The 461,373-nt window shown below is 47.4% G+C and carries 375 protein-coding genes, 2 tRNA genes and 3 pseudogenes (2 of these 380 running past the window's edge); 165 read left to right on the plus strand and 215 right to left on the minus strand.

Going from position 1 to position 461,373, the window contains the following annotated elements; genetic code table 11:
• From QFZ48_RS00210 to QFZ48_RS00245, 8 genes are all read left to right on the plus strand, one after another.
• On the plus strand, positions 1-1,016 hold the 3' portion of the coding sequence (locus QFZ48_RS00210; protein ID WP_429046613.1) for a two-component regulator propeller domain-containing protein. It extends 2,995 nt beyond the left edge of the window; 1,016 of the gene's 4,011 nt are visible here — the last part of the coding sequence; its start codon lies off the left edge, out of view; its stop codon occupies positions 1,014-1,016.
• 486 nt (positions 1,017-1,502) lie between these two features.
• Positions 1,503-4,349, plus strand: coding sequence for a TIM-barrel domain-containing protein (locus QFZ48_RS00215; protein WP_429060565.1), 2,847 nt, complete (start codon positions 1,503-1,505; stop codon positions 4,347-4,349).
• Between the two features lie 70 nt (positions 4,350-4,419).
• The gene (locus QFZ48_RS00220; protein WP_429060567.1) at positions 4,420-7,548 is read left to right on the plus strand and encodes a SusC/RagA family TonB-linked outer membrane protein; all 3,129 of its coding nucleotides are present in this window, start codon (positions 4,420-4,422) and stop codon (positions 7,546-7,548) included.
• Positions 7,549-7,560: 12 nt separating this feature from the next.
• Complete coding sequence (locus QFZ48_RS00225) at positions 7,561-9,120, plus strand: RagB/SusD family nutrient uptake outer membrane protein (RefSeq protein ID WP_370911300.1); 1,560 nt, start codon at positions 7,561-7,563, stop codon at positions 9,118-9,120.
• Positions 9,121-9,146: 26 nt separating this feature from the next.
• Positions 9,147-9,905, plus strand: a complete 759-nt coding sequence (locus QFZ48_RS00230; protein WP_429060569.1) for a hypothetical protein — start codon at positions 9,147-9,149, stop codon at positions 9,903-9,905.
• A gap of 262 nt (positions 9,906-10,167) precedes the next feature.
• Positions 10,168-10,713: an RBBP9/YdeN family alpha/beta hydrolase gene (locus tag QFZ48_RS00235; protein WP_429060571.1), complete on the plus strand. Its 546-nt coding sequence runs from the start codon at positions 10,168-10,170 to the stop codon at positions 10,711-10,713.
• A gap of 242 nt (positions 10,714-10,955) precedes the next feature.
• Positions 10,956-12,785: an alkaline phosphatase gene (locus tag QFZ48_RS00240; RefSeq protein ID WP_429060573.1), complete on the plus strand. Its 1,830-nt coding sequence runs from the start codon at positions 10,956-10,958 to the stop codon at positions 12,783-12,785.
• A gap of 349 nt (positions 12,786-13,134) precedes the next feature.
• Positions 13,135-15,885: a glycoside hydrolase family 2 TIM barrel-domain containing protein gene (locus QFZ48_RS00245; RefSeq protein ID WP_429060575.1), complete on the plus strand. Its 2,751-nt coding sequence runs from the start codon at positions 13,135-13,137 to the stop codon at positions 15,883-15,885.
• On the opposite strand, the gene QFZ48_RS00250 is transcribed toward QFZ48_RS00245, so the two are convergent.
• The 3 genes from QFZ48_RS00250 to QFZ48_RS00260 all read right to left on the minus strand — a co-directional run bounded on the left by QFZ48_RS00250 (position 15,877) and on the right by QFZ48_RS00260 (position 17,633).
• On the minus strand, positions 15,877-16,581 hold the full coding sequence (locus tag QFZ48_RS00250) for an NUDIX hydrolase (RefSeq protein WP_370911295.1): 705 nt from the start codon (positions 16,579-16,581) through the stop codon (positions 15,877-15,879). The two genes, QFZ48_RS00245 and QFZ48_RS00250, sit on opposite strands and share 9 nt — an antisense overlap.
• A 77-nt stretch (positions 16,582-16,658) precedes the next feature.
• Complete coding sequence (locus QFZ48_RS00255; RefSeq protein ID WP_429046600.1) at positions 16,659-17,321, minus strand: HAD family hydrolase; 663 nt, start codon at positions 17,319-17,321, stop codon at positions 16,659-16,661.
• A gap of 153 nt (positions 17,322-17,474) precedes the next feature.
• Positions 17,475-17,633, minus strand: a complete 159-nt coding sequence (locus tag QFZ48_RS00260; RefSeq protein ID WP_429046599.1) for a hypothetical protein — start codon at positions 17,631-17,633, stop codon at positions 17,475-17,477.
• Positions 17,634-17,652: 19 nt separating this feature from the next.
• On the opposite strand from QFZ48_RS00260, the gene QFZ48_RS00265 reads away from it, so the two are divergent.
• Positions 17,653-18,453 carry an alpha/beta fold hydrolase gene (locus QFZ48_RS00265; protein WP_429060577.1) on the plus strand — a complete coding sequence of 267 codons (801 nt, stop codon included), beginning with the start codon at positions 17,653-17,655 and terminating at the stop codon, positions 18,451-18,453.
• A 22-nt stretch (positions 18,454-18,475) separates the two neighbouring features.
• The gene (locus QFZ48_RS00270; protein WP_370911293.1) at positions 18,476-19,321 is read left to right on the plus strand and encodes a hypothetical protein; all 846 of its coding nucleotides are present in this window, start codon (positions 18,476-18,478) and stop codon (positions 19,319-19,321) included.
• On the opposite strand, the gene QFZ48_RS00275 is transcribed toward QFZ48_RS00270, so the two are convergent.
• The 5 genes and pseudogenes from QFZ48_RS00275 to QFZ48_RS00295 form a co-directional block, all read right to left on the minus strand.
• Complete coding sequence (locus QFZ48_RS00275) at positions 19,315-20,421, minus strand: sensor histidine kinase (RefSeq protein WP_429046597.1); 1,107 nt, start codon at positions 20,419-20,421, stop codon at positions 19,315-19,317. The genes QFZ48_RS00270 and QFZ48_RS00275 overlap by 7 nt on opposite strands.
• Entirely contained in the window at positions 20,418-21,005 is a 588-nt protein-coding gene (locus tag QFZ48_RS00280) for a chemotaxis protein CheB (RefSeq protein WP_429065433.1), read from the minus strand. Before QFZ48_RS00280 ends, QFZ48_RS00275 begins: the two co-directional genes overlap by 4 nt.
• 5 nt (positions 21,006-21,010) lie before the next feature.
• Positions 21,011-21,820 carry a CheR family methyltransferase gene (locus tag QFZ48_RS00285; RefSeq protein ID WP_429065435.1) on the minus strand — a complete coding sequence of 270 codons (810 nt, stop codon included), beginning with the start codon at positions 21,818-21,820 and terminating at the stop codon, positions 21,011-21,013.
• 20 nt (positions 21,821-21,840) lie between these two features.
• Positions 21,841-24,624, minus strand: a complete 2,784-nt coding sequence (locus QFZ48_RS00290; protein ID WP_429065437.1) for a hybrid sensor histidine kinase/response regulator — start codon at positions 24,622-24,624, stop codon at positions 21,841-21,843.
• A 96-nt stretch (positions 24,625-24,720) separates the two neighbouring features.
• Positions 24,721-25,086, minus strand: a pseudogene (locus QFZ48_RS00295) (CHASE3 domain-containing protein); the annotation flags it as partial.
• Positions 25,087-25,484: 398 nt separating this feature from the next.
• Between QFZ48_RS00295 and QFZ48_RS00300 the strand changes: the two are divergent.
• Genes QFZ48_RS00300 through QFZ48_RS00325 form a run of 6 tightly spaced genes read left to right on the plus strand, consistent with a single transcriptional unit; the run spans position 25,485 to position 35,071 of the window.
• A complete protein-coding gene (locus QFZ48_RS00300; RefSeq protein WP_370911289.1) occupies positions 25,485-25,856 on the plus strand; it encodes a response regulator transcription factor in 372 nt (123 codons plus the stop codon).
• A gap of 4 nt (positions 25,857-25,860) precedes the next feature.
• Positions 25,861-27,015: a HEAT repeat domain-containing protein gene (locus QFZ48_RS00305; RefSeq protein WP_429060578.1), complete on the plus strand. Its 1,155-nt coding sequence runs from the start codon at positions 25,861-25,863 to the stop codon at positions 27,013-27,015.
• Positions 27,015-28,448, plus strand: a complete 1,434-nt coding sequence (locus QFZ48_RS00310; protein WP_429046593.1) for a glycosyltransferase — start codon at positions 27,015-27,017, stop codon at positions 28,446-28,448. Before QFZ48_RS00305 ends, QFZ48_RS00310 begins: the two co-directional genes overlap by 1 nt.
• A gap of 15 nt (positions 28,449-28,463) precedes the next feature.
• A complete protein-coding gene (locus QFZ48_RS00315; RefSeq protein ID WP_429060580.1) occupies positions 28,464-29,942 on the plus strand; it encodes a glycosyltransferase family 2 protein in 1,479 nt (492 codons plus the stop codon).
• A 19-nt stretch (positions 29,943-29,961) separates the two neighbouring features.
• Positions 29,962-32,823 (plus strand): tetratricopeptide repeat protein, encoded by a 2,862-nt coding sequence (locus QFZ48_RS00320; RefSeq protein ID WP_429060582.1) that lies wholly within the window; start codon positions 29,962-29,964, stop codon positions 32,821-32,823.
• Positions 32,824-32,845: 22 nt separating this feature from the next.
• Entirely contained in the window at positions 32,846-35,071 is a 2,226-nt protein-coding gene (locus QFZ48_RS00325; protein WP_429060584.1) for a DUF4838 domain-containing protein, read from the plus strand.
• A 41-nt stretch (positions 35,072-35,112) separates the two neighbouring features.
• On the opposite strand, the gene QFZ48_RS00330 is transcribed toward QFZ48_RS00325, so the two are convergent.
• Together QFZ48_RS00330 and QFZ48_RS00335 are read right to left on the minus strand one after the other, a co-directional pair.
• A complete protein-coding gene (locus QFZ48_RS00330; protein ID WP_429046589.1) occupies positions 35,113-36,015 on the minus strand; it encodes a helix-turn-helix domain-containing protein in 903 nt (300 codons plus the stop codon).
• A gap of 66 nt (positions 36,016-36,081) precedes the next feature.
• Positions 36,082-37,086 carry an aldo/keto reductase gene (locus tag QFZ48_RS00335; protein ID WP_429046588.1) on the minus strand — a complete coding sequence of 335 codons (1,005 nt, stop codon included), beginning with the start codon at positions 37,084-37,086 and terminating at the stop codon, positions 36,082-36,084.
• 170 nt (positions 37,087-37,256) lie between these two features.
• Here QFZ48_RS00335 and QFZ48_RS00340 point away from each other — a divergent pair, with 170 nt between their 5' ends.
• From QFZ48_RS00340 to QFZ48_RS00360, 5 genes are all read left to right on the plus strand, one after another.
• On the plus strand, positions 37,257-37,895 hold the full coding sequence (locus QFZ48_RS00340; protein WP_429060585.1) for a TetR/AcrR family transcriptional regulator: 639 nt from the start codon (positions 37,257-37,259) through the stop codon (positions 37,893-37,895).
• 157 nt (positions 37,896-38,052) lie between these two features.
• Positions 38,053-39,423: a TolC family protein gene (locus QFZ48_RS00345; protein WP_429046585.1), complete on the plus strand. Its 1,371-nt coding sequence runs from the start codon at positions 38,053-38,055 to the stop codon at positions 39,421-39,423.
• 10 nt (positions 39,424-39,433) lie between these two features.
• Positions 39,434-40,477, plus strand: coding sequence for an efflux RND transporter periplasmic adaptor subunit (locus QFZ48_RS00350; RefSeq protein ID WP_429060586.1), 1,044 nt, complete (start codon positions 39,434-39,436; stop codon positions 40,475-40,477).
• A gap of 11 nt (positions 40,478-40,488) precedes the next feature.
• Complete coding sequence (locus QFZ48_RS00355) at positions 40,489-43,620, plus strand: efflux RND transporter permease subunit (protein WP_429060588.1); 3,132 nt, start codon at positions 40,489-40,491, stop codon at positions 43,618-43,620.
• 65 nt (positions 43,621-43,685) lie between these two features.
• Positions 43,686-44,201 (plus strand): hypothetical protein, encoded by a 516-nt coding sequence (locus tag QFZ48_RS00360; RefSeq protein WP_370911277.1) that lies wholly within the window; start codon positions 43,686-43,688, stop codon positions 44,199-44,201.
• A 74-nt stretch (positions 44,202-44,275) separates the two neighbouring features.
• Here the strand turns inward: QFZ48_RS00360 and QFZ48_RS00365 are convergent, their stop codons facing one another.
• Complete coding sequence (locus QFZ48_RS00365) at positions 44,276-45,118, minus strand: aldose 1-epimerase family protein (RefSeq protein ID WP_429060590.1); 843 nt, start codon at positions 45,116-45,118, stop codon at positions 44,276-44,278.
• 103 nt (positions 45,119-45,221) lie between these two features.
• Between QFZ48_RS00365 and QFZ48_RS00370 the strand changes: the two genes are divergently transcribed.
• Positions 45,222-45,938 (plus strand): 3-ketoacyl-ACP reductase, encoded by a 717-nt coding sequence (locus QFZ48_RS00370; protein ID WP_370911275.1) that lies wholly within the window; start codon positions 45,222-45,224, stop codon positions 45,936-45,938.
• Positions 45,939-45,992: 54 nt separating this feature from the next.
• Here the strand turns inward: QFZ48_RS00370 and QFZ48_RS00375 are convergent, their stop codons facing one another.
• From QFZ48_RS00375 to QFZ48_RS00445, 15 genes and pseudogenes are all read right to left on the minus strand, one after another.
• Entirely contained in the window at positions 45,993-46,775 is a 783-nt protein-coding gene (locus tag QFZ48_RS00375; RefSeq protein WP_429046581.1) for a porin family protein, read from the minus strand.
• Positions 46,776-46,805: 30 nt separating this feature from the next.
• On the minus strand, positions 46,806-47,624 hold the full coding sequence (locus QFZ48_RS00380; protein WP_429060592.1) for a lysophospholipase: 819 nt from the start codon (positions 47,622-47,624) through the stop codon (positions 46,806-46,808).
• A gap of 168 nt (positions 47,625-47,792) precedes the next feature.
• Positions 47,793-49,427, minus strand: coding sequence for an exosortase N (gene xrtN / locus QFZ48_RS00385; protein ID WP_429060594.1), 1,635 nt, complete (start codon positions 49,425-49,427; stop codon positions 47,793-47,795).
• Between the two features lie 23 nt (positions 49,428-49,450).
• A complete protein-coding gene (locus QFZ48_RS00390; RefSeq protein WP_429060596.1) occupies positions 49,451-51,961 on the minus strand; it encodes an XrtN system VIT domain-containing protein in 2,511 nt (836 codons plus the stop codon).
• 100 nt (positions 51,962-52,061) lie between these two features.
• A complete protein-coding gene (locus tag QFZ48_RS00395; protein WP_429065440.1) occupies positions 52,062-54,596 on the minus strand; it encodes an alpha-L-arabinofuranosidase C-terminal domain-containing protein in 2,535 nt (844 codons plus the stop codon).
• Positions 54,588-54,797, minus strand: a pseudogene (locus tag QFZ48_RS00400) (hypothetical protein); the annotation flags it as partial. The pseudogene QFZ48_RS00400 and the gene QFZ48_RS00395, both read right to left, overlap by 9 nt.
• 28 nt (positions 54,798-54,825) lie before the next feature.
• Positions 54,826-56,019 carry a carbohydrate binding domain-containing protein gene (locus QFZ48_RS00405; RefSeq protein WP_429060598.1) on the minus strand — a complete coding sequence of 398 codons (1,194 nt, stop codon included), beginning with the start codon at positions 56,017-56,019 and terminating at the stop codon, positions 54,826-54,828.
• Between the two features lie 12 nt (positions 56,020-56,031).
• Positions 56,032-58,446, minus strand: coding sequence for a glycoside hydrolase family 127 protein (locus tag QFZ48_RS00410; protein ID WP_429060600.1), 2,415 nt, complete (start codon positions 58,444-58,446; stop codon positions 56,032-56,034).
• Positions 58,447-58,798: 352 nt separating this feature from the next.
• Positions 58,799-60,985 (minus strand): putative Ig domain-containing protein, encoded by a 2,187-nt coding sequence (locus tag QFZ48_RS00415; protein ID WP_429060601.1) that lies wholly within the window; start codon positions 60,983-60,985, stop codon positions 58,799-58,801.
• 73 nt (positions 60,986-61,058) lie between these two features.
• A complete protein-coding gene (locus tag QFZ48_RS00420; RefSeq protein WP_429046574.1) occupies positions 61,059-62,018 on the minus strand; it encodes a hypothetical protein in 960 nt (319 codons plus the stop codon).
• Positions 62,019-62,030: 12 nt separating this feature from the next.
• A complete protein-coding gene (locus QFZ48_RS00425) occupies positions 62,031-62,702 on the minus strand; it encodes a fasciclin domain-containing protein (RefSeq protein ID WP_370911265.1) in 672 nt (223 codons plus the stop codon).
• A gap of 21 nt (positions 62,703-62,723) precedes the next feature.
• Positions 62,724-64,295 (minus strand): RagB/SusD family nutrient uptake outer membrane protein, encoded by a 1,572-nt coding sequence (locus QFZ48_RS00430; RefSeq protein ID WP_429046573.1) that lies wholly within the window; start codon positions 64,293-64,295, stop codon positions 62,724-62,726.
• Positions 64,296-64,314: 19 nt separating this feature from the next.
• A complete protein-coding gene (locus tag QFZ48_RS00435; protein WP_429046572.1) occupies positions 64,315-67,500 on the minus strand; it encodes a SusC/RagA family TonB-linked outer membrane protein in 3,186 nt (1,061 codons plus the stop codon).
• Positions 67,501-67,752: 252 nt separating this feature from the next.
• A complete protein-coding gene (locus tag QFZ48_RS00440; protein ID WP_429060603.1) occupies positions 67,753-69,474 on the minus strand; it encodes a DUF885 family protein in 1,722 nt (573 codons plus the stop codon).
• A gap of 12 nt (positions 69,475-69,486) precedes the next feature.
• On the minus strand, positions 69,487-71,625 hold the full coding sequence (locus QFZ48_RS00445) for a prolyl oligopeptidase family serine peptidase (protein ID WP_429060605.1): 2,139 nt from the start codon (positions 71,623-71,625) through the stop codon (positions 69,487-69,489).
• A gap of 190 nt (positions 71,626-71,815) precedes the next feature.
• On the opposite strand from QFZ48_RS00445, the gene QFZ48_RS00450 reads away from it, so the two are divergent.
• The 4 genes from QFZ48_RS00450 to QFZ48_RS00465 all read left to right on the plus strand — a co-directional run bounded on the left by QFZ48_RS00450 (position 71,816) and on the right by QFZ48_RS00465 (position 79,283).
• Positions 71,816-72,724, plus strand: a complete 909-nt coding sequence (locus tag QFZ48_RS00450; RefSeq protein WP_429046569.1) for an AraC family transcriptional regulator — start codon at positions 71,816-71,818, stop codon at positions 72,722-72,724.
• Between the two features lie 93 nt (positions 72,725-72,817).
• Complete coding sequence (locus tag QFZ48_RS00455) at positions 72,818-74,272, plus strand: APC family permease (RefSeq protein WP_429046567.1); 1,455 nt, start codon at positions 72,818-72,820, stop codon at positions 74,270-74,272.
• Positions 74,273-74,753: 481 nt separating this feature from the next.
• Positions 74,754-77,789 carry a SusC/RagA family TonB-linked outer membrane protein gene (locus tag QFZ48_RS00460; RefSeq protein ID WP_429060607.1) on the plus strand — a complete coding sequence of 1,012 codons (3,036 nt, stop codon included), beginning with the start codon at positions 74,754-74,756 and terminating at the stop codon, positions 77,787-77,789.
• 111 nt (positions 77,790-77,900) lie between these two features.
• Positions 77,901-79,283 carry a RagB/SusD family nutrient uptake outer membrane protein gene (locus QFZ48_RS00465; RefSeq protein WP_429060609.1) on the plus strand — a complete coding sequence of 461 codons (1,383 nt, stop codon included), beginning with the start codon at positions 77,901-77,903 and terminating at the stop codon, positions 79,281-79,283.
• Between the two features lie 270 nt (positions 79,284-79,553).
• Here the strand turns inward: QFZ48_RS00465 and QFZ48_RS00470 are convergent, their stop codons facing one another.
• Complete coding sequence (locus QFZ48_RS00470; RefSeq protein ID WP_429060611.1) at positions 79,554-80,705, minus strand: aldose epimerase family protein; 1,152 nt, start codon at positions 80,703-80,705, stop codon at positions 79,554-79,556.
• A gap of 197 nt (positions 80,706-80,902) precedes the next feature.
• Here QFZ48_RS00470 and QFZ48_RS00475 point away from each other — a divergent pair, with 197 nt between their 5' ends.
• On the plus strand, positions 80,903-83,272 hold the full coding sequence (locus QFZ48_RS00475; protein WP_429060613.1) for a beta-L-arabinofuranosidase domain-containing protein: 2,370 nt from the start codon (positions 80,903-80,905) through the stop codon (positions 83,270-83,272).
• Between the two features lie 28 nt (positions 83,273-83,300).
• Here QFZ48_RS00475 and QFZ48_RS00480 read toward each other — a convergent pair whose 3' ends face one another.
• From QFZ48_RS00480 to QFZ48_RS00515, 8 genes are all read right to left on the minus strand, one after another.
• Positions 83,301-84,263, minus strand: a complete 963-nt coding sequence (locus QFZ48_RS00480) for a family 43 glycosylhydrolase (RefSeq protein WP_429060615.1) — start codon at positions 84,261-84,263, stop codon at positions 83,301-83,303.
• Between the two features lie 72 nt (positions 84,264-84,335).
• A complete protein-coding gene (locus tag QFZ48_RS00485) occupies positions 84,336-86,384 on the minus strand; it encodes an alpha-L-arabinofuranosidase C-terminal domain-containing protein (RefSeq protein ID WP_429060617.1) in 2,049 nt (682 codons plus the stop codon).
• A 13-nt stretch (positions 86,385-86,397) separates the two neighbouring features.
• Positions 86,398-87,117 (minus strand): NUDIX hydrolase, encoded by a 720-nt coding sequence (locus QFZ48_RS00490; RefSeq protein WP_370911878.1) that lies wholly within the window; start codon positions 87,115-87,117, stop codon positions 86,398-86,400.
• 194 nt (positions 87,118-87,311) lie between these two features.
• Entirely contained in the window at positions 87,312-88,994 is a 1,683-nt protein-coding gene (locus QFZ48_RS00495; RefSeq protein ID WP_429046558.1) for a sodium:solute symporter family transporter, read from the minus strand.
• Between the two features lie 92 nt (positions 88,995-89,086).
• A complete protein-coding gene (gene araA / locus QFZ48_RS00500; RefSeq protein WP_429046557.1) occupies positions 89,087-90,565 on the minus strand; it encodes an L-arabinose isomerase in 1,479 nt (492 codons plus the stop codon).
• A 10-nt stretch (positions 90,566-90,575) separates the two neighbouring features.
• The gene (locus tag QFZ48_RS00505) at positions 90,576-91,274 is read right to left on the minus strand and encodes an L-ribulose-5-phosphate 4-epimerase (RefSeq protein WP_429046556.1); all 699 of its coding nucleotides are present in this window, start codon (positions 91,272-91,274) and stop codon (positions 90,576-90,578) included.
• A gap of 6 nt (positions 91,275-91,280) precedes the next feature.
• Positions 91,281-92,954 carry a ribulokinase gene (locus tag QFZ48_RS00510; protein WP_429046555.1) on the minus strand — a complete coding sequence of 558 codons (1,674 nt, stop codon included), beginning with the start codon at positions 92,952-92,954 and terminating at the stop codon, positions 91,281-91,283.
• Positions 92,955-93,068: 114 nt separating this feature from the next.
• The gene (locus tag QFZ48_RS00515) at positions 93,069-94,619 is read right to left on the minus strand and encodes an alpha-N-arabinofuranosidase (protein ID WP_429046554.1); all 1,551 of its coding nucleotides are present in this window, start codon (positions 94,617-94,619) and stop codon (positions 93,069-93,071) included.
• Between the two features lie 321 nt (positions 94,620-94,940).
• On the opposite strand from QFZ48_RS00515, the gene QFZ48_RS00520 reads away from it, so the two are divergent.
• Genes QFZ48_RS00520 through QFZ48_RS00530 form a run of 3 tightly spaced genes read left to right on the plus strand, consistent with a single transcriptional unit; the run spans position 94,941 to position 96,561 of the window.
• A complete protein-coding gene (locus QFZ48_RS00520) occupies positions 94,941-95,180 on the plus strand; it encodes a hypothetical protein (RefSeq protein WP_429046553.1) in 240 nt (79 codons plus the stop codon).
• Between the two features lie 33 nt (positions 95,181-95,213).
• A complete protein-coding gene (gene pepE / locus QFZ48_RS00525; RefSeq protein ID WP_429060619.1) occupies positions 95,214-95,921 on the plus strand; it encodes a dipeptidase PepE in 708 nt (235 codons plus the stop codon).
• Between the two features lie 49 nt (positions 95,922-95,970).
• Entirely contained in the window at positions 95,971-96,561 is a 591-nt protein-coding gene (locus QFZ48_RS00530; protein WP_370911870.1) for a TetR/AcrR family transcriptional regulator, read from the plus strand.
• A gap of 5 nt (positions 96,562-96,566) precedes the next feature.
• Here QFZ48_RS00530 and QFZ48_RS00535 read toward each other — a convergent pair whose 3' ends face one another.
• Together QFZ48_RS00535 and QFZ48_RS00540 are read right to left on the minus strand one after the other, a co-directional pair.
• On the minus strand, positions 96,567-97,286 hold the full coding sequence (locus QFZ48_RS00535; RefSeq protein WP_429060621.1) for an SDR family oxidoreductase: 720 nt from the start codon (positions 97,284-97,286) through the stop codon (positions 96,567-96,569).
• Positions 97,287-97,367: 81 nt separating this feature from the next.
• On the minus strand, positions 97,368-98,306 hold the full coding sequence (locus QFZ48_RS00540; RefSeq protein ID WP_429046550.1) for a helix-turn-helix domain-containing protein: 939 nt from the start codon (positions 98,304-98,306) through the stop codon (positions 97,368-97,370).
• 40 nt (positions 98,307-98,346) lie between these two features.
• Here QFZ48_RS00540 and QFZ48_RS00545 point away from each other — a divergent pair, with 40 nt between their 5' ends.
• Positions 98,347-98,700 carry an ADP-ribosylation/crystallin J1 gene (locus QFZ48_RS00545; RefSeq protein WP_429046549.1) on the plus strand — a complete coding sequence of 118 codons (354 nt, stop codon included), beginning with the start codon at positions 98,347-98,349 and terminating at the stop codon, positions 98,698-98,700.
• Positions 98,701-98,768: 68 nt separating this feature from the next.
• Here QFZ48_RS00545 and QFZ48_RS00550 read toward each other — a convergent pair whose 3' ends face one another.
• Positions 98,769-99,176, minus strand: coding sequence for a winged helix-turn-helix transcriptional regulator (locus QFZ48_RS00550; protein WP_429046548.1), 408 nt, complete (start codon positions 99,174-99,176; stop codon positions 98,769-98,771).
• Between the two features lie 165 nt (positions 99,177-99,341).
• On the opposite strand from QFZ48_RS00550, the gene QFZ48_RS00555 reads away from it, so the two are divergent.
• From QFZ48_RS00555 to QFZ48_RS00565, 3 genes are all read left to right on the plus strand, one after another.
• Entirely contained in the window at positions 99,342-100,109 is a 768-nt protein-coding gene (locus QFZ48_RS00555) for an SDR family oxidoreductase (RefSeq protein WP_429060623.1), read from the plus strand.
• Positions 100,110-100,123: 14 nt separating this feature from the next.
• Positions 100,124-101,125 carry an NADP-dependent oxidoreductase gene (locus QFZ48_RS00560; RefSeq protein ID WP_429046547.1) on the plus strand — a complete coding sequence of 334 codons (1,002 nt, stop codon included), beginning with the start codon at positions 100,124-100,126 and terminating at the stop codon, positions 101,123-101,125.
• A 185-nt stretch (positions 101,126-101,310) separates the two neighbouring features.
• A complete protein-coding gene (locus QFZ48_RS00565; protein ID WP_429046546.1) occupies positions 101,311-101,964 on the plus strand; it encodes a hypothetical protein in 654 nt (217 codons plus the stop codon).
• Positions 101,965-102,036: 72 nt separating this feature from the next.
• Here the strand turns inward: QFZ48_RS00565 and QFZ48_RS00570 are convergent, their stop codons facing one another.
• A complete protein-coding gene (locus QFZ48_RS00570; RefSeq protein ID WP_429046545.1) occupies positions 102,037-103,368 on the minus strand; it encodes a DEAD/DEAH box helicase in 1,332 nt (443 codons plus the stop codon).
• Between the two features lie 29 nt (positions 103,369-103,397).
• Entirely contained in the window at positions 103,398-104,375 is a 978-nt protein-coding gene (locus QFZ48_RS00575) for a DUF6528 family protein (protein ID WP_429060625.1), read from the minus strand.
• A gap of 115 nt (positions 104,376-104,490) precedes the next feature.
• On the opposite strand from QFZ48_RS00575, the gene QFZ48_RS00580 reads away from it, so the two are divergent.
• Positions 104,491-104,961 carry a hypothetical protein gene (locus QFZ48_RS00580; RefSeq protein WP_429046543.1) on the plus strand — a complete coding sequence of 157 codons (471 nt, stop codon included), beginning with the start codon at positions 104,491-104,493 and terminating at the stop codon, positions 104,959-104,961.
• Between the two features lie 120 nt (positions 104,962-105,081).
• Here QFZ48_RS00580 and QFZ48_RS00585 read toward each other — a convergent pair whose 3' ends face one another.
• From QFZ48_RS00585 to QFZ48_RS00605, 5 genes are all read right to left on the minus strand, one after another.
• On the minus strand, positions 105,082-106,134 hold the full coding sequence (locus QFZ48_RS00585; protein WP_429060626.1) for an SO2930 family diheme c-type cytochrome: 1,053 nt from the start codon (positions 106,132-106,134) through the stop codon (positions 105,082-105,084).
• Positions 106,135-106,160: 26 nt separating this feature from the next.
• The gene (locus tag QFZ48_RS00590) at positions 106,161-107,333 is read right to left on the minus strand and encodes a parallel beta-helix domain-containing protein (RefSeq protein ID WP_429060628.1); all 1,173 of its coding nucleotides are present in this window, start codon (positions 107,331-107,333) and stop codon (positions 106,161-106,163) included.
• A 126-nt stretch (positions 107,334-107,459) separates the two neighbouring features.
• The gene (locus QFZ48_RS00595) at positions 107,460-110,210 is read right to left on the minus strand and encodes a TonB-dependent receptor (RefSeq protein ID WP_429046539.1); all 2,751 of its coding nucleotides are present in this window, start codon (positions 110,208-110,210) and stop codon (positions 107,460-107,462) included.
• A 133-nt stretch (positions 110,211-110,343) separates the two neighbouring features.
• Positions 110,344-111,222 (minus strand): LytTR family DNA-binding domain-containing protein, encoded by an 879-nt coding sequence (locus tag QFZ48_RS00600; RefSeq protein ID WP_429046538.1) that lies wholly within the window; start codon positions 111,220-111,222, stop codon positions 110,344-110,346.
• Between the two features lie 62 nt (positions 111,223-111,284).
• The gene (locus QFZ48_RS00605; RefSeq protein ID WP_429060630.1) at positions 111,285-111,800 is read right to left on the minus strand and encodes a hypothetical protein; all 516 of its coding nucleotides are present in this window, start codon (positions 111,798-111,800) and stop codon (positions 111,285-111,287) included.
• Positions 111,801-112,006: 206 nt separating this feature from the next.
• Here QFZ48_RS00605 and QFZ48_RS00610 point away from each other — a divergent pair, with 206 nt between their 5' ends.
• Positions 112,007-112,432, plus strand: a complete 426-nt coding sequence (locus tag QFZ48_RS00610) for an SWIB/MDM2 domain-containing protein (protein WP_370911853.1) — start codon at positions 112,007-112,009, stop codon at positions 112,430-112,432.
• 88 nt (positions 112,433-112,520) lie between these two features.
• On the opposite strand, the gene QFZ48_RS00615 is transcribed toward QFZ48_RS00610, so the two are convergent.
• Together QFZ48_RS00615 and QFZ48_RS00620 are read right to left on the minus strand one after the other, a co-directional pair.
• Positions 112,521-114,116 (minus strand): Na+/H+ antiporter, encoded by a 1,596-nt coding sequence (locus QFZ48_RS00615; RefSeq protein ID WP_429060632.1) that lies wholly within the window; start codon positions 114,114-114,116, stop codon positions 112,521-112,523.
• 1 nt (position 114,117) lies between these two features.
• Complete coding sequence (locus QFZ48_RS00620; RefSeq protein WP_429060633.1) at positions 114,118-114,678, minus strand: flavin reductase family protein; 561 nt, start codon at positions 114,676-114,678, stop codon at positions 114,118-114,120.
• 159 nt (positions 114,679-114,837) lie between these two features.
• Between QFZ48_RS00620 and QFZ48_RS00625 the strand changes: the two genes are divergently transcribed.
• Positions 114,838-117,108, plus strand: a complete 2,271-nt coding sequence (locus QFZ48_RS00625; protein WP_429060635.1) for a M60 family metallopeptidase — start codon at positions 114,838-114,840, stop codon at positions 117,106-117,108.
• Position 117,109: 1 nt separating this feature from the next.
• Here QFZ48_RS00625 and QFZ48_RS00630 read toward each other — a convergent pair whose 3' ends face one another.
• Genes QFZ48_RS00630 through QFZ48_RS00645 form a run of 4 tightly spaced genes read right to left on the minus strand, consistent with a single transcriptional unit; the run spans position 117,110 to position 119,296 of the window.
• Positions 117,110-117,979 (minus strand): AraC family transcriptional regulator, encoded by an 870-nt coding sequence (locus tag QFZ48_RS00630; RefSeq protein ID WP_429046527.1) that lies wholly within the window; start codon positions 117,977-117,979, stop codon positions 117,110-117,112.
• A 35-nt stretch (positions 117,980-118,014) separates the two neighbouring features.
• The gene (locus tag QFZ48_RS00635) at positions 118,015-118,386 is read right to left on the minus strand and encodes a hypothetical protein (protein ID WP_429060637.1); all 372 of its coding nucleotides are present in this window, start codon (positions 118,384-118,386) and stop codon (positions 118,015-118,017) included.
• Complete coding sequence (locus QFZ48_RS00640) at positions 118,383-119,006, minus strand: SCO family protein (protein WP_429046523.1); 624 nt, start codon at positions 119,004-119,006, stop codon at positions 118,383-118,385. The genes QFZ48_RS00635 and QFZ48_RS00640 overlap by 4 nt, the downstream gene beginning before the upstream one ends.
• Positions 119,006-119,296, minus strand: coding sequence for a YHS domain-containing protein (locus tag QFZ48_RS00645; RefSeq protein WP_429046521.1), 291 nt, complete (start codon positions 119,294-119,296; stop codon positions 119,006-119,008). The genes QFZ48_RS00640 and QFZ48_RS00645 overlap by 1 nt, the downstream gene beginning before the upstream one ends.
• A gap of 163 nt (positions 119,297-119,459) precedes the next feature.
• Here QFZ48_RS00645 and QFZ48_RS00650 point away from each other — a divergent pair, with 163 nt between their 5' ends.
• The 3 genes from QFZ48_RS00650 (at position 119,460) to QFZ48_RS00660 (ending at position 122,059) form a co-directional block, all read left to right on the plus strand.
• Entirely contained in the window at positions 119,460-119,993 is a 534-nt protein-coding gene (locus QFZ48_RS00650) for a class I SAM-dependent methyltransferase (protein ID WP_429060639.1), read from the plus strand.
• A 44-nt stretch (positions 119,994-120,037) separates the two neighbouring features.
• Positions 120,038-120,111 (plus strand) — tRNA-Pro (locus tag QFZ48_RS00655).
• A 607-nt stretch (positions 120,112-120,718) separates the two neighbouring features.
• A complete protein-coding gene (locus tag QFZ48_RS00660) occupies positions 120,719-122,059 on the plus strand; it encodes a tyrosine-type recombinase/integrase (RefSeq protein ID WP_429060641.1) in 1,341 nt (446 codons plus the stop codon).
• A 1,082-nt stretch (positions 122,060-123,141) separates the two neighbouring features.
• On the opposite strand, the gene QFZ48_RS00665 is transcribed toward QFZ48_RS00660, so the two are convergent.
• Together QFZ48_RS00665 and QFZ48_RS00670 are read right to left on the minus strand one after the other, a co-directional pair.
• The gene (locus tag QFZ48_RS00665) at positions 123,142-123,339 is read right to left on the minus strand and encodes a hypothetical protein (protein ID WP_429060643.1); all 198 of its coding nucleotides are present in this window, start codon (positions 123,337-123,339) and stop codon (positions 123,142-123,144) included.
• Between the two features lie 123 nt (positions 123,340-123,462).
• Complete coding sequence (locus QFZ48_RS00670) at positions 123,463-123,930, minus strand: hypothetical protein (protein WP_429060645.1); 468 nt, start codon at positions 123,928-123,930, stop codon at positions 123,463-123,465.
• 562 nt (positions 123,931-124,492) lie between these two features.
• Between QFZ48_RS00670 and QFZ48_RS00675 the strand changes: the two genes are divergently transcribed.
• From QFZ48_RS00675 to QFZ48_RS00715, 9 genes are all read left to right on the plus strand, one after another.
• Positions 124,493-125,494 carry a hypothetical protein gene (locus tag QFZ48_RS00675; RefSeq protein ID WP_429060647.1) on the plus strand — a complete coding sequence of 334 codons (1,002 nt, stop codon included), beginning with the start codon at positions 124,493-124,495 and terminating at the stop codon, positions 125,492-125,494.
• Positions 125,430-125,807 carry a hypothetical protein gene (locus tag QFZ48_RS00680; RefSeq protein ID WP_429060648.1) on the plus strand — a complete coding sequence of 126 codons (378 nt, stop codon included), beginning with the start codon at positions 125,430-125,432 and terminating at the stop codon, positions 125,805-125,807. Before QFZ48_RS00675 ends, QFZ48_RS00680 begins: the two co-directional genes overlap by 65 nt.
• 136 nt (positions 125,808-125,943) lie before the next feature.
• A complete protein-coding gene (locus QFZ48_RS00685) occupies positions 125,944-129,999 on the plus strand; it encodes a DUF5977 domain-containing protein (protein WP_429060650.1) in 4,056 nt (1,351 codons plus the stop codon).
• 51 nt (positions 130,000-130,050) lie between these two features.
• A complete protein-coding gene (locus tag QFZ48_RS00690) occupies positions 130,051-134,406 on the plus strand; it encodes a DUF6443 domain-containing protein (protein WP_429060652.1) in 4,356 nt (1,451 codons plus the stop codon).
• Positions 134,407-134,410: 4 nt separating this feature from the next.
• Positions 134,411-134,860 carry a hypothetical protein gene (locus tag QFZ48_RS00695; protein WP_429060654.1) on the plus strand — a complete coding sequence of 150 codons (450 nt, stop codon included), beginning with the start codon at positions 134,411-134,413 and terminating at the stop codon, positions 134,858-134,860.
• Positions 134,861-135,450: 590 nt separating this feature from the next.
• Positions 135,451-135,696, plus strand: coding sequence for a TIR domain-containing protein (locus tag QFZ48_RS00700; protein ID WP_429060656.1), 246 nt, complete (start codon positions 135,451-135,453; stop codon positions 135,694-135,696).
• A gap of 511 nt (positions 135,697-136,207) precedes the next feature.
• Positions 136,208-137,293: an AlbA family DNA-binding domain-containing protein gene (locus QFZ48_RS00705; RefSeq protein WP_429060658.1), complete on the plus strand. Its 1,086-nt coding sequence runs from the start codon at positions 136,208-136,210 to the stop codon at positions 137,291-137,293.
• 225 nt (positions 137,294-137,518) lie between these two features.
• Positions 137,519-138,262, plus strand: coding sequence for a hypothetical protein (locus tag QFZ48_RS00710; RefSeq protein ID WP_429060660.1), 744 nt, complete (start codon positions 137,519-137,521; stop codon positions 138,260-138,262).
• A gap of 537 nt (positions 138,263-138,799) precedes the next feature.
• Complete coding sequence (locus QFZ48_RS00715; RefSeq protein ID WP_429060662.1) at positions 138,800-138,988, plus strand: hypothetical protein; 189 nt, start codon at positions 138,800-138,802, stop codon at positions 138,986-138,988.
• A 234-nt stretch (positions 138,989-139,222) separates the two neighbouring features.
• On the opposite strand, the gene QFZ48_RS00720 is transcribed toward QFZ48_RS00715, so the two are convergent.
• The 4 genes from QFZ48_RS00720 to QFZ48_RS00735 form a co-directional block, all read right to left on the minus strand.
• Entirely contained in the window at positions 139,223-140,476 is a 1,254-nt protein-coding gene (locus tag QFZ48_RS00720) for a TPR end-of-group domain-containing protein (RefSeq protein ID WP_429060664.1), read from the minus strand.
• Between the two features lie 366 nt (positions 140,477-140,842).
• The gene (locus QFZ48_RS00725; RefSeq protein WP_429046499.1) at positions 140,843-143,116 is read right to left on the minus strand and encodes an ATP-binding cassette domain-containing protein; all 2,274 of its coding nucleotides are present in this window, start codon (positions 143,114-143,116) and stop codon (positions 140,843-140,845) included.
• A gap of 561 nt (positions 143,117-143,677) precedes the next feature.
• On the minus strand, positions 143,678-144,301 hold the full coding sequence (locus QFZ48_RS00730) for an NADPH-dependent F420 reductase (protein ID WP_429046498.1): 624 nt from the start codon (positions 144,299-144,301) through the stop codon (positions 143,678-143,680).
• A 46-nt stretch (positions 144,302-144,347) separates the two neighbouring features.
• Positions 144,348-145,112 carry an SDR family NAD(P)-dependent oxidoreductase gene (locus tag QFZ48_RS00735; protein WP_429046497.1) on the minus strand — a complete coding sequence of 255 codons (765 nt, stop codon included), beginning with the start codon at positions 145,110-145,112 and terminating at the stop codon, positions 144,348-144,350.
• Between the two features lie 223 nt (positions 145,113-145,335).
• On the opposite strand from QFZ48_RS00735, the pseudogene QFZ48_RS00740 reads away from it, so the two are divergent.
• The 3 genes and pseudogenes from QFZ48_RS00740 to QFZ48_RS00750 all read left to right on the plus strand — a co-directional run.
• Positions 145,336-145,574: pseudogene (locus QFZ48_RS00740) on the plus strand (helix-turn-helix domain-containing protein); the annotation flags it as partial.
• 129 nt (positions 145,575-145,703) lie between these two features.
• The gene (locus tag QFZ48_RS00745; RefSeq protein ID WP_429060666.1) at positions 145,704-146,618 is read left to right on the plus strand and encodes an SDR family NAD(P)-dependent oxidoreductase; all 915 of its coding nucleotides are present in this window, start codon (positions 145,704-145,706) and stop codon (positions 146,616-146,618) included.
• 43 nt (positions 146,619-146,661) lie between these two features.
• Positions 146,662-147,456 (plus strand): helix-turn-helix domain-containing protein, encoded by a 795-nt coding sequence (locus tag QFZ48_RS00750; RefSeq protein ID WP_429060668.1) that lies wholly within the window; start codon positions 146,662-146,664, stop codon positions 147,454-147,456.
• A gap of 84 nt (positions 147,457-147,540) precedes the next feature.
• On the opposite strand, the gene QFZ48_RS00755 is transcribed toward QFZ48_RS00750, so the two are convergent.
• Positions 147,541-148,737 carry an alpha/beta hydrolase gene (locus tag QFZ48_RS00755; RefSeq protein WP_429060670.1) on the minus strand — a complete coding sequence of 399 codons (1,197 nt, stop codon included), beginning with the start codon at positions 148,735-148,737 and terminating at the stop codon, positions 147,541-147,543.
• A 106-nt stretch (positions 148,738-148,843) separates the two neighbouring features.
• Here QFZ48_RS00755 and QFZ48_RS00760 point away from each other — a divergent pair, with 106 nt between their 5' ends.
• The 7 genes from QFZ48_RS00760 to QFZ48_RS00790 all read left to right on the plus strand — a co-directional run bounded on the left by QFZ48_RS00760 (position 148,844) and on the right by QFZ48_RS00790 (position 153,449).
• Positions 148,844-149,548, plus strand: coding sequence for a DUF4386 domain-containing protein (locus QFZ48_RS00760; protein WP_429060672.1), 705 nt, complete (start codon positions 148,844-148,846; stop codon positions 149,546-149,548).
• A 124-nt stretch (positions 149,549-149,672) separates the two neighbouring features.
• Positions 149,673-150,080 (plus strand): VOC family protein, encoded by a 408-nt coding sequence (locus QFZ48_RS00765; RefSeq protein WP_429060674.1) that lies wholly within the window; start codon positions 149,673-149,675, stop codon positions 150,078-150,080.
• A gap of 182 nt (positions 150,081-150,262) precedes the next feature.
• The gene (locus tag QFZ48_RS00770) at positions 150,263-150,589 is read left to right on the plus strand and encodes an ArsR/SmtB family transcription factor (protein WP_429060676.1); all 327 of its coding nucleotides are present in this window, start codon (positions 150,263-150,265) and stop codon (positions 150,587-150,589) included.
• Positions 150,586-151,071, plus strand: a complete 486-nt coding sequence (locus QFZ48_RS00775; protein ID WP_429060678.1) for an SRPBCC domain-containing protein — start codon at positions 150,586-150,588, stop codon at positions 151,069-151,071. The genes QFZ48_RS00770 and QFZ48_RS00775 overlap by 4 nt, the downstream gene beginning before the upstream one ends.
• Before the next feature lie 91 nt (positions 151,072-151,162).
• The gene (locus QFZ48_RS00780; RefSeq protein WP_429060680.1) at positions 151,163-151,522 is read left to right on the plus strand and encodes a nuclear transport factor 2 family protein; all 360 of its coding nucleotides are present in this window, start codon (positions 151,163-151,165) and stop codon (positions 151,520-151,522) included.
• 81 nt (positions 151,523-151,603) lie between these two features.
• Positions 151,604-152,635, plus strand: a complete 1,032-nt coding sequence (locus tag QFZ48_RS00785) for a PQQ-binding-like beta-propeller repeat protein (RefSeq protein ID WP_429060682.1) — start codon at positions 151,604-151,606, stop codon at positions 152,633-152,635.
• 112 nt (positions 152,636-152,747) lie between these two features.
• The gene (locus QFZ48_RS00790) at positions 152,748-153,449 is read left to right on the plus strand and encodes a serine hydrolase domain-containing protein (RefSeq protein ID WP_429065443.1); all 702 of its coding nucleotides are present in this window, start codon (positions 152,748-152,750) and stop codon (positions 153,447-153,449) included.
• 224 nt (positions 153,450-153,673) lie between these two features.
• Here QFZ48_RS00790 and QFZ48_RS00795 read toward each other — a convergent pair whose 3' ends face one another.
• The 9 genes from QFZ48_RS00795 to QFZ48_RS00835 all read right to left on the minus strand — a co-directional run bounded on the left by QFZ48_RS00795 (position 153,674) and on the right by QFZ48_RS00835 (position 159,748).
• Positions 153,674-154,531 carry an RNA polymerase sigma factor gene (locus QFZ48_RS00795; RefSeq protein ID WP_429046485.1) on the minus strand — a complete coding sequence of 286 codons (858 nt, stop codon included), beginning with the start codon at positions 154,529-154,531 and terminating at the stop codon, positions 153,674-153,676.
• A 77-nt stretch (positions 154,532-154,608) separates the two neighbouring features.
• Positions 154,609-155,412, minus strand: a complete 804-nt coding sequence (locus tag QFZ48_RS00800) for an SDR family NAD(P)-dependent oxidoreductase (RefSeq protein ID WP_429046483.1) — start codon at positions 155,410-155,412, stop codon at positions 154,609-154,611.
• 375 nt (positions 155,413-155,787) lie between these two features.
• Positions 155,788-155,922 carry a hypothetical protein gene (locus QFZ48_RS00805; RefSeq protein ID WP_429046481.1) on the minus strand — a complete coding sequence of 45 codons (135 nt, stop codon included), beginning with the start codon at positions 155,920-155,922 and terminating at the stop codon, positions 155,788-155,790.
• A complete protein-coding gene (locus QFZ48_RS00810; RefSeq protein WP_429060684.1) occupies positions 155,919-156,782 on the minus strand; it encodes a hypothetical protein in 864 nt (287 codons plus the stop codon). Before QFZ48_RS00810 ends, QFZ48_RS00805 begins: the two co-directional genes overlap by 4 nt.
• A gap of 10 nt (positions 156,783-156,792) precedes the next feature.
• Entirely contained in the window at positions 156,793-157,644 is an 852-nt protein-coding gene (locus QFZ48_RS00815; protein ID WP_429060685.1) for a hypothetical protein, read from the minus strand.
• Positions 157,607-158,320 carry a hypothetical protein gene (locus QFZ48_RS00820; protein ID WP_429060686.1) on the minus strand — a complete coding sequence of 238 codons (714 nt, stop codon included), beginning with the start codon at positions 158,318-158,320 and terminating at the stop codon, positions 157,607-157,609. The genes QFZ48_RS00815 and QFZ48_RS00820 overlap by 38 nt, the downstream gene beginning before the upstream one ends.
• A 68-nt stretch (positions 158,321-158,388) precedes the next feature.
• Positions 158,389-158,568 carry an RNA polymerase sigma factor gene (locus QFZ48_RS00825; RefSeq protein WP_429046478.1) on the minus strand — a complete coding sequence of 60 codons (180 nt, stop codon included), beginning with the start codon at positions 158,566-158,568 and terminating at the stop codon, positions 158,389-158,391.
• A 140-nt stretch (positions 158,569-158,708) separates the two neighbouring features.
• Positions 158,709-159,164 (minus strand): MaoC family dehydratase, encoded by a 456-nt coding sequence (locus QFZ48_RS00830; RefSeq protein ID WP_370911817.1) that lies wholly within the window; start codon positions 159,162-159,164, stop codon positions 158,709-158,711.
• 299 nt (positions 159,165-159,463) lie between these two features.
• Positions 159,464-159,748, minus strand: coding sequence for a nuclear transport factor 2 family protein (locus QFZ48_RS00835; protein WP_429060688.1), 285 nt, complete (start codon positions 159,746-159,748; stop codon positions 159,464-159,466).
• Between the two features lie 525 nt (positions 159,749-160,273).
• Between QFZ48_RS00835 and QFZ48_RS00840 the strand changes: the two genes are divergently transcribed.
• Positions 160,274-161,059, plus strand: a complete 786-nt coding sequence (locus QFZ48_RS00840) for a phosphatase PAP2 family protein (protein WP_429060689.1) — start codon at positions 160,274-160,276, stop codon at positions 161,057-161,059.
• A 45-nt stretch (positions 161,060-161,104) separates the two neighbouring features.
• Here the strand turns inward: QFZ48_RS00840 and sigZ are convergent, their stop codons facing one another.
• The 6 genes from sigZ to QFZ48_RS00870 form a co-directional block, all read right to left on the minus strand.
• Positions 161,105-161,683: an RNA polymerase sigma factor SigZ gene (gene sigZ / locus QFZ48_RS00845; protein WP_429060690.1), complete on the minus strand. Its 579-nt coding sequence runs from the start codon at positions 161,681-161,683 to the stop codon at positions 161,105-161,107.
• Positions 161,684-161,693: 10 nt separating this feature from the next.
• Positions 161,694-162,467: a metallophosphoesterase family protein gene (locus QFZ48_RS00850; protein WP_429060691.1), complete on the minus strand. Its 774-nt coding sequence runs from the start codon at positions 162,465-162,467 to the stop codon at positions 161,694-161,696.
• A gap of 49 nt (positions 162,468-162,516) precedes the next feature.
• Positions 162,517-163,044, minus strand: a complete 528-nt coding sequence (locus QFZ48_RS00855) for a DUF6428 family protein (RefSeq protein ID WP_429046472.1) — start codon at positions 163,042-163,044, stop codon at positions 162,517-162,519.
• Between the two features lie 26 nt (positions 163,045-163,070).
• Complete coding sequence (gene arsB / locus QFZ48_RS00860) at positions 163,071-164,159, minus strand: ACR3 family arsenite efflux transporter (protein ID WP_429060692.1); 1,089 nt, start codon at positions 164,157-164,159, stop codon at positions 163,071-163,073.
• Positions 164,160-164,180: 21 nt separating this feature from the next.
• A complete protein-coding gene (locus QFZ48_RS00865; RefSeq protein ID WP_429060693.1) occupies positions 164,181-164,669 on the minus strand; it encodes an N-acetyltransferase family protein in 489 nt (162 codons plus the stop codon).
• A gap of 124 nt (positions 164,670-164,793) precedes the next feature.
• Positions 164,794-165,327, minus strand: a complete 534-nt coding sequence (locus QFZ48_RS00870) for an ArsR/SmtB family transcription factor (RefSeq protein WP_429060695.1) — start codon at positions 165,325-165,327, stop codon at positions 164,794-164,796.
• Positions 165,328-165,719: 392 nt separating this feature from the next.
• Between QFZ48_RS00870 and QFZ48_RS00875 the strand changes: the two genes are divergently transcribed.
• Both QFZ48_RS00875 and QFZ48_RS00880 read left to right on the plus strand, forming a co-directional pair.
• On the plus strand, positions 165,720-166,091 hold the full coding sequence (locus tag QFZ48_RS00875) for a hypothetical protein (protein WP_429060696.1): 372 nt from the start codon (positions 165,720-165,722) through the stop codon (positions 166,089-166,091).
• Positions 166,088-167,137 (plus strand): hypothetical protein, encoded by a 1,050-nt coding sequence (locus QFZ48_RS00880; RefSeq protein WP_429060698.1) that lies wholly within the window; start codon positions 166,088-166,090, stop codon positions 167,135-167,137. Before QFZ48_RS00875 ends, QFZ48_RS00880 begins: the two co-directional genes overlap by 4 nt.
• A gap of 54 nt (positions 167,138-167,191) precedes the next feature.
• Here the strand turns inward: QFZ48_RS00880 and bla are convergent, their stop codons facing one another.
• From bla to QFZ48_RS00900, 4 genes are all read right to left on the minus strand, one after another.
• A complete protein-coding gene (gene bla, locus QFZ48_RS00885; protein ID WP_429060699.1) occupies positions 167,192-168,064 on the minus strand; it encodes a subclass B3 metallo-beta-lactamase in 873 nt (290 codons plus the stop codon).
• A gap of 70 nt (positions 168,065-168,134) precedes the next feature.
• Positions 168,135-169,202 (minus strand): alpha/beta hydrolase, encoded by a 1,068-nt coding sequence (locus QFZ48_RS00890; RefSeq protein WP_429060700.1) that lies wholly within the window; start codon positions 169,200-169,202, stop codon positions 168,135-168,137.
• Between the two features lie 30 nt (positions 169,203-169,232).
• Positions 169,233-170,636 (minus strand): S41 family peptidase, encoded by a 1,404-nt coding sequence (locus QFZ48_RS00895; protein ID WP_429046458.1) that lies wholly within the window; start codon positions 170,634-170,636, stop codon positions 169,233-169,235.
• Between the two features lie 65 nt (positions 170,637-170,701).
• Complete coding sequence (locus tag QFZ48_RS00900) at positions 170,702-171,712, minus strand: OmpA family protein (protein WP_429060701.1); 1,011 nt, start codon at positions 171,710-171,712, stop codon at positions 170,702-170,704.
• Between the two features lie 464 nt (positions 171,713-172,176).
• On the opposite strand from QFZ48_RS00900, the gene QFZ48_RS00905 reads away from it, so the two are divergent.
• On the plus strand, positions 172,177-172,767 hold the full coding sequence (locus tag QFZ48_RS00905; protein ID WP_429060703.1) for an alpha/beta hydrolase: 591 nt from the start codon (positions 172,177-172,179) through the stop codon (positions 172,765-172,767).
• A 12-nt stretch (positions 172,768-172,779) separates the two neighbouring features.
• Here the strand turns inward: QFZ48_RS00905 and QFZ48_RS00910 are convergent, their stop codons facing one another.
• The 7 genes from QFZ48_RS00910 to QFZ48_RS00940 form a co-directional block, all read right to left on the minus strand.
• The gene (locus QFZ48_RS00910; RefSeq protein ID WP_429060705.1) at positions 172,780-173,553 is read right to left on the minus strand and encodes a DUF3658 domain-containing protein; all 774 of its coding nucleotides are present in this window, start codon (positions 173,551-173,553) and stop codon (positions 172,780-172,782) included.
• Positions 173,554-173,637: 84 nt separating this feature from the next.
• Entirely contained in the window at positions 173,638-175,179 is a 1,542-nt protein-coding gene (locus QFZ48_RS00915) for an FAD-dependent monooxygenase (RefSeq protein ID WP_429060706.1), read from the minus strand.
• Positions 175,180-175,219: 40 nt separating this feature from the next.
• Positions 175,220-176,053, minus strand: coding sequence for an AraC family transcriptional regulator (locus QFZ48_RS00920; protein ID WP_429060708.1), 834 nt, complete (start codon positions 176,051-176,053; stop codon positions 175,220-175,222).
• A 112-nt stretch (positions 176,054-176,165) separates the two neighbouring features.
• On the minus strand, positions 176,166-176,378 hold the full coding sequence (locus tag QFZ48_RS00925; RefSeq protein ID WP_429046450.1) for a hypothetical protein: 213 nt from the start codon (positions 176,376-176,378) through the stop codon (positions 176,166-176,168).
• 239 nt (positions 176,379-176,617) lie between these two features.
• Complete coding sequence (locus QFZ48_RS00930) at positions 176,618-176,827, minus strand: hypothetical protein (RefSeq protein ID WP_429046449.1); 210 nt, start codon at positions 176,825-176,827, stop codon at positions 176,618-176,620.
• An 18-nt stretch (positions 176,828-176,845) separates the two neighbouring features.
• Positions 176,846-178,285 carry a hypothetical protein gene (locus QFZ48_RS00935; protein WP_429060709.1) on the minus strand — a complete coding sequence of 480 codons (1,440 nt, stop codon included), beginning with the start codon at positions 178,283-178,285 and terminating at the stop codon, positions 176,846-176,848.
• A 302-nt stretch (positions 178,286-178,587) separates the two neighbouring features.
• Positions 178,588-182,742 carry a two-component regulator propeller domain-containing protein gene (locus QFZ48_RS00940; protein ID WP_429060711.1) on the minus strand — a complete coding sequence of 1,385 codons (4,155 nt, stop codon included), beginning with the start codon at positions 182,740-182,742 and terminating at the stop codon, positions 178,588-178,590.
• A 225-nt stretch (positions 182,743-182,967) separates the two neighbouring features.
• Between QFZ48_RS00940 and QFZ48_RS00945 the strand changes: the two genes are divergently transcribed.
• Genes QFZ48_RS00945 through QFZ48_RS00960 form a run of 4 tightly spaced genes read left to right on the plus strand, consistent with a single transcriptional unit; the run spans position 182,968 to position 191,139 of the window.
• A complete protein-coding gene (locus tag QFZ48_RS00945; RefSeq protein ID WP_429060712.1) occupies positions 182,968-186,162 on the plus strand; it encodes a SusC/RagA family TonB-linked outer membrane protein in 3,195 nt (1,064 codons plus the stop codon).
• Between the two features lie 10 nt (positions 186,163-186,172).
• Entirely contained in the window at positions 186,173-187,672 is a 1,500-nt protein-coding gene (locus QFZ48_RS00950) for a RagB/SusD family nutrient uptake outer membrane protein (protein ID WP_429060714.1), read from the plus strand.
• Positions 187,673-187,683: 11 nt separating this feature from the next.
• Positions 187,684-190,071: a glycoside hydrolase family 2 protein gene (locus QFZ48_RS00955; RefSeq protein ID WP_429060716.1), complete on the plus strand. Its 2,388-nt coding sequence runs from the start codon at positions 187,684-187,686 to the stop codon at positions 190,069-190,071.
• Positions 190,072-190,089: 18 nt separating this feature from the next.
• Positions 190,090-191,139 (plus strand): glycoside hydrolase family 53 protein, encoded by a 1,050-nt coding sequence (locus QFZ48_RS00960; protein WP_429046443.1) that lies wholly within the window; start codon positions 190,090-190,092, stop codon positions 191,137-191,139.
• Positions 191,140-191,166: 27 nt separating this feature from the next.
• On the opposite strand, the gene QFZ48_RS00965 is transcribed toward QFZ48_RS00960, so the two are convergent.
• Together QFZ48_RS00965 and QFZ48_RS00970 are read right to left on the minus strand one after the other, a co-directional pair.
• Positions 191,167-192,063, minus strand: coding sequence for an alpha/beta hydrolase (locus QFZ48_RS00965; RefSeq protein ID WP_429060718.1), 897 nt, complete (start codon positions 192,061-192,063; stop codon positions 191,167-191,169).
• Between the two features lie 75 nt (positions 192,064-192,138).
• Positions 192,139-193,047: a helix-turn-helix domain-containing protein gene (locus QFZ48_RS00970; RefSeq protein WP_429060720.1), complete on the minus strand. Its 909-nt coding sequence runs from the start codon at positions 193,045-193,047 to the stop codon at positions 192,139-192,141.
• Positions 193,048-193,290: 243 nt separating this feature from the next.
• Between QFZ48_RS00970 and QFZ48_RS00975 the strand changes: the two genes are divergently transcribed.
• The 3 genes from QFZ48_RS00975 to QFZ48_RS00985 all read left to right on the plus strand — a co-directional run bounded on the left by QFZ48_RS00975 (position 193,291) and on the right by QFZ48_RS00985 (position 195,606).
• A complete protein-coding gene (locus QFZ48_RS00975) occupies positions 193,291-193,533 on the plus strand; it encodes a LytTR family transcriptional regulator DNA-binding domain-containing protein (RefSeq protein ID WP_429046440.1) in 243 nt (80 codons plus the stop codon).
• A 373-nt stretch (positions 193,534-193,906) separates the two neighbouring features.
• Positions 193,907-195,037: a M12 family metallopeptidase gene (locus tag QFZ48_RS00980; protein ID WP_429046439.1), complete on the plus strand. Its 1,131-nt coding sequence runs from the start codon at positions 193,907-193,909 to the stop codon at positions 195,035-195,037.
• Positions 195,038-195,141: 104 nt separating this feature from the next.
• Positions 195,142-195,606 carry a hypothetical protein gene (locus tag QFZ48_RS00985; RefSeq protein ID WP_429046438.1) on the plus strand — a complete coding sequence of 155 codons (465 nt, stop codon included), beginning with the start codon at positions 195,142-195,144 and terminating at the stop codon, positions 195,604-195,606.
• A 92-nt stretch (positions 195,607-195,698) separates the two neighbouring features.
• Here QFZ48_RS00985 and QFZ48_RS00990 read toward each other — a convergent pair whose 3' ends face one another.
• The 6 genes from QFZ48_RS00990 to QFZ48_RS01015 form a co-directional block, all read right to left on the minus strand.
• Positions 195,699-196,595: a hypothetical protein gene (locus QFZ48_RS00990; protein WP_429046437.1), complete on the minus strand. Its 897-nt coding sequence runs from the start codon at positions 196,593-196,595 to the stop codon at positions 195,699-195,701.
• A 97-nt stretch (positions 196,596-196,692) separates the two neighbouring features.
• Positions 196,693-197,271 (minus strand): YdeI/OmpD-associated family protein, encoded by a 579-nt coding sequence (locus QFZ48_RS00995; RefSeq protein ID WP_370911760.1) that lies wholly within the window; start codon positions 197,269-197,271, stop codon positions 196,693-196,695.
• A gap of 11 nt (positions 197,272-197,282) precedes the next feature.
• Positions 197,283-197,663 carry a DoxX family protein gene (locus tag QFZ48_RS01000; protein ID WP_429046435.1) on the minus strand — a complete coding sequence of 127 codons (381 nt, stop codon included), beginning with the start codon at positions 197,661-197,663 and terminating at the stop codon, positions 197,283-197,285.
• A gap of 6 nt (positions 197,664-197,669) precedes the next feature.
• Entirely contained in the window at positions 197,670-198,137 is a 468-nt protein-coding gene (locus QFZ48_RS01005) for an SRPBCC family protein (protein WP_370911758.1), read from the minus strand.
• Between the two features lie 7 nt (positions 198,138-198,144).
• Positions 198,145-198,468 carry an ArsR/SmtB family transcription factor gene (locus tag QFZ48_RS01010; protein WP_370911757.1) on the minus strand — a complete coding sequence of 108 codons (324 nt, stop codon included), beginning with the start codon at positions 198,466-198,468 and terminating at the stop codon, positions 198,145-198,147.
• Between the two features lie 103 nt (positions 198,469-198,571).
• A complete protein-coding gene (locus QFZ48_RS01015; RefSeq protein ID WP_429060722.1) occupies positions 198,572-200,200 on the minus strand; it encodes an ArnT family glycosyltransferase in 1,629 nt (542 codons plus the stop codon).
• A 206-nt stretch (positions 200,201-200,406) separates the two neighbouring features.
• On the opposite strand from QFZ48_RS01015, the gene QFZ48_RS01020 reads away from it, so the two are divergent.
• A complete protein-coding gene (locus QFZ48_RS01020; protein WP_429046429.1) occupies positions 200,407-201,201 on the plus strand; it encodes an AraC family transcriptional regulator in 795 nt (264 codons plus the stop codon).
• A gap of 79 nt (positions 201,202-201,280) precedes the next feature.
• Positions 201,281-202,138 carry a class I SAM-dependent methyltransferase gene (locus tag QFZ48_RS01025; protein WP_429060724.1) on the plus strand — a complete coding sequence of 286 codons (858 nt, stop codon included), beginning with the start codon at positions 201,281-201,283 and terminating at the stop codon, positions 202,136-202,138.
• Between the two features lie 80 nt (positions 202,139-202,218).
• Here the strand turns inward: QFZ48_RS01025 and QFZ48_RS01030 are convergent, their stop codons facing one another.
• From QFZ48_RS01030 to QFZ48_RS01050, 5 genes are all read right to left on the minus strand, one after another.
• Positions 202,219-202,890, minus strand: a complete 672-nt coding sequence (locus QFZ48_RS01030) for a YceI family protein (RefSeq protein ID WP_429060726.1) — start codon at positions 202,888-202,890, stop codon at positions 202,219-202,221.
• Between the two features lie 124 nt (positions 202,891-203,014).
• On the minus strand, positions 203,015-203,320 hold the full coding sequence (locus QFZ48_RS01035) for an HP0495 family protein (protein ID WP_429046424.1): 306 nt from the start codon (positions 203,318-203,320) through the stop codon (positions 203,015-203,017).
• A 79-nt stretch (positions 203,321-203,399) separates the two neighbouring features.
• The gene (locus QFZ48_RS01040) at positions 203,400-203,840 is read right to left on the minus strand and encodes a YqgE/AlgH family protein (RefSeq protein WP_429046423.1); all 441 of its coding nucleotides are present in this window, start codon (positions 203,838-203,840) and stop codon (positions 203,400-203,402) included.
• A gap of 23 nt (positions 203,841-203,863) precedes the next feature.
• Positions 203,864-204,127, minus strand: a complete 264-nt coding sequence (locus tag QFZ48_RS01045) for a hypothetical protein (RefSeq protein ID WP_429046422.1) — start codon at positions 204,125-204,127, stop codon at positions 203,864-203,866.
• Between the two features lie 52 nt (positions 204,128-204,179).
• Positions 204,180-206,150 (minus strand): DUF1963 domain-containing protein, encoded by a 1,971-nt coding sequence (locus tag QFZ48_RS01050; RefSeq protein WP_429060728.1) that lies wholly within the window; start codon positions 206,148-206,150, stop codon positions 204,180-204,182.
• 122 nt (positions 206,151-206,272) lie between these two features.
• Here QFZ48_RS01050 and QFZ48_RS01055 point away from each other — a divergent pair, with 122 nt between their 5' ends.
• Positions 206,273-207,193 (plus strand): DUF2268 domain-containing putative Zn-dependent protease, encoded by a 921-nt coding sequence (locus tag QFZ48_RS01055; RefSeq protein WP_429046419.1) that lies wholly within the window; start codon positions 206,273-206,275, stop codon positions 207,191-207,193.
• A 53-nt stretch (positions 207,194-207,246) separates the two neighbouring features.
• On the opposite strand, the gene QFZ48_RS01060 is transcribed toward QFZ48_RS01055, so the two are convergent.
• The 11 genes from QFZ48_RS01060 to QFZ48_RS01110 all read right to left on the minus strand — a co-directional run bounded on the left by QFZ48_RS01060 (position 207,247) and on the right by QFZ48_RS01110 (position 222,375).
• Complete coding sequence (locus tag QFZ48_RS01060; protein WP_429046417.1) at positions 207,247-208,371, minus strand: acyltransferase family protein; 1,125 nt, start codon at positions 208,369-208,371, stop codon at positions 207,247-207,249.
• A 6-nt stretch (positions 208,372-208,377) separates the two neighbouring features.
• On the minus strand, positions 208,378-209,184 hold the full coding sequence (locus tag QFZ48_RS01065) for a glycoside hydrolase family 16 protein (RefSeq protein WP_429046416.1): 807 nt from the start codon (positions 209,182-209,184) through the stop codon (positions 208,378-208,380).
• Between the two features lie 29 nt (positions 209,185-209,213).
• Entirely contained in the window at positions 209,214-209,855 is a 642-nt protein-coding gene (locus tag QFZ48_RS01070) for a carbohydrate-binding family 9-like protein (protein WP_429046415.1), read from the minus strand.
• A 2-nt stretch (positions 209,856-209,857) separates the two neighbouring features.
• Positions 209,858-210,628, minus strand: coding sequence for a glucosamine-6-phosphate deaminase (locus QFZ48_RS01075; RefSeq protein ID WP_429046414.1), 771 nt, complete (start codon positions 210,626-210,628; stop codon positions 209,858-209,860).
• 6 nt (positions 210,629-210,634) lie between these two features.
• Positions 210,635-211,849 (minus strand): N-acetylglucosamine-6-phosphate deacetylase, encoded by a 1,215-nt coding sequence (nagA, locus tag QFZ48_RS01080; RefSeq protein ID WP_429060730.1) that lies wholly within the window; start codon positions 211,847-211,849, stop codon positions 210,635-210,637.
• Positions 211,846-213,168 (minus strand): sugar MFS transporter, encoded by a 1,323-nt coding sequence (locus QFZ48_RS01085; RefSeq protein WP_429046410.1) that lies wholly within the window; start codon positions 213,166-213,168, stop codon positions 211,846-211,848. The genes nagA and QFZ48_RS01085 overlap by 4 nt, the downstream gene beginning before the upstream one ends.
• Positions 213,169-213,173: 5 nt before the next feature.
• The gene (locus QFZ48_RS01090) at positions 213,174-214,703 is read right to left on the minus strand and encodes a beta-N-acetylhexosaminidase (RefSeq protein ID WP_429060732.1); all 1,530 of its coding nucleotides are present in this window, start codon (positions 214,701-214,703) and stop codon (positions 213,174-213,176) included.
• Positions 214,704-214,734: 31 nt separating this feature from the next.
• Positions 214,735-216,075, minus strand: coding sequence for a glycosyl hydrolase family 18 protein (locus tag QFZ48_RS01095; protein WP_429060734.1), 1,341 nt, complete (start codon positions 216,073-216,075; stop codon positions 214,735-214,737).
• Between the two features lie 32 nt (positions 216,076-216,107).
• Positions 216,108-217,682 (minus strand): SusD/RagB family nutrient-binding outer membrane lipoprotein, encoded by a 1,575-nt coding sequence (locus tag QFZ48_RS01100; RefSeq protein WP_429046405.1) that lies wholly within the window; start codon positions 217,680-217,682, stop codon positions 216,108-216,110.
• A gap of 44 nt (positions 217,683-217,726) precedes the next feature.
• Positions 217,727-220,945 carry a SusC/RagA family TonB-linked outer membrane protein gene (locus QFZ48_RS01105; RefSeq protein ID WP_429060736.1) on the minus strand — a complete coding sequence of 1,073 codons (3,219 nt, stop codon included), beginning with the start codon at positions 220,943-220,945 and terminating at the stop codon, positions 217,727-217,729.
• A 365-nt stretch (positions 220,946-221,310) separates the two neighbouring features.
• On the minus strand, positions 221,311-222,375 hold the full coding sequence (locus QFZ48_RS01110; RefSeq protein WP_429046401.1) for a LacI family DNA-binding transcriptional regulator: 1,065 nt from the start codon (positions 222,373-222,375) through the stop codon (positions 221,311-221,313).
• 457 nt (positions 222,376-222,832) lie between these two features.
• Here QFZ48_RS01110 and QFZ48_RS01115 point away from each other — a divergent pair, with 457 nt between their 5' ends.
• The 7 genes from QFZ48_RS01115 (at position 222,833) to QFZ48_RS01145 (ending at position 231,754) form a co-directional block, all read left to right on the plus strand.
• Entirely contained in the window at positions 222,833-224,665 is a 1,833-nt protein-coding gene (locus QFZ48_RS01115; RefSeq protein ID WP_429060738.1) for a glycosyl hydrolase family 18 protein, read from the plus strand.
• A gap of 389 nt (positions 224,666-225,054) precedes the next feature.
• Positions 225,055-225,444: a hypothetical protein gene (locus QFZ48_RS01120; protein ID WP_429060740.1), complete on the plus strand. Its 390-nt coding sequence runs from the start codon at positions 225,055-225,057 to the stop codon at positions 225,442-225,444.
• An 89-nt stretch (positions 225,445-225,533) separates the two neighbouring features.
• Entirely contained in the window at positions 225,534-226,229 is a 696-nt protein-coding gene (locus tag QFZ48_RS01125; RefSeq protein WP_429060742.1) for an ABC transporter ATP-binding protein, read from the plus strand.
• Between the two features lie 35 nt (positions 226,230-226,264).
• Positions 226,265-228,553, plus strand: a complete 2,289-nt coding sequence (locus QFZ48_RS01130; protein ID WP_429060744.1) for a TonB-dependent siderophore receptor — start codon at positions 226,265-226,267, stop codon at positions 228,551-228,553.
• Between the two features lie 4 nt (positions 228,554-228,557).
• Positions 228,558-230,000 carry an ABC transporter permease gene (locus QFZ48_RS01135; protein ID WP_429060746.1) on the plus strand — a complete coding sequence of 481 codons (1,443 nt, stop codon included), beginning with the start codon at positions 228,558-228,560 and terminating at the stop codon, positions 229,998-230,000.
• Positions 230,001-230,008: 8 nt separating this feature from the next.
• On the plus strand, positions 230,009-231,370 hold the full coding sequence (locus tag QFZ48_RS01140; RefSeq protein ID WP_429060747.1) for a DUF3526 domain-containing protein: 1,362 nt from the start codon (positions 230,009-230,011) through the stop codon (positions 231,368-231,370).
• A gap of 72 nt (positions 231,371-231,442) precedes the next feature.
• Positions 231,443-231,754: a hypothetical protein gene (locus QFZ48_RS01145; RefSeq protein WP_429046388.1), complete on the plus strand. Its 312-nt coding sequence runs from the start codon at positions 231,443-231,445 to the stop codon at positions 231,752-231,754.
• 6 nt (positions 231,755-231,760) lie between these two features.
• Here the strand turns inward: QFZ48_RS01145 and QFZ48_RS01150 are convergent, their stop codons facing one another.
• Positions 231,761-232,321 (minus strand): hypothetical protein, encoded by a 561-nt coding sequence (locus QFZ48_RS01150; protein WP_429046386.1) that lies wholly within the window; start codon positions 232,319-232,321, stop codon positions 231,761-231,763.
• 173 nt (positions 232,322-232,494) lie between these two features.
• On the minus strand, positions 232,495-234,354 hold the full coding sequence (locus QFZ48_RS01155) for a hypothetical protein (protein WP_429060749.1): 1,860 nt from the start codon (positions 234,352-234,354) through the stop codon (positions 232,495-232,497).
• A 178-nt stretch (positions 234,355-234,532) separates the two neighbouring features.
• Here QFZ48_RS01155 and QFZ48_RS01160 point away from each other — a divergent pair, with 178 nt between their 5' ends.
• The 3 genes from QFZ48_RS01160 to QFZ48_RS01170 all read left to right on the plus strand — a co-directional run bounded on the left by QFZ48_RS01160 (position 234,533) and on the right by QFZ48_RS01170 (position 236,209).
• On the plus strand, positions 234,533-235,321 hold the full coding sequence (locus tag QFZ48_RS01160) for a helix-turn-helix domain-containing protein (protein ID WP_429060750.1): 789 nt from the start codon (positions 234,533-234,535) through the stop codon (positions 235,319-235,321).
• 89 nt (positions 235,322-235,410) lie between these two features.
• Complete coding sequence (locus QFZ48_RS01165) at positions 235,411-235,830, plus strand: DoxX family membrane protein (RefSeq protein ID WP_429060752.1); 420 nt, start codon at positions 235,411-235,413, stop codon at positions 235,828-235,830.
• A gap of 10 nt (positions 235,831-235,840) precedes the next feature.
• Positions 235,841-236,209, plus strand: a complete 369-nt coding sequence (locus QFZ48_RS01170) for a cupin domain-containing protein (protein WP_370911725.1) — start codon at positions 235,841-235,843, stop codon at positions 236,207-236,209.
• 24 nt (positions 236,210-236,233) lie between these two features.
• On the opposite strand, the gene QFZ48_RS01175 is transcribed toward QFZ48_RS01170, so the two are convergent.
• Complete coding sequence (locus QFZ48_RS01175) at positions 236,234-236,761, minus strand: DinB family protein (protein WP_429060753.1); 528 nt, start codon at positions 236,759-236,761, stop codon at positions 236,234-236,236.
• A 30-nt stretch (positions 236,762-236,791) separates the two neighbouring features.
• Positions 236,792-237,556: a DeoR/GlpR family DNA-binding transcription regulator gene (locus tag QFZ48_RS01180; RefSeq protein WP_370911723.1), complete on the minus strand. Its 765-nt coding sequence runs from the start codon at positions 237,554-237,556 to the stop codon at positions 236,792-236,794.
• Positions 237,557-237,925: 369 nt separating this feature from the next.
• Here QFZ48_RS01180 and QFZ48_RS01185 point away from each other — a divergent pair, with 369 nt between their 5' ends.
• From QFZ48_RS01185 to QFZ48_RS01220, 8 genes are read left to right on the plus strand one after another with little or no spacing between them, the layout of a single operon-like run.
• Positions 237,926-241,156 (plus strand): SusC/RagA family TonB-linked outer membrane protein, encoded by a 3,231-nt coding sequence (locus tag QFZ48_RS01185; RefSeq protein ID WP_429046375.1) that lies wholly within the window; start codon positions 237,926-237,928, stop codon positions 241,154-241,156.
• Positions 241,157-241,163: 7 nt separating this feature from the next.
• Positions 241,164-242,906 carry a RagB/SusD family nutrient uptake outer membrane protein gene (locus QFZ48_RS01190; protein WP_429060755.1) on the plus strand — a complete coding sequence of 581 codons (1,743 nt, stop codon included), beginning with the start codon at positions 241,164-241,166 and terminating at the stop codon, positions 242,904-242,906.
• A 27-nt stretch (positions 242,907-242,933) separates the two neighbouring features.
• Complete coding sequence (locus QFZ48_RS01195; RefSeq protein ID WP_429060757.1) at positions 242,934-244,220, plus strand: MFS transporter; 1,287 nt, start codon at positions 242,934-242,936, stop codon at positions 244,218-244,220.
• Between the two features lie 5 nt (positions 244,221-244,225).
• Entirely contained in the window at positions 244,226-245,230 is a 1,005-nt protein-coding gene (locus tag QFZ48_RS01200; RefSeq protein ID WP_429046372.1) for a 2-hydroxyacid dehydrogenase, read from the plus strand.
• Positions 245,227-246,672 (plus strand): FGGY-family carbohydrate kinase, encoded by a 1,446-nt coding sequence (locus QFZ48_RS01205; protein WP_429060759.1) that lies wholly within the window; start codon positions 245,227-245,229, stop codon positions 246,670-246,672. The genes QFZ48_RS01200 and QFZ48_RS01205 overlap by 4 nt, the downstream gene beginning before the upstream one ends.
• 17 nt (positions 246,673-246,689) lie before the next feature.
• On the plus strand, positions 246,690-248,147 hold the full coding sequence (locus QFZ48_RS01210) for an FGGY-family carbohydrate kinase (RefSeq protein WP_429046369.1): 1,458 nt from the start codon (positions 246,690-246,692) through the stop codon (positions 248,145-248,147).
• Complete coding sequence (locus QFZ48_RS01215) at positions 248,134-248,736, plus strand: histidine phosphatase family protein (RefSeq protein WP_429046368.1); 603 nt, start codon at positions 248,134-248,136, stop codon at positions 248,734-248,736. The genes QFZ48_RS01210 and QFZ48_RS01215 overlap by 14 nt, the downstream gene beginning before the upstream one ends.
• 2 nt (positions 248,737-248,738) lie before the next feature.
• Positions 248,739-249,683 (plus strand): glycerophosphodiester phosphodiesterase family protein, encoded by a 945-nt coding sequence (locus tag QFZ48_RS01220; protein ID WP_429046367.1) that lies wholly within the window; start codon positions 248,739-248,741, stop codon positions 249,681-249,683.
• A gap of 54 nt (positions 249,684-249,737) precedes the next feature.
• Here the strand turns inward: QFZ48_RS01220 and QFZ48_RS01225 are convergent, their stop codons facing one another.
• Both QFZ48_RS01225 and QFZ48_RS01230 read right to left on the minus strand, forming a co-directional pair.
• Complete coding sequence (locus QFZ48_RS01225; protein ID WP_429046365.1) at positions 249,738-250,139, minus strand: hypothetical protein; 402 nt, start codon at positions 250,137-250,139, stop codon at positions 249,738-249,740.
• An 11-nt stretch (positions 250,140-250,150) separates the two neighbouring features.
• The gene (locus QFZ48_RS01230; RefSeq protein WP_370911713.1) at positions 250,151-250,333 is read right to left on the minus strand and encodes a DUF3606 domain-containing protein; all 183 of its coding nucleotides are present in this window, start codon (positions 250,331-250,333) and stop codon (positions 250,151-250,153) included.
• Positions 250,334-250,562: 229 nt separating this feature from the next.
• Between QFZ48_RS01230 and QFZ48_RS01235 the strand changes: the two genes are divergently transcribed.
• Complete coding sequence (locus QFZ48_RS01235) at positions 250,563-250,997, plus strand: hypothetical protein (protein ID WP_429046364.1); 435 nt, start codon at positions 250,563-250,565, stop codon at positions 250,995-250,997.
• 51 nt (positions 250,998-251,048) lie between these two features.
• Here the strand turns inward: QFZ48_RS01235 and QFZ48_RS01240 are convergent, their stop codons facing one another.
• On the minus strand, positions 251,049-251,888 hold the full coding sequence (locus QFZ48_RS01240; protein ID WP_429060760.1) for an NAD(P)H-binding protein: 840 nt from the start codon (positions 251,886-251,888) through the stop codon (positions 251,049-251,051).
• A gap of 75 nt (positions 251,889-251,963) precedes the next feature.
• Positions 251,964-252,884, minus strand: coding sequence for a glycoside hydrolase family 43 protein (locus tag QFZ48_RS01245; RefSeq protein WP_429060761.1), 921 nt, complete (start codon positions 252,882-252,884; stop codon positions 251,964-251,966).
• A gap of 156 nt (positions 252,885-253,040) precedes the next feature.
• Here QFZ48_RS01245 and QFZ48_RS01250 point away from each other — a divergent pair, with 156 nt between their 5' ends.
• Positions 253,041-254,126 (plus strand): ATP-binding protein, encoded by a 1,086-nt coding sequence (locus QFZ48_RS01250; protein WP_429060762.1) that lies wholly within the window; start codon positions 253,041-253,043, stop codon positions 254,124-254,126.
• On the opposite strand, the gene QFZ48_RS01255 is transcribed toward QFZ48_RS01250, so the two are convergent.
• The 3 genes from QFZ48_RS01255 to QFZ48_RS01265 form a co-directional block, all read right to left on the minus strand.
• A complete protein-coding gene (locus tag QFZ48_RS01255) occupies positions 254,092-254,865 on the minus strand; it encodes a LuxR C-terminal-related transcriptional regulator (RefSeq protein ID WP_370911708.1) in 774 nt (257 codons plus the stop codon). The two genes, QFZ48_RS01250 and QFZ48_RS01255, sit on opposite strands and share 35 nt — an antisense overlap.
• Before the next feature lie 418 nt (positions 254,866-255,283).
• Positions 255,284-255,757 (minus strand): hypothetical protein, encoded by a 474-nt coding sequence (locus tag QFZ48_RS01260; protein ID WP_429060764.1) that lies wholly within the window; start codon positions 255,755-255,757, stop codon positions 255,284-255,286.
• Positions 255,758-255,844: 87 nt separating this feature from the next.
• The gene (locus QFZ48_RS01265; protein ID WP_429060766.1) at positions 255,845-257,647 is read right to left on the minus strand and encodes a serine hydrolase; all 1,803 of its coding nucleotides are present in this window, start codon (positions 257,645-257,647) and stop codon (positions 255,845-255,847) included.
• A gap of 94 nt (positions 257,648-257,741) precedes the next feature.
• Between QFZ48_RS01265 and QFZ48_RS01270 the strand changes: the two genes are divergently transcribed.
• From QFZ48_RS01270 to QFZ48_RS01285, 4 genes are all read left to right on the plus strand, one after another.
• Positions 257,742-258,476, plus strand: coding sequence for an SDR family NAD(P)-dependent oxidoreductase (locus QFZ48_RS01270; protein WP_429046356.1), 735 nt, complete (start codon positions 257,742-257,744; stop codon positions 258,474-258,476).
• Positions 258,477-258,686: 210 nt separating this feature from the next.
• On the plus strand, positions 258,687-260,117 hold the full coding sequence (locus QFZ48_RS01275) for a hypothetical protein (RefSeq protein ID WP_429046354.1): 1,431 nt from the start codon (positions 258,687-258,689) through the stop codon (positions 260,115-260,117).
• Between the two features lie 3 nt (positions 260,118-260,120).
• Positions 260,121-261,104 carry a caspase family protein gene (locus tag QFZ48_RS01280; RefSeq protein WP_370911703.1) on the plus strand — a complete coding sequence of 328 codons (984 nt, stop codon included), beginning with the start codon at positions 260,121-260,123 and terminating at the stop codon, positions 261,102-261,104.
• Positions 261,091-262,458 carry a hypothetical protein gene (locus QFZ48_RS01285; protein WP_429060768.1) on the plus strand — a complete coding sequence of 456 codons (1,368 nt, stop codon included), beginning with the start codon at positions 261,091-261,093 and terminating at the stop codon, positions 262,456-262,458. The genes QFZ48_RS01280 and QFZ48_RS01285 overlap by 14 nt, the downstream gene beginning before the upstream one ends.
• A 15-nt stretch (positions 262,459-262,473) precedes the next feature.
• On the opposite strand, the gene QFZ48_RS01290 is transcribed toward QFZ48_RS01285, so the two are convergent.
• From QFZ48_RS01290 to QFZ48_RS01330, 9 genes are all read right to left on the minus strand, one after another.
• On the minus strand, positions 262,474-263,793 hold the full coding sequence (locus QFZ48_RS01290) for a MutS-related protein (protein WP_429060770.1): 1,320 nt from the start codon (positions 263,791-263,793) through the stop codon (positions 262,474-262,476).
• A 16-nt stretch (positions 263,794-263,809) separates the two neighbouring features.
• Entirely contained in the window at positions 263,810-265,144 is a 1,335-nt protein-coding gene (locus QFZ48_RS01295) for a MutS-related protein (protein WP_429060771.1), read from the minus strand.
• A gap of 6 nt (positions 265,145-265,150) precedes the next feature.
• Positions 265,151-267,463 (minus strand): Gldg family protein, encoded by a 2,313-nt coding sequence (locus QFZ48_RS01300; RefSeq protein ID WP_429046349.1) that lies wholly within the window; start codon positions 267,461-267,463, stop codon positions 265,151-265,153.
• 9 nt (positions 267,464-267,472) lie between these two features.
• Positions 267,473-268,399 carry an ABC transporter ATP-binding protein gene (locus QFZ48_RS01305; RefSeq protein WP_429046347.1) on the minus strand — a complete coding sequence of 309 codons (927 nt, stop codon included), beginning with the start codon at positions 268,397-268,399 and terminating at the stop codon, positions 267,473-267,475.
• 26 nt (positions 268,400-268,425) lie between these two features.
• Complete coding sequence (locus QFZ48_RS01310) at positions 268,426-269,898, minus strand: RagB/SusD family nutrient uptake outer membrane protein (protein ID WP_429046346.1); 1,473 nt, start codon at positions 269,896-269,898, stop codon at positions 268,426-268,428.
• A 21-nt stretch (positions 269,899-269,919) separates the two neighbouring features.
• Positions 269,920-273,564 carry a SusC/RagA family TonB-linked outer membrane protein gene (locus QFZ48_RS01315; RefSeq protein WP_429060773.1) on the minus strand — a complete coding sequence of 1,215 codons (3,645 nt, stop codon included), beginning with the start codon at positions 273,562-273,564 and terminating at the stop codon, positions 269,920-269,922.
• Between the two features lie 164 nt (positions 273,565-273,728).
• On the minus strand, positions 273,729-274,895 hold the full coding sequence (locus QFZ48_RS01320) for a FecR domain-containing protein (RefSeq protein ID WP_429060775.1): 1,167 nt from the start codon (positions 274,893-274,895) through the stop codon (positions 273,729-273,731).
• A 22-nt stretch (positions 274,896-274,917) separates the two neighbouring features.
• Positions 274,918-275,493, minus strand: a complete 576-nt coding sequence (locus tag QFZ48_RS01325; protein WP_370911694.1) for an RNA polymerase sigma factor — start codon at positions 275,491-275,493, stop codon at positions 274,918-274,920.
• A gap of 49 nt (positions 275,494-275,542) precedes the next feature.
• On the minus strand, positions 275,543-276,151 hold the full coding sequence (locus tag QFZ48_RS01330; RefSeq protein ID WP_429060776.1) for an RNA polymerase sigma factor: 609 nt from the start codon (positions 276,149-276,151) through the stop codon (positions 275,543-275,545).
• A gap of 171 nt (positions 276,152-276,322) precedes the next feature.
• Between QFZ48_RS01330 and QFZ48_RS01335 the strand changes: the two genes are divergently transcribed.
• Both QFZ48_RS01335 and QFZ48_RS01340 read left to right on the plus strand, forming a co-directional pair.
• Positions 276,323-276,907, plus strand: coding sequence for a hypothetical protein (locus tag QFZ48_RS01335; RefSeq protein ID WP_429060778.1), 585 nt, complete (start codon positions 276,323-276,325; stop codon positions 276,905-276,907).
• Between the two features lie 52 nt (positions 276,908-276,959).
• Complete coding sequence (locus tag QFZ48_RS01340; protein ID WP_429060780.1) at positions 276,960-277,460, plus strand: DinB family protein; 501 nt, start codon at positions 276,960-276,962, stop codon at positions 277,458-277,460.
• On the opposite strand, the gene QFZ48_RS01345 is transcribed toward QFZ48_RS01340, so the two are convergent.
• A complete protein-coding gene (locus tag QFZ48_RS01345; protein WP_429046340.1) occupies positions 277,449-277,931 on the minus strand; it encodes a hypothetical protein in 483 nt (160 codons plus the stop codon). The two genes, QFZ48_RS01340 and QFZ48_RS01345, sit on opposite strands and share 12 nt — an antisense overlap.
• A 98-nt stretch (positions 277,932-278,029) precedes the next feature.
• Here QFZ48_RS01345 and QFZ48_RS01350 point away from each other — a divergent pair, with 98 nt between their 5' ends.
• A complete protein-coding gene (locus QFZ48_RS01350; protein ID WP_429046338.1) occupies positions 278,030-278,422 on the plus strand; it encodes a winged helix-turn-helix transcriptional regulator in 393 nt (130 codons plus the stop codon).
• On the opposite strand, the gene QFZ48_RS01355 is transcribed toward QFZ48_RS01350, so the two are convergent.
• Positions 278,356-278,898 (minus strand): hypothetical protein, encoded by a 543-nt coding sequence (locus QFZ48_RS01355; RefSeq protein ID WP_429046337.1) that lies wholly within the window; start codon positions 278,896-278,898, stop codon positions 278,356-278,358. The two genes, QFZ48_RS01350 and QFZ48_RS01355, sit on opposite strands and share 67 nt — an antisense overlap.
• A 59-nt stretch (positions 278,899-278,957) precedes the next feature.
• Positions 278,958-279,683 (minus strand): class I SAM-dependent methyltransferase, encoded by a 726-nt coding sequence (locus tag QFZ48_RS01360; protein ID WP_429060782.1) that lies wholly within the window; start codon positions 279,681-279,683, stop codon positions 278,958-278,960.
• Positions 279,684-279,806: 123 nt separating this feature from the next.
• Here QFZ48_RS01360 and QFZ48_RS01365 point away from each other — a divergent pair, with 123 nt between their 5' ends.
• The 3 genes from QFZ48_RS01365 to QFZ48_RS01375 all read left to right on the plus strand — a co-directional run bounded on the left by QFZ48_RS01365 (position 279,807) and on the right by QFZ48_RS01375 (position 283,577).
• Positions 279,807-280,844 (plus strand): bifunctional transcriptional activator/DNA repair enzyme AdaA, encoded by a 1,038-nt coding sequence (locus QFZ48_RS01365; protein ID WP_429060784.1) that lies wholly within the window; start codon positions 279,807-279,809, stop codon positions 280,842-280,844.
• A gap of 20 nt (positions 280,845-280,864) precedes the next feature.
• Positions 280,865-282,301, plus strand: coding sequence for an MFS transporter (locus tag QFZ48_RS01370; RefSeq protein ID WP_429046334.1), 1,437 nt, complete (start codon positions 280,865-280,867; stop codon positions 282,299-282,301).
• A 91-nt stretch (positions 282,302-282,392) separates the two neighbouring features.
• On the plus strand, positions 282,393-283,577 hold the full coding sequence (locus tag QFZ48_RS01375) for a threonine aldolase family protein (RefSeq protein WP_429060786.1): 1,185 nt from the start codon (positions 282,393-282,395) through the stop codon (positions 283,575-283,577).
• Positions 283,578-283,638: 61 nt separating this feature from the next.
• Here QFZ48_RS01375 and QFZ48_RS01380 read toward each other — a convergent pair whose 3' ends face one another.
• From QFZ48_RS01380 to QFZ48_RS01395, 4 genes are all read right to left on the minus strand, one after another.
• Positions 283,639-284,874: an RNA polymerase sigma factor gene (locus QFZ48_RS01380; RefSeq protein WP_429046332.1), complete on the minus strand. Its 1,236-nt coding sequence runs from the start codon at positions 284,872-284,874 to the stop codon at positions 283,639-283,641.
• Positions 284,875-284,913: 39 nt separating this feature from the next.
• Complete coding sequence (locus QFZ48_RS01385) at positions 284,914-285,255, minus strand: YciI family protein (RefSeq protein ID WP_429046331.1); 342 nt, start codon at positions 285,253-285,255, stop codon at positions 284,914-284,916.
• A 159-nt stretch (positions 285,256-285,414) separates the two neighbouring features.
• Positions 285,415-286,956, minus strand: a complete 1,542-nt coding sequence (locus QFZ48_RS01390) for a site-specific DNA-methyltransferase (protein ID WP_429060787.1) — start codon at positions 286,954-286,956, stop codon at positions 285,415-285,417.
• Between the two features lie 63 nt (positions 286,957-287,019).
• Positions 287,020-287,523: a GNAT family N-acetyltransferase gene (locus QFZ48_RS01395; RefSeq protein WP_429060789.1), complete on the minus strand. Its 504-nt coding sequence runs from the start codon at positions 287,521-287,523 to the stop codon at positions 287,020-287,022.
• A 122-nt stretch (positions 287,524-287,645) separates the two neighbouring features.
• Here QFZ48_RS01395 and QFZ48_RS01400 point away from each other — a divergent pair, with 122 nt between their 5' ends.
• The 8 genes from QFZ48_RS01400 (at position 287,646) to fucP (ending at position 297,390) form a co-directional block, all read left to right on the plus strand.
• On the plus strand, positions 287,646-288,665 hold the full coding sequence (locus QFZ48_RS01400; RefSeq protein ID WP_429060791.1) for a LacI family DNA-binding transcriptional regulator: 1,020 nt from the start codon (positions 287,646-287,648) through the stop codon (positions 288,663-288,665).
• 194 nt (positions 288,666-288,859) lie between these two features.
• Positions 288,860-289,915 carry a glycoside hydrolase family 172 protein gene (locus QFZ48_RS01405; RefSeq protein WP_429060793.1) on the plus strand — a complete coding sequence of 352 codons (1,056 nt, stop codon included), beginning with the start codon at positions 288,860-288,862 and terminating at the stop codon, positions 289,913-289,915.
• Between the two features lie 18 nt (positions 289,916-289,933).
• The gene (locus QFZ48_RS01410; RefSeq protein ID WP_429060795.1) at positions 289,934-291,496 is read left to right on the plus strand and encodes an aldehyde dehydrogenase (NADP(+)); all 1,563 of its coding nucleotides are present in this window, start codon (positions 289,934-289,936) and stop codon (positions 291,494-291,496) included.
• Between the two features lie 9 nt (positions 291,497-291,505).
• The gene (locus QFZ48_RS01415) at positions 291,506-292,288 is read left to right on the plus strand and encodes an SDR family oxidoreductase (protein WP_429060797.1); all 783 of its coding nucleotides are present in this window, start codon (positions 291,506-291,508) and stop codon (positions 292,286-292,288) included.
• Between the two features lie 20 nt (positions 292,289-292,308).
• On the plus strand, positions 292,309-293,949 hold the full coding sequence (locus tag QFZ48_RS01420; RefSeq protein ID WP_429060799.1) for a UxaA family hydrolase: 1,641 nt from the start codon (positions 292,309-292,311) through the stop codon (positions 293,947-293,949).
• Between the two features lie 33 nt (positions 293,950-293,982).
• Entirely contained in the window at positions 293,983-295,215 is a 1,233-nt protein-coding gene (locus tag QFZ48_RS01425) for a DUF6786 family protein (protein ID WP_429046323.1), read from the plus strand.
• A gap of 6 nt (positions 295,216-295,221) precedes the next feature.
• Positions 295,222-296,082 carry a fumarylacetoacetate hydrolase family protein gene (locus QFZ48_RS01430; RefSeq protein ID WP_429060801.1) on the plus strand — a complete coding sequence of 287 codons (861 nt, stop codon included), beginning with the start codon at positions 295,222-295,224 and terminating at the stop codon, positions 296,080-296,082.
• Between the two features lie 15 nt (positions 296,083-296,097).
• On the plus strand, positions 296,098-297,390 hold the full coding sequence (gene fucP, locus QFZ48_RS01435; protein WP_429046321.1) for an L-fucose:H+ symporter permease: 1,293 nt from the start codon (positions 296,098-296,100) through the stop codon (positions 297,388-297,390).
• Here the strand turns inward: fucP and QFZ48_RS01440 are convergent.
• The 9 genes from QFZ48_RS01440 to QFZ48_RS01480 form a co-directional block, all read right to left on the minus strand.
• Positions 297,368-298,351 carry a hypothetical protein gene (locus QFZ48_RS01440; protein WP_429060803.1) on the minus strand — a complete coding sequence of 328 codons (984 nt, stop codon included), beginning with the start codon at positions 298,349-298,351 and terminating at the stop codon, positions 297,368-297,370. The two genes, fucP and QFZ48_RS01440, sit on opposite strands and share 23 nt — an antisense overlap.
• 110 nt (positions 298,352-298,461) lie before the next feature.
• Positions 298,462-299,409 (minus strand): GH116 family glycosyl hydrolase, encoded by a 948-nt coding sequence (locus tag QFZ48_RS01445; RefSeq protein WP_429060805.1) that lies wholly within the window; start codon positions 299,407-299,409, stop codon positions 298,462-298,464.
• On the minus strand, positions 299,306-301,033 hold the full coding sequence (locus QFZ48_RS01450) for a GH116 family glycosyl-hydrolase (protein WP_429060807.1): 1,728 nt from the start codon (positions 301,031-301,033) through the stop codon (positions 299,306-299,308). Before QFZ48_RS01450 ends, QFZ48_RS01445 begins: the two co-directional genes overlap by 104 nt.
• 287 nt (positions 301,034-301,320) lie before the next feature.
• On the minus strand, positions 301,321-302,946 hold the full coding sequence (locus QFZ48_RS01455; protein ID WP_429060809.1) for a RagB/SusD family nutrient uptake outer membrane protein: 1,626 nt from the start codon (positions 302,944-302,946) through the stop codon (positions 301,321-301,323).
• Between the two features lie 18 nt (positions 302,947-302,964).
• On the minus strand, positions 302,965-305,838 hold the full coding sequence (locus tag QFZ48_RS01460) for a SusC/RagA family TonB-linked outer membrane protein (RefSeq protein ID WP_429060811.1): 2,874 nt from the start codon (positions 305,836-305,838) through the stop codon (positions 302,965-302,967).
• Positions 305,825-306,271: an STN domain-containing protein gene (locus QFZ48_RS01465; protein ID WP_429060813.1), complete on the minus strand. Its 447-nt coding sequence runs from the start codon at positions 306,269-306,271 to the stop codon at positions 305,825-305,827. Before QFZ48_RS01465 ends, QFZ48_RS01460 begins: the two co-directional genes overlap by 14 nt.
• A 30-nt stretch (positions 306,272-306,301) precedes the next feature.
• Positions 306,302-307,243 carry a FecR family protein gene (locus QFZ48_RS01470; protein WP_429060814.1) on the minus strand — a complete coding sequence of 314 codons (942 nt, stop codon included), beginning with the start codon at positions 307,241-307,243 and terminating at the stop codon, positions 306,302-306,304.
• 95 nt (positions 307,244-307,338) lie between these two features.
• Complete coding sequence (locus tag QFZ48_RS01475) at positions 307,339-307,893, minus strand: RNA polymerase sigma-70 factor (protein ID WP_429046315.1); 555 nt, start codon at positions 307,891-307,893, stop codon at positions 307,339-307,341.
• Between the two features lie 316 nt (positions 307,894-308,209).
• A complete protein-coding gene (locus QFZ48_RS01480; protein WP_429060815.1) occupies positions 308,210-309,094 on the minus strand; it encodes an SDR family oxidoreductase in 885 nt (294 codons plus the stop codon).
• Between the two features lie 93 nt (positions 309,095-309,187).
• Between QFZ48_RS01480 and QFZ48_RS01485 the strand changes: the two genes are divergently transcribed.
• The gene (locus QFZ48_RS01485) at positions 309,188-310,114 is read left to right on the plus strand and encodes a helix-turn-helix transcriptional regulator (protein ID WP_429046313.1); all 927 of its coding nucleotides are present in this window, start codon (positions 309,188-309,190) and stop codon (positions 310,112-310,114) included.
• A gap of 60 nt (positions 310,115-310,174) precedes the next feature.
• Here the strand turns inward: QFZ48_RS01485 and QFZ48_RS01490 are convergent, their stop codons facing one another.
• The 5 genes from QFZ48_RS01490 to QFZ48_RS01510 form a co-directional block, all read right to left on the minus strand.
• Positions 310,175-311,875, minus strand: coding sequence for a RagB/SusD family nutrient uptake outer membrane protein (locus QFZ48_RS01490; RefSeq protein WP_429060816.1), 1,701 nt, complete (start codon positions 311,873-311,875; stop codon positions 310,175-310,177).
• An 11-nt stretch (positions 311,876-311,886) separates the two neighbouring features.
• Positions 311,887-315,213 (minus strand): TonB-dependent receptor, encoded by a 3,327-nt coding sequence (locus QFZ48_RS01495; protein ID WP_429046311.1) that lies wholly within the window; start codon positions 315,211-315,213, stop codon positions 311,887-311,889.
• A 51-nt stretch (positions 315,214-315,264) separates the two neighbouring features.
• A complete protein-coding gene (locus QFZ48_RS01500) occupies positions 315,265-316,527 on the minus strand; it encodes a FecR family protein (RefSeq protein ID WP_429060818.1) in 1,263 nt (420 codons plus the stop codon).
• A 134-nt stretch (positions 316,528-316,661) separates the two neighbouring features.
• Positions 316,662-317,228 carry an RNA polymerase sigma factor gene (locus tag QFZ48_RS01505; RefSeq protein WP_429046308.1) on the minus strand — a complete coding sequence of 189 codons (567 nt, stop codon included), beginning with the start codon at positions 317,226-317,228 and terminating at the stop codon, positions 316,662-316,664.
• Positions 317,229-317,339: 111 nt separating this feature from the next.
• Complete coding sequence (locus tag QFZ48_RS01510; protein ID WP_429060819.1) at positions 317,340-319,328, minus strand: FAD-dependent oxidoreductase; 1,989 nt, start codon at positions 319,326-319,328, stop codon at positions 317,340-317,342.
• 163 nt (positions 319,329-319,491) lie between these two features.
• On the opposite strand from QFZ48_RS01510, the gene folD reads away from it, so the two are divergent.
• Together folD and QFZ48_RS01520 are read left to right on the plus strand one after the other, a co-directional pair.
• Entirely contained in the window at positions 319,492-320,352 is an 861-nt protein-coding gene (folD, locus tag QFZ48_RS01515) for a bifunctional methylenetetrahydrofolate dehydrogenase/methenyltetrahydrofolate cyclohydrolase FolD (protein ID WP_429046305.1), read from the plus strand.
• A gap of 148 nt (positions 320,353-320,500) precedes the next feature.
• Positions 320,501-321,004 (plus strand): DinB family protein, encoded by a 504-nt coding sequence (locus QFZ48_RS01520; protein WP_429060821.1) that lies wholly within the window; start codon positions 320,501-320,503, stop codon positions 321,002-321,004.
• Positions 321,005-321,010: 6 nt separating this feature from the next.
• Here QFZ48_RS01520 and QFZ48_RS01525 read toward each other — a convergent pair whose 3' ends face one another.
• From QFZ48_RS01525 to QFZ48_RS01535, 3 genes are all read right to left on the minus strand, one after another.
• Positions 321,011-321,604 carry a porin family protein gene (locus tag QFZ48_RS01525; protein WP_429060823.1) on the minus strand — a complete coding sequence of 198 codons (594 nt, stop codon included), beginning with the start codon at positions 321,602-321,604 and terminating at the stop codon, positions 321,011-321,013.
• A gap of 125 nt (positions 321,605-321,729) precedes the next feature.
• Complete coding sequence (locus QFZ48_RS01530) at positions 321,730-322,839, minus strand: Gfo/Idh/MocA family protein (RefSeq protein WP_429046301.1); 1,110 nt, start codon at positions 322,837-322,839, stop codon at positions 321,730-321,732.
• A gap of 112 nt (positions 322,840-322,951) precedes the next feature.
• The gene (locus QFZ48_RS01535) at positions 322,952-323,482 is read right to left on the minus strand and encodes an OmpA family protein (protein WP_429060825.1); all 531 of its coding nucleotides are present in this window, start codon (positions 323,480-323,482) and stop codon (positions 322,952-322,954) included.
• A 169-nt stretch (positions 323,483-323,651) separates the two neighbouring features.
• On the opposite strand from QFZ48_RS01535, the gene QFZ48_RS01540 reads away from it, so the two are divergent.
• On the plus strand, positions 323,652-324,977 hold the full coding sequence (locus QFZ48_RS01540; protein ID WP_429060827.1) for a GntP family permease: 1,326 nt from the start codon (positions 323,652-323,654) through the stop codon (positions 324,975-324,977).
• A 14-nt stretch (positions 324,978-324,991) separates the two neighbouring features.
• Here the strand turns inward: QFZ48_RS01540 and QFZ48_RS01545 are convergent, their stop codons facing one another.
• Both QFZ48_RS01545 and QFZ48_RS01550 read right to left on the minus strand, forming a co-directional pair.
• On the minus strand, positions 324,992-325,174 hold the full coding sequence (locus QFZ48_RS01545) for a hypothetical protein (protein WP_370911653.1): 183 nt from the start codon (positions 325,172-325,174) through the stop codon (positions 324,992-324,994).
• Between the two features lie 599 nt (positions 325,175-325,773).
• Positions 325,774-327,000, minus strand: coding sequence for a trans-sulfuration enzyme family protein (locus QFZ48_RS01550; RefSeq protein ID WP_429046296.1), 1,227 nt, complete (start codon positions 326,998-327,000; stop codon positions 325,774-325,776).
• Positions 327,001-327,125: 125 nt separating this feature from the next.
• On the opposite strand from QFZ48_RS01550, the gene QFZ48_RS01555 reads away from it, so the two are divergent.
• The 6 genes from QFZ48_RS01555 (at position 327,126) to QFZ48_RS01580 (ending at position 337,558) form a co-directional block, all read left to right on the plus strand.
• Positions 327,126-327,716, plus strand: coding sequence for an RNA polymerase sigma factor (locus QFZ48_RS01555; RefSeq protein WP_429046295.1), 591 nt, complete (start codon positions 327,126-327,128; stop codon positions 327,714-327,716).
• A 67-nt stretch (positions 327,717-327,783) separates the two neighbouring features.
• Complete coding sequence (locus QFZ48_RS01560; RefSeq protein WP_429060829.1) at positions 327,784-328,941, plus strand: FecR family protein; 1,158 nt, start codon at positions 327,784-327,786, stop codon at positions 328,939-328,941.
• A 288-nt stretch (positions 328,942-329,229) separates the two neighbouring features.
• Positions 329,230-332,472: a TonB-dependent receptor gene (locus QFZ48_RS01565; RefSeq protein ID WP_429060830.1), complete on the plus strand. Its 3,243-nt coding sequence runs from the start codon at positions 329,230-329,232 to the stop codon at positions 332,470-332,472.
• Positions 332,473-332,489: 17 nt separating this feature from the next.
• Positions 332,490-334,073, plus strand: a complete 1,584-nt coding sequence (locus QFZ48_RS01570) for a RagB/SusD family nutrient uptake outer membrane protein (protein WP_429060832.1) — start codon at positions 332,490-332,492, stop codon at positions 334,071-334,073.
• Between the two features lie 8 nt (positions 334,074-334,081).
• The gene (locus QFZ48_RS01575; protein ID WP_429060834.1) at positions 334,082-336,121 is read left to right on the plus strand and encodes a glycoside hydrolase family 2 protein; all 2,040 of its coding nucleotides are present in this window, start codon (positions 334,082-334,084) and stop codon (positions 336,119-336,121) included.
• 9 nt (positions 336,122-336,130) lie between these two features.
• Positions 336,131-337,558: an alpha-L-fucosidase gene (locus tag QFZ48_RS01580; protein WP_429060836.1), complete on the plus strand. Its 1,428-nt coding sequence runs from the start codon at positions 336,131-336,133 to the stop codon at positions 337,556-337,558.
• Between the two features lie 173 nt (positions 337,559-337,731).
• Here QFZ48_RS01580 and QFZ48_RS01585 read toward each other — a convergent pair whose 3' ends face one another.
• Complete coding sequence (locus QFZ48_RS01585; protein ID WP_429046287.1) at positions 337,732-338,526, minus strand: SDR family oxidoreductase; 795 nt, start codon at positions 338,524-338,526, stop codon at positions 337,732-337,734.
• Positions 338,527-338,651: 125 nt separating this feature from the next.
• On the opposite strand from QFZ48_RS01585, the gene QFZ48_RS01590 reads away from it, so the two are divergent.
• Positions 338,652-339,014 (plus strand): winged helix-turn-helix transcriptional regulator, encoded by a 363-nt coding sequence (locus QFZ48_RS01590; protein ID WP_429046286.1) that lies wholly within the window; start codon positions 338,652-338,654, stop codon positions 339,012-339,014.
• Here QFZ48_RS01590 and QFZ48_RS01595 read toward each other — a convergent pair.
• Positions 339,011-339,925 carry an AraC family transcriptional regulator gene (locus QFZ48_RS01595; RefSeq protein WP_429060838.1) on the minus strand — a complete coding sequence of 305 codons (915 nt, stop codon included), beginning with the start codon at positions 339,923-339,925 and terminating at the stop codon, positions 339,011-339,013. The genes QFZ48_RS01590 and QFZ48_RS01595 overlap by 4 nt on opposite strands.
• A gap of 88 nt (positions 339,926-340,013) precedes the next feature.
• Between QFZ48_RS01595 and QFZ48_RS01600 the strand changes: the two genes are divergently transcribed.
• Together QFZ48_RS01600 and QFZ48_RS01605 are read left to right on the plus strand one after the other, a co-directional pair.
• Positions 340,014-341,456 carry an amidase gene (locus tag QFZ48_RS01600; protein WP_429046284.1) on the plus strand — a complete coding sequence of 481 codons (1,443 nt, stop codon included), beginning with the start codon at positions 340,014-340,016 and terminating at the stop codon, positions 341,454-341,456.
• Between the two features lie 29 nt (positions 341,457-341,485).
• Positions 341,486-342,334 carry an NAD(P)-dependent oxidoreductase gene (locus tag QFZ48_RS01605; protein ID WP_429046283.1) on the plus strand — a complete coding sequence of 283 codons (849 nt, stop codon included), beginning with the start codon at positions 341,486-341,488 and terminating at the stop codon, positions 342,332-342,334.
• Between the two features lie 71 nt (positions 342,335-342,405).
• Here QFZ48_RS01605 and QFZ48_RS01610 read toward each other — a convergent pair whose 3' ends face one another.
• Complete coding sequence (locus QFZ48_RS01610; protein WP_429060840.1) at positions 342,406-343,251, minus strand: protease complex subunit PrcB family protein; 846 nt, start codon at positions 343,249-343,251, stop codon at positions 342,406-342,408.
• A gap of 94 nt (positions 343,252-343,345) precedes the next feature.
• The gene (locus QFZ48_RS01615; RefSeq protein ID WP_429060841.1) at positions 343,346-343,951 is read right to left on the minus strand and encodes an alpha-ketoglutarate-dependent dioxygenase AlkB family protein; all 606 of its coding nucleotides are present in this window, start codon (positions 343,949-343,951) and stop codon (positions 343,346-343,348) included.
• Positions 343,952-344,003: 52 nt separating this feature from the next.
• Here QFZ48_RS01615 and QFZ48_RS01620 point away from each other — a divergent pair, with 52 nt between their 5' ends.
• A complete protein-coding gene (locus QFZ48_RS01620) occupies positions 344,004-344,738 on the plus strand; it encodes a DNA-formamidopyrimidine glycosylase family protein (RefSeq protein ID WP_429060843.1) in 735 nt (244 codons plus the stop codon).
• Between the two features lies 1 nt (position 344,739).
• Here QFZ48_RS01620 and QFZ48_RS01625 read toward each other — a convergent pair whose 3' ends face one another.
• The gene (locus QFZ48_RS01625; protein ID WP_429046279.1) at positions 344,740-345,546 is read right to left on the minus strand and encodes an alpha/beta hydrolase; all 807 of its coding nucleotides are present in this window, start codon (positions 345,544-345,546) and stop codon (positions 344,740-344,742) included.
• A 125-nt stretch (positions 345,547-345,671) separates the two neighbouring features.
• Between QFZ48_RS01625 and QFZ48_RS01630 the strand changes: the two genes are divergently transcribed.
• On the plus strand, positions 345,672-347,696 hold the full coding sequence (locus tag QFZ48_RS01630) for a beta-L-arabinofuranosidase domain-containing protein (RefSeq protein ID WP_429046278.1): 2,025 nt from the start codon (positions 345,672-345,674) through the stop codon (positions 347,694-347,696).
• A 48-nt stretch (positions 347,697-347,744) separates the two neighbouring features.
• Here the strand turns inward: QFZ48_RS01630 and QFZ48_RS01635 are convergent, their stop codons facing one another.
• A complete protein-coding gene (locus QFZ48_RS01635; protein ID WP_370911640.1) occupies positions 347,745-348,248 on the minus strand; it encodes an Lrp/AsnC family transcriptional regulator in 504 nt (167 codons plus the stop codon).
• Between the two features lie 211 nt (positions 348,249-348,459).
• Here QFZ48_RS01635 and ppsA point away from each other — a divergent pair, with 211 nt between their 5' ends.
• Positions 348,460-350,901: a phosphoenolpyruvate synthase gene (gene ppsA, locus QFZ48_RS01640; protein WP_429046277.1), complete on the plus strand. Its 2,442-nt coding sequence runs from the start codon at positions 348,460-348,462 to the stop codon at positions 350,899-350,901.
• A gap of 73 nt (positions 350,902-350,974) precedes the next feature.
• Here the strand turns inward: ppsA and QFZ48_RS01645 are convergent, their stop codons facing one another.
• From QFZ48_RS01645 to QFZ48_RS01655, 3 genes are read right to left on the minus strand one after another with little or no spacing between them, the layout of a single operon-like run.
• A complete protein-coding gene (locus QFZ48_RS01645) occupies positions 350,975-351,670 on the minus strand; it encodes a LytR/AlgR family response regulator transcription factor (protein WP_429060845.1) in 696 nt (231 codons plus the stop codon).
• A gap of 4 nt (positions 351,671-351,674) precedes the next feature.
• Positions 351,675-352,736 carry a sensor histidine kinase gene (locus tag QFZ48_RS01650; RefSeq protein ID WP_429060847.1) on the minus strand — a complete coding sequence of 354 codons (1,062 nt, stop codon included), beginning with the start codon at positions 352,734-352,736 and terminating at the stop codon, positions 351,675-351,677.
• Positions 352,729-353,691 (minus strand): hypothetical protein, encoded by a 963-nt coding sequence (locus tag QFZ48_RS01655; RefSeq protein WP_429060849.1) that lies wholly within the window; start codon positions 353,689-353,691, stop codon positions 352,729-352,731. Before QFZ48_RS01655 ends, QFZ48_RS01650 begins: the two co-directional genes overlap by 8 nt.
• 306 nt (positions 353,692-353,997) lie before the next feature.
• On the opposite strand from QFZ48_RS01655, the gene QFZ48_RS01660 reads away from it, so the two are divergent.
• The 5 genes from QFZ48_RS01660 to QFZ48_RS01680 are packed head-to-tail and all read left to right on the plus strand — an operon-like array spanning position 353,998 to position 360,854.
• Positions 353,998-356,868 (plus strand): SusC/RagA family TonB-linked outer membrane protein, encoded by a 2,871-nt coding sequence (locus tag QFZ48_RS01660; RefSeq protein WP_429060850.1) that lies wholly within the window; start codon positions 353,998-354,000, stop codon positions 356,866-356,868.
• Positions 356,825-357,055 carry a hypothetical protein gene (locus tag QFZ48_RS01665; protein ID WP_429060852.1) on the plus strand — a complete coding sequence of 77 codons (231 nt, stop codon included), beginning with the start codon at positions 356,825-356,827 and terminating at the stop codon, positions 357,053-357,055. Before QFZ48_RS01660 ends, QFZ48_RS01665 begins: the two co-directional genes overlap by 44 nt.
• An 11-nt stretch (positions 357,056-357,066) precedes the next feature.
• Positions 357,067-358,401: a RagB/SusD family nutrient uptake outer membrane protein gene (locus tag QFZ48_RS01670; protein WP_429060854.1), complete on the plus strand. Its 1,335-nt coding sequence runs from the start codon at positions 357,067-357,069 to the stop codon at positions 358,399-358,401.
• Positions 358,402-358,429: 28 nt separating this feature from the next.
• Positions 358,430-359,662 carry a TlpA family protein disulfide reductase gene (locus QFZ48_RS01675; protein WP_429046266.1) on the plus strand — a complete coding sequence of 411 codons (1,233 nt, stop codon included), beginning with the start codon at positions 358,430-358,432 and terminating at the stop codon, positions 359,660-359,662.
• 16 nt (positions 359,663-359,678) lie between these two features.
• Positions 359,679-360,854 carry a redoxin family protein gene (locus QFZ48_RS01680; RefSeq protein ID WP_429060857.1) on the plus strand — a complete coding sequence of 392 codons (1,176 nt, stop codon included), beginning with the start codon at positions 359,679-359,681 and terminating at the stop codon, positions 360,852-360,854.
• 54 nt (positions 360,855-360,908) lie between these two features.
• On the opposite strand, the gene QFZ48_RS01685 is transcribed toward QFZ48_RS01680, so the two are convergent.
• The 3 genes from QFZ48_RS01685 to QFZ48_RS01695 are packed head-to-tail and all read right to left on the minus strand — an operon-like array spanning position 360,909 to position 363,536.
• Positions 360,909-362,000 carry a hypothetical protein gene (locus QFZ48_RS01685; RefSeq protein WP_429060858.1) on the minus strand — a complete coding sequence of 364 codons (1,092 nt, stop codon included), beginning with the start codon at positions 361,998-362,000 and terminating at the stop codon, positions 360,909-360,911.
• Complete coding sequence (locus QFZ48_RS01690) at positions 361,963-362,928, minus strand: FecR family protein (protein WP_429060859.1); 966 nt, start codon at positions 362,926-362,928, stop codon at positions 361,963-361,965. Before QFZ48_RS01690 ends, QFZ48_RS01685 begins: the two co-directional genes overlap by 38 nt.
• The gene (locus QFZ48_RS01695) at positions 362,928-363,536 is read right to left on the minus strand and encodes an RNA polymerase sigma-70 factor (RefSeq protein WP_429046259.1); all 609 of its coding nucleotides are present in this window, start codon (positions 363,534-363,536) and stop codon (positions 362,928-362,930) included. The genes QFZ48_RS01690 and QFZ48_RS01695 overlap by 1 nt, the downstream gene beginning before the upstream one ends.
• Positions 363,537-363,626: 90 nt before the next feature.
• Here QFZ48_RS01695 and QFZ48_RS01700 point away from each other — a divergent pair, with 90 nt between their 5' ends.
• Entirely contained in the window at positions 363,627-364,856 is a 1,230-nt protein-coding gene (locus tag QFZ48_RS01700) for a cytochrome-c peroxidase (RefSeq protein WP_429060861.1), read from the plus strand.
• Between the two features lie 588 nt (positions 364,857-365,444).
• Positions 365,445-365,645 carry a hypothetical protein gene (locus QFZ48_RS01705; protein WP_429046256.1) on the plus strand — a complete coding sequence of 67 codons (201 nt, stop codon included), beginning with the start codon at positions 365,445-365,447 and terminating at the stop codon, positions 365,643-365,645.
• A gap of 7 nt (positions 365,646-365,652) precedes the next feature.
• On the opposite strand, the gene QFZ48_RS01710 is transcribed toward QFZ48_RS01705, so the two are convergent.
• The 6 genes from QFZ48_RS01710 to QFZ48_RS01735 form a co-directional block, all read right to left on the minus strand.
• On the minus strand, positions 365,653-367,662 hold the full coding sequence (locus QFZ48_RS01710; RefSeq protein ID WP_429060862.1) for a hypothetical protein: 2,010 nt from the start codon (positions 367,660-367,662) through the stop codon (positions 365,653-365,655).
• 84 nt (positions 367,663-367,746) lie between these two features.
• Positions 367,747-368,874: a family 20 glycosylhydrolase gene (locus tag QFZ48_RS01715; protein ID WP_429046253.1), complete on the minus strand. Its 1,128-nt coding sequence runs from the start codon at positions 368,872-368,874 to the stop codon at positions 367,747-367,749.
• A gap of 59 nt (positions 368,875-368,933) precedes the next feature.
• Positions 368,934-370,217: an IPT/TIG domain-containing protein gene (locus QFZ48_RS01720; protein WP_429046251.1), complete on the minus strand. Its 1,284-nt coding sequence runs from the start codon at positions 370,215-370,217 to the stop codon at positions 368,934-368,936.
• A gap of 30 nt (positions 370,218-370,247) precedes the next feature.
• The gene (locus tag QFZ48_RS01725) at positions 370,248-371,900 is read right to left on the minus strand and encodes a RagB/SusD family nutrient uptake outer membrane protein (protein WP_429046249.1); all 1,653 of its coding nucleotides are present in this window, start codon (positions 371,898-371,900) and stop codon (positions 370,248-370,250) included.
• Between the two features lie 22 nt (positions 371,901-371,922).
• Entirely contained in the window at positions 371,923-375,183 is a 3,261-nt protein-coding gene (locus QFZ48_RS01730; protein ID WP_429046247.1) for a SusC/RagA family TonB-linked outer membrane protein, read from the minus strand.
• 265 nt (positions 375,184-375,448) lie between these two features.
• Positions 375,449-376,465 (minus strand): FecR family protein, encoded by a 1,017-nt coding sequence (locus QFZ48_RS01735; protein WP_429060864.1) that lies wholly within the window; start codon positions 376,463-376,465, stop codon positions 375,449-375,451.
• Between the two features lie 161 nt (positions 376,466-376,626).
• Between QFZ48_RS01735 and QFZ48_RS01740 the strand changes: the two genes are divergently transcribed.
• A complete protein-coding gene (locus QFZ48_RS01740; protein WP_429046243.1) occupies positions 376,627-377,205 on the plus strand; it encodes an RNA polymerase sigma factor in 579 nt (192 codons plus the stop codon).
• Positions 377,206-377,239: 34 nt separating this feature from the next.
• Here QFZ48_RS01740 and QFZ48_RS01745 read toward each other — a convergent pair whose 3' ends face one another.
• The 4 genes from QFZ48_RS01745 to QFZ48_RS01760 all read right to left on the minus strand — a co-directional run bounded on the left by QFZ48_RS01745 (position 377,240) and on the right by QFZ48_RS01760 (position 382,446).
• A complete protein-coding gene (locus QFZ48_RS01745; RefSeq protein ID WP_429046242.1) occupies positions 377,240-378,112 on the minus strand; it encodes an EamA family transporter in 873 nt (290 codons plus the stop codon).
• A 323-nt stretch (positions 378,113-378,435) separates the two neighbouring features.
• Positions 378,436-379,371, minus strand: coding sequence for an NADP-dependent oxidoreductase (locus tag QFZ48_RS01750; protein ID WP_429046241.1), 936 nt, complete (start codon positions 379,369-379,371; stop codon positions 378,436-378,438).
• Between the two features lie 177 nt (positions 379,372-379,548).
• A complete protein-coding gene (locus QFZ48_RS01755; protein ID WP_429046239.1) occupies positions 379,549-380,778 on the minus strand; it encodes a PepSY-associated TM helix domain-containing protein in 1,230 nt (409 codons plus the stop codon).
• 315 nt (positions 380,779-381,093) lie between these two features.
• Positions 381,094-382,446, minus strand: coding sequence for a TlpA family protein disulfide reductase (locus tag QFZ48_RS01760; protein ID WP_429060866.1), 1,353 nt, complete (start codon positions 382,444-382,446; stop codon positions 381,094-381,096).
• Between the two features lie 210 nt (positions 382,447-382,656).
• Between QFZ48_RS01760 and QFZ48_RS01765 the strand changes: the two genes are divergently transcribed.
• Positions 382,657-384,405 (plus strand): ATP-binding response regulator, encoded by a 1,749-nt coding sequence (locus QFZ48_RS01765; RefSeq protein ID WP_429060867.1) that lies wholly within the window; start codon positions 382,657-382,659, stop codon positions 384,403-384,405.
• Here the strand turns inward: QFZ48_RS01765 and QFZ48_RS01770 are convergent.
• The gene (locus QFZ48_RS01770) at positions 384,377-385,240 is read right to left on the minus strand and encodes a class I SAM-dependent methyltransferase (RefSeq protein ID WP_429046234.1); all 864 of its coding nucleotides are present in this window, start codon (positions 385,238-385,240) and stop codon (positions 384,377-384,379) included. The two genes, QFZ48_RS01765 and QFZ48_RS01770, sit on opposite strands and share 29 nt — an antisense overlap.
• 29 nt (positions 385,241-385,269) lie before the next feature.
• Complete coding sequence (locus QFZ48_RS01775) at positions 385,270-386,001, minus strand: metallophosphoesterase family protein (RefSeq protein ID WP_429060869.1); 732 nt, start codon at positions 385,999-386,001, stop codon at positions 385,270-385,272.
• 185 nt (positions 386,002-386,186) lie between these two features.
• Between QFZ48_RS01775 and QFZ48_RS01780 the strand changes: the two genes are divergently transcribed.
• The gene (locus tag QFZ48_RS01780) at positions 386,187-386,900 is read left to right on the plus strand and encodes a 2OG-Fe(II) oxygenase (RefSeq protein WP_429046230.1); all 714 of its coding nucleotides are present in this window, start codon (positions 386,187-386,189) and stop codon (positions 386,898-386,900) included.
• Between the two features lie 3 nt (positions 386,901-386,903).
• Here QFZ48_RS01780 and QFZ48_RS01785 read toward each other — a convergent pair whose 3' ends face one another.
• Both QFZ48_RS01785 and QFZ48_RS01790 read right to left on the minus strand, forming a co-directional pair.
• Positions 386,904-387,326: a secondary thiamine-phosphate synthase enzyme YjbQ gene (locus QFZ48_RS01785; protein ID WP_370911612.1), complete on the minus strand. Its 423-nt coding sequence runs from the start codon at positions 387,324-387,326 to the stop codon at positions 386,904-386,906.
• A 22-nt stretch (positions 387,327-387,348) separates the two neighbouring features.
• Positions 387,349-388,617, minus strand: coding sequence for a PQQ-dependent sugar dehydrogenase (locus tag QFZ48_RS01790; protein WP_429060872.1), 1,269 nt, complete (start codon positions 388,615-388,617; stop codon positions 387,349-387,351).
• A gap of 186 nt (positions 388,618-388,803) precedes the next feature.
• Here QFZ48_RS01790 and QFZ48_RS01795 point away from each other — a divergent pair, with 186 nt between their 5' ends.
• Positions 388,804-389,223 carry a response regulator gene (locus QFZ48_RS01795; protein WP_429060874.1) on the plus strand — a complete coding sequence of 140 codons (420 nt, stop codon included), beginning with the start codon at positions 388,804-388,806 and terminating at the stop codon, positions 389,221-389,223.
• Between the two features lie 4 nt (positions 389,224-389,227).
• Here QFZ48_RS01795 and QFZ48_RS01800 read toward each other — a convergent pair whose 3' ends face one another.
• The 5 genes from QFZ48_RS01800 to QFZ48_RS01820 form a co-directional block, all read right to left on the minus strand.
• The gene (locus tag QFZ48_RS01800) at positions 389,228-390,211 is read right to left on the minus strand and encodes a GlxA family transcriptional regulator (protein ID WP_429046225.1); all 984 of its coding nucleotides are present in this window, start codon (positions 390,209-390,211) and stop codon (positions 389,228-389,230) included.
• A 114-nt stretch (positions 390,212-390,325) separates the two neighbouring features.
• Entirely contained in the window at positions 390,326-391,594 is a 1,269-nt protein-coding gene (locus tag QFZ48_RS01805; RefSeq protein WP_429046223.1) for an MFS transporter, read from the minus strand.
• 27 nt (positions 391,595-391,621) lie between these two features.
• Positions 391,622-391,840 (minus strand): hypothetical protein, encoded by a 219-nt coding sequence (locus tag QFZ48_RS01810; protein ID WP_429046221.1) that lies wholly within the window; start codon positions 391,838-391,840, stop codon positions 391,622-391,624.
• Between the two features lie 54 nt (positions 391,841-391,894).
• A complete protein-coding gene (locus QFZ48_RS01815) occupies positions 391,895-392,485 on the minus strand; it encodes a TetR/AcrR family transcriptional regulator (protein WP_429046219.1) in 591 nt (196 codons plus the stop codon).
• A gap of 102 nt (positions 392,486-392,587) precedes the next feature.
• Positions 392,588-393,370, minus strand: a complete 783-nt coding sequence (locus QFZ48_RS01820; RefSeq protein ID WP_429046218.1) for an SDR family oxidoreductase — start codon at positions 393,368-393,370, stop codon at positions 392,588-392,590.
• A gap of 194 nt (positions 393,371-393,564) precedes the next feature.
• Between QFZ48_RS01820 and QFZ48_RS01825 the strand changes: the two genes are divergently transcribed.
• Positions 393,565-393,894: a winged helix-turn-helix transcriptional regulator gene (locus tag QFZ48_RS01825; RefSeq protein ID WP_429046216.1), complete on the plus strand. Its 330-nt coding sequence runs from the start codon at positions 393,565-393,567 to the stop codon at positions 393,892-393,894.
• Positions 393,895-393,896: 2 nt separating this feature from the next.
• Here the strand turns inward: QFZ48_RS01825 and QFZ48_RS01830 are convergent, their stop codons facing one another.
• Both QFZ48_RS01830 and QFZ48_RS01835 read right to left on the minus strand, forming a co-directional pair.
• Positions 393,897-394,670: a helix-turn-helix domain-containing protein gene (locus QFZ48_RS01830; protein WP_429046214.1), complete on the minus strand. Its 774-nt coding sequence runs from the start codon at positions 394,668-394,670 to the stop codon at positions 393,897-393,899.
• Between the two features lie 76 nt (positions 394,671-394,746).
• Positions 394,747-395,619 carry an NAD(P)-dependent oxidoreductase gene (locus QFZ48_RS01835; protein WP_429060877.1) on the minus strand — a complete coding sequence of 291 codons (873 nt, stop codon included), beginning with the start codon at positions 395,617-395,619 and terminating at the stop codon, positions 394,747-394,749.
• Positions 395,620-395,786: 167 nt separating this feature from the next.
• Between QFZ48_RS01835 and QFZ48_RS01840 the strand changes: the two genes are divergently transcribed.
• Positions 395,787-396,155, plus strand: a complete 369-nt coding sequence (locus QFZ48_RS01840) for a winged helix-turn-helix transcriptional regulator (protein WP_370911602.1) — start codon at positions 395,787-395,789, stop codon at positions 396,153-396,155.
• A gap of 20 nt (positions 396,156-396,175) precedes the next feature.
• Here the strand turns inward: QFZ48_RS01840 and nudK are convergent, their stop codons facing one another.
• Positions 396,176-396,754 carry a GDP-mannose pyrophosphatase NudK gene (gene nudK, locus QFZ48_RS01845; protein ID WP_429046209.1) on the minus strand — a complete coding sequence of 193 codons (579 nt, stop codon included), beginning with the start codon at positions 396,752-396,754 and terminating at the stop codon, positions 396,176-396,178.
• 57 nt (positions 396,755-396,811) lie between these two features.
• Between nudK and QFZ48_RS01850 the strand changes: the two genes are divergently transcribed.
• Positions 396,812-397,558 (plus strand): DeoR/GlpR family DNA-binding transcription regulator, encoded by a 747-nt coding sequence (locus QFZ48_RS01850; RefSeq protein ID WP_429046207.1) that lies wholly within the window; start codon positions 396,812-396,814, stop codon positions 397,556-397,558.
• 1 nt (position 397,559) lies between these two features.
• On the opposite strand, the gene QFZ48_RS01855 is transcribed toward QFZ48_RS01850, so the two are convergent.
• From QFZ48_RS01855 to QFZ48_RS01885, 7 genes are all read right to left on the minus strand, one after another.
• The gene (locus tag QFZ48_RS01855; RefSeq protein WP_429060880.1) at positions 397,560-398,369 is read right to left on the minus strand and encodes an alpha/beta hydrolase; all 810 of its coding nucleotides are present in this window, start codon (positions 398,367-398,369) and stop codon (positions 397,560-397,562) included.
• 48 nt (positions 398,370-398,417) lie between these two features.
• Entirely contained in the window at positions 398,418-399,296 is an 879-nt protein-coding gene (locus QFZ48_RS01860; protein ID WP_429060883.1) for a hypothetical protein, read from the minus strand.
• A 60-nt stretch (positions 399,297-399,356) separates the two neighbouring features.
• Positions 399,357-400,472 (minus strand): glycoside hydrolase family 76 protein, encoded by a 1,116-nt coding sequence (locus tag QFZ48_RS01865; protein ID WP_429046201.1) that lies wholly within the window; start codon positions 400,470-400,472, stop codon positions 399,357-399,359.
• 63 nt (positions 400,473-400,535) lie between these two features.
• Positions 400,536-402,332 carry a RagB/SusD family nutrient uptake outer membrane protein gene (locus tag QFZ48_RS01870; RefSeq protein ID WP_429046200.1) on the minus strand — a complete coding sequence of 599 codons (1,797 nt, stop codon included), beginning with the start codon at positions 402,330-402,332 and terminating at the stop codon, positions 400,536-400,538.
• An 18-nt stretch (positions 402,333-402,350) separates the two neighbouring features.
• Entirely contained in the window at positions 402,351-405,683 is a 3,333-nt protein-coding gene (locus QFZ48_RS01875) for a SusC/RagA family TonB-linked outer membrane protein (protein WP_429046199.1), read from the minus strand.
• Positions 405,684-405,817: 134 nt separating this feature from the next.
• Complete coding sequence (locus tag QFZ48_RS01880; RefSeq protein ID WP_429046197.1) at positions 405,818-406,753, minus strand: FecR family protein; 936 nt, start codon at positions 406,751-406,753, stop codon at positions 405,818-405,820.
• Positions 406,754-407,066: 313 nt separating this feature from the next.
• Complete coding sequence (locus QFZ48_RS01885; protein ID WP_370911593.1) at positions 407,067-407,657, minus strand: RNA polymerase sigma factor; 591 nt, start codon at positions 407,655-407,657, stop codon at positions 407,067-407,069.
• Positions 407,658-408,017: 360 nt separating this feature from the next.
• Between QFZ48_RS01885 and QFZ48_RS01890 the strand changes: the two genes are divergently transcribed.
• On the plus strand, positions 408,018-409,328 hold the full coding sequence (locus QFZ48_RS01890) for a sensor histidine kinase (RefSeq protein ID WP_429060886.1): 1,311 nt from the start codon (positions 408,018-408,020) through the stop codon (positions 409,326-409,328).
• On the opposite strand, the gene QFZ48_RS01895 is transcribed toward QFZ48_RS01890, so the two are convergent.
• The 8 genes from QFZ48_RS01895 to QFZ48_RS01930 all read right to left on the minus strand — a co-directional run bounded on the left by QFZ48_RS01895 (position 409,329) and on the right by QFZ48_RS01930 (position 422,181).
• Positions 409,329-411,743 carry an ABC transporter permease gene (locus tag QFZ48_RS01895; RefSeq protein ID WP_429046192.1) on the minus strand — a complete coding sequence of 805 codons (2,415 nt, stop codon included), beginning with the start codon at positions 411,741-411,743 and terminating at the stop codon, positions 409,329-409,331.
• 224 nt (positions 411,744-411,967) lie between these two features.
• On the minus strand, positions 411,968-412,732 hold the full coding sequence (locus tag QFZ48_RS01900) for an SDR family NAD(P)-dependent oxidoreductase (protein WP_429046190.1): 765 nt from the start codon (positions 412,730-412,732) through the stop codon (positions 411,968-411,970).
• A gap of 94 nt (positions 412,733-412,826) precedes the next feature.
• Positions 412,827-414,623: a TlpA family protein disulfide reductase gene (locus QFZ48_RS01905; RefSeq protein WP_429060889.1), complete on the minus strand. Its 1,797-nt coding sequence runs from the start codon at positions 414,621-414,623 to the stop codon at positions 412,827-412,829.
• A gap of 11 nt (positions 414,624-414,634) precedes the next feature.
• Entirely contained in the window at positions 414,635-416,038 is a 1,404-nt protein-coding gene (locus tag QFZ48_RS01910; protein ID WP_429046187.1) for a RagB/SusD family nutrient uptake outer membrane protein, read from the minus strand.
• 39 nt (positions 416,039-416,077) lie between these two features.
• On the minus strand, positions 416,078-419,296 hold the full coding sequence (locus QFZ48_RS01915; protein ID WP_429060892.1) for a TonB-dependent receptor: 3,219 nt from the start codon (positions 419,294-419,296) through the stop codon (positions 416,078-416,080).
• 256 nt (positions 419,297-419,552) lie between these two features.
• Positions 419,553-420,740, minus strand: coding sequence for a FecR family protein (locus tag QFZ48_RS01920; RefSeq protein ID WP_429060893.1), 1,188 nt, complete (start codon positions 420,738-420,740; stop codon positions 419,553-419,555).
• An 80-nt stretch (positions 420,741-420,820) separates the two neighbouring features.
• A complete protein-coding gene (locus QFZ48_RS01925; RefSeq protein ID WP_429046181.1) occupies positions 420,821-421,456 on the minus strand; it encodes an RNA polymerase sigma factor in 636 nt (211 codons plus the stop codon).
• Between the two features lie 95 nt (positions 421,457-421,551).
• Positions 421,552-422,181, minus strand: a complete 630-nt coding sequence (locus tag QFZ48_RS01930; RefSeq protein WP_429046179.1) for a helix-turn-helix transcriptional regulator — start codon at positions 422,179-422,181, stop codon at positions 421,552-421,554.
• 276 nt (positions 422,182-422,457) lie between these two features.
• Here QFZ48_RS01930 and QFZ48_RS01935 point away from each other — a divergent pair, with 276 nt between their 5' ends.
• The 8 genes from QFZ48_RS01935 (at position 422,458) to QFZ48_RS01970 (ending at position 430,912) form a co-directional block, all read left to right on the plus strand.
• The gene (locus tag QFZ48_RS01935) at positions 422,458-423,024 is read left to right on the plus strand and encodes an NADPH-dependent FMN reductase (RefSeq protein ID WP_429046177.1); all 567 of its coding nucleotides are present in this window, start codon (positions 422,458-422,460) and stop codon (positions 423,022-423,024) included.
• 216 nt (positions 423,025-423,240) lie between these two features.
• Positions 423,241-424,983 carry an ABC transporter ATP-binding protein gene (locus QFZ48_RS01940; protein ID WP_429060896.1) on the plus strand — a complete coding sequence of 581 codons (1,743 nt, stop codon included), beginning with the start codon at positions 423,241-423,243 and terminating at the stop codon, positions 424,981-424,983.
• Complete coding sequence (locus tag QFZ48_RS01945; protein ID WP_429060899.1) at positions 424,967-426,730, plus strand: ABC transporter ATP-binding protein; 1,764 nt, start codon at positions 424,967-424,969, stop codon at positions 426,728-426,730. Before QFZ48_RS01940 ends, QFZ48_RS01945 begins: the two co-directional genes overlap by 17 nt.
• Positions 426,731-426,775: 45 nt before the next feature.
• Positions 426,776-426,988: a hypothetical protein gene (locus QFZ48_RS01950; protein ID WP_079468513.1), complete on the plus strand. Its 213-nt coding sequence runs from the start codon at positions 426,776-426,778 to the stop codon at positions 426,986-426,988.
• A 115-nt stretch (positions 426,989-427,103) separates the two neighbouring features.
• Positions 427,104-427,688: a TetR/AcrR family transcriptional regulator gene (locus QFZ48_RS01955; RefSeq protein WP_370911578.1), complete on the plus strand. Its 585-nt coding sequence runs from the start codon at positions 427,104-427,106 to the stop codon at positions 427,686-427,688.
• A 71-nt stretch (positions 427,689-427,759) separates the two neighbouring features.
• Positions 427,760-428,968 carry an MFS transporter gene (locus QFZ48_RS01960; RefSeq protein ID WP_429060901.1) on the plus strand — a complete coding sequence of 403 codons (1,209 nt, stop codon included), beginning with the start codon at positions 427,760-427,762 and terminating at the stop codon, positions 428,966-428,968.
• A 5-nt stretch (positions 428,969-428,973) separates the two neighbouring features.
• Positions 428,974-429,771 carry a PhzF family phenazine biosynthesis protein gene (locus QFZ48_RS01965; RefSeq protein WP_429046170.1) on the plus strand — a complete coding sequence of 266 codons (798 nt, stop codon included), beginning with the start codon at positions 428,974-428,976 and terminating at the stop codon, positions 429,769-429,771.
• Positions 429,772-429,775: 4 nt separating this feature from the next.
• On the plus strand, positions 429,776-430,912 hold the full coding sequence (locus QFZ48_RS01970) for a serine hydrolase domain-containing protein (RefSeq protein ID WP_429060904.1): 1,137 nt from the start codon (positions 429,776-429,778) through the stop codon (positions 430,910-430,912).
• Here the strand turns inward: QFZ48_RS01970 and QFZ48_RS01975 are convergent.
• Together QFZ48_RS01975 and QFZ48_RS01980 are read right to left on the minus strand one after the other, a co-directional pair.
• Positions 430,871-431,989, minus strand: a complete 1,119-nt coding sequence (locus tag QFZ48_RS01975) for a redoxin family protein (protein ID WP_429046166.1) — start codon at positions 431,987-431,989, stop codon at positions 430,871-430,873. The genes QFZ48_RS01970 and QFZ48_RS01975 overlap by 42 nt on opposite strands.
• An 87-nt stretch (positions 431,990-432,076) precedes the next feature.
• Positions 432,077-432,916, minus strand: a complete 840-nt coding sequence (locus QFZ48_RS01980; protein ID WP_429046165.1) for a ThuA domain-containing protein — start codon at positions 432,914-432,916, stop codon at positions 432,077-432,079.
• A gap of 325 nt (positions 432,917-433,241) precedes the next feature.
• Here QFZ48_RS01980 and QFZ48_RS01985 point away from each other — a divergent pair, with 325 nt between their 5' ends.
• Complete coding sequence (locus tag QFZ48_RS01985; protein ID WP_429046164.1) at positions 433,242-434,507, plus strand: glycoside hydrolase family 71/99-like protein; 1,266 nt, start codon at positions 433,242-433,244, stop codon at positions 434,505-434,507.
• Positions 434,508-434,600: 93 nt separating this feature from the next.
• Here QFZ48_RS01985 and QFZ48_RS01990 read toward each other — a convergent pair whose 3' ends face one another.
• Positions 434,601-434,990 carry a hypothetical protein gene (locus QFZ48_RS01990; protein WP_429046162.1) on the minus strand — a complete coding sequence of 130 codons (390 nt, stop codon included), beginning with the start codon at positions 434,988-434,990 and terminating at the stop codon, positions 434,601-434,603.
• Between the two features lie 155 nt (positions 434,991-435,145).
• Here QFZ48_RS01990 and QFZ48_RS01995 point away from each other — a divergent pair, with 155 nt between their 5' ends.
• From QFZ48_RS01995 to bioA, 7 genes are all read left to right on the plus strand, one after another.
• The gene (locus tag QFZ48_RS01995) at positions 435,146-435,817 is read left to right on the plus strand and encodes a response regulator transcription factor (RefSeq protein ID WP_429046160.1); all 672 of its coding nucleotides are present in this window, start codon (positions 435,146-435,148) and stop codon (positions 435,815-435,817) included.
• 22 nt (positions 435,818-435,839) lie between these two features.
• Positions 435,840-437,102, plus strand: a complete 1,263-nt coding sequence (locus QFZ48_RS02000) for a sensor histidine kinase (RefSeq protein WP_429060907.1) — start codon at positions 435,840-435,842, stop codon at positions 437,100-437,102.
• Between the two features lie 57 nt (positions 437,103-437,159).
• Positions 437,160-437,330 carry a hypothetical protein gene (locus tag QFZ48_RS02005; protein ID WP_429060910.1) on the plus strand — a complete coding sequence of 57 codons (171 nt, stop codon included), beginning with the start codon at positions 437,160-437,162 and terminating at the stop codon, positions 437,328-437,330.
• Between the two features lie 16 nt (positions 437,331-437,346).
• Positions 437,347-439,155, plus strand: coding sequence for a TonB-dependent receptor plug domain-containing protein (locus QFZ48_RS02010; RefSeq protein ID WP_429065446.1), 1,809 nt, complete (start codon positions 437,347-437,349; stop codon positions 439,153-439,155).
• 52 nt (positions 439,156-439,207) lie between these two features.
• Entirely contained in the window at positions 439,208-441,157 is a 1,950-nt protein-coding gene (locus tag QFZ48_RS02015) for an LTA synthase family protein (RefSeq protein ID WP_429046154.1), read from the plus strand.
• A gap of 189 nt (positions 441,158-441,346) precedes the next feature.
• Positions 441,347-443,746 (plus strand): ATP-binding protein, encoded by a 2,400-nt coding sequence (locus tag QFZ48_RS02020; RefSeq protein WP_429060913.1) that lies wholly within the window; start codon positions 441,347-441,349, stop codon positions 443,744-443,746.
• A gap of 45 nt (positions 443,747-443,791) precedes the next feature.
• Positions 443,792-445,072, plus strand: a complete 1,281-nt coding sequence (bioA, locus tag QFZ48_RS02025; protein WP_429060916.1) for an adenosylmethionine--8-amino-7-oxononanoate transaminase — start codon at positions 443,792-443,794, stop codon at positions 445,070-445,072.
• A 51-nt stretch (positions 445,073-445,123) separates the two neighbouring features.
• Here bioA and QFZ48_RS02030 read toward each other — a convergent pair whose 3' ends face one another.
• The 5 genes from QFZ48_RS02030 to sppA all read right to left on the minus strand — a co-directional run bounded on the left by QFZ48_RS02030 (position 445,124) and on the right by sppA (position 449,979).
• Entirely contained in the window at positions 445,124-445,618 is a 495-nt protein-coding gene (locus QFZ48_RS02030) for a DUF2911 domain-containing protein (RefSeq protein ID WP_429046149.1), read from the minus strand.
• 105 nt (positions 445,619-445,723) lie between these two features.
• Complete coding sequence (locus QFZ48_RS02035; RefSeq protein WP_429060919.1) at positions 445,724-446,254, minus strand: SRPBCC family protein; 531 nt, start codon at positions 446,252-446,254, stop codon at positions 445,724-445,726.
• Between the two features lie 12 nt (positions 446,255-446,266).
• The gene (locus QFZ48_RS02040) at positions 446,267-446,797 is read right to left on the minus strand and encodes an SRPBCC family protein (RefSeq protein ID WP_370911562.1); all 531 of its coding nucleotides are present in this window, start codon (positions 446,795-446,797) and stop codon (positions 446,267-446,269) included.
• Between the two features lie 39 nt (positions 446,798-446,836).
• A complete protein-coding gene (locus QFZ48_RS02045) occupies positions 446,837-447,943 on the minus strand; it encodes an ABC transporter permease (RefSeq protein WP_429046144.1) in 1,107 nt (368 codons plus the stop codon).
• A gap of 284 nt (positions 447,944-448,227) precedes the next feature.
• Positions 448,228-449,979: a signal peptide peptidase SppA gene (gene sppA, locus QFZ48_RS02050; protein WP_429046143.1), complete on the minus strand. Its 1,752-nt coding sequence runs from the start codon at positions 449,977-449,979 to the stop codon at positions 448,228-448,230.
• An 86-nt stretch (positions 449,980-450,065) separates the two neighbouring features.
• Here sppA and folK point away from each other — a divergent pair, with 86 nt between their 5' ends.
• Positions 450,066-450,551 carry a 2-amino-4-hydroxy-6-hydroxymethyldihydropteridine diphosphokinase gene (gene folK, locus QFZ48_RS02055; protein WP_429060923.1) on the plus strand — a complete coding sequence of 162 codons (486 nt, stop codon included), beginning with the start codon at positions 450,066-450,068 and terminating at the stop codon, positions 450,549-450,551.
• A gap of 16 nt (positions 450,552-450,567) precedes the next feature.
• A complete protein-coding gene (locus tag QFZ48_RS02060) occupies positions 450,568-451,197 on the plus strand; it encodes a deoxynucleoside kinase (RefSeq protein ID WP_370911558.1) in 630 nt (209 codons plus the stop codon).
• Between the two features lie 194 nt (positions 451,198-451,391).
• Here the strand turns inward: QFZ48_RS02060 and QFZ48_RS02065 are convergent, their stop codons facing one another.
• On the minus strand, positions 451,392-452,642 hold the full coding sequence (locus QFZ48_RS02065; RefSeq protein ID WP_429060926.1) for an NAD(P)/FAD-dependent oxidoreductase: 1,251 nt from the start codon (positions 452,640-452,642) through the stop codon (positions 451,392-451,394).
• 121 nt (positions 452,643-452,763) lie between these two features.
• On the opposite strand from QFZ48_RS02065, the gene QFZ48_RS02070 reads away from it, so the two are divergent.
• Entirely contained in the window at positions 452,764-455,223 is a 2,460-nt protein-coding gene (locus QFZ48_RS02070; RefSeq protein ID WP_429060929.1) for an MG2 domain-containing protein, read from the plus strand.
• Positions 455,224-455,348: 125 nt separating this feature from the next.
• Here QFZ48_RS02070 and aspA read toward each other — a convergent pair whose 3' ends face one another.
• Positions 455,349-456,755: an aspartate ammonia-lyase gene (aspA, locus tag QFZ48_RS02075; protein ID WP_370912649.1), complete on the minus strand. Its 1,407-nt coding sequence runs from the start codon at positions 456,753-456,755 to the stop codon at positions 455,349-455,351.
• Between the two features lie 136 nt (positions 456,756-456,891).
• Between aspA and QFZ48_RS02080 the strand changes: the two genes are divergently transcribed.
• Entirely contained in the window at positions 456,892-457,992 is a 1,101-nt protein-coding gene (locus QFZ48_RS02080; RefSeq protein ID WP_429046135.1) for a lipase family protein, read from the plus strand.
• Here QFZ48_RS02080 and QFZ48_RS02085 read toward each other — a convergent pair.
• Together QFZ48_RS02085 and QFZ48_RS02090 are read right to left on the minus strand one after the other, a co-directional pair.
• Complete coding sequence (locus tag QFZ48_RS02085) at positions 457,989-458,531, minus strand: hypothetical protein (protein ID WP_370912651.1); 543 nt, start codon at positions 458,529-458,531, stop codon at positions 457,989-457,991. The two genes, QFZ48_RS02080 and QFZ48_RS02085, sit on opposite strands and share 4 nt — an antisense overlap.
• Positions 458,532-458,780: 249 nt before the next feature.
• Complete coding sequence (locus tag QFZ48_RS02090; RefSeq protein ID WP_370912652.1) at positions 458,781-459,986, minus strand: hypothetical protein; 1,206 nt, start codon at positions 459,984-459,986, stop codon at positions 458,781-458,783.
• Between the two features lie 428 nt (positions 459,987-460,414).
• Here QFZ48_RS02090 and QFZ48_RS02095 point away from each other — a divergent pair.
• The 3 genes from QFZ48_RS02095 to QFZ48_RS02105 form a co-directional block, all read left to right on the plus strand.
• Positions 460,415-460,488: transfer RNA gene (locus tag QFZ48_RS02095), tRNA-His, on the plus strand.
• A gap of 111 nt (positions 460,489-460,599) precedes the next feature.
• Positions 460,600-460,860: a hypothetical protein gene (locus tag QFZ48_RS02100; RefSeq protein ID WP_429046133.1), complete on the plus strand. Its 261-nt coding sequence runs from the start codon at positions 460,600-460,602 to the stop codon at positions 460,858-460,860.
• A 339-nt stretch (positions 460,861-461,199) separates the two neighbouring features.
• On the plus strand, positions 461,200-461,373 hold the 5' portion of the coding sequence (locus QFZ48_RS02105; protein WP_429060932.1) for a hypothetical protein. The gene runs 123 nt beyond the window's last position; only the first 174 of its 297 coding nucleotides appear in the window; the start codon lies at positions 461,200-461,202; its stop codon lies off the right edge, out of view.

Consider the following 461,373-nt stretch of genomic DNA (forward strand, 5'->3'; position numbering starts at 1 on the left):
ATATCTTTGAAAGGTTCTTTCAACATGAAGTACCGGCATCTATGGTAAACCAGGGCAGCGGGATCGGGCTATCCATCACTAAAGAGTTTGTGAAATTGCATGGTGGCAGCATTACGGTAGACAGCGCCCCTGAAATGGGCAGCTGCTTCACTGTATACCTGCCGGTTAAAACGGCTGCTGTTGCTGTTCCCGGCGCTGTACAGGAAACAATTCGTACTACCACCGCCGTTACACCGGCCGCTACCGTGAACAGTAACTCTAAAAAACCGGTGGTTTTACTGGTAGAGGATAACGAGGATTTCCGTTTTTACCTGAAAGATAACCTTACCCAGTACTTCCAGATCATAGAAGCCGAAAACGGGCTTGCAGCCTGGAAACTGCTGCAGCAAACACTCCCGCACCTGATTGTAAGCGATATTTCGATGCCGGAAATGGATGGATTGGAATTGTGTAAAAAGGTGCGCGCACAACAACGCACGGCACACTTACCCATTGTATTGCTTACGGCCAGGGCCGAAGAAGCCCAGCAACTGGAAGCGCTGGAAACCGGGGCATCCGATTACATCACTAAGCCTTTTAACTTCGAGGTGCTGCTTTCGCGGATCAAAAACATTATCTCCCAGCAATCATCTCTCAGAAAAACATTCCAGCAATATATAGAAGCCAACCCGGGGGAAATAGCTATTTCATCTGCCGATGAACAATTTATCCAGCAGGCTTTACAAATTGTAGAGAAGAATATCTCCAATCCCGACTTCTCGGTGGAAGAACTGAGCAGGGCGCTTTTCATGAGCCGGGTATCTGTGTATAAAAAGATCCTGGCCCTTACCGGCCGGTCGCCCATTGAATTTATCCGGGGCATCCGCTTAAAGCGGGCCGCCCAGCTGCTCGAAAAAAGCCAGCTTACTGTAGCCGAAGTAGCTTATGAAGTAGGATTCAACAACCCAAAATACTTTACAAAGTATTTCAAGATGGAATACAATGTACTCCCCTCCGTTTATGGGAAGAAGAAATAATACCACTACTACAATCCTACATCATTCGCCTAAACAACAAATTTGCCCTATTAAATAACGAAATGCGCCCCCTGCCTACGGGATGCAATGGATAATTTTGTGGACTGACTATTAAACCTGACTATGTTCAAGCAAAACTTTAAACGAAGCAACCGCCTGTATCTGCTGATTGAAATCCTGCTGTACTGCGTGATCACCGGTTTGCTCATTGGCCTCTTCTTCTTATAACAGCCTTAAAACCAGCCTGTTCCTTCTCCATACGTTAACATTTAATGCCCTAACCGGAATCAATTAATTACCTCGCTGCTACAAACGGTTAACATAATCGCCCTACATCTAAAACATACCCATCCCCTCTGATTCCGGAGCTCCCTTTACATTTGTTTTTACACGTTTTGAAGTAACACGTTTTGAAAAATAGCTCGCGGATACCACATCCGTAATTGTAACAACCACGTTCAACCGACGAAAAAAATCCATTCAAATATGCACATAAAGAGGGCGATACCGATCGTACTTATGACGTTCCTCACTTCCTGGTGTTATGCCGGGCAGGTGGAAAAACTGTCTGATGGCCTGTTGATTCATTTAAAAAATCCTGCCCCGAATGGCGCCCGGCAGGTGAAGCTGCAAGTGGTTTCCGATAAGGTGATCCACGTAACCGCTACCCCCGACGACCATTTCACCGGCTCTCCCAGTCTCATGGCGGTAGATGCACAGGGTAATAGTATTAAATGGGATTCGGAAGAACGAAATGAAACCGTGACTTTAAAAACAGCCAGCATCACCGCCACAGTGGCGCTGAATACAGGAGAAGTAGTATTCCGCGATAAAGCCGGCAACATTATATTACAGGAACAACCCGGTGGCGGTAAAAGCTTTACCCCGGTTACCATTGGCAACAAATCATTATACCGGATCCAGCAGGTGTTTGAATCGCCCGCCAATGAAGCGTTCTATGGACTGGGGCAACACCAGACCGGTTTAATGAACTACAAAAACCAGGACGTAGATCTCACACAGTATAACTCCGTAGCAGCCGTACCTTTTGTAGTATCTAACCGTAACTATGGCATTTTATGGGATAATTATTCCGTTACCCGTTTTGGCGACAACCGTCCTTATAAACAAATGTCCGAATTACACTTAACGTCGGCCGACGGTAAACCCGGATTCAGTGCAACCTATGGCGACCGGTATAATAATACGGTGTATGTAAAAGCGGTGGAAGATAAAATTGACTATGAGTTCCTGGATCGCCTGTCGTCGCTGCCTGCAGCTTTTCCAATGGTAAAAGGAAAAGTAACCTGGGAAGGCACCGTGAATGCAGATGAAACCGGCGAGTATAAATTCTTCATGACCACCTCCGGTTACACCAAAGTATGGATCAATGGTCAGCTGAAACTGGACCGGTGGCGGGAAAGCTGGAACCCCGGCGCTTCCGTTTTCCGGCATCTGCTTCAGAAGGGACAACCCACTACCGTAAAAGTAGAATGGATCCCGGAAACAACCCAGTCCTTTATCTCTCTTAAATTCCTCCCTCCCACTCCCGTTGAAGGTGCGGATAAAATGCAACTGACTTCAGAAGCAGGTGAAAAAATTGACTACTACTTCATGTATGGTCAGCATATGGATGAAGTGATCAGCGGCTACCGGCAGGTAACCGGCAAAGCCACCATGATCCCGCGCTGGGCGCTGGGCTTCTGGCAAAGCCGGGAACGGTATAAAACACAGGACGAGATTGAAAATACCGTAGCAGAGTTCCGCAAAAGGAAAATCCCGCTGGACAATATCGTGCTGGACTGGAGCTACTGGAAACAGGATGAATGGGGCAGCCAGCAGTTTGATCCTGCCCGTTTTCCCGATCCTGTGGGCATGATCAGCCGCCTGCACAAACAATACCATACCAATTTCATGATCTCCGTATGGCCGAAGTTTTATGAAGGGATCGACAACTATAAACTTTTCGACAGCAAAGGCTGGTTATACAAACAGAATATTAAAAATAAGCAACGCGACTGGATAGGTAACGGTTATGTATCTACGTTTTATGATGCCTTTAACCCCGAAGCGCGTAAACTGTTCTGGAGCCTGTTGCAGAAGAATCTGCTCACCAAGGGGGTGGATGCATGGTGGCTTGATGCCACAGAGCCGGATATCCTGTCCAATGCCTCTATTGAAGAACGCAAAAAGCTGATGGATCCTACCGCATTGGGATCAGCCACCCAATACTTCAACACCTATGCACTGGTAAATGCGCAAGGTATTTATGAAGGGCAACGTGCGGCCAAGCCGGGTCAACGTGTATTTATCCTTACCCGCTCCGCCTATGCAGGGTTGCAACGCTATGCTGCTGCCACCTGGAGTGGGGATATCGCCGCCACCTTTGAAGAGTTCAAAAGACAAATCCCCGGCGGACTAAACTTCAGCCTTTCCGGTTTACCTTACTGGACTACAGATATCGGCGGTTTCTTTGTGGAAGATAAATACGATCAGCCCAACCCACAGGGTCCTGCACTGGAAGAATGGAGAGAACTCAATACCAGGTGGTTCCAATATGGCGCTTTCTGTCCGCTGTTCCGTTCACACGGCCAATATCCTTACCGCGAAATGTTCAACATCGCGCCCGACAGCAGTATAGCGTACCAGTCGATGTTATACTACGACCAGCTGCGTTACCGCCTGCTGCCTTACATCTACTCCGTAGCTGGCAATACTTACCACCACAACTATACGATGATGCGTGGCCTGGTGATGGACTACGGCCAGGATACAGCAGTGCTGAATATCCGCGACCAGTATATGTTTGGTCCTTCACTGCTGGTAAACCCTGTAACCGAGTACCATGCCCGCAGCCGGGAACTGTACCTGCCTGCAGGCAACGGCTGGTATGATTTCTACACAGGAAAATATGAAACAGGTGGTCAGCATATTACCGCAGCAGCGCCTTTGCAGCGGATGCCTTTGTATGTAAAAGAAGGCGCTATCCTGCCGGTAGGCCCTGCACTGCAATACACCAATGAGCGCAAGGCAGATACCATACACCTGTATGTGTATACCGGGAAAGACGGGGAATTTACTTTGTATGAAGATGAAAATAATAACTATCAATATGAGAAAGGCGTTTTCAGCAACATTTCCTTTAAATGGAATGAAGCAGCGCAAACACTGACGATAGGACAACGGGAAGGCCGTTTTCCGGGTATGCTGCAGCAAAGGCACTTCCTGGTAACGTTTGTAGGTAAACAAACCGCCGCAGGACCGGATATCAGCAATAAGACAGGTAAAATGATAACATATAATGGAATAGCAAAAACGGTCCGGGCCATCTGACCTGGACCACTTCTTCTAAAAACATTTAAACATTATTCAACCTCCTTTGCCTAAATAAAACACGTTAAACATGAAAATCTGGTACACAATCAGCTATTATTTTCCGCGGCAAACCGTTCTAAAGACGTTTGCTGTATGCAGTTTGGCTACAGCAGCGCCTCCGGCACTGCATGCAGCCGCCAATAACGGGAAGGCATATACGCAACCTGTAAAACAAGCAATCACGGGCAAGGTAACCGACACCAAAGATGGTGCCCCCCTGCCCGGCGTTAATATCATTGTAAAAGGAACCAACAGGGGCACCGTAACAAATGTAAACGGCACTTTCACCCTGCAGGCAGATGCGGGAGAAATACTCGTAGTGTCGCTGGTAGGCTATAACAAACTGGAAGTACCCGTTCAAACGGGCAGCCCGATGACGATACGCCTGGAATCGGCGGCTACAGGACTGGATGAACTGGTGGTAGTAGGTTATGGCGTGCAAAAGAAAAAAGTGGTGACCGGCGCTACTGTGCATTTAAATAATGATGACCTGATAAAAAACCACGCCATCAGCGTGGAGCAATCTTTACAGGGACAGGCCCCCGGTGTGCAGGTAACTTCCAACTCCGGTCAACCCGGTGACGCGCTGAAATTCACCATCCGTGGTATCGGCACCAATGGCGATTCCCGCCCGCTTTTCATCATTGACGGTTTTCCGGCGGATGATATCAGCTTCCTCAATCCAAATGACATTGCCAGCGTAGATGTGCTGAAAGATGCCGCCTCCACTGCCATTTATGGAACCCGCGCGGCGAATGGTATCGTAATGATCACCACCAAAAAAGGCCGCGCCGGTAAAATGAATGTCAGCTTCGACGCCTCCTACGGATTGCAGAATCCTGCCCGCAAGCTGGACCTCCTCAATGCGCAGCAGTACGCCAACATTATGAATGAGGCATCCATCAACTCCGGCTCTGTGCCTATCTATACACCAGACTCCATTGCGAAACTGGGTACAGGCCCCGACTGGCAGAAAGCAGCTACCAATAAAAATGCACCCATACAAAATTATAGCCTGAGTCTTTCCGGCGGTAATGAAAAGTCCGTTTTCTCTTCGTCCTTTTCCTTCCAGGGACAGCAAGGCGTGATGGGGCTTCCCGGCAGGTCTAATTTTGAAAGAACTTCTTTCAGGATCAATTCAGAACACAAACTGTACAAAGACCTGATCAAAACAGGAGAAAACCTCACGTTTGCGCATACACGCCAGCGGGGTATCGGTACAGGTAATATCTACAATAACTCTATCCGTGGTTTATTAAACGCCACTCCCATTTACCCGGTGTATAATGCGGATGGCAGCTATGGCAAATCGCCTTATGCGGATGAACCCAATCCGATCGGTTCCATTGATTATACACAAAATAATCAAACCATTACCGACAGGATCATCGGTAACATCTATGCGGAAGCTATCCTGGCTAAAGGATTGACCTTCCGTACAGATTTTGGCGCGGATATCTCTTATAACTACAACAATGCTTTTATTCCCGTATATAACCTGGGAACCAATAACAGCAACGAACATTCTTTTGCCAGTCAGGGTATGTACCGCAACCTTACCTGGAACTGGGATAACACCCTCACCTACCAACTCACTGCCGGCAAACATAACCTGAACGTAATGGTGGGTACTACCGCCAAAAAATACGAAGGCTATAATGTAAGCGGCAGTAAAACAGACCTGATCATCGCCGACTTTGATCACGCTATTATTGATAACGGCAGGAATGATTCCACCCGTAAAGTATTCGGCACAAGAAGCATGAATGCACTGCAATCTTACTTTGGCAGGGTGTTTTACAGCTACGACGATAAGTACCTGCTTACCGCCACGCTTCGCCGGGATGGTTCCACGAAGTTTGGCTCCAACAACCGCTATGGCTACTTCCCCGCTTTCTCTGCAGGATGGATCGTTACCAACGAATCGTTCCTCAAAAACAGCAGCTGGATTAACTTCCTGAAGATCCGCGGCGGATGGGGACAAAATGGTAGTGACAGGATTGATGACTTCAGGTACCTGGCCACCATCAACTCCACCTACCGCGATTATTATTTCAACGGACAAAAAGCGATCGGCGCGTCTCCTGATAAAATACCCAATCCTGATTTGCATTGGGAAGCATCCGAACAAATTGATCTCGGATTTGACGCAACATTGTTCAAAGACGTAACCGTTACATTCGACTGGTATCAGAAAAATACCCGCGACTGGCTGGTAACCGCTCCTATCCCCGATTTGGTGGGTACCGGCGCACCTACCATCAACGGCGGTAATATTCAGAACAAGGGTATTGAACTTGGTATTAATTATAACCACACATTTGGAGAAGTAAACATTGGTATCGGCGGCAACATTGCTTTCAATAAAAATACCGTGATAGATATTCCAAACCAGGAAGGTGTATTGCATCCTTCTTGCAACGGCGTACTGTCGTCCAACATGGATGAATACTTCCGTGCACAGAACGGAATGCCTATCGGCTATTTCTATGGCCTGAAAACAGCCGGTATCTTCCAGAACCAGGCAGAAATTGATGGTTACACCAGCAAAAGCGGCCAGAAAATACAGCCAGGCGCACAACCCGGCGATGCCCGTTTCGTAGATCTGAACGGCGACGGCGTCATCAATGGTGATGATAAAACAAAGGTGGGTGATCCCAATCCTACACAAACGTATGGTATCTCTCTGTCGGCAGGCTGGAGAGGATTTGACCTGAGTGTATTGCTCAGCGGTGTGGGTGGCAATGACATTGTGGATGGTACCAGGGCTTACGACCGTTTTTATAACAACTATACCACGGCTGTTTTCGACCGCTGGCATGGTGAAGGAACGTCCAACAGCACGCCCCGTGTAACACTGGGTAATGAGGCCAACCAGAACTACACCCGTTTCTCTGACCTGTATGTACACAATGGCGCTTTCATGCGTGTAAAGAGCATCAACTTTGGATACGATCTTAAGAAAACTTTACTGAAACGTTTACCGGTTCAGCAGCTCCGGTTGTATGTATCCGGATTGAATGTATTTACGTTTACCCATTACCGTGGGTTAGATCCTGAAGTAGGTTATGGAATCGACAGCTGGTCGTCTGGTACTGACCTCGGTTATTTTCCACAGCCAAGAACTGTTTTATTCGGTCTTAATGTTAAATTTTAAACTCCGGCAATCATGAAGAAAATAATAGCAGCTATCATCATAACGGGGTTAATGAGTTCCTGTTCCAAAAGTTTCCTGGAAACATTGCCCATCAATACCATTACAGAGGAAGATTTTTATAAAACACCGGGAGATGCTTACCAGGGACTGGTTTCCGCGTACAGTGTGTTAAACTGGGATGGTTACGGCAATATTGCGCTGACGTCAGAAATTGCATCCGACGATTGCTTTGGCGGCGGTGGCGCTTCCGACAACGGATGGAACCAGTGGGACAAGAGCATTAAAATGAATGATCTCAACAGCGCTGCCTGGAAGAAATACTACACTGGTATTTACCGCGCCAATAAACTGATCCAGAAAATTGAAACGGTAGACTTTAAAGGAGATGATGCTACAAAAAACCGTTACATAGGTGAAGCTCATTTTCTGCGGGCTTACTTTTACTTCGACCTGGTGCGGATGTTTGGTCATGTGCCATTGATCACAGCGCCACTGGAACCTGGTAATTACAGCATCCCGCAGGCCAATCCGGACAGTGTATACATGCTGATTGCCAATGATCTGAAAGTAGCCGCAGCGAATATTCCGGCTACGCCTTTTGCCAGCATCCCTTCGGGCGAATATGGCAGGGTTACCAAATGGGCTGCTGAAGCCTTGCTGGGCAGGGTATTCCTGTATTATACCGGCTACTACAGCAAACCTGATATTGCCGGCGTATTTTCACAGGCAGATGCTATTGCCGCCATTGAAGATGTGATCAACAACAGCGGGTACAGTCTTGTTCCAAAATACCGGAACCTGTTCCGTGCTTCCGCTGAAAGCACCACTGACTATGCCGGGCAGAATAACGCAGAAGGCGTGTTTACCATTCAATATACTTACCTCGGTATGGGCGACCAGAACCAGCAGAACGGAAACCGTATGCAGGTGATGATCGGCATCCGCTCGCAGGTGCTGGGACCTTACTACAAAGGATGGGGCGGTGCTACTGTGAATGAAGCGCTCTTTCATTCCTATGCTCCGGGCGACAGCAGGCAAACAGCTTCCATTATTTCTATTGCCGGAGAAGGATTTGCAGATAGTTATAAGCTGGATGACCAGGCGCAATACACCGGCTTCTTCATAAAAAAATATACGCCGCTGAAAGATAAAAATGCAGATGACCTGGGTGGTAGTTTCCAGTGGGACAATTTCGATAACTATATGGTGATCCGTTTTGCAGATGTGTTGCTGATGGGGGCAGAGTTAAATCTCACGGCGAATGCAGGCAAGGCACAGGGTTATATCGACCGGGTGCGCGACCGTGCATTTGGTGATCAAACGCATCGCATTACACTGAGCAGTAAAGCACAGATCATGCAGGAACGCAAGCTGGAACTGGCTTTGGAAGGGCACCGCTACTGGGACCTGCTGAGGCAGGGAATGCCTGCAGCTAAACAGGCAATAGACAATGCTTCTTCCCAGGCGGCTTTCAACGTAAGCTTCCGTCCGGAAACAAATGGTTTGTTTTCTATTCCTGAAACACAGATCAATTTATCAAACGGTACGCTCAAACAAAACACCGGCTGGTGATATTGTCCACTTTAAAAACTACAAAAATGAAACGTCTGCATATATATTTTCTCGGATTAATTACTGCATTGTTTTATGCGTGCAGTCCTTACGAAGACAGGATCACCCCGGCAGATCCTGCCGGTATTAAACTGGATTTTTCTGTCACACAAAACCCGGATTACGATAACCAGGTAACGCTGGAAAGCAAAACGAAAGATGTGATTCCATTCTGGGACTATGGTTTTGGTACTACCAAAGAAGCGAAGGCGGTAGTGATCCTGCCTTTTGCGGGCGACTTTTTTGTTAAATACTCGGCTTATGGCACAGGTGGTCCTAAAACAAATTCTGTAAAAGTTACCGTGAGTGCAAACGATCCGAAGTTCTTCGCCAGCAAGCTGTATAATTTACTCACCAATAGCGCCGACGGTAAAACCTGGGTATGGGCCATCGATGTTCCGGGTGGTTATTGTTTTGGTAATGGTCCTGGTGATACCGAAAGGCCGGCATGGTGGACTGTAGGAAAAGCAGGGCTGCAAACCCAGGGTGTGCTGGATGATGAGATGACATTTGATCTCAATAAGAACGCAAATTTTTCCATCACGCATAAAGGTGTTACCACTAAAGGGTCGTTTACGCTGGATACTTTAGCGCAGAAGATCAAGATCAATGGCGCTGATATCAGTTGGGGAAACAACGTGGCCTACAATATTATTAAGCTGAACGCTAATGAAATGACGCTGGTACAGCAAGGCGATGGCTGGCGTAATATCTGGATGTTCAAGCGCAAAGGTTTTGTATTTTAAAAATCCACATTATGGCCCCCGGCGGGAATTTCCCTGCCGGGCTTTTTTTAACAATTATTTTATGGAGATGATAAAAGCGTATCACATATATCACAAATAATTAAAATACTCAGTATTAATCAATGCTGTTTTGGTTGTTACCTGTTGCCGGTGCTTTTCAGCTCCGGCTATTTTTTTGGGTATATACTACTTTTCTGCGGATCACTTAATTCGTATTTGGTGATTCTTTTTACTATCTTTCAAGACACAACGCCTCTATGTCATGGAAATAAAAGTTCTGACCGCGCCGGGGCTGGGTAGCTCCGGAAAATTACACTGGCAAACATTATGGGAACAATCTATACCCGGAACAAAGCGGATTGAGCAAACAGATTGGAATGCGCCGGTTTGTGCCAATTGGGTAGCGCAGATAGAGAAGGCCGTAGCAGAGGCCGGGCCGCAGGTAGTCATCGCTGCGCACAGCCTGGCTTGTATTGCACTGGCACACTGGGCGGGGCAAACAAACAGGAAGATCCGGGGCGCATTGCTGGTGGCGCCGGCAGATGCAGAACGACCGGGATTCCCTGCTGAGGCAACCGGCTTCTCTCCTGTTCCATTGGTGAAGTTGCCGTTTGAAACTATTATTGTGGCCAGCACCAATGATCCATTCTGTTCCCTGGAAAGAGCTGCATTTTTTGCCCGTCACTGGGGAAGCCGCTTTGTAAATGCAGGCGCCAAAGGACATATTAACAGCGAATCCGGGCTGGGAGAATGGCCCGAAGGACAGAACCAGCTGAAGGAACTGGTACAGAACTGGCCAACCCTTTAATGTTGTTACCGCCGGTATTACGCTATTCGCTGCCGCAACGCTTAACCTGTAATTTCACTTTTCATTCCACTTTTCCACCTTTTTTTTGAGATCTGAATAGGATATGTTGTTGCCGGAAGTCTTAACTAAATCGATTTTTTTAAATAGATAATTAACATAAAGATAAACACGGCAGCGCCGCCGGCTAACAGGATTATACCACCTTTGCCCGCTGAATCTTTAAAACTACCTTTTATTATACAATGAAAAAAGCACTGTTCATTTTATCCGGTGTAATGATGGTTACCGGGGCATCCGCACAAATAAAGCAGTATACAATGGCGCAGGCGCACTCTCATAATGATTATGAGCGGGCCACTCCTTTTTACGCAGCGGCTTCCCTGCAGTTTGGTTCTATTGAAGCAGATATACACCTGAAGGACGGTATTTTATACGTGGCACATAATGCCAGCGCCATAGAACCGTTCCGCACCTTTAAGGAAATGTACCTGCAGCCTGTGCTCCGGCAGTTTTCTCTTTACAACGGTAAACCCTATGCCGGCAATGCCCCCATGCAGCTGCTGATAGACCTGAAAACAGCAGGCACGCCTACCTTACAGGCATTACAGGAACTGCTCCTTCCCTACCGCAAGTATTTTGATCGCAACACAAACCCTGCTGCCGTAAAACTGGTGATATCCGGCAACCTGCCGCCGATGACAGAATGGGACAAATATGATCCTATCTTCTTTTTTGACGGCCGGCCAGATAGCGTATATCCGGCAGCGTTACAGCCACGCATTGCCATGCTGAGCGTGGATTTTCACGCTTACAGCACCTGGAACGGCAAAGGGACACTGGTACCGGCGGAAATGCAGAAAGTAACCGCCGTCATCAATAAAGCGCATCAGCAGGGATATGCCTTCCGCTTCTGGGGCGCGCCCTCCACCCGGTCCACCTATTACAAACTAATGGACCTCGGCGCCGACTGGATCGGAACAGACCACCCGGAGGAATTGTATGATGTAATGCACAACACAACCCGTACCACCGCTTCCAATATGCCGGTACATGAAGTGTATATCCCTTCCTTTGCATCTGATGCCACACAGGTGCGGTCTAAAAACGTGATCCTGCTGATTGGCGATGGCACCGGCCTGGCGGAAATGTTTTCCGGCTATACTGCCAATAAAGGCGCACTGAACATATTCCAGATGAGGCAACTCGGCTTATCCAAAACCCAATCGACCGACAACTACCACACCGACTCCGCTGCTGGTGGCTCCGCCATGGGCGCCGGCACTAAAACACATAACCGCGCTATCGGGCTCGACAATACCTACGTATCTATACCCCTGATCCCTGAAATACTGGCGCCTAAAGGCATTCAGAGTGGTGTTATCGTCACCGAAGAAATTACCGGCGCCACGCCTGCTTCTTTCTATGGTCATACCGCGGACCGGGATAGCACCTATACGCTGGAAAAACAACTGCTTAGCAGCAAACTGCAACTGGCCGTTGGCGGCGGAAGGGAAGAACTGGAAAAAAACTTCGGCCGGCAGCTGGCATCCTCCGGCATCCGCATCTACGACAACCTGGATAACTGGGACGCCACTACGAAAAACCGTACGCTCGTGATTCTGAGCAGTAAAGTAGTTACCTCTATGCGCAACGGGCGGGGCAACTACCTGAAAACTGCACTGAAAAAGGCCTTACAGCAACTGAATGCTTCCGGCAAAGGATTTTTCCTGATGGTAGAAGGTTCCCGGATAGATCAAGGCGGGCACCTCAACGACCTGGACTACCTGGTCCGTGAAATGCTCGACTTCGATGAAGCAGTAGGAGAAGCCCTCCGCTTTGCTGACCAGGACAAGCAAACCACCGTAATTGTTACCGCTGACCATGAAACCGGCGGCCTCGCCCTGATGGATGGCGATATCGCCAAAGGCTCCTTACGCGGTCATTTTGCCACCAACGACCACACCGGTATCCCGGTAATGGTATTCGCCTACGGACCCAACTCCAACCTGTTCCGCGGCGTTTACGAAAACAACGAGATCTTTCACAAGATGCTCAGATGCTTCGGTAAATAATGCAGCGGAGGAGCGCCTTCGGCGCTTTTAAATTGTCTTGGAGCAGGATTACGCTGATTAACCGTGATTACGCTGATTTTGATTCTGTTTTGATTTTATTTTTTTGATTTTATAAAGGATTAGAGAAGATATAAGCGAATATATCCGCTTATATCTTCTCTAATCCTTTATAAAATCAAATATAAAATCAGATATAAAATCAAAACAGAATCAAAATCAGCGTAATCACGGTTAATCAGCGTAATCCTGCTCCAAGACAATTTAAAAGCGCCAAAGGCGCACCGCGAAAAAACCGCTCCAACTCCGCGTTTCTTTTTTGTACATTTAAAGGCATTTTAAAATTCCCGACATGTTAGCAAGAATCCTATTGCTGCTTACAGGTGTGTTGTGCCTGCATGCAGCGTTTGCCCAGGAAACCCGGTACATCTATCTTTCAGGCACCGATAAAGATCATACTGTTAACTGGGACTTTCATTGTTCCGGCGGACAACGCAGTGGCAAATGGACAACGATTCCCGTTCCATCCAACTGGGAACAGCAGGGGTTTGGCAGCTATAACTATGGCCATGATAAAGAAAAAGCCAGTGAAGAAGGGCTTTACCGCTACCGTTTCTCCGCACCGGACAACTGGCGCGAACGGCAGGTGAATATTGTATTTGATGGCGTGATGACCGATGCCGAAGTAAAAATCAACGGGCGCCTGGCCGGTGAAATTCACCAGGGCGGCTTTTACCGGTTCCGGTATGATATCAGTAAACTGCTGCGTAACGGCAGCAATCTTCTGGAAGTAAAGGTGAGCAAAATGTCGGCGAATGCAGGCGTAAACCGGGCAGAACGGAATGGCGATTTCTGGGTGCTGGGCGGTATTTACCGGCCTGTTTTCCTGGAAGTGAAGCCATTGATCCATATTGATCACGTGGCCATTGATGCCACCGCCAAAGGCCATTTCTCCGTGCAGGCTTTCACTACCCCATTGCCGGAAGGATACTCTCTCAGCGCGCAGGTGACCACCCTGGCTGGCCAGGCCGTTCAGCAGGCAGTGACCATACCTGCCGCAGCCACCCACCCTGCCGCCTATACGTTGCAGCAACAACTCGACCATCCCGCTACCTGGAGTGCAGAGTTTCCCCAACGCTACCTGGCAGTAGTAGCAATTAAAAAAGATAACCGGACCATACACCGTATCACCCAACCCTTTGGTTTCAGAACCATTGAAATAAGACCACGGGATGGCATATACGTAAATGATACCAAAGTAATACTGAAAGGCGTAAACCGCCACAGCGCCTGGCCGGAAACAGGACGCACGCTCAGTAAAGAGATCAGCATACTGGACGTGAACCTCATGAAAGACATGAACATGAACGCCGTGCGGATGTCGCACTACCCGCCGGATGAACACTTCCTGGATGTATGCGATTCGCTGGGTTTATTTGTACTGGATGAACTTACCGGCTGGCAGGCCGCCTACGACACCGTAGTAGGACACAAACTTGTAAGAGAACTGGTGGAGCGGGATGTTAACCATCCTTCTATTATTGCATGGGACAATGGCAATGAAGGCGGGTTTAACCGCGCGCTGGATGGCGACTATCACCTGTACGATCCACAGCTCCGTCCCGTACTGCATCCGTGGGAAAGATACAATGGCGTGGACACCAAACATTATCCCAACTTCAACTACCTCGTTAACTCCAGCCTGTACGACCAGGACATTTACCTGCCTACCGAATTTATGCATGGCCTTTACGATGGCGGCATGGGTGCGGGCCTGAACGATTTCTGGGATCGTATACTACAACATCCCCGTGGCGCCGGCGGTTTCCTGTGGGCATTCAGCGACGAAGGACTGGTACGCACCGATAAAAACGGCATCATCGATACAGACGGTAACCACGCCCCCGACGGCATAGTAGGCCCCCACCGCGAAAAGGAAGGCAGCTTCTATGCCATCCGGCAGTTGTGGTCGCCTGTACATATATCCCTGCCCGTTATTACATCCGCCTTCGATGGCCGTATACCGGTGGAGAACCGTTATGACTATGCGCCTTTGTCCAGGTGCCGGTTCAGGTGGCAGCTGCTGCGGTTTCCATCTCCCGGAAAAAATAACCAAACAGACACCATTGCCGCGGGCACAATTGCAGCACCGGATCTGGCGCCCCATACCAAAGGCTTCCTGCAGCTGCCACTTCCAAACGGCTGGCAGGATGCAGACGCATTATATGTCAGCGTAGAAGATGGTTACGGCCGCAATATCCTCACCCGCAGCTGGCCACTACAACCGCCTTCCCGCATTATACGGCAGTTTCCCGGGGTAAACGGCCGCCTGAATATTGTAACCGATCATGATACACTGGCCGTAGATAACGGTACCGGCACTTATTATTTCAGCCGGACAACTGGTCAACTGCTGCAGATTGTTACTGCCAAAGGCAGGATTTCATTAAGCGGAGGGCCTGTGCTGGCAGGCGTTTCACAGGAACTGAAGGAGTTCAGGCCGGGTACCGATTCCAGTGGTTATTTTATCATCGCCCGTTATGAAGGCAATGGCTACCTCCAGGTAAAGTGGACTTTCAAACCCGGCATCCCGGTACAACTGGATTACAGCTACAGTATCAAAGGCGCTACGCCTTTCAGCGGTATTACGTTCCGGTACCCGGAGGAAAAAGTAACGGGACTGTCGTGGACAGGTGAAGGGCCATACCGGGTATGGAAAAACAGGCTGCAGGGACAGCTGTTCGGTAGCTGGTATAAAGCCTATAATAACACGGTGACGGGGGAAAGCTGGGAGTATCCCGAATTCAAAGGCTACCATGCCAATGTGTACCAGGCTACCTTTCATACGAAGGAGCAGCCATTTACCTTTTATACCGGTAACGAGGGTACGTTTTTACAGGTATTTCATCCGCAGGCGCCAAAGGGAGCCGCTAACAACAATACTACGCCGGCGTTCCCCGACGGGGATATCGGTTTCCTGAGCGCCATTGCGCCCATAGGCACCAAATTCCAGGATGCCGCACAGATGGGACCTGAAAGCCAGGATAATATGATGCTGAACTATACGCCGGTGAAAGGCACTCTCTGGATCGGCTTACCGTAAGTTGCCGGGATCTGTTACAAAATTGAGGAAAGCATTGAACTTGGCGTTGTACTTACGTTTATCCAGCTTGAAATAGAAGGCGCCCCGCTTGGAGCTGAGCCGGTCTTTATCTTTTTGTTTGATCAGCAGGCCGGTAGACAAGACCTTACGGCTGAAGTTACGTTTATCGAAAGTAACGTCATACACCGCTTCATACAGCAGCTGTAACTGGGGAATGGTAAACTTCAGTGGCAGCAGTTCAAAAAGGATGGGGTGTATGGCGGCCTTATAGCGGAGTTTCTCCTGGGCCATCTTCACCATTCCGGTATGGTCGAAGATGAGATCGGGCAGCTTATCAAGCGAAATCCATTCTGCATGGTACTCGTCATTGATCTGCAGTTTGTATTGATTGATATCAATGAGGGCAAAGTAGGTGATAGAAACCGTGCGTTCTACCGGGTCACGGGCCGGGTCACCGAAGGCAAACAGCTGTTCCATGTATACCCCTTCCAGGCCGGTGAGCTTCTTCAAAATCCTTGCAGCGGCGGCTTCAAAGCTTTCGTCGGCCTGCACAAATCCGCCCATCAGGCTCCATTTATTCTTTTGCGGTTCAAATCCGCGCTTGATCAGCAGCAGCTTCAGCGCCTCCCCGTCAAAACCGAAAATGATGCAATCGACTGCCACCAGCATCCTTGATTGCCCTGAATAACGTGTCATACCAGCAATTATTTATATAACCCGGCAATTTATGGTTCCCTGCTGACATTAGGAAATTATATTACAATTTTCCTTGTTTATCTAAACAGCTGTTGCAACACAGGATCGGTATAATCCGCCACAAAAGCCCTGATATTATTGTAAGCGGCAAACTCTTCACGTGTATGCATGGTCGTTAACACAATGGCCTCCATACCGGCGTTCAAAGCAGCCTCCACACCTTTGGGCGCATCCTCAAACACAATACAACCGGCCGGTGTCACGTCCAGTAACTGCGCACATTTCAGGAATACTTCCGGGTTGGGCTTGCTGGTAGCCACGTCATCTGCACTGACAATTGCCTTCAGGTAATGCCGGAGATGCAGGTTATCGAGCACATAGTTAATGTTAAAAGTATTGGCAGCAGAACCTATTGCCATCGGGATACCGGCAGCGGCAGCCTTTTCCAGGAAAGCCGGGAGGCCAGCAATCAGCTCAAGGTGAGGCCTGAATGCTTCCTGGTACAATACTTCTTTTTCATGGGCAATTTCCTCCATCTGTTGTGCTGTAAAATGGTCTTTCCCAAAAACACGCACCAACAGTTCCTCATTCTTCCCGTACATGTGGCTTCTTACAATCTCCCGGGGAAGATTGGCGCCCAGCTTATTCAACATGTTGTACCAGCCTTCCAGGTGATACTCCATGTCATTGATCATGGTACCGTTAAGGTCAAACAGAAATGCTTTTTGCTGCTGTGTCATAATGCCTTTTTTTGTAAGGCGCAAAGATACGGGCGAATTTTGTCTTTCTCGCTGATTACACTGATTATACTGATTTTTGGATTTTTACTTTTTTGATTTTTTTATGATTTAATAATTAAGGGAGATAAAAGCGAATATATCCGCTTAAATCCCTTAATCCTTTATAAAATCAAAAAGTAAAATCCAAAAATCAGTATAATCAGCGTAATCAGCGAGAAAGACAAAATCCGCGGAATTACCTATATTTGATACACCAACAGACAAATCCGGCATCTCAAAATAACCTGTCTTTTCAGCAGCTATAGTTATCATTTTCAAATATTATTGTAGTATGGACATTATTCTAAGAAACAACATCCATGTTACCGGTAACCTGGAAAGCCCTCAGACGCTGGTTTTCGCTCACGGATTTGGCATTGATCAAACTTCTTTTTCAAAAGTAATTCCCTCATTTGAACATGATTACAAAATTGTGCTGTTTGATAATGTGGGTGGCGGAAAGGCCGATATAAAAGCGTACAGTCCCAAACGTTATGAGGCTATCAATGGCTACGCTACTGATGTTGCCGATATTATCCAGGCACTGGATTTGCGGCAGGTGACTTTTGTGGGACATTCGGTAAGTGGTATGACAGGTATGCTCACCAGCATCCACTATCCCGGCATGATTGATAAGCTGGTACTGCTGGGTTCCAGTCCACGCTATCTTAATGATCCGAAAGACGGCTATACCGGCGGGTTTGATCATGCAACGCTGACGAGTTTATTTGAAGCAATGGAAGCAAACTATCACGCCTGGGCTGCCGGCTTTTCAAAAGTAGCTATGCGAAATGAAGACAGACCGGAATTAGCGGCCGCCTTTGCCAAAACCCTGAATGACATCCGTCCGGATATTGCGATCCAGGTAGCCAAAGCCATTTTTTACCTGGACTACCGCGGGGAGCTACCCAAAGTAACACTGCCTGTGCTGGTAGTGCAAACCGCCAACGATATTGCCGTACCGGCCGTAGTGAGTGAGTACCTGGAAGCCAATATTCCCAACAGCCGCCTGACCAAAGTGGAAACAGAAGGGCATTTCCCCCAAATATCGGCGCCAATGGAAGTAGTAGCCGCCATACAATCGTTTCTTTAGTTCATCTTTTCAATTTCATATTGTGAGCACCTGGGAGCACAAAGCTTTAAACTTTATTAATCAAACCGGCAGATGGGATAAGGATAAACATATCTCCTCCTTTCTCGCATTCAGCATCTCCCTGGTAAAAAACCTGACGGAAGCAGACATTGCGCTGCAACTGGAATTTGAAGATGAAGAAACAGCCAAGGTGAAATGTGCCTCTCCCCTTCACCTGAACGATATGGTACTGAACCCTGAACCCATCAAAAAACTACTGTATACACAGGGCTTTAAAACCATTTACTGGCGCGAGATACCGCCTCCAAAAGAGAATGTATTTAAAGAAATACTACTGGCCCTGTCATCTGCCATTATCATCCCGGTAAATACCAGTCCCAATAACAGCCTGCTTATTCTTGGATGGAGTGAGCCACCTTCCTTTGAACCCGGTTTCCTGGAGTGTATAGAAACAATCCGGTTACGGTTGAAAGAAATACTGGTGCAATCCCAGCAACAGATCTATTTCCAACGTATAGCCGTGCGGTTTGCCGCTATCCTTCATACTATTCCGCATGCGCTGGTGTTCATCAACAACGACGGATTTTCCGGGTGGGTAAACCAGGAAGGCGCTGCCCTGCTGGGCCTGTCAGGCCCGGGAGAGCAACTGCCCGCGGTACTTTCAGATGCCATGATGCAACTGCGGAACAAAACATTGAACCTGGAAGCTATTGACAGGGAAGCGATGCACCTGTTTTCTTCCCCCGAAAATTCCATCAGCAACTGGCGGTGGCAAATGGAAAATAAGGTACTGCTGGTATCCTGTTTACCGGTTACCACGCAACAGATCAGCGGAAGATTATGGATTTTTGAAAACGGTGATCAATAACGCTGGCGCCAGAGAAAATAAAAAGTGCTGCCTTCACCCGGCTGGGAATCTACCCATACTTTACCTCCCTGTTCTTCTACCAGCAATTTGAAAATATTAAGACCGATACCGGTGCCTTCTTCTTTTCCTTCGTTGTCCAGCCGCTCAAATAGTTTGAAGATACGGTCGGTGTCACGTTTAGCTACCCCCGGACCATTGTCTTTTACATAAAACTCATAGAACTCTCCTTTGTCAGCTCCTCCAATGGTAATGACGCCGTCCTTCTTGTCGTTATACTTGATAGCGTTGGAAACCAGGTTCTGAAATACCTGCTGCAACTTGAGTTTATTGGTTTCCAGTACCGGCAGGGTGCCCACCGTTTCAATATGGATATTGGCAGGTGGAAATAACAGCTTTGATAACTGTGTTACCAGTTCGTGGACGTTCACCTCTTCAATGGTTTGCTCCATATCGCTTTGCCGGGTATAATCCAGCATAGACGTAATCATTTCTGTGAGGTGATTGGTAGCGCCCAGCACTATTTTCATATACTCACTCAGGTCGGGCGCATTCTGAATGCGTTCATCTTCGTTGATCAGCGCCAGCAAGCCAATAGCGCCCGACAGCGGGGATTTCAGATCATGCGCCACCACATACATAAACCGCTCCAGCTGTTTATTGATCTTTTCCTTTGCGGCCATGGCTTCTTTCAGCTCATATTGGTAGCGGTATAATTTTTCAAATACACTCACTTTTGCGCGGGTAACATTTACGTCGAGGGGCTTCGACAGGTAATCTACCGCTCCTTCTTCAAAGCCCCGCATTACGTATTGCTCCTCTTTATTGATGGCAGTTACAAAAATGATAGAGATGTCTTTTGTTTTAGGATTTGTTTGTAAGAGACGGGCTACTTCATAACCATCCATATCCGGCATTTGTACGTCCAGCATAATAAGACCTATGTCATCATGCCGGAGTACTGTTTTCAATGCTTCATTACCCGAATCAGCCTTTAAGATCTCTCTGTTATCGCCTTCCAGCATATGTTCCAGGGATACGAGGTTTTCTGCTTTATCATCTACCAGCAGTATGGTGAATGTTTTTGGTTTACGCTGCTTCATTTATCGACGTTTATTTTCGTGCTAATATTTCTTAAGTAACGAATGATATCATTAACGGACATGGTCTGAATACCGGAGCAAAGATCCAGGGCAGCCTGGGGCATCGTGTTAAACTCGGCGGTCTGCGGATCCTGTACAATCGCCGTGCCACCGGACGCGGCGATATGGCAAAGTCCTGCTGCACCGTCTTTATTGGCGCCACTAAGCAGTATTCCCACGGCGGCGTTGCCAAAGGCAAGGGCCGCACTCTCGAAGCTCAGATCTATAGCAGGCCGGCTGAAATTTACCAGTTCGGAATAGTCCAGCGAAATAGTTCCATCGGCTTCTATCAGAAAATGATAATTTTGCGGGGCCAGGTAAATATGCCCCGGCAATAATAGTTCTTTATCATCCGGTTCTGTAATTTTTTGTTTCCCGGATAGTAAGGTACCCAATTCACTTTGTACATTTTTCAAACGGTGGATAACGATCATCACTGGCATAGGAAATGTTGCTGGCAGCTCTTTGATCAATTTGGTGAGCACTGTCATACTGCCGGCAGAACCGCCAATAACAAGGATCCTGTATGAATGGGGCGTTGTCAGCTTTCTTACATTTTACGCCTGAAAATTTTATTAGCCTGGTTTATTGTTTCAAATTTTGTCCTTTCTTCATTATATAATAGTGATTCTTTAATCCCTAATGCCAGGTAACCTAACGAAGTTAAGCTTTCATAAAATAATTTTACTACCCGGTTCTGCAGTGTTCTGTTAAAATAAATAAAAACGTTCCGGCAACAGATAAGTTGAAATTCATTGAACACCTGGTCTGTCACGAGGTTGTGCTGAAAAAAAATAATGTTGCGCCGCAAGGCCGGGTGGATGATCGCATTATCATAACGTGCCGTATAGTAGTTGGAAAAATCGTTGATACCGCCGGACCGCATATAATTAGCGGTATACTCTTTCATGTCTTTCAGGGCAATAATCCCGCTTTCTGCTTTGTCCAGGTTGGCTTCATTGATATCTGTGGCGTATATCCTGCAGCGGTCGAGCAAGCCGGCTTCTTCCAGCAATATCGCCATGGAATACACTTCTTCGCCTGTAGCGCAGCCGGCATGCCATACATTAATGATCGGGTAAGATGCCAGTCGTGGTAGTACCTGCTCCCTCAATACCTTATAAAACGAGGGGTCCCGGAACATTTCGGTTACATTCACCGTGATATACTGCAGCATTTCCCTGAAGAAGTTTTCTTCATTCACCAGGCGGTGTTTCAGTTCAAAGACGCTGTCTATTCCCGCCATGCCGGTAAAGCGGCTGAAGCGGCGCTTCAATGAAGCGCTGGCATAGTCTGAAAAGTCATACCCGTAGCGCTGTTGAATGATCTTCACCAGTTCTGTAAAATCTCCATGACTGATTTCCTCTTACCATATAATTTTTATGACAACCATACCCGTAACAGGGAAAGCAGCTTTATATTATCTACGGGTTTGGCGATATAGTCGGATGCACCTGCCTCCAGGCATTTCTGCCGGTCGCCAGCCATTGCCTTGGCAGTGAGGGCAATTACCGGCAATTGCTGAAACCGGGCGTCAGCGCGGATATGTCTCATAGCCTCATAACCATCCATTTCCGGCATCATGATATCCATCAGTACCAGGTCGAGTGTTGGATGCTGTTGCAATACTTCCAGTGCTTCCCGGCCATCGGCGGCGGTGAGCACCGAAATACCCTGTTCTTCCATCAGTGCGCTGATGGAAAAAACATTACGCATATCATCATCTGCCAGCAGCACGGTTTTGCCGGAAAGATTGCCTTCCGTCCAGATAGTGGCCGTATCTTCTATGTTTGTTTTCTTCTGCAGTTTGTAAAGGAAAAGCTCGAGTTCATCCATCAGCCGGTCGGTGGCATGCGTGGAGTTGCGCACAATAGCAGAAGCATACTTTTTCAGCTGTTGCTCTTCGCTGCCGGTAATATCCTGGTCGAGGTACACAAGGAGCGGCGTATCACCTGATTCGGGGATCTGCGTCAGCGCTTCCAGTTGTTGTAAACCGGCCTGGAGGTCCTTACCAATTTCCACTATTACTGCATCATACTTTGTTCCGGCGAGCAACGCCTGCGCCTCCGGAATGCCTGCGGCAATATCATACCTGCTGCCAAGATTCCTTTCGGCACTCATGGTTTCAAGTGTGGCGCCTGCGCTCAGCGGTCCTACCGACACCAGCAGTACTTTTTTCAGCCGTGCCTGCAGTTGTGCGCTGATGCTGGTGAATACTGCTTCAAGGTCGCTCAGTTCAAGCGGCTTCCTCGTATAGCCATGTATGTTATCTTCCTTAATAGCCTGTATATCTGCGCCGGTTACAACATGTACAAGGATTTTACTCAATTCCTCACTGCTTTTGAGGATTTTGAGAATGCTGCTGCCGTCAATTACCGGCAGGTTCATATCCAGGATAATGGCTACCGGCAAAAATTTGCGGGCATAGGCCAATCCGTCCTGCCCGTTATGCGCCACGATGGTTTTAAATCCCTTGTTACGGGCAAAGTCGCGCAGGATATCCGCAAAATGAACGTCGTCTTCAATAATCAGGATCAGTTTATCCTGTTTGGTGAGGTTATCGCGGTCGTCGTTCACAGCAACGGGAGATTGTATCTGCGGGGCAATGTCCTTTACCGGTGTTACCGGCACTGCGCCCGGTATGGTAGCGTTTACCGGTAATACAATGGTGAAAGTGCTGCCGGTAGGGCCGCTGTGATCGAGGCGGAGCGCTCCATGCAGCAGCTGCGTCAGTTCCCGGCTGATGCTCAGGCCAAGGCCGGTGCCACCGTACTTACGGCTGGTACTGCCATCTCCCTGGTGAAAGGCGTTGAATATCAGCTCCTGCTTGTCTGCCGGTATACCCGGACCGGTATCTGTAACGCTGATACAGAGTGTGCCGGGAGTGCTTACATACAGGGAAAGACTGACCACGCCTCCTGCTGGTGTAAATTTAAATGCGTTTGACAGCAGGTTGCGGACTACCTGTAACAGCCGGAGTTTATCGGTATGGATAGCTGCAGGAACATCCGGCGCTAAATTTTTGGCGAAGGAAATCTGCTTCTCGTGCGACACCACATCGAACAGGTCGGAAAGGTCTTCCACAATGCTCTGCACCGGCACATTTTCAAATTCCATCTCTACTTTACCGGCTTCTATTTTAGACAGGTCCAGTACATCGTTGATCAGGTGCAGCAGGTCGGAACCGGATTTATAGATGATACCGGCATACTCCACTTGTTTTCCTGTGAGGTTTTTATCTTTGTTTTCCTGCAACATTTTCGCCAGGATGAGCACACTGTTCAGTGGGGTTCTCAGTTCGTGGGACATGTTGGCGAGGAACTCTGATTTATAACGGTTGCTGGCTTCCAGTTCAGTAGCCTTGAGGGAAAGCGCTCCCCTGGCCATTTCCAGGTCTTTATTTCTTTCTGTTATTTCTGCGTTTACCTGCCGCAGTTCTTCTTCCTGCACCTTTAGTTCTTCTTCAGATGCCTGTAATACTTCCGACTGCCTGCTCAGTTCCTCATTCGACTGCCGCAGTTCTTCCTGCTGGCTGATCAGGATTTCCCTTTGTTCCTGTACCTGTTGAAGCAGATGCAGGATCTTTTCGCGGGCATTGGCTGCATTAACGGCAACCGCTATATCTTTTGACAATACTTCCAGCAACCGCAATTGTAAAGGCGTTACTTTCCGGAAAGAGGCGAGTTCAATAACGCCCAGCAATTCATTTTCTATCCACAGTGGCATCATTACCAGGGAGCCTGGCTGAAGGTGTCCGCTGGAAGAGTTCAGTTGCCAGTAGTTAGCCGGCACGTCGCTGATAACGAGGATCTCCTTTCCGGAGACGGCTGTTCCCAGGAAACCGTCGTTCAGTGGCACCGCCTGTGGAATAGCAGCAGGCATGCTAACAGCAGCGTACAAACGAAGATCCTGGTATTTATCGTCGTAGCAATAGAAGGCGCCTGCCGTAAAATCCGCGAATGCAGTAAGGGTATGCAGGCATTTCCGTACCAGCTCATCGCGGTTATTCACGCCCTGGAGGCTGTCGTTCATATTATTGACGCCAGTCAGCATCCAGTTCTTTTCATTGGCAGCGGCGTTGATTTCCACCACTTCATCCAGTTTGCGGTTCAGCGCCTGTTGCACGCGCAGACGGCGTTTAAACTCTGCGTAGGTGACTCTCATGAGGATAGAACCTACCAGCAGGATGAATGCATTGTTGATCAACAGGGTTCTGACAGCTTTGGTAAAAGAACTGCTTTTTACGTTCTCGCGAACAGCCAGCAAACGGCGTTCCTCTCCATTTACCTTGCCTACCTGTGCCCGCACCCTGTCCATCAACAGCGTTTCTTTTTCTGTAATGTCCCCATTCTGTTCGAAGCGTTGCTGTACTAAGGTATGATCCAGTACATTCCAGTAGCTGAGCAGGGCATTGATATTATCTTCCAGGGAGTCTATATTTTTTAGCTGGTTCGGGTTGTCCGCTACCATGGTACGCAGATCGTTTACGGCGGGCGGCACTTTGGGAAGCGCCAGCTCATAGGGTTGCAGGAATTTTTTATTAAAAGTGCCCCGGAAACCCCTGCGGGAAGCTTCCATATCAAATAATAAACGCTGTACCCTTTCGGAACCATTGAGTACGCGATAAGTGTGCTGTACCTATCCCGCCTCTTCTGTTTGCTCGGTAAACGTTTGCCACGTTAAAAATCCGCCGAGTAAAACAAGCAATACAATAACGGCAAATCCGAGGTACAGTCTGTTAACTAATGAAATCTTCATATAATATTAATTCCTTAATATAGCATAAAAATACCTAAATGCACTCACATTCAATACCTTTGGGGGGAGCAATAAATCTGTTTAAACAGTAATGTAACCATTTGTTTTTATCAATGGAAAACTATTCATTTATTTTTAAAGTATATATCCATATAACATCAGCCATTTCAAATACCACGAAGCGCATCTTTAGAAAACACAATAAAAGTATCACCCTGCCGAACAATTAAATATCAGTTTTGTTTAGCGGATTAAATTCAGCCACGATGAGTAAAATTTTGTTAGTAGAAGATGATGAGATAATGCCCAAAATAGTGGCAAGGATTCTCCCTTCTGCAGAGTATGAGCTGGACCACGTATCAAACGGAAAAGAAGCATTTGAAAAACTGGAAGCCACCAATTACGGTTATGACCTGATCATTACGGATATTATGATGCCGTATGCCAACGGGTTTGAAATTCTGAGCCGGGTAAAGAGCCAGCCCAGGCCGATCCCGGTGATTATTGTTTCCAATGCCGGTAACGAAGACATGATCATGGAGGGCTTTAAACTGGGAGCAGATGATTTCCTGAAGAAGCCGATCATACCTGCAGAATTACTGATCAGGGTCAAAAGATTGTTAATGAAGAATAAATAGCTGCATGTTCGATATACCCATTCCTGCTTTCCTGGATCCCGCGCTCAGCACATTCAGGGAAGCGCCATTGGCCATCAGGCTGGCAATGATATTTATTATAGTGGCTGTCCTGGTTACCCTGCTGGCTTATCTTTCTATATTAAGAAGCCGGTTCCTGGGGCATCAGCGGAGAAAAAGACTGGATTACCTGCTCCCAAAGATCGATAACCTGATCATTGATGAGATCATGGCTAATCCCGAAGTAGCCGCAGGCACACCGGCCAGCCAGATACAGCTGAACCTGGATGGATTCCAGGAACTGCCTTTACATAAGAAATGGGCCAGGCAGGCTACCACGGACCGCATTATACATTTCCGCCGCAATGTAAGAGGCAATGCCGGCCACCTGCTGCGCAACCTGTACATCCAGCTGGAACTGAGCAAGGATACCATGAAGCAGATGAAGTCGCCCAAATGGGCCCGGAAAGTACGGGCACTGACAGAGTTCATCGACATGGATATCCCCGTGGCAGATGTAACCATTCTACCATTAACGAATAGCCGTAACCGTGAGTTACGTGCCGCCGCGCGGCATGCGTATATCAAGCTCAGTAAAAATGAGCCCTTTAAATTCTTTGATGTGGTAACCGATCCCCTGCTGATGTGGGACCAGGTGGAATTATTCCGGATCATTACCACTACGGAAGATATCTCCATTCCCAACTTCGCCAGGTGGGTCACCTACTCTTCCAATAAAAGCGTGGTTTCTTTTTGCCTGAAACTGATCGTTCATTATAACCAGCTGCCCGCTGTACCTGCAGTAACCCAGCTGCTGGACACGAAAGATCATTACCTGCGCGCAGACGCCATTAATTGTCTTGGTAAACTAAAGGTCCCCGACGTGGAAGACAGGCTGGTATCCATGTACAGCAGCCAGCCACTGCAATGCCAGATCGAAATACTGAAGGCCATAGGCCGCATCAGCAGCGGACGTCAGATCGACTTCCTGAAGCAGGAATTCCTGCATTCTACCAACTTCGATCTGCGCAAAGCTGCCGCCAAATCCCTGGTACGAAACAACCAGCTAGCCGGCAACGTAATACAGGAACTGCTGGAAACCGCTAATCGCGAAAACCTGCTGATACTGAAGCATTGTATGAACCCTTTAATTAAATACTGATGGAGGGCATTTTATCATGGCTGGGCAGGGCCTACGAAAATACACTTTTCGTATATGGGTTGGTTTTACTACTGGTATACGCCTTACTGGCCCTGCTGTCGATGCTGGCTATCCGCCATTACACCCGGAAAAGCACCCAACATCAGCTCGACATACTGGCCAGCTCGCCGATGGCGCCTGGTCTTACTATCCTTGCACCTGCCTTTAATGAAGGCCTCACCATTATTTCCAATGTGCGGTCGCTCCTTACGCTCAACTATCCACGCTATGAAATCATTATCATCAACGATGGCAGCACCGATAATACCATGGAACAGCTGGTCTCGGAATTCAGGATGGTGGCGGTGGACTTTGCCTATAACCCCAGGATACTGACGCAACCTGTGCGGAAGATCTATAAATCCACTGACCCCGCTTATTCTGCCCTGATGGTGATTGATAAAGTGAATGGTAAAAGTAAAGCTGATGCCGTGAATGCGGGGATCAACATCGCCACGTTTAAGTATTTTGTTTGCACCGATGTTGACTGTATCCTTCATAAAGATACCTTGCTGGAACTGGCGCTGCCGGTAATGCAGGAAGAAAAAAGAAAGGTGATTGCCGTTGGCGCCACTTTGCGCATCGCCAACTCATCCGACTTTGACGAAGGAGTGCTGATCCGTATGCGGCCTCCCCGGCAGCTGCTCCCCCGCTTCCAGGAGGTGGAATATATCCGTTCCTTCGTATTGGGGAAAATGGGCTGGAGCTATATTAATTGTGTACCCAACGTTTCCGGCGGACTGGGTTTATTTGATAAAGAAGTAGCCACCCGCTGCGGAGGCTATGACCACAGCTCTTTCGGGGAAGATATGGAATTGCTTACCAGGATGTGCCGCTATGCACACGACAATCAGATTGACTATGCAGTGAAGTATATTCCCAAAACCCTCTGCTGGACGGAAGGACCGGCTTCTGTAAAAATATTCAGCCGGCAGCGCACCCGCTGGGCACGCGGACTGGCTCAACTAATGTATGCCCATTTCAGTATGTTCCTGAATCCCCGCTATGGAAAAATGGGACTGATCGTATTTCCTTTTAACTTCTTCTTTGAATTACTGGCGCCTTTGGTAGAGTTCAGTGGTGTCATTATTTATATATACCTCGCCGTAACCGGCCAGGTAAACTGGCCTTATGCATCGTTGCTGCTGCTTTTCGTATATACATACGCCGTTATGATCACCACTATCGCTATCCTATGGGATCAGCTTTCTTTTGGTTATTATAAGAAGTGGTGGGAGGTAGCCTATTTGTGCCTGACACCTTTTATGGAGTTTTTACTATATCATCCGCTCATTGTATTTTTTTCCCTGCGGGGATATTATTATTTCCTGACGGGCAAAAAAAGTACGTGGGGAAATATGCAGCGGCAAGGCTTTGGAAAAAAGAAGAAATAAAGAAAACAGTGTGCTATGCTCAGAACAATTTTTGAAGGAGGCGTATTTATATATGGTTGCGTACTGTTGTGCATGTACGCCTTGCTGGCGTATTTGTCTTACCGTGGTATTATCCGTTTCCGTAAAAAAAGCAGTTTCACCGACTATAATCACCTGCTCGATTCCCCGCTCACGCCGGGCATATCCGTGATTGCGCCTGCCTACAATGAAAGCGTTACCATTATCATGAATGTACGTTCGCTCCTGACGCTGAACTATACACGTTATGAAGTGATCATTGTAAACGATGGCAGTACAGACGATACGCTGGAAAAGCTGATTATGGAATTTGAACTGGTGCCCGTGGATTTCGCCTACAACGAAAGGATAGTAACACAACCCGTGCGGCAACTGTTTAAATCTACCAACACCGCCTACGATAAATTGCTGGTGGTCGATAAAGTAAATGGTAAAAGTAAAGCCGATGCTGCCAATGCAGGGATCAATGCGGCCGCCTTCGACTATTTCCTGAACACAGATGTGGACTGTATCATTGAAAAAGATACGCTGCTCCGTATGATCAAACCATTCATGGATGAAGAGCATAAGAAAACCAAAGAGATCGGGGAACCTTGTCCGCAGTGCGGATATGTGCATGTGATGGAAGACAGCCGACAGGCGATAGCCACCGGCGCTACGTTACGCATAGCTAACTCCACGGAAATTGATGAAGGCGTGATCATACGGGTACGCCCCCCCGAAAAAGTGCTGCCCCGTTTCCAGGAAATGGAATATATACGGTCTTACGTGCTGGGGAAAATGGGATGGAGCGTGATGAACAGTGTACCCAATGTTTCCGGCGGGCTGGGCTTATTTGATAAAGAAGTGGCTATCAAAGCCGGTGGCTATGATCACAGCTCTTTTGCGGAGGATATGGATATTGTAACCCGCATGTGCGCATTTATGATCGATAACAAACTGAAATACGCCATACGCTATATTCCCACCACGCAATGCTGGACCGAAGGCCCTCCGAACATGAAAGTTTTCAGCCGCCAGCGCACCCGCTGGGGTCGCGGATTGGCGGAGATCATCACCCTGCACCGGAAACTCATTTTCAATCCGCGTTACAAGAAACTCGGACTGATTGTGTTGCCTTATAACCTGTTCTTCGAGTTTCTGGCGCCCATCATAGAGTTTACCGGTATCCTTTATTATATCTACCTGATTATTACGCACCAGGTAAACTGGCCTTATGCACTTATATTATTACTCTTTGTATACCTGTTCTCCGTGATGATCAGTACGCTGGCCATCTGTTGGGACCAGCTTACCTACGGCTATTACAAAACCTGGCGGGAAGTGATTTCACTGTCGCTGATGGCCCTTTTTGAACCGCTGATCTACCATCCGCTGATTGTATTTTTTGCACTGCGAGGATACTGGTTCTTCTTGACGGGGAAAAAATCATCGTGGGGAAATATGCAAAGACAGGGATTTGGAAAGAAAAAATAAACTTATAAATGACAAGCAAATGGCTGTATTAAAACATCTGTTAACCGGAATACTGGTGTGTTGGGCGATGCAAACGCAGGCGCAGATTTTAAAACAGAAGAATAATGCAGAAGCACTGTATAACCAGGCCGTCCAGGAAACAAAACTGCAGCACTATGATAAAGCCATCAGCTTATCGCACGAAGCGCTGAAGGCACAACCTGATTTTATTGATCAGCAGCTGTTACTGGCGCGCCTGTATATGCTCACCAAACAATATGACCTGTCCAGGAAATATACCAAAGCAGTACTTGCCAAAAATCCGCGTTACCGCGATGCCTATTATTATGCGATCAATGTAGAACTTACCACGGGAAAATATGCAGAAGCGGAATGTTATGCAGATGAAGCCCTGGCGTATTTTCCCGGCAGCCGGGAATTTATGCTGAAGAAGCTGGGCATACTGGATTTGCAGCACAAAGTATATCGTGGCAATGAACTGGCCGAAACCATCATGAGCAAATATCCTGAAGACACCACCGTGCGCAATGCCTATATTGAACACTACCTGCAAAGCGGTAAGTACTACCAGCAATTAGGCAACAGCGGCATGGCACGTCAGAGTTACGACCGGGTACTATTGGCTGATCCTCATAATCGTGATGCGCGGGAAGCCAACCTGGGCGTGGCATTAAAGGGCGGAAATTACCAGTCGGCGCTGGAGCAGGTGAATGATGAACTTGCCGCTCATCCCGGCAGTTACGACCTCCTCATGCGGAAGCTCAGCATACTGGAAGACATGCACGCGTATGTAGAAGCGCTGAGTACCTTACAGGAAATACAACGGCGGTACCCGGGAGATCCCAAAGCACGCACTATGGAAACTTCCCTGCGCATGGAAGCCGCTACTTACTATGCTAACATGGACCCCTATACGCTTTATGGCAGTGTGCTGGAAAAAAATCCCGGCAACCGCGAAGCGCTCGATAAACTCATTGGTTACAGTATGGCCCGTGGCGCTTACCAGGAAGCCCTGGCATGGATTAACAGGGGCCTGAAAGCCAATCCCAACGACAGCCACCTGCTGGCATTGAAGATGGATGTATTGGAAGGTGACCGTAAGTATGGCAGCGCCGCGGCACTGGCAATGATACTGTATCAGCGCTCACCCAATCCGGTGCTCAAAGAAAGACTGGTACAGCTGCAAACCGTCACCGGGCGCGAATACCTTGCACAGCAGCAGTACGACCTGGCACTTGCCTCCTTTGAGTCGGCCCTGAAGGTAAGTCCTGGCGACTCTGCGGTGCTGCACCTCCTCGCCAATACCTATATCTCTCAAAAAAACACCTCCGCTGCATTAAAAGTACTGGACCAGGCACTCACTTATTACCCGGCCAATGAATCTTTTCTCCTGAAAAAATCCGGTGTGCTGGCAGATGCCGGCAGGTATGAAGAAGCTGCCGCCATTGCCGGTGAACTGGCAACCCGCTATCCTTCCGATGAGCGCTTCAGCAACAACTTTGTTGATATGCGTTTAACAGCAGGCCGTAATTTAATGAAGGCAGAAGAATATGACCTGGCCAAGCAACAGTTTGAACAGGTACTGGCCATAGTGCCTTCCAACCAGGAGGCGCTCGATTATATGATCAACATGCAAAGCGCCACCGGTAAGCCCGACAGCGCCCTGTACTTTGCAGATAAAGCGCTGACCTTGTATCCCGGCAACCGTGATTTCCTGCTGAAAAAAGCATCCGTGCTTCAGGACATGCATGCGTATAACGAATCTGCTGCCATTACCGCCGACCTGGTGAACCGCTATCCCTACACACTCAAATACAAAAATGCATACCTTACCAGCCTGATGTCGGCCGGTACTGATTACCAGCGTAATCAGCAACCCGACAGCGCGCTGGCCGCGTTTAACCAGGTACTGGCCTTGCGCCCGAAAGATTCAATGGCGCTGTTGTACAGTATCAATATCCTCAACGGGCAGCAACGCTACGACAGCGCCCTCGCCTACACCGCGCAGGGAATAAAATATTACCCGGACAATGAAACCTTTTTAATGAAACGGGCCATCACCCTGGAGAATAAAAAAGATTTCACGGCCGCCGCACTGGTAGCTGATTCGATCGTAAAGCTGCAACCCACTGCCGTGAATACCGACTACCGTGATTACCTGGCGAGTAAAACACTGAAGAACCAGTTCGGATTGTATTACCTCAACTCCAGCTATGATTACATGTCCGACAAATATAACATTGCCACTATTGAATACCGGCGCTACATCAAACGGGGCTCTTACGCGGTGCAGTTGAACTATGCCGGCAGAAAAACCGGCAATGGCTTACAGGGACTGGCAGAAATGTATTACACCCACACGCCTAAACTGTATTCTTATGGTATGCTGGCTTACTCCAACAAAACGGTGTTCCCACAATTACGGGCAGCCTACTCGATATTCAAGACCTTTAAAAAAGATATAGAAGTGGAACTGGGAGGCCGTTACCTGAACCTGGACAGTACCAATAGCATTTCCGGTGTGGTTTCTGTGGCAAAGCCTTTCGGCGATTTCTGGGTAAACCTGCGGGGATATGCCATCAGCGAATCTTCTGATTTTTACACGTCCTTTAATCTCACCACCCGTTATTTTATGAACCGGCGGCAGGACTATCTGCAGGTAGTAGCAGGATTAGGTACCTCTCCGGACGACAGGAGCCGGCTGATTAACTTTCCCAATCTTACCGGTTTACTGACACATAGCATTGGTGCAGGCTACCAGAAAATGATCCGGTACCGGACCACACTCGGACTTTTCGGCACCTGGATTAACCAGAAGATCAGTGATACCGGGTACCAGAACCAGTACGATATTTATGTAACGCTTCAGCGTAAATTTTAACGGAATTACAATGTGCAGAATTATGAACAGCCTTTTGTTAATGATCACTACGTTGTTATACAGTGCCTGTCGGCCTCCGGCAGAAGAGATTACACTGGTACGGCAGGGACGCAGCGAATACGTGATTGTGCTGCCGGAACAGGCTACCAAAGCAGAAAGCAAAGCGGCAGGTATTCTCCGGGATTATATCCAACGTATTTCCGGAGCTGCGCTACCCGTGATATCAGAACCTCAATACAAGGACCAGCCGGCGGTGTTTATTGGCAATACCACCCATAGTGCAGGCCCGGCTGAAATTCATGGAGAAGGTTTTTTCACCGGCAGCAAAAGCAGGCAGCTCTTTATCCGTGGTGGCAGTGGCCAGGGAGTGGTGTATGGGGTATATTATGTGTTACAAACGTATATGGGTTGCCGTAAGGATGCTGCGGGTCCGGCAGTAATACCTACGATGAAGGATATACGACTAAACGGCGCTATCTCCGATTTGCAGGAGCCTGCATTTATTTACCGGGAAAGCTACTACCCTCCTTCCATGGATGCCGAATACCTTGCCTGGCATGGGTTACACCGGTTTGAAGACCTTTGGGGCGTATGGGGACATTCCTTTTTCAAGATTCTTCCACCGGATACTTACTTCAGGGATCACCCGGAATACTATTCAATGGTAAATGGTAAAAGGCAGCCGTTGCAGCTTTGTTTAAGTAATGAAAACGTATATACTTTAACGGTAGACTGGTTTAAAAAAGCGATGGCAAACAACCCGGATGCCATGTACTGGTCTGTTGCCCCGCAGGATGGCGGCGGCGGCTGTACCTGCGATCTATGCCGCAAGGCAGATGCAGAAGAGGGCGGTCCACAGGGTTCATTGATCCGTTTTGTAAACCGGGTAGCCAAACAATTCCCGGACCAACGCTTTACCACGCTGGCTTATGGCTATACGGCCAAAGCCCCGTTAAAAACAAAACCGGCGGCCAATGTGTACATTATGCTGAGCACTATTGACGCATTCCGGCAGCAACCACTCGCCCAGGCATCTTCTGCAGCCGGGTTCCGCAAAAACCTGGAAGACTGGGAAGCCACTACCGGCAACCTTTTCATCTGGGATTATACCACGCAGTTTACCAATTACCTGAATCCGTTCCCCGATTACAGCAACCTGTCATCCAACCTCCAATTTTTTGCGGCTCATCATGTAAAAGGCGTGTTTTCCCAGGGCAGCGGCGAAACCTATGGTGATATGGCAGAATACAACAGCTACGTACAGGCGGCCTTGTTATGGCAACCGGCTGCTGATATGAAAAAGGTCAACAGTGACTTTTTAAAGGGCTATTACGGTGCTGCCGCGCCTGCGATGGGGCAATACCTCGACGCGCTCACGAATGCTGTTAAAAGCACCCGTGCGGTGCTGGATATCTACGGTAACCCCATCTACTCATCGCGCGATTATTTATCGCCGGTGCAAACAGACCAGTATTCCGGTTTTCTCGATAAGGCCGAAGCGGCAGTAGGTAACAACCCGCTTTATCTCCAGCGTGTATATAATACCCGGTTATTCCTGGAATATGCGGTGTTGCAGCAATCGCGTTTTTATGGCACCGACAAATATGGCTATCTCCAGCCTGATGGCACGGTAAACCCGCGGTGGCCGCAACGTGTACAGAAATTTGTGGCGCAATGCAAAACAGCCGGTGTGCAGGAACTGGCAGAAGGCGGGTTATCCCCTGATGCCTATGCGCAGGAGTGGCAGGAGTTGTTTTCCCGTAAATGGGTGAAGAGTCTTGCGTTAGGTGCGGCGGTTACCCTTGTAAATCCGTACACGCCGGAGTATACGCCTAAAAAGGAGCGTACGCTTACCGATGGATTAACCGGTGGCAACGACTTCAGTTACAACTGGCTCTTTACTTATGGTAAGGATATGGTAGCTACTATTGACATGGGCAGCAGTAAAACTATCCGCCAGGTCCAAATGAATTTTTTACAGGATGCACGGCATTATATTTTCAATCCTGCACAAGTGTTGGTGGAAACATCTGCAGATGGTACTCACTTTACATCTGCCGGCGTAAAGGATATTCCTGTTCCGGAGGAAGAATACGCAGTACGTATTCATCACTATAGTTTCTCCATCCCGGGCGTTTCGGCCAGGTATATCCGGATCACTGCCAAATGTCCGGCTACACTTCCCGATTGGCGCCTGGTGGAGGGAAAGAAGCCCTCGCTTTGCTGCGACGAGATTACCGTGGAATAACCCTTACGCAAAGGTGGACTTAATACGGTGTATCTTAATTATCAGTTAAATGCCTGCCGGAATTCAAGAGGTGACAAACTAGTTTTCTTCTTAAACAGCGTACTGAACGATTGTGCATGTTCAAAGCCCAAAGCATAAGCAATTTCGCTTACCGATAAATTTGTAGTCGAGAGTTTTTCCTTCGCCTTTTCAATCAATCGCTGATGTATATGTTGTTGTGTATTTTGCCCTGTATGCATGCGCAATAGATCGCTCAGGTAGTTTGGAGACAGGTTCATGAGTTCGGCCATGCGTTGTACCGTTAATAGTTCCGGTTGCGTTGTCGTACTGGTGCTGTCAAAATACTCATCAACAAGGCGTTCAAATTTGGCAAGCAGTTGATGATGGTGGTTTTTCCGGGTGATAAACTGCCGCTCGTAAAATCGATTGGAATAATTGAGCAACAACTCAATTTGCGATAGGATAATTCCCTGGGTATATTTATCAATATGCAGGCATTCCTTGTCGATCTTGTTCAATATTGTAATAAGATCATCTTCTTCTTCAGCAGAAAGGTGCAGCGCCTCATTTACAGCGTAGGAGAAGAAGTTATAACCGTTGATGTTGCTTGCCAGAGGATGGGTCAGCAAAAAGTCAGGATGGAAAACAAGCAGGTAACCGGATCCGCATTCTACGTTTTTCAGATCCAGGTATTGAACCTGATTAGGTGCGGTAAAGCTCAGAACACCCTTATTGTAATCATAATGTTGCTGACCATATCGTATTTTACCCTTGACTTCCCTTTTGAGGGCAACACAATAAAATCTATTCACAAAACCTTTCCATACATCATCTTCCAGGAAAGTACTTTCGGCGAGGTTAATCACACTTACCAATGGATGACGTGGCTCGGGCAAAGAGAGCAACCGGTGAAATTCTGAGACTGATCTGATGGCATTCATCATACTAATTTAAACATTTTAAGGTGTAGAATAGCGGTTGCATTCTTAAAAATGCAACCGTACAATACGCTAGTCAATAAGCCCCATACTAAACTCATCGTATGGATTACCGGTATCAGTACCCAACGGCACAATGCTTTCGAGTTTCGACAGATCAGCTTCGTTTAATTCAATTCCGGTGGCCGCTATGTTTTGCTCTAAATATTTTCTTCGTTTGGTACCCGGAATAGGTAAGATGCCCTTATTTATAATCCAGGCCAGCGCCAACTGTGATGTGGTTATTTTTTTCTCTCCGGCCATTGCCTCAATGGCTTTAACCAACTCAATATTCTTGTAAAAATGAGCTTCCTGAAAACGGGGAATTGCCCGGCGAAAATCACTTTCCGGTAAGTCATCCATGGTCCGGATCTGCCCGGATAAAAAACCACGTCCTAATGGGGAATAGGCAACAAAACCTATCCCAAGTTCATTCAAAGTATTCAGTATGCCACGTTCTTCTGTTGTACGCTCAAATAAAGAATATTCACTTTGTACCGCCGTAATCGGATGAACCGCGTGAGCTCTTCTTATAGTTTCTGAAGATACTTCTGATAGTCCGAGATAACCCACTTTTCCTTCCTTCACCAGCTCACTCATCGCCTCAATGGTTTCTTCGATAGGCGTGTTTTTATCGAGTCGGTGCATGTAGTACAAATCAATGTACTCCGTGTTAAGATTTTTAAGAGAACGTTCCACCGCTTTTTTCACATATTCTTTTTTGCCATTAATAGCCCAGGTCACTTTGTTGTTATCATCTATTTCCCAACCGAATTTTGTCGCGATAATATACTTATTCCTATTACCAGCTATTGCTTTAGCAATCAACTGCTCATTTTTGAAAGGACCGTACAAATCGGCAGTATCTAAAAAATTGCCACCTAATTCGAGCGATCGGTGAATGGTAGCAATAGCTTCCTGCTCATCTGCCTCTCCATATATATTTCCTTCTTCAAAACCCGTCATACCCATACAGCCCAAACCTATAATTGGTACAGTCAAACCTTCGCTTCCCAAATTTATTTTCTTCATTACCATACTGTTAATTTTAATAGGTCAAAGTTCGCTAAGAACACTTTAATAGCTGTATGCAAAGCCCTGAAAGTTGTATGCAAATCAAGGACCTGACACCTGGTCTCCCCCTTCCCGGAGGCCCAGAATCGCTCTTCCTAAAAATAAATTTGGAAAATAAACACTGTTCAGTATATTTGCACCGTAAACAATTCAACGTGGGCATAATAGAAAGAAAAGAACGTGAAAAGGCGGAAATGCGCAGGCGTATTGTAGACGTAGCTATTCAAATGTTCGTGGAGGACGGATATGAAAAAGTATCTATCCGCAATATTGCTGATAAAATAGAATACAGTCCCGCAACGATTTATCTTTATTACAAGGATAAAGATCAGCTGTTGTATGATGTGCAAACAGAAGCATTCGCGACCCTGGCAACCGAGTTCCAGCAAAAAGTGAATAGTAACGAACCGTTCAGAAGATTGGAGCAGCTTACGCATGCATATATAGAGTTTTCAAGAAATCATCCGGAGCTGTATGACCTGATGTTTATCATAAAAGCGCCGATGAATGCGGTGATGAAAGAAGAAAAGTGGATGAACGGAGATCCTGCCTATGATGCTTTATATCACCTCATGCAGGAATGTATCGACAAAAAATTAGTGAAGTTTAAAGATGCTACTATAGGCACTCTTTCTGTGTGGGGCTTTGCGCATGGCCTTGTGAGCCTGCACCTGCGGGGAAGATGTTCCAAAGTGTCCAGGGTTTCAGATGAAGATATGCCGGGAGTGGTAGACGAAGCCATTAAAGAATACCTGCGAATGATTAAAGCATAAGTACTGCTTTGTGAAGATGAAGTGAAACCAAAATTTACTTAAAAGCCTTGACGGCTTTTTTTTAAGAACATCATTAAACACTGTTCATTATATCAACAACGATTAACAGAAAGCCAGCCGGCTTTATTTTTTTCGGCATCAATAAACACCGTTCATTATGTACACATCAATCACAAAAGGAGCATTGTTAATAGGCCTGATCACAGCGGGCTTCAGCTCCTTTGCACAAAGTTCTGTGCTGGATCAATACATACAATCCGCTTTCAGCAACAATAAAGGATTAAAAGATCAAAACTTCCAGCTAACCAAATCAATGCTCGCCTTACAGGAAGCAAAAAGCCTTTTTGGACCGAATGTATCGGTACTGGGCAGCTACACCAAATCAGCAGGCGGCCGTACCATCGATTTTCCCATCGGGGATATTATGAACCCGGTGTACAATAGCCTGAATCAGCTGACCAACAGCCATGATTTCAAAAACATCGACAACGTATCGGTGCAGCTAAACCCCGATAACTTTTACGATGCCAAAGTAAGGGCGAGTTTGCCGCTGATCAATGCAGAGATTTATTACAACCAGAAAATCCGGAGAGAACAGATTACACAACAACAGGCCGCCCTGAACGTATACAAACGGGAACTGGTACGCGATATTAAAACGGCCTACTACCAATACTACCAGGCCGCACAGGCGGTGGCTATTTACAACAACGCCTTGTCGCTTATCAATGAAAACATCCGGATCAACGAGAGCATGGTGCGTAACGGCATACGTAACAACACCGCCCTGTACCGCGCACAAACGGAAAAACAAAAAACAGATGCCGATATCAACAAAGCCATTAACGCCCGGCAGAATTCCAAAGCCTATTTTAATTTCCTGCTGAACCGTGGACTGGATGAAAATATTACGCTCGACAGCACCCTTCTTCAGATGCCGGCACAGCTGCCTGGCAAAGATATCAACGGCCGTGAAGAACTGGCCCAATATAAAAGCGCTACTAACGTATACCGCTTAAACGAACAACTTCAACGCTCCTACCTGGTACCCAAGCTCAGCACATTCATCGATCTCGGCTCACAAGGTACCGGCGCGCGTTTCGATAAAGATACCCGCTACTATATGTTTGGCGTAAACCTGGAATGGAACCTGTTTGCCTCTCACAAATACAAATACAAAATCAAACAGGCCGCCAACGAGGTAGCCACCATCACCAATGCCGCCGATCAAACAAGTGACCAGCTACGGTTACAACTATACGAAGCAGTAAACAATTACCAGACAGCAATTCTAAATTTTAAAACAGCACAAAGCCAGCTGTCCTTTGCCGAAAGGTACTATCGCGACCAGATGAAAGTGTATAAAGAAGGACAACTACTGTATATAGAACTGCTCGACGCACAAAACCAGCTTACCCAGGCCCAGCTGCAAACGGCCGTAGCACAGGCTTCCGTGCAAACGGCCTATGCGTCGGTAGAACGCGCACAGGCATCTTATGATATTAACAACAATCACAACAACCAATAAAAACACACCCATGAAAAATACATTGCTCCTGCTGCCCTTTTCCCTGTTGCTGTTTTCCTGCGGCAGCAAACCGGCAGCAACCACCACTGTTTCCGATACCATCCCGGTAAAGATCATGCCGCTGGAAAAACAGGGAACCGCCGTTACGATCAATGCTTCCGGTCAGTTTACCACCGACGATGAAGTATATCTTTCTTTCAAAACCAACGGTATCATCAGCAGCATCCTGGTAAAGGAAGGTGATAAAGTACATAAGGGACAACTACTGGCGACGCTTAATCTCACGGAAATAAATGCACAGGTGCAAAAAGATCAGCTGGCATTTGAGAAAGCCCAGCGCGATTATCAGCGCATTGTGCGGTTACATAACGACAGCGTGGCTACACAGGAACAGCTGGAAAACAGCAAAACCACTATGGACCAGGCAAGACAGCAACTGAGCACCACCCAGTTTAATCGCAGCTTCTCCGCTATCCACGCCACCCAGGATGGTTATGTACTGCATAAGCTGGTTAGCAGCGGCCAAATGGTAAATGCAGGTACGCCGGTATTAGAAACCAACGGCGCCAGCAGCTCCCACTGGTTACTTCGTGTAGGCGTGAGCGACAGGGAATGGGCGCAGGTGAAAAACGGTGATAAAGCCAGTATCGAAATATCCGGTATCCCCGGCGACAGCCTCACTGGCATGGTTACACGTAAATCTGAAGGCATTGATGCACAAAGCGGCACCTTCCTCATTGATGTACAACTCACCGGCAGCAAGCCCGCCGCTATCGCGGCCGGCATGTTTGGCCGCTGTCATATTCAGGCCGGCGCAGCTTCCGGCAGCACTGCATGGAGCATTCCATACGCCTCCCTCCTGGATGGAAACGGCAGCAGTGGTTTTGTATTTGTAACCAACGACAATAAAACCGCACAGAAGATACCCGTTACCATTGCAGGGATGGAAAAAGAAAATGTACTCATCAGCACCGGCATGGAACAGGCAAAGGCACTCATCATTTCCGGCAGTGCCTACCTGAAGGATCAATCACCTATCCGTATCATCCAATAACTATTACGATCATGAAAATAGCCAGATATGCCGTCAAAAATTACCAATTCACGCTGGTAATATTCATAATGATCATTGTGCTGGGCATCACCACCATCCTCAATATGCCCCGCTCGGAAGATCCGGAACTGAGATCCCCGCAATTTAATATCGTTGTAGTGTATCCAGGTACAAGTCCTAAAGATATGGAAGACCTGGTGGTAGATCCAATGGAAAAAGAAATCTACGGACTGGACGATATGAAACGTGTTCGTACCTCCATCAGCGACGGTGTGGCCGTTATGCACGTGGAATATAAATACAGCTCCAACGTAGACCAGAAATACCAGGAGCTGGTGAGAGAGGTAAACAACAAACGGCAGGAACTGCCGGCAGATATTTACAGTATTGAAGTGCAGAAACAGGAACCCTCTGATGTAAATATCCTGCAGATAGCGTTAATCTCTGAAAATACCTCCAGGGACAAACTCCGCTACTACGCTGATAAGCTGCAGGACGAACTGGAAAAAGTGCCTTCCCTGAAAAACGTAAAGCTGCATGGCTTACCGGAACAACAGGTAAGGGTAGAACTGCAATTAGATAAAATGGCGCAGCTCCACCTGCCGGTGAATACCGTAATGGCAGCTATGCAAAGTGAAATGGCCAATATACCCGGCGGCAGTATCGATGCAGGTGATAAAAGCTTCAATATCAAAACCAGCGGTAATTATCAGCACCTCGATGAAATCAGCAACACGATTGTATCTGCCGGTAATGGGAAAAATGTTTTCCTGAAAGATATCGCACGTGTATACTATGGTTTTGAAGATGAGAAGTACTTTGTACGGCTGAATGGGCACCGGTGCGTGGTAGTATCTGCTGCTCAGAAATCCGGTGAAAATATTACCAAAACACAGATCGCCTACAAACCGGTGATCGAAAAGTTCAAGAAAACCTTACCTGCCAATATCGATATGGTGCAGTACTTCGACCAGGCCGACGCCGTAAACAGCCGTTTAAGTGGCCTGGGAAAAGATTTTATCATTGCTATCCTGCTGGTAGCCTTTACCCTGCTCCCGCTGGGTCAGCGGCCTGCACTCATTGTGATGATCTCTATTCCACTGTCACTGTCGATCGGTATTGTATTGCTGCAGCTGTTTGGCTATAGCCTGAACCAGCTGAGTATCGTAGGACTGGTAGTAGCATTGGGATTGCTGGTAGATGATAGCATTGTGGTAGTGGAGAATATAGAAAGATGGATGCTGGAAGGGCATAGCCGTATGGACGCCACACTGAAGGCCACCTCACAGATAGGGCTGGCGGTAATAGGTTGTACGGCGGCATTGGTGATTTCGTTTATGCCGCTGGTATTTATGCCGGAAGGCAGCGGTGATTTCATCCGCAGTCTGCCGCTGGCGGTGATCTTCAGTGTACTGGCATCTATGGCTGTGTCACTGACTATTATCCCATTCCTTTCCAGCCGTTTGCTGAAGGAGCATACCGGTAATCCTGAAGGCAACCTGTTTATGCGTTTGCTCAAAAAGCTGATCCATGGCAGTTATGCAAAGCTGCTCGACAAAGCACTGCATCGCCCGGTGATCACGATTGTGGTATCACTGGTAATTTTTGGCGCCTCTATCGGGTTGTTTAAGGTGATTGGTTTCAGCCTGTTCCCTGCGTCAGAAAAGCCACAGTTTCTGATCAATATTTTTGCACCGCCACAGTCGAACCTGCACTATACCAACAGTATTGTACAGCAGATAGAAAAAGAGCTGAAGCAGGAAAAGATGGTAAGCTCTTATGCCAGTAATATCGGCAAGGGCAATCCCCGCATCTATTACAACGAATTACAGGAAAATGAAAAAAGTGACTATGCACAGCTCTTTGTGCAACTGGCCCCCCATACCAGTCCGGCTGACAAAAACAAGCTGATTGAATCGCTCCGTAAAAAGTGGACGCCCTATCCCGGCGCCAAAGTAGAAGTAAAAAACTTTGAACAGGGTCCGCCGATGGTGGCGCCGGTAGAGGTGCGGTTATTCGGAGATAATCTGGACACCTTACGATCTTTAGCCGGTAATGTGGAAAAGATGCTGGAGAAAACCCAGGGCACTATCTATATCAACAACCCGGTAAGTAATCTGAAATCGGATATCCGGGTGCGGATAGACCGTGAAAAGGCGCAGCAGTTGGGTATTCCCACCGCCAATATTGACAGGGTAGTACGTTTAGCCGTGGCCGGTATTAACCTGGGCCAATATAATGACCAGAATGATAATGACTACGACATCCTGCTTACCAAACAGAAAACGGCCCAACCCACACTGGATGTATTCAGGGATCTGTACGTGAACAACAGCCAGGGAACTGCGATTCCGCTTTCACAGGTGGCACAGCTGCAGCTGGAAACATCTCCCTTAACTATTAAACACCAGGAGAAGAACCGGGTAGTAGCAGTAAGCGCCTTTATAAAGAAGGGCTTCCTGACCGACCGGGTGATAGAAGATGTGGTAAAACAAATGGATGCGCTGAAACTGCCTGCGGGATATACTTACGAGATGGGAGGAGAAGTAGAAAGCCGGAAAAATTCCTTTGGTGGATTTATGAGTGTGATCATTGTGACGATCTTCCTTTTTGTGGCGGTACTGATCCTGCAGTTCAAAACGTTTAAGAGTATGCTCATTGTTTTATCAGTGATACCTTTGGGTATTGTGGGTGCTGCCATGGGGTTATGGCTCACCGGCAACTCGCTGTCGTTTGTAGCGATCATCGGGCTGATAGCACTGGCGGGTATTGAGGTGAAGAACACCATTTTGCTGGTAGACTTCACCAACCAGTTGCGGATGCAGGGCAAGCCCCTGGAAGCCGCTATCAGGGAAGCCGGCGAGGTACGGTTCCTTCCTATTGTGCTCACTTCCCTCACGGCTATTGGTGGATTAATTCCCGTGGCGATATCCACCAATCCACTGATTGCGCCGCTGGCCATTGTATTGATCGGTGGTTTGATCAGCTCTACTTTGTTGTCGCGTATCGTTACACCGGTGGTGTATAAACTGATTCCGCCGAGGATTGAAGCTATCAACAACGGACATAGTTCACAAAAACGGCAGGACCTGGAAGAGGAGGAAGTGATATTAGCGCCGCATGCTATAATTCACAATTCGTAATTAGCAATTAGTTCCTTACTTTTATGGCTAATTTGCAGTCACCAATCCTCTGAAAATTAGTTCTTATGAAAAAAATCTTCCTGGCATTTGCAACCATGCTCCTGATGATCTGTATCAGTTCACAGTCGTCACAGGCACAATTGAAACGATTCAGTATCGGTCCTTTTGTTGAAGCAGGCTTCCCGGTAGGCGACTTCGGTGATACCCACAATACCGGTTATGGTGTTGGTTTGGGCGCTGATGTAAAGCTGATAGCAGGTTTAACTGCTGTGGGTTCCGTAAGCTACTTTCATTTTGGCGGTAAGAGCTTTAACACAGGCACTGTAACCGGCGACTATCCGGACTACAACGTAGTACCTATCCGTTTGGGATTGCGGTACAACCTGATCTCTATTCTTTATGTGAAGTTAGAAGGCGGTACTGTTCAGTATACCGGTAAAAACTACAGCGGCGTAGGCGGACTGGTAGCTCCCGGTGTTGGTATCCGCGTACTGGGTTTGGATGTGGAAGCCAAGTATGAAGCATGGTTTAAAGATGGCACCAGAAGTTTCTTTGGCCTGAAAGCCGGATATAATTTTTAAAGATAAAAAAAGCTGGTAGTTACAACTGCCAGCTTTTTTTATCTCTTTAGAATATCGTTGCTGTCCATGTTCTTTCAAACAGTCCATCCGGCGCCAGCCGGTTGATCCCCTCTTTCTCTTCCAGTTCCCCCGGTCGCATTTACGCTATCGGCAATGCCGCACCAGGGTTCAATACAAACAAAGTCCGCATCTTTAGCCGCCCATATGCCCATGTACGGAAAACCTTCAAAGGCCAGTGTTAAGCCGTGTGGTGTACGGTTGCTTTTAATGCTGATGGCCGTGGAGGCCAGGTTTTTAAATACCAGGGCATCATTATAAAACAGGGATTTCTTAAGCGGCAGTTCATGCGTATGCTGAAGATATGGAACAGGTGCGGTTTCTACCTGTCCGCCGGCCGACAATGGCCAGATCCCCGCTTCTTCTTCTTTATTAAAATACAGGTAATAATCTTCATACGTTGTATCCGGCACCAGTGGCAATTTAAAGGCCGGGTGGGCGCCTACCGAGAAGAACAGGGTTTTATCATCGCGGTTGAGCACCTGGTAGGTTACCTGTAACTGATCGTCCTGCAGGAGGTACTGGATGGTAAAGTCGAAACGGAAAGGATATACTTTACGGGTAGTTTCATTATCCGAAAGACGGAGACTGATGTATTCCGCTCCCTGTTCTGACACCGTAAACAATTGTTCCCTGGCAAAACCATGGCGGCCGAGCGTGTAGAGCTCTCCGCGGTATTGATAGGTATTCTCTTTCAGGCCGCCGACGATGGGGAATAACACGGGGCTTTTTTTACCCCAGAAGGCGGGGTCGCCACTCCATAAATATTCGAGGCCGGTATCTTTCCTCACAATGCTCTGCAGTTCTGCTCCCTGGGGGTTCACCAGTACGGTGAGTTTTTCGTTGGAAATCTGTATCATAGTCTGAAGCTGTTATAATGGATCCATGCGAAGATAGGCTGTAAATGGAACAAAGCTTTGTACCTTTGCCAGGTATTTTTTAACCTTACAAAGCGAAGGCATTATGGAATCATTAAAAGGAAAAAAAGCCCTGATCACCGGTGGGGGCAAAGGTATAGGCCGGGCGCTGGCAGTGGCGCTGGCACAGGAAGGCGTGGATATAGCCCTGTTGGGGCGTAGTGCCGGTTCACTGGAGGCCGTGGCAAAAGAAATCAGTAGTATAGGCGTAAAAGCAGCTTACGCAACTGCAGATGTGAGCGATCTGCTGGCGGTAAATGAGGCAGTGGCCCAGCTGACAAAAGAGCTGGGGGAACCTGATATCCTGATCAACAATGCCGGCATTGCTGCTTTTGGCAATTTCATGGAACTGGAACCTGCTCAATGGGAGCAGATCATCCGGGTAAACCTGCTGGGCGTGTATTATGTAACCCGGGCGGTATTACCGGGTATGATAGAAAGAAAAACCGGCGACATTATCAATATATCTTCTACTGCGGGACAACGGGGCGCACCACTTACCAGCGCTTACAGTGCCTCCAAGTTCGGCCTGCTGGGCTTAACAGAATCGCTGATGCTGGAAGTAAGGAAACATAATATCCGGGTAAGCGCCTTAACGCCGAGCACTATTGCGACGGATATGGCAAAAGACCTGAACTTAACGGATGGGAACCCGGACAAAGTATTGCAGCCGGAAGACCTGGCGGAGTTTGTAGTGGCGCAGCTGAAGCTGAACAGAAGGGTGCTGGTGAAATCAGCGGGGTTATGGTCTACCAATCCATAAACGCGGGGATCCTTGTTTCAGCAGGCGCTGTTCTGCTGAAACAAGATAATCCGCTTATTTATTACAAATACGATAGGCGTATCCGATAGAGGCAGTAGCGGCGCCGGTATTATTTTTACCATTAGCACTGCCTTCCTGGATATTGAGGAAGCCATAGTTTCCACCCCCTTCCACAAATACCTGGTGACGGCCAAAAATATAGGCCAGTCCTACGTTTCCACTTACCCCAAGATTGAAAGTATGTAACTGGTCTTTGATGTCTGTTGTTCTGTCGAAAGACTGAGGCTGCTGCGTAATCGGCTGTTTCCCTTCTTCATCGAGGTAAAGGATGCTGCTGCCGCTGGTAACCTGTTTAGCGCTCAGGAGGAAGCCGAAAAACGGGCCGGCATCCACGTAGAGGCGTAACGGTGAGGTAGGTCCCAGGTTCCAGCCAAATTTAGCCAGGATGGGGACCATCAGGTAGTTCAGTTTTGCCTGGCTTTCGAAATTGGCATACAGGTAGGTTGGCGCAGGCATACCGGGAGGCAATGCGGCTGCCATTTCAGGCGGGAACGGGAATGCCTGAAGCCCTTCTTTTTTACCACCCTGCGAAGAGTAAGAAATCATAGCTTCAATAGAAAACAGTTTGCTGACGTGGTATTCACCGAGGATACCGAAATCCGGCCCCTGGCGGGAGCTGTAACCGGTGTTGAGTGGGTTGCTCTCACTACCGCCGGCAGTAAGATTCGGAATACTGATGCCTCCGCGGACACCGAGATCGACCTGCGCCTTTGCCTGTAAACCGAAAAATAGCAAGAGGGCAGGCAGGAGCCATTTGTAAGAGCGATAGTGTTTCATAGTAAATAGATTGTATATCGAATTTAACACTTATCTCACATTACTCAGCCAACCTGCTACAAACAATAATACCTCACGGCTGGTGGGTTCGTTATGCATTTCATGGTACATGCCCTCCCACTCGCGGTAGGTAAGCAAGGCCGATGGCGCCCTTTCAGCAAATAAGCGGGAGCCTTCCACAGCGGTAAATTCGTCGGCATTACCGTGGATAAGCAGGGAAGGCACGCATAGTTCAGCCGCATGCAACAGGCACCAGGCGCCGTTTTGGATCATATCATTGGCCAGTCGCAGGCTCAGTTTATCATGCCGCAGGGGATCTGCCCTGAATTTTTCTACTTCCGCCTTATCATGTGAAATTTTGTTGATGTCCAGCCCCTGTTTGATCCGGATATTGGGGGCGATGGCACTGGCCACTTTCAGTACTCCTTTCAGGAAACCGCCGGGGCGCATGCCAATGATCAAAGCCGGCGCGGAGATCACCGCCGCCAGTATATCGGGCTGCCGCCGGAGTAAAAAGCCCGTGAGCACGCCGCCGCCCATACTATGGCCGTACATCACCACCGGTTTGTGGTAGGTATCCGCTACGTAACGCACGAAACTTTGCAAATAATCGAACATAAAATCAAAGCCTTTGGAAGCGCCTTTGGCGCCATCACTTTTACCGTGGCCATAATGGTCGATGCCGATCACTGTATATCCTTCCTTCATGAAAAAAGAGGCTACCTGGTCGTAGCGGCCAATATGCTCTCCGATGCCATGTACAATGATCATAACCCGCCCGGAGTTTTCGGGGCTCCAGATGATACCGTGAAACCTGGTACGCTGATAAAACCAGTGAAATTCATTCATAGCCGGAGATGCTGGTGCAGAAACGAAGATAAAGAATATCTTTACGCCCTATTTCAACCAGATAAAATTAACTGAATAACACACATGAGCAAACAAGCCACCACTTCGCCGGTATACAGCATTCCTTTAAGTTACCGTAAGATGGAAAACCTGCATATTGTTTTCTGGCTATTGAAAGATATCAGCTGGTGCATGATATGGAAGCCCCTGGGCGTAGCGATGATCTTTCCCACCCTGATCATTTCTATCGTGATCGCCTGGCGTACCCGCCAGTTCATGTCGGAGCTGTGTCATAATGTGGCGATCTCTGTGTGGATTGCGGCCAACTCTTACTGGATGATCAGTGAATTTTTTCATTTCGACACACAGGTAATTACAGGCGATATTACCTTTAAACACCTGGCGCTGATTCCTTTTGTAACCGGGATTCTTATACTGGCCTATTTCTACCTGTATTATCAACCCAGGCATAAAGAAGAAGCAGAAGTGATCACTGAATAAGGCGTGTATGCAACAAGGTTTGTATTTCCGGTTCCAATAGTGATTTCTTTTCCACCGTAATATTACCAGGTAATAATTATTCCCGCTGCAGAGTGCATCCCATCTCCATTCGAGCTGGCTGTTGCTGTGGCGGGTACGGCTTTCGTACCACCAGGCAGTGTATAACGTAGTGTTCTCTTTTTGTAATTCGGCAGTATATACTTTCGTGTCCGCTATCGTTACTTCCGCTATTTTATAAAACCCAAAGCCACTTCCTTTCCAGCAAATCATCGGTTGGTGATCTGTAAAATAAAAGCCCGGAATTCCTTTTACATACAATAATGCGTTGGCCCTGGTTTGTTTGATAACATGATCGTCCAATACAGCGTAGCTGTAGCCGGGCAAATGTTTTACCTGCTGGTCCATTTCGCCGGAAGCAGCGCGTTTTCCCGGTATAAAAAAGTGCCCACCGATAATGCCTGCGGCCAGCACTCCGTGTAACAACCAACCATATAACGGTGGCGGGTGTACGCCGGTATGTACTGGCTTTGCCTTTCCATAGCGTTGCAGCATCCATTTAACACCCGGTAGCAAGGGAAGGATTACATAGATCAGCAGTGTGGCAATCCCCATAGCATCATGCGCCATTGCTTCCGGTGGCAAAGCAAACTGCACCAGCAGTATAATACGGAACAGGTTAGCAGTTATATTTAACCCGGCAATAGCCAGTAATACCACCAGGACTCCGGTAAACGGCAGCACTTTCTGATAACGGCGTTGATAAAAGGCTATCAGCATCACGCCGCAGAGCAGCGAGGTGAGCATCATCTGTAAACCCATACAGGCAGGGTCTACACTGAACTCATTACTTCCCAGCAGGATCATATTACCTGCGGTGGTAACAGCGGGGTTTATGCCCGCCAATATGTTACCAGCTACACCCGTGAGCCATAGCCTGATCGGGAAGGTGAATACATTGACCATAAAATCAATTGCCGGCGCAATGAGCGCAGCCGTGATGAAAGTGAGCGTTTGTAATCTCCCGAAGAAATATTCTGTTACAAAAAATAAGGCGGTGATAATCGTGGCATACCGGATAGTTAATACGGGGATCTGCCACAACAGTAACAAAAAGAATAATGCTATCCAGCCGCAACGGGTACTCCCGGGGCGTGACCGGTCGGGCTGAAACACCACTCCCATCGCTATTACACACAACATAAAGAAAGTACTCTTCCAGGAAAAATAATGTTGCAACTGCAATACACCGGTTATCGCATAAACCACCGGCAGTATCAATACCGGCAGTTTTGTTCTTCCCATTAATAACCGTATATGCGGTAACGTTAGCATACGCTTCTTTTCCGATTAAATAATTTTTCGAACCGCACATAGGCGAGTATACCTATCGCTATTATGAAGAGTGCCCAGTCATGCGGTTCGGGTACGGCCCCATGTCCCTTAAGAGAGGCGTTCTTCAGGCTGTTTACATCATCGCTTATCTCAAATTTATCATAGTCGGCCTGCGCTTCGAGTACAATCAAACTCGACAATGGTGTTACCACGTAAGCAGCTTTTGCAGTATTGATCAGCGCTGTTTCTGAAGACAGATCCTCTCCTGTAACTTTTGGTCCCAGATCCTTCAGAATGGAATTATAGGCAAAGAGGCGCGCCAGGTGGTCGGGTCCCTGTGTTTGCATACTGCCCGTGCTCCGGGCAATGCGGATACGCGCATCTTCCATGATCAGCTGCTTGCTATCCTCCTCTTGCTGCAGGAAGCTGTTGTTGCGTAATTGTGACAGCAACTGATTCGTGGATCCATTTTCGTATACCAGTGACCGTGATTCTTTCAACGTAGCCAGGTAAGGGCTCAGGATGTTACCTATATGATATAATCTTACTTTCCCGTGAGATAAAAAACTGCGCAGATTACTCCTGAAAACGGAACTTTCCAGGTCGCTGAGCTGAGGCGAAATATTGTCTGAACTGCTGATCACCAGTGCTGTTGGAGGATTTATTATTTTATAAAACGGAAAGAGGGAGAAACGCTGGTCGTGCAATTCGTTAAAAAGATCCTTCCTGTTTTCTTCGTTCACTGCTATCATTCCGTTCCGGGGATGAAACATCCATACTTTCTTACCTTTCAGTTGGGTAAGGATCTCCCGGTAATTACCATAATTCCAGCTATGATTTACATCCAGGTAATAGTTCTCCGGTGCAAAAAATTCATAAGATGGCTTGTAAGGTAACAACGTATATCGCTCACCGTTAAAGCTGAAGGCAGCATTGTTTATTGCCTCATCAGGCATTGTTAACTCCCAGTCCGCATTATACTTCCCGATTTTGCCAACCGTCTTCCCTTTATCCCTATAAAACCCGGCCGGATAATTCAGTCCTCCGGGCCATTTATCCATATTCAGTTTTACTTCATAACGCGCCCCCTCATATGCCGGCCCTTCAAACCATACCGGTTGATACACCAGTTTACCCTGTTGTACTTTCAGCGGAGAGGTAACCCCGATCTTAAATTTCCGTTCTTCATTTTGTGGCACCGGAAATACACGCACTACTACGCGGTTGCCTTCCTGCCAGTGTACCACCGACGGATCACGGCGTTGCCTGCCAACGATTTCCGAATAGGCTTCTGCAGCTTTTGCCTGGGTAGTGAGGATGGCTTTTTCTTCATGGTTATTGATCCATAACGAGAGGGAAGTAACCATTGCGCCTTCCGGCAAATGCAAGGTATAGATCGCCTCCTGGCTGTTACTCCATCGCTGTTTCGGAATATTTTTAACCGTGTAGGTATTTTCCGTGTATGCCAGGTGATACTGTGGCCAGATGTCGGCGGTTGTGCCCACACTGGTAGTTACCAGGTCTTTCCCGCTCCAGTAGCGGTCTACTGCATAATGTCTTTTATCAAACATTACATTCAGCATCTTCAGCCGGTCTTCTTCAGGGATAGCAATAGTGCCAAACAGGGCGCCCGCGGTCATAAACAGGGGATCATGCGTCAGCTTTTCACCGAACTCCCTGGTAGGCGTACTCCAAAGATTGAAACCCGACCGGATACCCGGGCTGGTATAAACAATACCTGTTTTCAGCAGCTGTGCTGTTATAAAATCAATCCGTGCTTTCTGCGCGGCCCTGATCCAGGGCGGCAACTCTTCCCTTACTGCAACATGGCTGTTGTTGTAGGCCTGCTCCATTCTACTTTTGTCTGCTATATATATTACGGAATACAGCACTAGCATCATGAATGCCAGTGCGCCCGACCATAAATAAATGAGCCGGTAACGGTACACCGGCCATATGAGCTTTCTCACCATCCGGAAGTTAAACCATAGTACGAAAACCGGAGAAAATGTAACGATGGAAAGCCCGATAGCAATCAGGGCAATCATGCTGACAAGATACACCGGTACCAGGTAAACGGCGAGGTAGAAAGGCAAAAGCATTGTAAATCCAAGCACCGCGCATTGCAGGTATTTCATCCATTCCGGCCATCTTTCAAAAAATGCAAATGCCAGTATATTGACACAAATAAAAATCAGCATGACCACTAACCAGGTGGCTGACGACTCAAACAGACGGATACTGTCATTTACTGTATAGGCATCAGTGAGCAACAGCACCACGAATACAGACATCACTTTCCTTCTCCCCTCCCATGGTTTAAGAAAGCCGCCGATCCAGCAGCTGAAGAAATAAAGTAACGTTAGCAGGTGTGTAATGATGAATGAAGCTTCTGTGCCTTCCGGTAAAAAGCAGGAATAGCACTTCGCGAAAAGGGCAAAACATAACAGTGTCAGGCCGAACACATAAGGCGCCGGCAAGGTTCTGGAGGTAGTGGCTTCCATTATAGATGATTTGAATATGCCTCAAATGTATGAAACAAAAAGTACTTTGCGATACAAAGCATAAATAAAAGATTCACTAGATCAGAAGACGCAGGGAGAATTAATCCGTTATACCGTATGCTTTACGGATATCCAGTTGGAGGGTGTTGGCAGCAGGAAGTGCATGTATACCGGCCTTATTCATCGTTAATCCAGCGTAAGACAGGTATTGCTGATAGTTAACAGGAGCGGGCGTTTCCACATATATGAAGAAGTCGGCCAGGGATTGGCCGGCAATGGTTTCACATGTCTCCCGGAACTCTTCCGGTGTAAATCCACGTTGCAGTTGCAGGTAATATTGCCGGTATAAAGCCCGCATCACATCATCCAGCGATTGCTGATTGTGCGTAGCATGACGGATCCGCAGATCCAGCAGGAAGGCAAGCACCGGTCCTTTTTCATAGCAGGAAATAGTTTTGGCCGGATCACCGCCAAAAGGACCATCATCCCAGGTTTCATAGCTGGCAGCGGTAACAGATTGTACCCTGTTGCCCGGACGTTGCTCACACGACTGTATATGCCCGTGCAACGCCTGCAGCAGGTTGGCGCCTGACATTAATCCAGCCCTTTGCAGCACCAGGTACTCATAGTAGACAGTGAACCCTTCCGACACCCACAACAGTTTTGTACGATTAGCGGCATCATAATTAAAAGGTCCCAGTTCCACCGGGCGGATCCGCTTTACATTATAGTGATGAAAATATTCATGTGCCAGGAAACTATAGGTCCGCTGACGCGCTGCCTGATCATTTAATTCGTCGCCGGTAAAAGATACTGTCGTTGAATTCAAATGCTCTATCCCACCCTGGCCTGGCCCGATTCCCAGGAATGTGTAGTGGTTGTAGGGAATATCCCCGATGATTCCGGCTGCTGTGCTGACTATCTTTTCCAGGTCGTCCATGAACTGGGCGCGGTTGAAGTTACCTGGCTGAAAGGCCGTAAAATAATGAGGGATCCCTTTTACTTTAAAAGCGGGAAAAGATTCCAGCTCCCCTATCAGCAAAGGACTATCGTACAGCACATCATAGCTGGCAGCTGTATAAGTATGCTTACTAAGTGTATCCATTCCCGTTGCCACCTGCCAGTTGCCATATGGCTGTACGGTGAGCACAATGGGGCTCCCTGTTTTCCCCTCCGGATGCATAAAAACACCCGCCGGTGTAATATAGCCGTGATCTTTATCCAGGTAGCTGGTCGCTACAAAATTGCGGTGGGCGCCTATCTTATAAGTGATCTTTATTTCAGCGCCGGGTGTATGAACGATCTCCCAGCTGTTGGCGTTTGTTTTGTGCCACCGCAATGTATCATTAGCAGTGTTATATACATGAAAATCTTTTACCTGCCCGGCATAGTCCATCAGTTGATAGTAACCGGGTGTCCACACCGGGAGCTTCACCGTGGTGCGGGTGGTGCTGTCGGTTTTATAGTTCATTTCCACTTCGTATATACCGGCAGCCGGCTCGGGCATGCGCACATTGAACGCAATGCGCGGTGATTTCAGGCGGATAATATTCACCGACAATGCGGGTACGCTCCAGTTGAACTGTGCCGCCGCGTTTTGAATAGTAGAAGTATGCGGCGTATACGCTTCCGGCGATGCAAATGAATTCTCTGCATCCGGTTTATCTGCCGTCAATGTAATCACTTGTGCAACGGGACTCACAGAAGCTCCCTCCAGCCGGATATCTGCATCTACGACACTTTCACCGGCATTCACGATCTTGAGGATGATATCGCCGTTCTTTTCATCCCGGCCTGCAATGGAAAATAATTTTTGCGGCTCGCGGTAGGTCATGAGCAGTGAATTATCTACAAAACATTTCACTTCATCATTGCTTACCTCGAGGCGGATATCATACCAGCGGCCGGATTCTAACGGGGCTTTCAGGCGCACCGGATTACTGATACCGGCCACGTCGTATCCGTTGGTAAGACTTTCGAACATGGCATTGGAATTCAGCCAGGAGCCTATATGTGCGCGTAAGCAGGTATTGGTATCCTTTACTGCGAAAGGAATAATAAAGGCATTGACCCCGCCGGTTTTACGGGCTTTGAGCGACAACGTATAGGCGTTAAAGTGGCGACCTTTCAAGATAGCCAGTTGTTGTGCACCGGCAGCTGTTTGCGCCAGCAGGCCGGATTGTTTTTCCCACTTGCCCCTTACCGGGAGCCAGCCGGTTAGCTGCGGATCAAGGCGACTGTTATACACCGTATCTCCCTGTTGTACGACGGTGATATCTTTATATTCTGCTTCTGTATCCCAGGTAGCGAGACCAATACTTCCTGAAAATTTCGGTGTTACATTCTTTTCCGGCAGCAGGGTGGTTGTTACCGGGTAGTTGAAAGTGGCTTTATGATCATTGAGCATGTTGAGCGTGTAATAGGAGATCCTTGCGAAGCTGGCGCCTGCGTTGAAGTGAATGAGGTTCACCGGCCAGTCCACATCATGTTCATTGACCAGTAAAGGTGCATAGCTACTCATCTTTACCAGGTCGGCATTTTTCTCCATGCTCATTACATACACGGCATCGCTGAGGGCCGCCTGCATGTTACCGTTGCCCACACCGGCGTTGGTGGCATACTCCCCTACATACATCTGCCAGCTGCCACGTTTGTATTTATCGAAGTGATCAAAGTTGCGCAGGCTCCAGCCGGCATCTTTATAGGCATGTTCGTCCACGATATCTGTATGCTGCATACTATCGAGGGTATGGCGGTTTACATCACCGATGCCCATGCTGGCAATAATTTCTATTTGCGGGTATTTCTTGTGGATGGCGTCATAAAAAAGGTTATACCGCTTTGCATAATCAGGGCCATGTTGCTCATTTCCCCACCTCTACGTACCTGAGCGGAAACGGCGCCGGGTGGCCATTGGCGGCACGTTGTTTTCCCCAGCGGGAAGTAACCGGACCAACCGCATATTCAATTGCATCCAATGCACTTTGAATATAGGGCGCTACGCTATCATCTGGCACAAAGGTGCCGCTGCGGTATTCACAGGAAATGCCCACATTAAAAACATACAATGCGGCGGCGTTGATATCTTCACAGAATTGCAGGTATTCATGATATCCGAAGCCATTACTGCTCCAATAACCCCATGGGCTATACGAAGCCGTGCGCTGCTCCACCGGGCCAATCGTAGTTTTCCAATTGGGGGCACTTTCCACGGTGATACCTTCCACGTAACAACCGCCCGGCCACCGTACAAAGGCAGGCTTCATTTTTTGGATGAGCGTGACGATATCCGCCCGCATGCCGTTGGGGCGGTCACGGAAGGTATGCACCGGGAACAGGGATACCATATCCAGCAGCAGGGTGCCGTTTTGATGAAAAGTGAGTACCAGCCGGCCGGCAGGATCACTTCCCTTCGCCGTAAAAGTAGCGTTATATTTTTTCCAGGAAGAGGAACTGCTGATCTGCAACACGGTATCTGCCAGGACTTGTCCTGATGCGGATTGCAGCGAAGCAGTTACTTTTCCCGTATAGCCTTTAACGGTATTTGCGAAGAAGGACAACCGGTAGGCGGCTCCCTTTTCCACGTTCATGCCCCAGAAGCCTTCATTCACCAGGGCTGCACCTCTCCCGGTTATCTTCACCTGCATCGCATGCGGCGTTGCGGCATTCAGCGGATGATCCGTTACCAGCGACAGCTGTGCATTGCTTTCCGCATGCCAGGCCGGCCACCGGCTTTGCAGCGGCCATTCCATTTTCCAGTCCGATACCTGGCCATGCAGCATAAAATGCGGCTTTTGCGGGAAAGGCACCAACCAGCCATTTTCCAGCTTTGTGCCGGCGGGAATGCGGTGATCTTCAAAGCCGCGGTTTTGCACCATTTCAGCATATAGTCCTCCTTCGCCGGCATGACTGATCTCTTCAAAGAAAACGCCGTGCAGGGTAGCCGGGATAGCGGCGCCCTTTTCCGTAGCATTTACAGTGATTGCAGCCCTGTTCTGGGCAATGGCGGGGCTACTTCCTGCAAGCAGGCAGATAACGGCCAGAAAGCCTTGTTTCATGCGATTCATATATTACTCAACGATCCATTCGTGTATTCCGGTGGCATTATCTGCCGGTAATTGTATTTCCAGTTTTAAGGCGGTAGTAGTTACCGGCTCAAAAGTGATCACATTATACTTATCCTTTTCCACCGTGTAGGGCGTTTTGGCATTTACCGGTTTCCATTCGGCTCCCTGCTTGTAATACAGCTTCCAGGCAGCAGGTACCCTGCATCCACCAAAAGGACCGTCGTCGTACCAATACACTTTGGAACTGCTTACGGTATGAGTGCTGTCGAACGTATACTGCACCCATTCTGTAGTGCCTTTGGCGGGCCACCAATGCAGGTAAAGAGCGCTGTTATCCTTGGAATCTTTTGGCTCGTACTGATCGTTCAGGGCCATATACATGCGCTGATTTTTTACAGACGCTGTTACCTTACTTTTGGAAGCAATGGTGGGTGCAGGTTTTGGACGGGCAGCCGAAGCTTCAAACGGAATCCATACGGTCATTTCAGCAGGACCGCGGTTAGCCCAGGAAAAATAGGGTATAGCCGTTACCGTTTGACTGCTGTTAATCAGCGAATCGGAATGCAGTTGCCGGCTGGCGGAATTGCCAGGCATTTGGAGGGTCATTACCCCACTGAGCAGATCCGGGCGATACACGGGAGAAACCAATGCCTGTTTATCCACTACAATATTCTGTACGGTAGCATCTTTATTATCCGGTCCTTCCAGGCAATACATAATAGGGCCGCGTTCCAGTGCAAAGCGGGAGTGGTCGTCCTTTACTGCATCGGCAGCCAGGATCTTTCTTACTTCCATCGGGAACTCTAGTGTCACCTTATCTCCTTTCTTCCAGGAGCGGCTGATCACCGCATAACCTTTTTCTGTCTTGTAGTCGATAGGGCTGCCATTGAGCAGGATGGGGATTTTTACGGCTGAACTGTCGTCTTCAAAATACAGGTTGCCTGGTACCGGCCTGTTTTCCGCCCAGCCCGGAATACGCACCCGGAGCGAGAATGTGGTAGGTTTGGCAGTATTGATAGTGATGTCATCTTTTCCATTCCAGGGATAATCCGTTTGCTGTACGATATTTACTTTACCGGCTTTCAATTGAATAGTAGCGGAGTCGCCCACAAAAAGATTTACGTACAGGTCATTGTCTTTCTGCGCATACACATACCCCGGCATAGAAGGCAGGAAGCGGGTCATATTGGAAATGCAGCAGGCGCATCCAAACCAGGCGCTTCGCTGATGCTGTCCCATAGAGGCCAGCGGGTTGGGATAAAAGAAACGGTCGCCGCTGATGGATACCCCGGAGAGCAAACCGTTGTACAGTGTACGTTCCAGCACATCAATATATTTCGAATCGCCGTGCAGGAGGAACATGCGGCTGTTCCAGTATACGTTGGCAATGGCGGCACAGGTTTCCGCGTAAGCCGACATGTTCGGCAATTCATATGCAGCACCAAAGGCCTCTCCTGCGCCGGTGGCGCCAATACCGCCGGTGATATACAGTTTCCGGTCCACCACATCATCCCAGATATCATCAATGGCTTCCAGGTATTTGCGATCACCTGTTAAGGCGGCTACATCGGCCATACCGGTGTACATATAGGTAGCACGTACGGCATGTCCTACTGCTTCGTGCTGATCTGTTACTTTCTTGTTCGATTGACTGTATTCCTGGCTGTATTTGCTACCTGGTCCGCGAACGTCCAGGAAAAATTTTGCCAGGTCGAGATACGACTTATTGCCGGTTACCCTGTACAGGCGGGTGAGCCCTGTTTCCACGATCTGGTGGCCTGGGAATTTTTCCTCCTTTCCCCAGCCGAAGTCACGTACCAGCAGGTCGGCATTGCGGATCGCAATATTAAGCAGCGTTTTTTTACCGGTAGCCTGGTAATGTGCTACCGCCGCCTCAAACAGGTGACCTGAATTATATAATTCATGGCTCAGGTCCTCTTCCTTCTCCCATCTCTTGCTGCCAATCCATTCATGTGGTTTTGCCGCTTTCACCGTGCGGAAGGTATAGAGATATCCATCTTTCTCCTGGGCGGCGCCGATAATACTGATCAGTGTATCCAGGTACTTTTCCAGACCGGGATTAGGCTGCATCTGCAACCCGTAGGAAGCGCCTTCTATTACTTTATACAGATCGGTATCATCAAAGGTGTATTCGGTGAGCTTATCCCCAGGGATTTTACCTGCCGCGCGTAAAAAGTTATCGATGCGACCTGTCTTTTTACATTGCTCCAGCGTATACGGAATCGTTACACTGGCGTTGGTTCTTATTTTCGGCGCCCAGAAATTGTCATTCACCCTTACCTGCGTAAAGGCCACCGGTTTAATCGGATAATCTTTCTGCAACTGCGCCTGCACTATAGTGTTGGCCATCAGCATACCGAAGCCGGCCAGCGCCGCCTTTCCCCAAAATGATCTCATACCTTTTGTCTTTATAGTCTTCGAATATAATGTTTTATAACTGTCTAAATAACAATTATTTGTCATACCGCAGATGCTGATCCAGCACGGGATTTTACTGATTTTGCTCCTGGCAATAGGAAAATAGATAGTTATTCATAACATGAATGGATTCACGGTCGGCAAAATATATCCATCAAATATAATTGTCACAATGACATTTAAAAGTATTGATAAAAAAAGAGGAATACTGCGTAGATATTAACGAGTATTCCCAACATTTTGTCAATCCCTGAAATCCTGTCTGTCACCAAGTTTCCTGCAATCGATTACTACCTCCGCCAGGATAACTATGCTATCAATTTACCGATTATTAGTCGCTGCAGCGAAGCAGCACTACCCCATGCGGGGGGATATCTGCGGTGTAGGCAACGGGAATAGCTCCCAGGTTCCGCTGGGTCCATACATTCCTTGCCTGTGGCCGTGCAGGCATACCGATATCTTTCCACGGCACGGTGACGCGGCGGTATTGCCGGTCTTTATTAAAAATACCTATCGCCTTACTCCCATCAGCCAGCGGTTTCACCCATACTTCATAGTGCGCAGTAGCTATACGTCGCCCCGCAGCCATACCCAGCGTGTCCTGGTCGATAGCCAGCACTTCATCATTGGTAAGCAGGTTAAGCGTAAAAGTATCTATCCTGCTGATATCACACCCGATAAGCAACGGTGCGGCCAGCAAGCTCCATAAACTAACATGCGTATATTGCTCGTCCGGTGTAAGCCGGGAGGGATGCAGGTTTTCACCCCAGCCCACCTGCCCTACGATCATCATGTCCGGATCGTTCCAGTTACCGGGGCGGGCATACTTTTCAAGTGGATATTGTCCGAAGCCGATGCCAGCCATGCTTTCCCAGGTATCATCAATATCTTCTGTCGTGCGCCAGGTTTGTGCATCCACCTGGGAACCCCATTTCCACACTTCCCTCAGTCCGTACTGGCACAGGTTATACACAATATCACGCGGATACTTCCGGATGGCCCGCTGCATCACACGGAACGGGTGAATGAACGTTTCCCGGCTGGTATCGGCGGGCATCACCTGGTCGTAACTGCACCAGTCGTATTTAAGGTAGTCAATTCCCCAGCCGGCATAGGTGGCGGCGTCCTTCTCCTCATTCCGGTAAGAGCCCAGGAATCCGCCACAGGTAAGCGGACCAGGAGAAGAATACACTCCAAATTTCAATCCTCTGTTATGCAGCCAATCGCCCAGCCCTTTCATATCGGGAAACTTTCCGTTAGGAAGGATGCTGCTGTCGGCAGCACGCCGGGGTTGCTGCCAGCCGTCATCAACATTGATATAATTCCAGCCGTGATCGGCCAGGCCCTTGTCCAGCAGCGCCTGGGCAGAGCTTTTTACTTTTTCCTCACTCACGCTGAGTCCCCAGCAATTCCAGCTGTTCCATCCCATTGGCGGCGTTAATGCAATAACAGCGCCTGCCTTGAGCAGCAGCGACTGTGTAGCAACTCCCAATGCATTACTCACAGTAACAACTATACGATAATTGCCAGCCTCTTTTACCACGCCGGTAATCACGCCATGGACGCTGTCGATCGTTAACCCTTCCGGCAGCCCCGATACACTGAAATGAAGCGGTGTTGTTCCGGTGGCCGCCACTTTGAAAATGACGGGCGCACCCGGACTAACACCGTACACCGGGGCACTGTTAATCCGCGGTTCAGGCGCAGGCGCCGGGGTCTGGAGGTAAGGCACGTCCAGTTCTCCTTTTAGCTGATGCCCGGTAGCCGTTTCTGTGAAGCAATAACGTAAACGGATACCCGCTCTGTGAGGCGCCTCCATGATAAACGCGCTTTTTGAGCCGGGTGTAAGTGTCATGGCCTCCACATGGCTCGCAATCTTTTTTCCGGCCGCTATATCAAATATATCGCTGCGGAGTGTACCCTTTACCGTAGTATTGAACACATTCGTCAATTTCACTGGCAGCGATGTTTTCTTATCACGGAACACAATCTGGTCTTCCGGCAGCGTTAGCCGGATACCATCAATTTTCCGGAGCAGATCCACGTAAGGTATGCCCATAAAGATCCCTCCTGTACCACCGCCATCAAACACTCTTACAGCTATCACGTTTTCCGCGTCCCAGCGGATAGCGCTGTCTGAAGCCGGAATATGATACTCCCGGATGTATGGCCACTTGCTGACATAACCACCCACGTCGTGCGGGAAGCTACCGGTTTGCCCTACCCGCACGCCATTCAGCCAGGTTTCATCTACATCATTTACATGCGCAAGATAAATCCTCAATGAATCTTTCCAGGCAGCCTGCTGCTTCAGGCTGCGGGAAATCATCACCTTCATACGGTACCAGCCATATCCGTGATAGTCCGGGAATCCCTGCGACTGCCACACTTCACCGGTTTTTATCCGCTTCCAGTGACGGTCGTTGTAGCCTGGTGCAGCCCACTGCAGGGAGTCGCCTGTTGCAAACGCCGCTCCTTTCAACATCAGGGCATCAGGATGCTGGGCTATGGCAGGCAAAGCAAAACAGATCATTAATACTATAAACCATCTATGTTTCTTACACCCGGTCATTGTGTCTTTCTTTAGTTACTTATAACTTCGTCACGTTAGGCATTCTTATCGTCACTTCATAGCTGCCTTCAAATAGTATCTGGAAACCAAACCGTGGATTGGCTGCCCAGGCTTTGGCAGCGGCGCCATCCATCTTAATAAACCACGCCGGAATGCGGTAATAGATCAGGTAATTTACATAACCCGGGATCAGCTTGGACGGATAAGGAGCGATGGCATAGTCTGTGATCAGTGCTGTATCTGTTACAATCACCGGGTTAAACCTCGCATAGGAAGCAAAAGAGGGACGATCACCACGGGTAATCACTTCTCCGTTCTTCGGATTAAACAGTTTGCCGTTCTTATCCATGATCTTCAACATCACTTTGGTACCGGTAGCGGATACACGTTTTAATTCCATCGTTCCTTTCATCTCACCCGGGAAAGTATTGGTAACAGAGTCGAAACCGGGGATCACCGGTACTTCCGTCATACGGATATACTCCGGATCTTCAATGTGCAGCCGGGCCAGATTCTGGTATACCCTGCTCCCGTTTACATTCGTTGCCTTCACATCAAACTCATACACCCCATTGGGAATAAAGGCGGAAGGCGATTTAAACAGGAATCCGCCGTTTACCGGGTTAAACTCAAAAGGCAACTCCTGCAAACTGTCCTGTTTTGCGCGTAAAAGAGCAATGGTAGTATCGGTATCCGGGTCAAAAGACATTTTATCTTTAAATACCCATACCGGGTACCTGGTGTTAAATGCCGCCGGCAATTTGCCACCGCCCACCGGCCGTATATCCAGCATTTCAAATTTTACCGGTGGTGTGGATCCATCAAATAAAATACCGGGATAGCGGGCGGTAATCCCCTTCGGAATGAATATCTCCGGGCTTTTGTAACGGATACCATCGCTCAGAAAACCTTCTTCCACTTTGCTACATGCCGTATTCATCAATACAAATGCGATGATGGCGAATAAGATATATTTCATAGTCATCTTATTTTAGTTTTCCCTGTAAATGTAAAATCCCATGTTGGCGTTGGCCTCTAATACATGCACCATACCCGTAGCAGTACGCACTTCAGAAGTTTGCACATACGCGTAAAAATCAGGTTCTGTGTTCTCGGTACCATCCGGTACGTCTTCATCTGCCAGTCCGAATACCCGCCGTATCTGTATCCTGTTAGTAGTTGAACGGATACCGCTTACATCGATATAATACTTCTCCAGCAGCAGGAAATAATTACCCTCACTGTTGATGTTGGTGAAGCTCTTCTTCGTATAGCTCATAGCTTTTTTATCAAGTACGCCTTTGAATATATGCCGTCGCAGGAAGAACTTAATACTGTCTGTCGTCAAACTATCCAATGTGAATTTGATGTTCTCATTATTATACTTCCTTTGGATAGCGCGTGTTTGCTGCGCCAGGAAACTGGTCACACCCAAATTAGTGGGCGAAAAGAAGGTGATGTCGCCGTTGATCTCGTCTTTCATACCGGCGCGGTCAATCAGCATTACCACGGTATCCAGCACTTTACTTTCCTTCAGGAAATCGTAGGTCGACATCTTCCTGATCCTCTCCACGTCAGTATTACCTTCATTAACGAGGTAGTTATCTTTTTTACATGCTGCCAGGATCAGCAGTGATCCGAGTAACAGATGAATGATCTTCATGATGAATAATTTGGATAAAAATTAAATTTTACCTGCCCAGTATTTATTCTGTACCAGCAACCTGTTGTTATTGAACAACGCGGGATCCAGCGGCAGCAGGAAGCCTTCCTGGTTGTACCTGGAGGGCGTAAGCCAGGGAACCATCGACCGCTTCATTCTCACATCATCAAAATACAGCTGGCCTTCCATAAACAACTCGCGTGAGCGCTCCGTTATGATTTCATCCAGCAGGCTGTTGTAACTCAGCGGCGACTCGCTCACATACATTGCAGAGTCCATCTGTGGCAGGTTGCGCGAGCGGCGGAAACTCCGCAGCTGCGAATAGGCTTCTCCCAGTTGTCCTTTATACACGGCAATTTCCATGCGGTTCAGTAGCACATCTGCATAACGGATCAGGGAAACATTGTTATCCAGGTAAGGTTCCGCCTGTTGATTGGGATTGTTATAGATAATGTTACTGTATTTTGTAAAGATGGGTTGGGCGCCGTCTGCATCATATAGAAACAAGCTTCTGCGTATATCCGTATTAGGTAGTGTATCCTCCGGATTAGGTCCCGTTTGAATAATGCGGGGATACAGGTTACCAACGAAGCTGTTGCCCAGCAGCAGGTCGCTCCAGTCTGCTTTTGCCAGGACGGGAATCCTTAAAAATTTCATGGGCATCAGGTTGTTGGAACCTTCGTTATAAGCATACCGTGTATATAATTCAAAGATACTTTCGCGGGTGTTACCGGTAAATGCCTTTGCATACTGGATGCTGTCTATCTTCCCGTTGGGAGCCGGTAAGCCGTATAACCCACTGCCAATAATAGTTTCCACCAGTGCGGAAGCTTTGGCTACATCGGCCATATCGGGAGTGGCCTCAAACACCGGCTTTTTGATCACGCAGGCGCGCCACAGGTATACCTGGGATTGCAGCGCCATCACCGCAGCTTTATTAGGCACTGTGCCCCTGTTGGACTCCACTTCATATGCCATATCCAGGCAGTTGGCGGCCGAATCCAGGTCATTCAGGATTTGCTGCACCACCAGGTTCTTGTCTGTACGTGCCAGTGGTTTGTTGGCAATAGGATCAGGATCCGGTGTTAACACCAGTGGTACATCGCCAAAGGTGCGGAGCAGTTGGAAATAAACATAGGAGCGGATAAAAAGAGTTTGTCCGGCGATGTTTTTCCGGCCTTTTTCCGGATCATCGAGGAAGGTATCGTCCGGTACCAGTGGCAGTTTTTCCAGTATCAGGTTTGTTTGAAGAATAGTGCTGTAAAACCTCGACCAGTTCCGGAAAACATCCAGGTAGTTCATTTCAAATTTACCCACCTGTATGTTCCAGTCGGAGTTGGAAAAATAGGGTCCGCTCCTGATGATGATAAACTGATCACCCAGCGTCATGTCGCCCAGGTTATGAAAGTAATCCTGCTCAAGCATATTGGCGCGCAGCGAAGCGTATGCGCCTGCCAATGCCTTCTTCATATCATTTTCCGACTTCCAGAATTTCTCCTCGTAAGTAGTATCCTTTGGCTCCTGGTTCAGCATTTTCTTACACCCCGATAAAAATGCTGCCACTATAATGATGATAATAAAAGTCCGTTTCATAAAAAGTGTTTAGCTGTTTTTAAAATCCTACATCAATGCCCAGTGTATATTTATGCGGGCTCGGATAGCCGACACCGTTATACTCGCCGTAAGGGTTCACATTTTCTGCATCCGGTAATCTTTTGGAAGCCTGGAACATATACACATTGTCCATCAGGCCATAAAACCGCAGGCGGTTCAAATGCAGCGGCTTCAGGGCCTTTTCTTTGAGGGTATAGCCAAATGATACATTTTTGATCCTGAAATAATCACCTTTCTCCAGGAAGAAAGTTTGATCGGCACGATAGTAATAGCGGTAAGTACCGATATCCATTCTTGCATACTGGGCCTTATCACCGGGCTTACGCCAGATATTCATGGAAGAAAGATCTGACACCGCATATTTGGAGAACTCGTTACCGGAACCATCCCAGCCGTAGCGGCCATAGGTATCCGACTCATACAGGTTCAGCACATCTCTCTTAAACGTGAAAGTGCAAAGGAACCCGAAGGTGAAATTCTTCCAGTAAAAATTTTGCGTAATACCACCCGTGAGGAAAGGATTAGGATTGCCATACGGAATTTTATCTCCTGTGATACCTCCGTTAAAGGCATCGATAATACCATCGCCATCCAGGTCCGCAAAAATAAATTCTCCGGCTCTGAAAGGATTATTGGCAGCAGGATCATTCACTGCCCCCACCTGGAATTTCTTACCGGTGTATTTGTCAGTCGGCACATCATCATCGGTAGCGTATACGCCCAGTGTTTTCAGCAGGTAGAAAGTATTCACTGCTTTTCCGCGGGTGAGGATATGCGTGGTATTAAACAAATTGCCAAAGGTAAGATCACGATTGTTGTTAGGCATACTTACCACCAGGTTTTGATTCATACTTACATTCCACATGATTTCCCAACGCAATGCACTCTTCTCCGGCATCACATTCCTGAACTGGAAATTGATATCAATACCGGAATTGCGTAATTGTGCACCGTTGGTTTTGGCGGTGGCAATACCGGTAGTACTTTGCAGGTTCATATCAATGAGTCCCGCTTTGCTATTCTTCACATATACATCGGCACTGAAATAATATTTGCCATTCATCAGTTCTGCCTCTATCCCACCGTTCCAGCTGGCGGTTTTTTCCCAGCTGATATCTTTCTGCGCTACGCCACCAGAACCGAATTGCGGGGTAATAGTTACCGCACCGTTGTATGTATTGGGGCTCAATCCGCTGCCGTTATACCCGGCGGCGCCTACGTTATAAAGACTATACTGCAAATAATAATCGCCAGGCAGGTTACCCAGCACGCCATAACTACCGCGCAGTTTCAGCATGGACAACCAGCTGGAATAACGCCGCATAAAAGGTTCATTACTAATCATCCAGCCTGCTGAGATAGCGGGAAAATACCCCCATTTATTATCCGGTCCGAAGCTGGAAGCAGCATCACCACGCAGGGATGCGGAAAAGAGATAGGTACTTTTATAATCATAGTTCACCCTTGAAAACAGGGAGAGAATACCAAAGGCCGCGTAGGACGAACTGCCGTACAGATAAGGTCCCTGCGGGAAACCATTCACTACCTGGATTTGGTCACTGGCGCCGCGATCGCCGCGCGCATACGTGTTCTGGTAAGTGCTGTACTGTACTTCCTGCCCTACAATGGCGTTGATGGTGTGTTCCTTTCCTTTTCCAAATACAGCGTTCCAGTTCAGGTCATTAGAGGTGGTATAACTTTGCTGCAACCCGCTGCTAGAGGAAGCAGAGTTACCAAGGTCTGAATTCAGTTCACCCGGCACCGACACATCGCGGCGGCTCATTACCATCGACACTGAGTTACGCGAGCGGAACGACAACTGGCTGGATAACCGTAACTGCACAGAGATATCGCCATTTACCTGGTTATCCGTGTTGATATCCATATTACTGGAATAGCGTCCTAATACGCGCTGCAAGCTGTTTTCATCCGGTGCAAACAGGGAGGAGGGCATGCTTTGTCCTACTGCTCCAAAAAGATCTGCACTGCCGGAACCGCGTCCTCTTTCCATGCGGGCCAGCCGGATATTGGGTACGACTTCCAGCGCACCGTTTTTGGTACGTATAGAAGAGGAGTAGTTGAGCGTATAGCGTTTAAATCCCGAGGCTTTCACAATGCCATCTTCCATGTACATACCGGCCGACAGGCGATAAGTATTGTACTCCGTTCCCCCGTATACGTTAAAGTCCACGTTCCGCACAAATCCGTTGCGGTAAAACAAGCGTTGCCAGTCGGTCGACTTATTCAGATCCGGGTTCAGGCTGTCTGTCATGATGAGATTTTTATGCGTCAGCCTGTCGTAGTTATTTTCAAACGCATCATCATACAGGCGGATCTTTTCGCGGCGTTCTGCCGCGCCCACCAATATCTGGCGGAGTTTAGGGATCTGCGTTAAACCGCCATAGGCCGACACGCTGAAGCGCGGCGCACCGGTACGGGCACGTTTTGTTTTGATAATGATTACGCCGTTGGCGCCACGGGAGCCATACACAGCCGCGGCAGCCGCATCTTTCAGCACATCAACCGATTCTATTTCGTTGGGGTTCAAACCGGCGATATTGTTGGTACCGGTACCAATGTCCGGTCCCACCATATCATCGTTGAACTGCGGTACGTCATCAATTACATACAGTGGCTTGTTTAATATTTTATACTGATTGCTTTGGTAAGAAGTACCGATAGCGGTATTACCCCTCACGGAGATGGTGGGTGCCGCGCCGGGTTCCCCGGTGAAGTTCTGCACATTTACGCCGGCCATGCGTCCCTGCAGCAGTTGTTCAAAACTACCGGCAGGAATGTTTTCAATGTCTTTTCCTTTGATGCTGGAAACGGCAGCAGTAGCTTTACGCCGGTTCACCGTCTGATAGCCGATCACCACTACATCTCCCAGTGCGCCGCTCTGAGCGGTGAGCACTACGCTGAGATGTGTGCGGCCTTTTAATTTCTGTTCCTGTTTAAGATAGCCGATAAAACTGAACTCTAAAGTAGCATCAGGTGGCGCTGCCAGGGAAAATTCCCCCTTGTCGTCCGTAACTACCCCCTGGGAGTTCCCCTTAATTTTGACCGAGGCGCCGGGCAGTGGCCCACTTCTTTCATCTGTAATTTTGCCGCTGACTTTTACGTTCTGGGCAACAGATGGTAAGACCGCCAATAAGGCGATAAAGGCCATGACAATTTTTTGCATGGGATTAGGTTTAAGCAGTGTTGAAAAAATTCTGGTTGATATACGATGTTACAGGTCCGCACACAGTGCGTAGACTAGATATAAGATTTTATTCCGGTTGATTTATTTTAATTGTATTGTTGACAATTGTTATTACAAATCTATCTAAAAGGACCGGATATTACTTCCCGGAAATTAACTGATAGGTTGCTGATTTTAACTGGTAAGGAGGGAAAAGGGGAACATCTCTCAACGGAGACGTTCCCCGCAGGATTATAATTTGTAAAAACGCCAGCTGGAGGTAAAATCCTTTGGCACAGGCTTATTCAACAGGATGGCCCGGAGCATTTCAACAGGCATCATATTCTCCCGGAGCACCGCGTCATGATATTGTTTGAACGACATCTTACCACTGTCTACCAGTTCTTTCTTCAGCGCTTCAAACTGCAATCCGCCAATCATATAGGCGATCTGGTACAGCGGGCTGTAACCGCCAACAAAAGAACGGCGTACTTCTCCTTCTGCGTTTGCCCGCTCGTGGCCTACGCGGTCTACCAGGAAATCAATACATTGCTGCGGCGTCCACTTACCGGTGTGATAGTTAATAGAGAAGATAATGCGCGCGCAACGGTGCTTACGCCAGAACAACATACCAACGCGGTCCTCCGGCGACTTTGCAAATCCCTGGTCCCATAGCAACCGTTCCCAGTACAGGGCCCATCCTTCGATCCAGAAAGGCGTTTCAAAATGGCGGTATGTTTTATAGCGGTTCTGCATAAACTCCTGGAGGGCGTGCCCTGCCAACAGTTCATGGTGAACGGTGGCGCGGGAAAAGTGCGGGTTGTTACCACGCATACTCATCATTTTGTCTTCCTGGCTCATGCTGCTAACGGGATAGGATACACTAAACTCTTCTCCACCGGTGAAGAACGGGTTCACCAGCTGCCGCTCCGGTGTCATCATAATCATGCGCCAGGTTTCTTCCGCGAGCGGTGGCAGGGTGATCAGGTCGTGTTGCTTTATAAAATCCACGGATTCATTGTAAAGCTTCACCATCTCAGCAGGTTGATCTGCCGGGGGCACGTAACTGTTCTTTACTTTCTCCATGGCTGCTTTCCAGTCTGTTCCCAATCCCATTTCTCGGGTGGCTTTTTCCATTTCCGCATCGCACCAGGCAAACTCTTTATTGGCAATGGCCAGCAGTTCCTCTGGTGTATAAGGAATCATTTCTTCCTGCAGTCCTTTGATCAGCGCGGTTCTTCCGATAGGGTGACCGGCAATACCACTGCCATCGTCGGGCATACGGGCGGTACTTTTTTCTTTATTGGAGAAAGTAGTGCTATATGTTTTCAGGAGGCTGTCCACCTGTTTATAGGGAGCAGGCACCCACCAGGAAAACAGCGGATCATAACCGTTATAAAAAGCAAAAACATTTCCCAAAGCTTCCCGTAAGCCTCTCAGAGTAGAGATACCGCGACGGATCTGCGGCAGCGTGAGCGAGCTGTCGCCTTCCAGCTGCTGTCTTTTTTTGATGATCTCCCTGGCTGTTTCGCTCAGCTGGGCGGCCAGTGCCGCTGCATCGGGTTTCTCCCCCCGGCGGCGATGCTGCTCTACCTTGTAAATTTTATCGGCAAAGGGAAACCATTTTTTTACCTGTGCGCTTTCCTGTTGTGCAAGTAACAGTTCCTCCATTGTTTGTGAAAGCCGGCGTTTAAACAGGGTGTAATCTACCTGGGCGCCTACATTAAGCCCCGCATAGTTCAGTTGCTCCAGCCGTTGCTGGTAGCTTTTTACCAGGGTGGTCATGCGGGTGAACCCTTCCGGCGAGCTGTCTACAAAGTAAAACCGGCGCAGGTTACCGGCATCCGCATCATATTGCACCATGATGTTATTCACTTCGCTGGTCTGGAGATACAGGTCATTATCCGCAGATTGAGCGGAGGCTGTTGCCTGCTGCAGCAGCACGCAGGCGAGGAGCATGTATAATTTCTTCAAAAGAGGCATATTTTACTCGTTTATATTTCTGTCAGGCGGATTAATATTCAACAGGCTTTTTACAAAGAAATCGCGGCGTTTAATTCGTCCGTAGGGGCCTCCGTCGCTGTGCCCCATACCGGGTACCGGCAGGAATTCGAAGGTCTTTCCTTTTTTAATCAATGCGTTGATCACGCGGTAAGTAGATTCCGGCGGCACGTTTGTGTCGGCCTCTCCCACTATCAACAGCAGGCGCCCCTGCAATTTCCCGGCATTGGTTACGTTGGATTGTTCTTCATATTCTTTGCCTACCGGGTATCCCATCCATTGTTCATTCCACCATTGCTTATCCACCCGGTTATCATGACAGCCACAGGAAGCCACTGCTGCCTTATAAAATTCGGGATGAAAGAGCAGCCCGCCCAGTGCGTTTTGTCCGCCGGCGGAAGTTCCGTATAGCCCTACCCGTGAGGTATCCACAAAAGGATACTTTTGGGCCAGTGCCTTGATCCAGAGAATGCGGTCCGGGAAACCTGCATCAACCAGGTTCTTCCAGCATACATCGTGGAATGCCTTTGATCGGTTGGCGGTGCCCATGCCATCGATCTGCACTACAATAAATCCAAGATCAGCCAGGCTTTGCATATCGATATAATAACTCATAAAACTCTTGGGTACAAACGCATCCTGCGGACCTGCATAGATATTTTCCACTACCGGGTACATTTTCGTGGAGTCGTAATCCGTTGGCCGGCACATTACCCCCCAGATATCTGTTTTGCCATCGCGGCCCTTCGCCGTAAAAGGTACGGGGAAAGGCACGCCGATAGCCTCCCAGCCGCTCACGTCTGTTTTTTCCAACACGGTGATCAGTTTCCCGTCGGACGTGCGGCGCAGTTCATTTACCGGTGGCACGTTTACCTGTGAGTATTTATCTATAAAATATTTTTTATCGGGAGAAAAGATTGCCTGGTGGTTACCGGTGGCCGGGGTAAGGTCCAGCAGGTGCTGACCGCTGAAGTCTGTACGGTAGTAATGGAGAAAGTAAGGATCTTCCCCCGCGTTCCTGCCACCTGCCCTGAACCAGATCTCTCTTTTCTTTGCATCTACGCTGTCTATATCCCGGACTACCCAATCACCTTTTGTTACCTGGTTTTTAATTTCGCCGGTGAGGGTATTCACCAGATAAATATGCCGCCAGCCGTCTTTTTCGGACGTCCAGAGGAGTTCATTGGTTTCCGGAAGGTAATGGGTATAAAGGCGCGATTCGTAGATGAAGGAGGGTGTTTTTTCATTCAGTATGGTGCGGGTATTGCCGTTGGTGGCGTCTACTTCTATCACGCGGAAGCGCTGATGGCCGCGGTCTACTTTTTCATAAAGGAAGTAGCGCGGGTCTTTATGCCGCCAGTGCAGTTCCGGTGCTTCAAAAAAATCGATCTGTTCTGTTTTTACTTTAGCGGTGGTTTTTCCGGCCAGGGTAAACAGGTACATATCGAAGGTGGTAAACGGATCGCCCGGTTGCTTATAGGGTTGCGAGCGCAGTTGTCCGCGGGTGGTACCGGGTACGTCGGTGAGTATGTAGTACACGGAGGAATCTTCCACGGGGTGAATGCGGTAACCGACCAGGTATTTGCTGTCGGGCGACCAGGCCAGGGCGCCATAGTAGTCGCCGGAGGCTTTTCCGTCTGTTGTAAACGGTGTAAGGGCGCCGGTGGCTACCGAGCGTACATACACGTTACCATCTATCGTGGTGGCGACCCATTGTTTATCCGGGGATACGCTATCTGTTGCAAAACTCTCCCAGCGGCTGGGTTCATGTCGCCTCACCGGACGGGTAGCGGGGTAGTCTTTAGCCAGTTGCGCAATTTTTGCGGTGTCGGTGATCACCTCTTTTTTACCGGTGGCAGCCGTCACAAGATAACCTGTTTTACTGCTGTCTTTTCCTGTAACCACATACCAGAACGACTTCCCGTCGGGCAGCCAGTTGGCCTCCACGTTGTGCCGGAAGATGGTTTTCCGGGTAATACTGTCCAGCAGCTGTACTTTTTTATATCGCTGCAATATCTCTGCATGTGAAGGCAGGTAAGGTGTTGGCTTATTTTGCTGTGCGAGCAACAGCCCGGTTGGCAGGCTCCATAAAATCACCAGGTAAAGAAATCGTTGGTATTTCATAAGTTGTGTTGATCCGCTATAATTAAATGTATACTGGACAGTTAATATTTACTCCCTGTCCGATTATTTTTTAAAAGTACATCAGGCATTGATTAGATTTTAAACGTTTTTTAATAACTTGTTCTCATATCTTCACCTAAATTTGGTTGCAATCTCTTCAAAGGTGTTAAAAAAAGAATAATGTAAGTGCATGAAAGTATTACAGTTTACGATACCTGTGGCGCATGATAAAACCATTATCACACAAAAGGACTGGCTGCCGGCTTTTTACCCGCATCTCCATCGTCATGAGGAAATCCAGCTTACGTGGATCCAGCATGGGCATGGTACTTTGATAGTAGAAAATAATATGCATGCCTTCTGGTCGAATGAAATATACTGGATAGGCAGTAACCAGCCGCATGTATTAAAGAGCGAGGAATTGCCTTTTGGCAGCAAGAATAAAAAGAACGTGCAGGCCCTTACCCTTTTCTTCAACCCGGAAGGCAAGCTGGGACCCTTGTTTGGCTTGCCGGAGTTTAAAAAGATAAAGTCTTTTATAGATCAGTCGCAAAACGGGTTTAAGATACCGGAGGCCCATGTAGTGGAAATATCCAGCCGGTTGCTGAAAATCCACCAGTCGCAGGGCATTGCACAGTTCCTGGCATTTGTGGAGCTGATCAATTTCTTCCTTACTATTAAGGACCTGGAGCCACTGATCACCGGGTCAAGGTTATCTGCTGTAAATGAACAGGAAGGAATCCGCATCGGGTACATCTACAATTATATCATGCAGCATTATGATGCGGAAATAAAGCTGGAAGATATCGCCAGGGAAGCGCATATGACGCCGCAGGCTTTTTGCCGGTATTTCAAAAAACATACGCGATTAACGTTTGTATCATTCCTGAATGAAGTACGCATCAATGAGGCCTGCAAAAAGCTGGCAGGCGGGTCGTATGATAGTATTGCCACTGTTGCCTACAATTGTGGTTTCAACAGCATAGCGAATTTTAACCGGGTATTTAAGAGTATTACCCGCAAATCGCCCCGCAGTTACCTGCGGGAATATGAGCAGCTGGAAAACCCGCCACCGGGCACTGCAACAAAATCTGCATAGTATTGATCAAAAAGCGAATAGAATTGCCAGCAAAGTAACTGTAGTTTTAGGGGAGATAAACCTGTAATATCAACCAAACTACGATTCGCTACTATGTCAGACGCTCCTACCTTTAAGCCGTCCATTAAGTTGCTGGATGCTACTATGATTGTAGCCGGCAGCATGATCGGCTCCGGAATTTTTATTGTCAGTGCAGATATTACCCGTCATACCGGGAGCGCCGGATGGCTGTTGCTGGTATGGCTGATCACCGGTTTTATGACCCTTACGGCTGCATTGAGCTACGGAGAACTGAGTGGTATGTTTCCACGGGCAGGCGGCCAGTACATCTACCTGAAAGAAGCCTATAATCCTATGACAGCCTTCCTGTATGGCTGGAGTTTTTTTACCGTGATACAAACGGCTACCATTGCCGCGGTGGGCGTAGCCTTCGCCAAATTTACCGCCTACCTCCTGCCGGCTTTCAGTGAAGAAAACGTGTTATTGTCGGCAGGAACGCTGCATATCACTGCTGCGCAGCTGCTTTCCATCGGGGTAATTGTGTTACTGACCTATATGAATACACGGGGTATTGAAGGAGGTAAAATTATTCAGACAACTTTTACACTTACCAAACTGGTAAGCCTGGCTGCGCTGATCATATTCGGACTGCTGGCGATTAAACCCGAAATATGGCAGGCCAACTGGCAGCATGCGTGGAACCTGCATCCCCTGACAACAGGTGGCAGTATATCGTCATACAGTACCATTGCCGCTTTTGGCGCTATTGCTTCCGCCATGGTAGGATCGGTGTTCAGCAGTGACTCCTGGCATAATGTAGCTTTTGTTGGCGGGGAAATAAAAAACCCCCGGAGGAATATCGGGTTAAGTCTTTTTTTAGGAACCGCGATCGTCACCATCATTTATGTGCTAACCAATATTACCTATCTCGCCGTATTGCCTTTGTCAGAAATTGCAAATGCACCAAAAGATCGTGTAGCCGTTTCCGTATCACAGGCGGTGCTGGGAAATACAGGCACAGTACTTATTGCAGTAATGATCATGATATCCACTTTTGGTTGTAACAACGGGCTTATACTTGCAGGTGCGCGGGTGTACCATACCATGGCCAAAGATGGTTTGTTTTTCAAAAAAGCGGGGGATTTAAACCGTTCTGCGGTGCCTTCCTTCGCACTGTGGATACAATGCCTCGTGGCATGCTTATGGTGTCTCAGCGGCCGTTATGGCGACTTACTGGATATGATCTCTTTTGTGGTGGTGGCCTTTTATATGCTTACCATTGCAGGCATCTTTATCCTGCGGAAGAAGCGCCCGGACGCCGACCGGCCTTACAAAGCGTTTGGATACCCGGTGTTGCCGGTGCTGTATATTTTAATGGGTATTGCTTTCTGCGGACTACTGTTTGTTTATAAACCACGATTTACCTGGCCGGGACTATTTATAACGCTGTCCGGTATACCCGTGTATTATTTTGCCAACAGGAACAACACCCGCGATAACGCATCTATCAAAAAAGAAAATATAACCACCGCTGATTCTTCTTACTAAATTATCTGTCAACCAGGGGGACTATCAAAAAATAGTCCCCCTCTTTTTTTGTGCCTTCCCCTATAAGCGTATCCTCTACGCCTTTTCGAAGTATTAATATATAATTAATCCAGTATTATAACCAGGCAAAAAACTATACATGTACATTTACAAAATTCGTTACCTTTCTGACAGAAACTGATGCGATGTTATGTAGACATGTAATTCCTTTTCTGACGAAGCATTACGACGTGCCATATTGATCATGTGAAAGACCAACTTTTTTCATCTCTTTTGGGGATCCAGTGAATTATATAAAAAAACTGCCTCCAGCGGGCAAATGTGCAATAACGATTTAGCAACTTTTATTTTATAACAACCAAAAAACTAAACGACAACACGAGAGACAGGCCGTATATCTGTTCCATTCACGTTTCTATTCAAGTTCACGTCTTATTCATTAATTATGAGGTACTCATTCACTGGAAAATTATGCTTTCTGATGGTCTTTCTATGCGCTGCCACCAGCGCAGTATTTGCTCAAAAGACCCTTACCGGAAAAGTTACCGGCGCGGCAGACGGTGCAGGTCTGCCTGGTGTAAACGTAATCATAACCGGCACCGCCAGCGGCGCCAGTACTGATGCAAAAGGGAACTACACCCTTTCTCTACCGCCGGGTGCTAAATCGGTTTTGTTCTCGTTTATCGGCTACGAACCACAAACGGTTACCATCGGTGAACAAACCGTTATCAACGTATCACTGGCCGCAGCCACCAAGGGATTAGGCGAAGTAGTGGTAGTAGGTTACGGTGTGCAAAGTCGCCGCGACGTTACCGGTACCATCGCTTCCGTTAAAGGAGCCGACATCAAAAACCTTCCTGTATCAGACGCCGCGCAAGCCATCCAGGGCCGCGTAACAGGCGTGGATATTGTACGGTCGGATGCTGCCCCCGGCAGCACGCCTGCCATCCGTATCCGCGGTACAGGCACCATCAATAATGCCGACCCATTGATCATTATAGATGGCGTACCGGCAGGCGGACTCGCAGATGTAAACCCTAACGACATCGCCTCCATGGAAATACTTAAAGATGCGTCTTCCTCCGCAATATATGGTACCCGCGCCGCCAACGGCGTGGTGATCATTACCACCAAAAGAGGAAACTATGGAGAAAAACTGAAAGCATCGGTCAACTTCTATCGCGGCGTTACCAATACCATCCGCTATATCCCGCTGCTCACCGCACCCGACCTGGTAAAACTGAAACAGGAACGCTATACCAACGATGGCGTGGCAATAGAGCCCATCTGGCAGGATCCTTACTACGCCACTCAACGCACCGACTGGCAAAAAGCATTGTTCGGCTCCGGTGATATTACCAATGCAGATGTGAGCCTGCGCGGCGGCAACAACACCTCCAATTATATGCTCAGTGCCGGTTATTATAACGAAAATGGTATCATCACCAATTCCTATTTCAAAAGATACTCGGTGCGCATTAACTCAGAACACAAGCTGGGTAAGCGTTTGAAAGTAGGTGAAAATCTGCAGCTCACCTATAAACAAAACAGCGGCCCGGATACCTACTCTTCCCAGACAGGTCTTATTTTCAGCGCCCTGCGCTTTAACCCCGCCATCCCCGTTCACAACCCCGATGGCAGCTGGGGCACTTCCAAAGCCAGCAATGAACTCGGTGATATCAACAACCCCGTATACACCGCGGAAACCACCGACACCTGGACCAAAAACTATCGCATGCTGGCCAGCGTATACGCTGAACTGGAAATCATGGATGGCCTCACCCTGCGCGCCAACTATGGCTTTGACGGCAGCCTGATGAACCAGTTCAACTTCGCGCCTAAAGTACTGGATCAAACCAGGGCACGCGATCATGCAGAACTTTTCAATCGCAGCGAAAGCTATAACAACCAGCTGAGCGAAATTTTCCTTACCTACAATAAAGTGCTGGCAAACGTACATCACCTCACCGTTACCGGCGGTTACTCCCAGCAAACCTATAACGGCTCCTGGAACCAGGCGGAAAGATGGGGCTTTAATGATGAATCGAAAGACCAACTGGTACTGAGTAACGGCAACGATATTCACGATGCAAAAGGCAATTACTTTAATGCCAACGCTATCGCATCCGGGTTTATCAGGGGCTTCTATGGCTTTAAGGATAAATACCTGCTCACCGTTACCTTCCGTGCAGATGGCTCGTCCAGGTTCTCACCGGATCAACGCTGGGGCTACTTCCCCGCTTTCTCCGCAGGCTGGCGTATTTCAGATGAAACCTTCTTCAAAGACAACGTAAAAGTCGTGAGCAACCTGAAAATCACAGGCGGCTGGGGACAGCTGGGTAATCAAAACGTTACTGAATTCCAGTACCTCGCGCAGATTGATAAAGACCGCCGCTATAACTTCGGCGAAACAGCCTACACCGGCGTATGGAACTCAAGGCTCGCCAACCCTGATATCACCTGGGAAAAGGCCGAAATGACCAACATCAGCCTGGAAGCCGGCTTCTTCCACGATAAACTCAATACCACCATCACCTGGTTCAACAAAAACACCAAAGACATGCTGGTACCCGCTCCTGAAATGGACCTCCACGGCACTTCTGCCATCCCCGACCGTAACCTCGGCCAGCTGAGCAACAAAGGCTGGGAAGTGGAAGTAGGCTACCAGGGCGGCAACGACAAGTTCCATTACAATGTAAGCGCCAACGCTTCTTTTATTAAAAATGAAGTAACCAAACTATACGACCCTTCTTCTTATATCGGTTCCACTCCCTATGGCCGGCAGGGACAGGAAATTTCCCGCACCTATGTAGGTCAGCCACTGGCCTCTTATTATGGCTGGAAAACAGGTGGAATCTACCAGACCGCTGATGAGATCAACAACGATCCCAACATCAGCAAAGATCCCAACAAAGCCAATATCAAACCGGGTGATGTGCGTTTCCTCGATACCAACGGTGACAATATCGTAAATGATAAAGACCGTGTAAACCTGGGCAGCCCCAATCCTAAAATGGTATACGGCATCCAGGCCAGCGCGGGTTACAAAGGGTTTGACCTGAGCCTTTCCTTTGCGGGTGTGAGTGGCGTAAAACTTTACAACGCCGATAAAATGCAGGGCATGGATCCCAACTATCCATATAACCTGTATGCAGATGCCCTGAACCGCTGGCATGGCGCCGGCACCAGCAATTCCGTACCAAGGATGACCCTGGGCAATGCCAATCAGAATAACCGCACCTCCGACCGCTTTGTGGAAAACGGCGATTACTTCTCCCTGAAAAACGCATCGCTGGGATATACCATTCCTTCCAAAGTATGGGGCCGCAGCGGCATTTCAGATATCCATGTATACGTGGCCGCGCAAAACCTGTTTATCCTCACCAACTACTCCGGTTTAACCCCCCAGCTGGGTTATAACTACGGTACCGGCGATGGCAACAGGCAGAGAGGAGTAGACGTAGCCGCCTATCCGCAGGCCAGGACCTTTACTTTTGGCGCTACCCTCAACTTTTAATTCACGGCAACCTTAAATTAACTACCATGCAACGGATCAAAATATATATTAGTACTCACGGCATTACTCTTTGCCGGCTGTAAAAGCGTACTCGATGTATCTCCCAAAGGAGTGTACAGCACCGGCAACTACTGGCGCAACCAAAGCGATGCCCTTGACGGGGTAACCGGTATCTATAATGTTTTACTGGAAGAAGATTATACCGGCTTTAATGAGTTTGTATTCGATAACTGCTCAGACGACCAGGTACGCGGCGGCGACCATGATTATGACGCCGTGATAGAAGACTTCACCTACGATGCTTCCACCTACAGCGTACGGGTAGGATGGAGATGGAAATATGAAACGATTAACCGCTCCAACAACGTGCTGATCTATGTTCCTAAAATTACAGACATTGATCCGGACATCAAGAACCGTTGTCTCGGTGAAGCACACTTCTTCCGCGCATTCGCCTACTGGCGCCTGCTGCTGATCTATGGCGAAGCCCCTATCATCACAGAAGATGATGTGCTCAAATCTTTCTATAACAAACCAAAAGTAACGGCCGATGAACTGCGGGCCCAGATAGAAAGCGATCTCCTGGCCGCCGCCGACCAGCTTCCTGAAACCTACGACGACGCCAATAAAGGCCGCGTAAGCAAAGGTACCGCCTGGGGACTGTTATGTAAACTGTATATGAACTGGTCGAAACTGGACAAAGCCATCGAATATGGTAGCAAAGTAGTTAGCAATACTAACTATAAACTGGCAACAAACTATGCCGATAACTTCAGTGTAGCCACCGGCAACAATTCAGAAATGCTGCTCGCCGTTCAAACAGTAGACGGAAACGGCTACTCCGATTTCATCACCTATCATGCTCCACGCAACTGGAACGGATGGAGCTTCTTCTACCCTACCAAAGGACTGGTAGATGAATTTGAAGCAGGCGATCCCCGCAAGAATATCTGCATCATGCAACCCGGTGATAAAGTAAACATCGGTACCGGTATTGCCACTTATGAAGCATCGGCTTCCTGGAGCGGTTATCACTATAAAAAGTTCTGTAGCTGGAAACCTTCCGGCGGACTCGACTACTCCCTCAAAACACCGCTGATGCGCGCCGCGGATATTTACCTGCTGGTGGCAGAAGCAAAGATCCGTTTAAACGGCCCGGGCGCCGGCGACTCGGAACTCAATGCCGTTCGTAAACGCGCTTCCGCCAGTTTACCGGCAGTTACCAATGCCGGCATGGCAGCACTGATGCATGAACGCAGGGTGGAACTATGCGGGGAAAATGAACGCCACCAGGACCTTCTGCGCTGGGATAAAGCCAACCTCGTAGACATTGTGGCGTTGTACAAGAAACCAAAGCTGGCGTATGATGGTACCGTGATTACACGAGGGGGAGCCCCACGTATTTTCACGAAGCCTAAAAACTATTTCTTCCCGATGCCGCAACAGGAAATCGACAGAAGTAAAGGCACACTGGTGCAGAATCCGAATTATTAGCGCAGGAACCGCCTTCGGCGGTGGAAATTGTCTTGGAGCAGGATTACGCTGATTTTGCTGATTATAAGGATTTGATCTTTTGGATTTTTATAAGATTAAGGAAGATAGAAGCGAATATTTAAAAGACTTCGGGGAGATATAAGCGGATATACTCGCTTACATCTCCCCGAAATCATTTATAAAATCCAAAAGATCAAATCCTTATAATCAGCAAAATCAGTGTAATCCTGCTCCAAGACAATTTAAAAACCGCCGAAGGCGGTCCTCCCCTTACTTCACCGAAAACTTATACACCGTTGTTTGTGAAAACGTTTCACCCGGTTTCAGGATTACGTTCGGGAAAGAAGGTTGATTAGGAGAATCGGGGAAGTGTTGTGTTTCCAGGCAAAGCGCCGCGTTCTGCACATACTTCTGCCCGTTACGTGTATTCGTGAGCGTGCCATCCAGGAAGTTGCCGGTATAGAACTGAATACCGGGTTGGGTGGTAGCTACTTCCATATAACGGCCGCTGGTTGGGTCGTACAGGGTGGCAATGGTTTCCAGCACCCCTTCCTGTTTGTCCAGTACCCAGTTATGATCATATCCGCCTTTTACTTTGCCGATATCAGCACCGATCTTTTTGGCAGTGGTAAAATCCATTGGGGTACCTTTTACCGGGTCCAGTTTGCCGGTAGGAATCAGCTTATCATTTACCGGGGTATAACGGCTTGCCTTCAGCGACAACTCATGTCCGAGGATGGTGCTGTCTTTTCCCGCAGAAAGATTAAAGTAAGCGTGGTTGGTAAGGTTTACCGGGGTCGCTTTATCGGTGGTTGCCTTGTAGGTGATCTGCAGGGCGTTGTCCGGTGTAAGCGTGTATACCACCGTAGCCTGGAGGTTACCGGGATATCCTTCTTCTCCGTCTTTGCTGTTATATACCAGTTGCAGGCTGCTGTCACCGGCAGGAGTGGCTGCCCATACTACCTTATCAAATCCTTTCAGTCCGCCGTGAAGCGTGTTGCCGTTATTATTAGTGGCGAGTTTGTATTCCTTGCCATCCAGTGTAAACTTAGCATTGGCAATACGGTTGGCATAACGGCCTACCAGTGCGCCGAAATAAGGCTGGCCTTTTTGCTGGTAGCCTGAAAGTGAGTCGTAAGACAATACCACATTGCCTTTCTGTCCTTGTTTGTCGGCAGTAATGATATCTGTGATAGTACCGCCGTAATTCAGGATCTTTACTTCCATTCCGTTTGCATTCTTCAGGGTATACTGCAAAACTTCCTGGCCATCTGCCTGGCCAAAGCTTTGTGGGCCAGCTGTTACAGCCGTTGCTGTGGAATCCTTACTTTCTTCCGTCTTCGCAGCATTGTTGTTGCAGGAAGCCAGCATGGTGCCACCGGAGATCACGAGGGCGGTTAGCGCCTTAAAGTTCATGTCCATAACGTATTTTGATGTTAAGTGAAAAAGAGTCACTAAATATCGGGATAATCCGGCTAAAGTCAAATATTTTTATTTAAAATTTATTGTCACAAGAACAATTAAAACGCGATTGATTAAAATACGTGTACTTTCTGTCAATAATTGGAAAGTAAGTATACACCGGGCTAACTAGCTTTAGCCTGTTAAATTCTGATGAAATGAAAAGACTGCTCCTTACGGGATTGTTGCTGGCCGGCAGCGTTCCGCTGTACTATAGCGCCTGTGCCCAATCTTATGTACCAGGGTGGAAAGAAAGCAAGATGAAAGTGTTGCCTACAGCCACTATAAAAGCATACCCGTTCCCGATAACGGACGTCACCCTCCTGGACGGCCCCTTTAAAACGGCTATGCAGGCGGATGCGCGATACCTTTTAAAAATAGATCCCGATCGCCTGCTGTCGGCTTTCCGCACCAATGCGGGATTGCCCGCAAAAGGGAAGCAATATGGCGGCTGGGAAACCGGCGGACTGGCAGGCCACACCATGGGTCATTATTTGTCGGCCTGCGCCATGCAATACGCCGCCACCAAAGATACCGGCTATCTTAACCGGGTGGCCTACCTGGTAAGCGAGCTGGCACTGTGCCAGCAAAACCGCCACAATGGCTATATCGGGGCCTTCCCCAACGATAATAAGCTATGGTCTGAAGTCGCTGCCGGCGATATCCGCTCCAGGGGCTTCGATCTTAACGGTGGCTGGTCGCCCTGGTACACCGTACACAAAATTATGGCAGGGTTACTGGATGCATGGCTCTACTGTAGTAACGCGGAAGCATTGAAGGTAAACAAAGGGATCGCGGACTGGACCGGTGACGTCATCAAAAACCTGTCGGAAGAACAGATGCAGAAAATGCTGATCTGCGAATACGGCGGGATGGCGGAAACACTGGTGAATACCTACGCCCTGAGCGGCGATAAAAAATACCTGGACCTCTCCTATCGCTTTTATGATAAACGTATCCTTGATTCACTAGCTATCGGGAAAGATATATTACCAGGCAAGCACTCCAATACCCAGATCCCTAAAGCCATTGCCAGCATCCGCAGGTATGAGCTGAACAAAGATCCCAAAGATGCCGCCATTGCCAGGTATTTCTGGGAAGTGGTAACCAGGGATCACTCCTATGCCAATGGCGGTAACAGCAACTATGAGTACTTCGGACCAGCAAGACAGCTCAATGAATCGCTCACAGACAATACCACCGAAACATGTAACACCTATAACATGCTCAAGCTCACCAGGCACTTGTTTGCATTGGAGCCACAGGCGCGTTTCATGGACTACTACGAAAAAGCATTATACAATCATATCCTGGCATCGCAGCATCACGAAACCGGTATGATGTGCTACTTCATTCCCCTCCGCATGGGCGGCCACAAAGAATACAGCGATGAGTTTGAAACCTTTACCTGCTGCGTAGGCTCCGGAATGGAGAATCATGTGAAATACGGTGAAAGCATTTATTACCGCGGCGCCGATGGCAGCCTGTTTGTGAACTTGTTTATTCCTTCCGTACTTGAATGGAAAGACAAAGGTATTACAGTAAAGCAGGAAAATAACCTCCCGGCAGATAATCGTATAACCCTCACCGTTAGCACTAAGAAAACAACGTCATTTACCCTTCGCATCCGTAAACCGGCATGGGCGCGACCAGGTATTACACTGAAAGTAAATGGTGCGGAGCAATCCCTGCAAACAGATGAAAGCGGATACTTCGTGGTTACCCGGAGCTGGAAAAACAGCGACCAGGTAACGCTTACCCTGCCAGCCGATGTGTATACAGAGGCGCTTCCCGACAATCCTAACAGGCAGGCATTGTTTTATGGCCCGGTGTTATTATCCGGTATACTCGGCGAGAAAGAACCCGATCCGGTAAGCGGCGTTCCGGTACTGGTAGCGCCTAACGGGCAACCCAGCACCTGGATCAATCGCAGCAACGACCCCGGCACACTGGTGTTCCGCACTGCCGGCACCGCAAAACCAATGGACGTTACACTTACGCCCTTTTACCAAACCCGTAATGAGTATTACACCGTATACTGGGATGTGTTTACGCCGCAAAGCTGGCAGGAACAGCAGGGCAAATATGCAGCGGCTAAAAAAGCGCAGCAGGAGCTGGATGCGCGTACTACCGACATTCTTCGCCCGGGTGAAATGCAACCGGAACGTGATCATGAATTCACCGGCGAAAAAACCAGCACCGAAGAAGAACATGGACGCAAATGGCGCATTGCCTGGCCCGGAGGATATTTCTCCTTTAATATGAAAGTAGATCCCAACTCCCGTCATTCGCTGCAATGTACTTATTGGGGCATGGATAACCGGGGCCGTACATTTGATATCATCGTAGACGGCACTACTATTGCCACTGAAGATATCAACAAATTCAAGGAGAGCAGGTTCTATCCTATCTCTTATCCCATCCCTGAACATCTTACGAAAGGAAAGCAAAGCGTGAATATCCGTTTCGTACCAAAAGCCAATAACAGCGCAGGCCCACTGTATGGCTGCAGAATGGTGAAAGAATAAAAAAACGGGCGTTAGCGGAGTGGATCCGCTAACGCTGTTTTACTACCGGCCACCCGTTTTCCCATTGCAATAACTCCACTCTCAATGTTGGTTTTCCCCCGTCGCCGGCATCATAACCATGAAAAACGAGATAATCATTTCCATTAAATGCCACTACGGCATTATGCCCAACGCCATGCCAACGGGCATCTCCCGCTAATAGCAGCGAGCCGCCGCCATCGGTCATTCGCCGGTTTTCTTTATCAGTATAAGGTCCCAGTAATTGTGCAGATCTGCCCACCATCATTTTGTAGGTACTCTTTTCACCGCGGCAACAATAATCGAACGAAACAAAAAGATAATAGTAATGCGCTTTCTTATAAATAAAAGGCGCTTCTATTGCAGCATTTCCGGGTAAAGCATCCGCAATCCCTTCATCGCGGTGACGCGCGGCCAACGTGTACCACACCTGTGGCACAGCCGGGCGTGTAGCCGTACTATCCAGTTTAAACATTTTGATGCCACCCCAGAAAGAGCCGAAACTCAGCCATGCCGTACCCAGGCTGTCCGTAATAAAATTGGGATCAATGGCATTCCAGTTATCCCTGCCGGGAACAGATTGTATCACCATGCCTTTATCAATCCATTGAAAACCGGGCGATTGCGGATCCAGTGTTTTGTTAACCGCCACACCAATGGCAGAAGTATTTTTCCCAAACGCGGAAACTGCATAATACAAATAATACCATCCGTTGTAGTAACTGATATCCGGCGCCCATGTATGCCCTTTAAAGCCTGGCACAGCAGCCTTTGTCCAGGCAGGTGGCGCAGTAAATACTGGTGGTTGCCGGTTCCAGTTTTTCATATCGGGAGATGAATACACCGTAATCCCGTTTCCCGTACAAAACAAATACCAGGTACTATCCTGGCGGATCATTACCGGATCATGAACAAACTGCGCCTGGCTATGCCATGCGTAAAAAAGTAGAATCCAAATTAATCCCCGTTTCATGATCATTCTTTTTATAACAAAAAAAAGGCGGCAGAAAAAACTTTCTTGCCGCCGTATATACTTGCCAGATGGCTATTTATTTATCTTCGCACGGATCACGTAAAAGGACCAGGGTGCAATATCCGTACGGATTGTTTTTCCTTTGATGTTTATATTTTTTTCTTCCGGGGAGATGCCGGTGGGACGGTCCAGCGAATTAAGACCCTGAAGATCATTGCTACGAAGCGTAGTTAACTTCCCGTTGGCAGCAATGCTTTTTACACCCTGCACTGCTACTGCTACCGGCTTAACGGTAGCGGACGTGTTCACCAGTTTGATGACCAATTCACCCGTGGCGTCATCTACTACCGTGGATGCATATACGCTATCCTGTCCGCTGATTACCTGGTTACCTTTCAGCATGGGTACCACTGCAGTGCCTTTGTTATTGGCATACAGTTTTTGCACATAGTAGTTAGGGGTACCATAGGAACGCAGGTTATCAAACCAGATAAGGTCGGGCGTCCACTGCCATCCATCCACATGTGCCAGCAGCGGCGCATAGGAAGCCATTACCACTACGTCGGTATTGCGTTCCAGTCCAGTCATGAAGGCGGCTTCTGCCAATGCCGACTGCCAGTTGTTTTTATTATCCCCGTTGCCTACTCCTTTGCTGTGTGCAGCATATTCGCCGGCAAAGATCTTAGGCCCTTTACGGTCGTAGGAATCATAGCGTGCTGCGTTGCTGAGGAACCATTCGGGAGAGCTGTAATAGTGCTCGTCGAGGATATCTGCATTCAGTTTACGCAGCGTGTCGTTGAGGAAAGTAAATCTATCACCGTCAGGGCCAGGGCCAAGACTGTTTATCAGCTTGATATCCGGATACTTGCTTTTAATGGCTTTTGCAAAAATAGTGTAACGTTCTACGTATTGCGGTCCCCACTGCTCATTGCCTACGCCCATCATTTTCAGGTTAAACGGCGCCGGGTGGCCCATTTTTGCGCGCAGCGCGCCCCATTTGGAAGTTACGTCGCCATTGGCAAATTCAATCAGGTCCAGTGCGTCCTGGATGTAAGGGTCCAGTTCATTCACGGCTACCACTTCTCCGCTGTTAAACTGACAGGCCATGCCGCAGTTGAGGATCGGTAAAGGCGAGGCGCCTATGTCTTCCGACAACTGAAAATATTCAAAGAAGCCAAGTCCGAACGACTGGAAGTAATCCGGTGTGGCGCGATGTGGAAATTCGTTGTTCCAGCGGTTGATGATCAGTTCACGGTCATTCACATCGCCTACTGTTTTCTTCCACTGGTAGCGGTTTACCAGCTCGCGTCCTTCCACGATGCAGCCGCCGGGGAACCGGAGAAAGCCGGGATGCAGGTCGGCCAGCAATTGTACGAGATCGGTACGAAGCCCGTTGCTCCGCTCCTTCCAGGTATGTTGCGGGAACAGGGAGATCATGTCAACATCTATCACCCCATTGCCGCTGAAAGTTACTTTCAGTTTGCCTTTGGACGCGGTGGCAGCAGCGGTGAAACTGGCTTTATACTGCTGCCAGCTGCTGCCGGCAGGTGATACAGTGGTGCTGCCTATTTCTTTACCCGCATCATCGAGTAAGGTAACGGTGAGCTTTACCGCAGCGCCTTCCTGTTGCCGGGCATACAAAGAGAAATTGTACTGTTCCCCACTCTTAATACCCATGCCGCGGAAACCTTCATTCACTATTTCAAAACTACGTGTAGCCGGCATTGTTATCCTGGCAAAGCGTGGATTGGATGGGTGGTCTTCCTGCCGGTTGACGACCACTATCTGCCCACTAGCTACCGCGTTCCTTGGAACGCTCCAGCCCATAAGCGGCGTGCTGAACTCAAAGGACCGGTTCTTTACCAGCTCCGCATAAATACCGCCATCAGCACTGAGGTTAATGTCCTCAAAGAAGATACCCCACATATTGGGCGATACCGGCGTTTTTATTTCGCCGGCCTTTACGGTAAAATTCAACGGTTGCTGGGCTGCCAACGGCGTGGTATAAACGCCCATGAGCAGTGATAATGCCGTAATAATACGTTGTGGTTTCATATAATTATTCCAGTTTTTTCTTGCCCCGGATTGTTCAAACCCGGTGAGCACTAATAATTTATCCACTTTACCTTTTCGTTTATACCCCGTCGTTATGTTGCAGCATGTGCGGATCGGGAACAAAGTTCAGGAAGGCGTGGAAATTGGCGTTATACTTTTTCCGGTCGATCCTGTAATAAAAGGCGCCCTTCTTGGAGCTTAGCTTGTCTTTGTCCGCGAGCTTTACCAGCAGTTTGGTAGAAAGGATCTTGCGGCTGAAATTACCTTTATCGAAAGAGATGTTATAAACAGATTCGTACAGGTGTTGTAGTTGTGGGATGGTGAATTTAGCCGGAAGCAGTTCAAGCAGCAGCGGGTGCAATGCAGCCTTATAACGCAGCTTCTCCTTTGCCAGGTCTACCATCGCTTTATGATCGAAGATGAGGTCCGGATGGTGGTTAATAGGAAACCATACCGCGTGAAAATCCTCATTCAGCTGCTGTTTGTATTTCTGAATATCGATCAGTGCGGTGTAAGCCACCGATACAGTACGTTCTACCGTATCACGGGAAGGGGAACTGAAGGTATGGAGCTGCTCCATATAAATGCCATCCAGTCCGCTGAGATTTTTTAACACCCTGCTGGCGGCATCTTCAGCGCTTTCGTGCTCCTGTATAAAACCGCCTACCAGGCTCCATTGCCCTTTACAGGGCTCAAAACCCCTTTGTATCAGCAGCAGTTTCATTTCCTGGCCATCGAAGCCAAAAATGATACAATCAACGGCGAATAATAACCGGGTCTGCTGCGAATATCTTTTCATAACAATAAATTAGGCGGTAAAAGTACAACGCGGATTTTGTCTTTCTCGCTGATTACGCTGATTATAATGATTTTCTTGATTTTTATTTTTTCTATAGTTCCGGTAAAACCTATCTAAAAATCGTGTAAAATCAAAAAGAATAAAATCAAAAAATCATTATAATCAGCGTAATCAGCGAGAAAGACAACCTTCGCTTACCAGAAGCGGATGTACAGCGCGGATAATAACAACAATGTTATTACGATCAGCACAGTGGTTGCCGGGGTAATTTTGAACATAGCCTTATCAAGTACAAAGGCTTTCGGATTTACTTTTGGTCCTGCGAAGCTGATAACGATCATCACGATCATGGTAAACATAAAGGCCAGTCCCATACAGATGAGGAAAGGAATTTCGTAACCGCCTTTACCATTTGGATAGGCTGTATAGAAAATTGTTTCATGTCCAAGTACGGCAGGTGCAAACTGGTTAAAGAACACACACAGCGTAAACCCGGTGATAATCCCTGCTACAGCAGCGGCGCCGGTAGTGCGTTTCCAGAACATACCCAACAGGAACATGGCAAATACGCCCGGACTGATAAAGCCGGTATATTTCTGGATAAAGGTAAATCCGCCCTCACCGCCAATACCCAGCAAATCGTTCCAGGTAAAGAGGATGCCCAGCAACATGGCAGCTACTACGGTGATGCGACCAGTCCATACCAGTTTTGCTTCAGAGGCATCCTTCTTAATATATTTACGGTATATATCCAGGGTAAAAATAGTAGAGATACTATTGGCCTTACCCGCCAGGGAAGCTACAATAGCAGCAGTTAATGCCGCTATGGATAAGCCTTTCAACCCGGAAGGTAAAAAGCCGAGGATCGCTGCGTAAGCGCCATCTTTACTGGCCAGGCCAGGGAGGTGTCCGTTTTTCTGCAGCACATATGCCGCAATACCCGGCAACATGACGATGATGGGCATCATGATCTTCAGTAAGCCCGCGAAGAGGATACCGTTACGGGCAGTTTGCAGATTGGCTCCCAGTGCGCGTTGCGTGATATACTGGTTGCAACCCCAGTAGTTGAGGTTCACGATCCACTGACCGGCGGCATACATCAGGATCCCCGGAAGCACCAGGTATTTGTTGATATAGTCCTGCGAAGAGTTGGCATCCGGTTTTGCCAGGATCATATGAAAGTGATCCGGCGCATCCTTCATGAGGGCATTGAAGCCAGCCAGGGCATTGTGTCCCAGGCCAAACTTTTCACTCACCAACGTGAGGGCCATATAAGTGGTGGCCAGTCCGCCGATAATCAATACCGCCACCTGGATCACATCTGTATAACCGATTACCTTCATACCGCCGAGTGTAATAATGATGGCAAATATGGAGAGCGCAATCATCACCACATGCAGGTATTCGCCTCCCAGCAGGCCATTGATGGCCAGTGCGCCGAGGTATAAAATGGAGGTGAGGTTAACGAACACATAGAGAAATAACCAGAAGATAGCCATGATCAACGCTACCGTTTCATTATACCGCGTTTTCAGGAACTGCGGCATGGTATAAATTTTATTCTTCAGGTAGATGGGAATAAACCAGACGGCAATGATGATAAGGGCTATTGCAGCCACCCATTCATAGGCTGCTACTGCAATACCTACAAAATAACCATCACCGCTCATGCCGATAAACTGCTCTGCAGAAATATTTGATGCAATCAGGGATGCCCCGATTGCCCACCAGGTAAGGGTTCCTTCAGCGAGGAAGAAGTCTTTTGTATTCGTTTCGGTTTTCTTTTTTCGTTTGTATATCCAGTAACCGTATACGGAAACAATAATGAAATAAGTAATGAAGACGAGTATATCGCCGGTGGAAAGGATGTTTTGCATAACGGGCAGTTTATTAGCTTTTGCTTTAAGAAGTTGGCAAGTTATAAAGCAGCCGGCGGTGGTGCTTAAGCGCCTCCCGCCGGCAGGTGGAATTATTTATAGGATACATCGTTCCAGCGCAGTTCATTCTTGAACTCACGCAGGTCGGTGTTCTTCCCTATCAGTGCCAGTTCAATACCCGCCATTTCTGCAAAGTCCTGCATATGTACGGAGGTGAGGTTTTGGCTGTAACAGGTATGATGCGCGCCACCAGCCAGTATCCAGGCGGTGCAGCCTTTTTTCATATCGGGATAAGGTTTCCATAACACGCGGGCTACCGGCAGCTTTGGCAGATCCTTCGGCGGTTCCACTGCTTCTACCTCATTTACGAGCAGGCGGAAACGGTTGCCCATGTCCACCAGTGAAGCGTTGATCGCTGGTCCTGCCGCGGAATTGAATACCAGTCTTACCGGGTCTGCCTTCCCTCCTATGCCCAGCGGATGCTTCTCACAGGATGGTTTTCCGCTTGCAATGGATTCGCAGATCTCCAGCATATGGGAACCGAGCACCATTGGATTAGACGGGTCAAAATGATAGGTATAATCTTCCATGAAAGAGTTACCACCTTTTAAACCGCTGCCCATTACTTTCATGGCCCGCACCAATGCGGCTGTTTTCCAGTCGCCTTCACCGGCAAAACCGTAACCGGCTTTCATCAGGCGTTGCACTGCAATGCCCGGCAGTTGTATCATACCATGCAGGTCTTCAAAGGTATCGGAGAACCCTTTGAAGTTCCCGTCTTCCAGGAATGCTTTTAATCCGAGTTCTATGCGGGCCGCATCTTTCAGCGCAGGGTCCTGCAGCAGTGCGGAAGATATCGTATATGCATCTCCGTATTCCTTTACCAGGGAGGCCACTGCTCCATCGGAAATGCCATTGATCACACTTACGAGATCACCAATGCCATGCGTGTTGCAGGAGAAGCCCAGTTTGGATTCTGCTTCTACTTTATCGCCATCGGTTACCGCCACGAAGCGCATGTTGTCGCCGAAACGAACAAACCGTGCTCCCTGCCAGTCGTGCCAACCGGCGGCTACCCTTGCCCAGGCGCCCAGTTCCTCCAGTACTTCCGGATCCTGCCAGTGGCCGGTGATCACCTTGCGGCTCATCCGCATGCGGCTCATCATAAATCCGAACTCCCGGTCGCCATGAGCGCTCTGGTTCAGGTTCATGAAGTCCATATCTATTTCACTCCAGGGGATATCGCGGTTGAATTGAGTATGCAGGTGGCAGATAGGTTTGGATAATGCTTTCAGGCCACGGATCCACATTTTAGCCGGGGAGAAAGTATGCATCCAGGTGATTACCCCGATACAGTTAGGAGCAGCATTGGCTTCCATACATACGGCGTAAATTTCGTCCGGTGTTTTTACAGTGGGTTTGTAAACCACCGTAACGGGTATGCGTGTATCCTTGTGCAGGGAGGCGGCAATTTCCTGGCTGTGTGCGGCTACCTGTTTCAATGTTTCTTCTCCGTACAGGTGCTGACTGCCGGTTACAAACCAGATTTCGAAATTCTTCAGATTAATCATGTTGCTTGGTTTATTGCCCGTAATAGGAATTGGGGCCGTGTTTACGTTCAAAATGTTTCCGGATCAGCGCATCTTTCAGTCGTGGTGCATTCCCGTTAATCGACTCCGTGAGATACGCCATTTGTGCCACTGATTCCAGTACGGCGCTGTTGTAAACTGCTTTGGCGGGAGTTTTGCCCCAGGTGAAGGGCGCATGGTTTCCTACCAGGATCATTTCAATATCTTCGTAGCTAAGTCCTCGTTCCGTCAATGCATTCATGATCTGGAAGCCGGTCTGGTATTCATAGTCACCGGCAATCATTTCATCAGACATCGGCGGGGCGCAGGGAATATCCACGGTGTTATGGTCGGCGTGCGTAGTGCCATAAATGGGAATATCGCGCAGACTCTGCGCCCATGCGGTAGCATAAGTGGAGTGCGTATGCACGATACCTCCAATGTGTTCCCAGTGCTTATATAATACCGCGTGGGTGAGGGTATCAGAAGAAGGCCGCAATTGCCCGTCTACTGTTTTACCATCGAAGTCCACTATCACCATTTTTTCGGGAGATAGTTCCGGGTAGGGAACACCACTGGGTTTGATGGCAAACACGCCCAGCTGCCGGTCTGCTGCACTTACATTCCCGAAGGTGAAGAGGACCAGTCCCAATGCGGGCAGTTGCATATTGGCTTCGTATGCTGCCTGCCGGATATGTTGATACTGTTGCATACAAAATTAGTCAATGGTGATGGCGGCAGTAAATGCGCCTAATGCTTTATACTTCTGGTACCTGTTTTCGTATATGCCAGCGCGTTGGCTATCCGGGTGATAGGTAACTTCAAATCCCTGTCCCATTGCTTCCATCGCATCTTCCACCCTGTTGAACAATCCTGCTGCGGTGGCGGCAAACATGGCGGCGCCGAGGGCGCAGGTTTGTTCGGAGCGGTGAATACGGATCGGCATATTCATCACATCGGCCATCATCTGCATGATGAACGCCGACTTTTTGGCTACGCCGCCAATGCCTATCAATCCTTTTACAGGAACGCCTTCCCTTTCAAATCTTTCTACAATGGCTTTGGCGCCAAAGCAGGTAGATTCCGCTACAGTGCGGAAAATACGCGGTGCGTCTGTAGCGAGGTTCAGGCCGGTGAGTGTACCTTTGAGCGACTGATCCGCGTCTGGTGTACGGCGGCCGTTAAGCCAGTCGATACCCAATTCACTGTGTTCTTCCGGCGGGATCTGTGCTGCCTGTTTTGCCAGTTCAACGATCATCCTGGCGGAAGTTTCCTGCGCCAGTTTAGCGGCAGTTTCTGCATCAATCAGGGAAGACGACGGCAGGAGGTGCTGTAACGGCCATGCCAGTACGTTACTGAACCAGGCGTACGCATCACCAAAGGCCGATTGCCCTGCTTCCATGCCCATCATACCGGGGATTACAGAACCCGGTACCTGTCCGCAGATACCTTTTACCAGTGTATGTTTCATTTCGTCCATAGGCGCCACCAGCATATCGCAGGTGGAGGTGCCCATTACCTTGCTGAGGTGGTAGGGCTCTATTTGTCCGCCTACCGCACCCATGTGCGCATCAAACGCACCGATGCCTATTACTACGCTGGTAGGAAGCCCCAGCCGCTCTGCCCATTCGGGGCAAAGATGACCTGCGGCTTCGCCGGAGGTGTATGTTTTTGTAAAGAGCCGTTGTGTGAATCCCTGTAATAACGGGTCAATGGCGGAGAAGAATGCATCCGGCGGAAGGCCGCCGAATTCTGCTGCAAACAGCGCTTTGTGCCCTGCGCTGCAAACGCCGCGTTTCAGCTGGCTGACATGTTTTCCTCCGGAAAGCAGGAATGGTATCCAGTCGCAATGTTCCACCCAGGAGTAAGTGGCGTTTCTAACGGCTTCGTCTGCACGAAGAATATGCAGCAGTTTTGCCCAAAACCATTCCGATGAATAAATGCCGCCCACAAAGCGGAGGTAATTTTCTTCAAATGTAGCGGCAGTGGCGTTGATCGCCGCTGCTTCCTTCAGGGCGGTATGATCCTTCCATAACACAAACATGGCGTTTGGGTTATCCTGAAAGGCCGGTGTAAGCGCCAGTGGCGTACCGGTTTCGTCAACCGCTACCGGTGTGGAACCGGTGGTATCTACCGAAATAGCTTTAATATTGGCGGCAGCTCCGGGGCCGGCCTGTTGCAGGCATTGCCGGATGGTGGTTTCCAGTCCTTCCACATAATCCAACGGGTGCTGGCGGAACCGGCTCTGGGCCGCATTGCAGTACAGGCCGTCTTTCCAGCGCGGGTAATAAAATACTGCCGAGGCGATTTCATTCCCGTTATGCACATCTACGATGATAGAACGTACCGAATCGGTACCGTAGTCTACCCCTATTACCCAGGATGAATTCATATTGAACGTTATATTGACACTTATAAAAAAAGGTAAAAAATTACGAATGACGGCGGGTAGAAATGATACCGGCTGGATTCCAGTTCAGCCAATATCCCACCGCGCCGTTATCCGTTACTTTAACTCCAACACTACTACTGAGAAAGGAGGCAGCTTTACGCTGACAGTATTATTTTTCAGTGAGGCGCCTTTAAAGTCTACCGGTTTAATATTATCCGGCTTTGTAAAACTGTTATAGTCCTGCAATTTGGCGGAGGCCAGCAGTCTGCCACTGATAGATTTATAAGCCTGGCTGCGGGTATCCAGCGTTACTTCCTGCGTTTTATGGGCATCAATGTTTACGAGGGAAATGTGCGTGACGCCGTTTTTATCTTTGGAAGCAGAAGCAGACACTGCAGGCAGTTTCTCGTTATTGAACGTATAGTCGTTGGAGTGAATATCCACCGGGATTAAAGTAGCATCCTGGTGTATGTTATACATCTCCATTACATAGTAAGTGGGTGTAAGTACCATCTTGTCGCCTTTGGTAAGGATAACGGATTGCAGTACATTGATAGCCTGCGCGAGGTTGGCCATGCGCACGCGGTCGGAGTGGTTATTAAAGATGTTCAGGGTGGCGCCGGCAATCATGGCATCGCGCATGGTGTTCTGCTGGAAGAGGAAGCCAGGATTCGTTCCCCCTTCTACGTTATACCATCCGCCCCATTCGTCTACCAGCAGCGCTATCTTTTTCTTCGGATCATATTTATCCATGATCGCGGTATGTTTGCTGATCAGCGTATCCATCAGCAGGGCTGATTTCATGGTAGCGAAATACTGTTTCTCTGTGAAATCAACCGCATCTCCTTTATTGTTCCAATCCACGGAAGAGTAATGATGGAGGGCAACACCATCGAGTAAACCCGCGGGGATGTTTTTCATGAGCACTTCTGTCCAGTTGTAATCGCCATCACTGGCGCCGGATGCAATACGGAAGAGAGGCGCGTTTTTCCAGTCGCTTTGCATGAAGGTGGCAAACTTGCGGTAAAGGTCGGCGTAGTATTCCGGCCGCATATTACCACCGCAACCCCAGGCTTCATTGCCTACTCCCCAGTAACGTACCTTCCAGGGCTCTTTACGGCCGTTTTGCTGACGAAGGTCAGACATGGGACTTTTACCTGCGAAGTTGGTATACTGCACCCAGTCGGAGAGCTCCTGCGCAGTGCCGCTGCCCACGTTGCCGGACAGGTAAGGTTCTGCACCCAGCTCCTCACACATGTTGAGGAAGTCGTGCGTACCAAAACTGTTATCTTCCGTTACGTTTCCCCACCAGGTATTTACGATAGTGGGCCGTTTATCTTTCGGACCTATCCCGTCTTTCCAATGGTAGGTATCTGCGAAGCAGCCACCCGGCCAGCGTAGATTGGGAATTTTCATTTTACGCAATGCGGCAATCACATCTTTACGTACCCCGTTGGTATTGGGGATGTGGGAACTGTCTCCCACATAAAACCCGCCGTAGATACAATTTCCCAGATGCTCTGCGAAATGACCATAGATATTGCGGTTGATAGTTTGAGTTGGCGCATCCGGACGAAAGGTAACTGTATTTTGTGCCTGCGTTGCTTGCGTGGAAAGCAAAAGGCCCAGGATACCAGTACGGATATAACGATATTGTTTTTTCATAACGAGGTTTTAAAAATCAGGACCGGCAGCACTGTTTTGCTGCGACAATTCAAAAGAACAAAATAATTGTCACATTTACAATTAAAACAGTAAAAAAAACATTTTAAAGGCAGCAGGAGGCCATTCTATGGCTTATTTCCAGTAAATATTTTTTTCAGGAAAGATAGAAATCATCAGGATAGTGCGGATTTACCACGGGCATGGCAGCGAAATGGGTGGTTTTTGCCGGCTGTCATATTCGGGCTATTAATTTACCGCAGCAGCTTTTCAATTCACAGCGGAATTTCGATATTTGCGTAAAATACTGTACAAACCATTCTTATGCCATTCACCAACCTGGAACAGTTGTCCCTTTGTTTGTTATTATTTGCGGGCTGTGTGCCAGCTCCATCTCCCGAAAAAAAGGTAACGGCAGATACTGTTGCCCTGCCAACAGAACAACATATGATAATGCCGGCAGATTCCCTGCCGGTGGACATTGAGGAAGACAGTACGGTTGTACCCGCCGGCGCGGTGACACGTACACCTGCAGCCACCAATACGGTAACCAGGAGAATTTAGCCGGAAGAATTACCTTTGTTTAATTTTTTTATTATGAGGCATTTTATACTGGCGAGTACCTCCACGTTGTTTGGGGAAAACTACCTGGCTTATCTGCAACCTGCCATCAAAGTGTTGTATGCAGGCGTAGCGGAAATTGTTTTTGTTCCGTTTGCCCGTCCGGGTGGCATTTCCCACGACGATTACACCAGCAGGGCGGCGGCGGCCTTTGAAGAACCCGGTATACGCGTGCGCGGGCTCCACACCTTTGAGGATCCCGCTGCAGCCATCAAAAATGCGAAGGGTTTCTTTACGGGGGGCGGCAACACCTTCCTGCTGGTGAAGCAATTAAATGAGCTGGGACTGATGCAGGTACTCCGCGATGCAGTGAACAACGGCGCTCCTTACCTGGGATGCAGCGCCGGCAGCAACATCGGGGGCGTAACCATGCAAAACACCAACGACATGCCCATTGTGTACCCACCCAGTTTTGAAACAATGGGACTGATCCCTTTCAACCTTAACCCGCACTACCTGGACCCACTGCCCGGCTCCCAGCATATGGGCGAAACCCGGGAAACACGCATCAAAGAATACCATACCCAAAATACCACGCCGGTACTGGGGCTGAGGGAAGGCAGCTGGATCTACGCCCATGGCGATACTTTAACCCTTAAAGGCACGCTGAGCGCCAGGATCTTTGAAGCTGGCAAAGATCCTTATGAACTGCCCGCAGGCAGCTCTCTCGTCCACCTGAAATAAAAATCAGGATGACCCCTTAAAAGAACAACCATTCTTTTATCTTTGCCTCATGCGTGCAAAAGACGAAAATAAAGAGTGGATCATCCGGGAAAGAGCCATAGAAATGATTGTTCATGAAGGCTTTGATGGCCTGAGCATGCATAAACTTGCCAGGGCAGCCAGGATTTCGGTATCTACCATCTATATCTATTTCCGCAACCGCGAGGACCTGCTGAACCAGTTATATACAGCAGTAGTGGCCACTTTTGTACAGCATAGCATGAGGGGATTTGACCCCGACATGAACTTTGAATCGGGTTTATGGCTGCAATGGAAAAACAGGTATGAATTTGTACTACGCAACCCGCTGCATTACCATTTCTCAGAACAGTTCCGGAACTCCCCGCTGATCAAAAGACAGGATGACGCACCGGAAATTGTTTTCAAAAACGCCATGCGGCGGTTTGTAGCTAATGCGACAGAGAAAGGCGAAATAGTGGACCTCCCGCCGGAAGTGTTCTGGGCCATTGCCTACGGCCCATTCTATACCCTTGTTAAATTCCATCTCGATAACTCCACGATGTCCGGCGTTCCCTTTTTCCTGAGTGATGAACTGCTGCAGCTAACCTTTCAGCGGACCATGAGGGCACTGCGGGTGTAAGGAAATTATAAGCTCAAGCCACCATCGCAACGTATCACCGTTCCCGTTATATTACCATTACGCATCAGGAAAAGAATCGTATCCGCTACCTCTCCGGGTTCTCCTACCCTGCCAACGGGCAGCTGTGACGCATACTGCTGAAAGGTATCCGCTTTGGTATCTGCCGGCAGGAAGTCCCACCAGGCGGTATTTACCACGCCTGGTGAAACAGCGTTTATGCGTAAGGGTTGTATTTCTTTCGCTATAGAAGGAATCATCAGCTCCAGGGCGCCATTGATAGCCGCCAGTCCGGATACGCCCGGCGCCTTGCTGACTGCCGAAATAGCGGTGATCAATGTAATGCTCCCGCCTTTATTCACATAAGGCAACGCCGCCTGCAGGGTATTCAGCTGCGGCCAGAATTTGCCTTCGAAGCCATCCCGCAGGTCTTGCAGCGACAGCTCTGCAAACGCACCTGCACCTTTGGCCCCACTCAGCGCAATTACCAGGTGATCAAGATTTCCTTGTGTCCGGAAAAACTCATCCAGCTCATCCCGGTTGTTGCTGTCCAGCGCCACGGCCTGGATACCGGGGTTCTCTTCTGCCGCCGCTGCAAGCTTGGCTGCTGAACGGCCCGTAACTGTTACATTCGCTTTTTCTTTGACCAGCATTGCAGCAGTAGCTAAACCTATTCCAGAAGAGCCACCGGCAATAATTACTTTTTTACTTTCAAATGTACCTGACATATTGTTGCTGTTTTATACCCACAAAGTTGAGATATAAAACACTGGTCCTTGTTACCGGAATCATGCATCGTATTAACCGGATCATGCATTTTTACGGAATGCCAGCGGCGTTTGCCCGGTCTGCTCCCGGAAGAAGCGGTTAAATCCCGCGGGATCACTGAAATTAAGCTGGTAAGAGATTTCCGCCACCGAGGTATCGGTATACCGCAATACCGCCTTTGCTTCCTGTACCAGCATATCTGCAATAGCATCTGAGGCCGTACGGCCCGTTACATCTTTTACGGTACGGTTAAGATGATTAGGCGTTACGCCCAGCAAAGCGGCATAATCTGCTACCCTTTTTTTTGAAAGAAAATGCTGGCTGACCAGTTTCTTAAACCGGGGCACCAGGTAAGTAGTTCGTGTATCCGTAGCCGTTAAATGGAGCTGCTGTGCTACATAACTTCTTTTTACTTCCAGCAGTAATAAATAAAGATACATACGGATTGCTTTCCCGCATCCCGGCCGGTGATGCTGCAGCTCTTCATTGATCTTAGCACAAAAATCCGCTACGGCTGTGATCTCCGTTTCCGCTAATTGTATAAAGGGCACGCCTGCATAATCGAAGAACGGAAACTCCTCCGAAACCTTATCTGCCGGGATAATTTCCTGCAGAAAATCTGCATTAAACAAAATATAATAGCCGAAAGTATCTGCGCTGATATTGCTTTTACTAAACACCTGTCCCGGAAAAGTAAAGCTCAAAGTACCGGGGCGGTGTTTAAATTGTTCCAGTCCCAGCTGTACATCCACGCTGCCCCTGAGCGTAATACTGATCCGGTAGAAATCTGATTTTAAAGGTCCAACCGCCGGCCGCAATCCTTCACTGGAATAGATTTCCAGGCCGGTAATCTTTTTCTCCGGCGCCAGGTTACTATAGCCAAAGCTGGAAGTATCTGCCTCCTGCCGGTGAAGGTGACGGAAATCGTTTAATACGTATTGCGGTATTTCCGGTTTGTTGAGCTTGGTTTTCATTGCCATTTGCCTATATTCGTTCTTTAAAAGTAGATAAATATTACCAATGGAGTTAACCACCCTTTATCGCCCTGTAGGACCAGATGAACTTGTTTTGATTGAGCAATCCGGCTGGAAACGGTTCCCACCCAGGCGACCGGATCAACCTATTTTTTACCCGGTCATGAATGAAGCGTATGCCATCCAGATATCAGTGGAATGGAATGTTCCGGCATATGGATCCGGCTTCGTTACCAAATTTTCTTTGAGCAGCGATTTCCTGAAAAGATATAACGTTGAAAATGTAGGCGGGGAAATACATAACGAGTTATGGGTACCGGCGGAAGAGTTGGAGGAGTTTAATGATAATATTGTGGGAACGATTGAGGTGACGCAGCGGTATTATAAGGACACACAATGAAAGTCAACGTTTACCTCGCCCCATTTGTGAAACCGCAAATATTTTTTGAAAAAGAAAACTTCATCCCCTCAACTCTCCAACTTTTTTGTCATCGCTTTAATAAATCCGGCCTTATCCTTTTTCACTGCTTTCAACTGCGCTTTCCTGTCTTCCGGTATAGCATAATACTTTTCCGCCCATAGATTTATTTCAATCATTACGGGCAGCAAATCAATTCCTTTACGGGTTAACCTGTACAACCCTTTGACTTTACTATCCGGGTGCGCCAATTTTTCAATGATCTTATTTTCCTCCAGCGCCACCAGCCTGGCGGCTAAAATATTAGTCGCAATCCCTTCTGCCGATTTTAAAAAGTCGCCGTAAGAGCACTCTTTTGCAATCAATAAATCCCTGACAATCAACAGCGACCACTTATCCCCCCATACATCCAGGGAACAACTCACCGGGCAATCCGACCTTTTTTTTGCTTTAGCCATAAAAATATTTTAAAAAACACTTGCATTTTGCAAGTAAAGACTACCTTTACACTTGCAAAATGCAAGTAAAGGTACAAAACAACCTAAAATGAAACAAACAATTTTAGCGACAGGGCTTAATCCCGCAAGCTTCACGAAAATGGTATACACTAAAAAATTAAGCTCATGATCATAGCAGGAAAGACGGTATTGATAACCGGCGGCGCGTCTGGCATCGGCCTGGAAGCAGCCAGGCAATTCCTGGCCAATGGCGCAAAGGTCATTATTACCGGCAGAAACCAGGAGAAACTGGACATTGCCCAAAAAACACATCCGGCGCTGATTACCATCAACAGCGACGTGGCCAATGCTGGTGACGCAGCTGCGCTATTCAGCCGGATAAAAGATCTTGGCGGTATAGATATACTGTACAATAATGCAGGTGTTGGCGTGCCGCCATTAAACCTGGGGCTTACCAATGATCAGCACTGGGAAGGAGCAGCCTACGAAATGAATGTGAACTACGTGGGAGTAATCCGGTTGAACAATCTGTTCATGGATATGTTGAAGTCAAGAAAGGAAGCAGCCATTATCAACACCACCTCCATACTTAGTTATGTACCATCATTGATCGAAGCTACTTACTCCGCTTCTAAAACGGCTTTGGCTTTTTACACCCGGTCGCTCAGGGAACATCTGCGCATTTTAAACAGCCGGGTGAAGATATTTGAACTGCTGCCACCACTGGTAGCAACAGAAATGACTGCGGCCCGGAACGATAAGAAAATGACCACAGAAGAACTGGTAAAAGGACTGATAGCCGGACTCAAAAAGAACCAATATACTATCCGCGTGGGTGACACAAAATTGATCTATATACTCAACCGGCTTTTCCCGAAAATAGCTTTTGGCTTAATTAATTCTAAAAAGACGTATCAGTCTCTAACAGCATAGCACAAACTTCGCACATGAAAGCATTTATTATAAATCGCTACGGCAGGAAAGAAAATTTGCAGCTGCGTGAAATCGCGGAGCCCATCATAAAGGAACATGAAGTATTGGTGCAGGTACATGCTGCCAGTGTAAACTTATTGGATTCAAAAATCAAGAATGGTGAGTTCAAACTCATTCTCCCCTACAAAATGCCCCTTACTTTGGGACACGATGTAGCAGGTGTGATCACAAAAACCGGCGCTAAAGTGAGCCGCTTCAAGGTAGGCGATGAAGTGTACGCCCGACCGGCAGATCATCATATTGGTACTTTCGCGGAGCTGATTGCCATCAATGAAGCCGATGTAGCGCTCAAACCCCAAAAACTAACCATGGAAGAAGCGGCATCTGTCCCCCTGGTGGCGCTAACAGCCTGGCAGGCACTTGTTGAGAAAGCCGGCTTGAAAAAAGGACAAAAAGTTTTCATCCAGGCGGGCTCCGGTGGCGTAGGCACCATTGCCATTCAATTGGCCAAACACCTCGGCGCTACTGTAGCCACTACAACCGGCACCTCAAATGTTGAATGGGTAAAAGCGCTTGGCGCAGACGTGGTGATTGATTATAAAAAGGAAGATTTTGAAAGCATCCTGCATGATTATGATGTAGTGTTGAACAGCCAGGATGCTAAAACACTCGAAAAATCTCTCCAGGTGCTAAAGCCAGGCGGAAAGCTCATCTCCATATCCGGCCCCCCGGACCCTGCTTTTGCAAAAGAATTCCGATTGGGCTGGCCGCTGAAAATAGTGATGGGACTGCTCAGCTTTGGCGTACGCGGCAAAGCCAAACGCCGGCATGTCAATTATTCATTTCTTTTTATGCGGGCGGAAGGTAACCAGTTAGGCAAGATCGCTGCACTTATTGACGCAGGTGTTATTAGCCCTGTTATCGACAAGGTATTTCCATTTGAGAAAACAGCAGAAGCCCTGGCCTATGTTGAAAGCGGGCGCGCAAAAGGCAAGGTTGTCATCAAGGTTAAATAAAATTACACTTATAATGTTAGCGGCAATCGGGTTGCTATCCTCATGAATTTATCCAGTTCGTCCCGACCATTGTTTTTGTAACCGGCTACTGTTATATTTGAGCGAATGTTAGCCAATGCAAAAGGTAACAACATCTCTGATGTACATTGGAATACCAGCTTCTAACCCATGTAAATGATTCAATTATGATAACCGCCCAAATGTTACGCGATCTTGAACAGGATCCGGCAGTGAAAAAAAATTACGCAGCAGCAGGCAGCTGGGGACAGCATAAAATAGTATTCCTTCCCGTGGTGGTGCTGATTTTTAGTGCATTTGCGCTTTATTTTTTCTACGACCTGTCTAAAACCGATAACAGTTATTCCACCTATACAATGGTTTGTGGCGCGCTGGTATTACTTTCCATCGTAGCCATTGCCCTCATACAAAAAAGCGCAAAGCAACAGGTGATAAATAATATTGCTTCCGTACCGGTGTGCGTAGCAAAGAAAGTATATGGCAACGATTCCAACGGCATTTACTATTGCATTTATACTACGGGCAACAAACGCCATGACCTTGCATTTATTGATGCAATTGCCCATAAAATATTTAATATCGATCAGGAACCGGAGGCGGCATCATATAAGCGGGAAATAGACCGCCTGTTCAGCGTGCAATTTGCAAATACCAATTCCGCAGCGGTACCGCTGCCAACCGGCTTTACGGAAGGGGAACAGGTATATCAGAAACAGTTTGCCACGGCTTCTATTGCGGCGGTAACAACGGCGAATGACGGCAAATTTGCCGTGCTGGCTTTTAACGGAACAAGTGTGCCGGTATTGAAAGAAGCGCTTTAATTGAAAAAAATTGCCTGAAAACAAAGAGGGCGTCTCAATAATTGAGACGCCCTCTTTAAATTACTTATATCCCTATCTCGCTATATCAATCTTCACTTTCTTATTCTTGATCTTCTCATTTTTAATCATCTCCAGCGTATTCTGCACTTTCGATTTCACCACTGCTACAAAGGAGAAGAAGTCTTTCACTTCAATTAAACCGATATCTTCTTTCTTCAAATGCGCCTGTTTAGACAGGAATCCCACGATATCCACTTTATTCACTTTATGTTTTTTGCCTGCGGCAATAAAAATAGTCGTCCATTTCGGTTTGTCCGGGATGGTGGAGGTAGCGGGCAGTTCAATGTCTTCTACCACTTCATCCGCGAGGTAAGGCATCCGTTTTTCATCGGGTGACAGGATGAGGATAGCGGTACCACTGGCTTCCATTCTGGCAGTACGGCCGTTGCGGTGCGTCCAGCTGTCTTCCGTATGTGGCAGATGGAAATGCACGATATAACGGATATTCGGAATATCAAGACCGCGGGCTGCGAGATCGGTGGTTACCAACACATTTACAGACCCATTGCGGAACTTGCAGAGGGCGGCATCCCGCTCCTGCTGCTCCATAGCGCCATGATAGAAGGTATTGATAATACTTTTTTCAGACAGCATTTTACTGGTGCGCTCCACCGCTTCGCGGTGATTGCAGAACACAATGGTAGAGCGGTTGCCCAGGTAGCAGATAAGACGGAAAAGGGTTTCTACCTTGTCATTTTCCGGCGACAGCACTTCCTTGATCGTTAAACGGGCAGCAGGCGTGCCTTCTTCCGGGAGGAAATCCAGCTTTTCCGGTTTGTCCAACGCCAGGAAATCAGGGATGTCCACTGATTCTGTAGCGGAGGTCAGTATCCGTTTTTTGATATTGGGAAGCGATTCAATAATGAAAGACACTTCCTCCTGGAATCCCAGTTCCAGGGTTTTATCAAATTCGTCGAGTACCAGCGTTTCAATAGCTGCCGTAGTGATATTTTCCCTGCGGATGTGGTCTCCCAGGCGGCCGGGGGTACCGACTATCACTGCTGGTGGCTGTATCAGGTTGTTCTCTTCTGTTTCCCTCAGGTGTCCGCCATAGCAGGCGGTGATCTTATAACCGGTGCCCATCAGCTTGAACACTTTCTCTATCTGTAAGGCCAGCTCACGGGACGGCACCACGATCAGGGCCTGGGTGTTTTTATTGGCAGGATCGAGATTTTCCAGGATGGGCAGCAGGAATGCCAGCGTTTTACCGGAACCGGTAGCCGATAACAGGATAACATCATTGTGATGCTTGTTTGCGTCCACTGATGCCTGCTGCATTTCATTGAGTGAATCGATCTTTAAATTGGTAAGAATATTACCTAATGAGTATTTTTCTTTTTGCATTGCCGCAAAAGTACGAAGATTAACGGGTTTTACCTGCACAAATGCATCGGATCGCCCGCCGGATAGCTGAATGCATTGCGTACTACCCACCTGGCTTTGTAGATCTTCCAGCCTTTATGGATAAACAGCCGCTTCCCTTTGGCGTCGAGCAACTCATCCGTCCACCACGATTCCTTTGGCCGGATCACAATGGTGGGAAGGCCCTTCCCGGCGGAAGAAACGCTTTTAATATTGTCCTGCAACACATCGGCCTTCGTCAGCTTTTGTGTAATAACATCAAATTTATATACGTTGGTGGTATTCGTCAGCCATAGATTATTTTCACCATATACCGGAAAGAGATCATGTGCCTCTGTTCCCGGCAGGGAAAAAACGGTATCCTGCACCAAATCCGGCGCATTGCAGTTGAAGTTATACCTGAATGAATGCATATGAGCCCTGGCGGCCGACCACAATCTTTGCTGGCCGGCATCCCACACCACATTATGCCCGAAATCAATGGGTATCCTTTTCGTATATACGTTATCGGGGAAATGAACGGTATCTGTTTTAAACACCATCAGGTAGTTGCCGGTGCTGGAAGCGCTCACAATATTGCCATCGGGCAATAACTCGGCAGAATGGGTATTACCGCCTGCATAAGCATAAAAAACCGTTTTCTTATCCGCCACCCTGATCAGCGCCACACCGCCACCAGAGGCATTCATTAACACATATTCATTGTTATACACCATTTTGGCGTCGCTGGGATTGCTGAACCATTTTACATGCGCCGGCTGCACATTGGAGTTTTCCGGCTTCCATTCCCAGATCACCTCACCGGAAGGCATTGCTGCGATTATAATCCGGTGCTGCGACTGCTCCGCTATCACCATACATTGATTACAGGCCGCTACTGTAACAGCGGTATCAGGATGATTCCCTGCCAGGGCAACACCGCTTTTACAGGAAGTGACAACGGCCAGTAAACAAATTATAGCGGCCAGAAAGGATTCTCTTTTTTTCATTGTTAGTAAGATATATCGCCACATTTGGCTGTGGCGCCACATAATTACAATTTTTTCCGTGGAATTAAAAGACCCCTCTTTCCTTCATTTGCCTCATTTTTCTTACTTTCAATATATGAAAACACCTTACATATTACTGGCGCTTGGCGCAGGCATCTTTGCATCCTGCCAACAACAAGGCCAGCAGCAGCAAACCAACGCTACCAAAGATTCATTGCCACCCGTGGTGGAAAAAGAAAAATCCAACCATTGCTTCGAAAAAGTACTCGGCAGGGATACCATCCAGCTCCGGTTAACCATGCACGACAGCGTAGCTACCGGCACCCTGGTATATAATTACTTTGAAAAAGATAAAAATACCGGCGACTTCAACGGCCTTATCAGCAATGGCATCGTCCGCGGAAAATACGTTTTCTTTAGCGAAGGCGTGGAAAGCTCCCGCCAGGTGATCTTCAAAATCTCCGACCACGAAGCATATGAAGCACTACCCGACAGCATCGACCACCAGGGCCTCCCCGTGTTCAACAGCCAGAACGAAGCGCTGAAATTCGACAACATCCCACTGGTGGAAGGAGCGTGCAAATAAAAGGCCTTCGGCCTTCGCGAATTTTGTCTATCTCCCCTAATCCTTTATAAAATCCAAAAGTAAAAATCAAACTAATCAGTAAAATCAGCGTAATCCTGAGTAAGACAACATCCGCGCGCGTTATTTCATTGCCGCAATCCACTGCCGGATCAACGCCACGCCCTCTGTATGCACCACCGTGCGCGCCAGCTCCGGCATAGCCGTACCCGGTTCCACACTGTTCATACGGTAAGCCAGGATGGAGTGCAGCGGGTCGCCGGGGATCACGTCGTAATCCAGTCCGCCGGCGCCACCACCAGCCGAAACGGGCGACTTCATTATACCGAGATGGTCAGGGGTGGTTTGTTCGTATTCCAGGAATAGGCCGGTATTAAATGCATCGCCGCCTTTGGTGTGGCAGTGCGCGCAGTTGACATCAAGATAAGCACGTGCGCGTTCATTCACGGTGTAGTGAATACTGTCTTTCCAATCGGGCAGCCGCGGCACTTTTTCCAGGGAAGGCATTCCCGTCAACAAGCCATTGCTGGCCCATTGCTGTAACTGGTTCTGCACTTGCCCGTGACGCACAAAATTAAGATTGCGCGCTTTGGGACCAATAGGCGTAAGCACGCTGTTATTAATATGACAGCGTTTACAGTCATTGGTGTTGGGCATCTGGTATAGGGTGGACTGCTCACGCCCGTTGTCGTCCAGGAAGGTGATGGGGATCTTTTTTCCCAGTATCCATTTCTCTGCATCCTGCTGATCCTTATTCCACAGGTAGTTCATCACTTTCCATTGCCGGTCTGCCGGGTCTTTGAACAGCAGGCGCGTTTCTATCATGACTTTTTCATGCGCCGGATTGGTGTATGCAAAGTTTTTAATGATAAAAGTGGAATCCGGAAAATCGAGGGAACCGTGACCGGTGTAGCCCATCGTTTTTCCTTCCGGTAGTACAATAAAGCGGTCTTTTACGGCGTAGTCGGTGAACAGCGGCGTAGCCAGTTCATAGTTCACGATGCCTTTACGCGGCTGTAATGTTTTGAGCGCGCCGGTAAAAAATCCATAGTCAGATAATTTTTGTTTAAACTGGAACGGACCGGCTGTTGCAGCAGGCGACGGCCGTTGCTGACAACTCTGCGTGGCGGCGATCCATAAAATTAAACACATCACAAATAAACAAGACTTCCTCATCTCCCTTAAAAAATTTAATAAAAACACTATTTACATACATAAGGCGTAACATCGGTACTGGGCTTCCAGTTTTTCGACATCATGTTCATGGCATCCACATTTACAAATAAGTTGGGACCCTTTTGCTGTATACAAAGCGAATCGGGATTCACCGCTGTACCTTTTGTGAGGATGTTGGTGGTAATACCATCGTAGGTAATGAAAGGCAGGCGGGCATTTTTACGCGCCGGGTCATCTGCATTTAATTTCTGTTCTATACCCACTAAAATTTTTCCGGTATGATGCTCATATACTGCCGGCGGAAAAGCGGCGCCCACTTCCATAATATTATCATGTATATGCACATTGCGGGGGATCGGGAAATAATGATCGTTGATTTTTGAACCGGCCTTTTCATCAATGAAAAATCCTGATACCACTGAAATAGCGCTGGAATTATTATTGATGATGCGGTTGTTGTACAACTCTATATCCGATGCGGCGAGGATCACCACGCCACTGCCGGGAGCAGCATTGCCTACGCCCCAGGTGGAACCGAAGCTGCCGGATTTGGCAAAATTCTTTTCGTTGTTGTCGTGCATGTAATTGTTGTATGCCCTTACGAAGCCACCGCGTTTCGACAGGTCGGGCAGGTCAAAAATGAGGAAGCCGGCGGTGTTACCCCAAAACTCATTATCATACACCTGCGCATTGGAAGTATTTTCTATTTCGCACCCAGCCACATTTTTAAAGGCTTTGCATTTACGCACGATGGCGCTGTCGGTTTGTCCTACGTAGATGCCGGCGTCGGAAGCGCCCTGGGCATAGCAGTTTTCCACCAGCACATTTTTACACATCACTGGGTAAATGGCATACCCGCCGCTGGTGGAATCGGATACCGACCAGATCGCATGCACATTGGTGACTACCACTTTCTCGCTTTTATTGATCTTGATCAGGTCTCCTTTGGAGTCGCGCAGGGTAAGGCCGTCGATGGTAAATCCTTTTACATCGGTTACCCGGATGCCTTCCCCGCCCTGGCTTTGGGCCGAAAAGTCGAAGATCGTTTTATCCGGACCGGCGCCCTGGATCAGGATATGATTTACCTGGGCGATACTGAGGTTATCAAACTTATAAGTCCCTTCTTTTAAGGTGATACTGCTGCTGTCCGTCAGCGACAGAAAGGCTTCCGCAATTTTTGTTTCCTCACCGGGACCCAAACTGAAGCCGGGTTTTATAACCGCTCTTCTCCTGAACTTCCGGACCCTGGCAGGCTGCCAGCAGGGCAATCAATAACAAACAGATAGGATATCGTTTCATACTTGGAAATATTTATTTTAAATAAATCAGAAAACATTGTAAGCGAAGGTGACGTAGTACATACCACCGATGGCCGGGCTGCCGAAGCCATTTCTGTAATAGGTATTGGTGAGATTTACCCCACCCAGTTTAATCGTGGAATGCGCCTGCAGGAGCCGGTAACTCACCTGTGCATCAATGACTGCCGAGGCGGGTACCGTACCGCTGCCAAAACCAATCTGGTAGAAATAGGCCGGTCTGTAACGGAAGGTAGTATTAAATGAGAATTTTTCCTTCTTACCAAAGCCGGTATTTCCAAAATCGATGTTGAATTTATAGTTGGGCGTGTTGAAATTATTCACCTGGCTGTTGTTCCTGTTTTTCAGGAAATCGGACGAGAAATTGACCTTTGCCAGGAAGTGATGCGACAAATCCACGCTCACACTGGCGGCGTAGCCATAGGTATTCACTTTTTCCGCGCCGTTATAGGCAATATTATACTGGATATAAGTGCTGTGATCCAGGAAGGCGTTGGGATCTGCCGTACCGGGGGTATTGGCCACATTTACATAGCCAATGAAATTTTTCCAGGTAGAATAATAACCCAGCACGTCTATCAGCACCCTGCCGGCGATGAGGGACGAGTAACCTAACTCGAACGCATCTACGGACTGCGGTTTGATATCATTCAAAGCAAACTGTTTCAGGTCGGCGGGATTCTTGGTGCGCTGGAATGAATCCACGCTTTCCAGTGTATAGGCCGGGTATTTATTAAACTGGTATACGCCGTTGAGCAGCCTGTCGGACCCGCCGGAGGCGAAGCTGTTGTAATCGATCGGGGTGCTTTGGAGCGACTGGATATTGGAAGGGAAGCTATACGCATTCTGGTAAGAAAAGCGGATGAAACTTTCCTTGTTCACTTCCAGTACCGCAGATACCCGGGTGGTGATACGCGGTTTGGCGAACAACGTATTTTTATCATACCGGAAAGCAGCAGCCAGGCTCAGTTTTTCGCGGATCACTTTTTTGGTAAGATGGGCGTAAGCACTGTATTCCGCTACATCAATAGGCCCCTCGTTATCCGGGAACAGCGTGCCTTTGGAGTCGAGCCGGTACAGGCGGTAGTTTAACCCGGCAATCAGCTCCGCAAATTTTACCAGGTGTGTAAAATTATACTGGGTTTCTGCATTAAAGAGGCGGCTTTTATCGGTAAACAGCGTACCACCTTTGGAGGTGGGAATGTTGGAGATACTATCTTTCAGGTGCAGGAACTGTGTGCTGCCGGCGTCGGGCCGGCCCTGGTCGGCGAATGCCCTGGCCAGGTTGCTGGCATCAATATAACTTTTACCCTGCGACATAGCTTCCAGCAATGCGCTGGTATATTGCGGGTACCAGCCATCGCCGGTATTACCGTCGTAGCTGGGCTTCCAGGCTTCGTTGATCAGCTGCGCCGTGGGCATGGCAATAATGGTACGACCAGAATTTTCGCGGGAAGTGTAGGCTCTCACAAACCAGTGCTCCGCTTTTAATTCGGCGCGGTATTGTCCCAGGTGGAAGTTGGTGAGTGCGTAGCGGGTATCATTGCTGTATACCGCGTTGCCTTGTCCGAAGGTACCCGAAAGAATGGCCTCCAGCTTCGGTTTGATCTTATAGCGCAGTTCCACATTGGCTTTGAACATTTTGGCATCGCTGCTCAGGTAGCCGTATTCCGGGTAGCCGGTGCGGGCTACCATATGCCTGCCTTCCGCCAGCATGGGCGAAATGATAGGTTCCAGTTCCGGCACCTGCGCCAGGGCTCCTTCCAGGAAGGGGTTAATGTCTACGGATGTTTTGCTCCCGTAAATATTTACGCCGTTATAGTTAGGATCCTGCTGCGGGCCACCGGGACCGTTGGTATTAGTGGTATCGTTGGCCATCCAGTCTTTCGCCTGGGTGTATTGCACATTTATTTTAAACGCGAACTTGTCGTTTACTTTTTTGCCCCAGCGCACGGTCCAGTCGTAGTAAGGCGATGGCCCCAGCGGATCATTGGCCTTTCCTTTTTTCACATGGTTCACGCCCTGTGTGATTTGTGCGCTGAGTCCCTGGTATTTGAACGGGTCTTTGCCGGTCATTACCATGGTGCCATTGAGGCCGCGGGAGCCGTACAATGCAGACGAGGCGCCGGACAGCACTTCGAGGTTGTCCACGTCCAGCTCCGTAAGACCAATAATAGCGCCGATGGGGAAGTTGAGGCCGGGGGCCTGGTTATCCATACCGTCTACTATCTGGGTGAAGTTGGTATTGCCGCTGGTATTGAAGCCGCGGGTGGTAACGGTGGTGAACAGGAGGCTGGAGGTGGTAACGTCTACTCCTTTGAGGCCCTGCAGCATGTTATAGTAGCTGGGCTGCGGGGAGTTGATGATATCTTTGCTGCTGATCCTTTCAATGGTAACCGGGGATTCTATTTTCTTTTGTACAAACCGGCTGGCAGAAACCACCACTTCTTTGCCCAGTACCGATGCGGGCGACAGCTCAATGCGCTGAAATCCGGGACCGGAAATGATGATTTCTTTTGTTTCAAAGCCTACCGATGACAGTATAAGGGTAACAGGATAATTTTTCCGGGTAGAGAATTTAAAGTTTCCCTGGTCGTTGGTATAGTCCCCGTTCTGTGCTTCCTTCATGGTCACGGAAACAACAGGCACTACTTCCTGGGTAACGCTGTTGCGAACGTTGCCCGAAATCACAATCTGTGCATTAACCGTAAGGCGCACCCCGAACAGGCAAACCATACTTATAATAATGGATCTTAACATCGGCAGGTGGGATTTAGATGGCTTGGTTGTTTAATTTATCGCCTTGTGGCATAGCGATATTACCAAAATACGCGGACGGAACGCATTGGTACCATTGACTTTGGGGCGAAACCGGGGCTATTGGGGGTAAAAATCAGGGCACGGGGGCGAATCTTTCCTGGAAAGCCGTTAAACAGGTAGCCGATACCGGTACACTGATATCACTGAGACCCTCCAGTTCCAGGTAATGTCCTTTTGTGTTTTTCTTAAAAAGAACCACTTTGGAGATATTCACCAGGTAAGAGCGATGTGCACGCACAAAATTATCGGGCGACAGGTACGACTCCAGTTTTTTCAGGGATGTTCTGACGAGTTCCTTGCTGATGGTATTTCCGGAGAGGTAAAATACCTGCACATAATTATCTTCTGCTTTCATGAGCAGTAACTTGCCAGGGTGCAGGGTGAGCACGGGTTTGTCATGTTCGTCACGGATCAGGATACAGGGATCACCGGCTTTGACCACCTGTTCTTTTTCCAGGCTTTTGAGTTGGGCTATTTTCTCCCTGGTAAAAAACCAAAGCAGCGAAATGCAGTAAGGCAGCGGTAAAATAAGGGCGATATAACGAAGGGTATTGATAAATTCGGCCCAGGTAAGGAAAAATGTATCCGTAAGGGTTACATCCACGATGGTAACCATAACGGCTACGCCCACAATTTCGCCCAGGAACCAGCAGAGGTAGGTGGCATTGGTGAGCTTACGCCGCCATTTTAGCCTGGCCAGGCCAAACTGCGTGATGGTCAGCACTACTACCCCGCATAAGGTGAAAATAAGGAACAATGCCATGAGGGATAGCGGTTGTCCTTCGTACCACATATTGATATTAAAAGGCAGGAAGATATACATGAACAGGAAGCTGAAAACGCTGCAGAACACGATCAGGGAAATCCTGTTGGCAACGGAATCCAGTAAGGTAAAGCGGGGTTGCTCTGCGGTATACCGGGAAATAAGTGGCAAAGTGGTCAAGCTTTTCATGTAGTGGATGATTTACTTTAATTAAGTTAAGTAAAAAAGCCGGAATCTGTATGCAGTGGCGGTTAAAACCGGGGCTCCTCTCCTGGCTTCAGTTCTTTTCCCCGCTGCTTTTCGGCTGCTGCAAATGCGTCATCGGGCAACGCCCTGAAACCCTTTGGCGCTTTGGAGGCCGGCCCTTTGTAAATGCCGATAAACGGCTTGGGGAAAGTCCGGCGGGTAACGGGGTCGGTCATACGAAAAAACTGCGGATACCAGCCCTGAACGGGGCTATTGTCCGACTGCGGTTTTTCAGCCGCCTTATTCCGGTTGGCGAGTATAGCATCCAGGGAGATGTGGCTGATATCGGTGGCCGAAAAGAAATAAACTTTGCGCCCGATCAACCTGCCATTCCGTGCGCCCTTGAAAACACCGGCGTGGTGCCATTCTGTGGAAAATATGCTCAGTTCCTTTGCGGATATTTTGGTGTTGAATTTCTTCGACAGCAAGGCGGCCACTTCGCCCGCCTTTAATAACCCTTTCTCTTCGGCATCCTGGTAATTTTCAGATTTTCCCTGCCGCAGGTAATCACTCCTTTTCATGGTGGAAAGATACAATTAAGTGCTATAAAAGCAGGCCTGTATTGCTAAAGACCTGCAATTGCCTCATAACCCGCTGCTCCGGATCCAATGCTGGCGGGAAATTGATATGGTGAATAATGCGTTTTCCAGGCAAACTGGCATATGTGTTGATGTTAGGGGGCGTATGTCCTCCAGGGACTGCATCATATCATCTTAAAACCAGAAAAATGGCAAACAAAAGTACTACCGGCAAGAAAGCGGCTGCTGCAAAAGCACCGGCAAAGAAAGCAGCAACAAAGGCACCTGCGGCAAAAGCACCTGCAGCAAAAGCGCCTGCTAAAAAGGCTGCTGCAGCCAAGCCAGCCGCCACCAAACCAGCTGCCGCCAAAAAAGCAGCAGGCGCATCTGCCGGTTCCGGGCTTAAAAAACCACTCGCACCCTCTGCAGAACTGGCCGCTGTTATTGGTACCACCCCATTGCCAAGAACGGAGATCGTAAAAAAAGTATGGGATTATATCAAGAAGCACAATCTGCAGGATACTGCCAACAAACGCATGATCAACGCAGATGATAAACTGAATAAATTATTTGGCGGGAAGAAGCAGATCTCCATGTTTGACCTGGCCAAAGTGATCAGCGTTCATGTGAAGTAAATACCGGGCAATAACGTTAACCGGCAATGAGAGGGCGCCTCCGGAGCAATACCGGAAGCACCCTGTTGTTATTTTATGCCCGTCAGGTTCAGGAAGCAGGTTCATATTTCATTCTCAGGATCTCCTCTTCAATATCCACCAGCTCATGATATTTCCGGATCAGCTCATGCGCTGTAGCCGGGTCCTTGTTTAGTTCGTGCAATACCTGGCGCTGGTGATCCAGCATCTTCACATAAACTTTCTTATATAACAGGTGGTCCACTCCTTCAATCTTATTGTGCATGGACACGGTTTTGCGAAGCTCCAGGTCTTCCCGCAGCTGCTTCAGCGCCGGATTTGCCTTTACCTCTTCCGGGTATTGGGTATCCAGGAAGCGGATGCTTCCTTCCAGTAGCCGGTCGCGGATAATCCGCTCCTGCTCTTCTGCAGGGATTTGTTTATCGGGATCTTCCATATTTACCCATCTGATCACCAGCGGCAGGGTGAGCCCCTGCGCCACCAGCGTAAGCAGGATCACCGTAAAAGTGATAAACAGGATCAGGTTGCGCTGAGGGAAAAGCGCGCCATTATCCATATACACCGGGATCGACAACGCCGCGGCGAGTGATACCACTCCCCTCATGCCCGCCCAGCCGATAATAACCGGACCTTTCCAACCCGGCCGGCTGTCGGCCGTGGTGATATACCTACTGATAAATACCGTGAACACGGAGGCGCCCATCGTACAAAGCAGGCGGGTTACCACCAGCACGCCGGTGATAATTACACCGTATTTTATGGCATCCCAAAGACTTACCGTACCCAGTTCCTTAATGATTACTGGCAGTTCCAGCCCGATCAGCATAAACACCAACCCGTTCAGCATAAATCCAATCGTAGCCCATACATTGGCGCCATGCAACCGGCTCCGGTAACTTAGTATATGCTGGCTCCGGGAAGAGAGGAACAATCCGCCGCTCACCACCGCCAGTACACCTGACCCGTGGAAATATTCCGCTGTGATGTACATTACATAGGGCGCCGTCAGGGTCAGGATCACATCCATTTCCGTACCGGTAGGCAGCCAGCGGTGAATGGCATAATATATCAACGCCACCAGCAAACCAATGGCAATACCCATCACAATGGCCACCACAAAGCTCGCTGCCGCTTCATGCAACACAAACACCCCGCTGATCACAGCGGTTTTGGCAAAGCTGAATACAATCAAACTGGACGCATCGTTCATCAGGCTTTCCCCTTCCAGGATCGCAGAGATCCTTTTGGGCACCTTCACATATTTCAGGATGGTAGTGGCAGATACCGCGTCTGGCGGGGATACAATGCCGCCCAGCACAAATCCCAGTGCCAGTGAAAATCCCGGGATCAACGCATGGGATACTACGGCGACCACACCGGAAGTAACAATCACGATTAAAAATGCAAAAATAGAGATCACCCGCCGCCATCGCCAAAGCTCCTTCCACGAAGTATACCACGCCGCTTCATATAACAGTGGCGGCAGGAAAATGAGCAGGATCAGCTCCGGGTTAATTTCAATGGAAGGGAAAAGCCGCAGCATGCTGAGGCACAGTCCACCCACCACAAGAATGATCGGGTACGCAATTTTCAACTTCTGCGCAATCATCACCAGCAACAAAATAAAAAAGATCAGTAAAATGTGTTGGATAACGGTAGTGAGCATACTATAGATTCTGGTTCTTAAATTTCGCTCTCAAGTTAATGTGTTTTCCTGACACCATAAAGATGCCCTTTCCCCTGTAATGTACCGTTTTCGGGTATTTGGGATAAACAGCCGCGCGGGCGCTCACCACTTCCAGGATAAAGAAATTGTATCCTTTCAGCAGTTGGGTATCGGCTACCTTACATTCGTAGTTGGCATAACATTCCTTTATCAGCGGCGCTTTCACGATGTTTCCCACTTCCTCCGTGAGACCGAATTTCCGGAACTTGTCCAAATGGGCGCCGGTACTATTTCCGATCCCAACGATCTCCTCTACCAGGTTCACCGTAGGAATATTGATCACGCACTCCCCGCTTTTCCGGATCATCTCATAACTGTGGTTCTCCGCCGTGATCATGCATCCCACCAGCGAAGGGGAAAACTCCATCACCGTATGCCACCCCATGGTCATGATGTTCGTGTTGTTTTTCCAGCGGGAACTGACCAGCACAATCGGACCGGGTTCCAGGAATCTGCGGATCTCCGCTACCGGGAGATCTGCTTTTTTGTAAGCTCTTCTCATAATAGGGTTGTTTGAGTACAGGACTGCAATAATCATACACATTGCGCCGGAATAAGGTTAATCCTATCAAGCAAAGGAAGATCTCTGCGGCTGTTTTTATTCTTATTAAATTAGCAGACCAGCGTATCCGTTTATTATTAAACACATCCCTGTTAGTTCATGACATCAATCAACACTATTGCCGGAAAGATTGCTATCTGCCTGATTTTTACCGGCATTCTTTTCTCCCATCATTCGTTATCCGCACAATCGGGCGACCAGCAACGCCTGCTGGATCATGTTCAACAGATAGCGATGCCGCCGGCACCGGATAATGCCACTTTCACCCTCCCCTTAAACGAAAAACCCACCATTATTGCTACCGCAACCGAAAAAGATACAAAGCAGCACCTGCCTGTTATCATGGCCTCCCGGCTGGATAAAGGCAGGATACTGATTTTAGGGTCCGACAAATATTTTAAAAAGCCCCTGTTAGATGACAGGAACGTACAGCAACTGCTGCGCAATGCTATCGCATGGGCAGGCAACAAAAGCGGCAGCATACAGGTATGGGGCCACAACAGCGATCTTCCACCGTTCTTACATCTTCTGAAAAATTACAACACCATCACCGATACCGTTAACATTGCACCTGCCGCCGGCATTATTATCCTTACCCAGGACGTTACCGATACTGTTAAAAGAAATCACCTGGAAGCATTTGTAAGAAAAGGAGGCGCCTTGATATTTGGTTCTCCCGCTACTGGCATTTTAAGCCAGCAAAAAACCAGTTATTTTGAAATGGACTTAAACCAGCTTTTCAGGAAAGCCGGGATGTATCACGTAACCGCCACACTAAAACCGGAAGATAGAAAAGAGGGATTAACGATCCGCTCCATTCCTCCCTATGTGCACATTTCTTCGTTAATGGCGGCATTTAAGGATACGCTGTTTATACCCGCCGCTGCTGACGCCGACAGCTACGCCAGCACCATAGCCAACTATTTATTTAATAATCCCGATACCACTGCTATATCAAATAAAATCAGGTCAACGTTTGCAAACCGGCAGGCGCCCGTCATCCCATCTCCCACACACCCGCTCTGGAAAACTGATGTAAAAAACCGGTTCATCTACAATGTTCAAAATTACCTGGCCACACAACACCAGCAAGGGCATACTGATACCGGGTACATCCACCCTGCCAGCAGCCTGTTTCCCGGGGAAGTGAGTAAAACAGCCCCGAGGGTGAATGAGCCGGTAGTTATATCTATAAAGGCAGGCGCCCAGGGCCTGTTGGAACCCGATGGTGTTTTTTACAGGTGGCACAGCACCGGTTTATATGTGGCAGCAGGCGATACGGTGACGATCACCATTTCCCCGGACTGCATTCCACAACAGCTGAAAGCACAGATAGGCGTGCATGAGGACAACCTAAGCCATATGGATTATTATGTGCGTCATACTGATGACCTCACAAAAACTTTTGAACTCGACAAACCGGCGACCACCATCTTTTCTCCGTTTGGCGGGCTGTTGATGATCAAAGTGCCCGACACGACTTCGCTAAAAACACTTCAGATACAGGTAAACGGGGCGGTTAAAAGTCCGTACTTCAAATTGGGCGTTACCAGTTTAGCCGACTGGCAACATACCATCCGCAACTGCCCGGGACCGTGGGCGGAACTGGCTACTGATAAAATTGTACTCACCGTTCCTTCGTATCGCATCCGTAAGCTGGACGACCCTGAAAAGCTGATGAAGTTCTGGGATGAAGTGATGGATGCCGATGCGCAGCTGGCAGCTATTTCGGCCGACAGGGTTCACCCGGAAAGGATTATCATCGATCAACAGGTAGCCTTTGGTTATATGTATACGGCGCCACATAAAATTATGGCGCCTGATGATGAAAGTTGCGCCCTGATGCTGGATGAAGCGCAGCTGCGGGCAAAAGGCTCCTGGGGGCATTTTCATGAACTGGGCCACCGTCACCAGTTCTGGGGCATTGATTTCGATGGCCTTGGTGAGGTAACCGTAAACCTGTACACCATGTATGTATATGACCAGGTGCTGCATAAAGGGCTTTATAATCACGAAAACATAGCCAGCAGGCAGGCGGTTATCGATGCCGTAAAGAGCTATATGAAAGGGCAGCCCGGTTTTGATAAATTCCGCGAAGATCCGTTTCTCGCTTTAAAAATGTACATCGAAATAATTGAACATTTCGGGTGGCAGCCTATTGCTGACGTCTTCAAAAAATACCGCGCTTTACCTGCCGCGCAATACCCGGTATCAGAGGCCGATAAAAGGGATTACTGGTTTACGTGTATCAGCACCGCCACGCAAAAAGATCTTTCCCTCTTTTTTGACAAGTGGCAGGTGCCGGTTACGGAAGCAGCCAAGAAGGCTGTCAGCAGTTATCCTTCATGGTTGCCGGAGGAGCTCCAATAAATTACCGGTGACTTTTCCTGAAGCTTTCGGGCGTCATGCCGGCATTTTTACCAAAGAAGGTCACGAAATAAGAAGCGCTTTCAAATGCAAGTTCCTTGGCTACTTCGGCCACCGACAACCCGGTGTAATGCAACAGGCGCTGGGCTTCCAGCGTGATCCTTTTGCGGATCAGCTCTCCGCTGGACAGCCCGTTATATTCCCGGCACAGTTTATTCAGGTAGTTGGTCGTGATATTTAATTGCCCCGCATAAAAAGAAGGCGTTTTATGTTGCACGAAATGCTCTTCGAGCAGCAGCTTGAACTGACGCATTTTTTCTTCTTTGTTGTGCTTCCGCTCTATCCCCGTGGGGGGATTGAAGTGGCGGTCGAGGTTACAAAGCAGGATATTCAGATACGACCGCAGCACATTATCGGCGCCTTTATGCCGGCCGTAAAATTCCTGGTGCATAAACCGGGTGATCTGGTTCCACTCTGCTGTTTTGTTTTCTTCCAGGCATATTTCGTGAATGCTTTCCTTATTCAGGAAAGAAAAGTTGAGCAGTACATTATTGTTATATCTCAGGGAGAAAAAACTTTCTGTAAAGCAAATAACGTTACCGCGGGCGGCACGGTTGATATGTATGCTGCATATGCTGCCAGGTTTTACACAAATGATTTTCGGATGATCCAGCCGGATAACAGCGCCGTCAATTACCGCCGTGCCCTGTGCGCTTTCAATGCACAGCAGCATGTAGAACATTTGCCTGTGGGGCTGTTCCAGCAAAGGGTACTTATCGGGTATACATCCAAGGCTGCCTATCCAGAAAAAATCATTACCGGTGTCAAACATGTCAGCAGATAACACAGCTATTTCGCTGGATTTCATACTCATGTAGTAGCTTAATGATGTGAACGTAACAGGAGAAATTACGCTGTAGCAGCGGGAGGCCGGAATACCTGCCTGATGAGGCTTTGCGGGGAATACGGCGACTTATAGCCGCGAAAGGTAATAAGGCTTTCAGTAGAAACAGGTTTTGCCGGGGCAGAATCATACTGCTGGCAAAACAGGGTAATTTCTTTCAGTCGTGTATTGACCGTATTTTCGGGTTTATCGTTTTCTTTTATTTTCCTGTCCAGGAAGCAGGCGCCTTTACAAACCGGGATGAGGTCGAACCGGTTAATACAAAGTTCGGAGGCGATATAGTTCCTGTTAAGATAAAATGCGGCTACTATCCAGCAGTTACCGGTGCTTTGTAAAAGCACGATACACAGAAGCCATATGGATAGTATTTTCTTCAATTTTCTTTTAGTAAGATGTTAATATCGTTTATCAACCGGGTTGTTTCCCGTGGGTCTGTACCGTTATATACCCCGCGTATGTGCCGGACTTTATCCACCAGCAGCAGTCCGCCGCTGTGCACATAGCCCCCGGGGGCAGAGCTGTCTTTATACGCCGTAGAAAAATATCCTTTTTCAGCGAGGCGGTAAATGGTATCCTGGCTACCGGTAACAAACCGCCATTTGGGGCTGGTTACTTCCAGGCTGGCGGCATATGCTTTCAGCCGGGGAATGGAATCGTCTTCCGGGTCAATGGTGTGTGACAGGAAAAAAATGCCGTCGTTTGCTTTAAAGGTGTTATACACCTTCTTCATCTCCACGGTCATCTTCGGGCATATGTTCGGGCAGGATAAAAAGATAAAATCCGCCACATAGATCTTCCCTTCAAATGACTGTTCATTTACCGGGAGGCTGTCCTGGTCCCTAAACGAAAAAGGCGGGACAACGGGGTACGTGGTGTCGTATACTGTTTTCCCGTTATCCTGACGCGCTGTTACCCCCGGCTCACCCAGTATGGGCAGCTTTTTCGCCGGCGATGCACATCCGGCTACCAGTAAAGTGATCAGGAGTATCTTCTTCATTATTTCATGACAAGGGTGTAAGCTGCGGGCTTTAACAGGAAGCTGTCTTTGCAGGCGGAGGAGCAAAATCCGAGAACAGCACCTTGGTAATGGACGGTGTCGTAAATCCCTGCCTTGATGGGCATTCTGCACACGGGGTCTCTCCGGTTAGCCACCAGCGCGGTGTCGTACTGCACTTCCTCCGGGGCCACTGCCATTGAAGAGTCGCCCTGATGCTGGCTTTCATGGCCGGCATTGCCACCGCAGGCGGCAAGTGCAGCTATTAAAAATAATCCTATATAAGCCTTCATGCCTGTTTTATTTTTCATTATCAGCCGCAAAAATAGGGATTAAAGTAAAGGGAGGGATAAAATGAACGGGACAATAGTTTAGAAAAAAGGTAACTGGTATGAGAGGTTGTGAGTTTAGTACAGAATTTACTAACCTGGTCCCTTCCTTGTACCTTTATAAATTATGGATATAAGAGATGCTATCGCGCTGATAAAACATCCCCCGGTTATTGCCGGGGCTCAAACGGTTTGGGCGGATCTCGGATGCGGGTCAGGCTTATTTACCTATGCCCTGGCCAACCTGCTGGAAACAGGCAGTACTATTTATGCCTGGGATAAAACCTTCCCATCCTTATCCGGCCAGCCCAATCCACAACATGTTACCATCCAACCGGGGCAACTGGATTTTTTGAAAGATGATTTACCCGTATCAGGGCTGGACGGCATCCTAATGGCCAATTCCCTGCACTATGTATCCGGGAAACCGGCCTTTATTGATAAGGTAAGTGCGCACTTGCAGGGAGACGGTTTTTTTCTGATAGTGGAATATGAAACGACAAAAGCCAATCCGTGGGTACCTTATCCCGTACCATTTCATGCTTTAAAAGCATTGTTTCATAAGGCGGGATTTAGATCTGCAGTGAAGTTAAACGAAAGACCTTCCCTGTATGGATCCGGGCATATGTATGCCGCGATGTTCCGGAGAATTTTTGTGTGAAAATTTGTTGGATAGGGAAATATTTTTAATTTAGACATTCCCATCGGGATGTAGCGCAGCCCGGTAGCGCGCTTCGTTCGGGACGAAGAGGCCGCTGGTTCGAATCCTGTCATCCCGACAAAGGTTGTCAAAGCATGAAATTCAAAGCATTGAATTTCATGCTTTTCTGTTTAAAAACGGGCCTATTTCCGCAGGAACTAAGTGGTGAACTGACTGCCCTTTTCGGCGCAAACCCTCTACAGTCAACCACTTTCAGCGGGATTTGAATTACGAGTAATTATTTCAAAGTATTTCAAGTCATAGCAGACCTCAAAATAGTATCTCTCCAAGTCATGTTAGTCAATTCACTTATGGCCAGTTTAAACTAGTGCAGATCACCGCAAACCCTTAACCATAAAGCATCTTGCGACCATGAATGTATTAGCTGTCAGTAATTTTTTTCCTGGTAGACCAACCAAATCTATCAAGACGGAAAAAAATACTAAAGGCATTTTATATCAATTCATGTCAACTTGCTCAGGAACTAAGTGGTGAACTAGGTCAGGAACTGGAGATACCTTATTTTCGGTTCCCAGAATGGATTCAACTATTTGATTATCAATTAACTAAGGTTTTTCAAATTGATATCAAATGATACCATTTCAGACCAGTGGATTCATTTTTAAAGTGTCCATGTGTGCCAGAAAAGTGCTGTATGATTTTAAAACACTAAAAAATGAAATGACATGGAGAAGCCAAACACACTCGCCGTTTCTTTCAAGGCCAGAGCTGAGAAAGGCAAAGATGGGGTGGCACCTGTTTATTTGAAATTAACCGTTAACAAGGTAGCCAGAGAAGTATCCTTAAAGTATTCGGTAGAATTAAAATTATGGAACAGTAGAAAAGGCCGCCCAAAACTAATCACCGAAGAAATGAGACAGCTCAACACCGAGCTGGAAACAGAAGCCGGACTAGTTTTGAAAGCTTATAAAGAAATTGAACGAGAAGGCGATGTGCTAAATGCTGATGCAGTAAAAAAAAGATACATTGGCATCAACCAGCCCGAGGCTGCGTACACCCTAAAAATCCTAATGACGGAGTATGAAAAGGACCAAAAGCCAGACATGGAATGGGGAAGCTGGAAAAACTACATCGCCACCTATTGCTATCTTAATCGTTACATTGCGGAACGCTACCCTGCAAACGATGTACGTGTGTCAAAAATCGACCATGCCTTCATGGCCGGCTTTAAAACCTATATCCGCGAAAACCCAATTACACCACACCGACCGGCTGGGCAGAACGGCCTGGCAAAGCACATCGAGCGCGTAAAACGGATGGTCAATTGGGCGCAAGAAAGTGGGAAGCTCGCTGTTAACCGTGTCGAGAAATATCGGGCGCCAAAGAAAAAATTTCTACGAAAATACATTACTGAATTTGAATTAGGAGATCTGGAAACCTGTAAGCTCAATGACCGTGTGCAGCAGATGGTACGCGATTTTTTCATTTTCGCAGTGTATACCGGCGTTTCATATGGTGACCTTATGGCCCTGAAACCGATTGACCTGGTTGTAGGCATGGATGGCCAGCGCTGGATCAGTAACCAACGCCTGAAATCCGAAAACTACTTTTTAGTGCCCCTGCTACACCAACCACTTGCTATTATTAAAAAGTATTGGGAAGATGAACGGTCTATTGACCGGGACGCGCTGTTTCCTTATATCTCTAACTCAAAGATCAATACTGAATTAAAGATAATTAGTACTGCACGCTGCTATAGCAGACCGCTACAGTTCCATGATGTCCGGCACATGTTTGCTACCTATATAACACTTGCTAAGAATGTACCCATTGAAAGCGTAAGCAAAATGATGGGCCACGCAAAAATTTCCACCACCCAGGTATATGCCAAAATTGTCGCTGCAAAAGTAAAAGAAGACATGGCTATTTTGCAAGCAAGACTTGACCGGAATCAACCGGCTGCCGTAAAGTTGCTGGAAGTAAGCATGGAAGAAATTATTGCCGCCACAAGACTCAATCTAACCCAAGGATCGAACTCGATGATTGGCAGTCTGCAGAAGCGGTAGACTTCCCGACGGAAGAGACGGAGATACCTTCTAAAGTCGAGACATCATCATTACCGTATAGAATAAATTACATTGTAGCTAAATAGGCTAAAGTATTCTCCGATTCAAACCGGCTTTCCATCGCTACACGCACCTGTGAATAGCTAAAAAAAGCAACAAGAGACCGGTCCGTGTTAATTAAGATAATGACTACGGTCTCTCGTTCATTTAATTAATAAAATTAATGAGTGTAATTAAAAATCTAGCAAAGTTTAAATCAAAATAGAGCCACAGTAAATACCCAATTCGGCAATTCAGCTGGCCGAATCACATGGGGCTGTTGGATTCTAACTGTTTTAAGAGTGCATTGAATTGTAATAGTAATTATTAAACAAACAGGTACTGCTATTTGATCAGAAGTTGATCTTACACTTACCATTGATAATTCATGAGTAGACAGTATAATTTGTTTCAAAAACTCGTTTCACGAGTCAAAATTTCAGTGACATCATTCAGACCATTTTTCGACACAGTTTGTTTGGCTTGTTCTTGATCCATATCTTCCCTAAAATTTATATAATTAGAATATTCTTCGTAAATTATAGATTGTAACTACCTGTCATAAAACGTACCTGGTAGCTGATCACTTGGGCACCTGAATGCCATAACATGGGATTAGCTTTCTTCAATAAACTTTTTTTGCTAAACAGCCTGGCAGATTGGGTTTGTTAATTACGAATAAAAAAGACATGGTCTTGTCTTATGCTTTTCGTAAGGAAGAGGAACTTCCATATACAGTTTTTACTATAATTGGAGGACGAATAGAAGTTAGCTATGAGGATAACCCTGACCCGAAAGGGAAAGCAGAGAAACACTCTGAAGAGAGACTGACAGATATGATGGCTTCTCAAATACTCAAAGAATTCTGACCAGGAATATGAGGAAGCACATAAACGTGCTACAGCAGGGAATTTTATAGTAAAATAAAACGTTCTGTCTGGTAACTGATCACTTGGGCACTTGAATGTCATAATGTGAAATTCACGCTTCTTCAATAAACTTCGTTTTCCGATAATCTATCTTTGTGTAAGATAGAGTCTTATCTATATTATTACATTTTGCCAGTTCAAATAATAGCTTTTACAATTGAATTCTACCTCTAACTTTCCAAAATTATCTTCATTATAATCTCCGCCTTGAGTTTCCATAGCTTCCGAAAGGACATCACCATTAATGCCAAATCGTAACGATTTTAATTCAAATGACGCAGAGGCTCTGCCCGCCTCCACGTTGGCAGCCATACTTAATCATGATTGAATTACCAACATGGTAGGGCTTAAACCTTCAAGTTTCTACTGTCAAAATCTGCCTCTTTCAACAACTATCCATGACGGTGCTGTTTGCCCTGACTAATTCACTGAGATTTATCGATTTTTTATTCTATTGGATAATATCGGATTAATATTGATTAATAAACTGTACGAGCTCTTGATTGTGAGAGCCAATACACTTAACGGAATACTTTCGGAATAAAGGTTCTTTAAATTGTCTATTTTGGGGATGGATAGATTATTACTCATTGACCAGATAAAATTACAAACGCCTTCTCTGTTATAAACAACTGCACTAACATTGGAAAATTGCTCTCCACAAAAGAATGTAAAACGTTCATACCTATCCAGCTGGTCATAGTCACTATCAGTCCATTCACCCACTTCAGCATCAAGAACCAATACCATTGAAAATATTTCCTGTTGACTTGCAGTAGCAAAGCTAGTATCATACAAATCGTCTCCTGCTGTTAAGATTGACTCCATTGCATCCAAAAAAGGTTGAATTTCTTGAGATTTTTTATAATCCCCAAAATTCTTTCCGCCTACTATCATTCTCAATTTCGCGGTTTTCTTCGTTTTATTATAATCACTAATTTCAATGGCAAAGATTTCCTTTATTTCCTACTATCACAGTTTATATTTCCTTTTTACTCCCCGTTGCTTCATTGCATCTGAGCTACTCCAAGTTGCTGCTTGAATAGGTTGCTGTTTTAAACATAAAGAACCGTTATAAAATCTGAAGCTGCGCAATTTTATTCACGGAATATTATTATAGAGGGCAAAACGTCAATACGCATATACAATGCGTTTGGTGGACTTTAATTTGTTAATGAAGTCTGACCCCAAATTTCCAGCCTTCGGTTTATTCTCCTTAAGGTCTGCAAATTACGAATGTACGATTGGATACTAAACAGTGTTTGTCGTGGAATTGAAAGCAGGGGGATACAATGTTTATCACATATATTTTTTATCGCATGTTAAATTTTTCTATCTGCCGTATCTATACGTAATGGTAAGCGACAGTACTTATACGGATTCTTTAAACCTCACTCTGGTGGGTATACGAATTGTGAATTTTTATTTAATTATTTTAACAGTGTCATCCAATATCCTAACCTCTATGAAAATATTAATTTCCCTAACTTTATTTCTGTTGTTTTTATCTGTGAAATCCTGTACTGCACAGGATAGTTCGGGTTTCAATATATCCAATAAGGCTATTTCACAGATAAATACAAAAGTCTCCAGAATACAAACCCAATTAAATCGTAAATCCGAAAAGGCCTTGCGCAAATGGTTGGTCCAGGAGAAACGGATTAGGGATAAGTTATATAATTCAGACTCTGTAGCCGCCAATTTGATGTTTGCAAACCCAATTGATTCGATGAAGCAACTTTCTAAACTAATGAACGAGAAATTATATGGTTCTATTTCCAGAATCGACTATAACAGCTATCTCGATACCCTGAATACAACTTTTTCCTTCCTTAAAAACAACTACTCCAAAGCCAAAGGAGTAAGCAATCAAATTGAAACGGTAAACTACGGATCAGATAATATTCACCAACTAATAGGCAAGATTGAGTACAGCGAGAAAATCAAAAATTACATACAGGCAAGGAAAAAATTTCTTCTGGACAGGTTGGGTGCCAAAGTCGCCTTTGCTGAAAATCTCAAACAACTGAAGCAACAAGCCTACTATTACAGCGAACAGGTGAAAGGAATTCTTGAGGCATTAAAGGATAAACGGAAAGCAGAGGCCAAAGCAATTGAAATGATCGGGAACGTTCCCGCTTACCAGGATTTCTTGGAAAAAAACTCTCAACTAGCCTCTTTGTTCAATTTTGGTAATGACGCAGCTTCTGCTGAATCTATTGCAGGATTGCAAACACGAAGCCAGGTTGAAACACTTCTACAAAATCGGGTTTCAGGAGGTGGGCCAAATGCTGCCGGCGTCTTGGGCCAGCAAATGGATGCAGCACGTTCAAAGATGGATGAGCTTAAGAATAAATTCTCCACATTAAACAATGCTGATGAAATGCCTGACTTCAACCCAAATGAAAGCAAAGCGATTTGTTCAAAGGCTCGAATTCGGCAGCAATGTCCAGTTTCAGCGCAGTAACAGGTTCTTCCCAACAACCGGTGATCTTGCCGGTCAGGCCGCCTATAAGTTTCATAAGAATGGCAGTGCTGGATTTGGTCTCTCCTACAAACTGGTACTCGGGACCGGTTTTGACAATATCCGTTTTTCAGGTCAGGGCACGGGCATCCGTTCCTTTATTGACTGGAAACTAAAAGGCACCTTCTTCTTAAACGGTGGATACGAACAGAACTACCAACCTGATTACTCGGGCTTACCTGAAGGAATCGACCAAAAGTGGACACAAAGTGGGCTTGTGGTATCAGTAAGAAATACACGATCAACAGTAAGCTAAAGGGAAATATGATGGTCTTATTTGACTTTTTGTATCACCAGCATGTTCCAAGGACAGACCCCATAAAAGTAAGACTGGGGTATAACTTCTAAAGAAAAGTCAATTATTTAAATAACTATACCAAATTATAACTGCCATGAACAACAGATGTTATCCCATTCTCCTATTATTGATTTTATTATTTTCAACACGCATTGCTGCCCAGGTGGACCTGCCAACAGGAAGGGCCAGCTATTCCTTACCGCTTTTTAACTATAGCGACGGCAACCGCCTGAACTTTAACATTGCCCTGAATTATACTGGTGGAGGTGGCATCAAGGTTAATCAGATACCAACAAAGGTGGGATTAGGTTGGGATTTGATCGCCGGTGGTATGATTGTACGCCGGACGATTGGCATTCCCGATGATCAGATTGGAGGTACATATGGGGGGCTAAGACAAGGAGATGGGTATTTAGTACCAAATTCCTACCGAGGAGCACCAATTCCCAAGAAGGCGGGGTTTATTCCTTTGGTTGAAACTAGCTTCAATTACCAGCCGGATCTTGATGTATTGAAAGATTTACAGCAAGATGTATTTGAATTTCAATTTGGAGGTAGATCAGGAAGTTTTATGATATCGGGAAATGGCACGATTCGTCCTCTCGATAACTCAAAACTTAAAATCGAAAAAGTCGAATACATGGAAGCCGGCGAATCAAATGTACTTACGACCATCGGAAGCTTCATTATTACTGATGAAAGTGGTATACAATATACATTTTCTGAATCCGAGACTACCAATTTGATTGATAATAAGAATGGTACGTATGTATCTGCACTAGGCTTAAAAATAACTCTACCGAATTATGATGTGAGTGACTACGCTGTAAAAAACACCTGGTACCTAAGTGAAATTAAAGATCCAATCTCCGGCAAGAAAATTAATCTGAAATATGATAGCTACAATCTTCAATACCTCATTGGATACGAAGGGGCGCTAACTTATACTGTCGGTGATGGACAAGGCAGTCTGGCCGGTCAAAGTATCGCCAATGTATTCTCCGGTACCAAGAAGCGGTTGTCTGAAATCACCTTTCCTGACTATAGAACCAAGGTAAACTTAGTCTATAGTGATAGCGACATGGTAGATTTACCTGGTGAAAAGCCTTTAAAACAAATCATAGTTAGGCACAACAATGAAATAATATCAGGCCATCAGTTTGGATATGAATATTTCTTCAAGGATACCACTAAACCATTTAACTATACTTTTACCCCAGCAGATTTGAAGTTTGCCAGACTTAGCCTAAAGTCAGTTCAGAAAACCGGAAAGTTTAACATTCCGGACGCACCCTATACTTTCTCCTATTATAATAAAGTCGGTACAGTAACAATGGCTGGAAGGAACATGAAATGTGGTGACCATTGGGGCTATGAAAATGCCTTGTCTTTGTATCTGGATTACACTAATGGAACCAATGCGGTTGCAAGCGTTAAAATGCTCACGAATTACCAACTTGACTATAGGCAGGTTGACCCGAATGGCTCCAGCATGATTGGTTCCCTAAAGACTATTCAATTGCCTACCGGTGGCAAACTTCAATATGAATATGAAAACAACACTGCCCTATCAAATGGATCTACCGTATTGTCCGGGGGAATCAGAGTTAAGCGAACTACATTATATGATATGGTGGACACCACCAAGAAAATTGTAAAGGAATATAGATATGTAAATGCTGACGGCGGCTCTTCAGGTTGGGGATACGAGGTTCCTGTTTATCAGGATGCATCGGATGCGTTAATAGTTATTCCTCCCTCTCCGGGTGGTTATAGGGCAGCAAACCTTCTGTTCAGTGTAGCCATGTCTCCTGTTGTACCTAATCTATATGCTGCTAATTCCATTGGCAATACCAATGGTGTCGGAGGCATGATAATGAATCAATTGTTTATTACTATGGTCGTTGCTATAATAATGGATATTATTACTCCACCCCCAACGACAAAGGTGTATACTGCAACCAATACCCAGGAGTTAAGCACACATAGTACTAAAAATAACCTATTACCACACCTTTATAAGCGAGTTGAAGTTCTTGAAGGAACCTCTGTAAATAATATCGGGAAAATGGTTTATGAATTTACCTCACCGGATGATTTTCCGATTGCGGTACCGACTCAGGCCCAGCCCTATTCTCAAAAATCGAGGTGCCTCCAATGGGTATATGGCCTGATGAAGCGAGAGCAGGAAATCTCAAAAGGAAATAAAACTATGTCCGATAAGATTTACACCTATGCTCCGTTAACCTCTGCTGTGGGAGATAGTAATGTGGTATGGAAACCCAGAACGATGGTAATGTGTCCCTTTAGTTTTGTGGCGGCTTATGGCCCAAGTGCTACATTTTATACAGAAATCTACAAACCTCTGTTTGGACGAACCGATCTGATCTCGATCTCTGAGAAAAATTATGACAGCATTGGCAACTTCTCGCAATCATTAACAATGTACTTAAATAATTCAACGAACTTTTTGCCGGCAAGGGTTAACGTAGTTAACAGTCTGGGGGACACTATTCAAACCAGAACCTATTATCCCCAGGACTATAATGGTGCGAGCCTTCCGGTGCTAAAAGCGTTAACGGATGCCAATTGTATTTCACTACCAGTGGCACAGGAAACATGGCAGTTAAATCCCACAGGCCAGAAATTGTTAAGTTCCAGCCTTTCTGTATACAAATTCACAGATGCTCCGGATATTAAAGTTGAACAGATACAATCCCTTGAAACTGATGTTCCAGTTACTGCAACAGCAGCTGGTAACTTTAATTCAGGTATGCTAAACCGGACCCCTGCACTCATAAAGAACCAGCAGATGATGAGCTATGACGGCGCCGGCAATATTGTTCATTTGTCAAGTCCTGCAACTGTGGAGACTGGCTATCAGTGGGGAAATGGCGATGAATTCGGCAATGTAAGGCAGAAAATAACAGCAAAAGTTACGAATGCTCATGCAGCTCACGTGGAAAGGTCAGGAATACAAGGAGCAGTGACAAATACAAAAATGGTACTGACCGACGGCACCGTTAAAACCGCCACATTCACCCTAGCACAGGCAGGAACAGTATTTCTTCAGCTAGACCCGTCCCCAACTGGTTCTTCTTCGATGCTTAGCTATACACTGTCTGGTGGAAGTCCTGTGATTTCGTATAGCGGAACTTTATGCAACGTGGTAAACTCAGGAAGGCTATCAGATAATTTTAACACCCTTAAAATCAGTTATCCCAAAAGTGTTTTCTATGCCACACTTCCTGCCGGAACTTACACACTAACTGGACAAAAATATACCAATTCGGGAAATTGTGACTTTACCTATTCTTATTTTACCGATCCCACTGTGTCATTTGCATCAGAATTCCTCTATGAGGATTTTGAATCAGGCAATTATATTGGTACAATAGTGCCATATGCAGGCAAAGGATGTAAAGAAGGTGATTATTCGGTTTCCTTTACAATGCCCAATTCCAGAAGCTATAGAGTGGATTACCGATATTATTTGAATGGCAAATGGAATTTCAATGCTAAGCCATATTCTAATGGAATGGTACTTTCCGACGGTGACGCCATCGATGAAGTAAGGGTATATCCAGTCGATGCGGTAATCTCCACTTATACCTATGACTGGATGATAGGATTAACCTCTCAGACCGATGTTAATGGAAATACTGTTTTTAACGAGTATGATTATCTTGGAAGGTTGAGTATTGTACGGGATCAAAATAGAAATATCATAAGACGGATTTGTTATAATTATTATGGACAGCCCGAAACATGCGGAGGTAAGGCTTACTCTAATGCTGCACTTTCCCAGACTTTTACCAAACAAGGATGTGGTTCAGGCTTTACTCCTGGAACAGGAGTATATAACATTCCTGTGGGGAAATATACTGGCGATGACTCTTTAACGGTAAATGCAATGGCCCAGGAAGATATGAGGGTGAACGGGCAAAATTATATTAATCAAACTACCCAATGCATTTGTAGTGGTGTAGATAAAAAAGTTATCAATGGCAACTGTGTAACGGGAGTAATTGAATATTTCACTGAACCAATATCAGGAGATCCTTTCATGTGCAAAATTGGCTATCGTTACAAATTTCCTGACGGTACATATGGCCCAAAGACCTATACCGGCCAAGAGCCTTGTAATTAGCAAGTCAAGTTTACTGGTGCCCTAATTTAAACCTAGTTAATCTCCAATTATATGAAACTTTCAAGACTGAAATTTATTATCCCACTACTATACATTTGCAATAGTACCTGTGACCTTGCCGGGCAATCACCTGTATTACCAAATTCCGGAGGTCGTCCGGCAGCAACTCCGTTGCCGCTCCCAGCAGCATACCAGAATCCAGTTATCAATTATGTCAGGATCTGGGAGCCTAATATGCCTACGACCGATGTTATTAATGTGACCGGTACTGCCCGCACAGTACGGGAAGTAAGACAAACTACATCTTACACGGATGGTATAAACCGAAACCTCCAAACAGTGGTAAAAGGAGGTAGTACGTCTGGAAAGGATCTGGTAAGCCCGCAGACATTCGATGCGTATGGGAGACAGCCAGTAATTTACCTACCATATGTCCAGACTACCGGAAATACGAATGACGGAAAATTCAAAAATAGTCCGTTTTCAAGTCAACAAACCTTTTCACAAGATCCGGCACTAAACCCATCAGGCGCAGGAGAGAGTATTTTTTACGGTCAGCAAAAATATGAGGAGACTCCCTCTTCTCCGCTGATCAAAAGTTTTCGCCCAGGCAACACCTGGGCGAATGAAGGAGGGCAGAAATCCAACCAGCAGTATCCTTTTGTGAACACTGCCACTGATTCTGTTCGGATTTGGGACTTGGTAACGGGGGTTCCAAGAACTCTAAAAACATATGATCCAGGGTTATTAGGTAAATCAGTTTCCATTGATGAAAATGGTATTCAATACCAGGAATTTTACGACAAGGAAGGCAAGCTGATACTTAAAAAATCACAAGTTGCATCTGGGCCTATCGCTGCACATACAGGTTGGTTATGTACCTATTTCGTATATGATGAATTAAGCAACCTACGGTATATTATCCCCCCGCTTGCAGTAGAGAAAATTATGCCAAGCTGGACCATTACAAGTGTTCTTTCAGGATTATGTACGATTTACCGGTATGATGTAAAAGGCAGGGTAATTGTTACAAAATTACCTGGTGTCGATTCATCTGAAACAGTGTATGATACCCGCGACAGGCCAGTACTTGTGCGTGATGCTGGATTAAAAAGCAAAGGACAATGGCTGATCAATTTTTATGACAATCTGAATAGATCTATCAGAATAGCCGCTTACGCCGCCACCACAAACAGGGATGCGCTACAGACAGCGGTAAACGCCACCACCCCCGGTACTTTCCCATTTATTCCTGCAGGCAACCTGACAGATCTCTCTTTTCAATATTATGACGATAACTATTCCTTTCCTGGTGTGCAGCCAGCATTGACCACTGATCTTGGGATGCCGCAAAAAGGGACCAATTATTATGACGACCCTCTCACCGGAGTCAGTCATCGGGTTATGGGTTTGCCTACGGGCCAACGGACGAGGATTTTGGGAACGACCCAATGGATAACAAAGACCATTTATTACAATGACAGGGGAAGGCCAATTCAGTTAATCAGTGACAATATTTATGGTGGAAAGCAGACGGTTACCAGTTTATATGATTATAATGGAAAGCTCCTAAGTACTTACATCCGGCAAACAAATCCCCATAGCACCGTAACTCCTGAAACACGAGTTTTATCAAATATTTCATATGATGACGGAGGACAGGTTATTGAGATCAGCATGCAGCTAAACGATCTACCAGCTTCCAAAAGAATTGTCGGAAGCTACAGCTATGATGAAATTGGTAATCTTAGGACCAGAAAAATCGGCGTCATAAATAGTGTGCCAAAGGAAACGCTGACTTACGACTATAATATCAATGGAAATTTGAATGGAATCAATAAATCATTTGTCAATACACCCAACAGTAGCTCGAATTGGTTTGGCGAGGAACTGGCATTTGATTTCGGCTTTAGTGTCAATCAGTATAATGGTACTATTGCAGGTGCAAAGTGGAAAAGCAGGGGCGATGGCATAGCCAGAGCCAGTGGTTACTCCTATGATAAATCCGGCCGTCTTCTGGCTGCTGACTTCTCCCAACAAAATGCTGGTAGTACCTCCTGGACCTCAGACAAAGTGGATTTTAGTTTGAGGAACCTCAGCTACGATGCCAATGGGAACATTGGTGGATTGTTGCAAAAAGGAATGAAAGGCTTGAGCATTGCAGTAGTTGATAGTCTTAAGTATGCGTACCTGCCCAATAGCAACCAGCTATATTTTGTAACAGATCGACAAAATGATCCACAATCAGGACTAGGAGATTTTAAGGAGATCAATAATAATGAGACCCAGGATTATGTATATGATGCTGCTGGGAACCTAACCACAGATATGAACCGGTTACTGGCAATCAAACCTAATCTTTATTTGAATGTACCAGACAGCTTAACTGTATTGGGTAAAGGATATATTGCCTACACATACGATGCCGCTGGAAATAAGCTCCGGAAGAAAGTTACCGACTTATCAGGAATTGGTTCGGTCACTACGACAGATTACGTTGATGGATTTATTTATCAGAATGATAGCCTGGTATCTTTTGACCATGATGAGGGGCGGATACGTGTTTTGTATGCTAGTGGGCAGGCTCCAACTTATGTATATGACTATTTTATTGCTGATCACATTGGTAATATCCGGATGGTCCTTACTGAACAATATGGGAAGGCCACCTATGCAGCAACAATGGAAACGGCCTTCTCCGCTAAGGAGAATGCATTATTTGCGAATATTAATAGTTGCAGAACCGCCAAGCCCGCTGGCTATCCTGTTGATGCAACTACTAACCCAAACGATTATGTAGCTAAATTAAATGCCTCTGCCGGCTCCCAGAAAATTGGGCCCTCCCTCGTACTCCGGGTTATGGCCGGAGATTCCATTCAATTAGGCAGTAAGGCTTTTTATAAATCAGCTGCAGCAAGTACCTCTAGTACGACTGTCGCAAATATGCTGGCCGCTTTGTTGCAGGCTTTTGCTACTGGAACTGGACCTTCAGATGGCGCCCATGGTAATGGGACAGGAACTGGATCGCCAATCGCATCCAATTTCACTTCGGCCAACTACCAGGCCATTAGAGATAAGGACCCTTCTCAAAATGTTGCCACTCTTCCTAAGGCCTACCTAGCTTATGTGCTGTTTGATGACCAAATGAACTTGGTGGATGAAAACAGTGGTGTCAGACAGGTACAGGGTAGTCCTGATCAGCTACAGACGCTGGCTACGAGCCTAATGATAATGAAAAAAACTGGCTTTCTGTATGTATACACTACAAACGAAAGCATTCAGGATGTTTACTTTGACAACATCGTAGTTAATCATAATGCAGGGCCGTTATTGGAAGAAACTCATTATTATCCCTTTGGTCTGACAATGGCTGGCATCAGTTCCAAGGCACTGAAAAATCCATACATAACAAATAATTTTAACTATAACGGCATCGAACAAACCGACGAAATTGGCTTAAACCAATATGATGCCTTCTTCCGCACACTAGATCCACAACTTGGCCGATGGAACCAGATGGACCCTGTAGCTGAAAAGTATCCTGGCATCAGTCCCTATAATAGCAATTTTAATAACCCAATTTCCATATCCGACCCCTTGGGCGACGATCCTCCGATTTGGGGACTATTTAATGGCCAATATGGTTGGGGATATGGAGCTGTAAATATTGTTACTCATAAGATTCCATATATCACTACTCAGAAGGTTCTGGAAGTCGGAATCCAGTTTCAAACCAACGGTTTCAATCAAATTGGAGACTATGTGGCAAGGCAACAACAGCGTCAAAGGTATGAACTGCAGAGACTTCAATCTTTGCAAAGATCATATGATATTCAAACTCAGATAGATTTGCAGCAAAGTCAGCAGATTGAAGTAAAAGACGGCTTCGCAGTTCGGCAATACGAAGATCCGAGTACAACTGGGGCCGCCTGGCGCAGAGGAATAGGAAAAGTGCATAAATCTTTTATATTTGTAACTGATTATGTAGAACCGGTTGTGACAGGTGTTACAACAATGGGGTTAGAAGGCCTTGCAACCGCTGCAGTTGTCAGTGGAGTTACTAGAAGTTCAATCCTTCGTGCTGCAGGCAGAACAGGCGGAGCTGCTAGCCACCTTAAGAAAATATTGCCAAGCTGGAAGAAAGTCATTATTGATATAGATCATATTGCATCTGGTCATATAAGAGGAGGAAATAGAATTAGTAATTTAAAAACATTGTTTCCTGAATGGATGAATGCTAAAGATGTTAGCAGGGTTGTTAGGAACGCATATAGAAATGTACATACAAAATTACAGACCCAAGGAGATAGAATACTGTTAAGAGGAACAGGATTTGACGGCTTAGAAATCGAAATGTGGCTAAACAAAGTAACAAACACGATCGAAACTGCTTATCCAATATATTAAAGCTATGGAAATAAATTTTGATAGAAAATCGCTTGAAATATCGAAGCGAAAAGTAATTACCGGAATAATTTCAATAGAAGTGGGCAATGATTTTTTCCCGGAGCAAAATTGGAATGACGCCATTGTAACTGTTCTCAATTCCTGGATTGAAAATATGATTCAAATTTTAGGATCGGGAAATAATGAAGCTAAGTTAACATTTTTTGATGGTCCGTTTTTTTTTGTAATAAGAAAAAAATTAGATCAATCTGTTGTTGAATTATTTCGGAATTCAAGAAGCAATGGAACAGACTACATCGATATAAGGAAATTTGGGTACAGCCTGCTCAAAACAAGTCAGGAAGTAGTTAAAGAAATAGATAGACGAGGTTGGGAGTCAGAAGATGTGACACAATTGACAATTTTGATACAGAGATTACTTCTTAATCTTGACTTATTGAATAAAGAGAACTAAAAAGCACATTACAATGGCCTCCACTGCCAGGCCGCTAATTTGTAGATCCAAACTTTATCAAGTGCTAACAAAATGGAGGCGCAGGCACATTCATTTTGTTGGCACTTGCATCGTCAAGGATTAAGCAGCAATAGTTTTGCAAAGATCGGCTGCTGTTCTTCTATCCCAGCGATTGACGGACTCCGTTCTATGCCTCTAAAAATCGCTGGACTGAATAAAATATTATTTCCAATTTACATTTCTAAGATGAAGCTTCGATTAGACAAATCCAAACTTACCGAACAAGGCCCCAAGTATTTGCCAGCTCCCATTTTAAATTAAAAGTTAATCAACACCCTTATTTAGATTTCTTAAATGCTGGGCTCTAAAGGCCTTCCAATTTTTACGCTTGAAAACACGAAGAGGATCTACCGGCTTGCAATCCAGCTGTGATATAGGCAGATCAGGCACCGGTGGGATAAACATTATTTGGTCCTCGGGCTTAATTACTACATTTCTAATATGATAAAGCTCCGTCATGTCATTATAAGTTATAGTAAATTGCCCCACCAATCGGTGGCAGATATATTGCCTACTCACTAGCAACTGAGATGTTTTTAGAAGACGGTGGCTTTTCTAAGGGCATTAAGGCGGTCCTACTGCCTGCGCCAACTTCTGTATTCATCTCTTACAATTGGGTCACAAAATTAACAGCTAACCGGATAGCAGAATTATTATCCCAGCAAGGCTTCATTATAAGTAAGGATGATCTTGACTTAACTTATAAAGACAGTATCTCAAACTTCATGGAATCTATTCGAGGAAATGATTTTGCAATTTTACTCATTTCAAAATAATACCTAGAATCTTTAAACTGCATGACTGAGGTACTTCATGTAATGCGTGATAGAGATTGTCTTAAAAAAATAATACCAGTACTAGATGATAACGCCAAAATTTTCACACCCACAGACAGGCTAGCCTATGTAATATATTGGAATCAGTATTTGAAAAAGTTGGAAGACGAAATAAGTGGTTTGAACCCATTAGATACGCTAAAAGAACTAAAAAAAGTCCGGATAGCCAGAAGTATCTCGCAGGAGGTGAACAGCTTCTTAAATATTATTAGTAATATGCTCTTATTTAAGATAAGTTTGCTTGACATCGAGAACTATGCGAAATTGACCACCTATATGAAAGAACACTCACCCGGCAAGTAAAGTGGCTGGAACTACTAGAAGCTTCGCGGCGCTGTAGATTTTGTAGATGTTGCAGTAAATCCTAAATATGCAGATGGTAGACTGTTATCAACCTCTTGATTAATCCAACCCAAACGCATTCTCCATTAAATTTATAAAAGCAATACGTATGATAGATATGTTTTCTTCCCTTTTCGGGATGCCTATTGATGCAATCACCGAAGAGGACTTGATAGAATATTTTAAAACAGACCGTCAAGAATCCAATACCATTGAATACAAAAGCTATGACAAGCGTGACAACGCCAAGGAGCCTGAGAAGATCGGTAAAATTATTCGGTCAGTAGCAGCTATGCTAAACAGTGGTGGTGGCATCGTGATATGGGGGGCTCCTCAACCTACCAAAGACCCAACTACCGGTGAGCATATAGTTAAAGGCAATCTGGCACCCGTAGAGTTTTCAATTGGAAAGGATCGCTTTATGGGTCTCATTTTCAGTAATGTCAGCCCGGCTCCGCACGGCATTCGGTTTGAGGCAGTACAGTTAAAGGGAAATAAATTTGTTTACCTTATAGAAGTACAGCGCAGCGAATATCCTCCCCACCAATATGACGGCCGTTATTATGCCCGGTTTGATAGTCTTTCCAAACCGGCGCCGCATCATTTTGTAGAAGCCCTCATAAAACAAGTAAAGCAACCTGCAATACAGGGATACGTCGAATTTGGTGGCTCCCGTCAAGGAGGCAGCCACGTTGTCATACCAGGTATGATGTATCTTTTTAATCTTGATCGCCACATCCCAGCTGCCAATCTATTTTATGAAATTAGAGTGGCAGGAGCTGGCTTATTTTTAGAAGACAACATGGAAATTGCAGATCTTACTAACCCAAGAGCTTCATTGAAGATTGATGATCCCCGAAGACTGCTTAATAATATGCCAGTATATCGGAAGTTCCTAATTTACGCTCCCCTAATCTATCGCCGCCATATCCAGAATTTTACAGTTGATTTAACCTTTTGGGCGGACAATGTACCATTAACTATCACTCGCTATAAAATTTCCCACACGGTGCAAAATGAGGTACACAACCAGTTGAATGCTGAGAACGCATTTGAAAACCGGCCAGCCTATGAAATTACATTGGAGGACGGTAAATCCGAGCAGGAAATCATCCGATCGCTAAGCAGCCAGGGTATTAAAGCATTTGAATGGGATTTTACGCGTACACCACTAGGCAAAAGACTATTGGATTAATTGTAAACAGAAAGTAGTCGCAAAACCTAAAGGCATTACAATAATTACCTGTGTCTGGCTTTATATAGCTTCCATAATTTTTCATTTTTGTCGCGATGTCCTTTGGGATAATGATAATACTAAGAAGTGGGGCATCCAGAGCAACCCCGGAATAAACCAGTTTTCAGGATCTATTACTTGGCCGTGGGTACAACGTTCTGAAGCCGATAGTTTAGTAAAATAACTTTGAGAGCTGATTTTTTAATTTCAGAAATGTTATGTAATTTCTCCGTTGGTAAAAAAGGATTTAAAATGTATCCAACCCAGACGTTTGACTCATCAAAAGCAGATGAGATAATGCTTGATCTGCTGAGGTATATTCACCAGTATTATCCCATCGGACTACCTGAATACTATAACCAGCCTAGAAGAATGATGGAGCGGGATCATATTCTAGCCAACAAAATAAGCGACCTGACCGAGGGCAAAGAAACGGCGTGGTCGATATTCGTAAGAGAATTGAAACAGCATAATTGGGAGCTATTGGACATGGCTTATATCCAGTTTCCCAGCTATGTTGTACGTATCAAACTTAAAACACCAGATTTTTCTACACCAGAAATTTTCCATAGCCGGGAGCTTGTGGTGGTTGTATCCCTGCTATGTCCCTATTATACCATCTACTATTTAGATACCTATCGATTTAACACAATTCGGGCGGCACATCATAGATATCGGCCAATATTCAGGATTGCTTTTAAGGAGGTATTGCCAGAGTTTTCATTTAATCAAGATGCGCATTTAAAAGAAGTGGAAGATTTAACTAGGTTGCATTTTCCCAGCCATAACTATGCTAGTCATGGAATGTTGATGCAACGTTATCTTTCACCTGGGATTGTTTTGGAGGGGCAAAGTGGTGAAGGACCTTATCCGATCTATTCATATTTGTTCGATTATACTTTTAATATTAAGAATTTGGAGATTAGGTGAACCTGATTTCCCACCGCATATCAAATTATAATATCAAATATCAAGTTAATACACAGGCGCTTACCGATAATATTCAAGTATTGCGCCGGGCAATATGACACCTCCAATCGCATATAATGCGTATCTTTGGTCCATCTACATAACCTTCTAAATAACACTTATGAAAGCAAGTACCCAATTCGATATGGCAACTTTAGCAGAATTAGCGCCGCAGATATACTAAATGTGGCTATCCCCATGCCCTGACCACTCGGGGGAATGCACTATAGTCCATAGACTAACCTGCCAGCTACAAGGGAACTTAACGGTATTAATGAACTTCAATACATTTTTACGACATGGAACCGGATAATTCCACTGAAAATAACATACCTATTTGGTTGGTAATAGATACTAATCTATTACGTAACCTGGTTTCACAAACAGAATTTGGTTTTTAACCTTCGACAACTTCAAAAGTGGGTTGCCGATGGTTACATTAAGCTACTAGTAACACCCCAAACTATTCAGGAGTGGGAAAAACACCGTCTAAAGGAAATGGAGCGTATCAATGCTGCCATTGCAAAAAATGAGAAAACCGTAAAAGCGTATAGAAATTTACTCTTGCCAGATCCTACACCTATTGACCCAAGTCCTGCACAAAGGCTACTGGAATCACAAATCCAGGTGATTGATGGATTGTTAGAAGAACTCACGACCAACGACTTTGTAATAGCTACTACTTAATCTGACAGTACAGGGTTTTTTATATGGTTAAGTAGTAGCTATCACACATATAGCGATGCGGATAAAAAAGATCATCGCCCGGGAGCAAAGAGGTGGCAATCGAGCTTCGTACGGCGGACACTTCTTAAAATCATTAAGTGCCTGCTTAACATCAGAATACGGGAAAGATTGAGCGTTGCCGCTTTTTGAGCGCCCGGCCCTTGGCCACGGCAAAGACGGCGTGCAACAAAACGATTACCTAAACATCTGCTCCGCGCCACTTTTGATATAAAACTCTTTATAATTTTTTATGTTAAGGATGTCGTTTACGGCTTTGTTTTTATCGGTGCTTTTGTCGTAGTAAGCTTTACAGATCTGATATCCCACCCAATATCCCAGGTCGGCAGGTTTGTCTGGAGTTTCCTGATCGGAATTAGCTATCCAGTTGCGGGACCTGTTCAAATACATTTCCTTCTGGAAATCTGCCCAGATCTGCTTTTCTTTGCCTTTAGCCCAAACAAACAGGCGTTCATTAGCCGTGTGACCTGATATCAGCTCCCCAATAAAATCGGCCATACCTTCGATGAGCGCCCCGGCAAGAAGGGTGGTGTCGCCCCCACGTCCGGCCTGGTTAAAATGAATGAGCTCATGTGCTATCAGATGTGGTAAAGCCTCCAGGTCTGCGAAGTTATTCTGCTGCCATAAGTTCAGTTCTTTAACAGGAACTTCTGCAGTCCGGGCGGATTGGTCCACGCCAATTAATAAGCCAGCGTCAGTACTGGTTCCGCCTGAGTTAAATGCGCCTATCACGAAGTAAATATCAGGAAACTGAGCTTTGCTGTAAATTTGTTTGAACTTGACAAAGCTTTGGATCATTCGGGGTTTTTGCTGATCAACGGCAAAAGTATTTTTACGTACAGCAGCGTAAAACTGAGGCTTGGTGTTTACGGATTTTACAAAATTCTTCAGGTTTTTGACTTTATAACCCAGATAATCCTCAAGTCCATTTGAAGCGGGTTCCACATAGTATTTCTTATAAAGATCAAGGGCGTGAGCCGTATCTTTCTTAGCCAGCTCGTATGCCTTCCAAAAGTTCTTTACATCGCTGGTGATCAGTTTAGCCTTATAAGGATCTGTTGTGCTGTTCTTAACTGTCTTTATGCTATTGATAAGTTCCGACCAGCCCGGCAAGGAATGCAAAGATTCAAGATCAGTGTCCTTTTTTATTTGATCGGCATTTTTATAACCGCCATTAACCGCACTCGTGAGTAAAACCAGGGCACTATCTTTTTGACCGTTTAAGGCATAACAACATGCTGCGTTATAGTAATTACTTGATTTCAGGACCATAAAATCGACGTTCTCCGTCGCTTTTAAGTAATACTTACCGGCTTCTTTGAAATTTTTGGCTTTATAAAGACTATCGGCTATTTCCTCAGGTTTCACCTGGGCAATTGTTGCAGTGCCGGTTAGCAGAAAAAGAATTAAAAGTTGTTTGAATTTAAACATATAAAAAGGAAGATTTTTATATAAAGGATAACGATAGTTCAGATAATGAAAGCCGTGTAATTCACAAATTATCAATGGCGATGTTTACATCAAACTTAATTAAAAATTCACATAATAACAGGACACTTTTTTCCGTGAGATTTGTATACAGTCGCAGGTCCAACGCAAACACGGGAGCCATAAATGCTCCTGATAAATAAAATAAAGATGGCTGGTTATGTGGTGTCAAAAAAGGCAACCTCACAAGCAGCAGGTGTGCTCACGGGTTATCGCTCCTCAGGCGGAGTTGCCTGAAACAGTTCTTTCCTGGTGTAGTTTAATATTCAGGAAGAAATAACCGCGCGATAATGTTTTTTTTTGCGGGGACTAACGGGGATGAATATATTTTTTCAGGAAGATGCCTGTTTGTGAAGACTTGTCTTTAATGAGATCAGCGGGTGTGCCTTCAAAGATCACTTTACCTCCCTGGCGGCCGGCGCCGGGACCCATGTCAACAATCCAGTCCGCCTGGCTGATCACGTCCAGGTTATGCTCAATAGCTATTACGGTGCTGCCGTTGTCGACCAACCGGTTCAAGAGTCCTGTTAAATTAGCCGCATCCGACAAATGGAGCCCGGTGGTGGGTTCATCCAAAATATAAATATTGCCGGTATTTTCCAGCTCGGCAGCCAGTTTGATCCGCTGCCTTTCGCCGCCGGAGAGAGAGTCCAGTGGCTGCCCCAGGGTGAGGTAGTCCAGCCCTACTTCGTGTAAACGATGCAACACGCGCACAACCTCTTCTTCTGTAAAAAACTGTATCGCTTCCTCTACATTCAGCTTCAATACTTCATCAATATTTTTGCCACGCAGCGTATAGCCCAGCACGTTATCTGTAAAACGTTTGCCCTGGCATACTTCGCAGGTGGTTACCACGGCATCCATAAAGGCCAGGTCGAGGGAGGTTACGCCGAGTCCTTTACACGCCGGGCATGCGCCCTCTCCGTTAAAAGTGAACAGGCCGGCGCTTACTTTATTGGCCCGGGCAAACAGCTGCCGGATAATATCTGATATCCCGGTGTAGGTGGCCGGGTTCGATCGCACAGATCCCGCCAATGCGTGCTGGTTGATACAAACAATGCCTGGGTACAAGCGGGGCAGCACACCGTTGATCAGGCTGCTTTTTCCCGATCCGGCTACGCCGGTAACCACCGTTAACACGCCTTTGGGAATATCTACGCTTACCTTTTGCAGGTTATGTAATGTGGCATTGCGTACACGCAAGCTGCCGGTAGCAGTTCTCACCTTTTCCCGGAGCTGTGGTTGTTTGCGGAGGGCCGTACCCGTTAATGTACCCGATTTCAGCAAACCTTTTACTGTGCCTTCAAATACTATTTGCCCGCCATGCTTTCCGGCTCCCGGCCCCATATCTATGATATGGTCGCCGATGCTGATTACATCGGGATCATGTTCCACTATCAATACGGTATTTCCTTTATCGCGCAAACCCTTCATCAGCAAATTGAGCTGATGCACGTCACGCGCATGAAGACCAGTGCTGGGTTCATCAAAGATGTACATCATATCACACAAACTGCTGCCAAGGTGCCGCACCATTTTTACCCGTTGGGATTCGCCGCCGGAAAGTGTGGAGGTTTCACGGTTCAGGCTCAAATATCCCAACCCGATACCATCCAGGTGTGAAAGTCTTTCGATGATGGCGGCCACCATAGTAGCCGCCTGCGGTTCTTTGATGCGCGCTATTTCTTTTATAAGATCGCTTACCTGCAGTGCCGCATTTTCCGCAATGTTCTTTCCATGAATCTTACAACTGAGTATTTTGGCGTTGAGGCGGGCTCCCTTGCATTCCGGGCAGGGGCCTTTGGTTACCACCCGCCGCAGCGGCTGTTGCCACGACTTCTGGCTATCTTCCGGTTCTTTAGCCAGGAACCTTTTGGTGAACCGTGGCATTACGCCTTCATACTTCGCAGAAGGCCACCATCCCGGCGCAGGGTGTTTGGGTTTAATTTCTTCCTGGTATAAAAGTAATTGCCATTCTTCTTCAGAATAGTCTTTCAGCTTTTTATCGTTGTCAAAAAATCCCGACATCACAAAGCGTTTCCACAAAGCTGTTCCCGGTGCAAAAGAAGGAAACAGGATAGCGCCTTCGTTCAGGGATTTGCTGCGGTCGAACAATTTTTCCACGTCAATGGTTGTTGTGGTACCGATACCGTCACACACCGGGCACATGCCTTCCGGGTGATTGAAAGAAAAAACGTTGGAATAGCCCACAAAAGGTTTTCCTATCCTGGAATACAATAAACGGAGCAGCGAATAAATATCCGTAATGGTGCCTACGGTAGAGCGGGCATTTCCCCTGATCTGTTTCTGGTCAACAATAATGGCAGGGCTCAGGTTCTGCATCAGGTCGGCATCCGGCTGACCATAGTGCGGCAGTCGATGCCGGATAAAGCTGCTGAAGGTTTCATTCAGCTGCCGTTGTGCTTCTGCAGCAATGGTATCGAATACCAGTGACGATTTTCCTGAACCGGAAACACCAGTGAGCACAGTGATCTTTTTCTTGGGTATATCTACATTGATATTCCGGAGATTGTTTTCGCGGGCGCCTTTAATGATGATCATGTCTTTATTACGTGGTTGCATAAGCACAAATTATGACGAGGTACACAACAAGAATGCCGCCACTTTCTATCTCTGATGCAATTGGGAAGGAACATATTTCATTAAACCATAACCTTGAGCCGGCAACTTTTTTGTGAACAAGAAAATGTGATGTGACCCAAATGACTATCCGCTGATTTCCGGCACCATCCTCAATTGTTGCTTTATTTGGAACTGTGCCGCCATTCTTTGACACATTCTCTAAGGCAGTGTCTACTCAAGTTTAAATTCCTGCATTGAGATTTTGTAACAGGGGCTATTTTTCCCTTTTTAAAATAGGTTTGGCGTACTATTGGGCTAAATAAATTTATTAAAAGCCCCTATAAAAACAAACGATTTTCTAGAAAAAAAAGCAGGTCAAGACCATTTGCCGCCTGCTTAGCTATTGTATCCCGGGCAAGCGAAACGCCCCCCGGGCTGGAAGGCGTCAAGCAGACCTATAAATGAGCGTACGCCAGATCGGGGCGTCGACCTCCTTCAATCAAACTGTGATTCTATTTGTCCATGGGGAATGATCGCATCAAAATTTGCCATCAAGATTCATTAGCCGAACTTGACCAGGTCCTTAAATATCAGTTGACCCCAGCTATTTCCGCGCGCCTGCACAAGCAGTCCTCCTTCCGAAAGCCCTCCAAGTTTGATGGGTGAAAAACCGAGATTCTCAGCGAGCGCACCAATCTCCGCTACTGCGCCCTCATCGTCGCCCGCCAGGAACACAACTCTCCTGCCACCATGTACGGTGGGATCCTGATCAAGAATGGCAGCAATCAAATGGTTGAAGCCCTTAACGAGTTTTCCACCAGTGAATGCCTGGGCCACGAACCTGGAAGAAGGCTGTCCTCCAAGTTTCTCAGGGGGCACACCGTAGGCATTGGTCACATCAACGATGATCTTCCCCTGCCAGTTGGGCAGCGCCTTCGCGACATCCGGGTGCGACTCAAAACGGACAGCTAAAAAGATGACGTCCGCCTTCACAGCTTCCGCCAATGTTGTGGGAAGGATCTCCGGCCCGATCGCTGCCGCGGCGGCTGCAAAGCTTTCCGGGTTGCGCGTGGTTGCAACGGATACTTCGATGCCGTTGCGGGCAAACGCCTTGGCCAGGGCCTGGCCAATATTGCCGAAGCCGATAATTGCGTAGCTCGCCACTTCTTTTTTTAATTTACTCATTTTGAAAATTATTTATTGATACGGGTTGCAAACCCGCGTGGGTCAATTATTTAGATAAATAGCTAAGGCCACCATCAACAAGAAGTTCAGCACCAAGCATGAACGAAGAATCATCAGAAGCCAGGAAAACCGCTGTTTTACCAATGTCAGATGGCTGCCCGATTCGCCCTATCGGCATTACATCTGCCCAGTACTTTTTCACCGCTTCAAGTTGTTCTACCGGAACAAACCTGTCAAATACCGGTGTATCTGTTGTACCTGGTGATATTACATTTGCCCTGATCTTTCTAGCTAAAAGGTCATTTGAAAATCCTTTTGCAAAATGGATTACAGCGGCTTTCGCAGCACCATAAAGCGTAAAAGACGGATATGCCCGATGCGCCGCATTTGAGGCGATAAGAATAATCGAACCCCCATCATTCATATAGGGCAGTGCTTTATGAACAGTGAGGTAAACACTTTTCAGGTTTAAATCCATTGTCTTGTCATAGTCGGCTTCGCCGATATCTGCCACAGAACCAAATGTTGCCCCAGTAACGGCACCACCTGCATTGGCTACAATCACGTCTATTTTACCAAATTTTTCAGATGTTTCCTTAAAGACTCTTTCCAGGTCGGTAATGCTGGTTACATCAGCATTTATGGCTATAAAATTATCTCCAAGTTGAGCTACGGAACTATCTAAAGTTTCCTTATTTCTCCCAACAATAGCTCCTTTAGCACCTTCAATTTTAAATTCCCGGGCAATGCCAAATCCAATGCCACTATTACCACCTGTAATAACTGCTACTTTGTTCGTTAATCTGCTCATTATTTCCTTTTTTAAAGATTGAGCAGCAAAGGTAGACCACCTAAGTTATCTAAAGTAACTTAGTACTGAAAAATAACAGTAACATCGGTGTAACTCAGTAACATTGTGTTGTAAAATAGATTCTACTCAAAGTCGTCACTTCAGTTAAAACAAAGCGCATTCCGGTTGAATTTAACACCATCCGGCGGCTGACGTTTGCATAAAACTGAGTAATAATGCCCTGCTCAATATCTCTCCCAAATACTTAAGCAGCTTGTTACGTATGCATACAGGGCAAAACACACAGCATTACATCCATGAAAGCTGATAGAAAGGGCCAAAGAAAGAATCTCCACCACCGACCTGTCCATAAGCGAAATCGCTTATGAACTGGGATTTGAACATTTGCAATCTTTTAGCAGGTTGTTTAAAGCCCAAACACAACTATCTCCCCTTGCATTCAGACAGTCTTTCAAAAACTAACCGGCTACCAAAATGATTACGGTCTCCCCAAATTGGACTTTTCAATACAACAACTTTGGGCTTTTGAAGAAAACTGCCGCGCATATTAATGGCGAGTTTTGTAGTATCATTTAAAAGAAAGATAAAATCATGTCAAAGACTGTTTTGAAGAATAAGAAGGCGTTCATTATTACGGGTCCGACCTCCGGTATTGGTCGCCTTACGGCACTTGAGCTTGCAAAGTATGGTACCGTGGTATTGATGGGCCGGGACCTTAAAAAGCTGGAACAAATGCAGCGGCTTATTAAAGAAAAGGGGCAGGATGCGGTCCCTGTCGTTTGCGATCTGTCTGATATTATTAGTGTCCGGCGTGCTGCTGCAGCAATCATCTCGCTCGATATCCCGATTACCGGGCTACTTAATAACGCAGGTATCATGCAAATGCGTGCCACAAGGAGTGCGCAGGATTGGGACACGACCTTCGCTACGAACCACCTGGGGCCATTTGCGTTGACCGAGGAACTTATACCATATCTGCCTGATGGCGCAAATATCGCTTTTGTTGCCTCCGGAGTAGAGGATCCCGGGCGGAAACCTGCGAACGCCGCCGGCTTCCGCGGTGGCCGCTTTATTTCTGTAGAGGCGGGCGCCCGCGGTGAATGGGAGCCCGGCGGCTCTAAAATGCCGGGGGCAGACGCATACGCAACATCTAAGCAATGTATCCTTGCCGCGGCCCTGGCTCTATCCCGTGAAACGCCACGGTTGCACATCAATGCCATCGAACCAGGCTTCATTCCGAACACGGGACTAGGCAGGGACGCCAATGGCTTCCTTCGTTTTATAGGAAATTATTTGCTCCCGCTGGTCGCTCCATATATTAAATACTGGAGCACCCCAAAGCGGGCGGCACGCCTGGAGACAGCAGTTCTAACCAGCGAGTCTGGTAAAACAGGCATTTATTACGACGAAAAAGGACTGCCCATGCTCGGCTCCATGTTGGTGCAGGATCCAAAATTTCAGGAGCTCGTTGTTGCGGAGACGCGCACCCTATTGTCAAGGGTTTAATTATTATTGTTAAGATAAGTATGATTAACTTAGGGAGATCAAGATGAAAGCTTCTGTCAACAAAACGACTCTCGTTGGTCCTGCAATAGCAAGGGAACAATTCATTGGCGAGCATCTCTTTTTCTATGTTGTGAAAGGGTGTGTGAACGGTTATTACGGCGATAAAAATTACACCTTGAAGTCGGGCGAATATGGCATTGCCCGTAAAAACCGCTTGGGCCGGCAGACCGCTACCAAAAAGCAGTATGTGATTGAGAAAATCATTTTTGTTTTCGATGAACCGTTCTTAAAACAATTCCAGGACAAACACCGGATAAATGCCGTAAAGTTCCGATCTGCTGAAAACTTTATACGCCCGGCAAGCAATGAGCTGATTCCTGCGTTTATTCGATCTTTAACTCCTTACTACAATAGTCGTGGAGAAATGGACAAAGCATTTTTTGATGTAAAGCGGGAAGAACTGCTCCTAATACTGTTGCAACTGCAGCCAGAATTATCGGGACTATTCTTTGATTACGGTATTCCCGGGAAAATAGATCTCGAAGAATTTATGAACCGAAATTACAAATTCAATGTAAGTGTTGCCCGGTTCGCCTACTTAACCGGGCGTAGCTTATCTGCCTTCAAGCGGGATTTCAAAGCGATCTTTAACGACACGCCTAATCGCTGGTTAGTGCAAAAACGTTTGGGCGAAGCCCGTTTTCTCCTGGAAAAAGAGGCTGCAAAACCCTCCGACATTTATCTTGAGTTAGGCTTTGAAGCATTGTCGCACTTTTCTTTTGCATTTAAGAAACATTTTGGAATTGCACCATCGGAGTTTGCAAAAGGAACCATGTAAGTCCAACAGGCTTACATGTGAAGGTTACTTAGCTGTCTATATTAGCGGATTTGAAAAACCTGATTGGTAGAAGGCATATCTATGTTATTTCTGCAACTCCAACAAGCGCGATTTAATTTCATTTGATGCAGGATTCAATTCGCTGGCCTTTTTGTACGAAGCGATAGCGTTCTGCTTTTCTCCTTTCAAAGCATATGCTGCGCCCAAAGCCGCAAAGGCTTTTGAAGAAGACGGATAGTTAATTGTATTCATCTCCAGTAGCTTAATGCCATTATTCAGGGTTGCCGGATTTTTTACTATCCATTGTGCCCAGCCATTGACATATGCTTCGTCAGGCAAAATCGGATAACCAAACTTTTGTGATAATTCTTTATAGTGTCTCATAATGATCTCGGGATTGATCTCCTCATCACTTACCGCAGGTAGTGGCCACTGGTGATAGATAAACCGAAGTCCATCATAATATGATTTGATAGTAACGGTCATATGACTCTCAACCGGATAGCTCATATATTCAAAATCCAATCCTTTGATGTTCCGCTTTTTGAGCAGGGAATCAAACTTTAAAACATCGGTATGAAATGTTGATCCAGGTGAAGAACCTTCATTGCCATCACTAAAAAAAAGTGTTTTCGATAAAGTTGATCCTGTTTTCATTTTTTTATCCGCGAGCTTCAGCAGGAATTTCTGATCCCACCAGAAGGATGGGCTCACGGCAATGTATGCGTCAAACATATCCGGATAATTAAGGAGGCAATTGATGGCTGTCAGCGCCCCGAATGAGTGTCCCGCAAAAATGCGGTAAGGTTGAGTTTTGTAATTTGAATCGATATAAGGTATAAGTTCTTTCTGAATGAATTGAAAAAGATGCTCATTCCCTCCGCTGTTCTTATACGGGGAATTAGCAGTGGTATCCGGTTTTCCATAATAATCAATATTGCTGTGAGATGGAGTGAGGTCACGGTTACGGTCTGTATTTGTTATTCCTACAATAATCAGTGGCGGAATAACATACACATCCTGCCGGCTGAGGTATTTAGAATATTCTACCATTTGGGTAAAATGATTGTCGGCATCCAGTATATAGACTACCGGATATTTTTTCTCCCGATTGTCAGCATCCTTTGGTGTGTATATCATTATCTTTCGATCTTCTTTAAGGATGCCGGAATGTATCGTCACCACTTCTCCCTGATCGGACTTAATTGGTTCTACCGTTTGGGCAATTGCCTTAAATGAAAAAAATAACGGTATAATAAAAAATAGGAAACCGGATTTCATATAATTTGGACTGTAAGTTAATTGTAAATATGACGCTTTTCCTGAAATAATCATTGTAAATGAATAGCTTTATGTCTCATTCAACAGGCCATATTAATTTATCCCAATGCAGGACAGCTCCTTCCCTTCCTTAAAAAGCAATGCGCGAATTGCTGGTTTTCTTTATTTGGTAGTTATTGCCGCCGGGCTGTTCGCACAGGTGTTTGTCCGCCAGGCATTAGCTGTTCCCAATGATGCAATGGCAACGGCCAGGAACATACAATCCCATGAGTTATTTTATCGTTTGGGCTTTTTCGCCGACCTGCTAAACTTTATTTGCGGGTTGCCGGTGATATTATTCTTTTACCTTTTATTTAGCCCGATCTACAAAGGGAACACCATCCTTGCGATCTTTTTTGTGATCATCTCAAATGCAATATTTGCGATGAATATTTTATACCAGTTATATCCATTGATAATTCTGGGCGGTAAAGAGTACCCGGGTATTTTTCAACCTGATCAATTAGCAGCGTTATCTGCCATGGCCCTGGACTTTCAATCACAAGGATATGCCATCGGGCTGGTGTTTTTTGGATTTTACTGCATCATAATCGGTTGGCTTATCTTTAAATCATGGCATATCCCAAAGGTATTGGGCATATTGTATGCCGTTGCGGGGTTATGTTATATCCTTAACAGCTTTATAATGTTCCTTTCACGCGGCTTTGCTAATCCCTTGTTCCCTTATATTCTGTTCCCATCCTTCATTGGAGAGGCTGCGGTTTGTTTATGGCTTATTTTTGCAGGGATAAAAGAAAATAAGGTCAGTTAGCCTACTCCATTAAGCCTGATTTTTAGTCATAGCAAATAAATTTTTACTTTCTCAACATTTGTGAAGGCTTTTTCATTTTTGTCTTTTCATCTTTGCATCAATAACAACAATAAAATTTTAAAAAATGAAACAGGTATTTATCAATCTTGCAGTAAAAGACATTCAAAAATCACTGGAGTTTTACACTCAAATTGGGTTTGCAATCAATCCGCAGTTTTCTGACGACCAGGCAAAATGCATGGTTTGGAGCGATGCAATTTTCGTTATGATTATGAGCCATGAAAGGTTCCAGACATTTACGAAAAAACCAATAGCTGACACAAAAAGCAATATTGCAGGCCTATTTGCCTTATCAGTTGAAAGTGTTGATAAAATGAATGAAGTTGTTGTGCATGGATTAAAAGCGGGAGGAACAGAGCCAACGCCTATGATAGATTACGGGTTTATGCAACTACGGCGAATAGAGGACCTTGATGGACACACCTGGGAAATATTTTTTATGGACCCCACCAAAATGCCCAACCAGGATTAACCACTTAAACATGAGGTTGGACAAAAATCATGAACGCTTAGGAGAATACACGATACTTACCAAAAAACAAGGCGCTTGCTAAAAAGGAGCGCCTTGTTTTTGCAAGATAAAATCGATATTCTAAAAAAACATTTTGGCAAGTAAATACTTGCATTTATATTTGCAAGCATATACTTGCATTTATGAAAATCAGAAGAGATGTTTATCAGGCCATCGCCGATCCCACCAGGAGGGAAATCATTAACCTCATTGCAGCACAGTCGTACAACGTAAACACCGTCGCAGAAAAGTTTGATATGACCAGGCAGGCCATATCCCTGCACGTGAAAATACTGGAAGAATGCGGTCTGCTGATTATCAAACAAAGCGGAAGGGAAAGATTCTGCGAGGTACAGCTGGATCAACTTGATGAGGTAGTAACCTGGATAGATCAATCCAGGAAATTATGGACCAGGAGGTTTGAAAAATTAGATAAATACTTACAACAACAAAAATCCAAAGGTAAATGAAGACTAATAAAGAAGATCTTTTTATTACGTATCAGTTTAATGCGCCGCGTGAACTTGTTTTTGAGGCATGGACAGATCCCAGGCATCTGCAACACTGGTATGCACCGGATGGATGCACTATAGTATTTAAGTCGATAGATATTAAAGTTGGTGGTACATTTCATTCTGTTATTCACGATCCTGTGCATGGAGAGTGCTGGATTACAGGAGTATACCAGGAAATAACTTTTCCGGAAAAACTCGTTTTCACAATGGAGCTGAGTAATGAGCAAGGCACGCTACTCAGCGCAGCCGACGCCGGAAAGTCAAAAGACTGGCCAGCGGCAATTATTACCACGGTGACCTTCGAGTCGTCCGGCGGGCAAACAAAACTTACCCTGCATCAAACTGTTGCAGAAGCAGAAGCCAGAAAAACCGGCGCCTACCAAAGCTGGTTCAGCATGTTTGACCGTTTGAACGCGCTATTATCAACCGGTAAATAATATCAAAATGATGCACTGCTTAAAGCCTGCCTGGCTGTTTCTTATAATATGTCTGCTCAGCAGCTTCATTTATGTTTCAAAATCAAACCACGTGAGTAAAAATAAAGAAACGGTTACCAAATACATGGAAGCTTTCAACCAGCAAGACCATGCTAAAATACTTGCCTGCTTAACCGACGATATAACCTGGGTGCTTCCCGGCGTTTATCTGCACAAAGGGAAAGCTGCTTTTGATAAGGAAATTGAAAACGAAGGGTTTACAGGCAAGCCCGTTATCAACGTATCCAGGATGACAGAAGAGGAAAATGTAGTCATCGCAGAAGGCACCGTTCAAGCCAAAACAAAAAATGGAATTATTGTCAACCTTGTATTCTGTGATGTTTTTGAAATGGAAAACGGGTTGATAAAAAAGCTGACGAGCTACCTGATGACCATAACCGATAAAAAATAATTTCAGGGACCCGGGCCCGGTTTCCCTGGCACCCGATTTCCAAATACAAAGGATAGCAGAAAATTTTAGTTCCATAATAATATGATGCAATTAGTCCGCCAGATAAACCAGGTAACGGAACCGCTCATTACAGCAGCAGGCGTTGTTTATAAAAACAGCGATAATGCTATTATCCGGATAGACAACCATCTTTCAGTTACCAAAAGTGAACCAGATACAGCGCCTTTTGTGCTTGCAGCAATGGTGAACCGGGAAGTGATCATCCGGACAAAGGACAAGATCATTGCCTGGGATACAGATAGCAACGTCAAAAAGGAATATCCATTCAATTATACAGGCAGCCTGCAGATCAAGCTGCTGTATGATGATAACATGATCATCCGCAATAAAACGGCTGACGGCTGGAAGCTGAGCAAATATAATTTCCGGGATTCCAACCTTATCTGGGAAGCTGATGGCGCCTATACCCACCTTTTTACCGGCAACGGAGATCAGTTGGTGGCTACGCATACTGAGAAAAAGCAGTTGCTCTCCTGTTTGAGCGCAACAAACGGTCACCTTCTGTGGGAAGTAAACATAAATGAACTGGGACTGCCTGCAGGTAGTTATGAGATCATCGGGCGTCCGCAGTTGGAAGGAGGACAAATATACGCGGGCGTCACCAACGGCCAAACAGACTATTTACTTTGCCTCGATACCAGTAACGGCCAGTTATGCTGGCAGGCGCAAGGTGCAGGTATGAGATTCCAGGCTACGGATCAGACTATACTGTGTTTTGTGAATACGGAAATATGGCAGGTCAATGCCTCGGACGGCACACGCCTTCATAGCGCGGACCTGTCATCGCGCATTAAGTCTGCAGGTATCGATCCTTATTCCAACGTAATATTCAGGAATAATAAAATATACCTGGCAGGTATCCTGGACACCATTATCAGTGAATGGAATATACAAACCGGCGACCTGTTATGGCATTACCGGATACACGATAGCAATAAAACAGGCCTCAGAGGTATGATGATCCCTGCAGCCGAAGATGTATTTTATGTATTTGATAACCGCATGTATGTGCTGGATTCAGAACAGACCTTACATGTATTTGAAAAAGCGTAAAAGTACCTACATCACACTTGATAATTAAGCACCCAAAATATTCTGGATTCTATTAAATTCTCACGAAATTAGTGCATTCACTATTTTAATTGACAAGCATAGATAAATCCCAATCAACGATCTGGCCAACCATACCTCAAGAATAACGCGCATTTTCCCTAATATGTGGCAAAGGCCGGATTATCATTCCCTTAATCCGCTTCGTGGCTATAATCGCCAACTGCTCTATGAAGGACTCCATCAGATGAAGATGGATACACTGCCCGGCAAAATATACTCCTACTCCAACATGGCAGTGGCGTTGCTCGGTACCATTTTAGAGGACACTTACAAACAGGATTATTTTACAATCTTATCCAATACCATTCTTATGCCTTTGCAGATGAAAGATACCCGCATCGACATAGCATCACTATCGGCCGGCCGCATCGCCTGGCCCCATAATGAGCTGCGACAAGTGGTGCCCTTATGGGATATTTCTAAACTCCCTGCTATGGGCGCGCTACGGTCCTCTACGGCCGACATGGTTAAATTTATCAACGCCAACAACCATGAGATAAGCCCGGCGATAGCGCTGTCGCACAGCGTAACATTTGGCACCGAAAAGGAAGGTATGGGCCTCAATTGGTTTATCCATAGTTCGCCTCAAGGATATAAAATTCTTGAACACAGCGGAGGAACCGGTGGCTCACGCAGCTCGCTGGAATGTTTTCCCCGGCTTAACGCCGGTTTCGTAATACTTACCAACAGCCTTGCAAATCGTAACAACCTCGAAAAAGAACTGGCAGCTATTGTGGCTTCGCAGCCAATCTGAACTTCATGAAGTACCGGTGAAAGCCAATCGGGCGCATTTCGTGATGCATGAAAAATTTTCAATCCCGCCTGAAAACATGTAGCGTTCCCTGATCATCAGTAATGAATAAATTACCGTTGCAACGCATCGTCAGAAAGCTCCATATTTCAGAATTATCTGCTAAGGAAAAAGTGCTCAAATGCGAAACAGGGAGATGATTACCGGCATTTTTACGTGGAAACGGATTACTCTGTTTTATTCCGTCGTCTCTCAAAAAAATCGCTCTTTTCGCCAATGGCTGTTTTGAGACAGTTCATAATTTCCTCGTGAAAGTCCGTGCCTGCCGCGTTAAGAGGATCAATAGCCTTTACCAGCAAAGTGCGCAGTTCAAAAAGCTGCTCCCGGTTATACTTCTTTGAAGCCTTTACCAATTCCAGCTTCATCAGCTCTTCCTGCTGATTTTGTTTGGGGTTAAATATTTCGTTGATATGGCTGCATTGGTGGCAAATACCATTCTTGTTGATTAACGCACACCGGTGCTCAAAAATATTTGTCATCGTATTCCTCGCATCGTTCAACAGGTGTTTGATGACCCCTTCGGTTTTGCCAAGAATAAGGCAGATTTCCTTTACCTGAAAATCGTAAATGTCCTTTAAGATCAGCGCCACCTGGTTTTCTATGGGCAAGGTTTTTGAAATACAGGTGAAACAATAGTCTATATGTTCTTTCATTTCATAAGCCCCTGCAGGTGACGTATCATGCGTCATCCAAAAAACCTCCCGGATCTCCTCCGAACTGATGGCCAGATCTGCCGCCCGGTCCTGGGCATCAGCCTGCCATCTTTTTAATTTCCGTAAGTGATCGTAGGCGAGGTTGGTGGCTATTCTGAATACCCAGGTTTTTAGCGATGATCTGCGGTTAAACGTTCCGATTTTAGTAAACGCCCTGACAAAGGTATCATGGGTCAGGTCATCTACGTCGTTCCGGTCGGTAACTAAACGGTACAGGTAGGATTTCAATTGATTTTGAAATCCGGCAAACAGTGCCTGGAAGGCATTGATATCGCCGGCTATTGCCGACAGAAGAAGCTCCTCTTTTTCCATTAATATAATTAATCAATAACGAGATAGTTGCGGCCCCGCCAAAGGGCCACAACTACTAATGTACCACAAAAAGGATACTATAAAATGTTCAGCTTGCCGCAATCCACATCTACAATATGACTGTTAAAGGCTACCCCCGTTTCAGAGGCCAGGAAGGCGGCCGTTTCACCCACTTGTTTCAAGGTCGGACTTGTTTTTAATATGTCCAGGGACTTGTATTGCGCTACCAGCTGTTCCACGGGCATTCCATATTGTTGTGCCGCAGCATTTATCCACCCGGAGATCCGCCTGGTTTCCATCAGGGCGCCGGGACAAATACACATTACTTTTATACCATCTCCTCCCCATTCGGCAGCCATCACCCGCGTCAATCCTTCAATGGCGGCACTGGCGGCCGTAATACCCGCCACATTAGAAAGCTTGGACCGGGACAATGCAGCCGTAAGTAGTAAGATAGTCCCTTCGGACCGGCTTTGCATCATATACCTGGCTGCTACCCTTGAAGTGAGGAATTGTGAACCGCAAATCTTCTCCATAGGAGCCATAAATTGAGCAAAGGTGGCCTCCGTTGTTGGTGGACGCCCACCCATCTCGTCATAGTTTGCCCCGATACCATTGAAGACAACATCCAATTTACCGTTGTCTGCGACGACTTTTTTTAAGAAGTTGTCTATTCCAGCCTCATCCAAGGCATCCACTCTGGCGGCTTCCGCACTTCCACCATTCGCTTTGATTTCCTGTGCCAGTGTTTTTACAGCATCGAGATTCCGGGCAGTGACATACACTTTTGCGCCGTGCCGGGAAAATGATCGCGCCACTGCTCCCGCAATCTCACCGGATGCCGCAAATACTACGGCAACTTTGTCTTTTAGATTTTGCATTTTGTTTCAATTTATCTTTTGACGGTTAACCCGGCTAAATGATCGGGATTTTTCAAAAAAATAAATTACACTTCCTATTTTATTGGATATAAGTAATTTTTATATTTTTTTAAATAAAATATTTAGCAACGGAGATTTGCACAACCATCTTAACCAATCATTAGATACAAACAAAATAGACGGGAGTCATCGTCAACCGTCCTGACACCATCCTGCCAGTGGAGAACCGGCGGGCTGGTGTCAGGCAAACGAATCATTTTTGCCTGCTGATCTTCGATTACATACCGCTTATCAAAATGAATACCGCGCGCCTACCTGCATTTGCCACCTCGACGCAAATGGATCCACAGAATAAGGCTTACCGGGATTTACAAACTAGTAAAGCGGGTAACTCTGAGAGGATTTGGCTGGTATATAAGGCAATAATCCTACGCTTGAAGTGGAGTTATAGGTATTGGGAGAAAAATAAGCTTTGCCCCAGTTTGCATTCAGCAGGTTGGTAACGTTCATATGTCCAGGCTAAGGGTAATGGTCTTTACTTTAGATGGATCATCTGCGGTTGTATTCAAATGAAGGTCCTGCGCAAAGTGAAAGTCGGCACTGGCATTCCAAGGTGTTCTGCCTGCATTTCGCTCGGTGAACGATCCTCTCCGGGAGCGCAGATATTTATTGCCATCAATAAACGCATCAAAGGCAGCCGCCTGCTCCGCCGCGGTTTGCGTTTCAGTGGGCGCAAAGAAATTAATAGTCTCCTCTTTGGCGGGTATATAGGCCAGTGAGACCTGCTGAGGTGTATTCTGCGGGGTATAATTCACGAAGCCATAAGTAAATGGCGATCCTGATTGTGCAGATACAAACAGGAAAAAAGAGCTTACCCATGTTTTATTCCAGGCCTTGCGGTAGTTGATATTACCTACTATCCGGTGGCGGATATCAAAGTTGGAATAAGCCAGCTGCGGATCATTGGGATTCAGTGCCTGGTTCAGCTGCCAGTTAGATTCAAAAGAGTTACGAATGCCATTGGCCACGTCCTTGGATTGCCCATAGGTATAAGCCAGTGAAAAGCCGAAGCCGGACTGAAAAACACGGGCCACCTGCCCGGTAATACTGTAACGGTATCCCTTAGAAGTGTTGGACATTTCATACGCATTGGCAAACTGTGGGTTCAGGTTGTTCTGCCCGGGGAATACCGGTTGATACTGATGGTTCACGGCCGAATCAAAAACGGCATAAGTGGGGCGGTCTGTGAGGTTAATTTGCTGGAACATTACATCTTTGATCGTTTTGGTATAAATCGCTTCAAGGGTATATTTAAAACCATTTTTATCCTTAAAATCAACTGCCAGGCTTCCACGCAATACCTTTGGCATAACAAAGCTGTTATCTATTACATCTACCTGTGTTTTGCCGGCATTTTTTATCCGTTATCACCTGCCCGTTATTACCCGCAAAATCACCAATGCCGTGGCCTGGTTGGTGTTGCATGGGATCTCCCTGGAAAATATAAGGCGGGTTGCCATCCGTTTTCTGATCGTAGGCGCCATAGGTGTCGCCATTGTTATAAAAGGCATAGCCTAACCAGGCAAACGGGATCCGCGAAGTAAACATACCCACACCGCCTCTCAGCACCAGCGACTGGTCGCCATAGGCATCAAAACGGAAACCAATCCTGGGAGAGATCTGTATCTTGCCCAGGTAGCCACCGGTTATCTGGTTCAGCGGCGTATAAGTATAAGTGGTGCCAAACGAGGGATCCGTAAAAGTATTGCGGGTCTTATCGCTTAATATTTGTTTAGTGGGCACGCTTGCCAGGTCAAAGCGCAGGCCCTTGGTCAAAGTAAAACGGTCTGTAAGCTGTACTTCATCCTGGATATATGCGCTGTAGAAATTAACGTTAAACACTGCGACCGGGTTTCCCATTATATAATCGCGGCTGTTATTTACATAGTTGTAGCTGCCTTGTACCCGTTCAGGGTTGTTGTTCAAAAAGTCGTCTATGCTTTGGTAGGTAACCCTGCCATTCCATGAGTTTACAAAACCATAATTGATCCGGTACAATTCATTGTGCGTACCGATGGTAAGGGTATGTTTACCCAGGTTCCATACCAGGTTGTCCGTGATCTCTATGGTACGCTGGCGCTGGTTGAATATAGAAGCTTCCCTGTCTGTACCAAAGAAGATGGTGGTACCCGGCTTACGGCCCCACGATCTGTACCTGCGGAAACGAAGCATCGCTCAGCGGTGTACGATAGTCATGAATGCTGGTAAATCCTACGATGGCATTGTTGGAGAAATTGTTATTAAACCGCGTTTTCAGCTCCGCTACCGTAGAGGTCTGGTTATTGAACTGCTCATACGCAATACTGCCAAAACGAAAATCAAACTGGTCACGTTCCAGATTAATGGCTTTGGAGCGTATGGTATTGTTGCGGATCGCCAGCTGGTTCCGGTCATTAATGTTCCAGTCCAGGCGGTTAAAGTACTTCTCCGAGTTGGCGTAGGCATTATAAACGCCTGCCGTACCGGGATCAAAGTTATAGTGATGAACACTATAGTCGATAATGCTTTGTGCATCCGCCACACTGAGAATGCCGTTAGCAGACGGGCTGCCGGCTACCTGTTGTATGGGGTCCTGCCGGCGGGTAATTTCTTCATTGGTAAAAAAGAACAGTTTGTTTTTAATGATGGGGAAACCTACCCTGAACCCTGCCTGGTAATCATGAAAATCTGATGGCATTTTTGTATTCAGTTCAGAGCCGGTATGGTCTGGTCCTACCAGCGTGGCATTCCTGCCATAAGCGTATACGGAACCATGCACTTCATTGCTGCCGGAGCGGCTAACGGCGTTGATGCTGCCGCCGGTGAAGTTACCGATCTTCACGTCATAGGGCGCCAGGTATACCTGCATATATAACGGGCTACACTATACAGGTAGGAGAAAATCTTTTTCTGCAATACAATTTGTTTCCGTTGTTCTCATACGCTTAAAAAAACGTCCTGGGTCACATCTTCTGCATCATTGCGGTTATCTATATGCTTAAATACCAGGGCAAAGATTACTTCAACAAAACAACGGTACACGGATTCAAACGCCGTCTTGTCATCCTGCTGGATGCGTTGCCATAAGTCCTGATCATTCCAGTCATCCATTTGCATAAATGCAAATATAACAGCTGAATATTACGCTATTATTATCTTTTGGTGTCGCTCCCGGCACTGTCCCATTGCGTTATTTTATTTTGATTACTATCAAGCCCTTTATGGCGATTCGAATAAATGGAGTATTGAAACTACCATTAAAAATGGTATAAAAATACCACATCACCTGTGTAAGCCGGCTTCGCCTTGCCTTTAATACTAAGCGTAGCACCAATTACTACTTTGGTAACTCCTCTTAAATCAACTATGGAATTGAGTTTCGCTTTCAATTGTACTTCGTCGTTTACAAACACTGCCTGACCAAACTTAAACCGTTCTATACCGTAGTTAATTTCCATTTTAACGTTCCGGATGTCTGCAATTTGCTTCCATAAGTAAGGAATTAACGCCAACGTCAGATAACCATGGGCAATAGTCGTTTTGAAAGGCCCCTCATTTTTTGCTCTTTCCTCATTGCAATGGATCCATTGATGATCCAGTGTTGCATCCGCAAATTTGTTGATCTGTTCCTGGTCTATTTTATGCCACTCAGAGCTACCTATCTCTTTACCCTCATACGCTTGATATTCTGCGAAACTGTTTACAATTACCATAATTCTTTCTTTTATTATTATTTATAGATACAAGCGCGCCCAGGCAATAAACTCGCCAGGATAAACGGATTTCCAACTTACTTCTATTTCTTCAAGTATCCAAAACATCAGTCCAATTAATTTGTTAAAAGGACATCAGAAAAACAAAAAGTCCGCTATGATAGCGGGTTTCCAGTCAAACCAGGCTCTATTCACTCAGTCCTGCCAGAACAAATCTTCCTGCTGCTGATCGTCTGAAAATAGCCAGACCTGCGAAATTTTCCCGTCTTTTACTTCAAATAAATCGACCCCATTCATGTCTATGCTTTGGTTCCTTTTGTGGCGGTGAATCGAACCGGGCAAGCTATCAAATTGTCGCTTTCCATTAATGCGCCACTCGGTTTAACAATCAAACTTCCTGCTACCTGCGCCATCATTGCTCCAAGCATATTACCTATTTCTTCCAGCCCATTTTTAACCCCCGAAAATTTATTGTTCCCTGGTTGATGCCACCTGGCATCCGGTGCAAAAACCGAAAACGCTTTAGGAACGCCTCCATTTTCAAGCGCTTTAAAGTAGCATTCAATTATTTCTTTTGATGTCATTTATTACCGGTTTTAAAGTGTATAATATTTACCTGTCCCAGAAGTATTTACCGGATGCTTAAAATCCAGCGTTTTTATCGCAGGCATTGCGCGAAGGTATGTATTGCTTACCTTTAGGAAAATGCTTTTCTCCGTATTATCTGAAAGCAGCTTCCGGTATACCTCCGCTTTGTTAATCGCTTTCTCCAACCTGGATTTTTCTATAGGTTTAAGCAGGTAGTCGATGGCGTCCAGCTTCCAATCCAGGAAAATTTCCGAAAAACAGCCAATATCATTAGCTGGTAAATAATGGACGGCTTGTTTTCCCTGTTGCTGCGTCCTTTTTCAATTTCCTGCGTCTTACTGTTGTACATTATTCTTCAACACAAAAATTACCTGTTAATGGAAAAGAAAAAAGGTCTGATGCTATGTTTTAGGAGTTTGCCGCTTGTTGTAGTCGCAAGTACAATGATCAATGCATCGCTATCCGCGCAATCCGTACATCCTTTAGAACCAATATCCAATCATTACAAATCGTTGGCGGCAATGAATCCGGCTGCGGACCCTGCAAATGCAAGGCTGGATACCATTACGTTCCCATGGAGTGAATATAGTAAAGGAGCGCTCGCGAATTCACTCATGCGGACCTACTATCTTAGTAAAGAAGATGAAGAAAAGCTGCCTGGTTACATTAAATATCCAGCCAATAGTTCCTTACAGACCAGGGCTGAATTGGATTATATGCTACAGTTGCAGGCAAAAAGAACGTCTGAAGAAATCCACAGGGCAGAATATATAGCCAACATCGGGTCGTGGCCAAACATAATAAACCCTTTGGACGCTGACTATGCCGAAAACCGCAAACAACTGTTTTATATTGCCGGCCCGGTTGGTGATTGGTTCAATGATCAGAATTTTCCCGCCATCACCCAGCTGATGTTACATTGTATCCAGGATATCAGAGTAACGGAATTCAGGTTAAAAAGATATTTTAAACGCCCACGCCCCTATCACCTGGAGCCCCGGCTATACCCACTGGCACGGATTAGTTCCCCGTCCTTTCCCAGCGGACATACCCTATGGTCTTTTACAGAGGCGTTAATATTCAGTGAAATAATACCGGAGAAAAGAGCGCAATTTATAAAGATGGCAGAAGAAGTCCGTTGGTCAAGGGAACTAATGGGAATCCACTACCCCAGCGACAATGAGGCATCGCGGAATTTAGCATGGCACCTGCTTACCAGTTGGTATAAATCCCCCGCATTTGTAGCAGATATGGAAATGGCCAAAATAGAATGGGCCAGGAAAAAGGGGATGTACGATACTAAGTAATTACTAAAAAGCTACAGTGCCCTTCACGGACCTGTAGCTTAACACTTAAATGACGGTATCGCTGGCACAATAATTTTTACCCGGAGGTGAGTTCTTACAACAGGCAAGGATATTCCCATATTTATCAAACTCATATTCACAGCAACGTATAATTTCTTCTTTCAGTTTTTCCCTGGCTCTTTGTACTCTGGACTTCGCTCCTGATAAAGAAATGCCCATCTTCCCGGCAAACTGTTGCTGCGTCAATCCTTCCAGTTCTGTAAATACAAGCGCCTCCCGGTAGATTTGTGGCAACGATTCAATCATTGGCCGGAGGCAATCCGCAAGGCGATACTCATGCTCTTCAGCAAAAACTTCATGATCCTCCGCCATTACAGGTGCGGCATCAATGGCTATATTTTCACGAGTGCGGCGATAGTAGTCTGTTACGGCATTATTGGCTATCCGGTACAAATATGCCCGGATGTGCTGCGCCTTTTCTATCTTTCCAATATTTATAAATATTTTAAGATAAACATCCTGTAGAATATCGTTACAATGATCGCCTTGATTCACCTTCTGGCAGATGAATCTTTTCAATTCCGTACTAAATTCTTCCCAGATCGAAATATGTGTAGGTTGCATAAACAACAGCTTAAATACCGGTTCTCAAACTTTCGGCATAGGCATCAGGTAGGGGGCTGTCTTCTACCGCTTTAGCGGCCTTCTCCACATCATATTCAAAGCGAATAAATTCCACCTGGATGCTTTTTTTATCATGAATACAGCTATGGTCATTGATATGCAGCATCACATAGCCTCCGCGGGGGTCGCCGTCTTTAGGCTTCCCTACGGATCCAATGTTAATGGCGTGCCTGTAGTGTGGATTCCCCTCCGCTTCAGCCGACAAGATCCTGTGATAGGGCTTGTGTGTATGGCCAAAACACATAATGTCGGCATCTGCATCAGCCATAATTCTCAGCATACTTTTTTCTTCCCGGTCTTCAAATAAATATTCATTGATTTTACGGGGACTGCCATGTACAAGGAGCAGGTTCAGCTTATCATTATTTAATTGAAATTCCACTTTGATGTGGGCAGGCAGTGTACGAAGGTATGTACGTTCGTCTTCGTTTACAATCTGGTTGGTGTAAGAAATCGAAATACTGCCGTTAGCTTTCTCCATCTCTGTTTTGTAAGCACAGCCACAGTCGTTGCTTGTTCTGCCAATTCCAAAATCGTAGTTGCCGGCAATCGCAGGAATACGACGTTTTCTGATTTCATTGATTACCTCGTTGGGCCAGATATTATATCCTACAAAGTCGCCCAGGCAGTAAATGGCATCGGGTTTTCTTTCATCAACATCTTTAAAGAATGCTTCCAGAGCCGGTAAATTTGCATGAATATCGCTGAACAAAGCTATTTTCATAAATAGAATAATTGAAGATTGGATTAGATGTTCTTAGAAATATTAACGATCAGCAGCAACCGCCTCCAGGTGTGCAACATTGGGCAGCTTCCAATCCTGCCGGAACTGCCAATGTTTCCGTTTTTGGTGTACCACAGGTCATACCACGATCTGTTGCTTTACATTGGGTAGCATCCGGCTGCAGGTTTACTACCAGGTTATCTCCATCCAAAAGGAATTCCTTTGGATACATCTGCCGGGTATCAAATTCAGCATTGCCAAATTCAATTTTCACGGTGGCTTTGGGATTTAAGTCGATGCTGCGTTCCACCAGGTCTACTATCTTCAATGCTTTGTTGACTGCCATAGCGCGATCTGTTTGTACTTCAACCGGTTCCCATAATTGCACAATAATTTCTGTCCAGGCGTTTACTTTGCCGCCGCAGTCTACGGAAGTTATAGGAGCCTGTTTGATTTCTGTGATATGATAAGAAGGTGCTACCAGTTTGTCCTCAGCATATTGAAATTGGAGGATTTGTTCCGGATGTTTTTGCAACTGGTCTTTAAAACTCTGCCAGTTCATTTTTGAATTACTCATCTTATTAAAAATTTAAAAGTTTTTAATTATGTTTTAACAGCGGTTACCGGCGCTTCCACGATTTTGCTGTACCAGCGTTTACGAAGCCAGAAGGCGACGTTTACCAGTGCAATCAATGCAGGTACTTCTACCAGCGGTCCGATTACGCCTACAAATGCCTGACCGGAATTGATTCCAAATACACCAATCGCCACCGCTATGGCTAATTCGAAGTTATTGCCGGCTGCGGTAAAAGCGATGGAAGCATTTTTGGAATAATCTGCCCCTGCAGCTTTACCTAAAGCGAAACTAACGAGGAACATGATAGCGAAATAAATTACCAGTGGTATAGCGATTCTTACTACATCCATAGGAATTTGTACGATCAGTTCCCCTTTCAGGCTGAACATAACAATAATGGTAAACAGCAATGCTATTAATGTAATGGGAGATATAAATGGTACAAACTTTTCCTGGAACCACTCTTCCCCTTTCCATGCGATCAGGGAGTATCTGCTGATGATGCCCGCTGCGAATGGAATGCCCAGGTAGATACCCACGCTTTTCGCGATTTCACTGATAGAAACCTCCACTGTGATCCCCTTCATTCCAAAAATGGTTGGAAGCCAGGTGATAAATACATAAGCATACACGCTGTAAAGCAATACCTGGAAGATACTGTTGAGTGCTACCAGTCCGGCAGCATACTCGCGGCTTCCGTCTGCCAGCTCGTTCCAGACGATTACCATTGCGATGCACCTGGCAAGGCCAATAAGAATTAAGCCGGTCATGTATTCAGGATATCCATGCAAAAAAAGTACTGCCAGGCCGAACATCAGGATAGGGCCAATGATCCAGTTAAGCAGCAAGGATAAGGACAATACTTTGGTATTGCGGAACACTTCGCCCATCTTGTCATACTTTACTTTCGCCAGCGGTGGGTACATCATTAATATTAACCCGATTGCCAGGGGAATATTAGTCGTTCCCGAGGAAAAGGAATTGATGACCCCTGAAGAGGAGGGAAAAAAATATCCGATACCTATTCCAATAGCCATCGCCAGGAAGATCCACAATGTCAGATAACGATCTAAAAAGCCCAGTTTCTTACGTTGAGCAGGATTACAATTTTGCATAGTATTTTTATCAGGATATTATTAGACGCCAACTTTTTTGCTTCTTCGTTCCAGTAAAAGCGTATCCCGCCAGGTATCACCCATTTTGCCGATGCGTTCCCGTCGCCCTACTATACGGAAGCCGCAGGCTTCATGTATTTTAATGCTGCCGGTGTTTTCAGGAAAGATGCCTGCCTGTAAGGTCCAGAGTTTATTTTCTTCGCTTTGCTCAATTAATGTTTGCAGCAATGCTTTTCCGATTCCTTTGCCTTGTGCGTTCGGCGCTACGTACACACTTACTTCTGCAACGCCTGCGTAAACGCATCTGCTGGAGACCGGTGTTAACGCCGCCCAGCCAAGAACCCTGTTGTCCTCCGTCGCTACCAGGCGGCAATTTTTTAAATGTGACTGGTCCCATTCTTCCCAGGAGGGCGCTGCTGTTTGAAAGGTAGCGTTGCCGGTGGAAATACCTGCTTCATAAATGGCCAATACTTGTGGACCATGTGTTGCTGTCATTGGAAGGATAGTCATAGAAAGATGCTTTTTCAGTATTAAGTATGACTTCGTGATTATATGAAACGTGCCGCAACGAGGTGCTTAATAATAAACCCCCATCGTATAATTGTAATATTGCGATATATATAAGCAAATTTTTTTAACAGCAGGATTTAATCTCCGCCGCCTCTTTGAAGAATGCTCCAAGAATGCTATGGTATTGGTTCCAGACCTTTGGATTTATACAGTAGCAAACACTGGCTCCTTCAATAGTTCCCTGAATAAGACCTGCTGTTTTCAACTCCTTGAGATGTTGCGAAGTGGTTGCCTGTGCCAGGCCAATCTCGTCTACGAGATCGCCGCACACGCAAGCGTTCTTTTTAACGAGATACTGCAAAATAGCTATCCGGGCCGGATGTGCCAGCGCTTTAGCCATATTGGCTATATCATTTTGTTCTTTGGTGAATAAATCCGATTTGGTAGCTCCCATAAATGTTACCTCTTTAGCATATCGCAATATTACGATTAGTTTTGAAACCTGCAAAAAAAGATTGCTTTTTAATAGAAAAAAATCACACGATATATATCCAGGCAGTTTTGAAGAAGGAAATCTTCCAGATACATTGATTTGAAGAATCAATAATTTGCAACCATGCAGCCAATCATCACAGAATAATTGGCGGAATATATTCATAGAAAAACAATTAAGCAACGAACGAAATGAGATACTTTTTCTTCGCAGTTTATTCGTCCGCCAGTAATTCCAATATCTTCTGCAATACATCTCATTTAAAATTTATTCAATTTGTATAGTTTGGTTATATTTAGAAAGGTAAACCACATACATTCAGTCAAATCTCTTTTAAGTCAGACGATTTATCACTATTATTCTCCCGGATAACACCTATCTTTCCAATCGATATTTAGTTACTCACGACTGATATAAGACTGCTGATATAGGGCCACCCCATAAATTATCCCATTACCAGATGTAATCCCATAGCAGAAATTGGAGGTAGGAAGTTACCTTAATGAACTCACATTATATTCTAAAAAGCATTGTTTGGCTTCTAAAACAAAAGAAAAATGAATACTCAACCTCAATTAATTTTTATTCTAATTGCAATTTTTGGTTCCATTTGCCAGGAGCTGCTCTATTGGTATGAATTAAGAAACAAACTTGATGCGAAAGAGAACAAAAAATTGCTTCATTCGAAGCCTTATTGGGTTATCACTTTCGTTATGATTGTTGTTTCCGGTATTGGAACATGGCTTATCTTTTACGATAAGGAAGTAGATTTCCCAAACAAAATACCTTTTGTTCTAGGCGCCGCTTTCCCATTGGTTTTTAAGAAAATTGTAGCGGCTTTGCAGCCAAGACATTTGGGAGATCTTAAAACCGCTAAGGCAAAAGTTGAATACAGCTTTGAAGATGTCTCTAAAATCTATTTCAAATGAATACCTCAAATAAATTCATTTTTATTCTTTTGTTCTTTATTTCTTTTAAAAGCAATGCATTTGGTCAAATCCGGTACTTCTTAAAACTTTTCGAATCAAATGATAAAAAGTATATCATTTTAATTGAAAAAGAATACGGAGACGGAAAAGAAATAGCGCATATTGAAGATGAAAAAGCTTTTAATGACTACAAAAAAAAGTTGAAGGAAGAACGGAAAACAGAGATCGCCATCCCGGGAATCTTTAAAACAAGAAAAGAATTTTTAGATCTAAACTATAACGCAATAGGGCGGGACTCAAGAAAAAAAGCGATAGAGATTTTGGCCAGTGGCCCAAAGGGCGGCGTTGACGACATTCACGCCGGCAATGCTTTTCCTAAAGCCGGATTACTTTCACCTGGACTACCCCAAAAAAAAACCTCAAATAAAGCGTTATCCCTTTCCAGAGAAAGAAATAGTCTTATAAACGTTAAAAAAGCACAGGTTTATATAAGCATCCCTGAATCACCAGATGAATTTAAAAATATTTTCGATACACCGGATAACCAACAATTGAACGACTGTATAGGCATTAAAAAAAGAATCTGTAACGAAAAGAATACAAATGTCCATTTTGTAACCAGTTCAGATTTATTGACAAATGGAATTATCAATTCACCGGATGACATGCCAATAATCTTAATTGGCCACAACGAAGATGGGGAATTTCGTTTACCGGATGGAAGCAGGAAAAAGTTTGAACATATGGACAGTCTTGCTAATGTAGCAAAACGTAGTATTATTTATTTATCATGTAACGCAGATATTTTTACAAACAGCCCCTCCGCCAACTTTTATTTGACGTACCATGATGGAATTGCTATAACTAATAGAATAAATAATGCTCTTTTAAAAGATGGAAATTTCTTGTCTAATGAAACTATCACAAACATTTTAGAGGTATATGGTAAAGAAAAAAAGCTGAAACTGAAATACAAAATAACTATTTATACAATTTCAGTTTCAGGACTTGGGTATACACTATATGAAATTAAAGATAGACGGTAGAAAAATATACAAATAAAGCCTCTAATAAAAACGTCCGGAAAGCCTGGCGCTCCACTACTTAATCTTCTCCTGGTACTCCTTTCTACTCTCTTCCAATGCCCTGTCATACGCCTCCCTGTTTGCAAACAACGCCGGGTTATAAGGAGCATTTTCCTCACGTATCTCATGCAAATCAAACTGACTTGCATGGGCAGCTACCCATATGTCAAATTGAATTTTGGGCATGGTATCCAGGGTGTATTTATAGTCAGCGGCGATCTGCGGGTAGGCAGTCACCTGTGAGAATTTCTTTTCCGTTACAATAGTAGGCATATTTGCCAGCAGTACTTTGTAAGTCTTACTGCTATCTTTCACCTCCATTAAAAAGCTGCAGGAGCCTTTCGTGTGGCCGGGGTGGTGGAGTACCAGCAATTTAGCATCTCCCAAACTAACTACATCCTTATCATGCAGCAGCCTGGAGATTTTAACCGGCCTGAAAGCACTGAACTCGCCGCCCAGGGCATAATCCGTTTTGCCGCCGGACTTCACCACCGATTCATCCGCAGCATCTACCATAAATCTGGCGCCAGTCGCTTCCTGAACGGCGGCCATGGCGCCCAGGTGATCAAAGTGAGCCTGGTTGGTGAGCAGGATTTTGATATCACTAAACCTGAAGCCGAGCGCCTCTATGTTCTTTTTAATAACAGCTGCGGAAGAAGCCAGGCCGGTATTAACCAGTATATGCCCTGAAGGCGTAGTGATCAGGTAGCTGGCAAGATCATAGGTACCTACATAATAAAGGTTACCCACAATACGGAAAGGCTGGTACGCCCTGGTCCACTCTTCACTGTGATTAGTAGGTTCTATCACTTTCTGAGCCAGTACATAGTTGCTCATGCAGGAGCACAGGATAACAGGTATTAATTTTTGAAGGATACGTTGACGCATATATGAAGTCGGGGTGAGCGATAAGTGATTATCCCGCAATATTAATGAATTAAACAATTGGTCCTCAACCCTACTTCGGATTTTGTTTAAACGACAAACTTTTCTCAAAGAATTGCAGCATTTTTCCTTCAATCCTGTCAGCAACATGATTGATATGGTCGCCATCATAAATTTCGAAGGAATGTGCAATGTTGTATTTGCTGAGTACTTCATCCAGTGTTCTGATACTTTCTGCGATGGATCTGTCTTTATCGCCTGCATCAAAACCAATGGACTTCAGTTTCCTGATGTTATAGATGTATTGATCCAAATTATTTAACGGGCGGTTCGCGTCCCATTTATTCAATATTTCCGGTTGTATATTTCCATTTTTTATTGGAAGATCAAGATAGAATGGAGGATTTGCCGGGTTGGGTGACCAGGCCGCCGCGGATGCAAAAAGTGCTTTCGTGAAAAAATCTGCTTTTTGCAGTTGTTCAATCGTCTTGATGCTGTCTGCCCGGAGGAACTGCGTTTCCGCGGCCGTTGCCGGAGAGTTCAGGCAACAGGGACTCAGCAGGTATACCGTTGAAAATACATCAGGGTTCTTTTCCCCGATCCGTAATGCTCCGTAGCCGCCCATGGAGTGGCCGCATAAACCCCTGCTCTCCTTCTGTGCAAGGGTACGGTAGTGGCTATCGATATAATTCACCAGTTCCCGGGCAACAAAGTCTTCCCAATTTCCGGTTGTAACTGAATTGGAATACATACTTCCCTGGAAAAGGGTATAAGCATCAGGAGTAACCACGATCATTTCCTGATCCGGCTTTTGGGAAAACGCAGTATCTAATATAGGAGGCAGTGTCATCCAGTGCTTCTGGAAGCCGTAAAATTTTGCATCATTATCCGTGTAGCCACGCAGGAAGTACACTACAGGATAGTGTTTTTTAGTACCGGACTTGTAGCCGGCGGGTAAATAAACAGAAACGTAGCGGTCTGCACTGTCGCCACTGAGATTTCCTTCCAGCAATGTGCTGTGCACTTTTATCCGCTCCACAGTACCTTTGGCGATTTTTGGTTGCTGTGCCAGGCTTTTTATAGAGTGAGACAACAACAGGAAGACAAAAGCAATAGTGAAGCAGGTTACGTATTTTATCATATCGTTACAATTTTCGTTGGATTACCTATCTCACTCCTCAACATACCGCACCGCAAATTCCACCCAGTCTTCCACAGAACTGTCCATATAAATATCCGGCTGGATACCGATATTGTCTATCGGGTAGTCTGGCAAACGCATGGCCCGGTAGGTGGGAATAAATGCCTCGTAACCCGGGCATCCGAAATCTACCTGATATGCGTTGCCGTAATCCAATGCGCCAGAACTGGGCGTGCCCAATAACTTGACCTTTTTGCTCTGCTTTGCGATAAACAAAAAATATTCTGCCGAACTCCCTGTTCCTTTATCTGCAAGGATAACAATCTGCCGCGGGCTTTTCGCTGCCAGCTCAACCTTTTCTATATAGGCAGGTTTATCTGTACCGCTAAAGTTCACGAATTTACCCAGGTTTTCTTTTAATTTATCTATTTGTTTGTCTATTTGATCTGTTGGGGTATTCTTATCCAGGCTTTTTTTATAGGTTTGAAGGTTCCCGATATAAGTTTGGGTAGAAAGAAATTCTGTCCCGGTGTTCCGTATTGATTTTCCGGAGATGTACGGGAGAAGTTGCTGATAAGCATCTGTTGTGCCTCCCGGATTGCCGCGAAGGTCGATGATCAGGTTTTCGCTGCCCTCAATCTGCATGCGGTGCTGCGAAATCAGCTCCTCAATTTTTTGTAGATGCCGGTATTCAAAACTTGGTAATTTAAGAATCGATGTTCTCGCAGATAATTTTTTGAAATAAAAGCCGGTCAGCTCCGTCAGTTTTTCTTCCAGCTGGGCCGCACTTACCGATGGTGAGGGTACTTCTCTGACCAACGCCATACTTATTGCATCCAGAAACAGGATGCTTTTCTTATGCATGTGGTAGTGCCCTGTTTTTTTGGACCGGTCAAGCATCAGGTATTCAAAAGAACCATCCGGAAACAACCTGAACTTTATATCTCCGGCTTTCCACTGCGTGGATGCTGCGGCGATAATAAACCCGGTGTATTCATTTCTACTCCCCTTTTTAATCCCAATCTTATACCCCTCTGTGGACCACACCCCCTCCAGCGTATCCCGCGTGAGCTTAATTTTTTCCCGGAAATCCGGAATATCGATCACGAGGGATGCTGCTAAACCACTGCTGCCGGAGGAAAAGGGAGAACCATTTGAACCTACCCATAAATGGGGATCTTTAAAGAAATCGGTATACTTTTTTAGTATTTTTTCGCAGGCGCTGCTATCTGCGTTTTTTGCCTCCCTGGTCAGATGCTGTTTTAATTCTTCGTAGGATGATCCGTCCTTAGTCTTTACCCCAAAACCCGGGTATTCGGCTTCCACTTTCTTCATCAGTTTTTCCAACGTCACTGCGCAGTTGCAGCCAGTTTGCTGCGCGTACATGGAAAGGGAAAACATATTGAACGCAAGGCAAAGCAATAATCTTTTCATGTTAATGTTTATTTATCGGGCTGCAAATATAGCCTTGCCGCCTTATTCAACGCCACCTGCGGGAACTATTTCTTTATAAGCTCCACTCTCCTGTTTTTCGCTTTACCCTCCTCTGAACCATTGTCAGCAATTGGCTGCGCTGAACCAAATCCTTCAGAACTTAAGCGTGACTTGTCTATACCGGATGAACTTAACGCCTCCAGCACCGCCTTGGCCCTGTCTTTCGACAACTGCAGGTTATGTGCATCATTACCGGTGTTGTCTGTATAACCATTGATGGCCACTTTCAATCCGGGGGTTGCTTTTAATGCCTTTGTAATTTCCGCCACCGCATCATTCCCTTCGGGCTTCAGGGTGGATTTATCTGTATCGAAGTTGATATATAGAATTGCTTTCCCTTTTTCGTTCAGGTCTTTAGTTATTTCATCCGCTTTCAGCATGGTGATAGTTTGCTTAAACCCTTCCTGCTGCAATATATTCAGCTTGCCCTGGGCGGAGGTGCCGGACAGCTGGATAAAAATATTGCTTCCATTGGTTCTGCGAATGATATAAGTTTTGATTTGGTCCTCCGTATAACCGATAGAACCGTCCTCCCCTAAGTAAGAAGCGCCCGGGCTGTAGCGGTCATATTCTTCTTTCGAAATTGATCCGTCAAATATCTTCACGCCGCCGGCAGCTTTGATGGCTTCATCATAACTCTTTTCAAAAAAAGAAAGGGACCACTCACCCTGTTTTATTTCGCTAACATTACTTTTCCATATGCGACCTTCCAGCGGTACCATTTTACCGTCTATGGCGAAGAAGAGACGGTCAAACTTACGCTCAACAGGTTTGTTCATGGTCTCTAAACCTTCCGGCAAAGTAAAAAAGGGGAAAGCACCTAATTCTTTTTCTGATACCGGTATGGCATCAACGTTAAAGGTGGCGGGTGCGGTGGCCGATTTATTCTCCGTCGTTGCAATAACATCGGTCTTTGGGATAGAATCAGCGGTGCCTGCCTGTTGCTTGCCCTTATTATTGCAAGCGCACACAAAAGCCAAATAAGAAATGCCGAAGAACAATACACGAATTCTCATAATAGTATTTTTATTAAAAAAAGATTTGTTACCAGCCGGTATATCATCAGCCAGCGTGGGTTTAAACCAAATTTAAATATCAGGAGAAAAATCCGGATTGCCTATTACTTCTTTGCCGGTAATCAAAAAATACCTGGAAATCAGGAGAAAAACGGCTTCGCAGTAACAGCAAAGGTATTACCGGCAGAGATTGCATAGGCATTGATATGCGTACGATGTAATGAAAGTGCAATCCTCTGTTTAAAATTTTTTTGGTAATATCGCACACTGCAACGTTAACAATGAACGTTTATCGCTGGCAAGAAGCAAGGAAATTTATGGTGCAAAGTGTGAAAGTGAGTCTTTTTATTTTATGGTTGTTCTGTAGCTTCCCGGGGGCCGCGCAAACCCTGAAGGATACAGCTAAAAAAGAACAAAAGACCGTTTATCTTTTTAGTGGTATAGGTGCCGATTCAAGTATATTCATGAATCTGAAACTTCCGGGATACCATAAAGTTTACATCAACTGGATCCCCGCGTTACCCAAAGAATCGATAACGCAGTACGCAGGCAGGATAAAGAGCCAGATCACGGTTGAAAATCCGTATATCATCGGGCTTTCTTTTGGAGGCATTGTAGCGGTGGAAGTATCCAAACAAATATCAGTAAAAAAAATGGTACTCATCTCTTCTGTCGAGACAAAAGATGAGTTGAATAAAATACAGTTCTTTTTCATGAAGCTGGGTTTATACCGGCTTATTCCAGGTGTATTAATCAGGCGGACCAATTTTCTTACCTATCGTTATTTTGGCGCCCGGTCCCCAAATGATAAAAAGGAACTGACAAAATTATTGCAGGATACAAATGTGTTGTTTTTTCGCTGGGCACTGAGAGGCATTGCTTATTGGAATAATAAAGAAACACCTGAAAGAACCATTCAAATACATGGCACAGCCGACAGGGTAATCGCCAGCAGGTTTGTGCATCCCGACTATCGTATCAAAGGCGGCGGACATCTCATGGTTTTTAATCAGGCGGATACAATCAGCAAAATTATCCTGAATTATTTTCGTTAGTGGCGCCTGTGATCACTTTTTGGCAAGCCTTACCCGGAACGTTCTCATAGAGGTGCGTACTCCGTCCGCTTCGATTTGACCATTTACAATTAAGTGTTCCAGCCTTGAGCTGACAAACCCGTCTCCAAGGCTATTGCGGGGATCACTAAACCCTATCGTTTGCCCTATTACCCGGACGGCGGGCTTCCAGCGTTTATCACAATGTGACAATAGCAGGTTATCATGTGCGGAAAGTTCCCGGAACTGCAACACGCCATTTTCATCGCATTCCCTCAACAATTCAGGACGGGATGCGATATCCTCAAATTCACGGGCCAGTTTGCTGCGTGCCGCAGCAGGCAACAGTACCGCCTGATTGATCAGCGGCGCCAGCTCCTCAAAGGAATATACTGCCATACTGTGGTAGCCCACTATGGGAGGCGCCTGCACCAGCATAACGTTTACAGGTATACGCTCCAGCCAATGGCAAGCCATTCTTATAAACACATAATCGTTACCGTCACTGCCTGCCCATATGACCAGCCTGTCTGCCGGCTGCGCCAGCAAACGGGCCTGTAATTCCCGCCAGCGGGCAAACGAATCGCTGTCACCGCCCCAAAAGTTGCCGTTTTCTTTATTAAAGTTCAGGCTGCGCAGGAATGCCATTCGCTTTGCTCCATCATCCAGCGGGCCGGTGCCGGGAATCTCATTGAAAGCAAATACTTCTCCTGTCAGCGTACGCTTTTTGACCGCCCAGCTAAGTATGCCGCCCCCGCTCAGGGACGAGACGATGTGTACATCCGCCATATAGATTTTTTTAACAGGAAGTGATCTGGTAAAATAAGCGTATATCCGGCAAACTTTCCGTCATTCGTCAACTTTTTTCCTGCATTACAAAAACCAGTGGGCGGCAGCCTTTTGTAGTTCGTTATAATCCGGTTCGTTGTCCGAAGCCCAGGCAACAATACCATCGGGGCGTATCAGTATGGCGCTTATACCTAACTGGTCTTTTGCTTTGCCTGCAACATACCTGATCCGGTTGCTGTACTTTTCTGTCCAGGCTTTGAGTGCATCACTCCTATCAAAATCAAGCAATATCCCCTGGCCATCATGCATCAGGTCCCCTATTCCTGTGCCGTCTCCGAATGCAAAGTTGGGAACACTGTAGCCTGTCAGCGGATGCGCTTCACCGAGATTATAGCGGGTAAAAATGCCCCATACTCTTCCCGCAATATAAGTGGCGCCATCGCGTGTATTTATCAAGTCACGGAAAATTGCATGCAGCGCGCGGGCATGAGGATCTGGCCGCATAATGGCCACCTGGGCGCGTGACCAGTCCAGCACCTGTGCGCCAATGGGATGCCGTTCCGTATAATAGCTGTCCAGCAAGCCTTCCGGCGCTTTATCCTGGATGGTAGCGGCGAGCTTCCATCCAAGGTTCATGGCATCTCCCAGCCCGAGATTTAGTCCCTGGCCTCCCAATGGCGAGTGAATATGCGCGGCATCACCGGCCAAAAGTACCCGTCCGTTGCGGTAGGCAGTGGCTTGCCGCGCCCTGTCAGTCCAGGTGGTGGCGAAATGCAGCGCGCTGATGGTAACATCGGTATCAGAGATGCGGCGCAACACCTCCTGAATGTGCTCCAGCGTAATTGGTTTCCCCGCATCATGAAATGCTCCGCCATCAAAATCCTGGATCATCAGGTAGCCAGGCTGCGATTGGAGGTACATGCCTTTTGCGGTCATGTTACGGCCAGGATTGAGTTGCTGGGGATCGGCAATATCCACTTTGGCAGAGTAGCCGGTAAATTCCGGCTCCGTACCTGCGAATTCAAAACCGCCCGCCTTGCGGACAACACTGCGGCTTCCATCGCAGCCCACCAGCCATTTGCATTGAAACGACCGGTCACCTGCCAGCACTGTTACGTCATCGTTAGTTTGATGAAAGCCAGTAACGCCTAGCCCCCGCCTGATGATTACCCCCAGGGATACCGCGCGGCGGGTCAGCACTGTTTCAAGTTCGTACATTTCAGAAATTAAACTGGTCTCCGTCGAACCTGGCAGGCGATATTTCCATTGGGACCTGTCAATATCACCATCGTGGAATGGAATGCCGGCGAAGTGCCCGGCCTGACGGCGTGGCCCCTGTACCGCGTTTGAATGAGGACTTTTAAGCCGTTTATGTATTTCAAATTCTTTCAGTAACCCACGACGGTAAAGCGCTTCAATAGTAGGCGCCGATAGCCCGCGTATCCCGAAAGGAAGTTGCTTCAATAAAGAATCCGGAGTCTCCGCCTTTTCCAGTACCAGGACAGAACATTTGGCCAGGGCCAGTTCACAGGCGAGGAACAGGCCCACAGGCCCTGCGCCGGAAATGATTACATCGTAAATAGTATGATTTTGTGCGGGTTCCTGGCTTACAAGTGTAGCGTTCATATAGCATAATTGAAGCACAAAATTCCGGAATGCCTGCTCGTCAGGCTTGTATAAACGCGACAAAATCGCCGGCAACAGCCAGCTTTCTTTTCTTTGTTCTCCGTGCAAATGCCGCCGGTGTAGTGCCGCTGTAGCGCTTGAACTCCCTGCTTAGATGAGCCTGGTCTGTATAGCCAACCTCATGAGCCAGACCGGCAAGGTTGGTATCCGGGTAAAGCCATAACTGGTTTCGTACTTGCTCGAAGCGCATCACACCAGACACGTCTTTCACAGTATGACCAGAAGATTGCTTGAACTTTCGTTCCAATGTACGAACCGTAGCATGAGCCGCCGCCGCTATCCCGCTTACCGGTATAGCACCATTTGCCTCTCTCATAGCTACTCCCGCTTTGAATAGCATACTGTCTGCAGCAACCTGCGACCCTGCATCCAGGAAATACTGTTTTACATGAGCCAGCGCTTCATCCATCTTCTCCCCCTCCATACATTTACTCAATGTGGATTGAAGGCGCGCGATCGGATGCTCAAAGATGTTCGCGCCTTTCTTATCGGACGGCAGTCCGAGCAAATCGAATACGGTCCAGGGAAAGCACCTGATACCGATAACTTCCAGGCAGTTTTTCGCGTTTAAAATAACAGGCTGGTTAAGCAACCCCATTATAAATGGCGATGGCAATGGTTGCAAACCACCATGGTGGGAAATGTGACAGTCGCCTCCGAAATGAAAAACAATTTCAGCGTAACCATCCGGTAGTATCTCGAAATCCGATGGCAATTCCCCGAAGTCTACCCTGGTATACCAAAAGCACTTTATAGCGTGTTGCAGCTCTTCAGGAGGATCAAATTCCTGGTGCTGCATTTTGAAAGATAGCATATCCGGGGTGTTTGTTTAACAGTCAATTTGCCTGGGTTTTTACGCGGTAAAAATACAACAAAATAAAGAGGATAGGATTTCCCTTGCTTAATCAATTATTACAACCAGGTACTTACGGTTTTCGCTGCCTGTTTAATTTCTTTTTCAGCAGATGCCCTTTCCACATCCAAAGGCCACTTAATGCAACTACTGGCAGAAACACCCATCGCACCGCGTTTGCGGCGGGTGGGTTGGCGGCTACCGGTCCATAAATATATCCCAGGATGGGAATGCTGAGTATAATATGTAACCAGCGGATTATTTTACGTTCTGTGGCTGCTTTCATAAAAAATGCTTGTTACACAAAAGTAGCCCGCCATCCTGTAGCCACTTATGGGGAGTCGACATGCCGGGGAAATGTGGCGATAAAACGGGTGATACTCATTATTATATCCTGCTCTGCGAAGCAAAAGCAGGCGAACTTACTAAAAAGCCTCATAGAGCTATAGCTCTATGAGGCTTTTTACCACCTGATTTAAGTCCTGCCTGCTGAACGGTAGCCTCATACTGGCAGATCCTTTTTTGTTAAACCTTCTTTTGCTTGCTATTGCTGTCTTTTTCAGATGGCGGCTGGTCTTCCAGCAACGTCGCCTTTTTCTCGATGGCTTTCTTTATCTCCGGGTCATCCGATGTAACACCGGAATTGAAGTTACCTCCCAGTGAGGTTTTATCCCCGGTATCTTTTCCCGGAACTCCCTTTGAAGTGTTTTTGTTTTCTGTGTTCTTGCTTTCCATAAAAAAGATTTTTATTTACTAATACCTCATCAATGCTGCAACAGGGCTTTCAGCCGGCATCTCGTCTTTTTCGAGCAAGAATACCTGGCCGCCATTGGCGATGGTTTTAATTACCGCCATATTGAGCAGGTCTTCATTGTTGCCAGTCATGCTGTCATCAACATGCAGTTCATTTTTCATTTCATCAAATGCTCCCCATGCCTGCGTGTTATTCGCCACAAACAGTGTATCTATCTGCCCATAATAAGCAGCAGGAACTATATCTGCAATGATAGAAGAAGTGCGGCCTGTAGCGGATTGATTGGCGTACCGGTCCTTTACTTTCTGCAGTTCCTGGTTAAAGTATGGTTGCAATACAGTGCGTGCCTGTTTGTACAAAGCAGGGGTATCATCGTATTCATGATTACCAGTGAGCGCTTCAGGATACACATATGTATATCGCGAAACAGAACGGTATACTCTAATCAGCTCCTCTGCGCCTGCCAGCAAAAGCGGTATATGCTGATCATGTAATACTTCCCTGAAAAGAATGTCGTCTATTGCTTTCAGATACGCTGTGATATTTGTATCGCTGGCGCCGCCAATACCCTGATAATTGGTATCACCATTGGTAGTATCCGGGTCCACGGGAAGGTTGGTGGCCGTGCTGTCTGGGAGCCCGGTTACAGGTATCGTATTCATGCCCGTTGCATCTGCTTTGAAAAGCCGGGCGGTATGTTTACTGATCACAAGTACATAAAAATCTTCTGTTGCCGGCATCACCTGTACCAGGGGAGATAGCTGGAAAGAAGTATTTACCACTAATTGTTCTGCCGGTGATACAGACATTTTAACATACCCTGAGAAGCCGGGTGCAAAGAACATGGCCAGTCCGGCTGACTGGCTTCGCCAGAAGTCATCATCATACATCAGTGTATACCCGGGGCCGAGCAGCTTGTCAGTTTCGGGCTGTTTCAGACCTTTCTCCTGTAATATTTTCTGTGTCTCCTGCAACTTATTTTTAAAAAGAACCGCATCTGATAAATCATTCACTGCAGCGCCATATTCATGTGTGGGAATATAAACTGATACACAATATTCTCCGGAGATAGCAGCCAGATGATTGAAGGCTTCCTTCGTGAATACACCAGGCAGCTCTTCCGGAGGACTGGCTTCCACCTGTGCCGCAGGGAAACGGTTACGTACGTTATCTTCCTGTTCCTTTTCATGGTCAGGCTTACCGCTTGTCCGGGTACCATATCCCCTGGATGTATTTGCTTTTGAAGTATTCCTGTTCGGATGTAATACATGTACATTATCCGACAGCTCATCCGGGCCGTCGGTGTATTTATCTGTTATTTCCTCGTATTCATCCATTCTTTCGGGAGGCGTAGCCTGTGCTCCAAGTCCCTCTTCTTTGTTTGCGCCGGAGGGTTTTCCCTTGCCGGGATGGAAAGTTCCGTTTCTATCTTTTCCCATAAAATTATTTTTTACAAAGTTCAACAATGATTGCTCACATGCTATTTTTCATCCACAGCAACTGTACCAATAATCTCTGTCGCCGGCCGCTGCAATAACGCCGGTTATACCGGTACGCCGCGTAAAGGAACGGCATACCAGTCATACTCCTACATTTCCATGAAGCCGGCAAAAGGGAAGATGAAAAGAAGATGAAAAAGAGATGTAGAGAATTTACCGCGTATTGATTTCTTTTGAGGAAGGAATTTTACGTCAGATGCTTTCCTGGATCCACCACTGATGCGACCGGTCTGGTGCAAACACTACTTCTTAATCTCCTGCAAAAACTGGGTAGGCGTTTTCCCGAATTCCTTCTTAAATGCCTTCGTAAAATACGACTGTGTTTGAATACCCACGCGGTACATTACGTCCGAGAGCGGTACATCCTCGTGTGTCATAATATAAACGGCCCTTCTCAAGCGGGTAGTCCGTATAAATTCCACAATATTCTGACTCGTAATGTGCTTTATTTTCTCATAAAGTTTTGTCCTGCTCATGCCTATTTCAGCGCATAGAACGTCTACATCAAACTCGGGATTGATCATCTGGGATTCAATAATACCAAGCAGCTTATCCATAAACTCCTTGTCCTGGGTAGAATGTACCAGTTCTTTTGCTTCTATATGATAATCCTGTATATAGCGTTCTTTCAGCTTCTGCTTCTGAACAAAAATATTACGGACAGTAAGTAGTAACAGGTCGATACTAACCGGCTTTGAAAAATAAAAATCCGCCCCGGAGCCAACGCCTTCTATTCTAGATTCGATCGCATCTTTGGCAGTAAGCATGATAAACGGAATATGGCTGGTTTCAACATCTTCCTTTATCAATTTACAAAATTCAATCCCGTTCAGACGGGGCATCATTACATCACTTATAATCAATGAAGGAAATATCTCCTTTGCCAGCTCAAGGCCTGAAGCGCCGTCAATAGCTTCAGATACCTTATAAAATGGGTGCAGTGAATCTTTCAGGAACTTCCTTAATTCATTATTATCTTCTACCAATAAAATATGTTCGCCTTGCAAGGCTGGTACAGGTAAGTGCTCGGGGCGGTCGTCCAGCAATAACTGTGGTTCGAATTTTTGCTGAACGCTTTCCAGGGCAATTACGCCTTCCGGCACATTCCCCTCTGTCTTCTCCCCGCTGGAATAATTTTCTGCTGCTGATGGCAACGCTATGATAATTTCTGTTCCCTGGTTCCGTTCACTATATACATACACATCTCCTTTATGGAGAGTGGTTAAACTTTTTACAAAAGCCAATCCAACACCCGATCCGAGATGTGATTGCGTGATGCGGTAATATCTTTCAAAAAGATGTTTGATAGATTCTTTTGAGATACCAATGCCGTTATCCTTTACCCTTATATAGAAGTAATCTTTTGCCCGGAACTCATTTTTGAGGATCAGCTCATTGCTGAAGGAAGGTTGAAATCCGCTGAGGGAGGTAAATATATCGATCGTTATCTTCCCCCGTTCTTCTGTATACTTAAAGGAGTTGTTCAGCAGGTTTAAAATAATCTTTTCCAATATTTGTTTATCAAACCAGGGAGTTAAATGCGTATCTGTAGTTGGAAAAGTAAATTCAATCTGCTTCTGCAGCGCCAGGTCTTCAAATTCTTCTGCCACGGTTTGTACAAATCCACTCAGGTTATGCGGAGAAACTTTTAATTTCAGCACGCCCGCTTCCACTTTTCTAAAGTCCATCAGTTCATTTATCAGGCCTATCATACGAAGCGCATTTCTATGTATGGAACGATAGTAATGGGAAAATTCGGGATGGGAATGGCTTTGTCTTAATTTCTCTACAGGCCCCAGGATCAATGATAAAGGTGTACGCAGCTCATGGGAGATGTTGGTGAAAAGCTGCAGCTGCACCTGGTGCATTTCTTCCTTCTTTTTCTCTTCTAATTTATTGAGTTCAAACTTTCGCCGCTGTTTCAGGGCAAAATAAACGAGGTACATCACCAGGCATCCCAGCAGGAGTAAAAACCACCATGTTTTCCAGAATGGAGGAGTGATAATAATCGTTATCGCGGTACCTGCTTCGTTCCACTTGCCATCATTGTTGGAGGCTTTCACCCTGAAAGTATACTCACCCGGATCCAAATTGGTATAAGATGCTTTCCTTTCAGTGCCTACCAGGTTCCAGTCGTTATCCAGTCCTTCGAGCTTGTAGGCGTACTGGTTATTCTGTGCGGCGGTATAATTTAACGCAGCAAAACTGAAGGAAAAATCCGACTGCTTATAAGAAAGGGTAATCTCCCGGGTGGCGGTGATGTCATTTAGCAGCGGAGTGCCTTTCTGCCCGGCGGCCACCTTTCTGTTGGATATCTGGAAACCGGTAATGTATACTTTGGGAACGAATGTATTTACTTTGATACTATCAGGATAGAATGAATTAAATCCATTAATACCACCGAAATACATTTTGTTGTCACTGGCTTTCAGGTAAGCATTCGCCTCAAATTCGCCGCCCTGCAGGTTATCTCCTATATTATATCTTTTATGTTGACCCGTTTCCGGGTTAAACTTCAACAGTCCGTTAGATGTGGAAATCCAGAAATTACCTTTATTATCTTCCGTTATTCCTTTGATAAACTCCCGCGAAAGACCAGCCTTACCGGTAAAAATTTTAAAGGTGTCATTCTTCTCATCAAAAAGATATAACCCCGCCTGCCCTATCCATAACCGTCCTTTGCTGTCATTGAATATCACCCGAAGGTCGGGCACCTTTTCCTCACTTTTAAAATAACAGGTAAATTTCCGGTTTTTAATATGATAGCAGTTCAATCCGCCATCGTCCGTACCAATCCAGATATTATGGTGAATGTCTTCATCGATGGATACAATATTATTGCCGGATAAGCTATTTTTTCCTCCGGGAGCTGTTGTTATCCTGCGGAATTTCCCGGTGGCCCGGTCAAATAAATTCAATCCGCCGTAATAAGTGGCGACCCATAAATTGCCATTGCTGTCCTCAAATGTTTTTTGCACATAGTTAGAACTGATGGATTGCCTGTTGTCCGGATCATTTACATACCTCCTGAAGGTGCCGCTTTTCCGGTCCAGCAGGTTTAAGCCGCCGCCCCAGGTGCCCACCCATAAATTCCCTTTGCTATCTTCCGTAATATGTAAGACGGCATCAGAACCTATGCTTGCCGGCATATACGGATTATACCGGTAACGGGTAAACGTATTTGTCCGGGGGTTAAACCGGTTTAAGCCACCGCCATCGGTACCTATCCATATATAACCTTCTTTGTCTTCATAAAATGCTTTTACATCATTATAACTTAAAGAAGAAGCGTTGTTTTCCTGCCGGTATAATTTGAACTTATCCGTACCGGGGGTGTACAGGTTAACACCGCCCCGATGGGTACCCACCCATAAATTGCCCTGGTTGTCTTCAAAAAGCGCGGAAACGGTTCGTTGCGACAAGCTGTTCGGATTATCGGGTTCATTCTGGTAATGATAAAAAGAGCCATTGGCCGGGTTGAACAGATCCAGTCCCCCATTAATGCTGCCTACCCATAGATTCCCGGTGGGAGTGCTCAGTATTATTTTTATCTGGTCGTTCGACAAACTCAGGCTGTTTGTTTCACTGTGCCGGTATCCCTTAAAGGTTTTCCGGGAGGGATCAAAAAGATAAAGTCCCTTGTCCTGTGTACCCAGCCAAAGATTTCCGGCAGTATCTTCCTGGATAACCTTCACAGTATTTTCGCCTGCGTTGCCGTCCCTGCTTCCGGATGGATAGAAAATTTCAAATGTTTTGTTCTCCGGATTGAACCGGTTCAACCCATTATCAGTACCAATCCATATATTATCTTTTTTATCCCGGTAAAGATAATTGACCCGGTTATCGCTGATGCTACCCGGCTGGCCGGAATGTAAAATATGACTGAAGGTATTTGAAGCCCGGTTATACAGGTTAAGCCCTTCGGTAGTGGCTACCAGGATCACGCCGTCGCGTTGTTCCAATACACAGTTCACCATATTGTTACTGAGGCCGCCGGCCTCCTGGGCACGATGGGTAAATCTCCTGAAGGTATTTTTAACCGGATCAAAAAGATTTAACCCATTATTCGTAGCCACCCACAGTTTGTGGTCACTGTCTTCACATATATAACGGATATAGCTGTCGCTGATGCTGCTGGCATCACTGCGGTCGTTCCGGTATACCACCATTTCATAGCCGTCGTACCGGTTTAATCCGTCGCGCGTACCAAACCATATAAATCCCCGGCTATCCTGGAATATTGTTTCAATGGTGCTGTTTGAAAGCCCTTCCTCCTGGGTAATATGTTTGAAGGAGAGTCTTGGTTGTTGCGCAAAAGAAAACAGCGGAACCAATGAAAGTGTCATGGCAGCCACGTGGAATAATAAAAAATGGGAGATATATTTTTTTAGAGACACCAGGCGCTTTTTAAAAAATCCTTAAACGAATCATCAACCAATTTAGATAAAATCGGGAAATATAGCTGCCTCCCCCTCCTGAATACCTGCTGATATTAACAAAAGACAGATTGAAACAAATGTTAGATGATTTGAACAAGCCTCCGGAAGCGAATTGCAATAAATTGCTTCCCAGCTAATTATGTACGACTTGAAGCTTAGAGTCACTTTATAAATTCCCAGCATATGAATAAACTACGACAAACGCATCGTTCCGCGTGGAGGGTTAGTTATGTAAGACTATTTTGCCAGACCGCGGCGCCCTTAGCCTTCGCCATCGTTTCATCCATGCCTGCGATGGCTGCTTACAGCGGTAACAACATCCGGATCACCTACCGGATAAAAGCCGACATCCCGGTAAAGGGAAAGATCACAGACAAAGCCAACGGAGATGCCCTGCCCGGCGTTTCAGTAAAAGTGAAGGGAAGCAGCGTTGGGGCGGTAACAGATGCCAACGGGAACTTTTCTTTAAATGCACCGGAAAACGGAACGCTGGTTATCAGCTATATTGGTTATACCACTATGGAAGTGCCGGTAAATAACAGGAATACCCTTCGTATTGCCCTGGAAAACCCCGCCACCGCATTAGGCGAAGTAGTAGTGGTAGGTTACGGAACCACCAGCAAAAAGGATATTACAGGATCAGTGGTATCTATAAAAACTAAAGACCTGCCACAGGTGGCCAACACTTCTATTAATAACCTGTTGCAGGGGCAAGCAGCCGGCCTTAATTTAAGTGTGCGGAGCGCCCAGCCGGGCGGCGGCCTTTCTGTGAACATCCGGGGCGCCATTTCTCCGAGAGGTAGCAACGCCCCGTTGTATGTAATCGACGGAGTGCCTATATTAAATAACGCCTCGCCCGTTCCTTCCATCGCCGATGGCGATCTTGGTTTTTACGGCGGAGTGGACCAGGACCCGTTAAGCAGCATCAACCCTTCAGATATTGAATCCGTAGACGTATTGAAAGATGCCAGCGCTACGGCCATTTATGGTTCTGCTGCTGCCAATGGCGTTATACTTATTACCACCAAAAAGGCAAAAGCCGGACAGGCGATAACGGAATACCGGGGCAGCTACACGATACAGTCGCCCAAACCCTACCTCGATTTTTTAGACGCGGGTAACTTTATGCAACAACAGGTCCGTTTGGCCCGGGATAAGTATTTATATGATAACAACCTGGCCCCTTATGGCAACACAGACCCCTCCTCCGTTCCGGCATTCAATCCCATGTTTTCGGATGCAGACATCAGCAAAGCCGGCGCAGGCACAGACTGGCTGGACCTGTTAATGAGACAGGGCAGTATTAATGAACATAATATTTCCGTGTCCGGCGGTACCGAAAAAACGAAGGTATACGCCTCTTTTAACCTGTATGATAATAAAGCGCTGCTGGAAAACTCCCGCTACAAGCGGTACACCGGGAGGGTAAACCTCGAACAGCAAATCAGCAGCCGGGTAAAATTCAACCTGAATTTAACGCTAAGCCAGGTTAACAGCGACAATGCAGCAACAGGATCTAATGCAGGAGGCCCCGAAAAATACAACCAACTGCAAGCCGCCTACACTTTTGCGCCTAATATTGGTATTTATGATGAATCGGGAAATTATACCAAAAGCTACGACCGCCTCATTACCAATCCCGCTGCATTTTCCATTATCCGGAACCAGACCAGCCTCAAACGGCTGTTGGCTGCCCCAACCCTGGAAATAAAGATCCTGGATAATTTAAAACTGACTGCAGTAGCAGGTATCGATAAACAAAGCTCCGATCTGAAATTTTACCTGCCACGAAAAGCTCAGAACGCGCAATTGCCAGAAGGAATGGCGCAACTGGCCACTAATAATATTGGTAACTATACCGCAGAATCTTATTTAACTTTCAACAAGTCATTTAAGAAAAGCGATCTCGCGGTAGTGGCAGGAGCCGGATACTACAAAAGTATGTCAGATAACTTTGGTCTCCAGGCAGTAGGTTTTTTCACAGATGCTTTTAGTTTTAATAATGTAGGCGTTGCCAGCAATAAAGAAAAGAGTTTCCAGAACTCTTTCAGGGCGCCTGACCGCATCAAAGTTTCCCAGTTCTTCCGGGTAAATTACAGTTACGATAATAAGTATATTCTTACTTTAACAGGGCGTAACGACGGATCCAGCTACTTTGCCGACAATCATAAATTCGGTTTCTTCCCCGGACTTTCAGCCGCATGGCGCATCAGTGAAGAGCCTTTCCTCAAAAACCCGGGCTTTATTTCCAACCTCAAGCTTCGCGCGGGATATGGTACCTCCGGTAATGAAAGCATCCTTGGCACCAATGCCTTATCACTGTATGGAACGGGCTCCCCATTTTTAATAGGCTCCACTTATTACACAGGCATTGCCATTACACAGATTGCCAATCCCGATCTCACCTGGGAAACAGACAAAACAATCAATCTCGGTCTTGATTTTGGATTTTTCAACGACCGGCTTACAGGAGCGCTCGACGTGTTCCGGAAGGAAGCAAAGGATCTGCTGGATTACAACCCGCTGCCATCCAACAATGCCGTAAGCCAGGTGGCGGCAAATGTAGGATCCACCCGCAGCGACGGCATCGAGCTATCGTTGAACTCCCGTAATACTACCGGTGCATTTAAATGGAATACTTCTTTTAATATCTCCCAATATAAAAATTACTGGATAGAAAGAAATCCTGTTATTGCGCTTTCTCCTTTCATCGGCGCCAAAGATCCGATCCGCGAAATATACGGCTGGAAAACGGATGGTATTATCAAAAGCGCCGCTGATGCTCCTGTCTATATGCCCAATGCACGGCCAGGAAATATCAGGTATACAGATGTAAACAACGATGGTAACCTGGATATCAATGACGTGGTGAAACTCGGCAACAGGGATCCGAAATTTTCTATCGGACTGGGTAACACTTTTTCCTATAAAAATTTTGACCTGAATGTATTTGTTTACGGCAACTTCGGAGGATATCTTTTCAACAGCTATTCGGGGTTTTATGATCCCGCACAAATAAACGGCAGCAACGCACACAATACACTTACCGGTATCAAAGGAGTTTGGTCTGCTGACAATACCAACGGGATATATCCCGGTTATGCCAGTAATCCCTACAGTGGCAATAATCCCACCACCACAAATGATTTCTACCTGCAAAAGGTGAATTTCCTTCGGTTAAGGAATATCACATTAGGTTACAAGCTGCCTGATAACCTTACCCGGTCCACCCGGTTTATACGGAATGCCCGGTTGTTCTTCGACATGCAGAATATTGCGGTACTCACCAAGTACAAGGGATATGATCCCGAGGTTACAGAAGTGAATCCTTATCCGCAAGCATTATCTGCCACTTTTGGCGTAAACCTGACCTTTTAATATCCACATCATGAAAATATTCATTTCAAACTGCTGCAAACTTTCGCTGCATCAACTGGCACTGATAGGCCTGATCATACTTTTACCGCTCTCCGGGTGTAAAAAAATGCTGGAATCAGACATCTATTCCCAGCTGGCGCCGGAAAATTTCTTTCAAACAGAAGGAGATGCGAATGTTGCGCTCATTACGCTTTACAATCCCTTCACCTCCAACTGGGGCAACGCTGATCCCGGCGCCGGCAGCTGGTATGGTGCGCTGTATAACGCTGATATCAAATCTTACTTCATCCGCAGCCTGATGACAACAGATGAATTACAAACCGATTGGGATGCCAATTTAACCAACTTTACCTTCGGACCCTCCACCTGGGTGGATGCCAACGATCCCACCTATCCCAAGATCAGGTACGTAGCCAAAGCTACCGACGTAATTAATAATATAGAAAAATCAACGCTTGACGCAGGCATTAAAAGAAAATATATCGCAGAAGCAAAAGTGCTGAGAGCCTGGCTGATGTATGTGCTATATGATTTTTACGGCCCTGTAAATGCCAAAACTGATCCGGCAACACTGGCAGATAATACCATCACACCCAGGCCGGACGCCACAACTTATTCCGCTCAGATTGAAGCGGATCTGACTGCCGCCCTGCCCGACCTGTCCGACAAATACAACAGTGATGCCACCAACTGGGGAAGGGTTTCCAAAGGCGTTGCACGCATGCTGCTGCTGAAATTATATATGCACAATAAAGAATGGAACAAGGCGGAAGCAACCGCCAAAGAAATAATGACCATGAATTATTCGCTGGAAGATAATTATGCAGATATATTCAAAAAGAAAGCAGGCAAGGAACTCATTTATGCTGTGCCTACCAATGATGCCTCTCCTAACTACTGGATCCAGGAAGTACTTCCCGGCGACTTCAAACAGGCAGGAAGCATCCAGAGAGCCCCGGGCTGGGGAGGATATTATATGCCCTGGAGCTTTTACAATAAATATGAAACCAACGACACCAGGAAAACAACGATCATAGACCACTATACTAAAAGCGATGGTACGGAAGCCAACAAAAGTAATGGATTAAGAGGAGCCATTCCGCTGAAATATACCAGCATCCAGGGCGACGGACCTGGTTATGCCATTGATGTGGTAGTGTTCAGATATGCAGAAGTACTGCTGGCCATAGCCGAAGCCATCAATGAACAAAGAGGACCAGGCGAAGCATACCAATATGTAAACCAGGTGCGGGCCAGGGCAGGCGTTCCCAATTTTACAGGCTTAACACAGGCAGGTATGCGTACCGCCTTGCTGGATGAACGTGGCAGGGAACTCTATGGCGAAGGCGTGAGACGCCAGGACCTGGTACGAAACGGCTCCCTGATAACTAACGCCCTGGCAAGAGGAAAAACAAACGCCAGGCCATACCAGGTGTTATTTCCCATCCCATCTGCGGTGATCATCGAAGGAAAGGGAATCATTAAACAAAACGACGGGTATCCGCAATAACCATCTAACCCATGACTACATTTATGCAAAACCGGTTCATCTTTCTTTTCATCTTACTAATTATTATTAACAGTTTACAAGCACAAAACACACACCCTGCGAATAAAATTAATTTCAACGGAAAATGGGAGTTTGTGAAGAATGTGGATAGTATGGAAATAGCTGCATCCCTTTCCGGTAATACTGGTCATAAAATTTTATGGGAGAAAGTTTCACTGCCCCATACACCACGGATTGAACCTGTGGAGAAGAAAGAGGAGCAATGGCAGGGCACCTGTTATTACCGGAAAAACTTCCGGGTGGCTGCTGCCGTCAGGGGAAAACACATCGCATTGCAATTTGATGCAGCCATGCACGAAGCAGATATTTATCTGAATGGAACGCATGTATATCGCCATGCAGGAGGATATCTTCCTATCTATATTGATATTTCTGATAACGTCAGGTTTGATGGAGAGAATATCGTAGTCGTTAAATTAAATAATCAAAACAATCCCGCTATTCCGCCGGGAAAATCAATTAAAGACCTTGATTTTAATTACTATGGCGGCATTTACCGCAATGCCTGGCTGATCATCAAAGATAAACTGCACATTGCCGATGCGGTGGAAGCGAACAGGGAATCCGGCGGCGGCGTGATGTTGCATTACGAAAACGTTAGCAACAGCCGGGCAACATTAATGATAAAAACAGAATTGCGGAACGATTACCGCCGGCCACAAAATGCACAGGTGAATTTAATTTTAACAGATGAAAAAGGAGTGGAAGTTGGTCGCGTTTTATCTGGTGTAAAAAATGTAATCAGTAAAGGATATGTTTCTTTTAACGGGCAGGTGGCTATCAAAAATCCCGCGCTATGGTCACCAGAACATCCTTCGCTATACCAGCTTACTGTGCAGGTATTGCAGCAGGGCAAAGTTGTGGACGAAGAGCAAATCAGTACCGGTGTTAAAACCTTCCGGTTTGAAGCAGGTAGTTTTACCTTGAACGGGCAGCCATTTTTCCTTCGTGGCACTAACCGCCACCAGGAGTATCCTTATATTGGCTATGCACTTCCGGATAATGCGCAATTCCGCGATGCCTATAAAATCAGGGCAGCCGGATTTAATTTTGTGCGTTGCTCCCACTACCCTCCTTCCCCCGCTTTTTTAGATGCCTGTGACAGATTAGGAATACTGGTGATGAACTCAATTCCCGGCTGGCAATTTTTTGGTAATGAGGAATTTCAGCAAAACAGCTATCAGAATATCAGGGATCTCATTCACCGCGACAGAAACCATGCCTCCATCATTCTATGGGAAGCGTCCCTGAATGAAACCAATATGAGTATGGAGTACATGCAGCAGTCCCACGATATTGTACATAAGGAACTGCCTTTCACAGACGTGTATACCTGCGGATGGATGGACGATGTGTACGATGTGTTTATTCCTGCAAGGCAACATGCCAGGGCGCCGGACTACTGGAAAAAATACACCCGGAAGCCAATACTGATTGCTGAGTATGGCGATTGGGAATACTATGCACAAAATGCGGGGTTTAATCAAAAAGAATATAAAGATCTGAAAGAAGGAGAAAGAACTTCCCGGCAACTGCGGGAAGCTGGTGAAAAGGCATTGCTGCAACAGGCACTCAATTTCCAGGAAGCCCATAACGACAATCTTGCCGGAACAGCCGTAGGCGATGCTAACTGGCTTTTGTTCGACTACAAACGCGGATACGCGCCGGACATAGAATCGTCCGGGATCTCCGATATCTTCCGTTTACCGAAATTCTCTTATTATTTTTATCAAAGCCAGTACCGGACACCGGAAAACACGAACAGCGATTTTGGCAAGCCGATGATCTTTATTGCCAGCTATTGGAATAATCCCTCCGTAACAACAGTCAGGGTTTTCAGTAACTGCGATGAAGCGGCTCTTTTGCTGAACGGGAAGCTGATAGCGCGTCAAAAGCCCGATCAGAACTCCTTCTCGGGAAAATTGCCCCATCCGCCGTTCACCTTCCTGGTAAACAAATTTGAACCCGGAACATTAACAGCGATCGGATACAACAACGGAAAAGAAGCGATCAGCACTACACAAAGAACGCCGGCAAAAGCCAGCAGCATCAGTATGGATGTTGATACGACCGGGAAGCCGCTTCAATCCGGCCAATCGGATATCGTTTTCCTTTACGCGCGTATTACGGATGAAAATGGCGTACTGGTGCCCGATGCAAAAAATGTCATTCAATTCACGGTTACTGGTAATGCAGTATTAATTGGCAGCAACCCGGTAAAGGCGGAAGCAGGCATTGCCACTATCTTGCTGAAAGCAGGAGATCTTACCGGAAAAGTTGTTGTTACTGCCTCTTCGGAAAATCTGAAAGAAGGAACGATAAAAGTGACCATCAAATAACACTTAAATTTCAGCCAGATGAAAATATCAATAATCACTATCTTCTTTATACTGCTCGCGGTTATACTATCGACAGGATGTACCACCTCAAAAACATCCGTTGGCCCATCCCGCAACGAATTTGCAAAAGGAGCTGATATCAGCTGGCTACCGCAGATGGAAGCCTCGGGGTTCAAATTTTATAATGATAATGGCGTGGAGCAGGATTGTTTCCAGATCCTGAAAGATCACGGTATCAATACGATCAGGTTAAGAACATGGGTAAATCCATCTAACGATAAAGCCAGCGGTCATTGCAGCAAAGAAGAAACGGTGGCAATGGCCCTACGGGCAAAGAAATGGCAGATGCGGATAATGATAGATTTTCATTACAGCGATAGCTGGGCAGATCCGGGTAAGCAAAAAAAACCGGCGGCCTGGGAAGGCCACGACTTCCCGCAGCTGCTGAAAGATGTATATGATTATACTTTCGATGTAATGTCTGCTTTGAAGAACAGCGGCATCACCCCTGAATGGGTGCAGGTGGGCAATGAAACAGCCGGAGGTATGATCTATCCTGAAGGAAGCACTTCAAACTGGCATCAACTGGCGCAATTGATCAACAAAGGCTATGATGCCATTAAAGCGGTGAGCCCTGCGTCTAAAGTGATTCTTCATGTGGATCAGGGTAATAACCGAACACGCTTTGTTACGTGGTTCGACAGCGCCAGGACCCATGGTGCAAAATATGATGTAATCGGGCTGTCATACTATCCCTACTGGCTTACCGGCAAACCCGATTATACCCTTTCTATTGATGACCTGGGCAATAACCTGAAAGAGATGGCCGCCAGGTACGGAAAGGAGGTGATGGTAGTAGAAGTGGGCGGAGAAGACACGAAAGCGCAGAACACCTATGATATGCTGGTTGCCGTACAGAAAAAGGTAAAGGCCGTGCCGGATGGAAAGGGTTTAGGTGTAATTTATTGGGAGCCGCAGGGAGCAAAAAGCTGGAGCCATTATGGATTAAGTGCCTGGGGAGATGACGGGAAACCCACGAAGGCGATGGATGCCTTCCTGGAGCACTGATACAGTAGGCATACTGCGGCTGACCCACTAAAATCCATTTTCTGCCAGCCAGCTTTTAAATAAATTAAACCAGTTATCCTTGCTGTGAAGATCTGTTAAACCAAAACCATGACCACCAGATTGCAGGATATGCATTTCCGCCTTTACATTCGCTTTCAGTAAAGCGTTAAAAAACAGGAGGGTATTTTTAACCGGTATCACATCGTCATCAGCCGCATGCACCAAAAAAGTCGGTGGCGTATTTTCCGTGACCTGCTTATCGGTACTATAAAGATCCAGCAATGCAGCAGATGGATTTTTACCAATCAGGTTTTCGCGGGTTCTGGGAATAGCAGGATCATAGATCGTTACAGGATACAATAGCGCCATAAAATCTGCCCGGAGATTGATCCGCTCTCTATTTTCAATCACCACCCTGTTCAACTGCGTACCCGCTGTTGATACCAGGTGACCACCTGCCGAAAGGCCCATTGCGCCTACCTTGTGGGGATTGATGCCCCACTCTGCAGCTCTTTTGCGTACCAGCTGAATGGCTGCCTGGGCATCCTGTAACGGACCAATTGTTTTATCAATCATGATGGTATCATGCGGCAAACGGTATTTTACTACAAAAGCGGTGATACCTGCTTCATTGAGCGCCCTGGCCATTTCATAACAGGTGGCTGGCGCCAAAACAAAATAACCGCCTCCGGGAAAAATAAGTATAGCCGTGCCGGTTGCAGTTCCCTTCTTCGGAAAAAAAGGTATCAGGGCAGGTTGTGTTACTTTTCTTATCAAACCTGAAGTATCCTTTTCTTCTATATAATCCGGGGGTATGCTCCTGGAATTCGGAATATTTTTTTCATACAGCGGTATCATTGTTTCCTGCGCATGCGCCAACTGTAAAAATGACAAAAAAGCCAATACTGATATAATTCTCTTCATTTTGTAAACATAAAATGCATGGATACTCAATATTACGCCTACGCTGCAAGATATGATGTGCAAAAATGCTCAATTTTATTTTTTCCTGAAGAGCACCGGTTGGATGCCATAAACAGATTTGAAAGCCCGGCAAAAAGCACTCGTATTTTCAAAACCGCATATCCAGGTAATTTCCTGCACAGGCTTATCCGTGTCTTGCAACAATTGAGCAGCATGCCTGAGCCTGATGCGTATGAGGTATTGATACGGCGTACAATGAAAAGCCGCTTTGAACTGCCTGATTAGTTGAGGCATGGATAAGCAGGCCAGGCTACTTATCTTTGACAGATCAAGATGTTCGGTATAAGAAGAATGCAGGATATCCCTGGCTATGCATAGCCGTTTGTAAATTTCAATCCTGGTAGTTGCCTTAACCGCCCGGATACCAGCTCCGCGAACCACGTCAGATTTGTAAACCCCAATCAGGTGCCGCAACAGAAAAACCAGGTGTTCATCTACCATAGTTGCATCATATCCCCTGCTTTCAATAGTAGTTGCAAGCCGGGATAACTGCGCCTGTAAATCAGGGGAGATATTATTAAGGGTCTGGAAAAATTCAGGTATTGTACTGTTATTATAAGAAGAATTATCCAACAGCGCTCCTTCGCTGTTAAGCATATCACTAAACACAGCCGACGCAAATTCCTTTTTAAAAAACACCGACAACCCTCTCACTTTTTCGCCCCGGCTGGTACGACACGAATAACGCTGATCATCATTTAAAACCAGGAACTGCCCTGGCCTTATCACCAAGCTGTGACGATCAATCCCATACCATTCCTCGCCACTGAGTATTGTTTTGATAGAAAGACACCCGGCATGATCGTCACAATGACTCCCATTGCTCTCCGCATTAATAATAATGTTATGCTTTTGGAATTTGCTGAAATACAATGCCTCATCAAATCCTGGCTCCATATGATCGGGCACACTGGTAAGATACATACACTAATATTAAATTATTTCTATAAACCGGTCAAATTTGTTTTGTTATCCCGCTTTTAACCAGGCAGGAACCCATCTGGCAGGAGTTAGTCCAGCCCCTTTAACTCCCCGCCGGCTCACCCACTTCCTCCATCTGCTAAACGGGGCTTCTGCCATTCCCGCTTATCTCGGAATTTTAATGGTACACAGGTCGGTGAAGAGGCTCCCCCGATCCCGGCGGACTTTCCGGTAAAGCCCTGTACGATGCCATCAATAATGCCTCCCCCCTTCAAGCTCAAAAGCGAAGGAGTGACGGCAGAAGAAAAGCTCCAGGTACTGCCAGATTTATTCTTCCGTACCCATCACTCGCATATTATCAATCTGCAGTACATCAAACGCTATATCCGGGGAGAAGGCGGGCAGATAGAACTGGAAAATGGTGTGTATGTAACAGTATCGCGGCGAAAAAAAGAAGAGCTGCTCAAAAAGTTCAGGTATAAGAAATAGATCGGGCTAACAGATAAATGGTAAACATCTCCCAGGGAATTTGCCGCACCGGTATAAATTTACCCGCTTGATAAATTAGTACTGTCAATATTACAATTATTCAAACCGGGCACTTGAAAAATTACAACAAAAAAAATAACTGATTATCAGAAATATATAAAAATGCCCCGGGCATACCCCCCACATTATCAGGACTACGAATTAAAAATTTGAAAAATAAATTCCCGGGGAATTAAAATTATTCTTTATTTTAGATAGTATTATAATCGTGATGCTTACCCTCAGGTATCACATTTGTTTAACCTATTCTCATTTTTGCTATAGTCTGATAATATGTAACCCAAAGTATTCCTTCAACCAATAAACATTACCCATGAAACGTAACCACTATTTGAAAGCATTCCCGTTGTTAGCCGTATTGTTTTTCCTGTCCTGTAGCAAGGATAACCAATCCAATCAATCAGATAACCAGAAAGATGGCCCGATCACTTTAAAATCCGGTGCGATGGTCGAAAAAAAAGGAGCTGATTATTTTTGGGAAGGAGATATCCGTCTCACTAAGGAACAATACAAAAACCTGGATCTCTATGGCCAGCTACTGCCCAAGAAACCAGACTATGTAGGCGCCGAAAAAAATGCGCACCCGGTGTATAATGTGCCCTTTCAAAACACCGCCCAGGGCCGCACCATCCCCAGAGCATTCAGTATATACCCTACTGCCTATAATTTATGGGCCATGGTGAGGATTATATACGGGTCAAATTTAACCCTGGCGGAGAAACAGAAAGTCCGTTCAGCACTGCTTGAAATGGAATCCAATACCAATGTAAGGTTCTACAACGCTACCTGTGAGCCGCTGGTTGACCCCACTTATGGATTTACTTACCCCAACATCGAGTTCTGGTCCACAGATGGTGCTGATGTCAGCGAATCAAATCTCGGAAGAACAGGCGGGGTACAACGCATCAACCTCGCTGATTTCGCCTTTGATTCATGGGACAACAGTGTGATCATCCATGAAATCTGCCATGCGCTGGGTTTAAGACATGAGCATACGCGCCTCGACAGGAATTCGTTTGTTACCGTTAATACGTCTAACCTTACCTCTTCCGGGCTCGCACAATTTAATATCCCCTCCACCAATTACTATCAGACAGGTACATACGATTACACTTCTGTAATGGGATACAGCTCGCTGACAAGCAGTACATCCATAGTACATAACACCAGTTTACCAATGTACACTAAAACAGATGGCAGTTATATTTACCAGGGCAGCTTTCTTTCCAACAGCGACAGATCCTGGATAAATTATTTCTACATTCCGTATATAGCAAGATCAGATGTGTATGCTGAATTGGCGCCAACAGTGTATAAGTCAGATAACACCATCATGACGCCGAGTGAAAGACTTGACCTGCAGGCGGCTTTGAACAACGGTAATCCATACCCTCCTAATTGTTGTACACTGAACAATGATTTAGGAAAATTTACCTGTCCTTAATGTAAGGACACCAGGAAGAAGCCTGTTAAAAAATGACAGGCTTCTTCCTGGTTTTAAAAGATAAAAATGTAATTTACTTTTCAAAATAGATAAAATATCCACAGATGAAATCCTTTTTCATTTTTTTGTACCCAATTGTAGCGCTGCTGTTATTACAGTCCTGCGGGAAGGATGATAACGATGGTGATTTACAGATAGATCCTTTTACCTATGGCGCTAAATTCGATTGGCGGGAAGACTCTATCAAGACGCAGCAGGAAGGAAGCTGGACAAAGATCGGGAACGGCAACATATTTTCCTGGCTGGCAAGAGAAAACACGCTGCAAAGCACCAGTTTCGCGGCCTATGGTCTCCGGACAAATATCAAAGCGAATTTTGTATATACTATCCAGAAAGATTCGGTATTTGCACTCAAGCTAACTGCAGACAGCATCTATTTTCTGGATGGAGATGGCCGGCAAAGAACAGATCTGAAAGGAAAAGTTACCTATTCACCGGATACTTCATTAGTCGTAATCAACACGGCTGTGTCACCAGCGATTACAATAAAATACCGGTTGGAAAAATAGGACGTTCCCTGTATTGTTCAGGATATTTATAAATGCCGGTTATTAAAACTGGTCTTATTTGTTTGTGCCTGGTTCATCAAACAGGCAACCCATCAGAACTGAATGATAGCGCCCAACCTGGCGCCGTAATAATTATTCGCGGAGCCATTAAACTGTGTGGAAATCTGCGTGCCGTTACTCAAATAAGAGATATCAGTTCCTTCCGAAATCCTCGCATTCCCCAGCATGCCGTTAAGTGAAAAGGCGAGAAAGCTGTTAACAGCATATCTGACATTCAAACCATAGTCCATACCATGTCCCTTCGACGTTTGCGCAAAGCTTAACGGATGCATGAACAGATCGATCAGGTTCCAGTTCGCCTCTCCCCGGTAACTGATCCAGGTATAAGCGATATCAGCGCCCACTGATAAAGAGCGGTTGATCTTGTAATTACCCTCCAGAGAACACTCAGGTCCACGCCACTTTGCTGTATAACTACTCTGCAGGTCCGTTAATTCAGGACTAAGTATAACAAAGTTTTGCCGGGTATTTTTATAGGATACCCCAGCTCCCAAACTGAAATTGGCACGTTGCAGAAAGGTAGCCATGGCGCCTGCCCTGAATATCTCCAGGTAGCCCCTGTCGCTGGAAAAAGATTGCTGAAAGGTAGGATCTGTGCGGTTATCACCCTTATAGTCGGTATCCACACCACTGCCGCTAACTACACCATTTCTTTGATAGTATGCGTTGAACCGGAGGCATTTCAACGGGCGGTAGGCGCCATCCAGGTAAAAGCCCAGGGACGTGATACCATTAAAGTGCAATTCTGATAAAACGTTGGGGGATTGTCCCTGCGGATTACCTGCAATCGACCAGTCGAAATCATTCGTGTTAAATGCACCGCCACCGGATACCGAAAACTGACGGAATTGCGCATTTGCCGGAAATTGACTCAGCAGCGCCATAATACAGATAGTAACACCCGACCATAAGGGTTTTAAGCTGGTCATGTTATTGGGATTATATAACAGATGCAAATAGTGTTTTCATACCAGCTAAAGATACATGCTTCTTCAGAATAATGCAATAACATCAGATGAAAATCCCTTAATCATCCAATCCCTTCCCGTCGAGAATCTGCGACATATATTTCTCCACCCTCGACTCTCGGGTTTTAGATTGTTTGGGAGCAGAAAAATAAAGCAGGTAGCCTCTTTGCCGCCCCGGTGTTAATTCATAAAAAGCTTTTTTCAAGGCCGGCTTTTTATCTAACTGCTGCTGAAATTCTTCGGGGATGGCGTATTCTTTCGTCTTTTTAAGCGCCACTTTCGCACCAGCTTCTTCCAGTTCAACCGCCTCATAAATATATGCTTTCAGGGTAGGCGCCAGCTTCACTATTTCCTGGAGACTGGTAAAGCGGACCTGGCGCGCCGCCTGCACATTTTCTGTTTGCTGGATCAGGATTCCTTTAGGGTCCTTTAACAGGGCTCCTTTAAAAAACAAAAGCGCACAGTACTCTTTAAAAACATGTATTAAAACGATGTTACTCTTTTCAAACATGTAACAGGGACACCCCCATTTCAATTCTTCATTCAGGTGACAGTCGAGAACAATCGTTCTCAATTTCTCTATTTCTTTCTTCCACTTGTCAGCTTTACTAAAATAGAAATCAACCTTGGGATTCATATTATCTTGTTTTATTGATTAACTGAAATAGTTTTCCTGTCTGCAGGCCTGAAGTACCAGGATGTAATTGTCAACGCCAGCAATAACAACGAAGGAAAAATATTGTTCATGGTACCAGTTGCCATATGTGAAAGTGCGGCTCCCGACATGACAAAGAAAAAGCCTGCATACGCCCATTCCTTTACCAAAGGAAATTTAGGAATCAGTACTGCTATGGCTCCCAACAATTTCCAAATGCCCAGTATGGTCAGAAAATAAGTGGGATAGCCCAGATGCGCCGTAAAATCTGTTTCATCCTGTTCTTTAAATAACTGTACTAATCCGGTTGATACCATTCCTAATGCAAGCCAGAGCGTAGCAATCCAATAAATAATTTTATTTCTCTTTGACATGATGTGTTATTTTAATTTGCCTACGATGCTTTGTAACCGGTTATGTGCCATATTCAGGCCGGGAGCAAAACCCATTTGCATCATCTGGTCCCTGAGTTCAACTGATTTATATACAATATGCATATTGAGTTTGCTGGTATCGGCTGTAAGTGGTTCAAATTCCAGGAACTCGAGCTGGGCGGCAAAAGGTGCATTCTCCATTTCAAAAGTCCGGGTAATTTTCTGGTTCGGAATAAACTCATGAACGGTTCCATTGGCTTTAAATACCACGTTGCCTTTAGCATCGCTGGTTTCAAACTGCCAGCCGCCGTGCTTCCTGTTTTCAAGTTTCAGCACTTTGGTTCCCATCCATTGCTCCACAATTTCGGGTTCTGTGTATGCCGTAAAAAGTAATTCCACCGGCAAATCAAATTCCCTCGTTATCACTAATTCCTGTTTGCCGTCTTCGGCATTGATTTTTGTTTTTCGTTCCATAAGGCTGCTATTTTTTTGGTTTGTACTTTTTCATAATGGATTCTAATTTATTAAATCTGTCATCCCACATTTGGCGGAATGGTTCAATAAAGTCTGCTACTGCTTTCATTTTTTTTGCGTTGATGTGGTAATAAATTTCCCTGCCGTTTTGTTTCTGTTCCAGTAGTTCGCATTCCGTGAGTATTTGCAGGTGTTTGGAAACTGTTGGTCTGGCGGTGTCAAAGTTAGCGGCTATTGCCCCTGCTGTCATGCCCTGTGAAGCTACCAACAGCAATATAGCCCGTCTTGTCGGGTCCGCTATGGCCTGAAATACATCTCGTCGTAAATTCATTGTGTAGCTATTTGACTACAAATGTACATGTAGTTATTTAACTACACAAATTTATTTTTCACCGGCGGTTGGCTGTCTTAACGAATCATTGATTTGAAGATGATTACCTGATCCCCGTGATCCTGTAAAGCGCCACGTCCTTTGTCAGTAACAGGCGTTCGAAATTAGCAGGAATCTTATCTGTATGTTCATCCAGCAAAAAGGAAAACTGGGGAAGATATGTGCTGCTAAGCCGGTTAAAAATAAGGTAATTCACAGGGGATTTTGTGATATCCAGGTCTCCCGGAAAGCGGGGAACATAGTTAATGACCTTGGGGGCAAGATGACCGTATGCGATCCAATCATTGATATTATTGCTATCGTAATAGAGTGGTATCATCACAAACCGGCATCCGAGATAATATGCGCTGGCCGGATGTATGGCCATGATCGTTTTTTGGGATAAATCAGGATCCTGCGCTTTTAAAAGCTGTGTTATTTTTTCCATGTCCGCCAGCTGTCCACTATCGTTTTTGTCATCCAGGTAAATATCCATTTTCCTGATAGTCACTATTACGTTTATCAATAAAAAGAAGAGCAGTGCGCCGGCAACAAGCGGTTTTAATTTTATCCACCCCGGATCAGACATGCCTATTGTATACAACAACACAGCTATAGCCATACCGGTTATGGCAAACCAGCTTAAAAGCAAACGGTCTATGATAAACGCCTGTGAAATCAAGCCTGTATACATTATTAAGCAGGTTGCAATCACCAGGAAAAATTTATTATCCGCCAAAAAGGACCTGCATTTCCGGGTAGATAAAAACTGTATAAAAAATAAAATAATACACCCAATAAACGATAACAGTGTTTTTATAGTGAGCGTGGAGAAAACCTCCATTACATTATATAAAAAATGTTTCCCATAATCTAATGGTGATTGCCGCATAATTTGCCAGACAGAATTGTAGGATGCCTGGTCATGCCACCACCATTTCGGATTAACCGGAGCTGACTGGTACGACAAGCCATAACCAACGTTCAGATAATGCCAGCTATTAAAAGGACCGCCGCTGTTAAGCGTATTAATGATCCACCAGGGCAGGGAAACTATTGCAAACCCCACGAACAAGGTGAACACATTTGAAGAGGCGGCCCGTGGCCGGTAATAGAAAAATAGCAGTATTATAAAGGAGGGCAGCAACGCGTAACTGGTATACCGTGTCAACCCCGCTAATCCGGCCATAATTCCTGTTATAAAAAGATATTTATAAGAAGCTGACTGCAGTGCTTGGAAAAAAAAGCAAATAGCGCTTACATAAAACATGGTATCCAGCATGACGTTTTGCGCCTGGATACTGTAAAGAAAATAGGTGGGATTAGCGGCAACAAGTAATTGCGCTAAAAAGGCAGGCACCTGGCTGCCGGTAAACTTCATCACAAAACGGTAAATAACCAAGAGCAGCACAGACGAGGAAAGCACAGATATAAATTTCGCCGCCGCAAAACCATCCTGAAAAATCCAGGTGAACAAGCCTGTTAATAGCGTAAAAAGAGGAGGCCAGAAATGTGAACTCACACCCCGATATCCTTTTCCCTCAAATAAGTCCACACCAGCCAGGTATTGCATGGCGCCATCCCACTCCTCGAACAAAGTATGATGTTGCGCAATAAAGAAAGTCAATATAAAATATGCCAACGGAATTAAAGCTCCTTTCCAAAGAGCTGGTTTACTTGATCTGATAATCATCTGACAGCTTTAGATACCTGAACCTCATATAAATTAGGCTTATTTTCCATAACAGATAAATATGTTGTTTAAGTATATGTATCAGAGGTCTGTTGTTGCATATATATCATGCTCAGCCATTTAAATATAAATTTAACAATAGCCCACCGACTTCCCGAAACCGGGAAATGGGTTATCTTCGGTATCTGCGTGTTAGAAAATAAAAAATGAATTACCAGGTAATTGCTCCCCCTCCGTCGCTGAAAAATTATGTTCAATGTTTCTGGACCCTGGAGCACCAAACTGACGATGTATCACAAAAAACTTTCACGGCCATGTGCAATGGTGCTCCGGGGCTTATTTTCCAGGAGAACCCCGCAGTGTTTACCGGTTTTGAAGGTGAACAGCTGCCACAATTGTTTGTTTTCGGGCAGGCAAGGAAATATGGCCAATTGCATGGCGGTGGTAGTTTTCGCACGGTTGGTATAAACTTTCACCCCGCAGCACTTAAATCGGTGTTTGGTTTGAATGCTAATGAACTAACCGACCAAAATACCTGCATCAGTCACCTTACAAAAACAGCTTTAAGCGAACAACTGCTTAATTGCAGTTCTGCACAACAACAGGCTGCTTGTCTTTTTAACTTCCTGGAAAAACAGGCACACCTTTACGAAAACAGCAATAAAAAAGTAGATTATGCCGTAACAGCACTGCAACAGGGGAAAAGGCTGTCGCATGTATTACATGACCTCAATTTATCAGAACGTTCGCTGGAACGTCTCTTTCTTACCCACATCGGCATTACACCAATTTTTTATGCCCGTATCTGCCGCTTCCAGGCTTCGGTAGCGCTTTTGCGGAAAGGCAATCTTTGTTCACTCACAGGCATTGCACATTCGCTTGGCTACTTCGACCAATCCCATTTTATCCGCGATTTCAAACTTTTTGCCGGCGTGAGCCCGGGCATTTACCTGCGCAAATCCATTGAACGGATGCCTGGATTTCCCGAATGGGAATCATAAAAGGGCCTGTCGGTTTTTTACAATTTTACCCGGGGCATAGCAGCTAATTTTGTCACATTGATCACCCAAACCATCACACATGGAACAGGATAAAAGAAAGGCTGCACCAGACAATACAGCGGTACGCACAGCTTTATGGAGAGCCCTGCACGTTCAGATCGATCCGATGCCTCATATTATTGAAGATGAAACCGGGCTTCAACTAATAGCGCCCGATAATGGATGGCAGCAACGGCCGGACATGAGCCCGGATTTCACTAAACGCCTCCGGGCATCCATGGTGGCCCGTGCCCGCTTCATTGAAGACCTGGTGATAGCGCAGCAGGAACAGGGTATTCAGCAGTACGTGATACTGGGTGCGGGACTCGATACTTTTGCACAACGCAGACCGGAGATTGCTTCCCAATTACAGGTATTTGAAATTGACCAGCCTGATACCCAATCCTGGAAACAACAACGGTTAACTGAACTTGGCTTTGGTATGCCGGAGTGGCTGCATTTTGTTGGCGTTGATTTTGAAACCTCCTCCTGGTGGGAGCAATTGATAAGTGCTGGCTTTGATACCAGCCAACCTGCGGTGGTGGCTTGCACGGGCGTTAGCCTTTATCTTACCAGGGACACGATCGTTGCTACCCTGCGCCAGCTTGCCACCCTTGCACCCGGCTCCCGGATTGCCATGACGTTTTACCTGCCATTTGACCTTCTTAAGGAAGAAGATAAACCCCTGCAACAAATAGCAGAGAAAGGCGCCCAGGCGGCCGGTACTCCTTTCATCAGTTTTTTTACACCGGAGGAAATGCGAACGCTGGCACGTGAAGCTGGTTTTAAAACGTTGGAGATAATATCGGCAGACGATCTTGACAAACGTTACTTTACCGGCAGAACAGATAATTTCCACCCGTCAAGCGGAGAAGAATTTTTGGTAGCGACTACCTGAAATAAAACAGCCTGGCACGATCATGTGCCAGGCTGTTTTCATTTGATATTAAGTTATCAGGACCTTAGCCGGTAAAGAAATTATTTCTTTACTGCCTTCAGGCTGAAACCAATTTCAACATCTTTGCTGATCATCCAGTTTTCTGGGCTACCTTCTGTTTTGTAGTTAATACCCCATGAAGACCTGTCGATCACGAACTTTGCATTAGCAGTAACACCGCTTTCAGCAACAACGATTTGCGCAGGGAAAGTGATGTTCAGGGTGCTGTCTTTCAGGGTCAGGTTACCGCTGATAAGATTGGTAGCGCCAGGAAGCAGGCTTTTCTGCTTGCTGCTGTCGAAAGGAGCTACAGACGTGATAACGAATTTGGCGGAAGGATACTTTGCCACATCGAAGAAATCGGGGCTTTTCAGGTGCCCTTCCAGGTCGGATGCTTTTTTGTCCGGTTCAGTAACAGAAGCCGGGTCTGCAACCAATGTAGTCAGGTTTACATCAAAACTACCGCCGGTAACAGCGCCGTTTTCAACGTTAAGACTGCCATCCGCTACTTTGATGGTACCAAAACGGGGCGCAAAGCCACCTTTGTGAGTAGCACGCCACTGTACAGTGGTAGTGGCAGTGTCAATGGTATAAGCTGCGCCACCGGTCACAGCTGCTTCTTTCTTTTCTTCGGTCTTCGCCTGATCAGTCGAAGCACCACCACATGCTGCAAGTGTAAGCAGCAGGGCAAAGGCAGGTACTGTTTGCTTCATAAATTTAAATTAGAATTATATATAAGTTCCCGAATATAGGCAATCGGCCTTAATCATGATGCAACATATCGAAAAATGTCAATATTATAACAATCCCTGTATAACTTTTTGCATGATAAAGCTCCTACAGCATAATCACCGAATCAATCTTTGACACCTCCTTATAATACGAAATCACTTCTTCCTCATTCTGAACAGGCACCTGCACGGTAAAGGATTTATACTTCCCGCCGGAAGAATTGGTCTCTGTAATTTTTGCACTTACATCCGCAAACATCGACTTCAGCTCCGCTATCTTGTCCTCGTCCGCCTTAATGATAAACTTAAAAGTATACTCACTGGGGAATACTATTGATTGCTGCAACAATGAACGAAAATTTTCATACGGATCTCCGCCTAAGCTGGCATTTACATTTTCACCTGTAGACATATTAATACTATTTATCAATTTACTTTGCAAAATCAACGTGCAAAATAACTTCTTTTTTAAAAATCCCCCCTGTCCATCACTAAAACATCTTCCCTTCTTTCAGTATCTCCCAACTGCCTTCTGCTATTTCTCCTTCGAGTTCCTGCGCATTCCAGCCGCAATACCCGATGAATATCCGGATGTCCTGCTCAGATATCGTTCCCTTATTCATATGCATCACCGCTGCCTTAAAATCCCCGCCCATATAGATGTTATCCACTACCTGTATACCTTCTTCTATCAGCTCAGGACAACGGTGTATAAAGTAAAGATGCTCCCGGTCTACCGGACCGCCATCATACAACGGAAACGGGGGACTATACCTGAACTCCTCCAACTCGTTAAACTTACGGGGATACTCCTGGTTCACCACAAATCCCATCGCCCCGTTCTCATTATATTCCGTAATGAACAGGACGGCCTTTTCAAAAAAGGTATCCTCCAAAAGCGATGTGCTGGCGATAAACATTCCTGCATTCATAATTTATAAATCTCCCCCAATAATTAATTAAATGTGCCGATCAACTGCAATACCTGGCTGGTGGCCAAAATTAAGCCAAGTATAAGAAACAGCCAGAACCGGGTTGTCCGGTACGTTGGTTCCCCTATTACATAAAGCACCAGGCACACAATCCAGAAAGCGATCGCGAAGCTTTTAAAGGTAACGGAGTTTTTCATATACGTACTCCCGATAATTAAAAGTATAAGCCCCGCAACTTCTATAGGAGGGCCGTAACGCTGCCAGAACAAAACCAGTTTTCTTTTCATAACAATATACTTTTGTTAGATATGCCGAATGTCAAACATGCCAATTCTTTCTTTAGCTGCTCTCCATAGTTACATACACCCTGCGGAAATCTTTCCGCGCCAGGTCGCTTTTATGTATAACAAAAAACAGGTCGCCGGCATCTCCCCAACTAAAATCCCCGCGCGATTTTACGGTAAGCAGAATGGTCCAGTCCTCGGGGTTTCCTTTGCAGGCCAGCGCCGCCTGCAACTCAGGGGAATGATGCTGCGTAAAACCATAGTTATTCATTTCATGATCGCTTTCCAGCAGGCGATTAACCGGCTCTTCAAAGATATCATACAAATTGCTGAGCAGCGCCTCATCCTGCAACAACGACTTCGATATACCCCGGAAAAGATACTGATTAACATGCCAGGAATAAAAACCCGGTACCGAATTTTTAACCGTAGCATCGGCTTTATACGGGGCGTATTGCCCATCTGTCAATTCATAAAAATCCTGCTCCCCGAAGGAAAACCGCTTACCGGATTGCAGGGTGGAATTATCGGCCACATACAATACTTTACAAGGCAGGTGCCCGTCCCGGGCGCCGAGGTTGTGCATGGTTTCCAGGAAAAAGAAAAGCATTCCCTTTTCCGGTAAATATTCCTGTAACGGCGCCAGCGCTTCACAATTAACCTGGGCGATGAATTCATACTTATAATACTCCTTGCGGTAATCATCGTGGTACACAGGATAATCAACATCCGCGGGCAAATCAGGCATGCCGCCAAACCGGTGGTTGCCAGTGGCAGCGTAATCTTCTTCGCCGGAATATTTAAAACTGATGGTCTTTTTTACCAGCGCACGTAACGCTTCGCGCTGTTGTAATAACCCCTCTTTCTGCAGGATCTCATCCACTGGTTTAATTAATGCTTCATCATACTGCGCAAAGAAACTTTCATCGTTCCAGTTCACCGGTCCGTTGCCATCTGCATCTTTGTAAGTATTATCCAGCAACTGCTGCTTACTTTTTATATCCAGTTCCAGTCCGGCAAAATCTGAAAAAGCTGCCGGCAGGAATGAAAACGGGTTATTGGCAGCGTTGATCTTTATAATTTTTGGCAACGCCAATAGATTTTCGGGCAGGGTTTTTAACTGGTTCTTCGCCAGGTGCAGGTATTTCAGCTCCGGCAATTCGAATGCGGCTATTTCGCTGAGCTGGTTGCCGTTGAGGTTAAGATATTCCAGCCGCGGCATATCCATCAGGTGAGCGGGTACACGCGATAAATTTCCACCTGCAAACGAACAATGCTTCAACTTCGTAAGCTGGTTCATATACTCAGGGATACGGCACAGGTTTGAATCAACAATCACCAGGTGCTCCAGTTCACGGAGATGAAGCAACTTATCATCCAGCCGTTCCAGGGGGATTTTTTTCACCGGCCATTTGGCCATGATTTCCACATGCCGCAATGCTTTCAGGCGATAAAATTCATTCGACAGCCGGTCGAATGCAGGGTTGGTGAGCACTAGTTTTTTCACCAGTTCCACGGGAGCGCCTGCTGCTTCTGCCACGGAAGTGAAACAGTACTCTTCCCAGTTTAACTGTGCGGTATCTATCTTCCGGTAAACAGTCACCGCAAACACGGGTTGATCACTCCACGAAGGTTTCAACTGCCCCAGCAGCGCTACCCAACCATCTTTAAAAATAACATCCCCTGAAAATTTTAACTTATAATGAAACCTTTCCCGGTTAATAGAAAGATAAGGCGCCTCGTGTTTGTCTTCCGTAAAATGCAGCACGCCTTCCGGTGCATCGCTTTTATAAACACCCAATGCGGGAATCGTAATTTTCACCTCGCCCGTGGGCTCGTAGTCGTCCAGTAATTCCACCGCCACAGCCCTTTCTACATCGCCGGTCCTGGCAACCACTGTGATGAGTAAAGCCCCTGAGTAATCGAAACCCTGTCCCGATTGTGCTTCATCTATCTCAAAATTAAAATCTCCTATCTGAAAGTGGTTTTTACCATCCGCTGGTGGTACAAAAGCATGAATTTCCATAAGCCCGTTCTTTTGATATGGTTTCCGAATTTGGGTTAACCGGGTTACCGGCACATGGCATAATTATACGAAAAGCGGCTTAAAAAAAGAATTTTGCGTCAAAAAAATTACTTTGCAATATTATGAAGCCATTTTCAACCAATGTTGCTATGTTTAAATATTGCCTGACATTATTAATAGTTGTATTTACATGCACGGTTACTTATTCCCAAACAGCTTTTTCAAATAACCCCGACAGCGCTGTTTTTCTCACAAAAGACATTGATGTTTTCTGGAAAGCGTTTGACCTCTTTAAAAAAGACACGACCGTTAACCCGTTTGGCAGCGCCTATCTCGACATTGGCAGCGCCGGTGTAAAGGGGTTTATACCAGGCAGGATTAAAAGCGCCGAAAATTTATTCCTGGTAGTCAGGAAACGTCGCAGCGACTATGAAAAAGTAAGGGCCACCACCTTGCAAATGAAGGAAAAAGAAAAACAATGCCGCAGCGCGTTCTACGCTTTAAAATACTGGTACCCTCCCGCGCAGTATCCACCTGTTTATTTTGTGATCGGCGCATATAATTCAGGAGGAACCTTCAATGAGCAGGGTTTGTTCATCGGCGCTGAAAAGCAAACTGATGTCAGCAACATTCCATTTATTGTAGCGCATGAGCTGATTCATTTTCAGCAAAAGAACTGGATGGAAAATCCCACTTTATTGCAGCAAAGTATTATCGAAGGCAGCGCGGATTTTTTAGGAGAACTGATATCCGGGGCAACTACCAATAAAATTGCGATAGATTACGGGAATAAAAACGAGGAAAAATTATGCAGGGAATTTGTTACAAGAATGGATAGTACCAACTATATCGACTGGCTATATGGTGTTTCCGGGAAAGACAACCGCCCAAATGATCTCGGTTATTGGATGGGTTATAAGATTACACAACAATATTTTGTGAAGGCAACCGATAAAAAAGAGGCTGTCAGGGAAATTCTTGACATCAAAGACTATAAAGCGTTTTTAACCAGGAGCGGATATCTGAAAGAATATCTCAAATAAGATAGGCATCGGTGTTAATTATCTTACTGACAAAATCCGTGTTGGTAAGATAATTACACTTTAACATATATCTTCCGCCGGTCCATCACATATCCAACAAGCCACATCAGCAGCATATAAAAAACAGCAAACAACAGGGAAGCATTTTTGTCAGATAGCCAACTGGTAAAAGCATCCCTGTAAATAATACCTCTCACGGATCCCCCGTCTATGCGTATCATTCCCAGCAATACAATCACCACCCAGGCAACGATGTAAATGAACAAGGGATTTTTACCAAACACTTCAAAGAAATAAGTCCATTTCCGGAACGACCATACATCAATGATGATGATCAATGCGGCGAGGATCAGCAAATCAAAGCCAGTGGCATACACAACATAGGAGCTGGTCCACAGCGGCTTGTTAATCGGCAACCACCTGTCCCATAACGTGCCGGCCACCACCAGCAATATCCCGGCTACCAGCAACTTCACGATACCGCCTATGCGCTTCCCGTTCTCCTGGATAAAACTACCCGTAAGAAAACCTGCCACCACATTAATAACAGCCGGGAACGTACTCAATAACCCCAGCGGATCAAATGGAAATCCATAATGCCGGTACATGTTCCGGGGAGATAAATAAAGCGCGTCCAATCTGCCCACGGCATTTCCTTCAAGGCTGTAAGGTCCTGGTTGCGTCCCAAAATAATACAACACATACCAATACAACAATAATATCAGTACGCTCATAACAACAAGCATGCGGTGGCTGCTGTAACGGATCATAAAAGCTGCGATACAGTAACAAACCGCGATACGTTGTAAAACGCCCCAGATCCGGGTATCAGCCAGGTCCTTCCACAGGTAATGTCCCTCTTCCACCTGCACAAAAGGAAAAACGCCGAGTAATATCCCAATCATAAAAATGATCGCTGTACGTTTGAATACCTTACCCATAAATGCAGTATGAGAAAGACTTTTCATCTTCCTCATACTGAAGCTAAGAGCGTTTCCCACCACAAACAGGAAGGACGGAAACACCAGGTCGGTAACCGTAAATCCGTGCCAGTCGGAGTGTTTAAAAGGTGCATAGATCGCATTCCAGCTGCCGGGTGTATTCACCACTATCATGAAAGCAACGGTCATGCCTCTCAGCACATCCAACGCAGGGTATCTTTCCGGTACAGATTTCATACGCCACTAAGATAAAGGGGTAAATTTGAATTCGTGTATAATGATTTCCACTGCTTTGCCATTAGAAGGCGGCACCGCTTTAAAAAGCCAGAGGTTCATGTGTACCGGCATTTGCAGCGTGCTGATAGAAGTGGGTGCAGTCCACGTTTTTGTTTCAAACTGGTTCACGTTTCCATTCTGAAAGCCGTGCAAACTCTGAAAATGAATGGAGGTGGCATCCCGCCGGAAACGGTGCGTGGTATAGGTGCCGTTCATCACAAAATCCTTTGCATAGGTTACATTGCTGATACCCGTATCGCCGGTAGCCGGCCAAACGGTATAGTTTAATATCGGCGCATTGGGATATCCCCATCGTGAAAACTCGATATCCATTTCATCAAAACGGCTGTTGCCGGAGTAGTTAAAAAGACCCAATACAATATTTTTATCCAGGGCATTTACGGCTCCTTCAATCTTCCATTGGTAAGTGCCATAACCAAACAGCTGTGTGCTTCTTACCTCTGCACACTCCCACCGGCCGGTATCATTGTGTTTCTTGAGCACCAGGTGTAACCGTCCGTTGCTGTCTACCCACACATTGTCACCACTCCAGTAGTTATTATGTGGTCCCTGCTGACCAGCCGGTTCCTTTACGATCCAGGTATAACCCGAAAACTGGATAGTGGTTTGGTTCAGCGCGTTCACGGCCACCGTATTGGCTTTGCTGTTCTGAATACTTGTTTTTGTTTGAACCGGCCCATCCAGCTTGGAGGAGGTACAATTTGCAAAACAAACAGGGATGGCTGCCAGCAGCCATGCAAAAGTGCTTTTCATATTTTGTACTTTTTATAGGTTAATGAATATCAGAGAAAACAGATATCCGCAAAATCTTCCCGCCGGTGGAAATCCGGCATAGCGGCTTTTACGTCATTCCAGGTTAAAAAATGCGGCGCCGGCATTTCATCCCCGCATTTGTAAAAATTGCCTTTCACCTTCATGGCGGTTAGGGTAGTGATATTGTGATAGCTGAATACTACTGCAGGTATAATCACCGTCAGTTCCCAAACAAATGATCTCCTCCCATGCTCCACTGCCGATGTGATATGGGTAGCCGTGGTGATCAGGTCTGTAGCCGTAACAGGCAGCGGTGCCCTGTTTTCACGGCTGGATCCAAATCCTGCTTTACACCAGCCTATACAGTTAAACTCCAGGTTATAATAATTGCCGCCATCGTCGCAGGCAACAAAAAATTCCACGCAGCTGTCTTTATGAATATCCCCGTTAGTAGAAGCCGCTGCCAGCAAATGGCTCTCTTTTACATAATACTTGAGCAAAATAGCCTCTTCGCTATGCGCAATGGAAAACGCTGCGGTTACCGCATGCGCATACTGCGGCCAGGGGTTACAGCTGATCGGGATCACCTGCAGCCTGTCCAGCAACCGGCTCACTTCCGCCGGTGCCGGCCTGCCATACAACGGAATAAAGGGTACCTCCAGTTTCCGCATCCTTATACCTTTTGATGGCTTAGCTGCGCACCGCTGTCAGCATCCAGGAAAAGCACCGCACCCGGATGGGTACGCAGGATGGTAGCGGGATATTGCTGCTGTATATCCCGGTGAACAGTATCGTATACCGCTGCTGCTTTCCGGGAACCGGGCACCACGCAAAAGATATAGGGCGCTGCCAGCAACGTGGGAATGGTTAAGGTAACGGCATGCGTGGGTACTTCTTCCAATGTGGCGAAACATCCATCATTCACCTGTTGCTGCCTGCATACTTCATCCAGCGCTACTGTTTTCACTTGCAGCGGATCTTTAAAATCGGCCACCGGCGGATCATTGAAGGCAAGGTGGCCATTCTCGCCTATGCCCATGCATACGATATCTGCCGCATGTGTTTGCAGCAGGCCGGCATATTGCTCACAGGCAGCTGCTGTTCCGCTGCCATCGATATAATGAACGGAATGAAAGGGCAACGCATCAAAGATCCGGTGCTTCAGGAAGTTGCCAAATCCCTGTGGCGCATCTGCCGGCAGGCCAATATATTCATCCATATGAAAGGCATTTATGCGGTTCCATTCAATGCCTTTCTCCTGCTGCAGCGCTTCCAGGAACTCGTTCTGGGAAGGGGCTGCCGCAAAAATGATATTCACTTCTTTTTTATTTTCCAATAAATGCCGGAGGGTAACCGCCGCCATCTCCGCAGCTGCCCTGCCCATTTCCTGCCGGTTGGGATAAATCCTCACGGTTAATTTTCCTGCTTTAAATTCCTTTATCATGTTTTTTTATTTAGATAAGATACCCGGAGAAATTTCTTTCGACGTGTACACTATTTTCCCGTTCACGATAGTGGTGTGAATATTTATCTTGTCGTCGAAGATGACAACATCCGCGTCCTTCCCTTTTTCCAGGGTTCCTTTCCGGTCCTGTATGCGGAGAATAGATGCAGGTGTTTCACTCATCATCCTTACGGCATCCCGCAGGGGAATGGCGGCCAGTTCCACCATGTTCAGTACTAACCGGTCGGCGGTAGCCACGCTTCCGGCAAAAGCGCTGCGGTCGGGCAGCTTGGCCACGCCATCTTCCACCAGCACGTTCAACCCATCTTTAAGGCTGCCCAACACCGAGGGGCCTTCCGGCATAGCCGCTGCGCGCATGGCATCGGTGATCAACGCCGTGCGTTCGGGCCCTTTAATTTTATACACCAGTTTCAGCAACGGCGCGGGCAAATGAACACCATCGGCAATAATCTCTACGGTCATGCCATCAATCAAATAAGCGCTTTCTATCACCCCCGCATAGCGGTATGCGTTGCGCCGGGACACGCCGGACATACAGGAGTAAAAATGCGTGGCATGTGTAAAGCCCGCTTCATAGCCTTTTACCACTTCTTCATAAATAGCATCGGTATGCGCCAGTGCCGCCAGGATATTCCTGCTGGTTAAGTATCTTCCAAACTCCGGCGCTCCAGGTAGCTCAGGAGCGGCGCTCCATCTTTTGATGGCCGGGGAACGGGAAAGTATTTCCATGTATTCAGCCGGGTCGGGGTTACGGATATAGCGCGGGTCCTGCGCCCCTCTCTGCTGCATGGAAAAATAAGGCCCTTCGATATGCAGGCCAACAAATGCCGCGCCTTTATCATTCCCCTTATCCGCCTGTTCGTAAATAGCCAGCGTATCCAGCAAATCCTGCTTACCACAGCTCAGCGTAGTGGGCATCATGGCGGTGGTGCCAAAGCGCGCATGCGTAATGGCAATCTGATGGAAGGCTTCGATGGTATTATCCATAAAGTCGTGGCCGCCGCCGCCATGCACATGCATGTCTATAAAACCAGGCGCAATGTATTGCCCGCGGGCATCTATCTCTATGGCGCCGGGCACGTCTATCTGCTGATCGCTTACCTCAGCGATAACGCCATCAGCGATAATCACGCAACCACCGGGAATAGTGCGTTGCGGTGTAAGCACCGTTCCGTTATATATCTTCAGATAGTTTATCATTTATTAATAGTTTTCCGGTTCCAGCTTCTCAAGCCAAATGCATAAAATGCGTAAAAGATCAGGTAGCCATAGCAGGGCAACAACACCAGGTAAGCTAACCGCAAACCATATTTATCGGCCCAGTATCCATACAGCAGCGGCAAAATGGCATTGCCGCATAACCCCATTACCAGTAGGGAGGCGCCCGTTTTTATAAAGCTCCCCAGGCTATCGAGTGCCAGCGGCCATATTCCCGCCCATATCATGGAATTGGCAAATCCCAGCAGCACAATGCACCATACGGAAATGTCCGTTTGGTGTCCCAGCAGCGTTACGTTTCCCTGTATAAAAGGAATCATACAGCTGAACAACAGTCCCAATACGGTGCAGATACGCAACGCCACCAGCTGCGAAAGAAACCGCGGTATCAATAATATACCCAGTATATAACCGGTGATGGTAGCCGCTAAAGTATACGACGGAAATACCTTTGCTTCAAGGAATGGCATCCCCATACCGGAGGCGTAATTAATGATACTGTCTACCGCAATCACCTGCGAACCTACATGGAAAAAAATGGCCACTGCTCCCAAAACCAGGTGCGGAAATTCCAGTACACTTTTCCGGTTTTCATGTAAAGCAGCCGTGTCGCCATGCCCGGTATCAGTATCAATTTCCGGTAAAGGAGAAAATCTTATCAATAATCCCAACAAAAATAAAACAACAGATACCACTGCATAAGGAACAATCACCCGTTGGATCAGCTGGTCCAGTATCAATTCTTTTTCCGGTCCCTGCATCGCGGGGAGCGCCTTGAAAAGCGTTTGATCACCAGGCCGGATGATGGCCACCGCAAATAAAAGCGGCGCCAGTATCCCCGCAGCTTTGTTGCATATACCCATGATGCTGAACCGCTGCGCGGCGCGCTCTTTATCGCCAAGTATAGTGATGTACGGGTTGGCGGCAGTTTGCAAAACGGCCAGCCCCAGACCAATTGTAAAAAGTCCCGCCAGGAAAACAGGATAAGCCCTCGTAAAACCTGCAGGTACAAAAAGCAGTGTACCGGAAGCCATGATCCAGAAACCAATCATCATCCCCTTGCGGAAGCCGGTTTTCTTCAGCAGGTAACCGGCTGGCAACGACATCACCAGGTAGGCAATATAAAAAGCAAAAGCTACCAGGTAGGATTGAAAATTATTCAGCTCACAGCCTATCTTAAAATAAGGGATCAGGATAGCATTGATCCAGGTGACCATCCCAAAAATAAAAAACATCAACCCGATGATCACAATAGATATCGTGTCCTCCCTCCGTTTGTACAATACCCCCTGTATATTCATATGTGTCATTTGTTGGCCTCCAGCTTATTTCTTAACTGATTCCATCTTTCATTACGCAACGTGTTCTCTGTTTCAATCTCTGCCGGAAACATTATCTCCTCATTCATCAGCGAGAAACGTTTGTTCAGCTGCTCCGGCTTCAGCGCATCCAGCTGTTGCAGCAAACCGGCCGCCTGATCCCGGGTATAATTCACACTATTCATTTTTGCTTCTATCATTAAACAAGACAGGTAATAGATCCTGATATCACTCATTAACAGGAAATGACCAAAGCTGGCTTTATTAGCAGACGGTTGAAGGGAATATAAAACCCTGGCTGTTTCCCGCGCACTGTCCAGCAAAGCGGCGAGCGAAACACCCGGCTTTACCACCGCGCCCTGCGACACCTCATAAGGCGCTTTCTTCAGCGCGTTCCAGCAGGCAAGGGCCTGCGTTTCATTAAAGCCATAGGTATCTTTGCAATACCGGGTAATGAATTTCGTTACTTCCAGCGGGCGGGTGGTACGCAAACTTTCAAAATACGCGGCTATCAGCATATCAAACCCCGCAATGGGATACACCCGGCGGATCGCATAGAGATCTGTAATATCACTGCCCGATTCAAACACCGGGGAATACAACCCGGAGGTGGACCAGGAAGTCATGACCATACCACGGTAACCTAACTTCCGCGCCTGCGGAATAAAGTCACGGATATTATTAAAATGCTTCTCCCAGTCGGTCAGGAAATAATTATCCGGCCCACTCCGGATAGCCGGGGAACCCCATATTTCAAACCCGCTGTGCATAAGCTTTTCATGATCGCCAAAACGATTGAGGGCCCAGCCATAGTTCCAGTCAATAAAAACAGTTTGCTTCGGCAACCCCTGTAATGCATCCGGGTATTTCAACGCAATATCTGCCCATACCACCGGTATTTTGCCCAGGCTCACCACTACCTCGCACAGCATTTTTATGTAATCGCCATACAAACGCCCTTTGCCCACTTTCGCCATTTTCTGTTTCGACGCTTCTGAGTGACCAAGCAGGTAAGTTTCATCCCCACCAATATGAATATACCGGGAGGTATGTGTGGAGATAAGATCCTTATACAGCTCGCTAAAAAGGGCTTTGCAGGCCGCTTCTTTGGTAGGATTTACCTGGGAGTAATCTTTCTGGTCTTCCCGGAGCTCCCGGTAGCGCCAGTGCCGCAGAATATATTCAACATGCCCAAAGCTTTGCTGGAGGGGAATCACATCTATCCCCAACCCGTTACAATACTTTACAAAATCAACAATCTCCGTTCGCGTATAGGCGTAGCGGTTGGAAATAACAGCGTGTTGCTGATAAGGATAAGTGGCCTCCCACTCCATCACCAGCGTGTTGATGCCATGCTCGCTCAGCTGCCGTGCAAATGCTTTCAACGCCGGCATTTTCATCACCTGTATGCGCAGGTCGAGATGAAAACCTTTCACACGGAAAGTATCCGCCTGGCCATTCACCGAAAGATACATGACCAATATAAACACTGCTGTTAATACCCGCTTTGCCATCATAATACTACTGGTTTTTATTATTTACGTGTGTTCATTTCAGTAAGTTGAATACAGCACCTGTTAAAGAATTCGCGCCTTGTACGTCATAATCGCCTGTCCAGATATAAGCTCCCAGGAAGCCGTTCTGTTTCAGGTAAGTGGCTTTCTGCGTTACCAATGGCAGGCCATTAAAATACACCCCTTTGGAGATCTCCGCGTATTCCTTGTCTGATGCTGAGGGCACTGCTGCCAGGATATCTTTGTAAGGAATATAGTTGTACGACGACCAGCCCAGGTTATTCCCGTTTGCATCGAGCTGGTTATACCTCAGCCCGAACGCCGGTATGCCGATTACCAGTTTTGAAGCAGGGTATTTCGCTTTCCATAGCAACGCCCCCGTCACAAAATAATCATATCCTGAAGGCTGGCCCGGAATTTTACCCGGCCCTACATGCACGCCATCTTCAAAGGCATGCACATTCAGCCAGGTGGCGGCGGAGAGATCCGGGTAACGGTCGTGGTATTGATTGGTTGGCACCGTTACTGAAATAATAGCGCCTGCACCCAGTGCTGCCCGCAGCTCATTCAATAACAAACCCGTTGCCGCAATGTTGGCATTAATAATAGCGGAAGAAGCGTTGATGTCGGTCATCATGATATCTACGCCATCCATTTTCTTTGCGGCAATATAACTTGCAATGGCCTTCACCAGTGCCGCTCTTTTTGCCGCATCGGTGATCACGGCGCCAAAATTATTACTCTGACTTACGCTCCATCCGTCGCCCGACAATGCGCCGCTTACGCTCAGCAGCACCGGCACGCCGTTGAGATGCGCCCTGCCTGTCAGCTCTTCGGCTTTCCGGTAAGGCTCCCCTTTTGAGATATCCATCACGCCGGCAGCCGATATAGTGGCTACTTTATAAGCCAGGTGCGTGATCGTGTTCCAGTCGATATACTTATAACCGGCCGTATCATTCAGGTAGGCCAGCACAACGCCGGCAGCCGCCTTTTTCTGATAGGTGTCCGGCACTACAAAAACGTCGCGGTACCGGCTGGTGGTCATGCCTTCATAAGACACATCGAGCTTTATACGGAAAGCACCGCCGGTGGTGGCCTTGAAGGCAAAGGTATCGGCAGTGGACACTTCTTTATCATTCACCTTCCAGGAAATAGCCACTTTGCCGCCGGGAGAAAATTGCATGCCGGTGAAGGGCAGTTGCTCTCCCATCATCAACACCCTTACACTATCGCGGCTTTCCGGGAACAGGGCCGCTTCATTGAATACGCGCGGTGTAAACGGCCGTCCATCGGACTGTTCATCCGCTTCTTCTTTTTTACATCCTGCTATGTAATAGCAGCAAACCGCCAGCAATAAATAAATGGATCGTTTCATCAGTTAATATTTTTATTCCTGTGTTTGGATGTTTATTCTTTGTCCCACCATACCCTCTTCAGCCAGTCATCTTCGTTTATCCGCTCAATGGCAGCCTGCACATTCACAGTGTTCTGCTCTTTTTCTGATAACGGATACTGAAACCGCCGCGGTATCGTCAGCGAGGTGGATTCATTGTTGGGAGTGGCTACCAGTTCGGGATAGCCGGTCCTACGCCAGTTGGCAAACAGCTCTGGCCCGTTCAGCATCAAAGCGATCCACAACTGGTTATTGATCTGCTTTAATTCCGTGCCCGGCTGCAGCGGGTTATTCGTTAAGAAATCCGCTATTTCCGCATCGGGGATCACCGGCCCGCCGGGGTAAAGGCTCAGCTGTTTCATGGCTGCCTCTACCCCCTTCTGATAATGCGTAGCCGCATCCGCTCCCAGTGTGAGCCCCAGGCGCACGGACGCATCTGCCAATAACAACTCCACTTCTGCATAGGTCAAATGCAGGAAGGGAGCGTTATTGCGCATAAAACAAGTATTCATCTCACATTTCAAATCACCGTTCACTGCGTTATAATTGGCGCCATTGGCGAGTTTTACGGTAACCGGACCTACCCAGTCGTCATACACATATTTCCCGGGCTTCGACCCCACCAGCCCCAGCACACTGGCTTTTACCTGCGCGGTAATATCTTCCCTTTCAAAGGGCTTCAGCGGCACGTTCTGCTTGTAACAACGCGGAATGTAATTCACCCGCGGGTCGTTGGTATTTTTCAGCTGATCCAGGAAGGTCGTCACCAGCTTCGGCATGGCACTCTGCTGATTGATGGCGGCTGACACAGAATTACCCCGCAGGTCTGAATAATTATTCTGGATATCCATGTGCTTCGTCATGCAGTTATCAGCGTTGCTGATCATCACGCCGCCATCGGCATTAAAGGCTTCCTGGACTTCTTTCTTTGCCTTTTCAGCATCGCGCTTCACCAGGCGCAGGGCCAGCCTGATCCGCAGTGAATTGGCAAATTTCTTCCAGGCAACAATATCCCCCTTGTAAAAAATTTCATTGGATACTTTGTCCTTAGCCGGATCCAGTTGTGCAGATGCCGCTTTCAGTTCTTCAAGAAAATTATTATAAATGTCCTGCTGCAGATCATACACCGGGCGTTTCACCTGGGTGTAAAATGCGCTGCCTGCCTGGGAATAGGGGATATCTCCATAGAGATCTGTTAACCTGGCGAAAGTATATACTTTCATGATCCGGCAGATCGCATTCAGATTGGTTTTTGATGCTACCCCGTTGGTGCGTTCCACGGCATCTACTATATTCACCACATCATTCTGATAACTGTTTTCCCACATTACCCACATCCGCGTAATGTCTTTTATGTACATGCCTCCCACCCTTGCATAATAAGCGGCTCCCAGCTGTTGCATCATCGGCATCAGCACAATGCTGTTGGTACGTTCCTGCGTGGAAAGGTCTCCGGAGAACCACAGTTGCGCAAAGATCAGCTGGTTCTCGGGGTTTATTTTGCTGGACTTGGTGGGATCGGTATTCAGATCACCGAACTTGCTGCAGGCGGATATCAGCAGCAACAGCGCCAGTAGTATATATCTCATTGAATGATTGCTTTTAGTGTGCATGTCTGTCATGTTTTGATTGATTAGAACTTGACATTCAGGTTAATTCCCCAGCCCCGTCTTGATGGAAGTGATCCATATTCCAGCCCCTGGCCGTTACCGTTGTTATAATTGGAATCCGGATCTACGTTGGGAATATCTTTATAGATGATAAAAGGATTTCTCGCTACTAAACCAACCGAAGCATCTTTGATGCCCAACCTCCTGTTGAAGGTTCCCGGCACGCGGTAAGACAACGTGATTTCCCGCACCTTCACATAGGTGGCCTTGTAAATAAACGGTACCGCAATACCATTACCATCGGAGTAAAAGCCGCCCCAGTAAACAGAAGGATCCACTGCCCGCGTGTTTTTAGTGTACACCGGTTTGCCCCCGGCGTCCGTGCCGGTTTGCACTACACCTTCAGGCACATATCCTTTTACGTTTCCTGCGGCCTGCCATTCGGCCGGGGTCTTCTTCGCAGCAAGCCTTTCCTGTTCGGAAAGAATCCATTCTTCGCGGCCGGGCAAGGTTTTCACGCTGCTGCCCCTTACCACGGAGAACAGGTCGGTCATCGAGAAAATATCAGCGCCGTATTTGATATCGAATGCCGCATTAAGACTGAAATTTTTATAGGTAACCCTGCTCATCACACCACCGGTCCAGTCGAACACGCCCTTGCCCAATACTCTTCTGTTGGCCGTAGGCATGGGATTCAGGGAAGATGGGTTAAGGATAATGTTTCCGTCCGGATCGCGCTGGTAGTCGTATCCAAGGATAGCGCCGTATTGCTGACCGGGCATAGCGGCTACCAGCAGGCCAAGCCATCTTGCTTCTGATAAAGCAATAAACGGTACATCGTCTGCCAGCGATTCAACTTTATTAACATTGCGGGCAAAATTTAATGTAAGATCCCAGGAGAAGTTCTTTTTAGATACCGGTGTGCCGGACAGTAACAATTCTATTCCCTTATTGGTGATCATACCGGCATTGATGATCTGCTTTGGGAACCCGGAAGAGATAGGCGCCGGCACAATATTGATCTGGTCCCTGGAATGGGAAGTATAATAGGTGGCGTCGAAATTCAGCCGGCCGTTAAAGAACTTCAGGTTAGTGCCTGCCTCAAATGAGCGCGTCCTGGTGGGTTTCAGGTTAATGTTTGGTAATATTTTCGTGGCCAGGTTAGCCGGCTGCACCCCATTGAATGCGAGTGGGTAAAGACTGTAATACACATCCAGCATATAAGGGTCGGTGTCGTTTCCTACTTCCGCCCAGGAGGCCCTGAGTTTACCGAACGATAATACATCGCTCTTCATTTTAAACGCATCGGTAAAAATGAAACTGGCAGATAAAGAGGGATAAGTATATACGTTGTTATTTTCAGGCAGGGTCGACGAAGCATCTGTTCTCACCGTAGCGTCGAGGTACAGGTAATTCTTATAGCCAAAGGTGAACAGTCCATACGCCGATCTGATCTCCCTGCGCACGTTATTTTCTTCAATGCTTTTATCCTGGTAGCTGTTGATGCTGATCACATCTGTTACCGTCATATTGGAATAGGTAGCGGTAGTGCCTTTCCTGATACGCTGGTTAAAGCTGGCGCCCAGGCGTGCAGAAAAATTGAGATCGGTTGTGATCTTTTTAGTGATGGTAGCCATGAAATCGGCCTGGGTAGTGGAATACTTCTGGTCCAGTACATTCATCATACCCGAAAGCGCCAGCGGCGTGGTACGCGGACTGTATTTCCGGTAGTTCAGGAAAGTGATATCGGTGGAAGCTCTTGCGAGGAAACTAAGCCAGTTGTTAACCGTATAGGTGGCGTTGAAAGCACCAGTGAGCCTGTCTTTCAGCGTAACGTTCGACATTTCATAGAGTATCCAGTAAGGATTCAGGCGGTAAGCGCCACCGCCCCATTCCACGTACTCGCCCTGTGCGGTTTTATAGGTATCGGAAAAAACAGATTGATCGATGTTATTAGCCAGGCCGTTAAAGTTTTGCCCGATGTTGGTGGGTGCATCTCCCAGGCCGGCCCTGTTGTTAACCCTTTCATTCAGATAAGTGGCTCTTACATCCACATCGAGTTTACTTCCGAATTTCGACCGGCCGCTGAACGTGAAATTATTGCGGCGGATATCACTGTTCGGCAGGATGTCTTTATACCGCAGGTCTGAAACAGAAAAGCGGAAATTGGACCTGTCGGTGGTATTAGTGAGCGACAAGGTATTATTCAAGGAAGATCCTGTTCTGAAGAAGCTGCCGAAATTATCTTTTGCAAGGGCATAGGGCCTGGTTACGCCGTCGAATCCAATGGAATGGAGACTGGGATCCAACCGGGGACCAAAGTTGGTGAACATAGTGCTTTGCGCCTGCGATTGATCCAGTGGCAGTTGCCCGGAGCGGCCTTGCCCGTACAGGTATTGGTTGCCATCAACTTTTGTAAGCTGGTTTTCAATAGTAGCGGTACTGCTCAGTTCCACGCCCAGTTCTTTCGACTTCGCGCCTCTTTTGGTAGTGATGAGTATCACCCCGTTGGCGGCGCTGCTGCCGTACAATGCAGCGGCGGAGGGGCCTTTCAAAACACTGATCTTATCGATATCATCCGGATTAATCGCCGAGATGGCATCGCCCATGTCCACGCCTTCTGCGAACTTGGTATCGCCCACCTGGCCGTAATTGGAATTATCCATCGGGATACCGTCGATAACATATAACGGCTGGTTGTTGCCGGTGATACTGGTATTTCCGCGGATGATAACCCTGGAAGAACCGGACGGACCTCCCGCGGTGCTGTTGATGATCAGGCCCGGCACTTTTCCTGCCAGGGAGTTGATCACATTGGTTTCTTTTGCTTTATTGATATCCTCTCCCTTTACTTCGGAAAATGCGTAGCCCAGTTCCCGTTCTTCCCGGCGGATGCCGAGTGCGGTAACCACCACATCTTTCAATGTTTCTGAACGCGACAGCAGCTTCACATTCATGAGGCGTTGTGTTCGGGTGAGGAAACCAGCACGCTCGTAACCAATCATCTGGATGATGATGCTGTCGCCGCCGGCGGCTTTAATGGAATAGGCCCCATCGCCCGCTGAGATGGCGGTTTCCTTACTGTTTTTGTTGAAGATACTGGCGCCGGGAATCACAGCGCCCTTTTCATCCGTGATGATGCCTTTTATAACAGCAGGCGCCTGCGCAGCGGCATAGTGCCGGGAAGCCGCCAACATCGTTATACATAAGTACAGATGTTTAAACTTGACAATTGCATTCATGGTGGTAGTGATTTTGGTTCTGGCCTAATTCGATAGGTACACAGCAGTGATCAATAAATACCCGCCCGGCTTCACTTTATCCGGAATAAAGCGTAGCGCATTTTGGTTGACTGAATACTCCCTGGCAACAACGATGAAATGATACAGGCTGTTAAAAAACGATGGCTGAAAATAAGACCGTTAACGTACACGAAAAAAAGGTAAAAAAGAGGAATCGCCCCAAAAGCACAATTCCATGTACGTTAACGAAGCGATAAAGGAATTACAAAATCCGTCATTTCGTTAACGTACACGAATATAGAAATAAAATTCAGAAAATGCTATCTATCGTAAAATATTTTTTTTCTGGAGAAGTAAAAACAGGGTTAGTTCCTGTAATTGAGATAGTTTTCCCTGGTAATGATATCAATGGGCATATACTGCTGCCGTTCAATTACAGCGGCATGTGTAAGATGATCATATAAGGCCATGATGCCCTTATTCCCCTGCTCCTGTGGTTTCTGGCAGATCAGGAAATCGATCACCGACTTTTTGAGATAGTCGATATTTTCTGCGAGGAAATCATAGCCTATCAGTTTGATGTGCGCCAGGCCGGCTTCCTCCAGGTAACGGCCTACAGTAGCCACCCTCGAATTGGTAACAAAAATTATATCCACCGGCGTTTTGCCCAGCGCCTTGTGCAACTTGCTTTTTACGGACTTGTAATCGGTTTGCCGGATATCGGTTTTCCTGATCTGTATATCCGCAGGATGTGCCTTATAGTATGCACGGAAACCTTCTTCCTTTCTCAACAAATGGTGATGCAGGTCCATTTCCCTGGAGATATTCACAATCAGCACCTGCTGCCCTTCCCTCACCAGGTAGCTGATGAGATGCGCCGCCAGGTAACCGCTCTGGTAAAGGTCCGGACCAATGTAACTAAGACTTCCGGCTGTTTCAATATCTGAGTTAATAAATACAAAAGGGATCTTCTTGGCCCGGCATTTTTTTGTGAAGCTCAGCGATTCCTCTTCAAACATAGGCGCCAGCAGAATGCCCTGGTATTCTTTCTTTAAAATTTCATTGGCCCTGGCAGTAAACGTAGTTTTATCGTTCTGATCAAAGAAGTATATTTCCACAGTCACCCCGAAGTCCCTGATCGCGGCAGCCGCCTGCCTGATTCCATTCAGCGGCGCATTCCAGTATCCTGTTTCACCGGAAGCCGCCGGGATCAGCACCGCCAGGTGAAGAAGCCTCTTGGATGCCAGTCGCCTTGCCATAATGTTTGGCTGGTAATCCAGGTCCTTAATAATCTCCAGTACCTTTTCCCTCGTTTTCTCCGCCACACCGGTACGGTTATTCAATACCCTGTCAACCGTGCCTATGGAAACATTCGCCCGCCTGGCAATTTCCTTCACGCCCACCAATGCTGCTTCTTTTGTATCTTTCATTAACTGGTTTATTGAACATTCAATTATTCGGCTTACAGCTGCGAAGTTATGCCTGTTGCAGCAAAACCTGCTATACCAGCCGGTAATACATCAAAAATACTAATTTAATCCTGTTTTCATCTATTCATATATAAGCGTTGCCCGCCACAACGATATCCTGATATTTTTTATCGCAAAACTTGGATATGAAGAAATAAACACTATTTTTGTGTACGTACACGAAATATAGGTAAAAAACCGTTCGCCCAAAAAATACATCTCCCATCATTACTGAAGCATGTTTTAAAAACAGCTTCCCTGCTGCATCATTATATCACTTCTTTAGTGGCATAACAATGATGGCATGCTAATGTAAAACATCAACCAGATCACTCTTTCCCGGTATTGCTGCACCGGGACAGGAACAGCTATTCAAATATTTCCGCTTATTATTTACCGTTCATTTAAACCAAAAAAAATGAAACAAAAACTAGTCGTATCCGCCCTTCTTGTATTGCTTATTTCCGGCTGCACAAAAATCCGGTATATGCTTAACGCCGGCAAAACGGCGCATATGTCCACATTGCAACTGGAAGAAACCGGGTTTAAGATAGTCGCCTATCTGCCTAAATATACTTCCACACTCGCAGATCATATCAATGCCTTTGACTTCTCCAAAGTTACCCACCTCAATATCGCTTTCTTTAACCCGGATGTAAATGGTAACTTCCCTGCATCACAAGGCACCGGGCTGGATACCATTGTATCAAAAGCGCATCTCAATAACGTTAAAGTGTTGTTGTCGCTCGGTGGCGGCTCCAATCAGAGTCAGTATGCCAACCTGCTCACCTCCGCCAACAGGGCAGCTTTCATCACCAAAGTGGTAAACCTCGTATCACAATACAATGTAGATGGCATCGATGTAGACCTTGAAGGAGATAACATCGATGAAAACTACGAAGCATTTATTACCGGCCTGTCCGCTCAACTCAAACCCAACGGAAAATTACTGACCGCAGCTGTTGCCTGGTGGACGCGCGACCGTGTAACAGATTCCTGTCTCGCTGTCTTTGACTTTATCAACGTGATGGCATACGACAAAGCGGGCGACGAACATTCGCCTTACAGCTACGCCAAACAGCACGTGGAATACTGGAAAGGACAAAGAGGATTAGCGGCCGCTAAAATAGTAGTGGGCGTGCCTTTTTACGGGCTATACACCCTGTCTGGTAATTTACAATCCATGAAGTACAGCGAGATCACCGCGCAATACCCCGGTGCTGAAAACAAAGACACCGTGCGGCGGCCAGACGGCGCCATAGTTAACTACAACGGCATACCCACCATTCAGAATAAAACGGCGTATGCCCAACAGGAAGCCGGCGGCATCATGTTTTGGCAGGTGCTCCAGGACGCCACCGGATCCCTCTCCCTGCTGAATGCGATTCACGATAAAATAAACAGCAGCACAGGATGGGAGCATCCCTACATCACCTGGAAATTTGATCTGAGCGCCCCGGCTTCCGCTACCTTCGCTGATTCTACCGCCGCTAAAGCGTCTGTTTCCGTAAAAGGAACACCCGGCTTCCTCCCCGCTCCACCGTATGGCTACGGACGGGTATTTCTGCCGGCCACCTGCGGAGGGTACTTTCAATTGCAGCCCGGCGCCAGTCCTCCCAGTTTAAAAGTCGCCGCAAGTTCTACCAATACCCCGGCAAAACTTTCCTGGTATAATATCGATGAGGCGAAACCGCTGGCTGCCCTTACTTTTAATCTCAACCTCAATGCTGCATTAACAAACGGCCAGCTGATCATTCCATTTGGCTACAGCACCACCAGCAGCAGTACGTTTAATAATACCAACCAGCTGACTTCTGTTAGCACACCCGGCGTTTTCGCTGCTATCCGCCTCGACTTTTACGGCGGCAACTTTGCCACCCTCTCCTACCGCAATGCTACTTACGGCTATACTACCATCAACAATACGGTATTCAATAAAACAGGAAATTATAAAATTGAATTATACTGCAATAACAGCAGTGCAGGAGAGAATTATACAAAAGGCGCTTCCACCTATGCATTACCAGCACAAACCTATAACCTGTGGGTAAATGATGTGCTGATACAAGGCGCCTCTTCATTAACAAACTTTCCGGCTACCGGCGAACTGGCCACCCTCAGCACTATCAATAGCTTCTCTTTTAACGCGTCAGGAAACACCGGCACACCAGGTACTACACCGCCAACAAGCGCTAATTCGTTGCTCGCAACGCTGAGTAATATTTTTATCAGCTTTGATCTTAAGAACTGATAAAAGAGAAGAAAAGAATTTTATTTGCAGGAGGTTGTACCAAAAGTACAACCTCTTTTTTTTGATATTTCCGCTGATCAGGTTTATCTTTGAAACATGTATAAAACATTGACATCCAATATTTTTCTCTTTTCTGTTTGTCTAAACACAACGGCAAAACCCTCTGCAACATCTTGATCCTCAATATCTTACCGATCAAGTCCACGTCACCTCCACATCAACCCCACGTCAACTCCATAGCAAAGGCATCTCCCCAGTATCCCCAAAGCATGTCAAAGGCAATTGCAAAGTATGCGCTATCTCTTGCTCAGGCCATCTTCAAATACACCATCACTTAATTATACGCCCGCTCTGTTACGCTCTTAAAAAAATAAACCTTTCGCCTTTTAATGAAAATTGTAACTTCGTTGCATATTTTGAATACGCAACAAAAATACCGCCTTCAGCTACTCTCCAGGATTGGGGCCGTATTTCTATTGCTTATATTCCTGAGTGCCCCGCTGATAGAGGCTTTCCATCATCATCATTGCACGGCCGGAACAGAACTGATCGTAAAAAAACATACCCCTACCGGCGATCAGCAATTCCATACTGTCCATGTAAAGTGTAAGCTGTGCGATCTGATAAAACACCAGTCGCATCATTTCCTGCCAACACAACTACCTCACCTGGTATTCATTTCCCCGGTTACTAAAACGACCGTTTCACTTTTCCGCGTACAGGCCTATTCAGGCTATCTGCTCTCCTGTACAAATAAAGGACCTCCCGCTTTCTGTTAAATCATTTACTGCTACCGGATGTAACATCCGGTTCCTGATTTCTCCGCCCCCGCTATCCGGGGGGTGTATCGCTGCTTATATTCTTTTTTATGCTTCAGGCAATATCTTTATCAAAACATTACCAGTCGCACGTTGCGCTGGACAATCTCAACCTGGAAGTTAAGCCAGGTGAAATTTTTTGTCTGCTTGGCCAGAACGGCGCCGGCAAAACCACCACCATCAACCTGTTCCTGGGCTTTACGGCGCCCACATCAGGGAAGGTAATGATCCACCAGCAGGAAGTGCGCCCCGGTGACGCCGAAACACGCAAACACCTGGCGTATATCCCCGAAGTGGTAATGCTGTACGGCAGCTTAACAGCCACCGAAAACCTGGACTACTTCAGCCGGTTGGCCGGTTTTAAGTATGATAAAAACAGGCTCACCACCTTCCTCTCCGATTGCGGCTTACAACAGGAAGCGCATCATAAACATCTCTCCGGATTCAGTAAAGGCATGCGGCAAAAGGTAGGCATTGCCATCGCGCTGGCAAAAAATGCAGACGTGATCCTGATGGATGAACCGACCAGCGGGCTGGATCCCAAAGCCACCGATGAATTCACGGGGCTGGTGAGGGAACTCGGCAGGCAGGGCAAATCCGTGCTAATGGCCACTCATGATATATTCAACGCCGTTAATGTAGGCGCCCGTATTGGGATCATGCGCAAAGGTCAGCTGGTGCATACCTTAAATGCCGGCGATATCAATGCCCGCGATCTACAGGAACTATACTTACAAACCATCTAGTTATACACTTCATGAAATTTCTTTATTCTCAGCCAATGCCCAAAAACCTGTTTTTGGCAGCAGGCTTTATATATTTATCAACGGCGGCAACAGCCCAGACAAAGGCCGGCGACACCACCCGGCTGCATGCGGTCACCGATTCCTCCAGGAAAAAGGTAGAACTGCAAACAGTGGAAATCACCGGTACCAACGCACAAAAATATTATGGCGACTACTCCTTCTCTGCCACAAAGATCGCGTCTGCCAACAAAGATATCCCGCAGGCTATTTCTTCGGTATCTAAAGAACTGATCTCCGACCGGCAGGCATTCACGCTGGCCGACGCTGTGAAAAATGTAACAGGCGTTTCCCAAAGCAGCTACTACAACCAGTTTGCCATACGCGGCATCAGCCAGAACGAAGAAGGCGCTATTATCAATGGCATGCGTACACGCCAGTACTTTTTTAATCAACCGCTGACCAATAACCTGGAACGCATTGAAGTGATAAAAGGACCGGCCAGCGCTACTTTCTCCAGTGTAGACCCCGGAGGCAGCATCAATATGGTGACCAAAAAACCACTCATGGAAAACAGGAAGCAGGTCAGCATCTCCACCGGCAGCTTCAGCACCATAAGGGCTGCCCTCGATTTCACCGGCCCGCTGAATAAGGAAAAAACATTGCTGTACCGCCTGAATATAGGATACGAAAACAGCAAGAGCTTCCGCGACCTGCAATACAAAAAGGCCTACCTGGTTTCACCGTCCTTTTCCTATGTGCCTAATCAAAGTACCAGTCTGAATGCGGAGCTGGTGATGAACAACAGCAACTCCAGGCTGGATCGCGGACAGGCAATATTCGGGGCTATCGCCGGGCAAACAAACCTCAACAGCACCCCCATCAGTTTTAATATGGGCGCCAGCAACGATTACTTCAATACACAGGACCTGATGCTGATGATCAGCGGCTCCCATGCCTTTACATCAAAAGTGGTTTTCAACGTTGCCTATATGAAGCAAACCTGGAATGAAGACCTGCTCGAACACCGCACCACCAATGCATTTGGCGTGGATGAAAACAATCTCCCTATCCCTACCCTCGCTGCTATGCGCGCTGTACAACGGCAACAGAAATGGAATACAGATAACCTGAGCGCTTACTTCAGTATCAACGCCAGCACCGGCGCTGTACATCATAAGATCGTGACGGGATACGATCGTATTAACACACAGAAGTACCGTGGCGGCGGCGAAAATTCCGCCCAGGGCTACCGGTTGAAAGACGGTACCATTGCTGCACGGTACGATCCGGCAAAGAAAGATGCCTATCTCTTTAAAACAATTAACGGCGTAAATGCACCGGTTCCTAATGTCGACTTCTTTAACCTCGCCAGCCCCGTTTATACCATCCGGAACCTGGGCGATTATATTTTCAACAAAACAGAGATCCCGCCTGCCTATTATCTCGTTAACGGCGTATACATCCAGGACCAGGTGAATTATCAACAGCTCACCCTCACGCTGGGCCTGCGGCAGGAATGGTATGAAGATTTCAGCAACTATAAACTTCCGGGTGAAAAAAAGATCTCCCAACAGCAACTGCTGCCAAGGATAGGCCTTATCTATGCCATCTCTCCGAATATTAATTTGTACAGTACTTATCTCCGCGGTTACCAGCCACAGGGCAACACCTCCACGCTGGTAATTGTACCTCCGCCGGCAGGCGTCAACTACAAACCGCTGGAAAGCGATCTTAAAGAAATCGGGGCAAAATCTGAATGGCTGAATGATCTGCTGATGGTGAACATTTCCTTTTTTGAAATCAACCAGAAGAATTTGCTGATGAATGCCAACGATCCGGAAGATGTGAACCGGCTGGTGGAACGCGGCGCACAACGCAGCCGCGGAATAGAACTCGAAGCCTCCGGGCTCATCATGCCCAACTGGCAATTTAATGCAGGCTATAGCTTCGTGGATGCCATCATCCTGCAAGACTTAAACCCCAAACTCATAGGAGAACGCGTACAAAACACGCCCAAACACAGCGGCAGCCTGTGGACCCGGTACGACCTGGACGATCACCCGCTGCTGCAAGGAATTGGCTTTGGCGCCGGCATTCAATACAGTGGTAACAAACTACCCTGGTATATCCGCGATTTCACACTGCCGGCGTATACATTACTGGATGCCGCTTTGTATTACAGTCCGGCTAAAACAAGGATACAACTGGCATTGAATGTGGGCAATATCCTGAACAAAACCTATTGGATAGGCGCGCAGAATTATCTCCGCCTGTTCCCCGGCTCTCCCAGAAACCTGATGTTCAACGCTACCTATAAATTCTGATCGCATGAGAACAATTTTTTTGATTGCAGGCAGCACCTGGAAAGCATCATTCAGGAATAAAGCCACGCTGGTACTCACATTGATCCTCGGACTGGCATTGTGCCTGGCCATGTACATCGGGTGGCAGAACTTCAACATCCAGAATGGCCAGCGGCTGAAATATAAACAAATCGTCCGCCAGCAATGGCTGGCAAAACCGGATAAGCACCCGCACCGGATGGCCCACTACGGCTATCTCGCGTTCCGTGATAAACATGAACTGAGCTTTTTTGATTTTGGCATTGAAAGCTTTGCGGGCGTATCCATTTTCCTGGAGGCGCACAAACAAAATACCGTCAACTTCAGCGAAGCCGGCTTCTCCAATGGCATGCTCCGTTTCGGAGAAATGAGTGTGGCCATGGTGTTACAGCTGCTCGTTCCATTGCTGATCTTTTTCCTGGGATATAACAGTATTTCCGCGGAGCGCGAAAACGGTACTTTAAAAATACTGCTTTGCCAGGGGGTTAGCTGGCCGGCATTACTAACGGGAAAAATTGCAGGGATTATTGCCGTCAGCTTTACACTTTTCATCCCGGTTATTTTGCTCACCATTTTCCTGTGGGCAATGCTAAGTCACTGGCAGGTAACGGCCGATGCAACCATCCGTCTTTTATTACTGGTACTGGCTTACGCGGTATACTTTATCATCTGCGCCGGCATTGCCGTAGTGGTATCCGCGGTGCACAAAACATCGAGGGCCGCGCTTACTACGCTGCTGGCCTGTTGGGTGTTTTTCACTATTGTGATGCCGCGGATTACCCAGGCGATCGGCGTTAAAGTGTACCCCTCTCCATCGAAAATTGAATTTGCGGCTGCCGTTGAATCAGACCTGCACCAGCAAGGCGACAGCCATAACCCGGACGATCCGCACTATGCGAAATTCAGGGCAGATGTTTTAAAACAGTATGGCGTAAGTGATGTGAAACAATTGCCCTTTAACTACGGCGGCTATGTGATGGCCGAAGGAGAAAGAATTTCCGCCGGCATTTATACCCGCCATCAGAAAGCGCTGACGAAAACATTTGAGCAGCAGAACAGCTTCCAGGTGGCAGTCGGCTACCTGAACCCGTTCCTCGCTATAAAGAACCTTTCCATGGCGCTGACCGCCTCCGACTTCAACACCTTTGCTGATTTCCAGGATCAGGCAGAAGTTTACCGCTACGGGCTTGCCCAGCGTATGAACAAATTACAGAAAGATAAAATCAGCAACACCACACCGGGAGAAAAAGATAAACCTTTAACCATCAGCCGGGCGCACTGGGCAGAACAGGCCGATTTTAAGTACGTGTTTAAACCGGTTGACCAGGTAATGTCACATCACATCAGCACCATCATTTCCTTACTCTGCTGGCTGGCGGCCTTGTTGGGATGCCTGCTGCTGTCATCAAAATGGGTTAAAACTTTATAACAGCAAATATGAATCAGCATATATATCAATTGGAATACAAGATCTTTTTCAGGAATAAAACGGTATTGACAGGGATACTGATCCTTTTTATCAGCGGGTTGGCCGGGTTATATTTTGGAAAGAATTTTATAGACAGGCAGCAGGAAGTGATTGTCAAAGCCGAAAAACTACAGGCAGAAAATACGGCCAGGAATGTTAAATACTTCGGCAAAGAACTGGGATTAATGTTATATCACACCAAATTTTCGATGGCCAACATGCCACGCAACTGGGCGGCATTTTCCAATGGCCAGCGCGACATCAATCCTTATCTCATCGGGGTTACCACCCTGGGCCTGGAAGGACAGCTCTATGATACCGATCTTAACAATCCTTCCACGCTGTTACTCGGCAATATGGATCTTGCTTTTGTATTTATCTTCATATTTCCTCTCATCATCATTGCATTCAGCTATAATTTACTTTCAGGAGAACAGGAGTCCGGTATTTGGGGACTGCTGCGTTCCCAATCGGCTGTTCCTTTAAAAATACTATGGCGGAAGTTCCTGGTGAGGATGAGTACCGTTTACCTGACAGCGTTGGTATTAATAGCTGCGGCGATTGTTTACCTCCGGCTTGCAGCAGATCTCCGTTTGCTGGCGGTAATCGTGGTATTAAGCCTGTACCTGCTGTTCTGGTTTGCCCTCTCCTTTTGGGTCATCTCACGGGGAAAGTCCTCCAGCGTTAATGCGGTGACGCTCATTTCATGCTGGGTGGTGCTGAACATACTCGCACCTGCTTTGGTAAATGTTTGGCTTACCCGGAAATATCCCGTTCCTGAGGCGTTGGAAACCGTGGTGATGCAACGGGAAGGATACCACGAAAAATGGGATATGGATAAGCGCGTTGCTCTCACCTCATTTTACCGGCATTATCCGCAGTTTAAAAAATACCCGTTCCCGGAAGAACTGGCGTTCAGCTGGTATTGGTATTTCGCCATGCAGCAAAACGGCGATGACCAGGCCGCACCGGGCGCCAGGTCTATGAAACAAAAGCTGGCACAAAGGAACGATTTTACAACTGCAGTGGCGCTTATTCTTCCTGGTATTCAAACCCAGCTTACGCTTAATGGAATCGCCGGATCCGATCTTCAGCAGCACCTGGATTTCCAGCAGGCTATCAGGAATTATCATGAACAGCTACGCCTGTATTTTTATCCGGCCATTTTCCAGGAACAGCCGGTTAAAAGTATTGATTGGAGCCAGTTTAAGTTAAAGCGCTATAATGAAAACGGCACCGGCGCCATCTGGCCAGGTGTGCTTTCACTGGCAGTGCTCATTTCACTGTTGTCCGGTGCGGCCATCTATAATTTCGGCAAGAAGATCTATTGAGGAAGTGATTAGGTGCTGCCGCCAGGCGGATATATTTTCCTGGTGTGCGGGTAAGGTAGTACCTTTAGCACTATGGCAAAAGAAAAAAACAAACCGGTACCGGTGAGATTCGATTTAAAGCTGCTGGAATTGCTGAAGGAGGAAGAGAAGATAGATACACCTCAGCAGGCGTTAAACTTCCTGTCGAAGTTCTGGGAAAATAACCGGCCCGCAACCACTGATTTTACAAATGATTTCAAAACGCTGACACCGGTAGCGCCGGTTGTAAAGAAAGAAAAAACAGATAAGGAAGACGCTTCCTCCCACCCTTCCGGGTTGTCGGGAATCGACCTCCTTATCTGGAAAGCCGAGCAACGGGAAAAAAATAACGACCCCGAAATCTAATTCCGGCTAGTACCGTTTCTTCGGTTTAGGTATTACCGTATTGTTCAAAGGCGAGGCCAGGAAAATACCATTGACTTTTTTGTCGGTGGTTTCCGTAAGCTCGGCGTCATAAGTAATTTTACCACGTTTTATTTCATAGAACTTCGAGGGAACGTAATACATTGAATCGGCAGCGGGGTAAACCTTTGTAACATCACTGCCGCCGAATTCGAGGTCACCATCGCGGTCCCAGTCTTTCACATCCGAGCTCACTGCACTCAACAGGGAATCTGCCAGAGAGTGGTCGATATTAAACACATACAGCCTGTTCTTGTTCGGGCTGCCGTTTACCTCCAGGAAGAGAAAAACGGATTTACCATTTTCTACCAGGCGGTTGCGTTTACTTTTGTAGTTGATAATATCTTCATGAAGCACAAAAGCTTTATTGCCGTTCACAAAAATAGTTCCTTTGTACACCGTGATCAGCTGCTGCTGACTGCTGGTAAAATGTAGTTCATTGGCGGGTTTCTGAGCCATGGCTGGCAAATAAACGGCGAGTAACAGGCATAGTTTGAATAGATGGCGCATCGTAATGTTTTATACTGAAAATTAATAATAATTATTTAGTAGCCCTAAAATAGTGTGATAAAAAACAATGTCTCACTTTTTTACGCTGCAAACAACTGCCTTTCCCGCCTGCGCGGAATAGAGCCGGTATTTCAACTCCCGCTGCATACGGGCGTTGAAATACCGCTACCTGCTTATAGCTCCGTCCAGGTAGTACCTCCGTCTGCATTTCTCCAGCAAAGATGACCGGTTGTTATACTCCAGTCGTTATATATGATGGTTCCTTTGGGTTTCACTTCTGTTGGCACCACTGCTGCATAAGATAAATGATGATCTATGCCCGCTGCCTCCAGGCCGGTATAAGCTGTTACCTGTTTAAAGTCAAGTGTAGCCACGGAAAATGATCTTATTCTCAGGTTCGCTGTCCCGGATGTTAATATTACTCTTACAAACGCTACATTATCCGCTACATTAAAGCTGGTTGGGTATTCAACATCTGAGTTGTTCAGGTAACACCCTCCAAATTGCCCTGTATTAACTATTGTCAAATGTGGTGAAAAGAGGTTGGCGCCGATTACAGGCGTCAATATATTGCCTGCACTGTCGTAGCAAACCACCGATACCCTTCCTCCGAAGCCGGTATCCACATTCTTTCTTACAATAAACTTTTTCGCAGACGTTGTATTGATAAAAACGCCTATGCCGGTGTTCCCGGATATCTCCACGTAACTGCTGGTTACCCCTGCAATGAGCCTTGATGGTAACACAGCGCTGCTGGCTTTATCGGCGCAGTGCAATCCCCTGAAAAAGTAACTGGTAGCGTTATACCTGTTGATATGCAGGGGCAGGAAAAGTGATTGCCAGCAATTGCTGTTATTGACAGCATCATTATAATAGTTCGGATAGTTAGCCACCCGGTTGTTACGGGCCTTACTTCCATCCTCTATCTGGATAGCGGCATTGTTTACCTCATTGGCAGATAAGTCGGTGTACCCGATATAAACACTGTTCTGCACACTATCCTCGCCAGTGATCTTCAGGGAGCACTTCCCACTGTTCTCGTTTCTTGCATCCCATATCCGGTTATTAATTCCCCGGTTGATTAGTACGGCACGGCATTCCGTAACGGTTGGATCAGTTATGTATGATGCGCTCAACTCAAAACTGGGTTTGTAAAATACATTGTTGTTGGGAATATGCGCTGTTGTTCCCGACATGCCAATCCTGACACCATATCTTGCTTTGTTCGCCAGGCCGCTTAGTGAGTTTACGGCAAACCGGCCGCCGGTAAAAACATTTTCATTACAAAACCCGTCTGTTCCCGACGCCTGGAGATCCAGCTGTATTTTGCCATCTTTCAATGTCCCTATCCCCACCCGGTTGTAGGCGCATTGCACACTACCCATGAGCTGCGCGTTAATGGTAAAGGAACTTACAAATTCCAGGTTTAATCTTGATGATAAAAGGTTAATAAGCTTTACGCCGATACAGCTTTCATTCGTCCAGCCCGATATGGTTTCTTTCACGATCCGGATGCTGAGTTTCACGGATGCATTACTTGCACCGTCACTTCCTATTACCATGCCTGGCAGTGAATCAGTGGGGTCGACAAAACTCACCGGCGCCTCCATTTCCACATTCACACCTGCGCCGATATTCAGGGTAGCGCTACACGTATACCGGTCGCCCCTGGGAAAATACAATGTAGGCTTATTCCCATAATAGCTGGTACCCGGATCTGGCGAAGTAACGGAGTAGGCATTTACTACCTTGACGGCATCCTTCAGTGCATTGGTTGAATCAACAGCAGGATTTCCTAAAGCGCCAAACCACAGGACATTTATGATATTGCCATCAATATTCCTGATCCATCTGCCTGGACTGCCCGTCACCTCAAATATAGTACCCAGGTTGGCAGTTAATGAAGAAGTGCTATCCCAATAAAATACCCCTCCTCCTCCATCGGCCGGTTCAAGATATCCTAACAGATGGCTAAGTTCTCCATTCGTTGTGCCGGCAGTTGCCTTCAATTCATTTACATTTTGAAACGTCATTTCTAATTTATTTGTGGGTTTTCAATAAAGAAATTGTCTTTATAAAAATCCACTTCCCATACGCATTGTAAATGCGTATAAAAATATTTACCACCAGAAGCTTTTCAAAAAAGAAATACACAGATTCCTATTACCGTTTAAAACCCTATCTTCGGTATCACAACCACCCAAACGCAGGATGATTGAAATAAAAAACCTGGACCATAGCCCGCTCCCCGACAAGCCAAGGCGCATCATGAAGTATGTATTGGTGTACTGTACATCAGGAAAGCTCCATGTACAGGTAGATCATACCGCATTTGACCTGAATCCGGGCGATGTGATCACTATCACCTCCGGACAAATACACTGCATTCAGCCGCTTCAGAATGCCCAAGGATTTGTACTGGAATTTACACTGGACTTTTTCTGCAAAGATGATAAAGATATTGAGCTGATTTTTCATAACGGGCTTTTCTGCCACTTCGCCATGAATGAAGTAATCCCCGTGGATAAAGAGATCGTCGAAACACAACTCACCCTCATCCGGGATGAATTACAGGAGCAGCCTTACCAATACCTTATTTCTGTGCATAGCCGCGTGGCGCTGATACTGGTATCTATCAACCGGGCAAAGGTGAAACGTGGCGATGAAATCTGGAAACCGGAAGCCCTCTTCCTGAGATTCCTGGAAGCAGTAAGGGATAACTTTGAGCATAACTATCCCCTCGCGCAATTTGCCAAACTGCTTGGCACTACCGAAGCAAAGCTCAATGAACTGGCAAAACTCCATGCCGGCAAAACAGCCCAGAACGTGATTTATGGCCTCGTTACCTCTGAAGCAAAACGGCTGCTTACCTATGGCGACCTGTCCGTAAAAGAAGTCGCTTATAAGCTCGGCTTCAACGATCCCTTCTACTTTTCTAACTTCTTCAAAAAACAAACAGAAATCTCCCCAAAACTGTATAAAGAACAATTCTCCCTTTAAATATTACATGCTTTTTGCAGGATTCTCTATTCCCTGGGGTCCCTATAAACCGCACCTTTGTATCAGGTTAACAATTAAACAACTGGTACATGAAATCTTATCAGCACATCGCTTCCCTGCTACTCCGCCTTGCACTGGCAACAGGCTTCTTATCCGCGGTAGCAAGCAGGCTGGGGTTATGGGGGCAACAGTCATCCGGGTGGGGAAAATTCCTGCAGTATACAGCACAGGTAAATTCATTTGCACCGCAAAAACTGGTCCCTTCCCTCGCAGTAGCCAGTACCATCCTGGAAACATTATTGGGTATTTTACTGTTGCTGGGGTTCAAAACATCGCTGGCGGCCATCAGCGCCATGATACTCACCCTGCTGTTTGCGCTCACCATGACCTATTCCTTTGGGCTGAAAGAACCCCTGGACTATTCCGTTTTCACCTTCAGCGCAGCCGCTTTCCTTTTAGCAACGATGCCTCCAAGCAAATGGAGCATGGATCAATACTTCACCAAATAAAAACAAGATCATGAATACAGACATCCATCACTACATCACTAAAAGTAACCAGGCTGAATGGCAGCCTCTCGTGGAAAAAAATGTTCACTACAAAGGAATATTCGTGAAGTCGCTCCGGTACGACGAAGCCGCCGGGCGCTCAAAAACCATCCTGCTCAAATTTGAACCCGGTGCGCATTATCCTTATCATAACCATCCCGGTGGTGAAGAGATCTTTGTGCTGAGTGGAGATGCGGTGCTCGAACATGCAACACTGCTGGCAGGCGACTACCTTTATACACCACCAGGCTTCCGGCACTCCGTTACCAGCAAAACCGGCTGTGTCCTGTTCTTCGTGATCCCTGAAGAAGTAGAGCTTCTTCCCGGTTCAGGCGAATGATCGCTGTTTTGTTCCCCGTTTGTTTTATCCGGGGAACAGTTGTTCGTCAATCCGCTTTTTTTGCCGGAGATGATGCCTCATATGCATCTCTGCAAACTGAAGCCATTCCAATGAACTAAAAAAAAGCAAACCCGGATGTTCGGTTTTTCCGCCTGCCGGTGAGGGATTTGCAGCGTATAAGGTATTCACGGCTTGTTTTACGCGCAACAGGCCCTGCAACAGCTCCTCTTTATTTTGTGGTTGTCTTGAATAAGGGTCGTTGGACGGGTTTTCGACCAACATATCCGGGAAGTCGTTCTTTGCAAACATGGCTTTGGCATGTTTATGCATGGCTTTATCATGGTTCACATTGTCCACCAGTGCAGCTTTCATCTGCTCATAAAAAAAGGTGGTATCGGCAATAATGTGCAGGTACACCTGTCCCAGCGACCAGGCGTCTTCCCGGGGTTTGCGGCAAAGCATCTCTAACGTATAGTCGTTGAGGTAAGTAATCCATACTTCAATGGTTTCATTGAAATGCCGGAGTAAAGTAGTGGTGTGATTTGTTTCCATACGGATTGATCTGTGGTGGTGTTAACGGAATTATTCTGCTATAATTACTTTCACGCCGTGCTCCTTCAGCGTTTTCACGGTGTCTGCAGATACCAGGTTATCGGTAATAATATAATCCACCTGTTCAAGGCTGCAGATGCGGCCTATGCCACGGCGGTTAAATTTGGAGCTGTCGGCCATGATGACCACAGTTTGCGCCAGATTAATCATTTTCATATTGAGGCTCGCCTCTGCCAGGTTTGTAATAGAAAGACCAAATTCCATATCAATCCCATCTACCCCGATAAATAATACCCCGCAGGAAATATCATCCAGCAGCCGCTCTGCAAAGGAACCCGCAGCCGAAGAAGAGGTTTGATGAATGAGGCCGCCAATCTGCAACACATCTACAAAGGGCCGGTTACATAGTTCCAGCGCCACTTTCAGCGCAGGGGTAATTACCGTGATATGTTTCGACGGATGCAGGTAACGGGTCAGCTCAAAGGCGGTGGTGCCGGAGCCAATAATGATGGAATCATTCATCCCGATAAGCGCTTCCGCTGCTTTGGCTATCTTTTTCTTCTCTTCCGTTTTGATAAACTCTTTCTCGTTGATCGGCCGCTCCACCGTATAAGGATTCTGCGTTGATCCGCCTCCTTTGGTACGGTATAATAACTTTTTCTCTTCCAGTAGTTTGAGATCTTTCCGGATGGTTACTCCTGATACCTGCAAGGCATCACTCAGTTCCTGGATATCCACTTTCCCGTTTTCCTGCAATTTCTGCAGGATGAGCTGATGTCTGTCTGTAATATTCATGGAAAGTTGAATTTCTTCTTTATGTTTAAATTTCTTTCATCAAATATAAAATTATTAATCAAGACTCTACTGTCCTTTTCTATACAACAGCCACCATTATAGTTATAACTCCCTGTTAGCCTGGAAACCATCCCGTTCCCCTACACTTAAAAAATATTTAAAAAGATTAAATAGTTTACTTACATTTACTTTAATTTAATTAAATTTTGTTTAATTTAAAGGTAACATCGATTGCGCAACCGTATGTTCCAACGTTCATGAATTCCACCATCAGTCCGGAAAAGGTCAGACGAATCAACGGGTAACGGATATCAACAAACAATTTCATGTTATAGAAAAAAGGGTCAACCAAAACAAAACAATCCAGTTATGAATCACTTAAGCTGCACAGCTATGTACAAAATGTACATGCTCTGTTTCCTGCTGCTTGCATGGCCGTGTGCATTATCCGGCCAAACGTCCCGGAAAGTACAGGGGCAGGTTACCAACGACAAAGGAGAAATACTGATTGGTGTGAATGTAAGAGTGAAAGGCAGTACTACCGGCGTTACCACCAACACAGAAGGGCGCTACCAGCTGGCCGTACCCGGTAACGAATCTATTCTCCAGTTCTCTTTTGTGGGTTACACCCCGCAGGAACTCCCCGTTGGCAACCGCAACACCATCGACCTCCAGCTCACCTCCTCCGCCAAACAATTGCAGGACCTGGTAGTAGTAGGTTATGGAACACAAAAGAAAGTAAACCTCACCGGTGCGGTGGACCAGGTAGGCAGCGAGGTATTTCAAAACCGGCCGCTCACCAGCGTTACCCGTGGTTTACAGGGCGTAATTCCCAATCTCAATATCCGTATGACCGATGGCAAGCCTACCCGCAGCGCTACCTATAATGTACGCGGCACCACCTCCATCGGCGCCGGCGGCAGCGCCCTCATACTCATTGATGGCGTACCAGGAGAACCCTCGCTCCTCAACCCCAACGATATAGAAAGCGTCACCGTGCTGAAAGATGCAGCTGCTGCAGCTATATACGGGTCACGGGGATCGTTCGGCGTTATCCTTATCACCACCAAAAGCCCGGCGAAAGATAAAACCACCCTCAACTACGCCGGCAGCTACTCCATCAACGAACGAACCATCAAACCCAAAATGGTAACTAACGGTTACGAATGGGCCAAAAACTTCGACGACGCATTTACCTCGTGGAACGACTATGCCTCGCACCCGCAAAAAGCAAACTCCGTGTTCCCGTTCTCGTTAGATTACCTCGATGAACTGAAACGCAGAAACGACGATCCGTCCCTGCCTAAAACAGATATCAATCCCACTACCGGCGAATATGTTTACTACGGCAACACCGACTGGCTGAAAGAACTCTATGCAGATAACAATCCATCTATGGAACATAATCTCAGTCTTTCCGGCAGCAGCAAAAACGTGAGCTACTATCTCTCCGGCCGGTACATGGCACAGGATGGGATCTTCCGTTACAACCCGGACAACTTCAAAACCTATAACCTCCGGGCACGCGGCTCCGTACAGGCGTTACCGTGGCTCAAAGTGGAAAATGATCTCAACTTCACACAAACAAATTATTTCTACCCAATATTAAACCATCCCAGTAACACACCCGTGTGGAGAAGAATTTCCGATGAAGCCTTCCCCATCGCCATGCTCCGCAACCCGGATGGCACACTCACCGAAAATGCTTCCATCGTCTTTGGCAGCTTTATCTCCGGTAATAACCAGTCAGAACTGAGTCGCGCGCAGATCCGTAACACCTCCCGCTTTACCGCTACCTTCTTTAAAAATAAAGTACATGTAAACGGCGATCTCACCTTCTGGCGGCTCAACGATGTGGAAACGCGTATATACACGCCCGTGCCCTACAGCAAAAAACCAGGCGTGGCACTGGAACGCGGCGAAAGTAAGATCAACGAAAACGACGATAAAACAAACTATCTCGCCGCCAACGTCTATGCCGATTATGAACATACCTACCGTAAACATTACTTCAAGGTAATGGCCGGCTATAACTATGAAAATTCCCTGCTGAAAAGCAGGTACATCCAGCGGGATGGCATCATCAACAATGAACTGCCCGACTTCTCCCTTACCAACGGGCTCAACTTCACCATGAGAGGCGGCGGTAATGAATGGCGCACACTCGGCGGCTTCTTCCGCATCAACTATAACTTCGATGAACGCTACCTCCTGGAAGTAAACGGCCGGTACGACGGCACCTCCAAATTCCCGCAAACGCAGCAATGGGGCTTCTTCCCATCCGCTTCCGCAGGATGGAGGATCTCCAAAGAAAAGTTCTGGAACATCCCTTATAAAGTGGTATCCGACATGAAGTTGCGGGCATCATATGGCACCCTCGGCAACGGCAATATCGCTCCTTACAAGTTCCTCGAAACCATGAGCGTAACGCAAATGGCCCGTATTCTGAACGGTATCCGGCCCGACTATACGCAGCAACCCAATGTAATCCCCAACGGACTTACCTGGGAAAAGGCCACTACGCTGAATGTCGGCACTGATCTCGCATTGCTCAACAACCGCCTCACGCTCACGGCCGACTGGTACACCCGCAAAACGAAAGATATGTTCACCGACGGATTGCCGCTCCCCGGCGTATTCGGCGCTACCGAACCCAAAGGCAACTATGCCGACCTGGAAACAAAAGGCTGGGAAATATCTATCGGGTGGAGGAATAAAACCAATGGCAGCAAACCATTCAGCTACGATGCCCGACTGGTACTGTCTGATAATAAAAGTGTGATCACCCGCTTCAATAATCCACTCGGCCTCATCAACACCTACTATGAAGGCATGCAGATCGGCGATATCTGGGGATTTGTAAACGACGGTTACTTTAAAGATCAAAATGAAATAGATACCCGTGGCATCGACCAGAGCTTTATCCGCGTATCCGCCGCCAACAAAATATTACCTGGCGATATCAAATTTAAAGATCTTAACAACGATAAAAAGATCAATGAAGGCGCCGGCTCACTCGCTGATCCGGGCGATAAAACAGTTATCGGCAACAGCTCCCCGCGTTACATGTATGGCTTTACCGGCAACATGGAATGGAATAATATCTTCTTCTCCTTTTTCCTGCAAGGTATTGGTAAAAGAGACTTCTGGCCGGGAGCCGATAACTCCCTGTTCTGGGGCGCTTATAACCGCCCTTACAGCTGGCAGCCGGTGGATGTGGTGAACAATGTATGGTCGGAAGAAAAGCCCGACGCCTACTTCCCGCGCATGCGTGGCTACACCGCGCTAAACTCCCGCGCCGAACTACAGGTAACACAATCCAAATACTTACAGAACGCAGCTTACCTGCGTCTCAAAAATATTACACTGGGATATAACCTCCCCGCATCACTGGTGAACAAAGCCGGTATGGCCAATGCGCGCATTTACGTAACCGGCCAGAACCTGTGGACCTGGAGCCCGATGTACAAGTACGTGAAAACAATGGACCCGGAAGTTATTGAAGGCTCAGATCCTGAGCTGAACGATGGCTCCGGAAACGGGATGAGTTATCCTATGCTGAAAACCTACACTATAGGGATCAATGTAACATTCAAATAAAATGATCATGAAAAATATTCTCTTCCTGGTTGCCGGAATGATGATCATGAGTGCATGTAACCGTGATCTGAACCTGAAACCATTTGATAAGCTGTCGCCTGAAAATGCTTTTAATACCGAAAAGGACCTGCAGTTATACGCCAACTCCTTTTACCTGGATTTGCCCGATGGCAGTGATATTGTGAGGGGAGATGCCCTGAGCGATTACCTGGTGGGCAGAACCCTGTCCAACTACATTTACGGCGCCTTTGGCCCCACCGAAGCCACTGGCTGGAGCTGGAGCGCACTGCGCAAAATCAACTACTTCCTGGAACACGCCGGCAACGCAAAAATTACAGACGAAGCCAAAGAACATTACATAGGTCTCGCCCGCTTTTTCCGCGCCTGGTTTTATTTCAATAAAGTAAAACAATTCGGCGATGTGCCCTGGTACGATAAAAGCCTCGCTGCGGACGATCCGGATCTTTACAAAGGCCGCGATCCACGCACGCTTGTAATGGACAACGTGCTCGCCGATCTCGACTATGCGTGTAGCCATATCCGTAATACCAAAGATAACGGCGCATCACAGGTAACAAGATGGGTAGCCCTTGCCTTTAAATCAAGGGTATGTCTTTTTGAAGGCACCATCCGCAAATATCATCCGAAACTGAAGCTTGCCGGCACGGCGAACGACTGGCTCGACAAAGCCATTGACGCCGCCAACCAGGTGATCAAAGGAAACCAGTATAAACTGCTGACTACCGGCTCCACCGATCAAAATTACCGCAACCTGTTTATCAATGAAACACCCAACAGCACAGAAGTACTGCTGGCGGCTGTTAACAATAAAAGTCTCCGGGTATTCAACGATGCCAACTGGTACTGGACCAGCGCCACTTACGGCGGCCGGTACAGCTTCATCAAAACTTTTATCAACACCTATTTAAATACAGATGGCACGCCTTTCACCACGCAAGCGGATTATGATAAAATCCCTTTTGCACAGGAAGTAAAGAACCGCGACCTCCGCCTGAAACAAAGCATCCGCATGGGTAACTATTCCCGCGATGGTGTGGTAACGCCGCCCGACTTTACGTATACCTATACGGGTTATATGCCTATCAAACTGGCGGTGGATGCGAAAGCGACCGATGGTGTGGCAGAAAACTTTAACTCCCTGCCACTGATCCGGTATGCAGAAGTATTGCTGAACTATGCGGAAGCAAAAGCAGAGCGTGGCAACTTTACTACGGAAGACTGGAACCTCACCATTGCTCCGCTGCGGCAGCGTGCGGGCATCACCGTTACCACGCCGCCGGTTACAGCAGATACATATCTTCAGCAACATTATTTTCCTGGTATAAATGATCCCGTACTGCTGGAAATACGCCGGGAGAGAGGCATTGAGCTGGCCCTGGAAGGATTCCGCTACGATGATCTGAAGCGCTGGCATCTCGGCAACCTGCTCACCATGCCCTATGATGGCATGTATGTACCCTCCCTCAACACATTGATGGATCTGAATGAAGATGGGAAAATGGATGTTTGTTTTGTAGAGAAAATCCCGGCGACAAAAGTACCGGGCGTATATTATTTCCTGATAGACAAAGTACAGTTCAAGCTCAGCAACGGTACCAGCGGCAATCTGCAACTGTTTGATAACCTGGTGCGCAAATACGAAGACCGCAAATACTTCTATCCCATTCCATACAACGAAATCATCTTAAACGGCAACTTAATCCAGGACCCGGAGTGGGCAATTAAATAAAACGAAAAACCTTAAACAAGCAACCGTATGTTATCAGGTAACAATTCCACAGTAAACAAAACATTTTTCGAAAAGGCCGGACTGCCCCGGCAGCTGCTCTTTGGCTACATCGGCATCATGATATTCATGATGGGTGATGGTATTGAACAGGGATGGCTAAGCCCATACCTGGTATCACATGGCATGTCGGTGCAGCAGTCGGCCACCCTGTTTACGGTCTATGGCATCACCATCGCCATCTCCGCCTGGTTTTCCGGCGTACTGGCAGAAGGCTACGGCGTAAAGCGCACCATGTTCACGGGTTTGATCCTCTACATTCTCGGCACCATCGGGTTCGTCGGATACGGCATGCCGGGGCTCAACTACCCGCTGATGCTGCTCTTTTACGCATTACGTGGATTTGGTTATCCTTTGTTCGCCTACTCCTTCCTGGTATGGATCGCCTACAGCAGTCCGCGGCAGCAACTGGGTCGCGCTGTAGGCTGGTTCTGGTTTGTATTCACCGGCGGACTCAATGTACTCGGCGCGTACTATTCCAGCTGGGCCATTACCCGCTTCGGGCACCTCAATACTTTATGGACCTCAGTTTTCTGGGCGCTGCTGGGCGCACTGTTTGCACTGGTACTGAATAAAGGAAGTATTAAGAAAGAAACTGCCGGCGGCTCGCAGGTAAAAGAACTGATCAAGGGGCTCACCATTGTGAAAGAAGAACCCAAAGTATTATTGGGTGGTATTGTGCGCATCATTAATACCACGGCGCAATTTGCCTTCCCGGTATTCCTGCCGATGTATATGGCGAAACATGGTTACGAAACCACGCAATGGCTGCAGATCTGGGGAACCATCTTTACCGCCAATATCATCTTCAACCTCATCTTTGGCTTTGTGGGCGATCGCATGGGATGGCGTAATACTATCATGTGGTTCGGCGGCGTAGGATGTGCAGCCACTACCCTGCTGTTTTATTACGCACCACAGATATGGGAAGGCAATTTCTGGATGGTCATGACGGCCGGCATACTTTGGGGCGCCTGCCTGGCGGGCTACGTACCCCTGTCGGCGTTAGTACCTTCCCTGGTGAAAAAAGACAAAGGTGCGGCAATGGCTATTCTGAACCTCGGCGCCGGCTTACCTGTTTTCGTGGGCCCTGCAATTGTAGGATTATTTATCGGCAGCGCAGGCGATGCAGGCGTTATCTGGATCCTGGCGGCCCTTTACCTGGTAAGCGCCGTCATCACCCGGTTTATCACCCTGCCGGACAATGCAAAAACATCTCATCATTACAGCAATACAACGGAAACCATACAATTATAATACACATGAAAATCTTAATCACTGCCCCTTATCATGAGCAGGGGCTGGAAACATTGCAGCGGCAGTTCGGAGAAATTATTTACCGGTCGTGGAAGCCTCATGGAAGGGCATACAATGAAGACGAGCTGCTGGCCATGCTTTCAGACACGCAGGCCGAAGCGCTGATAACAGAGCACGATCACGTTACTGCAAAAGTAATAGCCGCCAATCCCCAGCTGCAGTTTATCGGCGTATGCCGCGGCACACCGTCCAACGTGGCAGTGAGCAAAGCCACTGAAATGGGAATTCCGGTATTCTTCACACCTGCCCGTAATGCGCAGGCCGTAGCAGAACTGTTTATTTCCAATGTGATCATGCTGTTGCGTAATACCATCCCCGGCATCAACTGGCTGAAAGGCCGCAACTGGCAGGCAGGCGCGCACGACTCCTACCTGCACTTCAAAGGCAATGAGCTGGCAGGCAAAACTATTGGCATGGTTGGCTTTGGCGCTATCGGCCAGCTGATTGCAAAGCTGGTAAAAGAATATCCCTGCCCCATCCAGTTCTTCGATCCGTATGTGGCCGAATACAACAGTGATTACCGGAAAACAAGCCTGGAAGATTTGTTTGCTACCAGCGATATCGTATCCATCCACCTGCCGGTTACTGCAGAAACAAAAGGGATGATCAACGGCCGGCTCCTGAAAATGATGAAAAAGGAGGCCATATTTATCAATACCGCCAGGGCTTCGGTCGTGCAACGGGAAGACCTGCTGGAAGTACTGGAAAAAAAATCGATCCGGGGGGCTATCTTAGATGTTTTCGATCATGAACCACCGGACGAACTGGATTACAGGATCATTGACCTTCCGCAGGTAATTGCCACCCCGCACATTGCGGGCGCCACCTTTGAAGTGGAAGATCACCACGTTGAAATTATGAACAGGGCCTTGCTGCAGTGGTATGCACATGCCAACAGGCACATAGCCGAATTAGCCAACAAAGACATACTTAAAGTTCATTTCCAATGACAACACAGGACACCTACATCATTGTGGACATAGGCACCGGAAACGTAAGGGTGGCAGCAGCTTCCCCGCAGGGACAGGTATTAAGCGTTGCCCGGGAAGACATACATTACATCAAAGATCCGTTGTACCCGGATGCTCTGTATTTTGAGCCTACTCAGCTATGGCTTCAGGTAAAGCGTTTAGCCGTGCAGGTACTCTCCGGTATCCCCGGCACGGTGGTAAAAGCCATTACGGCTACCAGTCAGCGCGAAGGTATTGTGCTGTTATCCGCCACCGGCGAATCGCTGACCGGGTTGCCCAATATCGACCACCGTGGCCGGGAATGGGAAAACACCATTGCCGATAAAAGCAGGGTGTACCAGCTGACAGGGCGTTATCCTACCTCCCTGTTTTCTGCCCTGAAACTGGTGGGCATCCGTGAGCGCAGGCCGGAACTGTGGCAGCAATGCAGCACGTTCCTCAGCATCAGCAACTGGATAGAATTTATGCTCAGCGGTGTAGCGCGGTATGAGCATTCACAGGCATCGGAAACATTGTTGTATGATGTAGCGCAAAAACAATGGTCGGCTGAGTTGTGCAAAGTTTTTGCACTGGATGCAGCATTGCTGCCACCGCTCGCAGACTCCGCGACTATACTGGGAAATATCCTTCCTGGAGTAGCACAGGAACTGGGGCTGCCTGCCACCGTGAAAATAGTAGCCGGTGGCGGCGATACGCAACTTGCCATCAAAAGCACGCGGCCGGCGGTAGACGATGTAGTGATTGTTTCAGGCACTACCACTCCTATTGTGAAGATAACGGGCACGTATACACTGGATGCGGAAGAAAGGACCTGGACAAGCCGTGATATAGAGCCGGGACGCTTTGTATTTGAAGCCAATGCCGGTGTAACCGGGCTAAACTATCAGCGGCTGAAAGAAATTTTTTATCCTAATGAAGATTATGAAGTGATTGAAAAAGAGCTGGAAGAAAACACCCATACGTTTTGCATGGCCTCCCTGGGATCGTTGCTGGCTGATGAAGAAGTGTCCCTTACCCGCGGTGGCTTTATTTTTCCCGCGCCGGTATCGCACCTGCTCACCCGCGGCTCCTTTGTATGGGCTACCATCCTGGACATTGCCTGCTCCATCGTTAAAAACTACCGGATACTGGCTGCTACTGCCGGTCATGATCCAGATTATATCTGGGCCTGTGGCGGCGGACTGCAAAGCCGGGTGCTGCGGCAACTCATCGCCAATCTCACGGGGAAAAAGGTACAGATCAGGAAAGAATACCAGCAATCATCTGCCGTTGGCGGCGCGTTGATCTGCAATGAAGCGCTGCAGGTAAATGCAGTAATGGAGGATGCTACCGAAGTAATCCATCCTGTTGATACTGCCTATTACAGCACATTGTATGCTGAATGGGAAAAAACCCGGCATTATTTCCGGGGCATGAACTAACTACTTAAAATTCGATTATGGCAACAGCTTGTTTCATAGGCATCGACGTAGGTACACAAGGCGCCAGGGTGGTATTAATGGATGCCACCGGCAACCTGCTGGGCAGCCGGGAGGAACATTTCCCGTTGCATGAAAAGATGCGGGAGGAGCAGTCGCCCACCGGCTGGTGGGATGCCTGCCTTGCGTGTTTGCATCAACTCCTGCAGGACGCCTCCGTGCAGCCGCACCGGCCACTTATCAGGGCCATAGCCGTTACTTCTACGTCCGGTACCATCGTACCCGTTGACCGCCGGCACCGGCCACTGCATAACGCCCTGATGTACAGCGACGGCAGGCAGGTGGAGACCGGGAAGCTTTGCCGGGAGACCGCTCTCCGGTATCACCCGCATGGCTATACGTCGTTTAATACTTCCAGTGGACTATCGAAAATGTGCTGGTTTGTACAACAATATCCGGAAGCAGCCCAACAACTTTATAAGTTCATTCATGCGGCCGACTATATCACCGGGCAGCTCAGCGGCCGCTTTGATATAACCGACGCCACCAACGCACTGAAATCGGGATATGATGTGCAGGCGCAGGAGTGGCCTTCCTATCTCTGGGAGCACCTGCCCCTGCAACAATCGTGGCTGCCAGAAGTAGTGCCTGCGGGTACTCCGTTGGGAAAGATACAACCCGGTGTGGCAGCCCTCCTCCACCTGCCGGAAGACGTGACCATTGTAGCTGGTATGACAGATGGCTGTGCCTCGCAGATTGCGGCGGGCGCCGTTTGCCCGGGCGACTGGAACACCACCATTGGTACCACCCTGGTGGTGAAAGGAGTAACTACCCGGTATATCGATGATCCTTCCGGTGCATTGTATTGTCACCGGCACCCGGAGGGATACTGGATGCCGGGGGGCGCCAGCAATACCGGGGCGGACTGGGTATCTCAAAAATTCCCTGGTGATCTTACGATGCTGAATGAGCAGGCGTTGCGGATCATACCCACCGGCCACCTCTCCTGGCCGCTGCTGCAACACGGAGAAAGGTTTCCGTTCGTGGCGCCGCAGGCACGCGGGTTTGAAGCCGCGGAGCTTTCTGCCGTTGAAAGCTATGCCGCCGGCATGGAAGGTGTGGCTTATATAGAACGCTACGCCTACCAGATGATCCGGCAGTTAAGCGGTGAAGCGGTGGAAAAGATTTATACCGCAGGCGGCGCCAGCAACAGCCGCGCATGGCTCACCATCCGCAGCAATGTGCTCAACCTGCCCATCATTAAAATGAAACACGTAAGCGGCGCTGCCGGTGCGGCTATCCTGGCGGCGTCCAAAACATGGTACCACACCGTTATGGAGGCAACAGCTGCAATGACCCAGGTAGCGGAAGAGATACTGCCTTCGCCATCTCCCGTAAAAACCTACGATGCCAGCTACCTGAAATTTATACAACTGCTGAAAGAAAAAGGATATATTTCAACTTATGAACATGCTTAATATTTACCTGTTAAGACACGGACAAACCGCCTGGAACGCCGATAATAACCGCTACTGCGGCAGGTCCGACATTGCCCTTACGGCAAAAGGCATCGGCCAGGCAGAAGCCGTGCGGGAACAACTGAAAGGAATTAACTTTGCCGGCGTATATTCTTCCCCGTTAGAGCGGGCATATCAGACCGCGCGCATCGCCGGCGGAATGGATGTTATTAAAGATAACCGTCTTATTGAAGCTGATTTTGGTAACTGGGAAAAGAAAACAAAGGAAGAATTTATTGCCGAAGATCCGCAGCTGTGGCATAACTGGATGGACGACCCAGGTCAGCACCGCGCCGGTGGCACCGGCGAAACCGGCAGCGAAATCGTTGCCCGTGTGGATGAATTTTTCCATGACCTGCTACAGCAACATGACCATGGAAACATTCTTGTAGCAGCGCATAATGGTGTAAACCGCCTGTACCTGGCGTATAAGCTGGGCATGCCGCTGAAAAATTACCGGATGCTGGTGCAGGACAATGCCTCTGTTACAGTATTTAACCTGTCGGCTCACGAACCTTTTACATTACAACACCTCAATGCAAAATTCTGATCATGATAAAAGTTATTGCCAGAACCTTACTGCTGACAGGCGCGTATCTTACCTGCCAGCTTAACACACAGGCTCAATCACCTGAACTGAATGTGCTGAACATCCGCAACAGCCAGGATCTGCAGGCATTCTTTAAGTATACCGGGAAAGATATTCCCTTTATCAGCGGGCATCGTGGCGGTGTAAACAAAGGCTTCCCGGAAAACAGTATCGAAGCGTTTGAAAATACCCTGCGGCATACGCCCGCCACTTTTGAAATTGATCCCCGGCTTACAAAAGACAGCGCCATTGTACTCATGCACGATGCAACACTGGACCGCACCACCACCGGCAAAGGAAAAATTTCCGATTATACACTGGCGGAACTTAAACAGTTCCAGCTAAAAGATGTGGAAGGAAATATCACCAATTTCCGCATTCCCACCCTGCAGGAGGCAATTGTGTGGAGCAAGGGGAAAACAGTGCTCATCCTGGATAAAAAAGATGTGCCTTTTGAGATGACCGCAAAAATCATTAAAGACAATCATGCCGAAGGAAACGTAATGGTAACGGTACATACCGCGGAAGAAGCCCGCTGGTACCACAGCCGCAATAAGGATATTGTATTCGAAGCATTTGTAAAAACACAGCAGGCGTTGGAAGAATACGAGGCCGCTAAAATTCCGTGGTCGCATATCATGGCGTATGTAGGTCCGGATAACAAACCGGCGCTGAAGGAACTTTACCAGCAATTAAACAAGCGTGGTGTGATGTGTATGATATCCACGGCGCCCACCTACGATAAGCTTCCTTCTTCCGCCGATCGCAGTGCCGCTTACCAGGCGATTATCCGCGATGGCGCCAGTCTTATTGAAGCCGACCGCTCCATAGAAGCCGCAGCGGCCATCCTGCCATTGGTTCCGGTGCATAGCGCCAAAAAGAAATTCTTCGGTAAAAAAAGTATTTAAAATACAAAAGCGTCTTACAATATAACTGTAAGACGCTTGTTTTATACGGCAAACTTATGGGGTCTTCATCCGTTTTAAAACGATTGCCTTTCTTCGCTTCCAGCCGGTAATCACCGGGTCTTCATTTGTTAATTTCCCTTTGGCATCTATTTGTCCCAGGCTTTTTGCCAGTGCCTGGCTTAGCTTCGCCGCCTTCCGGTGCGCTTTCATCCAGGTAGTCCTGGTTTGATGCACATTATCTTCCAAAGATTTTATCCCTTTGTTAATTGTTTCTAATTCTTTTTTATACGCTTTCTGCTTCCGGTAAATGATCATTAACCGGTTATAGGCAGCAATGGTCAGCGGATCATTGGAAAGCGCTTCGTTATACAAGGCAATAGCGCCTGGCAGGTCGTCTTCCGCCTCCAGTTGCCTCGCCTGTTCCAATAAGCTCTTATGGGAAATTTTATCCGCCATGCAACGGGTTATTAATGACCATTCAGGTATTTGATCACATCGCTTCTCATCGGCCCTGCTTTTTTGATGGCGTCTTTAATTTCCTGGTGGGTTTTAGATGGAAACTGCTGATGCAGGTATTCCACTTCTGAAGGGTCCTGGCTATCTACCCGGATATCATCCTGCTTGCCAACGTTTTTTTTATCGTCTGCCATAACAATGAAATTTAGGTGAAGAACTAATTACTTTTCCTTTTCAGTTGCCGCAAATTATATGCCCTGACCGATAACAGGTGTGGGACAGAAAAGCGGTGCGGAATTGCAGAAACTGCTCCCCAAAATGTAGCGGCCGTACATCGTAAAACCGGTTTCAAAGAAGGCTGCAACGTGTTCGCATTAATAGGATTATTATTTGATAAAAGGCTGCTATACAAACCAGGTTTTTATGAAAGCGATCGCTGCGGGCCTATTTGGTACTTTATTAATGACAGGCGCATTATATCTTCTCACCGCCATTACCGGTAAAAATTATAAAGTGGTGGGAGTGCTTGCTACTATGGTTACTAATCATACAACACCGGATAAGGGTTTAACCCGGAAGCCGGCAGACCTCTTAACCGGCATCATGCTGCATTACCTCATAGGTGTGTTTTTCGCCATTATTTACTTTTACCTGTGGCAGGCCGGCATAGGACGTCCTACCTTGTCCTGGAGTATCGTATTTGGGTTACTGAACGGTATTTTCGCGATGGGGTTCTGGTTTACTTTTATCCGTCTCCACCCGCGGCCGCCTGCCATCCCGGTGATGTCGTATGTGATGGCGGTTGGCCTGTCGCATGTATTATTCAGTATAGGCGTGCTCATTGTTTATACGCTATAACCCAGGCAGGGAAAAGCATTGGCGTGCTTTTCCCTGCTGTTGCTCATCTTCCTATGCATTCCATACGCCTTCAGCAGCGGTTTTCCGGGCATAGTCTGAGAAGTCCCGCGGCGCACGGCCCAGGGCGCGTTGCACTCCATCAGTGAGATGGGCATTCCGGCCATCCAGTACTTCGGCAAACAAATAGGTGACCAGCCAGATGAAATCATCGGGGATGTTATATTCAATGAGCATGGCTTTGTATGCTTCCATGGGTATTGCCTGGTATTGAATTGGCCTGCCTGCGGCTTCGGCTATTTCTCTCACCGCTTCTTCAAAGGTCATCAGGCGGGGACCGGTAAGTTCATATAGCTGGCCGTTATGGTTTTCCGTGGTAAGCGCCGCAATGGCTACGTCTGCAATATCATCCACATCCACAAACGGCTCTGCAACGTTTCCGGCCGGAAGCGCTACATGGCCGGCCAGCAGCGGATCTAACAGATAACCCTCACTAAAATTCTGGCTAAACCAGGCGCATCTGAGAATGGTCCAGCTGATCCCGCTGTTCATAATGATCTGCTCGCATGCCTGCGCTTCTTTTTCTCCGCGGCCCGACAACAATACTATTTTCTTAATGCCGTTTTTCACCGCTGTTTGGGTAAATGAACGTACCGTATCCACTGCTCCGGGTATCGCCAGATCCGGGTGATAGCTGAGATATACGGCGTCAATACCCTGTAAAGCAGGTTCCCAGGTGGATGTATCTTCCCAGTCGAAAGCCGGATTGGCAGAACGTGATCCGATACGTACGGGCCATCCCTTTTCTGTGAGTTGTGCTGCCACCCTGCTGCCGGTTTTACCGGTGCCGCCTAATACGAGTACTGTTTGTTTGGTAGTATTTGCTGTTTTCATGATCTATTTTTTCTCAAATCTACTATGGCGGTTACCCGGAAAATAGAACAAAACCGACACCGCGATACTTTCTTCTTACTTCAGCAATTCAAACTCCTTACTGGTAATGGTCAGCACCGTACCATGCCGGATGCCTTGCGGCATAGATAATTTGCCGGATACGTCCGTCCACGTTTTCAGATCAGTAGATTCCACTGCGCCATAACGGTGCTGGGTATACTTATCGAAATACACGATCCACTTACCGGCGGTATGCAATGCCGTAGGACCTTCCGCCCAGTAAGGCCCGGTAATAGGCGCAGAAGGCTTCCCATAGCCCCCTGTTAAAGTGTTGCTGACTGCTGTGCGGATATTTTTCTGTGGCGGTGTTTTGGTTTCATCTTTCAGGAACATAATAAACCGGCCCTGGTCAGGTACAATGCTCGCATCTATCACGTTAAAGCCCTGGTCGTATAATAATTTCGCCGGGCTGAAATGCTGGAAATCTTTTGTGGTAACATAATACAGCCGGTGGTTATATTTTTCGTCGCCGGTAGAATCGCCGGCGGTGAACCGGCCGGGGATCGTGGTGGCCCAATAGATCATATATTCTTTACGCCGGGCATCGTAAGTAATTTCAGGCGCCCAGCAGTTTAAGGCTCCCGGTTCATGCGCCATCACGGGAATATCTTTTTGCGCGGACCAATGCACCAGGTCGGCCGATGAAGCATAGCCGATGCTTTTTTCCTTCCAGCTCACGGTCCATACCATATGAAACCGGCCATCGGCGCCACGGATAATACAGGGGTCCCGCATCAGCTTATCCACTCCGGCGGCGGGTGTGAGCACGGATTGGTCGTTGTGCAGTGCCAGCCACTTATAACCATCCCGGCTATACGCCAGGTGCAGTCCATCCTGCCCGTTGTCTTTAAAATAGGCAAACAGGTATACCGCATCCTGTGCGGTGGCGTTATGCAGGAGTCCTGCTAAAAAAATAAGAATAAATAGTTTCTTCATAAATGACGGATCAACCTTAAATATACATGCAACGATTCGTTTTTCGCAGTCATGGTACCCTGGTAACAAGGCTTTTTTCAGGCCGCGGGTCTATTATTTCTGCCAACTTATTATATTTACCCTCAATTATCCAACCGCTGCTATCCCGAACTGCTCATGAAAAAAACGATTACTCACAGCAACATGTTCCGTCAGCTGAAGGCTGACCTCGGAGGTAAGGACTCTTACCGGGGGGTTACGCTTACCTATACGTGGCTGGCCAACCAGTTTGGTCACTTTTCACTGGGGTTTATTCCTGCATTCATTTTATACCTGGTGCTGAGGCATCGTATAGAAGAAACGCGCGCTGCACTTACGGCCGCCTGGAGTATCAGCGCCGTTTGGCTGGTATTTGAGGCCATCAACTTCCTGTGGCCTTTAACCTTTGGCAAAAAAGGCGGCGTAAAGTCATACGTATTTCAGCCTGCCTGGGGCAATGTGGCTTTTGATACCATCACGGATCTGCTGTTTTTCTGGCTGGGTGCGTTTTTCTGCTCCCTTTTATGTAAAGATACCATGGTGGCCAGGGCTATCGTAATAGTAACTGCGGCGTTGCTGCTCTACCCTACCTATTACTGGTATCTTACCAAAATGTACCTGCAAACGCCGGGCTATCCGTTTCAGTTCCGGCTGAGCCAATGGAGCACAGAACAGATTGCCCCCGAAGATATCGACCTGATCAGGCGTTTCCTGGACAGTAAAACACAGGGGATGCATCTGTTCCTGTTTGGGCCGAAGAACAGCGGCAAAACGAGTTTGAGCGTGGCCATCGCCACGGAACTATCCATCCGCCACTATTCGGCGGTGTATACTTCCGCCATGAAGCTTTACTGCATGTTTTATGAACACGACGATGACTCCACCGCCGATGTGCTGTGGACCTGGCGCAAAGCCTCCATCCTGGTGATAGACGATATCAATCCGGGCAACCCGGTGAAAGAAGACCTGATCACGTCCGACCGCTTCCTCAGCTTTGTGGATGGCTCCTCTACCAATGACATTAACAGAACCGCGTTAAAGGATACCAATGTTATCTGGGTGCTGGGCAACGACGACCAGGACCGTAAGCTGTCTGCCACCTGGCAAAACATGCTGCACAGCATAGGTGTGGAACGGGAAAAAATGCTTTCCCTCAACCTGGAGCGGTATGTACGGAAAAATAAAGCGGCTAAGGCAGAATATGATTTGCAAATGCAAAGCTGATGAGATGGGTCAGGCTTTTTACCCCGAAACGTTTATACATCGGTAAGATCCTTTTCTCAATAGCTGACTGCGATACCCCGAACCGGGCGGCAATTTCCTTGAAGGAATAACCTTCCGCCACCAGGGAAAGGGCGTCTTTCTCTTTTTCTGAGATGGCATAATACCGGAACAACTGCTTGTTCAACTCTTCCTCAAACTCGGATTTTTCAGGCCCGTATGCCGCATAGCGCATCACGTTTCCGAATTTAATGCTCTCATTTTTCTGGGAGTGGCCAATGATGCTGGTCACCTTTCCCTGTTCGGTGGTAAATACGCCCACTTTGCTGATGAGGGGTATGGGCGTGCCGTTTTTGTGGATCTTTTTCAATTCGATCGTAAAGCTGTATTGTTCGTCGCCAATAGATTTATTGTGCAGGAACATCAGGGCTTTATCGTTCAGCTCATTGGAAAAAGGGGCATATTCGGGTGCGGTAATATTTACAATGGTGAGCATGCTGATCTCGTTATCTGCATAGCCGAGCAATTCCTCCCAGCCATCAGCATACAACATCTTATTTTCTTTAAACGAATAAATATAGATGGCTTCATCCGCAAACCGGCGGATCGTATTTTTAAAATGCAAAGCTTCCGGGCTGGTCAGATCAGCCGGAACATCAGTTATAAATCCTTTCGAGTAACTTCCAAACCCCAACTTATCAGGATGCATCTTTTTGATCGTAAAAATAATAAAGAATAGCATAACCTGCGAATTTTCGCAGTTGATTCACTGGCTGCTGCGCTATACTTTTGCCCCTGTAATACAATCCTTTAAGGATTAACAAGAAGAATAGCTGATGGCCTTTTATCCGGAGATCCCATCAAAAGCAGACCTGGCAACGGTTTGCATAATGATGGTATCTCGGTAACACCCCAATATTAGTTTTTAACAAGTGTGTCTTAACGTCATTGTTGGTAACCCGGCCCCATTCAATAAATACAATGTTCCCCAGACCGGTGCAGTAATACAGAACTGCACCGGTTTTTTCTGTTTTGAGATATCAGTTATTATTTTACTTTTTTACTCACCATCCGTCCCAGTTCTTTTCCCGCTTTGGCATATGCATCGCCGATCCGCATACCGGTAGCGAACTGCCCCTTTCCACCTTTCATATCATTCATCATAGTTTACAGATAGATTTTTTCAGGTTGGCCCGGTCGTATATTTCAACCTCCAGGTTCACCGCCGCCTTCTGCGAAGAAACAGCCACGTTATAGCCCACCTCAATAAATTTTGTCCGCACCACCATTAAATATTTACTGGTGGAATCCTCGGTAAGTTTAATATCGGAATACTTGGTAAAAAGCTCTGAGAACTCGGGTTCATAATGTTTTTTCCTGTCGGCAAACCAGCTCTCCTCCCACTTGTCGCCGGTTCCAGGCTCTTTAGCATCCTTTTCCGCTTTTTTTCTTTTGAGATAGTTCGCTTCTTTTCCTTCTGTTCCTACGGTTACTTTATTGTAGTCGAAGGATACGCCCAATTCTGTAACATCCTTCAGGAAATCAAGCTTTCCTTTTACCAGGTCCTGTGCTTTTAATTGGGTTGTTGTGGTCATAGCTGCCACTAACAGCAGCAGGGTGAAAATTCTTTTCATACGGTAAGAGATCTGTTTTTTATCAAAAATATAGGTAATCCGGCGTGTTATAAACACTCCGTGAGCAAACATAAGTTTTAAAGCGCATTATTCCTTCTCCGCCCGGAAGGAGCCATTAGGCTGGATGGATGTTAACGCCACCACCTTGTCTTTATCATCCCTGATAAACTTCACCTTGTACTCTTTCAGCCCCTGAATACGGAAGGTACTGCTGTCGATTGCTTCCAGCATATACACCGGTTGCCCAGGCACTACCATGGTAAGTACCTGCTTATCCGACAGTTTGATCTGGATCGGCATGGAGGCCATTTTATAAGCGCCCACAAACGGCGCCAGCGAGGCTGCGGATAATACCACCTGTTGCGGTACGCGCTCAAATATAACCGGGTCGCCGGACGGGTCATAGGCAAAACTCAGCCGATCGATATCCCCGCTGTTATTCATCAGGAATTGTACTCTCATGTTCGACTTGTACTTTACGTCAATCGCCGTATCTGCAGCATCGTAAGGAGAGAAAATATTATAGTCTTCCTGGTTGAGGTACCAGGTCACATCGGGGAATGTGGCAAACAGGGAATCTCTCTTTACAGCAATATCAAAGTTACCATAAGCATCATTCTTAAACACTCCCGCGAATGCCGCTACCGGGTGTGTAGGAGGATGCGGCCTGGAGGCAGAATCCCGGTGAGGCGCGGGGTCTTCCTCCTTTTTGCCGGGTTTAGCTTTAGGACTGGTCGCGGCTGCAATGCCCAGCAACCGGTCGGTGATCAGGTTGGTCACCTTAGTGGGAATAGCGGAATTATTCTGATTGCTCAGCACCACGATGCCAATACTATCTGTTGGGTAAAAGGTAGTCAATGCCGTGAAGCCATCTATATTCCCGCCGTGTTCCACGCGGTAATGACCACGATAAGAAAGCAGCATCCACCCAAGTCCGTAATTGGCAAACTGGATATACGGTGTTTTTGTATCCGGTTCTCCGCCAGGAATGACCATCTGGGAAGAAATGGCTTCTTTCACATAGTCTGCCGGGATGATTTCCTTCCCGTTATACTTCCCGCCATGGATCCAGGTGATCAGCCACTTCGACATATCCGTTACCGTGCTGTTGATAGCTCCGGCGGGGCCCATTGCTACTATCGGGTGATACTTCATTTCATTAATGCCTTTCTCCCTGCTGAACTCATATCCGTGTGAGCGCTCTTCTGCAGCGGCGAGGGCAATAGTGCCGATAGAAGATTCACTCATGCCCAGCGGTTGAAAAACCCGGCTGGCAATGTTTTGTTCCCACGATTGCCCCGTTAACCGCTCTACCACCATTCCCTGTACCATAAACATAAAGTTGTTGTATTGCCAGCGGGCGCGCAAAGGCGCATTGGGCTTCATATAATGGATGCGTTTCAGCAGCGAGTCACGCGAATCCGTTTCAAAAAGATACCATGCAAGGTCGTAGCGCGAAAAGCCGGTACGGTGGCACATCATATCACGTAAAGTAACCTGGGTATTGAGATAGCTATCCGAAAAATCCAGTGCAGGCAGGTAAGTGGTAGCCGGTTTATCAAAATCAACCTTTCCCTCTTTCCGCAAATCGCCCAGCAAAGTGCTGGTAAATGCTTTGGTACAGGAGCCGATGGCAAAACGGGTATGTTCTGTCACCGGTAATTTTCGGGTCATATCCCGGTAACCAAAGCCTTTTGAAAATATCACCTTATCTTTTTCCACCACGGCCACGGCAAAGCCGGCGCCCTGCGCATCCTGCAGGATATCCGTCAGCGCGGCGTCTATCTTTTCAAGTTTATTATTTTTGGCGGGAGTTTGAGCAGTGGCCACTGCTGCAAAAATTAAACAACACAGGCAGGAGATCCACCTGTTAATTCTAGGTACTGTCATCGGGTTACTTTATTACCGTATAAGATTACAGTAAATAACCGGATTTAACAAACGCCTGCAACGAATCTCCCGACAATGACTATTTTTATGATCTATGACTCTTCCTGCTATCAAAACGGTCCTTGTTCTTGGCGCGAATTCCGATGTGGCCAAAGAAGCGATATTATTATACCTGGAAAAAGGCTATCATGTTATAGCCGCTTCACGCAGCACCGCCGACATCGCATCGTTTATGAAAGCCAGGAAGGCAGCCGCTGAGCAACTGACCATCTGTTACTTTGACGCCACCGCTTTTAACGATCACGCCGGGTTCTATGCCAGTCTGCCGGCTAAACCCAACATCGTGGTATATGCCGCAGGCTTCCAGGTTACCAATGAACAGGCGCTGGTGGATTGGGAAGGCAGTTACCGGATGATCAACGTGCATTATGCCGGCGCCCTGTCTATTCTTAATCTCATTATTTCGGATCCCGAAAACGATCACCTGGAAAGGATTATCGGGCTATCGTCGCTATCCGGCGTACGCGGGCGCAAGAGCAACTTTGTATACGGCAGCACCAAGGCTGCCTTCACACAATATCTTGCAGGACTGCGGCAATACCTGTTCTCCAGGAAAATTATTGTTAATGTAATTATAGCAGGATACATCCGCAGTAAAATGACAGCAGGACTTAACCTTCCCGAATATTTACTGATGGAGCCTTCTTTTATTGCAAAAACTATCGTGCATGCCGGTAACCGTTTTGCCATTGTGCCGGGCGCCAAATGGAAAATTATTTACCAGGTGCTGAAGTATATGCCGGAAAGACTGGTAGCCCGGCTGCCTTAATGCACCGGTGCCTGAAGCCGCCCACCCAGGGACTGCTATTAACCGCCACAGGCATTTCCCGGTACAATAAATTTGAATTTCTGTAAAAATGACCGATATTAGATATCAGGAAAAGAGGCCCCAAAAGACGAGTAACTCCAAATCAATACCCCAATAACCTCAATTAAAGACGGGGCTCTCCGTGTATTCAAATCAACCCCAAAAAAGATCATGGAAGCACTTGAAAAAATCTTCTTTGTAAACGTAGGCGCTGATGGCACCTTTGCCGATTCAGGTCACCTCTCCACTACCCCGGCTGATGTAGAACAGATCTTTAGCTTCCTCGAAGAAAAAGATATCGAAAAACTGCTGATCTATTTTCACGGGGGATTAGTCAGCGAAAAAAGCGGGCTGAAAGCCGCTGCTGTCATGAAAGAACACTTCGCCGACGCGGCTGCAAAAAGGCACACCGTGGCCTTTGTATGGGAAACCGGTCCCGCTGAGGTAGTGATGCAAAACCTCAAAAACCTGAAGGAACTTACCGGGAAAGGCGTGTTCGATGAAATCGTGAAATTCGTCACCAAACTGGTTGCCAAGAAACTCGGTCTGGATGATGCCAAAGGCGGGGGCACCTACCTTAGCGATGAAACTATTGCCGTAGAAAAACAAAAGATCGCCCCTTTTGAAGACCTCGACAGATCCCTGGACGCCCGCGGCGGCACCCCGCTTGAAATAGATGAGGAGGACGAAAACTACAGCACCTACTACGCCAAACTGGAAACAGAAGCCAAGGGGCTGGTCAGTGCCGAAGGATCGGAAGAACTCAAATATGAAAAGGCCGAAGGCGATGAAGTGGCCAGGGGCGGAATGCTGTTTGTGGCCAAAGTGGTAGCGCAGATAGCCTTTGCCGTGTTAAAACGCTACTTCAAAAAAACGCACCACGACTTCTACCCCACCATCATGGAAGAAGCCTTCAGGAAATTGTACCTCGATAAAATCGGCGGATGGGGCTGGAAACAAATCAAAGATAAATCCGGCAATATGTTCAACAGCAACAGCGGGGTAACCGGCAACAACCTGCACGCCGGTACGCACTTCCTCTCCTTGCTGGATACGCACCTGCAAAAAAGAAAGGCCGCCGGGAAAAAGCTGGATATAGAACTCATAGGCCACAGTGCCGGCGCTATTGCCGTATGCAATTTACTGGAAGCCACTGCCAATCATTTCAATGCCGTAACCTATAATAACGTCTTCTTCCTGGCCCCTGCCTGCAGAACAGACTTCTTCCTGCAGAAAGGAAGCCCCGCGCAGGAAAAAGGCGTGTTTAAACATTTTAAGATGTTTACCATGGATGAAAGCAACGAAAAAAAGGATCATTGCATTCCTTTCGCTTACACCCACTCCCTGCTATACATGGTGTCTGGCCTGTTTGAAGAAGAAGTGGATGCAAAAATCATGGGGCTGCATGAACAACTGAAAGCAACCGGCCGTTATGAAGACTTCGATGAACTGAAAAAACTGAATCAATATATCGGCAATAATAAACTGATCCTCTCCACCGATCTCGAAAATGCAGACGAAAGCCTGCGATGCAGCTCTCTTAAACACGGCGATTTTGATAACGACACACTCACTTTAACCGCTATTCTAAAAAGCATATAAACCATGGAATATGCAATTATAATAGGTATTGACCATTATGATAAAAGGGCACTCTCCGGGGCGGTAGCCGATGCAGAGGCATTTGCAAAATTCCTGACCGACATGCAACTTGTTTCTAACCCCGATAATATCAAACTACTGAAATCCGATGCCAGCAACCAGATTGTCATTGGCTATGAAATTGATAGTGCCATAGAAGCGATCACAGAAAATGCGAAAGCACACAGGAACGAAACCAATCGCATCTATTTCTATTTTTCTGGTCACGGCATCGGCAATACCTTTAACAACACCGCACTGTGCATGCGGTTCTGGCCCAAAATGATTAATCACTGTATCTCCAGCCTGGATTACCTCACCGGACTAATCAACAAGGGAATCTTTGATGAAGTGCTGTTGTTCCTCGACTGCTGCCGGGAAAACGACACCATGATAAAAGGTTTGCCTCCTATCGGCGACTGGCAGAATAAAGTGGGCGAACGGGTACCCAGGGTACTGGTTTGCAATTCTACCATCTATGGGAAACTAAGCTATGAAGTGTCTATCGACTCCAACCAGAAAAGGGGCGCCTTTACCTCTTTTCTCATCGAAAGCCTGAAAGGAGATGCCGATATCAACAACAGTGGCAAAATTACCGCGCTGGACCTGAAACAGCATATAGAAACCAATTTCCCAACGTATGCCCTGAAATATAACAAAATCCAGAACGGCAGCGCCTCCACCGACAATGGCGGCGATAACATCGTGATCTGCGAAGTAAAAAAACTGGAAGAAGCCTACAACTTCGAGATAACCTTCAACCGCAATTCCAATGTAACCCTCTATAATAAAAACGCCGACAAACTGCGTACAGCCGATGTAGTTACCGGCGAGAAATGGCACTACAAACTGGAAAAAGGAAATTATGTTTTACTGGACAATGTAAGTGGTGAACAAAAAACGATCATCAACTTTTCTGAAAACACTGTGGGTTATGAACAATTCTGATGTAAAATTCCATATTACCGTAGCTTTCAATCAACCTGTGGAGGGATTGCACCTCATACTCGTAAACGGGGATCTGCAGATCATTTACGCCGGGTATACTGCTGAACTGGATATGTTTGTGGACAAAGGCATTTACCGCCTGAAAGTGAACCTCATCGACTACTACCAGGAATATCTCCTCATTGTAGATGCCGATAAAACATTTCACTTCGACTTTGACTATCCCTCCGTTGCGCCCATCTTATCTTTTAAAGCCACGCATGATTACTTATGCAAAAACCTCGAAGCATCCAGCCTGCAATCCACCAACCCGGATACGCCGCACCGGCCAAGCTTCCTGTTCTTTGGCGCCAAATACGATAAAAACACTTTCCCCGAACTGGTTCCTGTTAACCTGCTTACCAGCTACTCCATCCTCAGCAGCACCAATGATACACTGATTGAATTCAACGCCGATAACACCCGCTTCAATAATGAAGAAGGCTGGTTCATCTTTTCCGGCAAACTGGAGAATGGACTGTACTTCCTGAAAGCCAATGGTACGGAAGATCCCAGGATCTTTCCATTTTACATATATGATCATTATCAAACGCAGTTCTTTATCCGCTATCACAATAAAGCCGATATGGAGAATTGCTTCTTCTTCTATTCCAATAAACAATCATTCAGCAGGGATGCAGAAGAATACCTGGTGCTGGACAAAATCATGTATGCTTTCAAAGACTATAAAAATTTCCAGCAACTCACCGACAGCGATCACCTTCTCATCCGGGAGCATCCTTTCCTGGTATCACTGGTCCGCGCCCTGCAAATACTGGCTACCGGGGAAAGTACGGACTTTACAGATTGCGCATTTCTGCCACTCCCGGATCTTGAACTGCTGACGGGCAACAAACAGCTCTTTGAACTAAATAATCTTTTGCCGGTACTTTCCGCCGTGATGACCCGGTTTGCCGTTAATGAAAATAATGGCGGGATTAATTTTGAGCAGGAACTACTGGTGGATATGGTGATCGATTACGTTAAATATGATCTTTACTGGAATAATTTTTCGCAGATAGATGCACCTTACAGCAACCTCACCGGCTTCATGAACCGTTTGGACGAGCTTACGAGAAGCTTTATTACCCATCCTTACATCATTAATGTTAAAGGGAATACCTACCAGGAACGGCTGATCCAGGCCGTTACCCGCCTCATTGCCACCAACCAGACAAAGGAAGCCATCAAGCTGCTGACAAGAGCGGATAGCATTTCCACGATCGCGCAGCAATTAAATTTACCTACCAGCCAGGTATTCCGGAACTTTGATACTTACAACGATATTTATAATAAGATGAAGCCTACGCAATGAGTGATATTTATTTTATTAAGACATAATAATTTCCAGGATCCCTTCATTTTCTATGATCATCATACCATGACGATCAGTAGTAATACCGGCTTCCAGCTGGTAGGTATACCTGGGAACAGTTCCTTCCATCACGGTTGGCAGGTAAGCAAACTGTAGGTTATCACATCGCTGTTTTAAGGTTTCCCCTACCTCAATAATATGAGTGGAGATAATAAAGAAAGAATTCCTGTATTGCGAAAAGGCTTCTGTTACCGCCAGGGTGGCATCGTACGCATCTTTTACATTGGTGCCTTTAAACAATTCGTCGAAGATGACTACCAGGTTCTTTTTCTGGCTCACTTCTGCTGCCACATTTTTAACACGCATTACCTCCGCATAAAAATGACTGTACCCCAAACTCAAACTATCCGGTACGTTGATAGAGGTATACAATCCATCCCTTACCGCAAACCTCATAGCAGTGGCGGCAACCGGGAATCCCATATGCGCCAGGTACACCGCAATACCAAAGGATTTCATCAGGGTGGACTTGCCGGCCATATTGGCGCCGGTGAGGAACATCACGTTCCGGTCGCGGTGAAGGGACAAAGGATTAGGCACGCCATGGTCCAGCCCCGGATGCCGGAGCCCTTCTACCTGCATTAAATGATCCGCTGCCGGCAACGCCGTTGCATAGGAGAAATTCTTTTCCCTTGCCACCTGGCTTACCGCGATGTAAACGTCCAGCAGGTAAATATTTTCCAGGATGATGTCCATTTCCTTTCGCAGGGTGTTACGCAGCAGGAAATCGTACCGGGCCACTTTCATCAGCGGCAGCTGTGTTACGCCTTTTTCCGCTGCAAGCCACTTTAACCGGGGGCCGGAAAAAATACCCAGCAACATTTTTACCTGTTCTTGAAAAGGATGCTGGTTATCATTCATACGGCCCAACAATTCTTTCAATGCGTTTAATGCGGCAATGCAGGCGAGCAGCCCGTTGTGCAGGATGTCAAACTGGTCGTCCCGCAACAACGACTGCCAGATCTTCTTTCTCACAGTAATAATAATCGCTGACACACTGTTGCCGGCGGTTTCCATGCCCAGGTAGTTTTCCGCTGCCCGGAAGGAGCCGTTCTGAAAAGGAAATTCCAGCTGCTTTTCCTGGTAGTACCGGAACGTACCGCTGCGGTGGTTGATTTCTTCCGGCGCGGTGAGCGGATGCTGGAACATGGATTCCAGTAACCGTTCCCCGCCCGCGGTGCGCACTTTATTAAAAATACTGTAAACGGAATGTGATTTATATTTACCCAGCAGGTTCAGGTCATCTAATGTTTGTTTATCAGCAATGAAGCTCATGTTATTGTCTTTTAATTCATGTTGAGATACCTGCCCGCAGCATATCGAGGATGCCCTCATTATTTATGATGATCATACCATGGCGGTCGTCTGTAATACCATTTTCCAGCTTATACGTATACACGGGTTTGTTCCCATCCATTCGTGTAGGCAGGTAAATAAAATGAACATTGTCGCAGGCTTGCTTTAATATCTCTCCCGCCTCAATGATATGAGTGGAAATCACGAACAGGCTGTTGCGTTTGGTAGCAAAGGCTTTGGTAATGGCAATAGTGGCTTCGTAAGCGTCTTTTACGTTGGTGCCACGGAACATTTCATCAAAAACGATCAGCAGATTTTTACCCTGACTAAGTTCATGCGCTATCTTTTTCACACGCAATACCTCCGCATAGAAATGACTGGCGCCCATTCCCAGATTATCCGGAAGGTTTATAGTAGTATAGATGCCATCCAACACTGAAAATTCCATCCGGGTGGCCGGCACCGGGAAACCCATATGCGCCAGGAACAGCGCAATACTCAATGATTTCATAAAAGTAGACTTGCCGGCCATGTTAGCGCCTGTCAGGAAAATAACATTGCCTTCCGGTGTTATCCCTATGGTATTGGCAACGGCATTGGGCACCTGCGGATGATATACGCCTTCCAGCGTCACCGTTAACCGGCTTGGAGGCAGGGCTGCCGGGAACACAAATCCCCTTTCCTTTGCCACCTTTGCTATCGCTATATACACATCGAGATAATAGATATGCCGCAGCAGTTTCAAAATAATGTCCCGGTGGCGGAAACGGAAAATACCGTCAAAAGCAGCCATTGTAGCAGCAGGCAGCTTGTCTTTCCCTTCGTGCAGGATCACCGGGTTCAGTGCATGATCAGTCAGCAGCGCATCTATAGCGGCTTTCTCCGTGTTATAATAAGGCATTCCGGTTACTGCCGGTGAATGAATAAAATCGTTCAGTCCTTTTATCAGCCGGGTAAGCGCGATCACTCCTTTCCGGATCTGAACAGCGTCGGCATCCGGTGCAATAAAACTGCTGAGTTTTTTGGTAACCGCATGATCTTCCGTAGTGAGCCTGGTCCGTTCATCCGTATTACCGAGATAAGGTTCCGCCGCATCAAAGAGGGTGTTCTCAAACGGGAACATGGTTTCTTTTGCCGCGAAATGCTGGATGATACCACTGCGACGGTTAATCAATTTCTCATCTGACAGCGGGTACTGGAACATCTCATCCAGTACCGCCGCACCACCCCTGGTGATGCAGCGGTTAAAGATATTGAAGATGGAATCTCCGCCATGTTTGCCAAAGATGTTAAGATCTTCCAGTGTTTGTTTATCTGTAGTAAATAACATAAAGTTTTATTTCCGCTTACGTCTGATCAGTAATATAGCGCCAAAGGCAATCAAGATTCCAGGCATTACCCAGAGGTATACTATCTTCAGCAGGTCCACATCATCAAGCGATACTTTTACCCGGTTATCTTCCGATTCCGGGCGGTGCGTATCAATCGGGAATTCTTTGTAATCCAGCCAGCTGAATAATGCGGTGATGAAAGGGAAGTTAGCGGTTTCCACATCAAACCTGTTCAGGTTGGTGTTGCTCATAAAATCGGCATCGCCGGCTACAATGATACGTTGTTCTTTACCGTTCACTTTGCGGGTCATGCTGATCATCACCGGCAATGCTTTTCTCTCATCTCCGGCAGCCGCATCGTATACAACCTGTGCAGAATCCAGCACCAGCGAGGCTTTCCTGAGCCAGCTCTTTTTGGTATCGGTAACCAGCAACGGCTCAATGGTGAAGGAACTACCGCTGTAGGTAAGACCGGTAACACCCGGCATTGCCACTTTCAGGCTGTCTTTCACTGTTTTGGCTACATCAGCTGATAAAGATGCCGCCAGCGGCGTTAACTGCGGCAATACAATATCTGGTGTAAGCTCCTTGCTGGGTTGGGCTACCACGCCATCCGTCATTTGCACCCCCAGTTTTTGCAGGATAGGGTTGAGCACCGTTTGCTTACCTGGTTCCCCGGCAATGAGCAGGTTTCCTCCTTTATCGATATACTGTTCCAGTTTGGCCAGCGTAGCCGCGCTGAGAGCCGTTTTCGGATCTGCCAGTACCAGGGCGGTGATGCCTTCCGGGATATCGCGCGCATCGAGGGAGATGGTGTCTGAATCGAAGCCCTGGTTAATGAGGGAATACCGGAATGGTTTAGTATTGGTGATGGTCATATATTCCCTGGCGCCCACTTTATGAATATCCCTTTCCAGGTTACCGGTTACAAACAGGATCTTTGGCAATTTAGCCTGCAGTAAACGTTTGAAGGCAGCGGAAACTTCTGTTTCACCAGGCCATACCATCTGATCATCAAATACCCGCAGAAAAGTAGAGCGGCCTTTGTACTTTAACTGCATTACAAACCGGTTCAATTCAGGCTCCAGGTCAATTATTTTTTTGATCTCTTCGGGTGTTTTAAACGCGGATACCTTCATCCCCATCCCACGTATGGTTTGTTCCGCCGCCTCTTTAACGGTTTTGTTGGGATACATTTTAGAAAACGGGAATTGCGGATTATCCAGCGGTTCCGCATAGTACTGTACAAACCGGAAACTGATATCCGGCTTGAAACGGGTATACAGATCCCAGTTGTCCAGCAGCCTGTTACGTTGCTCGGGTACGCCCAGCCAAGAATATCTGCTCAAAGCATTGTTATAAGTGATCACTTCCAGTGGTTCATCTCCCAGCTCTTTAATAATCCGTTGGGCATTGGGTGTGAGGGTTCGTTCCTGGTGAACCGTGGTATCCGCATAGGTTGTAAAGGCAGGCCGGGAACTGATATACCCCACAGCCAGGCCAATAACCACCACGATCACATATCTCATTGCTTTCACCATAAATGGCCTGGATTCCATACCAGATTTCAGCTTGAAGTAGGTGAAGCCGATAAACATAAAGATGATGACGAGGAAATATAATACGTCTTTACTGCTGATTAAACCAAACAACATTTTCTGCGTACGTCCCTGAATGGACAGGAAATAAGTAAGATCCCGCACAAAATCGATGCTTTGCCACATGGTGCCTACAAAGCTGAGGATGCCGATCATCACAAAAGTACACACCGCTGCCACTACCTGGTAGGTAGTTAAACTGGACATAAATAACCCGATGGCAGCATAGGTACACAGCAACAGGAAAAGTCCCAGTACAGCGGACATCATAATACCGCTGTCCATCGATTTGATCTGCCACATACCCGCAACAATAAAAACACTCATGGCCGCTACCATCAGTACGCTGTAAATGAGCATGGCCAGGTACTTACCCAGCACAATGTCCCGTACTTTTATCGGGGAAGAATACAGCAGTTTAATGGTACCACTGCTGGTTTCCCGGCTGATCAATCCCATTGTAAGCAAGGGAATGTAGAGATACAGTTTCTGCATCACGTTGCTGAAAACGCTGCTATCTGAAGAAAAGATCTTTAGGGTCAGATGATCCATATACCGTAACTGTTCGCCGCCCATTTCCTGCATGCCGGCGTATCCTTTCAGCTGAAGGAAATAGGCGATACCGCATTGAATAAAAAAGGCAACCAGTAAAAACCAGGCAATGGGAGAATAGAACAGTACCCGCAGTTCTGTTTTTGCAATTCTGAATATTGTCTTCATTAAATATTTTTATTGAGATGATTGACTGGATAATTGTTTGAAGATCTCATCGAGTGCTGTTTTATCAAGATTGATTTCGCGTAACCGCCATCCGTTCTGCACACTGGCAATGATCAGCTTTTCGGTGATATCCTGGCTGCCGTTGAAATACAGGCGCACTTGCCGTTCTGTAAGAAAATCCGCTTTGGTAACCCCATCTATTTTTAACAGCTCGGCAGCAGCCGGCGGATTTTCCAGGTGCATCATTACACTGTGTGGTTCCACATAGTTGTTGAATGCGTCCATGCTATCAGAGAATACGATCCTTCCGTTTTCAATCATCTTGATTTCTTTGCAGAGCAATTGTATTTCAGAGAGAATGTGAGAAGAAAAGATAACTGCCCGGTCCTGTGCAATTTCTTTGATCAGTGAGCGTACTTCGGTGATCTGGTTGGGATCGAGGCCATTGGTAGGCTCGTCCAGCACTACCAGGCGGGGACGGTGAACGATGGCTTGTGCAATGCCTACACGCTGCCGGTAGCCGCCGGAAAGATTGCGGATCAACCGGCTGCTGAAATGGTCGATGCCGCAACGTTCCTTGGCTTCTTTTATGGCTGGCTTCATTTTGTCTTTTGGCAACTGTCTTAATCCGGCGCAATAACCCAGGTATTCATCTACCGTCAGATCCATGTACAGCGGCGGGTTCTGTGGCAAAAATCCGATTTCTCTTTTTGCGAGCTGCGGATCTTCGCGCATGTTGATTCCGTTGATATATACATTCCCCTCTGTTTGGTTCAGGGCGCCGCAGAGGATGTTCATGGTGGTGGACTTGCCCGCACCATTAGATCCCAGCAGTCCGACGATACCGGTTTTGCTGATCTCTATATTGATATCACGGATCGCCCATGAGCTGCTATACTTATGAGACAGGTGCTCAAGCTTTACAATGCTGGTCATATCGTGTTGGTCTGTTTTTTATTGAATTATGGATTATCGGGCATGCCCGGGTTATTCTGTATAAAGTAGGGCGGTATTTTCATCACCAGGCGGTTGGGCTGCTTCAGTGTAATGACCGTAGTTGTTCCATTGGTGTTGTACAAGGTATGCGTGATCGGCTTACCGCTGAAAATGGGATCTACCGATAATCTGCGCATATCAAACCAGCGATATCCCTCCTGTGCAAACTCACGGATACGCTCATCGATGATGTATTTTATCAGCGCTACCTGGTTGCCTGCAATGGCAGCTGGTACCGGCGCATCAGCCGACGGCATGCGGTTCCTTCTCAATGTTTCCAGGTCTGAAACTGCACCGCCCAGGTCGTTTGTTCTGGCCCTGCATTCTGCCCGTAGCAGGTACAGTTCGGGCAATTGCAGGCCATAGCGCGACCAGGTAATACCATACTTGCGCAACCTTCCTCCGGGGTTTAAGTTACCATCCAGGTCCCTGTTGGTATACAACAGCAGGCGCTGATCGTGAGGCCCATACAGGGCTGCGGTAGCCGGCATCAGTACCAGTCCGTCGGTGCCAAACATATTCCCCCGGAACGGACCATTGTAATAAACTTTAGAAAGAATTGCTTCCCTGGTATCATTGCGGTTAACGCCCGGCCCTTGCGGGCCGAAAGTTGGATCGATGGGCAGGAATGCGCCCCCCGGTGCAAACTCCACGTTGTAATTATACAGCACCGGTGCGCCGTTGGCTGCAATATCGGTGAACACATTATTCAGCAATGGCAATGCATCCGCATAGCGCCCCATAAATACACACACTTTGCCTAACAGCCCGGCCACCGCGGGTTTGGACATTCGCGTAACAATGCTGGGGCGCACAGGTACATCCGCCAGTGCTTCCGTAAGGTCTTTAATAATAAAATCATAGCTACCCTGTACGTTGCCGCGGCTAAACTCCGACACGGTGATATCCGCTTTGTCAATAACCGGAAAGCCAGGATCTGTAGCGGCAGTAGTTGCGTCGTAAGGTTTTGCGTAAAAATTGATAAACTGGAAATTTATCCAGGCGCGGGTAGCTTTTGCTTCGGCGAGGAGTTGCTTCTTTTGCGCATCTGATCCACCGGAAGATTCCATCACTTCCCCGATGATCTTGTTGAGCAGGTACATCTTTTCCAGTCCTTCCCGTAGCATGAAAGGGTACGACAATTCATCGCCGGGCTTATAGATGCTGTCGGCCCATTGAAAAAGCCGCGGCATCCATACCGAGCCCCTGTTCAGAAAAGCTGCTTCTGCACCTGTTTCATCGCCCATTGATACGGCTTCCTGCCACCCTGAAATGTCATTCATATAAAACCAGGGGTTGTTCATCAGCTTATCATAATCATCGGTGGTGGTAGCTACCTGGCTACCCTGTGGCACTACTTCCAGGAAATCCTTTTTGCAGGCAACAAAAGAAAAGAGCAGCGTTATATATAAGAAAGGACAAATTATTTTCTTTACCATGATCTGTTCATTTTAGTTCACTTATAAAGTAAGGTTTACGCCCAGGCTGTAGCTATGCAGAAAAGGAGGCGTGGACCTGTACCCCTGCCGCATATCGTGGTATTCCGGATCAATACCATAATCATTGGCTTTCCACACCATGAAATTGGTGGCTTGCCCGTATACGCTCAGTTGCTGTACTTTCAAAGGTTTCAGCCAGGAAGCAGGCAGTTCATAATTAAGCGTAAGATCCCTGATCTTGATATAGGAGGCGCTCACTACATTGATATCGGCCCTGTTATAATAGTTCATGTTGCGGCGGGTATAGCCTTCAGATGGATTGGCTACGTAGGAAGGCACATTGGTAATGGCTTCATCTCCCGGCTTTTTCCAGCGGTGCAGGAAATAGCTGGGTAGATTTCCGGACGTAAATCCTGACGCATATACTCCTATCCGGTCGGAGGTGATGACGTTTGTCTCGGTGCGCATCACATTGCCCAGGTTATAAATCATGTTCACCGACAGTGAAATGCCTTTGTAACGGAAGGTATTGGAGAACCCACCATTGAAAATGGGAATGGTGGTGCCCATATATTTGATATCCTCATTCTTTGTTTGGTAGTAGGGGTCTTTGATAATGGATTTATCACTAAGTTTTATCTGCGGGTCGCCCATATTATCCAGTCCGCCCCAGGTGTAAGCGAAAACAGGTCCGGCAGGATAACCGATATAATAGAACGATTGTATTTTATAATCCCCGGTATTGGCATAGGCGGATAGCGTTTCAAAATCCAACAGCTTATTTTTGTTATAGCTGAATATAAATGTGGTGGACCAGTTCAAACCATTTCCCTGGATATTCTGCGAAGTAATATTCAATTCAATGCCTTTATTGGAATATTTGCCGATATTGCCCAGGCTACTTCTATACCCGGTAAATGGATTCAGGAAAACGCTGCCCAACATGTCGGAGGTAGTTTTGCGGTACATATCAATACTTCCGCTGACCCTTCCTTTCAGCAGGGAATAATCTATACCGATATTAATGGTTTCAGTATGTTCCCAGGCAAGTTTGTTATTAGCAGTAGTTTGAATGCCTAATGCATCACCGGCTATTCCACCGCTATTAGCCTGCGGGATCGCATTCAGGATATCATTCCTTGATGCAGACCCCACGTAGGGCGAATTACCGGTGATGCCATAGGTGGTTCTGATGCTGAGGTTATCGACCCATGTAATGGGTTTAAAAAAATGCTCCTTTGCCAGTTGCCACTTAGCGCCAAAGCTCCATATCGGTTTATTCTGCGAAGAAACATCGCTGCCAAAAAGATTACTGTGGTCCTGCCGCCAGCTTCCATCTACACTATATTTCCCGTTAAAAGTATAACTGGCCAGTGCAAATTTTGAAGTAAAACGGGAGAGCGTTTGGTTAATGAAGTATGGGCGCTGCAGGTAGCCGTAACCGCTAACCGCACCTGTTACACCCTGGCTTAGCGTGGCATAGTCTACCATCCCGTAGGTACCCAGTTTCTCATCATACCCTAAAAAAGTACTGGTAGTGGAAAAATTGAATTGTTCCTGTGCCTCCTGTCCTACCTGTACCATCAAGTGATCCCGGCCTTGTGCAGGTTCTGCGGTATATACCAGCTGATTCCTCACCGTCCAGTTGCGCTGATCGTTGTGACCTTCTATGAAAGTGCCGCCGGTAGTGGGTACCAGGTATTTAGGCGTGGAATTGACAGTAGGCGCTATGGTAAAACCCAGGAGCTGCTGCCGCTGAGAAAACGCCCTGTTATCATTAAAATAGTTGTTAGTTCCCGGAGATTTTACATAACCATAGGTACCATCAAAACTCAATCCTTTCCAGATCTTAATATTTGCGTTAGCGGTGAGATTAATGAAAATAGTATTCCTTTCACTATGCGCGTAATCTGTTTCATCGAGCGGTACATAATCCATATTGATCCTGCTGCGCGCCTGGTAATCGAGCCGTAGGGAATCTGACCAGCCGGACATAAAAGGCATTGCCACGTTTTTCCCGGAGGCATCCCTGGGCAGCAGGTAGGGCAACACATTAGGACTAGCTGCCACCTGGTTCTTTCCGCTTTGTACGCTGTTGATGAGAGAGGCGTTGACAGAGATCCTGATATTTTTATTCGGCTGAAGATTTTGCGTCAGGTTTATTTTGTAACTATTGTCTTTATTCCCCGGCATATTATCCTGCGACATGGTATAACCCAATGATCCATAAAATGAATACACGTTATTTCCACCGCTCACGGAAACGGTATGATTGGTGGTAAACGCCGGGCGAACCATCAGATCAAGGATCTGCTGCCGGTTGTTGATAGACGCCAGGCTGTCCATTCCTTTGTTGTACTGCGCATCAGAAATCAGTCCGCGGTAATGATCATACATCAGCTGGTCGTGCGGCGGAATGGTCTGATCGTACAAGGTGTTCCACGGAAACTGTATGGGGTCGAATAATTCTTTTACGGTGGCAATGAACTGCTGGCTGTTCATCACCGGGATATAACTGTAGTTGGGTTTACCCTGGAAGTTAATAAAGCCGTTATAGCTAACCGTGAGCCGTTGATTATTCTTTCCTGACTTAGTGGTGAGTACTATTACGCCATTGGCTGCCCTGGCGCCATAAATGGCGGCGGCAGCGGCGTCTTTCAATACCGTGATATTCTCGATATCATCGGGGTTCAGCGTACTGAAATCGTTTACGATCATGCCATTGATCACATACAGCGGATCTGTGTTCAGCTGAACGGTACCTTTTCCCCTGATCACACTTCTCCGGGTGGTAACGCCATTTCCATTGGAGTTGCGTGAATCCACATCATAATCGGCACCCACTGCCAGGGTTAATCCGGGGATCAGTCCATCGAGCCTTTGCATGATATCCATGCTGCCGGTGCGTTTGGCAACAATCTCCATATCCGGTTTACCAAAAGAGCCGGTGGCCCTTTCTTTATCTAGTTTCTGATAGCCGGTATTAACGATCACCTTTACATCGGAGAGCTGGTACACTTTACTTTTTACGACAATGGTATGTTGCTGTTTATCCATGTTCAGCTCGCCGCTCCATGGTTCTATATTTACACTGGTAATCTGGGCCTTCACCACCGGAAGTTCTACTTCAGATAAAATGAAGACGCCTTTTTCATCTGTAAAGGACATCTGCAGCCGGTCGGCAGATACATCGGCGCGGATGGTGGCGCCGACAACAGGTCTTTTGCGTTCATCTACCACACGTCCGCTGAAAACCCTGCCCGCGTTGGAAGGCTCCGGCTGGGCCATTACCGGTTGCGCCATTGCAGCAGGTTGTTCGGGTGTAATCACAATCACCTTATTTTTTATTTCCCAGGTGAGATGTTGTTCTGAAAGACATTGATCCAATACATCCTTCAGGGAGGCATCTTTTACGTTCAGGTTTACAGGTTTGGATTTCTTCAGTGTTTCTTTGCTGACGAGAAAAGAATATCCTGTTTGTTTTTCTACTTCCCTGAAAATTTTCTCCAGGGATAAATTCCGTCCTGTGATCGTGATCTTTTGTGCGTAGGTATTTGCGCTAAGAAGCAATGCTGCTGTAAAAACAAAGAAACACACCTTTATAAATCTGGTCAGTTTAGGTGGCATACAATCAGGCACGGGACTGCCATGTACAATTGAGTTCATATCTATGTACCGGTTTGGATGTTAAAGTAATGCTGAAAAGCGATGTTGGTTTTACGTCTAATTCTTGCTGCTATCCGGAAAATGTTCTCCCATATCCGGATTTCTTTTTGGTTGATGTATTTCTATTTATTTATTTTCATTCACAATGACTGGTTGATTTAAATTTATCTCGGACCGGGAATAACAATGATCTGCTTCCCTTTTATTTCAAAATGTACTTTGCGTGTCAGTTCCAGCACATCCAGGATCTGCCGGGCATTTTCACTTTTTGGAATGGCGCCGTAAAATTCTTCTTCCGGTAATTGCCCCTGGTATATTACCTCCACATCATACCACCTGGCTACCTGCCGCATAATGGTGGCGATGTCTGTATTATAGAACCGGAACTTCCCTTCCTTCCAGGCCAGCACTTCTTCCAGGTCCGGTGTGGTAATGGTAATACCGGGAGTGCTGCTTGTTACGGCCGCCTGTTGACCAGGTTTTAGTATCTTTTGTGTTCCCTGCTGGATCACTTTGATGGCGCCGTTTATCAGCGTAGTTTTTATGGCTGCTTCATCAGGATAGGCCATCAGATTAAATGCTGTTCCCAATACTTCAATGCGTTGCCCTTTGGAAACAACGATAAAAGGTTTCGTGGCGTCCTTTGTCACGCTGATGTATGCTTCTCCCGAAATTTCCACGCTCCTTTCTTTATCACCAAAACGGTTGGGATACCTGATATAAGAAGCACTGTTGAGCCACACCTCTGTACCATCAGACAGCTCCAGCTGATATTGCCCGCCGCGCGGTATGGTAAGCACGTGCATGGTAACAGCTCCGGCAGGATCAGCTGCATAAGCGAGTTTGCCGTTGCTTTGTTTAACCACCCCGTTTTCACCGGCAATTTGCCCGTTTCCAATACTATCCAGTGTGATCACCTTACCATTGCCCAGCGTAAGTATGGCTTTATTGCCACCCGGCGCTAGTGGTGTTTGTACGGCCAACGGCCTGCTTTCATGCGAACGGTAATAAGTATAGCCACCTATGGCCACCAATACTGCTATAGAGGCCGCAGCTGCCATACGGAACCAGGCCATCCGGTATACCGGCGTTACAGCCGGCGTTGCCCCGGTGGAGGCCATGATAGTCTGCCATACCACTTCTTCCCGCTCTGGCGGAAGATCTGTCAGCGGTTTGGGTTCCCGCAAACCACGGCGCAGTACTTCCCGCAGGATATCTTCATGACCTGGTTCCTGCAGATACTGCAGGAATGCAGCCTGCTCCTCTGCAGTAGCGGCGCCCTGTATACAACGGTGATATAAAGCAGCTATATTATCTGGTAGTTCCATCATTCATTTTCTTAGGTGTATGTTTTTAATGGGAAAGCTTTGCCAGGCAAAACCGCCGTATCGATCGCATCGCCTGGTCCAGGTTCCATTTCACCGTTTCCGGTGACACCAGGAGCTGATCGGCCACTTCATTTCTTTTTAGGCCTTCCTCTTTTATCAGCTTATACGTTTGTTGCTGTTTATCCGGCAGTCGTGCTACAGCCTCGTCCAGCAAGGTATCCAGCTCTTTTTCGATGTAGAGGTCCAGCGGATCTTTTTTATCCGTTTCCGGTGGTGACTGCGGGTTGCTGACGGTTCTGCGCAACTCACGGATCACTTTAAAACCCGCATGTTCCGTTACCCGGTAAATCCAGCCGCCGAAATGTGTGATTACCGGCAACCGTTCCCGGTGCAACCACACCTTCATAAACACTTCCTGCAACACATCTTCCGCCAACTCCCGGCTTCCCGTAAGGTGATAAATGGTTGTATACAGTTGCTTCCTGTAATGCGCAAATACCGTGGCAAAGGCAGCGGTATCTCCGTTGGCAATTCTCCCGAGTAACCCTGCTTCATCAGGCAGATAAACAGTATGATTTTTACGGCCTTTCCTGTGAATCATATATATAAGAGCCACGGGAATAACAATTGGGGGGTAAGGACGAAAAAAATTATTGCAAACCGTTCAGCAGCATGAAAGCCAGGGTAAGTCCCAGGTGCGCCATGCAGTACTTACGAACGGACTGGTTGGCCTGATCGAGGTTCCATTTAACCGTTTCAGGCGACACCGACAATCGTTCTGCCACCTCTTTCCTTTTCAGTCCCTGCTGCTTAATGAGCCGGTAGGTAAGCTGTTGTTTTTCCGGTAACTGCGCAATGGCAGCCTCCAACAGCTGGTCATACTCTTTTTCAATAAAAATATCAACGGGATCTTTCTCCGGCGGCGTTAACGGATCATTGGATAAAGCCTGCAGCCCACCGGCAATACGGCGGTTACTGCGGATCACTTTAAAGCCGGCATATTCGGCTACTTTGTACAGCCATCCGGCGAAATTAATAATACCCGGCAATCGCTCCCGGTGCATCCATACCTTGATAAATACTTCCTGTAATACATCTTCCGCCATCTCCCGACTGCCGGTTACCCGTAAAACAGTGGTATACAAATTTTCCTTGTGCGTTTTAAACAATATGGCAAACGCCATGCTGTCACCGTCAGCTACGCGATGGAGCAACTCCTGCTCTCCTGGCAGATCCTCATGAATTCCGAAACCCCTCATATAATGAATCAATGAAAGCAGGATGAATTCCTTGATTAGTAAATTGGAAACTACTTTGGTTGCGGAAGTAAATTTATTAATAAAATCTGCCGAAAGGTTATTTTTTTATACCGGATCACTATATTGATAATATATAATATATTTGTTTGCTTTAAAAAATACCCTGACCTTATGAAACCGCATATACACTTTGCTTTTGCAGCTGCTTTATTGTTACTTTTTATTACCGGGAATAGTTTCGCACAGCAAACAGACACTGTTAAGCAGGCGCAATTCCTAGCATTGGTAAAGAAAGCTGCCATCACACTGAAAAATGAAAAGGCCGACGAAAAAAAGCTAAAGAAAGCAGCAGCCACCATGAAGGCAACGCAGGAAATTTACTATAAAAGAGTGGACAGCCTGCGGGAAGCGGACGATACTCCTCAGCCGGTATATGATGCGAACAGCGTTGACCTGGGCGCAGTGGTGATGAAAGACCTCATTGCGAAAGAAGATACCTCAAAGGAACATAAGAATTATCTCGATGCATTGCTAACGCACAACACCCTTACCATTATCCATATTTTCGGGAAAGAAGCCGGCCAGGAGACGTGGCTCCTGCTGGCAAAGAAAATGACCTACGAAGGAAAGGATTATGAACAATACCTGCAGTCTTTTACCTATAGCGACAAAACCAGGGATGCATATACAAAGGTGATCAAAAATTCCCTGCTGGACCTGGCAACGAAGGAAGCTAAAAAGCGGTCGGATTATTAACGTCTTCTTATCAGGTGAATGTCCTACTTTTGACGGGACCATCATAAAACATATGACCCAAACTTTCAGACAGGGCGCCATCGGCGCATTGCTTGATGAATATGAAAGAGCCATTTCGGAATTGAAAGAAGTGATCAGGACCATTCCCGATCACGCACTTACTGTTATCACAGATCCGCATACGGCGGATGAAAACTGCCGGTCGGTTCAAACCATTTTATCTCATGTAGTCAGCTCCGGATTTGGCTATGCCACCAGTATTCACAACCTGCGGGGCCCGCAGCTAACACGTCCTGCCAAAACATTTCATCTTACTGTAAACGCTTACCTGGAAGACCTGACCCAGGTATTTATCTTCACAGAAAAAATATTCGCAGCATTTAAAGATGATGAACTGGAACAAATGGACGATGCGTTAAAAATAAAAGCCGGCTGGGGACAGGTATACGATATAGAACAAATGGCCGAACACGCTATTGTGCATGTACTCCGGCACAGGCGCCAGATTGAGAGGATTAAACAACAACAGCTTCATGATATTTTAAGCCGGTAATTTCATCATCCCCTGCCGGATCATCCGGACGAAATAAATACCAAGGGGAATTACCACAATGCCCTGCAGCACTCCCGTCACTTCAAAAAATATATCATCCGGCATTTCATACATAGCGGGCGGGAAAAGCATGGACATGTGTGCTGCTGATAATCCGCCAAAGTAAAGGATATTTTTAAGGAGATGATTATAAAGCCCTTCATAGCTCCCAATCATTACAATAGCGGCAAGGAATATGATGGAACAGTATATCCAGGACCACACACTCTTAACGGTCATTCCTTTTTGTTTGATTACCCGGTCCAGGATAATGGTAATGATCAGTACGGGCACACTCAGCAGCAGCACATGCATCCGCCAGGGCGTGTGGTACCGGATGGCGCCGTATACGTGATGAACAGAAGTGAGGAGCATGAGTGCGTTGCTATACAGACTTACATTCGTTTGCTCATTTTTCGGTAGCTTGTACATGATTCGTATTTTTATACAAGCAAAACTAGATTTGTAAAGCGGCGCAGACAAGTAGTTACAGGATGGTAACCATCAACTTTTTTTAAAAAGATATACGCATGTCAATTACACATACCGAATATGACGCAGGCATTTGCCCGGTCAGTAAAACAATAGAACTGATCAGCGGTAAGTGGAAGCCTGTCATCCTCTATTTAATAGAGCATGATATCAATCGTTTTGGCTTGCTGCATGAAAAAATGCCGAAGATCAGCAGGAAGATACTCACCGAACATTTGAGGGACCTGGAAAATAATGGGCTGATAAGCCGCGAGGTAAAGGTCAGCAAACATCCGCAGGTAGTTATTTACAGGCTAACAGAAAGCGGTGCATCATTGCGGCAGCTGATCGACCAGATCTTTAACTGGGGCAGCCGGCACCTGCTTCAAAATACAATTCCTACAACAAACACATTAGCATTGACGGATTTTTCGCCGAACACAACACTGTGATCCTCTTCCGATATTCTGTCGGGATACCGGTATTTATAGCCGCGGTAAATATAAGAAGCGAACACGCCTATCTTATTGAAATGCCAGGCAACACCAGCACCTGCTCCATAAAAATACTTGCCGGATTCATTGAAAGTAACAGACTCCTGCCCTGTTCCTGAGGGCACTTCCGCAGTACGGGTTACATTATAGCCATTCCTGCCGAACTGCCCGGTGATATACGGATCTATATGCCCGAAGCGGTGTTTGATTTTCACATCTGCAAATACCGGGATCAAGGAATGATCATTGTAAGAAGTGAGCTCCACACCCGGCCCCACACTAATAATATGATTCAGCAACTCCACGCTGGCAGTCACGCCACCGCCGCCATTACCGTCGTGGATCATTCCATAAGCGTAACCATACAGCAATTTCTCCCGCTGGGCAAAAGTAAAAAGCGGTAAACCCAACAGAAAAAGCAAGATATTTTTCATGATCATATGATGTTTCTCTTTTCTTCTAACAACCAGCCGGGGAATATTGTTGCCTGCGCTTACTTTTGCGCCACAATGATGAACCTGTCTTTCTGCACATCCAGGAAAGTATGCAAGGCAAAATAATCCGACAGCCGGGCCGACAGCTGCTCAAAATCAAAGCTGTCGTATTCCTCAAATAAGTAAGGCATAGAGCGGATATAAAACAGCAATGCTTCCGCATCATAAAAACGCATAAAGCCATAATCATCCTGCTGGTGAAGGATGCTGAAAGCGGTTGGTGCAAACTGCTGCAGCGCATAATCGATGTTCCAGTGCAAAAATTCTTCATTAGGTTTCACTCCCAGCACCTCTGCGATGGAAATATCACTTCTTCCATCCACTTGTTGGGTAATGAAGTGCCCGCCGGGCTTCAGGATACGATATACTTCTTTCAGATCATAACTCTCATGCCGGTCTATTACCATGTCAAAATAATTATCTTCAAAAGGCAGGTTATCATCTGTATACTCATGAACAAGCGTTCCGCCAAACGAATGCAGCCTTTTTTGGGCGAGTACCACATTGGGGATGTATCCTTCGGTGGCGTATATACGAAATTGTTCTTTACCGGGCAGCAGGCTTAAAAACTCTCCCCCACCGGTCCCCAGGTCGAGAAGGGTACAGCCCGGCTTCAGGTGGCGGCACACCATTACAAAATAGTTCCAGGGCAAAGGGCTTTCCATCATTCTGCCTGTGTTGGTTAAATAGCTGAAGTCCCAGCCGGTTGCTTTTTCTTCCTGCATATAGCATGGTTTTTATCTCCGTATTTAAAGTTACACAACTACGAGGTACGCTAAAAAAAATACTTGTTCAATTTCCGGTTGTTACCCAAGTTCAGCTGGCGTACTTTTGAAAAAAAGATATACATGCTGACGGACGAAATCATGTACCAGGCGATACTTGATAAAAATGTGGCTTATGAAGGCAGCTTCATAACAGGGGTTAAAACCACCGGGATATTCTGCCGTCCTACCTGTACGGCCAGGAAACCCAAAAGGGAAAATGTAGAATTCTTTAAAACCACGAAAGACGCTATTACAAAGGGATACCGGCCCTGTAAGGTGTGCAGTCCGCTGGAAAAACTGGATGAAACACCTCCGGCTATCAGGGCGATCCTGCAGGAGCTGAATGAAAACCCCTCCAGGAAATTCAAAGACGCAGACCTGGCTGTAAAAGGTATAGCACCCAGCGCCATCAGGCGGTGGTTCCTGAAACATCATGGCATTACCTTCCAGGCTTACCAGCGCATGTTCCGCATTAATGCTGCTTTCAAAAAAATTCAGCATGGCGAACCCGTAACGGCAGCAGCATTTGACGCCGGATACGAGTCCCTGAGCGGCTTTGCCGATTCATTCAGATCAGTATTCGGGGTATCGCCATCCAATAGCAAACAAAAGCAGGTAATGAATATCACACGCCTGGAAACGCCGCTGGGAACTATGTTTGCAGGCGCGGTAGAAGCAGGTGTTTGCTTATTGGAATTCACCGACCGGAAGATGCTGGAAACGGAATTAAAACAACTTTCACAAAAACTCAACGCCAATATCATCCAGGGCGCCAACCCGCATTTTGATGCATTAGAACAGCAGCTGGAAGCGTATTTTTCCGGAAGAAGAAAAACATTCACGGTGCCTTTGTTTATGCCAGGCACAGACTTTCAGCAATCGGTGTGGCGCCTGCTTCAAACCATTCCGTATGGCAGCACCAGGTCTTACAAGCAACAGGCCATCGCTCTGCAAAAGCCGGAAGCCATCCGTGCCATCGCAAATGCCAATGGCATGAACCGCATCTCCATCCTCATTCCCTGCCACCGCGTAATTGGAGAAGACGGCAGTTTAACCGGCTATGGTGGCGGCATCTGGCGGAAACAATGGTTACTCGACCTGGAACAGGGTAACCGGTAAACATTCACACAAACAAGGTTATGAACCCAAAACAACCCAGGCATTCCAAATGGATTGCCCTGGCCGTTATTTTAACGGCCCCGCTGCTCTATGTCATTGATATCTTCATTATCAACATGGCGATTCCCGGTATTCAGAAAGGCGTACAAGCCACCGATGGGGAAGTACAGCTAGTGATAGCCGGGTACCTGCTGGGCAGCGCTTCTTTCCTGATTACCGGTGGCAGGGCCGGCGATTATCTTGGCAGAAAAAAGATCTTCTTCCTGGGCATGCTGCTCTTTACCCTCACCTCATGCGGATGCGGGTTAGCGCAAACCCCGCTGGAGTTAAATATCATGCGCTTTCTGCAAGGGGTGAGCTCTTCCCTGATGGTGCCGCAATCCATCGCGTTCATACAGGTGTTGTTTACCGACCCGCAGGAAAGGGCAAAAGCCATTGGGTGGTATGGTATCACGCTAAGCATTGCTGCTATCATTGGCCAGATCCTGGGCGGTTATCTGGTAGATACCCATTTTCTCATCGCCGGCTGGCGGCTTATTTTTTTCATCAACCTCCCCGTTGGGATCGTATCCCTGTGGGCTATCCGGAAATATCTCGATGAAACACCGAGGGACACGGGGCAGCAGTTTGATTACTCCGGCGCCGCTATCCTCACAGCAGGACTGGTTTGCCTCATCTATCCACTCACAAAAGGAAGGGAAATGGGATGGCCGCCGTGGGCAATCGGGTTGATGCTGCTGGCGGTTTTCATATTTGCCTTTTTTATCCGCGACCAGCAAACAAAAACACTTTTACAGAAAGGCAGTTTAATTGATACAGCACTCTTTAAGATCAGGGAGTTTAATATCGGCTTGCTGGCGGTACTGTTTCACTTTATGATGCACACCGCTTTCCTGCTGATGAGCGCCGTATATCTACAGAACGGGCTCGGCTATACGGCGTTGGACTGCGGCATGTTCTTTCTTCCGCATGCAGTGTTGTTTATGATCTCATCTGTGCTCGCTTCTAAGCTGATAGTACGGTCCGGGAAAAAAGTATTGCAGGCAGGACTACTTATCATTCTTATTTCCTTCATACTGCAACTCCTGCTTTTCAGGCCACACGTCAGCACCATGAATGTAATACTGCTGATAGGATTATACGGCCTGGGCAACGGTCTGGTATTGCCTTTCCTGTTAAACATTGTTTTAAAAAGCGTCCCGGTAAAATTTGCAGGGGCAGCGGCAGGCGTTTTCTCTACTTTCCAGCAAACTGCTTCTGCACTGGGCATCAGCATCGTGGGCGGTGTATTTTATTACGTGATCAACAGCAGTCCGCATTTTCCGGATTATAGCAAAGCGCTCGACTGGGGTATACTCACGGGGATCTGCTGCCTGGCAATAGTAGGATGGATGCTTTGGCTACTGCCTGAAAATATGGACATGCATACAGCAGACATTCCTGCCGAAGGCATATAAAAAAGTATTACTCACAATGAAAAGTAACGTGCTGCGTTTGTTATATTTACCGGATGAACAGGTTTATGTCTTCCTGTAAAAACAACTGTTTATGACCTATATTCCGCGCAGACATTTCCTTAAAGCAGCCTCCCTCAGCGCATTGGCGGGCGCTTTGCCATTGGTATCCAAAGCAGCACCCCATTTTGATAACATGGATCCTGACAAAGACAGCGAAAGGATATATTTTATCAACGACGGTATCTTTTACAGGCCGGCAGATTATATACAACAGCTTCAACTTATCCAGCAACAGCATCCTATCACCAGGGATTTTTATGGTACAGATGGCACACTGAAAGAGTTGCTGGACAAATGCTGTGAAATCACCGGCAAAGAGGCGGCGATATACATGCCATCCGGTACACTGGCCAACCAGCTGGCCTTACAGGTGCTTTCCGGCGATCATCCCAAAGTAATGGTGCAGGAAAGCAGCCACGTTTACCGTGATGAAGCCGATGCCGCGCAAACGGTGTTTAATAAAAGGCTGATCCCGCTGGGAAAAGACCAGGCTGCTTTTACGCTGGAGGAACTGAAGCAGGCCATCAGCTGGCATAAAACAGAAGAAGCGTTTGAAGCCCCGGTGGGCGCTCTCTCCATAGAAACGCCGGTGAGAAGGTTCAGCAATACTTTTTTTCCTTTGGAAGATATCACCGCCATCACTGCCTATTGCCGGGAACAGGGTATAAAAACACACCTGGATGGCGCGCGGCTGCATATATCGGCCGCGTTTACCGGGAATAAAGTAATCGACTATACGAAAAACTTCGACACGGTATATCTCTGCCTTTATAAATACCTCGGCGCACAGGGCGGCGCTATCCTGTGCGGTGAAAAGAAAGTGATCGACAAAATGCCGCACCTGCTGAAAGTACATGGCGGCGGCATTTTCACCAACTGGGGAAATGCAGCCATGGCCTTGCATCACCTGCAGGACATCGACGGCGTATTACAGGCATCTATCAAAAAAGCACAGGCCTTGTTTAAAGAGCTGAACAACATCAGCGGTATAAAAATAACGGCAAGGGAAAGGGGAACCAATATCTTTGACCTGCATTTTGATAAACAGGTTGATACCGTAAAAGCAGCCAAATGGCTCCGGGAAGAGAAAGGAATTATTGTGGGTCAGCCGCAGGCTTATGGCGCTTCGCGTATGATGGTGAACCCGACCATCCTGAGAAGGGACAATGCTGCTATTACAACTGCATTTTCATCTGCGCTGCGTATCAGCAGCTGATTGTTGTATGTTCTATTTCAGGCTGGCAAACCAGGTAGTCATACTTTTTTCCTGAACCGGCTTACATCGCTGCCAACCGGGCCAGCTTCTTTTGAATGGTTTGTTTATCGGCTTCCGTTTTAGCCAGTGATAAAGCTTTTTGAAGATGGGTAACGGCACGGTTGTTATCAATATCTGTATACAATTCTCCCAGCAGCACAAAATAATAGTGATTATCCGTAAGCTGCAGTTTTTCAGCTTCTGCGATGGCCGCTTCCTTTCCATTGGCTTTCGACAATGCATATGTTCTGTTCAGTGCCGCCACCGGCGAATAGCAGATCTGCAGCAAGCGGTTATACAGTTGCAGGATACTCTCCCATTTTTCCGGTGTATCCTGCTTTTTTGTATTCCAGTAAGCAATAGTCGCTTCAAGATGATAACGGGAAAGCTTTTTACCACCGGAGGCTTCATGCAGGAACCACGCGCCTTTGGCGATCAGCGCTTCATTCCAGCGTGACTCGTCCTGGTCCTGGTACAGGATAATCTCACCGTTTTCATTTTTCCGCGCTTCAAACCGCGATGCGTGAAAACACATCAGGGCAAACAATGCATTTACCTCCGGCGTATTGGTAGCGGTATTTTCCAGCAAGAGGTAAGTGAGCCGCATGGCCTCCAGGCAGAAATCTTCCCGCAACACTGCATCCTGGCTTTCAGAATAATAGCCTTCATTGAAAAGCAGGTACAGCGTGGTGAGTACGGTATCCAGGCGTTTTTTGATCTCCGTTTCCCCCGGGAACTCCATCTGCACTTTTTCTTCGCGCAGTTTTTCTTTCGCCCGGAACAAACGTTTATTGATAATTTCCTTATTGGTTAAAAAGGCGTTGGCAATTTCTGTAATCCCAAACCCACAGAGCACGCGGAGTGCAAGGCCAATCTGCGCTTCCTTTGAAATACCGGGATGACAAATAGCGAATATCATCTGCAACTGGCTATCGGTAATATTTTTATCAGACAGGTCGATGTCGGGTTCTTCACTGCCAGGGGAAGTATACTTGATCTGGCTGGCGATTTTTGCCGCAAACAGGTGATTCCGCTGAAAATAATTCTTCGCCTTATTTTTTGCCACGAGGTATAGCCATGCCGTTGGATTCTCCGGAATTCCTTTATAGGTCCAGGTTTCCATTGCCGACAAAAACGTTTCACTGGCAATGTCTTCAGCCGCCTGCAGGTGTTCGATGCCAAAAACCTTACAGAGCACAGCCGTTATTTTCCGGAACTCTGTACGGAACAAATGTGGTATTAATTCGGATTGTGCCATACATTAAAACAGCCCCTGTTGCACAGGGGCTTATACTTTTTAGTGACGATCCACCTTCCTTACTTCCACCGTATTACCGTCTCCCTGTAATACCGGGCTGCCTTTTGCGAACTCCACCGCTTCTTCTACGGATGCCGCTTTTACAATAATGTAGCCGCCGATGGTTTCTTTAATTTCGCCGAAAGGCCCGTTAGTCACCACGTTATTATGATGCACTACCCTGCTGTCGGCAAAAGGTAAACCATTTCCTTCTACAAATTTGTTTTGTGCGGCAATGCCGCCGATCCAGTCCATCGTTTGTTTCATCCAAACCTGGATTTGCTCCGGGGAGGCTACTTTGTTGCCATCTTCGTGTCTGAAAATCAACATAAATTCTTCCATCTTTTTAAAGTTTTAAGTGTGATAATATACCTTATAACAAATGGAATGGCAGCAATTGGACATACCGGATCAAATATAATGGAATAAAAAATCAAACGGCAGGGATGGCCGCTGGTGGTTAAGTGGCAGCGGATTGTTCCGCAGCAATACAATTATAGCTCAGAGGGGGCCTAACCGGTATACGCGGAAGCCATCGTCGAACACGGCGCCGGTCTCCTCTTTTATTGACTTGCCGGCTCTGCGTATCCGCTCTTTCCCTATCTCACAAATATTTTTATACCCGGCATGATAAGCGTCGCTCTCTTCAGCTGTAAGCTGCGGCTCCTGCACCAGGATAAATTCCCGCTGCTGCCCGGTGTGCGCTGCCAGTGAATATACCGCATGGGCAGTGGTCGCTGACCCGGAAAAGAAATCCAGCACAATATCGCCTGCGGAGGTTGACAGTGCAATGAGCTCACTGATGAGAGATACCGGTTTTGAATACTCAAATATCTTCCCCTCAAACAATTTGCCCATATCTTTCCTGGCATTATCGTTTGAAAACCGGTTATCAATAAAATCGAGGCTGGTAAAGGCTTTGGTTCTTTCTTTCATTTCTACCGCATACCCGCTGCCTGCTTTGGAAATAGTAGCCTTCTCGTATGTTTTTGTATAAATGCGGTAGCCGTGTCTCGATTGCTTCAGCACCACAAACCCATGCTTTAAACCAAATTCATACAGCCCTTTGCTCCATCTCCAGCAAAAATCGCTTTGGGGATTACGCTGTTGTCTTTTCAGCATTTCTTCCCGGGTTACATTTCCAGGTCTTAGTACCTGCCCGTCTATTTCAATTTCATAATCAAGGGACGCAGAGTACTGGATAGAGCTGTAGTCCAGCGTTTGATTTAATTTATACCTGCCTCTTTCCGGTTCATATTCATCAGCGTGGGTGTATCCCTGCGCTTCAAATGCGGTAGTATTAAACCGCGCGTAAGGTGACCTGCGGTAGCACAACACATAATCGTTATTCCTGGCGATCATGCTGGTGGATTTACCGGCTTTTTTTGTGAGGCGTGGCAGGCAGCTCACAAAATTTATCTCTCCAAAAATCTCATCACAGATCCTGCGGAGATTAGGCAATTCCCTGTCGTCAATGGAAATAAAAATGATCCCGTCTTCGTGCAACAAAGCAGCGGCCAGTTTCAGCCGGGGATATATCATGGAAAGCCAGTTAGCGTGGTATCTGCTGCCCGCCTCCGGGTATTCATCCGGTGAACTGTTCAATGGGTAATGGTTTCCGTCGCCTTGTGTAAAATTGTCACTGTATACAAAATTTCTACCGGTATTGTAGGGCGGATCAATGTAGATCATTTTTACTTTAGCGAGATAGTGCGGCTGCAACAATTTCAGTACTTCGAGATTATCCCCTTCGATATAGATATTTGCCGTTTCATCAAAGTGCAGGGAGTCTGTTCTTACCGGGTGCAGTGCCTGTGTAGCCGGCTTACCGGCGGAAACGATGGCAGCGCGCTTCCCGGGCCAGTCCAGGCGGTATCTTTCCCTGGGACCTTCTACAACCGCATGGCTGATTTCCTGCTTCAGCAAATCAAAATCGACCACTTTACCATTGGCACCTTCCACCACACAATCCGGAAAAAGGGCGGCAAGCTTTTCAAGATTTTCATTCACCAAAGGGGGTGAAGTATGGTCTGGTTTCTCCATGCTGATCGGCTTCAGTTTATTACTGCCGGCAAATGCCGGCCCAACTGCTAAAGTAGGGAAATATTACAGCATCTGCCAGTCGGCTTTTTGTAATACCATATTATGTGTGTGCCATATTTTCCCGCCTACCTCCGTGGTACCGGCCATCTCCGGGTTAATCCGGAAGCCCAGCTGCGTGTAACACGCAATAGCGTTGTGGTTCCAGTCGAACACATTCAGGTCAACCGCTGTTTGTTCGGTAGTACTGAATAACCTGTTCACCATTTCCTTCACCACCTGTTTTCCCAATCCTTTATTACGCATGTTCTTGTCGCCTATCAGGATGCGGGACAAGCGGGGCATTTCCTTTTCAAAATTCAGTTCACAATGGCCAATCACCTCACCGGTTTCCAGTAACCGGATCTTAAAAGGTTTCTTTTGGGTTTGTTCCAGGTAGGCGGTTAGTTGCCCGTGGGTTAACGGGTAAGTAAACAACGGGCCTGCAAACTGTACCAATGCTTCTTCATTGTCGATCCAAGATATAAAACGGTCAAAGTCCGCAGCAGTAAATGTTTCCAGTTGTATCATGCCCTTAAAAATAGACCATTGCGGGTAAAAATACAAATACCTGGAGTTGGTCAAAAGTTCTTCTCTCAAAAAAAATTACCCAAAAGCTTGCAAACTTAAACGTTTAAGCATATTTTTAAAAGATGAAGAAAGTCTCGCTGAAAGATATCGCTACCGAAGCAGGTGTGTCCACTGCGCTGGTATCTTATGTGCTGACCAACAAAGACAAGAAGGCCCGGATCGGGGAAGAGATGGCGAAGAAGATCCGTGAAATTGCGCGGAAGCTGAATTACCAGCCCAATCATATTGCACGCAGCCTTAAAAGCGGCCGGTCTTTTACCATTGGCCTGATCGTGGCGGACATCTCCAATCCTTTCTTTGCCAATATTGCGCGGACTATTGAAGACGAGGCCAAAAAGCACAATTACAACGTGATTTTTGGCAGCTCGGACGAAAACGTGGACAAGTCGCAGGACCTGATCAATGTGCTCGTAAACCGGCAGGTAGATGGCCTTATTATCACCCCTACCGAAGGATCGGAGCAACAGATCCTGCAACTGAAAGAGCAGAAGATCCCTTTTGTGCTGATCGACCGGTTCTTTCCGGAGATTCCGGCCAGTTATATTGCCGTTAATAACCGCGAGTCCGCCGCAACAGCAGTATCGCATCTTATTAAAATGGGCAGCAAACGGATTGGCATGGTGGCTTATAAAACCACGCTGCACCATATCAGCGAAAGGATAGGCGGCTACCAGGATGCGTTGCAGCAACATGATATAAAAGCAAGTAATAGTTTACTGAAGAAGGCAAGGTACTCGCATTTGAAAGAAGATATCAGGCTGGCAATTGATCAGCTGCTGAAAGGAAAACAGCCGGCAGATGCGATCTTCTTTGCCACCAACAGCCTGGCTATAGAGGGCCTGAAATACATTAATACACTGGGTATACGCATACCCGATGAACTGGCGGTGATTACATTTGATGAAGGAGAAGCGCTGGATTTGTTTTACGCACCCGTAACATTTGTGAGACAACCGATCCTTGAAATAGGAAAGGCCGCAGTGCGCGTGCTGCTGGAACAGATCCTGGACCATACTACTGCCACCACCGCGATTTGTATTGATACGACGCTGGTGGTAAGAAAATCCTGTGGCAGCCGGTAACACGCGACCACGTACGAAAGTGATCTTTAAAAATTTACCCGATTGCTTAAACGATAAAGCTATATTCAGCAGAAACCCGTAAAACCTAATCTTTTAATATTCACGTATGATGAAAAAGTTATTGCTTCTTTCTTTTATTGCGCTCCTCACATGGACGGCCAACCAGCGCCCAGCAACCCTTTAATGGCCTGGAGATGAACATGGGAAATCTGTACCGTTTGTCTGATGCCAAAACCCGTTCTATCAGCCCGGAAAACTTTACCGGCGAACCCGGTAAAGGCGGCATGGCCACACTTGATCAGGGTAATGCCCGCGGCGCAGCAAAAGAGCTGGGCCAGGGATGGAAAGTAAATCCTTATATTCATATTGAGCCGGGGAAAACCGTTACCCTCGCGGAAATTAGCGGCCCCGGCGCCATCCAGCACATATGGATGACACCCACCGGCAACTGGCGCTACTCTATCCTCCGTTTTTACTGGGACGATGAAACCACGCCTTCTGTAGAAGTGCCGGTAGGCGATTTCTTTGGGATGGGCTGGGGCGAATATGCACCCCTCAATTCACTGGCCGTATGCGTAAATCCAGGCAGCGCCTTCAACTGTTACTGGGCTATGCCCTTCCGCAAGAAGTGCCGCATCACCATGGAAAATATCAACACTGAAAGGATGACCTTGTACTACCAGGTAGACTACACGCTTACTAACGTGCCTGAAGACGCCGGCTATTTCCATGCACAGTTCCGCCGCAATAATCCCGTGAAAGACGCGAGCTTTACCATGATCGATGGCGTGAAGGGAAAAGGCCAGTACGTAGGCACCTACATCGCCTGGGGCGTTAATAACAACGGCTGGTGGGGCGAAGGAGAAATAAAATTCTTTATGGATGGCGATAAACAATATCCTACTATTTGCGGCACCGGCACGGAAGATTATTTCTGCGGCTCCTACAACTTCGACACGAAAGGCCGCTACCAGGAATTCTGCACACCTTATTCCGGATTATCGCAGGTAATACGCCCCGATGGATTGTATAAATCACAGCAACGGTTTGGATTGTACCGCTGGCACATTATGGACCCGGTACGTTTTGAAAAAGAACTGAAGATCACCATCCAGGATCTGGGCTGGCGCAGCGGCGGACGTTATCTTCCGCAACAATCGGATATCAGCAGCGTAGTGTACTGGTACCAGCGTGAACCACACGCACCGTTTCCGAAACTGCCGGCAATGAACGACCTGGAAGTAAACTAATCATAAAAATACAGGAAGATGAACAGAACCTCGTTGACAGGATTGCAGATGATAGGCAATAACTTTTCCGGTGAAGGCGACCAAACCTTCCGGGCATTCGCGCCTGCGCAGCAGCAATGGCTGCCGCAGGAATTCAGGGAAGCTACTACCGGTGAAATTGATTCGGCTTTAAACTTAGCCGCACAGGCTTTCACCGTTTATAAAAAAACAACATCGCTGCAAAGGGCCGCTTTCCTTGAGGCGATTGCAGAGGAAATAATTTCCCTGGGAGATGAATTAATCAACGTTGCGTCGGCAGAGAGCGGGCTGCCACTGCCGAGGCTGCAGGGCGAAAGAGACCGCACCACCGGTCAGCTGCGGCTGTTTGCCGCTACCATCATGGAAGGCTCGTGGGTAAATGCGCGGATCACCACGCCTGCTCCGGACCTGCGGCAAATGCAGATTCCCATAGGCGTTACCGGTATCTTTGGCGCCAGCAATTTTCCGCTGGCATTTTCCGTGGCGGGAGGGGATACCACCGCCGCACTGGCGGCCGGCTGTACCGTGGTGTTCAAAGCACATCCTGCACATCCGCATACTTCGCATTTAACTGCTACGGCTATACGTAAAGCAGTACTCCGTACCAATATGCCCGATGGCGTATTCTCGCTGGTGCATGGCACCTCCCATGAAACAGGGCAATACCTGGCCGCTCATCCGCTTGTATCTGCCATCGCCTTTACCGGCTCCTTCAAAGGAGGAAAAGCACTATATGATACGGCTACACGAAGAGCAGTACCCATCCCGGTATTTGCGGAAATGGGCAGCGTAAACCCGGTATTTTTTCTTCCGGGGATACTCCGGGAGAAAGGCGCTGCCCTGGCCACACAATTCCTGCAATCTGTTACCCTTGGCACCGGGCAGTTTTGTACCAATCCCGGGGTGTTCATCACCGCAGCCGGCGGGTCCACCGATACCTTTATCAGCGCCCTGCAGCAAGGCATAGGCACACTGCCCAATGGTTATATGCTCACACCGGGGATCCTGGCGGCGTATAACAACGGTATTGCCACCCTGCGTGAGCAGGGCGTACAAATACTGGGCGAAGCCACTCCTGCCGATCAACAGGCAGCCCCCAGCCTGCTGCAGGTTACCGCAGCGCAGGCATTGGAAAACCCGGCTCTTTGTCATGAGGTATTTGGCCCCTCTTCCCTGCATATTCATGCCGGCAGCATCGAAGAAATATACACGGTAGCCAGGAAGCTGGAAGGTCAGCTCACCGCTACCGTTCACGGTACCGAAGAAGAACTGCAGCAACACGCTGCTTTGATCGATATCTTACGGGAGAAAGCCGGCAGGATCATCATCAATGGATTTCCTACAGGCGTAGCCGTTAGTCATGCGATGGTACATGGCGGCCCCTGGCCGGCTACTACGCCGGCCGCAGGCACATCCGTAGGCACCGCAGCGATCTATCGCTTCTGCCGCCCCGTATGTTACCAGGACTTCCCCGCTTACCTGCTGCCACCGGAACTTCAGGATGAAAATCCAACGAATATATGGCGACAGGTGAATGGCGATATTTCAAAAAAATCCCTCTAAATAGTACGTATGGACCTGGGTTTAAAAGATAAGATCATCATCGTAACCGGCGGCGCCAAAGGCATTGGCGCCGCTATCAGCGCAGTGCTGGCACAGGAAGGCGCCATCCCTGTCATTATCGGCAGAAGTGAAGCCGATAATCTCCTGCAACTGGAACGTATCCGTGAAGCAGGTGGCCAGGGCGCACAGGCAGTAGCGGAACTCACCGATCCGCAGGCCTGCGAAAAAGCCGTGGTCGCAGTTGCCGCGGAATTCGGGCGCATCGACGGGCTGGTGAACAATGCAGGTATCAACGATGGCGTTGGGCTGGAGAAAGGAAACTACGAAGCGTTTATGCAATCACTGCACCGCAACCTCGTACACTATTACCTGATGGCGCATCATGCACTTCCCTACCTCAAAATATCAAAAGGCGCCATTGTAAATATCACTTCAAAAACCGCAGAAACCGGTCAGGGTAATACTTCCGCTTACGCTGCCGCCAACGGTGGCCGCAATGCGCTTACCCGTGAATGGGCCGTGGAACTGTTGCCTTTTAGCATCCGTGTAAACGCCATCGTGGTAGCTGAGTCGTGGACGCCTTTATACGAAAACTGGATCAATACCTTCCCCGACAAAGAAGCAAAACTGGCCAGCATCGTGGAACGTATTCCCCTCGAAAAACGCATGACCACCCCAGAAGAAATTGCACAAATGACCGCCTTCCTCCTGTCGGGAAAATCGAGCCATACCACCGGGCAACTTATTCATGTGGATGGCGGCTATGTACACCTCGACAGGGCACTGGTATAAATTATTTTATTCAAGCAATAATGAAACAAAGCATATTACAAATCCATCCTGGTGACAATGTTTGGGTAGCCTTGCAAAACATTCCTGCCGGCACCGCGGTGAGCAATGGCGGGCAAACTGTAACGGCTATACGTGATGTTGCCGCCAAACATAAAATAACGGCGGGCAATATCCCGAAAGATGCGCCCATCATTATGTACGGCGTACTGGTAGGACTGGCCAATGAAGATCTTCCTGCCGGGGAACTCATCACCACCGGGAACATACGCCATGCCTCCGGTCAGTTCAGCGTGAGCGGTGAGCGGCATGCCGAATGGACACCGCCGGATACATCTCCCTGGGAAAACCGCACCTTTATGGGCTACCACCGCAATGACGGCCGCGTGGGCACCGGTAACTACTGGGTAATTATTCCGCTGGTGTTCTGCGAAAACCGCAACGTACAACTGCTGCATGAAATGCTGGTGAAAGAGCTGGGCTACCGGGAACCCTCTCCCTATGAATCCATGCTGCAACAATTGCTGCAGGATTTCCGGCAGGGCGTACAACCAGGTCGTTCCACCGCTGCGGCCACGCTTACGCTGCCCACCCGGACCTTTCCCAATATAGATGGTATTAAATTACTTACGCACACCATGGGCTGCGGCGGCACTAAAGATGATGCACGCACGCTCTGCGGATTACTGGCGGGCTATATCACCCATCCCAATGTGGCCGGTGCTACGGTGTTAAGCCTCGGATGCCAGAATGCTCAGATCAGTATCCTCAAAGAAGAAATTGAAAAACGTTCGCCCGGCTTCGACAGACCGGTGATCTATCTCGAACAACAACAGGTAGGTTCGGAAAAAGAACTGATGACACAGGCATTGCAACAAACTTTTGAAGGGTTAACGCAGGCCAACAGCTGGCAGCGGCAACCGGCCCCACTCAGCAAATTATGCATTGGCATGGAATGCGGCGGCTCCGATGGATTTTCCGGTATCTCTGCCAACCCCGCTGTTGGCAAAGTGGCTGATATAGTGGTAGCGCTGGGTGGTTCGGTAATACTTTCAGAATTCCCGGAACTGTGCGGTGTGGAGCAGGAACTGAGCGATCGGTGTGTTACCACGGATATGGCCGCACGCTATGTGCAACTGATGCGCGACTATGCCAGCAGAGCGGAAGCCGTAGGCTCCGGCTTCGACTCCAATCCTTCAGCCGGTAATATCCGCGACGGCCTGATTACAGACGCCATCAAATCTGCAGGGGCGGCGAAGAAAGGAGGCTCCTCTCCTGTAACCGATGTAATAGATTATCCCGGTTGGGTACAACATCCCGGTCTTGCCCTGCTCTGTACTCCCGGTAGCGATGTAGAATCCACTACAGCGGAAGTAGGCGCAGGCGCCAACATCGTACTGTTCACCACCGGCCTCGGTACGCCTACCGGCAACCCTGTTACACCAGTCGTTAAATTATCTACCAACAGTATACTTGCCCGCAAAATGCATGATATCATTGATCTTGATACCGGCACCATCATCAGCGGAGAAGAAACCATCGATGAAGTGGCCGTCCGCATTATGGACATGGTGATCAATACCGCCAGCGGCAACTACCAGACAAAAGCACAGGTACTCGGCCAGGATGATTTTATTCCCTGGAAAAGAGGGGTATCACTATAGTTCATATTTTATCAAGCTAAAAATGCCATCGTTATGAAATCTATCCTTCTCTCCGGTTGTATCGCTGCAGCGCTTTTTAGCTGTAACGGCGCCGGACCAACGAAAGCACCCGATCATATGAAGCCCGTAAATTTTGGTGAAGACGTATCCTTTTTACAACAACATCTGAAGAATGTTGTGGTATTGAAAAATGGCAGCGACAGCGGCCGGCTGGTGGTTACAGGCGACTACCAGGCCCGCGTAATGACCAGCACTACCGGCGGCGACAAAGGAAAGAGCTTTGGCTGGATCAACTACAACCTGGTGTCATCGCAGCAATACGCGCCGCACATCAATGCCTTTGGCGGCGAAGAACGCTTCTGGCTGGGCCCTGAAGGCGGACAATATGCACTCTTCTTTCCCCCGGGAAAACCTTTCGACTTTCCCAACTGGCAAACGCCCGGCCTGATAGATACGGCACATTATACGGTAACTGCGCAATCGGAGAATAGTATTACCTATCAACAGGAAGGAACGATTCAAAATTATAAAGGCAGTACCTTTCAATTGCAGATCAACAGAACCATCCGGTTGCTGAACAACGCCGACATCGTTTCCAGTATTGGATTTGCATTACCTGCAGGTATTAGCAGCGTAGCCTATGAAACCGACAATACCATCACCAATAAAGGCGACAGCAGCTGGCAGGAAGAAAACGGATTGCTGAGCATCTGGCTGCTGGGCATGTTTAAACCATCCGATCAAACCGCCATTGTGGCGCCTTTCAGACCAGGTCGGGATGCCAGGCAACATATTACGGATGATTATTTCGGTAAGATACCACCACAGAATTTACAGGTAAAAGACAGCCTGCTGCTATTCCGCGCAGATGGAAAGTCGCGTGGCAAACTGGGCCTCTCTCCCCTCGTGGCTAAAAGAGGCGCAGGCAGTATTGACCTTGAAAACAACACGCTCACGGTATTGCTTTATGATGTAGTACCACAGGGCCGTTATGTAAATTCAAAATGGGAATTGCAGAAAGAACCATTCAAAGGTGATGCAGTGAATTGCTACAATGATGGTCCCCTTGCCGACGGCACACAAATGGGCCCCTTCTATGAAGTAGAGTCCTCCTCCGATGCGCGGGCCCTGAAGGCAGGCGAATCGCTCCGTTACCGGCAAACGACCCTGCACTTTGAAGGCGACCGTAAAGCATTACAGGCGCTGGCTATGCAGTTATGGCAACTCCCACTGGAAGACGTTCAACATTTTCTTACCAACAAATAATTCCAAATGAATAGCATCCGCATTTATAAAACCACTACTACTTTACTCATCGCCTACCAGGAGCAGTACTATACTGTTATTGCCGGCTGGAATGAATTCGTAAACAGGGAAGGATTATACCAGCGCGTGGTAGAAGATCTGAAAGGATTGTCGCCTGTTGAAAAATCCGTGGCTGAAAAAATACTGGCAACAGCGCTGCAGCCACCTATTGGTTCACAGGAAGTATGGGCCGCTGGCGTTACCTATTACCGGAGCCGCACCGCGCGTATGGAAGAATCAGAGATATCAGGCGGCGCCACTTTTTATGATAAAGTATATGTAGCCGAACGTCCTGAATTATTTTTCAAGGCTACGCCACACCGTGTAGCCGGTCATGGGCAAACCGTGTATATCCGTGAAGACTCTTCCTGGGATGTACCGGAGCCGGAACTGACCTTATTTATCAGCAGCAAAGGTACTATTGAAGGCTATACCATCGGCAACGACATGAGTTCGCGCAGCATAGAAGGGGAAAATCCTTTGTATCTGCCGCAGGCAAAAGTATACGAGAAATGCGCCGGGCTTGGCCCTTGCCTGATGGTGCCTGATAAACCGGTTCCCCCGGACACTATCATCCGCATGTCTATTTACCGGAACAACGAAGTGCAATATTCCGACAGCGTGCCGATCAGCCAGATGAAACGCAGTCACCAGGAGCTGGTGGATTTCTTATACCGTGGCTGCGCTTTCCCTGATGGTTGTTTCCTGATGACCGGCACCTGCCTGGTACCGGACAATAGTTTTACGTTACAGGACGACGACCGGGTAGAGATCAGCATCGATCATATAGGACAGCTGGTGAACGAAGTACAGACTTACCGCTTATAATTAAAAAACATCTTTATGAATTCCACTGCAGCCATCCAACAAGAGGCGTCCACCGCTTCTCCTGCTTCGCGTCAGCTGAAACTTGCTACTGTACTTATTATCAGCCTCTTCTTTTTATGGGCGCTCACGGGCAATCTCATTCCTGTATTAATACCACATCTCCGGAAAGCCTGCCAGCTGAATGATTTCCAGTCGGCTTTTATTGACGCTGCCTATTGGATCAGCTATTTCTTTTTTGCTTTGCCGGCGGCCTGGGTGATGCGCAAATGGAGTTACAAAACCGGTATCATCACGGGTTTGCTCATTGCCGCTGCGGGGGCTGTGCTGTTTTTCCCCGCCGCAGAACTGCGTTCATTTGGTTTATTCCTCTTTGCCCTGTTCCTGGTAGCCGCTGGCATGACCTTCCTGGAAACCGCTGCCAATCCGTATATCACCATTATGGGCACACCCGAAACAGCGGTGCAGCGACTCAATTTTGCGCAGGCTTTTAATGGCCTGGGCGCTTTTGTAGCGGCTTTTTTCCTGAGTAAAGTGATCCTTTCGGGAAAGGAGCTCACGGCTGCGCAAAGCAGCAGCATGTCGCCCGAAGCATTGAATCAATACCTGCTTACCGAAGCACGTTCCGTTCAGGTTCCCTACCTGGCAATTGCAGGCGTGTTGCTGTTTACAGCGCTATTGTTCCGGTTAGTACGATTCCCAAAAATACATGAAGAGCATAGTGGCGGCTTGAGTATTAACCTGCGTGTATTCAGGCATGTTCATTTCCGGTGGGGGGTGATCGCACAGTTCGCATATGTAGGTGCGCAGGTTTGTATCTCCAGTTTCTTTATCCGCTATGCAGGTTATAGTGGTCATATGCAGGAGAAAGAGGCGACTACCTATTTGGGATTATTATTGCTTTGCTTTATGACGGGCAGGTATGCGGGTACATTATTCATGCGGAAAATAGCACCGCAACGATTATTGCTGCTATACAGCATTGCGTGCGTATTATTGTTGTGTTACAGTGTAGCCGTTGGCGGTAGAACGGGCGTTTACTTTTTGCTGGCGGTGGAATTCTTTATGTCTATTATGTTTCCTACTATTTTTTCACTGGCGATTAAAGATCTTGGTAACGAAACGAAATCAGCGTCTGCTTTCCTGGTAATGTCTATCGTAGGTGGAGCGTTGATACCACTGGCCTTGGGCGCAGTGAGTTTTTACAGCAACGTGCAGCTGGCATATACTATACCGTTGATTTGTTTTGCGGTGGTGGGTTATTATGCGTTAAGACGAGCGGCGCCGGTTACTGTTCCAGCAATTCACTAATGGGTTTACGGGTCAGTCCAAAATATACTTTCTGACCGGCATTATATTTTTCCCGTAATTCAAAGTTTTCGAAAGATGGACCACCGGGGATATTGATGTATGCGTTCGGATCGGTGCTTCCACCGCTCCAATATTTCGCCCGCCCGTTTACCCTTACCTGTAGTGAACTATCGGCCTCACTGGCTTCTTTGCGCCAGTATTGGGTAAGTGTATAAAAAGGGCGGTACCGCCAGCCCCAGCGGGCGGCGTGTTGTTCATCCTCCGGCCAGATGGCCAGCTCCTTTAATGATTCGTCGGGTTGCGCCATTACCAGGTAGTCCCCGCTTTTATTACGCAACAGCTGCTGTACGGGGTACGGTGCTTTTTCCACGAACCCGGTGCCATCATACCCGTCATATAACGTTTTCGCATACACGACTTTATCCTTCAGGTGTAATTTCCTCAATCGTGCATAATTGCCCATGGTAGCGGTGATGCCACATCGCTCCATGGGCGCGTCACCTGGCTGGTGGAATACTTCTATACATAGTTCTTCCGGCCGGTTGCTGCTGATGCTCAAACGGAGGTAAGGCCGGGCGCCGTTTTCAAAAGCTTCCATGAAAACGTATAAGCTGAGGGTGGTATATTCCGGATGCTGCGGATCAGGATGTGAAAGCACGCCACGGGTACCGGCAGCAGCCGTAAACCGGCCTGGATCGTTGGTTTCGCCGGTCCACATCAACTTGCCCCACTTCCCGTCTACCCGTGAAGGGGAGATTTCACTGAACTCAATTTTACCATTCACCACCGGCTCTATAGCGATGTAGTTAAGATGGTACACGATGCCTTTCCATTCATACCCGATGCGCAGCAGTCCCCGGGGGCCGCCATCATTGCCGGGCCGCGCGCCTTCTATCGCAGCTGGCCACAGCCCGATTACAATACCATTGCGTATCCCCCCACACCGGTGGACTGGCGGCATTATCAGGTCTGATCCATTGCGGTTCCGACGCTGGTTGCTGCGCAGATGCAGTGCTAACGGCAACGATTATACTAAAAACCAGGCAGCGGTAAATGTTCATCTGTTATTATTTAAACGGCGGATTGTTGCAGCGGGATCGTTTTTCCCCCAACTATCGCGTGTATGGCCGGAATAGTACCATAGGCCACAGTTAAGGAAGGTACACCTTTCTTCCAGCTCACAGTGCCAAAACCTTTGTCGGTGGCCAGAAAGCTGCTGAAGTCGCCGATCTTTGAATCGATATGGATGGCTTTATCCACCGCGTCGTACCGTACGCCGGTAAGTCCCTGCAGTAAGCCGTAGCTCGACATTGCCCGGGCGTACCAGTGCCCGCATTCATATTCATTGAAAGGATTCCTGACGGTACCATCATACCGTTGACGGCAGGCACGTACAATATCAAGTCCCTTTTCCACTTCACCCTGGAACATCAGGTGGGAAGCCACCTGGTATTCGATGCCGGTCCATACTTCATTGCTGTACACAAACGGCAGCGACAACATGCCGCCCTTTGGCCAGGAGCATAGCAGCAGTCCGCCTTCATGCCCCAGTGCATAAGTAGAGCGTTGCGGGTTTTCATGTTGTTGCAGGTCTTTTTTAAGATTGTATTTATGTACGGCCAGTAAGTGGTTTTTTGTTTTGGCAGGATCAACGGGTTCCGGCAGGCCGCATACGCGTGCAATCCAGGAACCCAGCACGCCATCTGAGAGGCATCCTGTACCATATTGATATTTGGGTCCTTCCTTTTTCAGCAGGGCCAATGCTTCCGGCGAGTACTGGGTGCTAAACGACTGCGCTTTTACCGGATCGGGCGCCTGCAGGTCGGTCCATTTTATTTGCTGTATAAAATATTCGCCGTTGTATAACTCCGTTTCCAGGTATTGCTTCCCTTTTGCATAAAGCGTTTTGTAGGCGCTAACATCTTCGCCAAGAAAGGGCGCCCATTGCAGTGAACGCCGTGAGTGCCCCCAGATAGAAACTCGTACACATGCCGGTAGGGCCCCAGAATTCAATGTCATAAGTGTTATGATGCGGTTCTTCCACAATACCTTTTCTTTTCGGATCCCAGGTGCGGATACAATAATCCATGCTCACTTTCACCAGCGGGAACATTTTCCTCAGCCAGTCGTTATCCCCGCTGACACGCCAGTCGCGGTACATTTTCATAATTCCTCCCAGCTGGCCATCGGCAGCTGAATGGAAGTTATGCACCAATGGCGAAATGGGGATATTTGCGCGGAAGCCCTGGTGTCCTTCCGTATTTTGATTTTCATGAAACTCGGTATGGCGTAAACTTCTTTCCAATGCTGGAAACAGGTGTGGTACTGCCTGTGCATAATTCCATACATGCGTGCACGTGCCGTGGCAACTTCCCCAGCTGTCGCCGGAGCCTTCCCAGCACCAGAAGCGGCCATCATACTGCCGCATCACGGTAGCGGATTTCAGGATGGTGAGGTTGGCGGCTACTGCTTCCAGCACTTCGGGCGGTAAAGTGCTTTTATAAAAGGTATTTGTAAAAAGAGATGTTTGCCTGTACAGTTCATCATAGTGGCCGGACCAGTAATCGGCTGCTTCCGCCACATCTTTAAACCTGCTGCTGTACCAGGGCCGGTAATATTTGCCGGTAGCGGGAGTGCCGCCACCCGGACTATCACCTATATGCAGTTTTGAATCCGGCACATACCAGGTCATCATCAAACGGATCACTTTTTTCTCACCGGGTTGCAAACGGAAAGGCACATACAAAGATCCTCCGGGTGCGTCTTTCTCTACAGGTGCGGTGTTACGTGTTTCGCCTGCTTTTACGGTATTCCATGACATTGTTAAGGGATCGAACCAACCGCCCCGGAACCAGCAATGATCCACAATAGTGGAGGGCTCCGTAGTAAAGATGGCAAATTGGCCTTTCTTTTCGGGCGCATCCGGAATTGCCTCCTGCGATAAAACAAACCCTTGCGGCATAGCCTTTACACTATTCCCTGTGTCCCCCTGCCGCATAAAGTTGCGGGCATGATAGGAAAAGATATATTCTTCCGGTTTGGCGCCGGTGTTGGTAAACTGGTATTCCAGAGCGCCAAAAGGCATGCTGGCATGATCTTCATCGCCCGGGGTAAAAGGGCTCCAGCCTTTTATGGATACCTGAAGCGGCAATGCGTTATCACGGAGACGGATATCCGCAAACGGGAAGCGTGCGTTAAAAGTGGATTCGTTGAAACGTGGCAGCCCCCAGGTGGCGCCGCCGGTGCCGCCCAACCCGGCATCACGCTGCCCGAATTTTTTCCAGTCGGGCACATTCCCTTCAAGTACCCTCGCTCCATCTGGAATGCCCTTTATACTAATGGCGGCAAACATGGCCGGTTCATAAAACATTTCGGGATTATGGTGTACCGACATATGTGAAATAGCGCCGGTACCTTCCAGGCAAAACATGCCGGCGCCTATTCCTCCAACAGGAAAGGCTATACGGTTATTGTATTTTCCGCTGTACGTTTCATTAAAACGACGGCCACCGGGCGCCTTTTCTTCTCCCGGTGGAGGTGTTTCTTCCTTTGCCGCCAGCGCTATGGCAGGAATGGTGGTGGCGCCCAGGTAGGCAACAGCAATGTTTTTCAGAAAGAAACGCCGGTTGTTACTTTTTTTCATGTGGGTTCAAAATTTTAAACAGCCGGTAAGCGGTACCGCTGCTGCACTTTACAATAAAATCAACTATGGCTCTGCTGGTTAAATGTGTCGTTTTTCATCGTTTCTCCGTGGACCATTAAATTCTGCTTACACGTTTAAGCAAAATAACAAGACTGAAACTAAAATAATTTATGATAGTATCCTAACGTTTGTGGAAATTTTATTTTGAAGGAGGGATTATTAGTTGCTGTCAAAAAAAACGGGGATGACTAATCATCCCCGCGATCTTTATACAACCAAAATAGACCTCAATACCCCGGATTCTGTTTCAGATTATTATTCTTCTGTATCTCCGTTCTGGGTATCGGGAATAGCGTACGGTTAATATTATTGGTGGCGGCATGCGACAACCACGACTTTTTCGTAAACGCGCCAAACCGGATCATATCCGTGCGGCGATGGCCTTCCTGGTCAAACTCCCAGCCCAGCTCATCCAAAAAGCGGCCGAATGAAAGATCTGCACCGCCTTCATTGCTGAACTGATTATTCACGGCGTCTTTCATACCATATTGATAGGAACTGCCGCCTTTCAGCTGCGCACCAGTCACCACTGCCTTCGCGGGATTACCCACAAAATCACGTTGCCTTACCTGGGTAACAATGGCTGCAGCCTCGTCGGCCTTACCCGTACGGAGCAGGCTTTCCGCTTTCATCATCAACACTTCTGCGTAGCGGAACAGCGGATAATCGTTACTCAACCGGTTGGTGGCGCCCATCTTTATTTCAAACTTTCCTAAACGGAAACCATGCACCGACTCTCCCTTTTCCAACCCCGGTAATTCATTCACGAAACTCAGCGGCTTCCCGGCGAAATCGCCCTGCGCCACAAACAGCATCTGGCCGCCGGCGGTGTACTGCTGGCCTTTGATCCAGTTATTCTGATAGCGGGCATCAGCAGCATCAAAGGTGCTGATGAATTGCGGAATAGCGCAGATGCCACCCCAGGGAGTATTCTTCAGGTTATAGGTCGACTGGTTTTCCTGCTGCAATGTTTGCATGTGCAGGTCAAAGGCATTCCAGTTATTGGTATAATCCTCATCCATCGGAATTGCCAATATGATTTCTTTTGAACTCTGGTTCTCTGTTACAAACACATTTTTCTGTGCCGGTTCCAGGATATACCCGGCGCCTGAATTCATAACGCTGTCGCAGGCACTGATACATTTTTCCCACTGCGGTGTACCGGTATACACACCTGCGTTCAGGTACATTTTAGCCAGCAGCGTAAAGGCCGCCCATTTGTTGAACTTGCCGTAGGTAGCCACCGTGTTATCCTTGCTCAGCAAGGGAATATTATCGGTGAGGTCTTTTACAATGAAGTCATACACTTCCTTACGCGTGCTTTGTTGAGGCAGAAATCCTGCAGGCAGATCAAACTGTGTTACCACGGGAACATTCCCGTAAAAATCGCAAAGAATGGCATAGTACGACGCGCGGAGCACCTTCAGTTCCGCGAGGGTGGCTTCTTTTTCATCTGTGATGGGTATCAGGCCGGATTCAATCTGGTAGATGATCCTGTTACAATTGGTGATACCTGCGTAGGTCCGGGACCAGGTTTGGTTTACCACATCGTCATCGGTAGTCCAGGTGTGCTTGTGCAAACGCTGGTATACCCCGTCATCAAACCATCCCCACGGGCGTTTTGGAATCACCAGCTGATCGCCAGTTACTTCCTGTGCCCGCCAAAGGCCATTCCAGTCCAGCAATATAAACCGCCATTGCGAGTATCCTGCGCCCACCAGCGCGGCAATATCATCTTTAGTAGGATTGAACTCCGTGGAGATGATGGTGGTATATGGCTTATCTTTTAATTTGGTGCACGCCGACAGTAAAACAACAACCATCAGCAGATTTATTTTACGAAGCATTTTCATATGCGTGTTTTTGGAAGATTAGAAATTCAGGTTCACACCAACGGTAAAGGAACGGGTAGACGGGTACTTATCGCGGTCGTCCATACCGGGGTTCAGTCCCAACCTGTTTACTTCAGGGTCCAGGCCTTTGTACTTTGTGATAACGAAAGTATTCAGCGAGGAAACATAGAAACGCGCACCTTTGAGATACTTGCTTTTCACCTGTGATAAAGTGAAGCCCAATGTAATGTTATCTATCTTCCAGAAATCGCCGTTTTCCACATAATAGCTGTTGAATTCCAGTGCATTTACATTCAGTACTTTCTTTCCAAAAACAGGATCATAAGCCGATTTCAGGATATTATAATTTTGTATAGATGGATTCTCCATATACATCCGCTGCGAATTAATGATCTGATACCCGAAAGCGCCGCGCATAGTGATACTGAGATCAAATTGTTTGTAGGAGAAATTATTATTCCAGCCGGCATAGTATTTCGGCAAACCATTACCGATTACTTTTTTGTCCTCAAAAGCATGGGCAAAATTATCATAGGCGACCGGTTTACCGTCTCTTCCTTCGTATATCCATTTACCGTTATCATCCACATCAATCACTTTATATCCGTAAAAATCGCCGATACCTTTGCCGATGGTTACAATGTTGGTAAATGTCTGGATGGGAATCCCCGCCGCACCAGTGGTGAAGTAAGGCGTAGTGGTCTGGTATAATTCGTTGGAGAGGCTGATTAATTTATTGCTATTGGTAGAAAAGTTGACGCTTGTATTCCACGTAAAGTCCTTTGCTTTCACCGGGATGAAGTTTAGCATTACCTCAATGCCTTTGTTTTCCATTTTACCTACGTTCGCAGTAGTGGTGCGGTAAAGATTAGGCGGACTGGGTACTTCATAATTATACAGCAATCCTTTGATCCGCCGGTTATATACATCCACATTACCGCTGATGCGGCCTTTCAGCATACTAAAGTCTAATCCTATATTAGCTTCTGCTTTCTCTTCCCAGCGGATAAACGGATTCGCATTGGTAGAAGGCACCAGGATGCGCGACCATTTGCCGTTGGTATATACATAGTCGCCATAGCCAATTAATGGCTGGCTTAAAAACCCATCCAATGGCGGGTTACCGGTAATACCATATCCAACACGCAGTTTCAGGTCATCAAACAGCCGTTGCTGTTTCATAAAGTTTTCATTTGAAATTCTCCAGCCACCGGATGCTGCCCAGAAATTACCCCAGGGGTTCTTAGCACCAAACAACTGGCTGGCTCCTTCCCTTCTCAGGCTGGCCATCAGCAGGTAACGGTCTTCGTAGCTATAGTTCAGTCGTCCAAAAAAACTGATCAGGTTTGTTTCTCTTTTATAACTGCTGATATTCGCCAGCTGGTTCTTGATGCCTTCTCCCAAACCAATATTATTATACCCAAAAAGATCAGTCGGAAAATCCTGGTTATCGGCATAGTTACCGGAAGACTCATTCTCCTGGTAGCCATATCCGCCTAATAATGTAAAGTGATGCGCATTGAATGACCGGGAATACTCGGCCGTCCATTCTGTGAGGCGATCGATAGATAAATCCGAAGCCACCGATGCAAAGCCATTCACGCCGCTTTTGATATTGGAGATATGCTTCTTCGTTTCTGCATAACCTTTGTTGGAGTTAAAACGCGCGTAGGAGAATAAGGCCGACAGCTTCAAATTATTAATGGGGCGGTAGGTAAGCGTAGCATTCATGCGCGAATTCACATTCTTGGCTTCCCCGTCGCTTTCATATAATAAGGCCATTGGATTTTCATAATCAAAGTTGCCGGTTTGTTCATAGAAGTCGCCGTTTTCTTTACGCACCGGTTCGGTAGGATTCCTGATGACTGTTTGGCGGTAAATCCATCCGTTGAAGCTGTTATCACCGTTATTATTACGATTGTAATTATTGGTTTGGTTCAGGATGCCGATATTCAGTTTCAGTTTATCATCCAGCATGCTGTGGTTTACATCGATCCTGCCGGAGAAAGTATTGTTATCACTCTTTTTAAAGATACCCTGTAACGCGCGGTAGTTGGCGGATGCAAGGTAGTTGGTGGTAGCGTTTCCGCCGCGGATGGTGAGGTTATGTACCTGTGAAAACGGCGTACGGGTGGCTTCCTTCAGCCAGTCGGTAGAGCTGCCTGCATCCCATGAAGCCAGCCTGGTGCCGGCTTTGATCTGGTCGCGGTAGTCGTGTGCCGTGAGCATGTCCAGTTTCCTGGAAATCATTTGCGTGGTAGCATAGCCGCTGTAGTCCACGGAGTTAGCGATGGTACCTTTGGCTCTTTTTGTGGTAATGATGATAACGCCATTAGAGCCTCTTACACCGTAAATAGCCGCAGAGGAGCCATCCTTCAGCACATCAACCGATTCAATATCTTCGGGTGCTACTGTTTTCAGATCGCCGGGGATACCATCAACGATAACGAGGGGATTGGCGTTGGCGCCGAATAAGGTGGTGTTACCGCGCAGTAATATTTGTGATCCATCGGTGGGATTACCGCTGGGCGTAGCGATGGTTAAACCTGCTACTTTTCCCTGCAACAGCTGTCCCGCATCCAGTACCGGGCCTTTCACGAAGTTGGCCGCCTTCACGGTGGCTATGGCGCTGGTTACATCGCCCCTGCGCTGTGTGCCATAACCAATAACCACGGCTTCGCGGAGACTTGCTATCGATCCCTGCATAACTACATTTATCAAAGTCCTGTTGCCCACCTGCGCTTCTTCATCCTGGTAGCCCACATAGGAAAACACCAGTACGGCGCCGGGGTCCACAGCGATGCGGTATTTTCCGTCCACATCTGTAGAAGTGCCTGTTTGCCCGTTCTTCACTTTCACGCTTACACCGGGCAGTGCCTCATTTCTTATCATCGGTTACCTTTCCCTGTATCGTTATTTGCTGAATGGGTATATCATTGATGATTTCCTGGTGCGGAGTTTCTTTTTCCACGATAATGATCAGGTTATCTTTCTGCAGGTAACTAAGCTTCGTATTCTTCAGTACTTTGTCCAGTACAACAGAGAGCGGTTGCCTGTTTGCAGATACGGACAACTGCCTGTATTCCGCTACCAGTTTATCATTATACACAAATGAAAGCCCGCTTTTCTTTTCTATCTCTGTCAGGATATCATGCAGGGAGCGGTTCTCCAGCTGCACATCTATTTTTATCTCCCTGGCTGTTTGCCCTGTTAAGGCGCCTGCAAACAAAAGTTGTGTGCCGAGTGAAATGAGCAGGAATATGCTACAGCCGGTGCGCATCGTTTTCCGGATGGCATAGAGATGACACCAAATGAATTGCTTCATAACGAGTGAGAATTTTGGTTAAGAAAAGATTTAGAATTGTACTACTTTATTCCGGGCTGACCAGTTAAGTTTGTTGGCTTTAGCAATAGCGAAAAGAATTTTTTCCAATGAATCGGTGGAACTGAAATTTGCTGTAAAACGTATTCCCTTCGTAGCTTCATCTTTAAAAACTATTTTGACATCATAAATATTCTCCAGCAGGATGGCCACGTGCTGCAAAGTTTCATTACGAAAGATTAATTTTCCTGTGAGCCACCCGGTGGTGGCCGCCGCGTCCACTTTCCTTTTCTGTGGTGACCCGTTGGCAGTATGGATGATAGCCTGTTCATCCGGCAGCACCATCAAAGGCGCTTCCTGCGAAGATGTTTCCACTGCTACCTTACCACGTATAACCGTAACTGTTACCTCTCCCAATGCTTTGTATGCCTGTACATTGAATGCGGTGCCCAGTACTTCTGTTTGTACGCCTGCACTTGAAACAGTAAAGGGATGCATAGGATCAGTTGTTACGTCAAAACAAGCTTCGCCTTCCAGCAGCGTTACCGTTCTGTTCTCCCGGAAGTTTTCCGGGTAACGGATACCGGAGCCTGCATTCAGTGTTACTATTGACCCATCCGGAAGCGGTATTTTCAGCTGTTGCCCCCTGGCGGTGGATCTTGTAACATACTGTACTGCAACGGTGCCTGTGTTGTGATAATGCAGGTATGCCCATGTGCCCAATGATAAAATAACAATAACAGAAGCGGCTACACGCAGCAATACCGGGAGCTTAAAAAAATTTTGTCTTTTGATTTGTCTGTCGATGCGTTCTTTCAGCCGCTGCATTACCAATTCTTTATCTGCAGGCAACTCCTCCCCGCTTCCTTCTTCTGAAAGGCGGTCGAACCACTGCTCCATCCACTCTTTTTGTTCCGGCGTGCATTTCCCTTCCAGGTAAAGTTCCAGCAGCGTGTTAAAGTCAGTTTCATTCATAACGGCTGTTTTTCTTTGTATGGAACACGTGGTTAATATAGAAGTGTATAAAAAGAAGGGATGGTAGTAGATGACTTAAAAAAAAGTTGAAAAAATTATACATTCAGTTTGAGGTGCAGGTATTTCAATGCATTGCTGATCTGTTTCTTTACTGTTTTATCGGAGATATTCAGCTTATGTGCAATTTCTTTATGAGAGAGATCTTCTGTTCTGCTGAGGAGAAATACTTCCCGCATTTTCAGGGGCAGCTTATCTATTTCACGGTTTACCAGCAGGGAAAGCTCATTGGCGGCCAGTTGCCGTTCAAAAAGGTCGTCGGCCTCCGCGAAGAGTATGCCCCAGGATTTACGGAAATGGTTTCTTTTGATTTCCTGGCGGATGTACCGGAAGCCGCCATATCGTACGCAGGAATGAAGATAGGTATACAGTGATTCTACATTGTGCAGGTTACTGCGGCGTTTCCACAGGGACACAAATACTTCCTGCAGGATATCTTCCGCTTCCGTGGTATCCTTGATTGCCTTTACCAGATAAAAGTACAGCCGTTCCCAATAACGCATATAGATCACATCAAAGGCTTCCTTGCTATCCTCTTTCAGCAAATTTAAAAGAATATCGTCTGCATATTGTTGAAGATGCACACTATTCATAAGTGGAAAATTAACATAAACGTGAAACCTCTCTTTACCTACGGCCTTCTGTTCCTTCGGAACGTGAGAATTATTAATTGTCTAATATACAATTAATAACTATTGACCCGTTATTTTTTTTCCGGATTTTTTTTAATTATTACAGAAGATTTGATGGATAAGGGTTTACGGGAAACAAACCACTGTTCAATTGTTATTTTATATTAATTGTCATTTTTACACGAAATACATTCCCCGGAAGAACACTTCCGGGGAACGGGGGTAAAAAATGTAAAGATGTCCTTTAACGGGTATTATTTAAAGGGCGCCGCTGGTTTTATCTGAACCATTCTATATGGTCTGCTATAAAAGCTGCGGCGGTACGCGCCGGCTTGCCCAACACCTGCTGCACATCATTGCTCACATAAGTGGCGTCGCCATTCCGCTGTACTTCAGCATACGTTATCAGGGTTTGAATGGTCCATTGCGGCATGCCCGTCTTTTCCATCCGTTCCCGGGCTTCCTCCAGGGTGAGCGGCACATAGGTCACTTTCTGATGGATCACCGTTCCTATGATATCGGCGAGCTGCCAGTAATTAAGGACTTCGTCGCCGGTGAGGATATACGTTTGCCCGGCATGTTTTGCCGGGTCTTTGAGCACGGTAAATGCCACTTCCGCAATATCCCGCAGGTCGATGTATGCCCGCCCGCCATCGCCGGTAGCTTCATAAATACTGCGCTCTTCTTTTACCCGTTTTGAAAACTCGCCCAGCCAGTTCTGCATAAAACCGGTCGGCTGCAGGATGGTCCAGTCCAGGCCGGAGGCTTTCAGCAAGTCTTCCACTTTCCTGTGCGACTGCCCGATGGCCGATGGCGCAATGTGTGCAGGCCAGCTTTTACCGGCTGCCGCAGAGGATAATTTTACAAAGCTTTTCACCCCCGCAGCCTTCGCCGCGGTGATTACATTGTGTTGTTCCGCTATGAAGTTGGCCCCCATGCCGGATACCAGGAAAGCCGCCACACTGTTTTCCATGGTGGCAGGAAGCGTTTCCGGCCGGCTCATATCCGCGGCCACCCATTCTACAAAAGGCAGGCTTTCAGCCCTGCCCAGGTCGCGGGTTACTGCAATAGTGGGCAGCTGTGCCTCTGATAAGAAACCGAGCAATGCCCTGCCTATTTTTCCTGTTGCACCAAACACGGTGCGGTACGGTGTGTTTTCCATTTTAATGATTTAATTTAGCAGACCCAAAGTTACCGCCCGTAAATTCCGGCTGATAACGCAGAAGGAACTCTCATCAACGCAAAAAGAAGTATTATGATCCGCAGATGCCAGGTAACCCATAGCGCAGATAAACCTCCCGTGCAGGAAAAACAGCTGAGTATTGGAGATGCCTCCGGGTTTCGCATTCAACTGGAAGAGATCACTTTTAACGGCGTAGATCTACGCTGGGGAAGCTACATCAACCACGACGCCAAAGTGTTGTCTTTTCATCCGGAAAAAAAGGCCATTGTATCACACTTCAGGATACAGGATGCCGGCGCCGCCAGTACACACGCCATCCGCGAAAAACAGTTCGTGGTATACCGCGAATCACCGGAGTCGCACGATCTGTTCATTCCTCCCACCAATAATAAAATACGCTCCTTCTTTGAACTGATCGTTACGGATGATTTCTTTGATCATATTTTCACGGAAGAAAGCCGTTTTATGGAACGTTTCCGCCGGTACAACACTTTTAATATACCTGCGCCGGAATTTACCGCACAAATGCTGCCGGCCATGCACAGCGTCATCAACGATATGCAGCATAGCCCATACAGCGGCGCGCTAAAGGCTACCTACCTGGAAACCAAAGCCACGGAATTATTCCTGATGCAGGTGCTGCAACTGGACCAGCCATCGCCCGCTCCCGCAGGATTAACACCCGGCGATACAGAGCGGCTTCACAGCATTAAATACTACATCGATCAGCACTATGAACAACCACTTTCCATACTGGAACTGGCCCGCACTGCCGGTATTAACCAGATGAAGCTGAAAAACGGCTTTAAAGCCCTGTTTAACACCACCGTATTTGGCTACATCTCAGGATTGAAAATGCAGGAAGCCAGGCGATTGCTGCTGGAGGAAAAAATGTATGTAAACGAGGTGGCCGACAGGATGGGTTATAAATATCCCCAGCACTTCACAGCTGCCTTCCGGAAGAAATTCGGCCTGCTTCCGAAAGATCTCAAAAACTAAGCTGCCCGCTGTAAACACAACGGGCAGCAGCATGGGTGACCAGATATTTATCTCCCGGAATTAATAACCGGGATTTTGTACGATCAACGGATCTGTTTGTGTTTCTATATAAGGGATCGGCCACAGGTAATCCCGTGCAGCATTAAAGGTGCGCACTTCTATCACCCGCATTTCCCCTTTATTGGGCACCGCACTGTAATCGGCGATCCCATTGGCATCTATCTTCGGGGCGGCAGCAAGCCAGCCTCTCGGAACACGGCCATAAAATGGCCCTTTCATCACTTTATCGGCAATCTTCCAGCGGCGGATATCAAACAAACGGAATCCTTCCATCGACAATTCGTGCATCCGCTCTTTCCTTACTGCAGAACGAAGCGCTTCCTGTGTGCTGCCGGCGGGAATGTCCGGCATGTTTACTCCCGGCCGTTTCCTTACCGCGTTAATCGCCTGGTATACGGTGGCATCCAGCTCATTGGCTTCTATTTTTGCCTCCGCATACATGAGCAATATTTCCGCATACCGTGCGAGGATCACGCTCATGGTCGACTGGCGCGTATTGTCTTTATCTTTCAGATCCACATACTTACGCCAGCAATAACCACTGAAAGAAGCGTAAGCGTTAACGGCATCCTGGTTTACGATCCGGGTAGCCGGGTTGGTATTATAGTTCCAGCACGTGAGACTGTCCTTATGCGTTTCAAACTGGTAATTAAAAAAGATGGATCCCGGGAGTGCAATCGTGAAGCCAAGCCGCGGATCGCGGTGTTCAAAAGGCTTCTGCGGGTTGAACAACGGTGATTGATCAATGGTTAGTCCGTCGGTACACTCATAGCTGTCGACCAGCGACTGTGAAGGGATTTTATTGGAAGCACCGCCGGCATTCCTGCACAGGAGCGGGTACGGTCCTACCCAGTTGATAACCGGCAACTGATACTGCAGGGACAGGATCACTTCCGGCGAACTTTTTCCATCATAGCTAAATAACCGCGGGTAGCTGTCATCCAGCTTGTACACGTTAAGATCCATCACTGCTTTGGCGGCATCAGCAGCAGTTTTCCATTGTTCGTTATACAGCGCCGCCCTTGCTTTTATAGTGAGCGCTGCGCCTTTGGTAGCACGGCCATTATCGGTAGCCGGATAGGTAACCGGCAGTAATGCTGCCGCACTGTCCAGCTCATCGAATACGAATTTAAGTACGGCTGCTTTCTCGCTGCGTGGCACCTGCGAGTTTTCCAATGAAAGGGTATGCGTTACCAACGGCACCCCGCCAAACATCGACAGCAGCTGTTGGTACATAAATGCCCTTACAAAACGGGTTTCACCCATACTGCGCTGGTACAGCAAGGGATCAGTCACGGCCCGTACTCTTTCCGCATTATCCAGAATATAATTACACCGTCCTATCACCTTGTAGTAATCCGTCCAGATGCCTTGTGTAAAGGTATTGTTGGCATCGTGGTTACCCAGCCCTATTTTCTGCAGGTCGCTGTTGTTCCGCTCATAGCCAATATCACTGATGGCATCAAACAGGAGCACTGAGGGAAACCCGTCCAGCTGGGCCGGGTCGGAGGCTTTGTCCATAGGCTTATTCAGCCCTTTATACAGTCCGTTCACTGCCAGCAGCAGTTCGTCCTGGTTATTGAAATAAGCGGCGTCGGAAGGGCCGGTTAAAGGATCTTTATCCAGGTAATCTTTATTACAGGCCTGTATCCCCAGCAGGGTAACAGCCACAATCATCCAACAGGTAAAACGCTTCCTCATGATTTCGGTTTTTAGAAATTTACATTAACACCAAAACTGTAGACCTTTACAATGGCATAGTTGTCGGCCACGCCCACAGCTGTTTCCACATCATAGCCCGGCCAGAACTTACTGGACGTAAACAGGTTGGAACCATTTACAAACACCCGCAGGCTGTTGATCCGCATGGATTTCACCAGGTTGGCCGGCAGCGTATATCCCAGTTGTAAGTTTTTCAGGCGCAGATAAGCGGCGCTCTTCATCCAGAAACTGGAGATCTGCTGGTTGTTGGTGCCACCAAATACCAGCCGCGGAAATGCGGCATCTTTATGCTCCGGCGTCCAGTAATCTTTGAAGCGCTCCTGGGCGGTACCGCCTACAGAGCTTACATAAAAAGGCATGATACCGGCGCCGTAAATCAGGCCGTCTACTTTACCTACACCTTGCAGAAATGCGCTGAGGTCGAAGCCTTTCCACGATGCGTTTAAACTAACGCCATAAGTATAGCGGGGAATGGTGTTGCCAATAATTACCTTGTCATTTTCGTTGATGATGCCATCGCCGTTCTGATCTTTGTATTTGATATCGCCCGGTGCAACAGTGCCGAATTGTGTGGCATGTTTGGCTACTTCATCGGCATTCTGGAAAAATCCCTCTGCCTCTAACCCGAAAATAGAATTCACCGGGTATCCTTCCCTGCTCACGGTTACAGCCGATTGATTAATACCGTGCATATCCACTACTTTATTTTTTACGTCGGATACATTCACACCGATATTGTATTTAAAGTCGCGGATCCTGCCATCGTAGTTGATGCCAAGCTCCCAGCCTTTGTTACTTACTTTTCCTGCGTTCTGGTAAGGGGCTGTCAGCCCGGTGATGAGCGGGATATTGAGCAGCAGCAGGATATCTTTTGTTTTGCTGACATAATAATCTCCTGTTATGGAGAGATGGGAAAACAGGGTTACATCAAATCCAATATCGCTCATCTCGGTACTTTCCCAGGTAATATTTTTGTTCGCGAGAGAATCCAGGGCGGCGGCGCCTATGATTTGTCCGCCCATTGTATAAGAGCTGAGATTCACCACAGTGGCAGACGGGTAGGTTCCAATGTTCTGGTTACCCAGCCGGCCCCACGATGCGCGGAGCTTTAATTCATTCACCACCGGTTTCAGCGATGCCATAAATGCTTCTTCTGAAATGCGCCATCCGGCTGATGCAGAAGGGAATACCCCCCATTTGCGGCCTTCTGCAAAACGGGAAGATCCATCGTAGCGGGTATTAACTTCGAGCAGGTACTTTTCTTTGTAGTTATAGTTAATCCTGCCGAAAAAGGAACGCAGCGCCCACTCTTCACCGGCGCCGCCGTTATTCATATTGGTAGCCGCTCCGGCATTCAGTATGGGATAGTCGGGTAAAACGTAGTTGTCGCGGTACGCGGTGAATCTGTCCTGGCGGTAGCTGTTTTGTTCCACGCCGCCCAATACTTTCAGGTCGTGTACGCCGTATTTTTTCTGGAATGTGAGCGTACCGCGCATATTGTTGTAAAACTGCCGCTGACTGGAAACGTCCAGGGTGCTTACCGGTGGGAACTTATAGCTGGGAGTGCCATCAGGATGATAGGTTTGCACCACTTTATTAAACTTGTTCGTATAGGTTTGCACGTATTTGGGGGCGATGTTAAAGGAAGCAGTAAGCCATTCTACCGGCTGGTAGTTGATGGACGTGTTGAGACTGCCCCAGGGCGCACTTACGCGGTTCAGACCACCTTCGCTGGCTGCTGCCGCCGGGTTGATGCCTACCCATCCTTCCCCGCGGGTACCGTTGGCATTTACCGCCAGCTGATTGGGGGAAATATTATTCATGTAGGCAAAGATCACATCAGCGCCTGTTGCCGGCTCTGTGGTTACCGGGCTGATATACTGCAGGTCAAACTGCATGTTTAACTTCTTCGAAAAAATGATATCGGTATTACTGCGGATGGTAAGGCGTTTAAATTCGTTGTTATCCATCAGCCCTTTCTGGTCAAAATACCCCAGTGATACCAGCATCTTTACTTTATCTGTACCACCGTTCACTGTCAGGAAATGGCTTTGCTGAAAACCGGAACCGGTTAACACGGCCTTTTGCCAATCGGTATTGGGCAGCGAATCCGAGCTGCCGTTTCCCTGCTGCCGGTATTTTTCCAGCAATGCATCAGAGTACAACGGAGAGCGGCCGGAATTTTTATACGCCTCATTCGCCAGCAACATATAATCCAGTGCGTTGGTGAGTGCAGGCAGATTGGTAGGTTTCTGCCAGCCAACGTAGTTGTTATAGTTAATGGACAGCTTGTTGCTTTTGCCTCTCTTGGTGGTTACGAGTATTACGCCGTTAGCCGCACGCGAACCATATATAGCCGCCGATGCCGCGTCTTTCAGCACACTAACGGAGGCGATCACATTAGGATCGATGTTGTTGATAGAGCCTTCCACGCCATCGATAAGCACCAGCGGATCGGGGTTTTTAAGGGTACCCCAGCCGCGCACGCGTACGGTACCACCATCGCCGCCGGGTTTACCGTTGCCTTGCGTAATAGTAACGCCGGGCATGGTACCTTGCAACCCCGCAGCGGTTTGTCCTACCGGCCGCGCGGCCAGCACCTCGCCGGATACGGTGGCTACGGCTCCCGTGAGGTTTACTTTTTTCTGGGTACTATATCCTACTACCACTACTTCCGTTAATGCCGCGGGAGTAACGGATAAAGGTATACGAAAAAACTTTTCCCCTTTAACAGGTTGTTGTTTTGTAAGATACCCGATGCTGGAAATACTAAGTACGTCCTGGTCTGTTACATTGGGCAGTGAAAACTTGCCATTTTCATCTGTGAGCACGCCTTTTGTAGTGCCTTTGATGCCTACCGTTACGCCGGGTAAGCCTACACCGGCGCTATCCGTAACGATGCCGGTAATGGTTTTTGCCGGTGAGCTGCCGTCCTGCGGGGAAAGCGTTCCGCCGGGCGGTGTGTTTTTTTTGATAACTACGGTGCCATATTTAATCGTGTAGGTAAGCGGAAGATCTTTCAGGCAGATCTTCAGGGCTTCTTCCAGCGATTTGTTGGCAATATTCACACTGAGCGGCGGCGCATCTTCCAGCAGTTTTTCATCGCAGATAAACTGGTAGCCGGTTTGCTTGCTGATAAGATCAAATACTTTATCCAGCGGCATTTTACTCACGGAGAGCTTTACGGTTTGAGCGCTGGCGGTAAGTGAGGCTGCCAGCAGCAGCCAGGCGGTAAATTTAAATACCCGCCATGTTCGTTGTTTAGCCGGCATACGGCTCCTGCTCCCGTGGGAGTGGACAATGGTAAACAGTTCCATACTATCTTCTGGTTGAGTTTAAATAATTCATACGTGGAGTACTCTCCTGATTTACTTCATAGTGGCGGGCATTACGGTGATACGGCTTCCATTGATGGTGAAATGCACCCTTCCGGTTTGTTCCAGCAGCTCCAGGAGCTGTGTTACACTTTCCTTGCGGGTCATGCTGCCATACAGCTGAATACCGGAAAGATCGCCCTTGTATTCGATGTCCACATCATACCACCTGGCTATCTGTCGCATGATAACGGTGATATCTGTTTTGCGGAATTTGAACTGTCCTTCTTTCCAGGCCATTACCTCTTCTATTTCCGGGCGGGTAATTAAAAACTGGTTTTCTTTTTCAGCGATGCTTGCCTGCTGACCAGGTTTCATCATTGCGGTAGCAGCGCCTTGTGTTACGCTGACAGCGCCTTCCAGCAGGGTTGTTTTTACACGGGCTTCGTCGGTGTAAGCCATTACGTTAAAGTGAGTGCCCAGTACTTTCACCTGTATACCGGATGTTTGAACCACAAAAGGCTTCGCCACATTTTGTGCGATTTCAAAATACGCTTCCCCGGTGAGGAGTACTGTTCTGTTGCTGCCTGTAAACACTACAGGGAATTTCAGTGAAGAGGCGGCGTTCAGCCATACCTGGCTGCCATCGGGCAATACTACCTGGTACTGTCCTCCTTTAGGCGTGCGGATGGTATTATATTCGGGGGCGGCGCCACTGCTACTGCTCATGCCACGATAGGCGAGCCGGCCACTGTCCAGTTTAATGATACGGGTGTTTCCCTGTTTGCCTACTGTTCCTGTTCCTGCATCGTCCAGCACAATGGTGCTGCCATCTGCCAGGATCAGCTCAGCTTTGTTACCTGCCGGTATGGGCGAAGCTGTTTTACTTGATACCAACGGTGCCGGGCTTGCGTAATAATAGCGCCAGGTGTAACCCGCTGCCAGTATAAATGCTACTGCTGCTGCCGCGGCCATTGTTTTATAAAAAGTGCGGATACTTTTCCGGGAGATATGATAGCGGTTATCTTCCTCCTTTATTGGTGGCTGCGCATCGTTGCCTGTTTCCGCGTCATCATCTCTCCGCGTCAGCGCCTGCCGCAAGGCAGCAGTTTCCATTACCTTGTTAAAAGCCTGTTGCAGATCAGGATGAGCGTTAGCCGCATACCTGTCTTCCGCCAGTATGGCTTCAATCATTTCTTCCATTGCCGGCCCGTTACGTTCTGCCTGCATCAATACCTGCAGGCGCCTGGTTTCTTCCGGTGTGATCCGGTTGTCCAGGTATTTCTCCAATAAATCTTTTAACTCATCGTGTAACATAAAACCGGATGCAAGCACAACACTCTCATGAAGGGTTGTATAATAAAGACGACAAAAGAACGAACGGGAATCCTTCTGTTACCGGAAAATATTTCACTTCGTTTAACCGGCAACGTTATCACCTGTTTCCATGCTCATGTAACATGCTCCGCTCTCCCACCCATATACTTCCGGATGGCGGCAATGGACCGTGCAATATAATTTTTGGAAGTGACCCTGGAAATATTCATCTGCCGGGCTATTTCATCGTGCGACAATCCCTGGAAGCGGCTCAGGCGGAAGGCCAGTTGCATTTGCGCCGGCAGCTGGTTAATGGCAGCATGCAACTGGCCTTCAAAATCCTTCAGTTCCAGTTTATCCTGGGCAGACGGCTGGTCCGATGCCATGTACACATGGTGTCCTTCTTCCTGCACCGTGGGCAATACCCTTTTCCTGAACTCATCCAGGATCAGGTTTTTTGCCATCGTATACAGGAAGGCATCGAAACGCTGTACTGCCAGCAGGCGTTCCCGGTTCATCCATATTTTTATAAAAATTTCCTGTGTCAGGTCTTCTGCCACGGCAGGCGACTTAACAAATTGCAGGGTGTTGGCATACATCTTCCCCCAGTACCGGTCAAATAACCGCTGGAAGGCGGGCTGATCCCCCGCTGCCACACGCAGCAACAGCTCTTTTTCATTATGTGGACTATCTTTCGGCAAGGAAGGTCATGGAATTTATTACAAAATAATCATTTCGCGGAACTACCTGTAATTATAAAGACGATAAAAAATGTAAACCGAATCCTTCCTGTTCTATTTTTTCCAAAATAATTATCTCGGGATAAATAATACTGCATCCGCAGCTATTATCCCGTCCGTTTTGTGGTTGTCTATTTCCACATAGGCGCCGGTTCCGGCTTTCAGCTGGTAACTACCCAGGCTCACCCATTCGCCACTGGTTTGTCCCTCTACTTTTATACTTGCCGCTGCAATTTCCACTTCCTTTACCGTACGGCCATCGTATACCTTTACCCGTGCATTTCCATCCAATCCGGGTAGGCGCGGCACATAGGTAAATACCTCATATTTACCCGTTTTCCCGATAGCCGGTGAAAAACGTACCGATTTGCGCACAGCTCCCTTGCTGTCGTCTGTGAGCATGGAAGGGCCATAGCAGCCATGGATCACCTTTTTCCATTCGCCGGTAATGGTTACGTGTTGCTCGTCATTGTCGTCCACCAGTATTTCCGCCGGGCTGTTATCCACCAGCGGGTTGGTACGCAGCATGGTTTGGATCTTTTTTACGTCTGCGTCCTGTATGGAGCTGCGCTGATCGATGGCTACCGCCGCTGCGGTGGCAGCAGATTGCCCCAGTACCATAAATACCGGTTCCATGCGGATGGAGCCATAGGCAATGTGCGACGCTGATAAACAAACCGGCACCAGTACATTTTTCGCGTCCTCCGGTTTAGGTGTGATGGACCTGTAAGAAACCGGGTAAGGGCCAAGACCGCCAATCTGTACATCTCCCTCATTTTTTACCATACCATTTACTACGATACGCTGGCAGTTATGGGAATCCATATTGTAGGCCGCCATACCAACGGCATCCGTTACTTTTTCCCGGCCTTCACAATTGGCCTGTGTCATTACATATCCGCCGATCATGCGCCTGGCCTCGCGTATATACAGCTGGGGCGACCAATGGCCGTTATCCGTATACTCATCTTTCGGGTACCCCCATTGTAACATTTGTTCCCGGAGATGGGAAGCGATCCGTTCATCGTGTCCTATAAAATATAACAGTCCTTTGGTATAAAGCTCATGATCGCGGATGATCTTTTTCCGGGTAGCCGGATCGGCCTCCGGGTAGTTATAGTTCATCCCGATCATATCCGTGGAAAAAGCGCCGTAATTATTGATATCCGTTTTCCCGTTGGGCATGAGATCTATCTTGAGGTTGGGCTTCAGCGCTTCAGGTTTGGTAGCATTCAGGAGGCGTATCAGCAGCTCATAACGCGACGGATCATAATCTTCCGGTTTGGTGATTGGAATACGGTTTTCCGGGCGGTTGCTCAGGCAGATCCTGAAATTATAGGCCTGTACCTTTTTGTCGCCCTCGCCATGGGCGGCCAGCGAATCGGGACTAATGCCCCACAGCAGGCCGCTTTCGGGTTTGCCGGGGATCTTGTACGGATCAATGCCGTCGGGGAACTGGTGTTTGTCGAGGAGCTGAACGCCGTTGTAGGTTTCGTGGTATTGTGCATTGGATTCCCGGCCAACGGTATAAGAGATGCCAGCTTTGGCCATCAGATCGCCTTCATAGGAGCAATCGATGAACATTTTGGCTTTAACCACCTGTTCCGCGGGTCCGTTCACGGTTATTTCCGTAACATACCCGTTTTTCTTTACTGCGTTGCTGATGGTGTATCCGTACAGCACTTCCACTTTGGCGGCATCGATATACTGCTGGAAAGTAGCTTCCGCCACATGGGGTTCAAAGATCCACTGTTCCAGTTTTCCGTAGTGGTTGCCGATCCGGCGGTAGAAGTCGCGCGATAACCCGGTGATAGCATACTTATTACCGATGTCGGTATATCCCAAACCGCCGGAGGTAAGGCCGCCCAGGTGTTTGTCAGGTGATACGAGCAGTACTGTTTTATGCAACTGCTTTGCCGTATAAGCAGCTATTACACCTGCAGAGGTGCCGCCATATACGCAAATGTCCACCTCCCTGGGAGGCGCTGTAAACCCGGAACTGTTAAGCGGAAGGAGATACCCTGTAGCTACAAGGAGGATAGAAAAGAGTTTTATTTTCATACGTGAATCAATAACAGCCCTTTAAAAGACCGTTATGTTTATAAAGACGGAAAAAAAGGTAACAGGAATGTGTCTTACGAAAAAAAATTATGTCGCAGGTGGTTAGTATCTTTGCTGTCTTCTACATACATCTGGCTCAACACACGGAAATAAACACCAAAATATGACAGCAACAACAATACTACTCGACGGAAAAGCTTTATCCAAACAAATGGAAGCAGAATTAAAGATCAGGGTGCAGCGCATCATTGAAAAAACGGGCGTGGTGCCTGTTCTGGCTACCATCCTGGTGGGCGATGATCCTTCTTCGGAAGTATATGTGAAAATGAAAGGGAATGCGTGTGAGCGGGTGGGCATGACCTCTGTAAAAGTACACCTGCCTAAAGAAACCACTACCAAGGAATTGCTGGATACCATTAAAAAGCTGAATAACGACGACCAGATCTGCGGTATCCTGTTGCAACACCCGGTTCCGTCACAGATCGATGAGCGGGCGTGTTTCGATAAAATACATATTGATAAAGATGTAGATGGGGTTACCTGCCTGGGCTTTGGCCGTATGTCGATGAACGAACCCGCTTATGGCAGTGCCACCCCTGCGGGAATTATGGAGTTGCTGAAGCATTACCAGGTACCTGTTGCCGGTAAGCATGCAGTAGTAGTGGGCCGGAGTCCTATCCTCGGCAAACCGGTAGCTATGATGCTGCTGAATGAAAATGCCACGGTAACTATTTGTCATTCGCGGACCAATAATTTACGGGAGCTTATCCAACAGGCAGACATTATAGTAGGCGCAGTGGGCAAACCTGAATTTATAAAAGCGGAATGGATAAAAGATGATGCCGTTGTAATAGATGCCGGTTATCACAAAGGCGGCATCGGCGATATAGAACTCGGGCCATTAGCAAACCGGGTGGCCGCCTACACGCCGGTACCGGGTGGCGTTGGACCTATGACTATCGCAAAACTGATTGCCCAAACAGTGGAATCTGCTGAAAGAAAACTGGGATCTTCCAGGAAATAATATTTAAGTTCCAAAAAATATAATGCAGGGAACAGCTGCAGGTAGTGAAATAACTGCAGCTGTTATTGTCCTTTTTTGCCCGCCTGATTGTCGTTTTCACACCCGTTATATACCGATATATCCACCTAAGTTTGTGAAAAAGAAAATCATGAGACAAGAACTGCTCCGCGAAGTAACCAACACCGGCGATATCCTGCAACAACTGCTTACGTCCTTTGATGACGAACAACTGAACAAGGTACCTTTTGAAGACAGCTGGACAGCCGCGCAGGTGGCATCGCATATTTGCAAAGCCGGCGACTGTGGCATCTTGTATGGCGAGGCGGTACCTACCGACCGTCAACCGGATGAAAAAATACCCGCCGTAAAATCACTGTTCCTGAACTTCGATATTAAAATGAAGTCGCCAGACATGATTGTACCGGAAGAAGGTTATATGCCGAAAGAAGCTGTACTGGAAGATATCGCTGCCGCCTGGCATAAATTAACCACTGCCGCCAATACCGTTAACCTTACAGAAGAATGCACCGACTTTGAAGTGCCTGGCTTCGGACCTTTTACCCGGCTGGAGTGGATACAGTTCATCAATATTCATACGCAAAGACATATACACCAGTTACAACGTATATACGATACCGTAGTAAAGGCGTAAGGCTGTTTACTTAATATTCACGCCAATGCCGATTTGTACCTGGCGTGTTTTCCACTGGTAGCGGTCATCAATGTCGTTTACATTCGTAAGGCCAAGTACATAGCGTGCGTATACGTGCAGTATGTCGAAGTTCAATGTGGCGCCGGCAGCCACTCCCAGATCACTGCGTTTAAAAGCATTACGGTTGTAGTTAAGGAGGTTTTCATTGGCATAAAACAGGTAGCTGTATTGCGGTCCGGCGTTGATAGTAATTAACTTATTCACGTTGTAACGCAATAACAGGGGCAGGGTAATATAGCTGAGTTTAATGCTTTTATTGGCGTTGTCGTTGCCGGCAGAAATATATTTTGCACCGAAATCATCGTCACGTTTGGGTCCCACCTGCGAGAACAGGAGTTCCGGTTGCAGCCCCCATTTTTTTGTAAAATCATATTCGGCGTATACGCCTAATCTTCCGCCCAGTGTATAATTTGATTTAATGCCTGCCCCATCCAGTTTAAACATGTTCAGGTCTGCCTTGATGCCGTAATGCAGTCCTTGTGCGCTGGCCGTGGCAGCAAGGCAAACCAGCAACAATACTGACAGTAATCGTTTTTTCATAGCTGATGATTTTAGCATAAAGAAACGAATTGATCAGATGCGAATTGCTGCGCCCGGACCACTAATAGATGATCCTGCTGTTTTTCACTATCACGCGGGATATTTCCTCGGCAGATCGTTTGGGGTTATGACAGTTTAAGGTCTACTTTCTGTCCGGTTTTAACGGCGTGATAGATGGCGTCAATAATTTTCAGGTCTTTCAGGGCCTCTTCTCCATCCACAGCTACGACCGGTTGTTTTCCTTCCAGGATGATCCCTGCCATTTCTTCCATTTGCACGGTTTGATGGGTAACGTGTGGCTGGGTAAGTTCTCCTTTATTGGTGCGCCCGCGGATGGGGCCGTAGCCGGTGGAAGGCTGCATCTCTGCAAATCCTTTTTCGCCGGTGAGGTAAAAGCGGTCGAGGTAGTTCATGTTGTAAGTAGACAGGCACGATGCCACGGCGCCACTGGGGAAGCCCAGCTGGAACTGGATGGTTTCGTCCACGCCTTCTTTAAATTTCACCGGGTCGGTTTTGGTTTCCTGGGCTGTTACCCATATAGGGTCTTCGCCAGTCATATAGCGGGAGCCGTTGATAGCATAGATGCCTATATCCATTAAGGAACCGCCGCCGGCCAGATCTTTATTAAGGCGCCACTGCGTGGGGTCGCCAATACGGAAACCGCATTGCCCCTGGAAGAACATGATTTTTCCGAAGTCGCCGTTTTTACGCATGCGGATAACTTCCAGTGTTTTGGCTTCAAAATGCATGCGGTATCCCACCAGCAGCTTTACGTTTGCTTTTTTACAGGCGGCGATCATTTCCTGGCCCTGTTTGGCATTCAGCGCCATTGGCTTTTCGCAGATCACATGTTTACCTGCTGCGGCCAGGCGGATGGCCTGGTCGTGATGCAGTGCATTGGGTGTGGTGATATATACCGCGTCGATGTCTTTGTTATCTTTTATGCGGTCGAAGTTTTCGTAATTATAACAGTTCTTGTCAGGTATGGAAAACCGGCTCTGCCAGTCTTTTATTTTAGCGGGGGTGCCGCTGACCACGCCTACCAGTTTTGCCTTTACGCATGCCTGCATGGCTTCTGCCACCCGGTTGCCATAGCTGCCCAATCCCATAATGGCTACACGTAATACCGGGCCATCATAGTGTTGGAGATCTTTTGCCCAGCCTGCAAGCGGCATCAGGGGCAATACCATAGCGGAGGCGGCAATTTTCTGTATAAAATCACGACGAGTATTCATGACGGGAGATTTGGGTTTCATTGATTCCTTAATAATACAAAATTTATCCAGGAAATTATATCAAAAAAAAAGCCGCTCCGTTGCCCGGAGCGGCTGACTATCTTAAAAAAAATCAATTCTTTACATCATACAAAATTACGAACTCTACTCTCCTGTTCCTTGCCTTGCCTGCTTCTGTATCGTTGGTGGCAACAGGATCGCGGTCAGACAATCCCCAGGTGAACATACGGTCGTTGCTCACCTCAAAACTGCTGAGCAATTGTTTGGCGGCTGTTGCACGGCGTTCAGACAGATCACGGTTGTATTCCGCCGCGCCTGTGTTATCCGTATGACCGGTGATCAGGATCTTTGTTTTATTGTATTTGTTGAGTACTTCTGCAAAATGTTTGAAGGTAGGCTTTACGCTTTCGTTCACCTGGTCGGAAGACGATGAAAACAGTACGTTGTTGGGGAAGATAACTTTCAGGCTGTCTTTGATGATACTTACTTCCGCATCATTCAACGTGTTTTTCAGCTCTTCATACTGCTTGTTCATATAAGCATGCTGGCTGCCGCTTTTCCGGGAAGATGCGCACGAAGCCATTAAAACAATGGTCACTATTGCCAGCAGGCAATAACGTGAGGTCAATAACATTCTTTTCATATCCGCTGTATTAAGGTGCAAAGGTAGGTAAAATAGCCATTATCAAGCTGTTGCATAAATAATCTGTAATATTTGCAAAAACATATATGCGTTAATGTTATAACCTGCTGGTGCTGCCACGGTAACACCTATACGGGGTATTGCGTAATTCTTTTTATCTTGGAGAGATATGAATACCATTCCTTTGATACAAAGCATGCTGGGATTGCTGGCGGGCATTGCGCTCATTGTATTGCTCACCGCGCGCTTCCGGGTGCATGCTTTTTTTGCATTGCTGCTGGCCAGTGTTCTCACCGGCGTGATTTTACAGTTGCCCGTAACGGATATCCTTGGCAGTATTAAAAGCGGCATGGGTAATATTATTGGCTCACTGGGATTGCTCATTGTGCTCGGCACTACGTTGGGTTTGATCCTGGAATATACCGGCAGCACTACTGTGCTGGCCAACTATGTGTTACACCGCACCGGCACCGGCCGCTCTGCGCTGGCGATGAATATCATCGGCTACCTGGTGGGCATGCCTATTTTCTGCGACTCGGGATTTATAGTATTAAGCGGATTAAATAAAGCGCTGGCCAAACGTTCGGGGATTCCGATGATTGTGATGGCATCTTCACTGGCCACCGGCCTGTATGCCGTTCATTGCCTGATGCCGCCGCACCCCGGTATCACTGCCGCCACCGGCACTATACAGGCGGAAACGGGCAGGGTAATGCTGTTTGGATTACTCATTGCCATCCCGGTATCGGCGGCAGGTTATTTATGGTCGGTATTCGCCGGCCGGCGGATAGCCGTTGGCGTTAGTAATGAAGAAGACATTGCTACCGAAACGCCCCGTGGTCCTTCTGTGCTCATGTCTGTGCTGCCTATCGCTGTTCCGGTACTGCTCATTGCCGTCCGTTCCCTGAGCGGCCTGGAATTAACACATCCTTCCCCGGCACTAAAGGCGATCTCTATTCTTGGTATTCCTGAAGTGGCGATCAGCGCAGGTATCCTGCTGGCGTTATCCCAACTGAAAAATAATATGGGCGCTATCCTGCAGGAAGGCGCTGAAAAAGCAGCAGGCATACTGGTGATTATTGGCGGTGGCGGCGCCTTTGGCGCCATCCTCGCAAAAGCAGATATTGGCAGCCATATTGCGCAGAACCAATCCATCGCTGCGCTGGGATTATTTCTTCCGTTCCTCATCACTGCGCTCCTGAAAACCGCGCAGGGGTCGTCTACCGTAGCCGTGATTGCCGCGGCCGCCATTGTGCAGCCACTGCTGCCGGTAATGGGGTTGGATTCCGCTAATGGCCGCATCCTTTGTGTGCTGGCAATGGGTGCAGGGTCCATGATGATTTCACACACCAATGACGCTTACTTCTGGGTGATCTCTAAATTTTCAGGACTGGAAATAAAAGATATGCTGCGGGTGTATAGCACGGGTACGGTGGTAATGGGGCTGGTGTCTGTGGGGTTGGTGTATTTGTTGTCGCTGGTGCTGGCGGTGTAGATGACAAAAAACTCCTAATGGGATAGCTTTTTACTATCCTTTTGTTTGCTCGCAGGCTTGCCTGATACTACCCGTTTCTTCTTTCCTGTTGCCTTATAATGAGAAATTACTTCACTGATCAATTTCTTATCATTTTCTGTAACAGGCTTAGGATCCACAACAAAATTAATACCCTTCGGTTCCTTAATGTATCCCATGTTATTTATTGTTAAAATATTTAATAACCAGCTTTAAAGCTCCGTCTGGAAGGATAATCATTTTATGATTACCAATATGCACTGCACCCAACGTTTTTTCGTAATGCGAAATGAGTTTTGTTTTGGATGTGAAGGATATAAATCCTTCATATCCACGGTCTATAGATAATTGACAGGAAAAAGCAAATAGGTTACCCGGAACTCCTTCGTATAACTTTGCACTTCCTAAATTAAAAGGCGCACTTTCAATAAGACGGAGATAAAAAATGATCGGTATAATCGCTCAAAACTTGCTAATCTCTGCAATATGTGACTATTTCCTTCGATAGTAAGTTTATAAACTTTCTATCGGTCAGTTTAAACTCTTTTTCCAATCAAATTTCCATCCATTTTTCAATGATATCCCTTTTAAGTCCTCCTTTGCAAGCGGATTCACAACAGTCTCAAAATTGGCTCCGGAAATAGTATTTAAGATACTGTTGGTCAGTTTATCGACTTCGATCCCTATGTAATATTTTGATTGTCGGGGCATTCACAAATTTACAAAAAAAGGCTCCAACCTCTGTCTCCCCTCGCTATAAATTTTAATAAAAACGTTATTACCCTTCCAATGCCTGCTTCAGATCCGCCACAATATCCCCTACACTTTCCAGCCCCACACTGATACGGATCAAACCATCAGAAATCCCCGCTTTCCCGCGATCTTCTTTTTTCATTCCTGAATGCGTCATAGACGCCGGGTGAGATACCAATGTATCCACGGCGCCCAGTGATACGGCGCGCAAACACATCTGCAGCCGGTCAATGAAACGTACGGCGGCGTCAAATCCATCTTTCAGTTCAAAGCTCATCACCGCACCGGGATGACGCATTTGTTTGGCCGACAACACATAATCCGGATGCGAAGGAAGCCCGTTGTAATTGACCTGCGCTACGGCAGGATGCGCGTGGAGAAATTCCGCTACCGTTTGCGCATTGCTGCAATGTTGCTTCATGCGCAATTCCAGTGTTTTGATGCCCTGGATCAGTAAAAAAGTATCGAACGGATTGGCGCAGCCACCGAGCAATTTCGCTGTTTTATTGACTTTCGTTTGCATCAGGGGAATATCTTTTCCGATGAGCACACCGCCAATAGCGGTACCATGACCGTTCAGGAATTTGGTGGTGGAATGAAAAACAAAGTCGGCCCCATACCGGAATGGCTGCTGAAGATAAGGCGTAGCAAAGGTATTATCCACACTTACTTTTACGCCGTGCGTGCCGGCTATTTTGCAGATGGCTGCAATATCCACACAGCGCATGGATGGATTGGCGGGCGATTCAATATGGATCATTTTTATAGACGGGTCCTGTTGCAGCAGGGCAGCTATGGCGGCTGTGTCATGCAGATCGGCAATGAGCGCTTTTACACCGAATTGCGGGAGGAAGTCGAATAAGAACTCGTGTGTGCCGCCATAGAGCGAGTAATGCGTGAGTATGGTATTTCCTGCTACTACATTTGACAGGAACATGCTGGCCATAGCGGATTGTCCGCTGGCGTGCAGCAATGCTTTCAATTGCAGGGGCTCACCATCTGCCGTAGTAACGCCAAAAGCTTCCAGGGCGGCGATCAGCTTTTCTGCTACTGTTACAGTGGGATTGCCAAACCGGGAATAAATATAGCCGGGGGCGGTACCTTTAAAACGGTCCATGCCCTGCTGTGCATTATCGAATGTAAAGGTAGCGGTAGCGAAAACCGGTACCAGGTGGGCATGTTCGGCCATATCGGATTGGGCTGCATGGATAGCCGCGGAGGCCATTTCTGTAAAACGCGGGTGTTGACTCATGCTGTAAATTTATGATTTCCGGGGAAGAAAATAGGTAGGCAGCAAAGAAAGCGCTTGCAGGAAACCCCTAAATAGTATAATATTGACCATAGCTTATCATTTTGCCACAAAATCCGGATCACGCTGTGAGTTTATCTGAGGACAGGATACTTTTTTCGAGAATTGCAGGTGGAGATGAAGCCGCTTTCCGTTTATTATACCACCGCTATAATGCAGTACTGGCGGGGTCTGTAAAGAAGTTGCTCAGGTCCGGCATGGCATCGGAGGAAGTATTACAGGAAGTATTCCTTAAAGTTTGGATGGTGCGTCATACCCTGGAAAGCATCGAAAATCCGGGTGGGTGGATGTATACCCTGGCGGCCAACTACTCCCTTTCCGCGCTTAGAAAACATGCCCGTGAAAAGCACCGGCAGGATGATATCGCCGATGATATGCCGGATAATGCAGATGTACCTGCAGATATTTATGCAAAAGAATTACAGGTACTGATCCGGCATGCTATAGAAAAATTACCTGCCTCCCGCAGGGAAGTCTTTATGATGAATACCCAGGAAGGCAAATCGCGCAAAGAAATAGCCGATGCCCTGGACATCTCTGAAAATACGGTCAAAAACCAGCTGGTAACAGCCCGCAGATTCATCCGGGAATACCTGGAAAAACATACCGGCACACGACTTCCTATCCTGTTGATTATACTCCTGTCGAAGTTTTTTTAATTTTTTTTAAGACGCATAGTACAGTAACAATATTTCAGCGTCTATCAGCAAAAGAAGGGTTTGTACCGTGGAAGCAAAAGAGTACTACAGGTTTTTATTGGAGCGTTACTACAACGGTTCTGCCACTGCGGCGGAAGAGGAAGAATTGTTTGCCGCACTTCGTGCCGGCACGGATGAAGAGGAGTGGACTGTCATGATCAGTGAACTGCATGCGGCGGCCCCCGCCGATCCGGCATATAATCCCGTTTTGTATGAACAACAGGTGAACAGTATCCTGCAACAAGACTCACCTGTAAGAAGCAGGCGCCCGGTAATCATGCGTTATGCTGCGGCAGCCGCTGTTGCTTTACTGGTAGTCGCCGCCGGCTACTTTACCTGGCAGCGGACATCCCGTAAAAGCACCGTTCCCATAGTTGCCACCGCCGATGTAAAACCCGGCAAAAACGGCGCAGTGCTCACGCTGGCCGACGGCAGCGAAGTAGTACTGGACAGCCTGGGCAACGGCACCGTAACCACACAGCAGGGCACACGCGTAATACTCAGCAACGGCCAGCTCTCCTATGATGCCGCCGGCACCGGCGAAGTAAGTCAGAATACCATGACCACGCCCCGTGGCCGCAAATTCAGGCTGCGCCTTCCCGATGGCACCAACGTATGGCTCAACGCCGCCAGCGCTATCAGCTACCCCACCGCCTTTACCGGCAACACCCGCAGCGTAACCCTTACGGGGGAAGCCTACTTTGAAGTAACCGCGAATAAAGATCAACCCTTCATTGTACAACTCAATAACGAAACCAGCGTCCGGGTGCTGGGCACTCATTTCAATATCCATGCATACCCCGACGAAAATAATATCAGCACTACCCTCCTGGAAGGCGCTGTGAGGGTACATGTGCAGCAGCAAACGAGTTTACTGAAGCCCGGTCAGCAACTGGAGATCAATAAAAAATCCGGCGCTACCGCCCTCAATAACCAGGCAGATACCCTCGCCATCATTGCCTGGAAAAATGATATCCTGAATTTCCAGGATAAAAAGCTCACCACCGTTATCAGTATGATTGCGCGCTGGTACGACATTGAAGTAGTATATGAAACGACTCCTCCCGATATCACTTTTGTAGGGGAAATTGGTAGTGATGTAAATCTTTCAAGTGTACTGAACTTCCTGAAGGAATCAGGCGTACACTTCCGCCTCGAAAACAGGACTTTAATTATAGGAAAATAAATAAGCTAATCATCAAAACAGAAACAGTTATAGGAAAACAGTGAACAAAATTTCAGCGATCAGCCAATGAAGTTAGCGTAATAAAAAACCGGAGGTGATTCGACCCACCCCCGGCAACAAGATTACAGCTATGCAAAACAATTGAGTAATTCCGTACATCTATCTATTTACAAGCCTAATCATTACAAAGCTATGCAAAAAAATGCTCTTTGTAACCGGTTCCCCTATGCGCCAAAATCAGGAAAAGCGCATACCCGGAGCTGGTTTCCAACCAAAATGCTGTTAGTTATGAAACTGACGTTTTTATTACTTACCGTCGTTTTTATGAATGTAAGCGCTACCGGATATGCGCAGCTGATCACCTGGTCAGGGAAAAATGTGCGCGTGGAAAAAATATTTTCCGTGATCCGCGTCCAGTCGGGCTACACCGTAGTGGCCAGCAAAGACGTGCTGGACAAAGCCAACCCGGTAACCATGAAGGTGGAAAATGTATCCATCCGGGAATTCCTTGACCTCATGCTGAAAGATCAGCCACTGAAATACGTGATTGAAAATAAATCCATTTTCATTTCACCCAAATCTGCCGGTGGCTATGAAAACAATACCAGCGCGGCTCCGGCCACAGATGTGAAAGGTAAAGTAACCGACGAAGCGGGCAATCCCTTACCCGGTGTATCGGTAAGGGTAAAAGGCGCCACGCAGGGCGTAAGCACCGGCGCCGATGGCAGTTATTCCCTTCATATCACTACTGAGGGACCGCTGGTGCTGCAATTCTCCTACCTCGGTATGATCCCGCAGGAAATAAGCGTAACCGGTAGCGGCACTTTTAATATTGTGCTGAAAGCTTCTGTAGAACAACAAAACGAAGTAGTGGTGGTGGGATATGGTACCCAAAAGAGAAGTGATGTCACCGGTTCGGTATCCTCCGTGCCCAAGGAACGGTTGAAAAACCTGCCCGTCACCAATGTATTGCAATCCATCCAGGGGACCACTCCCGGCGTGAACATTATCAGTAACAGCAGCAAGCCAGGAAGCTCGCCTGCTTTTTACCTGCGCGGGCTTAAGTCCATCAACGCCAGCAATGCACCGCTCATTGTATTGGATGGCATTCCTTTCAGCGGCAGTTACAACGACATCAATCCCAATGATGTGGAGTCTGTTGACATTCTGAAAGACGTATCTGCCTCTGCCATCTACGGCGCCAGGGGCGCTAACGGCGTCATCATGATCACTACCAAGAAAGGTAAAACGGGCAAGCCGGTGATTTCCTACAACGGCTACGCCGGACCGGAATACCAGAGCAATACCGTAAAACAAATGAACGGGGAAGAATACCGCACCAAAAATCACTGGTACAATATCCAGGCAGGCCGCCCCGATGCGCCGGATCTGCCTTACCTCACAGAACAAACGAATTATGCCAACGGCGCACCGGAAACAGACTGGCTCAAAGAAATCGCCCAACAGGGTTATATCCACAGCCATGAACTAAGCATTTCCGGTGGTACCGATCATGTGAAATACTATATCTCCGGTACTTACCTGAAAGAACAGGGGAACCTGAAAGGCTTCCAGTACAACCGTTCCAGCATCCGGGCCAACCTCGATGCCAATGTAACCTCCTGGCTGAAAACAGGCGTAAACCTGTTCCTTGTAAATAATAACCAGGACGGTGGCAAAGTAACCATGTTTGAAGCCAACGCCCTCAGTCCATATGGCTCATTATACAATGCAGCCGGCGACTATGAAGTATATCCCATTGCGCCGCAAACACTGTATCTGAATCCGCTGATCAACCTGTACAACCCGGGAATAAACCGCGGCAAAAACATGACTGCCAGCGGTTATGCAGAAGTAGCCCCCACCTTTCTGAAAGGACTAAAATACCGGGTTAATGCATCTTATGCATTCCGGCCTTCCCGCACGGGCGACTACACCGGCCGGAAAATGGGTGATCTGAAAGGAACTGCCAGCGTAGACAATACGGAAAGTAAACAATGGATCGTGGAAAACCTGCTCTCCTATGCCATCACACGGAATAAGCATGCACTGGACTTTGCCGCACTTTATAGCGCGCAGCAGGATGAACAGTTCTTTTCACAACTGGATGCCAATACCTTTATCAATGATAACCTGGACTTCAATAACATGAAGGCTGCACAGGTACAGCAAACTACCACCGGCTACAGCGCCAGTACGCTGTTGTCGCAGATGTTCCGCGCCAACTACAACTACGATAGCCGCTACCTGCTCACCGCCACCATCCGCCGCGATGGCTACTCGGGGTTTGGCGCCAGTAATAAATACGCGGTATTCCCTTCCGTGGCTGCAGGATGGAATATCCACAACGAAAAGTTCATGGCGGCAGCACCGGTGATCTCCCAGCTGAAGTTACGGGCGTCCTATGGCAAATCGGGCAACCAGGCGATAGGCGCCTACCGTACGCTGTCGAGGCTCAGCACCGTCAACTATATTTATGACGGCGTTACTTCCATTGGCGTGATCCCGGATACACTGGGCAACAGCCGCCTGAAATGGGAAACCACCGCGGGATTAAACGTAGGTATCGATTTTGCCCTCTGGAACAATCGCCTCAGCGGCAGTATCGAGGGATACAGCACCCGCACCTCCGACCTGTTGCTCAGCAGGAAAATTCCGTCCATCAATGGTTATACTTCCGTATACGACAACATCGGGGAAACCGCCAACAAAGGGCTGGAAGTGATGCTGAACAGCCGCAATATCCAGTCGGGCGACTTTAGCTGGAATACCGGTTTTAATATCTCTTTTAATAAAAATAAAGTGGTAGCCCTTTATGGCGATAATAAAGATGATATTGGGAACAACCTGTTCATCGGTAAACCCATGCTGGGCATTTACGATTACACCATGACCGGTATCTGGCAGGAAGGAGAAGATGCCAAAATAGACCCGGGCGCCAAACCAGGGTATATCAAATTTGCTGACCTAGATAACAGTGGAAAGATTGATGCGGCAGACCGCTCCTATCTTGGTACACAATTACCAAAATATATTGCAGGACTTACCAACACCTTTACCTACAAAAATTTCATCCTGAATATTTTCATCCAGGATGTGCATGGCTCCCTTCGTGCCAACAATATCCTCGATAACAGGGACCAGGCAGGGATTATTAACCTGCCCGCAGAAATTCCCTACTGGACCTCTGAAAACAAGATCAATACCAACCCGGCGTTGTTTTACACCAATCCGAAAGGGTATAAATATGCGCAGGATGCGTCCTTTATCCGTATAAAAGACGTAACGCTCAGCTACAATTTCGATAAGAGCACTTTGCAGCGGTATAAGATTTCCAACCTCACGGTATATGTCAGCGGAAGAAATCTTGGCACGTTTACCAAATGGCAGGGCTATGATCCGGAAACCTCGCCATCTTCCGTTACGTCCAACCCTACCCGTTTGAACAACGGACAGGGCGCAGGGCAGCAGAGCTCGGACTTCTATCCGTTGAATACCACGGTGATCATGGGTGTAAATATCAGTTTATAATTTTAAAGAGATAAACAATGAAACACGCTAAATATATATACAGATTTGTGCTGGCGGGGATGTCGCTGCTAACCGTATCTTCCTGCAGCAAAAGCTTTCTTGACGAGGAGCTGAAATCCAGTTATGCACCGGATAACACGCTGGTGGACCAGCTGGGCTTTGAAGCCGCCAGCACCGGTATGCTGAGCATTATGCGTAACGATTACGGCAACACGCAGGGCTTACTTGCCACCTTTTACGTGGGCACTGATATGGCTATTACCGGTCAGCCCAACACCGTGCAGGCGCCGTATGAAAATTACCAGAACCTCAATTCACAAACCGGCTCCCTGAGCTCGATCTGGAACTGGGGATATAAGCTGATCAACAGCGCCAACGTGATCATTGCAGCATCGGATAACCCTTCCGCACAGCTCACCGATGAACAAAGGAAATTTTACAAGGCAGAAGCCAGTTTTTTCCGTGCTTATGCTTACAACCATCTTTCTATACTTTTTGGAGATGTGCCACTGATCGTTGCCCCTGTAACCGTGCCACGCACGGATTACACGCGGGCAAAAGAAGCTGATGTGATCAACCAGATCATCGCGGATCTTACTTTTGCAGAAGCCAACCTGCCAGACCCTGCGCATGTGATCAAACAGGGCAGGATCAATAAATTTGCGGCAGCTCAATTACTTACAGAAGCGTTGCTGCGCGCCAACAAACCCGCGGATGCAGAAGCTGCTGCCAAAAGCATCATCGACAGTAAATTCTTTACGCTCATCACCGCACGCTACGGCGCCAAAGCATTGCAACCCGGCGATCCGTTTGCCGACATGTTCACCTATGGCAACATGCGCCGCAGCCAGGGCAATACAGAAGCCATCTGGGTAATAGAGCAGAACTACAATGTAACCGGCGGCGGATCCGACTTTGATCAGCGCCGGCGCGAGTGGGGGCCTTTCTATGTAAACGTAGCCGGCATGAAGATCTGTGATTCGCTGGGAGGCCGCGGTATCGGCAGGATCAGGCCTACCAACTGGTGGACTTATGAACTGTATGATAAAGACGATATGCGTAATTCCCCGTACAACATCCGTCGCAACTACTATTACAACGATCCGGCTTCCCCGAAATATGGTCAGCCGGTAATTGTGAGCGGGTTTGATACCATACAGAATATCTATGCCCATACCACCAAGTGGTATGAGTTCCAGCCGCAGGATCTGCAGGGAGCACAGTCGTACAAAGACCGCATCCAGATGCGCCTCGGGGAAACCTACCTCCTGCTCGCAGAAGCGCAGCTGCAACAGGGCCGCCCCGGCGATGCCGCCGCCAGCATCAACGTAATCCGCAACCGCGCCCACGCCAAAGAAGTACTTGCCGGCGAAGTAAACCTCGACTACCTCCTCGATGAAAGAGCCCGCGAACTCACCGCAGAAGAACTTCGCAGGCTTACCCTGGTAAGAACAAAGAAACTGGTGGAACGCGTGAAGAAATACAACCCTAAAGTAGCGCCTACCATCAGCGACTATAACATTCACCTGCCCATCCCGCAATCTGAAATTGATGTGAACAAAGACGCCGTGCTGACACAGAACACAGGCTATACGAAATAATCCGGCACATGACTAAATATTGTATTATCACTTTCCTCCACGTACTCCTGTTTTTACAGGGGTACGCGCAGGAAGGAAGAAAAGTAATTCCCTTCAATGATGGCTGGACTTTCAGGAAAGGACCATTAAATGCCAGCACTGATACCACGTGGGAAGCGATTACCATTCCGCATACCTGGAACAACAAAGACATGCAGGAAGGAAAGAATTTTTATGCAGGTGAAGCATGTTATCAGAAAACTTTCCCGGTAGCCGCCGGCCTGAAAGGAAAAAGATTATTCCTGCGATTCGAAGGCGTGGGCTCTGTAGCGCAACTGTATGTGAACAACCGCTTCATTGGCGAGCACAAAGGCTCTTACGCGGCCTTCTGCTTTGAAATCACCCATTCGGTAACGTATGGAGCGGAGAATACCATTGTAGTAAAAGCCAACAACACGGCACGCGAAGATGTACTGCCCATCAACAATTTCCTGTTTGGTATTTTCGGGGGAATTTACCGGCCGGTAAATTTGCTCATCACCAATGACATCAACATCACCACTACCGACTACGCTTCTCCCGGCATCTATATTACCCAGGATGAAGTGAGTGATAAAAAAGCGATAGTGGGTGTTACTGCAAAAATTGAGAACAAACAACCACATCATACTAACGTACAGCTACAAACAGAGATCCGCGACCAGCACGGAAAACGTGTAGCCGTTACGGTTAAAGAGACAAACCTGAGCCCGCAGGGCATTAATATCATCCGCCAGGAGCTACCGGTGATAAGGCCGCATTTGTGGAACGGGTTAAAAGATCCGTATCTCTATTCCCTCACCACTTCCATTCTTATCAACGGGCGCATTACCGATGCGGTTACACAGCCGCTGGGCTTACGCCGCTTTGAAGTAACCGCCGGCAAGGGCTGCTTCCTGAACGGACAGCCTTATGCAATGCACGGCGTTACCCGTCACCAGGAATGGCAGGACTGCGGCAATGCGCTCACCAATGCGCAGCATAAAGCAGACCTGGACCTGATCCGGGAAATAGGCGCTACCACGATCCGCTTTGCACACTACCAGCAGTCTGAATACCTGTATTCGCAATGCGACAGCATGGGTTTTGTGATCTGGGCAGAAATCCCTTTTGTAAATAACTTCTCCGGCAAGGAAAGTGAAAATGCCAGGCAGCAACTGACGGAGCTGATCCGGCAAAACTTCAATCATCCTTCGATTTACGTGTGGGGCATGCACAATGAAGTGTATTCCAAAACACCTGACGAACATGTGGCCGTGCTCACCCGGCAGTTGAACGACCTTGCCAAAACAGAAGATCCCCGCAGGTATACCGTTGCGGTAAGCGGTTATGGTGAAATGACACGCCCGGCCAACCTGGCTGCCGATATACAAGGCATGAACCGCTACTTCGGCTGGTATGAAGGCAGCATCGGCGACATTGAAAAATGGGTGTCCGGCCTGGAGAAAAACTACCCCGACTATAAACTGATGCTCACAGAATACGGCGCAGATGGAAATATTGATCAGCATACCGATAGTCTCAGTACCAACTTTGATCCGGTAAGCGGGCAGTTTTTTCCGGAAACCTATCAAACTGCCACACACGTGCAACAATGGGCAGTGATAGAAAAGCATCCTTATATTGCGGCCTCCTATTTATGGAATATGTTTGAATTTGCAGTGCCCATGTGGAACCGCGGAGGCGTAAATGCACGCAACCTGAAAGGACTCATCACCTACGACCGCAAACAGAAAAAGGACGCCTTCTACTGGTACAAAGCCAACTGGAACCCCGCTCCCATGATCTACATTGCAGAGCGACGGAACCATGTGCGACAACCCGAACGGGTACACGCAGAAGTGTTCAGCAACCTGGAAAAGGTAACCCTCACACTGAACAACGGAGCGCCTGTTACCGGTCGCACAGGCGCCAATAGTAAAGACTTTATTTTTGATAACCTTACGCTGAAGACAGGTGTGAACACCCTCACCGCTTCCGGCGTATCTAACGGTAAAGTATACACGGACACCATTACCTGGACCCATTAAAAAAACAACATGAAAAAATACTGTATCGCTGCCGCACTGCTCCTCGCACAACTGCACAGCAGCGCACAAAGCAATCCTGTTAAAGACACCATCACCCTGCAACACGGCGCCCACCGCACCGGCAACAGAACTGATGCCGATATGGCCCGCTGGCGGTCCCTTCGCCTGGGACAATTCATCCACTGGGGCCTGTATGCCATTCCCGGCGGTGAATGGAACGGGAAAACATACAACGGCGCCGCAGAGTGGATCCGCTCCTGGAAAGAAATGCCGCGCGGCGACTATGACAACTTATACAAACAGTTTAATCCCGTAAACTACCACCCGGAACAATGGGCGCAATATGCAAAGGATATGGGCGCAGCCTATATGATCATCACCACCAAACACCACGATGGTTTTTGCCTGTGGCCCAGTAAGTATACCCGCTATACGGTAGCCGCCTCGCCTTATAAAAAAGATATCATCGGCCCCATGGTAGATGCATATAATAAAAAAGGAATCGACGTATATCTCTACTTTTCTATTATCGACTGGAACCACCCCGACTGGCGCGCCTCGCTCAAAACGCCGGCCGACAGCCTTGCCTACAGCCGCTTCAAAGTATTTGTGAAAAACCAGCTGAAGGAACTACTGGTGAAATATCCCACCGTAAAAGGTTTCTGGTTTGATGGCACCTGGGACGACTCCTGGAAAAATGACGGCGCCTTCTCCGATGAGCTGGAACAATACCTCCAGCAACTGCATCCCGGGCTGATCATTGGCAGCCGCCTCCGCGCCGACGAAAAAGGCGCAAGGCATTTTGATTCCAACAACCGCCTCATGGGCGATTACGAACAGGGATGGGAACGCAAGCTGCCCGAAAAATATGCAGACATCCATGGCAACGACTGGGAAGGTGTGATGACCATCCCCGAGAACCAGTGGGGATACTGCGCCAAATGGACAGGGCATATTAAATCTTCGGACGAGCTGATTGAAATGCTGGTAAAATCCACATCTCTTGGCGGCAACTTCGTCATCAATTTCGGCCCCAAAGCAGATGGCACCTTCCGCCCTGAAGAAACACAGCGTATGCAGGAAATCGGCAACTGGATGAAAGTAAACGGCGCCGCTGTTTATGGCGGCGGCTATGCCGGTTTTGACAAACAGGACTGGGGCTATTATATCCGCAAAAACGGATCCGACAGCGTTTATATGGTAGTGTGCAACGTACCGGTATCCGGCAACCTGCGGGTGAAACTGCCTCCGCGGGTTACCCTGCTGAACGTCTCCCCTGTAGGGCAGCCCGAAGCGCGGATAACGCCGGAGCTGATCGGGCGGAGTGAGTACTTCATCCAGGTGGGGAATGCACCGCGGGCGGCGCCTTTTGTACTCCTGCTGCAAACGGGTAATGCGGGTGCGGAGAGCGGGGGGGCCGACAAGGCGCGGACTTAATGCAGCGGAGGTTGTCTTTCCCGCTGATTACGCTGATTTTGCTGATTAGTTTTTTTGATTTGGTGTGGTGGTTTGATTTTGATTTGATTTGATTTGATTGGGGTGAGGTGGATTTTTTATTTTTTATTTGGGAAGATGGAAATGGTGGCATTTTCATCTTCCCATTTTTTTATTTATATAGTGGGGATGGTGCCGCCATCTATGATGTATTGTGTGCCGGTTAAATATCCTGCACGCGGGGAAACGAGGAAGCCAACAAGGTCCGCAACTTCTTCCGGCTTGGCGGGGCGTCCCATGGGAATGCCGCCCAGGAACTGCATGAGTTGCTGTAAGGCATCATTAAAGCTGCTGCCGGCACGGTCGGCCATTTCCTGAATCATTTTATCGGCGGCGGTGGTTTGGATAAAGCCGGGCGATACAGTGAGTACCCTCACTCCTTTCGGCGCCACTTCGTTGGACAAGCCCTTGCTGTAATTAATCAATGCAGCCTTGGCGGCTGCGTAGGGCAGCGTGGAATCATACAGCGGCATAGTGCCTTGTATGGAAGCAATATGAATAATTACACCAGTGCCTTGTGCCAGCATGTAAGGCAACAGCGCTCTGTCCAGCCGTACCGGCGCCAGCAGGTTGGCCTGGAGGGTGGCATCCCAATGATGATCCGTTAATACCTCAAAGCCGCCACCAGGGGTTTCAGAACCGCCCATGTTATTAACCAGGATGTTTACGCCGCCGTAGTTTTCCTTTATTTCGTTTGCTACGCTCGTAATGCCTGCAGGAGTGCTCAGATCAGCGCCTATAAAATGAAATGCCGGGTTCGTGTCTGCCGGCTTTGTTCTGGCAGTGATGATCACTTTTGCACCGGCATTGGCCAGTCGTGCTGCAATGGCTTTTCCTGCTCCCTTTGTACCACCTGTTACCAGGGCTGTTTTACCGGATAGTTCGTTATCAAAACTTAATCTTGGTTCCATCTGTTATTATTATTTTCAGCAAAATTCCGTCAATCATTTATGCCGGACAATAACGGAAAAACGATTCGCATTGGGTGGAATTTATCCCTATAGCCCGTTTAAGAACAATAAAGTACTTTTGAATCATGTATGTAAAAAAACTACCCATTACGCTGAATTGTGGTCTCGACCTCGTGGGCGAAGTGCTCTACGGTAAATGGAAAGTGCGCCTGCTGTATTTCATCCATGAAGGGCATAAGCGCCCAAGTGAGCTGCAGCGGAAGATTCCGGATGCTACGCGCCGGGTATTGAACATCCAGCTCAACGAAATGGAAAAGCATGGCCTGGTGTCGAAGGTAGTGTTTGCACAGGCCCCGCCGAAAGTGGAGTATAGCCTTACTAAGCTGGGCGCATCCCTCATTCCAGTAATAAAAATTTTGGGAGAATGGGCAGATGCACATGAAGAAGTATTGAAAGAAGCGATCCTTCAGGGAGATCTGAAAAATTAAGCGCCACGCTGCTGGGTCGTCACTATGGTTTTGTTTTTTGTAAACGCACTGATATCTGCATTCCACATTGTTTTCCGGTACATGGAAGCACTCATCCCTTTATATCTTTTAAAAAGCCTGTTTAAATGGCTTTCATCTGTAAACCCTAATTCATTTACAATTTCATTGATCCGCATATCGCTGTGGAGTAATCGTGTTTCCACCATTTTTATTTTATAATGCTGGATATATTGCTGCAGCGTTTCGTCGGCCTGTTTTTTAAAGAATTTACCGAGATAATTGGGGGAGATATTAAAATACTGACAGATGGCGCTCACCTTTAGTTGTTCCGGCTCATAGATATGCTCGTGGACATATTGGAAGATGTCGAGCGTTTTTTTATCGGCTACCGGGGTAAATTTATCGGGGAGCCTTTGCGCAATGGACCGGGCCACGAGAATGATAAGACTGTTCACCATCTGCTGAATCAATTCCTTGCTGTACAGATCACAGTGCTGGTATTCGGTTACCAGCGTTTCCACCATTGTTTTTGCCAGCATTTTATGTGGCTGGCTTGGCAGGACACAACCGGGTTCGTGGTTGGCGTGTTGCAGGATAAATTCCAGCCGTTTAATCCACGCTTCCCGCTCCCGCTCATTGCCGGAAAAAGCGGCCGACCTGATATAAATATCATTAAAGCAGATCAACAACATCTTCGTGGGCGTAGTGATATGAAAGGTGGTCAGGTCTTCAGGTGTGATGAGCAGCAGGCGTCCCGGCACGTAATTAAATGTTTGCTGATTGATGGTCTCTTGCCCCGTACCTTCCATGATATAAATGAGCTCAAAAAAATTGCTCGTCCGCCGCTTCTCTTCACCTACTTCCAGCTCTTTATAAATGATTTCAAACGGATAATGCAGATTCTCTTTCATAAGTGCAAATATACCTAATAATGGCAAAATCATACCTAAAACAACCCCTTTACCGGGTATAATTTTGCTATAACAAAAAACAGGAAATATGCATTTATCTGAATACGCCGGCTATGATGCCACGGGATTGGCGGCGCTGATCAAAGAAAAACAAGTGAGCCGGAAAGAGGTGGCGGAATGCGCGCTGGCCGCCATTCAACAGTTGAACCCGGTATTAAATGCCGTGGTGGAAGTTTACCCCGACCGGGCAGCACATTTACCGGAAAATACGGATAGCGGCCCATTTGCAGGCGTCCCCTTTTTACTGAAAGACCTGGCAGCCTTTGAATCGGGTCAATATTACGAAATGGGGAGCCGCATTGCCAAAGGTATGAGGGCGCCGCATGATACCGAACTGGTAAAGCGGTACAAGGCCGCCGGCTTGCTCATTATGGGTCGTACCACCACACCTGAATTTGGCGGGTCTACCGACACGGCATCGCTGGCATCCGGCATTACCCGCAATCCCTGGCATACGGACTATTCCCCCGGCGGATCGTCCGGTGGCTCCGCGGCAGCGGTGGCGGCTGGTATGGTTCCCATGGCGCACGCTACGGACCTGGCGGGATCTATCCGCATACCGGCTGCATTTAACGGGCTGGTAGGACTAAAGCCCAGCCGTAATCTCACCCCAGTAGGGCCTGACCGGGGACAATCCTTTTTTGGGTTGGCGGTGCAGCATGTGCTCACGCGCAGTGTGCGTGATTCCGCTGCGGCCCTGGATGCCACTGCCGGCCCCGCGCCCGGCGAATTCTACTACACACCGCCGGCAGCCTCGTATGTAGCTGCGTTAACACAGCCCCTGCCTGTATTGAACATCGCTTTCAACCTGCAGCCATGGCTGCCCGGAAGCGTTGACCCGGTTATAGTGAATGCCGTAAAAGCCGCAGCAGCGCTATGCGCCTCGCTGGGGCACCGGGTGGAAGAGCAACGCTTTGACCTGGAAGCAACGCAGCTTCTCGATTGCATCAAGACTATCTGGGGCGCCTATACGTTTTACGGCATCACACAGGTTTCCCATGCCATGCAACGCAACATCTCCCCACAAACGCTGGAAACCAGCACGCTGAGCGGCTATCAGGCAGGGCAGGCATTGTCTGCCGCAGACCTCATCAGGGCGGTAGAATACAGCAATACCGTATCACGGGCAGCAGGTAACTTCTACGAAGAGTACGATATTATGATCACCCCTTCCACCGCTATACAGGCGCCGTTAGCCGGCAGCATGAATGGTAATGCCGCGGACATCGACTGGCATAGCTGGGTGCAGGAAGTTTGTGCCGTTGCTCCCTTTGGGCAGGTATTCAATATCGCGGGTGTGCCGGCCATCAGCTTGCCATTGGGTATGGGAGATAATGGCCTGCCTGTTGGCATTACCTTTTCGGCCAAAACAGGTAACGATGCGTTGCTGCTCCGGCTGGCAGCACAGCTGGAAGCCGCGGCGCCGTGGAGCGGACGTAAACCGGCCGTATATGCAGGTAACACTTTTTAACTTTTTGCTACCTTCGGAAAAAAAAGGTTATGATAGCATTCTTAGGCATGGGCCTCCTGGGGTCAAATTTCGTAAGGGCATTGATCGGCAAGGGTGAACAGGTACAGGTATGGAACCGTACCGCGTCGAAAGCGACAGCGCTGGAAGCATACGGCGCCAAAGTATTTCCGGAGGTAACCGCTGCGGTGCACGGCGCAGACCGCATTCATCTTACCTTAAAAGATGATCATACTGTAAATGAAGTATTGGCGGCAGCAGCCACTGCACTTAAACCGGGAGCGGTGATCATTGATCATACCACCACTTCTGCCGAAGGCGCAGCTGCCAGAACAAAAGAATGGAAGGAACGCGGTTTTACTTACCTGCATGCGCCGGTATTTATGGGTCCGGCAAATGCGCTGGACGGCACCGGTTACATGCTGGTTTCCGGCGATCAGGCAGTGATCAGCACATGGGAGCCTGCACTCTCCAAAATGACGGGGAAGGTGATCAATTTCGGCGATACGGCCGGTAAAGCTGCGGCCATGAAACTCATCGGAAACAGCTTCCTGGTAGGACTCACTGCCGGTCTTGCTGATACCCTGTCGCTTGCCAAAGCACTGAACATTCCTTTGGGCGATGTAAGTACGTTATTTGATTCATGGAACCCCGGAGCGGCGTTGCCCGCACGCTTACAGCGTATGACTTCCGGTAACTATAACAGTCCTTCCTGGGAACTGAGCATGGCGCGGAAAGACACGCAGCTGTTTATAGATGCGGCAAAGAAAAGCGATGTTAAACTGGCGGTGTTGCCGGCTATTGCCGCTGAAATGGACCGGTGGATTGAGAAGGGACATGGCAATAACGACTGGACCGTGATAGGCAAGGACAGCATCTGAATAAAAAAAATATCATAAAAAAGCGGGCATCTCAGATATGAAATGCCCGCTTTTTTTATAGTGATATTTTATCAGTCTTGTTTCAATACTACTTTATACCCGGCAGGTACAAATGTTTCTGCTGTTGGTGAGGTGATTACCTGCAGGTTGATGCTGCCGGAAGCCGGGGCTGTGAGTTTATAATGGATCTCTGCTTCGCCTGCTTCTGTAAAAACAATGCTGGTTACTTTAACCGAATAGCCGGATGTAGGCTGGTTTTCCGCGGTAATAACGATGCTGTTCACTTTATCGTTCACCGGTGTGGAAGTAAAGCTCGCCGTTTCTTTTCCGTTATGTTCTGCTGCAGCGCTTTTATGCGATTGAATAAATGCAGCGGCCTTCTTCACCATTCCGGAAGCTTCTGTTTTGGTGATATATGCCTTTGGACGGTAGTTGCCATTTTCCAGTGCCACTACATTAAACTTGATCAATGTTTGCACGGCATTCATACCTCCGCTTACAAAAGACTTTTCATCTTTGATGTTGATAAACATCATGTTCACGGGATACTGGCCGGTTGACTGGATCGCTTCATACAGCGCCAGGGCAAACTGTTCGCGGGTAGCCGGTGATTCCGGGTTTACGTCGCGCAGCGACTCCAGTCCGTTGACAGCCGCAATAATGAGCGAAGGTGCATACGATGCTTTATCATTGGCCTTCTTAAAATAATCGGTGGCTTTGGGCGCTTTAATAAAACGGACGTTATCGATGTTCAGTCCGAGTCCTTTTACAATAAGATCAATACCCTTGCCGATAGAGATCCGTGACTGGGGCTTTGGAGCCGAAAATTCCGTGTTAGCTTTGTCTTTGCTGTGTACATCCCGGGGATGCAGGGTCAAAAGGAATAACGGTAATACTACTGCCGTGTATAGATTCATAAAACAGGTGTTTAACGTACTGCGAAAGTAGGCATTTGTAACAAGATGCCATAAACGGGTGTGACATTATTCCTCAACTGTGTAATAATACCAACTAATAAATAATCCGGAAGGTGAGGTTTATTCTTGGTTGCAGGGGCCGGGCTGATTTCGGGATTCTGTGTTCCCAATGATGCTGCAGGTCTCCTTTCATAATTAACAGGGAGCCATTGCCCAATTTAAGTGAATACTTCTGCTGATGATCTTTCTTATTCCTGAAATCAAAGCTCCTGGCCTGTCCAAGGCTCAGGGAAGCAATATTGGGATGTTGCCCCAGTTCCTTCTCATTATCGCTGTGCCAGGCTACCGAATCATTTCCATCCCGGTAATAATTCAGTAATACGCTGTTGAAGTGCATGTGGGTAAAGGCTTCCACCTTTTCCCGTAACGCACTCAGCGCAGGTGTCCAGGGAAATGGGTGCAGTTGTTTTTCCGACAACCGGTAACTTTTCTGTGCATCACCGTACCAGGCGGTGAGCCGCGGGGTAAGCAGTACTTTATCTTTGATGGTGAGCGTGGTTTGTTTCCATGGCGCGTTGGCTATCAACTCATTCATCAGTGCCAGTGCGGGCCCTGTCTCCAGGAAATGCGGGTAATATTCCAGCAGGTTCTCCGGGAAGCGCAGGCTTTCGTTGTCATCAAAAAAACTTAACTGCGACATATACGGCACATAATTTAGTACGGTTAACGGTAGATAAATTTACATCATTTTTATGCCAGAAGGACCTTCCATAGTTATATTGAAAGAAGAGGCAGCCCGCTTTACCGGGAAGAAGGTGCTTATGGCCTCCGGCAACTCCAAAACAATTGATTTCGGCCGGATGACAGGGAAAAAGATCATCGCTTTTAAAAGCTGGGGCAAACATTTCCTGATTTGTTTTCCGGGCTTTGCAGTCCGCATTCATTTCCTGATGTTTGGCACTTACCGGATCAATGAAACCAAGGATATGCCTGCCCGTTTGCACCTGCAGTTTGCCAAAGGGGAACTAAATTTTTATACCTCTTCCATCCGGATCATAGAAGAGCCATTGGATGAAGTATACGACTGGAGCGCCGATGTGCTGAATGAAAGCTGGGATGCATCAAAGGCAATGGCTAAACTTAAAAAGATACCTGATGCCCTGGTTTGTGATGCCCTGCTAAACCAGGATATTTTTGCCGGCGTAGGGAATATTATCAAAAATGAAGTGTTGTTCCGTATCCGCGTGCATCCGCAAAGTTTAGTGGGAAAGCTGCCGTTGAAAAAGAAGAAGGAGCTGGTAAAGGAGGCAGTACAATACAGCTACGACTTTCTTGAATGGAAGAAAGCTTTTGTGCTGAAGAAGCACTGGCTCGCACATACGAAAAAGATTTGTCCGCGTTGTGAGATCCCGCTCATCAAAGCCTACCTGGGTAAAACCAACCGGCGGAGCTTTTTCTGCAACAACTGCCAGATACGTTATGAGTAGATTATTTTGTCCTGTTTAATAACTGAAAAGCTTTGTACGCCCCATTGTGTAAAATAGTGAGATGCGTTTCATCCGGTAGCGGCACGTAGTGAACATGTAACCCGGGCGTGGCTTTCAGCATGTCTCCCAGCTGACGGGCAGGTTCTTCCATCTCTTTTCCTTCTTTGCCTACCGTAAGAAAAACATTAGCAGGTATGCTGCCTGCGGTTGTCAATAGTTTACCGGCTTGTTTCAACAATGACTCCTGGTCCCACCATAAGCTGGGACTTACGATCATATAGTTGTTAAACATTGCCGGATGTTTGAGTAATATTTCGGTAGCCAGTAATCCTCCGAGGGATTGTCCTATGAGGGTGGTGGTATCGTTGGTGCGGAAGTGTTGTTGTATGTATGGTTTCAGTTCTATATCCAGAAAGCGGATAAACTTTTCAGAACCGCCGGTAGTGGGAAAATCGGCTTTGTCTTTTTTCACGGTGGTGGGAAAGGTGAAATCGTGCTTCCGGTCTTTGTTGGCAATGCCTACCAGGATGGTGGGCGGCATGTGCTGAATCATAGTCAGGAACTGCATTACGCCGGCGATATGGATAAAGTCTTCGTTTGCAGATCCATCCAGCAGATACGCCACCGGATAACGGGCGTTTACAGCCTGCCCGTATCCGTCGGGAAGGTATATATTCAGCGTGCGTGTTTCATTCAATACAGCGGAAGGCAGCTGGTGCGTTTCACCTAAGGTAAAAGAGGTAGTTTGTGCCGTTGATGTGTTGATCCCTACAATTCCAAGTAACAGGATAGCCAGTATACGTTGCATCTTTTTCTTTCAAACATAAGAAAATATAGAGAGACATTTTATAGAAAGAATGAGGCAACCGGGATAACAACCCGTATAAAATAAGGATATATTAGCACCTCATTATGCCACGTCACCACTCATTTATGAAATACTTTGCTATTGCTTCCTCGATATTGCTGGGTCTTACTTTACAGGCAGCGGCGCAGGGAAAAAAGAATACAGCGCCTGTACCACAGTATTATGGCAACCGGGCGCCGCTCCATCCTAAACCGTACTCCCTGCTCCCTTTGGGCGCTATTACGCCACAGGGATGGCTGCGTACCGTGCTGGTGCAGCAGAAGAACGGCGCTACCGGTCAGCTGGATAAATTGTACCCGCTGGTCATGGACCAGCGGAACGGATGGCTGGGCGGGGATGGCGACCAGTGGGAACGCGGTCCTTACTGGATCGACGGATTGCTGCCGCTGGCGTATCTCCTGAAAGATGAAGCACTGATTGCAAAGGTGAAGCCCTGGGTGGAATGGTCTATTAAAAGCCAGCAACCCGACGGTTATTTTGGTCCGGCTAAAGACTATCCCGCTGAACCGGGGATTCAAAGGGATAACAGCCGCGATTGGTGGCCCAAGATGGTAATGCTGAAAGTATTGAAGCAATATTATGATGCTACCGCTGATCCGCGGATCATTACACTCATGACCAACTACTTCCGGTACCAGCTGAAAGAGTTACCGCAAAAGCCGCTGGACCACTGGACCTTCTGGGCGAAGTACCGTGCCGGTGATAACCTGATGGTGGTGTACTGGTTATATAATATTACGGGAGATGCGTTCCTGCTGGACCTTGCAGCCCTGATCCACAAACAGACCTTCGACTACGCCGGCGCCTTTATGCATACCAACCTGTTGTCCACCACAGGGAGTATTCATGGCGTAAACCTGGCGCAGGGTATAAAAGAGCCCATGATCTATTTCCAGCAGCAGCCAGACACGTTATACCCGCAGGCCACGGCCAAAGGGTTTGATGACCTCCGTACCTTCAATGGGATGGCGAATGGCCTTTATGGCGGGGATGAAGCCCTGCATGGCAATAATCCCACGCAGGGATCGGAGTTATGCAGCGCTGTAGAGATGATGTTTTCGCTTGAAAGTATCCTGGAGATAAGCGGCGATGTAAGGTATGCCGATCAGCTGGAGAAGATTGCGTTTAATGTATTGCCTTCACAGATTGCCGAAGACTTTATGAGCCGGCAGTATTTCCAGCAGGCCAACCAGGTGATGGCTACACGGCATATCCGCAACTTTGATGTAAACCACAGCGGTACGGATCTTTGTTACGGGTTGTTGTCCGGTTATCCCTGCTGCACCTCCAATATGCACCAGGGCTGGCCTAAGTTTGCACAAAACCTCTGGTATGCTACCGCCGACAGTGGCGTGGCAGCATTGGTGTATGCCCCCAGCGAAGTGAAGATAAATGTGGCCGGTCAAACGCCTGTTACGGTAAAGGAAGTCACTAATTACCCGTTTGAAGAAGCGGTTACTTTTACCGTGAATACGTCTAAAAAAATAAACTTTCCTTTTCACCTGCGGATACCTGCCTGGTGTAAGAAAGGGGTTATAAAAATCAATGGTAAAGTATGGCAGGAAGCTGCGGGTAACCAGGTAGTGAAGGTGGAAAGAACCTGGCAGCAGGGCGATGTAGTGGAACTGTCGTTGCCGATGCATGTCTACCAGCAGCACTGGTTTGAAAATTCATTGTCGGTTGAACGCGGCCCGGTTACCTATGCGCTGCAGATAGGCGAGGAAGTGAGGGCGGTAAAAAATGATAAGGATCCCCTGGACTATGGCGCCGGTTACCTGGAAGTGCGCCCCACTACCCCATGGAACTATGCACTGATAGCCACTCCGGATGATCAGCTGGCAGCGCGTTACCGGGTAGAGCAACATGGCAGTAAGACTGCCTGGCCGTGGAATCCCGGGCAGGTACCCATCTCCCTTAAAACAACCGCCAAAAGGATTCCTTCCTGGAAGTTATACAATGAGATGACCGGCCCCATTCCTTATAGCATTACCTATGGTATGGAAACAGGGGAAGAAGAAGAGATAACCTTGATACCTTTTGGGTGTACTAAGTTGAGGATTTCACAATTCCCGGTGGTGAATGGCCGTTGATAGTCCGGGCAATAGTGGGGGAAAAACCTTCTCCCCTACTTTTTAAAATTATTTATTTTTCTGTTGCAGTTTTGTTTGCAGTCCTGTTTTGAGGTTGAGTTCCACTTCCTGTTTTGTTTCTGCTAAAACAAACAGGCTGCGGATCTTGTAGATATTATCCAGTTTGGATAGTTTGGTAAAATTAAATACTTCATAGGCTTCCATATCCGCGATGAGTACTTTGAGGAGGTAGTCGAACTGCCCGTTCATTTTATAGCACTCCATTACTTCGGGGAAGGTATTGATCTTTTGTTCAAACTCCGGAAACTTGTCCTGGCCGTGCTCTTTGAGGGTGATGCTGGTCCAGGCCACGAGATTTTTGCCCAGTTTATTTTTATTCAGTACAGCGATATAGCGTAAAATATACCCCTCTGCTTCGAGGCGCTTCACTCTTTCAAATATAGAAGTAACCGACTTACCCAACCTCGCAGCAATCTCTTTATTCGTGGTCCTGGCGTCCTCCTGCAATATGTCCATTATACACATATCAATCTGGTCAGGTATAAAATTCATGGGCCGATTTTTCATCAAAAATAATGATACTGCTACTGATTTGATGAAAAAAAATCGGTGACATCCCCTTTTTTTAGTTTTGTTTTCGCTTTTATCCGGGTTGCCGCTATTCCATTTCTGCATGATCTAATTTGCTGTCATAGAAATCTAACCACGTTTGGAAGACAAAAAAATGTCCTTCCTCATTATTATTCACTAAACTCATTTTTACATGAGAGAGAGTATTGTACTGCCGCTCCACGCGGTGGGCATGGATGCTATTGCCTTAGTGGGCGGTAAATCTGCTTCGCTGGGTGAGATGATTGCCAATCTTTCAGAAGCAGGCGTAGCAGTTCCTTCCGGTTTTGCTATCACTACCAAAGCATACTATGAATTTATGAAGCAAAGCGGGCTCGAACAATTTATTGCCGAGCAGGTAGCCACGGTAGACTACAGCGACATCATCACCCTGCGCAGGGCCGGTCAGAAGATACGGCAGGCCATCAGCAGCACCCGGTTTCCGCATGAACTAAGCGAGGAAATCATTGCGGCCTATTATGCTTTATCGCAGCAATACGGGCAGGAACAAACCGATGTAGCCGTGCGGTCGTCTGCCACCGCGGAAGACCTTCCTGATGCCTCCTTTGCCGGTCAGCAGGAAACCTTTCTCAACGTAAGAGGCCCCGCAGCCCTGATTGATTCGGTAAGAAACTGTTTTGCCTCCCTGTTTACTGATCGCGCCATCAGCTATCGCCAGAACTTCGGCTATGACCATTTTAGTATAGGCTTATCCGTATGTGTGCAAAAAATGGTGCGGGCCGATCTTGGCGCCTCGGGGGTCGCTTTTTCGCTCGACACAGAATCCGGATTCAAAGAAGTGGTAGTGATCAACGGTTCTTTTGGATTGGGAGAAATGGTCGTACAGGGCGCCGTATCGCCGGATGAATTTATTGTATTCAAACCATGCATGAAGGATGGCTACATCCCTATCATTGAAAAGAAACTGGGTGTAAAGGATAAGAAAATGGTGTATGGCGAAAGCAGTGATGAAAGAACAAAGATCATCCCGGTAGAAAAAAAGCAGCAGCAACATTTTTGTTTAAGCGATGCCCAGATCATGCAGCTGGCTACCTGGGTGCGTTGTATTGAAACCTATTATTCTGAGAAAAAAGGCCGCTGGTGCCCGATGGATGTGGAATGGGCGGTAGACGGGCTTACCAATGATTTATACATTGTGCAGGCAAGGCCGGAAACCATTCATTCACGCAAAGATCATAACCTCATCACCACTTATGCGATCAACCATAACGGCACGCATCCCCGGCAATTGCTGAAAGGCATCGCGGTGGGTGATAAAATTGCCGCCGGCAAAGTAAACATCCTCTTCTCCCTCGATAACCGCCTTATTACGGGCAGTGAATTCAAACCGGGCGACGTACTGGTTACCGACATGACTGATCCCGACTGGGAACCCATCATGAAAATGGCTTCTGCGATTGTTACCAATAAAGGCGGACGTACCTGTCATGCTGCGATAGTAGCCCGTGAAATGGGTATCCCCGCCATTGTTGGCTGCGGCGATGCTACCGAAAAATTAAACGCCGGGCAGGACATCACCGTGAGTTGCGCAGAAGGCAGCGATGGTATTGTATACGAAGGGATCCTGCCGTTCCGGGAAGATAAACTGGACCTGAGCACCCTGCCTTCCATCCGCACACCGCTGATGCTGAATGTAGGCTCTCCCGCCATGGCGTTCCAGTTTACACACCTGCCTAACAAAGGCGTGGGACTGGCCCGCGAAGAATTTATCATCAACAACTACATCAAGGCGCACCCGATGGCATTGCTGAAGCACAAGGAACTGAATGACCCTGAGCTGTCTGCAAAGATTGCGCAACTCATCCAGGGACATGCCAGCGAAACAGATTACTTCGTTGATAAACTGGCGTATGGTGTAGGAAAAATTGCCGCGGCTTTTTACCCGGAAAAAGTAATTGTCCGTTTCTCTGATTTTAAGAGTAATGAATACTTCAATTTATTAGGCGGTAAATACTTTGAGCCAACAGAAGAAAACCCGATGATAGGCTGGAGAGGCGCTTCCCGCTACTATTCCCCTGAATACAAACCGGCCTTTGAGCTGGAGTGTAAAGCGATCCTTAAAGTAAGGGAAACGATGGGATTAAAGAATGTGGTGGTGATGATCCCTTTCTGCCGGACCGTGGAAGAGCTTCAGCTGGTGCTGGCTACGATGGAGGAATTCGGGCTGCGCCGCGGCGAGCATGGACTGGAAGTATACCTGATGGCGGAACTGCCTTCCAACATTATGATGGCCGAAGAATTTTCTGCATACATAGACGGATTCTCGATCGGATCCAATGATCTGACACAGCTCACACTTGGTCTCGACAGGGATTCTTCCCTGGTGGCCAACCTTTATAACGAGCGTAACCCCGCAGTGCAACGGCTGATTGCGCACCTGATCAAGGTGGCTAAGCAACAGAATGTAAAGGTAGGGATCTGCGGGCAGGGACCGTCCGACTTTCCGGACTTCACCAGGTTCCTTGTTCAGCTGGGCATAGATAGTATTTCAGTTACACCAGATGCAATCATAAAAACGGTGATGGCGATTCATGAGGCGGAGAGGATTAGAAAAGAAGTACCCACTGGTGCCTGAGTAGTCCGGGTCCGGGGTTCAATTTAAAGATGGCCTGCCGGTTGGCGGGCCGTTTTTATTAAATGAGATAGTGTTACCGCTGCATATTAATCGCTTCCATAAACTGTTTCAGGTAAGCATCTCCAATCGGTACATGATGTTCTCCTGTGAATATCCGTTGCCGTTCTATGCTGTCTATTTTATCCAGGGAGATGATAAACGATTTATGCACCCGGAAAAAGCGGAAGGGCGCCAGGATGTCTTCAAAGCTGCGGAGGTTTTGTAACGTCAGGATCTTTTGCTTGTTAGTTTGTATGGCTACGTAGTTGCGGAGCGCTTCTACAAAAAGGATATCTTTTACATCCACCCGTACAATGCGTTTATCGGTTCGCACAAATATATAATCGGTGCCTGCAGGCTGCGATATAGCGGGCGCATTTTTCGCGAGCACCCGTTGTACGGTCCGCGCGAAGCGCTCAAACGATACGGGTTTCAGGAGATAGTCCACCGCTTCGCGGTCGAAGCCTTCTACTGCATATTCATCGTAGGCAGAAACAATTACTACCTGTATACCGCGGGGTGCGAGCTGCATAAATTCTATACCGCTGAGTTCCTGCATTTGTATATCCAGGAATACCAGGTCTACCGGTTCTTTTTTCACAAATGCCAGTGCTTCCTGCGGGTTGTGAAATGTTTTCAGTAACTGCAGGTCCGGCGTTTTGTTGATGAAGGCTACCAACACCTGTGCGGCCAATGGCTCATCGTCTACTACTATACACTTTACCGCCATATTATTACCAGTTGATCGTTAAGTTACTGAAATATTCTTCTTTCAAATCCTGAATTTCCAGGTGATGCCGGCCAGGATAGATCAGTTGTAAACGCTTCCGTACATTATCCAGTCCTATGCCACCGGTTTTATCCCGTTGCTGGCCGGATATATAGTTGTGTACGCGGAATACCAGTCGCTGTTCATTACACATCATGGTAATAGTGACCGGCTTTTCCGGGCGATTACTCACGCCGTGTTTAAAGGCATTTTCCACGAAAGGTACCAGCAGCAGCGGTGCTATTTCCTTGCCGGGCAATTGTTCCGGCAGGGAAAAAATAACGCCTTCGTTGCAGCCGGTACGTATGCGCTGGAGTGTTACGAAGTCCTGCAAATAGCGTATTTCTTCCGCTATAGCGGCGCGGTAAGCGATATCTGAAGGCTGTTCTACCATATAGGCCAGCAGGTGGGTAAGCGTTTTATGGGCGCTTACTACTTCCGGTGAGTTCATCAGCGCCAGTGAATAAATGCTGTTCAGGCTGTTGATTAAAAAGTGCGAGTTGAGCTGCATCTTCAGAAAACCTGATTCTGCCTGCAACTGCTGTTGCTGTAAAATGGCCCTGCGTTTATCTTCCTGTAACCACAAAATAAAAAACCGGTACGAGAAAGCGGCTAACACAATCATGGCGCCGCTCCACAGGTTGCTGAGGAAGTAATTCCCTGCGGAAATATACAGTTGTACTTTTTGCATATTCACATACCGGTAACCTGCGTATAATATTTCCTGTCTGAAAAAATGATCCGCGATAAAATATTTCAATGCAATGCTTCCCAGGACGACCGGTACTACAGACAGCAACAGTTTTATCCAATTTGTTTTTTGTAGAAAGGCAGGAACTATCCAGCGTATATAAATATAAAACGGCAGGAAATTAAACAACCCGAACAGGCCGGATTTGATGTTTAAATGATGTAATTTCTCCGGTGTGAGCGGCCTTGCCAATACCACATTAACACCGTATACCGCCAGCATCCATACCAGCAATAAGAGCAACAGCTCCTGTATATTTTTGCGGGTACTATGCATATTCCGGGTACAATTTTATTTTATGTTGAGAGATGTGAACGGCTGTGAGCACCGGCGATACAGACAGCGCCACCGATTGTTCAACTATATGCAGTGCTATCATAATTCCGCCCGGCGTATCACCCAGTTGCTGCAGGTATTTTTCTGTGGTGTTCTGCAGCCGTAATGCCTCGATCATACCGCCGGGCTCCCCGGTGATGCGGAGGGTCAGCGGCTGATGGGGATGACAGATCCTGCGCAAATCCAGGTAGCGTTCATAGTTGAGCAGTTCTTTCTTAAAACTCACTTTATCTTTTTCCAGCGCTTTATCATACAGCATATATCTCAGCAAATCAGACAACAGCAGGATCGCTTTGGTTCCTTCTTTTTCGCGGGTTTGTTCATTTTCCAGTACCGGTGTGAGTTGCTGGAGATAGTGCAGCAGCTGCCTGGATCCATCCTGCATACGCTCATAACGGATGGCGGCTTGTGTGGCGGCGGTAGCGAGCAACCGGTCGCCGGGTGCGGTATTGCGCCATTGCAACAGCAACCGGTAACCGTAGGCCAGCAGGGCTACTCCCATTCCTGTTTTGATGGTTTCCGGTGCATACTCGACGAAGGTCATATATATTTTGGGGCGGCCAATAAAAGGGATCCCGCGGAGCAATACCTGGTCGGGGAAAAAGAAATAACCTACCATGTACTTAATAACAGCAAAAATAAAGATCGCTGCAAGGACATAAATGATCACTTTCCAGTGCTGTTTATATTGTACCGGGCGGGGAAGTAAACCGAAAACCAGCAGGTAAAACAGGTGGAAATTAATGCATCCGTACAGTACCAGCCGCACCAATGTCCATTTCATGGCAATGGGATAGGGCCAGCCTCCTTTCAGCTGCGGAAAACTATACAGCAGTATCACGGCCATGCAAACGGCCAGGTGAACAAAATAACGGTATGGTTTAATGTGTTGCATATACACTTACAACATTGAAGATAGCATTTGAAATAACGGTTTTGGCATAAAACGATATTTATTTTTTTCGTCCCTGTTATATGCCTGTTGGTACTTTATTATTACCGGAAAGAACCTGCTGCCGGCACTTTCCGGTGATTCGTGCTTTTGTGGCGGGGAAAATGTTTCATCCATGTAAAAAGAGGGAATGTACTGTTCCGCATCCGGTATGTCCATTATCCGGTGCAGCTGAAAACAGGATAAGTATCTTGGATTTTCATTTTTCTGAGACAGTCCGTATATCGCAAAAATCAACCAACCATTTGTATGAGAAAGTCATTTTTATTCCTGTTGTTGTGCATGTCCGGGGCGTCGGTATATGCACAGCAGGTACTAAAAGGAACCGTGAAGGATGCGGTTTCCCGCCAACCGGTTCCCGGCGCCACCGTAAAAGTAATTGGTTCGTCTAAAGGCGCCACCACCAATGAAAAAGGGGAATTTGAACTGAATGTTCCTGCCAATGCGCAACTGCAGATCTCCTCTGTAGGTTTTGAAAATGTAATTGTTGCTGCCAGTATTATCCAGGCTTCGCCGGTATGGCTGAAAATCAGGGCTATTAATCTCACGGATGCCGTGGTAGTAGGTTACGGCACCCAGCAAAGAGGCAAAGTAACCAACGCTATTTCCACCGTCAAAAGCGATGCTTTATCTCCTGAAAAAAACATTGCCAGCGATTTCGGGAAAGCGCTGACTGGCCGTGTAGCGGGCGTATTTGTTGCATCTAAAGACGGAAGTCCGGGTGGCACGCCCAATATCCTCATCCGCGGGGCGCAGTCGGTGAATGCGGCCAGCACCAATCCGCTGATTGTAATAGATGGTTTGATCGTAGAGGGAAGTACCATCTCTATCAACAATATTAATCCGCAGGATATTGAATCCATTGAGGTATTGAAAGATGCTGCATCAGCGGCCATTTATGGTGCCAGGGGCTCTACCGGTGTGATCATTGTTACCACCAAGAAGGGCAGGATGAACAGTAAGCCTGCTTTCAGCATCAATATGTACACGGGAGTGAACAATGTGCCTACTTCCCGGCATATGCTGAATACGGAAGAATACAGTTCCGCTTTCCTGGATGCCCGCAATAACCGTATTGGCGATATCAATACGTTGCTGTCGGATCCCGGCAATCTCACGCCCGGCAAGATCAGCCAGTTGACCAACGAAAAACAAACCCTGCAAAGCCAGGTGAATGGGCTGCATATGGTTGACCGCAGCACCGACTGGATAGACCGGGTTAAAAATAAAAATGCGTCGGTGAATAATATCCAGGCCAGTATGAGTGGTGGCGGCGACAAGAATAATTATTATATGTCACTGGGCCGTTATGCAGAAGAAGCCACCATTGGTACCGGCAATTTTGAAAGATATACAGGCCGCCTGGACGTAACCCAGCAGGTAAACAACTGGTTAAAGATAAATGGCAACATCAACATTACGCAATCGGTCAGGAAGAATTTCAATAACCCGTTGGTGGCCGCATTCAATGCGAGGCCAGACACCCCGGAAGATCCGGTACTGAATCCAGATGGCTCGCTGGGTTATTATGTTGGTCAGCAGCAGCATCCGCTGGGTGTAATGATGGACTACAACAACAAAGACAGGAACAATGTATACCTGGGAGGTTTATCTGCAGATATTAAATTATTGCAGGACCTGTCGTTCCGCTCCTCTTTCAATGCCACCAAGTTCAATGACCTGAACACGGTGTTCTATCCTCCTACCGGCTACCTGGGCGCTTTTAACAAGGGCGTATTGAAAAACACCGGCGTGGATAATTTCTCTTATAATTTCGATAACTATTTCACCTATACGAAAAAGGTAAACCGTTTGGGAATCAATGCCACCCTGGGTTACACGTTTTATAACAACCAGCTTAATTACTTTGGATATGAGCTGAATGGTTTTCCTAAAATAGATGGTATTACCGGCGGAGGCGCTGGCAGCGCTTATGGCAGCGCATTTGCCATTGGCAGTAATAATAGCAGTAACAAAGAAGTATCTGACGCCTACTTTCTGCGCACGGGGCTCGATTGGGAAGGCAAATACCTCCTCAATGCCTCCATCCGCCGCGATGGTTCTTCCAAACTAAATGCGGGTAACCGGTACAGCTGGTTTCCTGCGGTATCGGCAGGGTGGGATATAGCGCGTGAAAATTTCCTTGCCGGCAGCAGATTGGTGAACCAGCTGAAAATCCGCAGCAGCTATGGCATCAGTGGCAATATCCGTCCGCTGGGATATTTTGATGCGCAGAATCTGCTTAACGCTACTTCTTACGTAAACAACCCGGCGTTGATGCTGACCACCGTTATAGGCAATCCGAATATCCGCTGGGAGCGCACCAAACAGGTAGATGCCGGTATAGATGTGTCGCTGCTGGTCAACAGGCTCACATTAACGGCCGACTATTACAATAAGACCACCGATGGTTTAATGAGCAACAATGATATCTCCTGGATTTATGGCGCCAGCAGCATCCCGGATAACATAGGCAGTATCCGTAACTATGGCGCTGACCTGGAACTGGCGCTCAGCAGCCGTGCCGGGGCAACGTTTTCGTGGGAAGTGGAAACCAATATGAATATCAACAGGAACCAGTTGCTGTCATTGAAAGACTCCCTTACTACTTATGGCGCCTATGTATTTGGCGGGCCTATGACAAAAGCTAAAGTGGGGCAATCGCTGGGCTCCGTGCAGGTATATGAGTCGCTGGGCGTGGATCCTCAAACAGGTGATATGTTGTATAAGGATCAGAACAAGGATGGCAAATGGGATAACAATGATATGATCACAGTACCCGTGGCGCTGCCTAAATTTACCGGTGGCACCAACATTACCTTGTCTTACAAAAACTTTACAATAGATGCGCTGTTCAACTATGTGGTGGGCAACAAGGTATATGATTTCTATGAGCAAACATTACGCAACTACAGCCCCGATTTTTACGGTGTAATGCCTAACAAATTTGATATCATCAATAAGCGCTGGAAGCAAAAGGGTGATATCACGGATGTGCCAAGGGCCATTACAGGGCCACATGGCGCCGGACAAACGGCGGACTGGAACTATCGTCCTTCCACACAATTTATCTACAATGGCGTCTTATGTGCGTTTGCGCAATATTTCCCTGAGTTATAATATTCCAACGGCAGTTTTAAGCAAGGTAAAGATCTCACGGGCACGCATCTACGCATCTGCCCAAAATGTATTTACCATCACGAAATATATTGGGTTTGATCCTGAAGCAGCCGCTAATAACGGTATTGTAAGTTCCAACCTGCCCAATCCGCGCGCAGCCGTTGTAGGTATAGATCTTTCATTCTAATCTGGCATCACATGAAAAAACATATTTTATTATATTTTACCGCTATAGCCGCCATCAGTTTTTCTGCCTGCAGTAAGCAACTGGACGAGGTTGCGCCTGATACGAAGATCGGCTTTTCACAACTCAGTAAAAACAACCTGCCGCTGGTGATCAACGGCGCCAAGCTGGCGCTCACCAACAACGGTTCCTTTTATCTTTATTATGCGTTCCAGGATATTATGAGCGACGACTTTCAATCGCTCACCTTCCCCACATACGACAACAATAACATCGCGCCCAATGATAATTCGTTGCCTGTAGCGTACCGGCAGCCTTACCAGTGTATTGCCAATGCCAACATGGTAATTCAATACGCCAGCGGGTTTCCTGGCGACAGTACCATCAGTGCTGCGCTGGGAGAAGCGTACCTGTTACGTGCCTTCTCCTATATGCTGCTCTCTGAATGCTTTGGTGACGCTGCTATCATAAAAGGCGGGGAAGATCCCAAAAGCCGGCCGGCGCGCAGCCCGCTCACAGCAGTCAACCAGCTGATTGAAGCAGACCTGAAAGCAGCTGTTACGCTGCTGGCAGACTACACCAGCCCGGCAGCCGGTTCCAAACAGGCTGCGCAGCTGCTCCTGTCGAGGTTATACCTGAAGCAGGGGCGTAATGATGACGCGCTGACCCTGGCAACAGCGGTGATCAGCTCCGGGAAGTTCAGCCTGCAATCTAACTATACCGATATCTTCAAATCGCAGGTGAACAGTGCAGAAGCCGTGTATAAAATCAATGAAACCAGCACCAGTACCTTCTATGGATTGCCTGCAGTGTTTGGTCCCGGTACTTACAACGGCGTGAATATGTCTGGTTCCGGCAACACCTGGGTCGACAGTAACCTTGTTAAATCCTATGAGCCGGCAGATGTGCGCAGAACTTGTTTCCTGCGTACCAAAGGCGCCGCTATCATAGACTCTGTATACTTTCTCACCAAGTTTCCTGCAGAAATTACGCCTTCGTATGTGGTTTGCCGTTATAGCGAAGCATTATTGATTGTAGCAGAAGCCAATGCACGGAAAGGCGTAACAGATGTAAGCATGTATAACCAGCTGCGTACGGCCCGTAAAGCCAGCACTGTTAGCAGCAGCGATTTCAGCAGTCCGGCCGCATTCCTTGCGGTGATAGAACAGGAACGCCGCAGAGAATTCATTGGCGAACGTTTAAGGTGGAGTGATATGCGCCGTTTTGGTAAAATGGATAGCTGGCTGCAGTCGTTCGGGCAACCCATAACGCATGCTTTGATGCCGCTGCCTTCCAGGGAATTTTTCATCAATCCTGACCTGGCGCAGAATGCAGATTACAGTAAATAAAATATTAAAATAATAAATTAAACAAACAATGATGAAGAAAGCAATTTTCAAGATTTGTGTAGCGGTGCTGGCCATACCCGCAGCATTACAGGCGCAACAGAACAAGTTAGTTAAATCGGTTACGGTAAAAGGCACCGTTGAATTTACCGATCCCAAACAGGCGGTCAATAAAGTATTTTTGTCGAAAGATAACTTCAAAGGAAAACCTGTGGTAGTAGATTCCTGTGAAGTAGGCAAAGACAATTCCTTTTCTTTTAAAATTAAACAGGACCACCAGGGCATTTATATTATCAATGCGATGAACTGGGACCGTGCCACCTTCTGGAGCGATGCCGATGTAACGGTACATATGAGAGGGTATGATACTGCCAGGTATAAGGTGAAGATTCCGCACTACAATTATGTGGCAGGATCTTACGACAATAACTTTGTGAACCTCCGCGAGCTGAACAACGAGCTGAATTACCGCAGGATGATAGATGAATACAACATGGAGTATTATGCCAAGAAAGCCACTGATACTACCTGGTACGCCTATATGAGGGACCATCAGAAATATAACCCAATGGGCGAGGATTATAAAATCCGCGAAGAGGTGCTTACCAAAGCGTATGCCGACCGCCCGGTGATGGTATATGCCATCCGTGGTATGGCGGGCACACAGGCAGGTGCACAATACGACAATGCCATGAAAATGCTGGAGGTGCTGATAGCGCGTTATCCGTGGTTAACAGAAGCAAAGCTGCTGAAGGAAACGATTATCACCAACAAAGCACAGGCCATGCGGTTGAAAGCAGGGCAGCCTATGCCATCCGTGAAGTACCCTGATGCCAATGGGTCGCTGGCCGGACTGGAAAAATACAAGGGTAAATACCTGTTGGTTGACTTCTGGGCAAGCTGGTGCGGCCCTTGCAGGCAGGCCATCCCAAAGGTAAAAGAGCTGTATGAAAGTTACAAGGCAAAAGGCTTTGAGGTAGTAAGCATTTCCATCGACACTGATAAAAATGCCTGGGAAAAGGCAATGAAAGAGGAAGCTATGCCATGGGAACAATTGCTGAGTGATAACAAGGATAAGACCATGGAACAATTCCAGTTTTCCGGCATCCCTACTATGTACCTGGTGGATACCGAAGGAAAAATTATGGAGCGTTTCACCGGCTACAGTGAAGACGCAGAAAAGAAAATAAAGGAGAGCCTGGCAAAAGGCACCAAAGCCGTTCCTGCAAAACAGGCGGCCTCTGTTCCAATGTCCAGTTTCTAAACATCATACACCAACCATGAATAAAAACACATTGATAATGGCCGGCAGCATGCTGCTGGCCGCTTTTCTCCCGGCAACCGCACAAAAGAAATACAAGATAACTGCCCATATCAAAGGCCAGGACGACTATCGTCTGAGCCTGTCGTATGTAACCGCCAGCGGGCATATGGCAGATACGGTAATTGCCCGCAATGGCGACCAGTTCATCTTTTCAGGGCAGGTACAGGAGCCTGTAGTGGGTACTTTTTTGTCGCGCCACCCTGCTTCAAAATTTGAAATGGTGAAAGGCGGTATGTTTATGCCCGCGCCTAACCTGGAAATCCTTCTCACGGAAAATACGGATGTAACCATTACCGGTGATGCCACCGAACTTTACAAAGCAGTAGTGAAGGGCGACAAAGCCAATGAAGAACTGAATGCGCTCCGGCAAAGAGAAATGCCGCTGGTATCAAAAGTATGGGAGCTGAGGAAGAAGTCGGCCGCCATGCGCAAACCGGAAGACAGCACCGCCAGGAAAGCCATGACAACAGAAATGGCCGCCGCCAATGAACAGCTCACGGTTATGCGTAAACAGTTTGTGGCAATGCATCCCAAGTCTTTCGTAAGCGTTATGCTGCTGGTAAGGTTGCAGGGCGACTACGATGCAGTAGCCTATGAGCAGGCGTACAACAAGTTAAGCGATACTTATAAAAGTACTTATTTAGGCAGGTACCTGGGCTCCCGGATATCCGGCGCCAAAGCTACCAGCGAGGGCGCCACGGCTATTAACTTCACCAAAAAAGATAATTACGGTCAGCCGTTTACGTTATCCTCCCTTAAAGGGAAATATGTATTACTTGATTTCTGGGGAAGCTGGTGTGGTCCCTGCCGGGCGAGTCACCCGCACCTGAAGGAAGTATACGCAAAGTATAAAGATAAAGGATTAGAAATAGTGGGCGTTGCAGATGAAAAAGCCAACAACCTGGAAGATGCAAAAAAGGCATGGTTAAAAGCTATCAGTGATGATGGCATCGGCTGGATACAGGTACTTAACAACTACGAAAAGGCGTCTGCCGATTTAGCGATGGCATACGGTATCACCGGGTTTCCCACTAAAATACTGCTGGATAAGGACGGGAAAGTATTATTCAAACTTGTTGGAAGCGGCGGGGATGAATTGGATCAAAAGTTGAAAGCGGTGTTAGGTAATTGAGGAAGGAAGCCGGCTTATTACATGGAGCCGGCTTCTTTTTTATGTTTAATGCAATCATCTTAAGAAACTGTAGAAGATGCCTACCCGGAAACCGATCCATAATTTATTACTGCGGCTTGCATCCGGAGAGAAATTATTGCTGATGGTATAAGGTGGTTTAAAATACTTTACATTAGCGAGTGCCTCACTCTCCTGCTTTCCCAGGGCACGTGGTTTTCCTTCTGTGTAATAGGTTGTTTGCAGGCTATTCAGCGCCACCCCAAACTGAAGCCGCCAATGATCGCCCATTTGTTTTTCCCCTGCCAGGGATAACTTACGTAGCTGTGCTTTCACTGTTTTTTGCAGGAATGCCAGCGAGTCATAGTTCGCTTCCATCCTTCCTGTAGTACCCTGCAGATGTAAACGCCAGTTGTCTGATAAACGTATAGAAGTACCTGCGCCATACCGGAGCATAGAGAAAGAAAAGTTAGTGCTCCAGGAACCGACGAGGTAAAGGAATGGTACTCCTACATGGATGGTTGGATTTACATAAAAAGATTCGTCTGCTACCATCCCTGCGGCGGCATAGGGTTTTAATGCGAATGCCGATTCGCTTCTTTTAGCGCCGGCAGGTGGTGCAGTTATCAGTGGCCTGAAATAGCCGGTATTCTTTTTTATGGCGTCCGGCGCGGGAAATATAACACCTGCCTGTTTGGTAGTCACCGGGGAAACAGGGATGATGACAAAACGGGCAGGTGGTATTACGCGTTCCCGTTTTATCACTACAGGAGCTTTTTTTGTAACAATAAGCGGTGGTGCATCTACAAAAATAATATGACCTCCCAGCACACGGTAATCAATACCGGTATGTTCACGCAGCTCTGTGAGCAACCTTAACAAAGATTGCGTTCCTTTTTTTACATGCACGGTCCTGGAGGTTGGAAACTTCCGTGTGTTCACGGAAAACCGGATGCCGGCCTGTTTGCTGACGAGGGTCAGCAAGGCATCCAGGCGCATATCTGCAACGGGAATGGTTACTTCTTCCTGTAACTTCACGGTGGCTTCCTGAGCAAAAACGGTGGCTGTTAAGAGGGTTAACCCTGCCGCTATAAAAAATTTCGATAGCAGACTAATTACATCCTGCCCCACTGATATATATCCTGTCATGCTCAAATCTACATTGTACATTCAACGTAACTGAAATCACTTCAAATACGTATTGTATTGGTTTATTCTCAAAGGCACTGCTCATGGTGCAGTTCTCCAGGCGTTTATCTTCCAGGATCACTTTAATGTTGTATGCCTTTTCCAGTTGAGTGACAATTTCTTTCAACGACGCATTTTCAAAATTAAAGATCCTGGTGGCATATCCCGTTTTATTGGGATTAAAGGCGCCTGTGATGCTGAAACGCTGGGAGATGGTGTTGTACTCCAGCTGTTGTGCTGCTTTTACTATTATAGCGGTATCTCCCTTGCTGACCAGTACAGCGCCGCTGGTAACCGCTACTTCAATCACGGCTGCCAGTTCACGGACATTAAAGGCAGTGCCTAATACTTTAATGCGCAGGTCCCCCACTGATACTATAAACGGTTTTAACGGATCAGAAGTTACATTGAACCAGGCTTCCCCGGTTAATTGAATGAACCTTGTTTTATCTGCGAGGCCCGGGTTATACTTGATAACCGAATGGCTGTTCACTACTGCCAGGGAGTGGTCCGGCAGGGTATCGCGGTAAATGCCGGTGGTGGTTTGCCTGATCACCAAAGGAGCAACTGCAGGTGATGGCCGCCATATAAAGTAAAGGGTAGCGGCGCCTATCAGCACCAATATGACTGCTGCCATACGCCAGGCGTTCCTTTGCGGTTTATGCCCCACTGTCTTTTGTTTGATTTCATGCAGCAGGAGCGCTTTATCCGGCAGCTGGTGATGCGGGTTGTTCCCGGCTGCGTCCCAGGCTGCTGCTGCTTCGTTGTATAATTTGCGGTGATCCGGGTGCTGCGTGATCCAGTCATCCACGGCCATCGCCTCTTCCGGGGAGGCTTCCCCGGAAAAGTATTTCCCTAATAACCCGTATAACAGCTCCCCGTTGCTCATTATGGTTGTAATAAAAGTAAAATAAATACAGCGATCGTGATGTCCGACAGTTCCGCTCGAAGGATCCGTAAAGCCTTTCCTATCTGGGCTTCTACGGTTTTTACAGAAAGGTCCATTTCTGCCGCAATATCTGCATACTTCTTTCCTTCAAACCTGCTTTTGGTGAAGATCAGCTTACATTGTGGCGGTAATTTTCCGATGCATGCCATGATCCGTTGCTGCGTTTCCTTGCTGACCAGGGCATTCCTGAATTCGCCGGCAGGATGATTGTTGGTTGTTGCGTAATGATCTTTTATTTTTTTATGTCTTTTTATATTAAGACAATAATGGTAGATGGCCGTATACAAATAGGATTTCACCGACTGCTGCCCGTCTATTGTTGTCCTTTTCTCCCATAACTTCAGGAAAACCACCTGTACTGCATCTTTGGCCTCATCATTATCTTTTAGTATAGTGAAGGCATAGCGGTGCAAACCTTCAAAATACGTTTGAAAGTATGTTTCTATCTGCCTGTACAGGTCATCTGCCTTGCCAATATGTGCGTTCAATACAAAACCGGTTACCGTGATTGAAGTGATCGTTCCCTGGTAATACACTTCAGCTTTCAAATCCCCCTATCTGTTTCAAAAAATAATTTTTTAATGGTTCCAGGTAAGGGTAAAAATGAATTAAAGTGTATTAGCCCAAATATCTGTACCATGACGAAAACCATCAGCAAAAGAAATCTCATCTGCCTGATAGCCGGGACAGCCCTTGTTATTTTAAATTCGGTTTCCTGTAAAAAGGAGAACAACGGCGCCAACCCCGCTCCCATACCCAATGAGCCGAACCCGGAGCCTGGCGGAAATGATCCTGGCGCTCCTAACCTGCCCGGTACACTTTACGACTATGTGGGCACCCGCAACAATATGCCTCCTTACATGCAGGCATTTATGAATGCCAATCCTACCCTGGACAATACACCTGTTGGCAATCCTATTACCAATGCAGGAGCTACCCTGGGCAGGGTATTATTTTATGACAAGTCGCTGTCGGTGAATAATACCCGGTCGTGTGGTTCCTGTCACCACCAGGACAAAGCCTTTACCGACGGCGTAGCCACATCCGAAGGATTTGAAGGGAATTTAACCCGGCGTAACAGCATGCCGGTGGTGAATCTCCGCTTCTTCCGGTCGGCCACCATGTTCTGGGACATGCGGGCCAAAGATATTGAAACGCAAACGCTGATGCCTGTCCTGGATCATATAGAAATGGGAATACCTTCCCTCACTGCTCTTGAAACGAAATTAACAGGGATAAGTTACTACCCGGCACTATTTAAAGCTGCTTTCGGAAGCGAAGTGGTTACCTCCGATAAAATAGCCAAAGCAATATCGCAGTTCCTGCGGAGCATTGTATCCTTCAATTCCAGGTATGATCAGGGAGTAGCCATGCAATTCAGCAACTTCAGCGCCTCAGAAAAAAATGGCATGCGGCTGATGCAGGCGGATTTCTGCACCGAATGTCATAGCGACTTCTCCACCGCCGGGGTGGGAAAAAACGCGTCCTACCTCATTGTGGACAACACCGGGGTGAATACCGGGTTTGGCTCCAACAACGGGCTGGAAAGTAACTACACCGACAAAGGTATTGGTGAGATTACCCACAAACCCGCCGATCAGGGTACCTTTAAAATTCCAAGCCTGCGGAATGTGGAGCTGACTGCCCCGTACATGCACGATGGCCGCTTTGCCACACTCGAAGATGCGATAGAACACTATTCTACCGGGATCAAACAAAATCCAAATATCGGTATACAGTTTTCGGGAATACAAAGCGGGGGTTTGGTGTTTTCCGCGAAAGACAAAAACGATATTATTGCTTTTCTTAAAACACTGACTGATCAGTCGCTGGTAACGGAGCCGAAGTATGCGGACCCGTTTAAATGAGATGGAGAGGGCGTTTCATTGAGTGTGAAACGCCTTTTTTTTAAAAAATATGTTAAACCTATATTACTATTTATGTCTTTGTAGTGTACAATTAATGTTATTCTCCTTCTAAAAAATCTATACGTTTGACTAATGATCAGAATAAACTTTGAAGATACATTTGAGCGATAGAAGTTGCCACTGATTTAACGGATATAAAATTCTATTCCAGACTAAAGAACGGAAAATTGATTTTACTAAAAATAGAAATCAGACCTCTGACCGATCCGTTATTGCCAAATGTTTTCAACCTGGCCTTTGGTCCTTTAAATGAAGAAGGAAAAATTAACGACGAGATTAAGGTTAATCACTCAAATATCGGCAAATGTTCTCGACGGTCTTATTGTTTGCCTTAAGCTTTCTGCGGAAAAATAATTCATCGACCATTGGCGTAGATGGATCTAATGATATACGTGCATATTTGTATCACAGGATGTTTCTAACCAATAAAAATTATCTCTGCGACGTTATTATAACAATTGGAGTAGATTGGTATGTAGGATTCATTTAAACAACTGATTATTCAATAAAAAACCATAATTTCGACATATGACGAAGAATATCCAACAAAAATTAGATAAAATCATTCAGTTTGCAGCAAGCTCCGGCAAGGCTGTCAGGCCGGTTGAGGATACGTCCACGCAACGTTTAAGCAACGATAGCCTTTCCATGTCTATCAGAAATAAAAAGGAAGCTGATTTATTTCTCGCAGAATTAAACGCTGTCATAAAAACCGCCCGCTATAAATAACCTGGAATCACTTCCCCGGCTTCAGCTCCAGCACCTTCACCTGGAATGGCGCCAGTTCAAGTATAATCGTTTTCTCACTATCCATCTCTTCTTCTTTTACATCTTCTGTAACATTCAAAACAGCAAACCTGGTATGATAGCCAACCGGCAATTCCAGCACTTCTTTTAGATTGAAAGTAATTCTTTTTGTTCCGGGAGATGGGTTCCTCCATGTTAAGATGCCTTCCTGTTGGTTCCATGCGGCAAAGCCATACACCTCCTGTTTGCCGGGGTCACCGCCCATCCAGTGTGCATCGGATAATACATCCCGGTGCTTTTCGGACCAGCGCATGGCTTTGGCCAATACATTCCAGCTGTTGCTGCTCATCAGGTGCGGATTGATATACAGCTCCTGCATGCCGGTGCCGGTGCCAAAAAACTCCCAGATATCTTCCGCAATGCCTTTATCGTCGTTGGTAAAACCTGCGCCCACGCCATTTTCATTATTGATTACCACGCCGTGATACATCATAGCGTTGAGCGGATATAATTTTGCGCGTTGTACTACATTTTTATATACTTCCGCATCGCGGTAGTTGATCCATTGCTGCCTTTTGGTGCCGGCGCCCAGTACATCCATATCGCCGCCGGCGCGCCAGATGGCGTCGCCATAATTGAGCCAGTAAGGAGAAGGCCAGGTGCCTACCGTTAAATTAAAGAAGAGGTCGGGTTTTATTTTGCGCAGATCGGTGATGACGCGTAAAAATGCTTCCACATCTTTAGCGTACTTCTCTCCTGCCCCGCTGGCGCCATTACCAGCGCCTACGCCGTCGAATTTAAAGCTCACCACACCCTGGTCTTTCACAAAACCGGTGGTTAGTTTTTTAAAGTAGCGGAAGTAATTTTTATCCGCCAGGCTAAGGCCATTTTCATTGGGCGTAAAGGGAAGGCCGAGCGTTTTAATGCTGGCAAGGCGACTGATCTTTTCCTGGTCGTAGCCGCCCCAGGGAGACACCCATACGCCCATGGCAGCATGATATTTAGCCGCCAGTGCTTCCATATTCTTAAACCCGTTGGGCAGGTGCCTGCTGAAATACCAGAGTTTATTGTAATCATCCCAGCCGCTGTCCCAAAGGAAAGCGCTGATCTTTGCTTTGCGTTTTACGACGAGGCTGTCGCCAAACATGCGGATACGGTCCATTGCGTTGGCTTCGGTAATTTCCCGGCCGTCGTAACCTGCATCGTACCAGGAGTTGTAATGTGGAAAAGGACGATAAGGTACCGCGCGCACTTTTTCCAGGTAGTAAAGGAAACCGCGACGGAGCTGTGTTTCCGGGGTAACGCCCCAGGCCGTGCTCACGTCAAACCCGTTGCCGGAGCGCAGCGTGGCAGATGCCGCCACGCTGCTTTGAATACCTTTATCTGTTACACGTCCCTGTGCCATCGGGTGTTCCAGCGCAAAGAAACTGTTGCCGGCTATAACCGGCGAACCGTCCACAGTGCCGGAAAGCTGCGGCTGATAGGCCGATGGAACATTTACCAGTAACAGATCGTCCACAGCCGACGAAGGATCGGTGATATGGAAATGCTGCTGAATGAAGTTACAGTCGTTGTGCAACGTGATCCGCCAGATCACCTGAATATTCTTTACAGTATTTACCAATGTAAAGCTGAGCTGCTTACCGGGCAGGCGCGCTATCAACCGTACTGCGGTTGGTGAAGCAGTGATGTTACCGGCGTCTTTTGTGCTTACCTGGAAATCAGCGGCGGTTAATACGGTTCCATCTTTCAATTTTAATTCAAACAAACTATGTTGCGGAAAAGAGAATGCTTTAGCACGCAGCTTATCCGTAAACGTTACCTGTTGCAGGTGGTTCTTCAACACGTTTATTTTTACTTCCAGTATATTATTCCCCAGTGTATTGGCAGCGGGTTGCACCACTGCCACGGCGGGCGTTTTGCCAGCGTAATATACCTGGGCAGATAACGCCAGCCGGGATAGCAATAAGATGGCAATAGAAACGGATCTTCTTTTCATGGCTTGTGCTGTTGAACGGAGGATAATGTTAGGCGATTTCACCCGGCTTTTCCAGCACAAACGATTGCGTGAAATAGCAGTATGCTACATCTTTTCTTTTTTCCGGATCTCTGCAAACAATGCTTTAAAGGTATCTGCATTATCCTGTGTTGGTTTGCGCACACCTTTTCGGTTGTAGTAGGCATCAATAAATTCTTTTGTATTTACCCACATGGTTTCGAATACGCCGGGCATCCGTTCAGATAACGTATAGGAAAAATCTGCCCGCAGCGCGTTTTTCCGGGCGGCATATACCTGTTCCAGTTGTGCCAGCGCCACGTCTTTTTTTCCGCAGGCGGAAGGCAATACATGGAATCCTTTGATGGCAAAGTAAGCCGGGGTGGGCGGTGCATCTTCATATTTCCAGTCGCAGATCATGATATCTTTCGGGATCAGGTCTATAGCCCTGGCGGTATTGTTCATACTGGCCTGCCATCCGAGCAGGTTGGTTTCTTTTCCGTCTATCAGGCGGTCGCTCCACATCCACAGCTGGCAATTTTTTTCTTTGAGATGCTGATGCAAGGCGTTTACATAGCCTGCAAACAGTTCGGCTTTGTCGCGGCCCCCGCAGCGGGGGCACTTATCATAGCCTAGGATCCACACCTCATCAAGTCCCACGTGAAGCGCATCGGCGCCGCATACATCGATGAGTTCATCCATCAGGGGGAAAATGATCTTGAACAGGTCGGGGTGCAGCGGGCATAGGCTTTTGCTGTAGAAGTCGAACATACCGCCGTTTTTCCAGGGCACCGGCGGATTATAGTCCGGTGATTCGTCGAGCTGCGGGTAATTTTTCAGCAACGGTCCCATTTCTGTTTGTTCCGACTGGTGGGCCAGCAGGTTCATGGTAGGGATAAAGCGGATACCGGCTTCCTTGCAGGCGGCTACAATCTGTTTGAGGTCTGTTTCCGAAATCGCGTTGCGCTCGGCGAGTTCGGGATGCGATTTAAACTGGTATGCATATTCAATCCGTAACGCCAGTGTGTTTACCCCTTCTGCCTTCAAGGCTTCTTTGATAAAGCGGCACAGCAGCGGCACATCCTGGGGAGCTGGCACGCTGAGCAGCAGCCCTTTTACAGGCAATACGTTCCATTTGAAATCTTTTGGTGTTTGCGACATGGCAGTTGCAGGCAACAGCCATAGGGCTATATAAAACAGGACTTGTTTGAACATTACTGAACATTTAATTATCTGAGAAAAGTGGCGGCCCGAAAACGGGCCGCCACTGCTACTTATTCTGCCGTTACTTTGCGGATACGGTTATTGTTGCGGTCGAGCACATACACTACGCCGTCTTTGTCAACTGCCACGCCGGTAGGTGCGTTGAACAGCGCTGCTGCGCCGGCGCCATCCGCAAATCCTGCGGTGCTGCCGCCTATATAGGTGCTTACTTCCCAGGCGTTAGCAGTGATGAAGCGGATGCATTGGTTGCTGTTAACAGAAGATCCGTCGGCACTGCCGTTACCGGCTACGAACAGGTTGTTGGCTTTGTCCACGATAATACTCCAGGGATTTTCAAAACGTGCAGCGGTACCGGTACCATTTACCAGGCCGGTTTGATTTTCCGCGCCGGCGATGATAGTGGGCGCCCAGTTACCTGCAGCAAACTTTTTGATCACGGAGTTTCCATTCTCTGTTACAAATAAATTCCCTTTGTCATCTACCGCTACATCAGCGGGTCTGTTTAGCCCGGTGATGATGGGTGTAACGCTGCTGCCATCAGGCGTTACCTGATAAATGCTGCCAGGGCTGCCGTTGTTGGCGTAGTACAGGGTGCCGTTGCGTTTATCGATGCCAATTCCCCAGGCTTCGCCCCAGCAAATGCGGGAGGTGGTACCATCGGGTGTGATTTTGCGGATGGTCCATGCGGAAGGATCGGATACGAATACATTCCCGCTGTTATCGGTTACAATATCAAAGGGAAGATAGAACTGTGCGGCGGGGCCTTTGCCTTCCACATAGCCGGAAGTGCCGCTGCCGGCGAGTGTGGTGACGGCGCCATCGGGTGCAATTTTTCTCACGCGTAAGTTGCCTGCATCGGCTACATATACGTTTCCGTTATCGTCTACATCGAGGCCGCAGCGTTTATCAAAATTAAAAGCGGCGTTTGTGCCTTTGCCATCGGAGTAGCCTGCCGCGCCGTTGCCTGCCAGGGTGGTTACTTTATAGGAAGATAAATACTGGAAGTCTTTGGGAGCGGTGCCTGCTTTGCCGTTAATGGTTACGACTACTTTACCGCTGCCAGCTTTTTCCGGGATTACTACCAGGATATGATCGCTGATAATGCCGGTGATAAGGGCTTTTTTGCCATTCACCGTAACGGTCACCCCATTGGTATCTTTACTGAAATTGGTTCCATAGATCAGCACTTCCGTGCCGGCGGCGCCGGTTTCCGGTGTAAATTTATCCACTACCACCGGTGCGTTGTTATCGTGTTCGAAATCGTTGTCTTTGTTACAGGCAGCGGCTGTAAACAACAGCCATACTGCCAGTAAGCGGTATATTATCGTTTTCATTCTTTTAAATTTAGGGAGATGTAGAACGCTTTACCAGCCTTTATTCTGCGTAAACTCAGGATTCTGGCTGCTTACCTTATCCATTTCACTTTGCGGAATGGGAAGCCAGTAATTTTTACCCGGATCGAACACCCTTTTTTCTATTATGGGGTAGCGGTAGGAAACATTGCCGGTGCCGCTAACGGCTACGCCGTGTACTTCTTTATTATCCACCTGTTCAGCGGTTTTCCAGCGGCGCACATCCCAGAAGCGATGATCTTCCAATGCCAGTTCTATTCTTCTTTCATGCCGGATCTTTTCGCGCAGCGTTTCTTTGGTTCCACCGCTGACACCCGGCATACCGGCCCTGGTGCGGATTGCATTGAGGGCATTGTATACTTCTGTTGCGGGGCCTGCGGCTTCATTTTGTGCCTCCGCGTAGTTGAGATAAAGTTCCGCGGTTCTGATGAGTACCCATTTGCGGTCGCTGCCACCGGTGCCTGCGAACAGGTCGACCGAAGGGAGGAGATATTTCCGTGGCCAGTAGTTGGTGGCAATCTGGCCGGAACGCGGTGCATCGGCCCCGTTCGGATCCAGCACCTTTCCTTTCCAGGAACAGCCGGGATACAGGATGGTAGCATAAAAGCGGGGATCCCTCCCATCGTAAGGACGTTGCGCGCTGTAGCCGGAAGCGGGATCTTTAATGGAAAGGCCGGTGGTTTTCATTTCGTAATCATCTACCAGTTCCTGCAGCGGCGTAATGTTGCCGTAGCCGTTGGCGCTGCGGGGATTCATTTCCCGGTCAATACCACCATCGCCGAAAGCGCCGGGCGCGGGGCGGCTCCAGATCACTTCACGGTTGAAGTATTGGGTGAAGATATCGCCGTAGCTGTCGTACAGCGTGTAACCGTTGGCGATAGCAGTGTCCAGTGCGGCCTTGCAGGCGGTTGCGGCAGCCTGCCAGCGGGCGGCATTGTTGCCTGCATTGTAGAGCGGGCTGGCGTAAAACAGCCGTACGCGGCCTTCCAGCGCCAGTGCAATCATTTTGGAGGCACGGCCCCAGTTGGAAGGGCGATCGTTGTAAGCCACCGGCAACAAAGTGCCGGCTTCCTGCAGGTCGTTGAGGATGCTGGCAGTTACTTCATCGATGCTGTTGCGTTTGTAGTAAATGCCTGTTGGATCATCAAACGGATTTTTTTCCGACAGCAGCAGTGGTACGCCGCCCCAGGCGCGCATCAGTTCAAAATAGTAGAAGGCGCGCAGGGTGAGCACTTCTCCTTTAAGGCGGCTACGGCGTTGCGGATAGTTAGGATCCTGGGGCACGAGGTCGTACTGCGCAAGGAACTTATTACACGAACGGATCTTGCCATAATAGTCGGCCCAGGAGCTCTGCATCGGGAAGTTGGCAGGGCTCATGGAGCCGGTGTTGAAATTGCCGGCATCGGGATAAGAAGCGGAATTATCGCTGGCCTGGTTGGTTTCGTCGGTGGCACTGCTGAGCGGCCATGCCGACCCGGGCTTAAAAATATTGGGTAAGCTTTGGTAGATAGTATTCACAAACTTTTCGGCGTTTTCAATATTTGAAAACACTTCTTTTTCAGTGATCAGATCACTGGGCTTCCTGTCCAGGTAATTCTTACCGCAGGCAGTAACACACATGATCAGTACTGCTGCTATCCCTGTTTTAACGAAGAACGTATTCATGATTTTAATTTATCACAGGTGATTAAAGATTGATGGTGATGCCGGCATTATATACGCGCATAATCGGATAAGGCTGCCAGCCCCAGCGGCCGCCGGTATTGGATTCCGGATCTATCCCCAGTTCCTTCACATTATCCCAGCTGATGAGGTTCATACCATTCACATAGATGCGTGCGCTTTTAATTTTTACCTTTTTCAGGAGGTGCGCCGGCAGGCGGTATCCTATCTCAGCATTCTTTAATTTAACATAGTCGGTGTTCCTGATCCAGTAAGTAGAACTGACCGAGTTATTGGCCATATTACTTTCCGATAAGTGTAAAACAGGATAGGTGGCTTTGTCGGCGTTTTCCGGCGTCCACCTGTTCAGGTGCATGGGCCGGTAGCTTTCGCGGAAGTTGCCGGTGAGCTGCGAAGAGTAGATCTGGCGTCCGCCGCCTGCGCCCTGGAACAGCACACTTACATCCAGGCCTTTATAGTCGATGCCGAAGGTGGCCCCGAAATAACTGGTGGGTACATTCATCATGGGTAGCATGATCCTGTCGGCTTCATTGATCACGCCATCTTTATTGATGTCGGTGTACTTGATGTCGCCGGGGATGAGTGGTGAAAAAGTTTGCTGCGGGCTTTTATTGATTTCATCCTGGTTGCGGAACAGTCCTTCTGCCACGTAGCCGAGATCGTACCCGATAGGATGGCCTACTGCGCTCTGGTAAGGATATGCCAGTTTGGGTTCATCCATCTCCAGTATTTTATTTTTTACATACTGGTAATTCAATTTTGAAAAGACGCCTACTGCGCCGATGTTGGAATTTACATTCAGTTCTGCTTCCACACCTTTATTGCGGATACGGCCCATATTACGGTTCAGTGATGCGGTGATACCGAGATAAGCAGGGATGGTGCCGGCGTAGGTAAGGATATCTTTACGCAGTTCATTAAAAATATCTACCGAAAACTTCACTTTATCTTTCAGAAATCCTGTTTCAATACCGAGGTTTGTTTTGGCTGCTTTCTCCCAGGTGATGGCGGTGTTGCCCACCCTGTTTTCATAATAGCCGCCGGCGCCGGTGCCCACGCTGCCAAAAGTAAAGCCATCGCCGCGGGCGTAATCAGATACATATAACCAGCGGTCGCCGCCTACCTGGTCGTTACCCACATAACCGTGTGAGAAACGCATTTTCAGGTAACTGAACAACGACTGGCCGCTCATGAATTGTTCATTACTCAGCACCCAGGCTGCAGAAAGCGCCGGGAAAAATCCGTACCGTTTACCGGGAGGAAAGTTCTCGGAGCCATTGTAACCGGCGTTGAATTCGAGGTAGTAGCGGGTAGCGTAATTGTAAGCAATCCTGCCTACAAAGCCTTCGTATACCCGTGGGAGGTTGCCCGACTGGGAGCGGTAATTGCGGTTGAACAGGAGCAAGCCTCCGAGTGAGTGTTTACCAAAATCGCGGTCGTACATCACTTTCAGATCGTAGTAGTAATATCTTTCGCCGCTGGAATAACCGGAGCGCTGTAAACTGGTGGCCTTACGGTGCTGGGTATACGTACCATCTGCACCGGGCACTGATTTGTAACGGTAGGAATCAAAGTCCTGGTCCAGTGCAAAGTTGATATCGCCATAGTTCTCGAAAGTAAAGAGTCCTTTTACTTTCAGTCCGGGTGTGATAAAGTCCAGTTTTCGGGTGAGTGCCACACTGCCGTTGGTGCTATGCCAATAGGCATCGATATAACCGTTGCGGGTAAGTACGCCATACAGGTTGTAGAAATCTTCCCGCATGGTACCGGAGGCGATAGAGCCATCGGGGTTAAACACCGGTGTAAGGCGGTTGGTCATCTGCGACAGCAGTACCCAGAAAAATTCATTATTGCCACGGTCCGCAGAAGGACTGGTACGGTTTTCCAGGCGGGAGGCCAGGTCTACCTGCAGGTCGGTATTTTTATCGAGGGTGATATCCACGTTGGAGCGGAAATTAAAGCGGTCGTATTTGTATTTGATGCCGTAGATATTTTCATTGGCGTGGTTGTATACCGGCTCCTGGCGCAGGTAAGAACCCGATACAAAATATTTCACAAATTTGGAACCACCACCGATATTGATGTTCACTGTTTTCTGCGGGGAATAGTCCCGGATGATTTCCTTGTACCAGTCGGTATTTGGATAGTCATAAGGTTTCAGTCCTGTTTTATAATATTCCAGTTCCTGGTCGGTGAATACCGCCGGCATGCCATCATTTTTGGCGGCTTCATTTTCCAGCAGGCCGGATTGGTAAGAATCGAGGAAGCGGGGAAAATTGGTAGGCTGCTGCAAGGCATACTGCATGTTCACCTGGATGTTGGGCGGGCCGTCTTTACCGCGTTTGGTGGTCACCAGCACGATACCGTTGGCGCCCTGTATACCGTATAATGCAGTAGAGGAAGCGTCTTTCAGGATAGAAACGGATTCTATTTCGTTGGGGTCCAGCTGACCGATATTGGCATCGCCGCGGGGCAGGCCATCTATTACCACGAGCGGGTTGGTGGCGCCGGTGGTGCTGATCCCACGGATAAACAGCTGTGAGTCGTCGCTGCCGGGGCGGCCGGAGTGCTGCGCCGTGATGAGGCCGGGTAATCTTCCGGCCAGTGCGTTCGATAGGTTGGCTACCGGGCTTTGTTTCAGTTCTTTTGTTTGTATGCTGGACACAGCGCCGGTGATGCTTTGCCGTGTTTGTTTTTGTCCGTATCCCAGTACCACTACTTCATTCAAACCTGCATCGGAAGATTTCAGTGTTATGACGGCCAGCTGCGCGTTGCCTTTCACGGCGATTTCCCTTGTTTCAAATCCCAGGTAGGAGATGATGAGGACGCCGTTTTCCGGGACGGTTATTTTAAAGTTGCCGTCAACATCGGTGGTGGTACCACGACTGGTCCCTTTCAGCTGGATGCTTACGCCGGGCAGCTCGGGGCCATTTTCCGCCGTTACCTTACCGGTTACCGTGATATCGGCCGTACTTTCCGAGATGGCTACCAGTCCGCCTTCCAGCATTTTATACCGTAAATTTTTCGCCAGCACTTTATCCAGGATCTCCGGCAGGGTGGCTTCTTTGAAGTTGACATCTACCTTTTCATCTTTCGGAAAAGTTTTGTAGTTGTACAGAAACCGGTAGTCACTTTTCGTTTCCACCCACTCCAGCAGCTTATGCAGGGCAATTTGCCGGCTGTTGAGCGTGAATTTGCTTTGCGAATACACTTCGGCGCGCACCTGTAAAATTGAAGCAGTAATAAGGATGAGACAAAGCTTCATACACAAGAATATTTTTCTCACTGAATAGTTGGAAAGGGCTGTTTTTGAACACAGCTTTTTTTTCATACATTTGAAATTGAACGTTAGACATTAGAAACAACGGGCATCCCGCACGGATTACGTTGTTTCGTACCATGTTTGGCTTTAGGGGAAGTGTTGCCGCACTTCCCTTTTTTTTATGGGCGGAAGGAGTGGTTATACAGGTTCGGTGGGAACCGGGAATATTTTTTTCATCGTGTTACTGTTTGTTTTATGATCTGGTTGATTAATGATGTATAAAGATGGTATCTCCCTTTATAGTGAAATTAAAATCGGCAGTGACCTGTAATGCTTTGAGCGCTTCTGTAACGGATTCTTTCTTGAACGTGCCTTTGAAGCGGTAGTCTGCCGGGAAGGTATCTGTTAAGATAATTTTACGGTTGTACCAGCGGCTCATTAAGATGGCCAGTTCCGGGAAGGATTTGTCTTTGAATTCCAGGCGGTCGTCCATCCATACCAGTTCGCTTACCTTTTTGCTGGTCACATTTGGCGTTATTGTTTCCACAATGGCCAGTACGCTGCCCCAGTCGAGAATACGGCCATTTGTTACCGGCGTCGTTTTACCCTTCTTCCTGATGGTGAGTTTTTCACCGGGCGCCAGTACCAGCTTTTTATCCGGATGCCCGCTAAGGCTTACTGCCACGCGGCCGTCTACCAGCGTGGTTTCCATGCTTTCATCGGTTTGGTAGGCTTTTACGTTAAAGCGGGTGCCCAGTACCTGCACGTCCACGCCCGACGTATGAATGGTGAAGGGGTGTGTTTCCTTTGGCTTTACTTCAAAAAAGGCCTCTCCTTTCAGGTATACTTCCCTGCTGCTGTTGCCGATGTTAGCCGGATAGGTAAGGTGACTGCTTACATTGAGCCATACCTGCGTGCCATCTTCCAGTTGTATTTTTTTGCGGATGCCGTCTTTTGTATCTGCCGACAGCTGCCTGTTAACGCGGGGAAGCAGCGTCCAGATGCCGGCGCCGGCCACCAGGAACAGTATGGCTGCGGCGATACGCCATCCCCGTTGTTTGAGCGGGTGGATTTTTGCGCGTGGCGGCTCCACCCATTCCCCTTCCTGTTTCAGCCTGCCGGTAATGTCGTGGTACATCTGCAGCAGATCGGGCTGCGGATCGCTGCCAGGCGCTTTTGCGGACTGGTATGTTTCATACCAGGCTTCCAGGGCATTCCGTTCCTCTTCAGTACCCCTGCCCTGCAGGTATTTTTCCAGTAATCCTATCAGTTGTTGATCACTCATTATTTTGGTTGTCTGCAGTATAGACACAGCAGTGAAAGGCTACCCTACCCCCTGGTATAAATTTATTTTTTCGGGGCGTTTTATGTGGTGCGTCCTTTTTTTTATATCTTATGCTTTTTAAGGGCAGCCGGCAATCATGTGATCCGGCTTAAGTGGTAAGCATGACGGAGTATATTGCATTACAGGATGAAGCTTTACTGGCACTACTGGCGAACAATGATAATAAGGCTTTTGAAGTCTTATACCAGCGCCATGCAGCGGAACTGTATCAACATGCATACAAGAAATTCCCGGCGCCTCATCTGCTGGAAGATATGATCCAGGAAATTTTTATCTCCCTGTATAAAAAACGCGCTACCCTTACCGGCATTAAAAACGCCAAAGCATACCTGCATGGCGCACTGCGCAACAGAATCCTGAATGAACTGCGGAATTCGCTGCTGCATGAGCAGCACCACCAACAACTTCCCGTAACTACTACCGCCGAAACAGATAATACCTACGATCTGAAATTACTGGAACAGCGGTTTGCGCTGGCGCTGGATAAATTAACGGAGCGCAGCCGGGAAATATTCCTGCTGAGCCGCCGGGACCATTTGTCCAATAAAGAAATCGCGCTGCGTTTAGGCATCTCTGTTAAGGCAGTGGAAAAGCACATGGGAAAATCGTTGCAGGTAATGCGCGGGGAGTTTAAAGACTATGGCCTGGTAATAGTGCTTTCAGCGATCTTCTACCAGTAAAAAAAGAACCGGGCAAGATGCCCGGTCTCCTCTTCTATTTGCGGAAATAACGCGCATTCAGCAGCAGCATTGATAACAACATGAGCGCAACTCCTGCCCATTGCAGGCCGTTCACCGGTTCCAGCAGGATGAAATGCGAGCACACAATGGCCACCGGCAACTCGGCGGTCATGATCACCGCGCTGATCCCTGCCCCTACCTTGGGGATTCCTTTGGCAAACAGCAACGGCGGAATAATGGTTCCAAAAAGCGACAGGAACAGCGCCCATTTCAGCAGACCCGTATCGAAGTGGGTACTGGCCAACAGTTGCGGTGCGTTTACCAGGAAAATACATAGCGTGGAGCCAGTGATGATGACCGCACTTTTCTTACCGGTATCCAGCGATTTGCCTACGCGGCTGTTGGCAATGATATACACGGCATATAAAAAAGCAGATGCGCCGGCATACAACAATCCTTTTACAGACAAGCCGGAAAGACTGCCACCGGCCAACCCACTGCCCAGCCAGGTGCCCACCAGGATCAGTATGGTGGTGATAAGCTGTAATAAGGAAGGTATCTTTTTAAACAGCAATGCTTCCATCAACAAACCTATCCAGGTAAATTGCATCAGGATTACGATAGCTACCGATGCCGGTATATAGGCTACCGACACATAATATACGAAACTGGTAAGGCCAATACCGCCGCCTGTCAACAGCAGCCAGGCCCAATCACCTGGCTTCACCCGGTGGCGTTGCCGCCGGGTAAGGAGATACAGGATCCACAAAACGATCATGCCTGTGCAGGCCTGTGTAACGGATATTTCCGCGGCTGTATAGCCTTCGCGGTAGGCTAATTTTACAAAAGTAGAAAGGATGCCGAAGCTGCATGCGCCGGCAAAAACCATTAATATATACCTGGTCATTATTTTCGGTTGTGTAATAAAAAAGGGAGAATATGGGTACACGAAAATAACCAGGTCAATAAACAGACTTAGTGCATATAAATGACGAACTGATTCCTGTAACAGGAATAGCTAAAAGCCGTAGTAGTGCTGGTTATTTTGCGGACAAAACAACAACAGCTGGCGGAGGTGTGCTTGAATAAATACGGTGCATTTGTGCTTGATTATGGGTAACAAGATAGAAATATTTCTTTACATCTCTCTAAAAAAAATCAGCAGCGCCGGCGGCCGGGCTACCGCCTGTTTAAACTGCGCTGCTGTTATTATGGAATCGTTACTAACGGTTAAACCCGTACGATAATTTTACCTACTGTTCTGCCGGTTTCTATCTGGAGATGCGCCTGCTTCATTTCCTCCAAAGAGAAAGTTTTGGAGACGATGGACCTGAGCAGGCCCTGTTCCATCAAAGCAGCGATACTAGCCATTTCTGCCCCGTTGGAAGCCACCAGGATGAAGAAACCGGTGAGGCCTTTTGCTTCCGCCTTGGCGGTTACCGCTTCCCGGAAACCGGAAGGAATGCTGATGATAGTAGCGCCGCGCTTCATTACTTCGAGCGACTGATCAATGGTATCGCCGCCGATGGTGTCAAGAACGAAATCGACATCTGATACATGATCTATTAAGGGCTGGGTGTGATAATCGATATGCTCATCCGCTCCCAATCCGAGGATCACCTCCCTGTTAGCCGCCGAAGAAGTACCGATGACATACGCGCCGAGATGTTTGGCCAGTTGCACTGCATAGTGTCCTACGCCGCCTGCCGCTGCATGGATCAGCACTTTATGCCCGGGTCTTATGCTGGCGTGATCTATCAGCGCCTGCCAGGCGGTGAGCGCCGCCAGGGTGGCTGCAGCCGCTTCATCGTGAGAGATATTTGCCGGCTTCAACGCCAGGTGCGCGGCCGGCGCGGCTACATACTCCGCGTATGCGCGGCCGTGACCAGGGAAGTTGACCATTCCGAATACGTCATCGTTTTCTTTGAACAACGGTGAGTTGGAAGCGACTACCACGCCGGAAATATCCCAGCCAAGGATCAGCGGGTTTTCCTCTTTCAGGAGGTTGTACCTGCCTTTGCCGGCACGGGTTTTAACATCCACCGGGTTAATGCTGATGGCCTTTACTTTTACCAGTACTTCGGCCTCTCCCGGTACCGGCACCGGCAAGTCTGTGAGTACTAAGTTATCTACGCTTCCTGCACTATTTAAAACAATTGCTTTCATGGTCCGTTGTTTTATAAGCGCAAATTTATACCGATAATCTCTTTATTCACTTGTACATTATTCCTTTAATTCTGTACATTTAAAAGAAAGCCGGTGTATGTACACCCGATAAAAAAAGGACATCAACTGAATGACGCCCTTTCTTCTCTGAATCTATGTAATTGGGAAATAGTTATTTTATACTGCTGCTGTTTGCGCCTTTCTTTTCACCGGCGCCGGCGTTTTCTTTTTCCGGCCTTTACCCCACCAGATAATAAACCCCGTGATAGGTAGTGTAGCGCCGATCAGGCTGGCGAAGAATGCCATGAACTTGCCCGGTAATCCCAGGATGCTGCCTACGTGGATATCGTAGTTCATGCGCCTGAGTTTAGCGCCAAATTCGGCTTCTGCAAAGGATTGCTCATATAATTTATTACCGGTAAGCGGTTCCAGTGTATGCTGATCAAATACGTAGCGCTGGTTATTATAATACTGTCCTTTTTCAGGATATACAATAACAGTAATAGACGCGGTGGCTTTGGAAGTATCCGGGAAGGCCATGTAAAAACCGGATGCCTCCGGGTGTTTGCCTATCGCTGTTTTCCAGGCAATATCCATTTTCTGGCCGAGGTTAATATCCTGTTTTTTGCCCGCCTGCAGGGAATCTGATTTCAATTCCCGGAATTCCGGCAATGTTTTTCCACCGGAGGTAGCCCAGTAGAGGCCTTTGCTCCACCATTCCAGTCCGTATACCATACCGGTAACGCATATAGCAAAAAGTACCAGCAGTGCGTAAAAGCCCAGTACATTGTGCAGGTCGTAGTTGATGCGTTTGAAGCTGGCGCCCCATTTTATTTTAAAGCTCTGGTTACGGGTACTTTTATTCCATCTTTTCGGCCACCATAACACCAGGCCGCTGATCAGGGTGATTACGCAGATCAAAGTGCTGTAGTTGACGATAGGGCGGCCGATCTTAACCGGCAGCCAGAGGAAACGGTGTCCGTTGAGTACCCATCTGAAAAAGTTCAGTTCCCCTTCTTTACGGTTTACTTTATTGATTACCGCGCCGGTATAGGGGTTCAGCTTCAGGGTGGAACCGCCTCTCCTTGCGCCGATATTGGCTTCTACGGCTTTGCCTTCTTTATACAGCACATAGCCTACGGTTTTGCCGGGATATTCTTTCGCGGCTACTTCCAGGATCTTTGAAGGAGCAATGAGTGGCTGCGATTGTACCGGGACATTTGCTTCCGGTTCCATCCAGCCGGTGATTTCCTCGTTGAACACGTAGATGCATCCGGTTACGCACACGATGACTACTACAATACCCGAAGCAATGCCCAGCCACAAATGCAGCCAGGCGGAGATGCGATAGAACAGCGACCGGGAATTTGCTTTTTTCCCGGCCGTTTTCTTTGAATTTGCATTCATATTTTTCTGCATAAAAGTGATATCAATATGCTGCTTTGGTGCCGTAATTCTTCCGCCATCACATTTTAAACAGCTTTATTTAAACGACATGAGGCAAGGATATTCCGTAGCGAATCCTGCAGCATGGTATCCAGGTATTCAGCATACAGCGTACTTATAGGTATTTAAATCTGCTGTAAAAGTAGGCGTATATCTTTCAAAGGATTTTCGATATCGGGAATTTTTCGAAGATTTATTTTTCCGGATTGCGGCGAAGGTTGTCTTTCCCAGGATTAAACTGATTAGGTTAATTTTTTTGATTCGATTTTTTGATTTTTATTTTATGTTGATTTTTAGCTGCTCAGCCACCGCAGAGGTGTAGCCTGGCATGGCAATTATTTCGCGGTTTTTATTAAGAAGAATATAGGTGGGGTAGCCGCTGATCTGCAATTTATCAAGATAGCCACCGGTACGGCCGTTGTACAGCGATAATACGCCGGGGAGCTTTTCGCGTTTATCCAGGAATGCTTTCATTTGCTGGAGGTTATTGTCAACGGAAATGGAAACGATGGTTAGCTGCCCGTTGCACTGACTGATCCAGGAGGGAAAGTTTTTCATTCCTTCCACGCAGCCCCAGCACCAGGTGGCCCAGAAGTCGACCAGGATAAGATCAGATTTTATATCTGCAAAATTTACGGTTTCATTTTTTTCATTTTTCAGTGTCAGCAGCGGAAATTTATTCCCGACGCGGGCGCGGGTATTTTCTGTAATGACGTGGGCAATCATCGTCCTGATCCCTGGATGGGTAAGGCTATCCAGGATGGTGGCGCGGATGCGGCGGGACAGTTCATCTTTCTGCTCCGGCTCACGATTGACCCGGTATGCCTGGTTACACCCTGCTGCCAGCGCCAGTTGCTGCAGCTGTGGCGATTTAAAATAAGCGGCTTCGTGGGTTACCTTGTCGATGAGGTTACCTGCACTTCCTTTATATCGTTGTTGGGCAAGAAACATCATTCTTACAAACAAATCATCTTCCAACAGCTTCGTATAAAAGGGATTTTTTTCCTGAATGGGCGCGTTATTGAAATAATCATTCTCAAAATGATCCATCAAGCCTGTGGTATCAGGCAGCTGTTGCACAAATGCCAGGTAATAGATCGCCGCATCATAGCGCAGCAGCGGGTAAGCTGTTGATGTGGTATCGTTCGTATATTTTAATACTATTTCGTGGAAGCGTTGAAAAACAGTATCTGCCGGTAGGGTTAGCCGGAAACGGCCGGTGGTATCTACAAATAAGGGATACCAGTTTTTCAGGAGCTCTTGTTCCATGCTATGCAGGAGTTGGTTCACGGGAGTGCCGGCAGCATCGGTTACGGTGAGTTGGCCCGTCGTATCCTGAATAATATAGGCGCCGCCCGGCAGCGTGAAAAAGGACAGTGACCTGTTTTCCACGAGCAGTTTTACCAATGGTCCGCAGGAATCGGATACGGTTACCCGGAAATTTCCGGCACCATTTGTATGTACCTTCAGTATTTCCACGGGCGCCTTACTGATATAATCGGCATAGCCATACAGGGTAATGAGGCTGTGCGGATTTCCGGACAGTTGCCCTTCAATGATGATAGCGCCTTTGCCAGTCACCGGTATGATAAACAGCCAGATGACCAGGTAAAATAAACGTATACTCATGTATATGATAATTTCAATATGAAAGTAGTGTTTATAACTGACAAAAAAATGTGCGTTAATTGTTCAAATCTTCACACGGTAACTTTAAACCGCTGGCAAAAGATATCTGTTGTTAACAAAGAATTTACACTTGATAATCTGCATTCTTCTACCTTGAATGCATCAGGAAAAGAAAGACCTGCAACCCCTTAACATGAAAACCTGGATTTTATGAAAAACAACCTTACCCTGACCAGGATAAATGGCCGCAATGCGGAGGAAAATGAAGCAAAGGAACGGATTATAAAGATTGTCAATTCCCTGGCGGTAAGCGCCAGCCTGCTGGCATTTACGCTTGGATGCCTGTTATATTATATGACGGGCTACGGCATTATTTTTTACCCTGCCCTGCTGGAAAGCGCCCTTTTTCTCTCCACGCTGCTGATTACCCGTTACAGCAAACCGGTTTACGGGAAACAGTTGATGTTCTTGTTACACAGTGTTTCTATCTGGTTTTTTGGCGTGTTGCTGGGACCTGCTTCCCAGATTTACCTGTTTGCCCCCTTCCTTGCTTTTTGTGTATTCCTGGTGTTTGAAAAGCCCTGGTCGCAGGTCATAACCCTTGTTGCCAGTGCAGTGGTAATGATACTGGTACTGCTTAATTTCAGGTACCCGGTGATTGCTTCGCTTCCGCTTAATAAGGACACCGAATTATACTTACACTGGCTGGTGATCATCTCTGCTACTTTTCTGAACGGCACCGCCCTGTATTATTTTGCCAAGGAAAGCAGGTTCCAGAATAAACAGCTGAAATCGCTGGTAAACCAGCTGGACAAAGCCAACCAGGCCATGCGCATCTATGTGCGTGAAACCACCCACGAAATCCGGTCGCCATTGAATGTGGTAAACAGCATCCTGCAAAATTATATTGAAACGGCCGACCAGGGGAAAAGGACGGTACAGGTAGGCATTGCCCACCTGGAAGCCGTACATTTTGCCTGCCAGGATATGCAGCTGGTAATGAGCAATGCACTGGGATGGTCGAAAATTGAGGAAGGAAAAGATGAGATCAGCAAATCACCGTTTCACTTCAGCGACTGGGTGCAGCACTTATGCGATACGTATGAATACCTGGCCAAAAGAAGATCCGTGCATATCAATATTTCACTGAACGACAACCTGCCGGAGTATATCCTGGCAGATAAGTCGAAGCTTCGCACCATTATTGTAAACCTTCTCAGCAACGCTATCAAGTTCACTACTTTCCGGTCAATCATTACAGTAAGGGCCGGCATGAAAAACAACCAGCTGGTAGTTTCCGTAACTGATCAGGGGGTGGGCATTAGCGCCGACCGGAAGGAGCACATTTTTGATCCGTATGTGACTGAACCAGGGCAGCATACAGAATCCAGCGGGCTGGGATTACCCATTGCCCGGCATATGGCCCGCATGATGGGAGGCGATCTTACGGTAACAGATAATCCTGATGGCGGGGGCAGCATTTTTACCTTGCGCATGCCGGTGGAAATTACTACTCCACCTGCTGCTATCCATCAAATGATGGACTATTCTATTTTAAAAGGCTTAAAAGTGTTGGTGGTAGACGATGACCACCTGAACCACCTCGCATTTTCACTGGCGCTCAAACGCATGGGCATAGAAGTAATAGTGGCCGACTCAGGTCCGCAGGGCCTTGCCAAAGCCCGGCTGCATCAACCGGATGCTATACTAATGGACATGATCATGCCGCATATCAGCGGTGTGGAAATGTTGTCGCAGTTCAGGGCCGACCGCCAGTTGCGGCAGATCCCTTTCATACTGGTATCCGGCAATGCCTACAGTGAAGTAAAGGAAGAAATAATTGCTTCCGGCGCGGATGGATTTTTGAGTAAACCGGTAAATATTGAACAACTGTATACGATATTGAAAGACCTGGTAGTAATGGCAGATGCTACTCCACCGGTTTCAGTCGCCAGGTAGCCCTGATCCTTCCCGCCGCCCTCATTTTATGCAGCTGCTCTTCTGTAGCGTTTTCCACCACGTGTGGCAGCCCGGTAAGGCGCGCATGATCACGGGCAGCCACCTTCTCTATTTCGAATCCCATCTTCCGGAAAAATATTTCAGCGGCTTCAAAGCTGTCGAACATTTTTTCATGAATCTGATGCTGGGCATAAAATGCTTTCCACTGTTCATCCCGTTTTATTTCGTTGGTGGCGGCATCCCGCTTCACATAAATATCTGCGGTGATCCAGTATCCTCTACGTTGTTGCAACACGCGGCGGATAATATTACATAGTTTTTCCTTTTCAGTATCATCAAGGTACATCAGCAATCCTTCATTCACCACTACAAGCGGGCCTTCCGGGAAACGGTTCACCGTTTCCATAAACTGCGCTTCATCCAATGCGTTTAACGGTAATACTTCCAGCACACCGGCCGGTGGTTGTTTCTTCAACGCCGCAACAAATTCCTTCTTTAGTGCTATTACTTCCGGCAGGTCCGTATCAATATAGTGATACCCCGGTTGTTTCACAGTTTCCAGTCCACGGAAAGAAAACCCGGAAGATAGTTCAAGGACATTTTTCGCCGGCAATTCATCCAGTAATTGATTGATACTCCAGTAACGGTCTTCGAAATGCACCACTCTTAGCCAGAATGAAAGATCCTTACTATCCGTATTCATTTGATAGGGCAGCGGCGCCAGCATGAGTTGTGCAGCTTCCTTTGCGTAAGGAATAGCGGTAACGCCTTTCAGCAGCAACAATGATTTGGCAGTAGGACTGATGGTGCTGTAATCCCGGTGAGCAGTTTCCATACCCGTTAATTTACGGATAAAGATACGCACTAAGCGTTATCGTTACCTGCTAAAAAATGTGCGTAAAAATCGGGAATGGGACTGTTCCGGATGCCGGCTATGGTTTCTTCCACCGGGTAAGGTATCTTCCGGATGGCCGGTGTAATTTTACTGCCGGTAACCGTTAGTTGCAGATAGGCCGCCAGGCGGTCTTTTTCTTTCGACCTGCCTACTGATCCGGTGTTGATCACCATTTTTCCCGCCGCTTTCAGCGGGCGTATATAAGAGAGATGGGTATGCCCGGTCACCATTATATCTGCACGATATTCCCCCATCATTCCCAACAGGTCATTTTCATCATGATCCTGGTAGAGGTATTCATCGTTACTCCGGGTACTGCCGTGTACCAGTAATACTTTTACGCCGGCAACGTCCACCTGTATATGGGATGGCAGTTCCGCGAGGAAGGCTGCGTGTTGCGGCCTAATGGTATCTTTTGTATAGTTGATGGCCTGTAGCCTGGCTGTTTGCTCTTCCGGCGTGTGTTTACTAAGCGGGTATACAGGGTGGTCAAAGGCGATGCGTTCATCATGATTGCCCATAATTACCGGGATGTTCTTTTGCCGGATCAGGTCTATTACTTCATTGTGCCACGGCGCCGCATCCGTGAGATCACCCAGGCAGTATACCTGGTGTGCACCAAACTGTTCTATGTCTTCCAGTACGGATATCAACGCAGGCAGGTTTGCGTGAATATCGCTGATGATGGCCAGCTTCAACATTTCATTTGTTCATTTTGATATTTGCAACGTTACTATTTAATTCATGCACTGCATATTTCAGGCAATAATAAACTATGAAAATACTATTATTCCGTTGAATAATACCATTACCCCAACACCGCAAGAACCGGGTTTTCCGTGTTGGCCCGGGCAGTTATTTTTGTATCTCCATAAAAAAAAACCAGATGAAAGATATTAAACAGCGGCTGCTGGCGCACGACTGGCAACAGGCAGCCACCCAATTGAACGACCGCGGCTATACGTTACTGAAAGGTGTACTGGGCAAAGCGGAATGTGATGCGCTGATCAATGATTACCAGGCCGACGACACCTACCGGAAAACAATTGTGATGGAGCGTTACCGTTTTGGGAAAGGGGAATATAAATATTTTCAGTATCCCCTGCCGGAGCTGGTCACCACTATCCGGGAAACAGTGTACCCGTTTATTGCGCCGGTAGCCAACAAATGGATGGAAGTATTGCACATTGCGCAGCGGTATCCCGATACACATGCTGCATTAAAAGCGCATTGTCACGTTAACGGACAAACGAAACCCACCATCCTGATCCTTAAATATGGGCAGGATGGATTTAACACCCTGCACCAGGACCTGTACGGCGATATTTATTTCCCGATGCAGCTGGTGGTATTCCTGAATGAGCCGGAAGAGGATTATACCGGGGGCGAGTTTGTATTAACAGAACAGATCCCCAGGGCGCAATCCAAAGCCAATGTGCTGCGGCCGCAGCGGGGGGATATGCTGATTTTTACCACTAATTTCCGGCCTGTAAAAGGCAGCAAGGGGTATTACCGTGTGAACATGAAACATGGCGTGAGCCCGGTGCACAACGGGAACAGGCATACGTTGGGTATTATTTTTCACGATGCGTTGAGCTGATTGTTATTCTCCCCATGCGGTAAGCAGCAGGTTCCGCGGACCGCCGTGATTGCGGTGTTCACACAGGTATATGCCCTGCCAGGTACCTACTGCAAGCCGGCCGTTGCGGATGGGGATCATAACAGAACTGCCTAACAACGCGGCTTTCAGGTGCGCCGGCATATCGTCGGATCCTTCATCATCGTGCAGGTATTCCGGATCGTTTTCAGGGACGGTTTTATTGAAATACATTTCGAAATCTTTCCGCACGGTGGGATCTGCATTTTCATTCAGCGTAAGCGACGCCGAGGTATGCTGGATGAATACCTGCAGCATTCCCGTTTTTATTTCGGAGAGTTGCGGAAATGCCTGTACAATTTCCGTAGTGATAATGTGAAATCCCCTTCTTCTTTGCTGTAGCTGTAGTGCCTGCTGGAATATTTTCATGCCGTGCAAGTTAAACATTTCGTTATTGTCCGTATACCACCTTCCAGATGCGGTTGGTTTTATCGTCTGTTACCAGCATTGCGCCGTTTTTCAATACAAGGAGTCCTACCGGCCGGCCTCTTACATCTGCCGTGGTGGAATCTTTCACAAATCCGGTGAGAAAATCTGTTGGTTTACCGGCGGGTTTCCCATTAGCAAAAGGGATAAACAATACTTTGTAACCAGAAATAGGCTTGCGGTTCCAGGAGCCATGCTGGGCGATGAATGCACCCTGGTGGTATCTTTCCGGAAATTTATCTCCCCGGTAAAATACCAGGCCCAGGGAGGCGGTATGAGCGCCTAATTGTACATCGGGGATAATGGTATTGTTTGCTTCCGGTGGCGCGGGATCTTTCACGCGTGTATCGGTATGCTGACCGTAATACTTCCAGGGCCATCCGTAGAAGCCGCCTTCTTTTACGCCGGTCATGTAATCGGGTACCAGATCGTTGCCCAATTTATCCCTTTCATTAACGGCCACCCATAAGGTGGAAGTACCTGGCGCCCAGTCCATGCCAACAGGGTTTCTGAGACCGGCAGCGTAAATGCGGCGACCGGTACCATCGGGATTAATTTCTACGATGGCTGCCCTTGATCGTTCATTTTCAATACCTTTTTCTGCATGGTCGGTGGCTGATCCGATAGCGATATATATTTTGGATTGATCTTTATTGGCGATGATATTTCGTGTCCAGTGCTGATTTTTTTTGCCGACAGGCAGGTCCGTTATTTTCTCCGGCGCCGCGGTGATGACAGTATCACCGGTTTTGTAAGGATAGCGGACTAACGCATTGGTATTGGCTACATAAAAATGGTTGCCTATCAGCAGCATACCAAAGGGCTGATTTAAATTGGAAAGGAAGGTGCTGCGGAACTCCGGTATGCCGTCGTGGTTGGCGTCCCGCAGCAGGGTAATGCGATCTGCACTATGCCGCATACTCTTCGACTTTTGGGCGCCTATAAACACCGCCCCTATTTTAATCACCAGCGGGAAATTGCTGTTTGATTCCGCCACCAGCACGTCGCCATTTGGAAGCGCATACATCCAGCGTGGATTTACCAGGCCGTCTGCATATAATGACACCTGAAAACCTGCTGGTGCAACCGGTGTTTCCCCCGGTCCCCAGCCAACCACCTGGCTGAAGTTCCTGTATGATTTGGTGGCATGGGGCGGTGGCAGGCGGGCACTGTCTTGTGCACACAGCTGATAAGCTGCGGGCAACATTAAAAGTGACAACAAATATTTTTTCATGAGAAGGTGCTTTTAGGGTGATACCATCTCTCTTACAATATTTGCGCCACCGGACGCCACAAAAGGAGCGCGACCGTATGTATGGTAAAATCTTAAATTTGAACGCTCTTTTATTTTTATTTATCTTCATATTTCCCGCCGAAGATCCAAACGAACGTGAAGACCTTAATGCTTAAAATTTTAGCCATGACGAGACCACAACAAATAATGATTATTGATGATGATGCCGATGATAGAATTTTTTTCCAGGAAGCCATCCACAACATTTCCCCGGTTATAGAAACGCACGTATGCGACAGTGGAATACAGGCAATAGCAATGTTCCAGGAAAATAAAATTCCGGTTCCTGATTACATTTTTCTCGACTTCAACATGCCGCTGATGAACGGGCGCGAATGCCTGGTAGAACTGAAAAAGATCCTTCAGCATCAGTTAACGAATATCATCATACTGAGTACTTCTGATATGAAGGAAGATATGGAAGATGCCATGCGGCTGGGTGCGAAATTATTCCTGACCAAGCCCAATACATTCCAGGAATTGTGTACCATGCTGAAAGGGGTATTGGAAGGCAGATGGCATAAGATCTTCTCCACAGAAAAATAAAGGACTACTTAGCAGTTGCGCCTTTATTGTATTTGTTCCTATACTCGAGTGGCGATAAGCCGGTTGTTTTCTTAAAGATTGTTCTAAACGCCTTTGTATCCGAATAACCCACTTCCCACATAATTTCATTGATATTTTTACGGCTGCTTTCAAAGCTTTTTTTGGCCACTTCTACCTTTACCCGTTGGATATATTCCGATACAGTGTTGCTGGTTGCTTTCTTAAATCTTCTTTCCAGGCTTCTGCGGCCTACGGCAAACATGGATGACAACTGTTCCACCGTGATTTTTTCCTGCCAGTTCTGCTCAATAAATTCCTGCGCCTGTTTTACTGATTCATCCTGGTGTTCGCGCTGACCTTTGAAAATGGTGAAGGTGGCCTGGTTAGTGCGGTCTATTTCAATTTCAAAATACTTGGACGCAAGGATGGCCATGTCCCTGTCTGTATACTTTTCTATCAGGTAAATGAGCAGGTTCCAGAAGGAATTGGCGCCGCCGCTGGAATATATACCTTTTTCATCTGTAATAATCTTTTCAGACACCAGTTCCACATCAGGGAACATGTTCCTGAATTCATTGGCTGCCAGCCAGTGCGTGGAGCAACGCTTTCCATTGAGCAAGCCAGTGGATGCCAGTAAAAAGGCGCCTACACAAAGGCTGGCCACTTCTGATCCGTGGTGGTGCTGTTGTACAATCCAGGGATAGAAATCCTTATTCTGTTCTATAACCACTTCACGCTCCCCGTTCACTGCGGGAATAATGATGAGATCTGCTTTATGTTTTTCTGTGATCATAACGTCCGGTGTTACTTTAAAAAACCGGTCGTATTCGTGTGCTTCTTTGGAGAGCCCCACCAGCTGCACGTTGAATAGCGGATCCTTTCCAACGCTTTCGAGGAAGTCGTTGGCTTTGGTAAACAGTACAAAGGGACCTTCAATACTACTGAGCGCAACGGCGCCTTTGGGAACGAGAATGGATATTTGTTTCATAATTCAAATCTAAGATAAAAGTTTCGCTGAATCAACCCTAAACAGCTGGTGCGCGTACCTTATCTTACTAAATACTTTTTTGGGAAGCCGGTCAGCCCGGCTCCCCAAAAAACATTACACTTCCGCCGCTACGCTGGTGGTATTCACCACCGCGCCTTTGGCCAGTTTTCTTTTTACGATTACGCTTACGCGGTGTACCAGGTAAATACAGGGAAGGGTTAAGCCTACAATTACCCATCCGAGTGTATCATAGTGTTCCAGCGGACTGAATTTATCTTTCTGGGATACGATCATCCCTGCAATGACCGCCGCTATTCCGCCGGCAATTTGTTGCAGGGAGGAGTTCACGCTCATAAAGGCGCCGCGGTCCGACAGATCGGGGATACCGGTAGTTAAGGCGGTGAATGGGATCATACGGCCCATGATACCTGCCATCATCAGTACGTTCAGGCACATGATGATCCAGAGCGGTTGCGGTGTTAAGTGTGTATAAATAATGATGATCACCAGTGCATAAATGGAAGCAATGGTAAAGAGCGTAAACCTGTCTTTTTTATCACTTAACTTTCCCAGCACCGGCATAATGAACAGGGAACCAACACCGGTGACCATGAACAACAGCGGTAACTGTTCATGTGTAACGTGCAGGTTATTCACGGCAAATGCGCTACCGAAAGGCATCATCATAAAACCGCCTACAGACATGAGTGCGGTGGCGGTGAAACCGATGCGGTAATCGCGGCTTCTCACGGTATGCCACAGGTGCGTGAATGCGCTTTTATCGCGTTGCACCGCCAGGTGTGCAATTACCGGTTGCAGCTGAAGGATGATCAGTAGCATCACGATAGCGGCTACACCGGCTACAAGGAAAAAGGGCGCTTCCCATCCCCAGGCGTTGGCGAGGTATAACCCAATAGGAATACCGAGTACCTGGCTGGCGCCGAATGCCATTTGCACAAACCCCATCACGCGGCCGCGTTGTGAGATATCAAAAAGATCGGTGACGATCGCCAGGGAAATAGATCCTATTACGCCGCCAAATAAACCAGTAACGATGCGGGCCGCCACCATCGTGTAATACGTGTTGGCCAGGCCGCAGCACAGTGTGCCGAGGATAAAGCCCGCATAAAAAAATATCAGCAGTTTTTTACGGTCGAAGCGATCGGCAAAGCCGGCAGTGAGCAGACCAGAGATACCGGCGCTGAAAGCGTAGGCCGATACGATGAGCCCGAACTGGTTAGGCTTTATGTTCATCGATTTCATGAGCATATCACCGAGTGGCGACATGACCATAAAATCGAGGATGACCGTGAATTGTGTGAGTGCCAACAGGGCTACTATCATTTTCTGGTGACCCGAAAATGCGGTGGATGCTTGTTTCATTAGGGAGATTTTGAGCTTATCTATTTGTTAGTCTTCCAGCTCTGCACATTCGTACTCGCTGGCGTTGATTAATGCAATAATGCGATCCGGCACCGGTTCGGCAGTTACTACTCTCAGCACGCAATCTACGTCTTCCATGTCTACTGTCCATTTTTCAATAAAGGACTGCTGATCCAGTAACGACGCTACTTTGGAGCGGGCTTGCACGGTGGCAATGTTTGTTTTGAAAATGAGAACGTGTTGCATGACTAATTTGTTTTGTGAGCGAGCGTTCATTTATTAATTTGACAAAAAAAAGGGCTATTTCATTATTCCTTTTATCACACAGTCGAATGTTTCTTTCATAATCTTCTCTGAAAACTTAAACTTGCGGCCATCGAGACTTCGTCCTTCGTTATGGAATTTTATTAGTGAGTATAAGGGCGCAAAAGCAACAGACCAGTATACTTCGAGGGGCATTTCTTTGATCTCTCCGCGCTTTACAGCATTATGTACATAGCTCCCCATTGCGCTATGGAATTCATGTGAGATCGTTTCCAGCATTTTTTCTTTATACATAGAATTCCGCAGCTGTTCAAAGAAATTGACTGATTGGTGGTTATCCAGTGAAAAAGCGGCCCTGTTTTTCCATTGGATCCACAGCCCTTCCTCAAAGCCCATTTCCGGGTTAAAATCTTTCAGGGTGGCCCGCGTCATTTTCAGTGCTTCTTCTGTACTGATGCTGGTCAGCAGGTCTTCTTTATCTTTATAATAAATATAAATAGTTGCCGGAGATACTCCCGCTGCTTTTGCCAGCCGGTTGATGCCAAAATTTTCCAGCCCATCTTTCACCACCATCTCAATAGCTGCCTCGCGAATCGCCTGTATTTTATTTTCGTCTCTGTATCTCATGCCGCACAAAGATAAGTGAGCGATTGCTCATTTTAAAATATTTTTTTGAGACTGGGGATTTTGAGAGGGGCTGGCTATAGATTTATAGCCAGCCCTTTAAAATTAGTGTGAAAGATCGGGCGGGGTGAGATTTTTAGAAAGACCTCCATCTACGGTTAGTTCCTCACCAGTAGTAAATGTAGCATCGAAGGCCAGGAACAATACGGCCTTCGCCACTTCATCCGTATTACCATTGCGTTTCAACGGCGTTACCTCCTCCCCGATTTTTTCGAAGGCCAGCAATTCTTCCTTCGATGCGCCGGACACGCCCATAGTGGGTGTGTGAATAAAACCCGGACTCACGGCATTTACGCGGATGCTCCTGGGCAGCAGTTCAGCCGCAAAACCTTTTACAAAGGAGGCCAGCGCCGCTTTTGCACCGGCGTACACGCTCATGCCTGCATAGCCGGAATCATTGGCGATGGACGTAGTGAATACAATGGCGCCATAATCTTTTATTAACGGCGATAGCTGCTGTACGGTGAAATAGGCTCCTTTGGTATTGATGGCAAAGGTTTTATCGTAAGTGGCTTCCGTTACTTTGTCGAAGGGTTCCAGCAACGAGAAGCCGGCATTTATAAACAGGAAATCAATTTGCCCCAGGGTGGCAGCCACGGTGTTGCGCAGGGTTTCAATGTCGCTCATGGATGATGTATCGGAAGCTATGATGTGTACGCTGTTACCCAACTCCTCTTTGGCGGCTTCCAGGTTCTTTGGATTTTTCCCGGTGAGCAATACTTCTGCACCGCCTGCGATCAGCATTTTAACCACTGCCAATCCCATACCATGTGTACCGCCGGTGACTACCGCTGTCTTTCCATTGTAATTATTCATTGTGCTGGTCATGTTATTTTTATTTTGATGATCAATGCTGCAAAGTGACGCAGATCGGGTGAACAGAACAATAACGGACATTATGTTCCTATACGGAAAATTTTATCCGTATGCCTGGAATCCGGCTATTAGGGATAAATTTGTCCGTATCAGAAAAGTGACCGGTTATGTATGAAAAAAAGATTCCAAAAAGTTTTGCGTGCGGGATGGCGATCATCATGGAAATCATAGGTGGTAAATGGAAATCCTATATGGTATACCTGATCAACAAAGGGGTAAGAAGACCCAGTGAGCTGCAAAGAGCGATGCCTTCCGCCAGCCGGCGGGTGCTGGATCTGCAGTTGCGGGAACTGGAATTCCACGGCATCATAAAACGGGTTATTTATCATGAGCTGCCGCCGAAAGTAGAGTACTATCTCACCGATTTCGGCGAGTCGTTATTGCCGGTGGTGGATGCGATGGATAAATGGGGGGAAGACTACCAGGGTGAATTTGAGACATTAATGAAAAAGAAAACAGAACCAGTGGCCGTATAAGATTACCACCAGGAGGTTTGCTGCAAAAATGCCTGTGGTGTTTGACCGGTGAAAGCCCGGAAGTCTTTTATAAAATGCGCCTGGTCATAATAGCCGGCATCATAGGCTGCTTCTGTGAGGCTGCCGGCTTCCGGAAAATGATCCAGCAGGTGCCGTAATCTTACGATGGCGGAGAATTGCTTGGGCGTAGTTCCTACGCTTCGCCTGAATCGTTTTTCAAATGCATCCTGACTGATGTACAGGTCTGCTGCCAGTGATTTGATCTTCACATCGCCGGCGGCTGTTTTAATTTGTTGTACCGCATGGCGGATGAGTAAATCTGGTTGCCGGCTGCTGAGTGCCGCCATCAGGAATTGCTCCACAATCGCGATCCGCTGCAGGTTGTTTTTTGCCTCATACAACTGTTCTTCCACTTCCCTTATTTTATGGCGCTGTACCAGTTGATCGAGCGATTCATGGGTATCGAACAATTCATGCAGGGGTGTTTTGAAAAAGGCGGCGGCGCCACCTTCCCTAAACTTCACCAACACATTGCCGGTGCCGGGCGCATAGTGTAACAACCGGGAAGTTCTGCGCAAACCTGCCAGCGCTGTTACCGGCAGGTTGAACGCCTCACCGGATTCCCCGCTTATTACTTTACCACCAAACCGGAAAGACATCACCACAGCAGTATCCGGCATTACGCGGTTCTCCATGCCGTCTTTGCTTTCGATGATCAGATAAGCGCTGACATAAGGAGAGAGAAGGGCTGAGGGAAGATAACTTTCCATGTTCATGCGGCAGCTATTTGAGTGCTTATAAAGATACGGATAATTAGTGTTTAGTCCGGCGGACTAAACACTAACCTCCTGCTTACCGCATGGCTTTTATCAATGCTCCCACCTGCTCTTCTCCATAACCGGCCTTGATGCCTTTATTCATAAGGTTGAGGATGAAGGCGGGCACGTCGCCGGGAATGCCGGATTCAGCGGCCTGTTTCATCATTAAAGTCATAGATACCGCGCAGGTTTTGAGGCTGCTTTCCGGTTGGGAAAAATTGTTGGTGCTGATCACAGCGCCTTCATGCCGCACCATTTCCCCAAGTACCGGTGCAATGTTATTGATCATATCGCCTAATGCGTTTACATCCAGCTTTTCTGATTCAAAGATCCTGGCGCCCTGCAGGAAGCCGGTGATCAAACCGAACAGGCTGGAAAGTATGGCGAGATCCCACGCAGCGGCGGCGCCGGTGGCGGCTCCCATATACATCAGGTTGCCACCCAGTACTTTTAACACGGATTCTCCTTTTTCAAAAGCGGCCTGTTGCCCGGATAAAAAAATAGGCGTATCCGGCTTTCCTATCTGCCGGGGGGTGGCCAGCAGTGCGCCATCCAGGTAGTGCGCCCCAAGGGACTGTGCCCAGGTTGCTGCTGTTCTTGCATCCTGCGGGGTGCCGGTAGTGAGTTCCAGCAGAAGGCGGCCATTCAGCGCCGTTGCTGCTTCCGGCGTGGAAAGAATGCTGCGGGTGGTTTCGTAATTATTGAGGCAGGTAATGATCACCGGGCTTGCCAATACCGCTGCGGCAGGATCTGCTGCCAATACAGCGCCATCCGTTACCAGCGGCGATGCTTTTTCTGTGCTGCGGTTCCATACGGTTACGCGGTAACCATTATCCAGCAGGGTACGCGCCAATACAAATCCCATAGGGCCTAACCCAATTACAGCAACACTTTTATTTGTTGTCATCGTCTCTTTTTTTAGGCCTCAAATGTCTTGACTACGGCGGTGACGGACAATAACCGAAAAAAGTTTCACCCATGGAAAAATTTTTCGGTATACTCCCCTGTTGCGTTACGACGATGCGCTTTTATGAAGTAGTGTAAAATGTTTATCTTTCCTGCAAATGAAACACCATGTACGAGAAAAAAATCCCCGAACTGCACTGTGGCATCAGCATTTTCATGAAGGTATTGGGCGGTAAATGGAAAGCCTGGATCATTGAGTGTATTCATGATGATATCAGACGGCCAAGTGAAATTCACCGCGAGATGGAAGTAGATGGCGCCAGCATGCGCGTGATCACCATGCACCTGAAGGAGCTGGAAGATCTTGGCATACTGTACAAAAAAGTATATGCCGGTATCCCGTTGAAAGTAGAATATTACCTGACAGAAGTTGGACTAAGCACCTTACCTCTGATAAAGGCCATGGATCAATGGGGCAAAAAGAACCAGGCCTTACTAACGAAAGATGAAAACAAAGCAGTATTGGCGGATAACTGATACCTGCTCTGCTTTTTCGTTTAGCCGCACAGGTGATGAAGCGCCGCATATTGCAGCAGCATGATTGTTTTCCCATCCCTGATTTCCCCGGTGCGGATCATGTCCATTGCCTGCGTAAACGGCAGTTCCAGCACTTCTATATTTTCCTGTTCGGCTTCCAGTCCGCCGCCATCGTGAACTTTCAGCTCTTTCGTGTATGCGGCCACAAAAAAATACAGGATCTCGGTAACAGAGCCCGGCGACATATACGCTTCAAATACTTTCTCCACCGCGGTTACCTGGTAACCGGTTTCCTCCATCGTTTCCCGGCGGATGCATTCTTCCGCATTATCTTCATCCAGTAAACCGGCGCAGCATTCTATCAGCAACCCCGTTTCGTTGCCATTGATATAGGTAGGCATGCGGAATTGCCGGGTTAGCACTACGGTGCCATGTTCTTTATTATACAGCAATATAGTAGCTCCATTGCCGCGATCATACGCCTCCCGCTCCTGCTTCACTACTGCCCCATCGCTGTCGGTCATTTCATAGGTGATTTTCTTGAGTGTGTACCAATTGTCCGACAGGATGGCTGTTTCCAGAATATTAATTGTTTTCATATTAGATGATCGATTATGATCGTTTTTGATTATTTTTGATCAAGTTAATTATTTAAAATGAATTTCCAGCTAAGAAAACAAAAAATACTGGCGCTGCTACATGCGAAAGGAGAAGTAGCCACCGGTGAACTGGCGCAGACATTGGGAATTTCAGAGATCACCATCCGGCGGGATCTCAATCAGTTATCGGACGACGGGCTGCTGTACCGTACCCACGGCGGCGCTATCCCGGTGACCGGGCAGGATTCCCCCTTTGAATTTGTGAACAAAGCAGCAGCCAACCAAGCAGCAAAAGATAAGATCTGCAGAAAAGCAGCAGCGGAAATCAACGACGGCGATATTATTTTCATGGATTGCGGCAGCACTGTTTTCCGCTTATGCCAGTTTATAAAAAACAAAAAGATTAAAGTAATCACCAACTCCCTCCCGGTGATATTTGAGCTGCAACATTCCGCAGTATCCCTTAACATTATCGGCGGCGAATACGATGCGGCCCGGCAGGCCATACATGGTACAATGGCCACAGAGCATATTCAACGGTATAAAGCAGGCAAGGCATTTATTGGTGTAGATGGCCTCTCGGTGCAGGGATTGTTTGCACACAGCGAAAAAGAAGCAGCTATTGCCACTGCGCTGGCTACACAAAGTGACTATACGTACCTGTTATGCGATGCAGGGAAAATAGGGAAAACCTCCTACCTGAATTTTGCAGGACTGGAGTTGGTAGATGCAATTATTACGGATGGCGATCCGGCAGCACTGAAGTATTGTAAGAAGAAGGGAGTAAAGGTGATAAGCGCATGAGTTATTCCAATATCTCCTTCAGCCGCTCCTGGTATTCGGGGTTATCCGTCATACCGTTATGCCGCTGCCCTTTCAGTGTGATCAGTGTATCTCCCGGTTTAAAATATGCTTTCAGTTTTTCGGAAGAGCCGTAGTAAATCACTTCGTCGTTATCACCATGAAAGATGGTAACGGGAACGGTAACACGTTGTATATTCCTGTAAGTTGGAAATGTATACTTCAATAAAAATGAAGGCAGCATGGGATAATAATACCTGGCCATATCTTTCATGCTGAAGTAGGGCGCCTGCAGGATGAGCTGCCTGGGATGATTGTCTGCTGCGAGGCGTGCGGCGGTACCTGTGCCCATGGAATAACCGAGAATAACAATCGTACTTTCCGGGTAAACTGTTTTTACGCTGTCATAGGCAGTTTGCGCATCAGCATAAAATTGCTGTTCACTGTGGATCTTACCGCTACTTTTCCCGTAACCGCGGTAATCAAACATAAATACATCATAACCGAGGTGTGTATATACCCTGGCGGCTTCTCCCCACGACCGGAGGGAGCCGGCGTTACCATGGAGATAAAAGATAAGGCCTTTGTCGCCACGGGATTTAAATAGCAGCCCGTTTAACTGTGTGCCATCAGCAGTGGTAATAATGCGTTCTTCGAAGGGCTCGGGGAACTGGAAAACATACGCCGGCGGTAATCTCTCCGGAAAAAAAAGCAAGCGCTCCTGGATGAAATAAACGAGGACACAAACCGCTGCATACAGGAGGAGCAGCACGCCTGTTGTTTTCAGTACCCATTTTACTATTACAGCTAACATCTATGTAAGATACAAAGAAACACAAATCATGTTATCACCGGCGGTCTTCTACTTCCCCAGTTTTTTGAAGGTGCCGTTTACGCCATCCCAGCTGTATTTGGTAAGCTCTTCTTTTACTGACATAACCGGTTCCCCGTTCTTATCCAGCTTATCTGTTTCTTCTTCTTCATGCATTTTCAGGATGATGGTATCTGGTAGACCGTTTTTCTCGCCGGGGAAAATGAAAGACTCCTCATGATAATATACACCGGCATCACCCACATCCATTCTTTCCGGCAGTGCGGCGATCCGTCCATCCTTCATCCAGGCGAAATAATAATAGTTTGTGGAGACACCACAGGCTGCTCCACCAAAGCCAACAGATACGATATTTTGCACGTTGGTAAGACCGAGACCGGCCATTACCTTCGCATAGGAAAAACCAGCGGATTCATCATCCATTATCCGGAATGTGGTGGCAGCAAGGATTTTACGGGCTTGTACGGCTTTTAATTTCACAATATACTGCGGGTATTTTTCATTGCCGATCAGTGTATCCACGCGGCGGTCGTAGGCAAATACAAATTTCATGTCGCCTCTGCGCATAGGAGGAAAAGAGATCAGTCCTTCCCACACGCAGCCTTGTTTTTCCACACCATCCTTTTTGTATTTAATCTGTACCCAGGGAAGGGTGAGACCTTTGAGTGTGAGCATTTTGCCGGGCAATACCTCCACCGTAGTAATATCGTCGCCGGCCAGCAGGGTGTCGATGGCGGCTTGTTTGGTATCCGGGCTCATACGTACCAGTGCGGTATCTGCAAAAATATACCGGCTATCATCTTTGTTTAACGACCAGGTATTGAAGATAAATTCCTGTTCCTGGGCAAAAAGAGGGGTAGCAAAACAGGCGAACAAACAAGTCAGCGTAAAAAACAACATCGTTTTCATGAGGTATATTGATTAAAGCGCAAAAATAGCGTTTTACCTCCTGAAAACGATGCGTTGCCATTAATTTGCCGGAGGGCATATCTGCATCATGTATACTGCGCTGCTGGCCTCATAGGATTGCAGCACGCCGGTTACACAAGGCACTTTATAGTTACGGTAGGTTAACCCGCGGGTAACGTCGCGGTTCCCCCAGGCGGCGTTGATATTTTTCTGGATCCAGGGCAGGAACTGCGTTTGGCCGGCATCGTTGATCAGCGTCATCACATATTGTCCGAAGATGGCCTTTAATATGCCCTGCTCGTTCCAGTCGCCTTCGGCGGGCATAATACCATTTACATCGCTCATGGTTTTCTGCGTATAGGTAGCGGCGAGCTTCGCCTGATCAAGATAAGTCGCGGTACCGGTTTCTTTGTACAACATCACGGCTGCTCCAATGAACGTTCCCTGGTTGTAGGTGTAATCGGACCAGCCTTTGTTACCATTTACATTATTATCTGCCACCCTGCCGGTAGCGGGATCATAAAGATTATTTACGCCCCAGTTGTACACGTCTTTTGCTTTTTGAAGATAAGCGGCTTCGCCGGTGATCTTATACAGGGTCATGGCGGCGATCACAGTGGGGAAGTTAATACAGGCGTTTTTACCGCTATGGTTAAAATCCCAGAACATGCCGCCTTTATCCGGATCATAAGATCCATCCCATACCCTTTTGAAACCCGAAACGGAGAGGTCGAGATATGCCTTGTTGCCGATAACCTGGCTGGCACGGGCAAGTGAAATGACCCACCACATAATATCATCGTAAATAAACCATTCCTTGGTATTGTTCCAGTTGTATTTATCATAGCGGTTATAACCACCCTGGAAGATATCGGTGATGCGTTGAAGATCGGCCGGATCTTTTGTGCGTGTGTATACGTTCATGGCCATATCCCAGTAAATTGCCTGGACCCAGATGGCGCCGATGCCTTTCTTTTCGGTATTGCTGTAATAGAGCTTGTCGGCTGTACTGTAGAAATACTGGTTAAAACTGGCGTAGGCAGTAGCCGCATCTTTGGTAGTAAAAGATACCGTGGGCGTTGGTCCCGGCGTAACAGGATCTTCTTTTGCGTTGCTTTTGGAACAGTTGCTGTGCAGCAGCAATGCTGCAAAAAGTAAACAGGTTATTTTATACATATGATCGGGTTAAAACCGGGAGCCGGTACTACAGTCCGGCTTCCGGTGGTTCTTTAAATATACTTACCAGCCTGGATTTTGCACCAGTTGTTTATCATTATCCACATCATCTGCCGGCAGTGGGAACAGGTAATGTTTTCTTTCAAATACGCGGGTTTCAAAAGGCACTACCTGCAGGAAGTCGGGCATATCAGATCCGATGTTCAAACCATAGACAGGACCGTTTTCTGTTTGTTCTGCTATTTTCCAGCGGCGTACATCAAAGAAACGGTTATTTTCAAAAGCCAGTTCCACGCGGCGTTCTTTGCGGATCGCTTCACGGATGGCGGCTTGCCCGGCGGGTGCCGGCAATTCTGCCGATCCGTATTGCGGAATCCCTGCCCTTTCCCTGATGAGGTTCACATATTTCAGTGCTTCCGGGCTGGCGGGATTGGCTTCATTCACACATTCTGCGTAGCTGAGATAGATCTCCGCCAGGCGGATGAGCATCAGCGTACGGCCACCTACATCCCATTTGCCGAGGCCCTGCGCCTTGCGTACAATATAGCCGGTAGGACTGTAATCGTTGTTGCCTGTGGCCTTACCGGAGTTGCCGTGATTATAGATGCGGGTAACGATATTCCCAAAAGATTTATTCAGCCAGGTGCTTCCATCGTAAGTGATGTTTACATAAAAACGGGGCTCGCGGTTTACCCATTGGTTATAGATATTGCTGGGCGCCGTTTCATTAGGACCGGTAAAATCTGAGTAGCCTGTTTTTACATACTGCGATAACGGGTCATCGATGCTTCTGCCATTCTTCATAAAAAATGCGTCTACCATATTCTGGGTAGCACCTAAACCGCCGCTTCCCCGTACATCGCTGGAAGGTGCGCCGCTGTGGAACGGCGTCATTTCGTACTGACGGGAATTCAGCGAATTGGCAGGACGGGCAAAGATCACTTCCGGGTTCCAGTCGGTCAGGAATACATCCCTGCAGGAAAGATAAGGATCAAATTCTCCCTTTGCATTATTCTTCTTAAATAAACTGTAGGTAGAAGGCACAAACTGGTCGAGGAAAGATTTATAGGCCTCTGCTGCCAGTTTCCATTTATTGGCATCGTACGACTGGCTGATCAGCTGTTTGCCATCCGTGTTTTTCAGGGCAGCCATATCGGTGTTTCCATTAAACAACGGGCTGGCGCTGTACATCAGTGCATTGGCGCGGAAGGCCAGTGCAATGCCTTTACTGATCCGGCCGTAGTCCTGATCGTTGTTGGGTATTACCGGTAAGTTAGCCGCAGCTGTTTCCAGTTCTGAAGTTACATAGGCCACGCACTCATCAAAGGAGTTGCGGGGCATCTGGAGACTGGCATCCACTTCTACTGGTTTTTCGCCCATGAGTACAACGGGACCGTATATACGCATCAGGTAAAAATAGTACATGGCGCGCAGTGCCCGGGCCTCTGCTTTGTATTGGGTGATGAGATCCGGTGAGAGATCTGTTATTTTATCGGCGTTATCAATAAATACGCTGGCTGCGCGGATACCCCGGTAAAAATTGGTCCAGTAGTCGCCCACAAAACCGGATTTGGCATCCCAGCTGCCGATGTTTACGCTGTTGGATTGTACAAATCCCCACACATAATCTGCTTCATCGCAGCCACCGGTCCATAAGCCGCGGTTGTTGTAATCGCCGGGGTTGCGTTGTCCGAATTCATCCGGTATGCGGACATACACGTTGTTCAGGAATTTCTGTGCGGTAGCCCAGGTACGGAAAGTTTCCTCGATGGTTAGCCGGTCGTCCGGCACCTGGTCCAGGTATTTTTTGCACGATGTCAATAACACGATGCCCAGTAAAATATATAATAGCTTTTTCATGATCAGTTGCTTACGTGATTAAAATTTCAGGTTTACTCCCAGCGAAATGGTTCTCACATTTGGATAAGTAGAACCGTTGTCGGTATTTAATTCAGGATCCCACAATTTGAACTTGCTGAAAGTAAGCAGGTTGATACCCTGTAAGTAAACAGATGAATTCCGGACGCCTATGCGCTGCAGCAAACTGGCGGGCAGGTTGTAGGCGATCTGCGCAGATTTCAGGCGGATGAAGCTCACATCTTTTACCCACCAGCTGCTTGGCTGGGTGTTGTTTACATTCTCTGCTTCGCCATAGGCGAGACGTGGGTAAAACGCGTCCTGGCGTGGGTTTTCAGGGGTCCATCTGTCGGTAGCAATGCTATAGGCGTTGCTTTCCCCGCCACCGCCATTAAATGGAATGATGGCGCTGCCCTGCAGCATACGATCGGCATCGGAGATTCCCTGGAACAGGAAGCCGATATTAAATCCTTTGTAGGCAAGATTTAACCCGAAGCCATACACCATTGCGGGTACATCGCCGCGGCCGATCTTTGTTTCATCGGAGGAGTTGATCTTACCGTCTCCGTTAAGATCCTTGTATTTGATGTCGCCCGGTTTCACCTGTGAGCGGGATCCCGGAACGGCGCTTTTGTCGATGTCTGCCTGGTCAATGAACAAGCCTTCTGCGATATAACCATACCGCGCCAGGATATTATTGCCGCGGTGTTCCATCCATGGGTACAGCTGCGGCGGGCGGTCATCTTCCAATACTTTATCCTGGTTCCAGGTAATGTTACCTCGCACGGATACTTCTACATTCCCGATACGTGCATTGTATTCCAGGTTGGCATCCAAACCTTTGTTTTCCACGGCGCCGAGGTTACCATACTGCTGATTATCAAGGCCCATGAAATCCACGTTGGAAGCGCGTTGCAGGAAGATACCGGTACGGTGTTCCTTGAACACATCCACATTTACAAGGAGACGGTCGTTCAGTGTACGCAGTTCTATACCCAGGTCCTGTTTGTTGGAAACAGACCAGCGCACATCCGATGCATAACGGGTGATGCTGATACCACTGCCGCCGTTAAAACCTTTTCCAAACGTATAGCCGTGATCGTTATCATTCAGTTTGGTGATATACAGGAAACGCTCTTCTGCGCTACCGAGACCGGTATTACCGTTGGAGTAGCGGAACTTCAGGAAGGAGATGGCGTTTTTAAACGGCTCAAAAAAACGTTCATTGGAAGGTACCCAGGCTAAACCGATAGCGGGGAAAAATCCGTAGCGGTTTTCCGGTGCAAACAATTCCGAGCCGTTGTAGCCGAAATTGAATTCCATAAAGTAACGGTCGTCGTAAGAATAGGCTGCTTTACCTGCCAGGCCGAGGTATCTTTCCGGGATGGAGTTGATAAAGTCGCCGGCGAGGGTATTGGTTTTATCGCTGGTATAAAACAATCCTAAACCGGTTACGCGGTGTTTACCAAAACCACGGTCGTAGTTGATGGCGGCCTCTGTATAAAACTGGCGGGTGGTCTGCCGGTCGCCATCGTTTTTATCGAAGCCGAGGTATTGATTACCGGTGAATGTTTTCAACAGGTTAAGCGTACCATCCGGTTTGTACGGATTGTTCATATCCGGGAACCAGGTGTCCTCGCGTTTGGAGCGGGTAATATAGTTCTGGTTAAATACGTCGAAGGCAAACATCGCGGTGGCCGACAACCCTTCCGTAATGGATTTCAGGTCTTGCGTAGCCCGGATATTGGAGTACAACTGGTTCCTGAATTCGTTGCGATAGCCTCTGCGGGTAAGGTCGGCATAAGGATTCCTGAAGCCGCCGTTGGCCGAGCGACCGGGAACGAAGCCACCAGGGTACATTACAGGATACACCACCGGGGAGGCGTCCATCGCGCTCTGGAAAATATCGTGGGTGTTAATGCCGGGGTAGTTACCATTGGAGAAGTATCCCTGCAGGCCTACATCAAGCTTGGTGGACTTTGTAACTTTCAGGTTCAGGTTAGACGTAAAGTTATAGCGGTTATATTTTAAGGAAGAATTGTACTTCTCCAGGTCGTCTGTTTTCAGGAAGCCGCTTTCGTTATAGTAGCCGAGTGATACGTAGTACTGTGCATTTTCCACACCGCCGCTGGCGTTGAGGTTAGCGCTGCGGGTATGACCGTATTTATTGAATACAGCATCCATCCAGTTTACGTTCGGGTATAACAGCGGGTCCACGTTACTTTTTGTTTTTTCGATAGTTTCTTCGGAGAACACCGGGTTGTGGTTGCGTGTGGTAGAGGCTTCGTTGGCGAGGTTCATATAAGTAACGCCATCGAGCATTTCCGGTCGTTTGGTAAAGGAGTTTACGCCTTCATTATAATCGAAGTAGATCTGTGGTTTACCTACTTTCCCTGTTTTTGTTTTCAGGAGAATAACACCATTGGCGCCGCGCACGCCATATACGGCGGTACCGGCGGCATCTTTCAGGATTGTGAACGACTCAATGTCTTCCGGGGAAATGTTATTGATAGATCTTTCCACACCATCCACGAGGATGAGGGGCGTTGCTTTATTACCGCCTCCGAAGGTGGAGATACCGCGGATCCAGATATCGGCGCTGCCTTTACCGGGTTCGCCGGTACGCTGCACGCCTATTACGCCGGCGATGCGGCCTGCCAGCATGGAAGAGATGTCTGATGCCGGCTGTTTAAATTCCGCCGGGCGGATAGTGGACTGGGCGCCTACCAGGCTTACTTTACGCTGGGTACCGAAACCCACTACGGCTACTTCGCCGAGTGATTTGCTGGCTACTTTCAGTTGTACGTTGATGGTAGTTTGACTGCCAGCTACTATTTCTGCCGTTTCATAACCAATGAAGCTGAATGCCAGTACATCGGTAGCAGCGTTTACGATAATCTTGTAACGTCCGTTGGCGTCGGTGGTGGTCATGGTGCTTACGCCCCTTACAGCTACGCTTACGCCGGGAAGTGGTTTACCGTTTTCATCTTTGATCACACCGGACACCACTACTTCCTGGCGGGTCATGGCCGCTTTGGGGGCAGTGAGTTTACTGATGACTACAATATCATTTACTTCTGCATATCCGAGGGATTTGTGTTGCAGTAATTTTTCGAGAACGTAGTCCAGTCGCTCGTTGGAAAACGAGTACCCTTCTACTTTGTAGCCGCTGAGCAGTTGCCTGTCGTAGGCAAAATTAATTTTTGTATGGCGGTGCAGGTCCCTGATAGCAGATTCCAGGCTACCTCCTTTCAATGCAATAGTGACGCTGGTTTCCTGCAGGATTTGTCCCTGGCCGGCGTATACCGGCAGTATGGCTGGGACACACGTCAGGGCCAAAACGACTGCAAGCATTCGTTTTCTGAAATTTTTTACAATTTTCTTCATACGTGGTTAGGCATTAATTGTTAGCATTAACAAAAGGTTCCATTTACGTGGCATTAATACGTAGTTGTTTTAAGCGATTAGCTTTGGTGATACATTGTTTATTATTCGTAAATAACGGTGTGCTGATTGATCGTGCGTACTTTCAGATGATGGATCGCCGCCAGCACCTGTGCTGCTTTTTCGGGCGCCATATCTGTTGGCAATTCCGTGGTATATCTGGTGGTTCTTACATGTTCCTGTGTGGTGGTGATGGTGATGCCGAAGTTTTTTTCCATCAGTATCACCATGTCGTGGAAAGTAACATCATTGAAAACGAGTTTGCCATCCTTCCATCCGGGCAGTTGTTCGTCTACCGGTGAAACTTTTATCTGCCCGTTGTTCCGGTTGTACACCAGTTCCTGGTTTTGCCCGAGGATGTGTGCGGGTGAGGCTTTTCCAGAGATGCTTACTTTGCCGGATACCACTCCTATGCTGAGGGTGTGTATTTCTTTATAGGCGGCGATGTTGAAGGACGTTCCCAGTACGGTGGTCTGGAGCGGACCGCTTTCTACAATGAACGGTACACCGGGATTTGTTTTCACATCAAAGAAGGCTTCCCCGTCAACCAGGTCGAGTTTTCTTTCTTTGGAGAGGTTGTCGGGTATCCGGATCGTGGTGCCGGCGTTTAACATCACTATTGATCCGTCGTTGAGGTGAATGGTTTTTCTTTCACCGGTGCGGGTGGCGTAGGTGGTCCAGGTAGCCTGTGGGTGTGGATGCAGCAGGTACCAGGCCGCCCCGGCGCCTGCCAGCAGCAATACAGCCGCTGCAGCTCTTTTCCAGCCACGGGTAAGATAAAACGTTTTAGCGACTTCAATTTGCGGCTGGATATTTAGCCACATTTCGCGTTTTATATGCTGTTGCTCCGCCTCATCCATTTCTGGTAAAGCTGCTGCATCGAACGACTGGTACCATTGTTCTATGAGTTGGTTTTCCGGTCCGGAGCTATGCCCCAGCATATACTTTTTAAAAAGCTGTCTGATTTTACTGACTTCCAAAGCGCGCGATTTTATTACTTATCTGAAAAAATAATATCCGGTACTAGTCCGGTTTAAAAAATATTTCCCCTCCGGGAGAAGGATGCCTGGCAGCGGATCATCTCCGGGAGATAGCCCTTTACCACCAATGATATGGCCTTCCCGGGGACAGCCATTCCGGGAACGCCCCGTCGTCTGCATGAATGAATGATGCGCCCCGGGCAATGGATGACACAGTACCGCCTCTCCCCTGCGGGGAGCCTGCCGGTAACAAAGGGAAAAGGTTAGACCATCGGGCCAATCCTGCACGCCGGGAAAAACTTTATCCGGCGGACTACTGTTGCTGATGTAACTGGGAGAAGAGGTAGATTAATACCAGTGTCCAGTCGCCGGTGGAAGAGGCTTTCAATGAAGTACGGAGGCGTTTTAAGGCATCTGTCAGCTGATTCTTTACGGTTTGTTCTGAAATATTAAGTGTTTTTGCAATATCGGCGATGGTATAATCATCCTCCCTGCTCAGGCGGAAGATCTGCTGCATGCGCGCAGGCAACCTGCCGATCTCGGTTTCGATTTTGGCTTTTAGTTCTTTGGTTTCTAATGTATCAGTCGCAATGTAATCGTCGAAAGTATCAAAAAAATCCGCCTTTTTAATTTCTGCGGCACTAAAGGCATAATGGCTGATCACGCGGTACCGGATGGCGGTGAACAGGTACCGGCCCAGGTCTCCCTCCTGCGTTACCCGGATATCGTTCCTTCTTCTCCATAACGTAATCATCACCTCCTGCACCATGTCTTTCGCCTCATCTTTATCCACACGCTGACAAGCCTTTAAATAAAGGGCCTGCCAATATTTATCATAGATAGATTCAAAAGCAGCTGTATCATCTCTTTTTATAAGCTGTAATAAGTCTCCATCACTCATCATTTTTCGCGCATATTAAAAGTGGGTGAATACCTCATCATCTCTCCCGCGGCCGAAAATTAATGATAATTATTTTAGCTTTCCCGCTTTTGTAAAATGCATTTAGCAAAATGTAACGGAAACGGATGGTCTTTACGTATACCCCTTCGCGTTTGGGACAATATTATCTTCGCTTACAGATAATGGCGCGGATATTGCTTTTGATGGCGGTCAGATTTTCTTTGGCCACGCCGCATTTTTTTTAAAAATTAATCAGGTAGTATAAAGAAAACCGCGAAAAAATTGTGACATTACAATAATATGATTATCCTGAGCCCGGCATTTTCACTGCCAACAGCAGTTGTTTTTGCTTAAATTAGTAACATGTCAACACCCGGAACCATAACGATATCCCAACGATTGAAACAATTCTCACACTTCCTGATAGGAGACCCCAGACAGTTCTCGCTGGAAAACCGCATATTCAATGCGATATGTGCTATTTCCCTCTTTATTATTGCCATTAACGTACCATATAATTATGTTACCGGCCTTACGGTTACCTCGCTCATCTTTGCTTTACTGGTGCCTGCATTCTCCTTTATTTATTTTTTGTCGAGATACCGGAAGAAGGTAAATATCAGTATAGCCATTGCCGCGATCGTTATTAACGTGAGCTTCGCTATTAACTATTTCTACAGCGGGGGAATACAGGGCGCCTCCCTGTTGTCCTTTACCCTGGCGTTCTTCCTGGTTATGCTGATTTCCTCCCGGAAACAATATTACTGGTGGCTGGCGCTGAACCTGCTCACCGTACTCGGGCTGATCATGTGGGAATATTATCACCCGGCGGTGGTAGATGCGGTTTATAAAACGAGGAAAGACATTTTTGCAGATATGACCCCTACCTATATTATCTGCGTGTGCGTAATTTTCGTAGGAACGGTTTACCTGAAAAATGCCTATAACAAAGAAAAGCAGCAGGGAGAAGAAAAAACGCGCGCACTTGAAATCATGAACACGGAAAAGAGCAAACTCTTTTCGCTGATCTCGCACGACCTGCGTAACCCATTGGCAGCGATACAATCGTACCTCCAGCTGATGCGGGAAATAGAACTGGACCCCGAAAATAAAACCCAGATAGAAACGGAACTGCTGTACGTGGTCAACAGCACACAGGAGATGCTATATAATATCCTTGTATGGTCTAAAACGCAAATGGACGGGCTCAATGTAAATCTTACTCCTGTAGACGTCGCATCGGCCATACATCCCATTCTTAAAATCAACAAAATGGCGGTATCCAAAAAAAAGATCAGCCTGGATACCAATATAGACGCGTCTATAAAAGTGATGGCCGACATCAATATGCTGCAGCTGATTGTGCGTAACCTGCTTGGCAATGCCGCCAAGTTCACCCCTTCCGGTGGAACCATCTTCATCAAAACCAGCAGGGCCGGCAATAAATGCTTAATTGAAGTGAGAGACAGCGGTGTGGGTATTGACCTGTCCAGGCAACCGGATATTTTCTCCCTGAAAGTACGTTCCACTTTCGGAACAGATAATGAAAAGGGGATTGGACTGGGGTTATTTCTCTGTAAGGAATATACCACCGCGCAGGAGGGACAGATCTGGTTTGAAAACAACCGCGAAGGCGGAAGCTCCTTTTACCTGGAACTTCCGCTGGTCAACTGATTATTCTGCTTTGAGGCTGTTCACCGGGTTGGCCGTAGCAGCCCTGATAGCCCGGTAGCTGACAGTTAAAATGGTGATGGCGATCGCAATAAACGCGGCCAATACAAAGGTTGTCCAGCTCATTTTTACCTGGTAGGCAAAATTCTGCAGCCACCGGCTCATCACATACCAGGCAAGCGGACTGGCAATAACAACAGCCACCAATACCAGTTTCAGGAAGTCTTTCGACAGCATGGCCACAATACCCGTTACTGACGCGCCCAGCACCTTGCGGATGCCTATTTCCCGGGTACGTTGTTCCGCTGCATAAGTGATCAGCCCGAATACTCCCAGGGACGCAATTAATACGGCCAATATGGCAAAGGAAATGAAGATCCTGCCTGTACGCTGTTCTGCAATATAGAGGCGGTTAAAATCGTCATCAAGAAAAGAATAGACGAATGGCTGCCCACCCATACCCGGCTGCGCTTCATAGGCGGTTTTTATCTTTGCAATGAGTTCCTGGATATTACTGGTCTGGATGCGGAATGCCATTGACTGGAAATTTTCCCGTAGCCGGAACACCATTGGCGGTATTTTATTCCTTAAGCTACCGGCATTGAAATCTTTTACCACGCCTATTACTTTCAGCGGCCTGTCTCCATCGGCATAGAGATACTTTTCATTCAGATCCCTGAAATCAAATAACCGGGCTGCCGTTTCATTGAGCAATACAGCAAAAGTATCGGAAGGCATGTCTGGTGAGAAATTCCGGCCACTGGCCATTTGCATGCCCATTGTGTGGATGTAATCCGCATCCACATACCATTCCGGTACGCCGGTTACCTGCCCGGTGCTGCGGGCGGCATCTTTTGAATAGATATTGGTGTTCTGTCTTATATCGGTAGGCAAAGAGCCTGTCATAGTACCCGATTCCACACCTGGTATGTTCAGCACTTCATTTTTAAAGTTGCGGGCATGTGTCCACAACGACTGGGTATTGCCCAGGATGAGCACCTGTTCGCGGTTATAACCAAGCTTTTTATTCCGTATATAATTCAGCTGACTGTTGATCACCAGCGTACCAACAATCAACAGGATAGCAGAAGCAAACTGGAAAACCACGAGGCTGTTCCGCAGCCATCCGTTCCTGAAACCGCTGTTTAACCGGCCTTTCAGCACTTTGATAGGCTCAAAGCCCGACAGGAAAAAGGCGGGATAACTGCCAGCCAGCAACCCGATCACACCAGCAGTTACCAGCAGGAAAGGCAGCAGCCATAAAAAATACCCCGCCTCCAGCGTAATGTTTTTTCCTGACAGCTGGTTGAGATACGGGAGCAGTAAAATGGCGAATGCCACTGCCAGTAACAGGGCAAAGAAGCTGGTCAGCATAGACTCCGTAAGGAATTGGAAAATCAGGGAAGACCGTTGGGAACCCAGCACCTTCCGCACTCCTACTTCTTTAGCGCGCCCGGCAGAGCGGGCGGTGGAAAGGTTCATGAAGTTAACGCAGGCAATCAGCAGAATGATGATCGCCACCGCAATGAAGATGTACACATATTGAATATTGCCGGAAGGTTCTGCTTCATCGGCCAGCGGGGAATATAAATGAATGCTTGTGAGCGGCAGCAGGTTATATCCAAAATGCCCCCCTGATTTTTGGAGATCTGCAAAGGTACTGCCGGTCATTTTCTTCAGCGGCCCCTCCATATATTTTTTGGTAACGGCATCCACATAGCTTTGCAGTTGCGCGCCGGTGGCGCCTTCCCGCATTAATACATAGGTGGCGTAGTTGTCTGACATCCATCCGCCGTTTTCCCGGCTTTCGGGTAATTCGGACATGGCGCGCACAAAATCGAAGTGCAGGTGCGACTGATCCGGCACATCTTTTATTACACCGCTGATCTGGTAAGTGGCCACATTATCTGTTTGCAGTGTTTTACCCACTACATCGGTGCTATTAAAGTATTTGAGTGCCATCCGTTCGGAGATGACCATGGTATTAGGTTGGGTGAGCGCGGTTTTAGGGTCGCCGCTGATCATCTGCAAGCTGAATACATCGAACAGGGTGGAATCTGCAAAGCAGGCATTTTTTTCTACCAGTGTGGTGTTCCCTTTTTTTACCAGGATACTTCCCTGGCGGATAAACCGTACATAGTTTTCCACGTTGGGATATTCCTGCAGCAGCACCGGGCCCAGCTGGCTGGGGCTGAATCTTTCTTTAAAGGCATTGCCGTTTACAAAAAAATCAGCATTGATACGATAGATCCTGTCGGCTTTTTTATTGAACCGGTCGTAGCTCAGCTCATCTGTTACGAACAACGTGATAAGTAAACAGGTGGTCATGCCAATAGCCAGCCCGAATATAGTGATGGCTGAAAAACCTTTGTTTCTCCAAAGGTTCCTGAGTGCAATGCTGAAGTAATTCTTAAACATAATATGCAGGGCGTTCTAATTGGATGCCGGAAATCAGGAGACATGATAATCAGCACTTTAACATCAATACACGACTACCGGATGCCCGGTTTCAATACAGCAGGTGTCCGATTACGGTCATGGTTTATTAAGTGGCAACAGCCAAAAATAAACCTATTTTAATCGCCCGATATAAAAAAAGCACGGCAGGAAACCCGCCGTGCTGCATAATTTGTTTTACTCTATTACAGGAACATGCCTCCGGAAGCTTCAATACGTTGTGCGGTGATCCATCGGGCTTCTTCGGTACACAGGAAGGCTACCACGCCCCCAATATCGTCCGGTACGCCGGTGCGACCAAGGGCGGTATGGGCCGAAATGTATTCAATTGCCTGTGGCGCATGTTCAAAAACGGATTTTGTAAAATCTGTTTCAATGATGCCGGGGGCCACTACGTTGGCAGTAATGCCGCGTGTGCCCACTTCTTTGGCCAGGTACCTGGTAAACACTTCTATGGCGCCTTTCATGGAAGCGTAGGCGGCATATCCGGGTGTGGCAAACCGCGCCAGGCCGGTCGACAAATTAATGATACGACCATTGTTATTAATAAAAGGTAATGCTTTCTGTGTGAGGAAGTATACGCCCTTTAAGTGCACCTGATACAGCTCATCAAAATCTTCTTCCGTAGTATCGGGGATGAGGGAGCTTCTGTCGATGCCCGCATTGTTTACCAGGAAATCGAATTTGCCTTCGCCGGTGTTTTCCTGCAGGTGCGCCGCAACTGTTGCCAGGAATCCATCGAACGATTTTGTGTCGCCGGTATCCAGCTGGTAGGCGATAGCTTTTTGCCCGATAGCCTGGATTTCTGCTACTACTTTGTCGGCCTCCGCCTGGTTGCTTCTGTAAGTGAGGATGATATCGTGCCCGCTTTTAGCGAGTTGTAAAGACATATTCTTACCTAATCCGCGACTGCCACCAGTAACCAGGGCTATTTTGTTTTTTGTTGCCATTTTGTTTTATTTTTTTTGATAAGACAAATTTCCGGGAATCTTTCCGGCTGGTTATGGTGACTACTTAAGTATTTAATGGTACCCGTTTAAGTATTTAGTCGTTTAACAGGATCTCCAGCTGTTGCTTCAGCTTTTCTTCCACTTCCGGTCCTTCAAAGCCGATGTTGCTGAAAATGATGTTCCCTTCTTTGTTGATGAGATAGGAAGCGGGAATGATGTTAAACCGGAACTTATCTCCTATGGCCGGGTCGGTATTATAATACACCGGGAAGGAATATTTTTTATTACCGCTCCAGCCCTGCGCGTCGGCTAAGGTGTTGCGGGCGCCGCTGTTGGCAATCATAAAAACCACATCGGGGTGTTGTTTATATTGATCGTACAATTTCTGCAGGTAGGGCATTTCCTGCATGCAGGGTACACACCAGGTGGCCCAAAAGTCGATCAGTATGATCTTGCCTTTCAGTGAAGCGGCAGATACCGGCTGACCTTTCATATCTACAAAGGAGCTGAGTGGCGGGGCGGGACGGTTGATCCGTTGTTTCTTTACTTTTTCTATCAGTATTTTTTTCCGGAACTCCTGCAGCTGGTTCAGTTGAGCGGTATTATTGGTTTGCTGGTAATATGTTTCCGCGTTGTCGAGTGTTTCTTTATCTGCATAATAATCCACGGCTTGTTCCATGTGTTTGTCTGCCGCTGCCAGGCGTCCCTGTTTCATATCGATGAGGCCCAGTACAGATGCCAGATGCCGGCTGGCTTTATTATACACCGCATTACGCGTACTATCGTCTGCATACGGATAGATGTATCCCGTTTCCGGGAAATGACGGATCACGCCTACCGGGTAGCTGCGTACGCTGTCTAACGCCAGTTGTGCGTACCGGCGTGCGGTATCCAGCGAGAGGTTATTATCCAGCAGTGTTTGTGCAATCTGTTGCCAGGTGATCACCTTGTAAGGATTTTCCTTTTCGGTGGTCATAAAACGGGCATGATATAATGCTTTGTTACTGTCTTTTCTTACAGCATAATATTGAAGCAGGACATCGTGCATTTCTGTGAAAGATTCCCTGTTTTCCGGGGTTTCCTTTTTCAGTTCGTTTTCAAAGAAGGTGATCTGCCGGGCTGTGTCTTTTCCTTTCGCCACGATGCCGGTCATGATATCCCGGCCCAGTGCGGATTCCGGGTAGCGTTCCATCACTACGCGCCGGATAGAATCCAGCCGGGAGTTTTCGCCGATGATCAGGTAGCCCATGGTTACCTTATTCATGTTGCCGGGAGTTGTGGGCGCGCTGTTAAATTTGTCTGCAATCACCTGGTGTGCCTCTGCCCTGAACTTTTCTTTTTCTTTGGCGTTGGTGGCCTTGTTCATTTCGTAGGTAAGCAGGCGCAGTTTTGCTTCGTAGTTGTCCGGGTAACGTTTCAGTTCTTCTTTATAAAGCGCGGCCTGTTTATCGGCCAGTAGAGGGGACTTGCCCATTTGCGCACTAAGACTGTAAGCTTTGTACAGCGCCATATCTTTTACCGGCACTTTGTTTTTATACACCGCTACTTCGTAGTGCCGGTCTTTTGCCGGCTTATCCACAGCATCGCCGCTTTCCAGGTAAAAGGTAGCGAAGGTGGTGTAGTCGGCCAGTACAAAAGAGGTGGTCCATTTATTCCCGGTACGCTGCATGTTCATGCGCCATGCGAGGTTGTAAAAGTTGGAATAGGAAAACACGAGGGTGACCGGCGCAGCGGTAACCGGAATGCCAGCTCCCGGCGCAGCGGGATCGTAAGTGACGGTTACGGTTTGACCACGTTCCGGATATTCCGGGGTGATCACTACCCGTTGTTGTGCATATATTTTACCGGCTGCCATGGCAGCCAGTAAAAGTAAGATGATTAATTTCTTCATATCGGCAATGGTTATTTGTACCCTTCGTTCTGGGTAAGATTAACATTGGTTCTGATGGCATCAGAAGGAATCGGGTAAAGGGTATCGGTAGATTGCCAGTTGGCACCTTTAATCGGTCCCAGCACCGCATCCGACCTTTTGGTACGTTTCAGGTCAAACCAACGGTGGCCCCACTCTGCAAACAATTCCACTTTTCGTTCCTGCTCCACTGCCAGCAGCAGGGCGGGTTGTGCGAGGGAAGCAGACAAACCGGGTAAACCTGCGCGTTGACGGATAGCATCCAGGTCGGCGCGGCCATCGTCCAGTTTTCCTTGCTGGATGCGGGCTTCCGCGCGGATGAGATACTGTTCTGCAAGACGCATTACCATGGAGTATTCGGTAACGCCGCTGGTACTCGTTCTTATTTTGTATTTATAAGGGAAGTAAACACTGGTACCCGCAGTGGTTTTGTAGTAAACGATCCATTTGGTAAACCGCTGATCATTCGGTTCGTATTTTCTGATCAGGTTGATGGTATCCAGCCGGAATACCGCTGTACCAAAGAGGCCCGTGGTGGGGTTAATAGCCGGGGTAGAAGTAAATCCTTCCCAGGTGTTGCGGCCACCCACTACATTAAGTGGCTGCAGCTGCCAGATCGCTTCATTGCTATTAGCCAGGAACACTTTGTTCAGATCAGTTACCAATGAATAACGACCATTATCGATGACCAACGATGCAGTAGTTTCTGCCAGTGCCCAGTTTTGGTTATACAGGTACACCCTTGCCAGTAATGCGTTGGCTACGGATTTATCCGGGCGTATATGCTGCCCCGTAGGATAATCATCTCCCATTAATGCCACTGCTGCTTTAAGATCCGTGATAATCCCATTATATACTTCCGCACGTGGTGCGCGTGGTTTTACACCGTTAACTTTATAGTCTGTGCCGGTGATCAGGGGCACATCTCCATACATATTTACCAGGTAAAAATAACAGAAAGCGCGCATGAACAGGGACTCTCCCATTAACTGGTTCTTTACGGCAGGCGTTAATGCGGATGCGGTGGAAAGTCCTTCTACGCAAGCATTTGTCTGGTAGATATAACTGTAAAGATCCGCAAACATACTCTGTACGTACTGGCTGCTGGGCAATAACCTGTTCTCTTTAAAAACATCATAATTGGCGAAGGAAGAGTAATAGGCCATATCATCTGCCTGCATTGCGGTGAGGTAGTTAATGAGCACATTTGCAAACTGGTAGTTGAACGAGTACATACTGCCATATAAACCGGTAACAGCGGCCGTAGCAGTTTTATCATCTGTAAATACCAGTCCGGATACCAGCTCGTTCTTTGGTAACGGCGTATCCACATACTTGCTGCAGGAGCTGCTGCTGAAAAGGAGAACACCGATTAAAAATATATGAATTCGTTTCATGGTAAATCTTTTTATTATCTGCAAAACAGGAATATTTCTTTATAAAGCAAATTGTAACCCGATGGTATACGCTTTTAATGGCGGCATTACCATGCCCTGGGTTTCAGGATCAAGACCTTTATAGTTGGTAAAGGTGAGCAGGTTTTGCGCTAACGCATAAACGCTGATGTTATTGACTTTCCAACGTTTGGTATATTTCGACAGGTCATATCTCACCGAAACATTTTTCAGGCGGATATAAGAAGCGTCGCCCCAACTGGCGGTAGAGAGGCTGTAGTTCCTGTAGTTAGCCGTTCCTGCGGAAGTAGTAGCGCCGGGTACATTCGTGTTATCGCCTTTATTCTTCCAGCGGTCCAGCGCACGCAGGTCCTGGTTGGCGAACGAGCCGATGGCAGGACTACTGTATCCATAGCCGATTTGCGGGCCTTCCTGTTTTACAAACTGCAGCAGGAAATCAAGGCTGAAACCTTTATAGGTAACGCTGTTTTGTAACCCGCCGTAGTAGGCCGGCATTGTTTTACCCAGTGTTACATAGTCGTCATACTCTGCCGGATCCGTAGTAGTGCCGCTGTTGCTGTAGAACTGCGCCAATCCTGTTTCAGGATCGATTCCCATGAACTTATATCCTCTTACAATAGTTAATGATTGTCCTACCACATATATATCTTTGTAAATAGAGCCTTCAATACCCGGATACGATTTCAATTCATTTTTACTTACCGTCAGGTTTAAGGATGATTTCCAGGTAAAGCCGGGTCGCTGAATATTAATAGTATTCACTTCAAATTCCCATCCGCTGTTAAGCACGGATGCCGGGAAGTTGGCGGTGATAGACGGAAAGCCTACCTGTGGTGGTAGCTGATCCTCCACCAGTTGATTACCGGATATGTTATGATAATAGTTGGTATTAAACAGAATCCTGTCTTTCAGGAATCCCAGTTCCAGTCCAATTTCCTTTTTGCGGTTTTCCTCCCATTTATACAATGGATTGGCTAAGCGGGAAGGTGTTAGTCCGGATACCCCATCATAAGGATAAGGATTGGAGGTCCAGCTGTCGAGGTACTTGTAATTTCCTATGTTATCGTTGCCAGTAACGCCGATGCTTGCACGAAGTTTACCAAAGCTGAGGAAACCCACATCTTTCATAAAACCTTCTTTGGTAAATATCCAGGCGGCTCCTATGGCGCCGAAGTTACCGAAGCGGTTGCCGGGGCCAAAGCGGGTGGAGCCATCACGGCGATAGGTGGCATTCACTAAATATTTTCCTTCCCAGTTGTAATTGATCCTGCCGAAAACGGATGTGTAACGGTAAAAGGCGTACTGTGATGGATTAGGGATGACGAGACTGGCCGCCTGTTGATCTTCCAGCAGCGCATCACTGGAAAAGCCGGTTGCTTTTACGGACTGTCCCTGGGTAATGGTTTGTTGCCAGGTGCCGCCCACCATTACCTGCAGTTCACCTTTTGCGATGGTTTTGTTATAATCTATCTGTGGTTCAATGATGTAAGATCCAATGTCGGAAGTACCAAAATATGACATGCTCCCGGTGGAAGTAATCGGGTTAAAGGTGGCATCCGGATATACCTGCACCTGCCTCATATTGGATTTGTTGTAACCCAGGCTGGTTTTCAGATTCAATCCCGGGAGGATGGTATACCTGATGGTACTGTTAGCCACCAGGTTATTGGTATTTATTTCAGACCGGCGCAACAGGTATGCCTGTGGATTTTGCGCATTTCCAAACCAATAGTATTTACCGGTAGAATCATACAGCGGATAATTGGGAGACATGTTGAAGAAGGTAGTGAGATCACTTGCCAGCGAATTATCTTTATTGGCCGAATAATTCACAGAGGTGCTGATGTTAAACTTTCCATCGGTGCTGTTATGATTTAAATTAAAATGGCCTGCGCCTCTCTGGTAGCCGAGGCTTCCGGGCATTACTGTTGATTCCTTATGATAAGTGCCGCTTAACATAAACTGTGTTTGTTCACTGCCGCCGGACACAGAGCCTTGTGCTTCCGTAGTGTGACCGGTACCGCCGATCATGAACTTTTGCCAGTCGGTGGTTTGATGCTGATCCCAAAGGGTGAGGTCTGGTGCAATATCCTCGTCGTATGGTTTATTATCATTTTTATAGGCTTCTTTACGCATGGCAATGTACTCCGGCGTATTCAGCATTTTTACGGTATTAACTACTTTATTGGCGCCCGTATATACGTTGAAGTTAGCCTGTGTTCTGCCTGATTTACCTCTTTTGGTGGTGATGAGCACCACGCCGTTAGCACCTCTGGAACCGTAGATGGCAGTAGCATCTGCATCTTTCAGCACATCGATACGTTCAATATCTGAAGGATTGATGGTGGCCAGCGGGCTTTGACTGCCGTTGGCAGAAGTAAACTGGTTCAGCGGTTCGGAGTAAAAGGGCACACCGTCGATGATATAAAGGGGATCATTTTTATGATCAGGATCGATAGAGCTTTGTCCTCTTATCACTACTTTAAAGCTGGAGCCGGGTAAACCGTTGGAAGATGATATCAGCATACCGGCCACCCGGCCCTGCATCGCGGCCAGCGGGTCCATTACCGGCTGTGAAGCGATGTCTTCCGCCTTTAAGCTGGATACCGATCCGGTGTTATTGCGTTTGCTGGTGGTGCCGTAGCCAATCACCACGGTTTCGTCCAGGCTGCTGGCGCGTTGGCGAAGGAACAGCTGTAATGGGCCATAGTTCCCGATACGAACAGTATATGGTTCGTAGCCGACGTAGGTTAACACCAGTTCATCGCCGGGACCTGCTGCGAGAGAGAAATGTCCGTTTTCATCCGTGATGGTACCAATATTAGAGCCTTTCACCTTGATGGTTACCCCGATAAGCAGGTTACCTGCGGCATCTTTCACCACACCCGTCACCGGTTGCTGAGTGGCTTCCGGTGCGGTGCTGATGTTGTTGCTGCCTGCGGGCAGCGCTTTCTTTTTGATGAAAATTGTTTTGTCTTTGATCGTATAATCCAGTGGCTGGCCTTTAAAGATTTCCGTAAGGAAGTCTGCCAGCCTGGTGTTTTCCGCCTTGATGGTAACCGGTTTCACGGTGCGCAGCAAGTCCCGGTCGTAAAAGAACAGGTAGCCGGTTTGCTGTTTTACGGAGGTAAACACCTCTTCCATCGGCGCGTTTTTCACCGATACAGACACTGTTTGACCGAAGGCACCCGCAGATACTTTCAATGTCGCCACAATCATGAGAACAATCGTTAATCTCATAGTAAGTGCAATTTTGGTTGGGGAAAGTCCAGGCATAGAAAGGACTTTACCATAATAATTCAATTGCATAGATTTGCATTTGTTAGGATGGATAATCAGTATTCAAGTATGTACAAGCTTAGTGCTACTATCATCCGGACATATTCGCCGGGGGTGGGTCCAATCACCTCCGGTTTTTTTATCCGTATAGCGGCATTACAATCTCTGAAGTTGGTGGTGCATAAATGTTCAGTTGACAATAGCTAAAAAAAAAACATTATGGTTCCACGATAATGCTGCGTCCCTGCAGGCGGAAATGGATACCGGTACTTTGCAGTCCTTCCAAAACATCCGACAGTGGCAGATTACGTTGAATTTCCCCTTGGAACCGGCGGGCAGGGATATTACCTGCATAAACAATTGTTACATCATACCATCTGGCCAGCTGACGCATCACGGTGGGGATGTCTGCATCGCGGAAATTAAATTCTTCCTTTTTCCAGGCCAGTATCGCAGCTGTATCTGCATGCGCTACGATATCGATATTTCCAGGACTTTTTACCAATGCCTGCTGACCGGGTAATAATACCCTGGAATTGTTGCCTGCATTTACTTTTACGGCTCCTTGTATAAGGGTCGTTTTGATGCCTGGTTCATCTGTATAGGCGTTGATATTAAAACTGGTGCCTAATACTTCTATGTTGGTTTGGTGGCCCACTTTTACCTGAAAAGGCATTTTCGCCATGGCAGCCACTTCAAAATAAACTTCTCCTTTTATCTCCACTTCCCTTTTCCCCTGCTGGAATGCAGTGGGGAAAGTAATTGAGGAAGCTGCATTCAGCCATACCCTGGTACCATCCGGCAGCGTGAGGCGGAACTGTCCACCTCTTGGCGTAGCCAGTGTGTTCAGCATAGTTTGTGCAGAATAATCCTGCGCGTTGTATTGCAGCTGACCATTATTCAGGTGAATAAGGGCACCCTGTTGTGTGATCACGCGGTTACCGTTGCTATCCAGCGGTATTACCGAACCATCTGCCAGTGTTAACGTGGCTTTGCTGGTACCCGGCATAATAGACGTGGTGGAAAGGGCCGTTACCGGGGCAGGCGGGGCGGAAGGGCGAAGAAAATATAAGCCTGCACCCAATAACAGCAAAACAGCCGCAGCAGCGGTCCACCAGCGATACAACGGGCGTACCGGCACATTATCTTTTACCGGGAAATGCTTTGCACTGAAAGTGTTCCAGCCGGCAGTAACATCAAATTTCTCGTATTGCAACAATTTATCACGGAGTATATCCGGGTCGGTCATCTGTTCAAAAAAAAGACGGTTCTCCGCGGAGGCATCACACCAGGTCCGCAGCTCTTCGGCTTCGGCGGCTGTCAGTATACCCTGCTGATAACGGCCTATCAGCCAGGCTATCCGCTGCAATAATGGATTTGTTTCACTGTTTTGATCTATTTCCAACTCACCTCTTTTACTATAGAAACAATAAAAAACTACTTTCGATTAAATAAATCTGAAAAAAATTTTACGGGCTAACAGGATCAGTAATAATTATAATAATATTTGAGAAGGGTAATATAGATGCCCAGTAAGGGCAGTATGTTCTTTTTAATGAGACTGCTCCTGATAAGTTTAAGCGCCCGGAGCTTTTGCGCCCTCACCGTATTGTAGGAGATTTGCAGGGAGGTGGCTATTTCTTCATTCTTTCTTCCTTCAAGATAGCTCATCTTAAAAATCCGCCGGCATTGGGTGGGCAGATGTTCTATTTCCCGGTACAACTGCTGAATGATTTCCGTTTCGGTGAGTACCGGATCAAATCCGGCTATTTCCGTGGTGACCTGTTCTTCCTGTAAATAAGAAAATTCTTTTTCCTTTACATTAAGCCGCTCCCTGCTTTTCAAAAAATTGAGGCAGGCATTTTTGGTGGCGATAAAAAGAAAGGCTTTTATGTTGGCGGCAGATTTGAAGTCGCCGCGTTTATCCCAGAGCTTTGAAAAGGTTTCCTGCACGAGGTCTTCCGCCTCCTGTGCGTCCGCAACAATGGTAAAGGCAAAATAACATAATGCTTTGTAATGCTGGTTAAAAATGAATTGGAAAGCGGATTGTTCTCCACCAGCGAACTTTTGCAGTAAAATATGCTCCTTGTTTGAATACTCCTCTATCATCCCTGGAAACACCCTCCTGGCAATATAAACGATGATTTATCGGTATAAAAATACCGATAAAAGCTGATTTATTTATAGATAGGGGGAAAATATAGTAAAGATCAGCATCATTTCCCCGTGATCCTGTATACACATCTCCGCTGCCCTCCCAGTATATGTTCCAGCCGCTCCACTTTCGCATGCTTTCCAAGTATCCGTGTAAACATCTCGTGTTCCGACTGGCAGAAGCGGCTGCAGCAGCTGGCCGCGGCCTGAATGGGACAATGATTTTCCACGAGGAGATAACTGTTTCCTTCGTTGATATATTCGGCCATGTATCCTTCACGGTTACGGATATCCGCTAATATACTTACACGGCTTTCCAGGCTGGTGATGCCTTTCAGCTCTTCCTGGTATTTTTCGAGGGTGCTTTGGGCTGTGGCGTCGAGCACTTCGTCCATCACACCAGAGGGAAGTGTTTTATTCATATTACACAGGAGCCGCAATGCCAGGTCCTGGTGCCGGTCGGGGAAACGCGCGTTGCCCGCCTCCGTGAGCGACCAGATCTGTTTGGGTCTGCCCCTGCCTTTGGCTTCGGTGGTGGCCTGCACCAATCCTTCATTTGCCAGTTTGAGCAACTGAAACCGTGCGCCCTCCATCGTTACTTTCAGCTCCTCTGCCAACTTACACAAGGGTTGTGGCCCTTGTGTTTTCAGTATCCATACCGCCCGCTCATTATCGGCAAAGTTATTATTCATAATAAACAAAGTGTTTATTTGGTTTATTCAGCAAAGATACTATCTTTGTTCCATAAAGAAAACGACTAGTTGGATACGCAACGCGGGCATAGACTTCCGCGGGTTTATACCTGTGCGGTGCGCAAACACAGGTATGAAAAAGCGGCATACTGCGCTCCCATATACCAGCCGGCAGGGCCCTCCGGCTGGTAACAACCAAACAATGCAATAACCGGTTACTGCTGAAACATCATTTTCAGTACAGGTAGCTGCATGTCTTCACAAAAAATAAAAACAATGAGAATAGCCATATTAATCGGAAGCATCCGGCAGGGCAGGCAATCACAGAAAATTGCCCATTACCTGCAAAAGCAATTAGAGGGCAAGGGATTGGAAACCGATCTCATAGACCTGGCCGAAAACCCGCTGCCCATGCTGGAAGAACGGGTAGGCGTACATCCCCAGCTGCCACAGGTTGTAAAAGAACTGAGCCAGCGCCTGCACGCCGCAGACGCCCTGATATTTGTTACACCGGAATACCACGGCAGTTTTTCCGGCGTACTGAAAAACGCCCTGGATTATTTTTACAGCGAATTTTCCAGGAAAGCCATCGGTATTGTTACAGTGAGTGCAGGAAAACTGGGCGGCATCAACGCAGCTACACAACTGCAACAGGTGATCCTCAGCGTAGGCGCTTACGCACTGCCGGTAAAACTGCTGGTGCCGGAAGTGTACGGCGCATTCAATGATACACACGACCTAACCAGCGAGCATACGCTCAAATCAGCAGCCAGGTTTATGGATGAATTTTATTGGCTGGCCAGCGCCATCTACGAAAAAAAGAAGGCGGCTGTCACTATTTAAATCAAAAGCCAGCGCATCTCCCAACGGGCAGGGACCTGCGCTGGTTCTTCTTTCCTTCTCCACCCCACTCCTTCTCCGGATACCTCACCGGAATGCGTTCCCTAAACCGCTAAAAAAACAATATCTTGTTGAGATATTTATACAATATTTGCGGAGCGGATCCGTCCTCATGTGGAAACCTTTAAAGCCGCGTCCTGCTAAACATACCAGTTAAAAATGAAACAAGAAGAGGGTAGTAAAAAGAAAGAAGCCGGTGTATTCAGTCTCCTGCAACCATATATGGGTATGGTTAGCCTGCTGATCCTGTTTACACTGGTGAGCAATGGCCTCAACCTGTGGTTGCCCAAAATTATAGGAAACGGCATCGACAGCTACGAACATGGCACCTTCCAGCTGAATACGCTGGTCATAAAATTTATGGTGGCGGTCATCATCATCCTGGTGTTTACCTATCTGCAGAACATCATACAAACCTATGTATCTGAAAAAGTGGCGCGTAACCTGCGCACTAAAATATCAGATAAAATATCCGGTCAGAGTTACGCATGGGTGGAACAAGCCAACCCCTCGCGGCTGCTCACCAACCTGATTGCCGATGTGGATTCTATCAAGCTGTTTGTTTCCCAGGCCATCGTTTCACTGGTATCTTCCTTATTTATTATTATAGGCGCCAGCATCCTGCTGCTGACCATCAACTGGGAACTGGCATTGGCTGTGATTGCCACGCTGCCGGTAATAGGCGTTACCTTTTTCCTGGTACTGCGTAAAGTGAGATCCCTGTTCATCAAGAGCCGGGAAGTAATGGACTGGCTGAATAAAGTGATCAACGAAAGTATACTCGGCGCCGCGCTGATCCGCGTGATCAACTCGCAGCAACTGGAATACCAGAAATTCCTGGACGCCAACGGTAAAGCGATGGACTTCGGGTTATCCATCATAAAACTTTTCGCAGGACTGATCCCGGTGATTACGTTTACCGCCGGCATTGCCAACCTGATCATCCTGGCGCTGGGCGGGCATTTCGTTATCACCGGCAGTATGAGCCTGGGCGATTTTGCGGCGTTCAGCAGTTATCTCGCCCTTCTGATCTTTCCGATACTGGTCATCGGTTTTATGAGCAATATTATTGCACAGGCCACTGCCTCCTATCAAAGGATCAGCGCCGTGATCAATATGCCCGACATTATGCCCGCAGGTTCTCTGACGGCACCTGTTAAGGGAGATATTGAATTTCAGCAGGTGAACGTTAACTACGGTCAGAAACCAGTGCTCAAAGATATTTCCTTCTCCATAAAAGCCGGATCAAAAGTAGCCATCATCGGGCCTACTGCTGCAGGTAAAACGCAGCTGCTTTACCTGCTCACAGGGTTAATCAAACCTACCTCCGGCACGGTGCTGGTAGATGGGCGCCCGGTAGCAGATTATAACAGCGAATCCTTTCACAGCCAGGTTGGCTTTGTATTCCAGGACAGTATCATTTTTAATATGAGCGTCCGGGAAAATATTGCATTCAACGAAACCGTTACGGAAGCGGCCATGGAAAAGGCATTGCACACCGCCGAACTAAAGGAATTTACCGAAGCGCTCCCCGAAAAACTGGATACCATTGTTTCAGAAAGAGGTGCCAGTCTTTCCGGCGGACAAAAACAACGTATCATGCTGGCGCGCGCGCTGGCCATTAACCCGAAGATCCTCCTGCTGGATGATTTCACCGCCCGTGTAGATACCAATACAGAAAAAAAGATCCTGGCAAACGTACAGGTGGAATACCCGGGCATCACACTCCTGTCTGTAACACAGAAAATTTCTTCAGTAACGCATTACGATCAGATCATCCTGCTCATGCAGGGCGAAATTATCGCCACCGGCGGACATGAAGAACTTCTCCATACCAGCCCCGAGTACGTGCAGATCTTTAATTCCCAACAAAGCACCAGCAACTATGAATTACAATCTTAATAAGTTTACGGAGAAGGAGCAGAAGATATCCAACTACTCCGCATTCAGGAATTTGCTGAAGCTGATTTCCCACGAAAGAAGAAACCTGGCAGTGGCTTTAACCGCCATCCTGCTGAATTCTATACTCAACCTGCTCGGGCCCTTCTTAATCGGTTATACCATCGATCACTATGTGCAGCATAAGCAATACCACGGCGTACTGATCTTTTCAGGCATCCTGCTGGGCATTTACCTGATGGCGCTGTTCACCAGTTACTTCCAGACAAAGCTCATGGGCGGCGTTGGTCAGCGTACCTTATTTACCCTCCGGAATGCTATTTTTAGTAAGATACAGCAACTGCCCGTAGCCTTCTTTAACCAGAATAAAGCAGGAGACCTTATTTCCCGCGTAAATAATGATACGGATAAACTCAACCAGTTTTTTTCACAATCGCTGATGCAGTTTATTGGTAACATTTCTACTATGATCGGCGCCGGTATCTTCCTGCTGATCATCAATTACAAGATCGGCATTGCCGCACTGGCGCCCGGTTTGCTGATACTCCTCTTTACAAGGGTATTATCTCCCTGGGTAAAAAGAAAAAATGCAGCCAACCTGAAAACGGTGGGTAATATGAGTGCAGAAATTCAGGAAAGTCTCAGCAACTTCAAAGTAATTGTAGCCTTTAACCGCCGCGATTATTTCCGCCAACGCTTCCAGGATGCCAATGAAAAAAACTACCAGAGCGCCATTGGCACCGGGCTTGCCAACAATGTGTTCCTCCCTTTTTATGCCATGTGCGCCAGTATTGCACAATTGCTGGTATTAACCGGCGGTATCTACCTGATCACCCAGGGAGAATTTAGTATAGGCCTGCTCGTTAGTTACCTGGCATATGCCACTTATTTCTATAATCCGTTAAGGCAACTGGCTACATTGTGGGCCAACTTCCAGGTGGCGATGGCTGGCTGGGACCGGATCTCCGAAATACTCGGACTGGAAACGGATCTTGTTACAGTGAATGCCGGCAAGGATTACAGCGACTCATCAGCATTACTGGAGTTCCGGAATGTACATTTTGGTTACCCCGAAGGCAGGGAAATATTACATAACATCAGCCTGTCGCTGGAGAAAGGGAAAACCTATGCTTTGGTAGGACCAACCGGCGGCGGCAAAACCACCACGGCATCACTCATTGCGCGTTTGTATGATCCTACGCAGGGGATGGTATTACTGAATGGAAGGGATATCCGCAGTTATGATGCCGATGAACGTTCCCGGAAAATAGGTTTCATTTTGCAGGAACCTTTCCTGTTTACCGGCACCGTGAAAGAAAACATCCTATACGGCAACCCGGCATATAAAGATTTTTCCAACGAACAGCTTACAGAAGTGATCAGGGAAGCTAACCTGGAAAAACTGCTGGCCATTTTTGAAAACGGGCTGGAAACAAAAGTGTTTTCCGGCGGAGATGGTGTGAGCCTGGGACAAAAACAACTGATTGCTTTTATGCGGGCAGTATTGCGTAAACCCGATCTCCTTATCCTGGATGAGGCCACCGCCAATATTGACACCGTTACCGAACAGTTGCTGGGAGAAATCCTGGAAAAGCTGCCGGAAAATACTACGCGGGTAATCATTGCGCACCGGTTGAATACCATTGAAAATGCCGATGAGATCTTTTTTGTGAATTCGGGAGAAGTAACCAGGGCAGGGTCTTTACAAAACGCGATGGAAAAATTACTGCATGGGGTAAGAATGAGCTGATCCGTGATTTTACCCAAAATCCGGAATTTTTGTTATATTCACTACATGTCAAAATTCAAAGATGTAGTGGTAACACTATCAAAAAAACACCCCCAGACCGCAGAACCGGTGCAGGCCGGACACACGTTTGTGATAGGCGTATTAGGCAAGAAAACTGCCTTTTACGAAATTTCAACGGAGCAGTTAAACAATCTTCATAATGATGATCTGCAAAGAGAATTGTTTCAGCTGCTTCACCCACAAACTCCGCATCACTAACCGGTATATTTTCCACACAAAAGATTAACCTGCGTATTCCGCAGGTTTTTTTATGCCGGAAAAATTTTGTACTATTTGGTAAAGAATATATCTTTGTCATGTAAAAGAGAGAGAGATGTCAGGCAGACCGAAAATATTTGACGACGGGGAAGTGCTCAGCAAAGCGGCTGAAATCTTCTGGCGCCAGGGATATGAGGCTACTTCCACGGAAGACCTGCTCGCTGCTATGGGCATAGGTAAGGGCAGCTTTTACCTGGCTTTTAAAGGGGGTAAAAAAGAGCTGTATGAAAAGGCGCTGGCGCAACATAGTGATCAGGCGATTGCACAGTTCAGAAGAGAACTGGACGCCGCCGTGGATCCGGTGGATTACATCCGGGAATTTTTCCGCAGGGTAGCGCAAAGCACCAAAACCAGGCACCAGAAAGGTTGCATCTTCGGCAACGCAGTAGCAGAGCTTTCCAACGTGGAAAACCCTATGATGAAAAGGGCCGCCACTCACCTGCAGGGACTGGAAGCATTATTCCTGGATGCACTGCTGCGCGGAAAACAAAAAGGCACCCTGCACTCCAAACTGCCGCCCCCACTGCTGGCCCGCCTGCTCCTCAATAACTGGAACGGACTTGGTATTACCCGGCGGATTTACCCGGATAACGAAGCTCTCTCCGAACTGATAGAAACACAATTAAAAATACTCGGTTAACCAGGGGGACATCGTATCCCCTTTTTTATGACCTATTTTGTACCATACAGTACAAAACACATAATTCACTCATGGAAAAATTCACCCGGTTTACCGCGCTGCTTTTTGCGGTGGCCTGCGGCCTCGCCGTTGCCAATGTTTATTATGCCCAGCCCTTGCTGAACACAATGGGAAACGATCTTCATATTCCGTCACGCTCACTGGGCATCATTGTTACCATTACGCAAACAGGGTATGCGCTCGGGCTTCTCCTACTATTACCGTTGGGCGATCTGTTCAACCGCCGCAAACTGATTGTAACCCAACTGCTACTGGCAGTGGCTGCATTGCTTACCGTAGCGTGGTCGCCGGCCAAACTGCCTTTCCTCGGTGGCATTGCAGCCGTAGGATTGCTGGCGGTAGTTACGCAAACACTGGTGGCCTATGCCGCCACACTGGCCGCCCCGGCAGAACGGGGGCGTATTGTGGGCTTGGTGACCAGCGGCGTAGTATTGGGTATCCTGCTCGCCCGCACCGTTTCCGGCACCCTTGCAGACATCGCCGGCTGGCGCTCGGTATACTTTTTTTCCGCTGCATTAATGCTTCTCACCGCCGGTGTCCTTTACCGCGTATTGCCCGTTCACGACCCGCAGAAAGCCAATACCAGCTACCCGCAATTGCTGCTGTCTGTATTCCGGTTATTCCTGGAAGAACCCATTCTTAGGGTACGCGCTATTCTTGCCTTCTTCATCTTCGCAGCCTTCAGCGTGTTGTGGTCGTCGCTGGTATTACCACTTAGTGCGCCACCGTATTCCTTTCCGGCTACCGCGATTGGCATGTTTGGTTTAATCGGGGTGGCAGGTGCATTAGGAGCCGCCCGTGCAGGTAAACTGGCGGACCGTGGCCACGGCCAGCGCACCACCGGCGCCGCCTTGTTGTTACTGCTGGTTTCATGGCTCCCGCTCGGCTTTGCCACCTATTCGCTGACAGCACTTATTGCCGGTATCATCCTGTTGGACCTGGCCATCCAGGCGGTGCACGTTACCAACCAGAGTATGCTGTACAACATCAGACCGGAATCACGCAACCGCATGGTAGCGGGCTACATGCTTTTTTATTCCATCGGCAGCGGCGTGGGAAGCATTGCCGCCACTACTATATATGCCTTCGCCGGATGGATAGCCGTATGCATACTCGGCGCCGCTATCAGCGCCACAGGACTGCTCTTCTGGGCATGCACCCTCCCCCGGAAGATACACGCTCAAAAAAGCAATACCTTTACGGTACAACACCAAAACTGATTTCCATGCCGCATATACCCATTTACCAGGTAGATGCTTTCACCAATGAACTGTTCGGCGGAAACCCCGCAGCAGTATGTCTCCTGGAAGCATGGCTGCCAACAGATACCTTGCAGAAAATTGCGGCGGAAAATTTTCTGCCCGAAACCGCGTTCTTTATTCCCACCGGTCAACAGGGACACTATGAGCTCCGGTGGTTCACGCCCGAAATAGAAATGGACCTCTGCGGACATGCCACACTGGCCAGCGCACATGTGCTGTTCAATCACCTCGGATGGGATATGCACCAACTCACTTTTCATACGCAAAGCGGACCGCTTACCGTTTCCAAACACAACGATCTGCTCACCCTTAACTTCCCGTCAAGGCCCCCAGTACCCGCATCCCTTCCTCCGGAAATACTCAAAGGAATGGGCGTATACCCCATGGAAGTGCTGAAAGCAAGGGATTATATCCTCGTGTATCACGACGAAGAAATTGTACGCAACCTGCATCCGGATAAGGCCATCCTCGACCAGATCAACCTCGACCCCGGCGGCATTATTGTTACGGCAAAAGGAAAGCAAGTGGACTTTGTATCACGTTTCTTCACCCCACAGGCCAGCATCTTTGAAGATCCTGTTACCGGCTCTGCACATTGCTCGCTCATCCCCTTCTGGAGCCGGCAGCTGGATAAGAAAGAAATGATCGCCCTGCAGGTATCCCCCAGAACAGGAAAGCTTTACTGCGTGGATGCCGGCGAACGCGTATTGATAGGCGGTACCTGCAAGACTTACCTGGAAGGAAATATTTTTGTACCTTAATTTTATGAGATATACCCGTATACTGCTGTTATGCCTGCTGGCAGTGAATACCGCTGCCGCACAACCCCTCCCGCAGATAGACAGCACCGTACATGCTTTCATGAATCGCTACCACGTGCCGGGAATGGCGGTTGCAGTAACTTACAAAGGCAAACTGGTATATACCGGCAACTACGGTTATGCAGATACCACACAACATATCCCCGTAAATTCCCAACACCTGTTCCGCATTGCCAGCGTATCGAAGTGTATAACGGCCACGGCTATATTAAAATTGGCAGAAGCAAAAAAGCTGTCGCTGAACGACCATGTATTTGGCCCCAATGCTTTATTGGGCACGGCTTACGGCACACCGCCCTACCGGGAAGACCTGAAAAATATCACGGTACGGCAGTTGCTTGAACATACCTCCGGCGGCTGGACCAACAACGGTACCGATCCCATGTTCAGCCATCCGCACATGAGCGCCGCCCAGCTGATTTCGTGGACTATTGATCATCAGCCACTGGACAATATTCCCGGAACAGTATACGCCTATTCCAATTTCGGGTACTGTATCCTCGGCCGTATAATTGAAAAAGTATCCGGTATGCCGTATGAAGCGTATGTAAAAAAAGCAGTGCTGCTACCCTGTGGCATCACAGCCATGCAAACAGGCGGCAATACCCTGGCAGAGCGGAAATCAAATGAGGTAGTATACTACGGCCAGCATGGCGAACAACCATACATCTATAACATTACCCGCATGGATGCGCATGGAGGATGGATAGCCAGCGCTGCCGACCTTGCACGCCTGCTCGTTCATGTAGATGGCTTCGCATTACCTCCGGACATACTCACTGCAAAGTCTGTCACTGCTATGACTACCGGCTCGGAAGCCAACCCCGGTTACGCCCTGGGATGGGCTGTAAATCCTTATCACAACTGGTGGCACTCCGGCTCCCTGCCCGGCACTGCCAGCGAAGTAATACGCGCACAAAAAGGATTCAACTGGGTGATGCTTTGCAACACGCGTACCGACAGCAGCTTCTTCAACGACCTGGATGGATTGCTGTGGAAGGCAGTGAACGATCCCGCCACAAAATGGCCGGACACCGATCTATTTAAACATGGGGCCGATCATGCGGTTATGAAAAATTAACTTTCGAAGCGCCACAGGATCAATTTCTCCCTGTTGCGCATATACGATCTTTCCACCGGGCTCCACTAAAATAGTATACGGCAATGCGCCCTGCCATTTGGGGTCAACAGCTTCAATCAATTCATATTTACTTTTCCCGCTGAAAAGATAATTTTTCCCGGAAGAATGCTTCTTCTGTAAAAACTGTAATACCTTATCTTTCTTCTCCGGTTCATCTGCACTAACACTTACAAACTCAAAATCACGCTCACTAAACGTTTTGGCCAGGATAATAAACTCCGGGAACTCCGCCACGCAAGGCACACACCACGTAGCCCAGATATTAATAAGCCGCAGATTGGAAGAAGTATTTTTCAGCAGCTCCTTAATACCGTCCACCGACACCGTATCCAGGTTCACCGGTTCTTTCGCCCAGGCCTGCGTTGCTTTTTCCACGCTGCCACTTTTATCTTTCCACTTCACAGAACAACCAAATACTTTGGTGACCGCTACCGGCACCTCCCGCTGCTGCAACAAGGCATCAATAGCATTCCGTGCATCCATCGACCCTGGCTTCTTTGCAGGATTCTCCATATCATCAATCCTTCCCTGGTAACGCAGCTTCCTGTCTTTATCAAAAATGAAAATGTGCGGCGTTGCAATAGGACCATAGCCCCGTGAAACTATCTCGCTGTCACCATCATACAAATAAGGAAAGTTGAACTGCTTGTCTTTTGCGCGCTGTTTCATATCATCGAAAGAATCCCCAAGATCCGTGTATCCCAGCTCATCATACCGCAACCCCTCCGCGTTGTTAGGCATAATCGCCACCAGCTCCACACCTTTGCCGGCATAGTCTGAGGTGAGTTGTTTTATCCTGTCTTCATACGCCTGCGCAGTAGGACAATGATTGCAGGTAAAAACCACTGCCAGTACCTTCGCCCTGGAAAAGGAAGACAATGAATAGTTTTTCCCGTCTGTAGCCGGCAGCGTAAAATCCGGTGCAGCCGCGCCAATGGGAAGTGGCTGTGCGTTTAAAAGCAACGGCAGCAGGAGCAAACAATACAGCATACCGCTGATAAGAAATTTTTTCTCCATTTTATATGGTTTATTTTTTCTTATAACTCACCCAAAGAAAGGCTCTTCCTACGCAGCAGCTAAAGTTACTAAAACTTCCACATCCTGTTATTTACCGGCTGCCCAGAAAATAGCGTTCTGTAACAATTGCAGGTATGCCGGGTTATCCAGCAACCCGGGGCCATGCCCCATGAAAATATAGATATTCCTGGCTTTATAATGTTCATTGGTCCATACCACCGGATGATCGCCCATCTTCCTGTCAGAAGCAGGCACATAGGAGCTTTCATCCACACTGGCCAGCACATGCACCTGCGGGCGGGGGCTTTTATTGTAGGTATACCATTCTTCTTTATTAATAATAAAGGGAGATGTAATGCCCTTCATCACCGGGTGCTTTTTATCTTCCACTACTACCTTCCCGTTGGCAAACTCAGGAATATAGTTCGTGAACCGGATGCCGCCCATAAATGCCGAAAACCAATCCCACATAGGAAAGCCGTCGAATTCACCGAGCAGAGTGGCGTGATGTAACCCGATCCAGCCGCCGCGGCCCTCTTGAATATATCGCTCAAATGCTGCTGCAGCTGCAGGCTTCCATCCATAAGGCGGATAGTCGAGCTGGATAAAAAGCCGGAACTGCTTTAAATAGTCATCATTAATCGCATCAGTGTTGTTGATATAGGTAAGGGTAAATTGTTTCTTCGCTGCGAGGCTGTCCAGCCATACCCTGGCTGCTTTTGAAAACGCCACATGGTGGCCGCCGCCTTCATACAGCACCAACGCTGCAAAGGCAGGCTTGCTGCGGTTGGTATCTGAAGTGCTGCGGCATTCGCGCGTGGCTATTCCACCGCAAATATCCCGGGCACTGCTTGCATCATTTGCAAAAATCATCAACAGCCATACAGTAACAACGCGGAATAGTAATCTGTTTGTTTTTACGGGCATAAAACATTGGGTTGCGTATACAGAAAGATAAATATTATTCCGCCATGCTGTTCGCACGAAAAATAAAAGATACTGCTAAATACCGCGATTCCCCTTCGTCAATTTGCCGTTTTCGGAAATTAATCCGGTAAATAGGCCATTAATGCCCGCAATTAATGCTTTGTTAACGCTCCTGTTAGTCCTTCCCGCTTTACTTGCATCTTATTCCGGGGAATATCACCGGGATACACAACTAAGGTGAATGCAAAACCTTTGGAGAATCCGGGCAAGCCGGGTTCTCCTCTTTTTAAAAGCAGGTTCCACGTTAATAACAAACAGTATATATATGAAGCGTATCTTACTAGCTTTCCTCCTCCTGCTGAGCATACCCGCCCAGGCACAATTGAAACACAGCAGGGAATCACAGTACCCAACTTATCATGGATTGGTGATGGCCGGCTACCAGGGATGGTTCCGGGCCGAAGGTGACGGCTCCGGCGCCCGGCGCTTTTCCTATGGCGATGAAACCCGCAGCGGAATAGACATGTGGCCCGATGTAAGCGAATATGAAAAAACATACGCCACGCCTTTTAAGCTCGCCAACGGCCAGCCCGCACGTTTCTTCAGTTCTTACGACAAAAGCACCGTAGACATTCACTTCAAGTGGATGCAGCAGTATGGGGTTGACGGCGTTTTCATGCAACGCTTTTTTAATAATGCCAAACGCCGCGACAGCGTCTCTTCCGTTGTCCTGAAAAATGCCTTCGCAGCAGCTTCGAAATATAAAAGGGCCATCGCCGTGATGTATGACCTTTCCGGGTTAAGTGCCACAGGGGAGGATTGTTCCGCTATTATTGAAGACTGGAAGTACCTGGTGGATCAGCTGAAAGTAACCAACCAGCCCGGCGCCAAAACTTATTTGCAGCAAAACGGCAAACCGGTAGTAGCCATCTGGGGAATTGGCTTTCCTGACCGCCCGTATAATCTCCGTAATATTGGCCTCGAAAGGCTCATCGATTTCCTGAAAAATGACCCGGTGTATGGCGGCTGTGCCATTATGCTGGGCGTACCCACCGCCTGGCGCACTTTGAACGCCGACTGCCTCCCTGATCCTTACCTGCATACCATCATCAAACAAGCCGACCTGGTGCTGCCCTGGACGGTACAACGGTATTCCCCGCTGCTTCACAATGATATGGACCGCTACCGCGATAACCTCATCGACGACCTGGCCTGGTGCCGCGCCAACCACCTGGAATATGTGCCCTGCGTATATCCGGGCTTTAGCTGGCACAACCTCAGTCGTTATGAATTCCCGGACGATATAAAACCCGTGGGCTCTATTCCCCGCCAGGGCGGACGTTTTTACTGGCAGCAAATTTCTACCGCCTTAACTGCCGGCGCCAGCATGCTGTATGTGGCCATGTTTGATGAAGTAAATGAAGCCACTGCGATATTTAAAGGAAGCGATCAGCCTCCCGTAAGCAGCACCACGCCGTTTATCAACTTAGATGGGAAGCCTTCAGATCATTATCTCTGGCTAACCGGCGAAGCCGCCAGCATGTTGCGCAATGAAAAGCCATTGAGTGTAAAGATGCCTGAAAGAAAATAATACCGGAAATGGGCTGAATAAAAACGTCCCGGCAGTAATGTACTGCCGGGACGTTTTTATTCAGCCATATTATAAGTGTATAAAATATATATTTTATCCCCATACCTGGACAGCCAGGTGCTTTCCTTTTGCGAGCAAATAAACGCCTCCGAAATAGGAAGCAATACCAACCGTGATGAAAACCACCATCATCCATATGAGCCGGCGTTTGTTTTCTTTCTTTCTCTCGTTCCGGTTCAGCACAATTTGCTCCACTTCGAGCCACCTCCTGCCAGGATCCCCGCTGGTATAACGCTCGGTGAGCCGGCCCGTTCTCATCATCTGACGGTACATTGCTGCCACTGATTTCGCATTGGGAATATGGTCCATCAGGGCACACAACTCCCTCGTGTCATCATCTGAAACCTTTCGTTGTGTGATGGCTGCTTCCGGCAACTTTTTCAGTAATAGCCTATCTGCCACCATTTTAAAATAAGTACTCATAAGAATGCCTGAATGAATGGTTTGATATCGGTATTGTATTTACGAAATACAGGAGTACATAGTTTTCATTCCTGCCAAAAAATGATGAAAAACCCGTATGGGATTGCAGAATGCTGCTACAGAATTCCTTTAGGAATTATACCTACTTTTAGCCTATGAAAGTGCTGATTATAGAAGATGAACCGGCTCTCAGGGCCAGTATACAGGAATACCTGGAACACCAGGGATATATCTGTGAACTGGCAGCAGATTTTCCACAGGCCATTGATAAGGTCAATGAATTTGACTACGACTGCATAGTGGCAGACATCGGCCTGCCAAAAGGCAGCGGCCTGGACGTGGTAAAGGAACTGAAACTGCTGGAGTCCAAAGCCGGCATCATTATCATTTCTGCCAAAGACTCCCTGGAAGATAAACTTAACGGCCTTGAACTCGGTGCAGATGACTATCTCACCAAACCATTTCATCTCTCAGAACTCAATGCACGGGTAAATGCCATCTTACGCCGGAAAAACTTTGACGGCAATACCACCGTCAACTTCCAGGAAATCACCATAAAACCCGCCTCCAAAACAGTGCTGGTTCATCATAAATCCCTTACCCTCACCGGGAAAGAATACCAGCTGCTGCTGTATTTTATTGCCAATCAACACCGGGTAGTCACCAAATCCGCCCTGGCAGGACATCTTTGGGGCGATGAATATGACCAGGCCGGCTCCTATGATTTTATTTATACCCATATTAAAAATCTCCGGAAAAAAATGCTGGAAGCAGGCGGCGAAGATTATATCAAAACAGTATACGGAACCGGTTACCGCTTCGGATAACATCCCTTAAAAGATTGCGCACATGAAACTGCTGACAAAAACAACCCTATACTTTTTACTGATCATGCTCCCGGTGTTTACTGCAGGCGCTTTTTACCTGTACACAGAATTCAATCAGGAGATAAAATATGAAACAGATGAGGAACTGGTGAATGACAAACTCCAGTGGATGCGGTATCTTGATACCGCCAGTGTGAACAACCCGGTTTTTAGTATCAAAACACCGGAATTTAACCTGCATCCTACGAACGACGCGGCGCAGCCAACACATCACCTGAAAGGCGTAAACATTTACCAGGAACCGGAAAATACCTACGCGCCCTTCCGGCAACTATCGCAGGTAATCAGTTTGCATAACAAAAATTATGAACTGGTACTCCGTAAATCACTGATAGAAAAAGATGACCTGGTAAAAAACATCATTCATGTAATGCTGGCGGCTTTTGGTGGTTTACTCTTGTTTGCATTGCTCTCCAACTGGCTGATCAGTAAAAGCATATGGAAACCGTTTTACCGGTCGCTCGACAAAATACAAAAGCTGCAACTGAACAAACTGGACGCCACCGTTTTTGAACCAGCTGCCACCCATGAATTTAACCGGCTGAATACCGCCCTCAGCGCCATGACCAGCCGTATTCACAACGATTACACCAGTATAAAAGAGTTAACGGAAGATGCAGCCCATGAAATGCAAACACCCCTTGCTATCGCCCAAAGCAAACTGGAATTATTGCTGCAGGACGATACCCTCTCTGAAATACAACTAAACAGCATCCTCACCAGCTATGATGAGCTGCAACGCCTGTCGCGCCTCAATCACAACCTGTTGCTGCTGGCCAAAATAGAAAACCAGCAATACCCGCTAACAGAACAGCCGGACCTTTGCACCGTCGTTGAAAAATACCTGCTGCTTTTTGAAGAACTTATCAAAGAGAAAGATCTGCACATTCATAAAGAAATAACCGCTACCGCACCATGGCCGCTGCATCCCGCACTCACCGATATACTGGTCAGCAACCTGCTCGGGAATGCCATCAAATATAATTATCCGCAAGGCAGCATCACTATTCAGTTAACACCCGAGGCGTTCACTATTGCCAACACCAGCCATCTGCCTGAAATACCCGCCAACGTGTTGTTCCAGCGCTTCAAAAAACACAACAACGGCTACTCTAATTCCAACGGACTGGGACTTGCCATTGTTAAAAAAATGGCAGACTCTTATCATTTCCATCTTACCTATTTTTATGCAAATGGTCAGCATACTTTCCGTGTAAGCCTATAACCCACCGTTCAGATTTGCTCCAGATTCCATGTTTTTCTTTGCAGTACAAAGGAGCATATGAAACATGTAATACTGGCTATCATTTTATTGAGCGCAACAGGCATTGTAACCGCACAAAATCGTGTGCCCGTTCCCGTTAAAGACACCACACAGCCACCGGCGAAAGATACCACCATCAGCAAAGTATCCGACCTGGAAGAAGTAGTGATTTCTTCTACCCCGGGATAACCGCCGTATTGAAGACCTGCCCATGAAAGTAGAAGTACTGGGAAGAGAAGATATGATGGAAGAAAGCGGCATAAAACCGGGTAACGTGGCCAGTATCCTCGGCGACCTGTCTGTAATCCATATTCAGAATACCTCTGCAGTGAGTGGTAACAATGCCATCCGCATGCAGGGACTGGACGGTAAATACACCCAGCTGCTGCGTGACGGTGTGCCGGTGTACGAAGGATTGAGCGGCAATTTCGGTGTACTGTCCATTCCGCCATTAGATCTTAAACAGGTAGAAATTATAAAAGGATCTGTTTCCACTCTCTATGGTGGCGGCGCTATTGCCGGGATCATCAACTTCATTGCCAAAACGCCCGGCAGTAAACCTGAACTAACAGTACTGGTTAATCGTAGTACACTGAAAGAAACCAACGTGAACGCTTACTATGCGGAAAAATACGGCAAAACCGGTATCACCCTCTTTGCCGGCGTTACCACACAAAACGCCAGCGACGTAAATAAAGACGGCTTCAGCGATGTGCCGCGCCTGCGTCAATACCTGCTCCACCCCCGCTTCTTCTGGTACCTCAATCCGCAAACCACATTGGTGGCCGGCTATACCGGTACCATCGAAAAACGCGAAGGCGGCGATATGCAGGTACTGGATCATGCCCCGGCCGGCATCCACCAGTATACAGAAACCAATAACAGCGAAAGACACAGCGCAGAGCTGCAATTCACCCGGAAAAACCTCGGCGGCGGCACTTTAACAATAAAAGGAGCAGGCAGCTTCTTCCACCTGCAAAACAACGTGGAAACTTTTACGCTGCTCGGAAATCAAACCAGCACTTATGCAGAAGCGGCCTACCATAAAACAAGCGGCCGGCACAACTGGGTAGCCGGCATCAATAATACCGGCGAAATATACCACCGCGCCAAAGGCGATAGCACATTACTCGGCAACTACCAGTATAACACGGCAGGCGCCTTTATACAGGATGGTTTCCGGATCACGGACCAGTTGATGGCAGAAGCCGGGCTGCGCGCAGACCATCACAATGAATTCGGATGGTACATTTTACCAAGGCTGGCGTTTGTATACAAACCACTAGATGACCTGTCCATCCGCCTGAGTGCAGGCACGGGTTATAAATCACCGGCTGTTTTCACCACGCAGACTCAAACCATTGGCTACCGCTACCTGCTGCCGCTCAGCGCGGGTATAAAGTCGGAAAGCAGCCAGGGTATTAACTTTGACGGGAACTACCATACCAGTTTGGGTAAGGTAGACATGACCCTGAACCAGGCGCTCTATTACACACATATCAAAGATCCTATCCTGCCGGTGCTGCAACCCGGCAGCCAGGGGATGTACCTGCTGCAGAATATGCCTTACGCTGTAAACAGTGTTGGTACAGATACCTACCTCCGCTTTGAACTGGATCACCTGGAACTGTACCTGGGATACAACCACACGGTGTCCCGTTACAACGATGCTGCCCATACCAACGTCGCGTTTGCGCCACAGGACAAATTTGCCGGTACACTGGCCTACAGCATCGAAGGCAAATGGCGCTTCGGCATTGAAAACAGCCGGATAGGCCATCAGTACGACGATCACAATCAAAAAACACCCGACTACTGGTTCTGGGCTGCGATGGTTTCCCGGCAGTTGGGGGAACACGTTACCCTGGTACTCAACGGGGAGAACATTTTTGACGCAAGGCAAGGCAAGAACACCCCCTTATATACCGGCACCATTACGCATCCGGAATTTGCCCAACTATGGGGGCCTGTAGATGGAAGAATCATCAATATATCATTGAAAGTTAATTTATAGTTAAATTTATGAGGAAGAGTGTAACTTCGCGGTCTTTAATTTTCTGTACACTATGAAATTCATCAAAAACAGGTACGCGGTGCTCCTGGGCTTTGGCGCCGTACTCCTGATCCTGTCGTTCCTCGTTAGAACTGTATTGCTGGTATGGGCTTTCCCTCAATCCGGGCTGCGCTTATCCCATTTACCAGCCATTTATGGCAAAGGGCTGATATATGATACCGGGGTAGCTTTGTTTTTTACCATTGGTTATGCCCTTTACCTGCTGCTGCTGCCGCAACGGCTCAATAACACGCTGTTTAACCGGATATTCACTTACACCGGCTTTTTCCTGGCGTTGGTAATCCTTGTATTTTCCTTTTTTGCAGAATTAACCTTCTGGGGCGAATACTCCGGGCGCTTTGATTTTATTGCAGTAGACTACCTCATTTATACCTATGAAGTAATCAGTAATATTAACCAGTCGTACCCTTTACCATTGCTGATTGGCGGCGTATTATTATTCACCGCCCTCATCACCTGGGTGCTGGCCCGCAGGGGTATTTTCCGCAACAGTTTCCAATCGCACACACCTTTCGGGAAACGGCTGCTCATCTTTGCCGGGCTGGCGGGGCTAATGCTCCTGCACATTTTCTTCATCAATAACACCTGGGCCGAAAAAAGCAAAAACCGGTATGCACAGGAGTTATCCAAAGCAGGTGTGTATTCATTTATTTCCGCCTACCTGAATAATGAACTGGCTTACGATAAATATTATTTGCTGGAAGATGATAACACTGCCTTCAGCCGGATGCGCACCTTGCTGCAATCGCCCGACAGCCATTACCTGACTGCCGGTAACAATATTTACAGGAGTATAACGGATACGGGTACACGTGTTACGCCCAATGTGATCATGGTCACCATTGAAAGCTTCAGCGCCGATTTCATGGACCGCTTTGGTAACACCGGTCATATTACGCCTGTGCTGGACAGTATTGCCAAAGAAGGTATTCTCTTTACCAATATGTATGCGACCGGCACCCGTACGGTAAGAGGGATGGAAGCGCTTACACTCGCCGTGCCACCCACTCCCGGGCAAAGTATTGTTCGCCGGAAAAAGAATGAACAACTCTTTTCCGTAGGCCAGTTATTTGAGCAGCAGGGTTATGAAAGCACCTTCTTTTATGGCGGCGACGGCTACTTCGATAACATGAACAAGTACTTTGGGAACAACGGCTATGATATTACCGACCGGCTCCGTCATAAACTGGTGGATGATCATATCACCACCACCCGCACAAATATTCCCGACACCGCCGTACAGTTCGAAAATGCCTGGGGCGTATGCGACGAGGACATTTATGCCGCAGCGATTAAAAGCGCCGATCAGAAATATGCGGCCGGCAAGCCGTTCTACGATTTCGTGATGACCACCTCCAACCACCGGCCTTTCACCTATCCTTCCGGCAAAATAGACATCCCTTCCGGCAGCAGCCGTGAAGGCGCGGTAAAGTATACCGACTACGCCATCGGGCAGTTCCTGAAAAAGATCCGCACCAAGCCCTGGTTTAAAAATACCGTGATCATTTTTGTGGCTGACCACTGCGCCAGCAGCGCCGGTAAAAATGAAATAGAGATCAGTAAATATCATATTCCCTGTATCCTGTACAATGTTCCGGGCGTAGCGCCACAGGAAATCAGTGCCATGTGCTCCCAGATAGATATTTACCCTACCCTCCTGGGCATGCTGCACTGGTCTTATAACAGTAAGTTTTACGGCGAAAACGTACTGGAACCGGGATACCAGCCCCGTGCCATGGTAAGTACCTATCAAAAACTGGGTTACCTGGAGCCGGGTAAACTGCTGATCCTCAGCCCGCAGCAAAAAGCGCAATGCTTCAGCTGGAACAAAGAGCGCAATGAACAACGGGCCACGGCAATGGACAGCGCACTTCTCAAAAACAGTATTGCCAACTATCAAACTGCTTATGCCCTGTTTAAAAACGGCGGCATGGCAAAATAACAATCCTCTCCGAGCTGAGGGAATCGTCGAAAACCGTTCCCTCAGCTTATGATAATAATTCCTTGTTCGTTTCTCCGGTTAATTCCCTAAATTTATTCCCCCGGTATAATCCTGACGATAACAATATAACTACACCGGTTTCATAATCTGGCCTCTTTTTAACACCGAATATTAAAACCAACATCGCTCATGCTGGCTACTGCAGCGCTGCGTCAACAAAAATTACTGGATATCATTGGCAGTATTCCCGCAGACTACAGTTTGCAGGAACACCCGGTTAATGCCGTCCAGCAACTGTTAGGACAACTAATGGACCTGACAGGCAGCTCTTACGGTTTTGTAGGGGAATTGAAGAAAAGCGATGCACCTTCCCAACTGCATACCATTACTATCATCAATCATGCGCCGGAACACGGCTGGAACTTCACGCCTGCCCTGCAGGAAGTGGCTGGCAACGGGCAACCGCTGATCCTGCCGGCAGGGGATGCTACCACTGCATTTATCGGGCTGCCGGTAACATACCAGCAGCAGGTGCTGGCCGTAATAGGGCTCGCAGGCTGCATGGACGGCTATTCGGCAGATGCAGTAACTTTCCTCCACCCACTACTGCAAATATTGGGGCATCTGCATTTTCACGGTACCAGGGAAAAGGAAACCAGGCAGCTGCAATCCGCTTTTACCCGGTTAAAATACGAGTGGGATTCGCTGATGCTTACCCTGGATGATATTTTATTTGAGATGAACGAGCAGAAGGTCTTTACCGGGGTATGGTGCAGCAACGACAACCTGTTATTCCGGCCCCGGGAAGAGGTGATCGGCAAAACCATCTCAGAAGCCCTTGGCGAGCATGCCGGCACTTTTAACCGGCTGGTCGACAAACTGCTGGAAACCGGAGAAAACCAGGAATACGTGTATCCTGATATCAGGCAGGGTCCTCAAAACTGGTACCAGCTGAAGGTACGGCTGATTAAAGATAAGTTGCCCGCACCCCGGCGCATCCTGCTGATGATCCGTAATATCTCTGAAATAGAAAAAAAGAACAACAGCTACCTCCAGGCACAGTCTGAACTACGCCGCAGTAACCAGCTGCTGGGCATCTGCCAGCAGATGGGCAAAATGGGGGGATGGGAATTCAATGTAGCCACCGGCGAAACCTACTGGACACGCGAAGTGTATGAATTGAGGGAGGTGCCACACGACTTCCCGCTTACTTTTCATTCGTCCGTTGCATTTTATCACCCGGATGACCAGCCTGTTTTCGTTGCTGCCAGGGAAGCGCTGATTACCCATAAAACCCCGTTCGACCTGGAATTACGGCACATTTCCGCTAAAGGTAAACATACCTGGATGCGCACCATCGGCAGGGCGGTATTTAACAGCCAGGGCCAGCTCACGCATTTCAGGGGCATTATCATGGATATTACTGATAAGAAAGATACAGAACTGGCGCTTACTGCCGCCCGGGATAATGCACAGAAAGCCGCCCAGTCGAGAAGTGATTTCCTGTCTGTAATGAGCCACGAAATCCGTACGCCCCTCAATGCCATCATCGGCATCGCCGGTATCCTGGGGGAAAATCCCGCACCCGAACAGGCGGAACTGATGCATAACCTGGAGTTCTCCGCCCATCATTTGCTCGGACTGATCAATGATATCCTCGACTTCAGCAAAATGGAGGCTGGAAAAATTGAACTGGAAAATATTCCATTTGATCCGGAGGCACTGCTAACGGGTATCGTACGTAACTGCCAGCCACTGGCTACCAGCAAGGGTATTGAACTCATTTCCCGGTTTGATCATTTACCGGGAACACTGAAAGGAGATCCCGTAAGATTATCCCAGGTACTCAATAACCTGTTGCACAACGCCATCAAATTTACCAGTGCAGGATCGGTTACCCTGGAAGTACGCCGGGCAAACACTTCCGCCGGCGACTGTACGCTTTCCTTTGCCGTAAAGGATACCGGTGTGGGCATTGTTCCGGAAATGCAGGCAAAAGTATTTGATACTTTTGTACAGGAAGATTCGGCTACCAACCGCCATCACGGCGGTACAGGGCTTGGACTCGCCATCACCCAAAAACTGGTGGCGCTCCACAACAGCAGCATCATACTGGAAAGCAAAAAAAATGAAGGCACTACCTTCCGTTTTAATATCAGTTTTACAATACCTGAAACTGCACCAGGTCCTGTGCCCCAGAAAAATAAACAACAGGAAGGCCATCTGGAAAATATGAAGCTGCTGGTAGTAGAAGACAATGCCATTAATATCCGCATCCTGCAATTACAGCTGAAAAACTCCGGTGCGCAGATTGAAACAGCCAGCAATGGCAGACTGGCACTACAGAAAATACAGGAACAATCTTTCGATGGTATTATCCTTGACCTGCATATGCCGGAGATGAATGGTTATGAAACCATTCCGCACATCCGGCAACTGCAGCCGGATGCTTTTATCATTGTGTTAACGGCAGACATAATGCCGGAAGTAACCGAACGGCTGGCCCGCCTGCAGGTAAAACATATGCTGCCCAAACCCTATGCAGCAGCGGATCTGCTGGAGATACTGGAACGGCACAGGAAAACATAACCCGCTTTTATAGTACCTTCGCGCCTGCACCAACAGCCAGCAATTATGCAAACATCTTCTTTGTCGGCCCGTGATCTGGACGTGATCTGGCATCCTTACACCCAAATGCAAACTGCACCTGCGCCCATAGGCATTGTACGCGGCGAAGGCGCTTTACTTTTCGACGAAAATAATAACAGCTATATAGACGCTACCTCCAGCTGGTGGGTGAATATTCACGGTCACGCACACCCGCACATTGCGCAGCAACTGGCAGCACAGGCGCTGCAACTGGAACACTGTATTTTCGCCGGGTACACCCATCCCCCGGCCGTTCATCTTGCGGAACGGTTATTACCGCTTCTTCCCGCCAACCAACGTCGCGTTTTTTATTCCGACAATGGCTCTACGGCCATAGAAGTAGCCCTGAAAATGGCCATCCAGTACTGGGATAACAAAGGCACGCCGAAACATAAAATACTGGCCTTCCACAACGCCTATCACGGCGATACCTTCGGCGCCATGAGCGTGAGCGGCAGAAGTGTGTTCACCCGCGTTTTTGATGACCGCCTGTTTGATGTTCAGTTCATAGAAGTGCCCACTGCGGAAAACATCTCCCAAATTATAAACAACATTATTGCACTGCAACCGGAAGATATTGCTGCCTTTGTGTTTGAACCGCTGCTCCAGGGCTCCGGTGGCATGGTGATGTATGACGCTGCCGCCTTTGAACAGCTCCTGCAGTTTTGCTCCTCCCAAAATATCCTGCTGATTGCAGATGAAGTGATGACCGGCTTCGGCAGAACCGGGAAAAATTTTGCTATGGAATACCTCCAAACACCACCGGATATTGTTTGTCTTTCTAAAGGACTCACCGGCGGCACCTTGGCGCTCGGTGTAACTACCAGCACTGCGGCGGTGTATGAAGCCTTTCTTTCCAATGATAAGCTAAAAACATTATTCCACGGGCATTCTTTCACGGCCAACCCGCTGGCCTGTACAGCTGCACTGGCCAGTCTCGACCTCTTCACCGACCCAGCCTGCGCGGCTAGCCGGGAACGCATACACGAAAAGCATACCGTCTTTCTGAAAGAATTGTTTACTTACACGGTCATAAAAAATCCAAGATTGCTGGGCACTATCCTGGCGTTTGAAATAGTAACCGCTAACGCCGATGGTTACACGAATGCGTTGGCCGATGAACTGCACCGCTTCTTCCGGGCAAAAAGAGTGATGCTGCGCCCGCTGGGGAATACTCTTTATATACTGCCGCCTTACTGCATCACCAACGAACAGCTGGATGAAGTGTATGGCAGTATCCGGGAACTGGTAGCCACCTTATCATAAAAAAAGGGCACAGACGCGGTGTCTGTGCCCCTGATATTTTTCCCGGTCGTGTTATTTAACCGGTACGGATACTTTAGTGTCATCCCACTCAAATACCACGGCGTTACCGGGTAAAGTGAACGTGAGTTTTTCTGCTGGTGTAGACAGTTTTTCGCGTGGTACTTTCACGGATACTACGTCTTCACCTTTATTCTTGTCGTAATCATAAGCACCCCATTGGCCCAGTTTACCATTCAGGATAACGGTCCAGGTTTTAGGATCAGGAATAGAGAATAAAGTGTAAGTACCTGCTTTTACAGGTTTGCCGCCAAAAGACACGTCTTTGCTGAAAGTGATCTGGGTGGCTTCATCAGCGCCTGTACGCCATACTTTACCAAATGGTTCCAGTTTGCCAAAAATTTCGCGGCCTTTCTTGGAAGGCTGGCCGTACACTACTTTAATACCGTTGGCTTCTACTGTAACGTGGGGGCTTTTACGTGCCTTCTCCTGAGCAAAAACGAGGCTGGTAAAGGCCAGAAATAAGGTTGCCAAAAAGAAATGTTTCATTTTTTTTAGTTTTTTCTGTAAGAAGTTGTTGAGATACGATAACAATTTAAATCATAAAAACCATCGTAAACAAAACTATTGGATCAATGGTAAAATAACTCCATACTATTTTCCTTCACAGATCCGGCTCAACTTTGTCAACCCGTCGTTCATAGCGGGGCCGTATACCCTGTCGGCCACAAATCCCCTTAGTTTCCACCACGGCAGCATACCCAGTTTAATTTCCATATGCCAGAAGATCGCAGTGGCTTTGCCATCTGCCGTGGGCTTCAGTTCTATGCCTCCTTTTACAGGACGCACATTTTTAATATCCAGCAGGTAATGCATTCCTTTGGCCGGATCACTGTCCAGCACCGTTAGCTTACCGCTGTTGAGCTGGCCGTCCCAGCTGTACCAGGCGCCGGGTCCGGAAGGCGGATCGGAGTATACCAGCGTAGCAGTAGTATCGGGGCGGGTCCAGGGATTCCAGGCATCCCAGGCTTTCAGGTTACTGATATGTGCATAAACAGTATCAATAGGCGCCCGGATAACACCGGTACGCTCCACCACCGCCGTAGAAGGAAATGCCAACGACAACCCGAAAATCACCACGCCTAAAATGATCACACTGATCAGTAACAACTTAATAAACCGCATAGAAAAAATATATTATCCTTTAAGGAGCCGTTTCATGTTCTCCAGTCCTTTCTCAAAATCCTTTCCTACCCATTTGTCCATCATCAGCCCCATCACTTTCCGGATAGGATGTTGCCCCATATCGCACACCATTCCCCAGGTAACCAGAGTGCCGCCATTTACCGGGTCCAGCCGGAAATAGCCTTTGGTAGCGCCCATGCCCATAAAATCGATGTGGGTGGCCACCTGCTGATCAGGTTTGGACTCCGTGATCGTCATATGCCCTTTGCCCACGTTCCGGTTGCGGCTTTCCCAGCTGTAACCGGCGCCCACGCCACTTTCCTTTTCCCCGTAAGTAATTTTAACGTTGGGATCCTGTTCTTTCCAGGGCGACCATAGCTCCCAGTTACGCACTACGTTCATCAGCGGGAAAATAGCTCCCGGCGCAGCCGGTATTACCAGCGAACGCTCCACCTTAATGGCAGATGAGAGGAATAAACTGAAAATGAAAAGCCCCAGCACAAGGACAATGAACGCACCCAGGATAATGAAAAAGGCTTGCATGTGACTGGATTTAGGTCCCACAAAGCTAACGAAATCGCCTTATTCCCACTTGAATACTTTCACGGCTACCGCATATACGACAACACCCCATAAGGTAAGAATGGCGATATCCCAGCCCACATGCCAGAGATGCAGCCCTTCAAAGGCCACTTTTCTCAGGGCGTCTATCAGGTAGGTAAGCGGCATGATCTTACAGATTGGCTGCAGCCAGCCAGGAAAGGAATCTATCGGGAAAAAGGTACCCGCCAGCAGGAACTGTGGCAGGGTAACGATATTGGCCAGGGGCGGAATAGTGCTCTCGTTTTTTGCCAGGCTGCTCACCACAAAACCAAAACCCATGAATACCAGTAGCCCGAATACCGACAATACCAGCATTTCCAGGAAGGTGGCAAAACCATGTACCAGCGTAAAGCCAAAGGCGAAATGCCCAAGCGCAATGATCACCACAGAGCTGATGAGCTGGAAGATCATCCGGCTCAGCGCTTCTGCCAGTACAATATAGGTGCGTTTGATGGGCGTAGCGAAAAAACGCTTGAGTACCAGCGTTTGACGCATATTATAAAACAGGAAGGCCGTACCAAAAACGGCGGCACTCATCAGGGCAAAGCCCAGCTGTCCCGGTAAAATAAAGTCGATGGTCTTAAATTCACGACCCGGCACCTCTGTTTGTGTAAAAGTGGCTACCGTAGGGCGTTTATAGGTTTCATCATCCAGTTTGCCGGCGATGCTTTTCAGCACCGATAACAGGGTTACTTTCTTCGCGGCATCGGAAGCCGTAGAGGTCCGGATATTAATATCGTAAGCAGTTACATGGTTAACTCCCGCTTTGGGCACAATGTTCAGAATAGCCACCAAACGGCCTTTCTTCAGATCATCCTCCATTTCCGCTTCAGGCTGATCGGTAACCAGTTTCAGCGTCCCGGCATGCGACAATTCCTGGTAATACCTGCTGGTAATATCAGTCCGGCGGTCCACCCCCACTTTAACGGAAACAGTACTTTTACCAATAAACCCAAACACCAGGATAAATACCAGCGGGAACCCCAAACTGAACACTACGGCGGAAGGACTACGGAAAATACCTCTTAAACTTCCTTTTGTAATGGCCAGCATGGCCCTCAACTGACTGTACTTCGCTCCATTCATCTGATTCTGCTATTTAAAAACCGGCGGTAAAACTACGACGTTTTTCCAGCTTTTAGTAAAAAATGCAGGGGCGGGGATTTTGTCTTTCTCGCTGATTACGCTGATTTTGCTGATTAGCTGGATTTTTACTTTGGATTTTTTTAGATTTTCTTAATGATTAATATAACTAAGGGAGATAAAAACGAATATATCCGCTTCTATCTCCCTTAATCCTTTATAAATCCAAAAGTAAAAATCCAGCTAATCAGCAAAATCAGCGTAATCCTGAGCCAAGACAAAATTCGCTAGAAACTGTACTTAAACGGCATTCTCGCCTGAACATCGCCATGCAACTGTTGTACGTCCTTCACCTGCTGGTAAATGTCGTAGTTGGCGCCGAGTTCCTGCTTCACCAGCTGCATGCGCACGTTGCCGGCGAAGGTTTTGAAGAATTTGTTCAACGGGTTTTTCTCTTCCGGGAACTCTCTCAGGCGGTAGTCCGGCAGTTTGGCCAGCCGCGCGGCACAGGCCAGTGCTTCGTTGATACCACCGATGCGGTCTACCAGTCCGAGTTCCTTTGCCTGTAAACCACTCCATACATGCCCCTGGGCGATGCTGTCCACGATAGCGGGGTTCAGCTTCCTGCCGGCCACCACGCGTGATTTGAAAGAGGCGTAGGTGCTGTCAACGCCGTTCTGTATAAAGCGTCTCTCCGCTTCGGTGAGCGGGCGGCCAACGGAACCAAGATCCGCATAAGGTGCGGTTTTAACGCCATCGAAGGTAACGCCCACTTTATTTTTGAAGAAGTCCTGCATATTAAACATCACGCCGAATACGCCGATAGAACCGGTTAAAGTATTGGGTTCTGCAAAAATGCTGTCAGCCATGCAGGAAATATAGTACCCGCCGGATGCTGCATAGTCGCCCATGGATACCACCACCGGTTTCACTTTCTTTGCCAGCGACAGTTCGCGCCAGATTACTTCAGATGCCAGCGCGCTGCCGCCACCGGAGTTCACCCGGAACACGATTGCCTTTACATCTTTATCTTCGCGGGCTTTGCGGATTTCACGGATATAGTCGTCGCTTGCAATGGTTTTATCGCGGTCTGATTCCCCGCCTATGATATCGCCCTCTGCGTAGATCAGCGCCAACTGTCCATCTCCGCCACCGGAAGAAAGGTCGGTGCCACTGTTATATTTTTTTAGCGTCACCAGGTTTACCTCGTCGCCCTGTTTAACGCCCGTTTTGCTTTTCAGTTCCGCTACTACTTCATCGTCATACTTCAAACCATCTACCAGCTTATACTTCAGCGCATCTGCGGGTTGCTGGATGAGGTTTTCATTGGCATAGCCATGTAAAGTGGCCGTGTCGATGTTGCGCGCAGAGCCTATTCCTTTCAGGAAGGTGCCATACAGTTCTCCCAGGAACTGGGTGGTTTGTATGCGATTGGCATCTGTCATCTGTGTTTCGCGCAGCGGCTCGGTAGCGCTTTTAAATTTACCGCAGTAAAAAATTTCCGGTTTGATTTCCAGTCTATCCAGGGTTCCTTTCAGGAACATCACCTGGCTGGCAAAGCCGGTAAAATCAACTCCACCTTTAGGGTTCAGGTATACTTTATCGGCAGCACTGGCCAGGTAGTAGGCGTTCTGGTCCATTACCTCTCCGTAGGCGTACACAAATTTCTTTGACTTCCGGAAACGGAGGAGCGCATTGCGGAATTCCTCTGTGCTGGCAAAGCCATTAGGGTTACCGTTTACTTTCAGGTAAATGCCTTTGATGTTGTCATCGTCAGCAGCGTGTTCTATCAGTCTTACGGTCTGATACAATCCGGGGGTAACTGCGGCGTCGTCGTTCATCAGTCTGCCGAGTGGGTTAATTATATTCTGTTCGTTGTACGACTGCCCTGTTTCGAGTACCAGTACGCCATTGGGGGAAATTGTTACCTTTTCAGGGGTAACGGCCCTTCCTATCATGATCAGCAATATAAAGAAGCATATTGCCGTGAATGCTACGAATGCAAGGAATGCGGCCAGGAAAACTTTGAAGAAACGCATACTTTTTTGTTAAGATGAAACTGAGATGGAAAGATACATTTTTTCAAAAATAAGGAATATGGCTACTTTTGAGTCCTGAAATATACATGAATACAGCAATATTACTTATAGGTGGCAATTTAGGTGATCGTACCGGGAACCTGCAAAAGGCGGTACAATTGATTGCTGAAACAGCCGGAGAGGTGGTACAAACCTCGGCCTTATACCAAACAGCTCCCTGGGGAGCCGTGGATCAACCCGACTACCTGAACCAGGGAGTGGAGATCCGCACATCATTGGATGCACTAACGTTATTGCATACACTGTTAGAAATAGAAAGAAAGATCGGCCGTATCCGCCAGGAGAAATGGGGGTCGAGGGTTATTGATATCGACCTGATCTTTTACAACGACAGCATTCATTCGCTGCCGGATCTGAAGGTACCGCATCCGCGGATGCATCTCCGGCGGTTTGTGCTGGCGCCTTTGATGGAAATCATCCCGGATTATATGCACGCTGTGTTGCATAAAACCGTACGGGAGCTGGCAGCCAGCTGTCCGGATACATTAGCTGCAAACCGTTACCAGTATTAATTTTAAACCCGTTTTCATGCACTATAGATTTATTACGGTAGAAGGAAATATTGGCGCCGGCAAAACTACGCTGGCCAACATGCTCGCTACCCATTTCTCTGCAAAACTGATATTGGAAGAGTTTGCAGACAATCCTTTTCTCCCACTTTTTTATGAACGCCCGCAACAATACGCCTTCCCGCTGGAGTTATTCTTTATGGCGGAACGGTATAAACAACTCAAGGAAATGTTGCAGTCGCAGGACCTTTTCAGCGATGTGATCATTTCTGATTACCTCTTCATCAAAAGCCTGCTGTTTGCCAAGATCAATTTACCGGAAGAAGAATACTCCCTTTACCAGAAACTTTTTGACATCATCAATCCCCAGCTGGTACAGCCCGAACTGCTTATTTTCCTGAACGCACCGGTTACCAAACTGCAGGAAAATATCCGTCACCGCAACCGCTCCTACGAGCAGCAAATACCCGACGAATACCTGCTGAATGTACACGATATGTACATGCAATACATCAAGCAGCACCCCGTACGCACACTCGTGGTAGACACCACCAAAGTAGATTTCCTGCGGCAGCCGGAAGACTTCGACCACCTGCTGCTGGCGCTGGAAAAAGAGTACGAACCGGGGGTGCATTACCTCAAATTATAATCGCGCGCGAATTTTGTCTTTCTCGCTGATTACGTTGATTATACTGATTTAGGAATTTGATCACTTTGGATTTTAAATGATTTGGGGAGACATAAGCGAATATATCCGCTTATATCTCCCCAAAAATAAAATCCTTTAAAATCCTGTATAAAATCCAAAAAATAAAATCAAGGTAATCAGTATAATCAGCGTAATCAGTGAGAAAGACAACCTTCGCGCTGCGCTATGGCGGTAGCGGCAACAAAGCCGCTCGTCCAGGCATGTTGGAAGTTGAAGCCGCCGGTGATGCCATCCACGTCCATTACTTCGCCGGCGAAGAACAGGTTAGGTACCAGCCGGCTTTCCATGGTAGCCGGGTCTATTTCACTGAGCGTAATACCGCCGCAGGTAACAAATTCTTCTTTAAAAGTGGTTTTACCTTTCACCGGGAACTCCATGCCTACCAGCAACTTCATTAAACGGTTCTGGTCTTTCGCGGGGATGTCCGCCCATCTCATCTCTTCAGTAATTCCTGTCTGTTGCAGCAGGAACTGCCATAAACGCTGTGGTAAACCAAAAGGATTTTTATTATATATTTTTTGCTTCCCTGATTCAAAACGCAGGTCCTGCCAGTGTTCCCGCAGGGTATTTTCGTTGTAATCCGGAATCCAGTTAACGATGGCGGTAAAAGTATATTGCAGCTGCTGCAGTTCCCGGGCGCCCCAGGCCGACAACCGCAATATGGCCGGGCCGCTCATTCCCCAATGAGTGATCAGCAAGGGACCCTGCTCCAGCAGTTTGGTACCGGCCACTTTCACCTGTGCATGGGTAGCTACTCCCATCAGGCCGGTGATAGGATTACCGGGCATGTTAAAGGTAAACAGGGACGGCGCCGGTGGCACAATGCTGTGACCTGTTTGTTCCAGCCAGGCAAACTTACCTGCCTGCGCATAGCCCCCCGCAGCGATGCATAAATAATCGGCGGTGAGCGCAGGACCTTGCTGCAGTTCCAGCTGCCAGCGCCCGTTGCTGCCTTTTTTAAAAGAGGTAACTTCTGTATTGGTACGGATGTTAAGGTGGTATTTGTCGGCCTCGCGGAGGAGGCAGTCGATGATCGTTTGGGAGTTATCTGTTACCGGGAACATCCTGCCATCATCTTCCGCCTTCAGCTGTACGCCTCTTTCCCCAAACCAGGAGATGGTATCGGGAACAAAGAACCGGGAAAACGACTTTTTTACAAAGTTCTGGCCACGGGGATAGCGTTTAGCCATATACGTAATATCAGGGGCATTGTGGGTAACATTACACCGCCCGCCGCCACTCACTTTTACCTTCGACAACAGCTTGCCTGTTTTTTCCAGCAACACCACTTCCAGCTGCGGACATAGGCGGGCTGCATTCACCGCACAAAAAAAACCGGCAGCACCGCCACCAGCTATCACTAAACGTTTCTTTCCTGAACTCATTAAAATCTTGTTAAAACCGTAGGTTGAACACGCAATAATAACAAACCTGCCGTAATCTTACTGATTAATCTTCCAAAGTTTATATTTTTGACATATATTATACCCGCTCAAACTATATTGCATGCAATCGAACCTGAAGAAAAAGCGACAACATCTGAAATGGATAATACCAGCCGTAATGTTAAGCGGCGTAATGAGTGCACTGGCTATACAAACGCGCCCAACTGACTGGTCCGACCGCATTATAAAGGCATTACAAACCTTCGGCAGCCATTACCCGGCCGAAAAAGTATATCTGCATCTTGATAAGGACTACTACGCAGCCGGTGAAACCATCTGGTTCAAAGCCTATCTCACCCTGCAGGGCATGCCCGCCACCACCGCCACCAATCTGTATGTGGAGCTGCTGGATAAAAACAATAACATCGTGCAGAAGAAACTGTTCGCCGTTGGCAACGCCGGCGCACCCGGTAACTTCGACCTGCCCGAAACACAAAAAGCAGGCGTATACCAGCTAAGGGCTTATACCGCCTGGATGCTCAACTTCGATCCTGCATTCAGTTATACCCGGACCATAGAAATCTTTGATCCTTCAAAGAAAACATCACCGGAAGCAGATAGCGCCACCACACCCGACTTTGCCGTACAGTTCTTCCCCGAAGGCGGAAACCTCATCGCAGGCCAGCCGAACGTAGTAGCGTTTAAAGCCATCGATAACAATGGTTACCCGGTAGAAGTTTCCGGCGCTGTAAAAGACGCTAAAGGCGCCAACAGCGCAGTGATCAAAACCCTGCACGATGGCATGGGATCTTTCGAGATCACCCCCGCCAATGCACAGGACATCTTCCAGGCAACCGTAAAAAACAATAAAGGCCAAACCAAAACAGTGGCCCTGCCCGCAGCAGTAGCGGCCGGCGCCTCCCTGAAAGTATTCAATAAAGGCAGCCGCATCTTTTACCAGGCCGTACCCGGCAACGTAGCCGATACCTCCGTGAATGACCTTGTGATCATTGCCCAGATGGGCAGCCAACTGGTGTACAAAGCCAACCTGGACATAGGAGAAGGCCGCATCAGCGGATTTATCCCCGCCGATCATCTGCCGTCAGGCATTATTCAAATTACCCTTTTTGCCAAATCAGGCATGCCGCTCGCAGAACGGCTTGCCTTCGTCCGCAAAAATGACCTGATGCAGATAGATGTACTGGATGCAGATACCCACAAGGAACCAAGAACAAAAAATGCCATTGAACTGAGACTACCCGATACCATGCAAACAAATATCTCTGTAGCTATCACAGATGCAGACGCGGTACCGGTAGATAAAAATTCCAATAACATCATCTCTACTTTCCTGCTTACCTCCGACATCAAAGGTTATATCTACAACCCATCGTGGTATTTCCGCAATGACGCCGACTCCACCCTGAAAGGCCTGGACCTGGTAATGATGACCAACGGATGGAGACGTTTCAGCTGGGAAAAGATCGTCAATAACGAATTCCCTGAAGTAAGATTCCCTTACGAACAGGGCTTGCTCATGAAAGGCGTTGCCACCATGCTCAACGGCCGCCCCATGCCTACCGGTAAGCTGGATATGATCATCCGCCTGCCGATAGACAGCTCCTCCATGTTTGCTTCTACTCCCATCAACGATAAAGGACAGTTTGAAATGGCCAACATGGTATTCCCCGATACCGCTTACATTTACTACCAGGGCAACGACCTCGTAAAAAAAGGCGTGGATGTAAATGTGAAATTCGATAACCACTTCTTTGAACGTCCTACACAAATTAAAATTCCTTACCCGCTGCGCGTACCACCGGCGGTGGATAATAACGCACTGAAACAATTCCTCGCCAATGCAGCAGAAGGCAACAAAGTAAACCGCTCTATCAATAATAAAACGGTATACCTGCAGGAAGTAAACGTAAATGCGAAAAAAGTGAAGCCGGAAGAAACTACTGAAAAACGTTATGCATCCGGTATGTTCTCCGGTGGCGACGGTTACTCCTTCGACTTAACCAAAGAAACACCGATTGCACTCAACGTATTCCAGTACCTGCAATCCAAAGTAGCAGGCTTGCAGATTACAGGCGATTATAATAATCCCACCCTTTCCTGGCGCGGCGGTGCACCGGGATTATACCTTAATGAAATGCAGTCGGATGTGAGCATGCTGAGCACCCTCTCTATCCAGGATATCGCGCTCATTAAAGTATTCCGTCCTCCATTTATGGGTGGCTTCGGCGGCGCCAATGGCGCTATCGCGGTATACACCAAAAAAGGCGGCGACAATTCACCGAAAAATGACCCCAGCATCCGGGGCTTTAAACTGTATAAAAAAGCCGGTTACCAGATCGTGAAACAATTCTATTCACCGGATTACTCCGTGAAAAAAGAAGTACACGCCTTACCGGATAAACGCCTCACCCTTTACTGGAATCCGAACGTGGCAATAGACACCCTCACGCACACCGCCAGGGTAGAATTCTACAACAATGACTACACCAAACGTTTTCGTTTAGTCGTGGAAGGTATAGGCGAAGATGGCAGCGTTGGCCGTCTCGAACAGGAGTTCTAGTGCGTAGGTTGTCTTTCTCACTGATTACGCTGATTATAATGATTTTTTTGATTTGATCATTTAAAATCCAAAGTGATCAAATCAAAAAAATCATTATAATCAGCGTAATCAGTGAGAAAGACAACCTACGCGTTTATAAACCGCGGCCTGATAAGATTATCGAAAGTGAAAATTTCGTCCCACTTCTCCTGGGTCACCCACTTCTTTTCTTTTACGGCGAGGTCGTGCACCGACTTGCCCGTTTCCAGTGCTTCCCTTGCGATCGCTGAGCATTTTTCGTACCCGATGATGGGGTTGAGTTGGGTGACAATCCCAATGCTTTGCATGACCATATCCCTGGTGCGGTCTGCATTCGCGGTGATGCCCACCACGCATTTGTCTTTCAGCGCCCTGCAGGCGTTGTTCATATAAGTAATGGCGGTGAACAGCGCGAAAGCGATGGTAGGTTCCATTACGTTCAGCTGCAGCTGCCCTGCTTCTGCGGCCATTGTTACCATCAGATCGGCGCCAATTACATAGAAAGCAGTTTGGTTCACCACTTCCGGTATTACGGGGTTTACTTTTCCCGGCATGATAGACGAGCCCGGCTGCATGGGCGGCAGGTTAATTTCGTTCAGCCCTGTCCGTGGGCCGGAAGAAAGCAGCCGGAGGTCGTTACATATTTTGGAGATCTTTACCGCGGTACGTTTCAGCACACCGGATAACTGTACATAGGCGCCGGTGTCCACAGTGGCTTCAATGAGGTCGGCGGCCAGCACCAGGTCCAGGCCGGTGATAGCGGCGAGGTGTTTGGTCACCAGCTCTGAATATCCCTTGGGAGCATTTACACCGGTGCCAATGGCAGTGGCGCCCATATTGATTTCAGAGATGAGACGCTTGCTGTCTTCCACCCTCGACAACTCCTCGTTGATATTCGTGGCAAAAGCTTTGAACTCATCGCCCATACTCATGGGCACCGCATCCTGCAACTGGGTGCGTCCCATTTTCAGCACGTTCTTAAACTCCTCTCCTTTCGCCTGGAAAGCATCGCCCAGTTCACCCAGGGTTAATTTATAGCCGGTAAGTTTGTTGATCAGCGCAATACGGAATGCCGTAGGATAGGCGTCGTTGGTAGACTGTGAGCAGTTCACATGATTATTGGGATGACAGAATTCATACTGTCCTTTTTCTTTGCCCATCATTTCAAGCGCTACATTGGCAATTACCTCGTTGGCATTCATGTTTACCGAAGTACCTGCACCGCCTTGTATCAGATCGCTGAGGAACTGGTCGTTAAATTCACCGGCAATTACGCGGTCGGATGCTTTGATGATGTATTCAGCAATGTTTTTATCAAGTACGCCGAGGTCGCGGTTGGCCATGGCAGCGCCTTTCTTCACATAACCCAGCGCCTGTACAAACATGGGTTCCACTTTGAGGGGAATACCGGTAATATGAAAGTTTTCTATTGCACGAAGGGTTTGAATACCATAGTACACATCCTGCGGTATTTCTTTTTCTCCCAGGAAATCGTGCTCAATTCTCTTTGCCATATTTAAAGTAATTTAGGTCGGAAAGTTAAACGGATTTAGAACAATGAAAGCATTTCAATTGTTTTATTTTATCTTAAAGTGCAGCACTTTTGTTACTGTTCGTCTGTCATTGGTCATTTATAATTTGTTATTTTCTATGGGGTTTCGTATTTCGCTGTTCTCTTTTCTAATTTTATTTTCCGTAAGAAGTAATTGTTTTGCCCAGCGCCTGTTACCCAATTTCAATGCCGCTGAATACAGTGAGTTGCTGAAGCTGGCGGAACGCACCAGGGATACACCGTGGACCAAAATAAAAAGTACCCCGCCTGTTGATTGTGAGCTGGTATACCGTGCTCCCGAATCAGGATTGGTAAACCGCTGGGATCTGTGGAAAAGAAAAGACAATGTTGGCATCATCGTAATCCGTGGCACCAATGGCACCGCGCCTTCCTGGCTGGAAAATTTCTATGCCGGCATGATACCGGCACAAGGCACCGTGCAATTAAACGACAGCACGGCCGTCCCCTATAAAGTGGCGGAAGATCCCAAAGCGTATGTACATGCCGGGTGGATGCTGGCAGTAGCCGCTATGGGACCGGAAATAAAACAGAAAATCAACGAATACTACCAGCAAGGCATACACGAATTTATCATCTTCGGACATAGCCAGGGAGGCGCCATTTCTTTTTTAATGCGTTCTTATTTTCAATATACTACCGGCCTGCCGAAGGATATTGTTTTTAAAACATACGCCAGTGCAGCGCCTAAACCAGGCAACCTGTATTACGCATACGACTTCGATTTTATTTGCCGCGATGGCTGGGGATTGCGTGTAGTGAATGCCCGCGACTGGGTGCCGGAAACCCCCTTCTCCTTGCAAACAACCCACGACTTCAATACCGTGAATCCATTCACCGATATCAAAGGCGCATTAAAGAAGCAGAAATGGCCGGTGCGGGGTGCATTGAATTATATGTACGGCCGGCTGAACCGACCCTCCAAAAGGGCTTCCAGGCGCATGCAGCGGGTATTGGGAAACCTGGCGTACAAGCGGGTAAAAAAAATACTGCCGGAGTATCAGCAACCGGATTTTGTGGCCAGTCACAACTATACCCCGGCAGGTACACCGGTGATCTTATATCCCGTAAAAGGCTACGATGAGAAGTTCCCGTTTGATGGAAAAAATATCTTTATCAATCATCTCCCGGAGGCTTACCGCTGGGAACTGGAGCAGATCTATCATATAGACGCCCACTAATCGTTGCCGCTTTTTTCGCCGGTAAACCAATGTTCCTTATCCCTGAACAAAACATTAAAAGTGGTAAGCGACCCATAGATACGGGTAATATATTGCTGCATGTTCACCTTCTCTTCGTCGGTGAGTACTTTGTGGCTGTTAATGTTTTGCTCCAGTACACGGAGGCGGTCGCGCAGCATCACTATTTTATGGAAGAAGGTATCGATGGGCAACTCCTTTGCTTTCAAGGTAGTATCACCAGGCTGAAGAATGAGGTTGCCGCCCTTCCAGCGGTCGCCCAGTGGCACCACTTCCGCAATACCGCCCCAGAGGCGTAGGATCTTCAGCAGCGATGTTTCCACATCTGAAGTGGTTTCCACTTCCGGGGTCGCATTTTCCGCCACCAGCACTTCAAACAACGGGTCCGTTTTATCAATCATCTTAATACCATGATCCATAAACGTAACACGATACTGGGCATATTTAACGGCAACAATAACACCGGGACCAAAATGTGCGTGCTGTACCCGGGAGCCAACGCCGAGAGTAAGTTCTTCCATCTCTTTTTTACGTAAACATAAATAATTCCGCGGAGTTTGTCTTTCGCGGAGTTTGTCTTTCCCACTGATTACGCTGATTATGCTGATTCCCTTGATTTTACTTTTTTGATTTTATAAAGGATTAAAAAAACTGGGGAGATATAAGCAAAAATATCCGCTTATATCTCCCCAAATCAGTTAAAATCCCAAGTGGTCAAATCCCAAAAATCAGCATAATCAGCGTAATCAGCGGGAAAGACAAAATTCGCTTTATTCTTTTACCTTGTTAAGGAAGTACGATAACTTGAACAACAGCTCGTCCTGCAAACCTGCGCGCAGTTTGGCTTCCTCGTCGGTGATGCCCAAACGGCGAAGGCGCTGGTAATATACATAAGAGCCGCCGATCAGTTCCAGGCATTCCTGTATTTTACGTTTTACTTCTGCTTCTTTGGTTCTCTTTTCAAATTCTTTTTTAGTAAGAATTTTATCCACGAAGTAGAAGTGGTCTTTATCTTCTACCCATTTATTGCCTTCCCTGTGCTGGGGTTTATACACTTCCAGGTAGCAGTTATCCAGTTTCAGCACATCGCCGAATTCGGCACGTATATCTATTACCGTTGGTTTCTCTGCAGCCGGATTGGCCAGGCGCTTTTTAATATGATTGCTGATTTCAACACCCAGTTCATCACTGCTCATAAGGATCTGGTTCAGCTCTGAAAATTCCAGGCTGATAGTGATGCGGGCATATCCCCTGCCACTCTTTATTTTACCAAACAGGCTTGGCGTAGTTTGTTCATCAAAGATGATATCTTCTACCTGTACTTTGGTAATGGTTTTATAGTTGGGCGTATAACCATCTTCCAACGGCGTAGCACGTTTATTCACCAGCCTGGACGGTTCCTGGCGGCGGGTAAACTGAATGAACTCATCAATAAAGCGCAGTTCATGTTTCTTCAGTTTGGTGTACAGTTCGTGGGTAGTATGATTATGTATTTTACTCAGCAGCATCAGGTCGTTCCAGCTATCAAAATGCTGCATCTTTTTCAATTCATCGAGGATATCACCGGCAGCCATATTGCGGCGGTAAAAAAGCTCTCCGATGAGGAATAAGGCGTATTCGTGTGCCGGGTAGCCCAGTTCGGGCAACACATCATATGCGCTGCGTTTTTGTTCGCGGGCGCTTTCCAGTAAATCAATGTCCGACATAACAGGCGCCAACAGATACTTACGTGCGGCCGTACGTAGTTTTTTACTCACATAATCCAGTAACTGGTCACTCACATGACCATGATGCACGAAATCATGCAGTATCTGCACAAAACGCCGGGATGTAGGCAATCCAAATTGTGAAAGAATATCGTTTTCCATGTCCAGCACGTCCTCAAAACCAGGCTCCTCCTTTCCAGGCTTCACCCGTTGGTCCATTTGCTGGTAACGCTGATAGTACTCCTGCAACTTCAGTTTAAGCTGATCCATATGTATATACAGTTAAATATTAAATACTTGTTTTGTTTTTAGTCAGTAGTAAAAGGGATTTTGTTAAATATTTCCTGTCTTGGTTAACTTATCCGGACTAAGGACACTAAATCGCCTGAAATCAGCGATTTCTTTGATGCCGTAAAATAACATCCTACTGATTATTAATCACTTATAAAAATGGGAATGGAATGGGAAAGTGCGCAAAGATACACCTTTTCTGTAAGTTCCAATAGTGCCGCTTGTTAATGTTAAGACCGCCCCTTTTTAACAAATGAAAACGATTGTAATATTGGGTTTCATCTGCAGAATATGATCAATATATAATCCCTTGAAAATTTTTTTTCTGAAGTATTTGGAATTTAAAAATAGTTTCACTTATCTTTGCACTCCCAACAACGAAATAATACGAAACTAAAGATAAAACGGTGGTTGTAGCTCAGTTGGTTAGAGCATCAGATTGTGGTTCTGAGGGTCGAGGGTTCGAAACCCTTCAATCACCCAAAAAACGAAAAAGGCTTCTGTAAAAAGAAGCCTTTTTTTATTTGTATATCCTTCGGATTCTCCGTCTTTAATTTTTTTATTTTAAATTCGTTGACGTGAAATTAATCATATGATAAGGCCATTGACAGAAATAGAGAAAAGAGCACAGACTGCAGTTAAAAAACTACGGGATGAAACCTTATTACAAGGCAACCCGTTCATGATCTATCATAAAAGCCTGCCAAAAGGTAAATACTATATGGAATACCCGGATGGCAAAATGAAAATCGTTTCAGTCTCCCGTAAACTGAACGACTTTATTATTGAGAGCGAATTGTCGCAACAACAGGCAGATCAGATCAGGAAAAGGCTTAATTCCAAACATAACTAGTGCCAACATTGTATATTATTGCAGGCTCCAATGGCGCCGGCAAATCTTCGGCCGGGCCTGATTTGTTACCCACAGAATTAATAAAAAAGCATTCCCCTTTTGATGGCGACAAGCTAAAGTCCCTAAAACAATTAGAATTTCGGAAACAACTGGGGCTGTTCATACAAAGAAGCTGGCAGGCTAGCAGATGAATATGTCGATCAAACCTTCGAGTGGCAGTATAACTCCGCACTTGAGCACAATGAAGATTTTGTATATGAAGGGCATTTTACGGAGGAAGATAGCTGGTCATTGATACGTACCTTTAAAAAAGAGAAATACCGGATTAACATGCTCTTCATGGGATTAGCAACACTTGAAATATCACTGGATAGAGTATTTAAACGCGCTATGAATGGCGGTCACAATGTCCCTGTTTATGAAATTGAAAAGAATTATTATGGTAATCTCTATAAATTAAACCAACACTTTAACCTAATGGACGACCTTATCGTTCTCGACTCTTCTGAAGAA

The sequence above is a fragment of the Chitinophaga sp. W2I13 genome (assembly GCF_050434005.1).
Classification (GTDB): Bacteria; Bacteroidota; Bacteroidia; order Chitinophagales; family Chitinophagaceae; genus Chitinophaga.

Coding starts and splice junctions, on each gene's coding strand:
- QFZ48_RS01065 (WP_429046416.1), bottom strand. CDS start 209,184: ATGAAAAGCACTTTTGCATGGCTGCTGGCAGCCATCCCTGTTTGTTTT.
- QFZ48_RS00490 (WP_370911878.1), bottom strand. CDS start 87,117: ATGAAAAGATATTCGCAGCAGACCCGGTTATTATTCGCCGTTGATTGT.
- QFZ48_RS01270 (WP_429046356.1), top strand. CDS start 257,742: ATGACTCTTCCTGCTATCAAAACGGTCCTTGTTCTTGGCGCGAATTCC.
- QFZ48_RS01455 (WP_429060809.1), bottom strand. CDS start 302,946: ATGAAAATGCTTCGTAAAATAAATCTGCTGATGGTTGTTGTTTTACTG.
- QFZ48_RS01965 (WP_429046170.1), top strand. CDS start 428,974: ATGCCGCATATACCCATTTACCAGGTAGATGCTTTCACCAATGAACTG.
- QFZ48_RS01475 (WP_429046315.1), bottom strand. CDS start 307,893: ATGAATAGTGTGCATCTTCAACAATATGCAGACGATATTCTTTTAAAT.
- QFZ48_RS01425 (WP_429046323.1), top strand. CDS start 293,983: ATGAAATCTATCCTTCTCTCCGGTTGTATCGCTGCAGCGCTTTTTAGC.
- QFZ48_RS00260 (WP_429046599.1), bottom strand. CDS start 17,633: ATGATAACTATAGCTGCTGAAAAGACAGGTTATTTTGAGATGCCGGAT.
- QFZ48_RS01980 (WP_429046165.1), bottom strand. CDS start 432,916: ATGCCCGTAAAAACAAACAGATTACTATTCCGCGTTGTTACTGTATGG.
- QFZ48_RS01635 (WP_370911640.1), bottom strand. CDS start 348,248: ATGAATTTTATACCTGACCAGATTGATATGTGTATAATGGACATATTG.
- QFZ48_RS01035 (WP_429046424.1), bottom strand. CDS start 203,320: ATGTCTACAGGTGAAAATGTAAATGCCAGCTTAGGCGGAGATCCGTAT.
- QFZ48_RS00920 (WP_429060708.1), bottom strand. CDS start 176,053: ATGCTATCTTTCAAAATGCAGCACCAGGAATTTGATCCTCCTGAAGAG.
- QFZ48_RS00970 (WP_429060720.1), bottom strand. CDS start 193,047: ATGTATCTTACCAGTGTGCCCGATCATATGGAGCCAGGATTTGATGAG.
- QFZ48_RS02085 (WP_370912651.1), bottom strand. CDS start 458,531: ATGGAAGAACTTACTCTCGGCGTTGGCTCCCGGGTACAGCACGCACAT.
- QFZ48_RS01330 (WP_429060776.1), bottom strand. CDS start 276,151: ATGAGGGGTTTCGGAATTCATGAGGATCTGCCAGGAGAGCAGGAGTTG.
- QFZ48_RS02015 (WP_429046154.1), top strand. CDS start 439,208: ATGAAATTCATCAAAAACAGGTACGCGGTGCTCCTGGGCTTTGGCGCC.
- QFZ48_RS01450 (WP_429060807.1), bottom strand. CDS start 301,033: ATGAAAAAAAGTAACAACCGGCGTTTCTTTCTGAAAAACATTGCTGTT.
- QFZ48_RS01340 (WP_429060780.1), top strand. CDS start 276,960: ATGACCCAAACTTTCAGACAGGGCGCCATCGGCGCATTGCTTGATGAA.
- QFZ48_RS00355 (WP_429060588.1), top strand. CDS start 40,489: ATGAAAATAGCCAGATATGCCGTCAAAAATTACCAATTCACGCTGGTA.
- QFZ48_RS01605 (WP_429046283.1), top strand. CDS start 341,486: ATGATAGCATTCTTAGGCATGGGCCTCCTGGGGTCAAATTTCGTAAGG.
- QFZ48_RS01840 (WP_370911602.1), top strand. CDS start 395,787: ATGTACGAGAAAAAAATCCCCGAACTGCACTGTGGCATCAGCATTTTC.
- QFZ48_RS01305 (WP_429046347.1), bottom strand. CDS start 268,399: ATGACCAGCATTGTAAAGCTTGAGCACCTGTCTCATAAGTATAGCAGC.
- QFZ48_RS01020 (WP_429046429.1), top strand. CDS start 200,407: ATGAATTACCAGGTAATTGCTCCCCCTCCGTCGCTGAAAAATTATGTT.
- QFZ48_RS01380 (WP_429046332.1), bottom strand. CDS start 284,874: ATGGCACAATCCGAATTAATACCACATTTGTTCCGTACAGAGTTCCGG.
- sigZ (WP_429060690.1), bottom strand. CDS start 161,683: ATGCAACCTACACATATTTCGATCTGGGAAGAATTTAGTACGGAATTG.
- QFZ48_RS01130 (WP_429060744.1), top strand. CDS start 226,265: ATGCCCAAAAACCTGTTTTTGGCAGCAGGCTTTATATATTTATCAACG.
- nagA (WP_429060730.1), bottom strand. CDS start 211,849: ATGATAAACTATCTGAAGATATATAACGGAACGGTGCTTACACCGCAA.
- QFZ48_RS01885 (WP_370911593.1), bottom strand. CDS start 407,657: ATGATGAGTGATGGAGACTTATTACAGCTTATAAAAAGAGATGATACA.
- QFZ48_RS02045 (WP_429046144.1), bottom strand. CDS start 447,943: ATGAATGGAGCGAAGTACAGTCAGTTGAGGGCCATGCTGGCCATTACA.
- QFZ48_RS00715 (WP_429060662.1), top strand. CDS start 138,800: ATGGAGCGTATCAATGCTGCCATTGCAAAAAATGAGAAAACCGTAAAA.
- QFZ48_RS01200 (WP_429046372.1), top strand. CDS start 244,226: ATGAAAATCTTAATCACTGCCCCTTATCATGAGCAGGGGCTGGAAACA.
- QFZ48_RS01155 (WP_429060749.1), bottom strand. CDS start 234,354: ATGACGTTTCAAAATGTAAATGAATTGAAGGCAACTGCCGGCACAACG.
- QFZ48_RS00875 (WP_429060696.1), top strand. CDS start 165,720: ATGAATACTCAACCTCAATTAATTTTTATTCTAATTGCAATTTTTGGT.
- QFZ48_RS02040 (WP_370911562.1), bottom strand. CDS start 446,797: ATGCAAGCCTTTTTCATTATCCTGGGTGCGTTCATTGTCCTTGTGCTG.
- QFZ48_RS01160 (WP_429060750.1), top strand. CDS start 234,533: ATGATTGAAATAAAAAACCTGGACCATAGCCCGCTCCCCGACAAGCCA.
- QFZ48_RS01245 (WP_429060761.1), bottom strand. CDS start 252,884: ATGAAGAAACTATTTATTCTTATTTTTTTAGCAGGACTCCTGCATAAC.
- QFZ48_RS01810 (WP_429046221.1), bottom strand. CDS start 391,840: ATGCAACACGTTCTCATTTTCAAAACAAACATTGCCACCGTGCAAGCC.
- QFZ48_RS00965 (WP_429060718.1), bottom strand. CDS start 192,063: ATGAAGAGAATTATATCAGTATTGGCTTTTTTGTCATTTTTACAGTTG.
- QFZ48_RS00235 (WP_429060571.1), top strand. CDS start 10,168: ATGGAAATAAAAGTTCTGACCGCGCCGGGGCTGGGTAGCTCCGGAAAA.
- QFZ48_RS00535 (WP_429060621.1), bottom strand. CDS start 97,286: ATGTCAGGTACATTTGAAAGTAAAAAAGTAATTATTGCCGGTGGCTCT.
- QFZ48_RS01530 (WP_429046301.1), bottom strand. CDS start 322,839: ATGAATACTCGTCGTGATTTTATACAGAAAATTGCCGCCTCCGCTATG.
- QFZ48_RS01630 (WP_429046278.1), top strand. CDS start 345,672: ATGAAATACTTTGCTATTGCTTCCTCGATATTGCTGGGTCTTACTTTA.
- QFZ48_RS00745 (WP_429060666.1), top strand. CDS start 145,704: ATGTCAAAGACTGTTTTGAAGAATAAGAAGGCGTTCATTATTACGGGT.
- QFZ48_RS00735 (WP_429046497.1), bottom strand. CDS start 145,112: ATGAGCAGATTAACGAACAAAGTAGCAGTTATTACAGGTGGTAATAGT.
- QFZ48_RS00310 (WP_429046593.1), top strand. CDS start 27,015: ATGGAGGGCATTTTATCATGGCTGGGCAGGGCCTACGAAAATACACTT.
- QFZ48_RS01210 (WP_429046369.1), top strand. CDS start 246,690: ATGGCAACAGCTTGTTTCATAGGCATCGACGTAGGTACACAAGGCGCC.
- QFZ48_RS01680 (WP_429060857.1), top strand. CDS start 359,679: ATGAATAAAAACACATTGATAATGGCCGGCAGCATGCTGCTGGCCGCT.
- QFZ48_RS01430 (WP_429060801.1), top strand. CDS start 295,222: ATGAATAGCATCCGCATTTATAAAACCACTACTACTTTACTCATCGCC.
- QFZ48_RS00560 (WP_429046547.1), top strand. CDS start 100,124: ATGAAAGCATTTATTATAAATCGCTACGGCAGGAAAGAAAATTTGCAG.
- QFZ48_RS00955 (WP_429060716.1), top strand. CDS start 187,684: ATGACTACATTTATGCAAAACCGGTTCATCTTTCTTTTCATCTTACTA.
- QFZ48_RS01565 (WP_429060830.1), top strand. CDS start 329,230: ATGAAACTGACGTTTTTATTACTTACCGTCGTTTTTATGAATGTAAGC.
- QFZ48_RS01995 (WP_429046160.1), top strand. CDS start 435,146: ATGAAAGTGCTGATTATAGAAGATGAACCGGCTCTCAGGGCCAGTATA.
- QFZ48_RS01890 (WP_429060886.1), top strand. CDS start 408,018: ATGTCAACACCCGGAACCATAACGATATCCCAACGATTGAAACAATTC.
- QFZ48_RS01030 (WP_429060726.1), bottom strand. CDS start 202,890: ATGAAGCAAACAGTACCTGCCTTTGCCCTGCTGCTTACACTTGCAGCA.
- QFZ48_RS01275 (WP_429046354.1), top strand. CDS start 258,687: ATGGAAGCACTTGAAAAAATCTTCTTTGTAAACGTAGGCGCTGATGGC.
- QFZ48_RS01975 (WP_429046166.1), bottom strand. CDS start 431,989: ATGGAGAAAAAATTTCTTATCAGCGGTATGCTGTATTGTTTGCTCCTG.
- QFZ48_RS01660 (WP_429060850.1), top strand. CDS start 353,998: ATGAGAAAGTCATTTTTATTCCTGTTGTTGTGCATGTCCGGGGCGTCG.
- QFZ48_RS01090 (WP_429060732.1), bottom strand. CDS start 214,703: ATGATGGCAAAGCGGGTATTAACAGCAGTGTTTATATTGGTCATGTAT.
- QFZ48_RS01180 (WP_370911723.1), bottom strand. CDS start 237,556: ATGAATATTACAGACAGACATCAGCTCATCCTGCAGAAATTGCAGGAA.
- QFZ48_RS01910 (WP_429046187.1), bottom strand. CDS start 416,038: ATGAAACGAATTCATATATTTTTAATCGGTGTTCTCCTTTTCAGCAGC.
- QFZ48_RS01855 (WP_429060880.1), bottom strand. CDS start 398,369: ATGTTAGCTGTAATAGTAAAATGGGTACTGAAAACAACAGGCGTGCTG.
- QFZ48_RS01875 (WP_429046199.1), bottom strand. CDS start 405,683: ATGCTTGCAGTCGTTTTGGCCCTGACGTGTGTCCCAGCCATACTGCCG.
- QFZ48_RS00990 (WP_429046437.1), bottom strand. CDS start 196,595: ATGACCAGCTTAAAACCCTTATGGTCGGGTGTTACTATCTGTATTATG.
- QFZ48_RS00520 (WP_429046553.1), top strand. CDS start 94,941: ATGCCATTCACCAACCTGGAACAGTTGTCCCTTTGTTTGTTATTATTT.
- QFZ48_RS01325 (WP_370911694.1), bottom strand. CDS start 275,493: ATGATTCACAGGAAAGGCCGTAAAAATCATACTGTTTATCTGCCTGAT.
- QFZ48_RS01825 (WP_429046216.1), top strand. CDS start 393,565: ATGGCGATCATCATGGAAATCATAGGTGGTAAATGGAAATCCTATATG.
- QFZ48_RS01685 (WP_429060858.1), bottom strand. CDS start 362,000: ATGACAGGATATATATCAGTGGGGCAGGATGTAATTAGTCTGCTATCG.
- QFZ48_RS00565 (WP_429046546.1), top strand. CDS start 101,311: ATGATAACCGCCCAAATGTTACGCGATCTTGAACAGGATCCGGCAGTG.
- QFZ48_RS00250 (WP_370911295.1), bottom strand. CDS start 16,581: ATGACACGTTATTCAGGGCAATCAAGGATGCTGGTGGCAGTCGATTGC.
- QFZ48_RS01345 (WP_429046340.1), bottom strand. CDS start 277,931: ATGTACAAGCTACCGAAAAATGAGCAAACGAATGTAAGTCTGTATAGC.
- QFZ48_RS00690 (WP_429060652.1), top strand. CDS start 130,051: ATGAAACTTTCAAGACTGAAATTTATTATCCCACTACTATACATTTGC.
- QFZ48_RS01740 (WP_429046243.1), top strand. CDS start 376,627: ATGACGGAGTATATTGCATTACAGGATGAAGCTTTACTGGCACTACTG.
- aspA (WP_370912649.1), bottom strand. CDS start 456,755: ATGGCAAAGAGAATTGAGCACGATTTCCTGGGAGAAAAAGAAATACCG.
- QFZ48_RS01320 (WP_429060775.1), bottom strand. CDS start 274,895: ATGATGGAACTACCAGATAATATAGCTGCTTTATATCACCGTTGTATA.
- QFZ48_RS00900 (WP_429060701.1), bottom strand. CDS start 171,712: ATGAGAATTCGTGTATTGTTCTTCGGCATTTCTTATTTGGCTTTTGTG.
- QFZ48_RS01570 (WP_429060832.1), top strand. CDS start 332,490: ATGAAACACGCTAAATATATATACAGATTTGTGCTGGCGGGGATGTCG.
- QFZ48_RS01955 (WP_370911578.1), top strand. CDS start 427,104: ATGTCAGGCAGACCGAAAATATTTGACGACGGGGAAGTGCTCAGCAAA.
- QFZ48_RS01105 (WP_429060736.1), bottom strand. CDS start 220,945: ATGAATGCAATTGTCAAGTTTAAACATCTGTACTTATGTATAACGATG.
- QFZ48_RS01055 (WP_429046419.1), top strand. CDS start 206,273: ATGAAGCCATTTTCAACCAATGTTGCTATGTTTAAATATTGCCTGACA.
- QFZ48_RS01645 (WP_429060845.1), bottom strand. CDS start 351,670: ATGGCGGTAAAGTGTATAGTAGTAGACGATGAGCCATTGGCCGCACAG.
- QFZ48_RS00395 (WP_429065440.1), bottom strand. CDS start 54,596: ATGTATGTAGGGGAGTATGCCACCAACGCCGGTGTGGGCAACGGTAAC.
- QFZ48_RS00515 (WP_429046554.1), bottom strand. CDS start 94,619: ATGAAAAAACAATATCGTTATATCCGTACTGGTATCCTGGGCCTTTTG.
- fucP (WP_429046321.1), top strand. CDS start 296,098: ATGAATTCCACTGCAGCCATCCAACAAGAGGCGTCCACCGCTTCTCCT.
- QFZ48_RS01625 (WP_429046279.1), bottom strand. CDS start 345,546: ATGCAACGTATACTGGCTATCCTGTTACTTGGAATTGTAGGGATCAAC.
- QFZ48_RS01015 (WP_429060722.1), bottom strand. CDS start 200,200: ATGATTATCAGATCAAGTAAACCAGCTCTTTGGAAAGGAGCTTTAATT.
- QFZ48_RS01775 (WP_429060869.1), bottom strand. CDS start 386,001: ATGTTGAAGCTGGCCATCATCAGCGATATTCACGCAAACCTGCCTGCG.
- QFZ48_RS00305 (WP_429060578.1), top strand. CDS start 25,861: ATGTTCGATATACCCATTCCTGCTTTCCTGGATCCCGCGCTCAGCACA.
- QFZ48_RS01255 (WP_370911708.1), bottom strand. CDS start 254,865: ATGCTATTCTTTATTATTTTTACGATCAAAAAGATGCATCCTGATAAG.
- QFZ48_RS01120 (WP_429060740.1), top strand. CDS start 225,055: ATGAAAATTGTAACTTCGTTGCATATTTTGAATACGCAACAAAAATAC.
- QFZ48_RS00370 (WP_370911275.1), top strand. CDS start 45,222: ATGGAATCATTAAAAGGAAAAAAAGCCCTGATCACCGGTGGGGGCAAA.
- QFZ48_RS01935 (WP_429046177.1), top strand. CDS start 422,458: ATGAGAATAGCCATATTAATCGGAAGCATCCGGCAGGGCAGGCAATCA.
- QFZ48_RS00575 (WP_429060625.1), bottom strand. CDS start 104,375: ATGAAAAAAAGAGAATCCTTTCTGGCCGCTATAATTTGTTTACTGGCC.
- QFZ48_RS01930 (WP_429046179.1), bottom strand. CDS start 422,181: ATGAATAATAACTTTGCCGATAATGAGCGGGCGGTATGGATACTGAAA.
- QFZ48_RS01220 (WP_429046367.1), top strand. CDS start 248,739: ATGATAAAAGTTATTGCCAGAACCTTACTGCTGACAGGCGCGTATCTT.
- QFZ48_RS01070 (WP_429046415.1), bottom strand. CDS start 209,855: ATGCGGAAACTGGAGGTACCCTTTATTCCGTTGTATGGCAGGCCGGCA.
- QFZ48_RS01785 (WP_370911612.1), bottom strand. CDS start 387,326: ATGAAAATATTCCAGCAGGCACTACAGCTACAGCAAAGAAGAAGGGGA.
- QFZ48_RS01830 (WP_429046214.1), bottom strand. CDS start 394,670: ATGAACATGGAAAGTTATCTTCCCTCAGCCCTTCTCTCTCCTTATGTC.
- QFZ48_RS01460 (WP_429060811.1), bottom strand. CDS start 305,838: ATGATAAGAAATGAGGCACTGCCCGGTGTAAGCGTGAAAGTGAAGAAC.
- folD (WP_429046305.1), top strand. CDS start 319,492: ATGACAGCAACAACAATACTACTCGACGGAAAAGCTTTATCCAAACAA.
- QFZ48_RS00810 (WP_429060684.1), bottom strand. CDS start 156,782: ATGCCAAAGGTATTGCGTGGAAGCCTGGCAGTTGATTTTAAGGATAAA.
- QFZ48_RS00360 (WP_370911277.1), top strand. CDS start 43,686: ATGAAAAAAATCTTCCTGGCATTTGCAACCATGCTCCTGATGATCTGT.
- ppsA (WP_429046277.1), top strand. CDS start 348,460: ATGAGAGAGAGTATTGTACTGCCGCTCCACGCGGTGGGCATGGATGCT.
- QFZ48_RS01895 (WP_429046192.1), bottom strand. CDS start 411,743: ATGTTTAAGAATTACTTCAGCATTGCACTCAGGAACCTTTGGAGAAAC.
- QFZ48_RS00650 (WP_429060639.1), top strand. CDS start 119,460: ATGGATATAAGAGATGCTATCGCGCTGATAAAACATCCCCCGGTTATT.
- QFZ48_RS01790 (WP_429060872.1), bottom strand. CDS start 388,617: ATGAAAAAATATTTGTTGTCACTTTTAATGTTGCCCGCAGCTTATCAG.
- QFZ48_RS01590 (WP_429046286.1), top strand. CDS start 338,652: ATGTATGTAAAAAAACTACCCATTACGCTGAATTGTGGTCTCGACCTC.
- QFZ48_RS01335 (WP_429060778.1), top strand. CDS start 276,323: ATGAAACCGCATATACACTTTGCTTTTGCAGCTGCTTTATTGTTACTT.
- QFZ48_RS02060 (WP_370911558.1), top strand. CDS start 450,568: ATGCACTATAGATTTATTACGGTAGAAGGAAATATTGGCGCCGGCAAA.
- QFZ48_RS01315 (WP_429060773.1), bottom strand. CDS start 273,564: ATGAACTCAATTGTACATGGCAGTCCCGTGCCTGATTGTATGCCACCT.
- QFZ48_RS01750 (WP_429046241.1), bottom strand. CDS start 379,371: ATGAAAGCAATTGTTTTAAATAGTGCAGGAAGCGTAGATAACTTAGTA.
- QFZ48_RS00975 (WP_429046440.1), top strand. CDS start 193,291: ATGCCATCAATAATGCCTCCCCCCTTCAAGCTCAAAAGCGAAGGAGTG.
- QFZ48_RS00450 (WP_429046569.1), top strand. CDS start 71,816: ATGAAAGTATTACAGTTTACGATACCTGTGGCGCATGATAAAACCATT.
- QFZ48_RS01445 (WP_429060805.1), bottom strand. CDS start 299,409: ATGACATTGAATTCTGGGGCCCTACCGGCATGTGTACGAGTTTCTATC.
- QFZ48_RS01115 (WP_429060738.1), top strand. CDS start 222,833: ATGAAACAAAAACTAGTCGTATCCGCCCTTCTTGTATTGCTTATTTCC.
- QFZ48_RS00380 (WP_429060592.1), bottom strand. CDS start 47,624: ATGAATGAATTTCACTGGTTTTATCAGCGTACCAGGTTTCACGGTATC.
- QFZ48_RS00855 (WP_429046472.1), bottom strand. CDS start 163,044: ATGAGTAATTCAAAAATGAACTGGCAGAGTTTTAAAGACCAGTTGCAA.
- QFZ48_RS01365 (WP_429060784.1), top strand. CDS start 279,807: ATGCTGACGGACGAAATCATGTACCAGGCGATACTTGATAAAAATGTG.
- QFZ48_RS00730 (WP_429046498.1), bottom strand. CDS start 144,301: ATGAGTAAATTAAAAAAAGAAGTGGCGAGCTACGCAATTATCGGCTTC.
- QFZ48_RS00805 (WP_429046481.1), bottom strand. CDS start 155,922: ATGAACGTTACCAACCTGCTGAATGCAAACTGGGGCAAAGCTTATTTT.
- QFZ48_RS00905 (WP_429060703.1), top strand. CDS start 172,177: ATGAATCTGAAACTTCCGGGATACCATAAAGTTTACATCAACTGGATC.
- QFZ48_RS01595 (WP_429060838.1), bottom strand. CDS start 339,925: ATGAAAGAGAATCTGCATTATCCGTTTGAAATCATTTATAAAGAGCTG.
- QFZ48_RS01735 (WP_429060864.1), bottom strand. CDS start 376,465: ATGAGTGATCAACAACTGATAGGATTACTGGAAAAATACCTGCAGGGC.
- QFZ48_RS01470 (WP_429060814.1), bottom strand. CDS start 307,243: ATGAATGAAACTGACTTTAACACGCTGCTGGAACTTTACCTGGAAGGG.
- QFZ48_RS02030 (WP_429046149.1), bottom strand. CDS start 445,618: ATGAAACATTTCTTTTTGGCAACCTTATTTCTGGCCTTTACCAGCCTC.
- QFZ48_RS02065 (WP_429060926.1), bottom strand. CDS start 452,642: ATGAGTTCAGGAAAGAAACGTTTAGTGATAGCTGGTGGCGGTGCTGCC.
- QFZ48_RS00615 (WP_429060632.1), bottom strand. CDS start 114,116: ATGCTCACTACCGTTATCCAACACATTTTACTGATCTTTTTTATTTTG.
- QFZ48_RS00460 (WP_429060607.1), top strand. CDS start 74,754: ATGGTCTTTCTATGCGCTGCCACCAGCGCAGTATTTGCTCAAAAGACC.
- QFZ48_RS00945 (WP_429060712.1), top strand. CDS start 182,968: ATGAATAAACTACGACAAACGCATCGTTCCGCGTGGAGGGTTAGTTAT.
- QFZ48_RS01290 (WP_429060770.1), bottom strand. CDS start 263,793: ATGAGCTTCATTGCTGATAAACAAACATTAGATGACCTGAACCTGCTG.
- QFZ48_RS01710 (WP_429060862.1), bottom strand. CDS start 367,662: ATGAAAAGAAGATCCGTTTCTATTGCCATCTTATTGCTATCCCGGCTG.
- QFZ48_RS01100 (WP_429046405.1), bottom strand. CDS start 217,682: ATGAGATATATACTACTGGCGCTGTTGCTGCTGATATCCGCCTGCAGC.
- QFZ48_RS00275 (WP_429046597.1), bottom strand. CDS start 20,421: ATGAAGCAGCGTAAACCAAAAACATTCACCATACTGCTGGTAGATGAT.
- QFZ48_RS00265 (WP_429060577.1), top strand. CDS start 17,653: ATGGACATTATTCTAAGAAACAACATCCATGTTACCGGTAACCTGGAA.
- QFZ48_RS01665 (WP_429060852.1), top strand. CDS start 356,825: ATGGCGTCTTATGTGCGTTTGCGCAATATTTCCCTGAGTTATAATATT.
- QFZ48_RS01205 (WP_429060759.1), top strand. CDS start 245,227: ATGACAACACAGGACACCTACATCATTGTGGACATAGGCACCGGAAAC.
- QFZ48_RS00720 (WP_429060664.1), bottom strand. CDS start 140,476: ATGTTTAAATTCAAACAACTTTTAATTCTTTTTCTGCTAACCGGCACT.
- QFZ48_RS01905 (WP_429060889.1), bottom strand. CDS start 414,623: ATGAAGAAATTAATCATCTTACTTTTACTGGCTGCCATGGCAGCCGGT.
- QFZ48_RS01260 (WP_429060764.1), bottom strand. CDS start 255,757: ATGAAAAGAATTTTCACCCTGCTGCTGTTAGTGGCAGCTATGACCACA.
- QFZ48_RS01970 (WP_429060904.1), top strand. CDS start 429,776: ATGAGATATACCCGTATACTGCTGTTATGCCTGCTGGCAGTGAATACC.
- QFZ48_RS00475 (WP_429060613.1), top strand. CDS start 80,903: ATGAAAAGACTGCTCCTTACGGGATTGTTGCTGGCCGGCAGCGTTCCG.
- QFZ48_RS00685 (WP_429060650.1), top strand. CDS start 125,944: ATGAACAACAGATGTTATCCCATTCTCCTATTATTGATTTTATTATTT.
- nudK (WP_429046209.1), bottom strand. CDS start 396,754: ATGAAAACAATTAATATTCTGGAAACAGCCATCCTGTCGGACAATTGG.
- QFZ48_RS01985 (WP_429046164.1), top strand. CDS start 433,242: ATGAAGCGTATCTTACTAGCTTTCCTCCTCCTGCTGAGCATACCCGCC.
- QFZ48_RS00555 (WP_429060623.1), top strand. CDS start 99,342: ATGATCATAGCAGGAAAGACGGTATTGATAACCGGCGGCGCGTCTGGC.
- QFZ48_RS01175 (WP_429060753.1), bottom strand. CDS start 236,761: ATGGAAACAAATCACACCACTACTTTACTCCGGCATTTCAATGAAACC.
- QFZ48_RS02020 (WP_429060913.1), top strand. CDS start 441,347: ATGCTGGCTACTGCAGCGCTGCGTCAACAAAAATTACTGGATATCATT.
- QFZ48_RS01385 (WP_429046331.1), bottom strand. CDS start 285,255: ATGGAAGAATTTATGTTGATTTTCAGACACGAAGATGGCAACAAAGTA.
- QFZ48_RS00425 (WP_370911265.1), bottom strand. CDS start 62,702: ATGAAGATCATTCATCTGTTACTCGGATCACTGCTGATCCTGGCAGCA.
- QFZ48_RS01940 (WP_429060896.1), top strand. CDS start 423,241: ATGAAACAAGAAGAGGGTAGTAAAAAGAAAGAAGCCGGTGTATTCAGT.
- QFZ48_RS00240 (WP_429060573.1), top strand. CDS start 10,956: ATGAAAAAAGCACTGTTCATTTTATCCGGTGTAATGATGGTTACCGGG.
- QFZ48_RS00960 (WP_429046443.1), top strand. CDS start 190,090: ATGAAAATATCAATAATCACTATCTTCTTTATACTGCTCGCGGTTATA.
- QFZ48_RS00820 (WP_429060686.1), bottom strand. CDS start 158,320: ATGCAGGTATACCTGGCGCCCTATGACGTGAAGATCGGTAACTTCACC.
- QFZ48_RS01860 (WP_429060883.1), bottom strand. CDS start 399,296: ATGAAAACGATGTTGTTTTTTACGCTGACTTGTTTGTTCGCCTGTTTT.
- QFZ48_RS00430 (WP_429046573.1), bottom strand. CDS start 64,295: ATGAAACGGACTTTTATTATCATCATTATAGTGGCAGCATTTTTATCG.
- QFZ48_RS00620 (WP_429060633.1), bottom strand. CDS start 114,678: ATGAGAAGAGCTTACAAAAAAGCAGATCTCCCGGTAGCGGAGATCCGC.
- QFZ48_RS01110 (WP_429046401.1), bottom strand. CDS start 222,375: ATGAAAGATACAAAAGAAGCAGCATTGGTGGGCGTGAAGGAAATTGCC.
- QFZ48_RS02080 (WP_429046135.1), top strand. CDS start 456,892: ATGGGGTTTCGTATTTCGCTGTTCTCTTTTCTAATTTTATTTTCCGTA.
- QFZ48_RS01490 (WP_429060816.1), bottom strand. CDS start 311,875: ATGAGGAAGCGTTTTACCTGTTGGATGATTGTGGCTGTTACCCTGCTG.
- QFZ48_RS00610 (WP_370911853.1), top strand. CDS start 112,007: ATGGCAAACAAAAGTACTACCGGCAAGAAAGCGGCTGCTGCAAAAGCA.
- QFZ48_RS01190 (WP_429060755.1), top strand. CDS start 241,164: ATGAAAAATATTCTCTTCCTGGTTGCCGGAATGATGATCATGAGTGCA.
- QFZ48_RS00505 (WP_429046556.1), bottom strand. CDS start 91,274: ATGCAACAGTATCAACATATCCGGCAGGCAGCATACGAAGCCAATATG.
- QFZ48_RS01820 (WP_429046218.1), bottom strand. CDS start 393,370: ATGACCAGCACAATGAATAATTACAATGGAAAGACAGCGGTAGTCACC.
- QFZ48_RS00915 (WP_429060706.1), bottom strand. CDS start 175,179: ATGAACGCTACACTTGTAAGCCAGGAACCCGCACAAAATCATACTATT.
- QFZ48_RS01795 (WP_429060874.1), top strand. CDS start 388,804: ATGACGAGACCACAACAAATAATGATTATTGATGATGATGCCGATGAT.
- QFZ48_RS01240 (WP_429060760.1), bottom strand. CDS start 251,888: ATGAAAACAGCAAATACTACCAAACAAACAGTACTCGTATTAGGCGGC.
- QFZ48_RS01760 (WP_429060866.1), bottom strand. CDS start 382,446: ATGAGTATACGTTTATTTTACCTGGTCATCTGGCTGTTTATCATACCG.
- QFZ48_RS01745 (WP_429046242.1), bottom strand. CDS start 378,112: ATGACCAGGTATATATTAATGGTTTTTGCCGGCGCATGCAGCTTCGGC.
- QFZ48_RS00800 (WP_429046483.1), bottom strand. CDS start 155,412: ATGCAAAATCTAAAAGACAAAGTTGCCGTAGTATTTGCGGCATCCGGT.
- QFZ48_RS00750 (WP_429060668.1), top strand. CDS start 146,662: ATGAAAGCTTCTGTCAACAAAACGACTCTCGTTGGTCCTGCAATAGCA.
- QFZ48_RS01355 (WP_429046337.1), bottom strand. CDS start 278,898: ATGAAAAATATCTTGCTTTTTCTGTTGGGTTTACCGCTTTTTACTTTT.
- QFZ48_RS01025 (WP_429060724.1), top strand. CDS start 201,281: ATGGAACAGGATAAAAGAAAGGCTGCACCAGACAATACAGCGGTACGC.
- QFZ48_RS01915 (WP_429060892.1), bottom strand. CDS start 419,296: ATGAGATTAACGATTGTTCTCATGATTGTGGCGACATTGAAAGTATCT.
- QFZ48_RS00290 (WP_429065437.1), bottom strand. CDS start 24,624: ATGAGAGTCACCTACGCAGAGTTTAAACGCCGTCTGCGCGTGCAACAG.
- QFZ48_RS00760 (WP_429060672.1), top strand. CDS start 148,844: ATGCAGGACAGCTCCTTCCCTTCCTTAAAAAGCAATGCGCGAATTGCT.
- QFZ48_RS01755 (WP_429046239.1), bottom strand. CDS start 380,778: ATGAATGCAAATTCAAAGAAAACGGCCGGGAAAAAAGCAAATTCCCGG.
- QFZ48_RS00605 (WP_429060630.1), bottom strand. CDS start 111,800: ATGAAAAGGAGTGATTACCTGCGGCAGGGAAAATCTGAAAATTACCAG.
- QFZ48_RS00595 (WP_429046539.1), bottom strand. CDS start 110,210: ATGTTAAGATCCATTATTATAAGTATGGTTTGCCTGTTCGGGGTGCGC.
- QFZ48_RS00540 (WP_429046550.1), bottom strand. CDS start 98,306: ATGGCAATGAAAACCAAGCTCAACAAACCGGAAATACCGCAATACGTA.
- QFZ48_RS00785 (WP_429060682.1), top strand. CDS start 151,604: ATGATGCAATTAGTCCGCCAGATAAACCAGGTAACGGAACCGCTCATT.
- QFZ48_RS01545 (WP_370911653.1), bottom strand. CDS start 325,174: ATGGGATACATTAAGGAACCGAAGGGTATTAATTTTGTTGTGGATCCT.
- QFZ48_RS01725 (WP_429046249.1), bottom strand. CDS start 371,900: ATGAATACGTTCTTCGTTAAAACAGGGATAGCAGCAGTACTGATCATG.
- QFZ48_RS00470 (WP_429060611.1), bottom strand. CDS start 80,705: ATGGACATGAACTTTAAGGCGCTAACCGCCCTCGTGATCTCCGGTGGC.
- QFZ48_RS00925 (WP_429046450.1), bottom strand. CDS start 176,378: ATGAAAGCAGCCACAGAACGTAAAATAATCCGCTGGTTACATATTATA.
- QFZ48_RS01600 (WP_429046284.1), top strand. CDS start 340,014: ATGCATTTATCTGAATACGCCGGCTATGATGCCACGGGATTGGCGGCG.
- QFZ48_RS01075 (WP_429046414.1), bottom strand. CDS start 210,628: ATGATAAAGGAATTTAAAGCAGGAAAATTAACCGTGAGGATTTATCCC.
- QFZ48_RS00495 (WP_429046558.1), bottom strand. CDS start 88,994: ATGCAAAACATCCTTTCCACCGGCGATATACTCGTCTTCATTACTTAT.
- QFZ48_RS01620 (WP_429060843.1), top strand. CDS start 344,004: ATGCCAGAAGGACCTTCCATAGTTATATTGAAAGAAGAGGCAGCCCGC.
- folK (WP_429060923.1), top strand. CDS start 450,066: ATGAATACAGCAATATTACTTATAGGTGGCAATTTAGGTGATCGTACC.
- QFZ48_RS00700 (WP_429060656.1), top strand. CDS start 135,451: ATGTTTTTAGAAGACGGTGGCTTTTCTAAGGGCATTAAGGCGGTCCTA.
- QFZ48_RS01805 (WP_429046223.1), bottom strand. CDS start 391,594: ATGAAACAAGCATCCACCGCATTTTCGGGTCACCAGAAAATGATAGTA.
- QFZ48_RS01215 (WP_429046368.1), top strand. CDS start 248,134: ATGAACATGCTTAATATTTACCTGTTAAGACACGGACAAACCGCCTGG.
- QFZ48_RS00585 (WP_429060626.1), bottom strand. CDS start 106,134: ATGAGGAAGTCTTGTTTATTTGTGATGTGTTTAATTTTATGGATCGCC.
- QFZ48_RS00455 (WP_429046567.1), top strand. CDS start 72,818: ATGTCAGACGCTCCTACCTTTAAGCCGTCCATTAAGTTGCTGGATGCT.
- QFZ48_RS00600 (WP_429046538.1), bottom strand. CDS start 111,222: ATGAAAAGCTTGACCACTTTGCCACTTATTTCCCGGTATACCGCAGAG.
- QFZ48_RS01040 (WP_429046423.1), bottom strand. CDS start 203,840: ATGAATGCAGGAATGTTTATCGCCAGCACATCGCTTTTGGAGGATACC.
- pepE (WP_429060619.1), top strand. CDS start 95,214: ATGAGGCATTTTATACTGGCGAGTACCTCCACGTTGTTTGGGGAAAAC.
- QFZ48_RS00325 (WP_429060584.1), top strand. CDS start 32,846: ATGAACAGCCTTTTGTTAATGATCACTACGTTGTTATACAGTGCCTGT.
- QFZ48_RS00225 (WP_370911300.1), top strand. CDS start 7,561: ATGAAGAAAATAATAGCAGCTATCATCATAACGGGGTTAATGAGTTCC.
- QFZ48_RS01500 (WP_429060818.1), bottom strand. CDS start 316,527: ATGTTACACGATGAGTTAAAAGATTTATTGGAGAAATACCTGGACAAC.
- QFZ48_RS01415 (WP_429060797.1), top strand. CDS start 291,506: ATGGACCTGGGTTTAAAAGATAAGATCATCATCGTAACCGGCGGCGCC.
- QFZ48_RS00445 (WP_429060605.1), bottom strand. CDS start 71,625: ATGAAATACCAACGATTTCTTTACCTGGTGATTTTATGGAGCCTGCCA.
- QFZ48_RS01000 (WP_429046435.1), bottom strand. CDS start 197,663: ATGTCAAAGAGAAATAAAATTATTTATTGGATTGCTACGCTCTGGCTT.
- QFZ48_RS00530 (WP_370911870.1), top strand. CDS start 95,971: ATGCGTGCAAAAGACGAAAATAAAGAGTGGATCATCCGGGAAAGAGCC.
- QFZ48_RS01360 (WP_429060782.1), bottom strand. CDS start 279,683: ATGCAGGAAGAAAAAGCAACCGGCTGGGACTTCAGCTATTTAACCAAC.
- QFZ48_RS00770 (WP_429060676.1), top strand. CDS start 150,263: ATGAAAATCAGAAGAGATGTTTATCAGGCCATCGCCGATCCCACCAGG.
- QFZ48_RS00365 (WP_429060590.1), bottom strand. CDS start 45,118: ATGATACAGATTTCCAACGAAAAACTCACCGTACTGGTGAACCCCCAG.
- QFZ48_RS00570 (WP_429046545.1), bottom strand. CDS start 103,368: ATGCAAAAAGAAAAATACTCATTAGGTAATATTCTTACCAATTTAAAG.
- QFZ48_RS00335 (WP_429046588.1), bottom strand. CDS start 37,086: ATGGTAATGAAGAAAATAAATTTGGGAAGCGAAGGTTTGACTGTACCA.
- QFZ48_RS00695 (WP_429060654.1), top strand. CDS start 134,411: ATGGAAATAAATTTTGATAGAAAATCGCTTGAAATATCGAAGCGAAAA.
- QFZ48_RS01140 (WP_429060747.1), top strand. CDS start 230,009: ATGAATCAGCATATATATCAATTGGAATACAAGATCTTTTTCAGGAAT.
- QFZ48_RS00680 (WP_429060648.1), top strand. CDS start 125,430: ATGAAAGCAAAGCGATTTGTTCAAAGGCTCGAATTCGGCAGCAATGTC.
- QFZ48_RS01705 (WP_429046256.1), top strand. CDS start 365,445: ATGACGAAGAATATCCAACAAAAATTAGATAAAATCATTCAGTTTGCA.
- QFZ48_RS00640 (WP_429046523.1), bottom strand. CDS start 119,006: ATGAAGAAGATACTCCTGATCACTTTACTGGTAGCCGGATGTGCATCG.
- QFZ48_RS00765 (WP_429060674.1), top strand. CDS start 149,673: ATGAAACAGGTATTTATCAATCTTGCAGTAAAAGACATTCAAAAATCA.
- QFZ48_RS01280 (WP_370911703.1), top strand. CDS start 260,121: ATGGAATATGCAATTATAATAGGTATTGACCATTATGATAAAAGGGCA.
- QFZ48_RS00910 (WP_429060705.1), bottom strand. CDS start 173,553: ATGGCGGATGTACACATCGTCTCGTCCCTGAGCGGGGGCGGCATACTT.
- QFZ48_RS01870 (WP_429046200.1), bottom strand. CDS start 402,332: ATGAAAAAGCTATTATATATTTTACTGGGCATCGTGTTATTGACATCG.
- QFZ48_RS00300 (WP_370911289.1), top strand. CDS start 25,485: ATGAGTAAAATTTTGTTAGTAGAAGATGATGAGATAATGCCCAAAATA.
- QFZ48_RS00420 (WP_429046574.1), bottom strand. CDS start 62,018: ATGAAATATATCTTATTCGCCATCATCGCATTTGTATTGATGAATACG.
- QFZ48_RS00835 (WP_429060688.1), bottom strand. CDS start 159,748: ATGACATCAAAAGAAATAATTGAATGCTACTTTAAAGCGCTTGAAAAT.
- QFZ48_RS00825 (WP_429046478.1), bottom strand. CDS start 158,568: ATGCAAATGGATGACTGGAATGATCAGGACTTATGGCAACGCATCCAG.
- QFZ48_RS00435 (WP_429046572.1), bottom strand. CDS start 67,500: ATGCAAAAAATTGTCATGGCCTTTATCGCCTTATTGGCGGTCTTACCA.
- QFZ48_RS01165 (WP_429060752.1), top strand. CDS start 235,411: ATGAAATCTTATCAGCACATCGCTTCCCTGCTACTCCGCCTTGCACTG.
- QFZ48_RS00345 (WP_429046585.1), top strand. CDS start 38,053: ATGTACACATCAATCACAAAAGGAGCATTGTTAATAGGCCTGATCACA.
- QFZ48_RS01375 (WP_429060786.1), top strand. CDS start 282,393: ATGACCTATATTCCGCGCAGACATTTCCTTAAAGCAGCCTCCCTCAGC.
- QFZ48_RS01575 (WP_429060834.1), top strand. CDS start 334,082: ATGACTAAATATTGTATTATCACTTTCCTCCACGTACTCCTGTTTTTA.
- QFZ48_RS01690 (WP_429060859.1), bottom strand. CDS start 362,928: ATGAGCAACGGGGAGCTGTTATACGGGTTATTAGGGAAATACTTTTCC.
- QFZ48_RS00985 (WP_429046438.1), top strand. CDS start 195,142: ATGAAATCCTTTTTCATTTTTTTGTACCCAATTGTAGCGCTGCTGTTA.
- QFZ48_RS01400 (WP_429060791.1), top strand. CDS start 287,646: ATGAAGAAAGTCTCGCTGAAAGATATCGCTACCGAAGCAGGTGTGTCC.
- QFZ48_RS01050 (WP_429060728.1), bottom strand. CDS start 206,150: ATGGAAATTCATGCTTTTGTACCACCAGCGGATGGTAAAAACCACTTT.
- QFZ48_RS01060 (WP_429046417.1), bottom strand. CDS start 208,371: ATGAAATCTGTACCGGAAAGATACCCTGCGTTGGATGTGCTGAGAGGC.
- QFZ48_RS01085 (WP_429046410.1), bottom strand. CDS start 213,168: ATGAATATACAGGGGGTATTGTACAAACGGAGGGAGGACACGATATCT.
- QFZ48_RS00950 (WP_429060714.1), top strand. CDS start 186,173: ATGAAAATATTCATTTCAAACTGCTGCAAACTTTCGCTGCATCAACTG.
- QFZ48_RS01480 (WP_429060815.1), bottom strand. CDS start 309,094: ATGGAAAACACACCGTACCGCACCGTGTTTGGTGCAACAGGAAAAATA.
- QFZ48_RS00480 (WP_429060615.1), bottom strand. CDS start 84,263: ATGAAACGGGGATTAATTTGGATTCTACTTTTTTACGCATGGCATAGC.
- QFZ48_RS01135 (WP_429060746.1), top strand. CDS start 228,558: ATGAGAACAATTTTTTTGATTGCAGGCAGCACCTGGAAAGCATCATTC.
- QFZ48_RS02100 (WP_429046133.1), top strand. CDS start 460,600: ATGATAAGGCCATTGACAGAAATAGAGAAAAGAGCACAGACTGCAGTT.
- QFZ48_RS00850 (WP_429060691.1), bottom strand. CDS start 162,467: ATGAAAATAGCTTTGTTCAGCGATATTCATGCAAATTTACCGGCTCTG.
- QFZ48_RS01195 (WP_429060757.1), top strand. CDS start 242,934: ATGTTATCAGGTAACAATTCCACAGTAAACAAAACATTTTTCGAAAAG.
- sppA (WP_429046143.1), bottom strand. CDS start 449,979: ATGCGTTTCTTCAAAGTTTTCCTGGCCGCATTCCTTGCATTCGTAGCA.
- QFZ48_RS00705 (WP_429060658.1), top strand. CDS start 136,208: ATGATAGATATGTTTTCTTCCCTTTTCGGGATGCCTATTGATGCAATC.
- QFZ48_RS00245 (WP_429060575.1), top strand. CDS start 13,135: ATGTTAGCAAGAATCCTATTGCTGCTTACAGGTGTGTTGTGCCTGCAT.
- QFZ48_RS00660 (WP_429060641.1), top strand. CDS start 120,719: ATGGAGAAGCCAAACACACTCGCCGTTTCTTTCAAGGCCAGAGCTGAG.
- QFZ48_RS00840 (WP_429060689.1), top strand. CDS start 160,274: ATGAATCCGGCTGCGGACCCTGCAAATGCAAGGCTGGATACCATTACG.
- QFZ48_RS00410 (WP_429060600.1), bottom strand. CDS start 58,446: ATGAGATCATTTTGGGGAAAGGCGGCGCTGGCCGGCTTCGGTATGCTG.
- QFZ48_RS00665 (WP_429060643.1), bottom strand. CDS start 123,339: ATGGCTGCCAACGTGGAGGCGGGCAGAGCCTCTGCGTCATTTGAATTA.
- QFZ48_RS01150 (WP_429046386.1), bottom strand. CDS start 232,321: ATGCGCCATCTATTCAAACTATGCCTGTTACTCGCCGTTTATTTGCCA.
- QFZ48_RS01990 (WP_429046162.1), bottom strand. CDS start 434,990: ATGAGTACTTATTTTAAAATGGTGGCAGATAGGCTATTACTGAAAAAG.
- QFZ48_RS00625 (WP_429060635.1), top strand. CDS start 114,838: ATGACATCAATCAACACTATTGCCGGAAAGATTGCTATCTGCCTGATT.
- QFZ48_RS00895 (WP_429046458.1), bottom strand. CDS start 170,636: ATGAAAAGATTATTGCTTTGCCTTGCGTTCAATATGTTTTCCCTTTCC.
- QFZ48_RS01540 (WP_429060827.1), top strand. CDS start 323,652: ATGAATACCATTCCTTTGATACAAAGCATGCTGGGATTGCTGGCGGGC.
- QFZ48_RS00795 (WP_429046485.1), bottom strand. CDS start 154,531: ATGGAAAAAGAGGAGCTTCTTCTGTCGGCAATAGCCGGCGATATCAAT.
- QFZ48_RS01770 (WP_429046234.1), bottom strand. CDS start 385,240: ATGGAAACTGCTCACCGGGATTACAGCACCATCAGTCCTACTGCCAAA.
- QFZ48_RS01295 (WP_429060771.1), bottom strand. CDS start 265,144: ATGTTATTTACTACAGATAAACAAACACTGGAAGATCTTAACATCTTT.
- QFZ48_RS01720 (WP_429046251.1), bottom strand. CDS start 370,217: ATGAAAACGATAATATACCGCTTACTGGCAGTATGGCTGTTGTTTACA.
- QFZ48_RS01310 (WP_429046346.1), bottom strand. CDS start 269,898: ATGGTAAAGAAAATAATTTGTCCTTTCTTATATATAACGCTGCTCTTT.
- bla (WP_429060699.1), bottom strand. CDS start 168,064: ATGCGTCAACGTATCCTTCAAAAATTAATACCTGTTATCCTGTGCTCC.
- QFZ48_RS01465 (WP_429060813.1), bottom strand. CDS start 306,271: ATGAAGCAATTCATTTGGTGTCATCTCTATGCCATCCGGAAAACGATG.
- QFZ48_RS01170 (WP_370911725.1), top strand. CDS start 235,841: ATGAATACAGACATCCATCACTACATCACTAAAAGTAACCAGGCTGAA.
- QFZ48_RS01440 (WP_429060803.1), bottom strand. CDS start 298,351: ATGCCGCCAGTCCACCGGTGTGGGGGGATACGCAATGGTATTGTAATC.
- QFZ48_RS01265 (WP_429060766.1), bottom strand. CDS start 257,647: ATGACAGTACCTAGAATTAACAGGTGGATCTCCTGCCTGTGTTGTTTA.
- QFZ48_RS01610 (WP_429060840.1), bottom strand. CDS start 343,251: ATGAATCTATACACGGCAGTAGTATTACCGTTATTCCTTTTGACCCTG.
- xrtN (WP_429060594.1), bottom strand. CDS start 49,427: ATGGGAAGAACAAAACTGCCGGTATTGATACTGCCGGTGGTTTATGCG.
- QFZ48_RS00675 (WP_429060647.1), top strand. CDS start 124,493: ATGAAAATATTAATTTCCCTAACTTTATTTCTGTTGTTTTTATCTGTG.
- QFZ48_RS01095 (WP_429060734.1), bottom strand. CDS start 216,075: ATGAAACGATCCATTTATTTATTGCTGGCGGTTTGCTGCTATTACATA.
- QFZ48_RS01585 (WP_429046287.1), bottom strand. CDS start 338,526: ATGGAACCAAGATTAAGTTTTGATAACGAACTATCCGGTAAAACAGCC.
- QFZ48_RS01780 (WP_429046230.1), top strand. CDS start 386,187: ATGAAAGATATTAAACAGCGGCTGCTGGCGCACGACTGGCAACAGGCA.
- QFZ48_RS01125 (WP_429060742.1), top strand. CDS start 225,534: ATGCTTCAGGCAATATCTTTATCAAAACATTACCAGTCGCACGTTGCG.
- QFZ48_RS01950 (WP_079468513.1), top strand. CDS start 426,776: ATGTCAAAATTCAAAGATGTAGTGGTAACACTATCAAAAAAACACCCC.
- QFZ48_RS01765 (WP_429060867.1), top strand. CDS start 382,657: ATGAAAAACAACCTTACCCTGACCAGGATAAATGGCCGCAATGCGGAG.
- QFZ48_RS01655 (WP_429060849.1), bottom strand. CDS start 353,691: ATGCAACACATTAAACCATACCGTTATTTTGTTCACCTGGCCGTTTGC.
- QFZ48_RS02090 (WP_370912652.1), bottom strand. CDS start 459,986: ATGGATCAGCTTAAACTGAAGTTGCAGGAGTACTATCAGCGTTACCAG.
- QFZ48_RS00815 (WP_429060685.1), bottom strand. CDS start 157,644: ATGCTTCGTTTCCGCAGGTACAGATCGTGGGGCCGTAAGCCGGGTACC.
- QFZ48_RS01525 (WP_429060823.1), bottom strand. CDS start 321,604: ATGAAAAAACGATTACTGTCAGTATTGTTGCTGGTTTGCCTTGCTGCC.
- bioA (WP_429060916.1), top strand. CDS start 443,792: ATGCAAACATCTTCTTTGTCGGCCCGTGATCTGGACGTGATCTGGCAT.
- QFZ48_RS01350 (WP_429046338.1), top strand. CDS start 278,030: ATGTCAATTACACATACCGAATATGACGCAGGCATTTGCCCGGTCAGT.
- araA (WP_429046557.1), bottom strand. CDS start 90,565: ATGATTAATCTGAAGAATTTCGAAATCTGGTTTGTAACCGGCAGTCAG.
- QFZ48_RS00545 (WP_429046549.1), top strand. CDS start 98,347: ATGGAGTTAACCACCCTTTATCGCCCTGTAGGACCAGATGAACTTGTT.
- QFZ48_RS00255 (WP_429046600.1), bottom strand. CDS start 17,321: ATGACACAGCAGCAAAAAGCATTTCTGTTTGACCTTAACGGTACCATG.
- QFZ48_RS00725 (WP_429046499.1), bottom strand. CDS start 143,116: ATGCAACCACGTAATAAAGACATGATCATCATTAAAGGCGCCCGCGAA.
- QFZ48_RS02005 (WP_429060910.1), top strand. CDS start 437,160: ATGAAACATGTAATACTGGCTATCATTTTATTGAGCGCAACAGGCATT.
- QFZ48_RS00870 (WP_429060695.1), bottom strand. CDS start 165,327: ATGAATATATTCCGCCAATTATTCTGTGATGATTGGCTGCATGGTTGC.
- QFZ48_RS01420 (WP_429060799.1), top strand. CDS start 292,309: ATGAAACAAAGCATATTACAAATCCATCCTGGTGACAATGTTTGGGTA.
- QFZ48_RS01865 (WP_429046201.1), bottom strand. CDS start 400,472: ATGTATAAAATAACCTGTTTACTTTTTGCAGCATTGCTGCTGCACAGC.
- QFZ48_RS00830 (WP_370911817.1), bottom strand. CDS start 159,164: ATGGTAATTGTAAACAGTTTCGCAGAATATCAAGCGTATGAGGGTAAA.
- QFZ48_RS00645 (WP_429046521.1), bottom strand. CDS start 119,296: ATGAAGGCTTATATAGGATTATTTTTAATAGCTGCACTTGCCGCCTGC.
- QFZ48_RS01410 (WP_429060795.1), top strand. CDS start 289,934: ATGAACAGAACCTCGTTGACAGGATTGCAGATGATAGGCAATAACTTT.
- QFZ48_RS01700 (WP_429060861.1), top strand. CDS start 363,627: ATGACGAAAACCATCAGCAAAAGAAATCTCATCTGCCTGATAGCCGGG.
- QFZ48_RS00230 (WP_429060569.1), top strand. CDS start 9,147: ATGAAACGTCTGCATATATATTTTCTCGGATTAATTACTGCATTGTTT.
- QFZ48_RS01675 (WP_429046266.1), top strand. CDS start 358,430: ATGATGAAGAAAGCAATTTTCAAGATTTGTGTAGCGGTGCTGGCCATA.
- QFZ48_RS00350 (WP_429060586.1), top strand. CDS start 39,434: ATGAAAAATACATTGCTCCTGCTGCCCTTTTCCCTGTTGCTGTTTTCC.
- QFZ48_RS01900 (WP_429046190.1), bottom strand. CDS start 412,732: ATGGCAACAAAAAACAAAATAGCCCTGGTTACTGGTGGCAGTCGCGGA.
- QFZ48_RS01250 (WP_429060762.1), top strand. CDS start 253,041: ATGAAAAAAACGATTACTCACAGCAACATGTTCCGTCAGCTGAAGGCT.
- QFZ48_RS00930 (WP_429046449.1), bottom strand. CDS start 176,827: ATGGAAAGCAAGAACACAGAAAACAAAAACACTTCAAAGGGAGTTCCG.
- QFZ48_RS01580 (WP_429060836.1), top strand. CDS start 336,131: ATGAAAAAATACTGTATCGCTGCCGCACTGCTCCTCGCACAACTGCAC.
- QFZ48_RS01615 (WP_429060841.1), bottom strand. CDS start 343,951: ATGTCGCAGTTAAGTTTTTTTGATGACAACGAAAGCCTGCGCTTCCCG.
- QFZ48_RS01550 (WP_429046296.1), bottom strand. CDS start 327,000: ATGAGTCAACACCCGCGTTTTACAGAAATGGCCTCCGCGGCTATCCAT.
- QFZ48_RS01405 (WP_429060793.1), top strand. CDS start 288,860: ATGAACATGGGAAATCTGTACCGTTTGTCTGATGCCAAAACCCGTTCT.
- QFZ48_RS00330 (WP_429046589.1), bottom strand. CDS start 36,015: ATGATGAATGCCATCAGATCAGTCTCAGAATTTCACCGGTTGCTCTCT.
- arsB (WP_429060692.1), bottom strand. CDS start 164,159: ATGCAAAATTGTAATCCTGCTCAACGTAAGAAACTGGGCTTTTTAGAT.
- QFZ48_RS00220 (WP_429060567.1), top strand. CDS start 4,420: ATGAAAATCTGGTACACAATCAGCTATTATTTTCCGCGGCAAACCGTT.
- QFZ48_RS01715 (WP_429046253.1), bottom strand. CDS start 368,874: ATGTTCAAACAAGTCCTGTTTTATATAGCCCTATGGCTGTTGCCTGCA.
- QFZ48_RS00755 (WP_429060670.1), bottom strand. CDS start 148,737: ATGAAATCCGGTTTCCTATTTTTTATTATACCGTTATTTTTTTCATTT.
- QFZ48_RS01510 (WP_429060819.1), bottom strand. CDS start 319,328: ATGAAAATAAAACTCTTTTCTATCCTCCTTGTAGCTACAGGGTATCTC.
- QFZ48_RS00935 (WP_429060709.1), bottom strand. CDS start 178,285: ATGGGAAAAGATAGAAACGGAACTTTCCATCCCGGCAAGGGAAAACCC.
- QFZ48_RS01535 (WP_429060825.1), bottom strand. CDS start 323,482: ATGAAAAGAATGTTATTGACCTCACGTTATTGCCTGCTGGCAATAGTG.
- QFZ48_RS01285 (WP_429060768.1), top strand. CDS start 261,091: ATGAACAATTCTGATGTAAAATTCCATATTACCGTAGCTTTCAATCAA.
- QFZ48_RS01670 (WP_429060854.1), top strand. CDS start 357,067: ATGAAAAAACATATTTTATTATATTTTACCGCTATAGCCGCCATCAGT.
- QFZ48_RS01300 (WP_429046349.1), bottom strand. CDS start 267,463: ATGAAGACAATATTCAGAATTGCAAAAACAGAACTGCGGGTACTGTTC.
- QFZ48_RS01485 (WP_429046313.1), top strand. CDS start 309,188: ATGATCCGCAGATGCCAGGTAACCCATAGCGCAGATAAACCTCCCGTG.
- QFZ48_RS02000 (WP_429060907.1), top strand. CDS start 435,840: ATGAAACTGCTGACAAAAACAACCCTATACTTTTTACTGATCATGCTC.
- QFZ48_RS00510 (WP_429046555.1), bottom strand. CDS start 92,954: ATGAATTCATCCTGGGTAATAGGGGTAGACTACGGTACCGATTCGGTA.
- QFZ48_RS01815 (WP_429046219.1), bottom strand. CDS start 392,485: ATGAGATACAGAGACGAAAATAAAATACAGGCGATTCGCGAGGCAGCT.
- QFZ48_RS00980 (WP_429046439.1), top strand. CDS start 193,907: ATGAAACGTAACCACTATTTGAAAGCATTCCCGTTGTTAGCCGTATTG.
- QFZ48_RS01945 (WP_429060899.1), top strand. CDS start 424,967: ATGAATTACAATCTTAATAAGTTTACGGAGAAGGAGCAGAAGATATCC.
- QFZ48_RS00315 (WP_429060580.1), top strand. CDS start 28,464: ATGCTCAGAACAATTTTTGAAGGAGGCGTATTTATATATGGTTGCGTA.
- QFZ48_RS01005 (WP_370911758.1), bottom strand. CDS start 198,137: ATGGAACGAAAAACAAAAATCAATGCCGAAGACGGCAAACAGGAATTA.
- QFZ48_RS00630 (WP_429046527.1), bottom strand. CDS start 117,979: ATGAGTATGAAATCCAGCGAAATAGCTGTGTTATCTGCTGACATGTTT.
- QFZ48_RS02035 (WP_429060919.1), bottom strand. CDS start 446,254: ATGCGGTTTATTAAGTTGTTACTGATCAGTGTGATCATTTTAGGCGTG.
- QFZ48_RS01850 (WP_429046207.1), top strand. CDS start 396,812: ATGAATTTCCAGCTAAGAAAACAAAAAATACTGGCGCTGCTACATGCG.
- QFZ48_RS01230 (WP_370911713.1), bottom strand. CDS start 250,333: ATGGCAGACGATAAAAAAAACGTTGGCAAGCAGGATGATATCCGGGTA.
- QFZ48_RS00580 (WP_429046543.1), top strand. CDS start 104,491: ATGAAAACACCTTACATATTACTGGCGCTTGGCGCAGGCATCTTTGCA.
- QFZ48_RS01730 (WP_429046247.1), bottom strand. CDS start 375,183: ATGAAGCTTTGTCTCATCCTTATTACTGCTTCAATTTTACAGGTGCGC.
- QFZ48_RS00390 (WP_429060596.1), bottom strand. CDS start 51,961: ATGGAAGCCACTACCTCCAGAACCTTGCCGGCGCCTTATGTGTTCGGC.
- QFZ48_RS01960 (WP_429060901.1), top strand. CDS start 427,760: ATGGAAAAATTCACCCGGTTTACCGCGCTGCTTTTTGCGGTGGCCTGC.
- QFZ48_RS02070 (WP_429060929.1), top strand. CDS start 452,764: ATGCAATCGAACCTGAAGAAAAAGCGACAACATCTGAAATGGATAATA.
- QFZ48_RS00375 (WP_429046581.1), bottom strand. CDS start 46,775: ATGAAACACTATCGCTCTTACAAATGGCTCCTGCCTGCCCTCTTGCTA.
- QFZ48_RS00775 (WP_429060678.1), top strand. CDS start 150,586: ATGAAGACTAATAAAGAAGATCTTTTTATTACGTATCAGTTTAATGCG.
- QFZ48_RS01370 (WP_429046334.1), top strand. CDS start 280,865: ATGAACCCAAAACAACCCAGGCATTCCAAATGGATTGCCCTGGCCGTT.
- QFZ48_RS01235 (WP_429046364.1), top strand. CDS start 250,563: ATGAAAGCGATCGCTGCGGGCCTATTTGGTACTTTATTAATGACAGGC.
- QFZ48_RS00880 (WP_429060698.1), top strand. CDS start 166,088: ATGAATACCTCAAATAAATTCATTTTTATTCTTTTGTTCTTTATTTCT.
- QFZ48_RS01835 (WP_429060877.1), bottom strand. CDS start 395,619: ATGACAACAAATAAAAGTGTTGCTGTAATTGGGTTAGGCCCTATGGGA.
- QFZ48_RS01045 (WP_429046422.1), bottom strand. CDS start 204,127: ATGAAAAGAAAACTGGTTTTGTTCTGGCAGCGTTACGGCCCTCCTATA.
- QFZ48_RS00550 (WP_429046548.1), bottom strand. CDS start 99,176: ATGGCTAAAGCAAAAAAAAGGTCGGATTGCCCGGTGAGTTGTTCCCTG.
- QFZ48_RS01395 (WP_429060789.1), bottom strand. CDS start 287,523: ATGATACAACTGGAAACATTTACTGCTGCGGACTTTGACCGTTTTATA.
- QFZ48_RS01225 (WP_429046365.1), bottom strand. CDS start 250,139: ATGGCGGATAAAATTTCCCATAAGAGCTTATTGGAACAGGCGAGGCAA.
- QFZ48_RS00995 (WP_370911760.1), bottom strand. CDS start 197,271: ATGAATCCCAAGGTTGATTTCTATTTTAGTAAAGCTGACAAGTGGAAG.
- QFZ48_RS01145 (WP_429046388.1), top strand. CDS start 231,443: ATGGCAAAAGAAAAAAACAAACCGGTACCGGTGAGATTCGATTTAAAG.
- QFZ48_RS00405 (WP_429060598.1), bottom strand. CDS start 56,019: ATGAAACAAGGCTTTCTGGCCGTTATCTGCCTGCTTGCAGGAAGTAGC.
- QFZ48_RS01010 (WP_370911757.1), bottom strand. CDS start 198,468: ATGAATTTACGACGAGATGTATTTCAGGCCATAGCGGACCCGACAAGA.
- QFZ48_RS00865 (WP_429060693.1), bottom strand. CDS start 164,669: ATGACTATCCTTCCAATGACAGCAACACATGGTCCACAAGTATTGGCC.
- QFZ48_RS00890 (WP_429060700.1), bottom strand. CDS start 169,202: ATGATAAAATACGTAACCTGCTTCACTATTGCTTTTGTCTTCCTGTTG.
- QFZ48_RS00320 (WP_429060582.1), top strand. CDS start 29,962: ATGGCTGTATTAAAACATCTGTTAACCGGAATACTGGTGTGTTGGGCG.
- QFZ48_RS01185 (WP_429046375.1), top strand. CDS start 237,926: ATGAATCACTTAAGCTGCACAGCTATGTACAAAATGTACATGCTCTGT.
- QFZ48_RS01390 (WP_429060787.1), bottom strand. CDS start 286,956: ATGGAGAAACCAGACCATACTTCACCCCCTTTGGTGAATGAAAATCTT.
- QFZ48_RS01495 (WP_429046311.1), bottom strand. CDS start 315,213: ATGGAACTGTTTACCATTGTCCACTCCCACGGGAGCAGGAGCCGTATG.
- QFZ48_RS01800 (WP_429046225.1), bottom strand. CDS start 390,211: ATGAAACAAATATCCATTCTCGTTCCCAAAGGCGCCGTTGCGCTCAGT.
- QFZ48_RS01520 (WP_429060821.1), top strand. CDS start 320,501: ATGAGACAAGAACTGCTCCGCGAAGTAACCAACACCGGCGATATCCTG.
- QFZ48_RS01650 (WP_429060847.1), bottom strand. CDS start 352,736: ATGCATAGTACCCGCAAAAATATACAGGAGCTGTTGCTCTTATTGCTG.
- QFZ48_RS00215 (WP_429060565.1), top strand. CDS start 1,503: ATGCACATAAAGAGGGCGATACCGATCGTACTTATGACGTTCCTCACT.